The 330295-nt window shown below is 70.3% G+C and carries 298 protein-coding genes, 3 tRNA genes, 2 pseudogenes and 1 riboswitch; of the genes and pseudogenes, 129 read left to right on the top strand and 174 right to left on the bottom strand.

Annotated features, from left to right (window positions below):
* The 3 genes from ACZ6ZP_RS28710 to glgB all read left to right on the top strand — a co-directional run.
* Positions 1-345, top strand: a 345-nt coding sequence (locus ACZ6ZP_RS28710; RefSeq protein WP_399979475.1) for an alpha-glucosidase C-terminal domain-containing protein, incomplete at its 5' end; no start/stop codon positions are given.
* A gap of 119 nt (positions 346-464) precedes the next feature.
* Positions 465-1880 carry a maltokinase N-terminal cap-like domain-containing protein gene (locus ACZ6ZP_RS28705; protein WP_469408881.1) on the top strand — a complete coding sequence of 472 codons (1416 nt, stop codon included), beginning with the start codon at positions 465-467 and terminating at the stop codon, positions 1878-1880.
* A 27-nt stretch (positions 1881-1907) separates the two neighbouring features.
* Positions 1908-4247, top strand: a complete 2340-nt coding sequence (gene glgB, locus ACZ6ZP_RS28700) for a 1,4-alpha-glucan branching enzyme (RefSeq protein WP_469408880.1) — start codon at positions 1908-1910, stop codon at positions 4245-4247.
* Positions 4248-4263: 16 nt separating this feature from the next.
* Here the strand turns inward: glgB and ACZ6ZP_RS28695 are convergent, their stop codons facing one another.
* The 6 genes from ACZ6ZP_RS28695 to ACZ6ZP_RS28670 form a co-directional block, all read right to left on the bottom strand.
* Positions 4264-6504 (bottom strand): HelD family protein, encoded by a 2241-nt coding sequence (locus ACZ6ZP_RS28695; protein WP_383821035.1) that lies wholly within the window; start codon positions 6502-6504, stop codon positions 4264-4266.
* 177 nt (positions 6505-6681) lie between these two features.
* Entirely contained in the window at positions 6682-7014 is a 333-nt protein-coding gene (gene trxA / locus ACZ6ZP_RS28690) for a thioredoxin (RefSeq protein WP_351164046.1), read from the bottom strand.
* A 24-nt stretch (positions 7015-7038) separates the two neighbouring features.
* Complete coding sequence (locus ACZ6ZP_RS28685) at positions 7039-7431, bottom strand: MerR family transcriptional regulator (RefSeq protein ID WP_351164001.1); 393 nt, start codon at positions 7429-7431, stop codon at positions 7039-7041.
* Between the two features lie 98 nt (positions 7432-7529).
* Positions 7530-7892 carry a VOC family protein gene (locus tag ACZ6ZP_RS28680; protein WP_351164000.1) on the bottom strand — a complete coding sequence of 121 codons (363 nt, stop codon included), beginning with the start codon at positions 7890-7892 and terminating at the stop codon, positions 7530-7532.
* Between the two features lie 49 nt (positions 7893-7941).
* The gene (locus tag ACZ6ZP_RS28675) at positions 7942-8862 is read right to left on the bottom strand and encodes an NAD(P)-dependent oxidoreductase (RefSeq protein ID WP_468614224.1); all 921 of its coding nucleotides are present in this window, start codon (positions 8860-8862) and stop codon (positions 7942-7944) included.
* A 113-nt stretch (positions 8863-8975) separates the two neighbouring features.
* Positions 8976-9581, bottom strand: coding sequence for a mycothiol-dependent nitroreductase Rv2466c family protein (locus ACZ6ZP_RS28670; protein ID WP_366465056.1), 606 nt, complete (start codon positions 9579-9581; stop codon positions 8976-8978).
* A 271-nt stretch (positions 9582-9852) separates the two neighbouring features.
* Between ACZ6ZP_RS28670 and ACZ6ZP_RS28665 the strand changes: the two are divergent.
* Positions 9853-10713: pseudogene (locus ACZ6ZP_RS28665) on the top strand (glycoside hydrolase family 16 protein); the annotation flags it as partial.
* A gap of 22 nt (positions 10714-10735) precedes the next feature.
* Here ACZ6ZP_RS28665 and ACZ6ZP_RS28660 read toward each other — a convergent pair.
* From ACZ6ZP_RS28660 to ACZ6ZP_RS28645, 4 genes are all read right to left on the bottom strand, one after another.
* Positions 10736-11614, bottom strand: a complete 879-nt coding sequence (locus tag ACZ6ZP_RS28660) for an SGNH/GDSL hydrolase family protein (protein WP_469408877.1) — start codon at positions 11612-11614, stop codon at positions 10736-10738.
* A gap of 186 nt (positions 11615-11800) precedes the next feature.
* Positions 11801-12286, bottom strand: a complete 486-nt coding sequence (locus tag ACZ6ZP_RS28655) for a hypothetical protein (protein WP_351163996.1) — start codon at positions 12284-12286, stop codon at positions 11801-11803.
* Positions 12283-12510: a hypothetical protein gene (locus ACZ6ZP_RS28650; protein ID WP_351163995.1), complete on the bottom strand. Its 228-nt coding sequence runs from the start codon at positions 12508-12510 to the stop codon at positions 12283-12285. The genes ACZ6ZP_RS28655 and ACZ6ZP_RS28650 overlap by 4 nt, the downstream gene beginning before the upstream one ends.
* A gap of 670 nt (positions 12511-13180) precedes the next feature.
* Positions 13181-14896: an MFS transporter gene (locus ACZ6ZP_RS28645; protein ID WP_469408876.1), complete on the bottom strand. Its 1716-nt coding sequence runs from the start codon at positions 14894-14896 to the stop codon at positions 13181-13183.
* Between the two features lie 129 nt (positions 14897-15025).
* Between ACZ6ZP_RS28645 and ACZ6ZP_RS28640 the strand changes: the two genes are divergently transcribed.
* Entirely contained in the window at positions 15026-15664 is a 639-nt protein-coding gene (locus ACZ6ZP_RS28640) for a TetR/AcrR family transcriptional regulator (protein ID WP_351163992.1), read from the top strand.
* Here the strand turns inward: ACZ6ZP_RS28640 and ACZ6ZP_RS28635 are convergent.
* Entirely contained in the window at positions 15661-17073 is a 1413-nt protein-coding gene (locus ACZ6ZP_RS28635; RefSeq protein ID WP_351164045.1) for a cation:dicarboxylate symporter family transporter, read from the bottom strand. The two genes, ACZ6ZP_RS28640 and ACZ6ZP_RS28635, sit on opposite strands and share 4 nt — an antisense overlap.
* A 181-nt stretch (positions 17074-17254) precedes the next feature.
* Between ACZ6ZP_RS28635 and ACZ6ZP_RS28630 the strand changes: the two genes are divergently transcribed.
* The 6 genes from ACZ6ZP_RS28630 (at position 17255) to ACZ6ZP_RS28605 (ending at position 25415) form a co-directional block, all read left to right on the top strand.
* Positions 17255-18892: a sensor histidine kinase gene (locus ACZ6ZP_RS28630; RefSeq protein ID WP_351163991.1), complete on the top strand. Its 1638-nt coding sequence runs from the start codon at positions 17255-17257 to the stop codon at positions 18890-18892.
* Positions 18889-19584: a response regulator gene (locus ACZ6ZP_RS28625; protein ID WP_351163990.1), complete on the top strand. Its 696-nt coding sequence runs from the start codon at positions 18889-18891 to the stop codon at positions 19582-19584. Before ACZ6ZP_RS28630 ends, ACZ6ZP_RS28625 begins: the two co-directional genes overlap by 4 nt.
* 210 nt (positions 19585-19794) lie before the next feature.
* Positions 19795-21156, top strand: coding sequence for an extracellular solute-binding protein (locus ACZ6ZP_RS28620; protein ID WP_351163988.1), 1362 nt, complete (start codon positions 19795-19797; stop codon positions 21154-21156).
* A gap of 53 nt (positions 21157-21209) precedes the next feature.
* Complete coding sequence (locus tag ACZ6ZP_RS28615; RefSeq protein WP_469408875.1) at positions 21210-22166, top strand: carbohydrate ABC transporter permease; 957 nt, start codon at positions 21210-21212, stop codon at positions 22164-22166.
* Positions 22167-22226: 60 nt separating this feature from the next.
* A complete protein-coding gene (locus tag ACZ6ZP_RS28610; protein WP_351164044.1) occupies positions 22227-23054 on the top strand; it encodes a carbohydrate ABC transporter permease in 828 nt (275 codons plus the stop codon).
* An 81-nt stretch (positions 23055-23135) separates the two neighbouring features.
* A complete protein-coding gene (locus ACZ6ZP_RS28605) occupies positions 23136-25415 on the top strand; it encodes a protein kinase domain-containing protein (protein ID WP_469408874.1) in 2280 nt (759 codons plus the stop codon).
* Between the two features lie 12 nt (positions 25416-25427).
* Here ACZ6ZP_RS28605 and ACZ6ZP_RS28600 read toward each other — a convergent pair whose 3' ends face one another.
* Positions 25428-25904 (bottom strand): HIT family protein, encoded by a 477-nt coding sequence (locus ACZ6ZP_RS28600; protein ID WP_351163985.1) that lies wholly within the window; start codon positions 25902-25904, stop codon positions 25428-25430.
* 212 nt (positions 25905-26116) lie between these two features.
* On the opposite strand from ACZ6ZP_RS28600, the gene ACZ6ZP_RS28595 reads away from it, so the two are divergent.
* The 5 genes from ACZ6ZP_RS28595 (at position 26117) to ACZ6ZP_RS28575 (ending at position 33782) form a co-directional block, all read left to right on the top strand.
* A complete protein-coding gene (locus ACZ6ZP_RS28595; RefSeq protein WP_351163984.1) occupies positions 26117-26770 on the top strand; it encodes a hypothetical protein in 654 nt (217 codons plus the stop codon).
* Positions 26758-27789, top strand: coding sequence for a hypothetical protein (locus tag ACZ6ZP_RS28590; RefSeq protein WP_469408871.1), 1032 nt, complete (start codon positions 26758-26760; stop codon positions 27787-27789). The genes ACZ6ZP_RS28595 and ACZ6ZP_RS28590 overlap by 13 nt, the downstream gene beginning before the upstream one ends.
* Before the next feature lie 31 nt (positions 27790-27820).
* Positions 27821-32326 (top strand): DUF6531 domain-containing protein, encoded by a 4506-nt coding sequence (locus ACZ6ZP_RS28585; protein WP_469408870.1) that lies wholly within the window; start codon positions 27821-27823, stop codon positions 32324-32326.
* A 5-nt stretch (positions 32327-32331) separates the two neighbouring features.
* Entirely contained in the window at positions 32332-32997 is a 666-nt protein-coding gene (locus tag ACZ6ZP_RS28580; protein WP_469408868.1) for a hypothetical protein, read from the top strand.
* 65 nt (positions 32998-33062) lie between these two features.
* On the top strand, positions 33063-33782 hold the full coding sequence (locus tag ACZ6ZP_RS28575) for a helix-turn-helix domain-containing protein (protein WP_399979442.1): 720 nt from the start codon (positions 33063-33065) through the stop codon (positions 33780-33782).
* A gap of 94 nt (positions 33783-33876) precedes the next feature.
* On the opposite strand, the gene ACZ6ZP_RS28570 is transcribed toward ACZ6ZP_RS28575, so the two are convergent.
* Complete coding sequence (locus ACZ6ZP_RS28570; RefSeq protein WP_351163981.1) at positions 33877-34902, bottom strand: 6-phosphofructokinase; 1026 nt, start codon at positions 34900-34902, stop codon at positions 33877-33879.
* A gap of 328 nt (positions 34903-35230) precedes the next feature.
* Here ACZ6ZP_RS28570 and pta point away from each other — a divergent pair, with 328 nt between their 5' ends.
* The 3 genes from pta (at position 35231) to pyk (ending at position 40120) form a co-directional block, all read left to right on the top strand.
* A complete protein-coding gene (pta, locus tag ACZ6ZP_RS28565; protein WP_351163980.1) occupies positions 35231-37315 on the top strand; it encodes a phosphate acetyltransferase in 2085 nt (694 codons plus the stop codon).
* Positions 37316-37369: 54 nt separating this feature from the next.
* A complete protein-coding gene (locus tag ACZ6ZP_RS28560) occupies positions 37370-38578 on the top strand; it encodes an acetate kinase (protein ID WP_351163979.1) in 1209 nt (402 codons plus the stop codon).
* 111 nt (positions 38579-38689) lie between these two features.
* On the top strand, positions 38690-40120 hold the full coding sequence (gene pyk / locus ACZ6ZP_RS28555; protein ID WP_351163978.1) for a pyruvate kinase: 1431 nt from the start codon (positions 38690-38692) through the stop codon (positions 40118-40120).
* Positions 40121-40226: 106 nt separating this feature from the next.
* Here pyk and ACZ6ZP_RS28550 read toward each other — a convergent pair whose 3' ends face one another.
* From ACZ6ZP_RS28550 to ACZ6ZP_RS28535, 4 genes are all read right to left on the bottom strand, one after another.
* Positions 40227-41567, bottom strand: a complete 1341-nt coding sequence (locus ACZ6ZP_RS28550) for a hypothetical protein (protein ID WP_469408867.1) — start codon at positions 41565-41567, stop codon at positions 40227-40229.
* Positions 41557-42111 (bottom strand): DUF6114 domain-containing protein, encoded by a 555-nt coding sequence (locus tag ACZ6ZP_RS28545; protein WP_351163976.1) that lies wholly within the window; start codon positions 42109-42111, stop codon positions 41557-41559. Before ACZ6ZP_RS28545 ends, ACZ6ZP_RS28550 begins: the two co-directional genes overlap by 11 nt.
* 146 nt (positions 42112-42257) lie before the next feature.
* Positions 42258-42875 (bottom strand): DUF6230 family protein, encoded by a 618-nt coding sequence (locus ACZ6ZP_RS28540; RefSeq protein ID WP_351163975.1) that lies wholly within the window; start codon positions 42873-42875, stop codon positions 42258-42260.
* A 692-nt stretch (positions 42876-43567) separates the two neighbouring features.
* Entirely contained in the window at positions 43568-44557 is a 990-nt protein-coding gene (locus ACZ6ZP_RS28535; protein ID WP_351163974.1) for a tetratricopeptide repeat protein, read from the bottom strand.
* Positions 44558-44934: 377 nt separating this feature from the next.
* On the opposite strand from ACZ6ZP_RS28535, the gene ACZ6ZP_RS28530 reads away from it, so the two are divergent.
* On the top strand, positions 44935-45567 hold the full coding sequence (locus ACZ6ZP_RS28530; RefSeq protein ID WP_383820991.1) for a TetR/AcrR family transcriptional regulator: 633 nt from the start codon (positions 44935-44937) through the stop codon (positions 45565-45567).
* Positions 45568-46170: 603 nt separating this feature from the next.
* Here ACZ6ZP_RS28530 and ACZ6ZP_RS28525 read toward each other — a convergent pair.
* Both ACZ6ZP_RS28525 and ACZ6ZP_RS28520 read right to left on the bottom strand, forming a co-directional pair.
* Positions 46171-47190, bottom strand: a complete 1020-nt coding sequence (locus ACZ6ZP_RS28525) for an SDR family NAD(P)-dependent oxidoreductase (protein WP_383820988.1) — start codon at positions 47188-47190, stop codon at positions 46171-46173.
* Positions 47187-48368 carry a UDP-N-acetylglucosamine--N-acetylmuramyl-(pentapeptide) pyrophosphoryl-undecaprenol N-acetylglucosamine transferase gene (locus tag ACZ6ZP_RS28520; RefSeq protein WP_351163971.1) on the bottom strand — a complete coding sequence of 394 codons (1182 nt, stop codon included), beginning with the start codon at positions 48366-48368 and terminating at the stop codon, positions 47187-47189. The genes ACZ6ZP_RS28525 and ACZ6ZP_RS28520 overlap by 4 nt, the downstream gene beginning before the upstream one ends.
* A 132-nt stretch (positions 48369-48500) precedes the next feature.
* On the opposite strand from ACZ6ZP_RS28520, the gene ACZ6ZP_RS28515 reads away from it, so the two are divergent.
* Positions 48501-49205: a response regulator transcription factor gene (locus ACZ6ZP_RS28515; RefSeq protein WP_351163970.1), complete on the top strand. Its 705-nt coding sequence runs from the start codon at positions 48501-48503 to the stop codon at positions 49203-49205.
* Entirely contained in the window at positions 49202-50590 is a 1389-nt protein-coding gene (locus ACZ6ZP_RS28510) for a sensor histidine kinase (RefSeq protein ID WP_361473982.1), read from the top strand. Before ACZ6ZP_RS28515 ends, ACZ6ZP_RS28510 begins: the two co-directional genes overlap by 4 nt.
* A 9-nt stretch (positions 50591-50599) precedes the next feature.
* Here ACZ6ZP_RS28510 and ACZ6ZP_RS28505 read toward each other — a convergent pair whose 3' ends face one another.
* From ACZ6ZP_RS28505 to ACZ6ZP_RS28485, 5 genes are all read right to left on the bottom strand, one after another.
* A complete protein-coding gene (locus tag ACZ6ZP_RS28505) occupies positions 50600-51685 on the bottom strand; it encodes an alpha/beta fold hydrolase (protein WP_469408891.1) in 1086 nt (361 codons plus the stop codon).
* Positions 51686-51878: 193 nt separating this feature from the next.
* The gene (locus ACZ6ZP_RS28500; RefSeq protein WP_361473988.1) at positions 51879-53579 is read right to left on the bottom strand and encodes an acyl-CoA mutase large subunit family protein; all 1701 of its coding nucleotides are present in this window, start codon (positions 53577-53579) and stop codon (positions 51879-51881) included.
* Between the two features lie 83 nt (positions 53580-53662).
* Entirely contained in the window at positions 53663-53995 is a 333-nt protein-coding gene (locus tag ACZ6ZP_RS28495; RefSeq protein WP_351163967.1) for a DUF3817 domain-containing protein, read from the bottom strand.
* Between the two features lie 68 nt (positions 53996-54063).
* On the bottom strand, positions 54064-54573 hold the full coding sequence (locus ACZ6ZP_RS28490; protein WP_351163966.1) for a MarR family winged helix-turn-helix transcriptional regulator: 510 nt from the start codon (positions 54571-54573) through the stop codon (positions 54064-54066).
* Positions 54574-54583: 10 nt separating this feature from the next.
* Positions 54584-55891 carry an MFS transporter gene (locus ACZ6ZP_RS28485; RefSeq protein WP_469408865.1) on the bottom strand — a complete coding sequence of 436 codons (1308 nt, stop codon included), beginning with the start codon at positions 55889-55891 and terminating at the stop codon, positions 54584-54586.
* 72 nt (positions 55892-55963) lie between these two features.
* Between ACZ6ZP_RS28485 and ACZ6ZP_RS28480 the strand changes: the two genes are divergently transcribed.
* Positions 55964-56947, top strand: coding sequence for an ArsR/SmtB family transcription factor (locus ACZ6ZP_RS28480; protein ID WP_366463993.1), 984 nt, complete (start codon positions 55964-55966; stop codon positions 56945-56947).
* Between the two features lie 102 nt (positions 56948-57049).
* Entirely contained in the window at positions 57050-58084 is a 1035-nt protein-coding gene (locus ACZ6ZP_RS28475; RefSeq protein WP_361473997.1) for a glycoside hydrolase family 6 protein, read from the top strand.
* A 21-nt stretch (positions 58085-58105) separates the two neighbouring features.
* On the opposite strand, the gene glxA is transcribed toward ACZ6ZP_RS28475, so the two are convergent.
* From glxA to ACZ6ZP_RS28440, 7 genes are all read right to left on the bottom strand, one after another.
* Positions 58106-60064 (bottom strand): radical copper oxidase GlxA, encoded by a 1959-nt coding sequence (gene glxA / locus ACZ6ZP_RS28470; protein ID WP_469408861.1) that lies wholly within the window; start codon positions 60062-60064, stop codon positions 58106-58108.
* A 3-nt stretch (positions 60065-60067) separates the two neighbouring features.
* Positions 60068-61897, bottom strand: a complete 1830-nt coding sequence (locus tag ACZ6ZP_RS28465; RefSeq protein WP_351163960.1) for a glycosyltransferase family 2 protein — start codon at positions 61895-61897, stop codon at positions 60068-60070.
* 1248 nt (positions 61898-63145) lie between these two features.
* Positions 63146-63778 (bottom strand): TetR/AcrR family transcriptional regulator, encoded by a 633-nt coding sequence (locus tag ACZ6ZP_RS28460; RefSeq protein ID WP_351163959.1) that lies wholly within the window; start codon positions 63776-63778, stop codon positions 63146-63148.
* The gene (locus tag ACZ6ZP_RS28455) at positions 63775-64458 is read right to left on the bottom strand and encodes a DUF4166 domain-containing protein (protein WP_469408859.1); all 684 of its coding nucleotides are present in this window, start codon (positions 64456-64458) and stop codon (positions 63775-63777) included. Before ACZ6ZP_RS28455 ends, ACZ6ZP_RS28460 begins: the two co-directional genes overlap by 4 nt.
* Positions 64458-65150, bottom strand: a complete 693-nt coding sequence (locus ACZ6ZP_RS28450) for a hypothetical protein (RefSeq protein WP_469408857.1) — start codon at positions 65148-65150, stop codon at positions 64458-64460. Before ACZ6ZP_RS28450 ends, ACZ6ZP_RS28455 begins: the two co-directional genes overlap by 1 nt.
* A 150-nt stretch (positions 65151-65300) precedes the next feature.
* On the bottom strand, positions 65301-65594 hold the full coding sequence (locus tag ACZ6ZP_RS28445; RefSeq protein ID WP_249587703.1) for an MTH1187 family thiamine-binding protein: 294 nt from the start codon (positions 65592-65594) through the stop codon (positions 65301-65303).
* Complete coding sequence (locus tag ACZ6ZP_RS28440; protein ID WP_351163955.1) at positions 65591-65935, bottom strand: DUF3817 domain-containing protein; 345 nt, start codon at positions 65933-65935, stop codon at positions 65591-65593. Before ACZ6ZP_RS28440 ends, ACZ6ZP_RS28445 begins: the two co-directional genes overlap by 4 nt.
* Before the next feature lie 167 nt (positions 65936-66102).
* On the opposite strand from ACZ6ZP_RS28440, the gene ACZ6ZP_RS28435 reads away from it, so the two are divergent.
* From ACZ6ZP_RS28435 to ACZ6ZP_RS28420, 4 genes are all read left to right on the top strand, one after another.
* A complete protein-coding gene (locus ACZ6ZP_RS28435) occupies positions 66103-66741 on the top strand; it encodes an AIM24 family protein (RefSeq protein WP_469408856.1) in 639 nt (212 codons plus the stop codon).
* Position 66742: 1 nt separating this feature from the next.
* The gene (locus ACZ6ZP_RS28430) at positions 66743-67393 is read left to right on the top strand and encodes an AIM24 family protein (RefSeq protein ID WP_351163952.1); all 651 of its coding nucleotides are present in this window, start codon (positions 66743-66745) and stop codon (positions 67391-67393) included.
* 8 nt (positions 67394-67401) lie between these two features.
* Entirely contained in the window at positions 67402-68190 is a 789-nt protein-coding gene (locus tag ACZ6ZP_RS28425) for an AIM24 family protein (RefSeq protein ID WP_351164040.1), read from the top strand.
* A gap of 120 nt (positions 68191-68310) precedes the next feature.
* A complete protein-coding gene (locus ACZ6ZP_RS28420) occupies positions 68311-68787 on the top strand; it encodes a MarR family winged helix-turn-helix transcriptional regulator (RefSeq protein WP_351163950.1) in 477 nt (158 codons plus the stop codon).
* A gap of 3 nt (positions 68788-68790) precedes the next feature.
* Here the strand turns inward: ACZ6ZP_RS28420 and ACZ6ZP_RS28415 are convergent, their stop codons facing one another.
* Together ACZ6ZP_RS28415 and ACZ6ZP_RS28410 are read right to left on the bottom strand one after the other, a co-directional pair.
* Complete coding sequence (locus tag ACZ6ZP_RS28415) at positions 68791-70227, bottom strand: sensor histidine kinase (protein ID WP_361474020.1); 1437 nt, start codon at positions 70225-70227, stop codon at positions 68791-68793.
* 38 nt (positions 70228-70265) lie between these two features.
* Entirely contained in the window at positions 70266-70931 is a 666-nt protein-coding gene (locus ACZ6ZP_RS28410) for a response regulator transcription factor (RefSeq protein WP_351163948.1), read from the bottom strand.
* 145 nt (positions 70932-71076) lie between these two features.
* On the opposite strand from ACZ6ZP_RS28410, the gene ACZ6ZP_RS28405 reads away from it, so the two are divergent.
* Positions 71077-71793, top strand: coding sequence for a PepSY domain-containing protein (locus ACZ6ZP_RS28405; protein WP_469408854.1), 717 nt, complete (start codon positions 71077-71079; stop codon positions 71791-71793).
* Positions 71794-72260: 467 nt separating this feature from the next.
* On the opposite strand, the gene meaB is transcribed toward ACZ6ZP_RS28405, so the two are convergent.
* Both meaB and ACZ6ZP_RS28395 read right to left on the bottom strand, forming a co-directional pair.
* Complete coding sequence (meaB, locus tag ACZ6ZP_RS28400; protein ID WP_351163944.1) at positions 72261-73217, bottom strand: methylmalonyl Co-A mutase-associated GTPase MeaB; 957 nt, start codon at positions 73215-73217, stop codon at positions 72261-72263.
* 58 nt (positions 73218-73275) lie between these two features.
* On the bottom strand, positions 73276-74478 hold the full coding sequence (locus tag ACZ6ZP_RS28395) for an acetyl-CoA C-acetyltransferase (RefSeq protein ID WP_351163942.1): 1203 nt from the start codon (positions 74476-74478) through the stop codon (positions 73276-73278).
* 136 nt (positions 74479-74614) lie between these two features.
* On the opposite strand from ACZ6ZP_RS28395, the gene mce reads away from it, so the two are divergent.
* From mce to ACZ6ZP_RS28355, 8 genes are all read left to right on the top strand, one after another.
* Positions 74615-75055 carry a methylmalonyl-CoA epimerase gene (gene mce / locus ACZ6ZP_RS28390; RefSeq protein ID WP_249587713.1) on the top strand — a complete coding sequence of 147 codons (441 nt, stop codon included), beginning with the start codon at positions 74615-74617 and terminating at the stop codon, positions 75053-75055.
* A 232-nt stretch (positions 75056-75287) separates the two neighbouring features.
* Entirely contained in the window at positions 75288-79205 is a 3918-nt protein-coding gene (scy, locus tag ACZ6ZP_RS28385) for a polarized growth protein Scy (RefSeq protein ID WP_351163938.1), read from the top strand.
* 182 nt (positions 79206-79387) lie between these two features.
* A complete protein-coding gene (locus ACZ6ZP_RS28380) occupies positions 79388-80323 on the top strand; it encodes a coiled-coil domain-containing protein (protein WP_249587715.1) in 936 nt (311 codons plus the stop codon).
* Positions 80324-80446: 123 nt separating this feature from the next.
* On the top strand, positions 80447-81436 hold the full coding sequence (locus tag ACZ6ZP_RS28375; protein WP_469408851.1) for an ABC transporter ATP-binding protein: 990 nt from the start codon (positions 80447-80449) through the stop codon (positions 81434-81436).
* Between the two features lie 3 nt (positions 81437-81439).
* Positions 81440-82210 carry an ABC transporter permease gene (locus tag ACZ6ZP_RS28370; RefSeq protein WP_351163932.1) on the top strand — a complete coding sequence of 257 codons (771 nt, stop codon included), beginning with the start codon at positions 81440-81442 and terminating at the stop codon, positions 82208-82210.
* A gap of 131 nt (positions 82211-82341) precedes the next feature.
* The gene (locus ACZ6ZP_RS28365; RefSeq protein ID WP_469408848.1) at positions 82342-83166 is read left to right on the top strand and encodes a hypothetical protein; all 825 of its coding nucleotides are present in this window, start codon (positions 82342-82344) and stop codon (positions 83164-83166) included.
* Between the two features lie 216 nt (positions 83167-83382).
* On the top strand, positions 83383-84600 hold the full coding sequence (locus ACZ6ZP_RS28360) for an ABC transporter ATP-binding protein (protein WP_384311761.1): 1218 nt from the start codon (positions 83383-83385) through the stop codon (positions 84598-84600).
* A gap of 113 nt (positions 84601-84713) precedes the next feature.
* Positions 84714-85550 carry an ABC transporter permease gene (locus ACZ6ZP_RS28355; RefSeq protein ID WP_383821072.1) on the top strand — a complete coding sequence of 279 codons (837 nt, stop codon included), beginning with the start codon at positions 84714-84716 and terminating at the stop codon, positions 85548-85550.
* A gap of 15 nt (positions 85551-85565) precedes the next feature.
* Here the strand turns inward: ACZ6ZP_RS28355 and ACZ6ZP_RS28350 are convergent, their stop codons facing one another.
* Entirely contained in the window at positions 85566-85898 is a 333-nt protein-coding gene (locus ACZ6ZP_RS28350) for an ATP/GTP-binding protein (RefSeq protein WP_351163925.1), read from the bottom strand.
* A gap of 211 nt (positions 85899-86109) precedes the next feature.
* Between ACZ6ZP_RS28350 and ACZ6ZP_RS28345 the strand changes: the two genes are divergently transcribed.
* Positions 86110-87162, top strand: coding sequence for an LLM class flavin-dependent oxidoreductase (locus tag ACZ6ZP_RS28345; protein WP_351163923.1), 1053 nt, complete (start codon positions 86110-86112; stop codon positions 87160-87162).
* Positions 87163-87232: 70 nt separating this feature from the next.
* Here the strand turns inward: ACZ6ZP_RS28345 and ACZ6ZP_RS28340 are convergent, their stop codons facing one another.
* Positions 87233-87625 carry an SCO5389 family protein gene (locus tag ACZ6ZP_RS28340; protein WP_160507250.1) on the bottom strand — a complete coding sequence of 131 codons (393 nt, stop codon included), beginning with the start codon at positions 87623-87625 and terminating at the stop codon, positions 87233-87235.
* Between the two features lie 212 nt (positions 87626-87837).
* Here ACZ6ZP_RS28340 and nucS point away from each other — a divergent pair, with 212 nt between their 5' ends.
* Positions 87838-88509 (top strand): endonuclease NucS, encoded by a 672-nt coding sequence (gene nucS / locus ACZ6ZP_RS28335; RefSeq protein WP_351163920.1) that lies wholly within the window; start codon positions 87838-87840, stop codon positions 88507-88509.
* 78 nt (positions 88510-88587) lie between these two features.
* Here nucS and ACZ6ZP_RS28330 read toward each other — a convergent pair whose 3' ends face one another.
* The 4 genes from ACZ6ZP_RS28330 to ACZ6ZP_RS28315 form a co-directional block, all read right to left on the bottom strand.
* Positions 88588-91152, bottom strand: coding sequence for an ATP-binding protein (locus ACZ6ZP_RS28330; protein ID WP_469408844.1), 2565 nt, complete (start codon positions 91150-91152; stop codon positions 88588-88590).
* A 244-nt stretch (positions 91153-91396) separates the two neighbouring features.
* Positions 91397-91720 (bottom strand): STAS domain-containing protein, encoded by a 324-nt coding sequence (locus tag ACZ6ZP_RS28325; protein WP_160507247.1) that lies wholly within the window; start codon positions 91718-91720, stop codon positions 91397-91399.
* A gap of 162 nt (positions 91721-91882) precedes the next feature.
* On the bottom strand, positions 91883-92731 hold the full coding sequence (locus tag ACZ6ZP_RS28320; protein ID WP_351163916.1) for a 3-hydroxyacyl-CoA dehydrogenase family protein: 849 nt from the start codon (positions 92729-92731) through the stop codon (positions 91883-91885).
* 147 nt (positions 92732-92878) lie between these two features.
* The gene (locus ACZ6ZP_RS28315) at positions 92879-93520 is read right to left on the bottom strand and encodes a TetR/AcrR family transcriptional regulator (protein ID WP_361464233.1); all 642 of its coding nucleotides are present in this window, start codon (positions 93518-93520) and stop codon (positions 92879-92881) included.
* A 102-nt stretch (positions 93521-93622) separates the two neighbouring features.
* On the opposite strand from ACZ6ZP_RS28315, the gene ACZ6ZP_RS28310 reads away from it, so the two are divergent.
* Genes ACZ6ZP_RS28310 through ACZ6ZP_RS28300 form a run of 3 tightly spaced genes read left to right on the top strand, consistent with a single transcriptional unit; the run spans position 93623 to position 95762 of the window.
* Positions 93623-94405 carry an ABC transporter ATP-binding protein gene (locus ACZ6ZP_RS28310; protein ID WP_469408842.1) on the top strand — a complete coding sequence of 261 codons (783 nt, stop codon included), beginning with the start codon at positions 93623-93625 and terminating at the stop codon, positions 94403-94405.
* Positions 94406-94420: 15 nt separating this feature from the next.
* Positions 94421-95176, top strand: a complete 756-nt coding sequence (locus tag ACZ6ZP_RS28305; protein ID WP_361464237.1) for an ABC transporter permease — start codon at positions 94421-94423, stop codon at positions 95174-95176.
* 13 nt (positions 95177-95189) lie between these two features.
* Entirely contained in the window at positions 95190-95762 is a 573-nt protein-coding gene (locus tag ACZ6ZP_RS28300; RefSeq protein ID WP_351163906.1) for a cob(I)yrinic acid a,c-diamide adenosyltransferase, read from the top strand.
* On the opposite strand, the gene ACZ6ZP_RS28295 is transcribed toward ACZ6ZP_RS28300, so the two are convergent.
* Entirely contained in the window at positions 95759-96334 is a 576-nt protein-coding gene (locus ACZ6ZP_RS28295) for a hypothetical protein (RefSeq protein WP_351163904.1), read from the bottom strand. The genes ACZ6ZP_RS28300 and ACZ6ZP_RS28295 overlap by 4 nt on opposite strands.
* A 153-nt stretch (positions 96335-96487) precedes the next feature.
* On the opposite strand from ACZ6ZP_RS28295, the gene ACZ6ZP_RS28290 reads away from it, so the two are divergent.
* From ACZ6ZP_RS28290 to ACZ6ZP_RS28280, 3 genes are all read left to right on the top strand, one after another.
* The gene (locus ACZ6ZP_RS28290; RefSeq protein WP_361464242.1) at positions 96488-97702 is read left to right on the top strand and encodes a sensor histidine kinase; all 1215 of its coding nucleotides are present in this window, start codon (positions 96488-96490) and stop codon (positions 97700-97702) included.
* Positions 97699-98355, top strand: coding sequence for a response regulator transcription factor (locus ACZ6ZP_RS28285; RefSeq protein ID WP_351163899.1), 657 nt, complete (start codon positions 97699-97701; stop codon positions 98353-98355). Before ACZ6ZP_RS28290 ends, ACZ6ZP_RS28285 begins: the two co-directional genes overlap by 4 nt.
* A gap of 182 nt (positions 98356-98537) precedes the next feature.
* Positions 98538-100373 carry a glycoside hydrolase family 18 chitinase gene (locus ACZ6ZP_RS28280; RefSeq protein ID WP_351163897.1) on the top strand — a complete coding sequence of 612 codons (1836 nt, stop codon included), beginning with the start codon at positions 98538-98540 and terminating at the stop codon, positions 100371-100373.
* A gap of 64 nt (positions 100374-100437) precedes the next feature.
* Here the strand turns inward: ACZ6ZP_RS28280 and ACZ6ZP_RS28275 are convergent, their stop codons facing one another.
* The 25 genes from ACZ6ZP_RS28275 to ACZ6ZP_RS28155 form a co-directional block, all read right to left on the bottom strand.
* The gene (locus ACZ6ZP_RS28275) at positions 100438-100887 is read right to left on the bottom strand and encodes a DUF2550 domain-containing protein (RefSeq protein WP_135331165.1); all 450 of its coding nucleotides are present in this window, start codon (positions 100885-100887) and stop codon (positions 100438-100440) included.
* 129 nt (positions 100888-101016) lie between these two features.
* Complete coding sequence (locus tag ACZ6ZP_RS28270) at positions 101017-101391, bottom strand: F0F1 ATP synthase subunit epsilon (RefSeq protein ID WP_160507238.1); 375 nt, start codon at positions 101389-101391, stop codon at positions 101017-101019.
* A 109-nt stretch (positions 101392-101500) separates the two neighbouring features.
* Complete coding sequence (gene atpD, locus ACZ6ZP_RS28265) at positions 101501-102943, bottom strand: F0F1 ATP synthase subunit beta (protein ID WP_249587735.1); 1443 nt, start codon at positions 102941-102943, stop codon at positions 101501-101503.
* Complete coding sequence (locus ACZ6ZP_RS28260) at positions 102943-103860, bottom strand: F0F1 ATP synthase subunit gamma (RefSeq protein ID WP_351163892.1); 918 nt, start codon at positions 103858-103860, stop codon at positions 102943-102945. The genes atpD and ACZ6ZP_RS28260 overlap by 1 nt, the downstream gene beginning before the upstream one ends.
* A gap of 20 nt (positions 103861-103880) precedes the next feature.
* A complete protein-coding gene (gene atpA, locus ACZ6ZP_RS28255) occupies positions 103881-105479 on the bottom strand; it encodes a F0F1 ATP synthase subunit alpha (RefSeq protein ID WP_469030418.1) in 1599 nt (532 codons plus the stop codon).
* Positions 105480-105606: 127 nt separating this feature from the next.
* Positions 105607-106428 carry a F0F1 ATP synthase subunit delta gene (locus ACZ6ZP_RS28250; RefSeq protein ID WP_351163888.1) on the bottom strand — a complete coding sequence of 274 codons (822 nt, stop codon included), beginning with the start codon at positions 106426-106428 and terminating at the stop codon, positions 105607-105609.
* Positions 106425-106973 carry a F0F1 ATP synthase subunit B gene (locus ACZ6ZP_RS28245; protein WP_160507233.1) on the bottom strand — a complete coding sequence of 183 codons (549 nt, stop codon included), beginning with the start codon at positions 106971-106973 and terminating at the stop codon, positions 106425-106427. The genes ACZ6ZP_RS28250 and ACZ6ZP_RS28245 overlap by 4 nt, the downstream gene beginning before the upstream one ends.
* Before the next feature lie 38 nt (positions 106974-107011).
* Positions 107012-107251 (bottom strand): ATP synthase F0 subunit C, encoded by a 240-nt coding sequence (gene atpE / locus ACZ6ZP_RS28240; RefSeq protein ID WP_055564408.1) that lies wholly within the window; start codon positions 107249-107251, stop codon positions 107012-107014.
* An 80-nt stretch (positions 107252-107331) separates the two neighbouring features.
* On the bottom strand, positions 107332-108102 hold the full coding sequence (gene atpB / locus ACZ6ZP_RS28235; protein ID WP_351163884.1) for a F0F1 ATP synthase subunit A: 771 nt from the start codon (positions 108100-108102) through the stop codon (positions 107332-107334).
* A 276-nt stretch (positions 108103-108378) separates the two neighbouring features.
* Complete coding sequence (locus tag ACZ6ZP_RS28230) at positions 108379-108816, bottom strand: hypothetical protein (protein WP_361050005.1); 438 nt, start codon at positions 108814-108816, stop codon at positions 108379-108381.
* A 259-nt stretch (positions 108817-109075) separates the two neighbouring features.
* Positions 109076-110410: an MraY family glycosyltransferase gene (locus ACZ6ZP_RS28225; RefSeq protein ID WP_361464248.1), complete on the bottom strand. Its 1335-nt coding sequence runs from the start codon at positions 110408-110410 to the stop codon at positions 109076-109078.
* A gap of 130 nt (positions 110411-110540) precedes the next feature.
* Positions 110541-111812, bottom strand: coding sequence for a serine hydroxymethyltransferase (locus tag ACZ6ZP_RS28220; protein WP_399979350.1), 1272 nt, complete (start codon positions 111810-111812; stop codon positions 110541-110543).
* A 109-nt stretch (positions 111813-111921) separates the two neighbouring features.
* Positions 111922-112563, bottom strand: coding sequence for an arsenate reductase/protein-tyrosine-phosphatase family protein (locus ACZ6ZP_RS28215; RefSeq protein ID WP_344530651.1), 642 nt, complete (start codon positions 112561-112563; stop codon positions 111922-111924).
* Positions 112560-113207, bottom strand: a complete 648-nt coding sequence (locus ACZ6ZP_RS28210; protein WP_249587745.1) for an L-threonylcarbamoyladenylate synthase — start codon at positions 113205-113207, stop codon at positions 112560-112562. Before ACZ6ZP_RS28210 ends, ACZ6ZP_RS28215 begins: the two co-directional genes overlap by 4 nt.
* Before the next feature lie 47 nt (positions 113208-113254).
* The gene (gene prmC / locus ACZ6ZP_RS28205) at positions 113255-114100 is read right to left on the bottom strand and encodes a peptide chain release factor N(5)-glutamine methyltransferase (protein WP_249587746.1); all 846 of its coding nucleotides are present in this window, start codon (positions 114098-114100) and stop codon (positions 113255-113257) included.
* Positions 114101-114148: 48 nt separating this feature from the next.
* A complete protein-coding gene (prfA, locus tag ACZ6ZP_RS28200; protein ID WP_351163874.1) occupies positions 114149-115225 on the bottom strand; it encodes a peptide chain release factor 1 in 1077 nt (358 codons plus the stop codon).
* Positions 115226-115346: 121 nt separating this feature from the next.
* Positions 115347-115568, bottom strand: coding sequence for a 50S ribosomal protein L31 (gene rpmE, locus ACZ6ZP_RS28195; RefSeq protein WP_351163871.1), 222 nt, complete (start codon positions 115566-115568; stop codon positions 115347-115349).
* 160 nt (positions 115569-115728) lie between these two features.
* Complete coding sequence (locus ACZ6ZP_RS28190; RefSeq protein WP_351163869.1) at positions 115729-116850, bottom strand: LCP family protein; 1122 nt, start codon at positions 116848-116850, stop codon at positions 115729-115731.
* A 332-nt stretch (positions 116851-117182) separates the two neighbouring features.
* Complete coding sequence (gene rho, locus ACZ6ZP_RS28185; protein ID WP_351163867.1) at positions 117183-119255, bottom strand: transcription termination factor Rho; 2073 nt, start codon at positions 119253-119255, stop codon at positions 117183-117185.
* Between the two features lie 372 nt (positions 119256-119627).
* Complete coding sequence (thrB, locus tag ACZ6ZP_RS28180; protein ID WP_351163864.1) at positions 119628-120545, bottom strand: homoserine kinase; 918 nt, start codon at positions 120543-120545, stop codon at positions 119628-119630.
* A gap of 268 nt (positions 120546-120813) precedes the next feature.
* Positions 120814-121872, bottom strand: a complete 1059-nt coding sequence (gene thrC, locus ACZ6ZP_RS28175; protein ID WP_351163862.1) for a threonine synthase — start codon at positions 121870-121872, stop codon at positions 120814-120816.
* A 6-nt stretch (positions 121873-121878) separates the two neighbouring features.
* Positions 121879-123171 carry a homoserine dehydrogenase gene (locus ACZ6ZP_RS28170; protein ID WP_351163860.1) on the bottom strand — a complete coding sequence of 431 codons (1293 nt, stop codon included), beginning with the start codon at positions 123169-123171 and terminating at the stop codon, positions 121879-121881.
* A gap of 138 nt (positions 123172-123309) precedes the next feature.
* Complete coding sequence (lysA, locus tag ACZ6ZP_RS28165; RefSeq protein WP_351163857.1) at positions 123310-124701, bottom strand: diaminopimelate decarboxylase; 1392 nt, start codon at positions 124699-124701, stop codon at positions 123310-123312.
* A 44-nt stretch (positions 124702-124745) separates the two neighbouring features.
* On the bottom strand, positions 124746-125948 hold the full coding sequence (gene nrtL / locus ACZ6ZP_RS28160) for an ArgS-related anticodon-binding protein NrtL (RefSeq protein ID WP_366461210.1): 1203 nt from the start codon (positions 125946-125948) through the stop codon (positions 124746-124748).
* 425 nt (positions 125949-126373) lie between these two features.
* Positions 126374-126883 carry a response regulator gene (locus ACZ6ZP_RS28155; RefSeq protein ID WP_351163852.1) on the bottom strand — a complete coding sequence of 170 codons (510 nt, stop codon included), beginning with the start codon at positions 126881-126883 and terminating at the stop codon, positions 126374-126376.
* Positions 126884-127049: 166 nt separating this feature from the next.
* Here ACZ6ZP_RS28155 and ACZ6ZP_RS28150 point away from each other — a divergent pair.
* The 3 genes from ACZ6ZP_RS28150 (at position 127050) to ACZ6ZP_RS28140 (ending at position 129060) form a co-directional block, all read left to right on the top strand.
* Positions 127050-127121, top strand: a tRNA-Arg gene (locus tag ACZ6ZP_RS28150).
* 303 nt (positions 127122-127424) lie between these two features.
* The gene (locus ACZ6ZP_RS28145) at positions 127425-128234 is read left to right on the top strand and encodes an SMODS domain-containing nucleotidyltransferase (RefSeq protein ID WP_469408829.1); all 810 of its coding nucleotides are present in this window, start codon (positions 127425-127427) and stop codon (positions 128232-128234) included.
* Positions 128206-129060 (top strand): hypothetical protein, encoded by an 855-nt coding sequence (locus tag ACZ6ZP_RS28140; protein WP_469408827.1) that lies wholly within the window; start codon positions 128206-128208, stop codon positions 129058-129060. Before ACZ6ZP_RS28145 ends, ACZ6ZP_RS28140 begins: the two co-directional genes overlap by 29 nt.
* 71 nt (positions 129061-129131) lie before the next feature.
* Here ACZ6ZP_RS28140 and ACZ6ZP_RS28135 read toward each other — a convergent pair whose 3' ends face one another.
* The 13 genes from ACZ6ZP_RS28135 to ACZ6ZP_RS28075 form a co-directional block, all read right to left on the bottom strand.
* Positions 129132-130586, bottom strand: a complete 1455-nt coding sequence (locus ACZ6ZP_RS28135; RefSeq protein WP_469408826.1) for a tyrosine-type recombinase/integrase — start codon at positions 130584-130586, stop codon at positions 129132-129134.
* Positions 130583-130774, bottom strand: a complete 192-nt coding sequence (locus ACZ6ZP_RS28130; RefSeq protein WP_469408825.1) for a helix-turn-helix transcriptional regulator — start codon at positions 130772-130774, stop codon at positions 130583-130585. Before ACZ6ZP_RS28130 ends, ACZ6ZP_RS28135 begins: the two co-directional genes overlap by 4 nt.
* 506 nt (positions 130775-131280) lie before the next feature.
* Complete coding sequence (locus ACZ6ZP_RS28125; RefSeq protein ID WP_469408823.1) at positions 131281-132762, bottom strand: ATP-binding protein; 1482 nt, start codon at positions 132760-132762, stop codon at positions 131281-131283.
* A gap of 2 nt (positions 132763-132764) precedes the next feature.
* Complete coding sequence (locus ACZ6ZP_RS28120) at positions 132765-133604, bottom strand: bifunctional DNA primase/polymerase (protein ID WP_469408821.1); 840 nt, start codon at positions 133602-133604, stop codon at positions 132765-132767.
* Positions 133601-134326 carry a DNA methylase gene (locus tag ACZ6ZP_RS28115; RefSeq protein ID WP_469408820.1) on the bottom strand — a complete coding sequence of 242 codons (726 nt, stop codon included), beginning with the start codon at positions 134324-134326 and terminating at the stop codon, positions 133601-133603. Before ACZ6ZP_RS28115 ends, ACZ6ZP_RS28120 begins: the two co-directional genes overlap by 4 nt.
* An 88-nt stretch (positions 134327-134414) precedes the next feature.
* On the bottom strand, positions 134415-134729 hold the full coding sequence (locus ACZ6ZP_RS28110; RefSeq protein WP_469408818.1) for a hypothetical protein: 315 nt from the start codon (positions 134727-134729) through the stop codon (positions 134415-134417).
* Positions 134730-134952: 223 nt separating this feature from the next.
* The gene (locus tag ACZ6ZP_RS28105) at positions 134953-137145 is read right to left on the bottom strand and encodes a hypothetical protein (protein ID WP_469408816.1); all 2193 of its coding nucleotides are present in this window, start codon (positions 137143-137145) and stop codon (positions 134953-134955) included.
* Between the two features lie 2 nt (positions 137146-137147).
* The gene (locus tag ACZ6ZP_RS28100; protein ID WP_469408815.1) at positions 137148-138827 is read right to left on the bottom strand and encodes a hypothetical protein; all 1680 of its coding nucleotides are present in this window, start codon (positions 138825-138827) and stop codon (positions 137148-137150) included.
* Between the two features lie 92 nt (positions 138828-138919).
* Positions 138920-139234, bottom strand: coding sequence for a hypothetical protein (locus ACZ6ZP_RS28095; protein ID WP_469408814.1), 315 nt, complete (start codon positions 139232-139234; stop codon positions 138920-138922).
* A 31-nt stretch (positions 139235-139265) separates the two neighbouring features.
* Positions 139266-139604, bottom strand: a complete 339-nt coding sequence (locus ACZ6ZP_RS28090; protein ID WP_469408813.1) for an RRQRL motif-containing zinc-binding protein — start codon at positions 139602-139604, stop codon at positions 139266-139268.
* Positions 139604-140611, bottom strand: coding sequence for a DUF2637 domain-containing protein (locus ACZ6ZP_RS28085; protein ID WP_469408811.1), 1008 nt, complete (start codon positions 140609-140611; stop codon positions 139604-139606). Before ACZ6ZP_RS28085 ends, ACZ6ZP_RS28090 begins: the two co-directional genes overlap by 1 nt.
* Positions 140608-140895 carry a DUF6303 family protein gene (locus tag ACZ6ZP_RS28080; protein WP_469408809.1) on the bottom strand — a complete coding sequence of 96 codons (288 nt, stop codon included), beginning with the start codon at positions 140893-140895 and terminating at the stop codon, positions 140608-140610. Before ACZ6ZP_RS28080 ends, ACZ6ZP_RS28085 begins: the two co-directional genes overlap by 4 nt.
* A complete protein-coding gene (locus ACZ6ZP_RS28075) occupies positions 140895-141158 on the bottom strand; it encodes a DUF6284 family protein (protein WP_469408807.1) in 264 nt (87 codons plus the stop codon). Before ACZ6ZP_RS28075 ends, ACZ6ZP_RS28080 begins: the two co-directional genes overlap by 1 nt.
* 553 nt (positions 141159-141711) lie before the next feature.
* On the opposite strand from ACZ6ZP_RS28075, the gene ACZ6ZP_RS28070 reads away from it, so the two are divergent.
* The 4 genes from ACZ6ZP_RS28070 to ACZ6ZP_RS28055 all read left to right on the top strand — a co-directional run bounded on the left by ACZ6ZP_RS28070 (position 141712) and on the right by ACZ6ZP_RS28055 (position 144750).
* Positions 141712-142068, top strand: coding sequence for a GntR family transcriptional regulator (locus ACZ6ZP_RS28070; RefSeq protein ID WP_469408806.1), 357 nt, complete (start codon positions 141712-141714; stop codon positions 142066-142068).
* Between the two features lie 233 nt (positions 142069-142301).
* Entirely contained in the window at positions 142302-143318 is a 1017-nt protein-coding gene (locus ACZ6ZP_RS28065) for a P-loop nucleotide/nucleoside kinase family protein (RefSeq protein WP_469408804.1), read from the top strand.
* Between the two features lie 11 nt (positions 143319-143329).
* A complete protein-coding gene (locus ACZ6ZP_RS28060) occupies positions 143330-143902 on the top strand; it encodes an ATP-binding protein (protein ID WP_469408802.1) in 573 nt (190 codons plus the stop codon).
* Positions 143899-144750, top strand: coding sequence for an NAD(P)-dependent oxidoreductase (locus ACZ6ZP_RS28055; RefSeq protein ID WP_469408800.1), 852 nt, complete (start codon positions 143899-143901; stop codon positions 144748-144750). The genes ACZ6ZP_RS28060 and ACZ6ZP_RS28055 overlap by 4 nt, the downstream gene beginning before the upstream one ends.
* Here the strand turns inward: ACZ6ZP_RS28055 and ACZ6ZP_RS28050 are convergent.
* The 5 genes from ACZ6ZP_RS28050 to ACZ6ZP_RS28030 all read right to left on the bottom strand — a co-directional run bounded on the left by ACZ6ZP_RS28050 (position 144747) and on the right by ACZ6ZP_RS28030 (position 153193).
* A complete protein-coding gene (locus tag ACZ6ZP_RS28050; protein WP_469408799.1) occupies positions 144747-145391 on the bottom strand; it encodes an HAD family hydrolase in 645 nt (214 codons plus the stop codon). The genes ACZ6ZP_RS28055 and ACZ6ZP_RS28050 overlap by 4 nt on opposite strands.
* Positions 145392-145436: 45 nt before the next feature.
* Positions 145437-146228, bottom strand: coding sequence for an OLD family protein (locus ACZ6ZP_RS28045; protein WP_469408798.1), 792 nt, complete (start codon positions 146226-146228; stop codon positions 145437-145439).
* Positions 146229-147292: 1064 nt separating this feature from the next.
* Positions 147293-149572, bottom strand: a complete 2280-nt coding sequence (gene secD, locus ACZ6ZP_RS28040; RefSeq protein ID WP_469408889.1) for a protein translocase subunit SecD — start codon at positions 149570-149572, stop codon at positions 147293-147295.
* Positions 149573-151555: 1983 nt separating this feature from the next.
* The gene (locus ACZ6ZP_RS28035; RefSeq protein ID WP_469408796.1) at positions 151556-152221 is read right to left on the bottom strand and encodes a response regulator; all 666 of its coding nucleotides are present in this window, start codon (positions 152219-152221) and stop codon (positions 151556-151558) included.
* Positions 152222-153193: a HAMP domain-containing sensor histidine kinase gene (locus ACZ6ZP_RS28030; protein ID WP_351163847.1), complete on the bottom strand. Its 972-nt coding sequence runs from the start codon at positions 153191-153193 to the stop codon at positions 152222-152224.
* A 300-nt stretch (positions 153194-153493) separates the two neighbouring features.
* On the opposite strand from ACZ6ZP_RS28030, the gene ACZ6ZP_RS28025 reads away from it, so the two are divergent.
* The 4 genes from ACZ6ZP_RS28025 to ACZ6ZP_RS28010 all read left to right on the top strand — a co-directional run bounded on the left by ACZ6ZP_RS28025 (position 153494) and on the right by ACZ6ZP_RS28010 (position 155929).
* On the top strand, positions 153494-153901 hold the full coding sequence (locus tag ACZ6ZP_RS28025; RefSeq protein WP_469408793.1) for a TraR/DksA family transcriptional regulator: 408 nt from the start codon (positions 153494-153496) through the stop codon (positions 153899-153901).
* Between the two features lie 184 nt (positions 153902-154085).
* Positions 154086-154451 (top strand): TraR/DksA family transcriptional regulator, encoded by a 366-nt coding sequence (locus ACZ6ZP_RS28020; RefSeq protein WP_468614254.1) that lies wholly within the window; start codon positions 154086-154088, stop codon positions 154449-154451.
* Positions 154448-155293: a rod shape-determining protein gene (locus ACZ6ZP_RS28015; protein WP_366461213.1), complete on the top strand. Its 846-nt coding sequence runs from the start codon at positions 154448-154450 to the stop codon at positions 155291-155293. The genes ACZ6ZP_RS28020 and ACZ6ZP_RS28015 overlap by 4 nt, the downstream gene beginning before the upstream one ends.
* Positions 155294-155353: 60 nt before the next feature.
* Positions 155354-155929, top strand: a complete 576-nt coding sequence (locus tag ACZ6ZP_RS28010) for an Rv1733c family protein (RefSeq protein WP_361464261.1) — start codon at positions 155354-155356, stop codon at positions 155927-155929.
* On the opposite strand, the gene ACZ6ZP_RS28005 is transcribed toward ACZ6ZP_RS28010, so the two are convergent.
* The 3 genes from ACZ6ZP_RS28005 to ku all read right to left on the bottom strand — a co-directional run bounded on the left by ACZ6ZP_RS28005 (position 155926) and on the right by ku (position 159230).
* Complete coding sequence (locus tag ACZ6ZP_RS28005; protein WP_469408792.1) at positions 155926-157272, bottom strand: DUF1254 domain-containing protein; 1347 nt, start codon at positions 157270-157272, stop codon at positions 155926-155928. The genes ACZ6ZP_RS28010 and ACZ6ZP_RS28005 overlap by 4 nt on opposite strands.
* Positions 157273-157454: 182 nt before the next feature.
* The gene (locus ACZ6ZP_RS28000; protein ID WP_351163837.1) at positions 157455-157733 is read right to left on the bottom strand and encodes a type B 50S ribosomal protein L31; all 279 of its coding nucleotides are present in this window, start codon (positions 157731-157733) and stop codon (positions 157455-157457) included.
* A gap of 492 nt (positions 157734-158225) precedes the next feature.
* A complete protein-coding gene (gene ku / locus ACZ6ZP_RS27995) occupies positions 158226-159230 on the bottom strand; it encodes a non-homologous end joining protein Ku (RefSeq protein WP_469408789.1) in 1005 nt (334 codons plus the stop codon).
* Positions 159231-159340: 110 nt separating this feature from the next.
* On the opposite strand from ku, the gene ligD reads away from it, so the two are divergent.
* From ligD to ACZ6ZP_RS27980, 3 genes are all read left to right on the top strand, one after another.
* Entirely contained in the window at positions 159341-160267 is a 927-nt protein-coding gene (ligD, locus tag ACZ6ZP_RS27990; RefSeq protein ID WP_469408788.1) for a non-homologous end-joining DNA ligase, read from the top strand.
* Positions 160264-161145 carry an ATP-dependent DNA ligase gene (locus tag ACZ6ZP_RS27985; RefSeq protein ID WP_469408787.1) on the top strand — a complete coding sequence of 294 codons (882 nt, stop codon included), beginning with the start codon at positions 160264-160266 and terminating at the stop codon, positions 161143-161145. The genes ligD and ACZ6ZP_RS27985 overlap by 4 nt, the downstream gene beginning before the upstream one ends.
* Positions 161146-161267: 122 nt before the next feature.
* Positions 161268-161696, top strand: a complete 429-nt coding sequence (locus tag ACZ6ZP_RS27980) for a DUF4440 domain-containing protein (RefSeq protein WP_351163827.1) — start codon at positions 161268-161270, stop codon at positions 161694-161696.
* 75 nt (positions 161697-161771) lie between these two features.
* On the opposite strand, the gene ACZ6ZP_RS27975 is transcribed toward ACZ6ZP_RS27980, so the two are convergent.
* Complete coding sequence (locus tag ACZ6ZP_RS27975) at positions 161772-162575, bottom strand: nuclease-related domain-containing protein (RefSeq protein WP_351163825.1); 804 nt, start codon at positions 162573-162575, stop codon at positions 161772-161774.
* Positions 162576-162805: 230 nt separating this feature from the next.
* On the opposite strand from ACZ6ZP_RS27975, the gene ACZ6ZP_RS27970 reads away from it, so the two are divergent.
* The 7 genes from ACZ6ZP_RS27970 (at position 162806) to ACZ6ZP_RS27940 (ending at position 169349) form a co-directional block, all read left to right on the top strand.
* The gene (locus ACZ6ZP_RS27970; RefSeq protein ID WP_351163822.1) at positions 162806-163090 is read left to right on the top strand and encodes a hypothetical protein; all 285 of its coding nucleotides are present in this window, start codon (positions 162806-162808) and stop codon (positions 163088-163090) included.
* Positions 163091-163123: 33 nt separating this feature from the next.
* A complete protein-coding gene (locus tag ACZ6ZP_RS27965) occupies positions 163124-163780 on the top strand; it encodes a class F sortase (RefSeq protein WP_351163819.1) in 657 nt (218 codons plus the stop codon).
* Between the two features lie 81 nt (positions 163781-163861).
* Positions 163862-164620 carry a hypothetical protein gene (locus tag ACZ6ZP_RS27960; protein ID WP_469408786.1) on the top strand — a complete coding sequence of 253 codons (759 nt, stop codon included), beginning with the start codon at positions 163862-163864 and terminating at the stop codon, positions 164618-164620.
* Positions 164617-165918: a HAMP domain-containing sensor histidine kinase gene (locus ACZ6ZP_RS27955; RefSeq protein ID WP_361464276.1), complete on the top strand. Its 1302-nt coding sequence runs from the start codon at positions 164617-164619 to the stop codon at positions 165916-165918. The genes ACZ6ZP_RS27960 and ACZ6ZP_RS27955 overlap by 4 nt, the downstream gene beginning before the upstream one ends.
* Positions 165919-166047: 129 nt before the next feature.
* The gene (locus ACZ6ZP_RS27950) at positions 166048-166437 is read left to right on the top strand and encodes an SH3 domain-containing protein (RefSeq protein ID WP_351163813.1); all 390 of its coding nucleotides are present in this window, start codon (positions 166048-166050) and stop codon (positions 166435-166437) included.
* Between the two features lie 63 nt (positions 166438-166500).
* Entirely contained in the window at positions 166501-167892 is a 1392-nt protein-coding gene (locus ACZ6ZP_RS27945) for an FtsW/RodA/SpoVE family cell cycle protein (protein ID WP_351163810.1), read from the top strand.
* Positions 167889-169349, top strand: a complete 1461-nt coding sequence (locus ACZ6ZP_RS27940) for a penicillin-binding transpeptidase domain-containing protein (protein WP_351163808.1) — start codon at positions 167889-167891, stop codon at positions 169347-169349. The genes ACZ6ZP_RS27945 and ACZ6ZP_RS27940 overlap by 4 nt, the downstream gene beginning before the upstream one ends.
* Before the next feature lie 69 nt (positions 169350-169418).
* On the opposite strand, the gene ACZ6ZP_RS27935 is transcribed toward ACZ6ZP_RS27940, so the two are convergent.
* Positions 169419-170531, bottom strand: coding sequence for a ferritin-like domain-containing protein (locus ACZ6ZP_RS27935; RefSeq protein ID WP_366461218.1), 1113 nt, complete (start codon positions 170529-170531; stop codon positions 169419-169421).
* Positions 170532-170771: 240 nt separating this feature from the next.
* Between ACZ6ZP_RS27935 and ACZ6ZP_RS27930 the strand changes: the two genes are divergently transcribed.
* The 4 genes from ACZ6ZP_RS27930 to ACZ6ZP_RS27915 all read left to right on the top strand — a co-directional run bounded on the left by ACZ6ZP_RS27930 (position 170772) and on the right by ACZ6ZP_RS27915 (position 174123).
* Positions 170772-171710, top strand: a complete 939-nt coding sequence (locus tag ACZ6ZP_RS27930) for an AurF N-oxygenase family protein (RefSeq protein ID WP_351163804.1) — start codon at positions 170772-170774, stop codon at positions 171708-171710.
* Positions 171711-171769: 59 nt separating this feature from the next.
* Positions 171770-172498 (top strand): TetR/AcrR family transcriptional regulator, encoded by a 729-nt coding sequence (locus tag ACZ6ZP_RS27925; RefSeq protein ID WP_249587782.1) that lies wholly within the window; start codon positions 171770-171772, stop codon positions 172496-172498.
* A 33-nt stretch (positions 172499-172531) separates the two neighbouring features.
* The gene (locus ACZ6ZP_RS27920) at positions 172532-172810 is read left to right on the top strand and encodes a hypothetical protein (protein ID WP_351163802.1); all 279 of its coding nucleotides are present in this window, start codon (positions 172532-172534) and stop codon (positions 172808-172810) included.
* A 152-nt stretch (positions 172811-172962) separates the two neighbouring features.
* On the top strand, positions 172963-174123 hold the full coding sequence (locus ACZ6ZP_RS27915; RefSeq protein WP_469408784.1) for a C40 family peptidase: 1161 nt from the start codon (positions 172963-172965) through the stop codon (positions 174121-174123).
* Positions 174124-174151: 28 nt separating this feature from the next.
* On the opposite strand, the gene ACZ6ZP_RS27910 is transcribed toward ACZ6ZP_RS27915, so the two are convergent.
* Positions 174152-175024 (bottom strand): hypothetical protein, encoded by an 873-nt coding sequence (locus ACZ6ZP_RS27910; protein WP_351163797.1) that lies wholly within the window; start codon positions 175022-175024, stop codon positions 174152-174154.
* 266 nt (positions 175025-175290) lie between these two features.
* Between ACZ6ZP_RS27910 and ACZ6ZP_RS27905 the strand changes: the two genes are divergently transcribed.
* On the top strand, positions 175291-176142 hold the full coding sequence (locus ACZ6ZP_RS27905; RefSeq protein WP_469408782.1) for a hypothetical protein: 852 nt from the start codon (positions 175291-175293) through the stop codon (positions 176140-176142).
* A gap of 10 nt (positions 176143-176152) precedes the next feature.
* On the opposite strand, the gene ACZ6ZP_RS27900 is transcribed toward ACZ6ZP_RS27905, so the two are convergent.
* Genes ACZ6ZP_RS27900 through ACZ6ZP_RS27880 form a run of 5 tightly spaced genes read right to left on the bottom strand, consistent with a single transcriptional unit; the run spans position 176153 to position 181920 of the window.
* Positions 176153-177388 carry a styrene monooxygenase/indole monooxygenase family protein gene (locus ACZ6ZP_RS27900; protein ID WP_399979304.1) on the bottom strand — a complete coding sequence of 412 codons (1236 nt, stop codon included), beginning with the start codon at positions 177386-177388 and terminating at the stop codon, positions 176153-176155.
* 39 nt (positions 177389-177427) lie between these two features.
* Positions 177428-178057, bottom strand: a complete 630-nt coding sequence (locus tag ACZ6ZP_RS27895; protein ID WP_361464289.1) for a GTP-binding protein — start codon at positions 178055-178057, stop codon at positions 177428-177430.
* The gene (locus tag ACZ6ZP_RS27890) at positions 178038-178442 is read right to left on the bottom strand and encodes a DUF742 domain-containing protein (protein WP_351163789.1); all 405 of its coding nucleotides are present in this window, start codon (positions 178440-178442) and stop codon (positions 178038-178040) included. Before ACZ6ZP_RS27890 ends, ACZ6ZP_RS27895 begins: the two co-directional genes overlap by 20 nt.
* On the bottom strand, positions 178439-178972 hold the full coding sequence (locus tag ACZ6ZP_RS27885; protein WP_361464291.1) for a roadblock/LC7 domain-containing protein: 534 nt from the start codon (positions 178970-178972) through the stop codon (positions 178439-178441). The genes ACZ6ZP_RS27890 and ACZ6ZP_RS27885 overlap by 4 nt, the downstream gene beginning before the upstream one ends.
* A gap of 8 nt (positions 178973-178980) precedes the next feature.
* Entirely contained in the window at positions 178981-181920 is a 2940-nt protein-coding gene (locus ACZ6ZP_RS27880) for a sensor histidine kinase (RefSeq protein ID WP_469408780.1), read from the bottom strand.
* Between the two features lie 356 nt (positions 181921-182276).
* Here ACZ6ZP_RS27880 and ACZ6ZP_RS27875 point away from each other — a divergent pair, with 356 nt between their 5' ends.
* Positions 182277-183122, top strand: coding sequence for a protein phosphatase 2C domain-containing protein (locus ACZ6ZP_RS27875; protein ID WP_469408778.1), 846 nt, complete (start codon positions 182277-182279; stop codon positions 183120-183122).
* A 91-nt stretch (positions 183123-183213) separates the two neighbouring features.
* Here ACZ6ZP_RS27875 and ACZ6ZP_RS27870 read toward each other — a convergent pair whose 3' ends face one another.
* The gene (locus ACZ6ZP_RS27870) at positions 183214-183717 is read right to left on the bottom strand and encodes a MarR family winged helix-turn-helix transcriptional regulator (protein ID WP_351163785.1); all 504 of its coding nucleotides are present in this window, start codon (positions 183715-183717) and stop codon (positions 183214-183216) included.
* Positions 183718-183994: 277 nt separating this feature from the next.
* Here ACZ6ZP_RS27870 and ACZ6ZP_RS27865 point away from each other — a divergent pair, with 277 nt between their 5' ends.
* Positions 183995-184837: a lysozyme gene (locus tag ACZ6ZP_RS27865; RefSeq protein WP_351163783.1), complete on the top strand. Its 843-nt coding sequence runs from the start codon at positions 183995-183997 to the stop codon at positions 184835-184837.
* A gap of 71 nt (positions 184838-184908) precedes the next feature.
* Here the strand turns inward: ACZ6ZP_RS27865 and lon are convergent, their stop codons facing one another.
* Together lon and ACZ6ZP_RS27855 are read right to left on the bottom strand one after the other, a co-directional pair.
* A complete protein-coding gene (gene lon, locus ACZ6ZP_RS27860) occupies positions 184909-187323 on the bottom strand; it encodes an endopeptidase La (RefSeq protein WP_351163781.1) in 2415 nt (804 codons plus the stop codon).
* An 89-nt stretch (positions 187324-187412) separates the two neighbouring features.
* Positions 187413-188219, bottom strand: a complete 807-nt coding sequence (locus tag ACZ6ZP_RS27855) for a rhomboid-like protein (protein ID WP_383820855.1) — start codon at positions 188217-188219, stop codon at positions 187413-187415.
* Between the two features lie 169 nt (positions 188220-188388).
* Between ACZ6ZP_RS27855 and ACZ6ZP_RS27850 the strand changes: the two genes are divergently transcribed.
* The 5 genes from ACZ6ZP_RS27850 to ACZ6ZP_RS27830 all read left to right on the top strand — a co-directional run bounded on the left by ACZ6ZP_RS27850 (position 188389) and on the right by ACZ6ZP_RS27830 (position 195365).
* The gene (locus ACZ6ZP_RS27850) at positions 188389-189093 is read left to right on the top strand and encodes a spermidine synthase family protein (protein WP_351163776.1); all 705 of its coding nucleotides are present in this window, start codon (positions 188389-188391) and stop codon (positions 189091-189093) included.
* A 65-nt stretch (positions 189094-189158) separates the two neighbouring features.
* Positions 189159-189899 carry a response regulator transcription factor gene (locus ACZ6ZP_RS27845; protein WP_135330435.1) on the top strand — a complete coding sequence of 247 codons (741 nt, stop codon included), beginning with the start codon at positions 189159-189161 and terminating at the stop codon, positions 189897-189899.
* Between the two features lie 13 nt (positions 189900-189912).
* Complete coding sequence (locus ACZ6ZP_RS27840) at positions 189913-190998, top strand: HAMP domain-containing sensor histidine kinase (protein WP_351163773.1); 1086 nt, start codon at positions 189913-189915, stop codon at positions 190996-190998.
* A gap of 259 nt (positions 190999-191257) precedes the next feature.
* Positions 191258-195052 (top strand): multifunctional oxoglutarate decarboxylase/oxoglutarate dehydrogenase thiamine pyrophosphate-binding subunit/dihydrolipoyllysine-residue succinyltransferase subunit, encoded by a 3795-nt coding sequence (locus ACZ6ZP_RS27835; protein WP_361464301.1) that lies wholly within the window; start codon positions 191258-191260, stop codon positions 195050-195052.
* Positions 195053-195182: 130 nt separating this feature from the next.
* Positions 195183-195365 carry a DUF6104 family protein gene (locus tag ACZ6ZP_RS27830; RefSeq protein ID WP_003961784.1) on the top strand — a complete coding sequence of 61 codons (183 nt, stop codon included), beginning with the start codon at positions 195183-195185 and terminating at the stop codon, positions 195363-195365.
* Between the two features lie 143 nt (positions 195366-195508).
* On the opposite strand, the gene ACZ6ZP_RS27825 is transcribed toward ACZ6ZP_RS27830, so the two are convergent.
* A complete protein-coding gene (locus ACZ6ZP_RS27825; protein WP_351163767.1) occupies positions 195509-196348 on the bottom strand; it encodes a hypothetical protein in 840 nt (279 codons plus the stop codon).
* A 195-nt stretch (positions 196349-196543) separates the two neighbouring features.
* On the opposite strand from ACZ6ZP_RS27825, the gene ACZ6ZP_RS27820 reads away from it, so the two are divergent.
* Both ACZ6ZP_RS27820 and ACZ6ZP_RS27815 read left to right on the top strand, forming a co-directional pair.
* Positions 196544-197506 (top strand): DUF4097 family beta strand repeat-containing protein, encoded by a 963-nt coding sequence (locus ACZ6ZP_RS27820; RefSeq protein ID WP_469408776.1) that lies wholly within the window; start codon positions 196544-196546, stop codon positions 197504-197506.
* A 1-nt stretch (position 197507) separates the two neighbouring features.
* On the top strand, positions 197508-198581 hold the full coding sequence (locus ACZ6ZP_RS27815; RefSeq protein ID WP_351163762.1) for a helix-turn-helix transcriptional regulator: 1074 nt from the start codon (positions 197508-197510) through the stop codon (positions 198579-198581).
* Positions 198582-198695: 114 nt separating this feature from the next.
* Here ACZ6ZP_RS27815 and ACZ6ZP_RS27810 read toward each other — a convergent pair whose 3' ends face one another.
* From ACZ6ZP_RS27810 to ACZ6ZP_RS27795, 4 genes are all read right to left on the bottom strand, one after another.
* Positions 198696-199274 (bottom strand): Clp protease N-terminal domain-containing protein, encoded by a 579-nt coding sequence (locus ACZ6ZP_RS27810; RefSeq protein ID WP_469408774.1) that lies wholly within the window; start codon positions 199272-199274, stop codon positions 198696-198698.
* Positions 199274-199483 carry a helix-turn-helix domain-containing protein gene (locus ACZ6ZP_RS27805; protein ID WP_190081985.1) on the bottom strand — a complete coding sequence of 70 codons (210 nt, stop codon included), beginning with the start codon at positions 199481-199483 and terminating at the stop codon, positions 199274-199276. Before ACZ6ZP_RS27805 ends, ACZ6ZP_RS27810 begins: the two co-directional genes overlap by 1 nt.
* A gap of 85 nt (positions 199484-199568) precedes the next feature.
* On the bottom strand, positions 199569-200534 hold the full coding sequence (locus ACZ6ZP_RS27800) for a zinc-binding dehydrogenase (RefSeq protein ID WP_351163758.1): 966 nt from the start codon (positions 200532-200534) through the stop codon (positions 199569-199571).
* A gap of 199 nt (positions 200535-200733) precedes the next feature.
* Positions 200734-201957: an NAD(P)-dependent malic enzyme gene (locus ACZ6ZP_RS27795; protein WP_351163755.1), complete on the bottom strand. Its 1224-nt coding sequence runs from the start codon at positions 201955-201957 to the stop codon at positions 200734-200736.
* 539 nt (positions 201958-202496) lie between these two features.
* Here ACZ6ZP_RS27795 and ACZ6ZP_RS27790 point away from each other — a divergent pair.
* From ACZ6ZP_RS27790 to ACZ6ZP_RS27780, 3 genes are read left to right on the top strand one after another with little or no spacing between them, the layout of a single operon-like run.
* Positions 202497-203459, top strand: coding sequence for an ABC transporter substrate-binding protein (locus ACZ6ZP_RS27790; RefSeq protein ID WP_351163753.1), 963 nt, complete (start codon positions 202497-202499; stop codon positions 203457-203459).
* A gap of 35 nt (positions 203460-203494) precedes the next feature.
* The gene (locus ACZ6ZP_RS27785; RefSeq protein WP_361464310.1) at positions 203495-204433 is read left to right on the top strand and encodes an amino acid ABC transporter permease; all 939 of its coding nucleotides are present in this window, start codon (positions 203495-203497) and stop codon (positions 204431-204433) included.
* Entirely contained in the window at positions 204430-205191 is a 762-nt protein-coding gene (locus ACZ6ZP_RS27780; RefSeq protein ID WP_351163749.1) for an amino acid ABC transporter ATP-binding protein, read from the top strand. Before ACZ6ZP_RS27785 ends, ACZ6ZP_RS27780 begins: the two co-directional genes overlap by 4 nt.
* Before the next feature lie 74 nt (positions 205192-205265).
* Here the strand turns inward: ACZ6ZP_RS27780 and ACZ6ZP_RS27775 are convergent, their stop codons facing one another.
* Positions 205266-206027: a class I SAM-dependent methyltransferase gene (locus ACZ6ZP_RS27775; protein ID WP_351163747.1), complete on the bottom strand. Its 762-nt coding sequence runs from the start codon at positions 206025-206027 to the stop codon at positions 205266-205268.
* Positions 206028-206131: 104 nt separating this feature from the next.
* Between ACZ6ZP_RS27775 and ACZ6ZP_RS27770 the strand changes: the two genes are divergently transcribed.
* A complete protein-coding gene (locus ACZ6ZP_RS27770; RefSeq protein WP_351163744.1) occupies positions 206132-206761 on the top strand; it encodes a CGNR zinc finger domain-containing protein in 630 nt (209 codons plus the stop codon).
* On the opposite strand, the gene sodX is transcribed toward ACZ6ZP_RS27770, so the two are convergent.
* The gene (sodX, locus tag ACZ6ZP_RS27765) at positions 206665-207105 is read right to left on the bottom strand and encodes a nickel-type superoxide dismutase maturation protease (protein ID WP_351163741.1); all 441 of its coding nucleotides are present in this window, start codon (positions 207103-207105) and stop codon (positions 206665-206667) included. The genes ACZ6ZP_RS27770 and sodX overlap by 97 nt on opposite strands.
* 144 nt (positions 207106-207249) lie before the next feature.
* On the opposite strand from sodX, the gene sodN reads away from it, so the two are divergent.
* The gene (gene sodN / locus ACZ6ZP_RS27760; RefSeq protein WP_160507177.1) at positions 207250-207645 is read left to right on the top strand and encodes a superoxide dismutase, Ni; all 396 of its coding nucleotides are present in this window, start codon (positions 207250-207252) and stop codon (positions 207643-207645) included.
* Between the two features lie 90 nt (positions 207646-207735).
* Here sodN and ACZ6ZP_RS27755 read toward each other — a convergent pair whose 3' ends face one another.
* Entirely contained in the window at positions 207736-208029 is a 294-nt protein-coding gene (locus tag ACZ6ZP_RS27755; RefSeq protein WP_361464532.1) for a DUF3303 family protein, read from the bottom strand.
* Between the two features lie 533 nt (positions 208030-208562).
* Between ACZ6ZP_RS27755 and ACZ6ZP_RS27750 the strand changes: the two genes are divergently transcribed.
* Entirely contained in the window at positions 208563-210590 is a 2028-nt protein-coding gene (locus tag ACZ6ZP_RS27750; RefSeq protein ID WP_469408769.1) for a GTP-binding protein, read from the top strand.
* A 43-nt stretch (positions 210591-210633) separates the two neighbouring features.
* On the opposite strand, the gene ACZ6ZP_RS27745 is transcribed toward ACZ6ZP_RS27750, so the two are convergent.
* Entirely contained in the window at positions 210634-211572 is a 939-nt protein-coding gene (locus tag ACZ6ZP_RS27745; protein WP_399979262.1) for a sigma-70 family RNA polymerase sigma factor, read from the bottom strand.
* Between the two features lie 122 nt (positions 211573-211694).
* On the opposite strand from ACZ6ZP_RS27745, the gene ACZ6ZP_RS27740 reads away from it, so the two are divergent.
* Positions 211695-212162 (top strand): pyridoxamine 5'-phosphate oxidase family protein, encoded by a 468-nt coding sequence (locus ACZ6ZP_RS27740; RefSeq protein ID WP_351163734.1) that lies wholly within the window; start codon positions 211695-211697, stop codon positions 212160-212162.
* 32 nt (positions 212163-212194) lie between these two features.
* On the opposite strand, the gene ACZ6ZP_RS27735 is transcribed toward ACZ6ZP_RS27740, so the two are convergent.
* The 9 genes from ACZ6ZP_RS27735 to ACZ6ZP_RS27695 form a co-directional block, all read right to left on the bottom strand.
* Entirely contained in the window at positions 212195-213271 is a 1077-nt protein-coding gene (locus tag ACZ6ZP_RS27735) for an HAD-IA family hydrolase (protein WP_351163732.1), read from the bottom strand.
* A 79-nt stretch (positions 213272-213350) separates the two neighbouring features.
* Complete coding sequence (locus ACZ6ZP_RS27730; protein WP_469408766.1) at positions 213351-214160, bottom strand: hypothetical protein; 810 nt, start codon at positions 214158-214160, stop codon at positions 213351-213353.
* Between the two features lie 178 nt (positions 214161-214338).
* Positions 214339-214947, bottom strand: coding sequence for a nucleotidyltransferase domain-containing protein (locus ACZ6ZP_RS27725; protein WP_469408764.1), 609 nt, complete (start codon positions 214945-214947; stop codon positions 214339-214341).
* A 5-nt stretch (positions 214948-214952) separates the two neighbouring features.
* The gene (locus tag ACZ6ZP_RS27720; protein ID WP_351163724.1) at positions 214953-215330 is read right to left on the bottom strand and encodes a GntR family transcriptional regulator; all 378 of its coding nucleotides are present in this window, start codon (positions 215328-215330) and stop codon (positions 214953-214955) included.
* A gap of 73 nt (positions 215331-215403) precedes the next feature.
* The gene (locus ACZ6ZP_RS27715) at positions 215404-215676 is read right to left on the bottom strand and encodes a hypothetical protein (protein WP_399979249.1); all 273 of its coding nucleotides are present in this window, start codon (positions 215674-215676) and stop codon (positions 215404-215406) included.
* 156 nt (positions 215677-215832) lie between these two features.
* Positions 215833-216609: an ANTAR domain-containing protein gene (locus tag ACZ6ZP_RS27710; protein WP_399979246.1), complete on the bottom strand. Its 777-nt coding sequence runs from the start codon at positions 216607-216609 to the stop codon at positions 215833-215835.
* A 55-nt stretch (positions 216610-216664) separates the two neighbouring features.
* Positions 216665-217294, bottom strand: a complete 630-nt coding sequence (locus ACZ6ZP_RS27705) for a GNAT family N-acetyltransferase (RefSeq protein ID WP_469408762.1) — start codon at positions 217292-217294, stop codon at positions 216665-216667.
* A 382-nt stretch (positions 217295-217676) separates the two neighbouring features.
* Positions 217677-218744: a family 2 encapsulin nanocompartment cargo protein polyprenyl transferase gene (locus tag ACZ6ZP_RS27700; RefSeq protein WP_468614130.1), complete on the bottom strand. Its 1068-nt coding sequence runs from the start codon at positions 218742-218744 to the stop codon at positions 217677-217679.
* A 96-nt stretch (positions 218745-218840) separates the two neighbouring features.
* Positions 218841-220247: a family 2B encapsulin nanocompartment shell protein gene (locus ACZ6ZP_RS27695; RefSeq protein ID WP_351163715.1), complete on the bottom strand. Its 1407-nt coding sequence runs from the start codon at positions 220245-220247 to the stop codon at positions 218841-218843.
* Positions 220248-220491: 244 nt separating this feature from the next.
* Between ACZ6ZP_RS27695 and ACZ6ZP_RS27690 the strand changes: the two genes are divergently transcribed.
* The 3 genes from ACZ6ZP_RS27690 to ACZ6ZP_RS27680 all read left to right on the top strand — a co-directional run bounded on the left by ACZ6ZP_RS27690 (position 220492) and on the right by ACZ6ZP_RS27680 (position 222552).
* Positions 220492-220740: a hypothetical protein gene (locus ACZ6ZP_RS27690; RefSeq protein WP_351163713.1), complete on the top strand. Its 249-nt coding sequence runs from the start codon at positions 220492-220494 to the stop codon at positions 220738-220740.
* 137 nt (positions 220741-220877) lie between these two features.
* Entirely contained in the window at positions 220878-221468 is a 591-nt protein-coding gene (locus tag ACZ6ZP_RS27685; protein ID WP_351163711.1) for an N-acetylmuramoyl-L-alanine amidase, read from the top strand.
* A gap of 145 nt (positions 221469-221613) precedes the next feature.
* Entirely contained in the window at positions 221614-222552 is a 939-nt protein-coding gene (locus tag ACZ6ZP_RS27680) for a 1-aminocyclopropane-1-carboxylate deaminase/D-cysteine desulfhydrase (protein ID WP_361464326.1), read from the top strand.
* Here ACZ6ZP_RS27680 and ACZ6ZP_RS27675 read toward each other — a convergent pair.
* Positions 222531-224129 carry a Na+/H+ antiporter gene (locus ACZ6ZP_RS27675; RefSeq protein WP_351163707.1) on the bottom strand — a complete coding sequence of 533 codons (1599 nt, stop codon included), beginning with the start codon at positions 224127-224129 and terminating at the stop codon, positions 222531-222533. The two genes, ACZ6ZP_RS27680 and ACZ6ZP_RS27675, sit on opposite strands and share 22 nt — an antisense overlap.
* Positions 224130-224175: 46 nt before the next feature.
* Between ACZ6ZP_RS27675 and ACZ6ZP_RS27670 the strand changes: the two genes are divergently transcribed.
* The 3 genes from ACZ6ZP_RS27670 (at position 224176) to ACZ6ZP_RS27660 (ending at position 226158) form a co-directional block, all read left to right on the top strand.
* Positions 224176-224436 carry a UBP-type zinc finger domain-containing protein gene (locus tag ACZ6ZP_RS27670; RefSeq protein ID WP_351163704.1) on the top strand — a complete coding sequence of 87 codons (261 nt, stop codon included), beginning with the start codon at positions 224176-224178 and terminating at the stop codon, positions 224434-224436.
* 247 nt (positions 224437-224683) lie between these two features.
* Positions 224684-225097, top strand: a complete 414-nt coding sequence (locus tag ACZ6ZP_RS27665) for an ATP-binding protein (protein WP_030780840.1) — start codon at positions 224684-224686, stop codon at positions 225095-225097.
* Positions 225094-226158 carry an RNA polymerase sigma factor SigF gene (locus tag ACZ6ZP_RS27660; protein ID WP_351163701.1) on the top strand — a complete coding sequence of 355 codons (1065 nt, stop codon included), beginning with the start codon at positions 225094-225096 and terminating at the stop codon, positions 226156-226158. Before ACZ6ZP_RS27665 ends, ACZ6ZP_RS27660 begins: the two co-directional genes overlap by 4 nt.
* Before the next feature lie 57 nt (positions 226159-226215).
* Here the strand turns inward: ACZ6ZP_RS27660 and ACZ6ZP_RS27655 are convergent, their stop codons facing one another.
* Entirely contained in the window at positions 226216-226668 is a 453-nt protein-coding gene (locus tag ACZ6ZP_RS27655; protein WP_469408760.1) for a hypothetical protein, read from the bottom strand.
* 92 nt (positions 226669-226760) lie between these two features.
* On the opposite strand from ACZ6ZP_RS27655, the gene ACZ6ZP_RS27650 reads away from it, so the two are divergent.
* Both ACZ6ZP_RS27650 and ACZ6ZP_RS27645 read left to right on the top strand, forming a co-directional pair.
* Positions 226761-227729 (top strand): diacylglycerol/lipid kinase family protein, encoded by a 969-nt coding sequence (locus ACZ6ZP_RS27650; protein WP_361464334.1) that lies wholly within the window; start codon positions 226761-226763, stop codon positions 227727-227729.
* A 318-nt stretch (positions 227730-228047) separates the two neighbouring features.
* Complete coding sequence (locus ACZ6ZP_RS27645; RefSeq protein ID WP_016639615.1) at positions 228048-228305, top strand: WhiB family transcriptional regulator; 258 nt, start codon at positions 228048-228050, stop codon at positions 228303-228305.
* A 199-nt stretch (positions 228306-228504) separates the two neighbouring features.
* On the opposite strand, the gene ACZ6ZP_RS27640 is transcribed toward ACZ6ZP_RS27645, so the two are convergent.
* Both ACZ6ZP_RS27640 and ACZ6ZP_RS27635 read right to left on the bottom strand, forming a co-directional pair.
* On the bottom strand, positions 228505-229971 hold the full coding sequence (locus tag ACZ6ZP_RS27640) for a sensor histidine kinase (protein ID WP_361464533.1): 1467 nt from the start codon (positions 229969-229971) through the stop codon (positions 228505-228507).
* Positions 229972-230296: 325 nt separating this feature from the next.
* Positions 230297-230893, bottom strand: coding sequence for a TetR/AcrR family transcriptional regulator (locus ACZ6ZP_RS27635; RefSeq protein WP_469408759.1), 597 nt, complete (start codon positions 230891-230893; stop codon positions 230297-230299).
* Positions 230894-230985: 92 nt separating this feature from the next.
* Here ACZ6ZP_RS27635 and ACZ6ZP_RS27630 point away from each other — a divergent pair, with 92 nt between their 5' ends.
* Both ACZ6ZP_RS27630 and nagB read left to right on the top strand, forming a co-directional pair.
* Entirely contained in the window at positions 230986-231732 is a 747-nt protein-coding gene (locus ACZ6ZP_RS27630) for an SDR family oxidoreductase (RefSeq protein ID WP_351163692.1), read from the top strand.
* Positions 231733-231985: 253 nt separating this feature from the next.
* Positions 231986-232771, top strand: coding sequence for a glucosamine-6-phosphate deaminase (gene nagB / locus ACZ6ZP_RS27625; RefSeq protein ID WP_351163690.1), 786 nt, complete (start codon positions 231986-231988; stop codon positions 232769-232771).
* A gap of 159 nt (positions 232772-232930) precedes the next feature.
* Here nagB and ACZ6ZP_RS27620 read toward each other — a convergent pair whose 3' ends face one another.
* The 4 genes from ACZ6ZP_RS27620 to ACZ6ZP_RS27605 form a co-directional block, all read right to left on the bottom strand.
* Positions 232931-234424 (bottom strand): glycoside hydrolase family 3 protein, encoded by a 1494-nt coding sequence (locus ACZ6ZP_RS27620; protein ID WP_469408757.1) that lies wholly within the window; start codon positions 234422-234424, stop codon positions 232931-232933.
* A gap of 7 nt (positions 234425-234431) precedes the next feature.
* A complete protein-coding gene (locus ACZ6ZP_RS27615) occupies positions 234432-235238 on the bottom strand; it encodes a carbohydrate ABC transporter permease (protein WP_351164024.1) in 807 nt (268 codons plus the stop codon).
* A gap of 38 nt (positions 235239-235276) precedes the next feature.
* A complete protein-coding gene (locus tag ACZ6ZP_RS27610; RefSeq protein ID WP_351163686.1) occupies positions 235277-236257 on the bottom strand; it encodes a carbohydrate ABC transporter permease in 981 nt (326 codons plus the stop codon).
* 107 nt (positions 236258-236364) lie between these two features.
* The gene (locus ACZ6ZP_RS27605; RefSeq protein WP_469408756.1) at positions 236365-237639 is read right to left on the bottom strand and encodes an extracellular solute-binding protein; all 1275 of its coding nucleotides are present in this window, start codon (positions 237637-237639) and stop codon (positions 236365-236367) included.
* 286 nt (positions 237640-237925) lie between these two features.
* Between ACZ6ZP_RS27605 and ACZ6ZP_RS27600 the strand changes: the two genes are divergently transcribed.
* The 5 genes from ACZ6ZP_RS27600 (at position 237926) to mctP (ending at position 243241) form a co-directional block, all read left to right on the top strand.
* On the top strand, positions 237926-238723 hold the full coding sequence (locus tag ACZ6ZP_RS27600) for a GntR family transcriptional regulator (RefSeq protein ID WP_351163681.1): 798 nt from the start codon (positions 237926-237928) through the stop codon (positions 238721-238723).
* 101 nt (positions 238724-238824) lie between these two features.
* Positions 238825-240978, top strand: a complete 2154-nt coding sequence (locus tag ACZ6ZP_RS27595) for a carbon starvation CstA family protein (protein WP_351163678.1) — start codon at positions 238825-238827, stop codon at positions 240976-240978.
* Positions 240975-241172: a YbdD/YjiX family protein gene (locus ACZ6ZP_RS27590; RefSeq protein ID WP_160507150.1), complete on the top strand. Its 198-nt coding sequence runs from the start codon at positions 240975-240977 to the stop codon at positions 241170-241172. Before ACZ6ZP_RS27595 ends, ACZ6ZP_RS27590 begins: the two co-directional genes overlap by 4 nt.
* 153 nt (positions 241173-241325) lie before the next feature.
* The gene (locus ACZ6ZP_RS27585; protein ID WP_344530106.1) at positions 241326-241595 is read left to right on the top strand and encodes a DUF3311 domain-containing protein; all 270 of its coding nucleotides are present in this window, start codon (positions 241326-241328) and stop codon (positions 241593-241595) included.
* Complete coding sequence (gene mctP / locus ACZ6ZP_RS27580; RefSeq protein ID WP_469408753.1) at positions 241592-243241, top strand: monocarboxylate uptake permease MctP; 1650 nt, start codon at positions 241592-241594, stop codon at positions 243239-243241. The genes ACZ6ZP_RS27585 and mctP overlap by 4 nt, the downstream gene beginning before the upstream one ends.
* Before the next feature lie 85 nt (positions 243242-243326).
* Here the strand turns inward: mctP and ACZ6ZP_RS27575 are convergent, their stop codons facing one another.
* A complete protein-coding gene (locus tag ACZ6ZP_RS27575) occupies positions 243327-244034 on the bottom strand; it encodes a hypothetical protein (RefSeq protein ID WP_469408752.1) in 708 nt (235 codons plus the stop codon).
* A 99-nt stretch (positions 244035-244133) separates the two neighbouring features.
* A riboswitch (cobalamin riboswitch) is annotated at positions 244134-244257 on the top strand.
* A 137-nt stretch (positions 244258-244394) separates the two neighbouring features.
* Here ACZ6ZP_RS27575 and ACZ6ZP_RS27570 point away from each other — a divergent pair.
* From ACZ6ZP_RS27570 to ACZ6ZP_RS27560, 3 genes are all read left to right on the top strand, one after another.
* Complete coding sequence (locus ACZ6ZP_RS27570) at positions 244395-246806, top strand: ribonucleoside-diphosphate reductase subunit alpha (RefSeq protein ID WP_383820794.1); 2412 nt, start codon at positions 244395-244397, stop codon at positions 246804-246806.
* Complete coding sequence (locus tag ACZ6ZP_RS27565) at positions 246806-247828, top strand: ribonucleotide-diphosphate reductase subunit beta (protein WP_351163668.1); 1023 nt, start codon at positions 246806-246808, stop codon at positions 247826-247828. Before ACZ6ZP_RS27570 ends, ACZ6ZP_RS27565 begins: the two co-directional genes overlap by 1 nt.
* A gap of 234 nt (positions 247829-248062) precedes the next feature.
* The gene (locus ACZ6ZP_RS27560; protein ID WP_469408750.1) at positions 248063-249064 is read left to right on the top strand and encodes a helix-turn-helix domain-containing protein; all 1002 of its coding nucleotides are present in this window, start codon (positions 248063-248065) and stop codon (positions 249062-249064) included.
* Here the strand turns inward: ACZ6ZP_RS27560 and ACZ6ZP_RS27555 are convergent.
* The 10 genes from ACZ6ZP_RS27555 to ACZ6ZP_RS27510 form a co-directional block, all read right to left on the bottom strand.
* Positions 249018-250364 carry a bifunctional albaflavenone monooxygenase/terpene synthase gene (locus tag ACZ6ZP_RS27555; protein ID WP_351163663.1) on the bottom strand — a complete coding sequence of 449 codons (1347 nt, stop codon included), beginning with the start codon at positions 250362-250364 and terminating at the stop codon, positions 249018-249020. The two genes, ACZ6ZP_RS27560 and ACZ6ZP_RS27555, sit on opposite strands and share 47 nt — an antisense overlap.
* Entirely contained in the window at positions 250361-251482 is a 1122-nt protein-coding gene (cyc1, locus tag ACZ6ZP_RS27550) for an epi-isozizaene synthase (protein ID WP_351163661.1), read from the bottom strand. The genes ACZ6ZP_RS27555 and cyc1 overlap by 4 nt, the downstream gene beginning before the upstream one ends.
* A gap of 296 nt (positions 251483-251778) precedes the next feature.
* Entirely contained in the window at positions 251779-252429 is a 651-nt protein-coding gene (gene def / locus ACZ6ZP_RS27545) for a peptide deformylase (protein ID WP_351163659.1), read from the bottom strand.
* 64 nt (positions 252430-252493) lie between these two features.
* Entirely contained in the window at positions 252494-253474 is a 981-nt protein-coding gene (locus tag ACZ6ZP_RS27540) for a tetratricopeptide repeat protein (protein ID WP_351163657.1), read from the bottom strand.
* Positions 253475-253576: 102 nt separating this feature from the next.
* Positions 253577-254836 (bottom strand): HD-GYP domain-containing protein, encoded by a 1260-nt coding sequence (locus ACZ6ZP_RS27535; protein ID WP_383820787.1) that lies wholly within the window; start codon positions 254834-254836, stop codon positions 253577-253579.
* The gene (locus ACZ6ZP_RS27530) at positions 254833-256182 is read right to left on the bottom strand and encodes an HD-GYP domain-containing protein (protein ID WP_399979210.1); all 1350 of its coding nucleotides are present in this window, start codon (positions 256180-256182) and stop codon (positions 254833-254835) included. The genes ACZ6ZP_RS27535 and ACZ6ZP_RS27530 overlap by 4 nt, the downstream gene beginning before the upstream one ends.
* 198 nt (positions 256183-256380) lie before the next feature.
* On the bottom strand, positions 256381-256725 hold the full coding sequence (gene rsrA, locus ACZ6ZP_RS27525) for a mycothiol system anti-sigma-R factor (protein ID WP_351163653.1): 345 nt from the start codon (positions 256723-256725) through the stop codon (positions 256381-256383).
* Positions 256722-257402 carry a sigma-70 family RNA polymerase sigma factor gene (locus ACZ6ZP_RS27520; RefSeq protein WP_351163651.1) on the bottom strand — a complete coding sequence of 227 codons (681 nt, stop codon included), beginning with the start codon at positions 257400-257402 and terminating at the stop codon, positions 256722-256724. Before ACZ6ZP_RS27520 ends, rsrA begins: the two co-directional genes overlap by 4 nt.
* Positions 257403-257623: 221 nt before the next feature.
* Entirely contained in the window at positions 257624-258289 is a 666-nt protein-coding gene (locus ACZ6ZP_RS27515) for an alpha/beta hydrolase family protein (protein ID WP_351163648.1), read from the bottom strand.
* A gap of 1 nt (position 258290) precedes the next feature.
* The gene (locus tag ACZ6ZP_RS27510) at positions 258291-259106 is read right to left on the bottom strand and encodes an SOS response-associated peptidase (protein WP_351163646.1); all 816 of its coding nucleotides are present in this window, start codon (positions 259104-259106) and stop codon (positions 258291-258293) included.
* Positions 259107-259167: 61 nt separating this feature from the next.
* Between ACZ6ZP_RS27510 and ACZ6ZP_RS27505 the strand changes: the two genes are divergently transcribed.
* From ACZ6ZP_RS27505 to ACZ6ZP_RS27490, 4 genes are all read left to right on the top strand, one after another.
* Positions 259168-259890 (top strand): M50 family metallopeptidase, encoded by a 723-nt coding sequence (locus ACZ6ZP_RS27505; RefSeq protein WP_366461242.1) that lies wholly within the window; start codon positions 259168-259170, stop codon positions 259888-259890.
* A gap of 43 nt (positions 259891-259933) precedes the next feature.
* Positions 259934-261250 carry a 3-phosphoshikimate 1-carboxyvinyltransferase gene (aroA, locus tag ACZ6ZP_RS27500; RefSeq protein ID WP_351163642.1) on the top strand — a complete coding sequence of 439 codons (1317 nt, stop codon included), beginning with the start codon at positions 259934-259936 and terminating at the stop codon, positions 261248-261250.
* A gap of 17 nt (positions 261251-261267) precedes the next feature.
* On the top strand, positions 261268-262275 hold the full coding sequence (rsgA, locus tag ACZ6ZP_RS27495) for a ribosome small subunit-dependent GTPase A (RefSeq protein WP_361464356.1): 1008 nt from the start codon (positions 261268-261270) through the stop codon (positions 262273-262275).
* Between the two features lie 111 nt (positions 262276-262386).
* Positions 262387-262710, top strand: a complete 324-nt coding sequence (locus ACZ6ZP_RS27490) for a DMT family transporter (RefSeq protein ID WP_160507132.1) — start codon at positions 262387-262389, stop codon at positions 262708-262710.
* An 18-nt stretch (positions 262711-262728) separates the two neighbouring features.
* On the opposite strand, the gene ACZ6ZP_RS27485 is transcribed toward ACZ6ZP_RS27490, so the two are convergent.
* Positions 262729-263334 carry a TetR/AcrR family transcriptional regulator gene (locus ACZ6ZP_RS27485; RefSeq protein ID WP_351163637.1) on the bottom strand — a complete coding sequence of 202 codons (606 nt, stop codon included), beginning with the start codon at positions 263332-263334 and terminating at the stop codon, positions 262729-262731.
* A gap of 162 nt (positions 263335-263496) precedes the next feature.
* Here ACZ6ZP_RS27485 and hisN point away from each other — a divergent pair, with 162 nt between their 5' ends.
* Complete coding sequence (hisN, locus tag ACZ6ZP_RS27480; RefSeq protein ID WP_351163635.1) at positions 263497-264297, top strand: histidinol-phosphatase; 801 nt, start codon at positions 263497-263499, stop codon at positions 264295-264297.
* 146 nt (positions 264298-264443) lie between these two features.
* Positions 264444-264845 (top strand): CBS domain-containing protein, encoded by a 402-nt coding sequence (locus tag ACZ6ZP_RS27475; protein ID WP_351163633.1) that lies wholly within the window; start codon positions 264444-264446, stop codon positions 264843-264845.
* Between the two features lie 84 nt (positions 264846-264929).
* On the opposite strand, the gene ACZ6ZP_RS27470 is transcribed toward ACZ6ZP_RS27475, so the two are convergent.
* The gene (locus ACZ6ZP_RS27470; RefSeq protein WP_351163631.1) at positions 264930-266399 is read right to left on the bottom strand and encodes a catalase; all 1470 of its coding nucleotides are present in this window, start codon (positions 266397-266399) and stop codon (positions 264930-264932) included.
* A 151-nt stretch (positions 266400-266550) separates the two neighbouring features.
* Between ACZ6ZP_RS27470 and ACZ6ZP_RS27465 the strand changes: the two genes are divergently transcribed.
* The 4 genes from ACZ6ZP_RS27465 to ACZ6ZP_RS27450 all read left to right on the top strand — a co-directional run bounded on the left by ACZ6ZP_RS27465 (position 266551) and on the right by ACZ6ZP_RS27450 (position 269961).
* The gene (locus tag ACZ6ZP_RS27465) at positions 266551-266967 is read left to right on the top strand and encodes a Fur family transcriptional regulator (RefSeq protein WP_351163629.1); all 417 of its coding nucleotides are present in this window, start codon (positions 266551-266553) and stop codon (positions 266965-266967) included.
* A 170-nt stretch (positions 266968-267137) separates the two neighbouring features.
* A complete protein-coding gene (locus ACZ6ZP_RS27460) occupies positions 267138-267923 on the top strand; it encodes an ABC transporter ATP-binding protein (protein WP_351163627.1) in 786 nt (261 codons plus the stop codon).
* A complete protein-coding gene (locus ACZ6ZP_RS27455) occupies positions 267920-268795 on the top strand; it encodes an ABC transporter permease (protein ID WP_351163624.1) in 876 nt (291 codons plus the stop codon). The genes ACZ6ZP_RS27460 and ACZ6ZP_RS27455 overlap by 4 nt, the downstream gene beginning before the upstream one ends.
* A gap of 26 nt (positions 268796-268821) precedes the next feature.
* Positions 268822-269961 carry an ABC transporter substrate-binding protein gene (locus ACZ6ZP_RS27450; RefSeq protein ID WP_361464537.1) on the top strand — a complete coding sequence of 380 codons (1140 nt, stop codon included), beginning with the start codon at positions 268822-268824 and terminating at the stop codon, positions 269959-269961.
* Positions 269962-270021: 60 nt separating this feature from the next.
* On the opposite strand, the gene ACZ6ZP_RS27445 is transcribed toward ACZ6ZP_RS27450, so the two are convergent.
* From ACZ6ZP_RS27445 to ACZ6ZP_RS27430, 4 genes are all read right to left on the bottom strand, one after another.
* Positions 270022-270095 (bottom strand) — tRNA-Met (locus ACZ6ZP_RS27445).
* Positions 270096-270227: 132 nt separating this feature from the next.
* Positions 270228-272048, bottom strand: coding sequence for a tetratricopeptide repeat protein (locus ACZ6ZP_RS27440; protein ID WP_351163622.1), 1821 nt, complete (start codon positions 272046-272048; stop codon positions 270228-270230).
* Between the two features lie 220 nt (positions 272049-272268).
* Positions 272269-272342 (bottom strand) — tRNA-Met (locus ACZ6ZP_RS27435).
* A 50-nt stretch (positions 272343-272392) separates the two neighbouring features.
* Positions 272393-275314, bottom strand: coding sequence for a UPF0182 family membrane protein (locus ACZ6ZP_RS27430; RefSeq protein WP_351164019.1), 2922 nt, complete (start codon positions 275312-275314; stop codon positions 272393-272395).
* Between the two features lie 146 nt (positions 275315-275460).
* Between ACZ6ZP_RS27430 and ACZ6ZP_RS27425 the strand changes: the two genes are divergently transcribed.
* Positions 275461-276003 carry a PPA1309 family protein gene (locus ACZ6ZP_RS27425; RefSeq protein WP_351163619.1) on the top strand — a complete coding sequence of 181 codons (543 nt, stop codon included), beginning with the start codon at positions 275461-275463 and terminating at the stop codon, positions 276001-276003.
* Positions 276004-276091: 88 nt separating this feature from the next.
* Here ACZ6ZP_RS27425 and ACZ6ZP_RS27420 read toward each other — a convergent pair whose 3' ends face one another.
* From ACZ6ZP_RS27420 to ACZ6ZP_RS27405, 4 genes are all read right to left on the bottom strand, one after another.
* Positions 276092-277180, bottom strand: a complete 1089-nt coding sequence (locus tag ACZ6ZP_RS27420; protein ID WP_351163617.1) for a YlbL family protein — start codon at positions 277178-277180, stop codon at positions 276092-276094.
* Between the two features lie 78 nt (positions 277181-277258).
* Positions 277259-277429 (bottom strand): hypothetical protein, encoded by a 171-nt coding sequence (locus tag ACZ6ZP_RS27415; protein WP_351163615.1) that lies wholly within the window; start codon positions 277427-277429, stop codon positions 277259-277261.
* 139 nt (positions 277430-277568) lie between these two features.
* Complete coding sequence (locus ACZ6ZP_RS27410) at positions 277569-278033, bottom strand: molybdenum cofactor biosynthesis protein MoaE (protein WP_351163613.1); 465 nt, start codon at positions 278031-278033, stop codon at positions 277569-277571.
* Positions 278034-278131: 98 nt separating this feature from the next.
* Positions 278132-279244, bottom strand: a complete 1113-nt coding sequence (locus ACZ6ZP_RS27405; protein ID WP_351163610.1) for an SDR family oxidoreductase — start codon at positions 279242-279244, stop codon at positions 278132-278134.
* 191 nt (positions 279245-279435) lie between these two features.
* On the opposite strand from ACZ6ZP_RS27405, the gene ACZ6ZP_RS27400 reads away from it, so the two are divergent.
* Together ACZ6ZP_RS27400 and ACZ6ZP_RS27395 are read left to right on the top strand one after the other, a co-directional pair.
* Positions 279436-280893 carry a zinc-dependent metalloprotease gene (locus ACZ6ZP_RS27400; RefSeq protein WP_469408747.1) on the top strand — a complete coding sequence of 486 codons (1458 nt, stop codon included), beginning with the start codon at positions 279436-279438 and terminating at the stop codon, positions 280891-280893.
* Entirely contained in the window at positions 280890-281414 is a 525-nt protein-coding gene (locus ACZ6ZP_RS27395) for an NUDIX hydrolase (RefSeq protein ID WP_361464364.1), read from the top strand. The genes ACZ6ZP_RS27400 and ACZ6ZP_RS27395 overlap by 4 nt, the downstream gene beginning before the upstream one ends.
* 98 nt (positions 281415-281512) lie before the next feature.
* Here the strand turns inward: ACZ6ZP_RS27395 and ACZ6ZP_RS27390 are convergent, their stop codons facing one another.
* The 4 genes from ACZ6ZP_RS27390 to ACZ6ZP_RS27375 form a co-directional block, all read right to left on the bottom strand.
* Positions 281513-282268: an AIM24 family protein gene (locus ACZ6ZP_RS27390; RefSeq protein ID WP_351163603.1), complete on the bottom strand. Its 756-nt coding sequence runs from the start codon at positions 282266-282268 to the stop codon at positions 281513-281515.
* Between the two features lie 16 nt (positions 282269-282284).
* Entirely contained in the window at positions 282285-282965 is a 681-nt protein-coding gene (locus ACZ6ZP_RS27385; protein WP_469408745.1) for an AIM24 family protein, read from the bottom strand.
* A gap of 11 nt (positions 282966-282976) precedes the next feature.
* On the bottom strand, positions 282977-284662 hold the full coding sequence (locus ACZ6ZP_RS27380) for a TerD family protein (RefSeq protein WP_469408743.1): 1686 nt from the start codon (positions 284660-284662) through the stop codon (positions 282977-282979).
* 117 nt (positions 284663-284779) lie between these two features.
* Entirely contained in the window at positions 284780-285376 is a 597-nt protein-coding gene (locus ACZ6ZP_RS27375) for a M48 metallopeptidase family protein (RefSeq protein WP_351163596.1), read from the bottom strand.
* Between the two features lie 206 nt (positions 285377-285582).
* Here ACZ6ZP_RS27375 and ACZ6ZP_RS27370 point away from each other — a divergent pair, with 206 nt between their 5' ends.
* Entirely contained in the window at positions 285583-286776 is a 1194-nt protein-coding gene (locus ACZ6ZP_RS27370; RefSeq protein WP_469408741.1) for a ThiF family adenylyltransferase, read from the top strand.
* 41 nt (positions 286777-286817) lie between these two features.
* Positions 286818-288194: an ABC1 kinase family protein gene (locus ACZ6ZP_RS27365; RefSeq protein ID WP_361464371.1), complete on the top strand. Its 1377-nt coding sequence runs from the start codon at positions 286818-286820 to the stop codon at positions 288192-288194.
* Between the two features lie 25 nt (positions 288195-288219).
* On the opposite strand, the gene ACZ6ZP_RS27360 is transcribed toward ACZ6ZP_RS27365, so the two are convergent.
* From ACZ6ZP_RS27360 to ACZ6ZP_RS27340, 5 genes and pseudogenes are all read right to left on the bottom strand, one after another.
* Entirely contained in the window at positions 288220-288411 is a 192-nt protein-coding gene (locus tag ACZ6ZP_RS27360; RefSeq protein WP_361464372.1) for a hypothetical protein, read from the bottom strand.
* A gap of 129 nt (positions 288412-288540) precedes the next feature.
* A complete protein-coding gene (locus ACZ6ZP_RS27355) occupies positions 288541-288864 on the bottom strand; it encodes a hypothetical protein (RefSeq protein ID WP_351163588.1) in 324 nt (107 codons plus the stop codon).
* The gene (locus ACZ6ZP_RS27350; RefSeq protein WP_351163586.1) at positions 288861-289232 is read right to left on the bottom strand and encodes a WhiB family transcriptional regulator; all 372 of its coding nucleotides are present in this window, start codon (positions 289230-289232) and stop codon (positions 288861-288863) included. Before ACZ6ZP_RS27350 ends, ACZ6ZP_RS27355 begins: the two co-directional genes overlap by 4 nt.
* A gap of 167 nt (positions 289233-289399) precedes the next feature.
* Positions 289400-289759, bottom strand: a complete 360-nt coding sequence (locus ACZ6ZP_RS27345; protein ID WP_351163583.1) for a hypothetical protein — start codon at positions 289757-289759, stop codon at positions 289400-289402.
* Positions 289760-289922: 163 nt separating this feature from the next.
* A pseudogene (locus ACZ6ZP_RS27340) lies at positions 289923-292236 on the bottom strand (ATP-dependent DNA helicase UvrD2).
* A gap of 45 nt (positions 292237-292281) precedes the next feature.
* On the opposite strand from ACZ6ZP_RS27340, the gene ACZ6ZP_RS27335 reads away from it, so the two are divergent.
* Entirely contained in the window at positions 292282-292524 is a 243-nt protein-coding gene (locus tag ACZ6ZP_RS27335) for a mycoredoxin (protein ID WP_160507106.1), read from the top strand.
* Positions 292525-292555: 31 nt separating this feature from the next.
* Here the strand turns inward: ACZ6ZP_RS27335 and nudC are convergent, their stop codons facing one another.
* The 6 genes from nudC to ACZ6ZP_RS27305 all read right to left on the bottom strand — a co-directional run bounded on the left by nudC (position 292556) and on the right by ACZ6ZP_RS27305 (position 304040).
* Positions 292556-293503, bottom strand: coding sequence for an NAD(+) diphosphatase (nudC, locus tag ACZ6ZP_RS27330; protein ID WP_351163577.1), 948 nt, complete (start codon positions 293501-293503; stop codon positions 292556-292558).
* A gap of 58 nt (positions 293504-293561) precedes the next feature.
* Complete coding sequence (locus ACZ6ZP_RS27325; protein ID WP_361464377.1) at positions 293562-294983, bottom strand: dipeptidase; 1422 nt, start codon at positions 294981-294983, stop codon at positions 293562-293564.
* Between the two features lie 10 nt (positions 294984-294993).
* The gene (locus tag ACZ6ZP_RS27320) at positions 294994-298605 is read right to left on the bottom strand and encodes an ATP-dependent helicase (protein WP_469408737.1); all 3612 of its coding nucleotides are present in this window, start codon (positions 298603-298605) and stop codon (positions 294994-294996) included.
* A 141-nt stretch (positions 298606-298746) separates the two neighbouring features.
* On the bottom strand, positions 298747-299451 hold the full coding sequence (locus ACZ6ZP_RS27315) for a hypothetical protein (RefSeq protein ID WP_351163571.1): 705 nt from the start codon (positions 299449-299451) through the stop codon (positions 298747-298749).
* Between the two features lie 174 nt (positions 299452-299625).
* Complete coding sequence (locus tag ACZ6ZP_RS27310) at positions 299626-303270, bottom strand: ATP-dependent helicase (protein WP_469408888.1); 3645 nt, start codon at positions 303268-303270, stop codon at positions 299626-299628.
* A 272-nt stretch (positions 303271-303542) separates the two neighbouring features.
* A complete protein-coding gene (locus ACZ6ZP_RS27305; RefSeq protein ID WP_469408736.1) occupies positions 303543-304040 on the bottom strand; it encodes an MGMT family protein in 498 nt (165 codons plus the stop codon).
* Positions 304041-304240: 200 nt separating this feature from the next.
* Here ACZ6ZP_RS27305 and ACZ6ZP_RS27300 point away from each other — a divergent pair, with 200 nt between their 5' ends.
* The 3 genes from ACZ6ZP_RS27300 (at position 304241) to ACZ6ZP_RS27290 (ending at position 310433) form a co-directional block, all read left to right on the top strand.
* Complete coding sequence (locus ACZ6ZP_RS27300) at positions 304241-307117, top strand: lysylphosphatidylglycerol synthase transmembrane domain-containing protein (protein ID WP_469408735.1); 2877 nt, start codon at positions 304241-304243, stop codon at positions 307115-307117.
* Positions 307118-307224: 107 nt separating this feature from the next.
* Positions 307225-308778, top strand: coding sequence for an alpha/beta hydrolase (locus ACZ6ZP_RS27295; protein WP_469408733.1), 1554 nt, complete (start codon positions 307225-307227; stop codon positions 308776-308778).
* An 89-nt stretch (positions 308779-308867) separates the two neighbouring features.
* Entirely contained in the window at positions 308868-310433 is a 1566-nt protein-coding gene (locus ACZ6ZP_RS27290) for an alpha/beta hydrolase (RefSeq protein WP_384311757.1), read from the top strand.
* Positions 310434-310530: 97 nt separating this feature from the next.
* Here ACZ6ZP_RS27290 and moeZ read toward each other — a convergent pair whose 3' ends face one another.
* The 12 genes from moeZ to ACZ6ZP_RS27230 all read right to left on the bottom strand — a co-directional run bounded on the left by moeZ (position 310531) and on the right by ACZ6ZP_RS27230 (position 324874).
* Positions 310531-311709, bottom strand: a complete 1179-nt coding sequence (gene moeZ, locus ACZ6ZP_RS27285) for an adenylyltransferase/sulfurtransferase MoeZ (protein WP_351163560.1) — start codon at positions 311707-311709, stop codon at positions 310531-310533.
* Positions 311710-311772: 63 nt separating this feature from the next.
* On the bottom strand, positions 311773-312522 hold the full coding sequence (locus tag ACZ6ZP_RS27280; protein ID WP_366461254.1) for a spherulation-specific family 4 protein: 750 nt from the start codon (positions 312520-312522) through the stop codon (positions 311773-311775).
* Positions 312510-313463 (bottom strand): NAD-dependent epimerase/dehydratase family protein, encoded by a 954-nt coding sequence (locus tag ACZ6ZP_RS27275; protein WP_351163556.1) that lies wholly within the window; start codon positions 313461-313463, stop codon positions 312510-312512. Before ACZ6ZP_RS27275 ends, ACZ6ZP_RS27280 begins: the two co-directional genes overlap by 13 nt.
* A gap of 163 nt (positions 313464-313626) precedes the next feature.
* Entirely contained in the window at positions 313627-314841 is a 1215-nt protein-coding gene (locus ACZ6ZP_RS27270) for a hypothetical protein (RefSeq protein WP_351163554.1), read from the bottom strand.
* Positions 314838-316577: a DUF3492 domain-containing protein gene (locus ACZ6ZP_RS27265; RefSeq protein ID WP_469408732.1), complete on the bottom strand. Its 1740-nt coding sequence runs from the start codon at positions 316575-316577 to the stop codon at positions 314838-314840. The genes ACZ6ZP_RS27270 and ACZ6ZP_RS27265 overlap by 4 nt, the downstream gene beginning before the upstream one ends.
* Before the next feature lie 201 nt (positions 316578-316778).
* The gene (locus ACZ6ZP_RS27260; RefSeq protein WP_351163550.1) at positions 316779-318392 is read right to left on the bottom strand and encodes an ABC transporter ATP-binding protein; all 1614 of its coding nucleotides are present in this window, start codon (positions 318390-318392) and stop codon (positions 316779-316781) included.
* Entirely contained in the window at positions 318389-319387 is a 999-nt protein-coding gene (locus ACZ6ZP_RS27255; RefSeq protein ID WP_351163548.1) for an ABC transporter permease, read from the bottom strand. Before ACZ6ZP_RS27255 ends, ACZ6ZP_RS27260 begins: the two co-directional genes overlap by 4 nt.
* Entirely contained in the window at positions 319384-320376 is a 993-nt protein-coding gene (locus tag ACZ6ZP_RS27250) for an ABC transporter permease (protein ID WP_351163546.1), read from the bottom strand. The genes ACZ6ZP_RS27255 and ACZ6ZP_RS27250 overlap by 4 nt, the downstream gene beginning before the upstream one ends.
* Before the next feature lie 20 nt (positions 320377-320396).
* A complete protein-coding gene (locus tag ACZ6ZP_RS27245) occupies positions 320397-322124 on the bottom strand; it encodes an ABC transporter substrate-binding protein (protein ID WP_469408731.1) in 1728 nt (575 codons plus the stop codon).
* A 143-nt stretch (positions 322125-322267) separates the two neighbouring features.
* Positions 322268-322360, bottom strand: a complete 93-nt coding sequence (locus ACZ6ZP_RS27240; RefSeq protein WP_344520500.1) for an Ms4533A family Cys-rich leader peptide — start codon at positions 322358-322360, stop codon at positions 322268-322270.
* A 91-nt stretch (positions 322361-322451) separates the two neighbouring features.
* Positions 322452-323876, bottom strand: a complete 1425-nt coding sequence (locus tag ACZ6ZP_RS27235; protein ID WP_469408730.1) for a DUF3152 domain-containing protein — start codon at positions 323874-323876, stop codon at positions 322452-322454.
* Positions 323877-323884: 8 nt separating this feature from the next.
* Positions 323885-324874 carry an alpha/beta fold hydrolase gene (locus tag ACZ6ZP_RS27230; RefSeq protein WP_351163540.1) on the bottom strand — a complete coding sequence of 330 codons (990 nt, stop codon included), beginning with the start codon at positions 324872-324874 and terminating at the stop codon, positions 323885-323887.
* Positions 324875-325041: 167 nt separating this feature from the next.
* On the opposite strand from ACZ6ZP_RS27230, the gene ACZ6ZP_RS27225 reads away from it, so the two are divergent.
* The 4 genes from ACZ6ZP_RS27225 to ACZ6ZP_RS27210 all read left to right on the top strand — a co-directional run bounded on the left by ACZ6ZP_RS27225 (position 325042) and on the right by ACZ6ZP_RS27210 (position 326874).
* On the top strand, positions 325042-325257 hold the full coding sequence (locus tag ACZ6ZP_RS27225) for a hypothetical protein (RefSeq protein ID WP_351163538.1): 216 nt from the start codon (positions 325042-325044) through the stop codon (positions 325255-325257).
* A 144-nt stretch (positions 325258-325401) separates the two neighbouring features.
* A complete protein-coding gene (locus tag ACZ6ZP_RS27220) occupies positions 325402-326043 on the top strand; it encodes a TetR/AcrR family transcriptional regulator (RefSeq protein WP_249587903.1) in 642 nt (213 codons plus the stop codon).
* Positions 326044-326195: 152 nt separating this feature from the next.
* On the top strand, positions 326196-326423 hold the full coding sequence (locus tag ACZ6ZP_RS27215) for a DUF3107 domain-containing protein (protein ID WP_249587904.1): 228 nt from the start codon (positions 326196-326198) through the stop codon (positions 326421-326423).
* Between the two features lie 178 nt (positions 326424-326601).
* Entirely contained in the window at positions 326602-326874 is a 273-nt protein-coding gene (locus ACZ6ZP_RS27210) for a hypothetical protein (RefSeq protein ID WP_351163535.1), read from the top strand.
* Between the two features lie 231 nt (positions 326875-327105).
* Here the strand turns inward: ACZ6ZP_RS27210 and ACZ6ZP_RS27205 are convergent, their stop codons facing one another.
* A complete protein-coding gene (locus tag ACZ6ZP_RS27205) occupies positions 327106-327843 on the bottom strand; it encodes a ferritin-like fold-containing protein (RefSeq protein ID WP_351163533.1) in 738 nt (245 codons plus the stop codon).
* A gap of 463 nt (positions 327844-328306) precedes the next feature.
* On the opposite strand from ACZ6ZP_RS27205, the gene ACZ6ZP_RS27200 reads away from it, so the two are divergent.
* On the top strand, positions 328307-330295 hold a 1989-nt coding region (locus ACZ6ZP_RS27200), incomplete at its 3' end, for a DEAD/DEAH box helicase (protein ID WP_469408727.1).

The following is a 330295-nucleotide window of genomic DNA, read 5'->3' as shown; positions in this document are numbered from 1 at the left end:
GCCTCCATGTCCTCGCCGTCCTCGCTGCTGCACTGGACCCGCCGCATGATCGAGATCCGCAAACAGAACCCCGCCTTCGGACTCGGCTCGTACACGGAACTGCCGTCGTCGAACCCGGCGGTGATCGCGTTCCTGCGGGAGTACAAGGACGACCTGGTCCTGTGCGTGCACAACTTCTCGCGCTTCGCGCAGCCCACCGAACTGGATCTGCAGACCTTCAACGGCAGGCACCCGGTGGAGCTGATCGGCGGGGTGCGCTTCCCGGCCATCGGCGAGCTGCCCTACCTGCTGACTCTGGCCGGACATGGCTTCTACTGGTTCCGGCTGCGCAGGGACGCGGCGTAGGCTCCACCCCTGCTACTCCTGTGCGGGGCGGTTTCCACCGCCCCGCCCTGGGCACTCTCCCGCACAACCGGCACTCCCGCACTCCTCCCTTGTCCGCACCGCGGAAAGGACGCGACGCCATGTCGGAAGCCGTCACCCGCCCGGGCATCACCACGGACGCGCTGCTCGCCTCGCTCGATCCGCTGCTGCGCACGTGGCTGCCACGGCAGCGCTGGTTCGCGGGCAAGGGCCGCCCCATCACCGACTTCGACCTGGTCACGGCGACCGAACTGCTCCCGCCGACAGCCGAGTTGGGGCTCTTGCACCTGCTCGTGCGGGTCCGGCAGCCGCCGGTGCCGGACCCGGCAGCCGGCGGCGTGCCGCCCCTGCCCGCCGACTGCTACCAGCTCCTCATCGGCGTACGGCGCGAGCTGCCGCCACGGCTCGCGCCCGCGCTGATCGGCCATGTGACGCGGGGGCCGCTCGCCGGGTTCACGGTCTACGAAGCGCTGCACGACCCCCGTATGTCCGGCTTCCTCCTTGAGGCGCTGCGCATACAGGCGCGCGTCGGCAAGCTCCGCTTCGAGCGCGACCGCCGCAAGGCCATAGGAGACGACCTCGCGCCGCGCGTGCTCGCCGCCGAGCAGTCCAACTCCTCACTGGTGTACGGCGATACGTTCATCCTGAAGCTGTTCCGCCGCGTCGTGCCCGGCGTCAATCCCGACCTGGAGCTGCCCCTGATGCTGGCCCGCGAGGGCTGTGCGCAGGTGCCCGCCCCGGCCGCCTGGTTCCTGGCCGACGCCGGGGACGAGGTGAACGTACTCGGCGTGCTCCAGCCCTATCTGAAGGGCACGGTGGACGGCTGGGAGCTGGCCCTGCGGGAGCTCGCGGCGGGGCGGGACTTCAGCGACGAGGCACGGGCGCTCGGGCGCGCGACGGCCGACGTGCACCTGGCGCTCGCCCGCGCGCTGCCCACCGTCACGCTGGGCCGCGCCCAGGTGGAGCTGATCGCCGACGGCATGGCGGACCGCCTGGAAACGGCGGCCAAGGCGGTGCCCGCCCTGCTGCCGTACGCCGCCGCCCTGCACACGACGTTCGAGGCGCTCGCCGACCTGGGGCGCGGCGAGGCGAACTGGAAGGCCCAGCGCATCCACGGGGACCTGCACCTGGGGCAGTGCCTGCGCTCGCCCGCCGGGGAGTGGTCGCTCATCGACTTCGAAGGCGAGCCGTCCCGTCCGCTGGCCGAGCGCAGGATGCCGCAGCCGCCGGTGCGCGACGTGGCGGGCATGCTCCGGTCCTTCGACTACGCGGCGCGCTCCCACGAGCCGTGGGCGCCGGAGTGGGCGGGCGACTGCCGGGCCGCGTACTGCACGGGGTACGCGGAGGTGTCCGGCCGCGATCCGCGCATGGACCCGGTGCTGCTGCGCGCCTACGAAACGGACAAGGCCGTCTACGAAGTCCTCTACGAGGCCCGCCACCGCCCCGACTGGCTCCCCGTGCCGCTCGCCGCGATCAAGCGCCTGGCCACGAACGGCCCCGCCACCGAACCCCACTGACCTGCCATCGCCCAGGAGGCTCCTCCCGTGACCCCCCGCCCGCAGCCGCGCAAACCGTCCGACGAGGCCAGCAAGAAGGGCAGGCGGAAGCCGGAGTCCGCAGGCCGGACGCCGGAGCCGCCCCGGTCGCCCCGGCAGAAGCAGAAGAAAAGCAGCCGCCCCACCTCGCCCGTCCCCCAGGCCGACCGCGCCCGCCTGCTGGGCGGCACGCACCACGACCCGCACGGGGTGCTCGGCGCGCACGCCGTCCCCGACGGCATCGCCTTCCGCGCGCTGCGGCCCTACGCGCGCTCCGTCGCCGTCGTCGCCAAGGATCTGCGGGCCGAGCTGCAGGACGACGGGGAGGGGTTCTTCTCCGGGGTGCTTCCGCTGCGGGAGATCCCCGAGGACTACCGGCTCCACATCACGTACGAGGACGCCGAGCTCGAGATCCACGACGCGTACCGCTTCCTGCCCGCACTCGGCGAGTTCGACCTGCATCTGATCGGCGAGGGGCGGCACGAACAGCTGTGGCAGGCCCTCGGATCGCAGCCGATGGTGCACGAGGGGGCGACCGGGACGCGCTTCACGGTGTGGGCGCCCAACGCCCTGGGCGTGCGCGTGGTGGGGAACTTCAACTTCTGGGACGGCACCGGATTCCCGCTGCGCTCGCTCGGCGGCAGCGGCGTCTGGGAGCTGTTCGTGCCCTCCGTCGGCGAGGGCGAGCTCTACAAATACGAGATCACCCGGCCCGACGGCACGAAGACCCTGCGCGCCGACCCGCTGGCCCGCCGCACGGAGGCCCCGCCGGCGAACTCGTCGGTCGTGCACGAGTCGCACCACGAGTGGCACGACGAGGACTGGCTGGTGCGCCGGGCGGAAACGCCCGTCCACCAGGCGCCGTTCTCCGTGTACGAGGTGCATCTGGCGTCCTGGCGGCCAGGGCTCACCTACCGCCAACTCGCCGATCAACTGCCTTCGTATGTAGCCGACTTGGGGTTCACCCACGTCGAGCTGATGCCCGTCGCCGAGCACCCCTTCGGCGGCTCCTGGGGCTACCAGGTCACCGGCTTCTACGCACCCACGGCCCGCCTCGGCACGCCCGACGACTTCAAGTACCTCGTCGACGCGCTGCACAGGGCGGGCATCGGCGTCCTGATGGACTGGGTGCCCGCGCACTTCCCGCGCGACGACTGGGCGCTCGCGGAGTTCGACGGGCGGACGCTGTACGAGCACGAGGACCCTGACCGGGCGGCGCACCCCGACTGGGGCACCCTGGAGTTCGACTACGGCCGCAAGGAGGTCCGCAACTTCCTCGTCGCCAACGCCTCGTACTGGTGCGAGGAGTTCCACATCGACGGCCTGCGCGTCGACGCCGTCGCCTCGATGCTCTACCTGGACTACTCCCGCGAGCACGGCGAATGGTCGCCGAACGTGCACGGCGGCCGCGAGAACCTCGACGCCGTGGCCTTCCTCCAGGAGATGAACGCCACCGTCTACCGCCGCGCCCCCGGCGTCGTCACCATCGCCGAGGAGTCCACGGCCTGGGACGGCGTGACCCGCGCGACGCACCACGAGGGCCCCGGCGGCTTCGGCGGGCTCGGCTTCGGCCTGAAGTGGAACATGGGGTGGATGCACGACTCGCTCGACTACGTGTCGAAGGAGCCGGTGCACCGCAAGTTCCACCACAACGAGATGACGTTCTCGATGGTGTACGCGTACAGCGAGAACTACGTCCTGCCGATCTCGCACGACGAGGTCGTGCACGGCAAGCGGTCCCTGGTGTCGAAGATGCCCGGCGACTGGTGGCAGCAGCGCGCCAACCACCGCGCCTACCTGGGCTTCATGTGGGCCCACCCCGGCAAGCAACTCCTCTTCATGGGGCAGGAGTTCGCACAGGGCGCCGAGTGGGCGGAGGGGCACGGCCCGGACTGGTGGCTGCTCGACCCCGCGTACGGGGCCGAGGCCGACCACCGGGGCGTACGCGATCTCGTGCGCGACCTCAACACCGTCTACCGCCGCGAGCCGTGCCTGTGGCAGCGCGACACCGACCCCGGCGGCTTCGCCTGGGTGGAGGGCGACGCGGCCGAGGACAACGTCTTCGCGTTCCTGCGGTACGCCGCCGAGGACCCCGCGAACACGACCGGCGCACCGCTCCTGGCCATCTCGCACTTCTCGCCGGTGGTGCGGCACGAGTACCGCCTGGGCGTCCCCGCCGAGTTCACCGCCTGGCACGAGATCCTCAACACGGACGCGGCGGGCTACGGCGGCAGCGACGTCACCAACCCGGACCCGATCAAGACCGAGCTGGTGGCGTCGCACGGCCGCCCCGCGTCCCTGCGCCTCACCCTGCCGCCGCTGGCCACGGTGTGGCTGCGACCTGTGTGAATCGGTCGAATGTGAATCAGTCGAACTGCTTGAGCGCCACCGGCAGTTCCTCGGCATGCAGGATGCCGAGCCGCTGCGTGGCCCGGGTCAGGGCCACGTACAGGTCGCTCGTGCCGTAACGGCCCGGCTCCACGACCAGGACCGTGTCGAACTCCAGGCCCTTCGCCTGACGCGGGTCGATCAAGACGACCGGCCGCGTCAGGTCCGGGGCCTCCCCGACCGTCACACCGGGGAGCTTTCCGGCGAGCTCGTCATGCAGCTCGCGTGGGGCGATCACCGCGAGGCGTCCCTCGTCCCGTGCCTCGGCCGCGACCGCGTCGGCCACCGCCGCGGCCAGGTCGTCGGTGCGGCGCGCCCAGGGGAGCACGCCCGTGGACCGCACCGAACTCGGCGGCCGGAAGTCCGGGTGCTCCACGCGGGGCACTTCGGCGGCCACGTCCATGATCTCCACCGGCGTGCGGTAGTTGACGCCGAGCCGGGTGTACTCCCAGCGGTCCTCGACGTACGGGGACAGGATCGTCTCCCAGGAGCCGCAGCCGCCGGCCTCCGCCGTCTGCGCGGGGTCGCCGACCAGGGTCATCGAGCGGGTCGGACAGCGGCGCATCAGCAACCGCCAGGCCATGGCGGACAGTTCCTGCGCCTCGTCCACGATGATGTGCCCGAACGCCCACGTCCGGTCGGCCGCCGCGCGCTCGGCGGCGCTGCGGTGGTCGGCCTCCTCCTGGCGCTCGGCCATCCGCTCGGCGTCGATGATGTCGTGCGCGAGCAGGACCTCGGACTCCTCGTCGTCCTTGTCCTCGAACTCGTACGTCCGTGAGGCGTACGAGACGTCCAACACGCCCTGCGCGTAGGCGATCTGCTTGGCGCGTTCGGCCTCCGCCATCGCGCGCGCCGCGCTGTCGTCGCTGCCGAGCAGCTCGGCGGCCTCGTCGAGCAGCGGCACGTCGGCGGCCGTCCACGCGGCACCGTGCGGGCGCCGCACGACGTCGGCGTCCTGGTCCGACAGGTACGGCGTCGGCTCCTCCAGGAAGTCCGCGAGGAAGCCCTCCGGGGTGAGCTGCGGCCACAGCCCTTCGATGGCCGCGTGCACGTCGGGGCTCGCGGCGACGGCCTTGCCGAGCTGGGCGATGTCGTCGGGGCCCAGGAAGTTGGGGCCGCCGTACGGGTCGGCGCCGAGCCGTTCGGCCAGCTGCTCGGTGAGCATGTCGATGACGCGGAAGGCGAAGTGCGGCCGGCCCAGGTTGTGCGGGACGTCCGCGTCGCGGGCCGCCTCACGCGCTTCCTGGGCGATCGTCCAGTCCAGGACGAGGTCGCCGTCGTCGTGCTCGATGATCAGCGGGGCGCCGGGCTCGGGGGTCTGCTGCCGGTCGCGCAGGGCGGCGGCGAGCACGTCCGCCATCTCCGCGCGGCCCTTCACCTCGGCGGCCTCGGGCGTGTCGGTGCCGGTGGCGGACACGCCGGGGAACAGCTCGCCGACCGTGGAGAGCAGGACGCCCGTCTCGCCGAGCGCGGGCAGGACCTCGCTGATGTAGCCGAGGAAGGCGGGGTTCGGTCCGACGATCAGGACCGCGCGCTTGGCGAGCAGCCGGCGGTGGGCGTAGAGGAGGAACGCGGCACGGTGCAGCGCCACGACCGTCTTGCCGGTGCCGGGGCCGCCCTCGACGACGAGGACGCCGTGGTGCGGGGCCCGGATGATGCGGTCCTGCTCGGCCTGGATGGTCTGCACGATGTCGTGCATGCGCCCGGTGCGCGCCGAGTCGAGCGCGGCGAGCAGCACCTCGTCGGCGTCCGCTCCCTCGTACCCGGTGCGGGTGTCGTCGGCGAGATCGAGGATCTCGTCGTGCAGGGCCGTGACGTCGCGGCCCTCGGTGGTGATGTGCCTGCGCCGCCGGAGCCCCATCGGCACATGGCCGGTCGCGAGATAGAAGGGGCGTGCGACTTCGGCACGCCAATCGATCACGAGTGGAGTGCGCTCGATGTCGGACGCACGGATTCCGATACGCCCGATGTGGTGATCACGGCCGTCGCGGAATTCCAGCCGCCCGAAGCAGAGGCCGTTCTCTCCCGCGTTGAAGGCGGCCAGCAGTCCGGACCGCTCGGCCACCAGGACGTCACGCTCAAGCCTGGCCTGCAGACCAGTGCCGACCTGCGACAACGACGTCCGCACGGCGGCTTCGGCCTCCTCGCGCAGCGCGTCGAGGCGCGCGTACAGCCCGGAGACGAATTGCTGCTCTTCCCGCAATTCCTCGGTTGACAATTCAGCCCCTCGCCAGTTACAGTGCTCTTATACAGATTCTCGCGACTTCCGTGTGCCTTGATGAGCCAGGGGTCGCGAAAGGATCCAATATACGCGAAGAAATACCCCGGACGTCAATTCGTCCGGGGTATTTCTCTTTCTCCGTCGTTCCGCGCCGTCAGAGCGCCTCGGCAGCCGTCAGAGCACCTCGGCGAGATCGGCCAGCAGCTTGCGCTTGGGCCGCGCCCCCACCATGGACTTCACCGGCTCACCGCCCCGGAACACCACCAGGGACGGCACCGAGAGAATCCCGTACGCGATCGCCGTCCGCGGATTGTGGTCCACGTCCAGCTGCACGATCTTGATCCGGTCCGCCTCCTCGCGCGCGATCTCGCTGAGCACCGGCGCGAGCTGCCGGCACGGCCCGCACCACTCGGCCCCGAACTCCACGAGCACGGGCAGATCCGCCGTGAGCACCTCCCCTTCGAAGTCCGCGTCCGTCACCTCGGCCACACCGTCCGCCTTGACCATCGCCATGCCTACGTCCCCACTCCCTCAGTCCGTGAGCTCGCACCGCGGCTCCGGACCTCCGACAACCGCCGCCTCGGCGCGCACCAGCTGCGCACCGACCTGTTCGCGCACCGCGCTCAACTCGCCGATCAGCGCGTCGAGTTCACCGAGCTTGCGGCGGTAGACGTCGAGCGAGGCGGGGCAGGAGTCGCCCGCCGGATGCCCCGACCGCAGACACTCCACGAACGGCCGCGTCTCCTCGAGATCGAACCCGAAGTCCTGGAGGGTCCTGATCTGTTCCAGGAGGCGTACGTCGTCCTCGTCGTAGGTGCGGTAGCCGTTGCCACTGCGACGGGCGGGCAGCAGCCCCCGTGACTCGTAGTACCGAAGCGTCCGCGTGGTGGTGCCGGCCCGCTCCGCAAGTTCGCCGATGCGCATGTCCACGACGGTAATCCTTGACGCAGGCGTCAAGGCCAGCGCGCGGGGCGGTCTTTTCAGCGGGCGCGCGCCGGGCTTCAGCGGGCACGCGCCGGGCCTCAGCGGGCCGTCGGCGGCTGGTGCAGGCCGAAGGTGGAGCCCTGGTCGTCCTTGCACAGCCGGAACCGGCCGAAGGCGGCGTCCGACTCCTCGCTCTCCCCGCCGATGGGCGCTTCGACCGTGCCGCCCAGCTTGATGACCTTGGCGAGCGCCGTGTCCATGTCGTCGACCTGGAAGAACAGGTAGGGCGCGGCCCCCGCGTCACCGCCGTGCATGCCGCCGGGCACACCGGGGGTCTTGATCACATACCCCTGTCCGGACGGCCCCGGCTCGAAGGACCAGCCGAGCAGCTCGCCGTAGAAGGCCCGCCCCCGCTCCGGGTCCTCGACGCCGATCTCGAAGAAGCTCGGTTCACCAGTCATCGCGCGGCTCCTGCTCTGTGACGGCGGTCACTTTTCACCGTACGCCGCTTCAGCGCGCGCCGCGTACGGCCTCGATGGTGGCCGTCCAGCCGTCCGCGCCGTGCCCCTTGGCGATCGCCCGGTCCAGGACGGCCTTGATGCCGCTCAGGGCGCCCACGTCCAGGCCCCGGTGCACGGAGGCATGGATGATGTGGTCGACGTTGGCGGCTTCCGTGACGAGCGGGGCCTGCTCGCCCGGGTACTGGTTGGAGTCGAGCTCGACCGCCGTCGACTCGATGGCCTCCGGGAAGATGGAGAGCAGGGCGCTCAGGTAGGGCGCGAGCTCCGCCCCCTTCACGCCGTCCGCCCCGGCCAGCGCGAAGGCGTGCACGAGGCCGGACATGCTGGTCCAGAAGAAGTCGAGCAGGGCGTTGTCGTAGACGGCCGCGAGACCGTGGTCCTCGCCCAGGTGGACGGTGTGGCCGCCGAGCACCTTGAGCGTGCTCTCATACCGCTCGTACAGGGCCCTCGGACCGCTGTGGAAGAGCAGCGCGTCGGCGGTGCCGATCACGGTCACCGGCACCAGGATGGCGCCGTCCAGGTAGTCGATGCCGTGCTCGGCGGCCCAGGCGGCGGCCTCGCGCGAACGCTCCGGGGTGTCCGAGGTGAGGTTGACCAGGAGGCGTCCCGACAGGTCGGCGGCGATCGGGCCGAGCACGGCCTGCGAGGCGGCGTAGTCGTAGAGGCAGACGACGACCACGTCCGAGGCGCGGACGGCCTCGGCGGCGGTGGCGGTGCGGGTGGCCCCTCCGGCCACGAGGTCGTCGCCCTTGCCGGGCGTGCGGTTCCAGACGGTGGTGGGGTGACCGGCCTTGAGGAAGGTGCCGGCGAGGGCCTGCCCCATGGCACCGAGGCCGAGGACGGTCACGGAGGTCTTGTGCTGCTCGTGCTGCTTGTGCTGCTTGTGCTGCTCGTGCTTCTGAGTGGTCATGTCGACCATGCTTGGCGAGCGCCCGGCGCCTCACAAGTACCGACTAATTAGTCAGGTACTTACGAAAAGGTAAGCAAGCGCGGTGAGTTGAGGATGCCGGGCCACCCCGGGGATCAGCCGAAATCGAGTGCGCCGTACGGCCGTTTCAGCTCGCAGAAGTCCTGGACGCCCGCCATCAGGACCACCCCGTCCCACAGCCGTCCCGCCGCCTCCCCTTTCGGCGCGGGCGAGACGACGGGGCCGAAGAGCGCCCCCGCTCCCCGGACGGAGAGCACCGGCGTCCCGACGTCGGGGCCGACCAGCGCGAGCCCCTGCTCGTGCGAGGCCCGCACGGCGTCGTCGTACTCGTCCGTCCAGGCCACCGCCGCCAGCTCCGTGGGCAGTCCGGCGTCGGCGAGTGCGCGCTCGGCGCCGTCCCACTCGCCCCGCTCGTGCAGCCGCACGCCGAGCGCGTCGAGATACGTCCCCAGCGCCTGACTCCCGTGCCGCTCGGACACGGCGGCACAGACCCGCCCCGGACCCCGCATGTAGTCGCCCCACTGCCCTTCGGGGTCCTCGGGGTCGACGTCGAGGTGTTCGTTGAGGACCGAGAGGCTCATCACCCGCCAGTGCACGGCGACGTCCCGCACCCGCTCGACCTCGCGGAGCCAGCGGGAGGTCAGCCAGGTGTACGGGCACACGGGGTCGAACCAGAAGTCGGCGTTCTGTGGGGTACTCACACAACTACCGTACTGGTTAGGGAAGTTGACACGGCGAAGCCATTGACGCCCCGCATGTCTGCAACTACAAAACCCAGAGAGCGTTCTGAGAGCGCTCTCACCGGTACGCACACTCCCCCCACGGAGGTGTTCCATGAGCACCGATCACACTGCTCACACCGCTCACATCGATCGCACCGATCACACCCATCGCATCGGGCGCTTCACCCACTCCCCCCGCACCGGCCCCGTCCTGGCCGGCCTGGCCGCCGTCGGCCTGCTCGGCGCCCTGATGACGCCCGGGACGGCACGCGGCGACGTCCCGCCACCGGCGCCCGGTTGGTCGCTGGAGTGGAGCGACGACTTCAACGGCGCCGCGGGCTCCCGACCGTCCGCCGACAACTGGCAGATCGATCTGGGCCACAACTACCCCGGCGGGCCCGCGAATTGGGGCACGGGCGAGATCCAGTCGTACACGGACTCCCCCGACAACCTCGCCCTCGACGGGAACGGCAGCCTGCGGATCACCCCGCGCAGGGACGGCGCCGGGAACTGGACATCGGCCCGCATCGAGACGAAGCGCAGCGACTTCAAGGCACCGGCGGGCGGCACGCTCGCCATCGAGGGCCGCATCCAGATGCCGAACGTCACCGGCGAGAGCGCGCTCGGCTACTGGCCCGCCTTCTGGGCGCTCGGCGCGCCCTATCGCGGCAACTACCAGAACTGGCCGTCGATAGGCGAGTTCGACGTGATGGAGAACGTGAATGGCATCAACTCGGTCTGGGGCGTGCTGCACTGCGGGGTGAACCCGGGAGGCGACTGCAACGAGACGCAGGGCCTGGGCGCCAACCGCGCGTGTCCCGGAGCGAGTTGCCAGTCGGCGTTCCACACGTACCGCTTCGAGTGGGACCGCTCGACGACCCCGAACCAGCTGCGCTGGTACGTGGACGGGGAGCAGTTCCACACCCTCTCCCAGGACCGCTTCTCCGCCGCCACCTGGTCCAACATGACGGACCACGCGGGGTACTTCATCCTGCTGAACGTCGCGATGGGCGGCGCCTTCCCCGACGGCGTCGCGGGCAGGGCGACTCCGGTGGCGCGGACGGAGCCGGGGAAGGCGATGGCGGTGGACTACGTGGCGGTGTGGACGAAGCGGCCGTGATTCCTGACTGAGGTCAGCCGAGCTTCAAGACCCCGATGGCCTGGTCGGCCATCCCCTTCTCGCCGAGGGCGTTCGGGTGCACCGGGACGAAGTTCGTGCCGAACAGCACGGGCTCGATCCAGCGGGTGCCCAGCGGCTTGCAGGCGTCGTGACCCTCCAAGGCGGCTGCCATGTCGACGAACGTGGCACCCGTCTCGGTGGCGGCGCGCTGCACGGCCTTGTTCAGGTGGGCCTGCAGATCCCGCAGGTAGGGAACGTCTCCGGCGGCGATCGGCATCTTGGCGAAGCAGGTGGGATCGGCCTGGGCCGGGACGATCCAGGGGTAGCCGAGTACGCCGACGCGCGCGTGCGGGGCCTTGGCCTTGACCGCTCGCAGGGCGTTCTTCAGGGCCGGGTACGTACTGGCGTCGATCTCCTTGGTGAACTTGTCCCCGTTGGCGTCCTTGCAGGGGCTGCCCTTGCCGCCGGAGAGCACGCCCGCGGAGCCGCAGGCGAGGATCGCGCTGATGAAGGTGTTGTTGTCGTTGCCGCCAATGGTCAGCGTCACGACATCGGTGTCGACGTCGACGGCGTCGAGCTGCGGGGCGACGCCGGGGTACTGCGACCCGGCGAAGTCCTTGGTCTGGGCTCCGCCGCAGGTCACGTCGGTGAGGCGGGCGCCGGTGCGCTGGGCCACGACGTGCGGGTAGTTGGCCGTCGAGCGCGCGCAGAGGAGCGGCGCGGTCAGGTCGAGGGGGAGGACGCCGGACCCGGCGCTGAAGCTGTCGCCGAGTGCGACGTAGTCGAGCGGTTCGCCGCCGCCCGCCTGGGCGGGGGCGGTCAGGCCGAGGGTGGCGGTGGCTGCGGCGGCGAGAGCGGCTGCCAGGCGCAGGGCGCGTGCGCGGATCACCATCTGGAGTCTCCTTTGAATCCGATGGGGGGTAAGTCCCGGAGAGGAGCGAACAAGCCACGGGCGCCAACAGCCGTACTGTGGGGGCGATTTGAGCAGGCTTCAGTGGCTTTCGGCGGTTCTCAGTGGTGCAACGCTGAAGTTACTGGCAGGTTTGAACAAGAGTCAACAGTTTGCGCACGCGCCCACCTAGATGGCGGAACCCTCACCCAGCACACGCCGCATCCGCCCGCAGAACTCCTCCACGGCCCCCGGCTCCGGCTCCGCGCCCTCGGCGAACATCGCCGCCTGGAGGGCGGGTCCGTAGGCGCCGCCGTGGCGATCGATGTCGGACGTACGGGCGGGCTGAACCACGAAGTGCAGGTGACCGGGTACGCGCCCGGCATGCGACCAGAGGCAGACGTAGACCTGCTCGCACCCCTCCCCAACCACCGCGCGCAGGCCGGACGTCACGCAGGCCAGCAAGGGCCCGAGCCCGGCACCCTCACCCGCACTCATCTCGTGTACGCCGGTGATGTGCCGCAACGGCTTGACGATGAGGGTGCCGACACCGAGCGGGCCGACGCAGTGCTCGACGGTCCAATGGGGTGTGCGGAGCAGCGTGCCGCCGGGAAGAGGAACGGCGCCACCGGCAAGCCCACAGGCGACACATCCACCGCCATCCGCCGGTGTCACTTGTCCGCCCGGTACAGCCGGAGCTCGCGGTTCACGAAGAGGTGAACGTAGCCGCAGCGCCAGCAGATGAGCCCGGTCGCGGACTCGTTCGCCCATGCCAGGTTCATCAACTCCATGCCGGAGCTGTTGAGCTTGACCTCGCGGTCACGGAACAGATCCCCCTTGCAGACCTGGCAGTTGATCCACATCTCCCCGATCGCGGCACGCATCGGCTTGACCGCCATGAGCTCCGCCCCCTTCCCCGTTGCCCCCGTGTTCCGACCTTGAGGCTAACCGCCGAGGGCCCCGGGCCACGCGGGGCGGCGCACCTGCCTGGGCAAAGTCGTGTTCTGACAGACAGGGGGCGCACGCGTTGCCCAACGCGCCTTCTTGAAATTAGGTGCCGCCCCCAGCAGGCACCCGGTCAGCCGCTGACCCCGTCGACGACTGCAAGCCCCCGGGCCACCGGGCGTGCGCGACGGCAAGAAGCCCGTGACGGCCACCCCAGAAGATCCGGTCGGCAGCCGCTTGACGAGACCGGCACCGATCCCCGGGGCGACCGCGCACCACGTCCCGTGACGGCGCCCTGCGACGTACCGGTCCGCACCCGGCAGCGAGACCCCACGGCCCTGCGGGAGTGGTCGAGAGTCCCGCCCCTCGGGCCGTCCGGCCGCCTTCCCTCGCGCGGTGGAGGGACGGGTGTCAAGGGTGGAGCGCAGCGCAATCGGCGCAGCCGACGCGACGCAGGAGCGCCCTTGACTCCCGTCCCGTAACCGCCAACCTCGGGACAACCGGGCGGCCCCGGCACCGAATAGGGCCGCCGACCCGGCGAAGCCCTACCGCTACCGAGCCCCGGTCGACCTGTCCCGTCCCCACCGGCTCAGGTCACCCCCGGCTCACCCTCCTCGAACTCCCTTATCGGCGGCCCTCACTCACGTACTCAGACTCAGCCCGACCCTCCTCAGCGCCATCAACCGGCCCGTCCGCTCCCTTGCGCGCCCCCGCCCGGACCTCAGTCCGGCGCCCCGGCAGCAACACAGCAACCACAACAGTCCCCACCCCCAGGATCACCGCACCGATCAGACTGGTGTGGGCCACCGCGCCGGAGAACGCCGAGCCCACCGCGTCCGCCATCTGGTGCGCGCCCCCGGCGAGTTCCTGCGCCTGCGCCTTGAGCTGCGCCGCCTCCTGCTGCGAGGACGCGTTCGCCGCCTTCTCGGAGAGCTCACGCGCCTGCTCGGCGATGCCCTGTGCCACGCCGTTGCCCGCGCCCACCGAGTCCTGCGCCGTGTCGAGCGCGGAGGCGGGAAGCTTGCTGCCCGCGGTCTCGTCGGCCAGCTTCGAGGAGTACGAATTCGCGAGGACCGAGCCGAGCACCGCGATGCCCAGCGAACCGCCGAGCTCCAGCGAGGTGTCGTTCACCGCGCCGCCCACGCCGAGCTCCGACTCGGGGAACGAGCCCATGATGACGTCCGTGCACGGCGAGACCGCGAAGCCGAGCGACAGGCCCAGGATGATCAGCGGTGCCACGAAGGCCCCGTACGTGGAGCCCGCCTCGATCTGCGTCAGGAGGGCGAGCGCCACCGTGCCGCCCACCATGCCCGCGACCACCATGATCTTGCCGCCGATGCGCGGCGCGAGGATGCCGGTGACCGCCGAGCCCACGAACACCGCACCGGCCAGCGGCAGCATGCGGATGCCGGTCTCCAGCGGGTCGTACGCGAGGACGAACTGGAGGTGCTGGGTCAGGTAGTAGAAGGCGCCGAACACCGCGAGGAAGAACAGCGCCACGGCGAGGTTCGAGCCCGCGAAGCCGCGCTGCGTGAACTTGCGTACGTCCAGGACCGGACGCGGGTGCTTCAGCTCCCAGATGACGAAGGCGATCAGGCCGAGCCCGGCGACGACCGCCGCGGAGATCGCCCGCACGCCCCAGCCGAAGTGCGGGCCGTCGATGATCATGAAGATCAGGGAGCCCACCCAGACCACCGAGAGCAGACCGCCCACGTAGTCGATCCGGCCGTGCTGCGCCGCCTTCGAGGGCGGTACGAGGATGAACGCGCCTATGATCGCGAGCACCGACACCGGGATGTTGATCAGGAACGTCGAGTGCCAGCCGTTGTCACGGAGCAGCGCGCCCGCGATCAGCGGGCCCGCCGCGATCGCGATGCCGGACGTGGCCGCCCAGATGGTGATCGCCTTGGCCCGCTCGGCGCGCGGGAAGGTCGCCGCCAGCAGCGAGAGCGTCGCGGGCATGATCAGCGCCGCGCCGACGCCCATCACCGCGCGGACGACGATGACCGCCGTCGAGCTGTCGACCACGGAACCGGCGGCAGCGCCGACGGACATGATGACCAGGCCGAGCACCAGGGCGCCGCGGCGGCTGTACTTGTCGCCTATCGCGCCGAGCAGCAGCATCAGCGCGGCGTACGGGACGGTGTAGGCGTCGATGACCCACTGCAGGTCCGAGCTGGACAGACCGAGGTCCATGGTCATGTCGGGCGCGGCCACCGTCAGCGCGGTGTTCGCCATCACGGCGATCAGCAGGCTCAGGCAGAGCACACCGAGGGCCCACCAGCGGCGGGCGTACGGCTGCTCCATCCGTTCGACCGGTTCCTTGATCAGCAAAGGCATCTCGATTCCACCCATCCCATCTTGCACAAGTCTGTGCAAATACACACTGCTGTGCAAGATACCCGATGTTGCACAGCGGTGTGCAAGTGGGGGGAGCGGGGGCGTCCGCGAGTGGGCAGAATGGGGGCCATGAACCCCCGTCCAGCGAGCAGCGTCCGCGCTGACGCCAACCGCCGCCGCATCCTCGACGTCGCCGTCGCCGAGCTGCTGCACGACCCCGACGCGTCCATGGACCAGATCGCGCGCGCCGCGGGCGTGGTGCGCCGGACGGTGTACGGGCACTTCCCCAGCCGCGACGCGCTGATCGAGGCGATCGTGGAGCGGGCCGTCGAGGCGGTGGAGAGCGCGCACGCCGCGGGCCGCGAGGGCATCGACGACCCCGCGGAGGCGGTGGCCGGTTCACTGCTCGCCGTCTGGGACGTCGCCGACCGCTACCGCCTGCTGCTCTCGCTCTCCCACCGGAGCGTCACGATGGGCGGCATCCGCGAACGGCTCGGCCGCGTCCACGAGTCCGGCCTGGAGACCTTCCAACGTGGCCTGGACGGCGGCACGTTCGTGTCGCCGCTGCCGACGCGGGCGCTGGGCTACGTGCTCGAAGGGATTCTGTTCGCCGTGATGGAGGCCGTCAACGACGGTGTCGTACCGGCACAGAAGGCGGGCAGGTCCACCGCGATCACGTTTCTGACCGCGGCGGGCCTGCCCGCCTCACAGGCCACCGAGCTGGTGACCAGGGTCGCCGACCGCAGGGCCGCGACCGCCGACGGCTAAGCCGTCAGGGACTTCTTCTCGACGCTGTCCGGCTGCGTCGGGACGGCGTCCACCGTCTCCGGGTCCGCCGTCCCCGGGTCGCCCTTCCCGGGCTTCTCGGGCTCGGAGCCGCCCTCGTCGAGGAGCGTCTTCTCGTCGAACGGCAGGCGTCCCGCCAGGACGTCGTCGACCCGCTGCCGGTCGACCTCCTTGGTCCACGTACCGATCAGGAGGGTCGCCACCGCGTTGCCGGCGAAGTTGGTCAGGGCGCGGGCCTCGCTCATGAAGCGGTCGACGCCGATGATCAGGCCGACGCCGTCCACCAGGCCCGGCTTGTGCGACTGAAGGCCACTGGCCAGGACCGCGATGCCGGAACCGGAGACACCCGCGGCGCCCTTGGACGCGATCATCATGAACAGGAGCAGCGAGATCTGCTCGCCGATGCCGAGCGGCTGGTCCATCGCCTCGGCGATGAAGAGCGACGACATGGTCAGGTAGATCATCGTGCCGTCGAGGTTGAACGAGTAGCCCGTGGGGACCGTGATGCCGACGACCGGACGGCTGACGCCCAGGTGCTCCATCTTCGCGATGAGCCGCGGCAGCGCGGACTCGGACGAGGAGGTGGACAGGATGAGGAGGAACTCGCGGCCCAGGTACTTCAGGAGCTTGAAGAGATTGACGCCGGTCACCAGGCGCAGCAGCGTGCCGAGCACGATCAGGATGAACAGCGCACAGGTGACGTAGAACCCGATCATGATCGTGGCCAGCGCCTTCAGGGCGTCCGTGCCGGTCTCGCCGACCACCGCCGCCATCGCGCCGAACGCGCCGACCGGGGCGGCCCACATGATCATGCCGAGTACGCGGAAGACAAGGCGCTGGATGTGCCCGATGCCGCGCAGGATCGGCTCTCCGGAGCGGCCCATGGCCTGGAGCGCGAAGCCCACCAGCAGCGCCACGAGCAGCGTCTGCAGCACCTCGCCCTCGGTGAAGGCGGAGACGAGCGTCTTCGGGATGATGCCGAGCGCGAAGTCGACGAGTCCCTTGTTCGCCTCTTCGGCCGCGGTGTGGCCCGCGCCCTTCTCGGAGTCGGAGATGTCCATGCCCGAGCCCGGGTGCAGGATGTTGCCGACGAGCAGGCCGATGGCGAGCGCGACGACCGACATGGCGACGAAGTAGGCGAGCGCGAGACCACCGACCTTGCCGACCTTGGCGGCCTTGCGGACCGAACCGACGCCGAGGACGATCGTGCAGAAGATGATCGGCGAGATCATCATCTTGATCAGGTTCACGAAGCCGGTGCCGACCGGCTTGAGCTCCTTGGCGAAGTCGGGGAAGAGCAGGCCGACCCCGACACCGAGGACGACGGCGATGATGACGGCTATGTACAGGTAGTGGGTCCGGTCCCGTTTGGCTGCGGGAGCCGGTGCCACCTGGCTGTCGGTGGTGTCGGCCACGAGGGCCCTCCTTGAACGACTACGTCGGCGTTTTCGGCCAGTGCGTGCGGCTCACGTCCTGGGCAGGCGAATCTCGGGTGACTATCTCTCGCCCTGTGAGGGCGGTCACCCTTACGTTCATTTAGTTCGCACTTATACGGCGAGGCAGACTGGCAGCATGCCCCTCGCCCGCCCGCCCCGACCACGCAGCCTCGCCGGTCAGCTCTTCGCGATGCAGATCGTCCTGGTCACCGTCGTGGTGGCCGGGTGCGCGCTCTTCACCTTCCTGAGCGACCGGCAGCAGGCCGAGGAGGGCGCCCGTCGGCAGGCCACGGCCGCGGCGCGGGCGGTCGCGGACTCCCCCTCGGTGCGCGAGGCCGCGCGTGGCCGAAATCCGACCCAGGCCCTCCAGCCGTACGCCACCGACGTCCGCCGGCACACCGGGGTCGACTTCGTCACGATCATGAACCCGGACGGCATCCGCTGGACGCACCCCGACGAGGACCAGATCGGCGAGCGCTTCCTCGGCCACCGGGCGGACGCCCTGCGGGGCGAGACCTTCACCGAGACGTACACGGGCACGCTCGGCCCCTCCGTGCGCGTGGTCACCCCGATCCTTGACGGCGACCGCATCACCGGCCTGGTCAGCGCGGGCATCACCATCGAGGAGATCAGCCAGAAGGCGCGCGGCCAGCTGCTCGCCCTGCTCGGTGTCGCCGCGGGCGCGCTCGCGCTCGGCGGACTGGGTACGTACGTCATCAACGCCCGCCTGCGCCGCCACACCCACGGCATGAACGCCGCCGAGCTGAGCCGCATGCACGACTACCACGAGGCGGCGCTGCACGCGGTGCGCGAGGGTCTGCTCATGCTGGACGGACAGCGGCGCATCGCGCTCATCAACGACGGAGGGCGCGAGCTGCTCGGCGTATCGGGCGGCCTGGTCGGCCGCAACGTCGCCGAGCTGGGCCTGCCCGCGCCGCTGACGGGCGCGCTGCTCGCGGCCGAGCCGCGGGTGGACGAGCTGCACCTGACGGCGGACCGGGTGGTCGTCGTCAACACCTCACCGGTGTCGAGCGGTGAGCGCCGAGGGACAGTGGTCACCTTGCGCGATCACACCGAACTCCAGGCGCTGACCGGCGAGTTGGACTCGGAGCGCGGCTTCACGCGGGCGCTGCGCTCGCAGGCCCACGAGGCGGCGAACCGCCTGCACACGGTGGTCTCCCTCATCGAGCTGGGCCGCGCCGACGAGGCGGTCGACTTCGCCACGGCCGAGCTGGAGCTTGCGCAGACCCTGACGGACCAGGTGGTCGCCGCGGTCAGCGAGCCGGTCCTCGCGGCCCTGCTCCTGGGCAAGGCGGCCCAGGCCAACGAGCACGGCGTGGAGCTCGTCGTCTCCCCCGACAGCAGCATCGACGACGGCATGCTCCCCGCGGACCTGCCCGCGCGGGACCTGGTGACGGTCCTGGGCAACCTGATCGACAACGCGGTGGACGCGGCCCAGGGCTCCCCCGCGGCCCGCGTGACGGTGACGGCACGGGCCGACGGGGCCGGCCTCACGCTGCGGGTGTCGGACACCGGCCCCGGCGTCGACCCGGCCCACACCGAGTCGGTCTTCGAACGCGGCTGGTCGACGAAGGCCACGGCGGGCCGCGGCCTGGGCCTGGCCCTGGTCCACCAGACGGTGACGAAGCACGAAGGGACACTGGAGGTGCGGGATTCGCCGGACGGGGGCGCGGAGTTCGAGGTCCGCTTGGCCTCGGCCGCCCCGGCCATGGACAGACGTACCGCACCGAGGACTGACGGAGGCACCAAGTGACAGAGCCGATCCGCGTCCTGGTCGTGGAGGACGACCCCGTGGCCGCCGACGCTCACGTCCTCTACGTGAACCGGGTACCGGGCTTCCAGGCCACAGGGAAGGCACACACCGCCGCCGAAGCCAAGCGCATGCTGGACCGCACGGAGGTGGACCTGCTCCTCCTGGACCTCCACCTCCCCGACGGCCACGGCCTCCAGCTGGCCCGCACCCTGCGCGCCGCGGGCCACCGCACGGACGTCATCGCCGTCACATCGGCCCGTGACCTCGCCGTCGTACGCGAGGGCGTCTCCCTCGGCGTCGTGCAGTACGTACTGAAGCCCTTCACCTTCGCCACCCTCCGCGACCGCCTCACCCGTTACGCCGAGTTCCGCACCGCCGCGGGCGAGGCCACCGGGCAGGACGAGGTGGACCGCGCCCTGGCCACCCTGCGCGCGCCGAGCCCCGCCGCCCTGCCCAAAGGGCTCAGCGGCCCCACCCTGGAGAGGGTGACCCGCACCCTGCGCGACGCACCTCCCGAGGGCGTCACCGCGGCGGCCGCCGCCGAGGCCGTGGGCATCTCCCGCATCACCGCGCGCCGCTACCTGGAGCACCTGGTCACCACGGGCCGCGCCGCCCGCACCCCGCAGTACGGCCACGTCGGCCGCCCCGAGTACGCCTACCGCTGGCTGACCTCGGCCCCGTCGACTCCCTGAAGCCCCAAGTCCCCGACCGGACAAGCCGATTAACACCCCGTGGCCACGCCGGTAACGCCCCGGTGCCGCCTCCAATAACAACGTTGTCACGTTGATGACAAGGGGCGACGCACGGGCATTGACCTTGCTCCGAGCCCACCCTTACGTTCACCGGGCAGCCCCGCGTTGCGCCCTGCGTGGTAACCCAGCCGCGTCGGCCAGTAGGAGGTCGTGCCCGTGCGTCCCACCACCCCGCTGCTCCTCGCCACCGCCCTGGTCGCCACCGCCACCCTCACCGCGTGCGGCGGGGACTCCGGCGACGATCCGGACACCGTCAAGGTCTCCTTCAAGCAGTCCACGGACAACCAGGTCAAGGTCATGGACACCTTCCTGGCGGACATCAAGAAGCAGTTCGAGAAGGAGAACCCCGGCAAGAAGGTGAAGCTGGTGCCCATCAAGGCGCCGGACTCCGAGTACTACACCAAGCTCCAGCAGATGATGCGCTCCCCCAAGACCGCGCCCGACCTGGTCTACGAGGACACCTTCCTCATCAACTCGGACATCACCAGCGGGTACTTGAAGCCGCTCGACCCGTATCTGGACAAGTGGAAGGACTGGGACCAGTTCATCGGCACGTCCAAGTCGGCGGCGAAGGCGGCGGACGGCAAGACGTACGGCGTCCCGGACGGCACCGACACCCGCGGACTCTGGTTCAGCAAGGGCATCTTCAAGAAGGCCGGGCTGCCGGCCGACTGGCAGCCCAAGTCGTGGGACGACATCCTTCAGGCGGCGCGGACCATCAAGAAGAAGGTCCCGGGCGTCACCCCCATGAACGTCTACACGGGCAAGCCCGCGGGCGAGGCGGCCACCATGCAGGGCATGGAGATGCTCCTGTACGGCACGGGCCAGGACCCGATGTACGACCCGAAGTCGAAGAAGTGGGTCACCGGCAGCCAGGGCTTCAAGGACTCCCTGAAGTTCGTCGAGACCGTCTACAAGGAGAAGCTCGGCCCCGACGTCTCCGACGCCCTCGACCCGAACTTCGCCACCCGGGTGCGCGGCGAACTCCTCCCCGAGGACAAGCTCGGCATCAACCTCGACGGCTCCTGGCTGCCGCAGGACTGGGGCAAGGGCGCGGGCCACGAGTGGCCGGAGTGGTCGAAGAAGCTGGGCCTGGCCCACATGCCGACCCAGAACGGCGAGGCCCCCGGCAAGGTGAGCATGTCCGGCGGCTGGACCTGGGCGATCCCGTCCAAGGCGTCCAACCCCGACCTGGCGTTCAAGTTCATCGAGCAGATGCAGACCAAGGCCAACGCCCAGAAGTGGTACGTGGCGAACTCCGGCATCGCGGTCCGCAAGGACGTCGCCGCCGACCCCGCGTACCTCAAGGCGCAGCCCGGCCTGAAGTTCTTCACCGACCTGGTGCCCTCGACGCACTACCGCCCGGCGTACCCGGCGTACCCGAAGGTCTCCACCGCGGTGCAGGAGGCCATGGAGAAGGTCACGACGGGCGACGCGTCGGTGGCCGACGCGGCGAGCGGGTACGACGACGAGGTGAAGGCGGCGACGGACGGCGAGGTCGTCGAGAAGTGACCGCCGGCGCACGGTAGCCGTCGTCCGTACGCAAGGGAAGTGAGTGCCCCGAGGTGACCACCGCACCCCCCGCCGGGCCCGGCGACATCGCGAAGACCGCGCCGGGCCCGGGCGCCCCGCGCCCCGCCCGGCCCCCGTCCCGCCGCAAGGCGACGGGACGGGCCCTGTCCCGCGCGCTGCCCGTGTCCCCCGCCGTCGTCCTGCTGCTTCTCTTCCTCGCGGGACCGATCGGCTACTGCGCCTACATCGCCTTCACCGACCTCCAGCTCACCGGCCAGGCGGAGTCGAGCTTCGTCGGGTTCGACAACTTCCGTAAGGCCTTCGGCGACGAGGCGTTCCTCAACGCGGTCTGGCTGACGCTGGTCTTCACGGTCGTGTCCTCGCTCATCGGGCAGAACACCATCGGCCTGGCGCTCGCGTCCCTGATGCAGCGGGCGTCCAAGCCGGTCCGCACGGTCACCGGCGCGATCGTGATCACGGCGTGGGTGCTTCCCGAGGTGGTGGCGGCCTTCCTCCTGTACGCGTTCTTCCGCCGCGAGGGCACGCTCAACGCGGTCCTGAACTTCCTCCATCTGCCGTCGCAGAACTGGATGTACACGCTGCCGATCCTGGCGGTGTCGTTCGCCAACGTATGGCGCGGCACGGCGTTCTCGATGCTGGTCTACTCGGCGGCCCTGAACGAGATCCCCAAGGAGATCACCGAGGCGGCCGAGGTGGACGGCGCGGGCGGCTGGCGCCGCATGTGGCACATCACGCTCCCGATGATCCGCCGCTCCATCGGCACGAACCTGATGCTCAACACCCTCCAGACCCTCTCCGTCTTCGGCCTGATCTGGGTGATGACGCGAGGCGGCCCGGGAAACCGCAGTCAGACCCTCCCCCTGTTCATGTACGAACAGGCCTTCCAGAAGAGCATGATCGGCTACGGCACGGCGGTGGCGCTTCTGCTCCTGGTCGTCGGCTCACTCTTCTCCCTCGTCTACATGCGCCTGCTCCGCACGGAGGTCTGAGTGTCCGCCAACACGTCCGCCAACACGTCTGCCTCCCCCGTCAACTCACCTGCCCGCACCCTGCGTTCACGCCGTACGGCGCGGCGGCTAGCGGCGGACGCGGGCCTGCTCGTGGTCGCCGCCGCGTTCGTCCTGCCGCTGGCCTGGGTGATCCTGTCCTCGCTCGACACCGAGGCCGACCTCAAGGTGAAGGTCCCCGACGGCATCACCCTGGACAACTACGACGCGGTCCTGACCCCCGAGATCACCTTCACGCCCCTGCTCAACAGCCTGCTGCTGTGCGGCGGCGGCACCCTCCTGACGGTGGTCTGCGCGGCGCTCGCCGCCTACCCGCTCTCCCGCTTCACGTCCCGCCTGAACCGCCCCTTCATGCTGACGATCCTCTTCGCGACGAGCCTGCCGATCACCGCGATCATGGTCCCGGTGTACGCGCTGTTCGTCCAGGTCGACCTGATCGACACGATGCAGGGCACGATCTTCTTCTTCGCCGCGTCCCAACTCCCTTTCGCCATCTGGCTGATGAAGAACTTCATGGACGGCGTGCCCAAGGAGCTTGAGGAGGCGGCGTGGACGGACGGCGCGTCGTCGTTCCAGTCCCTGCTGCGGATCGTGCTCCCCCTGATGGGCCCGGGGGTGTCCGTGGTGACGGTCTTCTCCTTCGTGATGATGTGGGGGAACTTCTTCGTCCCCTTCATGCTCCTGCTCACGCCGGAGCAGATGCCCGCGTCGGTGAGCATCAATGACTTCTTCGGCAACAAGGGCACGGTCGTCTACGGCCAGTTGGCGGCGTTCTCGATCATCTACTCGACGCCGGTGATCCTCCTGTACGTCCTGATCTCCCGGAAGCTGGGCGGGGGGTTCGCACTGGGGGGTGCGGTGAAGGGCTGACCCGCCCGAGGGCTGACCTGACCCGCCCCGCTCCGGCTGCCCGGCCCGCTGGCTAGGATCACCGGGTCAAAGGGAGGGCACATGCGGGGGCGTCTGCTGAACGGCCGGTACGAACTGATCGAGCGGATCGGTGCGGGCGGCATGGGCGAGGTGTGGCGTGCCCGCGACCGGAGCCTGGGCCGCGAGGTGGCGGTCAAGCTCTTCGTGCCCGCGGCATCGGCGGGCGAGGCCGAGCTGGAGCAGCTCCTGGCCCGCTTCCGGCAGGAGGCCCGCGCCGCCGCCTCGCTGGACAGCCCGTACATCGTCGCCGTCCACGACCACGGCTCGGACGACGGCACCCCGTACCTGGTGATGGCCCTGGTGCAGGGGCGCTCGCTGGACCAGGTGCTGCGCGAGAGCGTCCGGGTGCCGGTGGCGGACGCGCTGCGCTGGGCGGCGGACGTCTGCCGCGCCCTGGACACGGCGCACTCGGCGGGCGTCGTGCACCGCGACATCAAGCCCGGCAACGTGATGATCGCGCAGGACGGCTCCGCCAAGGTCGTCGACTTCGGCATCGCGACGTTCATGGAGCGCGCCGCGGGCGACGCCCGGCTCACGCAGACCGGGCAGCTGCCATTCGGCAGCGTGCCATATCTGGCGCCGGAACGGTTCCGCCAGGAGGCGGGCGACGGACGCACCGACCTGTACGCGCTGGGCTGCGTGCTCTACGAACTCCTCGTCGGCAGGCCACCGTTCACCGGCACGGCGGTCGGCGTCATGTACAACCACGTCAACGACGCACCGCTGCGGCCCTCGCGGGCGCGGGCCGAGGTGACGGCCCCGGTGGAGCGCCTCGTGCTCGCCCTCCTGGCCAAGGAACCCGCCGACCGTCCCGCGGACGCCGCGACGGCGCTCGAACGGATTCTGGCGGCGGCGCGGTCGCTGCCGCCGGCCGGGGAGGAGCCGGCCCCCACCTCGTCCCCGTACGACACCACTGCACCGGCACCGACCCCGGCCCCGGCCCCGGACGTGCACGACTCCATCCCCTCCGGAGCCGCCCAGTCCTCCCCGGCCTCCCCGGCCTCCCCGGCCTCCCCGGCCTCCCCCGTCGAGGACGCCCGCCCCCGCCCGCCTGCCGTCCGCAAGGAACCCACAGCTCCGGACGCACCGGGTCCCCGTGGCCGCCGCTCGCGGGGGCGCCTGCTGATCCCCGCCGCCCTCGTCCTGGCGGTCGGCATCCCGACCGGACTGGGCATACGTTCGCTGGCCGCGCCCGACACCACGTCCACGTCCGCGTCCGGCGCCGACGGAGCGTCGGCGGTCCACACGATCGGTGTCGCCCACAGCTACACCCACGTCGGTGCCGATCGCTCGGACGGCGCCGCGGACACGTACGAGAAGTCGGAGTACCGGCAGTTCACCATCCAGCAGAAGCGCACCGTCGAGTCCGCCTTCGCCGAGACGCTCGGCGCCAAGAGCGGCAGCCGCTTCCGCGTGGTCCCCGTCTCCGCCGACCCGGACACGACCTCCCGCAAGCTCCTTGCCGAGCACCCGGACATGCTCGCCGTCATCGGCGACACGAACGACTTCTCCTGGGTGCACGACACCGACGAGGCGTTCCTGCCGGAGATCAGCACGTGTTCCGAAGTCGCCCACGCCGAGGGGGCGTTCGCGATCCCGGCCGACGAGGCGCGGCAGGGCGAGGCGATGGCCGACTACCTCCTGACCCGGACGAAGGCCCGCCGGGTCCTGGTGGCCGACGACAAGATCTGGACGGACCGCGAGGACGGCATCGGCACCGCGCTGCGCCGGGCGGGCGTGCAGGCCGAGGCGCTGGACACCGGGCCGGACGAGGTGAAGGCCTCGCAGATCCCGGCGCTGGTCGACAAGGCGCGGGCGGACGCGGTCGTCGTGCCCTCCGGGTCGTACGTCGGCGTATGGGCCAAGAAGCTCAGGGCGAACGGATTCACCGGCCCCGTCCTGACGCAGAGCGCCCCCGAGGGCCCCTGCGAGGACTCGGCGGAACGGGCGGCAACCGAGAAGGCGGACAAAACCATCCCCGACGGCGTCCTGCGCACCCGCAACTACTCCGGTGAACCCGACGAGAACCTCGCCGCGCGCGGCAACCAGGAGCTGTACGACGGCGCCCTGGCCCTGGCCACCGCACTCAAGAAGCTCCCGGCCGAGGGCTCGGCGACATCACTACGACACACCCTGGACCGCGAGATCCAGGGCGTCTCCGTGAACGGCGTCCTGGACGAGGTCTCCTTCGAGAAACGCCGCTCGGCACGCCAGCGCCCGGTGTGGTTCGACCGCCGACAGGACAACACCTGGACCGAAATCGGCAAGGTGGACAAGAAATTCGCCCCCACCCGGCAGTAGCGGCGCCGAGCGCTACGCCGACGCGATGGCGTCCCGGAGCCGCGCGGCCATCCCTGCCATGGCGTCGGGCGCCACGTCCAGCACGCCGTTCTCGGACATCAGGACGTGGAACTGCTGCTCCTCGTACGGCACCCCGGGCGGCAGGGCGGCGACGTGCCAATGGAGATGACTGTTCCCGTCCTGGCTCCCCAGGGAGTAGAGATAGGTCCGCTCGGCACCGAGCACGTCCTCGACGGCGCGGGCGACGGTCCGCACGAAGAGCATGAGCCGCGTGTAGTCGGCCGCGTCCAACTCACGGACGACGTGCTCGACGTGCGCCTTGGGCGCGACGAGGACCTTCCCGGGCAGGGTGGGCCACCGGTCGAGAAAGGCGATGTGGTGTTCGTCCTCGTGGACGACGTGATGCGCGTAGCCGGGGTCCCCGGCGAGGAACGCGCAGACGAAACAGGGCCCGTTCCGCGCCCGCTCCATGTATGCCTCAAGATCCATGGCGTGCCGCCTCGTCCCCATGCGAACTCCTCGTCTTTGATCTCACCGAACGCAAAGCGGTGCGGGGGCGCTGTGAGGGAAAGCATCGCCCGGATTCACCGGGATAGGCCCCTACCGCCCCATTACTGATCACATATCTCTCTGGTGCCACCGATCGGTGCCCACTAGCGTGCTTAGCTCGCGCTAACTCTCACCCTCACCAGGAGCCGTCAGTGAACCGCCCTCTCCGTCTAGCGACGTCCGCACTGGCCGTATCCGCGGCTCTGCTGCTCTCTTCCTGCGGAAGCAGCGACGACGGGTCGAAGGACAGCGACAAGATCGCTGGAGCGGAGAACGGAGGCGAGGAGAAGTCGCCGTCGCCCAGCGCACCGGACTCGGAGGCCGTCGAGCGCCCGAAGGTCGACCTGCCCGCAGACCTGACGTACACCTTCGACTGGCCGAAGACGGGCAAGAAGGCCGACGACGCGATCCTGGCCGACAGCGAGCAGTCCATCAAGGCAGTCGACATGGCCATCGCCGAGCAGGACCCGGCCAACAAGGCATACCGCTTCTACTACGAAGGGGAAGCCGCCGCTCAGACGCAGAAGTTCATCCAGGCCTACGTCGACGCGAAGGCGCGCACCACCGGCGCCTACCGCTACTACAACCCGGAAGTGAGCGGCGACGGCGGCTCCGCCTCCCTCGTCTACTGCGAGGACCAGAGCAAGGCTTACGACAAGTACCTCAAGAAGGACAAGGTCAAGAAGACCCCCGCAACGAAGAACAGCTACGTTCTCTACGCCGCCAAGCTGCAAAAGAACGACGCGGGCGTCTGGGTGACCACGCAGATCAATTCGACTCGGGGGAGCGCCAAGTGCCAGCCGTAAGTATCCGTTTGAGAACAGCGACTCTCGCCGCCTTCGGCTGCGTACTCCTTTCCACCGTCCCGGCAGCGGCTGACAACGAGATCGGAGGCGGAGCCCAGAACCCTCAGGCCTCCGGCAATGCCGAGGACGACGGAACGGTGTCCGCCACCGCGTCCGGCGGCATCGTCTACGACCGCTCCAAGAACGGCACCGGTGCCAAGACCGGTGCCGTGACCCCGCCCGCCGACTGGACCCCGCCCGCCTGCTGGTACTCCCCCACGTACTCCCCCGCGGAGTTCAAGAAGTACGTCGAGCCGATCTGGCAGGCCGAGTCGACCGGCCCTCAGTGGGACTTGGAGCAGAGGAAGCGGTACGTGGACGGCGAGCCCTACAAGAACTTCAACCTGGACAAGGCCGGCAAGGGCTACTGGTGGACGTCCTTCCCCAACAAGAGCTATCCGCCCGGCTGGGACGGCTGCGACGAGCCCACCTTCTGGGTCGACGAGGGCGACCCGCCCCCGGCCGACATCCCCGAAGCGATCACTCCGGAGATGCTCTCCAAACTCGCGTACGCAGAGATCCGCGTACCCGGCACCGAGGTGACCCTCGCCCCGGAAGGTGAGACGAAGGTCAATCTGCCCACCTGGGCCTGGCTGGACGAGACGGAGTTCAAGCCGGTGTCGGTGACGGCCTCCGTCCCGATGCTCGACATCGAGGCGACGACCACCGCCGAGCCGGTCTCCCTGAAGATCGACCCGGGTACGAAGGACGCCGAGACCTACCCCGCCTCCGGCGCCTGCCCCATCAGGAACGGCAAGATCGGCGAACCGTACGCCAAGGGCAAGTCCAAGCAGGACCCGTCCTGTGGGGTGAAGTACCTCCGCTCATCGGGAGACGGCTCGTATCCGCTCAAGGCGACCGTCACCTGGAAGATCAGTTGGACCGGCACCGGTGTGAACGAACCGAAGGGCCTGCCTGACGGCGAGTTCGGTGCGGAGCAAGAGGTCGTCGTCGGGGAGATCCAGGCCATCAACCGGTAGTCGACGGCACACGTAAAACGGGGGAAGCGTTATGGCAGGGAATCGTCCGGTGGATTGGCATGTCCTGGACCTGGACAAGGACCCGACGCCCGGTGATCCGGACCGGGTTCGGGGTCTGGCCAAGAACCTGCACGACTTCGCCGACGATGTCTCGAAGGTGTTGCGGGACATCAAGGGGATGGCGGGCGAGGACGCGATCCTGCAGTGGGCGGGCAAGACCGCGGACGCGTTCACGGAGCAGTTCGAGGACGCTCCGGGCAAGCTGAAGAAGCTCAAGAAGAGCTACGAGATGGCGGGCGACGCGCTGTCCGCGTACTGGCCGGAGCTGGAGCGCGCCCAGAGCTTGGCGGGCAAGGCGCTGGTCAAGGGCCGCGAGGCGCGGGCCGACCTGAGCAGCGCCAAGTCCCGGCTGTCCACGGCGGATTCCTGGGTGGAGCGGGCGGGCAAGGAAGCCGACAAGTACAAGGACGACAAGGCTTCGGGCGGCGGCAAGGACGTGCCCGAGCCCGACCCGGACAAGGTGCGGGCCGCCACCCGCAATGCCACCTCCGCGGAGAAGGCGCAGAGCACCGCTCAGGGGGACGTCAGTTCCGCGCAGAGCGCGCTGGACGCGGCGAAGAAGATGGCCGAGGACGCGCGCAAGATGCGCGAGGAGGCCGCGGGCACGGCCAAACGAAAGATCGACGAGGCGTCCGACGCGGGCATCCAGAACCGCAAGTGGTGGGAGGAGATCGGCGACTGGGTCTCCGACAACTGGGACACCATCGTCGAGGTCTGCAAGGTCATCGTCGCGGTGGTGGGCATCATCGCGATGATCGTGGGCGGACCCATTCTCGCCATCATCGTCGTCGTGGCCGCCGTCATCGTGCTGGCCGACACCCTCAACAAATACAGAAAAGGCCAAGCAGGCCTGCTCGACGTGGCGTTCGCGGCGCTGGACTGTGTTCCTGGCATGAAGGGCCTGACCACGGTCGCCAAACTCGGTAAGGGTCTGAAGGGACTCAAAGGTGGCCTCAAGGGCCTGAAGAGCGCCCGCAGCATGCTTGGCCGGGGTAAGGACGCTTTCGCGCGCAGTGCCAAAGCCGTCTGGAAGAAGCTGACCGACCCCGTCGACCTCGCCTCAGGACAGATGTTCCTGCCTCAGACGGACATCGAACTGCCCGGCATCCTGCCGCTGGCCTTCCGTCGTCGCGTCGCCTCCGACTACCGCACCGGCTGGTGGTTCGGACCTACCTGGTCCTCCACCATCGATCAGCGTCTCGAAGTCGACGACGAGGGGGTCGTGTTCGTCTCCGAAGACGGTCTGCTGCTTGCCTATCCGCACGCCGACGGGCCCCAGACCGCGACGCTGCCAGCGGTCGGTCCCCACTGGCCCCTCGTCCGTCTGGACAACGGCAGCTATCGCATCGATGACCCTCTCACCGGACAGAGCCGCCACTTCGGCATTCCGGACGAGGGCCTGGCCCTCTTGGAGCGCATAACCGACCGCAACGACAACGCCATTGACTTCGACTACGACAGCGACGGTACGCCGCTCGCGATCCGGCACTCCTGCGGCTACCACCTCAAACTGGTGGTCGAGAGGGAACGTGTCACGGGGCTGCTCCTTGCGGGAGGCGCCAGGGACGGTTCGGACGTCACGATCAAGCAGTACGGATACACCGACGGGAACCTCACGGAGGTCAGCAACTCCGACGGTCTGTCGCTGAAGTTCACGTACGACGATCGCCTGCGCGCCACCTCCTGGACCGACAGCAATCACAGCCGCTACGCGTACACCTACGACGACCAGGACCGCTGCATAGCCGAAGGCGGCGAGGCCGGACACATCGCCCTGACCCTCGACTACGACGGGACGGACGACGCCTGGCCCGACTGCCGCATCACCACCCTGACCACCTCCGAAGGCGCCGTATCCCGCTTCGTCATCAACGAGCGGTGCCAGGTCGTCGCGGAGATCGACGCGATCGGCTCCGTGACTCGGAGCACGTACGACGACCATCACCACCTCGTGTCGTGGACCGACCCCTTCGGGAACACCACCGAGTTCACCAACAACGCGTACGGCAAGCCCGTCACGGTCAGCCGTCCCGACGGCACCGAAGCCGACACCGAGTACAACGAAATCGGCCTGCCGGTACGGGTGGTGACGACGGACGGCGCCGTGTGGCGGCACTCGTACGACGAGCGGGGCAACCGTACTGCGCTCACAGGACCCGACGGCGCGACGACCCGCTTCACCTACGACACCGCAGGGCGGCCGCTGGGGGTCACCGACCCGCTGGGCGCCACCACACAGGTGCGGTGCAATGCCGCCGGGCTCCCCGTCGAGATCGTGAGCGCGCTCGGTGAACGGACCACGCGCTCCTACGACGCGTTCGGGCGCCTCGCCGAGGTCACCGATCCGGCCGGAGCAACGACTCGGATGTGGTGGTCCGTCGAGGGCAAGATCACCCGCGTGCTCGGGCCCGACGGGGCAGAAGAAGCGTGGGAGTACGACGGCGAGGGCAATTGCATCCGCCACACGAACGCCGCCGGCGCCATCACGACCTACGAGTACACGCACTTCGACCTGGTCAGCGCGCGCACAGGCCCCGACGGCGCCCGCTACGAGTTCGGCCACGACGCCTCGCTGCGGCTCACCCAAGTCACCAACCCTCATGGCCGGAACTGGAATTACGAGTACGACGCCGCCGGACATCTGCTGGCCGAGTCCGACTTCGACGGTCGACGTACCCGGTATACCCGCGATGCCATGGGGCGCCTCCTGGAACGCAGGAACCCGCAGGGCCAGACCGTCCGCTTCACCTATGACGCCCTGGGACGGCCGGTCACGAAGGACGTCGGCGACCGGCGGACCACCTTCACCTACGACCCAGCGGGCAGGCTGGTAGGCGGTGCCGGACCGGACTCCGTGCTGACCTGGGAGCGAGACCCTCGCGGGCGGGTGCTCGCCGAGCGGTCGGACGGCCGGACGCTGGCCTTCGCCTACGACGCCATGGGCCGGCGTACGCGGCGCACCACTCCCACGGGCGCGCGGGCCCGCTACGCCTACGACGCGGTGGGGCGGGCAACCCATCTGGACACCTCAGGACACCTCCTGTCCTTCGCTTACGCCGCGAACGGCCAAGAGACAGAGCGACTCGTGGATGATTCGCTCGCGGTCGCTCAGACCTGGGACCCGGTCGGCCGCCCTGTCGAGCAGACGGTGACCGTCGGAGGCGCGGCCGTCCAACGCCGGGCCTACGACTATCGCCCCGACAGCATCGTCTCCGGCATGGACGATCCGCTGCTGGGCGAGGTCACCATGGGACTCGACCCGGTGGGCCGGATCACCGCCGTCAGCGGCCACGACTGGACCGAGCGCTACGCCTACGACGAAGCCGGGCAGCTGACGAGTGCGCAGTGGCCCGAGCATCATCCGGGACAGGATGCCCGGGGCGAGCGGGAGTTCAGCGGTATACGGCTGGCTCGCGCGGGGACGGTGCGCTATGAGTACGACGAGGCAGGGCGTGTCGTCGTACGCCGGAAGACGCGGCTGTCCCGGAAGCCGGACGTCTGGCGTTATACGTGGGACGGCGAGGACCGCCTGACGTCCCTGACAACTCCGGACGGGACCATCTGGAAGTATCTGTACGACCCGCTGGGACGGCGGACCGCGAAGCTGCGCATGGCGCCCGACGGGGCGACGGTCTTGGAGCGGACCGACTTCACGTGGGACGGGCCGCAGCTCACCGAGCAGACCACAGCGTCCCCTGACATGCCCCATACCGTCACGCTGACCTGGGACTACGACGGCCTCCGGGCCATCGCCCAGACGGAGCGCCTCATCGACGAGGCCGCTCAGGAGGAGATCGACTCCCGGTTCTTCGCCATCGTCACGGATCTCGTCGGCACCCCGACCGAACTCATCGGTGAAGACGGCCACATCGCCTGGCGCGCCCGGCGGACCGTCTGGGGCCTGACCAGCTGGCCCGAGCGCAGCGCCGCGTACACACCGCTGCGCTTCCCCGGTCAGTATCACGACCCGGAATCGGGACTGCACTACAACTTCCAACGTCACTACGACCCCGAGTCCGCCCGCTACACCACGCTCGACCCGCTGGGCCTGGAGCCAGCACCCGATCCCTACGGATACGTCACCAATCCGTTCCGTCAGATCGACCCCTATGGGCTCTCCGGCTACGACGACAACGTGGTTCTCTACCACGGCTCGCAGAACTGGCATGGCGACGCGTTCTCATTGCCGACGTCGATATCGGACACCCGGCGGTACACACCTGACGCGGGCGTCTATCTGACGGACGACTTCATGCGGGCCGCCAACCAGTACGCTGGGCCCGGCGGACACGTGGTGCGCACGGAAGTTCCCCGGGCAGACGCCGCTCGCTGGCTGCGCACCCACGAAGGGCCTGCTGGTAACCAGCCGGAATACTTCGTGAACACGCCTGAAGACGTCGCCCTCCTGAACGCCGGGTCACCACGAGTACTGCCATTCAACGAGGCATTCATGCAGAACGTGGCCGGGACCTTCTAGGAGACGTGGATCAATTGAGCATGCCGGAATGGAACATCTCGGAAGAGGTTCTCGGCCGTGCGGTCTTCGCGCCGCTCGGCGGCATCATCGAGATCGGTGCGGTCGCCGCGACGGAGACATGGTCGCTGCGGGACGCCTCTGTCGGCGGGTTCGTGGCTGCGCGGCAGCACGATGTGGCGCGGGTCCTCGAAGTGGTCAGGGAAGCCGGGGACTTCGGGGACGCGACCATGGAGATCCTCGACGGGCTCGGCTACCTGCGTGAGCATCCGGTGAGCGCACCGTCCTTGCTGATGTGGTCCTCTGTGTACGAGGACGTGTCACCCCGACTCGAGGAGCCGGACTCGGTGCGGCGCATGAGCCACGTGGGTGCCGATCTGCAGCTGACGCGGTTCCTTCAGGCTCTGGTCAATGCGGCCATCGCGCGCGGGCCAGAGGTCGAGCGGGGGGCCGCCCTCATCGCCGAGGCGCTGCGGATCGCCGCACAGCTGGTCTCCGGGACGTCGGACGACACCGTCGGCAGCACACCCGCAACCGTCCTGAGGATGTGGCGCGTCGCCTTCCTCGCGGATCTGTTGCTGCCCAATTCGCCGGCGCGGCCCGACGCCCGGTCGCTCTTCCGGGAGTACGGGCATGCACTGGACGCCCTGCTGGGTACCCACGGCCTCCCGTAGCTTCGCACCAATCCGCAACCTCGTATGAACACACCGTAGTCGCCAGACCCCCGCGCCCATACCGTGTGCCCGTGCAACCGAGCCGACCGCCGCACCAGCCCACACCCCCGTTCAACTTTCCCGCCGCCCGGCGCCTTCGCGAGGCGCTCGGGATGGCGCACGGGCACGTCGCCTACGGAATGCGGGCGAGCTACGGGCTCACCTACATCACCCCGGAGACCATCGCCGCCTGGGAACGAGGGCTCGCCTCGCCCACCTCCGCCGAACTCACCGCCCTCGCGGGAACCCTGTGGTGCTCACCGGGAGAGCTCATGGGCGCCGCGACCACCCTGCGCGAGCACCGGCTCGCCCGCGGGCTCGCGCCCGAGGACGTGGCCCGGGGCTCCGGCGTCGAGATCCAGGCGTATCTGCACATGGAGGAGACCAACACCTGGCGCGGCAACGAGCGGCAGTCCGCCGCCCTCGCCGAGGTGCTGCAGCTCCCCCTGCCCGACTTCATCGGCATCACCGGGCGCGCCGACGACCTCGCCGAGCTGCTGCGCAGCGCCGTGACCAGCCGCTGGCAGGGGTACGTCCGGCCGGTCAGCAAGATGCTGCCCGTGCCGAAGCGGCATCTCGAAGACGTGCTCCAGCAGCTGCACGCCGACTACCAGTCCCGGATGGTGCGGACGCTCAGCTGGGGCGGCGGCGCCGGGGCCGACGCCTCGGGAAGTGCCGGGAAGGACTTCCTGGACAAGATCCTGGAGCATTTCTGGGCGCAGGTCCGCGGCGCGGCAGGGGGCTGACGCCGCGCCGCCCGCGCGACAGCCGCCCGCGCGACGGCCGCCCGCGCGACGGCTGGAAGCGTGACGGCTGGAAGCGTGGCTGGAAGCGCGCCGGCTAGAAGACCGACTCCGCCTCGTCCATCCGGTCCTTCGGCACCGTCTTCAGCTCGGTGACCGCCTCCGCGAGCGGCACCATCGTGATGTCCGTGCCCCGCAGCGCCGTCATGCGGCCGAATTCCTCGCGGTGCGCCGCCTCCACCGCGTGCCAGCCGAAGCGGGTGGCCAGGACGCGGTCGTACGCCGTGGGGGTGCCGCCGCGCTGGACGTGCCCCAGGATGACCGGCTTGGCCTCCTTGCCGAGGCGGGTCTCCAGCTCGTACGCGAGTGCCGTGCCGATGCCCTGGAAGCGCTCGTGGCCGAACTGGTCGATCGCGCCGACGCCGTAGTTCATGGTGCCTTCCTGCGGGTGCGCACCCTCGGCCACGCAGATCACCGCGAACTTCTTGCCGCGCGAGAACCGCTCCTCGACCAGTTTGACCAGGTCGGCCGGGTCGAAGGGGCGCTCGGGGAGGCAGATGCCGTGGGCGCCGCCCGCCATCCCGGACTCCAGGGCGATCCAGCCCGCGTGGCGGCCCATGACCTCGACCACCATCACGCGCTGGTGGGACTCGGCCGTCGTCTTCAGGCGGTCCATCGCCTCCGTGGCGACCCCCACCGCCGTGTCGAAGCCGAAGGTGCGGTCGGTCGACGAGATGTCGTTGTCGATCGTCTTGGGGACGCCGACCACCGACAGGCCCGCGTCCGACAGCATCTTCGCGGCCGTGAGCGTGCCCTCGCCGCCGATGGGGATCAGGACGTCGAAGCCGATCTCCTTGGCGAGCGCGGGCGCGTCCTCGCAGGCCGCGCGGAAGCGGTCGCGCTCCAGGCGCGAGGAGCCGAGAATCGTTCCGCCGCGGGCCAGGATGCCGCTGACCTCGTTCAGGCCGAGGGAGCGGTAGCGGCCGTCGAGCAGGCCGGCGTACCCGTCCTCGAAGCCGATGACCTCGTCGCCGTAGTGCGTGACGGCTCGGTGCACGACCGACCGGATCACTGCGTTGAGGCCTGGGCAGTCGCCGCCTGCGGTGAGAATTCCGATGCGCATCGTGCTGTGTCTCCTGCTCGCTGTTGATGCGTGTGAGCCGGTCTGATTGTTCCATGGCCGCGCGGGGGCCGCCGCGCACCCGAAGTAGTCACGCGTCACGGCTGCGCCGCCCGATCCTGGGGAGGAGGCCTTTGGGCCCCTCGACGAGGCCCTTCGTCCGGCGGGCGACCTAGCCAGCCGCAGAGGTATTGTCAAGAGGGCACGGCAACCATATCGGGTCATTTGTCCGGCCCTGAGTGAGCTTGCCCGGTCCGACCCGGCTTCGCCGGGTCTTGTCGGGTCTTGCCGGGTACGCAGGGACACCGCAGCGAAGAAGGGGAGAGCACGCGTGACGCGCAGCGTGTACGTGACCGGGATCGACCGGGGCGACGGCCGCCAGGTCATCGAGCTGGGAGTCATGGAACTCCTGACCCGTCAGGTCGACCGGGTGGGGGTCTTCCGGCCGCTGGTCCACGACGGGCCCGACCGGCTCTTCGATCTTCTCCGCGCCCGCTACCGGCTCGCGCAGGACGCCGCGTCGGGGTACGGGATGGACTACCACGAGGCCTCCGCGATCCAGGCCGAGCAGGGCACCGACGAGCTGGTCTCCCAGCTCGTCGACCGTTTTCACCGGGTGGCCAGGGACTACGAGGTCGTCCTCGTGCTCGGCACGGACTTCGCCGACACCCAGCTCCCCGACGAGCTGTCCCTCAACGCCCGCCTCGCCAACGAGTTCGGGGCGTCGGTGATACCCGTCGTCGGCGGCAAGAACCAGACCGCCGAATCGGTCCGCGCCGAGACGCGCAACGCATATCGCGCCTACGAGAGCCTGGGCTGCGACGTCCTCGCCATGGTCACCAACCGGGTGGCGCCCGCCGACCGCGACGAGATCCACGACGGCCTCGCGGCCGGCCTCCCCGTGCCCAGCTACGTCCTGCCGGACGAGCCCGCCCTGGCCGCCCCCACGGTCGCCCAGATCACCCACGCGCTCGGCGGCCGCGTCGTGCTCGGCGACGACGCGGGCCTGGCCCGTGACGCGCTCGACTTCGTCTTCGGCGGCGCGATGCTGCCGAACTTCCTGAACGCCCTGACCCCGGGCTGCCTCGTGGTCACCCCCGGCGACCGCGCCGACCTCGTCGTGGGCTCGCTCGCCGCGCACAGCGCCGGTACGCCGCCCATCGCGGGCGTCCTGCTCACCCTCAACGAGCAGCCCGGCGAGGCGATCCTGAAGCTCGCCGACCGCCTCGCGCCCGGCACCCCGGTAATCGCGGTGACCGGCGGCTCCTTCCCCACCGCGGGCGAACTCTTCGCCCTGGAGGGGAAGTTGAACGCCGCCACGCCCCGCAAGGCGGAGACCGCCCTCGGCCTCTTCGAGCGCTACGTCGACACGGCCGGGCTGCTCACCCGCGTACAGGCCCCCAGCAGCGACCGCGTCACGCCGATGATGTTCGAGCACAAGCTCCTGGAGCAGGCCCGCTCCGACAAGCGCCGCGTCGTCCTGCCCGAGGGCACCGAGGAGCGCGTCCTGCGCGCCGCCGACGTGCTCCTTCGCCGCGGTGTCTGCGACCTGACGCTGCTCGGCCCCGTCGAGCAGATCCGCAAGAAGGCCGCCGACCTCGGCGTCGACCTCGCCGACTCGCAGCTCATCGACCCGCAGACCTCCGAGCTGCGGGACGCGTTCGCCGCCAAGTACGCCGAGCTGCGCGCCCACAAGGGCGTCACCGTCGAGCTGGCGTACGACGTCGTCGCCGACGTGAACTACTTCGGCACGCTGATGGTGCAGGAAGGGTTCGCCGACGGCATGGTGTCGGGGTCCGTGCACTCCACGGCCGCCACCATCCGGCCCGCCTTCGAGATCATCAAGACGAAGCCCGACGCCTCGATCGTCTCCTCCGTCTTCTTCATGTGCCTCGCCGACAAGGTGCTCGTGTACGGCGACTGCGCGGTCAACCCGGACCCGAACGCCGAGCAGCTCGCCGACATCGCCGTCCAGGCCGCCGCCACCGCCGAGCAGTTCGGCGTGGAGCCGCGGATCGCGATGCTCTCGTATTCGACGGGTACGTCCGGGTCGGGCGCCGACGTCGACAAGGTGCGCGAGGCGACCGAGCTGGTGCGCCGCAGCCGCGGCGATCTGAAGATCGAGGGGCCGATCCAGTACGACGCCGCCGTGGAGCCCTCGGTCGCGGCGACGAAGCTGCCGGACTCGGAGGTCGCGGGCCAGGCCAGCGTGCTGATCTTCCCGGACCTGAACACCGGCAACAACACCTACAAGGCCGTGCAGCGCTCGGCCGGCGCGATCGCCGTCGGCCCGGTGCTCCAGGGCCTGCGCAAGCCGGTCAACGACCTGTCCCGCGGCGCCCTCGTGCAGGACATCGTCAATACCGTCGTCATCACCGCGATCCAGGCGCAAGGCCGCCCGGCCACCTCCGTGTAGCACCCTCGTATGACAGAGCGACCTCGTATGACGCCTACAGAAAGCATCTCCGCCGTGACCGCCACCCGCGTCCTCGTCCTCAACTCCGGCTCCTCGTCGGTGAAGTACCAGCTGCTCGACATGCGGGACAGCTCACGTCTCGCGGTCGGCCTGGTCGAGCGCATCGGCGAGGAGACGTCGCGGCTCAAGCACACGCCGCTGACGGGCGGCGACGAGCGCGAGCGCGAGGAACCGATCGCCGACCACGAGGCCGCCCTGAAGGCGGTCGCCGCCGAGCTGACCGCCGACGGGCTCGGCCTGGACTCCCCCGAGCTGGCCGCGATCGGCCACCGGGTGGTGCACGGCGGCCTGAAGTTCACCGCGCCGACGGTCATCACGGACGAGGTGCTCGCGGAGATCCAGCGGCTCGTCCCGGTGGCGCCGCTGCACAACCCGGCCAACATCACCGGCATCCGCACGGCCCAGGCCCTGCGTCCCGACCTGCCCCAGGTCGCCGTCTTCGACACGGCGTTCCACACGACGATGCCGGAGTCTGCGGCCCGCTACGCGATCGACGTGGCCACCGCCGACCAGCACCGCGTGCGGCGCTACGGCTTCCACGGGACGTCGCACGCGTACGTCTCCCGCAAGACCGCCTGGCTCCTCGGCAAGGCGCCCGAGGACGTGAACGTCATCGTGCTGCACCTGGGCAACGGCGCGTCGGCGAGCGCCGTGCGGGGCGGCAGGTGCGTGGAGACTTCGATGGGGCTCACGCCGCTTGAGGGGCTCGTGATGGGTACCCGTTCCGGTGACGTGGACCCGGCGGTCGTCTTCCACCTGGCCCGCGTCGGCGGGATGTCGATCGACGAGGTCGACACCCTGCTCAACAAGAAGAGCGGTCTGGTCGGTCTCTGCGGCGACAACGACATGCGGGAGATCCGGCGCCGGATCGACGGCGGCGACGAGGCCGCCGCGCTCGCCTTCGACATCTACATCCACCGTCTGAAGAAGTACATCGGCGCCTATTACGCGGTGCTCGGCCGGGTGGACGCCATCGCGTTCACGGCGGGGGTCGGTGAGAACGCGGCGCCGGTGCGGGAGGCTGCCGTCGCGGGTCTGGAGGAGCTGGGGCTCGCGGTCGACGGAGAACTCAACGCCGTACGTTCCGACGAGGCTCGGCTGATCTCGCCGGAGTACGCACGGGTCGCGGTCGCCGTCGTCCCCACCGACGAGGAGCTGGAGATCGCGCGGCAGACCTATGCACTGGTCGAAAACCCGTCATAAACGCGATACATCAGCAATTCATCACCGCAACGCCTGAGCGCACTTCCGCCCATTTGTAGATTCCACCAGACGGAATATTCCGAAGCGAAACAAACCGATAGGATCGCCCCCATGCGCCGTTCCAAAATCGTCTGCACGCTGGGCCCCGCCGTCGACTCCGAAGAGCAGCTCGTCTCGCTGATCGAAGCCGGTATGAGTGTGGCCCGCTTCAACTTCAGCCACGGCACGCACGCCGAGCACCAGGGGCGGTACGACCGCGTCCGTGCGGCTGCCGACAAGACCGGCCGTGCCATCGGCGTCCTCGCCGACCTGCAGGGTCCGAAGATCCGTCTGGAGACCTTCGCCGAGGGCCCCGTCGAGCTGGTGCGCGGTGACGAGTTCACCATCACCACCGAGGACGTCCCCGGCGACAAGTCCATCTGCGGCACCACCTACAAGGGCCTGCCCGGAGACGTCTCCAAGGGCGACCAGGTCCTGATCAACGACGGCAACGTCGAGCTGCGCGTCGTCGAGGTGGAGGGCCCGCGCGTCAAGACGATCGTCGTCGAGGGCGGTGTCATCTCCGACCACAAGGGCATCAACCTGCCCGGCGCGGCCGTGAACGTGCCGGCTCTCTCCGAGAAGGACGTCGAGGACCTGCGCTTCGCCCTGAAGATGGGCTGCGACATGGTCGCCCTGTCCTTCGTGCGCGACGCCGGCGACGTCAAGGACGTCCACAAGGTGATGGACGAGGAGGGCCGCCGGGTCCCCGTCATCGCCAAGGTGGAGAAGCCGCAGGCCGTCGACAACATGGAGGGCGTCGTCGCGGCCTTCGACGCCGTCATGGTCGCCCGTGGCGACCTGGCCGTCGAGTACCCGCTCGAGAAGGTCCCGATGGTGCAGAAGCGCCTCGTGGAGATGTGCCGCCGCAACGCCAAGCCGGTGATCGTCGCGACCCAGATGATGGAGTCGATGATCACCAACTCGCGCCCCACGCGCGCCGAGGCGTCCGACGTCGCCAACGCGATCCTGGACGGCGCGGACGCGGTCATGCTCTCCGCCGAGTCGTCCGTGGGCGCCTACCCGATCGAGACCGTCAAGACGATGTCGAAGATCGTCGTCGCGGCCGAGGAGGAGCTGCTCGCCAAGGGTCTGCAGCCGCTCGTGCCCGGCAAGAAGCCGCGTACGCAGGGTGGTTCGGTGGCCCGTGCCGCGTGCGAGATCGCGGACTTCCTGGGCGGCGAGGCGCTGATCGCCTTCACGCAGTCCGGTGACACGGCCCGCCGTCTGTCCCGCTACCGCGCGGCCCAGCCGATCCTGGCCTTCACCACCGACCAGGCCACCCGCAACCAGCTCACCCTGAGCTGGGGCGTGGACTCGTACGTCGTGCCGCACGTCGACAACACCGACGCGATGGTCGAGCTCGTCGACGCCGAGCTGGTCCGTCTCAACCGCTTCAACGACGGCGACACCGTGATCATCACCGCCGGTTCGCCCCCCGGCGTCCCCGGCACCACCAACATGGTCCGGGTGCACCACCTGGGCGGCGGCGAGCGCGACTGACATCGCCCGGTACGACACTGAGGGCGCCCCCTGATGCAGGGGGCGCCCTCAGCGCTTTCGCGGCTCCCGGTGGGATCTTGGCGACCGGTCGCTGATCGCGGCGGGATCAGTCGGTGATCGTCTGGCTCAGGCCGGGTACGTGCAGGTTGCCGCCGAACTGGCCCGCCTGCTTGACCTTCACGTCCGTGAAGTAGATCAGCGGGATGTTCAGGGGCGGCGGGTGCTCCGGGTCGAACGTGATCGGGATCAGGCCGAAGAGCTTGCCGGAGATCGACTCGGTGTACATCGTCGTCTCCCCGCCACGGATCGTGGAGGTGGAGCCCTTCTCGGCCTGGACGTGGTACTTCTTGCCGGCCGGGCCCTCGACGATCTGGTGCAGGTCGCCGATGTCCGTGTTCTGGACGACGTACTTCAGGGCCTGCTTGGTGTTGCCGTTGGGCATCGTCAGGTTCACGACGCCCTGGTAGTCCGCGCCCTTGAGCGTCAGCGAGCTGGCCTCGAGGTTCCACGGCTGGTTCGGGATCGGCGCGGGCGTCTGCTCGGCCTTTCCGTCGACCTTCTTCTCGACCACGCACGGGAACGGCTTCTTGCCGTTCTCGTCCGGTGCCAACGGGTCCTCGGCCTCTTCCTTGGCCTTGGCGTCGGCGGCGGCCTTCTCGGCCTCCTCCTTGGCCTTGTCGACCGTGTCCTCGGCCTTGCCGGCACCGTCCTTGACGCCGTCCTCGACCTCGCCGAGGGCGTCGTCGACGGGCTTGGTGACGTCGTCGACCGTGTCCTTCGCCTTGTCCTCGGGGGACTCGGGGGACTTCGAGGACTCGGCCTCCTCCGAGGCGGAGGGGGTCGGCGTGGGGCTCGCGGACTCCTTCTCGTCGGGCGTGAAGATGTCCTTGAGCGCGTCGCCGACACCCAGCGGGTCCAGCGGGTTCTTGGTCTCGGAGGGCTCCGGAGCGGGCTCGTCGGCCTTGTCGTCCACGTCGGCCGGCGACGGGGTCGGCTCGGCCCCGTCGGCGTCCGATCCCGCCTTGTCACCGGCGGAGGGCGAGGGCGTCGGCTCGGCGGTGGCCTTGCCGGAGTCGTCCTTGCTCTCGTCGCTCTCGTCGGCCTTGTCGGCGGCGTCCTTCTCCGCCTGCTCGGCCTTCTCCTTCGCCGCCTTCTGCGCGGCGGCCTCGTCGGCTTCCTTCTCGGTGTCCTTGGAGGCGTCGTCCGGCGCCGTGACGCACGGACCGTCCTGGAAGGGGTTCTTCGGCAGCGGCTTGGCCTGCGCGAGCTGGGGGGTCAGTCCCATGCCCATGAGGACGGCGGTCGGCATGGCCGCGATGGCTATCGCCTTGCCCGCCGGCACGTGCAGGCGGGTGAGGAGCGGCTTTCTGGGTGCCGCGTGGCGCGGCCCGGATCTCGCGCGGGGCTCCCCCGCGGAGTCCAGTTGATGCACCTCGTCAGCCGGCACGGTGCCTCCCGTTCGTCCCGTTGTCCGGGCTCGTTCCTGACAGATCGTCCGTAGTGCCGCTCACCCCGTTCGCGGCCCCCGCGGCCGCGGGCTCCGGCGCCCCGTCGTCGGAGCTTTCGGCCCGCCCCTTCGCGGACTTCTTGACCGGCTTGGCCGCGGCCCAGGAGATGCCGAGGGCACCGCCGAGCAGCGCGAGCAGGAAGCCGATGACGAAGCCGCCGAAGTTGGAGACCACCAGAGAGACCAGTGCGAGCAGAATCGCCGCGACACCCGCGAAGATCCGGGAATGCGGCTGGAACCACATGGTCAGGCCGAGCACGACAAGCAGGACGCCGATGATCAGCGAACCGGCACCGGCGGTCGTCGCCATCCGGATCGTCATCGTGCCGATCGTGAGGTTCGCGTACGGGAAGTACATGATCGGGATGCCGCCGAGCAACGTCAGCAGACCACCCCAGAACGGGCGCTGACCGCGCCACCCTCGGAACGATCGGCGCATCCGGCCGAGCTTGTCGCCCAGCCCCACTTGCGCTTCGGCGCTCATGTCGTACAGCTCCTCGGGGAATGGCGTTTGGTTCTGTGTGTGCTGCGGATTCGGGCACGGGGACGGTTTGAGGTCAAGATTTCCGTCGCGCCCCCGCGCCCGGCCGTGCTGCGCAACAAGTACCGCTGTCTAAGGCATCAACTGCCTCAGTAGCACTCGTGCTTGCCCTTCTTGACCGACATGGCCAGACCGGAGAGCTTGAAGGTGCCGGCGGTGGTCGCCCACGCACGCTGCTTGACGTCGGTGAACTTCACCTTGTCGGCCTGCTGCGCGAACGAGTCCGGGGCGTACTTGTCGCCCTTCGCCGGGCCGGGGCCCTTGGTGGTCTGGTCGACCGAGACACCGATGTCGACGTTGGTGAACGTCGCGTCGGCCTTCAGGTCGTCGGCGTCGATGTAGAGCTTCTTGGCCGCTACCCTCGGGCCGCCCTTGCCGCCGGCCTTGAGGGTCATCGACACATCGCCGAAGACGGGGACCGGAACGACGACGGACTGACACAGGTTGGTGATCTTGGCCGATTCGAGGCCGACGACGGCGACCGGGTGGTTACCCGACTTGCCGCTGTCGAGCGCCCCGTACTGGACGAATCCCGTACCGTCGAGCTGGTCGGCAGTCACCTTGAACTGCTGACCGGACACACTGAACGATGCCGCGAGTGCACCCTGCGAGAGGGCCACGCCTATCGCGGCAGTCGCCGCGACGCTCGGCACCATGACTACGGCGAACCGCTTCCATCTGGTTCCGCCACGAGCCACGGACTCCATGACTTTCCTCCTTCTCGGACGTACATCTCCGGCCCTGACTGCTGGGCGCTCAGTCGGGCAGGGATGGGAGAAGCGCTACGTCCTCGGGAAGGAGAGCGCCCGCATGGGAGGCGCGCAACTGCGCCACTCAGCACCGGCGATCACCCCCGAGCGACAACCACTGGTCGCACGCGACACGCACAACCTGCCGGACAGGCCCTGCCGGACGGCAGAGACCCCCCTGTCCAAGACCGGCGACGGGATGTCTCCGGCCTGCTCGGTGGGGACCCAGAAACCCCGCTCCCGACTGGCTTTCGGGCTGCGGGTTAATGGACCGAGCGTCGCCGATCGTGGTGCATTCTCGGTCCCCGCACAAGGGGGTTCGTTACTGGCTAGTAACGGCGCGATAACCGAAGCACGACCGCGCGGTATCGGTCGGCCACAGACGGTGCGCCCAGTGGGCGGAACAGACCGGGATGTTGAAGGGCACAACAGGACAGAAGGCTGGCCTGGGCTTACTCCAAGTAACAGTGGCCGCGTTTACCAAGATTTGGTAAAGCGCGGCCACTGTGACGCCTTGGAGGCGAATTTTTCACTCCTGCATCACAAGCCCCGGCGTTTAGGGACTGGTCAGCGGACGGCTCGCGAAGGGTCGAACGTCCGAGCCAGGGCGCGCGGGCGGTTGCCGGACCAGGGCGCGGACCAGGGACGACTCAGAAGAGCACCCGCGCGAGCTGCGTACGCGCCGCGGTCACCCGCGGGTCGTCCGAGCCGACCACTTCGAGGAGTTCGAGCAGCCGCACCCGCGCGGCGTCCCGGTCGTCGCCCGCCGTGCGGCGGACCGCCTCGATGAGCCGCCCGAAGGCGTCCTCCACATGACCGCCCACCAGATCCAGGTCGGCGGCGGCGATCTGCGCGGCCACGTCCGCGGGCCGGTCGGCGGCGTCCTTGCGGACCTGCTGCGGGTCCAGGTCCTGGACGCGCTGCAGCAGTTCGGCCTGGGCCAGGCCGAGCTTGGCCTCCGTGTTGGCCGGGTCGTCGTTCAGTACGTTGCGGTACGCCTGGACCGCGCCGCCCAAGTCGCCCGCGTCCAGCGCCTGGACGGCGGCTTCGAGCAGGGCGTCGTACGGACCGGCGGGCACCTCGGCGACGGGAGCCTCCTGCGCGTCGCCGCCACCCTGGGCGTCCGGGTCGACGACGAGGCCGGTCAGGCCGAAGCGCTCCTCGCCGACCTGGATCAGCTGGTCCAGGGTCTGGCGGATCTGCTCGACCGGGGCCGCGCCCTGGAAGAGCGGCAGGGCCTGTCCGGCCACCACCGCGAAGACGGCCGGGATGCCCTGGACCCCGAACTGCTGCATCAGCATCTGATTGGCGTCTACGTCGATCTTGGCGAGGACGAAGCGGCCGTTGTACTCCCGCGCGAGGCCTTCGAGCAGCGGGCTCAGCTGCTTGCACGGCTCGCACCACTCGGCCCAGAAGTCGATGACGACGGGCACTTCGGCGGAGCGCTGGAGGACCTCGCGCTCGAAGCCGGCCTCGTCGACGTCGATGACGAGACTCGAAGGTGAGACGCCCGGTACGGCGCCCCCGCCCTGCCTGGCCGCTTCGGCGCGCGCCTGCTCCGCCTTCGCCTTGGCCTCCTGGGCCGCCTTCACGGCGGCGAGGTCGACGACTCCGCTCATGGACATGTTCCGTGGCTGCATGAGTACATCCTCCCCCAAGCCGTGCGGGAACCGCGCCCGTCCGAAGCCCCCCGCCGGATTGCGGGGCCAAGGACGGCCGTGGCGCCAAGGTCCCGAGGAGGACCGATGGTTGTCGGTACGAGGTCCCCACCCCGTACCAGTGCCTGCTGCTGTGGTTGTCGCTGTGGTGCCGCTGTGGTTGTCGCTCGGCGAAGGAGCGTGGGCGCCGAGGAATTGCCGTTCGTCCCGCCCACGTCTCTTTCGCTACGACTCGTAGCGTAACTGTCGAGCGCCGCGGTGTGGGAGGCGGGCCCGCACGAACTCCGGTGATCTGCCTCACTCGGCGGCCGGTACGGAACTGCTCCGGCGCGCTCCGTACTGACCGGTATGGTCACGGGATGCAAAGCCGCATCCCTCCTGCCGCCCGCACCGGCGGCCGCCCCCGCAACGCCGCGGCGGACACCGCGATCCTGGAGTCGACCCGGCAGGCCCTGGTCGAACTCGGCTGGTCCAAGCTGACCCTCGGCGACGTCGCCGCGCGCGCGGGCGTCGCCAAGACGACCCTGTACCGGCGCTGGGCGGGCAAGAGCGAGCTGGTCGTGGACGCGGTGGCGGAGCTGTTCGACGAGCTGGAGCTGCCGGACCGCGGCAGCCTCGCGGCGGACATCGAGGGCGTGGTGCTGCAGTTCGCGGCGCTGCTGAGCCGCCCCGAGACGAAGACCGCGCTGATGGCGGTGGTGGCCGAGTCGACGTCGGACGAGCCGCTGCGGGAGCGGATCCGTACGTCGATCGTGGACCGCCAGAAGCGGTTGGTCCTCGCGGGGCGCAAGCGGGCGCAGGACCGGGGTGAGCTCCCGTCGGAGCCCGATCCCGCCGCCGCGGGCCGAACGGCCGACCTCATCTTCGACGTGATCGCCGGCGCGGTGGTCCACCGCGCCCTGGTCAGCGCGGAACCGGTGGACGAAGCGTGGGCCCGCCGCTTCACGCTGCTGCTGCTGGGCGGTTTGGCGGCGGCTGCGGCCCATCAGTAACTGGCCGGGGGCCTCCAGCAGCGTGACCCCGCCGCGCCGGGCTTCGGGACGCCCCCCCCGGCTGCGGCCCAGCACTAACTGGCCGGGGGCCTCCGGCAGCGTGAGCCTGCCGCACCCCGCCTCGGGGCGGGCGCCCCCGGCTGCGGCCCAGCCGCAACTGGCCGGGCGCCTCCAACACCGCGGGCCCGCCACGCCCCGCTTCGGGGGCGGCGCCCCCGGCTGCGGCCGCCGCGACCTGCACCGCCGCTTCGCGACGGATGTCTCCCACCCACCCACCCGAGCGCCCCGGATCCGCCCCACCCAGGCACGTTGACGATGCGCTGCGGGGTGAACGGGTGGGCGGGCGGGGAGAATCCGCCGCGAAGCGGCGGGACAGGGACCGCCCCACCCACCCGCGGGGAAGGAGCGACGGGACAAGGACGTCTGGCCCACCCGCAGGGAATGAGCGGCGGCACAGGGACCCTCTCGCCCACCCGCAGGGAAAAGCGGCGGGACAGGGGCCGCCCCGTCCACCCGCAGGGAAAAGCGGCGGGTCAGGCACCGCCCCGCCCACCCGCAGGGAACAGCGACCCAGGCCCCGCCCAGCCCGCCCGCAGGGCCCCCTCAGACCTGGTAGCGGTCCGCCGCGAAGAGGCGGAGATTCTGCGCGACCCACTCCGAGGTCCACTTCAAGCCCTCGCTCAAGGAAACCGACGGAGTCCAGCCCGCCCACTCCCGGGCCCGGGAGTTGTCCGACAGGAGCCGCTGGACCTCGCTGCCCGAGGGACGGAGCCGGGACGGGTCCACGACCACCTCCGCCGCACGCCCGGACGCCTCGATCAGCGCCTCCGCCAGAGCCCCGATGGAGATCTCCTGGCCCACCCCCAGGTTCACCGCATGGCCCACGGCCGCCTCGCACGCCGCCAGCGCCATGAAGCCCCGCGCGGTGTCCGTCACGTACGTGAAATCCCGCGTGGGCGTCAGCGAGCCCAGCTTGATCTCCCGCGCCCCGGAGTGCAGTTGCGCGAGGATCGTGGGGATCACCGCGCGGGCCGACTGCCGCGGACCGTACGTGTTGAAGGGGCGCACCACCGTCACCGGCAGCTCGAAGGCGTGCCAGTGCGACAGCGCCATCATGTCGGCGCCGATCTTCGAGGCGGAGTACGGGGACTGGGGCTGGAGCGGGTGCTCCTCGGAGATGGGAGCGGTCAGCGCCGTCCCGTACACCTCGCTCGTGGAGGTGTGGACGAGCCGCCGCACGGAGTGCCGCCGGCACGCCTCCGCCACGTTCTCCGTGCCGACGACGTTCGTCTGGACGTACGCCCCCGGCGAGTCGTACGAGTAGGGGATTCCGATCAGCGCGGCCAGGTGGAAGACCGTGTCGCACCCCTCCACCGCGTCCATCACCCGCCCCGCGTCCCGGACGTCGCCCGCGAGCATCTCGACCCGCGGGTCCCCCATCAGATGCGCGAGGTGGCCCTTGTCCGCGTACGGCTTGTAGTGCACGAAGGCGCGGACCTTCGCGCCCTGCTCCAGGAGCAGATCGACGAGCGTCGAGCCGATGAAGCCCTCGGCCCCGGTGACCAGGACGGTGCGGCCCGCCCAGCCGAAGGTCGCGTCATCGAAAGTGCCGTTGCTGCTCATGCGTACTCCAAGTGCGGTGTGTGGTGGGTGAGTTCGATGACCCGCTCGGCGAGCAGGTCCGCGGCCCGTGCGTGCGGGCCCGGATCGGCGGCACCGCTCATCGCGGCGAGCCGCGCCGGATCGGCGAGCAGCGGACCGACGAGCTCCGCGAGCCGCGCCGCCGTCGTCTCGCCGTCGGGAAGGAGCAGGCCCGCGCCCGCGTCGGAGAGGACCCGCGCGTTGTGGGTCTGGTGGTCGCCGGGCGCGTGCGGATACGGGACGAGGACGGCAGGCACCCCGGTGGCGGCGAGTTCGGCGACGGTCGCCGAACCGGCCCGGCAGACCACCAGATCGGCGGCCGCGTAGGCGAGGTCCATCCGGTCGAGGTAGGGCACGGCGCGGGCGATGCCTTCCGCGCCCGCCTCCGTCAGGCGCCGCCGCGTCTCGTCCAGCGCGGCCGGTCCCGTCTTGATCAGCAGCTGCACGTCGGCGCGGTGCCGCCACCGCGCCGCGAGCCCCACGGCCGCTTCGGTGAGCCGGGCCGCGCCGAGACTGCCGCCGTTGAACAGCAGCACCCGCGCCCCCTCAGGCACCCCGAACTCCCGGCGGGCCTCGGCCCGCAGAGCCCCCCGGTCGAGCACGGCGAGCGGCGCCGCGATGGGCATCCCGGTGGTGTACGCGCGCTCACCGCCCGGCAGGTGCTCCCGGCTGCGGTCGAACGCGACGGCGATGTTCGGGGTGAGCCGGGCCGCGAACCGGTTGGCACGGCCCGGCACCGCGTTGGACTCGTGGATCAGGCTGGGCAGACCCGCCATCCGGGCCCCGACGATGACGGGAGCGCTGGGGTAGCCGCCCATCCCGACGGCGACCTGCGCGCCCTGCGCCCGCAGGATCGCCCGGCACTGGGCGCCCGACTTCACCAGGGCGGCGGGCAGCAGATACCGCTTGGCGCCGAGCGAGGGGTCGAACGGAATCATGTCGACGGTGTGGAGCCGGTATCCGGCCTCCGGTATCAGCCGGGTCTCCAGACCCCGCTGCGTGCCGACGAAGGTGACGACCGCGCCCGGCACGGCACGCCGCAGGGCGTCGGCGAGGGCGAGCCCGGGATAGATGTGTCCACCGGTGCCGCCCGCGCCGATGACGACGGAGAGAGGGGCACGGGCCCCTGCCTCGGGAGATCGCATATCGGGTGTTCGCATGGCAATGGAGCATCACGAGCAGGTCTAAGAGGGTTTTAAGAGCCGCGTTTGGCACCTTTGACCCATGAGATCTCCGAGGAGCCGCCCCCGCGGGCGAGCAGGCCGCCCCCGTCACGCGCAGGCGGGCCCAGCGTGACCACACCCCCCGCGCCCAAGATCCTCGTGGTCGACGACGACCCGGAAGTCCGCGCGGCGGTCGAGGACGCCCTCACGATCGAGGGCCACTCCGTCCGCGGCGCCGCGGACGGCAGCCGCGCGCTCGGCGCCATCGCCCGCTGGGAGCCGGACCTCGTGGTCCTGGACGTGATGATGCCCGTCATGGACGGTCTCGCCGTCTGCCGCCAGATGCGCGCACTCGGCGACCGCACCCCGGTCCTCGTCCTCACCGCCCTCGGCTCCGTCAGCGAACGCGTCGACGGCCTCGACGCGGGCGCCGACGACTACCTGGTCAAGCCCTTCGCCCTCGACGAACTCGTCGCCCGCGTCCGCGCCCTGCTGCGCCGCGCCGCCCCGGAGCAGCACTCCCCCGCCGAGGGCGGCGACCTCGCGTACGCCGATCTCGTACTGGACCCCGCGACCCGCACCGGCCGCCGCGGCCACCGCACCGTCGAGTTCAGCCGCACCGAGTTCGCCCTGCTCGAACTGCTCCTGCGCAACGCCGGTCAGGTCCTGCCGCGCGAACTCATCCAGGAGTCGGTCTGGGGACGCGACTTCGGACCCGACTCCAACTCCCTTGCCGTGTACGTCGGTTACCTGCGCCGCAAGCTGGAGTCGGGCGGCGAGCCCCGCCTCGTGCACACCGTGCACGGCGTCGGCTACCGCCTGGGCAGCCCGTGAGCGCCCGGCGCAGGCTCGGCGCCCGGTGGCGGCGCAGGCGTCCGCTGCGCACCCGGCTCGCGCTCGCCGCGGCGGCGGCCGTCGCACTGGTCGCGGTCGGCGTGTGCGCGGCAGCGTTCCTGGTCATCCGCTACAAGCTCTACCAGCAGCTCGACCAGAACCTCGCCCAGTCGGCGAGCCTCATCGCCCAGCAGCGGCACTACGACAACGAACCGGGCGTCGTCACGGGCGAGTGCCGCTACCTCGGCGCCCCCGCCTGCTCGCAGATCGTCCCCGCCGACCCGGCCGACGATCCCTCGAAGCCCTATCTGCTCCCGGTGAGCCAGTCCACGCGGAAGGTCGCGGCCGGCCAAGCGGCGCCGTACTACACGAGCCTCACCCTGGAGGGGAGGCCGACGCGGATGTACACCACCCACTACGGCAAGGGCGACGCCGTCCAGGTCGCCCTGCGCGCCGACATCGCGGAGCGCGGCGTGCGACAGGCCGCCGGGCTGCTGTCCGCGGTGGGCGGCGCCGGAGTGCTCCTGTCGGGGCTCGGCGGCTACTGGGTCTCGCGCACCGGCCTCGCCCCGGTCGCCCGCCTCACCGCCACGGCCGAACGCATCGCGGCGACCCGCGACGCCCGCCACCGCATCGAGCTGCCGCCGGGACCGCCGGGCCGCGAGGACGAGGTCACCCGCCTCGCCGCCGCGTTCAACGCGATGCTGGCCGAGCTGGAGGAGTCGGTCACCGCACGCCGCCGCCTGGTCGCCGACGCCTCGCACGAACTGCGCACCCCGCTGACCGCGTTGCGTACGAACGCCGAACTCCTCGCCCGCGCCGACCGGTTGAGCGACGCGCAGCGCGACCGTGCGTCCGGCGCGCTGGGCCGCCAGCTGCGCGAAGTCACCGGCATGGTCAACGACTTGATCGAGCTGGCCCGCGACGAGGAGCCGCAGCCCCTCCTGGAGGAGGTGCGCCTCGCGTCGCTGGTCGCCCATGTCGTGGACGCGGCGCGCGGCCACTGGCCGCAGGTGCCCTTCACGCTCCAGGTGTCGCCGGACGCCCAGGACACGAGCATCCCCGGCGTGCCCGCACGCCTCTCCCGGCTGGTCACCAACCTGCTCGACAACGCGGCCAAGTTCAGCCCGCCGGGCACACCGGTGGAGGCATCCCTCACCCCCACCGCCCTGACGGTCCGCGACCACGGCCCCGGCATCGCGGAGGAGGACCTGCCGTACGTCTTCGACCGCTTCTACCGCGCCGAGAAGGCCCGCGCCCTGCCGGGCTCGGGCCTGGGTCTCGCGATGGCCCGCCAGATCGCCCACGCGCACGGAGCGGAGCTCTCGGCGGAGAGGGCGCCGGGCGGGGGCGCGCTGTTCAGACTGACGCTGCCCGACCGGTAGCCCGGCTCGTCAGCCGTTCTTCCAGGCGCAACTGCCCAGCGTGGCCTTGCCCTTGGCGAGCGCGCGGTCGGCCTCGTCGGCGGGGAGCACGCGCGTGTGCTTGCCGCGGCAGACGACCGTGCGCTCGCCGTGTCCGGCCAGGTCGACCAGGATCTGGTCCCAGTGGCGGTACTGCACGTCGTGCCCGGAGTCCGCGTAGGTACGCACCTTCGCCTTGCCCGGCAGCGCCTGCTGCCAGGTCGTGAGGGTCGCGGGCGGCACGGTCGTGTCCTTCTTGCCGCCGTAGAGGTACACGGGGGCGTCGAGCTTCTTCAGGTCCGGGCCGGGACGGCCGCAGTACAGCTTCTGCTCGTGCACCTGCGGCGCGGGGTCCGCCTGCTGGCCGCGCTGGTTGTAGGTGCGAGCGCCTTCCTCGTACGCCGTGTCGGCGAAGCCCGGAATCGTCTTCACGGGGCTGTCGTCCGGGAACGCCCACCACTTGCGCGGGTCCCTGATGGAGTCCCGCACGGTGTCGGCGAGCGCGTCGTCGGACATCGAGCAGTACGCGGGCTTCGTGCCGTAGGGCGGCAGGGCCGCCGCGAGGTGCAGGGCCGAGATCCGCCCGGGGGCTCGACCCGCGAGCTCCGCCGCGTACGGACCGCCGCCCGAGATCGCGATCACGCTCACGTCGTCCACGCCGAGCTGGTCGAGGACCTCAAGGGTGTCGGAGGCGAAGTCGGCCTTGCCGAGCTTCTTGTCGAACTCCGTGTCGCCGAAGCCGTTGCGCTCGACGGATATGAGGCGCAGCCCCAGGTCCTCGCGCGTCGAGCGGAAGAAGTCCGTCATGTGCGCCGCGCGGGCGCTCGTGCCGGTGCCGCCGATGAACAGGACCGGCTTGCCGTCCTTGTTCCCGGTGTCGGAGTAGTGCGCCGTCCGGCCGTTCTTCAGCTTCGCCGCGTGCACGTCCGGGCCGAGCGAATCGAAGGTGTCCTGGACCTTCGGCTCGGGCGGCGGGCTCGCGCTGACGTCACCTGAGCCGTACACGGTCAGCGCGCCGAGCAGCGTGAGCGTGGCGGCTCCGATGGCGATGACGGCGGTACGAGTGGGGCCGGGCATGCTCACGGGTGACACAGGGTGACTCCAGGGGCAGGACGGGTTGACGGGCGGCGCCTACCCAGCCCCGTGCATCTGACACCCACAATTTTCAGCCGAGCTTTCCGGGGCGCCCGAGGGCGCCCCGAAGGGGCGCGGGGAACTGCGCGACCAGCCACGACGGCCCCGCAGATCCCACGCACCTCGAAGACCCGATCTAGAACCCCGGCGGCTCGGTATAGATCCCCCACTCGTCCCGCAGGGCGTTGCAGATCTCCCCCAGCGTCGCCTCCGCGCGGACCGCCTCCAGCATGGGGCCGATCATGTTCGACCCGTCGCGCGCAGCCGCCAGCATGGCGTCGAGCGAGGCCCGCACCCGAGCCTCGTCCCGTGCCACCTTGCGAGCACCGAGCACCTTGACCTGCTCCCGCTCCACCTCGTGAGAGACCCGCAGGATCTCCAGGTCGCCGGTGACGGAGCCATGGTGGACGTTGACGCCCACGACCCGCTTGTCGCCCTTCTCCAGGGACTGCTGGTACTGGAAGGCCGACTCGGCGATCTCGCCGGTGAACCAGCCGTCCTCGATGCCGCGCAGGATGCCGGAGGTGATGGGCCCGATGGGGTGCTCCCCGTTCGGGTGCGCCCTGCGCCCCCGCTCCTTGATCTGCTCGAAGATCTTCTCGGCGTCCGCCTCGATGCGGTCGGTGAGCTGCTCGACGTACCAGGAACCGCCCAGCGGGTCCGCCACATTGGCGACGCCCGTCTCCTCCATGAGCACCTGCTGCGTGCGCAGCGCGATCTCGGCGGCCTGCTCGCTCGGCAGCGCGAGCGTCTCGTCGAGGGCGTTCGTGTGCAGGGAGTTCGTGCCGCCGAGGACTGCGGAGAGCGCCTCGACAGCGGTGCGTACGACGTTGTTGTAGGGCTGCTGCGCCGTCAGCGAGACGCCCGCGGTCTGCGTGTGGAAGCGCAGCCACTGGGCCTTGTCGGTCTTCGCTCCGTACACGTCCCGCATCCAGCGGGCCCAGATGCGGCGGGCGGCGCGGAACTTCGCGATCTCCTCGAAGAAGTCCAGGTGCGCGTCGAAGAAGAAGCTGAGGCCGGGCGCGAAGACGTCCACGTCCATGCCGCGGCTCAGGCCCAGCTCGACGTACCCGAAGCCGTCGGCGAGCGTGTACGCGAGCTCCTGCGCGGCCGTCGCCCCGGCCTCGCGGATGTGGTACCCGGAGACCGACAGGGGCTTGTACGCGGGGATGTCGCGCGCGCAGTGCTCCATCAGGTCGCCGATCAGGCGCAGGTGCGGCTCGGGCTGGAAGAGCCACTCCTTCTGCGCGATGTACTCCTTGAAGATGTCCGTCTGGAGCGTGCCGTTCAGCAGGCCCGGGTCGATGCCCTGGCGCTCGGCGGCGACCAGGTACATGCAGAAGACGGGGACGGCGGGTCCGGAGATCGTCATCGACGTCGTGACGTCACCGAGCGGGATGTCCTTGAACAGGACCTCCATGTCGGCGGCCGAGTCGATGGCGACCCCGCAGTGCCCGACCTCGCCGAGGGACTGGGGCTCGTCGGAGTCCCGGCCCATCAGGGTCGGCATGTCGAAGGCCACGGAGAGACCGCCGCCGCCGTTGGCCAGGATCATCTTGTAGCGCTCGTTCGTCTGCTCGGCGTTGCCGAAGCCGGCGAACTGGCGGATGGTCCAGGTCCGGCCGCGGTAGCCGGTGGGGTGGAGTCCGCGGGTGAAGGGGTATTCGCCGGGCCATCCGATCCGCTCGAATCCCTCATAGGTGTCCCCGGGCCGCGGCCCGTAGACGGGCTCGACCGGGTCGCCGGAGAGCGTGGTGAAATCCGCGTCGCGCTTCTTCGCGGTGTCGTACCGGGCCTGCCAGCGACGGCGGCCCTCCTCGATGGCGTCAGCGTCCATGCTTCGAATTTACTTGGACGTCCTAGTAAATGTCGATGGCTGACCGCCACGGGTATCTCCGTGGCGGTGTTTCCGGGGCGGTGCTACGCCTTCGCGGTGGCCGGGGAGCCGTCGACGATCAGCGGCTCGACCTCGCGCACGACCTTGCGCTCGACGAAGAAGGCGGCCGTCGGGATCGTGCCCGAGACGAGCACCCACAACAGCTTGCCGAACGGCCACTTCGCCTTGGAGCCCAGGTCGAAGGCGAAGATCAGGTAGATGATGTAGAGGACGCCGTGGACCTGGGAGACGACCAGCGTCAGGCCCTCGCCCTTGTCGAAGCCGTACTTGAACACCATGCAGGTGCACAGCACGAGCAGCATGACGGCGGTGACATAGGCCATCACCCGGTAACGGGTCAGCACGGATCGCTTCATGCCTACGAGCGTATCGGCCCGTTTTGCGCGATCTTCCGGCGGCCCCGGCACGACCGGAACGCGCGGTTCTACTGCTCCTCGAAGTCCTCCGCCGCCACCCGGAGCGGCCGCAGCATCGCGAAGATCTCCGCGCACTCCTCGGCGTCGTACACCCCGAGCCCGAAGTCCATGGCCATCAGCTCGCGGGTGGCCGCCTCGACCACCTCGCGGCCCTTCTCCGTGATGGAGGCCAGGGTGCCGCGCCCGTCGTTCGGGTTGGGGCGCTTGTCGACCAGACCGGACCTGACCAGCCGGTCGACGGTGTTCGTGACGGACGTGGGGTGGACCATGAGCCGCTCGCCGATCTTGGACATCGGCAACTCGCCCGCCTGCGAGAACGTGAGCAGGACCAGCGCCTCGTACCGCGCGAAGGTCAGCCCGTACGGCTTGACGACCGCGTCGACCTCGGCGAGCAGGATCTGGTGCGCCCGCATGATCGAGGTGATCGCGCCCATGGCCGGTACGGATCCCCAGCGCTGCTTCCAGAGTTCGTCGGCGCGGGCGATGGGATCGAAGGGGAGGCTGAGCGGCTTCGGCACGCCAAAGACCTTACCCGCCGGTCACATGGTGGTCAGCCCCGTCTCGCGATTCGGTCGCCTGTTCCCGTAGGTTGGCGGGTTTGCCGTCGGCCGTACGCTGCGTGGCGCGGACCTCCGCGGCCAGGGCGAGGCAGCAGAGGGTGCCGAGCACGCCCGACGCCGTGACGACGGTGCTCACCGCGAAGAACTCCGCCGCGAGCCCGGCGAGCGCCATCCCGACCCCCTGGATCGTCATCAGCCCCGCCGTGTGCACGGTCATGGCCCGCCCGCGCAGTTCCTGGGGGACGGCGTCGACGAACCACCGGTCGACGCCCAGCGTGTACGCCGATCCGGCGCCGGCCAGCGCGAGGGCGAGCATTGCCCACAGGAGGCCGGGCGTGACGGCGTACACGGTGAGCGGCAGGAGCGTGAAGGAGACGAGCGGCAGGGCGATGCGGGCCCGGGTGGTCGCACGGAGCGCGGAGCCGACGTACAGCTCCGCCGCGATCGTGCCGACCGGCAGCGCGCACATCAGGAGTCCGACACCCGCGACGCCGACGCCGATCTGGTCCGCGTACGGAGCGGCGAGCGCCTCCGGGGCGACCATGAACATCGGCGGCGCCCAGAGAAGGAGCAGCAGCGACCGGATGCGCCGGTCGCCGAGCACCTGCCTGGCGCCGCTGAGCGAGTACTTCACCAGCGCCGAACCGGCGCCCCCGCGCGCGGGTCTGCGCCGGGTGCCGCACCGCAGGAGCAGCGCGGAGGCCGCGAACGTAGCGACGGTGATGAGGAGCGCGCCGCGCGGCGGTACGACGGTGAGCAGGACGCCGCCGAGCCCGAACCCGACGAGCACGGAGCTCTGCGAGACGATCCGGAGCAGGGAGCGCCCGAGGACGAACAGGTCACCGTCGCCGAGGATGTCGGTGAGGGTCGCCATCCGCGTGCCGTTGAACACCGGCGAGACGACGGCGATGACGCAGCGCAGCGCGAGCAGCCCGAGGACGGGTGTGGCGGGCAGCGCCATGAGGGCGGCGCAGCCGGCGCAGATCACGTCGCAGAGCACCAGGACCCGTCGCGGCGGGTAGCGGTCGGCGATCCCGGACAGCAGGGTGCCGCCGACGAGGTAGGGCAGCATCCCGAGCGCGAAGGTGAGCGCGCTGAGCAGCGGCGATCCGGTGAGCCCGTACACGAGCACGGTGAGCGCGACCTCGCTGACGACGATGCCGAGCAGGGAGAGGGCGTAGGCGAGGAAGACGGCACGGAACTCGCGGATCGTGAAGAGGCGGAGATAGCCGGTGGGTTCGGGGGCGTACGCCTCCGGGATGGGCTCGTCGGACATGTGCGCACCCTGCCCGCGCGGGTGCCCGCCGCCCTAGAGTTTCGGCTCCAGGCGAATCATGGGGGTGGGGGCGTGGCGGACCGGTTGTATTTCGGGCCGGACGATCTGTTGCGGTGCCGGTTCGCCGTGTCGCCGCTGTGGGAGACGCAGGAGGCCGTGCGCACCCTGAAGCGGCCCGACCGGCACGGCTACCACCCGCAGTGGCTCCGGCGCATCCGCGCCGCGAGTGCCGGGCTCGACCTGCGGGCGCTGTGGCTGCTGATGCCGCAGCGCGGGTACAGCCCCGACTTCATCGGCCCTCCCCCCATCGGTCCCGCCGCCACCTTCGAGGAGGAGATCGAGGCGGTGCGCGCGGCCGACCCCGAAGCAGCGCGGCAGGAGCTGGCGCGGGCGCTGGCCTCCACCCCGGGGGCCGCCGAATCTCCGCAGGGGCGGGCGCTGCTGGCCGATCCCGCGCGTGCGGTACGGGAGCTCGCCGATGCCATGGAGGCGGCCTGGCGCACCCTCGTCGAGCCGGACTGGCCCCGGCTGCGCGCGCTCCTGGAGGCGGACGTCGCCTTCCATTCGCGGCGGCTCGCGGAGGTCGGCCTCGGCGCGCTTGTCGCCGAGCTGGATCCGCGGTTCACCTGGGACGCGGAGACGCTGACCGTCGCCCGGCCCGCCGACCATGTGCGGCATCTGGCCGGTGAGGGCCTGGTCCTGATGCCCAGCGTCTTCACCTGGCCCGACGTGGTGGGCGGCCACGAACCGCCCTGGCAGCCGACCCTGGCCTATCCGGCCCGCGGCATCGGCGGCCTGTGGACCGAGCCGAGCGAACGCACCTCCGAGGCGCTCGTACGGCTCCTGGGGCGGGGCAGGGCGACCGTCCTGGCCGCGCTCACCGACCCGGCCACCACCTCGGCCCTGGCGCACCGCCTGGGGCTCGCCCCCTCCTCGGTCTCCGCTCATCTCGGCGCCCTGCGCGGCGCGGGGCTGCTGGTGTCGCGGCGGTACGGGCATCAGGTGCTCTACGAGCGCACTCCGCTCGGCATCGCACTGGCGAGCGGGGGCGGCTGACGGGGCCGGTCCGGGGCCATCGGGGGTGATCCGGTGTCGTAACCAAGGGCGATTGGCCCGTTATGTAACGATTGGCCGGTCACCGTCGCCCAAGGGGGCTGGATGCACCGGCTGCTCCGCACATTCACCGCACTCACGGCCCTCACGGCCCTCGGGCTCACGGCAGGGTGCTCGTCCGACTCCGGCGCCAAGGGCAAGGAGAAGGCGGCGGCGGCCGAGACCGGCCCCTCCTCCGAGGCCGCGAAGAAGGCCCCGCAGAGCGCCTTCTGGGTCGACCCGCAGAGCGCCGCCGCCCGGCAGGTCAGGCAGTGGGAGCAGGAGGGCCGCACCCAGGACGCCGACGCGCTGAAGCGGATCTCCGAGCAGCCCATGGCCGTATGGCCCGCGGGCGACGACCCGGTGCCGGACATCAAGGCGGCCGTCGACGGCGCCGCGCAGGGCGACCGCACCGCCGTGCTCGTCGCGTACAACATCCCGCACCGCGACTGCGGCCAGCACTCCGCGGGCGGCGCGCAGAGCTCGGACTTCTACCGGCAGTGGATCGACAAGTTCGCGGGCACCATCGGCGACAGCCGGGCCGTCGTCGTCCTGGAGCCGGACGCGATCCCGCACATCGTGGACGGCTGCACCCCCGCCGAGTACCACGCCGAGCGCTACCAGCTGCTCTCCCAGGCCATCCAGCGGCTCAAGCAGCAGCCCAAGGTGAAGGTCTACCTGGACGCGGGCAACCCGGGCTGGATCAGCGAGGCGGGCAAGCTCGCCGAGCCGCTCAAGCAGGCGGGCATCGCCCGGGCCGACGGCTTCTCGCTGAACGTGTCGAACTTCCAGGACGACGCCACCATCAAGGCGTACGGCCGCGGCCTGTCGGGGATCGTCGGCGGCAAGCACTTCGTGATGGACACCAGCCGCAACGGCAAGGGGCCGCTCGCCGGCGACCGGCAGGACGCCTGGTGCAATCCGCCAGGACGCGGCCTGGGCACCCCGCCCACGGACAGGACCGGTGACGCGCTGCTCGACGCGGTCCTGTGGATCAAGCGGCCCGGCGACTCGGACGGCCCGTGCCGGGGCGGCCCGGCGGCGGGCCAGTGGTGGCCCGACTACGCGCTCGGCCTCGCGCGCAACGCCAAGGACGCCTGAGCAACTGGCTTGCGCGTACCGCTACTTCACGTGAATCCACTTCGCCTCGGACGACGTGCCGTCCTGGTCCGTCACGAACAGCATGTACCAGCCCGGCGGCACCAGCGCGGTGTCGCCCTTGGGCACGTCCACCGTCACCTCGCCCTTGCCCTTGGTGAGTTCGAGCGCGATGGACCGCTGCTCGACGTCCGTCGTGTGCGTCACCGCGCTGGGACGCATCAGACGGGCCGATGCGATCTTCTCCGGGGTCTTGGTCCGGAACGTCGCGCGGCCGTCCGCCGCCAGCTCCTGCGGACCCTCGCCCAGGACCGGGCGGTTGTTGCCCGCCTTGTGCAGCGTGGGGGGCGTGAAGACCTCCATGCGCTGCTCGAAGTGGCCGAGCTTGGTGTTCTGATCGTTGTCGTAGAGCGGGTCGGAGCCGAACGTGACGACCCGGCCGTCGGGCAGGAGCAGCGCCTCGGAGTGGTAGTTGCGGCCCACCTTGGGGGACGCCGCCGAGCGGAAGCTGTTCGTCTTGGGGTCGTAGAACTGCGCCTTGAGGATGTTGCTGCCGCCGCGGCCCCGGTAGTCCTTGGAGCCGTTGGACGTGAACACCGAGTCGTCCGGCAGGATCACGCTGTTCAAGTAGCGCGTGCCCTGCGGGAGTTCGGGCCCCGTCTTGAAGGCGGGGCTCTTCTCCTTGAGGTCCACGACGGCCGTGCGCCGGGTCGCCTTGTCGGACTCGCCGACACCTCCGCCGCCCAGGATCATCACCTTCTGGTCCTGCGCCGGGGGCAGCAGGAGGGAGGCGGACGTCTCGGTCTGGTCGAGGTCGACGAGGCCGGGGATCTTCTCGAACTTGTTGGTCTTCAGGTCCCACAGACCGGGGTCACGGCCCTTGTCGGCGGGCCCGTAGCCCGCGTTCGAGGCCGGGTAGAAGAGCTTGCCGCCCTTGGTGAGGAAGAGCGCGGGGTACGTCGGGAAGTAGCGCTTGGGACCGTCGGTCCACTTCTTGGTCTTCGGGTCGTAGATCTCGTTGTCGCCCGGGTCGATCATGCCCACGTCGTCGAGGCCGGAGACCGCGAGCACCTTGCCGTCGTCGAGACCGACGAGCGTGGGGTACCAGCGGGCCTTCTCCATCGGCTCCACGGGGACGTACTTCTCGGCCTTGGGGTCGAACTCGTACGCCGCCTTGATCCCCTGGAAGTCCTGCTTGTCCATGGTGATCTTCTCGGCGATCCCGTACGCGTTGTCCGCCGCCTTGCCGGTGAGGCCCTCGATCTCGTACTGCGCGGACTTCTCCGTGACGAACTCGTCGCCGTCCCCCACGGCTTCCACGAAGACACGTGACTCGCTCGCCTTGACCGTGGTCTTCCACGGCTGCATCACACCGGACTTGGAATACGTGATCTTGTAGTCCCGCTTGGCCTTGGGGACGTTGACGTCGAACTTGCTCACGTACTCGATGCCCGACGGCGAGCGGAACCGGGTGCCCTTCTTCAGGACGATGGCCTTGTCGGGGTTCTCGTTCTTGACGCGCATGCCGCCGCCGGCCCGGTTGACCTCGCCGTCCAGGAGTTCGTAGCGCGCCGTGCCGCCCGCCACCAGGAGGCGGCCGTCGGGGAGTTGGGCGTGGCCCGAGCAGAAGAAGTCCTCCGGGGTCCTGACCTTCTTGAAGGTGTCCGTCTTCGGGTCCCAGAGGATCGTGTCGAACGACCCCTTGTCGAACTTCTTCTGTTCGTTCCCCGAGCCCGCGACGATCAGGACCTTGCCGGTGTGCAGGAGGGCCGCGTGGATGGCGTTGGTGCGGAACTCCTCGGGGATGCCGATCTGTTTCCAGGAGCCGTACTTCGCCTTGTAGCCGGGCTGCGCGATCTTGTACGCGTAGTACCTCTCCTCGGCGAAGGAGAGCGCCGCCGGTGCGTTGAGTCCGACGAGCAGCGCGCCCGCCCCGACTCCGAGGAGTGTCTTCTTCGTCCGCTGCGAGGGCCGGTAGGCCATGGGTCAGTTCCCTCCTGTCGTCGTACCGGTGGCGAACGCCGGCTCCGGCTCGCCGTCCGCGCCCGCGGCGCCGAGGCCTTCCGCGTCTTCCCTGCCGCGCTGCCGCGCCCGCTGCCGGGCCTCGCCGCGCGCCGTGCTCTTCCTGCGCTCCTTGACCAGCGAGAAGCTCCAGATCGCTATCGGGGCGAGCGAGATGACCATCGCCAGTACGGCCCAGGTGCGCATCGCCACATGGGTGTGGCCGAGCACGAACGAGGCGACCAGCGAGCTGGCGAGGACCGCCGCCCAGAAGAGATGGATCCGGAAGGTGAGCACCCGGTCCGGGCTGGCGTCGCCGCCCTTGGGGGTGACCACGAAGCGGCTCGGGCGGCGCAGGACGGCGGCGCCGAGCGACTTGGCGTAGATGGGCGCGGAGAGCGCGGACATCGCCATGCCCGCGAGGCCTCCGGAGCCTTCCGGTTCGTGCGGGGAGACGTTGTGGCGGCGGTTCCAGAGATACAGACCGACCTGGAGCGCGGCCGCGTCGCTGTAGAGCATCAGCCAGACGGACGCGGCGACCTGGGTCCCGGACGCGCCGAACCAGAGGAACAGCACACAGCTCAGCACGCCGAGCAGCCAGTTGACGGCCGTCATGGGGTAGTAGACGAGCATCATCGTGTACGAGAAGAGACGGCCGGGCGGCATCGTGAACGGCGCCTTCCAGTACTGCTTGAACAGCGTCTCGTAGGTCCCGCGCGACCAGCGCATCTGCTGGGTGAAGAAGTCCGTCCAGGAGGCGGGGCCCTCGCCGACGGCGAGCACGTCCGGGGTGTAGACGGACCGCCAGTGCTTCCTGGTGACGGGGTTCTTGTGACGGTGCAGCTCGAAGCCGGTCGCCATGTCCTCGGTGATGGAGTCGTACAGGCCGCCGATCTGGCGGAGCGCCTGGATGCGTACGACGTTGTTGGTGCCGACGAACATGGGGGCGCGGTAGCAGTTGCCCGCGCGCTGGATCAGGGCGTGGAAGAGGAACTGCTGGGACTCGGCGGCCTTGGTGACGGGTGAGTCGTAGTTCCCGTAGACCTGCGGCCCGACGACGAACGCGACGTCCTCGTCCCTGAAGTACCCCATCATCCGCTCCAGGAAGTTGGGCAGGGGGACGTGGTCGGTGTCCACGGAGGCGAAGAAGTCGTAGTCGCCGCCGTGCATGGCGAGCCAGGCGTTGTAGTTGCCGTGCTTGGTGCGGGCCTTGTGGACGCCCTTCTTGCGGTTCCACTCGGGGACGCCGTTGCGGGTGAAGTGGCGTACGTCGAGCTCGACGCAGAGGGCTTTGGCGTCCTCGTCGTCGCCCTCGTCCAGGAGCCAGACGTCGAGGGGCCCGGTGTGGTGTATGCCCTTCGCGCCCTCGAGGGTGGCGCGGACCATGCTGAGGGGTTCCTTGCCCGGGACGTACGTCGTGAGGAAGGCGACGCGGGTGCCGGGTTCGGGGGTGACCGGTATCGGGTCCCTCGCCACCATCGTCGCGTGGGCGATCGAGATGACGTTGATGAGCATGAAGAGCTCGATGAGCCCGATCGCCACGAGCATCGTGATGTCGAGGCCGATGAGCCAGCGGTCGGCGCCCTCGCGTTCCGTCCAGTGGGTGGGCCAGACGAGATAGACGAGGAGGAGTCCGGTGAGGACGGGCGCGAGCGTCATGAGGATGACGGCCCGTATTCGGTGGGGCTCGCGGGAGAGAAGCTTGTTGTACTGCACCCGATAGCGATCGCTGCCGCCGCCGTCGCCTGGCTCCGGCTCTGTGAGCGGACCGGCGAGTGTGCTGTGGGTGTCGTAGTCGTAGCCCTCCGGCCGCACGGTGCCCTCCAGGTCTTGGGTGATCTGGCTCTGGCAGGTTCAGGTGCGAACAAGCCGATACCCACACAAAAGGGGAGTTTCCCCGGCGTGTCGAACCGGATGCGTCCGTGCGAGCGGTTTTAGGGTGAACGGTTTGACTGGGGTTGCGGTACGGAGACGCGACTGCTGGGGGCTGGGGGCGGCGTGGGGGCTGGATCGTCTGGGGGGGCGGCTGGCGCGCGGCGGGGCTGGAGCGGCTGAGGGACGGTTGGCGCGCGATGGGGCTGGACCGGCTGAGGGACGTGGTGCGGGGCTGCGGGGCTCGACCGGCTGAGGGACGGTTGGCGTGCGGCGGGGCTCGACCGGCTGAGGGACGGTTGGCGTGCGGCGGGGCTGGACCGGCTGAGGGACGTGGTGCGGGGCTGCGGGGCTCGACCGCCTGAGGGACAGCTGGCGCGCGACGGGGCTCGTCTGCCTGCGGGCCGTCGTGCGGGGCTGCGGGGGCGGACCGGCTGAGGGACGGCTGGCGCGCGATGGGGCTGGACCGGCTGAGGGACGTGGTGCAGGGCTGCGGGGCTCGACCGGCTTAGGGACGGTTGGCGTACGGCGGGGCTGGACCGCCTGAGGGACGGCTGGCGCGCGACGGGGCTCGTCTGCCTGCGGGCCGTCGTGCGGGGCTGCGGGGCGACTCCGTGTGTGGGTGCGGTGCCGCGCCGGTATGTCCGTCCTCGCTATCGTCCGGTGGCCCCATGGGTACTTCGGCACCGGAGCGCCGCGAACCGTGCTCCGGGCGGACATACCGGCACGTCCCCTCCCGAGCGCTCCCGACTGCGGATGCTCAGGGCCAATCTCCCTACCCACCCCTGCCCCTACGCTCTTCGCCCACCCCCGACTTGCACGTTCCCATCCACCCTCGACCTGCGCGCCCCGAACCCACCCCGGCAACGCACGTTCCCCACCCACCCCCGACCTGTGCGCCCCGAACCCACCCCGGCCCGCACATTCCCCACCCACCCCCGACCTGTGCGCTCCAAACCCACCCCGGCCCGCACATTCCCCACCCACCCCGGCGCGTACATTCCCCACCCACCCGTCACGCAGATCACCCGCCCACCCACCCACTCATCCCTTGTCGCCGCGGGGTAATCGGGTGGGTGGGCGGGAAAGGCCTGTTCGTCGCGGGCGAGGCTGCGGGGTTTCGGGCGGGTGGGTGGGAGAGGTCCTTTCGGCAGCGCAACTGCCGGGGGCGGGCCCACCCGGGGGCAAGGGCTAGGGGCGCGCAACCCGCCGTAGGCGATGACGCATGGCCCGCTGCGCAAGCGGTCCCAGCTCCTCAACCGCCGCCACCAGAATGGACAGTTGCTCCAGAGCGTCCAGCGCCCTGCCCGCCCCCTCCGCATCAACCCCCTCGTACAGCTCGATCCCCACGAAGGACGCCGCCACCGCCCGCGCAAGCCCCGCGGGATCCGCGAACTCCCCCAGCGGCGTCGCCGAGAAGACCCGGATCAGGACCTTCTCGATCTCCTCGATCCACAGGGCGAGACCCGCCGCCGTGGCGGGGGCGAGCCGAGGCTGCGTCTGCGCCCCGGCGAGCAGCTGGCCGAGGACCGCGACATGCCCCGCGGCCCGCTCCTCCTCGTGCATCTCCCGCCCGAATTCCAGGAGTTCGGCCAGCGAGGACACCGCGTCGAGCCGCTCCCGGTAGCGGGACACCCGCTGCTCCGAGCCATGGCGGCAGGCCGCCGCGAGAAGCTCGTCGACCGACCCGAAGTGGTAGAAGACCAGCGCCTGGTTGACCCCGGCGGCAGCCGCGATCGTGCGCGCGGACGTCTTCGCGATGCCCTGCTCCGTCAGCGTACGCAGCGCCCCTTCGAGGAGCTTCTCCTTCGTGTCGGCGCTCACGCCCTCGCCTCCTCGCGCAGGGGCCGCAGCCCAGGCCGCACACCACGGCTCCGGACGTCCGCGTACTCCGCCGCGAAGGAACCCTCGTACCCGAACAGCGGCCCGAAGTACCGGTTCACCACCCGGACCTGGATACGGAAGCGCCCCGTGGAGTCGTCGTAGGACTCCCGCACCTCGGCGTCGCCCCCGATCAGTTCGGGCACCCGGACATCCACCGGCCCCTCCCGGAAGCGGTGCTCCCCGGAGCGGATCAGCAGGGAGCCGTCCGGCTCGGCCCGGAGGTGGAGGTCGCTCGCCAGGTGTTGGTGAGTGCCGAGGTAATCGAAAATGCGGTCGCCCTGGGGGCCGAGGACCATCTGGGCGTCGAAGCGGCGCGAGCGGCCGGGCAGATCGAAGGTGCGCACGAAGCTCACCGTCTCACGGCCGAACGTGTCGGTGTACGGGACGTTCTCGATGGTGAAAGGGACGTGGCGTCCCCCGCGCGGGACGAGGATGTTGCGGGTGCCGCCCGCCGCCAGGAACGGCTTCACGAATCCCGCGCCGTGCCAGATGCGGTCCATGACGCCCCTGCCGGTGCACGCCTCGCCGCTGGCCAGCCCCACGGAGAAGCGGCGGCGCAGCTGGGGGTGCAGGCGGTCGAAGTCGGGGCCCATCACCGTACGGAAGATCGACGCCTGCATCACCGCTCCTGGAGGGTCGCCAGAACGCGCGGCGCACGCGTGCGTGCCGGTGGGGTCCGCAGGCAGCGGCGCGCCGCCGGTGTCGTCGGCAGGGGCGGCAGGACGAAGGCGAGCGCCAGCGCCGCGAGCGCCACCATCGGCGCGGCGACGACGGCCATGAGCACGCACCCGACGCGCACCGCCACTTCGGCCAGCGCGTGCAGCAGCTGCCGCTCGGGAGTGATCCCGCGCTCCAGCCAGAGCCGCAGCCGGTCGAAGGACCAGGCCGTGGCCCACCCCATCAGGGGGCGGAACAGAACCCGGTCGGCGAGCGCGCCGAAGCGGCCCCAGCGCGGCCGGTAGTCGTAGCCGGTGAGGAAGCGGATGCCGCCGTCCGGGGCGGGGACGTAACGCCAGTAGCCCGAGCCCTCCTGGAGGAGCGACAGCGGGTGCGGCGAGGAGAAGCGCAGTGCCGACGTCCTGGTGCCGTCCGCGCGGCGCTTCTCGCCGGCGGAGATCCCGGTGCCCGCGATGGTGAGGAAGGGCAGTACGCGCGTGCCGTACCGGAAGTGCCGCGGCTCCCCCGGCACCTGCGGGAGGTAGTCGATCGCGGTGAAGCGGAGGTCCCAGCGCTGGTGCTGGGACGGCTCCTGCGTGCGCGCCCAGAGCTCGTCGATGTCGGCGTCTATGCGTGCTTCGACATACAAGCTCACGACATACCCCCAGGTCAGTGCAGTTTTGAGCGACTGCTTAAGGAGATCGTAGGTATTTTTGAGCGGTCGCTCAAGTCCGCGAGCGACAAGAAGCCCCCACCGGATACCGGCGGGGGCTCTTCGCAGTGCGGGGGCGGCTGCTACTGGCGACTACTCGGAGAGGTGCCGCTCCACCGTCTCGACCTTCGACGTCATCCCGTCCGTCACCCCGGGGCGGATGTCCGCCTTCATGACGACGGAGACACGCGGCGCCCGCGCCTCGACCGCGGCGACGGCGCGCTTGACGACGTCCATCACCTCGTCCCACTCGCCCTCGACGGACGTGAACATCGCGTCGGTCCGGTTGGGCAGGCCGGATTCACGGACGACGCGGACCGCGTCGGCGACGTACTCACCGACGTCCTCGCCGACGCCCAGCGGGGTCACGGAGAAGGCGACGATCATGCGCTCACGACACCTTCGCGGCGGGCGCGCGACGCGATCACGGCGGCCTCGGCCTCACGCTTCAGCTTCCGCTCGGCGAAGAAACCACCGGCCGGCAGGACGGAGAGGACGAAGTAGAGGGCGGCCGTCTTCACGTTCCACTTCGTGCGGTTCCAGGCGTCGAGCCAGAAGAGCACGTACAGGATGAAGAGCACGCCGTGGACCATGCCCATCACCGGCACGGCATTGAATTCCGTGGTCCGCTTGAGCACCGAGCAGATGATCAGGAGCAGGAAGGAGACGGCCTCGGGGGCCGAGACCAGACGGAGGCGGCGGAGTGCGGAAGCGGTCTTGATGTCCACGGATCACCTTCGGTGTGAGGCGGGAGCGAGGGGCGGGGCCGCTCGACGGCATTGATCTTGTGAATGCGCGCACAAGCGACCCCCATTGTGACATCGGGGTGTTCTCGGGGTTCGCTCAGGGGCCGTTGCCCTGTTCCGACCGCATATCCGACGGCTACCGTCGATACGTGACAACGTTCCGACTGCAAGGCAGCAGGGTGCTCGCCGTGGACATGTCCGGCGACGCCGTCAAGGCGAAGAACGGCTCGATGGTCGCGTACGACGGCCAGATGGCCTTCAAAAAGATGACCGGCGGCGGCGAGGGCATCCGGGGGATGATGACCCGCCGCCTCACCGGCGAGCAGATGACGGTGATGGAGGTGAAGGGGCACGGCACCTGCTGGTTCGCCGACCGCGCCACGGAGATCAACCTCGTGGAGCTGCGCGGCGAGACGCTCTTTGTCGAGTCCGGCAATCTCCTGTGCACGGACGCGGGCCTGCGCACCGGCACCCACTTCACGGGCGTGCGCGGCGCCTCGCAGGGCAACGGCCTGTTCACCACGACCGTCGAGGGCTCAGGCCAGGCGGCGATCATGTCCGACGGCCCCGCGGTGGTGCTCCGCGTGAGCCGGCAGTATCCCCTGACGGTGGACCCGGGCGCGTATGTCGCCCACCAAGGAGACCTCCGGCAGAACCTCCAGTCGGGCGTCACCTTCCGTACGCTGCTGGGCGAGGGCGGCGGCGAGGCCTTCCAGATCCGCTTCGAGGGCGAGGGACTCGTGTACGTCCAGCCCAGCGAGCGGAACACGATCGCGGGGGACGTCTGACATGCCCTTCCGAGAGATCAACTCGAAGATGGTCGAGGCGACGGTCCTTCCGGGCCAGCGCCTGTTCAGCCAGCGCGGCGCCATGCTGGCGTACAAGGGAGACGTCGCGTTCACTCCGAACGTCCAGGGCGGGCAGGGCGGCCTGGCCTCCATGATCGGGCGCCGGGTCGCCAACGAGGCGACACCCCTGATGACCGTCGAGGGCAGCGGCACCGTCCTCTTCGGGCACGGCGGCCACCACATCCAGGTGATCAGCCTCACCGGAGACACCCTCTACGTGGAGGCGGACCGCCTGCTCGCCTTCGACGGGACGCTCCAGCAGGGCACGATGTTCATGGGCTCGCAGGGCGGCGTCATGGGCATGGTGCGCGGACAGGTCACAGGACAGGGTCTGTTCACCACCACCCTCAAGGGGCAGGGCGCGGTCGCCGTCATGGCGCACGGCGGCGTCATCGAGGTGCCGATCACCCCGCAGCGCCCGGTCCATGTCGACCCGCAGGCGTATGTGGCGCACCACGGCGACGTGCGCAACAAGCTCTCCACGGCGCTCGGCTGGCGCGACATGGTGGGGCGGGGCTCGGGCGAGGCGTTCCAGCTGGAGCTGTCCGGAAGCGGTGCGGTGTACGTCCAGGCGTCGGAGGAGAAGCTGTGAACCCCTCAATGCCTGTGGGAGCGCCCGCGGTCCTCGACCCGATGACGCTGCCGAGCGACGACAGCGTGAACGCGTACACCTTCTGCGTGGAGCTCAGGGGAAGCCAGTGGTTCCTGCAGAAGGGGAAAATGATCGCCTATTACGGGTCGATCGAGTTCAACGGCATCGGGCACGGCCGCCTGGACCGCCTGGTGCGCACGAGTTTCCATTCGCCGCTGCACGCGAGCGACTGGGTGGTGGCCGACGGCCAGGGCAAGATGCTCCTCGCCGACCGGGCCTTCGACGTGAATTCGTACGACCTCGAAGACGGCAACCTCACCATTCGCTCGGGCAACCTCCTCGCTTTTCAGCCAACTCTCGCGCTGAAGCAATCCATTGTTCCGGGCTTTCTGACCCTGATCGGAACCGGAAAGTTCGTGGCCGCGTCGAACGGCCCGGTGGTGTTCATGGAGCCGCCGATCCGGGTGGATCCACAGGCCCTGGTGGGCTGGGCCGACTGCCCCTCGCCCTGCCATCACTACGACCACGGATATCTGACCGGAGTCATCGGGGGCGTACGGGCACTGACCGGGATCGGGGGAACCTCAGGGGAGGAGCACCAGTTCGAGTTCGTGGGGGCGGGCACCGTGCTTCTGCAGTCCTCGGAGGCGCTCATGACCGAGCAGGCGACGGGTGCGGTGCCGCAGCAGGCGGGCGTGCCGGGCGGCCAGGGCGCACCGGGTCAGCACGGCCAGCAGCCAGGACAACCGCGCCTTCCCGGACAACTGGGGGACCTCCAGCGTCGCTTCGGCCTGTGAGCGGTAGTCTGCGGAGTGTGACGGCGAACGCCTGTGCCCCTCTGTCACCTGGGGGGTGAGAGGCGCGTGTCACACACCGACATTCGTTCACCTTTCAACTTCTTAGGTAGAATCGATTCCATGGAGACCGATACGGCCCCGCAGTGGCTGACCAACGAGGAACAGTGCGCCTGGCGCACCCACGTGGAGGTCAACAGGATGCTGACATATCAGCTCGAGAAAGACCTCCAGCCGTTCAACCTGACCATGAACGACTACGACATCCTCGTGCATCTCTCCGAATCGGAAGAGAAGCGGATGCGTATGAGCGATCTCGCGGCCGCCACACTGCAGTCCAAGAGCCGCCTGTCCCATCAGATCACCCGTATGGAGAACGCGGGCCTGGTCCGCCGGGAGAACTGCGAGTCCGACCGGCGCGGGCTCTACACCGTGCTCACGGACGAGGGCATGGAGACCATGCAGCGGGTCGCCCCGCACCACGTGGCCTCGGTCCGCCGGCACTTCGTCGACCTGATCTCACCCGAGGCGCTCGGCGAACTCCACAAGGCCCTGACCCCGATCGCGGAACACCTCCGCGCCCAGCGGGGCAAGCCCTGACCCTCACCGGGAAGCGGCAGGGATCCTGAGCTCGAAGAGCGCTCCCCCACCGGGGGCCTCGCCGACCGTGAGGGTCCCGCCGTGGCGCGCGGCGACGTCGCGCGCGATGGCGAGGCCCAGACCTGCCCCGCCGTCGTCCCGAGTGCGGGCGTCGTCGAGGCGGACGAAGCGCTCGAAGATCCGATCGCGCTCGCCCTCCGGTACGCCGTCCCCGTCGTCGGAGACCTCCAGGACCGCCCACGCGCCCTCGGCGCGGGTGGCGACCGTGACGTGCGAGCGGGCGTGGCGCTGCGCGTTGTTCACGAGGTTGCCGAGCACACGCGCCAACTGGCTCCGGGAGCCGGTGACTTCGACGTTCTTCAGATCCATGCGGACGTCGGCGCGGTCCCTGGTGCGCTGCGAGAGCTCCTCGCGGGCCAGGGCCGCCAGGTCCACGTGCCCGCCGCCCGGCTTCTCGCCCGCGTCGAGGCGGGCGAGCAGGAGCAGATCGGCGGCCAGCTCCTGAAGTCGCACGGTGTCCTCGACCGCACCGTCCACGTCCAGCAACTCCGGGTGGGCCGCGCCCACTTCGAGCTGGGTGCGCAAGGAGGCGATGGGGCTGCGCAGCTCGTGCGAGGCGTCGGCAACGAAGCGGCGCTGGCGTTCCACCGAGCTCTGCAGGGCGGCGAGCGTCTCGTTCGTCGTCGTGGCCAGGCGGGCGATCTCGTCGTGCGTGTCCGGCTCGGGCACGCGGCGCGCGAGATCCTCGGACGCGGTGATCGCCGCCATCTCGGAGCGGATCGCGTCCACCGGGCGCAGGGCGCGGCGCGTCACCAGCCAGGTCACACCGGCGATGACGGCCAGGAGCAGCGGGAAACCGATGAGCATGGACGTCAACGCGGTGGACACCGCGCTCTGTTGCGCGGCGAGGGACGCGCCCGCGTAGACGGTGAGATCGCCCTTGTTCTCGACGTTCACCTCGACGGCGGCGAAGCGGTAGTCGGCCGTCTCGCCGTCGATCGTGGCGGAGCCGGTGGTGACGCGCGCCGCGTCCTCGGAGATCTCTCCGGGTTCGAGCGCGCCGCTCTCGCTCTCGTCGTCGTCATCATCGTCGTCGCCCTTGGGGGGCGTGGTGGACGCGGGGCCCGGCTTGACGGCGTCGACTCCCGTGCCGCTGATGCGCTCCAGGTCCTCGCTTGCGGCGACGAGCCGGCCGCTGCCGTCGACGACCTGGACCGGATGGTCCTCGTCGTCCAGGTCCAGGTCGGCGTACGCCACGTTCGACGCGAGCGTGGACGCCACCCCTCGGGCGGCGGACTCGGCCTGGCCGCCCGCCTGGTCGGTCAGATTGGCGCGCAGCGAGAGCAGCACGGCGGCACCCGCGGCGAACAGCGCGACGGCCACGACGAGGGAGGCGCCGAGCGTGGCCCGGGCCCGTACGGAACTGAAGAAGCGCCTCATCTTCATCGGGTTCTTCGGGTTCATCGGGTTCATCGGGTTCATCGGGGTGTCTCCAGGCGGTATCCGGCGCCGCGCACCGTCTTGATCAGGGGCGCCCCGAGCTTGCGCCGCAGTGCGCTGATGTACACCTCGACGATGTTGGGGTCCCCCTCGTAGGCGAAGTCCCAGACGTGCTCCAGGATGTCGCCCTTGGAGACCACCTCGCCCGCCCGCAGGACGAGCTGCTCCAGCACCGCGAACTCCTTGGCGGTGAGCGTCACTTCGTCGTCGCCGCGGAAGACGCGGCGCGCGGCGGTGTCGACCTTGAGGTCGCCGAGGGTGTGGACGGGGGACGGCCCCGCGTTGCCGCGGCGGCGCAGCAGCGCCTTCACACGGGCAACGAGCACGACGTACGAGAAGGGCTTCGTCAGGTAGTCGTCGGCGCCCGTGTCGAGCCCTTCGGCCTCGTCGTACTCGCCGTCCTTGGCCGTGAGCATCAGGATCGGTACGTCGTGTCCCGCGGCGCGCAGGGTCGAGCAGACGCGGTAGCCGTTCATGCCGGGCAGCATGATGTCGAGGATGACCAGGTCGTACGATCCCTCGCTCGCCCGGTGCAGTCCGTCGGTGCCGTCGTGCACGACGTCCACGGCGTAGCCCTCGGCCGTCAGGCCCTTGGCGAGCGACAGGGCGAGCCGCTTTTCGTCCTCCACGATCAACAGGCGCATGCGTTCAGGGTCGCAGAGCGAACCTGAAGAGTTCTTCAGGCGGCTTCAGGCTGGCTTCAGCATCGCTCAGCCAGATTGGTTCTTGTCGAAAGCGAACGGCAGCGGCCCCCGGGCCGCACAGCCACCGTCTCGGGAGGAACCCCTTATGAAGCGCAACATCGTCATCGCCACTGTCGCAGCCATCGCCCTGGCCGGGGGCGGCACGGCGACGGCGCTCGCCGCCACCGGCGACGACGAGTCGTCGGCCGCCAAGAAGTCGAGCGTCCAGCTCAAGGACAACGACCGGGACAACGACCGGGACGACCGGGGCGACGACCGGAACGACGACCGCGACGACGCCGCGGAGAACACCGCCGAGGCGAAGGCCGCCAAGCTGACCGCGGCCGACGCGATCAAGGCGGCCCTCGCGAGCCAGTCCGGTACGGCCGTCTCCGCCGAGCTGGACGACGAGGACAACGGCGGTCTGGTCTGGGACGTCGACGTGCTCGGCAAGGGCAGCACGTGGCACAGCGTGCAGGTCGACCCCGGCACGGGCAAGATCCTGGGCTCGCACACCGAGCAGGACGAGGACGGCGACGCGAGCCGCGTGGCCGCTGCCCTGAAGGGCGCGTCCGTCACGGCGGAGGACGCGGCGAAGGCCGCCGCCGACAAGGGCACGGTCACGTCCGTGGACCTGGACGACGACGGCACGGCCGGCGCCTGGGAGGCGGAGACCTCCGGTGCGAAGGGTGCGGAGTCCGACTGGAAGGTCGACCTTCAGTCCGGCAAGGTCAGCGCCGACAAGTCGGACAGCCACGACGACTCCGACGACAACGACTCGGACGACAACGACTCGGACGACTCCGACGACTCCGACGACTAATTGACCCCGTCCCCCCGGGGAGCCGGGCCCGCAGGGATGTCCCTGCGGGCCCGGCTCATGTCACGGCTACCCGCAGGGATGTCCCTGCGGGCCGGGCTCATGTCGCGGCTACGGCCTGAACCGCCGCTTCGCGGCGGATTTCTCCCGCCCACCCACCCATTACCCCGCGGGGCAATCGGGTGGGTGGGCGGGAAAGTCTTGCCGCGGGGATACGGGTGGGCGGGAGGGAGAGCCTCGCCACGCGGATACGGGTGGGCGGGAGGGAAAGCCTCGCCACGCGGATACAGGTGGGCGGGCGGGAAAGCCTCGCCACGCGGATACAGGTGGGCGGGCGGGAAAGCCTCGCCGCGCAGATACAGGTGGGCGGGCGGGAAAGCCTCGCCACGCAGCGGCGGCTCGTTCGGCTTCGGGCCCACCAAGAGCTGCCGATCCGCTCACCCGCAGGGTAACCGCCGCCGGCCCCGCCCTCAGCCAGAGGTCAAGCTCTCGATCAGTTCGTCCGCCGCCGAGTACGGATCCAGCTCCCCCGCGACGATCCGCTCCGCCAGCGCGGACAGCCGCGCGTCCCCGTGCAGGTCCGCGATTCGCTCCCGCAAGGCCGTGACCGCGATCGTCTCGACCTCCCGCGCCGCCCTCGCCGCCCTGCGGTCCGCCAGGACCCCCCGCTCCTCCATCCACGCCCGGTGCTTCTCCAGGGCCTCGACGACCTCGTCGATCCCCTCGCCCCGTGCGGCCACCGTCTTCACGATGGGCGGGCGCCAGTCCCCCGCGGACCGGGCCTCCCCGAGCCCCAGCATGTGGTTGAGCTCGCGCGCGGTGGCGTCCGCGCCGTCCCGGTCCGCCTTGTTGACGACGTACACGTCGCCGATCTCCAGGATTCCGGCCTTCGCCGCCTGGATCCCGTCCCCCATGCCGGGGGCGAGGAGCACCACCGAGGTGTCCGCCTGCGAGGCGATCTCCACCTCGGACTGGCCCACGCCGACCGTCTCGACGAGGATCACGTCGCAGCCCGCGGCGTCCAGCACCCGGATCGCCTGCGGAGCCGACCACGCGAGGCCGCCGAGGTGGCCCCGCGTCGCCATGGAGCGGATGTAGACCCCGGGGTCGGACGCGTGCTCCGACATCCGGACCCGGTCGCCTAGCAGCGCTCCCCCGGAGAACGGCGAGGAAGGGTCGACGGCCAGGACGCCCACCCGCTTGCCCGCCCTGCGGTACGCGGAGACGAGCGCCGACGTCGAAGTCGACTTGCCGACACCGGGCGACCCCGTGAGGCCCACCACGTACGCATGGCCCGCCAGCGGAGCGAGCGCCGCCATGACCTCGCGGAGCTGCGGTGACGCCCCCTCGACCAGTGAGATCAGCCGGGCCACGGCCCGTGGCCTGCCCTCGCGGGCCTGTGCCACCAGGGAGGGGACGTCCTGCATGTCAGACAGCTCCGTTCCTAGACGTAGAGAAGGCGTACGCGCGAAGAGCGGCAGGCCCTCAGGCCTTCGCCACCTTCACGATCAGCGCGTCACCCTGCCCGCCGCCACCGCACAGGGCGGCCGCGCCCACGCCGCCGCCGCGCCGCTTCAGCTCAAGGGCGAGGTGCAGCACGACGCGTGCGCCGGACATCCCGATCGGGTGACCCAGGGCAATGGCACCGCCGTTGACGTTCACCTTTTCCGAGGACACCCCGAGGTCCTTCATTGACTGCACCGCGACCGCGGCGAAGGCCTCGTTGATCTCGATCAGGTCGAGGTCCGCGACGTCCAGGCCCTCCTTCTTCAGGGCGTGCTGGATCGCGTTCGAGGGCTGCGACTGGAGCGAGTTGTCCGGTCCCGCCACGTTGCCGTGCGCCCCGATCTCCGCGATCCAGTCCAGGCCGAGCTCCTCGGCCTTGGCCTTGGACATGACCACGACCGCCGCGGCGCCGTCGGAGATCTGCGAGGACGTGCCCGCCGTGATCGTGCCGTCCTTGGTGAAGGCGGGGCGCAGCTTGCCGAGCGACTCGGCGGTCGTCTCGGCGCGGATGCCCTCGTCCTTGGAGAACAGGACCGGGTCGCCCTTGCGCTGCGGGATCTCGACCGGGGTGATCTCGGCCTCGAAGATGCCGTTCTTCTGGGCGGCGGCGGCGCGCTGGTGGGAGCGTGCGGCGATCTCGTCCTGCTCGGGGCGCGCGATGCCCAGGCGGGTGTTGTGCTTCTCCGTGGACTCGCCCATGGCGATGTTCTCGAAGGAGTCGGTCAGGCCGTCGTACGCCATGGAGTCGAGCATCTCGATGGCGCCGTACTTGAAGCCCGCGCGCGACTTCGGGAGGAGGTGCGGCGCGTTCGTCATCGACTCCTGGCCGCCGGCGACGACGACGTCGAACTCGCCGGCGCGGATCAGCTGGTCGGCGAGCGCGATCGCGTCGAGCCCGGAGAGGCACACCTTGTTGACGGTGAGCGCGGGGACGTTCATGGGGATGCCCGCCTTGACGGCGGCCTGACGTGCCGGGATCTGCCCTGCCCCGGCCGTGAGGACCTGCCCCATGATCACGTACTGCACCTGGTCGCCGCCGATCCCGGCGCGGTCGAGCGCGGCCTTGATCGCGAAACCGCCCAGGTCTGCGCCGGAGAAGGACTTCAGGGAGCCGAGCAGGCGGCCCATGGGCGTTCGTGCGCCCGCGACGATCACTGAGGTGGTACCGGTCGTTCCAGACATGTGCCACGGCCCCTTGGGAGGAGGAGTTAATGAGGGTTTACTTGAATGTACTGAGCGGTACGCCGCGCGTCATCGGGCGTTCGGTGTGATCGCGCGCACGTTGCGTAATCAGCGCCGGAAGGGCTGCACTTAAAACATGCTGACGCGAATCGATCACATCGGGATCGCCTGTTTCGACCTCGACAAGACCGTCGAGTTCTACCGGGAGACGTACGGCTTCACGGTGTTCCACACCGAAGTCAATGAAGAGCAGGGGGTGCGCGAGGCCATGCTCAAGATCAATGAGACGAGCGACGGCGGCGCCTCCTACCTGCAGCTCCTCGAACCCACTCGCGACGACTCCGCCGTGGGCAAGTGGCTGGCCAAGAACGGCGAGGGCGTGCACCACATCGCCTTCGGCACCGCGGACGTGGACGGGGACGCCGCGGCCATCAAGGACAAGGGCGTACGCGTCCTGTATCAGGAGCCCCGCATCGGCTCCATGGGGTCCCGTATCACCTTCCTGCACCCCAAGGACTGCCACGGCGTACTGACCGAACTCGTCACCTCGGCAGCTCAGGAGTCACCGGAGCACTGACCTCCGCATACTTGGGCCGGTAGGGTTGGGGTCGGCCGTCCGAAGTATTGGGCGGCCGGTCGTCCGTACGCTGGGCGGCCGCTTGCCGGGGTCCGGGTTTCGGGGGACGAGCGTCGGGGCAGCAGCCCATGCTCTGCTGTTGATCTGACACCATTCCCCGTGGGCCCCGTTCGGCGGATGGACAGGGCTCGTACGAAGAGACTTGCGACCAGGGGACGGATGGGACCGCGCAGTGCGGGGCTACGAACGCCAAGAGAGCTCGCGGGCTGAGACGGACCATCTTTCGCGGTTCGAGGCCGAGATGGACCGGCTGAAGACCGAACGAGAGAAGGCTGTTCAGCACGCCGAGGACCTCGGCTACCAGGTCGAGGTGTTGCGCGCCAAGCTTCACGAGGCGCGCCGCAACCTCGCGTCCCGCCCTGCCTACGACGGCGCGGACATCGGCTACCAGGCCGAGCAGTTGCTCCGTAATGCCCAGATCCAGGCCGACCAGCTGCGCCAGGACGCCGAGCGGGAGCTGCGCGACGCCCGTGCGCAGACCCAGCGCATCCTCCAGGAGCACGCCGAGCAGCAGGCCAGGCTCCAGTCCGAGCTGCACTCCGAGGCGGTGTCACGCCGTCAGCAGCTCGACCAGGAGCTGTCCGAGCGCCGCCAGACCGTCGAGTCGCACGTCAACGAGAACGTGGCGTGGGCCGAGCAGCTGCGGGCGCGCACCGAACAGCAGGCGCGCCGCCTGCTCGACGAGTCGCGTGCCGAGGCCGACCAGGCCCTGGCCGCCGCCCGCGCCGAGGCCGAGCGCGTGGCCGAGGAGACCCGCCAGCGCCTGGCGAGCGACGCCGAGTCCGCCCGTGCCGAGGCCGAGGCGACCCTGCGCCGGGCCCGTTCGGACGCCGAGCGCCTCCTGAACGCCGCCTCCACGCAGGCGCAGGAGGCCACCGACCACGCGGAGCAGCTGCGCTCCAGCACGGCCACCGAGTCCGAACAGGCCCGCCGCCAGGCCACCGAGGCGAGCCGCGCCGCCGAGCAGCGCATGGCGGAGGCCGAAACGGCTCTGCGCGAGGCGCGCGCCGAGGCGGACAAGGTCCTCGCCGAGGCCAAGGACACCGCGTCCAAACAGCTCTCGGCCGCCGAGGGCGCCAACGAACAGCGCACGCGCACCGCCAAGGAGCAGGTCGCCCGCCTCGTCGGCGAGGCCACGAAGGAGGCCGAGGCCACCAAGGCCGAGGCCGAGCAGCTCGTCGCCGACGCCCGCGCCGAGGCCGAGAAGCTGATCAAGGAAGCCGCCGAGAAGGCGCGCACGATCACCGCCGAGGAGACCGCGGGGCAGCTCGCCAAGGCCGCCCGCACCGCGGAGGACGTACTCGACAAGGCGTCCAAGGACGCCAAGGAGACGACGAAGGCCGCCACCGAGGAGGCCGAGCGGATCCGCACCGAGGCCGAGGCCGAGGCGGACCGGCTGCGTGCCGAGGCGCACGACATCGCCGAGCAGCTCAAGGGCACGGCGAAGGACGACACCAAGGAGTACCGCGCCAAGACCGTCGAGCTGCAGGAGGAGGCGCGCAGGCTGCGCGGCGAGGCCGAGCAGCTGCGGGCCGACGCGGTCACCGAGGGTGAGCGCATCCGCGGCGAGGCCCGGCGCGAGGCCGTCCAGCAGATCGAGGAGGCGGCCAAGTCCGCCGAGGAGCTGCTCGCCAAGGCGAAGGCCGACGCGGACGAGCTGCGGACGGCGGCCACCGCCGACAGCGAGCGCGTGCGCGGCGAGGCCGTCGAGCGCGCCACGACCCTGCGCAAGCAGGCCGAGGAGACCCTGGAGCGCACCCGCGCGGAGGCCGAGCGGCACCGCGAGGAGGCCGCCGAGCAGGCCGAGGCCACGAAGTCGGAGGCACAGGACGCGGCGCGCGCCCTGCACGAGGAGACCGAGCGGGCCATAGCGGCACGTCAGGCCGAGGCGGCCGACGAGCTGACGCGCCTGCACACGGAGGCCGAGGAGCGTGTCGCCGCCGCCGAGCAGGCGCTGACCGACGCCCGCGCCGAGGCCGAGCGCATCCGCAAGGAGGCCTCGGACGAGACGGACCGGCTTCGCGCGGAGTCCGCCGAGCGGATCCGCACCCTTCAGTCGCAGGCCGAGACCGAGGCCGAGCGGCTGCGCACCGAGGCCGCCGCCGACGCTTCGCAGGCGCGCGCCGAGGGCGAGAACGTCGCGGTGCGGCTCCGTTCGGACGCCGCCGCCGAGGCCGAGCGGCTCAAGACCGAGGCCCAGGAGTCGGCCGACCGGCTCCGTTCGGAGGCCGCAGCCGCCGCCGAGCGCGTGGGCACGGAGGCCGCCGAGGCCCTGTCCGCCGCCCAGGAGGAGGCCGCCAGGCGCCGCAGGGAGGCCGAGGAGACCCTCAGCTCCGCGCGCGGCGAGGCCGACCAGGAGCGCGAGCGGGCCCGCGAGCAGAGCGAGGAGCTCCTCGCCTCCGCCCGCAAGCGCGTCGAGGAGGCCCAGGCCGAGGCCGTGCGCCTCGTCGAGGAGGCCGACCGCAGGGCGACCGAGATGGTCTCCAGCGCCGAGCAGACCGCCCAGTCCGTACGGGACTCCGTGGCGGGCCTCCAGGAATCCGCGCAGGAGGAGATCGCGGGCCTGCGCAGCGCCGCCGAGCACGCGGCGGAGCGCACCAGGACCGAGGCGCAGGAGGAGGCGGACCGCGTCCGCTCCGACGCGTACGCCGAGCGGGAGCGCGCCGCCGAGGACGCCACCCGCACCCGGCGCGAGGCGAACGAAGAGGCCGAGGCCGCCAAGTCGCTGGCCGAGCGCACCGTTTCGGACGCGATCGCGGAGTCTGAGCGGCTGCGTTCGGACGCCTCCGAGTACGCCCAGCGTTCGCGTACGGAAGCCTCGGACGCGATCGCGTCGGCCGAGCAGGACGCGTCCCGTACCCGTGCCGACGCCCGCGAGGACGCCAACCGCATCCGCAGCGACGCGGCGAGCCAGGCCGACCAGTTGATCGGCGAGGCGCGCAGCGAGGCGGAGCGGCTGCAGAACGAGACCATCGCGGAGGCCGAGCGGCTCAAGGCCGACACGGTCGCCGAGGCCGAGCGGCTCAAGGCCGAGACGACCGCCGAGGCCGAGCGGGTGCGTTCGGAGTCGGTGGCCAAGGCCGAGAAGCTCATCTCGGACGCGACCGGCGACGCCGAGCGGCTGCGCGCGGACGCCGCCGAGACGGTCGGCTCCGCCCAGCAGCACGCCGAGCGCATCCGGTCCGATGCCGAGCGCGTCAAGGCGGAGGCGGCGGCCGAGGCCGAGCGGCTCACCTCGCAGGCTCGCGAGGAAGCCGAACGGACCCTGGACGAGGCGCGCCAGGCGGCCAACAAGCGCCGCTCCGAGGCGGCCGAGCAGGTCGACACGCTCATCTCGGAGACGGCCGCCGAGGCCGACAAGCTGATCAAGGACGCCCAGGAGAAGGCGCTCAAGGCGACCACGGACGCGGAGGCGCAGGCCGACACGATGGTCGGCGCGGCCCGCACGGAGGCCGACCGCCTGGTCGCCGAGGCGACGGTCGAGGGCAACTCCCTGGTGGAGAAGGCCCGTACGGACGCGGACGAACTGCTCGTCGGCGCCCGCAGGGACGCCACGGCCATAAGGGAGCGCTCCGAGGAGCAGCGCGACCGCCTCACCGCCGAGATCGAGCAGCTGCACGAGCGTGCGCGCCGCGAGTCCGCCGAGGCGATGAAGTCCGCGGGCGAGCGCTGTGACGCACTGGTGAAGGCCGCGGAGGAGCAGCGCGCCGAGGCCGAGGCGAAGGCCAAGGAGCTGGTGTCGGACGCGAGTTCCGAGGCCGGCAAGGTGCGGATCTCCGCCGTGAAGCGGGCCGAGGCGCTGCTCAAGGAGGCCGAGACGAAGGTCGCCGAGCTGGTGCGCGACGCCGAACGCGTCAAGGCGGAGGCACAGGCCGAGGCGGAGCGTACGGTTGACGAGGGCAAGCGCGAGCTCGAAGTCCTCGTCCGGCGCCGTGAGGACATCAACGCCGAGATTTCCCGTGTCCAGGACGTGCTGGAGGCGTTGGAATCTTTTGAGGCCCCACCGATCGCCGGCACGAAGGACGCGGGTGTCAAGGCCGGTGCGACGGCGGGGTCAACTCGATCGGGTGGCAAGCCGTCTGAGGGCTAGCCAAAGAACATCTCGCGTGCTTTGTAAGGACCTTCGGCACTGTCGCTGGCAAGTGCTCTGGCGGTTAGCCACTCAAAAGGGGTGTCATTCTCCAGATCAAACGGGCATCCGCTCGATGACACGCCGCTTGGACCCCTAGGATTCCCCCTATCACCTCACCGGTCTCATTCGACAGGAACCCCATGAGCGACACTTCCCCCTACGGCTTCGAGCTTGTGCGGCGTGGGTACGACCGCGCTCAGGTGGACGAACGTATCTCCAAGCTCGTCTCCGACCGTGACAGCGCTCTTGCTCGTATCACTGCTCTGGAAAAGCGCATTGAAGAGCTGCACCTCGAGACGCAGAACGCGCAGGCGCAGGTAGCCGACGCCGAACCGTCGTACGCGGGTCTCGGCGCGCGCGTCGAGAAGATCCTCCGCCTCGCCGAGGAGGAGGCGAAGGACCTGCGCGAGGAGGCCCGTCGCGCAGCCGAGCAGCACCGCGAGCTCGCCGAGTCGGCGGCCCAGCAGGTGCGCAACGACGCCGAGTCGTTCGCGGCCGAGCGCAAGGCCAAGGCGGAGGACGAGGGCGTCCGGATCGTCGAGAAGGCCAAGGGCGAGGCGGGCACGCTGCGCAGCGAGGCGCAGAAGGACGCTCAGCAGAAGCGCGAGGAGGCGGACGCCCTCTTCGAGGAGACCCGCGCCAAGGCCGCCCAGGCCGCGGCCGACTTCGAGACGAACCTCGCCAAGCGCCGCGAGCAGTCGGAGCGTGACCTGGCCTCGCGTCAGGCCAAGGCCGAGAAGCGTCTCGCGGAGATCGAGCACCGTGCGGAGCAGCTGCGCCTCGAGGCGGAGAAGCTGCGGACGGACGCGGAGCGTCGCGCTCGCCAGACCGTCGAGACCGCTCAGCGTCAGGCCGAGGACATCGTCGCCGATGCCAACGCCAAGGCGGACCGGATCCGCTCGGAGTCCGAGCGCGAGCTCGCGGCCCTGACGAACCGTCGCGACAGCATCAACGCTCAGCTCACCAACGTGCGCGAGATGCTGGCCACCCTCACGGGTGCGGCGGTGGCTGCCGCCGGTTCGCCCGCCGAGGACGAGCCGGTCAGCCGCGGGGTGCCTGCGCAGCAGACCCGCTGAGGCACCTGGGAAACCCGCGGGCTCGTCGTGGCCGCGCACACGGTTCCCCGCGCCCCCTTCGGGACGCTTTCAGAGCCCTCTGTCCAAGTGGCAGGGGGCTCTGTCCCGTTTTAGCGTGGCCGCATGATCGAGCTCGAGGGGCTGACCAAGCGGTACGGCGAGAAACTGGCCGTCAACAACCTCACCTTCACCGTGCATCCGGGCATCGTCACCGGCTTCCTCGGGCCCAACGGCGCGGGCAAGTCCACGACGATGCGGATGATGCTCGGGCTCGACAACCCCACGGCGGGGGCGGCGCGCATCGACGGCAAGCGGTACGCCCAGCTGAAGGACCCGCTGAAGTACATCGGCGCCCTGCTCGACGCCAAGGCCATGCACGGCGGGCGCAGCGCCTTCAACCACCTCCTCTGCCTCGCGCAGAGCAACGGCATCCCGCGCGCCCGCGTCCACGAGGTCCTCGACACCGTCGGTCTGACCCAGGTCGCCAAGAAGAAGGCCAAGGGCTTCTCGCTCGGCATGGGCCAGCGGCTCGGCATCGCGGGGGCGCTGCTCGGCAACCCCGAGATCCTGATGTTCGACGAGCCGGTCAACGGCCTGGACCCCGAGGGCATCCACTGGATCCGGAACCTGATGAAGTCCCTCGCGTCGCAGGGCCGTACGGTCTTCGTCTCCTCCCACCTGATGAGCGAGATGGCGCTGACCGCCGACCACCTCGTCGTCATCGGGCAGGGGCGGCTCCTCGCCGACACCTCCATGGCGGACTTCATCCACCAGAACTCCCGCAGTTACGTCCGGCTGCGCTCCCCGCAGCGCGAGCGCCTGCTCGACGTGCTGCACCAGGAGGGCGTCACCGCCGTCGAGGCGGGCAACGGCACCCTGGAGGTCGACGGGACCTCGTCGGAGGACCTCGGCGAGCTCGCCGCCCGCCATCAGCTCGTACTCCATGAACTGAGCCCCCAGCGCGCCTCGCTGGAAGAAGCCTTCATGCAGCTCACCGCGGAGTCGGTGGAGTACCACGCGCACGCCGACCACGCGGCCCCCGGCGCCGCCCCGCCACCGCCCCAGCAGGCCGAGGGCTGGGGCGGCAGCTGGCAGCAGAAGAAGGGGTCCTGAGCGATGGCCGCGACGCAGGTACTGAAGTCGGAGTGGACCAAGATCCGCTCGGTCTCCTCGACCGTGTGGACGCTGGGTCTCGCCGTGGTCGTCACGGTCGGGCTCGGCCTGCTGATCAGCATTCTGGCGAAGAACGACTACGACAACCTCAACGCCCAGGACCGGCAGGTCTTCGACCCCACCTACACCAGCTTCGCGGGCATGAGCCTCGGCCAGCTCGCGATGATCGTCTTCGGGGTGCTCGTCGTCTCGAACGAGTACAGCACCGGCATGATCCGCACCTCGCTCTCCGCGGTCCCGCAGCGCGCCACCTTCATGGCGTCCAAGGTCGCGGTCGCCACCCTGCTCTGTCTGGTGGTGGGCCTGGTCACGAGCTTCATCGCGTTCTTCGTGGGGCAGGCGATGCTCGGCGAGCACAAGGCGATGATCAGCGATCCGGGCGTGCTGCGGGCGGTGATCGGCGGCGGGCTCTACATGACGCTGATCGCGATGTTCTCGATGGGCGTCGCGACGATGCTGCGCAGTCCGATGCTGTCGCTCGGCATCCTGATGCCGTTCTTCTTCCTGATCTCCAGCATTCTGGGCAACGTCTCGGCGACGAAGAAGATCGGCCGTTTCCTGCCCGACCAGGCGGGCAGCAAGATCATGCAGGTGAAGACGCCGCTGGACGACGACACTCCGTACGGGCCCTGGGGCGGGCTCGCGATCATGGTGGTGTGGGTCGTGGTGGCACTGATCGGCGGCTACGCGCTGCTGAAGAAGCGGGATGCGTGACGCTTCGCTGGGACCGGTGATGGATCCGCGGGCCGGTGGGGGCTTCTCGCGCCCACGCGGCGGAGCCGCCCATGCCGGAGCCCCGCGCCTGTTGCCGGGCGCGGTACCGCCCGCCGGGGAGAGGGAGACGCATGCCGCAGGACCGGAGCCTGGCCGCGCTCGGCCTCGACGTCGTGCCCGCCCTGCATCCGCTGACCTACCCGGGGCGGCCCGTCCCCGGGCCCTCCCTCCTGACCGGTGAGGAGCTCCTCCCCCTCGGCGTACGGCCGCTGCCGCTCGGGCAGTGGCACGTGGCGGGGCGGCCGCTCGACGAGGTGCTGGCCGGGCGGGGCCTTGCGTCCATCGGCGGCCGGCATCCCGTCATGGCCGTGGGGTCGAACGCCTCGCCCGCGCAGGTCGCGTACAAACTGCTCCGGCGCGGCCTCTCCGCCGTCGTGCCGATGGTCCCGGTGCGGGTGCAGGGCATCGCCGTCGGCTGCTCGGCGCACATCGGGCGGGCCGGTTATGTGGCGGCGGCCCCCTGCCTCGATCCGGCGGCCGAAGCCTCCCTCGTCGTGAGCTGGCTCGATCAGGACCAGTTCCGCGCGGTCGACGAGACGGAGTTCCCCAACTACCGGCGGGCGCTGATCCCGGGCGACGACTTCGGGCTGACCATGCCGTCCGGAGAACGGCTCGACGGCGCGTCCCTCTACGTCGGCGTACGCGGCGTCCTCGCCGATCCCGGCACCGGACTGCCTCGGCCCGGCGGCGGCCACCAGGCCACGCTCCTCGCCTCGCTGCTCGATGCGTCACCGCGCCTGCGGGACCTGCTCGGCCCCTGTCCGGCGAGCTGGGTGCGGAAGGCGGCCGCCGAGCGTGCGGTGCGCGAGTCCGGGACCCGCATCTTCGCCGAAGAGGGCTGGGACCTGCGGCAGCCGGGCTTGTCGCCGTACGGCGACGGGGCGGTCGGACTCTGACGGATGCCGTGCTCACGCCGCGCGCTGTCCTTGTGCGGCCCGGCCGATCCGTTCCGCGTGGGCCCGCGCCCCGCTTCTCCGACCGGGGGTCCGGGGGTCGTCCCCCGGAAAGACGCAGCACACGCTCTTGGCTGGAACCGTCAGCTCCCCGTTATCCTCCTAACCCTTACGGGGGCGTGTGCCCCGACGTCCTGAACCATTCGATGGGTGCGGAGAATGATCGAGGCAGTCGGCCTGACGAAGCGCTACGGCGCCAAGACAGCCGTGTACAACCTTTCCTTTCAGGTGCGACCCGGCACGGTCACCGGCTTCCTGGGCCCGAACGGCTCCGGCAAGTCGACGACCATGCGCATGATCCTCGGGCTCGACCAACCCACCACGGGCCAGGTGACGATCGGCGGCTACCCGTACCGCAAGCTCCCCAACGCCCCCCGCCAGGTCGGCGCGCTCCTCGACGCCAAGGCGGTGCACGGCGGCAGGCACGCCCGCAACCACCTGCTGTGCCTCGCGCAGCTCTCCGGCATCCCGGCCCGCCGGGTCGACGAGGTGCTCGGCGTCGTGGGCCTCCAGGAGGTGGCCAAGAAGCGCTCCAAGGGCTTCTCGCTCGGCATGGGCCAGCGCCTCGGCATCGCCGCGGCGCTCCTCGGCGACCCGCAGGTGCTGCTCTTCGACGAGCCCGTCAACGGCCTCGACCCCGAGGGCATCCTCTGGGTCAGGAACCTGATGAAGTCGCTCGCGGCCGAGGGCCGCACGGTCTTCGTCTCCTCGCACCTGATGAGCGAGATGGCGCTGACCGCCGAGCACCTGATCGTGATCGGCCGCGGCCAGCTGCTCGCCGACATGAGCGTCAAGGACTTCATCTCGCACAACTCCGCCGACTTCGCCCGGGTGCGGGTGCCGGACGGCGACGTGCAGCAGCGCGAGAAGCTGTCGGCGGCGCTGAGCGAGGCCGGCGGCCAGGTCATGCCCGAGCAGGACGGCGCGCTGCGCGTGACCGGCCTTCCGCTCCCCCGCATCAGCGACCTCGCGCACGGCGCGGACGTCCGCGTGTGGGAGCTCTCCCCGCACCAGGCCTCGCTGGAAGAGGCGTACATGCGGATGACGCAGGGCGCCGTCGACTACCGCTCGACGGTCGACCAGCGCGCGGGACTCCAGCAGCAGCTGCCGCCGGGCGCGATGCAGCAGCCGCCGATGCCGGTGCCCGGACAGGGCCAGCCCGGGTGGTACGCGCCGCCGCCGCCCCAGCAGGGCGGCCAGCCCTTCGCGATGCCGCAGGGTGCTCCCCAGGGCGCTCCTGGAGCCCCTGGCGCACCGCAGGGCGCCACCCCCAACCCGTACGCGACCGCCGCCCCGCAGGCGCCCGCGTCCGCCCCCGCCCCCGCCCCCGCCCCCGCCCCCGACATGACCAAGCGCGACAGCGAGGACCCGCGATGACCACGCCTCCGACTCCGCAGCCGCAGGCGCAGCCCCAGCAGGCACCCCAGCAGGCACACGCACCGGCCGGTGCCCCCGTGCCGCAGGGCGCACCGATTCCGCAGGGCGCCCCGATGGCTCCCCCGCCGGCCGCCCCCGCGCCGCCGTCCGCGTGGCAGCAGGCGATGAACAACGCCTACACCTCGCCGATCCCGGTCAGGAAGACCCACCTCGGCAACGCCCTGGCGTCCGAGTGGACGAAGATCAAGTCGGTCCGCTCGACGATGTGGACCCTCGGCGTCTTCTTCCTCCTGGTCGTCGGCATCGGCCTGCTGGTGGCCGTGAACACGCAGGACCGCGACTACGCGGACGTGCCGTTCACGATCCCCGCGTTCTTCGGTCTCGTGCTCGGCCAGATCTGCCTGATCACGCTCGGCGTCCTGGTGACGTCGTCCGAGTACGGCACGGGCATGATCCGTACGACGTTCACGGCGTCGCCGCAGCGCTATCGCGTGCTCGCCGCCAAGATCCTGATCTTCTTCGTGATCGCCTTCGTCGTCGCCGCGGGCTCCGTCCTCCTTGTGGGCCTGATGACGTCGGGGATGCACAGCGGCCCCGAGGCGGGTGACGTCGACTGGGCGGGCACGGTCCTCAAGGGCGGGCTCTACGTCTCGCTCCTGGGCGTCCTCGCGCTCGCCGCAGGATCGATGCTGCGCCACTCGGCGGGTGCGATCACCGCGATGCTCGGCGTGGTCCTGGTGCCCGCGATCCTGCCGGTGTTCCTGATGATCTCCGAGGGCACGCGTCCGCTGGGCGAGAAGATGATGGACTACAACGCCATCAATTCCCTCGCCAAGATCTTCGAGATGGACGGGACGGGCGGCGGCACCTCGCAGCTGCTGCTGCTCGTCGGCGTGACGGCGGCCGCGATCGCCGGCGCCTTCGTCCTCCTGGAGAAGCGCGACGTGTAGCCGCCTTCGGGGGTCTCAGTACCTCGGCGCGTTACGGGACCGCTGCACCCGCGTGGTGCGGCGGTCCTTCGCGTTCCAGCAGGCCTTGTGCCAGTGCCTGCGCTCGTCCACGCCCGAGTGCTCGGGCCAGGCCACCACGTGCGCGACGCCGGAGGGGATCTCCTGGTCGCAGCCGGGGCAGCGGTAGGTCTTGCCGGCCGCGCTCGCGCCCGCGACATGGCGCAGGCTCCACTGCTCGCCCCGCCAGCTCTCCGTGGACTGGAAGCCGCCGTAGCGGCCCGCCGGATCCCCGTCCGTGCGCGGGCTGTCTTCTCCGGCGCCCTTCGGGCGGTTACGACGCGGGGACACGAGACACCTCACGGGATGTACGGGGGCCAGGGGTGTGTCCAGCCTACGCGGCGCGCACAGGGGTAGGCGCCCTTCACCAACCCCCACAGATCCCCCCTGCATTTCGCAGAAAATCCGTCAATCTTCATGCCAAGCCGTGCCTTTGGCACGTGTCATGCGTTGTTGCCCGTAGGGGGAGTGCCTGCGTCGGCGCCAAGGAGGCAGGAGAGCGATGCGTGTAGGTAGTTTTGTTCTGGCCGCCCAGTTCCCGGGACAGGGACAGGGGGAGGCACTGCACCGTGCGGTGCGGTCCGCCGAGGTGGCCGAGGAGGCGGGCCTTGACTCGGTCTGGCTCGCCGAACACCACTTCGTGCCGTACGGCACGTGTCCGTCCGCCGTGACCCTCGCCGCGCTCCTTCTCGGGCGTACGCGGCACATCCGCGTCGGCACCGCCGTGAGCGTCCTGCCGACCGTGCACCCGGTCGCCCTGGGCGAGCAGGCGGCGCTGCTGCACCTGACGTCCGGCGGGCGCTTCTCGCTGGGCGTGGGGCGCGGCGGGCCGTGGGTGGATCTCGAGGTCTTCGGGTCGGGTCTCGACGCGTACGAGAAGGGCTTCCCGGACTCGCTCGACCTGCTGCTGCGGTGGCTGAGCGAGCCCCGGGTCGCCGGCGATGCGGGCCGCTTCTCCTTCCGCGAGGTCGCCGTGGTGCCACGGCCGCAGGAGGCGCTGGCCGGCTCGGGCGGTGACACCGGGGAAGGAGCCGGCGGCCCGGAGGTGATCGTCGCCTGCACCTCGCCGTCCAGCGTGCGGCTCGCGGCGGAGCGCGGCCTGCCGATGCTGCTCGGCATGCACGTCGGCGACGAGGAGAAGGCCGAAATGGTGGCGTTGTGGCGCAGGCACGCGCGCGCCTCGGGGTGCACGCCGGAGGAGGTCCACCGGGCGCCGCACGTCTCCGCGGGGGTCGCGCAGATCGCGGACCGGCGCCTGGACGCGGCGGAGACGCTCCAGAAGGCGATGCCGGGGTGGCTCAAGCAGGGCCTGGACGCCCATGTCACGGTCGACGGCCGCGCGCGGGCGATGCGGGACCCGCTCGCGTACACCGAACTGCTCTGCGGACTGCATCCGGTGGGCACCCCTCAGCTGTGCGCCGACCGGATCGCGGCGACCTCGGAGCGCACGGGGATCACCCGCTTCGCGCTGCTTGTCGAGGGCTCGGGCGATCTGGCGACCACGGAGGAGAACGTCCGAAGGCTGGGTGCCGAGGTGCTGCCCCAGCTCGGCTGAGCCGCTGGGGCGGGGAGCTGCCGCTCCGGTACTAGTACACCTCCCGCGTACGGAGCGGCAGCAAAAGGCGTCAGCAGTCCCGCAGTTCGGGCGACTGGTTGAGCAGCTGCCCCCGGATCGAGGTGAACCGGGCGAGCCTGTCGTCCACGGATGCATCCAGCGGGAACACCGCCACACGGTGGCAGTTCTGGAATGCGAGACGCACTCCGAAGTGCCGCTGCAGAGCGCCGCGAATGGCGTCACTCGCGAGCGCCCGCAGGAGCTGGCCGCGCGCCTGCTCGTTGGGTGGCGGCGTCTGGTTGTCGGCGAACTCGCCGCCGTCAACCTTCAGCTGGGCCACCAGGGAGCTGATCATCTCCCATGCGTAAGGCAGGGAGGTCCGGACGCAGTCGACGAATTCCGCTTCATCGACCTCGCCTCGCTCGGCCTGTTCCAACAGCGCCGGTGAGACGTCGAGCGACATGGGTTCTCCTCTCGCACCCCCGGGGAGCGGGGGCTTCCGGACAGGGAAGGAGTCCGCACACGCAGCGTGCACGCACGGCGACCTCCTGCTTATACGTTAAGCACCGGACCCGCGCTGCACCAGGAGATTGGGAACATAACCGGCCAGGATCGAACAGGTCCATCGCCGGAGGAATCGCGCGGACCACCTGGGGTCGAGTAGCGTTGCGCCCCATGCGTCTCGTCATTGCCCGATGCTCCGTGGATTACGCGGGCAGGCTCACAGCCCATCTCCCGTCGGCCCCCCGCCTGATCCTTGTGAAGGCGGACGGCAGTGTCTCGATCCACGCGGACGACCGGGCCTACAAACCCCTCAACTGGATGTCCCCGCCCTGCACCTTGAAGGAGGGGACGGGGGACGACGCGGGCGTCTGGACCGTCGTGAACAAGGGCGGCGAGAAACTGATCATCACGATGGAGGAGATCCTGCACGACTCCTCGCACGAACTGGGCGTGGATCCCGGCCTCATCAAGGACGGCGTGGAAGCGCATCTCCAGGAGCTGCTCGCCGACCGGATCGAGACGCTCGGAGAGGGTTATTCGCTGATCCGGCGCGAGTACATGACGGCGATCGGCCCGGTGGACATCCTCTGCCGCGACGCCGACGGCCAGACCGTCGCCGTCGAGATCAAGCGGCGCGGCGAGATCGACGGTGTCGAACAACTCACCCGTTATCTCGAGCTGTTGAACCGCGACCCGCACCTGGCCCCCGTCAAGGGCATCTTCGCCGCCCAGGAGATCAAGCCGCAGGCCCGCGTGCTCGCCACCGACCGCGGCATCGGCTGCGCCGTCCTTGACTACAACGCGATGCGTGGCATCGAGGACGACAAGCTGCGGCTTTTCTAGAACTTCTCGTACGTGAGAGGGCCGGGTCCTGGTGGACCCGGCCCTCTTTTCCGTACGTGCGTCAGACCGCTCCGTACGTCAGATCGTCGACGCCGTGCTGGACGCGCTGTCGCTCGTCGCCGGGCTGCTCGCCGGGTCGCTGCCGGCGGGGCCGCTCGCCGAGTTCGACGTGTCCGGGGACGACGGCGGGTCCGTGGCGGGGTCCGTCGTCGGCGGCGGGGTCGTCGGCGGAGGAGTCGTCGGCGGCTTCGTCGTGGGCGGCTTGGTCGTGGGCGGCTTCGTGGTCGGCGGCTTCGTCGTCGGCTTGTCCGTCGGCTTGTCCGTGGGCTTGTCGGTCGGCTTGTCCGAAGTGTCGTCGGACGGCGTTCCGCTGCCGCTCGGCTCGTCCGACGGTTCGCCGCTCTCGCTCGGAGTGCCGTCGTCCGCGGTGCCGGGGATGTTGTCCGGGCCGTCCTCGTCCGGGCGGCTCGTCGAGTCCTTGGCCGGCTTGTCGGCGGTCAGGCCGTCGTCGGCCTGGTCCTCGCTCGCCGACTGCTCCGTCTTGACCTTGTCCGGCGGGTTGTCGTCGTTGTCGGACGTCGCGCCGAGGGTCACCACGGTGCCGAGCACGGCGGCCAGGAGGGCTCCCGCGCCCGCCGCCACCAGGTTGCGCCGCGTGCCGTTGACGATGGAGCGGCGGGTCGGCGCCGGTCCAGCGCCCGCCGCTGGCGACGCGTTGCGGGTGACCAGGGTCTCGGGCTCCGGGGGCGGGGTGGGCAGCGCGAACGCCGCCGGGACGCCGCCGGGGGGCGACGCCGACTCCTCGTAGCGCGCGTCGGGCACTTCTTCGCCGGCAGCCGTGCGTCCGCCGGACAGCACGCCGCCCGAGCGGTCGGCGACCAGGGCGAGGGCCCTGCGGCCCGCGATCATGCCCCGCTTGTCGGCGAGCGCGCCGCGCAGGCCGATGGAGGCCTCCAGCTCGACGCGGGCCCGGTCGAGCTGTCCGCCGCAGAGCGCGAGGATGCCGAGCTCGTGGTGGAAGTACGCCTCTTCGGCGACCTCTCCCGCGGTCCGTGCCGCCTCCTGGCCCGAGCGCAGGGCACGCTCCCAGGAGCCCCAGTCGAGCCCTCCCGCGAAGGCCGGCGCGACCGTGCGGGCGAGCAGCACGGCGGCGCTGTCCTCACTGCCGACGGAAGCACCGCCGGAACCGCCGACGGAACCGCCGTTGGAGCCGCCGTTGGAGCCGCCGGACGCCCCCGAGGCGGACTGTCCCGCCACCAGGACGCCCAGCGCCGCGAGCACCGCGTCCGCCTCGGCCACGACCCGCTCCGGGCCGACCGAGGGGTGCCCCGCCCACCAGGCGTAGTGCTGGGCGGCGCTCTGGGCGCGCTCGGCGGCGTCGTCCGCGTACCCGGACGCCTCCAGCTGCGTACGCACCCCGGCGGCGAGCCGGTAGTGCGAGCCGACCGCCGTGACGAGCGCGGCGGAGACCAGCTCGGCGAGGGCCGCGTCCGCGTGGGTGTCCCCCACGAGGGCGGGCAGATGCGCCTGGTGCGGCAGCTCGCCGCCGAGCGCGACGGCGAACCGCAGCGTGGTGCGCGCCGACGGACTCAGCCGGGAGGCGAGCAGCACCGCGGGCGCCGCCCCGTCCGCGAGCGAGGGCAGCGGCACGTCGTGGCCCTCGGCGCCGAAGGGCGCGTCGACCGGGGCGTCGGCGAAGTAGCCGTACTCGTCGAAGGCGTTCGGGTCGGCGCGCAGCTGGTCGCGCTGGCGCAGCAGGGCGCCCGCCTGCACGAAGCGCAGCGGCAGTCCCTCCGACTCGAACCACAGGTCGCCCGCCCAGCTCGCCTCGTCGTCCGTCAGGACGCGGCCGACGGCACGCTCCAGGAGTTCGAGGCCGCCGCTGCGGCCCAGGCCGCCGAGGAAGACCTCTTCGAGGTGCGAGTCGGGCGAGGGCGCCGCGACGTCGGGGGTCGCGGAGATGAGGAAGGCGCACTCGGGCGTCGCCTCGAGCAGTTCCTCCAGGGCTGCCGCGCCGAACTCCAGGTCGTCCAGGACGACGACCGCGCCGATGTCGTGGACGAGTTCGAGCAGCAGGGTGCGGTCGGGGCGGTGCAGCGGGGCGTTGTAGACCGCGCCGAAGAGGTCCTGGAGCAGGTCGGCGGGCGTCTTGTGGTACCCGGAGAGCCGGACGACGCCGTCCGGTGCGAGGTCCGCGCAGTCCTCCGCGACGGCGTTCAGGAGCGCCGTGCGCCCCGAGCCCGCGGGGCCGGTGAGCCGGACCGAGCGCCCGCGTGCGAGCAGGCGCACGAGCCGCTCGCGATCCTCCTGCCGCTCAAGGAGCGGCATCCGGGGCAGAGCGGGACCCGGCGGCACGGGCGGCGCCGCGGCACGGCGCAGCTCGGCCCGCTCGGCGGCGGTGCGCTTGACGGGGCGTGCGGGCCGCTCGCCCGGCGGGCAGTGCTCGATCTCGCTGCCGTCGACGGGGTTCACGGTGAGCAGGAAGTCGCCGGACACGAGCTGGACGGTGCGGGCGAGCGTGGGCGCGGGCTGCCCGAAGTCGGGTGTCAGCGGATCGCGCGGTGGCCGCACGGAGCGCGCGGAATCGTCGTCGTTGATGCCGTCATGGCCGTACTCTTCCGGTCCCCGGTTCATCGGGTCCATGGTCAAAGCCCCCCAGATGCGTCGTGTACACAGCCCCCTCCGGCCTTGTGCACACTGCGCTGTCGCTTCTGGTCCGGTGCCCCCGCTCGGGCGTCTGTCGTCATGACGGTGGGCGACCGAACCCTAGACCTTCGCTCAGTATCTCCGAACGGGCGGGGTACCGCCCCGTCCGAGACGTCACAGTCTCGTGAGGATTGTGCGCGAGATGCGTTTCACCCCCAGATCGGCTGGGGATCATCGCGGATCACACGCGGGGAAGCGATTCCACCCCGATGCCGCCCTCGATGGCAAGGATTCTGTGCAGCCGGGTGGCCACGAGCAGGCGCTGCATCTGGGGCGGCACGCTGCGCAGCACCAGTCGGCGTCCGCACCGGCCCGCGCGCCGGTGCGCGCCCATGATGACGCCGAGTCCCGTGGCGTCCCACGAGTCGAGTTCGGACAGGTCGAGCACCAGGTCGCCGGCTCCGTCGTCGACGGCCGAGTGCAGGACCGTTCGGGCGTCCGCCGCGCTGCGTACGTCGAGGCGTCCCCCGACGACCAGCTGGGCCTGGTCGCCCCTGATGTGCATATGCGCTCCCCGAGAGTGCTGAGTTTCCTGTGACGTCTGTTCCGTAAGGCGTCTGCGTATGTCACTGCAACTGACTGCCGCATGGGCAAGGAAGTTGCCGTCTGTAAGCGAACCGATACCGAATTCACTCCGAGGGGTGACCCCGCAAGGCAGGAGGAGACGTCAGTGCTTGTAGAAGCCCTGCCCGCTCTTGCGGCCGATGTCACCGGCGTCAACCATCCGGCGCATCAGCTCGGGCGGCGCGAACTTCTCGTCCTGGGACTCCGTGTAGATGTTGCTCGTGGCGTGCAGCAGGATGTCGACGCCCGTCAGATCGGCGGTCGCGAGCGGCCCCATGGCGTGCCCGAAGCCGAGCTTGCAGGCGATGTCGATGTCCTCCGCGGAGGCGACGCCCGACTCGTAGAGCTTGGCGGCCTCGACGACGAGCGCGGAGATCAGACGGGTCGTCACAAAGCCCGCGACGTCGCGGTTCACGACGATGCAGGTCTTGCCGACGGACTCGGCGAACTCACGCGTGCGGGCGAGGGTTTCGTCGCTGGTCTTGTAGCCGCGCACCAGTTCGCACAGCTGCATCATCGGCACCGGCGAGAAGAAGTGCGCGCCCACGACCCGCTCCGGACGCTCCGTCACGGCCGCGATCTTCGTGATCGGGATCGCGGAGGTGTTCGACGCGAGTACGGCGTCCTCGCGCACGATCTTGTCGAGCGTACGGAAGATGTCGTGCTTGACCTCGAGCTTCTCGAAGACGGCCTCGACGACGATGTCCGCGTCGGCGACGGCGTCCATGTCGGTGCTCGTCGTGATGCGCCCGAGCGCCGCCTCGGCGTCCTCGGCGGCGAGCTTGCCCTTGCTCACGAACTTGTCGTACGACGCCTTGATCCCGTCGGTGCCACGGGTCAGGGCCTCATCGGTGACGTCGCGCAGGACGACGTCCCAGCCCGCCTGGGCGGAGACCTGTGCGATGCCGGACCCCATGAGTCCGGCTCCGATGACGGCGAGCTTCCGTGCCACTGTTCCGACTCCCCTACCGCTTATCACGCCTGGCTTACACGCTGTTTACGTTTGCCCTTCCGGCGGACATTAGCGGTCGTGAGCGCGACTGTGGCCGTGAAGTAATGCGCGTCACGTCTCAGATGACGGACATCACACTGGTACGCCTCATTCGGCGCCGCGCACCGCGTAGTTGAGGACCTTCTCGCCGAGCAGGTCCTCCATCTCGTCGAGCAGGACGAGGGCGTCGCGGGAGACTTCGGCGGGCTCGCGGCACTTGACCATCTCGTCGCCGATCCAGGCCATGAGCGTGCTGTGGACCCAGGAGAGCTGACCCGCGATCAGGCCGGGCATCGGATCGCCGTCGGCGGCCTGCGCCTCCTCGGCGAGGGTCTTCGTGAGGTGGCCGAGCGCCTGCTGCTGGATCTCCCAGAGCCGGGAGCGCAGGGGGTGGGCCTCGGTGATGACCTTCATGAAGTCGGCCCAGCCCGAGAAGAGGCCGACCTGGGGCGACACGCCCTCCACGTCCGAGCGCAGCGCGCGCAGCACCGCGGCGGCGGCGGACTCCCCCGCGCGACGGCCCCGTACGTAGCCGGAGAGGCGGTCGACGACGGCGTCACCCCGGTCGAGGAAGAGGTCCTCCTTGACCGGGAAGTAGTTGTAGACGGTGTTCACGGAGACGTCCGCGGCTTCCGCGACCTCCGCGACGGTCACCGTGACGAAGCCGTGCTCCAGGAACAGCCCCGTCGCGATGTCCGAGATGCGCTGCTTCGTCTGCCGCTTCTTGCGCTCCCTGAGCCCTTCAGCCATGGAACCACCTTACGACCATCGGCTAGGGCGACTGAAAACTTGGGGCGATCCCAAAACTTGGTGTCATTGCAAAATTTAAGAGACTCTGTTTTTGTGGTCGCCATGGCAATCATCAGCACGGCCGGACTCACCCAGACCTTCCGGACCAAACGCGGCGCCGTCGAGGCCGTGCGCGGCATCGACCTGACCGTCGCCCCCGGCGAGATCCTCGGCTTCCTCGGACCGAACGGCGCGGGCAAGACGACGACGCTGCGCATGCTCACCACGCTCCTGGCGCCCACCGGCGGCGCCGCCACCGTCGCGGGCGTCGACCTGGCCCGCGACCCGGCCGCCGTGCGGCGCAGGATCGGGTACGTGGCCCAGTCCGGCGGCGTCGACCTGAGCATCTCCGTACGCGAGGAACTGGTCACCCAGGGCCGCCTCTACCGCCTGACGAAGCCGCAAGCCGCCGCCCGCGCGGAGGAGTTGGCCGCCGACCTGGGACTCACCGACCTCCTCGACCGCAAGTGCGCGACCCTCTCCGGCGGCCAGCGCCGACGGCTCGACATCGCCATGGGGCTCATGCACCGGCCCGAGGTGCTCTTCCTCGACGAGCCGACCACCGGGCTCGACCCGGGCAGCAGGGCCGACCTGTGGGCCCTTGTGCGGCGGCTGCGCGACGACCACGGCACCACCGTGGTCCTGACCACCCACTACCTCGACGAGGCCGACGCGCTCTGCGACCGCCTCGTCGTCATCGACAAGGGCGTCGTGGTCGCCGAAGGCACGCCGAGCGCGCTCAAGCTCCGGTACGGCGGCTCCATCGACGCCACGCTCCAGGACACGTTCCTGGCCGTCACCGGGCGCGACCTCACCCCCAAGGACACGGCGCCGGTCGCCGTCTGAACCCCAGGACCCCTGATGTCTGCTTTCCTCTCCGACACCGCGCTGATCTTCGGGCGGTACGCCCGCCAGACCCTGCGCTCCAAGTTCCAGATCCTCTTCGGCGTCCTGATGCCGCTGCTCTACCTGCTCTTCTTCGGCCCGCTCCTGACCGACCTGCCGCTCGGCTCGCGCGGCGACTCCTGGCAGGTGCTCGTGCCGGGGCTGCTGCTCCAACTCGGCCTGTTCGGCGCCTCGTACAGCGGATTCGCGATCATCATCGAGAAGCAGTTCGGTGTGGTGGAGCGGATGCGGGTGACGCCGGTCAGCCGGCTCGCGCTGCTGCTGGGGCGGGTGCTCCGCGATGCCGCGCTCTTCGTCTTCCAGGCGGTGCTGCTCGTCCTGGCGGCCGTGGTGATGGGGCTGCGGGCGCCGCTCGTCGGCATCCTCATCGGCTTCGCGTTCGTGGCGGTCCTGACGATCGTCCTCGCGTCCCTCTCGTACGCGCTCGCGCTGCTCGTCTCCAAGCCGCACGAGTTCGGCCCCGTGATCAACGCGGTGAGCATGCCCTCGATGCTGCTCTCCGGCCTGATGCTGCCGATGGCCCTGGCGCCGGGGTGGCTGGACGTGCTCTCGCACTTCATGCCGTTCCGCTACCTCGTGGACGCGGTGCGGGCCGCCTACGTGGGCGAGTACGCGAGTACGGCGATGCTGTACGGCGTCCTGATGGCCGCCGCGCTCGCGCTCGGGTCCGTGACGGTGGGCACACGTGTCTTCCGGAAGGCCGGCGCGTAACTAGGCTGACCTCATGGTCAATCTGACGCGCATCTACACCAGGACCGGCGACCAGGGCACGACGGCCCTCGGCGACATGAGCAGGACCGCCAAGACGGATCTGCGGATCTCGGCGTACGCCGACGCCAACGAGGCCAACGCCGCCATCGGCACGGCGATCGCGCTCGGTCAGCTCGACGAAGAGGTCGTGAAGGTCCTGGTCCGGGTCCAGAACGACCTCTTCGACGTGGGCGCCGACCTGTCCACGCCGGTCGTGGAGGAGCCGAAGTACCCGCCGCTGCGCGTCGAGCAGTCCTACATCGACAAGCTGGAGCAGGACTGCGACCGCTTCCTCGACGAGCTGGAGAAGCTCCGCAGCTTCATCCTGCCGGGCGGCACACCGGGCGCGGCGCTGCTGCACCAGGCGTGCACGGTGGTGCGGCGGGCGGAGCGGTCCACGTGGGCGGCCTTCGAGGTCCACGGGGAGGTCATGAACCCCCTGACCGCCACCTATCTCAACCGGCTCTCCGACCTCCTGTTCATCCTGGCCCGTGCGGCCAACAAGGAGGTCGGAGACGTGCTGTGGGTGCCGGGCGGCGAGCGTTAGAGCTTGCTCAGGAAGCTCGGCTCCTTCTCGCCGTCCCGCACCGCCGGCGCCTGCTTCGGGAAGACCGTGTAGGCCGCCGCGATGATCACGTTGATGCCGATCAGCCACAGCATCCTCTGCTGCCACATCCGCAGTGAGCCGATGTCCCCGTCGCCCCCGACGTACCAGACCGCTCCCTGGAGCAGCGCCATCGCGATCAGTCCGGCCAGGATCCAGCGGGCGGCGATCTTCCACTCGTGGATCGCGCGGGCCGTGCCGTACTTGGGGGTGGACGGCGGCGGGCCGCCCGCGAAGCGGTGGGCGACGCGGACGTCCACCCACTTGATCGTGTAGTGGCCGAGGGCGATGGAGTAGCCGATGTAGACGGCGGCCAGGCCGTGCTTCCAGTCCGGCTCCGCGCCGTTCTTCAGGTCGATCGCGGTGACGACGAAGAGGACGACCTCCAGGATCGGCTCGCACAGCAGCACCGCGACGCTCGCGCGCGGCATCTTCGCCGCGTAGCGCAGGGCCAGGCCTCCGGCCAGCAGCACCCAGAAGCCGACCTCGCAGATGATGATCAGCGTGACGATCATTGTTCGCTCCTCTCGGTCACCCTTCCAGGCTCCCGGCGGACCGGCCGCGGATCATCGTCGCCAGTGACGAAGTGGGACTGCATCCTTCGATGTAGCGCGCGGTTCCTCCCTCAGGATCAGGCACGGCCCCGGCACGCCGTGTTGGATGGACGCATGGCCCTGTCCCTCCCCCGCCCGCACCGCGTCGACGTACAGATCTCCGTGGCCAGCGTGCTCGCCGGGCTCGCGTGGTGGGCACTCGGGCTCACGATGCAGACGGACCGGCCGCTCGGCAGCACCTGGGCGCTGATCCCGCTCCTCGTCCTCGCCGGGCTCGAACTGCTGCGCAGGAGCAGGCCGCGGACGGCCCTGATCATCGCCACGCTCGCACTGATCGCCGACCAGTTCACCGCGGGGAATCTGGCCACGGTCATGATGTTCACGGACATCATGTACGCGGCCGTGGTGTACGGCACTCCGGCCTCCGCCCGGCGCATCCCGGTCACCACGGGGCTGATCACGGTGGCGGTGACGATCGGGTTCCTGGCCTGGCTGCGGGAGCCCGAAGCGATCCTCATCGGCGTCCTCACCGGCCTGGTGTCCTTCGCCCCCGCGACCACCGGCGTTCTCGTGCGCACCCACCGCGAGGCCGCCGTCGCCGCGCGCCTGCGGGCCGAACAGACCGCGCTGCTCGCCGAGATGGACCGCGTGCAGGCCATCACCGCCGAGCGGGCCCGGATGGCCCGCGAGCTGCACGACATGGTCGCCAACCACCTCTCGGCGATCGCCATCCACTCCACGGCCGCGCTCTCCCTGGACGACCCGAAGACCACCCGCGACGCCCTCGCCGTCATCCGGGAGAACAGCGTCGAGGGTCTGTCGGAGATGCGCCGCCTCATCGGCATCCTGCGGGACTCCAGCGACGACCGGGAGCCGACGGTCGCGCCCACTCTGGACGGCCTCGGCTCCCTGATCGACAACGCCGGTACCAATGGTCTGGACGTCACCCTCGACGACACCCGCGGCCCGGACGACTCCAAGCTCCCCGCCCCGGTCGAACTCGCGGCGTACCGCATCATCCAGGAGTCCCTGACCAACGCCCTGAAGCACGCATCGCCCGGCCCGGTGACGGTGACGCTCACCCAGCGGCGGCGCGCCCTCGAAATCCGCGTGACCAGCCCGTACGGATCACCGTCCGGCCCCCGCGCCCCGGGCTCCGGCGCCGGTCTGGTCGGCATGCGGGAGCGCACCGAACTCCTGGGCGGCGCCTTCGAGTCCGGGCCCGAGAGCAGCGCGTCCCCCGACGGCGAGAAGGTGTGGAGCGTGCACGCGACCCTGCCCGTCGCCCCCTCGGACCTCGACCCCATCGATGAAGGAGTGACCGAATGATCCGAGTGCTCGTCGCCGAGGACCAGTCCGCCGTACGGGCGGGACTCGTCCTGATCCTGCGCAGCGCGCCGGACATCGAGGTGGTCGGCGAGGCGGCCGACGGCGAGGAGGCGGTGGCGCTCGCCCGTGAGCTGAGGCCCGATCTGGTGCTGATGGACATCCAGATGCCGCGCCTCGACGGGGTCTCCGCGACCCGGCAGGTCGTCGCCGAGGACCTCGCGGACGTGCTCGTCCTGACCACCTTCGACCTCGACGAGTACGTCTTCGGGGCGCTGCGCGCGGGCGCCTGCGGGTTCCTCCTGAAGAACACCGAGGCCAAGGACCTCCTGGAGGCGGTCCGCACGGTCGGCCGCGGCGAGGGCCTGATCGCCCCGGCCGTCACCCGGCGGCTGATCGCCGAGTTCGCCGCCCCGCAGACCGTGCGGCGCGCACGCCGGGAGAACGGACCCGATCCCGCCATCCTCGACACCCTCACCCGCCGCGAGCGCGAGGTGCTCGCCCGCATCGGCGAAGGGCTCTCGAACGCGGAGATCGCGAGTCGTCTGGACATGGCGGAGGCGACGGTGAAGACCCATGTCAGCCGCCTCCTCGGCAAGCTGGAGCTGCGCAGCAGGGTCCAAGCGGCCGTCCTCGCGCAGGAGTTGGGTGTATGAGCCCGGGTCCGGTGCGCCCGACCGGCGCGATCCGGCCAATGGTTCAGACCTCTTGACCGCTGGTCCAGACCTTTCTATTCTCACCGGCACTGCGGTGAGCACTCCCCCACGTGTTCCACGTGCTCACGGGCGGCGCAGGGTTCCACCCCTATGACCCCCGGATCTCACCCGAGGAGCACACAGTGCGCTTCAGACACAGAGCCGTGGCAGGCCTCACCACCCTGCTGCTCCCGCTCGCCACCCTGGTCGCGCTCGGCGGTCCCGCCGAAGCCGCGCCGGAAGCCGCCCCCGCGGCCACCGCCACGTACGCCAAGACCCAGGACTGGGGCAGCGGCTTCGAGGGCAAGTGGACCGTCAAGAACACCGGAACCACCTCCATCAGCTCCTGGTCCGTCGCGTGGGACTTCCCCACCGGCACGAAGGTGTCCTCCGCCTGGGACGCCACCGTCACCAACTCCGGCAACCGCTGGACCGCCAAGAACCTCGGCTGGAACGGGACGCTCGCCCCCGGCGCCTCGGTCTCCTTCGGGTTCAACGGCTCGGGCCCCGGCTCGCCCTCCAACTGCACGCTCAACGGCGGCAGTTGTGACGGCGGCAGCGTCCCCGGCGACAACCCTCCCTCGGCACCCGGCACCCCCACCGCGTCCGACATCACCAACACCTCGGTGAAGCTCGCCTGGAGCGCGGCCACCGACGACAAGGGCGTCAAGAACTACGACGTCCTGCGCGACGGCTCCAAGGTCGCCACGGTGACCGGCACGTCGTACGCGGACAGCGGCCTCACCGCGGGCACCGACTACTCGTACACGGTCCAGGCCCGCGACACCGCGGACCAGACAGGACCGGCATCGGGCGCCGTCAAGGTGCACACCACGGGCGGCACCGACCCGGGCCCGGGACCGGGTGACAAGGTCAAGCTCGGCTACTTCACCCAGTGGGGCGTCTACGGACGCAACTACCACGTGAAGAACATCGACACCTCGGCCTCCGCCTCCAAGATCACGCACATCAACTACGCCTTCGGCAACGTCCAGGGCGGCAAGTGCACGATCGGCGACGCCTACGCCGACTACGACAAGGCGTACACCGCCGACCAGTCCGTCGACGGCAAGGCGGACACCTGGGACCAGCCCCTGCGCGGCAACTTCAACCAGCTGCGCAAGCTCAAGGCCAAGCACCCCAACCTCAAGGTCCTGTGGTCCTTCGGCGGCTGGACCTGGTCCGGCGGCTTCACCGACGCCATGAAGAACCCGGCCGCCTTCGCCAAGTCCTGCCACGACCTGGTGGAGGACCCGCGCTGGGCCGACGTCTTCGACGGCATCGACCTGGACTGGGAGTACCCCAACGCCTGCGGCCTGACCTGTGACACCAGCGGCCCGGCATCGATGAAGAACATGATGCAGGCGTTCCGCACCGAGTTCGGCAAGGACGCCCTGGTCACCGCGGCCATCACCGCCGACGGCTCCAGCGGCGGCAAGATCGACGCGGCCGACTACGGCGGCGCGTCGCAGTACGCCGACTGGTACAACGTGATGACGTACGACTTCTTCGGCGCGTGGGCGGCCAAGGGCCCGACGGCCCCGCACTCCCCGCTCACGTCCTACCCCGGCATCCCGCAGGACGGCTTCAACTCCGCCGACGCGATCACGAAGCTGAAGGCGAAGGGCGTCCCCGCCTCGAAGCTCCTGCTCGGCATCGGCTTCTACGGCCGCGGCTGGACGGGCGTCACCCAGAAGGAGCCGGGCGGCACGGCGACCGGCGCGGCGCCCGGAACGTACGAAGCGGGCATCGAGGACTACAAGGTCCTCAAGAACTCCTGCCCCGCCAACGGCACGATCGCCGGCACGGCCTACGCCCACTGCGGCAACAACTGGTGGTCGTACGACACCCCGGCGACGGTCAAGAGCAAGATGGCCTGGTCGAAGCAGCAGGGCCTGGGAGGCGCCTTCTTCTGGGAGTTCAGCGGTGACACCACCAACGGTGAGTTGGTGGCTGCCATCAATGACGGTCTGAAGTAGCCCGTCCCGCACAGACGAAGCCGGGAAGACGAGTACGCCCCTCGTCTTCCCGGCTTCTTGCCGTCTAGGCCACGTTCACCCGCTGGCCGGGAGGCGCCGCCTCGAGCCAGGCCAGGAAACCGGTGAGCGCGTCCTCGCCCATCGCCAGCTCAAGGCGCACGCCGCGGTGCAGACAGCCGAGCACGATCGCGTCGGAGAGCAGCGCGAGCTCTTCCTCGCCGTCCGGCGCACGACGGTCGACGACCTCGATGGCCGAGCGCTCGAGGACCCGGCGCGGCCGGGGAGCGTACGAGAAGACGCGGTACCACTCGATCCGGTCGCCGTTGTAGCGGGCGACGCCGTACCCCCAGCCCTTGCCGGAGGTGTCGCCCTTCTCCGGGGCGTTCCAGCGCAGGCTGCAGTCGAAGGTGCCGCCGGAGCGCTGGATGAGCCGGCGCCGCAGTCCGAAGACGAAGAGCCCCACCAGTACCAGCGCGACCAATACGAGTCCGCACACGAGCAGAGTGAGGATCATCGGCACCGACCTCCTCGCCTCTTCGAAACGGACCAACAGAATTGCACCCGCATTGCCTCAGCCGCGACCCGGTCCGGATTGCTCCGGACCTGGCCGCGGCTGAGTCACGTCAACGCCGTCGCGCCGGTTTCAGCGCGACGAAACCGCCCGCAGTCGGACGTCCGCGCGACGCTCGGCGGAGGCGTCTGCCTCCGACTTCGCGCGCTCGAGCGCCCGCTCCGCACGCTGGACATCGATCTCGTCCGACAGCTCGACGATCTCAGCAAGCAGTGACAGCTTGTTGTCCGCGAAGGAGATGAATCCTCCGTGGACGGCGGCGACGACAGTGTTGCCGTCACTCGTACGAATGGTCACCGGGCCCGACTCCAGCACACCGAGCAGCGGCTGGTGACCGGGCATGACGCCGATGTCGCCGGACGTGGTGCGCGCGACGACCAGGGTGGCCTCGCCGGACCAGACGCTACGGTCCGCGGCGACCAGCTCGACATGCAGCTCAGCAGCCAAGGGTGGCTCCTCGGGTCACCACCCGGCGGCTTCGCCGGGTGTTGGGTCAAATTCTAGTGGGCGTATCGGGAGGGGCGGGACTGGCCCACCCCTCCCGTGAGTCACGGACTCAGGAGACGCCGAGCTCCTTGGCCTTCGCCTTCAGGTCCTCGATGCCACCGCACATGAAGAACGCCTGCTCGGGGAAGTGGTCGTACTCGCCGTCGATGATCGAGTTGAACGCGGCGATCGACTCGTCGAGCGGCACGTCCGAACCGTCCAGGCCGGTGAACTGCTTGGCGGCGTGGGTGTTCTGCGACAGGAAGCGCTCGACGCGACGGGCGCGCTGAACGACCAGCTTGTCCTCTTCGCTGAGCTCGTCGATGCCGAGGATCGCGATGATGTCCTGGAGGTCCTTGTACTTCTGCAGGATTCCCTTGACGCGCATGGCGGCGTCGTAGTGGTCCTGCGCGATGTAGCGGGGGTCCAGGATGCGGGACGTCGAGTCCAGCGGGTCGACCGCCGGGTAGATGCCCTTCTCCGAGATCGGACGCGACAGCACGGTCGTCGCGTCGAGGTGCGCGAAGGTCGTGGCCGGGGCCGGGTCGGTGAGGTCGTCCGCGGGGACGTAGATCGCCTGCATCGAGGTGATCGAGTGACCACGCGTCGAGGTGATGCGCTCCTGGAGGAGGCCCATCTCGTCGGCCAGGTTCGGCTGGTAGCCCACCGCGGAGGGCATACGGCCGAGCAGGGTCGAGACCTCGGAACCGGCCTGCGTGAAGCGGAAGATGTTGTCGATGAAGAACAGCACGTCCTGCTTCTGCACATCGCGGAAGTACTCCGCCATGGTCAGACCGGCAAGGGCGACACGCAGACGCGTGCCCGGCGGCTCGTCCATCTGGCCGAAGACCAGGGCGGTCTTGTCCAGAACGCCCGACTCTTCCATCTCGTCGATGAGGTCGTTGCCCTCACGGGTGCGCTCGCCGACACCGGCGAACACGGAAACGCCCTCGTGCAGCTTGGCCACACGCATGATCATTTCCTGGATGAGGACGGTCTTGCCGACGCCCGCTCCACCGAACAGACCGATCTTTCCACCCTTGACGTACGGGGTGAGAAGGTCGACCACCTTCAGGCCGGTCTCGAACATCTCGGTCTTGGACTCGAGCTGGTCGAAGGCCGGGGCCTTGCGGTGGATGGGCCAACGCTCGGTGACGTCGGCCTCGGCCTCGGGGTGGTTCAGGATCGCACCGAGGGTGTTGAACACCTTGCCCTTGGTGATGTCACCGACGGGGACGGTGATGCCCGAGCCCGTGTCGGTCACCGCGGCCTGGCGGACCAGACCGTCGGTGGGCTGCATGGAGATGGCGCGGACGATGCCGTCGCCGAGGTGCTGGGCGACCTCGAGCGTCAGCGTCTTCTTCTCGCCGTCCTTGGCCGGGTCGGCGACCTCGACGTGCAGGGCGTTGTAGATCTCCGGCATCGCGTCGACGGGGAACTCCACGTCGACGACCGGGCCGATCACCCGGGCGACGCGGCCCGTGGCAACGGCCGTATCAACAGTGGTCGTCATTACTTGTCACTCCCCGCAGAAGCGTCGGCCAGGGCACTGGAGCCACCGACGATCTCGCTGATTTCCTGGGTGATTTCGGCCTGGCGGGCCGCGTTGGCAGAACGGGTGAGAGCGTTGATCAGGTCACCCGCGTTGTCGGTGGCCGACTTCATCGCGCGGCGCGTGGCGGCGTGCTTGGAAGCAGCCGACTGGAGCAGCGCGTTGTAGATACGGCTCTCGACGTAGCGCGGCAGCAGAGCGTCAAGGACGTCCTCCGCCGACGGCTCGAAGTCGTACAGCGGGCGGGCCTCGTCCGTCGTGCCCGCCTCTTCCGCGACCTTCTCGAGGCTCAGCGGGAGCAGCCGGGAACCGGTCGCTTCCTGCGTCATCATCGAGATGAACTCGGTGTAGACGATGTGGAGTTCATCCACGCCGCCCTCGGCCGTGTCCGTCTCGATGGCCTCGATCAGGGGCGCGGCGATCGTCTTGGCGTCCGCGTAGGAAGGGGCATCCGTGAAGCCCGTCCACTGCCCGGAGATCTTCCGCTCACGGAAGTTGTAGTGCGCGATGCCACGGCGGCCGACGATGTACGTGTCGACCTCCTTGCCCGCGTCCTGCAGCTTCTTGGTGAGCTTCTCCGCACCCTTGATGGCGTTGGAGTTGAAGGCGCCGGCCAGGCCGCGGTCGCTCGAGAGGAGCAGAACAGCGGCCCGGGTCGGAGCCTCGGCCTCGGTGGTCAGCGGGTGCTTGTCGTTGGCACCCGTGGCCACAGCGGTGACCGCGCGCGTGAGCTCGGTCGCGTACGGCGTGGAGGCGGTCACCTTGCGCTGTGCCTTGACGACACGCGAGGCGGCGATCATCTCCATCGCCTTGGTGATCTTCTTGGTCGCGGTGACGGATTTGATGCGACGCTTGTAGACCCGGAGCTGGGCTCCCATGAGTCAGGTCCCTTCCGTCGTCACTTGGACGCGTCGACGGCAGCCGGAGCGTCCTCGCCGAGCAGCTTGCCGTCCGAGGTCTCGAACTGCTTCTTGAACTCGGCGACGGCGTCGGCGATGGCCGTGATCGTGTCGTCGGACATCTTGCCGCCCTCCTTGATGGAGGTCATCAGGCCCTGCTCCTTGCGGTGCAGGTAGTCGAGCAGCTCGCGCTCGAAACGCCGGATGTCGTTGACCGGAACCTCGTCCATGCGGCCCGTGGTGCCGGCCCAGATGGAGATGACCTGGTCCTCGGTGGCCATCGGCTGGTACTGAGCCTGCTTGAGCAGCTCGACCATCCGCTGACCGCGCTCGAGGGAGGCCTTCGACGCGGCGTCCAGGTCGGAACCGAAGGCGGCGAACGCCTCCAGCTCGCGGTACTGGGCGAGGTCCACGCGGAGACGGCCGGACACCTGGCGGATCGCCTTGTGCTGGGCGGAGCCACCGACACGGGAGACCGAGATACCGACGTTCAGGGCCGGACGCTGACCGGCGTTGAACAGGTCGGACTCCAGGAAGCACTGACCGTCGGTGATGGAGATGACGTTGGTCGGAATGAACGCCGACACGTCGTTCGCCTTGGTCTCGACGATCGGGAGACCCGTCATCGAGCCCTTGCCCATCTCGTCCGAGAGCTTCGCGCAGCGCTCGAGCAGACGCGAGTGCAGGTAGAAGACGTCACCCGGGTAGGCCTCGCGCCCCGGCGGGCGGCGGAGCAGCAGGGACACGGCGCGGTAGGCGTCGGCCTGCTTCGAGAGGTCGTCGAAGATGATGAGGACGTGCTTGCCCTCGTACATCCACTGCTGGCCGATGGCCGAGCCGGTGTAGGGCGCCAGGTACTTGAAGCCCGCCGGGTCGGACGCCGGGGCGGCGACGATGGTCGTGTACTCGAGCGCGCCGGCCTCTTCGAGGGCACCGCGCACGGAGGCGATGGTGGAACCCTTCTGACCGACGGCGACGTAGATGCAGCGCACCTGCTTGTTCACGTCGCCCGAGCGCCAGTTGTCGCGCTGGTTGATGATCGTGTCGACGGCCAGGGCGGTCTTGCCCGTCTGGCGGTCACCGATGATCAGCTGACGCTGGCCACGGCCGATCGGGGTCATCGCGTCGACGGCCTTGTAGCCGGTCTCCATCGGCTCGTGGACCGACTTGCGGTCCATGACCGTGGGGGCCTGCAGCTCGAGGGCGCGGCGTCCGGACGTCTCGATCTCGCCGAGGCCGTCGATCGGGGCGCCGAGCGGGTCGACGACGCGGCCGAGGTAGCCCTCGCCCACCGCGACGGACAGGACCTCGCCGGTACGGGTGACCGGCTGGCCCTCTTCGATGCCGCTGAACTCGCCGAGTACGACGGCGCCGATCTCGCGCTCCTCAAGGTTGAGGGCGAGACCGAGGGTGCCGTCCTCGAACTTCAGCAGCTCGTTGGCCATGGCCGAGGGCAGGCCCTCGACCTTCGCGATGCCGTCACCGGCAACGGTGACCGAACCGACCTCCTCGCGCGAGGCCGCGTCCGGCTTGTACGCCTGGACAAAGTTCTCCAGTGCGTCCCGGATCTCCTCCGGCCGGATCGTGAGCTCCGCCATCTGGGTTCCCTGCTCTCCTTGTTGGGCCCGAAGTTTCACTTTGGGGGTCTGGGGACTCCCCCCAAGTAAGAGGTGAATCCTCTGCACGGCCCAACTAGGGCCGTCATTCCTACGTTTTGAGTTACTGCTAGCGCGCCATGCGGCGGTGCGCGTCCTCGAGGCGGTCCGCGATGCTGCCGTTGATGATCTCGTCGCCGACCTGCACCGTGATCCCGCCGAGGACCTCGGGGTCCACGTCGAGGTTCAGGTGCATCTGGCGGCCGTAGACCTTCGCGAGGACGGCACCGAGGCGCTGCTTCTGCTGGTCCGTGAGGGGCACAGCCGAGGTGACGACGGCGACCATCCGGTTCCGGCGGTCCGCGGCCAGCTTGGAGAGGGACTCGAGTCCCGTCTCCAGGCTACGTCCACGGGGCGCGGTCACAAGGCGCTCGACCAGCCGCTCCGTCACCGCGTTGGCCCGGCCACCGAGCAGGCTGCGCAGCAGCTCGCTCTTGGCCGTGCCCGTGGCGGCACGGTCGGTCAGCGCGGACCGGAGCCCGGTGTTCGAGGAGACGATCCGGCCGAACCGGAACAGCTCGTCCTCGACGTCGTCCAGCGCGCCGGACTTCTGCGCACCGGTCAGCTCGGCGAGGTTGGTGAGCTCCTCGAGGGCGTCCACCAGGTCACGCGACTGCGACCAGCGCGAGCGGACCAGGCCGGCCACCAGGTCGGCGGTCTCGCCGCCCACCTGCCCGCCGAGCAGCCGCCCGGCGAGCTCTGCCTTGGCCTCACCGGACTGCGACGGGTCGGTGAGGACCCTGCGCAGCGAGACCTCGCGGTTGAACAGCGCGGTGACCGAGGCCAGCTCGTCCGCGAGCTGCTTGGCGTCGACCGACGTGTTGTCGGTCAGCGCGTCAAGACGCTCGCGCGCGTCGGCCAGGGCCTCGCGGCTGGCTCCGTGGGCTGTCATCGAGCCGCCTCGGCCTTCTCCTCGAGCTCGTCGAGGAAACGGTCGATGGTGCGGCTCTGCCGAGCGGAGTCCTCGAGGGACTCACCGACGAGCTTGCCGGCCAGGTCGGTGGCCAGCTGGCCCACGTCCTGACGCAGCGACTGCGCGGCGGCCTTGCGGTCGGCAGCGAGCTGCGTGTGACCTGCGGCGACGATCTCCTCGCGCTGCCGCTGGCCTTCGGCTCGCATCTCGGCGATGAGCTGGGCGCCCTGCTCCTGCGCCTCCTGGCGCAGACGCGCGGCCTCGTGCCGAGCCTCGGCGAGCTGAGCCTTGTACTGCTCGAGCACGCTCTGGGCCTCGGTCTGAGCGGCCTCGGCCTTCTCGATACCGCCTTCGATCGACTCCCGGCGCTCTTCCAGAACCTTGTTGATGTTCGGGAGGAGCTTCTTCCAGAAGAAGAAGAAGACGATGGCGAAGGCGATGGCGCCGACGAGCAGCTCAGGACCCGGCGGGACGAGCGGGTTCTGCTCCTCCTCGGCCGCCAGCTGAACCAGGTTGGCGATCACATCAGTGCCTTTCGTCGAAAAGTGTCAGTAAGCAGTGATTACTTACCGAACACGAACGGCATGACGATGCCGATGAGGGCGAGCGCCTCACAGAAGGCGAAGCCGAGGATCTGGTTGGCGCGGATCAGGCCGGCGGCCTCGGGCTGACGGGCCAGGGCCTGGGTGCCGTTACCGAACACGATGCCGACGCCGATGCCGGGGCCGATCGCGGCGAGGCCGTAGCCGATGGAGCCGAGGGAGCCGGAGACGCCTGCGGCGAGTTCGAGGGTCGCGGACATGCCGTTACTTCCTTCTCTTTCAAGGACCGGTGGGGGTTGGCCACCGGGCGATCTGGGGGGCTACTTGAGCCGGGGGGCACTCAGTGGTGCTCGGCGAGAGCGCCCTGAATGTAGGTGGCGGAGAGGAGCACGAAGACGTACGCCTGGACCGCCTGCACGAAAAGTTCGAAGAGGATCATGACGATGGTCATCACGAACGAGACACCGGCGGCCGGGATCATCCAGCTGTTCAGCAGGTACCAGGAGGCGACGGTGAACATCACCAGCATCAGGTGACCGGCGAACATGTTGGCGAAGAGTCGCACGGCGTGCGTGAAGGGACGCACAAGCAGGTTCGAGAAGAACTCGATGAACGACACGAGCCACTTGATCGGGCCCAGCGAGTTGTCGTAGCCGGTGATGTTCTTCCAGCCGCCGACGAACCCGTGGCGCTTGAAGGTGAGAGGCACCCAGATGAAGTAGACGACCGCCGCGAGCACGATCGGATACGCGATGACCGACGAGACCGGGAACTGGGTCAGCGGGATCACGGACCAGATGTTCATGATCCAGATGAAGAAGAACATCGAGACCATCAGGGGGACGTACTTCTCGCCCTCCTTCTTGCCCATCGTCTCGTAGACGATGCCGCGGCGTACGAAGTCGTAGCCGGCCTCACCGATCATCTGCAGCTTGCCCGGGACGACCTTGGCCTTGCCGAACGCCAGGTAGAAGAAACTGACCACGACGAGGGTCGTCAGCAGGGCGAGCAGCATGACCTTGTTGAACTCGAACCCGCCGACCTCGAAGATCGGCTTGAAGAGGAACGAGTGCAGGCCCGGAGCCGGGAAGCCACAGCCGTTGTCGGACATGATCCGACAGCTCCAGTCAAAGGCGAGCTCAGTTTGGTCAGCACTCACCGCGGGCTCCTTCGGCGTGACGCATAGGTACGGCAACCTCGTTGTCGTGTCGGCGCGGCGCGCAGCCGCGGTTCGGCACCAGACTGGTGTTTCGGATGTGGGCGCGGCGTTCAGGCATCGAGCCTCGCGATCGTGCAGGCGTCAGCTCAGATGCCCGCGCCGGCAGTGCCGCAGTTGGCACCGGACGATAGCAGCATCTCGAACGCGCATTTATCCCGGCCCTACCCTTCACGTCGAGGACCCCGACTTCTCCGGCTTGTCCTTCTGCTCGGAGTCGGGTTCGACGTAAAGGATCTTGGCCTTCATGAACGCGCGGGCCTGCGACGCCATCCACACGACGGTCGCGACCACAAGACCCACGGCAAATGCCTTGGGGTTGAACAACGTGGTGTCCTTGAAGAGAGCCACGAAGACAAGAAGCAGCAGGAGTTGGGCGACGTAGAGCATCAGCCCCATCGCCTGGAACAACTGCGGAAGCGATTTCGCCGTGCGTTGGAGTACGAACATACCGAGCCCCATGAAGGCAATCACCACCAGCGTGCCGACGACCGCTCCGAGCGCTCCCTTGCCGCCCGCGACCACAGCACTGACCGCGGCGGTGATCGCACCGGCGGCAGCTGTAGGTACGGCGGACTGAAGGAGAGTTCGGGTGTCTTGAGACGGCATGGCGGCGCTCCGCTTACTGATGGGGGCAGGGTGTCGTCATGGACGAGCGTAGTCCGGGGTCGAGAGTGTCCCTCGGGCCAATGGACCGTCGCACTACGGTCCTTCGGCTCTATTCCCTGGTTTCGTGAACGGTATCACAAACTATTTGATGAGGTCTTTACCTGCTAGGTGTGCTCGCCGTCACACATGAGAGTTAATCCGCGCGTATGTGCACGCGACGCGGCAACTTGTCTGGTATTGGGCGAGTTTGCCGATGGCGTCAGCTCGACGAACCGGCCTTGCGCCGATCCTCGAAGCGCGAGCGGGTGCCAACGGCCGTCGCCCCGTTGACGCCTGTTCCGACCGGTGGCCGGTCCTCCGCTTGCGCATCCGTCTCGTCCGGCGCACCCGCCTCGTCGGCCGCGGTCGCGGCCGACGAGGCCGCCTTGCGCCGCCGGTAGCGCGGCGGCACGAAGGACTCGGCCCAGCGCGGGATGTGCGGGGTGAACCGCGGCAGCATGAGCAGCACCAGGCCCACCGCGCTCAGGGCGACGATCACGAAGAGGATCCACATGCTGGCCGAGTGGACCGAGTAGGCCACCGTGCCGAAGCCGATCAGCGCTGACCAGAAGTACATGATCAGCACCGCGCGGCTGTGCGAGTGGCCGATCTCCAGGAGGCGGTGGTGGAGGTGGCCGCGGTCGGCGGCGAAGGGCGACTTGCCGTTCCACGTACGCCGGACGATCGCGAGGACCAGGTCGGCGAACGGGATCGCGATGATCGTCAGCGGCATCAGGAGCGGGATGAAGACCGGGAGCATCGCGTGCGTGGCATCGCGGGTGCCGCCGAAGTTCAGGCTCAGGGCGTCGCCGTCGATCTGGCCTGTGGCGGAGATCGCACCCGCCGCGAGGACCAGGCCGATCAGCATCGACCCCGAGTCCCCCATGAAGATCCGAGCGGGATGGATGTTGTGCGGCAGGAAGCCCAGGCACATGCCGATCAGGATCGCGGCGAAGAGCGTCGCGGGGGCGGCGGCCTCGATGCCGTAGCCGTACCAGAGACGGTAGGCGTAGAGGAAGAACGCCGTCGCCGCGATGCACACCATGCCCGCGGCGAGGCCGTCGAGGCCGTCCACGAAGTTCACCGCGTTGATCGTGATGACCACGAGCGCGACCGTCAGGAGCGTGCCCTGGCCCTGGTCCAGGAGGACCATGCCGTAGCCAGGAACCGGGATCCACAGGATCGTCAGGCCCTGCAGGACCATGACGCCCGCGGCGATCATCTGGCCGCCCAGCTTGATCAGGGCGTCGATCTCGAACTTGTCGTCCAGGACGCCGATCAGCCAGATCAGCGCGGCGCCGGAGAGCAGCGCGCGCGGTTCGTTCGACCGCTCGAAGACGTCGTTCAGGTTCGGCAGGTGGTCGGCGACCAGCAGACCGGCGCACAGCCCGAAGAACATCGCGATACCGCCGAGCCGGGGCGTCGGCTCCCGGTGCACGTCGCGGGCGCGGATCTCCGGCATGGCGCCGGCCACGATCGCGAACTTCCGCACCGGGCCGGTCAGCAGGTAAGTCACCGCGGCCGTGATGCAGAGCGTCAGCAGGTATTCACGCACGGGCTTCCCCACAGGTATCGCTGGCCATCTCAGCCCCACACCCTAGCTCTGCGTGCATACGGTTGGGGACTTCCGGGTAGCGACGATGGTTGCACGAGTACGCGCCTTCCTCTGACGCGTCTACCCCGACCTAGTCCGTATACGGCGGAAATCTGCCCACCAGTTCACGCACTTCGTCTCGTACTTTCGAGTCCCTCGCCTCCTTGGATTCCTCACGCACCGCATCGGCGAAGAGGGCCGCGATCCGCACCATCTCCGCGTCCCCCATGCCCTGCGTGGTGACGGCCGCCGTGCCGAGCCGCAGCCCGCGCCCGTCGGCGTGGGGCAGGGCGCACGTGTCGAGGACGAGACCGCGGGCGGCGAGCCTGCCGCGGGCGCTCTGCGCGTCGACGCCCAGGGGCGCGGGGTCCGCCAGGATCAGGTGCGTGTCCGTACCGCCGGTGGTGATCGCGCAGCCGGCGGCGGCCAGGGCCTGGGCCAGGATGCGCGCGTTGGCGACGACCTGGTGGGCGTACGCCGTGAAGGCCGGGGTCTCCGCCTCGCCGAACGCGACGGCCTTGGCCGCGATCGTGTGCATCTGGGCGCCGCCCTGCGTGAAGGGGAACACCGCGCGGTCGATGCGGGACGCCAGCTCGGACCCGCACAGGATCAGGCCGCCGCGGGGGCCGCGGAGCACCTTGTGCGTCGTGGCGCAGACGACGTCGGCGTACGGCACGGGGCTCGGGGCCGCTCCCCCGGCGATCAGGCCGATCGGGTGGGCCGCGTCGGCGATGAGGTAGGCGCCCACGTCGTCGGCGATGTCGCGGAAAGCCGCGTAGTCGATGTGCCGGGGGTAGGCGATGGAGCCGCAGACGATCGCCTTGGGCCGGTGCGAGCGGGCCAGGGCGTGGACCTGGTCGTAGTCGATGAGGCCGCTCTCCGCGTCGACGCCGTAGCCCACGAAGTCGAACCAGCGCCCCGAGAAGTTCGCGGGCGAGCCGTGTGTGAGGTGACCGCCGTACGGCAGGCCCATGGCCAGGACGGTGTCGCCGGGGCGCAGCAGGGCGGCGTACGCGGCCAGGACGGCGGAGGAGCCGGAGTGCGGCTGCACGTTGGCGTGCTCGGCGCCGAAGAGGGCCTTGGCGCGGTCGATGGCGATGCGCTCGGCGACGTCCACCAGCTCGCAGCCGCCGTGGTGGCGGGCTCCGGGGTACCCCTCGGCGTACTTGTTGGCCAGGGGCGAGCCCAGGGCCGCCAGGACCGCCGGTGAGGTGAAGTTCTCGGCGGCGATGAGCTGCAGCGAGGACGCCTGGCGCTCCTGCTCGGCCAGCAGGACCTCCGCCATCTGGGGGTCCGCGCCGCGGAGCGCGGCGAAGTCAGCGGGCGCCGTCGGGGCGGCGGTGGGTGCGGTGCTGACCGGCATCTTGGGCTCCGGGCCTCGCGAGGGGTGAGGGTCCCTCCAATGTAGGCCTGCCACACGGTGCCCGCGCGGTGTCGGGGCGGATCTTTCACCCGCGGCGAAGAGAAAGGTTTCAGGCCTTGGCCCGCACGCCCGTCAGCGCCGTCACCACCGGGTCGAGCGCCTCGTTGATCTCGTCGCCCACCGAGCGGAAGAACGGCAGCGGCGCCCCGTAGGGGTCGTACACCTCGTCCGCCTCCGCGGTGGGCGCCAGGAGCCAGCCACGCAGCGCCGCGGCGGCCCGCACCAGGGCCCTGGCCCGCTCGACGACGCCTCCGTCGACGTCGGGCAGCGTCGCCGGGTCTATGGCCCGCACGAGCCGCGTGAACTCCTTGAGCGTGAACGTGCGCAGGCCCGCCGAGTGGCCCATCGAGATGACCTGCGCCCGGTGGTCCCGGGTCGCCGTCAGGACGAGGTCCGCGCGGATGACGTGGTCGTCCAGGAGCTCGCGCCCCATGAAGCCGGAGGCGTCCGCGCCGAAGTCGGCGAGCACGGTCTCGGCGTTGGTCTCCATGGGGGCGCCTTCGTGCCCCCACGTGCCCGCGCTCTCCACGATCAGGCCGCCGGTGAAGGGATCGCCCAGGCGGTCGGCCAGGGCATGCCGGGTCAGCCGCTCGGTGATCGGCGAGCGGCACACGTTTCCGGTGCTGACGTGGAGGATGCGGAACGAATCGGGATAAGCCGCTATGCCACGCCCCGTCTCAGGGGCTGTCAATTCGCCACCTCGAGGTCGGGTACCACCTTGCGGAGCTCCTCCGCGTCCAGGGCGCCCGCGCGCAGCAGTACGGGCACCTTGCCGGTGACGTCCACGATCGAGGAGGGGACGATGCCCGGCGTCGGGCCGCCGTCCAGGTACACGGAGACGGAGTCGCCGAGCATCTCCTGCGCGGCGTCGCAGTCCTCCGGAGCCGGGTGTCCGGTGAGGTTCGCCGAGGAGACCGCCATGGGGCCGACCTCGGTGAGCAGTTCGATGGCGACGGGGTGCAGCGGCATCCGGATCGCGACGGTCCCACGGGTGTCCCCGAGGTCCCACTGGAGCGAGGGCTGCTGCTTGGCGACCAGGGTCAGCGCACCGGGCCAGAAGGCGTCGACGAGCTCCCAGGCGGACTCGGAGAAGTCCGTGACCAGGCCGTGCAGCGTGTTCGGGGAGCCGATGAGCACAGGCGTCGGCATGTTGCGGCCACGGCCCTTGGCGTCGAGCAGGTCGGCGCACGCCTCCGGCGTGAAGGCGTCCGCACCGATGCCGTAGACGGTGTCGGTGGGCAGGACGACCAGCTCGCCACGGCGGACGGCCGACGCGGCCTCGCGCAGACCGGTCGTACGGTCGGTCGCGTCATTGGTGTCGTATCGCCGTGCCATCTAACGGGCCTCCTCGTACACGTACTGCTGACTTGAAGTGGTGGTGCTCACGGCATCGCCTTGCGGGCTGTCGCGAACCTCGGCCGGTTGTTGAGGTCGGGGTGGTCGGCCGCGTCGGCCCAGCCCCGCTCCTCGGTGAAGATCCACGGCACCTGGCCGCCCTGGGTGTCGGCGTGCTCGATGACGACGACACCGCCGGGCCGCAGGAGGCGGTGTGCGGTGCGCTCGATGCCGCGGATCAGGTCGAGGCCGTCCTCGCCGGAGAACAGCGACAGTTCCGGGTCGTAGTCGCGGGCTTCCGGAGCGACGTACTCCCACTCCGTGAGCGGGATGTACGGCGGGTTCGAGATGAGGAGGTCGACCTGGCCGTCCAGCTCCGGCAACGCGTCACGCGCGTCGCCCTGGGAGAGCTTGACCCTGGACCCCTCGACGTTCTTCCGCGTCCACTTCAGGGCGTCCTCGGAGAGCTCCACGGCGTGCACCCGCGAGCGCGGGACCTCCTGCGCCATGGCCAGGGCGATGGCCCCGGACCCCGTACAGAGATCGACGATGAGCGGCTCGACGACGTCCATCGCGCGCACGGCGTCTATGGCCCAGCCGACGACCGACTCGGTCTCCGGGCGCGGCACGAAGACACCGGGGCCGACCTGCAGTTCGAGGTAGCGGAAGAACGCACGCCCGGTGATGTGCTGGAGCGGCTCGCGGGCCTCACGGCGCGCGATCGTCTCCCAGTACCGGGCGTCGAAGTCCGTGTCCTTGACGGAGTGCAGCTCGCCCCGCTTCACGCCGTGCACGAAGGCGGCGAGCTCCTCCGCGTCGTTGCGCGGCGAGGGCACGCCGGCGTCGGCCAGCCGCTGGGTGGCCTGGGCCACTTCCGCGAGCAGCAGGTTCACGCTGGTCCTCCGGGGCTGAGCTGAGCGATGGGCGGGTGCGGTCGGGGCTCAGGCCGCCGCGAGCTTGGCGGCGGAGTCCGCGTCGACACAGGCCTGGATGACCGCGTCGAGGTCTCCGTCGAGCACCTGGTCCAAGTTGTACGCCTTGAAGCCGACACGGTGGTCCGAGATCCGGTTTTCCGGGAAGTTGTACGTCCGGATCTTCTCGGAGCGGTCGACGGTGCGGACCTGGCTGCGACGGGCGTCCGCCGCCTCCTTCTCCGCTTCCTCCACAGCCGCGGCAAGGAGCCTGGAGCGCAGAATACGCATCGCCTGCTCCTTGTTCTGGAGCTGGCTCTTCTCGTTCTGGCAGGAGGCCACGACGCCGGTCGGCAGGTGCGTGATGCGCACCGCGGAGTCGGTGGTGTTGACCGACTGGCCGCCGGGGCCCGAGGAGCGGTAGACGTCGATGCGCAGGTCGTTGGCGTGGATCTCCACATCGACCTCCTCGGCCTCGGGCGTCACCAGGACACCGGCCGCGGAGGTGTGGATCCGGCCCTGCGACTCGGTCGAGGGCACGCGCTGCACGCGGTGCACGCCGCCCTCGTACTTCATCCGCGCCCAGACGCCCTGGCCCGGCTCGGTCGCGCCGTTGCCGCCCTTGGTCTTCACGGCGACCTGGACGTCCTTGTAGCCGCCCAGCTCGGACTCGGTGGCGTCGATGATCTCGGTCTTCCAGCCGACGCGCTCCGCGTACCGCAGGTACATGCGCAGCAGGTCGCCGGCGAAGAGCGCCGACTCGTCGCCGCCCGCGCCCGCCTTGACCTCGAGGATGACGTCCTTGTCGTCGTTGGGGTCCCGGGGCACCAGGAGAAGCCGCAGCTTCTCGGTGATCTCCTCGCGCTGCTTCTCCATGTCCTTGACCTCGGCGGCGAACTCCGGGTCCTCCGCGGCCAGTTCACGGGCCGTCGTGATGTCCTCGCCGGTCTGCTTCCAGGCGCGGTACGTCGAGACGATCGGGGTCAGCTCGGCGTAGCGCTTGTTGAGCTTGCGCGCGTTGGCCTGGTCGGCGTGGACCGAGGGGTCCGCGAGCTTTGTCTCCAGATCGGCGTGCTCGCCGATCAGTTCCTCGACCGCCTCGAACATCGGGGTCTCCTGAGTTTTCTACGCGAAGGTTCTACGCGACATGGCTGCTGCGATCAGACGGCAAAGCGCCGGTCCCAACCACCCCCTCCCGAGGGCGGCCGAAGACCGGCGCAGTGGCTCGCTACTTGTTGGCGGCTGCAGCCTTGCCGAAGCGGGCCTCGAAGCGGGCCACACGGCCACCGGTGTCGAGGATCTTCTGCTTGCCCGTGTAGAACGGGTGGCACTCGGAGCAGACCTCGGCACGGACGGTGCCGCTGGAGATCGTGCTGCGGGTGGTGAACTCCGCGCCACAGGTGCAGCTGACCTGGGTGTCGAAGTACTCGGGGTGGATGTCGCGCTTCAAGGTGTCTCCTAGTTTCGGGAGGGCGCCGGGTCGCACGCGCGGATTGCTCGTACGTGAACCGGGGCCGACGTACCAGTCTGCCAGGACGGGTCGCATCTGCCCAAACCGGGGTGGGTTCTGTTCTATTCCCCGCGGGCTGTGGCGGGGGCCGGGAACGTCGTTAGTCGCTGGTCACGACGTCGCTCGCCTCACCCTTGTCGCCCGCGGACTTCTCGGTGGCGGACTTGGGGATGGGCTTGTCGGCCTTGAGCGCCGCCCAGACCTGCCGGTCGGCCTTCTCCAGGGGAAGGACGCGGTTGAGGTCGGCGGGGTCGTACTGGACGGGCAGGGTGACCATCTTCATGTCGCCCGCGCCGATGCCCTTGAGGCCGCTCGCGAAGCCCGCGAGGCTCTTGACGTCGTTCAGGTCGGAGTCGGTGGTGATGGCGCTCGTCGCGTCGTTCGCGAGGTCGTAGAGCTTCTTCGGGTTGCTGAAGACGCCGACGTCCTTGACCTGGTTGATCAGGGCCTTGATGAAGGCCTGCTGGAGCTGGATGCGGCCGAGGTCGCTGCCGTCGCCGACGCCGTGCCGGGTGCGGACCAGGCCGAGGGCCTGCTCGCCGGTGAGCTGGTGCGTGCCGGCCTCGAGATTCAGATGGCTGTCTTTGTCGTTGATGGCCTTCTTGGTGGTGATCTCGACGCCACCGAGGGTGTTGATCAGCTTCTTGAAGCCCGAGAAGTCGACCTCTACGTAGTGATCCATCCGGATGCCGGACATTTTCTCCACGGTCTTGACGGCGCAGGCGGGGCCGCCGACCTCGTAGGCCGTGTTGAACATCTGCCGCTGACCGCCGGGGTCGGTCCCGCCGCCGTCCGTCTCGCACTCGGGGCGGGATATCAGCGTGTCCCGGGGTATCGAGACGATGCTGGCCGTCTTGTGGCCCTTGTTCACGTGCACGACCATCGCCGTGTCCGAGCGGGCGCCGCCCTCGTCCTTGCCGTACTTGGCGTTGTCGCCGGAGCGCGAGTCGGAGCCGAGGACGAGGATGTCCTGCGAACCGTTGTCGACGTCCTCGGGGCGGTCCGTGCCGAGCGCCGCGTTGATGTCGACGCCCTTGATGTTGCCGTTGAGCTTGAAGTACACGAAACCGAGGCCCGCACCGCCGAGGACGACCACCGATGCCGCGGTCCACGCGGTGACGACGAGGACCTTGCGGCGCTTGTCGCGCGGCTTGCGACGCCGACCGCCACCGCCTTTGGGGCGCTTCGGTGTCGTATCCGCGGATGCGCTCTCGTCGGCCATGTGCTCCTCAGTCCTCGTCGGGTCGGCTACCCCCTGCTTTCAGGGTCAGGCGCGGTTTGTCGTCACTTGTCAGACGTGGAAACCGAAAGAAGGGTTGCACAGCGCTTTGTGAGCGCCCCGGCGCGCGCTCGTGACACTTCGTGCACTCCTGCCCCGTACTTCCAGCTTCTCACCTGCGGTTTTTTCCGTCGCGGGGCTACTGCGGGTGACCGTAAGAATCTCTTAGGTGTGTGGCCAAGGTCATTCAGCGCCCCTTCCGCGTCCCCGAACGCCGAGGGCCGCCCCCGTCGTGTGACGGGGGCGGCCCTCGGTGTCGTGCTGTGCCGCTGTGACTAGTCGTTGCCGTTGCCCGGCGCCGGGGTCGTCTTCGCGATCTGCATGAGGAACTCGGCGTTCGACTTCGTCTGCTTCATCTTGTCGAGAAGCAGCTCGATGGCCTGCTGCGAGTCGAGCGCGTGCAGCACCCGGCGCAGCTTCCAGACGATCGCGAGCTCCTCCGCGTTCAGGAGGATCTCTTCCTTGCGGGTGGAGGACGCGTCGACGTCCACCGCCGGGAAGATGCGCTTGTCGGAGAGCTTCCGGTCGAGCTTGAGCTCCATGTTGCCGGTGCCCTTGAACTCCTCGAAGATCACCTCGTCCATGCGCGAACCGGTGTCGACGAGCGCGGTGGCCAGGATGGTCAGCGAGCCGCCGTCCTCGATGTTGCGCGCCGCACCGAAGAAGCGCTTCGGCGGGTAGAGCGCGGTCGAGTCGACACCACCGGACAGGATGCGGCCGGAGGCCGGGGCCGCCAGGTTGTACGCACGGCCCAGGCGGGTGATCGAGTCGAGCAGCACGACCACGTCGTGGCCGAGCTCCACGAGACGCTTGGCGCGCTCGATGGCCAGCTCGGCGACCGTGGTGTGGTCCTCGGCGGGACGGTCGAAGGTCGAGGAGATGACCTCGCCCTTCACCGACCGCTGCATGTCGGTGACCTCTTCCGGACGCTCGTCGACCAGGACGACCATCAGGTGGCACTCGGGGCTGTTCGTGGTGATCGCGTTCGCGACCGCCTGCATGATCATGGTCTTGCCGGTCTTCGGCGGAGCCACGATCAGACCGCGCTGGCCCTTACCGATCGGCGACACGAGGTCGATGATGCGGGTGGTGAGCACGCCCGGGTCGGTCTCCAGGCGGAGCCGGTCCTGCGGGTAAAGAGGCGTCAGCTTGTTGAACTCCGGTCGCCCGCGCCCGGATTCGGCCGCCATGCCGTTCGCCGAGTCGAGGCGCACGAGCGCGTTGAACTTCTCGCGGCGCTCGCCGTCCTTGGGCTGGCGGACGGCGCCGGTGACGTGGTCACCCTTGCGCAGACCGTTCTTGCGGACCTGGGCGAGCGACACGTACACGTCGTTCGGACCGGGCAGGTAGCCCGAGGTCCGGATGAACGCGTAGTTGTCGAGGATGTCCAGGATGCCCGCGACGGGGATCAGTACGTCGTCGTCGGCGACCTGCGGCTCGCTGGCGCCACCGAACTCGTCGCGTCCACGACGGCCACGGCGGTCGCGGTAACGGCCGCGGCGGCCGCGACGGCCACCCGCCTCGTCGTCGAAGTCGTCCTGCGGTCCGTTGTCCCGCTGGTCCCGCTGCTGGCGGTCCTGGCGGTCGCCACGGTCCTGACGGTCACCGCGGTCCTGGCGGTCCTGACGGCCGCCGCCCTGCTGGCGGTTGCCGCCCTGCTGCTCGTCGCCCTTGTTGCCACGGCGGTCGCGGTCACGGCCACGGCCCTGACGGTCGCGGCCCTGGCGGTCACGGCGGCCTTCGGCGTTGTTGTCACCGGAGCCGTCGCCCTTGGCCTCGGACGGCGCGTCCGTCTTGGCCTCGGTCTTCGGCTCGCTCTTCGCCTCGGCGGTGACCGTCTCGGGGCTGCCCGCGTCGGCGGTGGCGCGGCGACGGCGGCGCTCGCCCTTGTCGGCACCCGCGGGCTGGCCCGGGATGTCGATCTGCTGCTGGGCGACGGCCTCTTCGGCCTTCGCGCCCGCGGCCTGCTCGGCCTTGTCGGCCTTGCTCGCCTTGGCACCCTTGTCCGTGCCCGCCGCGGTGTCCTCGCCCGTCCGGGCCTTCGAGGTCGCGCGGCGCTTGGGCTTGGTCTCGGCGTCCGTGGCGGACGCGGACGGCGCGGCCTTCGCGGGGGCTCCCCCGGCCTGCGCCTCCTTGATGACCTCGATCAGCTGGCTCTTGCGCATCCGCGCGGTGCCCTTGATACCGAGGCCGGATGCGACCTGCTGCAGTTCCGCCAGCACCATGCCATCGAGGCCGGTGCCGCGGCGCCGCCGGGACCCGGCCGATGCACCGGTGGCAGGCGCCGCAGAGGCGTCCGTGGCGGGCGTGTCGGCAGTCACGCCCATCAGATCGGTGGTGTCGCTCACGAAGGGTCCTTCCCTGGAGCGGACGTCGGCCTGTCTGGCTCGGCGACCGGTTGTGCTGTCCGGAGGTCCTCTGGTGTGTGGACCGTGCCGGGGCGGAGGTCCGCCAACGCGCGGCGGAAGAATTCACTGGTGATGGCGAGTCCCGGTGAGGTGCCACTGATGTGCGGTGTCACTCGGCTCGGTCACGCCGGTTCCGGAGCGTGCTCGGCACCGCTCAGTGCGGGGCACAGAGCAGGTTGGGAGGCTCCCGGAAGGATGGATGTCCCGGACGGGGACACGAAGCACCTCGCCATGGTGGGGTCGGGTGCAGACTTGAGATTAACACTACCGGATCCAACAAACATTCCCCCTCTCTAATCCGGCTACCAGGTGTCAAGGCGCAAGCGGCAGCACGCTCGCACCGGTCGCGTCGAGCGCCAGACGGTTGGCCGCCCAGCCCTCGCCCGCGAGGCGTGCGACCTTGTCCGCCGCACTCTCATCGGCCAGCGCCAGGACCGTGGGTCCCGCGCCGGAGATCATGGCCGGAACGCCGTCCGCGCGCAGGCGTTCCACCAGCGCGGCGCTCTCCGGCATGGCGGGTGCGCGGTACTCCTGGTGGAGCCGGTCCTCGGTCGCGGGAAGCAGCAGCTCGGGGCGCCTGGTCAGGGCCTCGACGAGCAGTGCGGCCCGGCCCGCGTTGGCGGCCGCGTCGACGTGCGGGACGGTGCGCGGGAGCAGTCCGCGCGCGGTCTCGGTGAGGACGGGCTTGCCCGGTACGAAAACCACCGGAACGATGGAATCAGCGGGCTCCATCCTGATCGCCCGCGCCGCTCCCCCGTCCATCCAGGAGAGCGTGAAACCGCCGAGCAGACAGGCGGCGACGTTGTCCGGGTGGCCCTCGATCTCGGTGGCGAGCTCGAGCAGGGCGTTGTCGTCCAGCCGGGCGTCACCGCCTATGGTCACGGCGCGCGCGGCGACGATGCCCGCGCAGATGGCGGCGGACGAGGAGCCAAGACCCCGGCCGTGCGGAATGCGGTTGGCGCAGACGATCTCGAGCCCGCGCGGCTGTCCGCCGAGCAGGTCGAAGGCGGTACGCAGGGAACGTACAAGCAGATGCGACTCGTCGCGCGGGAGCGTCTCGCTGCCCTCACCTGCGATGTCGATGTTCAGTCCGGTGTCGGCCACCCGCACGACGACGTCGTCGTACAGACCCAGCGACAGGCCGAGGGCGTCGAAGCCCGGGCCGAGGTTGGCGCTGGTGGCGGGGACGCGCACCCGGACGGCGGCGGCGCGGAACGCGGGACCGGCCATCGCTCGATGACTCTCCTTGAGCTGCGATCTTTTGAGGACTTGCCACGTGATGAGGCACTACCCGAAGGCCGCTCTGCGGCGGCACCGCGGCATATGCGGCGGGGCGGGTTCGGTACAGCCTATCGAAGGAAGGTTCTGTGGCGACATAGGGCGCACAGGAGGCGCACGATGCGTGTCGTAAGCCCCCTGTGCACCCCCTGTACGGAGTTGCGGGTCTTCCGGGTGGTTATGCCCGGCGTCCGGTTGTCGCCGTCCCGGACCGGAAAATCTACGCCAGGCCCAGACGCTCGGCCGCCGCGGCCGAGTCGACCGGAACCGTGACCGGCTGCGGCGCGCCGGCGACGGCCCAGTCCGGGTCCTTGAGGCCGTTTCCGGTGACGGTGCAGACGATGCGCTGCCCCTTGTCGACCTTGCCCTGCTCGGCCGCCTTCAGCAGACCGGCGACGGAAGCGGCCGACGCCGGCTCGACGAAGACACCCTCCTGGGAGGCCAACAGCTTGTAGGCGCGCAGGATCTCACGGTCCGTCACCTCGTCGATGAAGCCGTCCGACTCGTCGCGCGCGTCGAGGGCGTACTGCCACGACGCGGGGTTGCCGATGCGAATCGCGGTGGCGATGGTCGACGGGTCCTTGACGATCTCGCCGCGCACGATGGGCGCGGAACCGGAAGCCTGGAAGCCCCACATGCGAGGAGTGCGCGTCGAGACCGAGTCGGCGGCGTACTCCTTGTAGCCCTTCCAGTAGGCCGTGATGTTGCCCGCGTTGCCCACCGGGAGCACGTGGATGTCGGGGGCGTCACCGAGCGCGTCGACGATCTCGAACGAGGCGGTCTTCTGGCCCTCGATGCGGAACGGGTTCACCGAATTGACCAGCGCCACCGGGTAGTTCTCGGAGAGCGCGCGGGCGAGGTTCAGGCAGTCGTCGAAGTTGCCGTCGACCTGGAGGATCTTCGAGCCGTAGACGAGCGCCTGGCCCATCTTGCCGAGCGCGATCTTGCCCTGCGGCACGAGGACCGCGCAGACCATTCCCGCCCGTACGGCATAGGCGGCGGCCGAGGCCGACGTGTTGCCGGTGGAGGCGCAGATGACGGCCTTGGCGCCCTCCTCCTTGGCCTTCGTGATCGCCATCGTCATGCCGCGGTCCTTGAAGGACCCGGTCGGATTGGCGCCCTCGACCTTGAGGTGCACCTCGCAGCCCGTGCGCTCGGAGAGCACCTGCGCGGGCACGAGCGGCGTGCCGCCCTCGCGCAGCGTCACGACCGGCGTCGTGGCGGAGACGGGAAGACGGTCCCGGTACTCCTCGATGATTCCGCGCCATTGGTGGGTCATTGCTGACTACTCCCCTTCAACCCGCATGATGCTGGCGACACCACGCACGGTGTCGAGATTCCGCAGCGCCTCGACGGTGCCGGTGAGGGCGGCGTCGGGCGCGCGGTGGGTGACGACGACGAGGGAGGCCTCGCCGTCCTTGCCCGTCTGACGGACCGTATCGATCGATACGCCGTGCTCGGCGAAGACCGTCGCGACCTGGGCGAGGACACCCGGCTTGTCGGCTACGTCGAGGCTGATGTGGTAGCGCGTGACGACCTCGCCCATGGAGCTCACGGGCAGCTGGGTGTACGCGGATTCGCCGGGCCCGGTGGCTTCGCCGAGCTTGTTCCGGCAGACGGCGACGAGGTCGCCGAGCACGGCCGACGCGGTGGGGGCACCGCCCGCGCCGGGACCGTAGAACATGAGCTGGCCGGCGGCCTCGGCCTCGACGAACACGGCGTTGTACGCCTCGCGGACCGACGCCAGCGGATGGCTGAGCGGAATCATCGCGGGGTGCACGCGCGCGGTCACCGACCCGCCGTGGGCGGCGCGCTCACAGATGGCGAGGAGCTTGATGGTGCAGCCCATGCGCTTCGCCGACGCGAAGTCGGCGGCGGTCACCTCGGTCATGCCCTCGCGGTAGACGTCGTCGAGACGCACGCGCGTGTGGAAGGCGATGCCGGCCAGGATCGCGGCCTTGGCGGCGGCGTCGAAGCCTTCGACGTCGGCGGTCGGGTCCGCTTCGGCGTACCCGAGCGCGGTGGCCTCGTCGAGCGCTTCCTGATACCCGGCACCGGTGGTGTCCATGGCGTCGAGGATGAAGTTGGTCGTGCCGTTCACGATGCCGAGGACGCGGTTGACCTTGTCACCGACGAGGGACTCGCGCAGCGGCCGGATCAGCGGGATCGCACCGGCGACGGCGGCCTCGTAGTAGAGGTCCCGGCCGTGCTCGAGAGCGGCGGCGTGCAGCGCGGCGCCGTCCTGGGCGATGAGCGCCTTGTTCGCGGAGACGACCGAGGCGCCGTGCTCGAACGCGGTGGTGATGAGGGTGCGGGCGGGCTCGATGCCCCCGATGACCTCGACGACGACATCAATGTCACCGCGTTTGACCAGCGCGGTCGCGTCCGTGGTGACCAGTGAGGGATCGATTCCCTCACGCACCCTCGACGGACGGCGGACGGCGACCCCGGCGAGCTCCACCGGGGCGCCGATCCTGGCCGTGAGGTCGTCGGCATGCGTCGTCATGATGCGCGCCACCTCTGAGCCGACAACCCCACAGCCCAGCAGCGCCACCTTCAGCGGACGCGTACGCATCATCCGACCTCACTTCTCATACATCTACAGTGGGACCAGTCTCGCCCACCGGATCGCAGTTTCTATCCACTGTCCGGATCGTGAGACATCTATTTCACTGGCCGATACTCTGCCAGACGTCGTTCTTCGGCAGGTATTTCCTCAGCCGACATCGAGTCGCAGGAGATCTTCCTCCGTCTCGCGCCGGACGATGACCCGCGCCCCACCGTCCCGCACGGCGACCACCGGCGGACGAAGGGCGTGGTTGTAGTTGCTCGCCATGGACCGGCAGTAAGCACCGGTCGCGGGCACGGCGATCAGGTCTCCGGGCGCGAGGTCGGCCGGAAGGAACGCGTCCTTCACCACGATGTCGCCGCTCTCGCAGTGCTTGCCGACGACACGGACGAGCATGGGCTCGGCATCGGACTCGCGCGAGACGAGCGCGACGCTGTACTCGGCGTCGTAGAGCGCGGTACGGATGTTGTCGGACATGCCGCCGTCGACGGAGACGTACGTACGCAGTCCTTCGAGGGGCTTGACGGTGCCGACCTCGTAGAGGGTGAAGGCGGTGGGCCCGACGATGGCGCGCCCCGGCTCGACGGAGATCCGAGGGGTGCGCAGATTGGCGGCCTCGCACTCCCGCGTCACGATCTCGCCGAGCGCCTTGGCGATCTCGTGCGGCTCGCGCGGGTCGTCCTCGGAGGTGTAGGCGATGCCGAGACCGCCGCCGAGGTCGATCTCGGGAAGCTCGACGCCGTGCTCGTCACGGACCTCGGCGAGCAGCTGCACCACGCGCCGGGCGGAGACCTCGAAACCGGCCATGTCGAAGATCTGCGAGCCGATGTGCGAGTGCACGCCGATGAGTTCGAGCCCGTCGAGCTGAAGGGCCCTGCGCACGGCCTCGGCGGCCTGTCCCCCGGCGAGGGCGATGCCGAACTTCTGGTCCTCGTGGGCGGTGGCGATGAACTCGTGGGTGTGGGCCTCGACGCCGACGGTCACGCGGATCTGCACGCGCTGACGGACGCCGAGCCGGTCGGCGATGTGGGCGACGCGCGCGATCTCCTGGAAGGAGTCGAGCACGATGCGGCCCACACCGGCCTCGATGGACCGCTCGATCTCTTCCTCGGTCTTGTTGTTGCCGTGGAAGGCGATGCGGTCGGCGGGCATCCCGGCGGCGAGGGCGGTGGCGAGCTCGCCGCCGCTGCACACGTCGAGATTGAGCCCCTCCTCGTGCAGCCACCGGACGACGGCGCGCGAGAGGAAGGCCTTCCCGGCGTAGAAGACGTCGGCGTCGGAGCCGAAGGCGCCGCGCCAGGCGTGGCAGCGGGCGCGGAAGTCGGCCTCGTCGAGGAAGTAGGCGGGGGTGCCGAACTCCTCGGCGAGCCGGGTCACCTCCATGCCGCCGACGGTGACGACACCGTCGGCGTTGCGCGCGACGGTCTGCGACCAGACCTTCGGGTCCAGGGAGTTCAGGTCGGCGGCCGGGGCGGTGTAGTGCCCTTCGGGCACTACGTCGGCGTGGCGGGGCCCGGCGGGGTGTGCGGAACGGCTCATGTCGCGTTCGTCTCTCTCACTTCATTCACGTCTGTCTTCACGTGTCACAAGTACTCGGGGGCACTGATGCCGAGCAGGGACAGGCCGCCTGCGAGCACCGTCCCGGCGGCTTCGGCGAGCGCGAGCCGGGCGCGGTGGGCGGCCAAGGGTTTCTCGTCACCAAGCGGCAGTACGGCGGGCTGAAAGGCGAGGAAGGCATCGGCCGTGCCGACGAGATGCCGGGCGAGACGATCGGGAGCGCGGTGCCGGGCGGCCGCGGCCAGGACGCGGGGGTGATCGGCCAGGGCGTCGAGGAGGTCCCGCGCTTCCGGCCCGGCTATGTCACCCAGGTCGCCGGGGGCGCCGTGGAAACCGAGGGCGGCGGCGCCGCGGGTGAGGGCACGGGTGCGGGAGTGGGCGTACCGCACGCGGAAGAGGGGGTTGGCCTCGCGCTGGACGAGGTGCTCGTCGCCGATGCGGGGCCGGTCGCGGGCGGCGGGATGCAGGAGGGCCCAGCGGGCGGCGTCGCGGCCGAGGGGGGTGGGGTCCTGCGGGGCGGGGACGGGGCGGAGGGTGTGGATCTCGGCGGGGGGCTTCCCGTGGGCGTCGACGCGTACGCCGAGGGCGCCCCAGCCGGCGTCGGGGGCCTCGTCGCAGGTGACCCGTACGAGAGCGCCCTGGGAGAGAAGGACGCGGCGAAGGGAGTCGGCGATGACGGCGGCGCGGATTTCGCGGGGGAAGTGGAGCTGGTGGGCTCCGCCGGAGCCGGGGGGGAGGTGACCGTAGGAGGCACCGCGGTCGAGTACGTCCCGCACGAGGGCGGCCCCTCCGAGGGCGGCGGTGCTTCCCGGGCCGCCGCTGCCGTCGCCACCCCGGTCGAGGGTGATGTTGAGGAAGCCGGGCCCGGTGATGTCGATGGCGGCGATACCGGGCTCGGCGACGAGCCGCGGGGACAGCACTTCGGCAACTTCCCGGGGCGACCGCCCGGCGGCGCGGGCGACCTGCAGGGCGACGTTGGTGGCGTAATCCCCGCAGCCACCGGGTCGGGGCCGCTCGATGACGACACGCGGGGTCGTGCGCGGGTCGGCGGAGCCGCTGGGGGCGGGGGCGCCGGGGCCGGAGTCTCCGGGGCTGGGGTCACCGGGGCCGGAGTCACCGGGGCCGGGGTCACCGGAGTCGTCAAGATCACCAAGGCCGCTGAGCTCGCCGTCGTCAACGGCGCGGCGCATGGCGCGCAGCACGGTGCGGGAGAGCTCGACGGGGGTCACGGGTCAAGCGTATGGGAGGAGGGGGGTGGGGACGCGACCCGGTTTCCCGGATGGTCCGGGATGTGGACGGGGGAGGCGCCCGGGGGGGGGGGGGGGAGGCGGCCGGCGGTCCTGGCTGGCTGTGGTGCCTGGGGGTGGAGCTGGCGGGGGGGCGGCTTCGGGGAGGGATCCCGCCCGGCGGGGGTGCGAGGCTCCACGGTGGGGCGGCTGCGGGGGGCTCGGGTGGGGGGTCTGCCGCTCGTGGCCGGGGTCTGCGGGCCCGGCGGCAGCGGGTGCGGAGGGGCCCGGGTGAGAGTTGAAGCTCCCAGTAGGGGGGCTGCGGAGGCCGGGGGCTTCGGCTCCCGGCGTTGGCGGCTGCGGGCGGGGACTGGATCAAGGGAGGAGCCGTGTCAGCCGCGGGGCGCGGCTACGGGCAGGGGGGCGGGTCAGCCGCCGGGGCGGCCTGCGCGCTCGGCCTCACCGGCGGCCCCCCATTCGCTGCCGACGGCACCACCACGCCCACCTCCACCACTGCCATGCTCCATCAACTGCCGTACGATCCCGAGCAGTTCGGCAGGTTCAAAGGGCTTGGCAAGGAAGGCGTCCACCCCGACCTCGAGCCCGCTCTCCACCTCGTACTGGGTGCAGGCGCTGACAATGACGATGGGCAGATGCCGGGTCCGCGGATCGGAGCGCAGCCGAGCGGCGGTACGCAGCCCGTCGAGACGGGGCATCACCACGTCGAGCGTGACGACATCGGGCCTGACCTGGTTCACCACATCCAGGCACTCGGCACCATCGGCCGCGGTCACGACCTCGAAGCCCTCCAGCTCGAGGTTGACCCTGATCAGTTGCCGGATGACCTTGTTGTCGTCCACAACAAGCACGCGGCCGGACACGCCTGACACAACTCGAGAGTAGGTCCGCGCCCGCCGCCGCGTCCGGGTTTTCCCCACTTCCGCCCCGTGCGGGGGAGCCGGCCGCGGAACCAAGGGTGACGCCTGGGACGCAGGGTGCGGATGCGTCCGCCCCCACGGCCCCGGAGTGCGGAAATACCTGTTCATGGGGAGCCGTTAGGAGCTGGTAGGGTTCTACACGTCGCCGCGCAAGCCGCGCTGACACGCCCCCGTAGCTCAGGGGATAGAGCAACGGCCTCCGGAGCCGTGTGCGCAGGTTCGAATCCTGCCGGGGGCACTTCGCAGCAACCAGCACGATCAAGTCGCTGACCTGCACGAGTGCCACGCACAAAGAGCCGGACTCAGTCCCACTGAGTCCGGCTCTTTGTCGTTGTCTGTCACTGATCGCGAGTGAGTGGCGAGTGAGATCCTGACGTCACCGAGCACCCGGACGCCTGCCTCGAACCCCGGCTTCGACGCGAGCCACGTCAGCAGAATCACCATGACCCGGACGTAGCGACTGTGGCACGCGCCGACATGCGGCACACTGTGGCTCTATCAGCACAAAGGCTTCCCACGGGACTCGAATGCTCCTCTCAAAATGACGCACTCAATCGCAGATTTGTTTGACGACTTCCTTCAATACATCACATTGTCAGACGGCGAAAAGGCGACTGCTCTTGAACAGGGGCGACGCCTTTCGCAAAAGATCGAGCAACGACCTGAGGTGCGAGAGTGCCTCATTACGGGATCCATGACGAGGTCTACAGCTATCCGTAGATTCTCGGACGTTGACATCGTGGCCGTCATTGAATCAGAAAATCAACTTGCACGGGCAGACGCCACAACGCTCGTAACTTCTGTCGCAAATATTCTGCGAGAGACAGAGTCACACGTGGAGGTATCCGAAAATGCCGTTCGCATTCTTGCCGCAGGTGACGTCACAGTCGATGTCCTAGCTGCAATTCACTCCGGAACTAATAGCGTAGATGACGACGTATACCGGATCCCCACTCCAAATCAAGACGGATGGGAAGCATACGCCCCCGAAGAGCAATCTAGAAGAGTCAGAGAAGCCACTGAGCACCTCGGCGACGACTTCAAGAAGTTGATTCGGCTGTGCAAGTGGTGGAGCAAAACTCACGGCCAACCAGTTTCGTCCCACGATATCGAGCTTATTGCCTACAAGACATTCACGGATGACATTCCAGAATTCCCGCTCGCAGTCATCGAGATGCTTACTTCTATCGAGCGTTCAATCGATACGAATTCACCGAAGGTGTTGACCTTACTAGAATCCAAGAGGATCGCCAAAGAAGCGTATTTTAGCGAAAAGTCTGGCGACACTCAGAAGTCTACCGAACTATGGGGGAGGCTATTCGGTGACCACTTCTCAACTGTCATCACTTAAGGTGATCGGCCTAGCAGATAGCCAGCTAGAAAAGGCGGGATACTGGTACAAATGGGGCCGCAGACTGCCCATCGCCACTTTCCTTTTGAGTACAGCGTCAATCTTTATATCGAATCCCTACACGTATATTCCAGCCCTGCTGGCACTCGTAGTTCAAGTCTGCTCTTGGGTATTCAGAGACAACGCAGGGGATTTTCACAGTAACGGCGAAGAAGGAAGAACACACGGGCTCTCACTAAATGCGTTAGGGAGCACCGATGAACGCCTTGAACTGAATAGATGGCTTAGCCGTGCCAGTTCCGCCTCTGCTCAGCAGACCGCAGAACCAGCAGCAGCGGACTACTTCGCAAGCAGCTCACCTACCGGCATGCGAAGACTGTGCGATCATCTGCAAGAGAACGCGTTTTGGAATATGCACCAGTATCGGAAAACTGCGGCATACTATGCACGGATTCTCTGGGCATTCGCCGGAATGACGTTCGTCCTCATTCTCGTGGCAATCCCTCTCGCCTCCGGAGATCGCAGCCTCATCTTGGCTCGCGTACTCGTAGCGGCCCTCGCGTCAGGTGCGGCACTAACTCAGTTCAGCGAGGTTCGGTCATGGAAATCAGCCGAGGAAAAAAGTGAGCGTCTATATATTCGCCTCGATGCGCTGGCCGCATTATCCGAGGAAGAGCTGAGAAGGGATAAGCTCGGCACAATTCTTGCGGTATACGGCGAATACCGCGTGACTACAGCCAGCGCACCACCTATCCCAAAATGGCTATACGACCGCGAAAAAGAACACCTGAATTATCTATGGTCCCAGCGAACGATCGCTGCATGACAGACAGGAGGAGAGCGGCGGCCGACTATAGGGATACCCCTGACAAGCCGCCACTCTCCGCTTGATTCACTTCAGTCTATCCACCCCATAGCGCGTTCGATTTTCGCGTTATTGACTTCCTCATGACCATCAATGCAACCCTCGTAGCGGCGGTGGATGACCTCCGGGGAGTTGCCCGCACGGCGGGCTACTTCGGCCACCGGGACCCCAGCGTTCAACCAGTTCGTGATGCAGGTATGCCGAAGGTCGTAGGGCCGGTGCGCGAGCGGGGAATCCGTCTTGTCCGGTGGGAGCGCGATGGGTCTTGCTTCCTGCCACACCCTCCAGTAACTAGAGGTCCCAAGAACGCCACCGCGCTCGTTGGCGAAGAGCCTGCCGTCCTTGGCCGTACCGAACTCCTTGATGTGCTCCCGGAGCATCGCGACCAGCAGCGGCGGTATGGGAACAGGCCGGTCGGCCTTGACCTCACGCGACTTGAGCCCCCGCTTGTCGTGGCGCTGCCCCGAATCGGTCCACTTCTTGCCGGACACCGGGCGGGTTTCCCGGAGGGTGAGGGTCCCCCAACCCGTCTCGGGCAGGTAGCAGTCCTTCTCGCGCAGCCCGACAGCTTCCGCCGGCCTCATTGCGGCGTAGAGCTGGCAGCCGAAAAAAGCGACTAGTCGACGGCCACGATTGCGGTGCACGGACCCTACGTACGAGACAGCAGCCAGGAGCTGGATTCCCTGAACCGCGTTCACCAGAACTCTGGGGTCCACGACGTCGCCACGGGCGGACCCCGAGCGCTTCACGCCCGCGAGCGGGTTGGTGTCCAGGTACCCGTTTTCGATCGCGTACTCCATGGCGGTGTTGAAGCCGCGACGGCGCCGCTTGTACGTCTCCCCCGCCGCCGGAGTGTCGTCCAACTTGAACGAGAGCCGGTACTGGACGTCGCGGACCATCTTGGGGTCAGTCAGGGCCGACAACGGCAGCGAGCGTTGCTCAAGCCACGCGCACGCGACCGCGAGATCTCTGGGAGGTTCTTCGCCCCGGTGTGCCGGCACAACGGCCCATCGCATCGCGAGGCGGATCTCTTCGAGTGTCGGCGGCTTCTTCCCGTCGCCCATCATGGCGAGCGCGACCGTGGCGAGGCTGTCCGCCACCCCTTCTCGGGTCTTAGCCGCGGAGGTGCGCCAGCGGCTGGCCATGTACTCGCGACTGAAGTCCCACCACGAAGGGTCGGGTCTGGTGTCCGCTCGTGCGGCAGCCGCCCTGAGCTCAGACTCCGGAAGCCCAGTCTCGACGTCGAATGCCTCGCCCTTGACCATCGCCTTCCACAGCTCGGAGCGACGGTGCTCGGCGAGGGTGACCGTGGGGAAGCTCGCCGTTTTGACCTTCCCTGCCACGAGCCAACGAAGTTGGTACGGAGCCTTCTTGCTACGTACTTGGTTGACCTTCCATACCCGCACGTCCGTCGACAGATTCGGTTCCTCGGCCGCGGGCGGGCGCCCGCTCCCGCGGGCGCCCTTCGAGGTGTTCCGGTGGGTCATGCAGCCTCTCCCAGCGCCTCGATCCAGCGCTCCAGTTCGGAGCGACGGATGCGTACGGAGCCGTTGGGGAGCTTGATGGCCTTGGGCCCCTTCCTGAGCTGTCGCCAGCGGTAGAAGGTCGCTCGCGGGACGCCGATTTCTGCGATGACCTCGGGAATCGTCAGCATTTCGTCGCGGGACTTGGCCACGACTCCTCCTTGGATGTGCGGTGGGCGCGACCACATGGGGTGTGCCGCGAAGGAAGGTTGGGCGAACGAGGGGTCACCGACCTCGGTGGCAGGCGTCGCGTCTGTCCGAGGCTCGGATTTCTGCGTCACCGCGTCACCTGTGTCATTCAAGCTTCTGACCTGCGGTTATCGGTGACGGAGCACGGTTGGGGTGCGTCACCGCCGCGTCACCTGCGTCACTGGTGGGTGACGCAGGTGACGCACGATGACGCAGACGGTCGGGCTCTGCGTCACCCCCTTCTTGGCTGGTCAGGAGCCGTTTCCCGGCGTGGGTGACGCAGGTGACGCAGCGGTTCCCTACTTAGGAAAGAGGGGGGTGGTGTCTGTTGTTGTGCGCGCCTCAGGACGTGAAGAAGGAGCCGCTGCGCGGCACGTCCTTCGGGCGGTGCTGCGCACCGAACAGTAAGAGGAGCACCCTCGCGCGTCGCGACGGGTGCTCCTCTTGCTGTTGTGCGGTGACCTGGTGGTCAGAACGCCGCTTCCTGCTCCGGCTGCGGTCCGGATGCGGGCTCGGGATCGGTGAGTTCGATGTAGCGGGCCTCGCGGGTGCGTCCCCAGTCGACGACCAGGCCGCGGGCGGCGAGGGTGGGCTGAAGGCGCTTGAGGCGGTCGGAGAGCACCTTGCCGGTGGTGGGCCACCCCTTCGGGAGCGGTCGGCAGTCCTCGCCGCTGTAGAGCCGCGTGAGGAGGTTCAGCCACTCCGCGGACGTCATCCGCTCCTGTGCCCCGGCGGGCATGCCGGCCGCGTATTGGAGCACGGTCTGCGCGAGCAGGTCGCCCTCGATGACGTCGTCGTTCAGGTCGTCCAGCCCGGCCCGGTAGGCCTGAAGCGCTCCGAGCCCGGTCGCCTTGTCGAGTTGCGCGCACAGGTGGGCGAAGTCCGCCATGCGCAGATCCGTCGGCGTCTCCGCGGCGGCGGCGCGGACTTTGACGGTCAGGTCGAGCAGGGAGCCGAGAATGACGGGCAGGACTTCCGCGTACTCCGCCCACAGTTCCGCCTCGGTGCGCCGCACCTTCGGCCGTTCCAGGCGCAGCGGCAGGAGGCGTTCGGCGAGGTCGGGGCGGATGACGCCGACGTCGATGCCGGTCAAGAGGAGGGGGCGGCGGTAGCGGGCGCGGAAGACGTCTCCGTCGGTGAACAGGGCGCGCTTGACGGACTCGGCTCCGGTGACGATGCAGCACATGGCGTCGGAGAGGTCCGGGGCCATGTGGGAGAGGTTGTCCAGCGCAGTGATCCAGCCCGCGGCGACCGCGGCGATCAGGTTGTCCTCGTCCTTCGGTGCCCGGCGCAGGTCACTGCTCATGCCTTCGATGATGCGGATGAGCATCCGGCCGGCGGTGGACTTGCCCGCGCCCTGGGGGCCGGTGAGGAAGGGGGCGGGGACGGGCACGGAGGGTTCAAGGCAGCCGATGAGCCAGGCCATGGTCAGGGATTCGGTGTCGGCGTTGGCGAAGTTGCACAGCCTGAACAGCAGGTCGATGCCCTTGCCGTTGGTGTCCTTGGCCGGGAGGGGGAGTTCACCGGTGAGCTGGGTGCGGCGCCAGCAGACCTCTTGCGGGTCGGGGACGGCGATGTCCCAGCCGGTGGGGTGGATGCGGACGGACTGACCGTCGTTGCGGCCCAGGTCCAGCCAGGTGGCCCCGTCGAAGCCGGGGGCGACGCGGATGTTGACGGGCTGGACCTGCTCGGTGAGGGCGAGTGCTTCGATCAAGTCGAGTGCCTCCTTCAAAGCGGTGCCGTTGAACATGCCGATCCCGTCCTTGAACAGGCCGACCATGAGTTCTTGGCGGTGGCTTCCCGTGGTGCCCTGGGAGCGGATCGGGCGGGCCACGGGGTGGCCCTTGCGCTGGGCGTAGACGGTGCCGTCTGCGGTGCGGAAGTAGCGGAAGCGCTCTTGCGCGTAGTCCGCGATGACCTTCCGGGCCGGGTTCTTGTCGTCGTCTTCCATGCTCAAAGCCCCAATTGAGTGCGCGCGTTGGTCCACGCGTCGGTGCAGTGACGCGACGTCTCGCCCTTGGTCTGCGCGGCGGTGAACAAGCGCGCGATGTGGTCCTCGGTGAGGCAGCCGCACCGGCCGTGCGTAGAGAGCACGGCGAGAAACGTGGTGTAGACGGTGGTATGCACGCCGCTGGTGGTGTCGGTGATGCGCTGCTCGGCCATCGCGATACCGCGCTCCAGGAAGGCGGGCGTGCGGTGCCGGCACTGCCCGCCGCCGGTCGGTGCGGCCGCGGTGACGGCCTGCGGCACTGTCCGGACCGCGGGGGGTTCCTTCATGGCCAGCGCGCGGACCGTGTCCGGCAGTGCGGTCATGGTGCCGGTGCCGAAGCCGAGCCAGCGGGCGTAGGCCATGGTGGATTTGATGTCCACGCCGGGGCGGACACCGTTGGCGGACGGCATCCGCCCGAGGTAGAGCCAGTGCTCGCCGCGCGTCGTGGCCACGATCTGGGTGGCGGGCAGGGTCTCGCGCGCCCACGTCACAGCGTCGGCGTCGTCGAGGTCGACCACGGTGAGCCCGGCGCCGCCGGGGTGGTAGGCGACCGCGGCAGCCACCCCCCACGCGCGCCGCCAGACCCCGGAGGCGATGACGTCCGGGTCGGTGGTCGCGGCGGCCCATGCGTGGCAGGGGCCGGGACAGACGCACTGACCGGGGACCTTCATGTTCGGCCGGCCGCCGCACACGTTGCCGGTGCAGCGGCGGCAGTTGCCGAACGGGACCTTTCCGGCCCGCAGCGGCAGCGCCGGGAGGCCGAATGCGACGAGATCGAGCGCGGTCCTCAGGTGCTCATTCACGCCGCCACCCCCACCATGAGGGTGGTGAGGAATGCGCGGCCGATGTGCTGGGTGTAGGCGGGCGGGATGGCCTCGGTCAGTTCCTCGCGGACGTCGGTCCAGTCGATGCCCATCGCGGCCTGAAGCTCCGGGACGGACGGCTTGCCCCCGCCGTTGCCGTAGGCGGCCACATACGGACCGTCGTAGAAGCGACCGTGCCGGTAGCCACGCACGCGGCCCCGGTGGGGGACGTGCGCTGGCTGCTCGATGCTCCAGCCGCCCAACTCGAAGTTGCGGTGACGGATCACCCCGAGCCCGAACATCTCCCCGCACAGCGTGAGATCTTTGCGGATCTCCGCGCGCCCGTTGGGCTGCTCGATCACGTACGGCAGACCCGTGCGCTCCAGCAGCTCACGGGTGGGCGCCACCAGATCGGCATGCGTGCCGCCCCAGCCCTGCGACTGGTTGGTGCCCACGGTCAGAGCGCACCCCGCCTGGCACGGGCAGGAAGCGTGCACGAACGCGTACCGCTCGATCTCGCCCGAGGCGATGAGGTGCGCGAGGTATTCCAGGGCATCGCCCCGGTGGTAGGGGAAGGGGTAGTTGGGCCGGTCGGCGATGTCGCAGCCGCGCACGCGGAAGCCAGCGCGGGCGTAGCCGGTGGCGGCGCCGCCGGCGCAGGAGAACAGGTCCAGCAGTAACGGCCGGTGGCCGTCTCGCCGGATGTCGGTGGGTTGCGTCATGCTGGAGTCCTCCACAGGTCTGTAGGGATCGGGTGGACAAGGGCGGCCCCGCTTCTTTGGCGAGAGGGAGGAGCCGCCCTTGGCGTAGCTACTGGCCCTTGTGGCGAGCGAGTTTGAGGGTGATGCCGCCGACGCCGATGGGTCCGGCCGCACCGGCGACGGTGGTCGCCACGTGGGTGCCGTAGTCGACCAGGGCGAGGAGGGCGGCGATCAGTCCCCAGCAGCCCAGGGCCGCGGCCCCCGCAATGGCGAGGGGAACGGCGACCTTCCGCCACGGGATGCCGTGGTGCTGGGTGGTGGTCTGGACGACGATGACGACCGGGTGGCCGGTTGCCTCGGCGCGGCGGTAGGCGTCGGCGGGGATGTGCGGGGCGAGGATCCCGGGCGGTTCGGTGCGGTGCATGTGGTGCTCCCTTCCGGGGGGCCGGGACGACCGGGCGCCCGCACAGAAGCGTTCCGTGCGGGCGCCCGGCGGTGACGGTGTGTGGTCGTAGTGGCTAGTGCCTACTGGCTACTGGCTAGTGCCAAAACCCCTCGTGGGGGCCGCTGGTGGGCAGTAGAGGGGTGTTCTACTGGCTAGTGGCAAGTTGGCTGTAGCCACTAGCCAGTAGCGCTCTGTGAGGGGCTCAGGCGTGATCGGGATGGACGTAGACCGAGTGCGGCCCGTTGTCCCGGTAGACCAACTCGCCCCGCTCGGCCGCGGCCTTGAGCGCGTCGCGGACGGCTTGGCGGCTGCGGCCGACCAGGTCGGCGACGGCGGAGGGCTTCATGCCCATCGCGCCGGCCGACTCGATCGCGTCGATCGCCTCCCCGAGCCACTCCGGACCGCTCTCGCCCCCGCTCCCGCTCTCCCTGGAATCGGGGGCGGGCTGCTCGCCCTCGGTGTTGCGGAAGGCGGACAGGTTCAGCCCCGGCCGCTCCGGGCGCGGCTCGCGTCGCTGGGGGCGGGGTTCTTCGGTGGTGCCGAACTGCGCGTCGATCTGTTTCCGGAAGCGGGCGGCGAGTTCGTCTTCCGCACTCGGCGCGGCCCCGGCGCTCTGGTTCGGCTGCTCGCGCAGTGCGGACAGGTTCAGCCCGCGCTGCGCGCCCGCAGAATCGCCCCCGGCCGCCGCCGGGCCCTGCCCGCTGGAGACAGGAGCGGCGTCGGGTGAGCGCATCCAGGCGATGCGGTCGGCGTCCCAGCGCCGCGCATACGCCTGCCCGGCCGCCTTGGCGGACACGGCATCCAACCGCGGGTGCCGTTCCGAGGTGGCGGTGACGATCTCGCGGATCTGCTGGGGAAGGACCCGCCACACCTTGAACAGCCCGACCGGGGATTCTGGGGTGGCCATGAACCCGGAGCCCTTGTAGGGGGCCTGTTCGGGTCGCAGGCCGCGGGAGCCGGGGAACATCTTGGACAGGTCCATGCCCTCGGTCTCGCCGCCGGTGAGGGCGGCGCGCACCTTGGCTTCCCGGCGGATCATCAGGTTGCCGAGCACGGAGCCGGTGGCGCCCAGGGCGGTGAGGACGGTGCGCACGCCCATCGCGCGGGAGATCCGGATCACTTCGAGGATCTTCTCCGCGAGCTTGCGCATCTGCCGGTCGCTACTGACCAGGATTTCCGCGCCTTCGTCGATGACCAGCTCGATCTGCGGGATGCCCGCGCTGATGGGCAGCAGGTCGGTGTTCTCCCGCGCGAGCAGCTCCTGGTAGGCGACCTTGCGGTGCCGGGCCACCGCGAGTGCAGTGTCCAGCATCGTCAGGGCTTCCTGGTGGGTGGAGGCGAGCCAGTCGATGCCCGGCCGCACGGGACGCCCCGAGCCGCTGGATTCGAGGGCGGGCAGCACCCAGGGCAGGCCAGCCGATCCGGCGTTCAGGTCGATCACCCAGGTGAGCACGTCGGTGGCGCGGGCGAACCCGGCCAGGATGACGTGGACCATGTTGGTCTTGCCCGATCCGGTGGGGCCGACCACCAGCGCGCACTGCTCGCGCAGGTAGGTCAGGATCTCCTCGGCGTTGGAGCGGTAGCCCCACGGGATGCCGGTGTGGATGGACAGCGGCCCGTACCCGGTGGGGTAGGTGGATTCCTTCATCAGGACGTTGACGGTGCCGACGTCGATGAGGGTGCGGCCCTGGTGGACGCCGGGCCCGGCGGTGACGGTGCAGCCGTGCGGCAGCCGCGCGTCGGAGGACAGTGCTGCGGACTTCTTGGCGATCGCGTCGTAGACGGCGCCGCCGGGCAGCTCCGCGTCGATGGTGAACCCGGTCCCCGCCTCCCACTTCTCGATGGCCAGGATGCGGATGCGCAGCCCGCAGACCCGCTCGATGCGGGCCGCCCACTCCTCGGCGATCGCCCGCCGTTCGGCGGACAACTCCGCCACCACGGCGCGCTGCTCGGCCGCGATCGCTTCCTCTTCGCGGGCTTCTTCGTAGAGGTTGGTGGAGCGGGTGGCCGCGCCCATGCCGACCCCGATGGCGGCCAGGGAGCCCAGCGCCTGCCAGGTGAGGGGGCCCTGCGTCATGGCCCATGTCGTCCAGCCGCCGCCGATCAGCCAGGAAGCGGCGCGGGCGGCGATGGTGCGTCCGGCGTTGCGCAGCCGGATGCCAGCCGCGGCGTGCCCGAGTGCACCGGCGGTGCCGACGGCAAGGGCCCAGCCGGGCGGCATGCCGGTGGCGGTGCCGCAGGTAGCCACCGCGAAGGCACCGGTGGTGGCGGACAGGGCGCCGGTCACAGGTCCGTGACCGGCCGCCCAGTCCCACACCGGGCCAGTGGGCGGCTCCACCGCGGCATCGGACTTCTTGGTGCTCTTGTTCGCACTGGCCTCGGTGTGTGTCGTCATGGTCAGACGTTCCACTTCTTCTCGGCCTCGGACCCGTTGCGCGGGTCCTCGTGGCGGGCGATGTCGGCGTCGTGGACCTGCCGGAAGAACGGGCCCAACTCCACCGCCGCGTCCACGGCATTGAGCAGGGTCTTGTAGATGTCGTCGAAGCCGTCGGCGACCTGCTTGTCGAAGGCGAACTCCTGGTCCGAGCGCTCCGCGAGAATCAGGAAGGTCTTGGCGATGCACTCCAGCGCGGCGGGAAGGTTGTCGATCATCTCGACGACCTCCATGTTGGTGTCCGGGTCGTACGTCGCCGCGGCATTCTGCATCTCGCTGGCGGCCTCTTCGAACTTGAAACCAGACACGTTCACAACCTCCGAAACAGTCGGGTAGGACACCGGGATGAGCTGAGCGGGCCGTTCGACGCGATCCCCGATCGCGTCCACGCCCGCAGCGTCGGCGTCGGCCTTCGCCTCTTCCTCGCCACGGGTCTTGCGGATCTGCGCATCCCGCAGCGCGCGTTCCATGCGGGCCGCATCGACCATCCGCCGATACAGGCGGCGGCCGGGATGCACGAGCCAAGGGATGCAGAACTTGCGACCGATCGGGCTGGTCAGGCAGCCGACCAGGCCGAGCGCGCCTCCCAGGACACCGGCCAGCAGACGGCGGCCGAACATCAGGGCCGCGGAACGCCACAACGCCCACCGGGCCTTCTTGCGCGCCGGTGCCTTGCGGACGTCGGCGCGCTGGTCGGCGAGCTTGGCGTCAGTCGCGCGGTCGCGGCGATCGCGCGCCCGGTTGATCAGCGCGCGGGCCCCGGAGGCGGCCTTGCGGCCACCCCTCGCGGCGGCCCGGCCCAGCCGACCACGCCCCCGACCCTGGCCTCGGTCCTGCTTGGCCTGCCGGGCAGCAGCCTTGGCATCCCGGCGGGCATCGGCGACCGCACGGCGATCCTGCTTCGCCTGGTTGCGGGCAGCCGAGCGGGTCGGGTTCTGCCGGGCATGAGCCGCACGCGCAGCACGCGCCTGGGCCAGCTTCCCCGCCCCGCCACCGCCACCGGCACCGGCACCGGCACGGGATCCCAGCCCTTTGGGGGCCTTGTGGGCGCCGCCCGAACGACCGGCGCCGCTCGCAGGGGCCTTGTGCTTGCCCAGGCCGCCCCGTCCGGTGCCGGTCCGCCCGCCGGCCTTGGACAGCCCACTACGGCCCGAACCGGCCGAGCCGGTACGCGCGTTGCCGGTCTTGCCCCGGCTAGCGGGGCCACCCGTGCGGGAGGCTTTGCCACTCGCGCCGCCCGCTCGCGAACCGCGCCCCTGCGAAGCAGCGAGCGAGGCGGGCTTGCGGGCACCGGCTCCGGTGCTCTTGCCGGGGGCGGTAGTGCGGCCGGGTGTGGCCGCCCGCCGCTCCTCGGCCGCCAGACGGCGGGCACGGGCCAGTGTGGCGATCGTGCCCAGCAGCGCCACGCCACCGGCGGCAGCCGCCGCGCCAATAGGGCCACCGGCCAGGCCACCGGCGCCGATGACGCCGGCGGTGGTGTTCGCGCTGGACAGAGCCAGTGGCAGCACCGGGTAGCCGCCCGGTGTGTGCGCCAACTCGCCCGTCGCGGCGTCCGCTGGGCTGGGATCGGGGGTGGGTGGGGTGTCGGGGGGTGCTTCGGGAGCGGCCGGGGCCACTACCGGTTCAGTACTGAGGTCGGTCATGCTGTGTGCACTCCTTCAGGGGAGAGCAGGGCCCGAACGCGCTGGTCAGAAGGTGGCGTTCGGGCCCTGCGCATGGATCAGGAACGAGCTGATCAGTCGCGGTGCTCGGGGTGTGCTGCGGTGATCTCCTGCCAGCGCCGCTCCTCGGCCGCGTCCGCGTTCTGCAGGCGGACTTGGAAGGTGCAGCCGTGCGCGGTGCAGCGGTGCACCGTGGCGCCGATGGCCTCCTGCACGCGGATCAGCAGCCACAGCGCGGAGGACAGGACCGCGAGCACGCACGGGGTGATCAGGGCGATCGGCACGCCGTAGGAGGCGAGGCGGACACCGATGGAGACGGCCACCGCGCTAGCGGCGGCGATGACGAGCGCCGTCACGATGCCATGCCGCGGAGAAGACTTCTGTGCCATGCGGGGAACTCCCAGCTCAGAGAGGGAAGGTTCAGGCAGCGCGCTGTTCCTCGGAGGCGACGCAGAGGCCGCACATGCCCCGTGAGGGCGGGATGACGTAGTCGGCATCACGCCCGCACTCGGGGCAAAGCCGACGGGCAGCATTGGCCTTGGCCAGCGACGCCCACCGCGCCGGCGTCATGGGCCGTACCGGCTTGGCGCGGTCGATGCGGTAGAGGTAGGCGACCAGCGGGCCGCGGCGGCGCCGGGGCCGTTCGAGCTGCGCGGCGACGTCCTGCCCGCCGGGCCGCAGCCCCAGGGCGCGCAGTTGCCAGTAGGTGGCGTAGCCGTCAGGGGCCAGCCGCCAGCGGTAGACGGGCAGGGTGGCCATCACCGGCTCGCGATGGCGAGTTCAGCCCCAGTGTGGCTGGGGTCGCGGTGATCGGCGTAGCGGGAGGAGACCCAGCCCACCGACCAGCCGCACAGCTCCGCCGCAGAGCGCACGGAAAGCTCGGCGCCGAACGCGGCGGCCACGATCTGGCGGGCCTCGGGTTCCGGCAGCTTGCCCGCCGCAGGGCCCCGCGCCAGCAGCGCATCGCGTTCACGAGCCAACCGCTCACGCTGTTCACGCTGTTCACGAGCCGCAGCTTCCGCGGCCTCGCGCTGCTCGGCCTCGGCCCGCTCGCGGGCCTGGTGTTCAAGCCGTACACGCTCTTGTTCACGGTGTTCACGCTCGCGTTCACGGCGTTCACGGATCTCCCGCTCAGCCGCCGCCGCACGCTCCCGTTCCTCGCGTTCCTCGCGGCGCACGCGCTCTTCCCGCTCGGTCTGCTCGCGGGCCAGGAAGGCTTCATGCTCACGCTGTTCACGCGCCACTTGTGCGGCGTGCTCGCGCTCCTCGCGGACCTCGCGGCGGGCCTGTTCGGCCCGCTCGCGGTCCGCCTGCTCCCGCCGCTCGCGCTCTTCCTTCGCCTCGGCTTTCAGGGCGGCGACGGCGGTGGCGATGGCGTGCCGGTAGGCGAGACTGGTCTCCGCGGTCACGATCAACAGAAGCGGCGCCACCGCGTGGACGGCTACTCCGACCAGGTCTTTCTTCAAGGCCGAGTCGGCGGTGTTCAGGGCCAGGGTCATCAAGCCGGTCATCCAGCGCAGCACGATCGGCCAGCGTCCGCCGTGCCCGCCCAGACGGGCCAGCACGTCATCGAGCTTGACCACGATCACCACGGCCGCATCCACCACGAGCGGCAGGATCGGCGCCGTCCAGTCCCACCGGTCGGCCGTGTGTGCGGCCATCAGCGGCGTGACCGTGAGGATGGAGTAGAGCATCGCCCCGCACACGATCAACCACGTACCGACCGACAACGCACGCTCTGCTGAACGCGTCTGAACGGCGTTCACGCCTCCACCCCCATCTCTGAACGCACCCGAAGAGCGGCGACCAAACAGACGGCAGAGGCGGGGTCGCCGTGGCTCTCGCTGTACTCGGTCCACTCCCACTCAGCGCCCACAATCGGCCGGAAGTCGAGCACGCTGAGCGCGTCCGTGCGTTCCGTGAACGTCGGCACCGGAGCGGGACGGTCGAAGGAGTGCTCGGGCCACAGGTCGGTGGTGTTCAGCAGCACCACGTACAGGCGCCACCGGCCACCGCTCACCGACATCTGCGCGGTGAACTCCTGCCCCATCACGCCACCACCGGCGAGGCGGCCTCGGCGAGGTTCGTCAGCTCGCGTCGGGCGGTGAGGACCTTGCGGCGGGCGCGGCGCAGACGGCGGGCGTCCAGCGCGGTGGCCGGCCGGTCCAGGGTGGAGAGCTGCGCGTCCAGCAAATCGAGTTCCGCCGTGATGAGCGGCATTTCGTCCTCGATGGCCTCCAGCTCAGCGGCCGTCGGCTCCATCCACGGCTCGAACGCGGTAACAGCGTCCTGAACAGTCACGATGTGATTCATGGGTCGTGTCTCCCTAGAAGTGGGCAACGGCCCAAACAGCGGCACCGGTGTTCGAGCACCGGTGCCGCGCGCCGTTGAAGTCGGTGAGAATCCGGCTCCCCTCAGCGCTGCTCGTACGAGACGAGCAGCGGAGGCAACCGGCCGCCGCGGTGAACGCAGCGGAAGGGTTGAGGTTCGAGATGCGGCAAGCGCCACAGATGCCAGACCTGCCCCGAAGAGCAGATCCGGGCAAGTCACCCGGCCCGACATGGGCGGTCGGGATGGTGACCCGCACCCATCGACCGCACCTGTTCATGCGGCTGGGTCGGCACTCTGTTGAGTTCTCCACAGCGCGGGCTCCGGGCCGTACATCCGGACGCTGTTCGTGCAGGTCAAGCAGGTCGATCCGGCGCTCTGCCCTTCCGGGCTAAGCCGCTTTCTCAACTCTGCCTCAGAGTGCACTGTGAGGCAGAGTGCGTCAAGTCCCCTCGCGGAACAAGCAGCGTGGGACGCTGGTTCTACCTCTGAGGCACGGGCACTATGAGGCAGAGACCGAACAAGACTTGGGGTGCAGATGGTCGAGTGGACCGGCAAGCAGTTCGCCTATCAGCAGGTGGCCAATGACCTGCGGCGACGCATCGCGGATGGCGAGTTCGCAGAGACCGGACAGCTCCCCTCGTACGGGGATCTCCAGAAGGCCTACGGGGTCACGGTGACCGTGGCCCGTGCTGCCATCAATGCCCTGAAGGCCGACCGGCTCGTTGTCAGTCACCAGGGCAAGGGCGTGTTCTTGACTGCCGATGCCGGCCGCTCCGCCGCACAACTCGCCGATCCGGTCGGGACCGTGGCCGAGCTGCGCGAGGAAGTTGACAAACTGCGGACCGAAGTTGGAGAGCTGCGCCAACGCGTCGCGACGCTGGAAGAGAACTGACCTTCCAGCAAGCCGGGGTGGGGCCTGAACAGCCGCGCCGTGGGGCATCTGAACCTCCTCGTTCGATGTGCCACAAGTTCACCGTCACGGCGCGAAAACCGGTATCACGTCCCGCTAGCTGAGAAAGTCCAAGCGGTTTTATACATCCGCTTACACATGCGCTATCACGAATTTCCACAGCTCTAGTCGGGCCGCTACACTCGCGGCTCCTACTAGCTATCTAGGAGGGGCAGATGGCTCGGAAGCACCCGGATTGGAAGCCGGATCTCCTGCGGATGCACCGCGAGGAGATTGGGCTCACTCTGGAAGACACGGGGGAGAAGCTTCGCGAAATTGCGGAGCGGCACGGCTTCAACATCGCCGCGAACTTCCAGACGATCTGGGGCCACGAAAAGGGTTCGGTGTATCCCGGTCCGCATTACCGCCGGGCGTACTCCCGTCTCTATCGTCGCAATGAGGCCCAACTCGGCTTCCGTAAAGCCCTGCCCGGAGAGGATGCCCCTGTGGAATCCGTACCGGCGCCCGCTTCCGCTGAGCGAAAGCTCCCCGACCAACCGGACGCAGTACGCAAAGCGCTGAGCAGCATCCGCGAAGGCACCGACGACGTGGACAGCGAGGCTCTGCGCAATCGTGTGGTCAACGCATGGAGCCGCCACACGGCAGGGGCAAGCACTGATGGGCCGACCGTGATCCTGGTCGGGGGGTACGCAGGGTCGGGGAAGTCGGAGTTCGCAAAGTTCCTCGGCGGCCTTACCGGCTGGCCGATCCTCGACAAGGACTCGCTGACACGCCCGCTGGTCGACCAGCTCCTTGTTTCAATGGGCGGTGAGGCACACGACCGGAGTTCGGATCTGTACCGCGATAAGGTCAGGCCGCTCGAATACCGATGCCTCATGGAAGCGGCATGGGACAACTTGGATTGCGGAATCTCGGCAATCCTCGATGCCCCGTTCATCGCAGAGTTCGGTAAGGCCGATTGGATGCAGCGTTTCCAGAATCGCTGCCGGTCCAAGCGGGTTTCGGTGGCGACCATATGGGTTGAGTGCGACGTCGAATCCATGCGCGAGTACATCGAATTCCGGGGCGCGGCGCGCGACGCCTGGAAGATGGAGGCGTGGGAGGAATACGCGTCAGGGCTCAATCTGAAGTTCCGTCCGCAGGGCCCTCACTTCGTCGTCGACAACAGCCTTGGCGCTGCCGTCGCCCTCGTCGACGAAGCGCGCGACGTGCTGAGCGGCGGTGGGCTGTGATGCCGTCCGGTGTGATCCTGTACGGGCCGCCCGGCTCCGGAAAGGACACGGTCACCAGTGAACTCACGCGACTCCGGCCGGAGTTCGCCCTTTTCGAGCGACTCAAGGCCGGTCCTGGGCGTACGACGGGATACCGGCTCACGACCGCAGACCACATCGAAGAGCTGTCGCGCGCGGGAGAAATCCTCTACCGCAACGCCCGCTATGACGCTGAGTACGCCATCGACAGGCAGGGCGTCGCGGCCCTGGTCGACGCCGACCGCATCCCCGTTCTGCACATGGGGCAGGTCGTGGGAGCTAGTGCAGTTGCCGCCTTCCCCCTGCACTGGATTCGCGTGCTCCTTTGGTGCCCCCTGGACGCCACACAGTCGCGTTCCATCGACCGCGGGGACAAGGACGTAGAGGCTCGGGTGAAGGTCTGGCACGAGACCAAAGAGGATCTGTTGGCGCACGAAACCGAGCCGTGGACCCTCACCCTCCGGACCGACCAGCTCAGCCCCACCGAGTCCGCCAACGCCATCATCGACGCCCTCGCGGCCAACGCCTCAGCTGAGAGCCAGAACATCCGGGAGCTTGTCAGATGACGACGCTCGGCATCCTGCACCCAGGCAGCATGGGAGCCGCCGTCGCCGCTCAGGCCCGGAGCTCCGGTGCTGAGGTTCTGTGGTGTCCGGACGGACGCAGTGCGAGCAGCAAGGTACGAGCCGAGCGATACGGCCTCACGCCGGTACACGACCTGAGCGAGGTGGCCGATCGGTCCGACATCATCCTGAGCCTGTGCCCGCCGGCCGCCGCCGAACTTGTGGCACGGAATGTAGCGGCTTGCTCGTACGCCGGAATCTACGTCGATGGGAACGCCGTCTCCCCCGCGACGATGGCCAGCATCAGGGGCATCGTGCAGCACTCCGGGGCGACCACCGTCGACGGCTCTGTGATCGGGTCTCCCCCGTCGGACTCAAAGAGCCCTCGCCTCTACCTATCCGGGCCAGCCGACGCGCTGCGCCCGGTGGCTCAGCTCTTCGACGGAAGCGCTGTTCAAACACGTCTCCTGTCTGGCGAGATCGGGCAGGCGTCCGCGCTCAAGCTCTCGTACAGCAGCTACCAGAAGGCGAGCCGCGCACTGGCGGCCGTCGCGTACACCCTCGCCAGTGACTACGGAGTCGAGGCGGAGCTACTCGACATCGCGGAGAGCCGTACGACCAGCTACCTGGCAGAAACCGCGTACTTCCCGAAGGTCGCTGCTCGGTCGTGGCGTTGGGGCCCAGAGATGAAGGAGGCGGCCCACGCCCTCGAAGAGGCGGGGCTGCCCTCTGATCTGGCTGACGCTGCCGCCACCGTCATGGAGCGGTGGGCAGGACTCAAGGACACGTCGCCGGATCTCGCGCGCGTGATGGAGGAGCTGCACGCGGGCCCGCTCGATGCTCCGGCCTAGACCGTCAGCCCTCGCAGTGCCTCGATGGCCTCCACGATGCCCGGCACGATGACGTCGGGCTCGCGGGGGCCATCGGTCCATTCACGGCCATTCGCCACCCACACCGTCCGCAGTCCCGCCGCCGTCGCCCCGCCCATGTCTGTCTCGGGGTTGTCGCCCACCATCCATCCGCCAGCGCTGAGCACGGCTCCACACTCGGCCGCCGAAGCCTCGAAGAAGCTACGCTCCGGCTTCCGCACCCCCGCCTCTCCCGAGACACAGATACCGTCGAAGAGCGGAGCGAGACCGGTCGCGGCGAGTTTGGCGCGCTGGATGTCGCCCGCCCCATTCGTCGCGATGCCGAGGGTCCACCCCTGGCCGCGCAGCGCTTCGAGCCCTTCCCGGGCGCCGGGGAAGCAACGCACCGAGCGCGCGACGCCATCAACGTACTCACGCCAGAGGTCGCCCGGTGCGTCGCTGAGACCGAAGGCTTCCGACAGGTCGATGAAGTCTTCTGGATGGGCCCGCTCACGAAGCCGCTCTCGGATGACAGACCCTGCCCTTTGAGGCAAGGAGCGCGAGCGGACGAAGCCGCGGACCCAGTCCTCCAGGCCCGCGCTGCGGTCGATCAGGGTGTCGTCGAGGTCGAAGAGGGCCAGCACAAGGCGACGCTACGGGAGATGCAGCCCTGCCGCCCCGCAGCCAACCTAACCCCTCACGCGTTCGAGGTCTGCGTCATCCTGTGAAATGCGAGACCGCCCCATTTTTTCCGGAACGAGCACCGTCGCGCTCCAGCCGTGGAGTCTTCTCTCGTAAGCTACAGGGCTATGCTCCGCCAAGATTACCTGAAAGGTCCAGGTTGCCGATTCGAACAACTCCAAAGCATCTTGCTGCGATCTGAAATGCATATACAAGAATGGTTCATCAAGAACGAGTATCGTCGGCTCCACCCTTGCCTGCAATTCTGCGAATACGGCGATAACATAGAACCAGATAGCCCACGGGTCTCGGTCACCCCACGAACCCGGCCGATAGTGAATTATTGCGCTACCGTACTCCACAGTTACGCCGGACACGACATCCGGAAGCAGCACCGGGAGATTCTCGACTACCGTTTGTACTGCCCATGGGTCAATTTCAAGAACCCTGCCTATATCGAGGAAGCTGAACACTTCTGACCGGGAATATTCATATCGGCTACCTAGGCTGAACGTGAGGACTCTGTACGGGCGCGGCGGCAAGGGCACTCTGCTTCCGTCGACGCGATAGTGGAGCCTGTCCCCCTCAACCTCCACCTCCGCCTTGCGGAGTGCCGGATCAAACCAAGTAATTGAGCATGAAAGATCTGATTGGTGCAGATTATGCATGAGCAGGTGCGGAGAGGTGAGTGACCTCAACAAGTGGAGAAGGCGCGTCTTGCCGGAATTATTCATCCCGAACAGAAGATTCAGCTTTGACAGCCGAATTACCCCTGGCAGCAGAACATAGTGATTGGCCACCTCAAGGGACTGAACCCAACCAAAAGGTTTTACCTGCCCACCCTGCTCCAAACACACTCGCTGCTCATGAAGATCTTTCCAGCTTCGGAGTAGCGACACCGAATATTGTTTTCCAGCATTCGCGTCGACCAGCCGTCCGCATGTTGCACACATCCAGATTCCATTGGATATGTCAGCTCGCTCTTGGGCGGATAGCCCGCCAGTGCCGCGGGGGCCTTTTGAAGCGGCGGCAAAAATATGGGCAGCCGTCCCTGTGTCAGAGATATCGCCGGGGCCAGCGCCGGGGCCAATGGTTAGCGCCCCGCATTGCGGGTTCGAGCAGCGGAAAGCTGCCCGTTGGGCGAGCAACCGCCGCGTCCCCTCGCTGAAGTCAGCTTCGCCACGCCCTCTTGCACTCTTTGCTGACGGCACCAGAACCCCCTCGCCCGCAACCTCTCCGTCCGTGCGCAACTGTACGAGCAACGACTGACACCCACGGGTAGCTCGCTCGCCACACTGATCACACCTCTCGGCGCCGCTTGCTCCGGAGCATCGCGTGCACCAAGCAGGGTGACTGCTGGGTCCAGCAGCGAACACTGAGCGGCGGCAGACCTCAACGTAAGGGGTAAGGCCGGTGGCGTGCGCACACTCTGCCACTGCCCGATCAGGTGGGCCGTGCGAGTGAGTGGCGAGTGAGACCACGTCCGGGCTGCTCCTGCGGCCAGCTTCCCGCAGGTCAGATAAGCAGGAAGGGGTTAGTGGATCATGCCCTCCGGAGCCGTGTGCGCAGGTTCGAATCCTGCCGGGGGCACCTTTTATTGGGTGCCCAAAGACCCCGTCACCAGCGGAAACGCTGAGGCCGGGGTCTTCGCGTATCTACGGGAGTCTTCGCTCGTGCGGCCGTGAGCCCGGGGCCGTGCGCGACGCGATCTCTGCGTCCCTTTGAACTTGGCGGCTCGACGTATCGGGTAGCCGTCGGAGAGAGACGCTGTGGAGCCTCCGAACGGGGTGGCCCATCGGTCCGGCCCTCCTCGACGCTGCCGAGGAGGGCCGGGCCGATCAGTACACGTGGCTGGCCTTCTGTCTCAACAGGGTGCTCGGCGCCCAGTCTGGGTGCGGTTGGTCAGTTCTATGGCCAGCGGTGTGGCCGTGAACATGGATGAGTAGGTGCCGACCGCCAGACCGATCAGGAGGGCCAGGGCGAAGTCTGTGAGAGGGGGGCCTCCCAGGGTTGCCAGGGCGGTGAGGATGAAGGCCGCGCCCATTCCTGTATTCAGGGTGCGGGGCAGGGTTTGCAGGAGTGCCTGGTTCGCTGTTTGGGGGAAGGGGCGGGCGGGGGTTTTCTTGGTTTGTTCGCGCAGTCTGTCGAAGACCACTACCGAGTCGTTCACCGAATAGCCGATCACCGTCAGCAGCGCGGCCAGGAAGATGCCGTCAATCGGTTTGCCCAGCCAGGCGAAGATCCCTAGGAGGATTACGACGTCGTGGGCCAGGGCCGCGACCGCCGCTGTTCCCAGGAGCCAGCGGAAGCGGGCCGCCAAGTAGGCGAGTTGGGCGGCTAGGGCTGTTGCCAGGGCCATGAGGGCGTTCTGGCGTAGTTCCTTGCCCAGGCTGGGGCCGATCGACTCGTCCCGGAGTTTCTGGGGGGCGTGGTCCGTCAGGGTGCCGATTGTCTTGGTGATGGCGGCTGCCTGGGGGTTCGTCAGGTTGGTTGTGCGGATTGTCAGTTGGGCTTCTCCTGTTGTCTGGACTGTTGCCTGGGGGAAGCCTGCGTCAGCCAGGGCCTTTCTTGCTTTGTCGGGGTTGATGGGGGTCTTGGTGGCGTATTCGATTACTCGGCCGCCGGTGAATTCGATGCCGAAGTCCAGGCCTCGCAGAGCTATGCCGGAGGCGGTCAGGACGAGGGCCGCTGCCGAGGCTGCCAGCCATCTGCGGGGGTGGCGCATCAGGTTGGGGTTCGTGTGCGTCAGGTGGGCGCGGAATCTGCCGATGCCTGCGATGCCCGTGAGGTGGGGGTGGCGGTATATGCGGGGGCGGGCCGCGGCGTAGTCGGCCAGGGCCCGGGTGATGACCAGGGCGCTGAACATCGAGGCCAGGACGCCGATGCCCAGGGTGACTCCGAAGCCTCGTACGGGGCCTGATGCGAGGAAGAACAGCAGGCCGGCGGCGATGAGCGTGGTGATGTTGGAGTCCGCGATCGCGCTGAAGGCGCTGCGGAACCCTGCGGTCAGGGACGACCGCGGGGTGGGGCGGTGGCGAGCCGCGTACTCCTCGCGGGCGCGTTCGAAGACGAGGACGTTGGCGTCGACCGCCATGCCGATGGCCAGTACGAAGCCGGCGAGGCCGGGCAGGGTGAGGGTGGCGCCGATGGCGGCCAGGGCGGCGTAGGAGATCAGGCCGTAGGCGGCCAGGGCCACGGTGGCGATGGCGCCCATCAGGCGGTAGACGGCGATGATGAAGAGCGACGTCAGCGCGGTGCCGATGACCGCGGCCCAGGCGCTGGCCGTGATGGCCTGGGCGCCGAGGCTGGCGCCGACCGTGCGCTGTTCGACGATCTCCACCGGTACCGGCAGGGCGCCTCCGCTGATGAGCAGGGCCAGGTCCTTGGCCTCGCGGTCGTCGAAGGAGCCGGTGATCTGTGTCGAGCCTCCGCTGATTCCGGAGCGGCACGGGACCGAGGGGTCCACCTGGGGCGAAGAGATGATCTTGCCGTCCAGGACGATGGCCACCCGGCGGGCCGGGTCTCCTGGTGCGTGGCAGGCCGCCTCGCCCGTCAGGCGGGCCCAGCCGTCTCGGCCCTGGCCCTTGAAGTCGACGGTGACGTGCCAGCCGGCTCCGCCCTCCTGGTCGAAGCGGTCCGCCGCCTTCTCCACGTCCTTGCCCGTCAGTGACGCTGCCTGGAGGCGTAGGCGTTCGCCGGACTCGTCGGGGAGGACCTGTTGGGCGGGGCCCTTCCGGCGTTGATCGGTGGTGTCGGCAGGGGTGTCGGCGGGGGTGTCTGCCGTGCCTAGTACCTGGTGGAAGGTGAGTTCCGCGGTGCGGCCGAGCATGTCCGCCGCCTTGCTCGGGTCCTGCGCGCCGGGCAGCTCCACGACGATGCGGTTGTCGCCGGAGCGGGCGATGGTGGGTTCGGCGACGCCCAGCGCGTCGATACGGCCGCGCAGCACCTCCATGGTGCGGTCGGTGGCCTCCTCGCCCGCCTCAGAGGTGGCGGTGGGGCGGGTCTCCAGGACGAGTTGGGTGCCGCCGCGCAGGTCGAGCCCCAGGTGGACCGGCGTTGTGAGCGCGATGTAGAGGGACAGGGCTACTGCGGCCAGGGCCAGCAGGCCTCTGATGTACGGGGCGCGGTTGGCGGAGGGCCGCAGGGGGCGGGTGGCGGAGGGGCGTCTCGGGCGGTTCGTGGAGGGGGGTCGGGGGTGGTTTGCGGATGGGCGTCGAGGGCGGTTCGTGGCAGGGCGCAGGGGTCGGTGCACGGCAGGCCTCCGGCAGGCACAGGCACACCGCGGCCGGCCAGGGCGGTGGCCGCGGTCAATGGAAAGGGATATGGAGAGTTCAGGTGCCGGGAGGTGGGGGTGGTGCGCGTGCGCCGGAGGGGTTCGCCGCTTCCGCGGAGGCGGGCGGGCACACCGCTGAGGGCGGCGGCCACGTGGGCTGGGGCGGGCAGGCGGGCGTGCGGCGTGCGGCCGGGGTGGCAGGGGGCGGCGGTGACGGCCGTTCGCTGGTGATTTCGCGATGGCTTCGGGGTGCGGCGCTTGCGGGGGCGGCGTGCGCGTTGCCTGCGGCGTGCGCGCTGTCTGCGGCGTGCGCGTTGCCTGCGGCCTGCGCGTTGCTTGTGGCCTGCGCGTTGCCTGCGGCCTGCGCGTTGCCTGCGTTGCTCGCGGCGTCTGTGGCGTTCGCGTTGCTCGCGGCGTCTGCGTTGCCTGCGGCGTCAGCGGCGTCCGCGGCGTCCGCGTAGCTCGCGGTATCAGAGTTGCTCGCGTTGCTCGCGGCTTCTGCAGCGTCTGCGTACGGTGCGCTGTACGTGGGCGCGGCGCTCGCGGTTGGTGCTGCGTGGCGCTCGCCTAGTGCTGGAGCGGGCGCCGTGGCCGGTGTGGCGTGGCGGCGCGCGCCAAGCGTATGAGCGGACGCTGCGGCCGGTGTGGCGTGGCGGCGCGCGCCAAGCGTATGAGCGGACGCTGCGGCCGGTGTGGCGTGGCGGCGCGCGCCAAGCGTATGAGCGGCCGGTGTGGCGTGCGGTCCGCCAAGTAGCGGCGCGGGGACGGCAGTTGCGAGCGATACGGGTGAGCGGGTGCTGCCCGGTGCAGGCGGGGGCAGCAGTGTGGCTAGGAGGGCGAGAAGGACGGCCAGTAGCGCTGCTGGGCCGGGGCCGATGGCGCGGGGCATCGCGTGCCGGCCGGTGCGCGGGACGGTGTGCGATGAGCGTGCCATGCCCCGTCCCCTCTCCTCGTCGGTGGTAGTGACCGGCCCTCTTCGGGGAGCCGGTCGGGAGCCGTTCGGGGCCTCAAGGCCCGGCTGGGGAGTAGCAGCCGGGCCTTGAGGCAGTCGGGGGACAGCCCGTGCGGTCTGTCGGACAGGGGAGTCGGAGGGGCGGGTCAGGGTCGGGAGCTGCGGTGCGGGCCGCCGTCGGGGGCCGGGTCGGGTTCGGGGACTGCGGTGCGGGGCGCGGCGCAGGGGGACGGGGAAGGGTCGGGGACTGCGGTGCGGGCTGCCGTCGGGGGCCGGGTCGGGTTCGGGGACTGCGGTGCGGGGCGCGGCGCAGGGGGACGGGGAAGAGTCGAGGACTGCGGTGCGAGGCGGCGGCGTAGAGAGCCGGTCAGGCTCGGGGACTGGGGTGCGCGGCGGCGGAGTAGGAGGCGGGTCAGGGTCTCGATCTGCGGTGCGGGACGGCGCGTAGAAAGGCGGTCAGGGGCTGCGGGGTAGCGGTGCGGGACGGCGGAGTAGAGGGCCGGGTCGGGGGCGTCGGGCCGGGGCAGGCGGCGTAGAGAGGCGGTCAGGGGCGGGACTTCAGGGCGGGGCGGCAGCGTAGAAAGGCGGTCAGGGGCTGCGGGGTAGCGGTGCGGGACGGCGGAGTAGGGGGCCGGGGCGGGGGCGTCGGGCCGGGGCGGGCGGCGTAGAGAGGCGGTCAGGGGCGGGGCTTCAGGGCGGGGCGGCAGCGTAGAGCGTCGGTCAGGGGCTGCGGGGTGGTGAAGGGTGGAGGCCTGCCTGTGTGGGTGTGCTCGCTGTGTCGGTCGAGTGCGTGGCCGCTTCCGCAGGGGAGCGCCTCATGTCGTGCTCCGTGCGGGCATGCCGGCACGGCCCCTCGCGTCCGCTGCCGACTGCAGCCACTCGGTTGTCGGCGCGTGCGGTGGTCAGGGTTCGATCAGGCCTGCTCGGATTGCGTAGCGGGTTAGTTCCAGGCGGTTGCGTAGGCCCAGTTTGTGGAGCAGGTTCGCTCGGTGGCGGTGGACCGTCTTGATGCTGATGAAGAGCATCTCGGCTATCTCCTTGGACGAGTGGCCCTCGGCCACGAGTTTGAGGACCTCCTCCTCGCGTGCCGTCAGTACCTGGTCCGGTGGCTCCTCGCCCTGGCGGACCCGGTCGAGGTAGTTGCGGATCAGGGCGGTCACCGCGCCCGGGTAGAGGAACGGCTCGTCGCGCATGGCCGCCCGGCAGGCGGCCACCAGGTCGCGGTCGGCCACCGACTTCAGGACGTATCCGCTGGCGCCCGCCTTCAGCGCCTGGAAGAAGTACTGCTCGTTGTCGTGCATCGTCAGCATGAGGACGCGTACGCCCGGCTTCAGCGCCGCGAGTTCGCGCGCGGCCTGCAGGCCCGTCATCCGGGGCATCGCGATGTCCAGGACCGCCAGGTCGACCTCGTGCGTGCGCGCCAGCGCGATGGCCTCCGCGCCGTCCCCTGCCTCGGCCACGACCTCGAGGTCCGATTCACCGTCGAGGATCAGTCGCACCCCGCGGCGCACCAGCGCGTGGTCGTCGGCGAGGAGGATGCGGGTGGGGGGTGCGTCGGTCGTACTCATCTACTGCTTCCCGGAGGTGTGCGGCGTGGGGGTCGGTACGGGAACCGTCAGGCGGACCCGCGTACCGGACCGTGGGTCTGACGTGACGTCCAGCGATGCCCCGATGAACAGCGCCCGCTCCCGCATCCCGCGGATCCCCGCCCCCTCGTGGGCGACCCCGGTCCCGCGGCCGTCGTCCGTGACGCTCAGCGCCACCGCGCCGTCGGTGCGGCAGAGGCTCACCTCCACCCGGCCGGCCTCCGCGTGGCGGGCCGCGTTGGTCAGGGCCTCCTGGGCCACCCGGTAGAGGACCAGTTCCGCCTGCTGATCCAGTGGGGGCAGGTCCGCGTCGAAGCGGCGTACCACCCGTAGTCCCGCGTGCGTGGCGAACTCCGTGGTCAGAGAGGTCAGGGCGCTGATCAGGCCGAGGTCGTCCAGGACCCCCGGCCGCAGTCTGCGCACCAGACGGCGTACTTCGTCCAGGCTCCCCCGGGTGATCTCCTGCGCCTGTTGCAGCTCGCCGCGCAGGGGTTCGTCCGCCTTGTCCGACGCCCGCTTCAGGGACAGCAGGACCGCGGTCATGGTCTGGCCGACCTCGTCGTGGAGTTCCTGGGCGATGCGGCGCCGTTCGGATTCCTGCGCGAGCAGGACGCGGGCGCTGCTGGCGGCCCGCTCCTGCTCAAGGCGTTCGAGCATGGCGTTGAAGGTGCGGATCAGCTCGGCGGTCTCGCCGTGCCCCTGCTCCGGCAGGCGATGCCCGGGGCGCAGCAGGTCGACGGTGGTCATCAGGCGGGTGAGGCGGTCCAGCGGGGCCAGGCCGATCCGCAGCAGGGCCGCGTTGGCGACCAGCATGACGCCGAGGCCGCCCACGAGGATGACCGCCTCGGTCAGCACCACCGGCACGGAGACGGTCACCGGCGCCCACAGCAGCAGGGCGGTGGCGCTCCCCAGCACCACCGCGTTGAGCGCGAAGATCCGCCAGAACAGGGACAACGGGGTGACGCCTTTCTGTCTTCTCCATCTTCGCGGACTCGCGCTCTTGCGTTGCCTGCACTCTTGCGGGCCTGCGCTGTTGCGGGCCCGCGCTGTCGCGGGCCTGTGGTCTTTTGCGGGCTTGTGGTCCTGCGGGCTCCGGTGTCGTCACCGGGGCCGCGCGTACCGCCCAGCCTGCCCCCTTTCCCTTCTGTCCGTCGATGGGGCGCAATGCCCATTTGCGCGATGGGGCCCGGGGACCGCCGTAGATGGGTATCGCGCCCGATGGGTTTCGTACGGCTCACCGGCGACGGTGAGGGCATGACCCAGCTGGAAGAAGGCCCCGCCATGTCGCTCGACACCCGTACTCCCCCGGTCGAAGACCACCCCGAAGACCACCCCGAAGACCACCCCGGAGCCCGCCTCGAAGCCCGCCCCGAGCGGCTTCCCGCGCGCGAGGCCCGTCGGCGTCTGGAACACGAACGTGCCTCCCGGCTGACGCAGTTGCGCGCCATCGGCGAGGCCGGGCAGGAGGCGGAGGAGCAGGTGATGGCGGCGCAGAAGGACACCCTCGAACGGGTCCTCAAAGAGATCGAGGCCGCCCTCGACCGCGTACGGGACGGCAGCTACGGCACCTGCCCCGGCTGTGCCAAGCCCATCCCGGTCGAACGCCTGGAGATCCTGCCCTACACGCAGTTCTGCGTTCCCTGTCAGCGCAAAGCCGGCTGACCACCGCGCGTCCGCGAACGCGACCGCGCCCGCCCTCCGTCTCCCGCCCTGCCCGAGGGGTGAAGTGGTGAACCTCCAGATCATCGAACCGGCCCCGATCGGACCGGCACTGATCGAACCGGCCCCGACCGAACCGGCACTGATCGAACCGGCCCCGATCGAACCGGCACTGATCGAGCCAGCCCTGCCCGAAACGGCCCCGATCGAACCCGCCCTGTCGGCCGACGACCTCGTCACGCTGCGCCAGAACCTGCACGAGCAGCGCCTCTTCCGCCGGGAACAGCTCCAGCAGCTGTCCGACTCGGCGATGCCCCGCGCCGACGCACTCCTCGACCGGCAGAGCGCCGCCCGCACCGAGGTCCGCGTCAAGCTCGCCGCGTCGGCCCGCATGGTCCTCGCCGACGTCGAGGCAGCCCTGCGGCGCATGGACCGCGGCGACTACGGCGCCTGCCACCTGTGCCGGCGGCCCATCGCCCGCGAGCGCCTGACGATCGTGCCCCAGGCCCGCTACTGCGCCCGCTGCCAGCAGGTCCAAGGGGCCGACCGATGACCACGACCCCGTCCCCCCTCCCCCCAGGACCCGCCCGGCACCGCTCGTGGCCCTGGTGCCGGCAGTGCTCCGGCATCGCCCTCGACCTGGGCAGCGCCCGGACCCGTGCCTGGACGTCCGGCCGGCGCATGATTCTCGACGTCCCCACCGTGACCTTCCACGGCGGTGGCGCCGTCTACCCCATCCGGCGCGGCGCCATCGTCGACACCTCCGGCACCGCCCGGATGCTCGACCGGCTGCTCGGCCACCGGCTGCCCCGCTTCGGCCGCCCCCTGCTCATCCTGACCTCGCCCGTACTGGGCGGAGTCGCCTACCGCGCCGAGGCCCGCATCGCCGTCGAGGTCCTCCGCCCGCGCACCGTGCTGACCATCCCCACCGCGCGGGCCGTGGCCTCGGCCGTGGACGCCGATCTGGCCCGGCCCCTGCTCGTCGTGGACATCGGCGCCCACCTCACCGAGGTGGCCCTCCTCGCCGACGGCGCGGTGGTCGACGCCCGCCACACCGCCCTGGGAACGAGCGACCTGGACCGTCGCGCCTCCCCCACGGCGCCGCCGCCCCCGTCCGCCCACCTCACCGACTGCGTCGTCGCGATGGTGACCGCGATGCTCGGGCAGGACCGCAGCTCCCGGACCCTCGAAGCCCTCCGCCGCGGCGCCCTGCTGGCCGGTGGCGGCGCCCTGCTCCCCGAAGTCAGCCGCGGCCTCGCCGAACAGCTGCACGCCCCCGTCCAGCCCGTTCCCGCCCCGCACACCGCGGCGGTCCGCGGCGCCGCGAAACTCCTCCGGGCCGCGCACGGCCACCCCTCCACGGCCGCGAGCACCGACGCCGCACACCCCCTCTGAACCCCACCACCCTCAGCACCCTCAGTACCCTCACCACCCCCACCGCCCAAGGAGAGCCCCGTGGCCCTGCTGTGGCGCTGGCGGCGCAATCCGCTGCGCCGCCGCACCGACCTCGTACAGGCGTGGATCGCCGTCGGCCTCTTCCTGGCCGTCGTGACCGCCACCCCGGCCGCCGTCGTGCTGGTCGGCGACGCGGCCCGCCGCCACACCGAGCAGACCGCCCGGCACCAGGCCGAGACCCGGCACCGCACCACGGCCGTCCTCGTCCACGACGCGCCCCGCCACCCCGAGCCCGGCTCGATCGAGGCGAAGAAGACCCGATACCCGGTCCCCGTCCGTTTCACCGACCGTCACGGACACACCCGCACCGCCGACGCGGACGTCGAGCCGGCCCTGACCGCCGGGAACACCATCCCCGTATGGGTCAGCGACGAAGGGAAGCTCACGGACCCGCCCCTCACCGAGGCGGAGGTCCGCGACCACACCATGGGCTACGTCGTCCTGGCCGCCATCGCCGTCCCGCTCACGGGCGCCGCCGCGTACGCCTGCGCCCACCGCAGGCTTGAGCGGCACAACCTCGCGCAGTGGGGCGCGGCCTGGGCCCGTACCGCCCCCCGCTGGACCGCCTCTCCCTAACTCCGGCGGATGGGCGGCAGCTCGTACGTCCCGTCGAAGACCGCGGCGCGTGGCGTGTACATCCGCAGGACCGGGCGGAAGCGACCGCCGGGGGTGGGCAGCCAGTTCGCGGCCGTCTTGTCGTCGGTGGGGCGCTGCGGCCTGAGGTGGAGCGTGAGGGAGCCGTCGTCGTCGTGGCTCAGGCCCGGGGTACGGTCGCCGATGGAGTAGCGGTCGATGGGGTTGGCGACCAGGTAGTAGTCCGGCAGGTCGTACATCGTGATCGACCAGAACGCGTCCACCGGCGGCGGCTTCTCGAAGCGCAGGGTGTAGGACTGCCCGCCGTCCAGGGGCTGCCCGTCACCGTCGTTCCACGTCATCGCGTACGCCGCTTCGTATCCGTGGTTGCCCCAGAGCGCGGTACGGGCCGACGTGGCGCGCACCAAGCGGCCCAACTCCCGGTCCGTGTAGATCCATTGGGGGTCCTTGAGCGTGCCGACCTCGAAGTGGTCGGCGTTGTAGTCGAAGGCGTGATACGTCAGTTTCCAGCCGTTCTGCTCCGCGCTGCCCCCCTGGGTGGACTCGTGCTCGACCTTCTCCTTGCCCGCGGCGAACCCGGCACGCAGCGCTTCGGCGAGCTCCGGCCGGGGCTGCGCGTAAGGGCTCGTCACGTCCAACAGGCCGAGCGGGGCGAAGCGCTGCTGGTAGGTCAGGTCCGCGGGCGCGGGCGGGAAGGCGGCCATGCGGGCCCGCAGCTTCTCGTAGAAGAGGAGTTCCGGTTCCTCGTCCGGGATGTACGTGTGGGTCGGCAGCCCGTGGGACTCTCCGGACGCCGTCCAGTACGGCTCCAGGAGCGTGTCCTCCTGGAGCTCCCGTACGGCGGCCACGTCGTCCGGGCCCGCGCAGGCCCACCGCCCGACGATCGACGCCACCTCGGTCGGCACGGAGATGCGGGTGGCGCCCAGCGGGACGTCCTCGTCCCAGCCGGGCGGCGTGAGCAGGTAGCTGGCCGTGCCGGTTCCGGTGGCGCGGCGGCCCACGTAGGCGAAGTTGTTGGTCCACGCGTCCACGAACTGCAGGACGTAGTAGCGGCCGTCGGTGTCCGGGACCGTCAGGAGCAGGGCGCCGCCGGAGAGGTCCAGCTGCGCCACCGAGTAGACGGTGTCGTTGTTGACGGTCACGAAGGGGTCGTCGGGGCCTGCCAGCTTGCTCGCGTGGCTGAACTCGTTGAACGGCGCGGGGGCCACCGAGCCCATGCCCTTGCGGGAGAAGCGGTCGACTTCGTCGAGGTTGAGCACCATCGGGTAGCCGTAGATGTACGCCTCGGCCGCCAGCGCCTGGAGATCGGTCGTGCCGTCGGTCATGCCGCCGCCTTCTCGTGATCAAGCTCGTTCGTCGTTCGTGGTCCGTCGTTCGTGGTCCGGCGTTCGTGGTCCGCGGTTTTGGTCGCTCGCGTCCGTGATCAAGGTTCTACGGACATCGTCGGGCCGCCGTGCCCCTCCTGCCACTCCTGCCGCTTACGTGGCGTGGCGCGGGCGGTGGCCGGTCACTCCGGCGTGCTCGGGGGCTCCGTATCGCCGTAGCGGCGCTCGAACTTGGCGACCTGGCCCTCGGAGTCCACGACGCGGGCGCGGCCCGTGTAGAAGGGGTGGCTCTCGGAGGAGATCTCCACTTCCACCAGGGGGTACGTCTCGCCGTCGTCCCACTCGATGGTCTGGTCGCTCTCGGCGGTGGAGCGCGTGAGGAAGGCGTAGCCCGCGGAGCGGTCCCGGAAGACGACGGGGCGGTAGTTGCCGTCCTTGCCCTTTTGCTTGTCCTGAGTCATTCCTCAAGGTTCACCGCGTACGTGCGCTGCGGCGAGCCTGGGGGGCCACGCGGGCTACGGGGCTGCCGCCGGAACGGTCCTCTCCCACCCACCCGCCCGTTCACCCCGCATCTACCCCTCAACGAACAAGCTCTCCCACCCACCCACCGATTGCCCCGGGGGGACAGGGGACACCGGGGGCGGGTGAGGCCAGGGACGTGCGAGTGCGGGGTCGGCGCGTGCTGGTGCGGGTGGGGGTAGGGCCGTGGATGACGGGCGGGGGCTGCGATGTGTCCAGCCACGGGGGCTCGGCCCCTGAGCAGTCGCGGGCGGCAGTGCGCGCGAGGGGACGTGCCGGTATGTCCGCACGGAGCACGGTTCGCGGGACTCCCTCGCCGAAGTGGCCCGGCGCCGAAACCGAGATAGCGAGTACGGACATACCGGCGCGGCACCGACCCCCAACCGGGGCACCTCCGTGCCCTACCCTCCGCGCCCTGCCTCCCTTTCTCCCTGCTACGCCCGCTTCTTCGCGGTCGTCTTCTTCGCGGGGGACTTCTTCGCCGTCGCCCCCTTCTTCGCCGTCGTCGACTTCCTCGCCGTCGCCGTCGCCGTCGTCGACTTCCTCGCCGTCGTCGCCTTCTTCGCCGTCGACTTCTTGCCCCCCACCTCCTTCGGCGTCGTCCTCGCCGCAGTGCCCTTCCGATCACCCCGCGCCAGCGGCGTCACCTCCGCCAGGGAGTCCCCGCTCTTCGCCGCCCGCACGCTCTTCTCCAGCGCCGCCATCAGGTCGATCACCTTGCCCCCGCCGGAATCCGCCCCCGCGGCCGGCTCCGTCGGCACCGCGCCCTCCGCCTTGGCCGCGATGAGTTCCTCCACCGCCGCGCGGTAGTCGTCGTGGAGGGTGGAGACGTCGACCTCCCCCAGCGTGTCCATCAGCGCGTCCGCCAGGTCCAGCTCCGCGTCCCGCACCGTGACCCGCGAGTCCGGAGCCACGCCCTCCGGCTCACGGATCTCGTCCGGCCAGAGCAGCCCGTGCATCGCGATCACGTCGTCCACCACCCGCAGCATCCCCAGCCGCTCCCGCCCCCGCAGCGCGAACCTGGCGATCGCCACCTTCCGGCTCCGCGTCAGCGCCTCCCGCAGCAGCGTGTACGGCTTGGTCGCAGGCACCCCGTTGGCCGACAAGTAGTACGCCGTGTCCATCTGCATCGGATCGATCACGTCCGCGGGCACGAAGGCGACGATCTCGATCGTCTTGGCGGTCGGGATCGGCAGCGCCGCCAGATCCTCGTCCGTGATCGGGATGATCGAGCCGTCCGCGTCCTCGTACCCCTTGCCGATCTCGGCGGACGTCACCTCCCGCTCCTCCAGCTCGCACACCTTGCGGTAGCGGATCCGGCCCCCGTCCTCCGTGTGTATCTGCCGGAAGGAGACCGCGTGGTTCTCTGTGGCGTTCACGACCTTGATCGGGATGCTGACGAGCCCGAAGGAGATCGCACCGTTCCATATGGATCGCACGTCAGGCACCTCTCAGCAGTCAGCGGCAGTCGGCGACCCCGGCCGACGGAAGCCAGGAGTCACGCACCCGTCCCGGGGTGATTCGTCCCCATTCGTGGGAGTCTCATCGTATGACGCCGATCACGGAGGTGGAGGGGCGGCAGCTGGCCCTCAGCAATCTCGACAAGGTCCTCTACGCCGCGTCCGGCTTCACCAAGGGCGAGATGCTGCACTACTACGCCAGCACGGCCGAGGCCCTCCTCCCCCATCTGCGCAACCGGCCCGTCTCCTTCCTCCGCTTCCCCGACGGGCCGGACGGCCAGCGCTTCTTCGCCAAGAACGTGCCGCCCGGCACCCCCACCTGGGTGCAGACCGCCGACGTACCCCGCTCGGACGGCGACGCCCGGCAGATCCTCGTGAACGACCTCCCCACCCTGATGTGGGCCGGCAACCTCGTCACCGAGTTCCACACCCCGCAGTGGCAGGCGGACGCCCCCGCCCTGGCCGACCGGCTCGTCCTCGACCTGGACCCCGGCGCCCCCGCCACCGTCGTCGAGTGCTGCCGGGCGGGCCGCTGGCTGCGCGAGCGCCTTCAGGCGGACGGCCTGGACGTCTACGCGAAGACCTCCGGCTCCAAGGGCCTGCATCTGCTCTGCCCCCTGGAGCCGACGCCCTCCGAGCAGGTCACCGCGTACGCGAAGGAGCTCGCCAAGGAGGCCGAGGCCGCGCTGCCCGACCTGGTCGTCCACCGGATGACGCGCAGCCTGCGCCCCGGCAAGGTCTTCGTCGACTTCAGCCAGAACGCCGCCGCGAAGACGACCGCCACCCCCTACACCCTCCGCGCCCGCCGGGAACCGACCGTCTCCACCCCCGTGACCTGGGAGGAGGTCGAGGCGGTCGAGGAGCGCGGCGATCCCGCGGAACTGGTGTTCCTGGCCGGCGACATCGCGGCCCGCCTTCAGCGGCACGGGGATCTCCTGGGTCCGCTCGTCGACCCCGACCAAGGCCGGGCCCGCCCCCTCCCCCGCTCTCTCTCCCGCCGCGAGCCCCCTTCATGATCACCCCGCCCCTCCGGGTCGCCCTCGCCGAATCCGTCACCGCGCTGCCGCAGGGCGACGGCTGGGCGTTCGAGCCCAAGTTCGACGGTCACCGGCTCGTCGTCTTCGCCGACGGTCACCGCGTGCGGCTGCAGGCCCGCTCCGGACGCCTCGTCACCAGCGCGTTCCCCGATCTCGCCGAGGCCGCGGGACACCTGCCCGCCGGGACCGTGCTCGACGGCGAGGTCGTCGTCTGGGCCGACGGCCGCATCGACTTCCAGGCAGTCCAGCAGCGCGCCGCCGCCACCCGCGCGCACGCCACGCACCTCGCGCGCACGCTCCCCGCTTCGTACGCCGCCTTCGATCTGCTCGCCGACGGGGGCGAGGACTGCCGCACCCTGCCCTACGAGGAACGGCGCGCACGCCTCGTACGCATCCTCGAACCGCTCGGGCCGCCCCTCCAGGCCGTACCGATGACGACCGCCCGCGCAACGGCCCTGACCTGGTACGAGACCCTGCCCGCCACCGGCATCGAAGGGCTGGTGGTCAAGCGGCTCGACGGGGCCTACCGGGGCGGCACGCGCGCGTGGCTGAAGCTGCGGCACAGCGACACCCGGGACGCGGTGGTCGTCGGGTTCACCGGCAGCAGGGCTCGCCCGCAGGCGCTCGTGCTCGTCCTGCCGGGGGACGGCACGCCCTTGGTGTCGTCGCCGCTCAGCTCCGCGCTGCGGACGGCGGCCGGGGCCGCGCTGCCGGAGGCCAGGGGCGAGGGGACCGCGATCGCCATCGGGATCGGCGAGGTCACCTACGCCGCCCTGCCGGCCGAGCCGCCCGTCACGGTGGAGGTGCGGCAGAACACGACCCGGCACGCGACCGCCGTGGTCGTCCGCTTCCGCTGAGAACCGACCGGCAGCCACGATCCGAGCGACGACGTGATCGGCATCACAGCTAATCAAGTTTGACTAGCGAGCGATTCGAGCATACCTTCCTCACACGTAGTCAAACTTGATCAGGAGCCCGCATGACCGTACTGCCCGAGACCGGATACGTCCCGACCGACGAGGACCGCGCGAGCCTGGCCGCCTGGTTCGCCGAGTACGACGCCCACAGCGCGCGGCGCGACGTGGAGCGCATGGCCGATCTGGCCGTCTTCCCGCTCAACCTGGTCAGCGACGACTCCGCGGGCGACGGACGCTCCGCGCAGTGGGACCGGGATCAGTTCGTCGCGACCATGACGCACGTGATGGGGGACGGGAGCGAGGACATCACCTTCGAGTCCACGCGCACGCCCGTCTTCCTCTCCCCCGCCATGGCCGTGGTCTTCACCGACTCGGTGATGACCGCGAACGGCGAGACGCAGCAGCTGCGGTACGCCGACATCCTGGTGAGGCGGGGTGGGGCCTGGGCCTTCCAGACCATGATCCAGGGCGGCTGGGGCGACAACCTCTGACGGACGACAGCCCCTGACGGGCGGCGACCTCTGATGGGCGACGACCTCTGACCGGCCCAGGCACCCGGAGGGGTACTAGACCCGCAGCCACGTGTGCCGGTCGCGCGCCATCGCGTGCAGCGCCTCCACATCGGCCGGTTTCAGTACGCCGCCGATGCCCGCCAGGGCCGACACCGCCGCGTCGCGCACGATCCGCACCTCGCGCGGCGGGGCGGTCACGTCGAGGTCCACCGCCCCGGACAGCGCGAGGACCGGGCGGATCTCGGCCGTCAGCGCGAAGGACGCCCGGTCGGCGGCGGCGCGGATCTCCCTCAGGAGTGGACGCGGGTCCGCGCGGCCGACCGCGACCATCGGGTCGGCGACGCGGACCCGCTGCTTGCGGGCGGCGAGCGTGTACACGCTGAACAGGCCGCCGGGGCCGATCAGGAGGTGGTGGATGCGGGCGCCGCCCGGCAGCGGCACCGAGTGCAGGGTGTGCCAGCCGCCGCCCTCCAGGCCGTCGAGCACATCGCCGATGGCCTGCTCGGCGGCGAGCGCCCGCTGCCGGGGGTCGGCGCGCAGCCTGCGGGCGGGCGCCGGGTCGCGGTCCAGGGCTATCAGGAGTGCCTCGCCGGGGCGGTTCGGGGCCAGGTCGTCGTCCGGGTGCAGGGCGAGGCGGGCCAGCTCGGCGGGGGTGGGGACGGATGGGGGGCCGACCGAGAAACCGCCGGTCAAGAAGGGGGCAAGGGCGCGCAGGACGGCTTCTCTGTGGTCCTCGCTGAGCAGGTTCACGCGGGACGCGTCCCTCTCGTACCACGCGACGTTCCTGCCGTCCGCGAGGCAGACGTACAACCGCTCTTGCCCGTGCCGCCAGGCCGGTATGACGCGCAGTCCGCTCATTGCACCATCACCCCACCGACCATGGGAGCAGCAAGGACATGCCTACGGCAAGAACCTGGGCGGCCCGGAAGGAAGTTGAGCGGGGGAAGTTGAGCCACTCGTAACAGCACCGCCCCCGCGGTTATGGCCCGCTGTTACCTGGCCGACGAATTGCCGCAATGGCGGACATATACCTTCGGTGGTGCCCTTTCGCTCTCCCCAGCGATCAGCCGCCAGCCGTAAGGACCGCCGTGAGCACCCGTCGCCGCCACTCCCTCCTCCGTGCCGCCGCCGTGACCACCGTCGCCGGCGGCGCACTCCTCATGCCGGCCGTGGCCGCCGTCGCGGACTCACCGGCGCACGCCGCGGACACGAGGACGGTCGCGCCGGCCGCGCCCGAGGGCGGCGTCAAGGCCGGCACCGAGGGGTTCCACGGCGGCGACCCGGTGTTCATCGCCGCCGGCGGGGCCATGGCGGCGGCCGGTGCGGCCGGTCTCGGGTACGCGATGCTGCGCCGCGGCCGCACCGACGCCTGAGCCCCCTCCCCCACGTACCCCGCAGGAGCCGCTGTGAGCACCCCCACCGAAGAGACCCCCGCACCCGCCCCCGTCCCCGCCAAGCACCGCCACACCGCCCGCATCGCGGCCGCCGCCACCCTGACCGCAGCCCTCGGTATCGGCCTGATCGCCTGCGGCCAGGGCTCCGGCACCCCGGCGCCCGACGTCAAGGTCGACAACGCCGTGGCCGCGCCCGCCGCCCGGCCCCACGCCCCGCTGGAGAAGTCCCGCCCCACGGGCCTGCGGATACCGGCGGCCGGTGTCGACGCCACGTCGATGCTCGACCTCGGTGTGGGCGCGGATGGCGCGCTCGACGTGCCGCCGGTGGACAAGGCGGAGGAGCCCGGGTGGTGGACCGGAGGTGTCACCCCGGGCGAGAAGGGGGCGGCCGTCCTGGTGGCGCACTACGACACCGCGCGGGGGCCCGCGCTGATGAAGAACGTGGCGAAGGTGAGAATGGGGGACGAGATCGAGGTGCCGCGAGCGGACGGAAGTACCGCGACGTTCAAGGTGCGCGAGATAGAGCAGGTGGACAAAAAGAACTTCCCCACCCATAAGGTGTATGGGGCGACCGACCGGCCCGAGCTGCGCCTGCTGACCTGTGGTGGGCCCATCAAGGACGGTCACCGCACCGACAACATCATTCTCTACGCCGACCTCGCGCCGTAGCCGGACCCCGCGGCGCCGCAACCGAACCTCGCGCCGCGACCGAGCCGCCCCCGGGCCGCTCCTCCGGCAGGCAGGAGTGCCGTGCACCGCAGCCGTCTCGCGCTCGCCGCGGGCCTCGCCCTGTCCGCGGCCCTGCTGGCCGCGGGCTGCGGCGACCCCGGCGACCTGCGCGGCGCGGGAGCGACGCCCACCGCGGAGGCGCCCACCCGGCTCTGGCCGAAGCTGCCGCCTCCGTCGGCGCCCGCCGAGGACTACGGAACGATAGAGAGCGTGCAGGTCAAGGGCGTGGACGTGCCGGACGGCAATCTCCGCAAGGTCGATCCGGTCACCGTCGCCAAGGCGGACTTCGACAAGAACCCGGGGATGTACAGCCGTTCGGACGAGGTCTACAAGCAGACGGTCCAGCGGCTCGCCTCGTGCGACACGAGCCACGCGGGCGACGACGAGTGCCCCGTCCTCGACGCCTACTACCGCGATCTCACCGGCGACGGCAAGGACGACCTCATCATCGGCATCCGGCTGCCCCGGGGGCACGCCGAGAATCTGGACATCCGCGCCTACGCCGTGGAGAAGCGGAAGCTGACGCAGATCATGGAGATGGGGGACGCGGTGCTCGGCGTCGAGCTCGCCGGTCATGAGGTGATCGTCCGCGCCGTCTCCGGCATGCCGGGCTACGAGTACCGCACCGTGTGGTCCTGGGACGCCCACCAGAAGACCATGCTGCCGACGACCGACGAGATCGTGCGCTCCCCGAACGCGCCGTCGAAGAAGCCCAAGCGCAAGCCCGAGCCTGCCGCCAGCACCCGTCCCCCGGCCGCCTCCCCCGGCGAAAGCCCATGAGCCACCGGCTGCCGCGCGGGCCGCGGCTTCCCGCCTGGACGGCGACGCTGACCTGGAAGGCAGCGGTCTTCATCACCGTCATGTGCTGCGCGCTGGCCGCGCTGCTGGGCGCGCTCGTCCACGTCTCGGTGACCAACCAGACCGTGGGCCAGGCCCGCGACCACGCGCTGACCCGGCTCGACGACGCCACCGAGGCGTTCGAGGCGGGCGACGACCTCGGCCCCGGCGCGGGGGTCGACCCGGCCGGCCTTCCCGAGCGGCTGCGGGAGCTCGCGGCGGGCGGTGAGCGCGGGACGATGGTCGCCGCGCGGGACTCCCGGCCGACGATGTGGGCCGCGGGGCCCGCCAAGGACGGGCGGGCCATCGCCGTCCAGGTCGACTACGCCCAGGGCGCCCGCACCATCGACGGACTCGACCGGGCGATCCTCGGCTCGTCCGTCCTCGCGATCGGGGCGACGCTCCTGGTCGGGGCGTTCGCCGTGACACGCGTGACGCGGCGCCTGCACCAGACGGCGACGGTGGCGCGCCGGATCAGCGCGGGCGACCTCGACGCGCGCGTGAACGACCCGCGCACCCGCGAGCCCTCGCGCCGCCAGGACGAGGTGGCGGCGGTCTCCGGCGCCCTCGACACGATGGCGTCCTCGCTGCAGGGCAAGCTCCAGAGCGAGCAGCGGTTCACCGCGGACGTGGCGCACGAGCTGCGCACACCGCTGACCGGCCTGCACGCTGCGGCCGAGCTGCTGCCGCCGGGGCGGCCCACGGAGCTGGTGCGCGACCGCGTGTCCGCGCTGCGCACCCTCACCGAGGACCTCCTGGAGATCTCCCGGCTCGACGCGAAGAGCGAGCGCGTCGACCTGGACGACCACCATCTCGCCCCACTGGCCGAGCGTGCCGCGCGGGGTTCGGGGGCCGGTGCCGAGGTGGTCGTCGTACGCGACGTCTGCGTGGTGACCGACCGGCGGCGCCTGGAGCGGGTGCTCGGGAACCTCGTCGCCAACGCGGACAAGCACGGGCGGCAGCCCATCGTGCTCACCGTCGACGGGCCCGTGGTCTCGGTGCGCGACCACGGCGACGGATACCCGGACTACCTGGTGGAACACGGGCCGCAGCGGTTCCGCACGGAGGGCACGACCCGGGGGCACGGGCTCGGCCTGACGATCGCGCTGGGCCAGACGGCGGTGCTCGGCGCGCGGCTCACGTTCACGAACGCACCGGACGGCGGGGCGGTGGCGACGCTGACGCTGCCCTACGAGGAGACCGCGGGCAGCGGTGCCAGAGGCTCCGACGGGACGCTCTGAGGGGCGGTTTGACGCCGCGTGACCTTTTGCGCGCGCAGCGTGCCGATTTTACTGTGAATCGCGGCCTATGACCCGTTTCCCAGGGGCCTACGGACCGCTTCACATCCGCCCTTCCCCAGAGGAGGCCCCATGTCCCTTCGGCCCACCGCGACCAGGACCCGGCTCGGCATACTCGCCGCCGGCGGAGCGCTCGCAGCCCTCACCGTCACCGGCCCCGCCTTCGCGGCCGACGACGCCACCGGCCACCAAAGCGTCCGCGCCGACGACGCCAACAACCACCCCCGCGTCTACAAGGGCCGCGTCACCGCCAGGCACGGACTGCTGCTGCGCACCGCCCCCCACCGGGGCAGCAAGGTGATCCGCAGCGTGCCGTACGGCAAGGTCGTCTCCATCTACTGCAAGACGACCGGCGACCACGTGAGCGGCAACAACCGCTGGTACCTGCTCACCAACGGCACCTGGGCATGGGGTGCCGCGCACTACATCGCCAACATCGGGCCCGCACCGCGCTGGTGCTGACGCACCACAAGCACACGGTGACATAAACGGACATTGGGGCCTATCGCTTGCTACGTTCCGGGCATGACCGGAACAGCAGCGGCGCCCCCGTCCGTCCCCGCTGTTCGCGTACCCCGGCGCCGTGGCACCGAAGTCGCCCTGATCGTCGTGGCCGTCCTGCTCTCGGTCTACGGCTACTGCGACGTCGGCCTCGCCAAGAACGGCACCGTCCCGCCCGGCGCCGCAGGTTACGGCGCCGGGCTCGGCGTGCTCGCGCTCCTGGCCCATCTCGCGGTCCGCTTCCGCGCGCCGTACGCCGATCCGCTGCTCCTGCCGATCGCCGTGCTCCTCAACGGCCTGGGCCTGGTCCTGATCTACCGGCTCGACCTGGAGACCCCCGGGGACGCGGCGGCGCCCACGCAACTCGTCTGGTCCACCGTCGGCGTGGCGCTCTTCATCGGCTTCGTGGTCTTCCTGCGCGACCACCGGGTCCTCCAGCGGTACGCGTACATCTGTGTCGTCTCCGCGCTCGTCCTGATGATCGTGCCGATCTTCTTCCCCGCCGTGAACGGCGCCCGGATCTGGATCAGGGTCGGCGGATTCTCCATCCAGCCCGGCGAGTTCGCGAAGATCCTGCTCGCGATCTTCTTCGCCAGCTATCTGGCCGCCAACCGCAACGCCCTCGCCTACACCGGCCGTACGGTCTGGAGGCTGACGAAGCTCCAGCTGCCGACCGGGCGCGTGCTCGGGCCGATCGTCGCGATCTGGCTCCTGAGCGTGGGGGTCCTCGTCCTCGAACGGGACCTCGGCACCTCGCTGCTCTTCTTCGGGCTCTTCGTGATCCTGCTGTACGTCGCCACGGGACGCACCGGCTGGATCGCGGTCGGCCTGGTGCTCGCCGGGTTCGGCGCGTTCGTGGTGGGCTCGCTGGAACCCCACGTGCACAGCCGCGTCGAGGACTGGCTGCACCCCTTCGCCTCGATCGACGCGGGCGAGGGACCCAACCAACTGGCGCAGTCCCTCTTCGCGTTCGCGGCAGGCGGCATGCTCGGCACCGGCCTGGGGCTCGGGCACTCCATCCTCATCGGCTTCGCCGCCAAGTCCGACTTCATCCTGGCGACGGCGGGCGAGGAGCTGGGCCTCGCGGGACTCGCCGCGATCTTCCTGCTCTACGCGCTCCTGGTGGAGCGCGGCTACCGGGCGGGACTCGCCCTGCGGGACTCCTTCGGGCGGCTGCTCGCGGTCGGGCTCGCCTCGATCGTCGCGCTCCAGGTGTTCGTGATCGCGGGCGGGGTGAGCGGGCTCATCCCGCTGACCGGCATGGCGATGCCGTTCCTCGCGCAGGGCGGCTCGTCGGTCGTCACCAACTGGATCATCGTGGCGCTCCTGATCCGGCTCAGCGACTCGGCCCGCGACCAGCCCGTCGGCCCGGGCGGACAGGTCGGCCCGGTCGGCGCCCTGAAGGAGGACGCGTGACGCGGTACATCCGGCATGCCGCCGCGTTCTGCGCGCTGCTCCTGATCGCCCTGCTCGTGAACGCGACCCGCGTCCAGGTCGTCCAGTCCGAGCACTTCGAGGACAACCCCGCCAACCGCCGCCAGGCCATCGCCCGGTTCGGCCAGCCGCGCGGCGACATCATGGTCGACGGCCGCGCGGTCACCGGGTCCAAGGACACCGGGGAGCAGCTCCGCTATGAACGGACGTACAAGAACGGCCCGTTGTACGCCCCCGTGACCGGCTACGCCTCGCAGGTCTACGGCACGACCCTCCTGGAGAACGCCGAGGACGACATCCTCTCCGGCACCGACCCGATGCTCGCCCCGCTCCCCCTGTGGAACGACATCAGCCGCGCCCAGAACCCCGGCGGCCAGGTGCGGACCACCATCAAGGCGGCGGCGCAGCAGGCCGCGTACGCCGGGCTCGGCGGCAAGAAGGGGGCGGTCGCCGCGATCGAGCCGTCGACGGGCAAGATCCTCGCCCTGGTCAGCACGCCTTCGTACGATCCCGAGCGGCTCTCCGGCACCAGTGCGGCGGTGGCGCGGTCCTGGGCTTCCCTGAACGGCAGCTCCGACAAGCCGATGCTGAACCGGGCGATCCGCCAGACGTACCCGCCCGGCTCCACGTTCAAGGTGGTGACCGCCGCGGCGGCCCTGGACGCCGGTACGGTCACGGACCTGGACGCCGCCACCAAGTCGCCCAATCCGTACACGCTGCCCGGCACGAGCACGCAGCTGACGAACGAGGTCGAGGGCTGTACGAACGCGCCCCTGCGCTACGCCTTCGAGTGGTCCTGCAACACGGTCTTCGCCAAGCTGGGCGCGGACACCGGCCTGAGCGACATGCTGGGCACGGCACGGAACTTCGGCTTCAACGACAGCGGCCTGAAGATTCCGGCATCGGTGGCGGCGAGCAACTTCGACACCTCGATGGACGACGCGCAGCTGGCGCTCTCCGCCATCGGCCAGTACGACACGAGGGCGACGCCGCTGCAGATGGCGATGGTCTCGGCCGCGGTGGCCAACGGCGGCCAGGTCGAGTCCCCTTACCTGGTGGACGAGACCACGACGGACGACGGCGACGTGGTGGCGAACACCGGCCCCCAGACCCTCCACCAGGCGATGAACCCGGCCACGGCGATGCAGCTGCGGGAGCTGATGACCGACGTGGTCGAGGAGGGCACCGGCGGCAACGCGGCGATCCCCGGCGTGACGGTGGGCGGCAAGACGGGCACGGCCCAGCACGGCATCGACAACTCCGGCACGCCGTACGCCTGGTTCATCTCCTGGGCCCAGAAGTCCGGCGACGCGCAGCCGTCGGTGGCGGTGGCGGTGGTGGTCGAGGACGCGGCGGCGGACCGCGGGGACATCAGCGGCGGCGGGAGCGCGGCGCCGGTCGCGAAGGCGGTGATGGAGGCGGTGCTGGACGGGTCGTAGAACACTGCCTCCACCCGTGCGTCAGAGGTTCGGAGCGTCAGGGGCCCGGGGCGTCAGGGGTCCGGGGCGTCAGGGGTTCGGGGCGCCCCCGGAGGCGATCATGTCCTCGACCTCCCCGACCCGCTCGCCCTCCTCCGCCGCGAACCGCTCCGCGTCCAGCTTCTCGGCGATCTCCTCGTCCTGCGCCATCAGCTGGTCGAGGTTGGCGTTGCCCATGTCGAACACGCCCATGTCCACGTACGCCTGCTGGAGCCGCTTGCCCCACAGGCCGATGTCCTTGACGCACGGCACGATGCGGCTGAAGAGCAGCTGCCGGAAAAGGGCGAGGAACTCGGAGTTCTCGCTGCACTCCTCGGCCTCGGCCTTCGGAATGCCGAAGTTCTCCAGGACCTCGACGCCGCGCAGCCGGTCGCGCATCAAATAGCAGCCCTCGATGACGAATTCCTCGCGCTCGCGCAGTTCCGCGTCGGAGAGCTGCTTGTAGTAGTCGCGCAGGGCCATGCGGCCGAAGGCCACGTGCCGGGCCTCGTCCTGCATGACGTAGGCGAGGATCTGCTTCGGCAGGGGCTTGTCCGTCGTGTCGCGGATCATGCCGAAGGCGGCCAGGGCCAACCCCTCGATCAGGACCTGCATGCCCAGGTAGGGCATGTCCCAGCGGGAGTCGCGCAGGGTGTCGCCGAGCAGCGACCGGAGGTTGTCGTTGATCGGGTAGAGCATGCCGATCTTGTCGTGCAGGAAGCGGCCGTAGACCTCCGCGTGCCGTGCCTCGTCCATGGTCTGGGTCGCGGAGTAGAACTTCGCGTCCAGGTCGGGGACGGACTCCACGATGCGCGCCGCGCACACCATCGCGCCCTGCTCGCCGTGCAGGAACTGGCTGAACTGCCAGGAGGCGTAGTGCTTGCGCAGCTCGCCCTTGTCCCGGTCGGTCATCTTGGCCCAGTGGCGGGTGCCGTAGAGCGACATGGACTCGTCGGGGGTGCCCAGGGGGTCGTGCGGGTCGACCTCCAGGCCCCAGTCGATGCGCTTGGCACCGTCCCACTGCTTGTCCTTGCCCTTCTGGTAGAGGGCGAGGAGCCGGGCGCGGCCCTCGTCGTACTCCCAGCTGAAGCGGGCCGCGCCGGTCGCCGGTATCTGCCAGGTGGTCTCGTCCGGGGCGTGTGTGTACAGCTCGTGCGTCGACACTGACGGCTCCTAAGAAGTGGCCTCGGTCTCTCCGTAATCCCTCGTGAATCCCCCGTGCGGCTTTCGACTGCCTTCGACTGCCCTGTACCAGTTGGTGGTTGGCACGTGGTAGTTGGCAGGCTCACACGTTCGTAGACGCGGGGTCAACAAGTCGTGCGCAAGGGATTGACGCCCTTGCTGACAGGCAGTCTCATAAGTCGTGACCGCCGGTAACTCTGACGACGAGGCAGGGGCAGAGTCATGACGACCATCACGGAGGACGCGGCGATCGAAGGGCTGCGGGACGCGCTGGGACTGCTCAAGGACCGGGAACAGGTGGCCGAGCGGCTGCTCGACTCCTCCGCCAAGCACTCCTTCGACCCCGACAAGGAGCTGGACTGGGAGGCGCCCTTCGAGGCGGGCAAGTGGTTCTGGCCCCCGGAGCTGGTGTCCCTGTACGGCACGCCGATGTGGCGGCGGATGAGCGAGGAGCAGCGCATCGCGCTCTCCCAGCACGAGGCGGCGGCGCTCGCATCCCTCGGGATCTGGTTCGAACTGATCCTGATGCAGCTGCTCGTGCGGCACATCTACGACAAGCCGGCCACGAGCGCCCATGTGCGGTACGCCCTGACGGAGATCGAGGACGAGTGCCGGCACTCGAAGATGTTCGCGCGCCTGATCCAGCGCGGGGACACGCCGTACTACCCGGTCAGCACCGTGCACCGGAACCTCGGCCGGCTCTTCAAGACCATCTCGACGACGCCCGGTTCGTTCACGGCGACGCTGCTCGGCGAGGAGATCCTCGACTGGATGCAGCGCCTGACGTTCCCGGACGAGCGCGTCCAGACCCTCGTGCGCGGTGTCACGCGCATCCACGTCGTGGAGGAGGCCCGCCATGTGCGGTACGCCCGTGAGGAGCTGCGCCGCCAGATGGTGACCGCGCCGCGCTGGTCCCAGGAGTTCACCCGGCTCACCTCGGGCGAGTTCGCCCGCGTCTTCTCCATCGCCTTCATCAACCCCGACGTCTACACGAACGTGGGCCTGGACAAGCGCGCGGCCATGGCCCAGGTCAAGGCGAGCCCCCACCGCCGCGAGATCATGCAGACCGGGGCCAAGCGCCTGACGGACTTCCTGGACGACATCGGGGTGCTGCGCGGCGCCGGACGGCGGCTGTGGAAGAGCTCGGGACTGCTGGCGTAGCGAAGAGGGTACGCAGGGTTCCGGGGCGCCTGTTCGAAAGGACGGTTACGCTGCGGGGCATGACCTCGCCTGCTCCCACCCGCGCGTACCGGCGCCTCAGTGTCGAAGAGCGGCAGCGGCAGCTCAAAGAGGCCGCCCTGTCCCTCTTCGCGGTGCGCGCACCCGACGAGGTCTCCCTCGACGACGTCGCGGAGGCGGCCGGAGTCTCCCGGCCGCTCGTCTACCGCTACTTCCCGGGCGGCAAGCAGCAGTTGTACGAGGCCGCGCTGCGCTCCGCCGCCGACGAGCTGGAGCAGTGCTTCGCCGAGCCGCCCGAGGGCCCGCTCACCCAGCGCCTGGCGAACGCGCTCGACCGCTACCTCGCCTTCGTCGACCAGCACGACGCGGGGTTCAGCGCGCTGCTCCAGGGCGGCAGCGTCGTGGAGACCTCGCGGACGACCGCCATCGTGGACGAGGTGCGCAGGACGGCCGCCGAGCACATACTCGCGCACCTGGAGGTCGTGGGAGCCAGGGGCCCGCGGCTGCGGATGACCGTGCGGATGTGGATCACCTCCGTCGAGGCGGCGTCCCTGATCTGGCTGGACGAGGAGAAGCAGCCGCCGCTCGACGAGCTGCGGGACTGGCTCGTCGAGCAGTTCATGGCGGTCCTCGTGGCCTCGGCGGGCCGCGACCCGCAGACCGCGGAGGCGGTTCGGGGCGCCCTTGCCCTGGAGACGGCCGACGGACCCGCGGGCTCGCTCGCCCGGCGGGTGCTGCCCGTGGTGAGCGACGCGGCGCACCTGCTGTGACGCGTGGCCCCCGCCTGCTGTGACACTGGCCGGGTGAAGAGCGAAGACACCCCCTTCGTGGGTGGCCCCCTGGACGGCCGCGTCCTGCCCATCCTGCTCGGCCCGACCGGCCACCCCCCGAAGGTCTACCGGGTCCCGGTGCCGGACGAGGCGGGCGGCCCGCCGACCGTGCTGGTGTACCGCCGGGCGGCCAGGGCGGGCGGGAAGCGGCTCGGGCTGCACCAGGGCTGGACGTACGAGTACGACGCCGAGGGCGACCAGGCCAAGCCCGGACTGAAGTGGCCGTGGTCGAAGCCGGACGCACCGGGCTGAGCGGCCGCCCGGGGCAAGCGCGCCGCGCCGTGGAGCCCTGGACGAGTGACCGTATTGCGCCAACCCGCGCACCTTCGGGAGGCGGGCGCCGCCGGGGCGGCCGATGCTCGCGGTGCGGGGCGGAGCCGCCGCCGCGCACCGGAGGTGATGGCATGTCAGGCAGGCTGCTGCGGTGGGTCGGTACGGGAGCGGCGGTCGGGGCGCTGCTGGCGACGGCTTCTCCGGCGGTCGCCGTGCCGGGCCCCGACGGCACCGGGCAGCGCCCGGTCTCCGAGCTCCTGACCGACCTTCAGGAGCTGTACCGGAAGGCCGAGGAGTCGACGGAGACGTACAACGCGACCGCCGAGAAGCTCAAGGACCAGCGCGCCGAGGTCACCCGCCTGAACGGCAGCCTGGCCCGCGCGCGGACGTCGGTGCACGACAGCCGCGGCGCGGCGGGCCGCTTCGCCCGCCAGCAGTACCAGGGCACCACGGAGATCTCCCCCTACGTACGCCTCCTGCTCGCCCGCAACCCACAGCAGGCCATCGACCAGGGGCATGTGATCGGGCGGGTGGCGGCGGAGCGCGCCGCGACGGTGGACCGCCTGGTGGGCGGCGAGAAGAAGGCATCGGCGCTGGCGGCCGACGCAAGGACCGCCCTGGAGACCCAGGTCGCGCTCGCCGCCCGGCAGAAGACGGCGCGGGACACGGTCCGGGATCAGCTGAAGGAGGTGGAGGAACTGCTCGCCTCGCTGAGCTCGGAGCAACTGGAGGAGCTGGCGCGGGCCGAGGAGGAGGGGATGGCCGCGGCGCAGAAGAAGTTCCTCGCCTCGGGCTCCCTGAGCGGCTCCCCCGGGTCGGCAGCGCCCTCCCGGCCGCCCTCGCGCCGGGGGGACGAGGCGCTGGACTACGCGGTGCGGCAGATCGGGAAGCCGTACAAGTGGGGCGCGGAGGGGCCGTCCTCCTTCGACTGCTCGGGGCTCACCTCGAAGGCGTGGGCGGCGGCGGGGAAGACGATCCCGCGCACTTCGCAGGAGCAGTGGGCGCAGCTGCGGCGGGTGTCCCTGCGCAAGCTGCGGCCTGGCGACCTGATCGTGTACTTCCCCAAGGCCACGCACGTCGCGCTGTACCTGGGCGACGGCATGGTGATCCAGGCCCCGCGCCCCGGCTCCCGCGTCAAGGTCTCCCCCATCGCGGCGAACCCCCTGCTGGGAGCCGTGCGCCCCGACCCATCGGCCAAGGCGATGAAGGGCTACACCCCTCCGAAGCTGCCGCGCGGGGCGACGAAGGGCGGCGACACGGGCTACAGCAGGGCAGGCGCGCCGCCCGCGTAAGGGGTCGGCTCCCCCACTGGGTCATCGACTAGGTCATCGACGGGATGGAGCCGGCCAGCGGAGGCAGGTCGTCGTAGAGCCGCAGGTCGCTGGAGTCGTCCAGGTAGGGCAGGAAGTCGCTCTGCGGGAGAACCCTGCCCGCCGCGCCGAAGATCGCCGTGCCGCGCTCGCGCACCGCCGGATCCGCGCCCGCCCTCGCCACCCAGGTGGCCGGATCGGGGCCGAGGAGCTCCCGCAGCTCCGCTGATTCGGCGAGCAACGCGGCGAGCAGCGTGGACTGGTCGCCGCCGCCGGGTCTGGGCCGCCCGTCAGGGCCCGCGAGGACCCCGTGCGCGCTGAAGTAGATGTACGCGCCGCCGAGCCGCTCCCCGGAAGGCATCGTCATGTCGAACTCGTCGCCGGGCAGTATCGCTCGCCGGTAGTCGGGGAACTCGGTGTCGTCGACAGCCTTCAGCTGGGCGGCGTCGAGCCAGGTCACCACGAGCGTGCCCCGCGCGGACCGGTCGATGTACGGGGTGGCCGCGACATAGCCGGCCGGACTGATGTGTCCCGAGCAACCGATGCCCACGCCCCGGACCCGTACCGGCACCATCGGGACCGTCGCCGGGATGCCGAGACGGGTGAGCTTGTAGCTGACCTGGCCGGGGGAGGCGTTGGAGCCCACCGCGATGACCGGGTGGCGACGCCCCGCGCTCGCCTGGCCGAGATCGAGCAGTGTCTCGTCCAGGCGCCGCCCCCGGGACACGTACCAGTCGCCGAGCCGCAGGCGCCGCACATCCAGCGACAGCAGCTCGTCGCCGGAGAGCAGGGCGGGCTCGGCGGCCGGGCGACCGGGGTACGTGAGGGGGCGCTTGGCCGGAACCTCGTCCAGGCCCAGCGCTTTGAGGCTTCGGTCCTTCACGGCCAACACCCTTCAGGATCGGATCGTGCGGCGGACACAGCCTTCCACACCGGGTCTACCCGCCCGGGGACGACGGGCCACCAGGCACCCAGGGGTTGACTGGATCGACTACCGGGAAAGAACCCTCTCCATCACGCCAACAAGCTTTCAGGGAGCTGGAGTTGAGACCCTCGCCGCGGCTGGTCCAGCGCCCCTCGGCGCATCCCCGGCATCGGACATCGGTTCGCTGGTGGATCGCCGGGCGGACGGTCCATGCCCTGATGCTCATGGCGCTGGGTGCACTGGCCGGCCTCGCCGTAGCCATAGCGGTGGCCTGGACGCTCACCGAGGAGTCGGCACGGGGGCTCGGTGAGCGGTTCGGCGACGTGGAGGGGCTGCTCGACATCGCTCTCGCGGCGCTGCGGGCCTGCGTCGGCACGGACAGCCTCAACCCCGAGCCGGGCAGCCTCTCGCACGCGCTCCTTGCCACCTTCGCCTCGGTGACCGGGGCGCTGGTACCGGCGGTGCTCCTGGGGATCGTCCTGGTCAAGATGTTCGCGCTACGCCCGTTCGTCTGGCGTCGGCGGGCCAGCATTTCGCCGGGGCGCACCGCCGACTTCCCGGTGGCGGCGGAGCACGACCCCGAAGACGCGGTGATCGCGGTGCGCTTCTACAACCACTTCGACAACCTCTCAGTGGTCGATCTGCGAGCCCGTGCGCATCTGCGCTACCTGGAGAACTCCCCGTACGACGACAGCCGGGTCATCTACAAGAAGTGGCTCCAGGTCCTGGACGAGAAGGGCGAGCGGGCCGACGAGCGGGCCTGGCTCGCGGTGGAGCGCGGGGCCCCCTTCACGGTCTGGATTCCCGTCGACGCCCCGCTCACCGCACTGCCTCTCGTGCAGATCCAGGGCAAGGACCTGTCGGCGGCGACCGGAGTGAAACTCCTGGTCCGGCTGACCGCCCGAACGGTGGGCCTGGGAACCGAAGTCGCCGACGAACACTGGTTCGACGTGTCCGCCGGCTCGGACGACTTCGAGCTCGGCCGCTTCGTGCCCCTGCGCGCGGACCCGGACACCGACGTCTGGACCTGGGAGGGCTGGGCCCGGTTCGATGAACTCCTGGCCGAGGGCGGCTGACGGATGACCGTCAGGCGCCGGAAAGGGAGCCCAGGTACGCGCCCGTCTTCTCGGGGTCGTAGAAGAAGTTCTCGAAGTCCGACGGGTCGTTGAAGCCGTTCGCGAAGCGGTCTGCGGCCGGCTGGAGCTGGCCTGCCGCGCCGATCAGGTTCAGGACGTGCTCCGGCGGCGGCGACAGCATCGCGTTCGTCCACTTGGTGACGTGCTGGGCCGTCTCCCAGTACCGGTCGAACGTCGTCTGCATCCAGTCCGCGTCGAACGGCTTGTCGCCGTGCTCGATGATCGAGCCGAGGTACGACGCCGCGCACTTGGAGGCCGAGTTGGAGCCCTGGCCCGTGATCGGGTCGTTCGCCACGACCACGTCGGCGACGCCCAGGACCAGGCCGCCGCCCGGCAGTTGCCCGATCGGCTTGCGCACGGTCGGTGCGTAGCGGCCCGACAGGGTGCCGCCCGCATCCGTCAGCTCGACCTTCGTCGCGCGCGCGTACTCCCACGGCGTGAACTTCTCCAGGAGTTCGAGCGTCAGCGCCAGGTGCTCCGAGGGGTCCTTGACCCCCTGGAAGACGTCCAGCGGGCCGCCGGGCACGCCCTCCCAGAACAGGATGTCGGCGCGCCCGGAGGTCGTGAGGGTCGGCATGACGAAGAGCTCGCCGACGCCCGGCACCAGGTTGCAGCGCACCGCGTCGAACTCGGGGTGCTCGGGCCGCGGGCCCATCCCGTGGACGTACGCGACGGCCAGGGCGCGCTGCGGTGCGTCGTAGGGGGAGCGCGAGGCGTCGCGCTCGAACATCGAGACGAGCTCGCCCTTGCCCGCGGAGATGAGCACCAGGTCGTACGTGCGCGAGAAGTAGTCGAGGTCCGAGACCGCCGCGCCGTGGATGACCAGCTGGCCGCCCCGCTGCGCGAACGTCTCCATCCAGCCCGCCATCTTCACGCGCTGGTCGACGGACTGGGCGAAGCCGTCCAGCTTGCCGACCCAGTCGATGGCGCGGGACGAGTCGGGCCCGGCGACCGAGACGCCCAGACCCTCGATCTTGGGGGCCTGGGACTCCCAGAAGTTCACCTTCAGGTCCCGCTCGTGCTGGAGCGCCGTGTGGAACATGCACTGCGTGGACATCACGCGGCCGGACCGGACCTCGTCCGCCGTGCGGTTGGACATCAGGGTGACCTCGTACCCCTGCGACTGGAGTCCGAGAGCGATCTGGAGCCCGGCCTGACCGGCTCCGACGACGAGTATCTTCCGCATGCGGCTGCTTCTCCTACGGGGTACTGAAAGCTGAGAAAGCTATTCGGGGGTTGCTGCGAGGGCGTGGCCGACCAGCGACAGCAGGGACTCGATCACCGAGATCCGCTGCCGCGCGTCCATGATCAGCACCGGTATGTGCGGCGGGATCGTCAGCGCGTCGCGGACGTCCGCGGGCTCGAACTCCTCGGTGCCGTCGAAGTGGTTGACGGCCACGATGTACGGCAGACCGCAGCTCTCGAAGTAGTCGAGCGCGGGGAAGCAGTCGGGGAGCCTGCGGGTGTCGGCGAGGACGACGGCGCCGATCGCGCCGCGCACCAGGTCGTCCCACATGAACCAGAAGCGCTGCTGCCCCGGCGTGCCGAAGAGGTAGAGCACGAGGTCGTCGTCGAGCGTGATCCGGCCGAAGTCCATGGCGACCGTGGTCGTGGTCTTGTCCGGGGTCGACGTGAGGTCGTCCGTGGCCTCGCTCGCCTGCGTCATCAGCGCCTCCGTCTGGAGGGGCGTGATCTCGGAGACCGCGGTGACCAGGGTCGTCTTGCCGACGCCGAAGCCGCCCGCCACCACGATCTTCGTCGCGATCGGGGCCCGGGTGCGGTCCGTCTGCCAGGCTTGGAGGTTCTCGTCCGGGTCGGGCCCCGGATGGCGGAGTTCAGAGACGGCGGAGTCCACTCAGCACCCTTTCGAGCAGTGCGCGGTCCGGCTGTCCCGGGCCGTGGCCCGTTCCGTACACGCGGATCTTTCCCTGGTCTGCGAGGTCGCTCAGCAGGACGCGGACCACACCGAGCGGCATCTTCAGGAGCGCGGAGATCTCCGCGACCGTACGCATACGGCGGCAGATCTCGACGATGGCCCGCATCTCCGGCATGACACGGGTGGAGAGGTTGCCCTGCGGCAGTTCGAGGCGCTCCTCGGGGGCCTCGAGCGCGGCCACGAACGTCTCGACGAGCAGGACGTGGCCGAAGCGGGTGCGCCCGCCGGTGAGCGAGTACGGGCGCACGCGTGCGGGTTTGCGGTCGCCACCCCGCTGGGGCAGTTTGCCGGGCTTACTGCTCATCGGACGCTCTCCATCGACTGGCGCAGTTCACTGCGGAGTTCGGGGGTGAGGACATGCCCGGCGCGTCCGACGAAGAGCGCCATGTGGTACGCGACGACGCTCATGTCGCAGTCCGGGGTCGCGTGCACGCCGAGCAGCGAGCCGTCGCTGATCGACATCACGAAGAGGCTGCCCTCCTCCATGGCCACGACGGTCTGCTTGACCGCGCCCGCGTCCATCAGCTTGCCCGCGCCGATGCAGAGGGAGCCGAGGCCGGACACGATGGTGGCGAGGTCCGCGCTGGAGCCCTTGGGGCCCGAACTGTTGTCGACCGCCTGCTCGTTGTTGCGTGCGGGGTCGGAGGAGAGCAGGAGCAGCCCGTCGGAGGAGACCACCGCGACCGAGAGCAGCCCTGGCACCTCCTCGACGAGGTTCGTCAGCAGCCAGTGCAGGTTGCGTGCTTCGCTGCTCAGTCCGAACGCGGCGGACGTGCCTCCGGCGGTGGAGCTGCCGGTGGACTTACTGCCGGCGGAAGAACTGGGCGAGCGCATGGGCGCAGTCAACTACTTGCCTCCTCGACTGTGTCCCCCATGTTTTTGGTCTCTTCGGTACGTTCGGTCAGCTCGGCCTCCACGTCGCGACGACCGCTGATGGCTCCCTGGTGGAAGCCCCCGAGCCGCTTGCGCAGCGCTTCGGCGTCCACGGAGCCGCTGCGCGCCCTGGGCACGGTGGGCTCGGGCGCGGTGATCTTGGGCGTGCGCTTGGGGAGGCCCTTGTCGGTGACGCGCTCCCACTTGGCGGCGGGGGCGGCTTCGGGCTCCGGGGCGGGCTCGGGGTCGGCTTCCGGCGCCTTCGGGGCTTCCGGGGCTGCCTGGGCTTCCGGGGCCGGCGGAGGGACGAGCTCCATGGTCGTCTCGGGCGAGGCTTCGGGCTCGGGCTCGGGCCGGGGCTCGGCGGCCTCGGGCGCAGGCTCAAGCTCGGGCTCGGCGGCCTCCGGCTCGGGCTTGGGCTCGGCCTCGGGCTCCGCCTCGCGTACGGCCTGCTCCGCGGCGGCGATCAGCGGATCCGCCCCGGCCGTCACGACGGCGTTCCCCGCCGAACGCCCCGGCAGCACGTTGGAGTTCGCCTCGGCTTCCGAGCCGGGCAGATGCACCGCGGGAGCGGCCCCGGCGACCGGGACACCCACCGGCGGCGCCCCCACCGCGGGCGCCGCGGCGAGGATCGCCTTCGGCAGGACCACGACCGCCGCGACGCCGCCCTGCTTCTGCTCGCGCAGCCGGACCCGCGCCCCGTGCCGCGCGGCGAGCCGGGCCACGACATAGAGGCCGAGCCCCAGGCCGTCGCCGCTCTCCTGGTCGTACGCGTCGTCGGGACGGAAGTCCGCGAGGCGGGAGTTGAGCTCCTCCAGGCGGTCCTCGGTCACCCCTATGCCCTCGTCCTGCACGGAGAGCATGACCTCGCCGCTCTCCAGGAGCCATCCGGAGACCTCGACGGAGGCGTCCGGCGGCGAGAACGAGGTCGCGTTCTCCAGGAGTTCGGCGAGCAGGTGGCTGATGTCGTCCGCGGCGAAGCCCGCGACGTGCGCGTGCGGCGGCAGCGTGGCGATGCGCACGCGCTCGTACCGCTCGATCTCGCTGACGGCGGCGCGCGCGACGTCGACCAGCGGGACCGGGCCCGGGTGCTGATGCCCGTGCTCGGCGCCCGCGAGGACCAGGAGGTTCTCGCTGTGGCGGCGCATGACCGTGGCGAAGTGGTCGAGCTTGAAGAGCGTGGCGAGGCGGTCCGGGTCCTGCTCGCGGTCCTCGAGGTTCTCGATGACGGCCAGCTGCCGCTCGACCAGGCCGAGGGTGCGCAGCGCCAGATTGACGAACGTGCCGTGGATGGACTGGCGCACCCGCTCCAGGTGGGCGGAGGCCTCGGCCAGTTCGGCGCGCAGGGTCTCGCGCTCGTCGGCCATGGACTGGCGCTGCCCGATGAGGTGCTTGCGGTCCGCTTCGAGCGTGGTGAGGCGCTCGGTGAGGCCGGCCGCGTGCTCGTGCAGCGCGTTGACGGACCGTACGACCTGGGCGAACTCGTCGTCGCGGCCCGTGAAGCGGATCGGCTCCTGGGGCGCGGGCTCGGTGGCCAGGCGGGCCGAGCCGATGCGCAGGACGGCGAGCGGGCGGGTCAGGCTGCGGGCCATCCCCATGGTGACGCCCACCGCGACGAGCAGGATGACGCCGACGAGCGCGACGCGGATCTCCAGGGCCGTCACGTCGTCGTCGCGCAGCGCGGCGAGGTCCTTGGTGCGCTGCACCGTGAGCGCGGACTCGGCGCCGCGCATCATCTCGATGCGGGCGGAGAGCGCGGCGTCGAGCTTCTTGCGGTCGTAGTCCAGCTCGGCGGTGGAGAGCGCGGGCTGGTCGGTGAGGCGCGTGAGGTACTTCTCGGCCGTCGTCACCTCGTGGCCCGTGACCGTCGAGTCGTACGTCGTGCGGGCGCGGTCCGTGGCCGCGTCCCGGAAGTCGGCGAGGGCCGCCTGCTCCCGGACGTGGGCCTGCTGGCCCGCGGCGCTGAGGCCGTCGCGGCGCCTGCTGTCGGCGGAGGACTCGTCGACGACCGTGGTGGGCAGGCCGGTGACGGGGTCGACGGCGGTGCTCGTCTCGGTGGAGCGCGGGACGGCGAGGCTGGCCAGGAGCAGGCCGCGGGCGCTCGCGGCCTGCTCGACGGCGTGGTCGAGGTCGGCGAGGGCGTAGCCGCCGGAGCCCGCGCGCGGCGGGGTCTTCTCGGCGAGTTCGCGGGTGAGGCCGTGCAGCTCGGTGATGACGTTCGAGTACGCCGTGTGGGCTTCCAGAGCGGTGCTCTTGCCGGTGAGCGCCGCTCTGCGCACGGCGCCGATGTCGGCGAGGCCCCCCCGCAGGCCGGCCGGCGCGTCGGCCGTGCGCAGCTCCTCGATCTGGCGGTCGACGCGGGCGCTGCGGCTCTCGGAGAGCCCCTTGCCCTGCGGGCGGCCCGCCGCGATGAACGAGGTGACCTCGTCGCGCTCGTCGGCCAGCGAGTGGCCGAGGGACACGGCGTCCTGGGTGCGCTCGGCGAGGGTCACCAGGCGCTGCGCGTCGCTCAGTTGCCCGGATGCGGCGACGACGGCGGGCGCTCCGGCCCCGGCGATCGCGGCGGCCACCACGGCGACGGCGACGATCAGCCGATTGCGCACGCGTGCGGTGGGCTTGGAGTTGACCGACTTCACGGGCTTCGAGGGATTCGAGGGGCCTGCGTCGGCGGGCTTCGCGGCAGGCTGCTCGGCGGAGTTCCCCGCAGTGCTCCCCGCGGAGTTCCCCGTGGGATTCGAGCCGTCAGGAGCCGTCACGCCGGGGGCGGTGTGCTGCTCCCCCGCCGCGTTCGCTCCCGCTGTGGGCTCGGGCGAGCGCTCTGTAGGGGTGGTCGCGCCCGGCGTGGCCCCTTCAGGAGCCGTCTGCTTGCCCTTGCGCCCAGGCCGCATCTTCTGCACCGGTGCTCGCATTCTTGTTTTTCGTCTGCCCATGGGCCCGGGTGACGATCCGTCAACACACGCGCCCCCCGGTACGGCTCCTGACCCTTCCAGTGCCGATGGGTGGCAGTCGTGCATCACATGCCTGGCCACCCGAAGGAGTGAACATCGGCGGGGAGTTGGCGAGCAAGTCCCGACCGGGACCGAAAGTCCCGGCCACGGTGCGCCGGTTGGACGTCGACCGCAGGCTTTGGCAGGATGCGCCGCCACACGCCGTCGGAAGCGATCATTCCGACTGAAATCCGGCTTCTGACCTGCTGGTCCGGGCCAACCCCCGGTCGCCTGCCGTCTCCGGACGACCTTGTGAAGGCCTCGTGCAGACTGACTGAATGCGTATCGAACTCGCCATCGAGCCCGGAGACCCCGCACGCCCCAACGAGGACTATGCCGCGGTGACGCTTCCCGCGGCCGGACAGGGCGGATCGCTGATCCTCCTGGACGGGGTGACTCCACCTGCCGGAGACGACGGTTGTCTGCATTCCGTCCCTTGGTTCACGGCGCGACTCGGGGGCGCGCTGGGGGAACTGTCCGTTTCACGACGGGATATGACGCTCTCAGAGATCCTCGCGGCGGCGATCGTGCGCACCGCGGAGGCCCATTGTCAAACCTGTGACCTTTCTCACCCGCGTACGCCTCAGGCCACCGTGGTTCTGGTGCGTTGGGACGACGAGCAGGTCGAGCACCTCGTCCTCTCCGACTCCGCCCTCCTGGTGGCGGGCGCGGACGGCCGGGTCACTCCGGTGCTCGACGAGCGCCTCGCACAGCTGCCGCCGAGGATCCGCGCGATGCGTGACGCGGTGCGCGCGCTGCCGCGCGGTTCGGCCGAACGCGAGGTCGCGGGCCAGGCGTACGGCGCCGCGGTCGAGGCCCTGCGCAACGCGGAGGACGGCTTCTTCACGGCGGCCGCCGATCCGTCGGCGGCGGCGCGGGCGGTCACCGGCACGCGGCCGCGCGCCGAGGTGACGGCGGTGGCGGCCCTGACGGACGGGGTCGGCCGCTGGGTCGAGACGTTCCGCGCGGGCGACTGGACGGAGTGCTTCGAGCTGCTGCGGAAGGACGGGCCGCAGCGCCTGGTGGACCGGGTGCGGGAGTTGGAGCGCGCGGACCCGGAGGGCACGGCGTTCCCGCGGGGCAAGCGGCATGACGACGCGGCTGTCGTCTACGCGGAGTTGTGACGGCCCTGAGGCGCCCTGGGGACTCCGGCTCTCAGCACTCCGGCCGTCAAGGCTCCATCCCTCAGGGCTCCGGCTCTCAGCACTCCGGCCCTCAGGACTCCGGCGACTCGTTCAGCTGGTGCAGCAGGCGGGCCAGTTCCGCCACCTCCGCCCGGTCCCAGCCGGACAGCTTCCGTACGTACTGCTCCCTGCGTCCCGTACGGACCTCGCGGAAGCGGCGCCCGCCCTCCTCCGTGAGATGGACCAGCCAGGCTCGCCCGTCGGCGGGGTCGGGCTCGCGGGCGACCAGGCCGAGCTCCTCCAGGGCGCGCAGCTGACGGCTCATCGTCGCCTTGCCGACGCCGATGTACGCGGCGAGAGCGGTGGCCCGCTGCGGGCCCGAGTCGTCGAGGCAGACCAGGAGGCCGTACGCGGCGGGCTCCAGGTCGGGGTGGACCTGGCGCGCCATCTCCCCGGACGAGGCGCGTGCCCGGCGCAGGAGCAGCGTCAACTCACGCTCCAGGGAGAGGAACTCACGGTCGACCAGCCGGTGGACGCCCTCCTGGTTCACGTCGGCCCCACCGTCGTTCCCGCCCTCGTGCACTTCAGCACCCATGGCACGCTTTCTTTCCGGATCATGAAAAGTTTCCGCCCCGCACGGCGGCAGACGTCCGCGTCGGCCCATCGCCGCAGCTCGACCAGTATTTCGCAACGCCCTGGGGGGCCACGCCGAGGACACCGCCGCAGGAGTAGACCAACGGCAGAGACCGGACCCCCTTCCCAGCCCCGGGTCTACGTGCGTAGCGTCGTGAATGACATGTTCACACCACGAACCTGTCGACAGGTCCCCCCACGAGCTCCATCGAGCTCATTCGAGGCCTTCGGAGGCACGCATGCCCGTGCACAGACCCGGAACGCCCCGCCGCTCTCGCTGGTCAGCGGCCGGAATCCTGCTCTCAGTCCTCTCCGCCCTCTCCCTCCTCATCACCCTGCCCGGCGCCGCGCAGGCCGCCGACGGCGACGACATCCCGGCCCGCGGCAGCGCCCGCATGGGGCAGGGCGTCATCGAGCACGACGGGCAGGGCAGTCTGCCGCCCTCCGGCGGCGCCGTACAGACCGAAGGCGTCGACGTCAGCAGCCACCAGGGCAACGTCGCCTGGGCGACGCTCTGGAACAGCGGCGTGAAGTGGTCCTACGTGAAGGCCACCGAGGGGACGTACTACAAGAACCCCTACTTCGCCCAGCAGTACAACGGTTCGTACAACGTGGGCATGATCCGCGGCGCCTACCACTTCGCGACGCCCGACACCACGAGCGGCGCCACCCAGGCCAACTACTTCGTGGACAACGGCGGCGGCTGGTCGCGCGACGGCAAGACGCTGCCGGGCGCGCTCGACATCGAGTGGAATCCGTACGGGGCGGCCTGCTTCGGCAAGTCCCAGTCCGCGATGGTCACCTGGATCCGCGACTTCCTGAACCAGTACAAGGCGCGCACCGGACGCCACGCGGTGATCTACACGGCCACCAGCTGGTGGAAGCAGTGCACGGGCAACTACGGCGGCTTCGCCGTCAACAACCCGCTGTGGATCGCGCGATACAACACCTCTCCGGGCGAGCTGCCGGCCGGCTGGGGCGTCCAGACGATGTGGCAGTACACCTCGACGGGCCCGACGGTCGGGGACCACAACAAGTTCAACGGCGCGCTCGACAGGGTGCAGGCGCTCGCCAACGGCTGAGTGCTCCCTGTGCGCGCGAGGGCCCGGAACCCCTTGCGGGGTCCCGGGCCCTCACTCACCGGCCACCTCCGTCACGCGGCGGCCGGAACCCTCACCTCGGCCTCGGTCAGGGCCAGTTCGAGCACCTGCCGGACGTCCGTCACCGGGTGCACGTCCAGCTTCTCCAGGATCTCCGCGGGGACGTCGTCCAGGTCGGCCTCGTTCCGCTTCGGGATGATCACCGTGGTGATCCCGGCGCGGTGCGCGGCGAGCAGCTTCTGCTTGACGCCGCCGATCGGCAGGACGCGCCCGGTCAGCGAGACCTCACCGGTCATGGCCACATCCGTACGGACGAGACGGCCGCTGAGCAGCGACGCCAGGGCGGTCGTCATGGTGACGCCCGCGCTCGGCCCGTCCTTGGGGACCGCGCCCGCCGGGAAGTGGATGTGCACGCCGCGTTCCTTGAGGTCGGCGACGGGCAGCTCCAGTTCGGCGCCGCGCGAGCGCAGGAAGGAGAGCGCGATCTGCGCGGACTCCTTCATGACGTCGCCGAGCTGACCGGTCAGGGTGAGCCCCGCGGCGCCGGTCTCCGGGTCGGCGAGCGACGCCTCGACGAACAGGACGTCGCCTCCCGCGCCGGTGACCGCGAGCCCGGTCGCCACACCCGGCACCGCCGTGCGCCGCTCGGCCGGGTCCTGCGCCGACTCGGGCACGTGGTGCGGGCGCCCGATGAGGCCGCGCAGGTCTGCCTCGCCGACGGTGAACGGCAGCTCCTGCTCGCCCAGTTCGTGCTTGGCCGCGACCTTGCGGAGCAGCCGCGCCACGGACCGCTCCAGGTTCCGTACGCCCGCCTCGCGGGTGTACTCCCCCGCGAGCTTGCGCAGCGCGCTCTCGTCCAGGGTGACCTCGTCCGTCTGCAGACCGGCCCGCTCCAGCTGGCGCGGGAGCAGGTGGTCGCGGGCGATGACGACCTTCTCGTCCTCGGTGTACCCGTCGAGCCTGACCAGCTCCATGCGGTCGAGCAGCGCCTCGGGGATGGCCTCGACGACGTTCGCCGTCGCCAGGAACACCACGTCGCTCAGGTCGAGCTCGACCTCCAGGTAGTGGTCGCGGAAGGTGTGGTTCTGCGCCGGGTCGAGTACTTCGAGCAGGGCGGCGGCCGGGTCGCCCCGGAAGTCGGAGCCCACCTTGTCGATCTCGTCGAGGAGCACGACCGGGTTCATGGACCCGGCCTCCTTGATGGCCCGCACGATCCGTCCGGGCAGCGCGCCGACGTACGTACGACGGTGTCCGCGGATCTCCGCCTCGTCGCGTACGCCGCCGAGCGCGACCCGCACGAACTTGCGCCCCATCGCGTGCGCGACGGACTCGCCCAGCGAGGTCTTGCCGACGCCGGGCGGCCCGACGAGGGCGAGCACGGCGCCGCCACGACGGCCGCCGACGACCCCGAGGCCGCGGTCGGCGCGCCGCTTGCGCACCGCGAGGTACTCGGTGATGCGCTCCTTCACGTCCTGAAGGCCCGCGTGCTCGGCGTCCAGGACGTTCTGGGCGCCCTTGATGTCGTACTCGTCCTCGGTCCGTTCGTTCCAGGGCAGTTCGAGGACGGTGTCGAGCCAGGTCCTGATCCAGGAGCCCTCGGGCGACTGGTCGCTGGAACGCTCCAGCTTGTCGACTTCCTTGAGGGCGGCCTCGCGGACGTTCTCGGGGAGGTCGGCGGCCTCGACGCGGGTGCGGTAGTCGTCGGACTCCTCCCCGTCCTGCTCGCCGTTGATCTCGCGCAGTTCCTTGCGCACGGCGTCCAGCTGGCGGCGCAGGAGGAACTCGCGCTGCTGCTTGTCGACGCCTTCCTGTACGTCCTTGGCGATGGACTCGGCGACGTCCTGCTCGGCGAGGTGCTCGCGCAGCTGCTCGGTGGCCAGCTTCAGGCGGGCGGCCGGGTCGTCGGTCTCCAGGAGCCGGACCTTCTGCTCGGTGGAGAGGAAGGGCGAGTATCCGGAGTTGTCGGCGAGCGCGGAGACGTCCTCGATCTGCTGGACGCGGTCCACGACCTGCCAGGCCCCGCGCTTCTTCAGCCAGCTGGTGGCGAGCGCCTTGTACTCCTTGACCAGCTCGGTGACGGCGCCGGGCAGCGGGTCGGGCACGGTCTCGTCGACCTTGAGTCCTTCCACCCAGAGCGCGGCACCCGGCCCGGTCGTCCCGGCGCCGATCCGCACCCGGGAACGGCCGCGGATGAGGGCGCCGGGGTCGCCGTCGGAGAGGCGCCCGACCTGCTCGACGGTGCCGAGGACGCCGGTCGCGGCGTACGTCCCGTCGATGCGCGGAACAAGAAGGACCTGCGGCTTGCTGCTGCCGGTGGAGCGGGCGGCCGCTTGGGCGGCCTCCACGGCGGCGCGCACATCCGTGTCGGACAGGTCGAACGGAACCACCATGCCGGGCAGGACAACCTCGTCGTCGAGCGGCAGCACGGGCAGGGTGAGCGGTGTGGACGCCTTGGACTCAGTAGTCATGATCTCCCCTTCGGCATTCAAGTTGAGCTATGTGGACTCAATGCTCGTGAGTCCATGAATGTTCCCCAAGGGATGTTCGCTGTGAGCGATCAGCTCGACGCGGGCCGGCGCCACCGGCGCACCAGCGGCCACGTCGCGACGCCGATCGCCAGCGCCAGGAGGTGGCCCCAGTTGGTCATCGGGTCCGTGAACGCGATCAGGTCGTCGACGAGCATGCCGCCGAACCCGGCGAGCACCAGCCACCGCAGCCAAGGCCTGAACAGGCCGGCCAGCGCGCCGACGCTCGCCGCGACGCCGAAGCTGATGCCGTAGTCGAGGCGGTGCAGGGAGCTGTCGGGCAGATGGCCCGCGAGGACCGAGAAGCCGACCGGGACCTCGGTCGCGAGGGTGGCCACGACATGGCCGAGCAGGAAGACGCCCGCCGTGCGCAGCGCGCCGACGCGGCGCTCCAGGGCCGTGAGGACCAGCAGGAAGCCGATCGCGTACGGCGACGCGATGCCGCCCGCGATCCACAGCGCGCTGGCCACCAGGACGAGGAACGGTTCCTGCGACAGGTGCGCCACGTCCGTGCTGGAGTGCCGGTGGAGGTCCGCGACGAGGCTCGGGTCCGCGTACTGCGCCAGGAGCGACGTCAGGGTGAGGATCGCGGCGTAGCCGAACGTGAAGGGCGTACCCGTGGGGGTCGGCAGCAGGCGCCAGGGACGCAGGCGACTCAGCCGGCCCGGGACGCGCAGGCGTGCGGGGGCGCCGGCAGCGACGGATGCCGCACGCGCCTCAGGAGTTTCCGGGATGGCCGCCCCGGACCCGCCGCGCTCCCGCTGGCACGGGATGCCGTCCAGGCCGGACGGGGCGATGTCCTCGGGCGCCGCGGGGGCAGTCGACGCGCTCCGGTCCACGGTGAGGCGCTCCTTCCGTCCCGTCCACCCTCGGCCGATATTTCGGGCGGTGTCTATGACCGGCGCCACGTGAGACGCGAATCACATCAACCTCACAGGTCAAACACGCGTCCGCACGGCTCCGCGCATCTCGATCCTTTCCCGATCCCGCCCCCATACGCTGACGGCCATGCACACCCACACCACCACCCCCGTCGTCATCGACCGGCGTGAGGGGCCGTACGGCGAAGTCGTACTGCGGCGCCATGGCGCGCTTCTGCAGATCATCGCCAACGGCTGTTTCCTCATGGACACTTCGGACGGCCGCTCGGAGCGGCTGCTCGTCGACGCGGCGTACGACGCGCTGGACGGACGCCCGCGGCCCAGCCTCCTGCTCGGCGGCCTGGGCGTCGGCTTCTCCCTCGCCCACGCGGCGGCCGACCCGCGCTGGGGCCCCATCGCCGTGGTGGAGCGCGAGTTGGCCATCATCGACTGGCACCGCTCGGGGGCGGACGCCCCGCTGGCCGCGATCTCCGGCCCCGCGCTCGCCGATCCGCGCACGGAGATCCTGCACACAGATCTCGTGGCGCACCTCCGCGGCGCCGACTCCCCTCGCACCGCCCCGACCACGTACGACGCGCTCTGCCTGGACATCGACAACGGACCGGACTGGACGGTGACCGAGGACAACAACTCCCTCTATTCTCCGGCCGGTCTGGCCGCCTGCCGCGCGCGTCTGAACCCCGGCGGAGTGCTCGCCGTGTGGTCCGCCCAGCCCTCGTCCGCTTTCGACGACGCTCTACGGAATGCCGGATTCCAGTCGGTACGGACGGAAGAGATCCCCGTTGCCCGAGGCGTACCCGACGTGGTTCATCTCGGCGTAAGCGCTGCGTAGCCGAGGTGCCTTCGCGCCCCGTACCCTGCTGGTCGAACACAAGCGATCAGTGTCAGGGGCGGGCGATGGAGCAGACACACACCTCCCACAACGGTGCGACGGCGGCGATGCCAGGCGCCCAGCGCCGGGTTCTGGTGGTCGAGGACGACCCGACGATCGTCGACGCCATCGCCGCCCGGCTACGCGCCGAGGGTTTCGTAGTGCAAACGGCGGGAGACGGTCCCGCGGCGGTCGACACCGCACAGGCTTGGCAGCCCGATCTGCTGATCCTGGACATCATGCTGCCGGGCTTCGACGGGCTTGAAGTGTGCCGCCGGGTGCAGGCCCAGCGGCCGGTTCCGGTCCTCATGCTGACGGCGCGCGACGACGAGACGGACATGCTGGTCGGGCTCGGCGTCGGCGCCGACGACTACATGACCAAGCCGTTCTCCATGCGGGAGCTAGCGGCCCGCGTGCACGTCCTGCTGCGCCGGGTCGAGCGGGCCGCGCTCGCCGCGACCACGCCGCGCAGCGGAATCCTGCGGCTCGGCGAGCTGGAGATCGACCACGCCCAGCGGCGGGTCAGGGTCCGCAGCGAGGACGTGCACCTGACGCCCACCGAGTTCGACCTGCTCGTCTGCCTGGCCAATACGCCGCGTGCGGTCCTCTCGCGCGAGCAGCTGCTCGCCGAGGTGTGGGACTGGGCGGACGCGTCGGGCACCCGGACCGTCGACAGCCACATCAAGGCACTGCGCCGGAAGATCGGCGCCGAGCGCATCCGTACGGTGCACGGCGTCGGGTACGCCCTGGAGACCCCGACCCCGTGAGGTGAGCCGTCCGATGACCGGTCCCTTCGGCGGGCTGCGGCCGTTCTCCATCAAGACCAAGCTCGGCACCCTGGTGGTCGTCTCGGTCTTCATCACCACGGGTCTGCTGATGGTGGCGATGAAGACGGAGACGGAGCTGCGCTTCATCACCGTCTTCTCGGTGATCGCCACGCTGCTGATCACGCAGTTCGTGGCCCACAGCCTCACCGCGCCCCTGGACGAGATGAACTCCGTGGCGCGCGCCGTGTCGCACGGCGACTACACGCGCCGGGTGCGCGGCGCCGACCGCCGCGACGAGCTGGGCGACGTGGCCACCACGATCAACCGCATGGCGGACGACCTGGAGGCCCAGGACCAGCAGCGCAAGGAACTGGTCGCCAACGTCTCGCACGAGCTGCGCACCCCCATCGCGGCCCTTCGCGCGGTCCTGGAGAACGTCGTCGACGGAGTCTCCGCCGCCGACCCGGAGACCATGCGTACGGCCCTGAAGCAGACGGAGCGGCTCGGGCGTCTGGTGGAGACCCTGCTCGACCTCTCCCGCCTGGACAACGGCGTCGTACCGCTGCGGGCGCGCCGCTTCGAGGTGTGGCCCTACCTGTCGGGCGTCCTGAAGGAGGCCAACATGGTGGCCTCGGCCCGCGCGGGCATCGCGTCGGGCTCCGGCAGCCACACCCGCACGGACGTGCATCTGCACCTGGACGTCACGCCGCCCGAGCTGACCGCGCACGCGGACGCCGAGCGGCTGCACCAGGTGGTGGCCAACCTCATCGACAACGCGGTCAAGCACAGCCCGCCGCACGGCCGCGTCACCGTGCGCGCCCGGCGCGGCCTCTACCCCGAGTCCCTGGACCTGGAGGTCCTGGACGAGGGCCCCGGCATCCCGGAGTCGGAGTGGCACCGCGTCTTCGAGCGCTTCAACCGCGGCAGCCACGCCAACGCCACCCCGCACGGACCCGGCAGCGACGGCGGCACCGGTCTCGGGCTCGCCATCGCGCGCTGGGCGGTCGACATGCACGGCGGGCACATCGGAGTGGCCGAATCCCCTCGTGGCTGCCGCATCCAGGTCACTCTTCCGGGCCTGCCCGAAGTGCGAAGTTGACGTAGGGTTCGAAACGGAAGCGATTCGCGGGCGCATCGACAGCGCGCCTGAGGGACGCCGCCGCGTCGGGACAGGCCCGCGCGGCCATCTGGCGTTGCGGAACCTCGCTTGTTTCCCGCCATTTACAGCCCCGAAACCAGCGATCCAGTGTGACTTACGCGACGGATGACGGGGCCGGTCTGCACCTGACGGCGATGGAGGCGTAGCCTTTATTTCCGCTGTCCATCACCTTGTGAAGCGGAAGAGGGCGGTTACCGCCGTGTCGTCACAGTCCCCCAGTAGCTCGAGCATCTCGACCGACCAAGACGGTCAGGGCAAGGACCCTGCTGCTGCCTTCGGTCCCAATGAGTGGCTCGTCGACGAGATCTATCAGCAGTACCTCCAGGACCCGAATTCGGTCGACCGAGCCTGGTGGGACTTCTTCGCCGACTACAAGCCGGGGGCGGGCGCATCACCTGCCGCTGCCCCGGCCAAGCCGGCGGGTGACGCAGCCGCGGGGGCTGCGGCCACCGCGTCCCCCGCAGCTCCCGCCGAGGCCGCTCCGGCGGCCCCCGCGAAGCCCGCCGCGCCCGCAGCCCCGGCTGCGAAGCCCGCGGCGGCCGCACCGGCCCCCGCCGCGAAGCCCGCTGCCGCGAAGCCCGCCGCCAAGGCGGAGCCCGCGGCAGCGTCGTCGGAGGCCCCGGCAGGACCCGAGTACGTGACGCTGCGCGGCCCCGCCGCCGCGGTCGCGAAGAACATGAACGCCTCGGTGGAGGTCCCGACGGCCACGTCGGTCCGCGCCGTTCCGGTCAAGCTGCTCTTCGACAACCGCATCGTCATCAACAACCACCTCAAGCGCGCCCGCGGCGGGAAGATCTCCTTCACGCACCTGATCGGGTACGCGATGGTGCAGGCCATCAAGGCCATGCCGTCGATGAACTACTCCTTCGTGGAGAAGGACGGCAAGCCGACCCTGGTCAAGCCGGAGCACATCAACTTCGGCCTCGCCATCGACCTGGTGAAGCCCAACGGCGACCGCCAGCTGGTCGTCGCGGGCATCAAGAAGGCCGAGACGCTGAACTTCTTCGAGTTCTGGCAGGCCTACGAGGACATCGTCCGTCGCGCTCGCGACAACAAGCTGACGATGGACGACTTCACCGGTGTCACGGTCTCGCTGACCAACCCCGGCGGCCTCGGCACGGTCCACTCGGTCCCCCGCCTGATGCCCGGACAGTCGGTCATCATGGGCGTCGGCTCGATGGACTACCCCGCGGAGTTCCAGGGCACCTCCCAGGACACCCTGAACAAGCTCGGCATCTCGAAGGTCATGACGCTCACGTCGACCTACGACCACCGGGTGATCCAGGGCGCCGCTTCCGGCGAGTTCCTGCGGATCGTCGCGAACCTGCTGCTGGGCGAGGGCGAGTTCTACGACGAGATCTTCAAGGCGCTGCGCATCCCGTACGAGCCGGTCCGCTGGCTCAAGGACATCGACGCCTCGCACGACGACGACGTCACGAAGGCCGCCCGCGTCTTCGAGCTGATCCACTCCTACCGCGTCCGCGGCCACGTCATGGCCGACACGGACCCGCTGGAGTACAAGCAGCGCAAGCACCCCGACCTGGACATCACCGAGCACGGCCTCACCCTGTGGGACCTGGAGCGGGAGTTCGCGGTCGGCGGCTTCGCCGGCAAGTCGATGATGAAGCTGCGCGACGTCCTCGGCGTCCTGCGCGACTCGTACTGCCGCACCACCGGCATCGAGTTCATGCACATCCAGGACCCGAAGCAGCGCAGGTGGCTCCAGGACCGCATCGAGCGCACGCACGCATCGAAGCCCGAGCGCGAGGAGCAGCTGCGCATCCTGCGCAGGCTGAACGCCGCCGAGGCCTTCGAGACGTTCCTCCAGACGAAGTACGTCGGCCAGAAGCGCTTCTCCCTGGAGGGCGGCGAGTCCGTCATCCCGCTGCTCGACGCCGTCATCGACAGCGCCGCGGAGTCCCGCCTTGACGAGGTCGTCATCGGCATGGCCCACCGCGGCCGCCTGAACGTCCTCGCGAACATCGTGGGCAAGTCGTACGCCCAGATCTTCCGCGAGTTCGAGGGCAACATGGACCCCAAGTCCATGCACGGCTCCGGCGACGTGAAGTACCACCTGGGCGCCGAGGGCACCTTCACCGGTCTGGACGGCGAGCAGATCAACGTCTCGCTGGCGGCGAACCCCTCCCACCTGGAGACGGTCGACCCGATCATCGAGGGCATCGTCCGCGCCAAGCAGGACATCATCAACAAGGGCGGCACGGACTTCACGGTCCTGCCGGTCGCCCTGCACGGTGACGCGGCCTTCGCGGGCCAGGGTGTGGTCGCCGAGACGCTGAACATGTCGCAGCTGCGGGGTTACCGCACCGGCGGCACGGTCCACATCGTCATCAACAACCAGGTCGGCTTCACCGCCGCCCCGGAGTCGTCACGCTCCTCCATGTACGCCACGGACGTGGCCCGCATGATCGAGGCGCCGATCTTCCACGTGAACGGCGACGACCCCGAGGCCGTCGTCCGCATCGCGCGGCTGGCCTTCGAGTTCCGTCAGGCGTTCAACAAGGACGTCGTGATCGACCTCATCTGCTACCGCCGCCGCGGTCACAACGAGTCGGACAACCCGGCGTTCACGCAGCCGCTGATGTACGACCTGATCGACAAGAAGCGCTCGGTGCGCAAGCTCTACACCGAGTCCCTCATCGGTCGCGGCGACATCACCCTGGAAGAGGCCGAGCAGGCCCTCCAGGACTTCCAGGGGCAGCTGGAGAAGGTCTTCACGGAGGTCCGCGAGGCCATCTCGCAGCCCGCCGAGGCCGAGGTCCCGGCCCCCGAGGCCGAGTTCCCGGTGAACGTGGACACCTCGATCTCCCAGGAGGTCGTCAAGCGGATCGCCGAGTCCCAGGTCAACATCCCCGACCGGGTCACCGTCCACCCGCGCCTGCTGCCGCAGCTGCAGCGCCGCATGTCGATGGTCGAGGAAGGCACGATCGACTGGGGCATGGGCGAGACCCTCGCCATCGGTTCGCTGCTCCTCGAGGGCACCCCGGTCCGTCTGTCGGGCCAGGACTCGCGCCGTGGCACGTTCGGTCAGCGCCACGCGGTCCTCATCGACCGCGAGACGGGCGAGGACTTCACGCCGCTCCTGTACCTCTCCGAGGACCAGGCGCGCTACAACGTCTACGACTCGCTGCTCTCCGAGTACGCGGTGATGGGCTTCGAGTACGGCTACTCGCTGGCCCGTCCCGAGTCCCTCGTCATGTGGGAAGCGCAGTTCGGTGACTTCGTCAACGGCGCGCAGACGGTGGTGGACGAGTACATCTCGGCCGCCGAGCAGAAGTGGAACCAGCACTCCGGCGTCACGCTGCTGCTGCCCCACGGCTACGAGGGCCAGGGACCGGACCACTCGTCCGCCCGCATCGAGCGCTTCCTCCAGCTGTGCGCGCAGAACAACATGACGGTCGCGATGCCGACCCTTCCGTCGAACTACTTCCACCTCCTGCGGTGGCAGGTGCACAACCCGCACCACAAGCCGCTGGTGGTCTTCACCCCGAAGTCGATGCTGCGCCTCAAGGCGGCGGCCTCGAAGACGGAGGAGTTCACGACGGGTGGCTTCCGCCCGGTCATCGGCGACGACTCGGTCGAGGCGTCGGCGGTCCGCAAGGTCGTCTTCTGCTCCGGCAAGCTGTACTACGACCTCGAGGCCGAGCGGAAGAAGCGCGGCGTCACGGACACCGCGATCATCCGCATCGAGCGTCTGTACCCGCTGCCGGGTGCCGAGCTCCAGGCGGAGATCGCGAAGTACCCGAACGCCGAGAAGTACCTGTGGGCGCAGGAGGAGCCGGCGAACCAGGGCGCGTGGCCCTTCATCGCCCTCAACCTCATCGACCACCTGGACCTGGCGGTCGGCGCGGACATCCCGCACGGCGAGCGCCTGCGCCGCATCTCGCGGCCGCACGGCTCGTCCCCGGCGGTCGGTTCGAAGAAGCGCCACGAGCAGGAGCAGGAGCAGCTCCTCAGCGAGGTCTTCGAGGCGTAGGCCTGAGCGGTTCGTACGCAGGTGGGCCCGGTCCCGAGTGCTTGTCACCCGGGGCCGGGCCCACCGGCGTATCGGCTTATCCTGGACGTCCGTCCCGGAACACACCGGCCGTCCAATCGCGGAGCCTGTCTTGTACTTCACCGACCGTGGCATCGAGGAGCTGGAGAAGCGGCGCGGCGAGGAGGAAGTCACCTTCGAGTGGCTCGCCGAGCAGCTGCGCACCTTCGTGGACCTCAACCCGGACTTCGAGGTCCCCGTCGAGCGCCTCGCGACCTGGCTGGCCCGTCTGGACGACGAGGACGAGGACGAGTAGGACGCTTCAGGCTCCTGGTTCCATGGGGGGGCACCCTTACGCGGGCTTGGGCCCCTTAGCGGGCGTGGGGGCGCCTGCCGCGAAGTGCCGTACGTGCACGGCGGTGAGGGCCCCGGGCTCCGCCCGGCTCAGCACCGCCCCGCTCAGCCCCGCCCGGGTCCGGCGTCGGCCGCCCGCACCCTGTCGTACGCGAAGCCCAGCGAGCCGTGCACCATCAGGAGCACTCCCGCCACGGCCCATCCCCCACTGCGCCGCCGCACGGCCCACGCCGCGAGCGGCAGCCCGGCGGCCATCTGCGCCACGGCCAGCGCGCGAGCGCGCGGTCCCCGCAGCCAGGGGCCCAGGCGCCCCTGCTCGACCACGTCCAGCTCCGCGCGTACCGCGTCGCGCCACCCCGACCACTCGACCTCCCGCACCCCCGGCACGACCCGCGCCACCGCGCGCAGCCGGTCCGCGGGCTCACCGGGACCGAGGCCGGTCGGCAGCTCCACCCCGGCCCGCGCGAGGACGGCGAGCAGCCCCAGCATCCGTGCGCGGGCGTCTGCCTCCGTGTCGGGGCGCCCCAGGGTCTCCAGGGACTGCATGTCCAGGACGGGGTCGAGCCCGAGCCGCGCGGCGAAGGTCCGCAGCGCCTCGTCCTCGCCCACCGGCGTCCCGTTCGCCAGCCATACGTACTCGACGGTGCGCCGGAAGCCCGCCGCGAGAGTGCAGCCGGAGCGGTCGGAGTCCCACCACAGCGCGAGCACCGGCCAGGTCGAGCCGACGGCGAGCGCGGTGGCCCATCCCGTGAGGACGCGGTCCACCGGTTCATCACCGTGCACCCAGGGCTTGCCCTCGGGCACGAGCACGCTCCACTCGTGCCCCGCCCGGGCGAGCAGCATCCGTTCGCGCAACAGGCGGGCGGCGGGCTCGACCACGTCGGGTTCGGCCCGGCAGAGCAGCAGGGCACCGGCGGCGGCGTGCTCGAAAGCTTCGGACGACATGGCCCCACGCTAGGTCAAATCGCCATATTTAGCGCAGAGAGCGGCACAGGGAGGCGGCGCGGAGAAGCGACAGTGTCTTGACTTTCCGTGACCGCGATATATCGTGTATCCCAGAGACGCGATATGGCGCGTTGTGATGCGGGCTTCCGGGCCCTCCCGCCCCCGTTGCCCAGCTCGCCAGAGGAGGTCAGCCCGATGTCAGAGTGGTCCGTCGCCGAACCCCAGAAGCTCACGTTCGACGCCCCCGTCACGACACTCCACGTGCGCGTGGTCAACGGAACGGTGAACGTCGTGGGCACCGACGAAGTTTCCGCCCGGCTCGAGGTCTCCGAGATCGAGGGGCCACCGCTGACCGTCACGCAGACGGACGGCACCCTGTCGGTCGCGTACGACGACCTGCCCTGGAAGGGCTTCCTCAAGTGGCTCGACCGCAAGGGCTGGCGCCGCAGCGCCGTGGTCTCCCTGGCCGTCCCGGCGGGCACCCGCGTCGAGGTGGGCGTCGTCGGGGCCGGCGCCGTGGTCTCGGGGATCGAGGGGCGCACGGAGGTCAGAGGCGTCACCGGCGACACGACCCTCGTCGGCCTCTCCGGCCCGGTCCGCGCCGACACGGTCTCGGGCAGCGTGGAGGCCCAGGGCATCACCGGCGATCTGCGGTTCAACTCGGTCTCCGGCGACCTGACCGTCTTCGAGGGTGCGGGCTCCTCCGTTCGGGCAGATTCGGTGAGCGGCTCGATGATCGTGGACATCGACCCGACGGGCGCCCCGACCGACATAGGTCTGACGAGCGTCTCGGGCGAGATCGCGATCCGGCTGCCCCACCCGACGGACGCGGACGTGGAGGCGAACACCGCGAGCGGCGCGGTGTCCAACGCGTTCGAGGATCTGCGGGTCAGCGGCCAGTGGGGCGCGAAGAAGATCACCGGCCGTCTGGGGTCGGGCAGCGGAAAGCTCCGGGCGACGACGGTCTCGGGATCCATCGCGCTGCTGCGCAGGCCGCCGACGGAGGAAGATCCGTACGACGAGGTCCCGCCGCCCGTGCCCCCGACGGACCCGACGGACCCGACGGACCCGACGGACTCGACGGACCCCACGGCCACTCCCCCGAGCGACGCTCCCCCGGCCGACGACGCCGACCCGACCGACAAGAAGGTGCTCTGAGATGGCCCCCGTGTTCGCCCACGGCCGACTGCGCCTGTACCTGCTCAAGCTCCTCGACGAGGCCCCGCGCCACGGCTATGAGGTGATCCGCCTCCTGGAGGAGCGCTTCCAGGGGCTGTACGCACCTTCGGCGGGGACGGTCTACCCGCGCCTGGCGAAGCTGGAGGCCGAGGGCCTGGTCACGCACACCACGGAGGGCGGCCGGAAGGTGTACGCCATCACGGACGCCGGCCGCGCCGAACTGGCCGACCGCAGCGGTGAGCTGGCCGATCTGGAGCTGGAGATCCGCGATTCCGTCGCCGAGCTCGCCGCCGAGATCCGGGACGGCGTGCGGGGCGCGGCAGGTGAGCTCCGCCGTGAGATGCGGGAGGCGGCCAAGGAGGCGCGCGCGTCCGGCGGCAGGCCCGAGGACAAGAGCGGCACCGGCGCCGGTACCGGCAAGGTCTTCCCCGACCCCGCGGACTTCTTCGACGGCTCCTGGGGCGACAAGGAGGGCTGGCGCCAGGCCAAGGAGGAGTTCAAGCGCGCCAAGCAGGAGTGGAAGGAGCAGGCGCGGCGCGCGAAGGACGAGACCCGCAGAGCCCGCGAGGACGCCCAGCGCGCCCGCCGCCAGGCCCAGGACGCGCAGGAGAAGGCCCGCGTCCAGGCGCAGGAAGAGGTGCAGCGCATCGCACGGCGCGTCCAGGACCAGGTGCAGGACCACTTCACGCGGGGCGACTGGCCGACGGGGGTCCGCGAGGGGCTGACGGAACTGGCCAAGCAGTTCGGCGAGTTCGGCAAGGACGCGGGCAAGGACTTCGGCCGCAAGGGCGCGCGATCCACCGCCGAGGAGCCCAAGTTCACGGCCGCCCGCGAGGACGAGGTCCCCACGGAGTACGTCCCGGACTGGGCCCAGGAGGACAGCTCGGGCAATCCGGCACGTGACCTGGACCGCCTCCTGGACCGCTTCCGCGACGACATCCGCGACGCGGCCCGGGACCACGGCGTGACGGAGGACCAACTCCGCGATGCCCGCCGCCACCTGTCGTCGGCGGCGGCCCACATCGCCTCGACACTGCGCACGCCGAAGGGCTGACCTGGGGACGCCGAGACCACGGGGGCCACGGGCCACCAGCCGCCGGTCACCGGCCGCCGGTCACTGGTCACCGGTCACCTATGCGGCTCCGGCCACCTATGCGACTCCGGGCGCCTACGCGGCTCCGGGCCCGGCGCCCCCGCCGTACAGCACCCTCTCCACCGACTCATGGGTCACGCCATGGTCCGCGAGGACTTCGCTGACGAGCCCGGGGCGGACGGTCAGGGCGAACAGGATGTGCTCGTCGCCGATGCACCGATCCCTGCGAGCGGTGGCCATGCGCAGGGACTGCACCAGGGTGTCCTTGGCCTCGCGGGTGAACGGCCGGTGTCCGCCCAAGGCCCGGCCGGGACGTCGCCCGGCCTTGCGGCCACCCGCCAACGCGCCCACGCCATGGGCCTCTTCGACCCGGGAGACGATCTCGGACACATCGATGCCGAGTCCGGCAAGCGCCTCCGTGTCGGCCTGCGAGAGACCCGCGCGGCGCCGCGCCTCGCCCAGCGCGCCCTTGATCGACTCCCGGCGGCGCGTAGCCCCGAGCGAGGCCAGGGCGAACGATGCCCGGCTCGCCTCGCGGTCGAGCAGTGCGAGGAGCATGTGCCCGTCGTCGACGGAGGCCGAACCCTCGCCCTCGGCATGCTCGACCGCGCCTTTGACCACGGCGCGGGCGTCCTTCGTGAACCGCTCGAACATCACTGCCTCCCGTACTTCTTGTGCACGGCCTGCCTGCTCACTCCGAGCTCCGCGGCGATCCCCTGCCACGACCAGCCCTGCAGACGCGCACTGCGCACCTGCACGGCCTCCAACTGCTCCACCAGCCTCCGCAGCGCGGAGACGGCCCGCAGTCCGACTCGTGGGTCACGGTCACCCGCACGCTCGGCGAGATCCGTAGCTTCGGTCATGCATGTCAACTTACGTTGACAGGGAGCGGATGTCAATCAAAGTTGACACCCGTGAAGTGAACGCGGTCCCTCCGGCGATCCCGGGTCAGCCGACTTCGAGGACGATCTTCCCGAACAGGTCACCGGACTGCAGGCGCTCGAAGCCCTCGCGTGCCCGGTCCAGCGGAAGCACCTCGTCGATCACGGGGCGCACGCCCGTGGCCGCGCAGAAGGAGAGCAGGTCCTCCAGTTCGTCCTTGGACCCCATCGTCGAACCGACGATCTTCAGCTCCAGGAAGAAGACCCGGGTCAGCTCCGCGTGCGAGGGCCGGTCACCGCTGGTCGCACCCGAGATCACCAGAGTGCCGCCCGGCTTGAGGGACTTGACGGAGTGCGACCACGTCGCCGCCCCCACCGTCTCGATGACGGCGTCCACCCGCTGCGGAAGGCGCGCGCCGGACTCCACGGCCTCCACCGCGCCCAGTTCCAGGGCCCGCTTGCGCTTGGCCTCGTCACGGCTCGTGGCGAAGACCCGCAGGCCCGCCGCCTTGCCGAGCACGATCGCGGCCGTCGCGACCCCGCCACCGGCGCCCTGGACGAGGACCGAATCCCCGGGACGCACACCGGCGTTGGTGAAGAGCATGCGGTACGCGGTGAGCCACGCCGTCGGCAGACAGGCCGCCTCGGCGAACGACAGCTCCTTCGGCTTCGGCAGCAGGTTCCACGTGGGCACGGAGACCTGCTCGGCGAACGTCCCCTGGTACTTCTCGGTGAGGATGGAGCGGCCCTCGTCGGGCCCTACCCCGTACCCGGTCTGGCCGATGACGGAGTGCAGGACGACCTCGTTGCCGTGCTCGTCGATCCCCGCGGCGTCACAGCCGAGGATCATCGGCAGCCTCCCCTCGGGGAGGCCGACCCCGCGCAGGGACCACAGGTCGTGGTGGTTGAGGGAGGCGGCCCGGACATGCACGGTCGACCAGCCGGGCCTGGCGTCGGGGGCGGGGCGCTCCCCCAACTCAAGGCCGCTGAGCGGCTGGTCACGGTCGATGCGGGCGGCGTAGGCAGCGAACATGAGGCGACGATAGGCCGCGGGCCTACCCGGACGTAACCACGCACGACTGTGACGCGCGCCGCGCTCGCGCCCCCGTACACGCGCGCCGCGCTCGCGCACCCGCACCCGCACCCACACCCACACCCACGCACCGCGCCCCCGCCCCGTACGCAACGCATGCGTACGAGACGGGGGCGCGGTCACACCGTCGGGCACCCGCTCAGCGGCGAGCCACGCCCTCGGCCCGCGCGGCGGCGGCAACGGCCGCGGTGACCGCCGGGGCGACCCTCTCGTCGAACGGAGAGGGGATCACGTAATCGGCGGAGAGCTCGTCGCCCACCACGCCGGCCAGCGCCTCGGCCGCGGCGATCTTCATCGTCTCGGTGATCCGCGAGGCCCGCACCTGCAGCGCGCCCGCGAAGATGCCGGGGAACGCGAGCACGTTGTTGATCTGGTTCGGGTAGTCCGAACGCCCCGTCGCGACGACAGCCGCGTACTTGTGGGCGATGTCCGGGTGCACCTCGGGGTTCGGGTTGGCCATGGCGAACACGAACGAGTTCGGAGCCATGGAGGCGACCGCGGGCTCGGGGACGGTGCCGCCCGAGACGCCGATGAACACATCGGCACCCGCGAGCGCGCTCTCCAGCGAACCGCTGAGCCCGGCCTTGTTGGTGATCTCCGCGAGCTCGCGCTTGACCGGGGTGAGGTCGTCCCGGTCCCGGCTCACGACGCCCTTGCGGTCCGCGACCGCCACGTCGCCCAGGCCCGCCTCGAGCAGGAACTTGGCGATGGCGACCCCGGCCGCACCCGCGCCGGAGATCACGGCACGCAGCTCACCGAGCGTGCGCCCGGTCAGTCGCGCCGCGTTCCGCAGCGCGGCGAGCGTCACGACCGCCGTGCCGTGCTGGTCGTCGTGGAAGACGGGAATGTCGAGCCGCTCCTGGAGCTTGCGCTCGATCTCGAAGCAGCGCGGGGCCGAGATGTCCTCGAGGTTGACACCACCGAAGGACGGCGCGAGCCGCACCACGGTCTCGACGATCTCGTCCGCGTCCGTCGTCGCGAGCGCGATCGGAACCGCGTCCACGCCGCCGAACTGCTTGAACAGAATGGCCTTGCCCTCCATCACGGGGAGGGAGGCCTCGGGACCGATGTCACCGAGACCGAGCACGGCCGTGCCGTCGGTGACCACGGCCACGACGTTCGACTTCCATGTGTAGTCGTTCACCAGCTCCGGCTGCTCGGCGATCGCGGTGCACACTTTCGCGACGCCGGGCGTGTACGCCAGGGACAGGTCGTCCTTGTCCCGCACCGGCACGGTGGCCTGCACGGCCATCTTGCCGCCACGGTGCAGCGCGAAAGCCGGATCGAAGGTATCGACGAGCTCGCTGTCGCCTTCGTGACCCGTATTGCTCTCGCTGCGAGGATTGACGATCTCCGCTGCCACTTGTCTGACCCCTTAAGTCTTAAATCATCAGTTGAGGGTGTCCACTCCTGGTTGAGAAGTGGGCGGGCACCGCGTCTGTTCCCCGCCTGTCGGCGGAGGGAGGTACAGACACGCGAGCGCGCCGCACACGCGCTCTGGGCCCCGGATGAGGGGTGTAACGCACCTTTCTACCTGACGGCGCCGGGCGCGGGCGAGTGGGATTGGTTACCTGAGGTGCCCGTGGTCCTTGTAGTGGTCCAACAAGAACGGACGACGGGCCCATGCCCGGTTTTCCGCGGAGCGCACGCGGCGGGTCCACATCGCGAGATTCACCCGAGATTGACGGAAGATCTCAAATGGCGGTACTTCGTTCCCCGCCGGTACGGGCCTGTTGTCCCGGGCTGTCAGGGTCCGGGCGTCACCCGTTATCCGATTTTGACATCTCTGGCACCCAGAATCGGACGGTCCGAATGGCAAGATGCCGTCATCACACGAGGTCGCGACACCCGAAGGTGTGTGCACGACCGCTCGGCAACTCCCTCATCCGCCGGAGGACCCTCATGACCGCACGCTCCATCTGTCGTACCACCGCAGGTAAGTCCGCGAAGTCCCGGATGGCCACGGTCGGCGCGATCGCGGTCGCCGGCGCGCTGCTGCTGACCGGTTGCGGCGACCAGACCAAGAGCAAGGACGAGGGCAGCGAGAAGGTGAGCAACGCACCGCTCGCCGACAAGCTGCCCAAGGACATCCGGGACGCGGGTGTCATCAAGGTCGGTTCGGACATCGCGTACCCGCCCGTCGAGTTCAAGGACAAGTCCGGCAAGACGGTCGGCATCGACCCCGACCTCGGCGACGCGCTCGGCAAGCAGCTCGGCGTGAAGTTCCAGTTCGACAACGGCACCTTCGACACCCTCCTCGGCGGTCTGCGCTCCAAGCGCTACGACCTCGCGATGTCGGCCATGACCGACACCAAGAACCGCCAGGAAGGCGTCGACGAGGAGACCGGCAAGAAGATCGGCGAGGGCGTCGACTTCGTCGACTACTTCACGGCCGGCGTCTCGATCTACACCAAGAAGGGCGACGACCAGTCCATCAAGACCTGGGCGGACCTCTGCGGCAAGAAGATCGTCGTGCAGCGCGGCACCGTCTCGCACGACCTCGCCAAGGCCGAGTCGAAGAAGTGCAAGAGCGGCAAGAAGATCACCATCGAGTCCTTCGACAACGACCAGCAGGCCCAGACCCGGCTGCGCTCCGGCGGCGCGGACGCGGGCTCCTCCGACTTCCCGGTCGCCGCGTACGCGGTGAAGACCTCGGGCGGCGGCAAGGACTTCGAGCTGGTCGGCGAGCAGGTCGAGGCCGCTCCGTACGGCATCGCGATCTCCAAGAAGAACCCCGAGCTGCGCGACGCGATCAAGGCCGCACTCGACGCGATCATCAAGAACGGCGACTACGACAAGATCATCTCGAAGTGGGGCGTCGAGGACGGCGCGGTCAAGGAAGCCCAGATCAACGGCGGCAAGTGACCGCGCAACCGTCTCGCCGCTGAAAGGCCACCCCCGTGACAACCGACATCTCCAAGAAGGGACCGGAGGACACACCCCCGTCCTCCCGCCCTGAGGCCATCAAGGCCATCCCTGTCCGGCACTACGGCAGGTATGTCTCCGCGGTCATCGCCATCGGTGCACTCGCCGCGATCGTCTACGCGTTCGCACAGGGCGACATCAACTGGGACGCGATCCCCGACAACTTCTTCGACGAGCGCATCCTCAAGGGTGTCCGCGAGACCCTGCTCCTGACCTTCCTGTCGATGCTCATCGGCGTGGTCGGCGGCATCGTCCTCTCGATCATGCGCCTGTCGAAGAACCCGGTGACCTCGTCGATCGCCTGGTTCTACATCTGGTTCTTCCGGGGTACGCCGGTCCTGGTCCAGCTCTTCATCTGGTTCAACCTCGGCTTCGTCTTCGAGTACGTGAACCTCGGCCCGTTCTACAAGGACGAGTGGTCGGACTTCATGACGCCGTTCCTGACGGCGCTGCTCGGCCTCGGCCTCAACGAGGCCGCGTACATGGCGGAGATCTGCCGTGCCGGTCTGCTCTCGGTCGACGAGGGCCAGACGGAGGCCTCCCAGGCGCTCGGCATGAGCCACGGCAAGACGCTGCGCCGGGTCGTGCTTCCGCAGGCGATGCGCGTGATCGTGCCGCCGACGGGCAACGAAGTCATCAACATGCTCAAGACGACGTCCCTGGTGGCCGCGGTCCAGTACTTCGAACTGCTGCGGTACGCCCAGGACATCGGCACCTCGTCCGGCGCCACGGTCGAGACCCTGCTCCTGGCGGCGGCCTGGTACCTGATCATGACGTCGATCCTCAGCATCGGTCAGTTCTACCTGGAGCGCTACTACGCGCGCGGTTCGTCGCGCTCGCTGCCGAACACGCCGTGGCAGAAGATCAAGGCCAACATGCTGTCCCTCAACAGCCCGCGGGGAGGCACCGCATGACCGCCATGGTGAAGTCCGAAGGCGTGCACAAGTCCTTCGGCAACGTCGAGGTCCTCAAGGGCATCGACCTGGAGGTCAAGTCGGGCGAGGTCTTCTGCCTCATCGGCCCCTCCGGCTCCGGCAAGTCGACGTTCCTGCGCTGCATCAACCACCTGGAGAAGGTCAACGCCGGGCGGCTCTACGTCGACGGCGAGCTGGTCGGCTACCGGCAGAAGGGGGACAAGCTGTACGAGCTCAAGGACAGCGAAGTCGCCCTCAAGCGCCGGGACATCGGCATGGTCTTCCAGCGCTTCAACCTCTTCCCGCACATGACGGCCCTCGAGAACGTCATGGAGGCGCCGGTCCAGGTCAAGGGCGAGTCGAAGGCGGCGGCGAAGGCGCGTGCCGGGCAGCTCCTGGAGCGGGTCGGCCTGGCCGACAAGGCGAAGAACTACCCTTCGCAGCTCTCGGGCGGCCAGCAGCAGCGCGTGGCCATCGCCCGCGCGCTCGCGATGGAGCCGAAGCTGATGCTCTTCGACGAGCCGACGTCGGCGCTCGACCCGGAGCTGGTCGGTGACGTGCTCGACGTCATGCGCGATCTCGCCGAGTCCGGCATGACGATGATCGTCGTCACGCACGAGATGGGCTTCGCGCGCGAGGTCGGCGACAGCCTCGTCTTCATGGACGAGGGCGTGGTGGTCGAGTCCGGCCACCCGCGTGACGTCCTGACGAACCCGCAGCACGAGCGGACGCAGTCGTTCCTGTCCAAGGTGCTGTAACGCGTACCCACGCGACGCGTACATGCGAAAGGGGCGGTGCGGATCCACGATCCGTACCGCCCCTTCGTGCTGCGCTACTTGAGGCCGAGCACCATCGCGTCCGACGGCGACGACCACACCGTGCGCGCCTCGCCGAAGCCCGCGTCACGCAGGGTGCGCGCGTGCCACTCGGGCGAGGGGGTGTCGCCGTCCGCGTGCTCGCCGTAGATCTCGAAGCGCTTGGCGGTGGGCTCGGCGAGGACCGGGTCCTTCGCGGCGAGCTGCCACCAGTCCTTCCAGTCCACGGCGCCCTCGGCCTTGGCCTTCTCCATGCGGGCGTGCCGCTGGGCCCGGTCGGCGTCGTTCAGACGGGGCGTCGCGGGGTCGGGCATGTGGTCGGCGTTCAGGAAGACGCCGCCGTCCCTGACGAGTCCCGCGAGCTGGCCGTAGAGCGTGGTGAGGGGCTCGCTGTGCAGCCAGTGCAGGGCCGTGGCGGTGAGGACCGCGTCGTACGTGTCGTACGGCAGCTGCGCCGCCCACTGGGGGTCCTTGAGGTCCGCGGTCACGAAGGTGACCCGGTCGTCCCCGGCGAAGGTGCCCTCGGCGATGGCAAGGAGCGCGGGGTCGAGGTCGACGCCCGTGCTGACCGCGTTCGGGAACCTCTTGAGCAGCCGGTCCGTAATACTCCCCGTACCGCACGCGAGGTCGAGGACGCGCGGTTCGGTGCCGACGACGGCCTCGACCATGTCCAGCATGACCCGGAACCGCTCCTCGCGGTCGGGCAGATACCACTCCTGCTGCCGGTCCCAGCTGTCCTGCCAGGCACGCCAGTCGGTTCCGGACACCGTTTCCGTCATCAGAAGTCCTCCCGTACGTAATACGCTCTCGTAATACCCTCGAAGCACGCGCAACCGTTACTCACGCACGTGATGAAGATAGCCCGCCCCGGTAAGGACTACAAGTGGAACTGGCCTATTACTCGGACTACGCCGTACGTCTGGTCAACAGCGAGGAGCCGGGTCGCAACAAGGACACGCTGACGTCGGTCGAGGCGATCCGCGAGCTGTTCGGAGGCGGTTCGCAGGCGGCACGTCGCGCCACGGACTCCGACGTCACCCGCTTCCGCTCGGTGCGGGCCAGGCTCAGGGCGGTCTTCGAGGCGGCCGACAGCGGGGACGAGACCCTCGCGGTCGACCTCCTGAACTCCCTGCTCATGGAGTTCCCGGTCAGCCCGCAGATCTCCGGCCACGACGACCGCGACGACGCGGGCAACCCGCTGTGGCACATGCACCTGGCGGACCACCCGTCGAACGCGACGTCCGGGTACGCCGCGATCGCCGCGATGGGCCTCGCCTTCCACCTCACCGAACACGGCGTCGACCGCCTGGGCCTGTGCGAGGCAGCGCCCTGCCGCAACGCCTATCTCGACACGTCGACAAACCGTTCCCGACGCTACTGCTCGGACCGCTGCGCGACCCGCGCCAATGTCGCCGCCTACCGCGCCCGCAAGCGCCTGGAGACCGACCGGTCGGCCAGCACCGGCCGCGCGGCCGAGACGGCCCAGCGCAGCAGGCTCAACGGCGACCGCTGACCGGACCCGGACCGGGGCGGGCGGTAGCGGAACCACACCTTCCCCAGGACGAGTTCCTCGGGCACCGTGCCGTAGTCCGTGCTGTCCCCGCCCGCGTACGCGTTGTCCCCGAGCACCCACCAGCCGCCCTCGCGCCGCTCGGCGGCGCGCTTGACGACCAACAGGTCCTGCTGGAACGGATGGCGGAGCACCACCACGTCACCCGCTCGGACCCGTGCGCCCCACTGCACCACCAGACGGTCCCCGTGGTACAGCGTCGGCACCATCGAAGGGCCGGTCACCTCGGCCGCGCCCAACGGCAAGATGGCCCTTCTCCCTTCGCTCTCCTGCGACAGCTCCGGCATCACCGCACCTCCCCGGTCCTATCCTCCACGAGTCCCAGTCTGACCCTGGACTTTTGTCCTAAGCCCAAGGGGGCACTCGCGAAAAGCCGTCTCTCACGGAGTAATGTCCCACCTGAGAAGACGATCACGAGGAAGGACCGCTGCATGCTTTCCCGCCTGTTTGCCCCCAAGGTAAAGGTCAGCGCCCACTGCGACCTCCCCTGCGGCGTGTACGACCCGGCCCAGGCCCGCATCGAGGCGGAGTCGGTCAAGGCCGTCCAGGAGAAGATGGCCGCCAACGACGACGCGCAGTTCCAGACGCGCGCCATCGGCATCAAGGAGCAGCGCGCGGAGCTCGCCAAGCACCACGTGTCCGTGCTCTGGAGCGACTACTTCAAGCCCCCGCACTTCGAGAAGTACCCGGAGCTGCACCAGCTGGTCAACGACACCCTCAAGGCCCTCTCGGCCGCCAAGGGCTCGTCGGACCCGGCCACGGGCCAGAAGGCGCTCGACTACATCGCCCAGATCGACAAGATCTTCTGGGAGACCAAGAAGGCCTGACCTCACCGGTCGTAGGCCTGACCTCACCAGGTCACACGGAAGCACCCGGCATCCGCGCGGAGCCGGGTGCTTCTGGCGTTCTCGCCCCCGTCATCCCTGCAGCGCGGAGAGCCCCTTCCGCAGATCCTCCGCGTTCATCACCGGGTAGATCTCGATCTCGGCACCGAGCTCCAGGAAGAACGGCTCCGCGATGGACGGCATCTCCGAGCTGTCCTGCATGTCGAAGACGAAGGTGGCGCACCGCCCCCCATCACTGGGACCGAAGTACGCCGCCTCGGGCTTGATCTGCTCCGTCACCGCCTGCATCAGCTTCGGCAACGTGCCGTTCTTGATCGCCTCGTTCGAGATCTGTGTGTCCAGACGCGCTCTCAACATGACCCTCATGGCACTCACTCCTCCCTTCAAGCGTCCTCCGCCCCACCCATATCCGCATCCGCGCCACCCCGCTGAGCTGTTCCAGGCGGCGGCGGAACGACGGGCGGCGGATGCGGTCGCCCAGTGCGGAGGTCCGCGCTTCCGCCGGTCCCGCCGCTTCCGCCGGTCCCGGCGCTTCGGCCGGCCCCGCCGCTTCCGCCGCGCCCTCCCGCTCCCCGGTGGCGCGTGCGCCACAGTGCCGTGCCGCACAGCCATGCCAGATAGCCGCCGCCTGCGATGCGCAGGGCGTCGTTCGCGAGATGCGATGCCGTGAGCAGGGCCGTCAGGCCGATCGCCGTCGCCACGCCCCAGGCCGGGCAGCCGGTGAGGATGCCGGCTCATCGCCGCCCCTTCCGTCGCGCCGCCCCATTAATCGGTTGCCGCCCCGGGCCGCCCCCTGCTGCACTTGCCGTACGCCTCGACCCGTCAAGGAGACGCAATGCGCCGTTTGTTCATGTCCAGCCAGAAGGGAATCGCCATCGACCCAGAGGACATGACACTCCGTGCATACGTCGAGCACGTCCACCACCCTGAACCTGGGAATCCTGGCGCATGTTGACGCCGGGAAGACCAGCCTGACCGAGCGGCTGCTGCACGCCGCCGGTGTCATCGACGAGATCGGTCGCGTCGATGCGGGAAGCACCCAGACCGATTCGCTGGCCCTGGAGCGGCAGCGCGGGATCACGATCAAATCCGCCGTGGTCTCCTTCGCCGTCGACGACGTCACCGTCAATCTCATCGACACCCCCGGCCACCCGGACTTCATCGCCGAGGTGGAGCGGGTGCTGAGCGTGCTCGACGGCGCCGTACTCGTCGTCTCCGCCGTCGAGGGCGTCCAGGCGCAGACCCGCGTGCTCATGCGGACGCTGCGGCGGCTGCGCATTCCCACGCTCGTCTTCGTGAACAAGATCGACCGACGCGGCGCGCGCCACGAGGAGCTGCTGCGCGACATCGCTCAGCGGCTCGTGCCGGACATCGTGCCCATGGGGACGGTCCACGCTCTCGGCGGCCGCGACGCGGGCTTCGTCCCCTTCGGCGCCGACGATCCGGCCTTCACCGACCGCCTCGTCGACGCGCTCGCCGCGCACGACGACGCCCTGCTCTCCGCGTACGTCGACGACGAGGCGGGCCTCTCCTCCGAGCGGCTCCGCACGGAACTCGCCGCGCAGACCGGACGGGCCCTGGTGCACCCGGTGTTCTTCGGCTCGGCGGCCACCGGCGCGGGCGTCGCCGAACTCATGGCGGGCATCCGGGATTTGCTGCCCTCCGAGGACGGCGGCCCGCTCGCGGACGCACCCGTGTCCGGCACCGTGTTCAAGGTCGAGCGCGGGGACGCCGGTGAGAAGGTCGCGTACGTCCGGATGTTCGCGGGGACGGTCCGCACCCGGGACCGGCTGCCGTTCGGCGGCGGTCGCGAGGGCAAGGTCACCGCGGTCGGCGTCTTCGACCGCGGGTCGGCGGCCCCGCGCGAGGGGGTGTGCGCGGGACAGATCGGGAAGCTGTGGGGGCTCGGCGACATCCGGATCGGCGATGTCGTGGGCGCGGGGCCCGCGGCGGGGCGAAGGGGCGGAGGCGGTCGGCATCACTTCTCGCCGCCCACCCTGGAGACCGTCGTCGTCCCCGCCAGCCCCGGCGACAGGGGCGCCCTGCATCTCGCGCTCGCCCAGCTCGCCGAGCAGGACCCGCTGATCAATCTGCGGCAGGACGATCTCCGCCAGGAGGTGTACGTGTCGCTGTACGGCGAGGTGCAGAAGGAGGTCATCCAGGCGACCCTCCTCGACGCGTACGGAATCGACGTCACGTTCCGTGAGACCACGACCGTCTGCGTGGAGCGCGTGACCGGGAGCGGGTCCGCGTACGAGATCATCGGCACGGACTCCAACCCGTTCCTGGCCACCGTCGGTCTGCGCGTCGACCCCGGACCGCCGGACTCCGGCGTGGAGTTCCGGCTGGAGATCGAGCTCGGTTCGATGCCGTACGCGTTCTTCCGCGCCGTCGAGGAGACCGTGCGCGAGACGCTGCTCCAGGGGGTTCACGGCTGGGAGGTCGGCGACTGTGTCGTCACGATGACGCACTCCGGCTACTGGCCCCGGCAGAGCCACGCGCACGGCACCTTCGACAAGAGCATGTCGAGCACGGCCGGTGACTTCCGGCAGCTGACGCCGCTGGTCCTGCTGAGCGCGCTGCGGCGGGCCGGCACCGAGGTGCGCGAGCCGCTGCACCGCTTCCGGCTCGGCGTCCCCGAGGACGTGTTCGGGCAGCTCCTGCCCGCGCTCTCACGGCTGCGGGCGGTCCCGCACACCCAGACGGCGCGCGGAGCCTCGTACGTCGTCGAGGGAGAGATCCCCGCCGCCCGCGTGCACGAGCTGGAGCAGCTGCTGCCCTCGCTGACGCGCGGCGAGGGCGAGCTCGAGTCCGCCTTCGAGCGCTACCAGCCGGTCCGGGGCGAGGTCCCGGACCGGCCGCGCACCGACCGCAATCCGCTCTGCCGCAAGGAGTACCTGCGGGAGGTGGCGGGTGTCAGGCGCTGAGCCGGCCGAGCGCGAGGAGCGCGGGTCATACGCGGAACGCGGGTCAGGCGCGGAACGCCGGAAGGCCGAGGGCGCGCACGCGGGCGGGGTCGACGAGGATGTTGAGCTCGACGATCCTGCCGTCCGAGAGCGTGAACTCCATGACCGAGAACACCTCGTCGCCCGGTACCCCGACCAGGCCGAGCCGGCCGTTGACCATCGCGAACTCGGTACGCGGCGCTCCCTCGGCGAACATCGCGGCCTGCCCGGCGACCACCTTCGCGCCGCGCACCAACTTCGAGAGTCCGGAGGCCAGTTCGCCGGTGTCGGCCCGCAGCACCACATCCGGGTCGAGCAGTTCGAGCAGCGCGTCGAAGTCGCCGCCCCGCGCGGCGGCGAGGAAGGCGCCGACCACCTCGCGCTGGCGCACCGGGTCGTTGTCGGGCGTGGGCGCCGAGCCCTGTACCCGGCGACGGGCACGGCTCGCCAGCTGGCGGGTCGCGGCCGGGGTGCGCTCCACGATGGGGGCGACCTCGTCGAAGGGCACGGCGAACATGTCGTGCAGCACGAAGGCGAGCCGCTCGGCGGGCGCCAGCGTCTCCAGGACGACGAGCAGCGCGAGGCCGACCGAGTCCGCGAGCAGCACCTCCTGCTCGGGGTCGACCACGTCGCCCCAACTCACCACGGGATCGGGCACATGCGTGTCCAGCGAGAGCGACAGGGACTCCTCGCGCCGCGACTGCCGCGTACGCAGCATGTCGAGGCAGATCCGGCCGACGACGGTCGTCAGCCAGCCCCCCAGGTTCGCCACCTCACCGGTGTCGGCGCGGCTGAGCCGTATCCAGGACTCCTGGACCGCGTCATCGGACTCGCTGAGCGAACCGAGCATGCGATAGGCGACGGCCTTCAGATGCGGCCGGTGCTCCTCGAAACGGGCCGCCAGCGCTTCGCTCCGGTTCACCGCTGCCTCGCCATGGTCGACCGCCGCCTCGTTATGGTCCATCTGTCACGTTCCCCCGTCGCGATCCGTCGTAGAAGTGACGCACCGATCCAGTGCACTTGGAGGAGAACAGTAATGAACGCGTACGCCATACCGGCCGCCCGCACCTCGAACCGGCGCAGCTCATGAGCACGCGGACGACCGGTCCCCGCGCGCCCGAGCAGCGCAAGCGGGACGCGCTGCACCGCCTCACCCACGACATCGACGCGTGGGTGGCGACGGCGGACGCGGAGAGCGGGACCCCGTACCTGATCCCGCTGTCCTTCCTCTGGGACGGCGAGAGCCTGCTGGTGGCCACTCCGGACGCCAGCGTCACGGGCCGCAATCTCCGGGCGTCCGGCAAGGCGCGGGTCGGCGTCGGGCCCACCCGCGACCTCGTCCTCATCGAGGGGGCCGTGCGCCCGCTCGGCGAGGACGAGTTGACCGCCGAGGACCGCGCGGACTTCGCCACCAAGACGGGCTTCGACCCGAGCAGGCTCACCACCCTGTACACCTACTTCCGCATCACCCCGCAGCGGATCCAGGCCTGGCGCGAGGCCGACGAGCTGGAGGGGCGGGAGCTGATGCTGGGCGGGCGGTGGACGGTGCGGTGAGGCGGGCGGGAGACGCGGGCCGGTGCCGGCCGTCAGCTGTGGCCGAGCACCGGGGCCAGCGCCTTCCGTAGATCGTCGGGTCCGGTGTAGTGGAGCCCCACCATGCCGAGCGCGACCGCCGCGTCCACGTTCTCCTTGCGGTCGTCCACGAACAGGCAGCGCTCGGCGGGGACCCCCGCCCGCTCCACGGCGATCTCGTAGATGCGGCGGTCCGGCTTGACGATGCCGACGCCCGCGCTGCTGACCACGGTGTGCGCGAGGTCCGCGATGCCGAGCCGCGCCAGGTCCTCGTCGAGCCAGGGCGTCGCGTTCGTCACGAGGCCCACGTGCAGGTGCGCGCGGGCCCGCCTGAGCAGGTCCACGACGGCGGCGTCGGCGGAGAACCCGGCCTCGGCGACCGCGGTGCCCAGGGCGCGTCCGCGCTCGTAGGGCACCCGGTCGGCGAGGCCGCGTGCGATGGCCTCCACCCACTCCTCCTTGCCGATGTTGCCGAGCATCAGCGGCTGATCCGTCTCGGGCGCGAAGGCGACCTCGGCGGTGCTGCCCTGGGGGAGACCGGCGGCACGCTCCATCGCCTCGATCTCCGACATGTCGTAGAAGCGGATCACTCCGTCGAGGTCGGACAGCACGGCGTCGAACGGCAGCGGCGGCACCTGCCAGGCGAAGCGCAGCTTCTCCTTGGCCTCGGCGCCGATCCGGCCGTAGAAGCGGACGGCGCCCTCGTTCCAGGCGGGCGTCTGCCACTGGACCTCGGTGATGCCAAGGGAGCGGGCCTCTGCCGCCACCGCGTCCGTCAGGAGCTCGCCGAGGCCCAGGCCCCGGTGTCCGTCGCGCAGGAAGAGGCAGTCCATGTGGAGGTACTCGGCGCCGTCCCAGGTGGAGATCTCCGGCGCGCACGTGGCGTAGCCGACGACGTCGCCGCCGGGCAGCTCGGCCACCAGGCAGCGCAGGCGCGGGTCCGGCACCCCGAAGAGGAGCGTGTCGAGCCGCCGGTCCAGGCCGGGGGCGGGCGGCGCGCCCTTCTCGTAGGCGGCGTGCTCGGCGACGAGTTCCACGACGCGGGGGAGGTCGGCGGGGCGGGCGCGGCGGACGCGGGGTGCTTCCGTCATCGGAGGTCCTCGGCAAGCTCGGTCATGTCCATGCGCCCATGATGCAGATGTCCCCTGCCGCGCGTGCCGCCGAGGTGCCCTACCGGTCGCCGAGCACCCGCTCCGCATTGGCCCGCACCCGGTCCTGGTCGGCGCGCACCGCCTCGTACGCGTCCTTGTGGCGGGTCACGTCGGCGCGCTGCTTCTCCTCGCGCACCGCCCACCACACACCGGCCGTGTTGTGCTCCCGCTTGCACTCGACGTCGGCGGTCGCCGTGGCCAGCTCCTTCTTCGTACGGCCGGTGTTGCCGCCTTCGTCGTTCCCGCGGCCCCACGCCTTGTCCTGGAAGGCGTGGGCCGGGGTCTTGTAGCGCTTGACGCCCTTGTTCCCCATGCACCGGGACCAGGTGGCGAGTGCCTTGCGCACCCGCCGGTCCTTGGCGACGGCCTTGTCCACGATCTCGCTCCGCCGGGAGACGTACGTCCACATCCGCGTCTTGTCCCGCACGCCTGCGACGAGGCGATCGGCGCCGCTGCTCCCGCAGTCCCCGCCTCCGGCGGACCCCCGGCCCCCTCCGTTCAGCGCGTCGTACTCGGCGTCCGTCATGACGCGGCCCTCGGGCCGCGCGGCATCGGCCGGTGACCGGTCCGGGTCCCAGCCGTAGCCCCAGCGGCGGGCGCTGTCGAGATCGAGCGGTCCGTACGGATACGACGCCATCGCCACCGCGATCAGCGGCGCGGCCTCTCTGTACTCCGGCGTCTTCGGATGGAGGGGGAAGTCCTCGAAGCCGAGCCTGCGCATGCAGTCCCGCGTCATGTGTGCCTGCGCCTCCGTGTGGCGCCGGGTGTCGCGCGCGCTGAACCCGTAGCGGTCGAAAGGCAGCTCAGGGAGGTCCTTCTCCGTCTTCACGGAGGGCACACCGGGTTCACCCGGGCCTCCCCCGGACGCAGCGGACCCGCATCCCGCGAGCATCACAGCCACCAGACCCGCGACGCCCCACCGGGTCGTCCCCCGCAGCCCCATCGGTCCGTCCCCTCCCCAGGCGACCCACGTACCGGAACCGTCGGACCATACCCTCCCGCCCGCGTCAGGCCCGCAGCCGGGCGACCCAGGGGTGCGGTCCGTACGCGATCTCAACAGCCCATGCCAGCCAAGCCCGTTGGGACGGGGACAGTACGGGCAGGAGCGCGTCGAAGTCCCGCTCGTCCTTGGGGTGGGGCGACTTGCCCTTGTAGAGGAGCTGGATCTCCGGTGCCAGGCGGGGGATGCCGTCCGCGCCGACCGGGCCGATCTCCTCGACGGGCCGTCGCACCCGCCGGTCGCGGCGCGACACCCAGACGGGGCCGTCGGCCTCCTCCAGCATGAACTGAATCCGCCACGGCTCCCCGCCGCCGGGCCTGCACCAGATGTCGTGCACGCCGGCCGGCAGCACCTCCCCCGGCAGCCACCGCCGCAACGTCCCCGGCGGATCGGCGGCCCACCACTCCCACGACGGCAACGCCTCCTGCACGGCGAGCTGATCGCGCCGCAGCAGAGCCACGTCGATGTCCGCGTGCTCCCGGAAGGCGTGGCCGACGGCCAGCTCCACCGCGTACCCGCCGGCGATCCACCACGGGACGCGCAACTCTGCCAAGCGAGCGGCGACTTCGGCGGGCGAGTCCGGTTCCCACGGCCCCCAGGGTGTCTCCGTACGCATCGCGCTCACCCCCTCAGTGCCGTGTCCACCAGGGAGCGCACCTCGTCCGCCGAGAGCCCGAGCTCCAGCGCTTCGGCGACGAACACCCGCACCCGCTCCCCCAGTTGGGCCCGCGCCCGCACCACGGCGCCGTCCACGACGGTCGCGCCGCGCCCCCGCCGGAGCTCGATCAGCCCTTCCGCGCGCAGCCGCTGGTAACCACGCAGCACCGTATGGACGTTGACCCCGAGGGAGTCGGCCAGCAGCCGGGCGGCGGGCAGCCGCTCACCCGGCCGCACGGAGCCGTCGGCAACGGCACGGCGCGCGCACGCGGCGATCTGGTCGGCGAGGGGCACCGCCGAGGTCGCGTCGATCCGCACCATGGCCGTCATGAAAACCTCCATTGTTCGCATTTTAGTAGAACAATGGACGTGTGCGGGAGCGCGCCGCCTCGCTCATCGGGCCTCGGCCGTCGCCTCAGTCGTCGTCGGAGCGCGCGGGTGCGGGCTCGACCTCGGCTTCGGCCTCGACCGGTTCAGGTTCCCCGCGCTCGTGGCGCTCGTCGCGTGCGTCGCGTTCGTCGACGCACGCGGCGCACCGCGGGTTGTGGCACGGGCCGGGGCCCCACACAGGGACGAACACCCCGAGCACCTTGCGCCGCTTGATGGCCGTACCGACAGGCCGTCCGCAGCTCGCGCACACCGGCTCGCTCTGCGGGCGGGGGCCGGACCGGCTCCCATCGCTGCCCATACGTCCAGAATATGGCGGCCGGGACGGGCCGGAAAGTCCAGCTGCCGGGCCGGATGTCGGCGCTTCCTGCGGTACGTCCGAGACGGTGGCCGCCACGGCCCTGGACGATCTGGCGGGGACGGCCGCGCCGGGGGTCTCGGGGGCGGGGCCGCCGCGTCACACGCGGCGAATTCCCTCGGTGTCGAGCTCTCCCTCCACCACCTGCCGCGCGCACTCCGAGAGCCGCAGCCGGTTGGCCCGCGCATGCCGCCGCAGCGCCGCGAAGGCCTCGTCGACCGTGCACTTCCAGCGCTCGGCGAGCACGCCCTTCGCCTGCTCGATGGCGATCCTGCTGGTGAGCGCCTCCTGCAACTGGCCGCGCTCCGCCTCGCTCTGCTCCAGGGAACGCCGCTGCAGTATCGCGATGGTGGCGACGTCCGCGAGAGCCTGCGCGAGCGCGATCTCGTCGGGACCGAGGACCCTCGGCTGCACCTGGAACAGATTCAGCGCGCCGAGGACCTGCTCGCCCCGCCGCAGGGGCAGGACCTGCGTCATCTCGTAGCCGGTCTCCCGGGCGCGCCCGGCGAACTGCGGCCAGGTGGTGGTCGCTTCCAGGCCGCCGAGTGCGATGTTCGTGTACGCCGTGCCGGAGCGGAAGCAGTCCAGGCACGGGCCCTCTTCCTGCTGGAGGGCGAACAGGTCGAGCACCCAGGCGTGCTCCCCGGACGCGGCGATGAGCCGCAACTCGCCCTCGGGGTCCGCCAGCAGGACGCCGGCCGCCGAGGCGCCCAGCAGCTCCACGCAGCGCACGGCCAGGCTCTGGAGAAATGCGACGACGTCGAAATCCTCGGTCAAGGAGTTGGCCACCTCCACGAACGCTTCCGCCAGAAGTCGGTCGCGGGACGTTTCACCGGACGCTTCACGGGTCAATTCACCGGACAGTTCGCGGGACATGTGGCTCGCCCCCCTTCGGTGTGTCCACGGACAACACAACGCTGCTGCAACGACTTTATGCGAATATGCCGCTGTCGTGACCACCCGCGGCGAAAGGCAGGGGCTCCCGCCACATGGGCCACAGGGACGGGCCGTCCGGCAGGTCGATGGACTTTCCAGTGAAATGGAATCCGAGCCGGGTGTACAGCTCGCGGCTGCGGCTGTTGCTCGCCTCCAGATAGGCGTGCAGGCCCTCCCGGTCGCACCGTTCGAGAACCGCGCCGATCAGGGCGGAGCCGATCCCCTCGCCCTGTCGCTCGGGGCTCACGCCGATCATGTGCAGATACTGGTGGGCCCGGTCGGTCGGGTGCGCCTCGCCGGTCAGCCTGCCGATCTCCTCCACCCGCGCGTTCTGCGGGTCGACGGCCTCGCGGAGCTGCGCGGGCCCCTCCTCCTCGCCCTCCTGCTCACCCGCGGGGACGGACCACCACAGGGCGACGGCCGCGCCGTCGTCCGCGATGTCGACGTGGCCCTGGCTCAGCGCGAGATCGAGGAAGGCGCCCATCAGAGCGCCGTGCCTGCGGCGGCGGTGCTCCTCGTCGGGGAAGACCCAGCTGCTCACCGGATCGTCCCGGAACGCCTCGTCGAGCAACCGGACCACGTCCGATCTGTCGCTCGCCCCGGCCCTCCGGATGACTACGCCCACAGCCCGCCCCTTTGCCACTCGACCACGCTCAACTGCGTGTACTGCCCCACCGGTTGCTTCCGTTGCAGCCTAGGCGATCGCGTCGTGACATACGGGCGAGCCCCGCACCCTGACCGGATCTCGGCGGGGTGCGGGGCTGGGAGACGAGGTGCGGGACCGAGAGAGGGGGCGCGGGACCGAGAGAGGAGACCGACCCGACGGACGTACGTTCAGTCGCGTACGTTCAGTCGCGCACGTTCAGTGCGCACGTTCAGTGCGCACGTTCAGTGCGCACGTTCAGTGCGCACGTTCAGTGCGCACGTTCAGTGCGCACGTTCAGTGCGCACGTTCAGTCGCGCACGTTCAGTCGCGCACGTTCAGTGCGTACGTTCAGCGCATACGTTCAGTGCGTACGCCGCGTCACGAACTCCGCGAGCGCCAGCAGGCCGCCCGCCTCCTCCGGGACCGGCACCGCGCGGGCCAGCTGGTTGATCGCGAGGGACATCCGGTCGGCCGCGTGCAGCAGCGCCCAGTCCCTGCCGCCCGCCGCCTCGACGGCGTGCGCCATGCGCTCCAGGTCGCCGTCCCGCTCGGCGCCGCGCGAGGGCCGTCCGTACAGCTCGGCCAGCTCGGCGCCGGCCGGGGTGCCGGAGGCCAGCGCCGCGACCACCGGAAGGGACTTCTTGCGGGCCGCCAGATCGGCACGGGCCGGCTTGCCGGTGTGCCCCGGGTCGCCCCAGATGCCGATCACGTCGTCGATGAGCTGGAAGGCGAGCCCCGCCTCACGGCCGAACCCGTCCAGCGCCTCCACCACGCCGTGCCCCGCCCCCGCGTACAACGCGCCCAGCGCACAGGCGCAGCCCAGCAGTGCCCCCGTCTTGGCCTCGGCCATGGCGAGGCACTCGTCGAGCGTGACCTCGTCCGGGCCGCGCCGTTCCAGCGCGCAGTCCGCGTGCTGGCCCGCGCAGAGCTCCACCACGCAGGCGGCGAGCCGGGCGGCCGCCGCCGAGGCCCCGGGGTGCGGGTCCTCGGCGAGCAGCCGCTGCGCCAGTGCCTGGAGCGCGTCACCGGCCAGAACCGCGTCGGCTTCGCCGAACACGGTCCATGCGGTGGGCCGGTTCCTGCGGGTGGTGTCGTGGTCGATGACGTCGTCGTGCAGCAGGGTGAAGTTGTGCGTCAGCTCCACCGCTGCCGCCGCCCGGACGGCCATGGCCTGGTCCCCGCCGAGCGCCCGCACCGCGGCGAGCACGAGCGCGGGCCTGATCGCCTTGCCCGCGTGCCCGGCCGCCGGTGTGCCGTCCGCGTGTTCCCAACCGAAGTGGTAGAGCGCGATACGGCGCATCGCTCCGGGCAGCGAGTCGATCGCCCGGCGCAGCTCCGGGTCGACGCGAAGCCGCGCCGACGCCAGGATCTCCGCCGCTTCGGACGCTTCGTACCCCATCTCCGTCATGTCCGTCGTCGTGTCCGTCATGGACTCACCCCGGGGAGGATGCGGACGGTGGCGTTTCCTGGGCCTGTGGGCGCGTACGGAAGGGGTGTACCCGGGAGCGCGTCCACAGACACGGCCTCACCGCCAGCGGCCGATCTCGACGTTCTCCAGGACGCCCAGCGCGTCCGGCACGAGCACCGCCGCGGAGTAGTAGGTCGACACCAGGTACGAGATGATCGCCTGCTCGCTGATGCCCATGAAGCGCACGGACAGGCTCGGCTCGATCTCGTCCGGGATGCCGGTCTGGTGCAGGCCGACGACGCCCTGCTCCTCCTCGCCCGTACGCATGCAGATGATCGAGGTGGTGCGGGCCTCGGTGACCGGGATCTTGTTGCACGGGAAGATCGGCACCCCGCGCCAGGTGGGGATGCGGTGGCCCCCCATGTCGATGGTCTCCGGCACGAGACCGCGGCTGTTGAGCTCGCGGCCGAACGCGGAGATCGCCCGCGGGTGGGCCAGGAAGAGCTTCGATCCCCGCCTGCGGCTGAGCAGCTCGTCCATGTCGTCCGGGCTCGGCACGCCGTCGTGCGGCTGAAGCCGCTGTTCGTACTCGCAGTTGTTGAGCAGCCCGAACTCGCGGTTGTTGATCAGCTCGTGCTCCTGGCGCTCCTTGAGCGCCTCGACCGTCAGCCGCAGCTGCTGCTCGGTCTGGTTCATCGGCTGGTTGTAGAGGTCGGCCACGCGCGTGTGGATGCGCAGAACGGTCTGCGCGACGCTCAGTTCGTACTCGCGCGGCGCCGATTCGTAGTCGACGTAGGTGCCCGGCAGGACCGCTTCGCCGACGTGCCCGGAGGAGAGGTCGATGGGCGCCTCGCCGAAGTTGTTCGTCCGCTGGGCCGGGACGGACCGCAGCCGCTGAAGATGCTCGCGCAGCGAGTCCGCGCGCTCCGCGACCTGCTCCAGGTCCTGGCGGGGCAGCGTGAGCACGGTGCACGCGGTCACCGCCCGCGTCGTGTACTCCCAGATGGCCTCCGGGTCGAGCAGGGCCTGCTCGCCGAAGTAGGAGCCGTCGGCGAGCGACGCGAGCACCGTGTCGTCGCCGTACGGACCGGTGCCGATCTTCTCGACCCTGCCGTGCGCGAGCAGGAACACCTCGTCGGCCTGGCTGCCGAAGGAGGTGATGACCGAGCCCGCGGCGAACTCCCGCTGCTGGCAGCGCTGGGCCAGCTCCCCCAGGACCTCGATGTCCTCGTAGTCCCGCAGGACCGGCAGCTCGCCGAGCTCCGCCGGGATGACCTGCACCCGGTCCCCGGTCTTCACGAACGTCACCCGTCCGTCGCCGACCGAGTAACTCAACCTCCGGTTCACTCGATACGTACCCCCCTGCACCTGCACCCACGGCAGCGTCCGCAGGAGCCAGCGGGAGCTGATCTCCTGCATCTGCGGCGCGGACTTGGTGGTGGTGGCCAGATTCCGTGCGGCCGACGTACCCAAACTCTGCTGCGGCCTGGACTCTTCCGCACGGACCTCTTCGCCTACCGACATTGGCTATGCCCTCCCGATCAAGCACTGATCTGCGTCGTCAACCCTTCCAGCACGGTGAGTGCCCGCGCCATTACACAAACGAGGGGGAATGGATCACGCGAGACGGGGAACTCACCCGCGTACCAGGAACGGGGGCTCCCGCGGTGGGGAACTCCAAGATCCGTGCAGCCGTTGAACAGGACACAACGACCGGTACTCTCTGCACCGATATGCACCAATCCGCACCAATCCGTAGGAGACGGCAATGGCAGGCTTCCTGGATCGCGCCAAGGAACAGGCGCAGCGCGGACTCACGCAGGGCAAGCAGAAGATCGACGAGGTCCAGGCACAGCGCACGGGCGGCGATCTCCTGAAGAAGCTGGGCGCGGCGTACTACGCGCAGCAGCACGGCACGGGAACCCCCCAGGCCACCCAGCAGGCCCTGCAGGCGCTCGAGGCGCACATCGCGACGAACGGCGACGCGTTCCTGCACAGCAGCGACCACCGCGGCTGACCAGATCGGCTCGCACGGTGCCCGAACAGCCACGGAATGCATCCGAACGGCTGGTCCGGGCACCGTGGTTCGGGTAGAAGCGGGCTTACAAGACGGTTCGCGGCCGGCGGCCGTCGTGCTCCGCAAAGGAGTCGGCCATGGCCCCACCCATGTCCGCGAGCAGTTTCCTCGACGCGCTCAAGGACGAAGGGGTGACGGTCGTCGAAGTCGGCGACTGGCGTCACCACAACCGCAACCACAAGGGGCCGTGGGGGCCCGTGCACGGCGTGATGATCCACCACACGGTCACATCCGGCAGCGAGCGGACGGTGGAGCTCTGCCGCAAGGGGCATCCCTCACTGCCCGGCCCGCTCTGTCACGGCGTCATCACCAAGGACGGCCGCGTCCACCTCGTCGGGTACGGCCGCGCCAACCACGCGGGCATGGGCGACGACGACGTCCTGCGCGCGGTCATCGCCGAGAAGGCGCTCCCGCCGGACAACGAGGCGAACACCGACGGAAACCGCTACTTCTACGGCTTCGAGTGCGAGAACCTCGGCGACGGCGACGACCCCTGGCCCGACGCACAGCTGGACGCGATCGAACGGGTCTCGGCGGCCATCTGCCGCCACCACGGCTGGACCCAGCGCTCGGTCATCGGCCACCTGGAATGGCAGCCGGGCAAGGTGGATCCCCGCGGCTTCACCATGAAGACCATGCGGGAGCGCATCGAAGAACGCCTCAAGTAGACCGGTGACAGCCCCGGTCGAGCACGCCTCGGTCTAGGACGCCTCGGTCGAGCACGCCCTGGCCAGGCCCGCCCCGGCCAGGAGCGCCCTCGGGCCGGCAGATCGCGGCCGTGCCCGCCGGCCCGGTGCCGGGCAGAATGGCGGGGTGAGCACCACCCCGCCGACCACCCCGCGCCCCCGGCTCCCGTCCCCGCTCCAAGAGCTCCGGGACGACCGGTTCGCGCGGCACGGCGTCACCCTCACCCTCAAGCGGGACGACCTGATCCACCCGGACCTGCCGGGCAACAAGTACCGCAAGCTCTCACTGAACCTGGACGCCGCCGTCGCAGCGGGCCACGAGGCCCTGCTGACCTTCGGCGGCGCCTACTCCAACCACCTCAGGGCGACCGCCGCGGCGGGCCGCCTCCTCGGCATGGACACCATCGGCGTCGTCCGCGGCGACGAACTGGCCGAGCGCCCCCTGAACCCGTCGCTGACGCAATGCGCGGCCGACGGAATGCGCCTGCACTTCATCGACCGCTCGACGTACCGCAGGAAGACCGACCCGGAGGTCCTGGCCGCCCTCCTGCGCGCGACCGGCGCCGAAAACCCCTACGTCATCCCCGAAGGGGGCAGCAACTCCCTGGCCGTACAGGGCTGCACGGCCCTGGGCCAGGAACTGCGCGGCCGCACCCACACGGCGGCCGTGGCCTGCGGCACCGGCGGCACCCTCGCCGGAATGGCCGCGGGCCTGGCCCCGGGCCAGCACGCACTGGGCATACCCGTGCTCAAGGGCGGCTTCCTCGGCCCCGAGATACAGGCGCTGCAACAGCGGGCCTTCGGCGCCCCCACGGCCAACTGGCACCTGGACGAGCGCTTCCACTTCGGCGGCTACGCCCGCACGCCTCCTGAACTCACCGCGTTCGCAAACGACTTCGAGGACCGGCACGGCCTCCCCGTGGAGCGCGTCTACGTGGCCAAGCTCCTCTACGCGCTGACGGCCCTCTCCGAAGAGGGCGGGTTTCCCCCCGGCACCGAGGTCACGGCGGTGATCACCGCCGTGGACCCGGCGGCCCCGCCGGCTCAGTCCTCGACCTCCCGATAGGCCGCCGCCTCCTCCAGGTCCAGCTTCCGCAGCAGCGTCCGCATCATCTCGTCGTCGATGCGGCGCTCGTCCCGCATCGTCACGAACACCTCGCGCTCCGCGGCGATCGCCTCCCGGGCGAGCCTGCGGTAGGTGTCGTCCACGGATTCCCCCGTCACCGGGTTGGCCTGACCGAGCCGCTCCCACACGGAGTTGCGCCGCCGCTCCAGGACCGTGCGCAGGCGGTCCTGGAGGGGCTGCGGGAGGCGATTGCGCTCGTCCTCCATGAGTTCGTCCACCCGGCGCTCCGCGGCCTGCGAGGCGGCGTTCTGCGCCTGCGCCTCCGCGAGCGTCTCCGCCTGGGTGTCACGCCCCGGCAGCTTCAGGACCCGGATCAGCCACGGCAGCGAGAGCCCCTGCACGACCAACGTGCCGATCACCGTGGTGAAGGTCAGGAACAGGACCAGGTTGCGCGCGGGGAAGGGCTCCCCGTCGTCCATGACGAGCGGGATCGAGAAGGCGATCGCCAGCGACACCACGCCGCGCATCCCGGCCCAGCTGACGATCAGCGGCCGCCGCCAGTCCATGTCGCTCTCGCGCTCCTTGATGCGCGTCGACAGGATCCGCGGCAGGTAGGTGGCCGGGTACGACCACACGAAGCGCGCGAGCACCACGAAGAAGAAGACCCCCAGGGCGTACCCGGCCGCCTGCATGCCGCTGTACTCGCCGAGCCCCTCGATCACGAGCGGCAGCTGGAGGCCGATGAGCGCGAAGACCGCCGACTCCAGGATGAACGCGACCACCTTCCACACGGCGGCCTCCTGGAGCCGCGTCTCGAAGTCGACCTCCCAGGCGCGGTGCCCCAGGAAGAGGGCGACGACGACCACGGCCAGCACTCCGGAGGCACCGACCTGCTCGGCGGCCGCGTACGCGACGAAGGGGATCAGCAAGGAGAGGGTGTTCTGCAGCATCGCCTCCTTCAGGTGCCGGCGCAGCCAGTGGAGCGGCACCATGAGGACCAGTCCGACGCCGACCCCGCCGACCGCGGCCACCAGGAACTCCCAGATCCCGCCCGCCCAGCTCGCGCCCTCGCCGACCGCCGCCGCCAGGGCGACCTTGTAGGCGGTGATCGCCGTCGCGTCGTTCACCAGCGACTCGCCCTGCAGGATCGTGGTGATCCGCGGCGGCAGCCCCACCTTCCGCGCGATGGCCGTGGCCGCCACCGCGTCCGGCGGCGCGATCACCGCGCCGAGCACCAGCGCCGCGGTCAGCGGCAGATCGGGGATCAGCAGATAGGCGAGCCAGCCGACGGCGACGGTGGCGAACAGCGTGTACCCGACCGACAGCAGCGCCACGGGTCTGATGTTGGCGCGCAGATCGAGGTACGAGCTCTCCAGGGCCGCGGTGTGCAGCAGGGGCGGCAGGATCAGCGGCAGCACGATGTGCGGGTCCAGGTGGTAGTCCGGGACCCCGGGCACGTACGCGGCGACGAGCCCCACCGCGACGAGCAGCAGCGGTGCGGGCACCGGCGTCCAGCGAGCGGCTCCGGCCACCGCGGCACTCGCCGCGATCAGCGCCACCAGGGGCAATACGTCCATCGGTCAGGTCCTCCGCGCCGCGCGTTCCCGTCGTAACCTGGCAATCATGAACGAGTGCCCGCATGTCGCAGCGCTGCCTGACCCCGAGCCCGCGCCGCTGAGCGAAACCTGCACGGAGTGCCTCGCGGTCGGCAGTCACCCGGTGCAACTGCGGCTCTGCCTGGACTGCGGGCATGTGGGCTGCTGCGACTCCTCGCCCTTCCGGCACGCGACGGCCCACTTCAAGGACACCGGACACGCGGTCATGAGGACCTTCGAACCGGGCGAGAGCTGGCGTTGGTGCTTCGTGGACGGTTCGATCGTCTGAGGCCTGGGTACGTCAACCCGACGCCCGTACTCTCCAATTGGGACCGTGAGACCCCTAGCCACTCTCCGTACCCTTAGGCTTACTATGAGTGACAGCAACGGAGCGGGGTCCCCGGGACACGGAACTGGGGAGCGCGGTAGCGTCACCGCATAACTACGTGGTGCGTTACCCGTGTGACGCAGTCCGGACCGCCGCTGGACGGCGGACCTGGAGCCCCGAAAGTGCTTGTACCACCTTGGAGGTGAGGGTGTCCCAGATCGCAGGCGAGCCCGGAAATCAGGACTTCGTCGAGGTCCGCCTTCCGGCTGCGGGTGCCTACCTGTCGGTGCTGCGTACGGCCACGGCCGGCCTCGCGGCGCGTTTGGACTTCACTCTCGACGAGATCGAGGACCTCCGCATCGCGGTCGACGAGGCCTGCGCGATCCTGCTCCAGCAGGCCGTGCCCGGTTCGGTGCTCAGCTGCGTCTTCCGCCTCGTCGACGACTCCCTGGAGGTGACCGTCTCGGCGCCGACCACCGACGGCCGGGCCCCGGAGCGGGACACCTTCGCCTGGACTGTGCTGTCCGCCCTCGCGGGTCAGGTCGACTCCACCGTGGCCGAGGACAACACCGTCTCGATCAGCCTCTACAAGAAGCGCGGCGCGGGACCCGGGCCGGCGTGAGGGACGGGGAGGGGCCGGTGCGGGAGGAAGAGCGCGGCACACGAGGTCTGCCCGGTGGTCGGGGAGGTACACCGACGCGGGGGCGCGAGGCTCCGGTGGAGCCGGCCCTCACGGGCATCCCCGAGCAGCAGGCCAGGCCGCACCCGGAGGACTCGGAGCAGCCGGGTCCGTCGACTGTGGCTGATGCGTCGGAGCAGGCAGAGCCGACCGCCCAGGAGGAGCGCGCCAAGCCCTCCGCCCGGGGCGGCGCGCAACGGGCGGGATACATGAGCGAACACGGTGAGCAGCAGCACACCCGGCACAATCCGCAGGACCGCAGCGGTGCACGCGCGATGTTCATCGAGCTGCGCGAGCTGGAGGGCGGCAGCCCCGAGTACGCGGAGCTGCGCAACAAGCTGGTCCGCATGCACCTGCCGCTCGTCGAGCACCTGGCCCGCCGCTTCCGCAACCGCGGCGAGCCCCTTGACGACCTGACGCAGGTCGCCACCATCGGCCTGATCAAGTCGGTTGACCGCTTCGACCCGGAGCGCGGCGTGGAGTTCTCCACGTACGCGACACCCACGGTCGTCGGCGAGATCAAGCGCCACTTCCGCGACAAGGGCTGGGCGGTCCGCGTCCCGCGGCGCCTCCAGGAGCTCAGGCTCGCCCTGACCACGGCGACCGCCGAGCTGTCCCAGCTGCACGGCCGCTCGCCCACGGTGCACGAGCTCGCCCAGAAGCTGGCCATCTCCGAAGAGGAGGTCCTGGAGGGCCTGGAGTCGGCCAACGCGTACTCCACGCTGTCCCTGGACGTCCCGGACACGGACGACGAGTCCCCGGCGGTCGCGGACACCCTGGGCTCGGAGGACGAGGCCCTGGAGGGCGTCGAGTACAGGGAGTCGCTCAAGCCGCTCCTGGAAGACCTCCCACCGCGCGAGAAGCGCATCCTGCTGCTGCGGTTCTTCGGCAACATGACGCAGTCGCAGATCGCACAGGAAGTCGGCATCTCCCAGATGCACGTCTCCCGGCTCCTCGCCCGCACACTCGCGCAGCTGCGCGAGAAGCTCCTCGTCGAGGAGTGACGAAGGAGCAGGCCGCCCCTCCGGGTCTGCTCCTTCGGGACGTCTCGTACGGGACGGCTACTTCACGTCGTCCTGTACGTTCCCCGGGCCCCTGATGCCGAGGGCCTCGGTCGTGGCGGGATTGACCAGCAGGACGAGCGCGGCCACCGCGACCACCGCGAGCGCGATGCCCGCCGGGATGGCCATGCTGTCGGCCTGCAGCAGCTGCCAGGCCACCGGAAGCGCCATGATCTGCGTGATGATGGCGGGCCCCCGGCTCCAGCCGCGGCGCAGGAGCAGACCGCGGGCGGCGAGCAGGGGCAGGAGCGCGAGGACGATCAGCGTGACGCCGCCCGTCGTGGCCTGTTCCGGGTTGTCGGGGTCACCCGCGAGGCCCATCACGAGCATGTAGACACCGGCGGCGATGAGTGCGACGCCCTCCAGCGCGGCAAGGGCCGCGGCGGCCGTCAGACGTCCGGGACGCGGGCCTGATTCCGGGGCTTCGGGGGTGGGTTTCCGCTCAGTACTCACCCTTGCAGGGTAGCTGTGCGTGTCCGCGCTCCGGGCCCCGGTCCGCACCCTCGGTCTAGGCCGGGTAAAGACCGCTAGGTACTCTGCTTCGCATGCGTGCACTCCTTGTGGTCAACCCAGCGGCAACCACCACCAGCGCGCGCACGCGTGACGTACTGATCCACGCGCTGGCGAGCGAGATGAAACTCGAGGCGGTCACCACCGAGTACCGCGGCCACGCCCGCGACCTCGGCAGACAGGCCGCGGAGAGCAAGGACATCGAGCTGGTCGTCGCCCTCGGCGGGGACGGCACGGTCAACGAGGTCGTCAACGGCCTGCTGCACAACGGACCCGCCCCCGAGCGGCTGCCCCGCCTCGCGGTCGTGCCCGGCGGCTCCACCAATGTCTTCGCGCGCGCCCTCGGTCTGCCCAACGACGCCGTGGAGGCGACCGGCGCGCTGCTGGACGCGCTGCGTGAGGGAAGCGAACGCACAGTGAGCCTCGGACAGGTGTCCGGCACCCCCGGCACCGAGGACGAAGCCGTCCCCGCCCGCTGGTTCACGTTCGCCGCCGGATTCGGTTTCGACGCCGGAGTGGTGGGCCGAGTCGAACAGCAGAGGGAGCGCGGGAAGCGGTCCACCCATGCGCTGTATTTGCGCCAGGTGTTCCGTCAGTTCCTCGACGAGCCGCACCGCAGGCACGGAATGATCACGCTGGAACGGGCCGGCGAGGACCCGGTGACCGACCTCGTGCTCTCCATAGTCTGCAACACCTCTCCCTACACCTACCTGGGCAATCGCCCGATGTACGCGTCACCGCAGGCCTCCTTCGACACGGGCCTGGACGTGCTCGGACTGAAGAAGCTCTCCACCACCGCGGTGGCCCGTTACGGGACTCAGCTCCTGACGTCGACGCCCGATCGCGGACCCCACGGCAAGCACGCGGTTACGCTCCATGACCTCACCGACTTCACCTTGCATTCGAAGGTGCCGCTCCCCCTTCAGATGGACGGTGACCACTTGGGGCTGCGGACGAGCGTGACGTTCACAGGCGTACGCCGTGCACTGCGTGTGATTGTGTGAGTAGAAGGGCCCAAAGTCCTTTCACTCGAACGTTTAGGCCAGGGTCCACCCCATGGAAGTACGGCTGTGACCCAGCCGACACTGAGGAATCAAAAAAAACTTGCCGGAAGGGGTTGTATCCGCCGCCGAGGTTTGCGAATCTCTACATGGCGATCGGGACGGCCCGCAACATCGGCCCCACAGAAAGCCAGAACCCCCTCCTCAACGCATAGGACATCGTCGCGTTTGTGACGAAAGTCCCTTCCGTCGTCGAGGGATTCGTGAAAGCGTTCACATTCACAAGCAACCTGCATGTAATACCAAGGAGAGGTAGCAGCCATGGACTGGCGTCACAACGCCGTTTGCCGCGAGGAAGACCCCGAGCTCTTCTTCCCCATCGGCAACACCGGTCCTGCGCTGCTGCAGATCGAGGAAGCCAAGGCCGTCTGCCGCCGCTGCCCCGTCATGGAGCAGTGCCTGCAGTGGGCGCTCGAGTCCGGCCAGGACTCCGGCGTCTGGGGTGGCCTCAGCGAGGACGAGCGCCGCGCAATGAAGCGCCGCGCCGCTCGCAACCGTGCACGCCAGGCCAGCGCCTGACGGTCACGCCCCCTACGAGCCTGAGCCCGGCGGCGCGTACAGCGAGTACGCATCTCCCGCCCCCGAGCCGCAGCCGCGCAGTACCCCCGATGCGCAACGCAACGTGAGCAGTGAGCCCCGGACCAGTTCGGTCCGGGGCTCACTGCTTTCCGTATGCGTATGCGTATGCCGCGCGGCTCCGATCGCCGTACGGCGCACGCTACTTGTCGCCGCGCACCGGGATGTCGAGGACGACCTGCGTGCCGCGCTCCGGTGCCCGCACCATGTCGAACGTGCCGCCCATCTCGCCCTCCACCAGGGTGCGGACGATCTGCAGGCCGAGATTGCCCGAGCGGTGCGGGTCGAAGCCGTCGGGCAGACCGACGCCGTCGTCCTGGACGGTGATGAGGAGACGGCCGTCCTTGCTGGTGCCGCCGCGTACGGCCGAGACCTCGACCGTGCCGGTGTCGCCTTCCTGGAAGCCGTGTTCCAGGGCGTTCTGCAGAACTTCCGTGAGGACCATCGAGAGCGGGGTCGCGACCTCGGCGTCCAGGATGCCGAAGCGTCCGGTGCGCCGGCCGGTGACCTTGCCGGGCGAGATCTCCGCCACCATCGCGAGGACGCGGTCGGCGATCTCGTCGAACTCCACGCGCTCGTCCAGGTTCTGGGAGAGCGTCTCGTGCACGATGGCGATGGAGCCCACGCGGCGTACGGCCTCTTCGAGTGCCTCGCGGCCGGTGGCGGAGTCGATGCGGCGCGCCTGGAGACGGAGGAGCGCGGCGACCGTCTGCAGGTTGTTCTTCACCCGGTGGTGGATCTCCCGGATGGTCGCGTCCTTGGTGATCAACTCCCGCTCTCGACGGCGCAGTTCGGTGACGTCGCGCAGGAGTACGAGCGAGCCGATGCGCGGGCCCTTCGGCTTGAGCGGGATCGCGCGGAGCTGGATCACCCCGTCGCCGCCCTCGATCTCGAACTCGCGGGGCGCCCAGCCGCTGGCGACCTTGCTGAGCGCCTCGTCCACCGGGCCGCGGGACGGGGCGAGTTCGGCGGTCGCCGTGCCGAGGTGGTGACCGACCAGGTCGGCGGCGAGGCCGAGGCGGTGGTAGGCGGAGAGTGCGTTCGGCGACGCGTACTGGACGATGCCGTCGGCGTCGAGGCGGAGCAGACCGTCGCCCACGCGCGGGGAGGCGTCCATGTCGACCTGCTGGCCGGGGAACGGGAAGGACCCGGCGGCGATCATCTGGGCCAGGTCGGACGCCGACTGGAGGTAGGTCAGCTCCAGGCGCGAGGGAGTACGCACCGTGAGCAGGTTCGTGTTGCGCGCGATGACACCCAGGACGCGCCCTTCCCTGCGTACGGGGATGGACTCGACCCGCACCGGCACCTCTTCGCGCCACTCGGGGTCGCCCTCGCGCACGATGCGGCCCTCGTCCAGGGCGGCGTCGAGCAGCGGGCGGCGACCTCGTGGGACGAGGTGGCCGACCATGTCGTCCTGGTAGGAGGTGGGGCCGGTGTTGGGCCGCATCTGCGCCACGGAGACGTAGCGGGTGCCGTCGCGGGTGGGAACCCACAGCACGAGGTCGGCGAAGGAGAGGTCGGAGAGCAGTTGCCACTCCGAGACCAGCAGATGGAGCCACTCGAGATCGGAGTCACCGAGAGCGGTGTGCTGGCGTACGAGGTCGTTCATGGAGGGCACGTGTGCGAGCGTACCTGGCACGTCCGGCGGGTCCGCTCCGGGAGATTCCCGACGAGCCGCGGCGCCAGGGCGGGACCCTCAACCCACCCACGGCACCGCAGCCCTTCAGGAACACGACCACCGGAATGTGCGGTACCGGACGGCCGATCGGAGGATCCGACACGGTCAGGGCAGAGAGTGCCGGTTCCTCGGTCCGCTCTCCTGTGCGGGAAGAGCGGATGCTTTACCAACGCATTGTGGACTAGACCATTAACCTGTGTCTACGCGTCGGCAGATGTTTGTTGTTGTCTCTTCTCTCATTTGTCGCCCAGCGGACTTATACCCCGGGCCACGCCCGCATGGCCAGCTCGGCGACCGATTCCAGCTCCTGACGGGTCGCGCCGTCGCGGGACTGCTGGGACATGCCCTGGAGCACGGCGCCGGTGTAGCGCGCCAGGGCGGGGGCGTCCGTCTCCGGGGGGAGCTCGCCCGTGGCGACGGCCGCCCTGATACGGCTCTCGATGTCCTTGATGTTGGCGTTGCGCCGGTCGCGCAGGCCGGCCTCGACCTCCGGCGTCGCGCAGTTCGTCGCGGCGTAGATGACGAGGCAGCCGCGGGGGTGCCCGGCTTCCGTGTACTTGACCGCGGCTTCGTGCAGCATCCGCGCGACTCCGTCACGGACGGTCGACGCCTGCGCGAAGGCGCGCTCGCCGATGGAGCCGTGCGTCTGCCCGTACAGGACCACGACCTCCTCGAACAGTGACCGCTTGTCACCGAAGGCCGCGTACATGCTGGGGGCGCCGATGCCCATGGCCCGGGTGAGGTCCGTGACCGAGGTCGCCTCGTATCCCTGCTCCCAGAAGGTGCTCAGGGCCTGCTCCAGTGCGGTCTCCCGGTCGAAGGAGCGGGGACGCCCGCGCTGTTTCGTCGCCATGGAGTGAATTGTATAGCGGACGCTAGAAAAACGTCCCAGGGTCGGCTACGGTTCTTTCTGTAGCGACCACTAGAGAAATAGGGGGCGGCTCCATGAGCACGCTTGCGGGGAAGACGGCACTGGTCACGGGCGGCAGCCGCGGCATCGGGCGGGGTATCGCCGAGCGGCTCGGGCGGGACGGCGCGCGGGTCGCCGTGCATTACGGCAGCAATGAGACGGCGGCGAAGGAGACGGTCGCGACGATCGAGGCCGAGGGGGGCTCCGCCTTCGCCTTCGGCACGGAGCTGGGCGTCCCCGGCGACGCCGACGCCCTGTGGACCGAGTTCGACCGGCACGCCGACGGCCTGGACATCCTGGTGAACAACGCGGGGATCGGGCTCTACAGCCAGGTGGGAGAGGTTCAGGAAGCGGATTACGACCGGGTGTTCGCGGTCAATGTGAAGGCACCGTTCTTCATCATCCAGAAGGGCCTGGACCGGCTGCGCGACGGCGGCCGGATCATCAACATCTCCTCGGGCGTCACCCGCATCGCCTTCCCCATCACGATCGGGTACTCGATGACGAAGGGCGCGCTGAACGTCCTGACGCACACCCTGGCGCAGGACCTGGGCCCGCGCGGAATCACGGTCAACGCGGTGGCGCCGGGGATCATCGAGACGGAGATGATGGACGGGATTCCCGAGCAGCAGCGCGCCGGCATGGCCGGTTACTCGACCTTCGACCGCATAGGCCGGCCCGCGGACGTGGCGGACATCGTCACCTTCGTCGCCTCGGACGACGCCCGATGGATCACCGGTCAGTACATCGACGCGACGGGAGGCTCGGCGCTGGGGGTGTGAGGGCGTGCGGGGGCGTGCGGGGGCGAAGCCGCCGCGCGGGGGCCTGCTCGACGGGCGGGGGCGGACTGGAGAGCCCAGCATGGAATGCGGGCGGGTGACGCGGGCGGGCATCCCGGGCGCGGAACGCGGGAACCGAAGCCCGGGAACCTGGGCTCTGACGGGCCAGCTCTGCTAGATTGGTCTATACCACATAGTCCCCCGTGGGTCCTCTCTCCAGACCCGTGAGTCCCCTCTCCAGATCGGCAGGCCCAGCGTGGAAGTTGTCATCGTCCCGGACGCCAAGGCAGGCGGCGAGCTCATCGCGGAGGCCATGGCCGCCTTGGTGCGCCGTAAGCCTGACGCCCTGCTCGGTGTCGCCACCGGATCCACCCCGCTGCCCATCTACGAAGCCCTGGCCGCCAAGGTCGGCTCCGGCGAAGTGGATGCGTCACGGGCGCGGATCTGCCAGCTCGACGAGTACGTGGGGCTGCCCGCCGGGCACCCCGAGTCCTACCGCTCCGTGGTGCTGCGTGAGGTCGTCGAGCCGCTGGGGCTCAGCGAGAAGTCCTTCATGGGGCCCGACGGCAGCGCGCAGGACGTGCAGGCGGCCTGCGAGGCGTACGACCAGGAGCTCGCGGCGGCCGGCGGCGTGGACCTCCAGCTGCTCGGCATCGGCACGGACGGGCACATCGGGTTCAACGAACCGTGTTCCTCGCTCGCCTCGCGCACGCGGATCAAGACGCTGACGGAGCAGACCCGGGTGGACAACGCGCGGTTCTTCGACGGAGACATCGAGCAGGTGCCGCATCACGTGATCACGCAGGGCATCGGGACGATCCTGGAGGCCCGGCACCTGGTGCTGCTCGCCACGGGTGAGGGCAAGGCCGATGCGGTGGCCGCGACGGTGGAGGGGCCGGTGGCCGCGGTGGTACCGGCCTCGGCCCTGCAGTTGCACCGGCATGCGACGGTCGTCGTGGACGAGGCCGCCGCGTCCAAGCTGAAGCTCGGGGAGTACTTCCGGGCCACGTTCGCGGCGAAGCCGGCCTGGCAAGGGCTTTGAGCTGGCCCCTGGGCCTTGGGTGTGAAGGTGCCGGGGCGCCCCCTGCTGGGGGCGCCCCGGCACCTTTTGTCGCGGCCAGATTTGCTTGCGGTCTCACTTGCGGGTGCGTGGGGGCTTGGCGCGCAGTTCCCCGCGCCCCTGACGGGGCTCGCCGCGCCCCTACGCGCCCGTCATCACCTCTGCCGCCGCCAGGCCGCAGACCCTTGCCGCTCCGTGGGTGGCGATGTGCAGGGCGCCCGTCGGGGGTGCCTGGGGGACGCCCATCTCGATCACGATCGTGTCGGGGCGGGCGGTCAGGAGCGTGTTCAGGGACTCCGTCATCCACGCGTGGCGGTGGGCGTCGCGGACGACGGCCACGATCCGCCGCTCCCCCGCCTCGGCCAGCGCCAGCGCACCCGCGTCCGCTCCCGTGAAGCTGCCCGTCTCCGTGCCGGGGAGCAGGCGTTCCAGCTCCGCGGCCACGCCCCACGGGGTCTCGTCGCCCACCGCGATGTTGGCCATCGGCGTGAGGGCGGCGACGTACGGAGCCTCGGTGAGCGGGGCGGCGTACGACTCGCCCCGGGTGACCGTCAGGGCGCGGCGGGCCGCGACCAGGCCGATCTCGGTGCCGGGCGCGCCCCCCGAACGGTCGGCCGCGCCCGGCATCGAGGTCCAGTGGGCCAGCGCCCGCACGCGCGTGGCCGCGTCGGCGAGCCGCTCCTCGGAGAGCTCGCCCGTGCGGACGGCACCGACCAGCGCGTCGCGCAGCCGCAGCACCGTCTCGTCGTCCGCGAGGCCGCCGCCCACGCAGATCGCGTCGGCGCCCGCGGCGATGGCGAGCACGCTGCCGCGCTCGATGCCGTACGTGGCGGAGATGGCCTGCATCTCCATGCCGTCCGTGACGATGAGGCCGTCGAAGCCGAGTTCCTCGCGCAGGATGCCCGTCAGGATGCGGCGCGAGAGCGTCGCCGGGTACTCCGCGTCCAGGGACGGCACCAGGATGTGCGCGCTCATCACCGCACGCGTGCCCGCGGCGATCGCGGCACGGAACGGCGCGAGGTCACGCGCCCGCAGCACCTCGGGGTCCACCCCGATGCGCGGCACGTCATGGTGCGAGTCGACCGCGGTGTCGCCGTGCCCCGGGAAGTGCTTGGTGCAGGCGGCGACGCCCGCGGACTGCAGCCCCTCGACGTACGCGGCGGTGTGCCGGGCCACCAGGAGCGGGTCCGCGCCGAAGGACCGTACGCCGATGACGGGGTTGTCCGGGTTGGAGTTGACGTCGGCGGACGGCGCCCAGTTGAGGTTGACGCCGCACGCGGCGAGCCGGCGGCCCAGCTCGGCCGCCACATCACGGGTCAGGGCCGTGTCGTCGACCGCGCCGAGCGCGTGGTTGCCCGGGAAGGAGGAGCCGGAGCGGACCTCCAGGCGGGTCACGTCACCGCCCTCCTCGTCGATGGCGACCAGGACGTCGTCGCGCTCGGCACGCAACTGTGCCGTCAGCGCGGCCAGTTGTTCGGGCGATGCGATGTTGCGGCCGAACAGGCCGACCGATGCGAGGCCCTCACCGATCCTGCGGAGCAGCCAGTCCGGCGCGCTGGTCCCGACGAAGCCGGGCTGCAGGACGGTCAGGGCGTCGCGGGTCAGGGTGTCGGTGGGGCGGGTGAGTGTCGTCATATGGCAGTTATCCCTTCACGGCACCGTCGGTCAGACCGCTGACGGCCCTGCGCTGCAGGAAGACGAAGAGGACCAGGATCGGGATGGCGAAGAGCGAGGCGGCGGCCATGGTGGCGCCCCAGTCGTCGCCGAAGGCGGTCTGGAAGCCGGAGAGCCACACCGGCAGCGTCTTGGCCTCCGCCTCCTTGTTGAGGACAAGGACGAGCGGGAATTCGTTCCAGGCGGTGATGAATCCGAAGAGCGAGGTTGACATCAGACCCGGCGCGAGCAGCGGAAGGATGACCCGGCGGAACGCCTGCATCCGCGAACAGCCGTCCACCATCGCCGACTCCTCCAGCTCACGCGGCACCGCGGCGACGAAGCCGCGCAGCGTCAGGAGCGTGAAGGGCAGGATCATCACCATGTAGAAGAGCGTGAGCGGAACCAGGCTGTTCAGCATGTCGGCGTCGCGCACGATGATGTAGATCGCGATGACCATGACTTCCCAGGGCGCCATCTGGGCCAGCATGAAGCCGATCACGAAGCCCTTGCGGCCCTTGAACCGCATCCGGGCGAGCGCGAACGCCGACGCGAGGCCGATGATCAGCGAGAAGAGCACGGCGAGCACCGTGACGGTGAGGGAGTTGCCCACCATCGTCCAGAAGTGGTCGGCGTTCACGGCCGTCTTGAAGTGCTCGAACGTCGCCTCGGTCGGGAACCACACCGGGTCCTCGCTGATGATGTCGCCGGTCGGCTTGAAGGCCGTGGCGAACATCCAGTACACCGGGAATACGAAGCCGATGAAGAGTACGACCGCGACCGCGTTGGGCCAGATGCGGCGGACCTTGGACGACCACGACGATGCGGTGCCGTTCACAGCTCGTCCTCCCCTTGCTTGAGCACGATCCGCAGGTAGAAGGAGGTCAGGACCAGCAGGATGACGATGGTGAGCAGCGCGATCGCCGCACCCATGCCGAAGTGCTGGTTGCCCATGCCCTCGATGTAGGCGTAGACGGGCAGGATCTCGGTGAGCCGGTCGGGGCCGCCCTCGTTGAGCGCGAAGACCTGCGCGAACGCCTTGAAGACCCAGATGATCTCCAGGAACGTCGTCGCGAGGAGGAAGGGCTTCAGGTACGGCATCGTGACGTTCGTGAACCGCTTCCACGCGCCGGCGCCGTCCAGTGACGCGGCTTCGTAGAGCTCCTTGGGGATCGTCGTCGTCGCGGCGTACAGGTTGATCGCCACGAACGGGATCGACTGCCAGACGATCAGGACGATGACCACGAAGAAGGTGGAGTACTGGCTGCCCATCCAGTCGTACTCGGCCATCGAGTGCCAGCCGGCCTTGTCCAGGACCCAGTTGACGACGCCGAAGCGCGTCGCGAACAGCCACTGGTAGACGGTCGTCGACGCGATGATCGGCATCGCCCAGGCGAGCACGAGCCCGACCAGGAGCAGTACGCGCATCCGCTTGCCGAGCCGTGCGAGCAGCAGGCCCACCAGGGTGCCGAGCAGCATGATCAGTACGACGTTGACCGCGGTGAACGCGATCGAGCGGCCGGTGACCCGCCAGAAGTCCTCGCCGGTGAGGACCTCCTTGAAGTTGTCGATCCCGTTCCACTCCGTGAGGTGCAGGATGAACTGCCTCATGTTGAGGTTCTGGAACGACAGCATCCCGTTGTTGACCAGCGGCCAGCCGAGGAACACCAGGGTGGCCGCGACCGCGGGGAGCAGTAGCAGGTAGGGGGCGAGCGACCGGGCCCGCTCGCGGGGCTTGCCGGGATCAGCCGGCCGTCCGTCCGTTTTCACGACGTCCGTCGGGCCGGAGGGCGGCCGTTCGGTCTGCACGGTCATGCTCGCCATCTCTTTCGTGGGCATCGCGGAACGCAGCGCTGTGCCGGGGCAGCGGGCCCGGGGGCGAAAGTCACCCCGGGCCCGAAGTCCCCGGCAGGAGCGCGTCCTTACTGCTTCTGCGACAGGCGCTTGTTGAACTCGCCCTCGACCTGCTTGGCGGCGTCGGCGTTCGACTTACCGTTCAGCACCGCGGTCATGTAGTTCTTGATCGGGTTCGGCGGGTTCTCCACCGCGGCCCACTCCGGGATCAGCGGCGTGGTGCCACCGCCGGCAGTGGCGGGGGCCATGGCCTCGGCGGCCGGGTTGCCCTTGAGCTGGGCCTCCAGGGCCTGCTTGTTCGGGATGACGCCGCCTTCCTTGGCGAGCGAGCCCTCGAACTTGTCGTTCAGCGCGATCTTCAGGAACTCCTTGGCGAGCTCCTGCTTCTTGCTGGTCGCGGCGACGGCGAGGTTCGAGCCGCCGAGGAAGACGCCCTCGGGCTTGGCCGCGGTGGCGCCGGGGATCGTGAAGTAGCCGATGTCCTTCTCGATCTTCGGGTTGGCCTTGATCGCGGTCGCGGCCTCCCAGCTCATGCCGATGAAGGCGCCGGTCTTGCCCTTGGCGAAGACCTCGGCCTGCTGCGGGGTGGCCTCGTCCTTGTTCTTGGGGGCCTTGGAGAGGTCCGCGAACTCCTTGTACGTCTTCATGGCCTTGGCGACCTTGGGGTCGTTCAGGTTGGAGACGTACTTGTCGCCGTCCTTCTTGACCAGCTCGGCGCCCTCACCGATGGTCAGGCCGACGAAGTGGTACCAGTTCTGGCCCGGCAGGTAGATCGGCTCGGCGTCCGTCTTGGACTCGATCGTCTTGAGGTTCTTGAGGAACTCGGCGCGGGTCTTGGGCGTCGCCTTGATCCCGGCGTCGGCCCAGACCTTCTTGTTGTAGATCACGACGCGGTTCAGGACGAACCACGGGGCGGCGTACTGCTTGCCGTCCACGACCGAGGACTTATTGATCGACTCGGTCCAGTCGGCGCCGAGCCCTTCCTTGAGGTCGCCGAGCTCGGCGAGGCCGCCGGTCTTGGCGTACGCGGCCGTCTGGGTGTTGCCGATCTCGAAGACGTCCGGCGGGTTCTCCTCGGAGAGGGCCGTGGTCAGCTTCTGCTGGATGCCGTTCCACTGCTGGACCTCGAGGTTCAGCTTGGCGCCGGTCTTCTTCTCGAAGGCGGCCTTGACGTCCTTGGTCCAGCCGTCGGGCGTGGAACCGTCCATCGCCCAGAGCGTCAGGGTCTCCCCCTTGAAGCCGTCCGCCCCGGCGTTCTTGTCGTCCTTGTCGTCGCTGCCACAGGCCGCGATCGAGACCAACATGCCCGCGACACCGATGGCCGCTATGAGCTTGCGCTTCACGTCACCCTCCTCAAGGGATGCCAGTCAACCCCCCACCCGCAGCGACCAAATGGACCGAGATCTGCCCGTGGGACTGGAACCTGGTCTTTAATGGTGTAGACCAGTACGGGGAGCTTGGCCTAGACCTTTAGGGGTGTCAAGGGTGTATAAGAAGGGCTGTCAGGTCCGTTATCGGACCGACACCTGAGCGGGCAGAGTATGCCCGGCCCTGTACGTGCCACGATGTGAGCCGCGACAGACGGAGGAGCCGGTGACGGCAGCAGCACAGGAGCCGGGAAGGCAGAGCATGGGCACAGACGCGGGCAGTACGGGAACCGACGCGGGCGCGTCCTCGGCCACGGAGGCCACCGGCGCGGCGACGGTCGGCCGCACCGCGCGCGTGCCCAAGTACTACCGCCTGAAGCGGCACTTGCTCGACATGACGGAGACGCTGCCGCCCGGCACACCGGTCCCCCCGGAGCGCACCCTGGCCGCCGAGTTCGACACCTCGCGCACGACGGTGCGCCAGGCCCTGCAGGAGCTGGTCGTAGAGGGCCGCCTGGAGCGCATCCAGGGCAAGGGCACCTTCGTGGCCAAGCCCAAGGTCTCCCAGGCCCTCCAACTCACCTCGTACACGGAGGACATGCGGGCCCAGGGCCTCGAGCCCACCTCGCAGCTCCTGGACATCGGGTACATCACCGCCGACGACACCCTCGCCGGGCTGCTCGACATCAGCACGGGCGGCCGGGTGCTCAGGATCGAGCGGCTCCGCCTCGCCAACGGCGAGGCGATGGCCATCGAGACGACGCACCTGTCGGCCAAGCGCTTCCCGGCCCTGCGCCGCTCCCTGGTGAAGTACACCTCGCTCTACACCGCACTCGCCGAGGTGTACGACGTCCACCTCGCGGAGGCCGAGGAGACCATCGAGACCTCGCTCGCGACGCCGCGCGAGGCCGGACTGCTCGGCACGGACGTGGGCCTGCCCATGCTGCTGCTGTCGCGGCACTCCCTGGACGGCGGCGGCCAGCCGGTCGAGTGGGTCCGCTCGGTCTACCGCGGCGACCGCTACAAATTCGTGGCCCGCCTCAAGCGCCCCACGGAGTGAACCGCAGCTCAGCGGCGTGACCCTCTTCCGGGGTCTGGCGCAGATCACCGCGCTGCTCTACGTTCCTCCCGTCATCGCATGATGAACGGGAGGACGACCCGGTGCGCACAGCAAATCCCCGAACCATCGTCATCTGGACCCTCGTCGCGCTGGTGGGCGCCGCGGGCTGGGCCGTGCTGGCGCTCTCGCGCGACGAGGAGGTGTCGGCCGCCTGGATGGTGGCCGCGGCCCTCGGCTCGTACGCCATCGCCTATCGCTTCTACTCCAAGTTCATCGTCAACCGTGTCCTGAAGGTCGACAAGAACCGGGCCACCCCGGCGGAGCGCCTGGACAACGGCATCGACTTCCACCCGACCGACCGCCGGGTCCTGCTCGGCCACCACTTCGCGGCGATCGCGGGCGCGGGACCCCTGGTGGGGCCCGTACTGGCCGCGCAGATGGGGTACTTGCCGGGCACGATCTGGATCATCGTCGGCGTGATCTTCGCGGGCGCCGTGCAGGACATGGTCGTCCTCTTCTTCTCCACCCGGCGCGACGGCAAGTCGCTCGGCCAGATGGCGCGCGAGGAGATCGGTCCGTTCGGCGGGGCCGCCGCGCTGCTCGCCGCGTTCGCCATCATGATCATCCTGCTCGGGGTGCTCGCGCTCGTCATCGTCAACGCGCTCGCGGACTCGCCCTGGGGCACCTTCTCCATCGCGATGACCATTCCGATCGCGCTGTTCATGGGCTTCTACCTGCGCATCCTGCGGCCGGGGCGGGTCAGCGAGGTCTCCCTCATCGGGATCACGCTGCTCCTGATCGCGCTCGTCGCCGGGCGCTGGGTCGCCGAGTCGTCCCTCGCTGAGACGTTCACGCTCGCGCCTTCGACGCTGGTCATCTGGCTGGTGGCGTACGGATTCATCGCCTCGATCCTGCCGGTGTGGATGCTGCTCGCGCCGCGCGACTACCTCTCCACGTTCATGAAGATCGGCACGATCCTGCTGCTCGCGATCGGCGTCGTCGTCACGCTGCCGACGCTGAAGATGGACCCGGTGACCGACTTCGCCTCGCGCGGCGACGGGCCCGTCTTCGCCGGGTCGCTCTTCCCCTTCGTCTTCATCACCATCGCGTGCGGTGCCCTGTCCGGCTTCCACGCGCTGATCTCCTCGGGCACGACGCCGAAGATGGTCCAGAAGGAGACGCAGATCCGGATGATCGGCTACGGCTCCATGCTGATGGAGTCGTCGGTCGCGGTCATGGCCCTCGTCGCGGCGAGCATCATCGACCCGGGGCTGTACTTCGCGATGAACGCGCCCGCGGGCGTCATCGGGGACAACGTCCAGGCCGCGTCCCAGGCGGTCGCGGGATTCGGGTACTCCATCTCGCCCGAGGACCTCGCGCAGGCCGCCAAGAACGTCGAGGAGTCGTCGCTGCTCTCGCGCACCGGCGGCGCGCCCACGCTCGCGGTCGGTGTCTCCGAGATCTTCTCGAAGGTCACCGGCGACTCCATGAAGGCCTTCTGGTACCACTTCGCGATCATGTTTGAGGCGCTGTTCATCCTGACCGCGCTCGACGCGGGCACGCGCGTGGGCCGCTTCATGCTCCAGGACATGCTCGGGAACGTCTACAAGCCCTTCAAGAAGGTCAGTTGGAAACCCGGACTCATCATCACGAGCGCGGTCGTCACCGGCCTGTGGGGCTACTTCCTGTGGGTCGGCGTGCACGAGCCGCTCGGCGGGATCAACCAGCTCTTCCCGATCTTCGGCATCTCCAACCAGCTCCTCGCCGCGGTCGCGCTCGCCGTCTGCACCACGCTCCTGGTGAAGTCCGGACGCCTCAAGTGGGCCTGGATCACCGGCATCCCGCTCGCCTGGGACGCCACGGTGACCCTGACCGCCAGCTGGCAGAAGGTCTTCTCCAGCGACCCGCGCGTGGGCTTCTTCAAGCAGCGCTCGATCTACCAGGACGCCATCGACGACGGCAAGATCCTGCCGCCCGCCAAGTCCATGGACGACATGCACACCGTCGTCACCAACTCCACGGTGGACGGCGTCCTCTCGGCCGCGCTCGCCCTGCTCATCGTCGTCGTGATCGCGGACGCGGCCCGCATCTGCGTGAAGCACATCCGCAACCCGCAGTCCTCGAAGCTGAGCGAGGCGGAGTACGTGGAGTCGAAGCTGACCGCACCGGCCGGGCTCATCGCGACACAGGAGGAGAAGGCGGAACTGGCGGCGGCCGAGGCCAGGGCTTCCGACGACGCGCAGGTCCCGTCATGACGTGGGTGCTGCGCGGGCTGCGCTGGGTGCGGTGGTACGCACGGGAGTTGACCGACGAGTCCGCGTACGACCGCTATGTCGCCCACACGCGCAAGACGCATCCCGGGGCATCCGTCCCCTCCCGGAGGGAGTTCGAGCGAATGCGGACGGATCAGCAGGAGTCCGACCCCAGGCAGGGGTTCCGCTGCTGCTGACCCGTGCGGATTCCGTGCCGATCCCGCGCTGAGCAGGCACATCGACCTGTCCGATACCCGTCCGGTATCCGGACGGGGGTTCCATAGATCAATACTCTCGCTTAGATTTCCCGCACGTTAAAGGTGGGATAAGCGAGGGAGCGGAGCCGCGAAGTGTCAGATGCGCCTGAAGTGAGCAGACCGGTGGTCACGCCGGTCCGCGTGGTCATTGCCCTCTGTCTCGTCGCGCCGTTCGTGGCGATGCTCTGGGTGAGCTCCTACGCGAAGGTCGAACCGACCTTCATCGGCATCCCGTTCTTCTACTGGTACCAGATGCTGTGGGTCCTCATATCCACCCTTCTCACCATGATCGCCTACAAGTTGTGGCAGCGTGACCAGCGCGCCCGCAAGGCCGAGCAGGCCCAAGGGGGTGCGACCCGATGAACGAGCTCGCAGCTGACACGGGCGGCGTGAACGGCATCGCCCTCGCCGTCTTCATCTTCTTCTTCGCCGCCGTCACGGCGATGGGCTTCCTGGCCGCGCGCTGGCGCAAGGCCGAGACCGAGAGCCTGGACGAATGGGGCCTGGGAGGGCGCTCGTTCGGCACCTGGGTCACGTGGTTCCTGCTCGGCGGCGACCTCTACACCGCGTACACCTTCGTCGCCGTCCCGGCGGCGATCTACGCGGCGGGCGCGGCCGGCTTCTTCGCCGTTCCGTACACGATCCTCGTCTACCCGCTGATCTTCACCTTCCTGCCGCGCCTGTGGTCCGTCTCGCACAAGCACGGATACGTGACCACCTCCGACTTCGTGCGCGGGCGCTTCGGCTCCAAGGGGCTCTCGCTGGCCGTCGCGGTCACCGGCATCCTCGCCACGATGCCGTACATCGCGCTCCAGCTGGTCGGCATCCAGGCCGTGCTCGACGTCATGGGCGTCGGCGGCGGTCCCGACACCAACTGGTTCATCAAGGACCTGCCGCTCCTGATCGCGTTCGCGGTGCTCGCCGCGTACACGTACTCGTCGGGTCTGCGCGCGCCCGCGCTGATCGCGTTCGTGAAGGACGGTCTGATCTACCTCGTCATCGCCGTCGCGATCATCTACATCCCGATCAAGCTCGGCGGCTTCGACGAGATCTTCCAGGCGGCGAACGAGAAGTTCTCGGCGACCAACGAGGCGGCGGGCAAGCCCGTCGCGGGCCTGGCACCCGGCGCCGGCGGACAGTGGACCTACGCCACGCTCGCGCTCGGCTCCGCGCTCGCGCTGTTCATGTACCCGCACTCGATCACGGCGACGCTCTCCTCCAAGAGCCGCAACGTGATCCGCCGCAACACCACGATCCTGCCGCTCTACTCGCTGATGCTGGGCCTGCTCGCGCTGCTCGGCTTCATGGCGATCGCGGCCGGGGTCAAGGTGGAGAACGGGCAGCTGGCGATCCCGCAGCTGTTCGAGACGATGTTCCCCGACTGGTTCACCGGCGTCGCGTTCGCGGCCATCGGCATCGGCGCCCTGGTGCCGGCCGCCATCATGTCCATCGCGGCCGCGAATCTCTTCACCAGGAACATCTACAAGGACTTCATCAAGCCGGACGCGACACCGGCGCAGGAGACCAAGGTCTCCAAGCTGGTCTCGCTGCTCGTGAAGGTCGGCGCGCTCGCCTTCGTCCTCACCATGGACAAGACGGTCGCGATCAACTTCCAGCTCCTGGGCGGCATCTGGATCCTGCAGACCATGCCCGCGCTGGTCGGCGGCCTGTTCACGCGGTGGTTCCACCGCTGGGCGCTGCTCGCGGGCTGGGCGGTCGGCATGGTCTACGGAACGGTCGCCGCGTACGGCGTCGCGTCGCCGACGCAGAAGCACTTCGGCGGCTCGTCCGACGAGATCCCCGGCATCGGCGAGATCGGCTACATCGGACTCACGGCATTCGTCCTGAACGTGGTGGTCACGGTGGTCATGACGTTCGTCCTGCGCGCCATGAAGGCCCCTGACGGCATCGACGAGACCTCTCCCGGGGACTACACCGCGGACGTGGGCGACCCCGGCGTCGTGGAAGAGCTGCCGCCGGCCACGGTGGGGGCGCCGGGCGGGCACTGAGCCTGTTCTCGTACGGGCCTGTTCTTGTACGTACGTGACGCGGGCCGCCGGAGAAATCCGGCGGCCCGCTGTCGTACGTACCGCCCTACGAGGCCTTGTAGAGCTCCGTCCGGACCCGCGCCGCCGCCTTGGTCGCCAAGGAGATCGCCCGGTCCTTGTGCGGGCCCGCGTCCACCAGGACGAGCACGCCGCCGACCCGTACCTCGACCTTGTAGTGCCGAGTCTCCGCGTCGTGGTCGTCGCCCCCCTCGTACCGCTTGCTCTCGAGGATCGCCTCGTCGCCGAGGTCCGGCAGATCATCGACCGCGTGGTGCTCCACCACCGGGGCCGCGTCGGTGTCGACGGTGACACTGGGGCACGCCTTGTGGAGTTGCCGGCGCAGTTCGACATGGCGCCCGGCCCGCGCGTCCGGCATCGAGACCAGGGTCTGGGAGAGCACGGGGTCCCCTTCGTCGGCGATCGCGCCGGGGAAGGGAAGAATCGTCTGGCCGGCGCTGGCTCCCCGCATGCCGGACAGCTCCGCACTCGCCTCGTCGCCGGGATCGCAGGCGCCCCAGTCACCGCCCCCGTAGCCCCGGTTGAAGCCGCCCGTGCCGACGTCGGTCGCCTTGGCCCGCGGGCCGGTGGCCTTCGCCGGGAGCAGCGCCGACTTCAGCTCGGCGCCCGTGAAGCGCCTGCCGGGATCGACGTCGCCGTCGACACCCGCCGCCGAGGGCACCTGTTCCTCACCTTCGCCGCACCCGGCGAGCACCATCAGGAGTACCGCCGCGCAGCCCGCGCCCCGTCCTCGCACGCCGTCTCCCCCTGTTCGACGATCAGTTCGGCGCCACCCTAGGGGATACGCACGCCGACACAAGATGTGGGGCTGCGGCTCAGAGCCAGCACAAGATGTATGCTCGTGCTCGCTGTCGCCGCAGGGGAATCCGGTGCAAGTCCGGAACTGTCCCGCAACGGTGTATGAGTACGCATTTGTCGTGCTCGCAAGTCCGATGACCTGTCGACAGCGCACCCGTTCCGACCGGTCCGGGTGCCAACGACGTCCGGGCCTCGTGGAATGGGCTGGTGGACGCGGAGCGCGGCCCTGCCCTGGGCGGCCGCCCCGTGTGTCACTCCTGCCCTCCTCAAGGCTCCGAGCCGAGCGAGGGAGTGCTCCGTGACCATCGCGCCAGCCGAACCTGCGTCAGCGCAGACCACCGGCGGTCAGCAGACCACCGACGGCCCAGGAACCGCGCTGCTGCGTACCCTGACCGACCTCACCGCCGATCTCCCCGACGCCGAGCCCGGCAGAGTCGCCGCCGCCGCGCTGCGCGGCCGCTCGGCCAGGGGGGACGCAGAGAGCACAGCGGAGCTGCGGGAGCTGGCGACCGAGGCCGCCGCGGGGCTCATCTCCGAGGACCCGACGTACTCGCAGCTGGCGGCCAGGCTCCTCAGCCTCAGCATCCGTGACGAGGCCGCGTCGCAGGGAGTGCGCTCCTTCTCCGACTCGGTCGCCGTGGGGCACCGCGAGGGACTGATCGCGGACCGCACCGCCGCGTTCGTCACCGACCACGCCGAGCACCTGGACGGTCTCGTGGAGGCCGCCCTGGAGGACGGCGCCGACTTCCGCTTCGGCTACTTCGGCCTGCGCACCCTGCACAGCCGCTATCTCCTTCGCCACCCCATCACCCGGCACGTCATCGAGACCCCGCAGCACTTCATGCTGCGCGTCGCGAGCGGCCTCGCCGAAGACGACAGCCTGCGCTCGGTGGACGAAGTCGCCGCGCTGTACCGCCTGATGAGCCGCCTGGACTACCTGCCGTCCTCGCCGACGCTCTTCAACTCCGGCACCCGGCACCCGCAGATGTCCTCCTGCTACCTCCTCGACTCCCCGCTGGACGAGCTGGACTCCATCTACGACCGCTACCACCAGGTCGCGCGCCTCTCCAAGCACGCGGGCGGCATCGGCCTCTCGTTCTCCCGCATCCGCGCCCGCGGCTCGCTGATCCGCGGCACGAACGGCCACTCCAACGGCATCGTGCCGTTCCTCAAGACCCTGGACGCCTCCGTCGCCGCCGTGAACCAGGGCGGCCGCCGCAAGGGCGCCGCCGCGGTCTACCTGGAGACCTGGCACTCCGACATCGAGGAGTTCCTGGAGCTGCGCGACAACACGGGCGAGGACCAGCGGCGCACGCACAACCTCAACCTCGCGCACTGGATCCCGGACGAGTTCATGCGCCGGGTCGCCGCGAGCCAGGACTGGTCGCTGTTCTCGCCCGCCGACGTGCCCGAGCTCGTCGACCTGTGGGGCGAGGAGTTCGACGCCGCCTACCGCAAGGCCGAGGCCGCCGGGCTCGCCCGCAAGACCATCCCCGCCCGTGACCTCTACGGCCGGATGATGCGCACCCTGGCGCAGACCGGCAACGGCTGGATGACGTTCAAGGACGCCGCCAACCGCACCGCCAACCAGACGGCGGAGCCCGGCCACACGGTCCACTCCTCCAACCTCTGCACGGAGATCCTGGAGGTGACGGACGACGGCGAGACGGCCGTCTGCAACCTGGGTTCGGTGAACCTCGGCGCCTTCGTGGACACCGCCGCCGGCGACATCGACTGGGAGCGGCTCGACGAGACCGTCCGCACCGCCGTCACGTTCCTCGACCGCGTCGTCGACATCAACTTCTACCCGACCGAGCAGGCCGGCAGGTCGAACGCCCGGTGGCGTCCGGTGGGCCTGGGCGCGATGGGTCTGCAGGACGTCTTCTTCCAGCTGAAGCTGCCCTTCGACTCCCCCGCCGCGCGCGCCCTCTCCACGCGCATCGCCGAGCGGATCATGCTCGCCGCGTACGAGGCGTCCGCGACCCTCGCCGAGCGCAACGGACCGGTGCCCGCCTGGGAGAAGACCCGCACCGCGCGCGGCGTCCTGCACCCCGACCACTACGGCGTCGAGCTGACCTGGCCGGAGCGCTGGGCCGCGCTGCGCGAGCGCATCGCCGTGACCGGCATGCGCAACTCGCTGCTCCTCGCCATCGCGCCGACCGCCACGATCGCGTCCATCGCGGGCGTGTACGAGTGCATCGAGCCGCAGGTCTCCAACCTCTTCAAGCGCGAGACGCTGTCCGGCGAGTTCCTCCAGGTCAACGCCTACCTGGTGCAGGAGCTCAAACGGCTCGGCGTCTGGGACGCGCAGACCCGCGAGGCGCTGCGCGAGGCCAACGGCTCGGTGCAGGGCTTCAGCTGGATCCCCGCCGAGGTCCGCGACCTCTACCGCACCGCGTGGGAGATCCCGCAGCGCGGCCTGATCGACATGGCCGCCGCGCGCACGCCGTTCCTGGACCAGGCGCAGTCCCTGAACCTGTTCCTGGAGACGCCGACCATCGGCAAGCTCTCCTCCATGTACGCGTACGCCTGGCAGCAGGGCCTGAAGACCACGTACTACCTGCGCTCGCGCCCGGCGACCCGCATCGCCCGCGCGGCGGCCGGCCGCACCGAAGCCGCCGAGCCCGCCCCCGTACCCGCCCAGGCATCGGCCGAAGACGCCGTCGCCTGCTCCCTGGAAAACCCCGAGTCCTGCGAGGCCTGCCAGTAATGAGCTCCACCACCAACGCCGAGAAGAACCTCCTCGACCCGGGCTTCGAGCTGACTCTGCGCCCCATGCGCTACCCCGACTTCTACGAGCGCTACCGGGACGCGATCAAGAACACCTGGACCGTCGAGGAGGTCGACCTCCACTCGGACGTCGCCGACCTCGCCAAGCTCTCGCCCGGCGAGCAGCACATGATCGGCCGCCTGGTCGCGTTCTTCGCGACCGGCGACTCGATCGTCTCCAACAACCTCGTGCTCACGCTCTACAAGCACATCAACTCCCCCGAGGCGCGGCTCTACTTGAGCCGTCAGCTCTTCGAGGAGGCCGTGCACGTCCAGTTCTATCTGACGCTGCTCGACACCTATCTGCCCGACCCGGAGGACCGCGCGGCGGCCTTCGACGCGGTCGAGGAGATCCCCTCCATCCGCGAGAAGGCCGAGTTCTGCTTCCGCTGGATGGACTCCGTCGAGAAGATGGACCGCCTGGAGAGCAAGGCGGACCGCCGCCGCTTCCTGCTGAACCTGATCTGCTTCGCCGCGTGCATCGAGGGGCTCTTCTTCTACGGTGCCTTCGCCTACGTCTACTGGTTCCGCTCGCGCGGTCTGCTGCACGGCCTGGCGACCGGCACGAACTGGGTCTTCCGTGACGAGACGATGCACATGAGCTTCGCCTTCGACGTCGTCGACACCGTCCGCAAGGAGGAGCCGGAGCTCTTCGACGACGCGCTGGAGCAGCAGGTCACCGACATGCTCAAGGAGGCCGTCGAGGCCGAGCTGCAGTTCGCGCGCGACCTGTGCGGTGAGGGCCTGCCCGGCATGAACACCGACTCCATGCGCGAGTACCTGCAGTGCGTCGCCGACCAGCGCCTCCAGCGGCTCGGGTTCGCGCCGGTCTACGGCTCGTCAAACCCGTTCTCGTTCATGGAGCTCCAGGGTGTCCAGGAGCTGACCAACTTCTTCGAGCGGCGTCCTTCGGCCTACCAGGTCGCGGTCGAGGGTTCGGTCTCCTTCGACGACGACTTCTAGTCCGTCCTGGCTGCGCGGGGCGCGTTCCGCCTCGCGCAGCTCGCGGTCGATCCGGCGGTCGTGGAGGTACCCGACGAGCGAGGGTGCGGCCAGCAGGAGGAGGACGGTCAGGACGGTCGCGTATCCGAGGAATGCGTTCATGTCCTCACTGTCCTGCGCGCCGGACGGCGACGGCAGTGGCAGCACTGCCACACACCATCGACTTACTGCCACTCCTGCGGCAGACTGACGGACATGCTGAAGAACGTGGCCGTGGCGCTGCTGGACGGCGTGAACCCCTTCGAACTCGGCGTCGTCTGCGAGGTGTTCGGCCTCGACCGGAGCGACGAGGGCCTTCCTCTGTACGACTTCGCGGTGGTCGCCGCCGAGGACGGGCCGCTGAGCAACCACGCGGGGTTCTCGATCACCACTCCGCACGGCCTCGACCGGCTCGAGGAGGCCGATCTCATCGCGGTCCCCGCGGGCCAGTCGTTCGTGGACCGCGACTACCCCGAGGATCTGCTCGCCGCCCTGCGCCGCGCGGTGGACCGCGGGGCCCGCGTCCTCTCGGTCTGCTCCGGCGTCTTCGTGCTCGGCGCGGCGGGGCTGCTCGAAGGCCGCCGCTGCGCCGTGCACTGGCGGCACGCCGCGGAGCTCGCGGTGCGCCATCCGCGCGCCAAGGTCGAGCCCGACGTCCTGTACGTGGACGAGGGGCCCGTGATCACCTCGGCGGGCACCGCGGCCGGGATCGACGCCTGCCTGCACATCGTGCGCCAGGAGCACGGCACCGAGGTCGCCAACGCCATCGCCCGGCGCATGGTCGTACCGCCCCATCGCGACGGCGGCCAGGCACAGTTCGTGGAGCGTCCGCTGCCGCGCACGGCGTGCGACACCGTGGGCGGGGTGCTCGCCTGGATGGAGCGCCATCTGGATTCGGACATCACCGTCGAGCGGCTCGCCGAGCGGGCGCACATGTCGCCGCGCACCTTCGCGCGCCGCTTCCAGCAGGAGACCGGCACCACGCCCTACCGCTGGCTCCTGCGTCAACGGGTGCTCCTGGCGCAGGAGTTGCTGGAGAGCTCGGACGAGACGGTGGACGCCATCGCCGGGCGTGCCGGTTTCGGCAACGCCGCGGCGATGCGCCACCAGTTCCTGCGGGCGCTCGGCACCACGCCGAACGCCTACCGCCGCACCTTCCGCGGCCCGGCGGTCAGCGCCTCTCGGCCCGCAGAAGGAGCTTCTTCGGCTGCAGCGTGATGCCGATCTTCGCCTCGGCGTCGGTCTCCGCGACCGGCGCCAGGTGCCACTTCGGGGCCACCGTCCCCAGGATGATGGCGAGTTCGGCCAGACTGAAATGGTCGCCCGGGCACTTGCGGTTGCCGGTCCCGAACGGCATCATCGCGAACTCCGGTACGTCCGAAGCCCGTTCCGGATTCCACCGGTCCGGGTCGAACCGGAGATGCTGCTCGAAGGAACGCGGATCGCGCTGCATCGCGTACACGCTGTAGACGATGTCGGCGTTGGCCGGAATGCGATAGCCACCCAGGGTGGTTTCTCCCACCGACCTGCGGGTGAATATCCAGGCGGCCGGTTGTATACGCATGGCCTCGGTGACGACATTCCGCGTGTGCGGAAGGTCCTTGAGGTCGGCGAATGTGATCTCGCGGTCCGGCGCGACGGAATTTACCTCTTCAACCAGTCGCCTTTCCTGCTCGGGGTGTTCGGCCAGCAGATGGAACGTCCACGCCAGGGTCGAGGCGATATTCTCGGCCCCCGCCACGACGAGAGAGATCACGTGGTCGTGGATCTCCTGATCGCCGAGCGGCCGGCCCGACTCGTCGTGCGCCCGCAGCATTTCGGCCAACAGATCACCCTGGGCGGCCCCCGCCGCCCTGCCCTCGGCGACGATCTCGTCGACCACCGCGTGCAGATCGGCGAGCGCGCTCTGGAAGCGTCGGTTGCCCTGGGTGGGCACGCGGTACAGCGGCCCGACCGAGAGGACCATCCTGCGGTAGAGCCCCTCGAAGACGGTGTGCAGCGACTCGGCGATGCGGTCCGCCTTCTCGTCGATCGAGTCGACCTCCAGGAGCGAGCGGGACACGATGCGCACGGCCGCGCGGAACATCTCCGCGCCGGTGTCGACCGTGTCGCCCGGCCGCCAGCGCGCCGCCATGGCGCGGGCCTCCTCCTCCATCACCTTGGCGTAGTCGGCGATCCGCTCGGGCCTGAACGCGGGCTGCATCATGCGCCGCTGGCGCCGGTGCACCTTGCCGTTGCTGGTCGCCACGCCCTTGCCGAGGAGCACCTCCAGGGTGTCCCAGAGCGGCCCTCCGACGATGTAGTCGGGGCTCCGCAGCAGCTGCCCGACCAGCTCCGGGTCGCAGACCGCGTACGCCGTCTTGGGTCCCAGCCTGATGCGTACGAGATCACCGTGGTCCCGTAGCGCGGCGAGGAAGCCGAGGGGGTCACGCACCAGGTTCCAGGCGTGCCCGATGAGCGGGGCGCCACCGCTGACGAGCGGTGGAATTGTCGCGGGTATCGCGGATTCGACGCTCATTCCTCACCTACCAATTCGTTTCCGGCCAAGTCGTTCGTCGCTGCGTCGCTCACATACGGGGGAATGGACCTGTCGTCCCAGCTGTCCACCCGGTAGCGACCGGATTCGTGGTGGAACCAGTACACGGAAGAGAACCAATTCCGCATGTTGAAGACGCAGGATTCCACCGCGTCCGAGAGTTCCGCTCCGTGCGCGCTTCCGTCGGCCAGTCGCCCGGCAAGCCGCAGCACTTCTTTCTCTGCCGCCAGGAAATCCGATATGCAGCCGGTCACCCGGCGGTGGACCTCCCGCACGGCCTCTTCGAGGGAAAGCCCCTCGTGCTGGATCAGACTGATTCCGAGATTGTGCAGTTCATCTCCCGCGAGTTCCTTGGGAAGTGAGCACAGGTCGTTGTACCAGGCGGAGAAATCCTGCGTGGCGAGCGCGGCCCGCCGATACGCCGGATGCTTCCGCACGTCCCGCGGCAGCTCGTGGCGCGCCGTGGGTTCGAGCAGGTCGATCCACGTCCAGTGCGCGAACGTCAGCCTGCGCAGCTCGATGTAGGCCTCGACCGTCGGGACCGTGCCGGTCCTGCGGTTCCTGAACTCCAGGTCGTACGCCTCGATCACGCTGTGGAAGTGCCGCGCGAACCGGGCGTTCCAGCTGGCCCCGAGGTGCGAGTACAGCCTCAGGACGCAGTCCGCGAACCCCGCGACCAGGGGGTCGCGGTGGTGCAGTTGCTGCCGGGGCGCACGGAGCGTCTCGTGGAGTCCGCGGCACAGGCGGCGCCACTGCGCCGCCCTGCCGTGCACCGAGTCGCGGTCGTGCCGGTCGTCCCACGCGAAGAACCAACTGCTGAGGTCGGCTATCGCGCTGAGCAACTCGTCGGGCGCGCCAATGTAGTAGCCCGCCACCAGGTCGGTGTAGCACAGGCTGTCGGCGTACCTCTCGACCTTGTCCGCGGGCATGAGGCGCATTTCGCGCAGCCATGTCCTGGACTTCTCCTGAAGTGTCGGCCAATACGGATGCAGTCGTCGTGGAAAATCTGCCTCGATCACCGGGAGTGCCAGCGCCGGTGGCACGGATACCACCGGTGTCTGCGGCTGTGTCGGTGAAGTGCCATATGAATATGCAGGCACGAACAAGCCCCTCTCAGCAGCCTGATGACGCGCGCCCCTCCCGCCGTACCGGGCGCGCGCCGTTGCGTATCCCCGCGCTTTCCATTCAGCACCACAACTGACCGTTCAGGGAACAGATTTGCGCCATTCACTACCCCCCAGTGCCGAGAAAATCCCTGTACGTGACTGATTCTGGATCACCAGAAGCCTGTTTTGCTCGCACAGCTGACCGGTTCATGCGAACGGCCCCTGGCCGGGAAGGAGTTCCCGGCCAGGGGCCGCAGGTGGCTCGCGGTGCGCGCGTGCCTGGAGTCGACTCAGTCGTTCGGCACCACGGGGTAGCGCGGAGTGCCCTCTTCCATCTGCCGCAGCGCGTCCTTGCGGTCACGCTTGGACAGGCGGTCGATGTAGAGGTAGCCGTACAGGTGGTCCGTCTCGTGCTGGAGGCAGCGCGAGAAGTAGCCGGTGCCCCGCACCTTGATGGGGTTGCCCTTCTCGTCCTGCCCGCTCACCTCGGCGAAGTCCGGGCGGGCCAGCTCGGCGTAGGCCGTGGGCACGGAGAGGCAGCCCTCGTTCGAGTCGTCGAGGCGGCGCTGGTCCGCGGGGAGCTCGCGCACCACGGGGTTGCAGACCACGCCCACGTGCCGCCGGCCCTCGTCGTCCATGCAGTCGTAGACGAAGACCTTCAGGTCGACGCCGATCTGGTTGGCGGCCAGGCCCACGCCCTCGGCGGTCCGCTGGCTTGCGAACATGTCGGCGACGAGCTGGTCGAGCTCGGCGTCGAAGGCGGTGACGTCCTTGCACTCCTTGTGCAGCACAGGGTTGCCGACGACCGTGATGGGCCGGGACGTGCCGCGCTCGCGGTAGGCCGTCTCCCGCTCGTCGCAGTCCTCCGTGTCGATGACGAAGCCCTCGTCGTCTACGGGGAGGACCCCGCCCGAGGCCTGCTGCTCAGTGTCCTGCGCCATTGTCCGACGTACGCCTTCCTGGGAACCCACAAGAGATAGTGCCGGTACAGCCTACGGCCAGGAGTCAGCAGACCTCTTCCAGATCCCGCCAGTCACGGGAGTCCGGGCTGTCCGCGACCCAGCCGTCGAGCAGCCCGCGCACCAGGGCGGCGGGCGCCGCGATGCCGCACTCGCGCTCGGGCACCCACAGGGCGCCGGGGCTGCGGTGACCGAGCGGCCCGGGGTGGCCCGGTTCGCTGTGGTCGTGCGGGTCCAGGTGCTCGCCGTCGCCCTCGTCGCTCGGCATCCGGCTCTCGGAGCACATGCGACAGAGCAGCCGAACGGACGAGGACCAGTCCTCGGCGGCGAAGCCCGCGTCCGCGGCGAGCTTCTCCAGGGCGTCCCTGTCGTCCTCGGTGGCGGCCTCCAGGAGGACCACCCAGGTGGGGACGGGTGAGGGCGCCCACAGCTCGATCTCGTCGAAGACGGGGTACGAGTCCCCGGCCCCCGTCGTCCGCTCGCCGTGCGGGACGCCGTCGTGCAGCACGACCTCGCCCCAGCGGCGCCCGGAGGAGGGCAGCGGGATGGAGAGCACCTCGATGCGGGCGGGGTCGAGCCTGCGCCCCCACACGACCTCGGCCTCGCCCTCGGGCGAGAGCCGCACGGCGGCGCTGCCCAGGTCCATGCCGGTGGGCTCGCCGGAGGCGGCCACACCACCGGGCACCTTCAGGCCGTACGCCTGCCAGGCGCGCCGGGCCAGCGGCCAGTCCTGGAGGGCGGTGGCGGCGATCCCCACGTTCCACCAGTCGGGGGCGCCCGCCGACCGGTCGAGCAGCGCGACGGCCCGCAGGCCCGCGGCCCGCGCCTGCTCCCAGTCGTGCCGGAACTTGTGGAGCAGCGCGAGATTGAACCAGGACTCCGAGAGCCACGGCTCCAGATCCGCCGCGCGGGTAAGGAGCGCGCCCGCGTCCTCGTACCGCCCGTCGCCGATCAGCGTGAAGGCGCGGTCGGTGGCCTGCCGCCATGAGGCGGAGGGCCGGTGCCGTCCCTTGCCGAAGATCCTCACGATTCCCGCCTGCCGGTCCTTGAGTCCTGCGTTCCGATGTGCCCTGAGGGCCCTCTTGGCATCCAACCACGTACGGTCGGACGGCCGCTCATTACCCATGGGTTACCCAACCGACGGCAAGCTATGACCGCCCCGTGCGAGCACGCGGGCCAGGGCTTCCACGACTTCGGGCTGGTAGTCGCGGCCGGTGCCCAGGCGCAGCCGCTCCAGGGCGTTGAGAGGGCCTCCGGGGCCTTCTCCCCGCGCCATCTCGTCGTACGCGTTGGCGGCCCGCACAATACGGGCGGTGAGCGGCTGATCGCGGTACGGGTCCGCCTGGCGCTCCACGACCACGGCGACGTCGCCGTTCACCCCCGTCTGCCGCACGACGGCGCCGCCGAGCAGGGCGATCCGGCGCTGTTCCGCGTCCGGCAGGGCGGCGGTGGCGCCCGCGGGCACCGGGTCGAGGAGGGAGAGCTGCCCGATGTCGTGCATCAGCGCCGCGTACTCCAGGACGGCGAGGTCGGGCTCGGAGAGCCCCAGCTCACGCCCCACGGCCCTGCTGAGCACGGCCACGCGGCGGGCGTGGCCCTGCGGGGTGTACCCGGCGATCTCGGTGGACCGGGCCAGCGAGGTGATGGTCTGCCGGTAGGTGGTCCGCACCGCCGCGTACCGCCCGAAGGACAGCTGGGTCAGGAGCAGCGGCAGGCTGAACACCGGCAGCGCCCAGAGGCCCGCCACGGCCACCGCGAGCGCCATGACGGCCCCCGTGGCGCACACGGCGGACCCGATGCCGAGCATGGCCCGCAGCTCGTCGCGCAGGAGCGGTCCGAAGGGCCAGCGGGTACGGGCGTGCGCCATGGCCGCGGCGAGCACGGCGTCGCACAGGGCGGTCAGGACGAGCAGCGCGACGATGACGGCGGCGAAGGCGGGACCCTGCCCCACCCACTCCGCCAACTTCCCGGCGTTGTAGAGCGGTTGGAAGCACGCGGCGGCGAATCCCACGGTCAGCACGCGCCGCGCCACGTGGTCCAGGGCGGGCCCCTTGCCGAGCGCCACGTGCGGCACGGCCCCGACGAGCGCGGCCGCGACGACGACGGCGATCACCTGGAACACGCCGTGGTGCGTGGCCCGCCCCCCGACCTCCCCGAGCAGGGCGTACGCGAGCGCGCCCGCCGCCCCCAGCGGCGCGGGCTCCCGGTCACTCCCACCGGCGCCCCACCGAGCCAGCTCCCCCACCGCCACGAGCCCCCCGAAGGCCAGCGCGATCCCCCCTTCGGCGACGCCGTGCCAGAGGGTCCAGCCGAGCCCGAGGAGGGTGAGGATGCCCGCGGAGCCGTAGATCAGCACGGACACCGTCGTGGGCAGGCGGGGGGCGCTCACCGCGCTCCCGCCTGGGGGGCCGCGGGAACACCGGAGGTTTCCTGCCGGGGCGACGGCACCGCGGCGGTGTCCGAGGTCACCGCGGGATGCCACCCGTGCCGCTCCAGCGCCCGCCGCAGCGCGGCCACCATGTCGGGGTCGAACTGCGCCCCCGCGCACCGGGACAGCTCGGCGACCGCGGCGGCCACCGGTCTGCCCCTCCGGTAGGACCTCGTGGACGTCATGGCGTCGAAGGCGTCCGCGACCGCCACCACCCGCGCGAATTCCGGAATCTGCCGCCCCACAAGGCCGTAGGGATACCCGCTGCCGTCGATCCGCTCGTGGTGGTGCAGGATCGCCGCCCGCGCCTCCCCGAGGAAGCCGATCCCCCGCACCATCTCGTGCCCGTACTCGGGGTGCAGCTCGATGACCCGCCGCTCCTCGGGGGTCAGCGGCCCGTCCTTGCGCAGCAGCCTGGTCGGTACGCCCAGCTTGCCGACGTCGTGCAGGATTCCCGCGAACCGCAGGCTCTCCACCCGCTCGTCCGCCATCCCCAGCTCCCGGGCGATCATCACGGAGGCCCGTCCGACGCGCTCGCTGTGCCCGCGGGTGTAGCGGTCCTTGATGTCGACGGCCTGCACGAGCGCGCGGATGGTGGCCTGGTGGGCGGCGCGCTCGCGGTGGTACTGCGCGAAGACCCAGCAGGAGACCCCCATCGGCAGCAGCACGAGGAGCGCGGCGAGCGGCCCGTAGGGACTGCGCCACAGCACCGCCATCATCAGGCCGGCGAGGCCGTGCACCACGACCGGCGCGAACGACCGCAGGAAGAGCCCGCGCCACGCCGTCCGCACCGGCACCCGCTCCGCGGTGGCCAGGATGCCGCCGTCCAGGACGGTCAGCACGAGGGCGAAGGCGAGGACGGCGGCTCCGGCGGGCGCCAGCGCGTAGGGAAAGTCGGGCGCGGCCACCGCGTCGCGCCCGCCGAGCGCCCCGTGCACCCACGCCGACGCCCAGGCGGCGATGGCCAGTTGGGCCGCGCGCCAGAGCCTGCGCACCCACCGGGGCCGTCGCTCGACGCGGGCGAGCAGCGCCCCCGGCACCGCGACGAGCGCGGCGGCGGCGGGCGGCAGCAGGAAGACGGCGGCGAGCAGCACGGGGAAGAAGGTGCCGAGGCCGCTGAGAGGCCCCCCGGCGCGGCGGCCGACGACCCGGCACCGCGTGGCCTGTTCGCACCCGGCGTAGAGCGCGGCGAGCAGTGCGACGGCGCCCCACGGCGTTCGTGAGGTCAGCGCGGGCGCGGCGCAGGCGGCGCCCGCCAGGGCGACGCACAGGATGTAGGCGCGCGCCCACGGAGCGATGGACCGCATGGCAACTGTCTCCTCCCCCGTGACCGTCCCCAGGGACCACGTTCCAAGGTCCGGAGAGTAGAACGGCTACCCCTCGGTCCGAGCCCCTCGCGCGGAAATTGGCACGTACGAGTGATGGAGAACATGATGGAGAACAGCGAAAAAAGCAGGCCGTGACGGAGTCCGTCACGGCCTGCTCTCAGTCAACTGCCCGAAGGCTCAGGCTTCCTTGGCCCGCAGGCCCTTGGCCGGCACACCGCCCTCGGCGGTCACCGTCTCCACCGTCACGTCGTGCTCGGGCACGGCCTCGCCGGAGCGGATCAGATCGATGCGTCCCATGACCTTGGCGCGCAGGTCGGTGGGCACGTCGTCCTGGCCGCAGCAGCGCTTCACCAGCTTCTTGACCGCCTGCTCGAGGCCGTACTTCTCCAGGCAGGGAGAGCACTCCTCGAAGTGCGTCTCGAACTTGGTGCAGTCGCTGTCCGGCATTTCGTGGTCCAGGAACTCATACAGATGGTCCAGGACTTCACTGCAATCCGTCTCGTGCGGCTCTCCGCAGCTCATGAGCCTGAGCCTTTCGCTTCGTTCGACGACTCTGACGCGACGCCGGCGGGGACGAGGCCGCGGTCACGGGCGTAGTCCTCGAGCATGCCGCGCAGTTGGCGACGGCCGCGGTGCAACCGGGACATCACCGTACCGATGGGTGTCCCCATAATGTCCGCGATCTCCTTGTACGCAAAGCCCTCTACGTCGGCCAGATAGACGGCGATGCGGAATTCCTCGGGGATCGCCTGAAGTGCGGACTTCACGTCCGAATCCGGCAGGTGGTCGAGCGCCTGCGACTCGGCGGAGCGCAGACCGGTGGACATGTGCGACTCGGCACGCGCGAGCTGCCAGTCCTCGATCTCCTCGGCGGCGCTGCGCTGGGGCTCGCGCTGCTTCTTGCGGTACGAGTTGATGAACGTGTTGGTGAGGATGCGGTACAGCCACGCCTTGAGGTTGGTGCCCTCACGGAACTGGTGGAACGACGCGTACGCCTTGGCGTAGGTCTCCTGCACCAGGTCCTCCGCGTCCGCCGGATTGCGCGTCATGCGCAGCGCCGCCGAGTACATCTGGTCGAGGAAGCCCAGAGCGTCCCGCTCGAAGCGGGCCGTGCGCTCCGCCGACGTCTCAGCACTTCCGTCGGGTCGCTCCGCCTGGCCGTTCTCGGCCCCTGCGTCGGTCCCAGTGACCGGACCCACCTCCTCCAAAGACGTGGCGAGACCAAAAGCAGTCCCACTCGAATCGGAGGATAGACGACGATCCGGTCCCGCCGCCGCCCGAATAGGAGCGGTCTTGGGCGCGCTCAGCACCGTCCATTCCAGGTCAGAGGCGCTGGAGCGGGCCGGGCAGATGGTCGAACCCATGCGGCGGACTTCCTCTCGTACTAACAGCGTTTAACGTCTGTTCCGCACAACAGAGGTCATGCACCCAACATTCCCGTCCATCGGATGACTCCATCCGTGATGAGCGTCATGGCCTCGGCCTCGCCGATGTCCGCGCGTTTCGGGACGGCGAAGCCGTGATCGCCGTGGGGCACCTCCACGAGTTCGTACGCCCCCTCGGGGAACTCGGCGGGCTTCCCGAAGGGGTCGTTCCCGCCCTGCACGACCAGCGTGGGCACCCCGGCGCCGAGCAGTTCCCGCGCCCGGGACTTCTCCGGCTTGCCCGGCGGGTGCAGCGGGAAGCTCAGGGCGAGCACACCGGCCGCGCCGAGCTCGGCGGCCGTGCGGCACGCGACGCGGGCCCCGGCGCTGCGGCCGCCCGCGATCACCGGCAGGCCGGGTTCGGCGAGCGCGGGCCACAGGCCGCGCCATCCCACGTCCAGCGTCTTGGGCGCGGGCGCCAGCTTCTTGCCCGCCACCCGCCAGGGCTGCTCCACCAGGGCGACGGTGACGCCGTGCGCGGGCAGGGCGGCGGCGACGGCCCGCAGGTCGCGCGCCTCGATGCCGCCGCCGGCTCCGTGGCTGAGGGCCAGGATCAGGCGGGCCTCGGCCTTCGGCGCGGGATGCCAGGTGATGCGCGCGTCACCCGCGTCGGTCGAAACGATCTCGCTCTTGGTCACGTCGTCGGTCACGTCGTCGGTCACATCAGAAGAGTGTGCCTTCTTCGGGGCCCTCCAGCTCCTTCAGCAGCTCCGGGCCGTTGTTGCGTACGTTGCTGACCGCCGTCGACACCGGGTAGGCCCGCATCAGGCCGTGCGGCGGCGGCTCCAGGAGCGGCCGCAGATCCTCGACGTCCGTGCGCGAGGGGTCGAGCCAGGCGTCCCAGCGGTCCGGCGTCAGCATCAGGGGCATCCGGGGGTGGATGTCGGCCAGCGAGCGCGGGCCTTCCTGCGGACCGACCGCCAGCGGCGAGCTCTCCGCCTCGGTGGTGATCACCGTGCACGTCACCCACCAGGCGAGGGGGTGCTCGTCGGGGAGCGTCTTGTCGCGCCAGAACTCGTAGAGCCCCGCCATCGCGAAGACGGAGCCGTCGGCGGGCGTCACGAAGTACGGCTGCTTGCGGGGGCGCTTCTTCTTGCCCTCGACCTCAAGATCCCGCTCGCCGGTGCCGGTGACCCACTCGTAGTAGCCGTCGGCGGGGATGACGCAGCGGCGGGAGGTGAAGGCGCGGCGGTACGAGGGCTTCTCGTGCACGGTCTCCGCGCGGGCGTTGATCATCCGGGCGCCGCCCTCGGGCGTCTTGGACCAGGACGGGACCAGGCCCCACTTGAGCGTGCGCAGCTGGCGAACCGGACGCGGGTCCTCGGCGTCTTTCACCGGACGGTCCAGGACCGCGTAGACCTCCTTCGTGGGAGCCACGTTGAAGTCGGGGGCGAGCGCCTCCTCCGGCTCCCACTTCTCGATCTCAAAGATTCCTGCGAGATCCTCGGGCCTACGACTCGATGCATACCGTCCGCACATACGTGCCAGACTGCCAGACCCCGTACACCCAGAGGAGCCGGTCCCGACAATGGCCCAAGCAATGGAAAGCACCGCGAACGCCAGCCTGACCGACCTCTGGGACCGGGTCTTCGGCACGCAGGCCGCCCCCGACGAGTGGCTCGTCATCGCCACCGGCGTTCTCGCGCTCGCCGTCGTCGTCCCGCACGGCGTCTGGCGCCTCGCCCGCAACGCCATCACCATCGCGCACGAGGGCGGCCACGGCCTGGTGGCCCTGCTGACCGGGCGCCGCCTCGACGGCATCCGGCTGCACTCCGACACCAGCGGCCTGACCGTCTCGCGCGGCAAGCCCACCGGCATCGGCATGATCCTCACCGCGGCCTCCGGCTACACCGCGCCGCCGCTGCTCGGCCTCGGCGGCGCCGCGCTGCTCGCCGCCGACCGCATCACCGCGTTCCTGTGGATCGCGACGGCGCTGCTCATCGTGATGCTCGTCATGATCAGGAACGCGTACGGCGCCCTCACCGTGGTCATCACCGGCGGCACCTTCCTGCTCGTCTCCTGGCTGACCAGCTCGCAGGTGCAGGCGGCGTTCGCGTACGCGGTGGTGTGGTTCCTGCTCCTGGGAGGCGTACGTCCCGCCTTCGAGCTCCAGTCCAAGCGCAGGCGCGGCGGCGCGGGCGACTCGGACGCGGACCAGCTCTCCCGGCTCACGCACGTCCCCGCGGGCCTGTGGCTCTTCCTCTTCCACGCCGTCTCACTGTGCTCATTGATAGGCGGGGGACGCTGGCTGCTCGGCCTCTGAGCAGCGACGACTGCCCCCAGCCCGCTGCCACTAAAGTGGGGGCATGACCGTTAACCCAGCGCACAGCACCCTCTGGCCAGCCCCGCACGCGAGCGGAGCCGTCGCCGCGACGGTCCATGTGCCCGGTTCCAAATCGGTCACCAACCGCGGCCTCGTCCTCGCCGCCCTCGCCGCCGAGCCCGGCTGGCTGCGCCGGCCGCTGCGCTCGCGCGACACCTTGCTGATGGCGGGCGCCCTGCGCGCCCTCGGCGTCGGCATCGAGGAAGGCGTGGGCCCGGACGGCTCCGGTGAGGCCTGGCGGATCATCCCCTCCGGTCTGCAGGGCCCCGCCACGGTCGACGTCGGCAACGCGGGCACGGTCATGCGCTTCCTGCCCCCGGTCGCCGCCCTGGCCGACGGCTCGATCCGCTTCGACGGCGACCCCCGTTCGTACGAGCGTCCGCTGGACGGCGTGATCGACGCCCTGCGCGCGCTGGGCGCCCGCATCGACGACGACAGCCGCGGCGCGCTGCCGCTGACCGTGCACGGCAGCGGCGCCCTGGACGGCGGCCCCGTCGAGATCGACGCCTCCTCGTCCTCCCAGTTCGTCAGCGCCCTGCTGCTGTCGGCCCCGCGCTTCAACCAGGGTGTCGAGGTGCGCCACACCGGCTCCGCGCTGCCCTCCATGCCGCACATCCGGATGACCGTCGACATGCTCCGCGCGGTCGGCGCCCAGGTGGACACCCCGGAGTCGGGCGGTGAGCCGAACGTGTGGCGGGTCGCCCCCGGCGCGCTGCTCGGCCGCGACCTGACTGTCGAGCCCGACCTCTCCAACGCCCAGCCGTTCCTGGCCGCCGCGCTGGTCACCGGCGGTCAGGTGACCGTCCCGGACTGGCCCGCGCACACCACGCAGCCCGGCGACAGGCTGCGGGAGATCTTCACCGAGATGGGCGGTTCCTGCGAACTGACCGAGCAGGGCCTCGTGTTCACCGGCTCCGGCTCGGTCCACGGCATCGACGTGGACCTGAGCGAGGTCGGCGAGCTCACCCCCGGCATCGCGGCCGTCGCGGCCCTCGCCGACTCCCCCTCGACCCTGCGGGGCGTCGCCCACCTGCGGCTGCACGAGACGGACCGCCTGGCGGCCCTCACCAAGGAGATCAACGAACTCGGCGGCGACGTCACCGAGACCGCCGACGGACTGCACATCCGCCCGCGCCGCCTGCACGGCGGGATCTTCCACACGTACGACGACCACCGCATGGCCACCGCGGGCGCCATCATCGGCCTGGCGGTGGAGGGCGTGCAGATCGAGAATGTCGCGACGACGGCGAAGACGCTGCCCGACTTCCCCGACCTCTGGACCGGAATGCTCGGGAACTGACGGGCGGATCCAGGAACATGCGCCGCTACGGAAAGAACCCCGACGAGGACGACATCCGCGTCCGCCCCAACCGCAAGGGCAACCGCCCGCGCACGCACATCAGGCCCAAGCACGAGGACGCGTCCGACGGCATGGTCCTCACCGTCGACCGGGGCCGCCTCACCGTCCTGGTCGACGACCGGGTCGTGATGGCCATGAAGGCCCGCGAACTGGGCCGCAAGGCCGCCGTGGTGGGCGACCGGGTCTCGCTCGTCGGTGATCTCTCCGGCAAGAAGGACACCCTCGCGCGCATCGTGCGGATCTCGCCGCGCACGTCGGTCCTGCGGCGCACGGCCGACGACGACGACCCGTACGAGCGCGTGGTCGTCGCCAACGCCGACCAGCTGGCCATCGTCACCGCCCTCGCCGATCCGGAGCCGCGCACGCGCCTGATCGACCGTTGCATCGTGGCGGCGTACGACGGCGGTCTCACGCCGCTGCTCGTCCTGACCAAGTCCGACCTGGCGTCCGCCGACAAGATCCTGGAGACGTACTCCACGCTCGACATGCCCTATGTCGTCACCAGCCGCGAGGAGTTCACCGACGGCGCGGAGCTCGCCCGGGTGCACGAGGTGCTCGACGGCAAGGTCACCGCGTTCGTCGGCCACTCCGGGGTGGGCAAGACGACGCTGGTCAACGCCCTGGTCCCGGAGGACCGCCGGCGCAGCACCGGGCACGTCAACGCCGTCACGGGCCGCGGCCGCCACACGACCACGTCGGCGCTCGCGCTCCCCCTGGCGGGCTCCGGTTGGGTGATCGACACGCCCGGCGTGCGGTCCTTCGGCCTGCATCACGTCGACCCGTCCCGCGTCATCCTCGCCTTCCCCGACCTGGTGCCCGGGACGGAGGGCTGTCCGCGCGCGTGCAGCCACGACGAGGCGGACTGCGCGCTCGACGCGTGGGTGGAGGAGGGGCACGCGGACCCGGCGCGCCTCTACTCGCTGCGCAGGCTGCTCGCGACCCGTGAGCGACGCGAGGACGACTGACCTCGCCGTTGTTTGCGCCAGGGGCCCAGCGGCAAGTGCATAATCGCACCAAGCCTGGTCCAAGCCAGGGCGAAGCGGTCACCGAACGTGAAGTTGCGGGGAGGCAGATACATGGCGTGGCTGCTGGTCATCGTCGCGGGGTTCCTGGAGACCGGTTTCGCGGTCTGCCTCAAGCTCTCGCACGGCTTCACCCGGCTCTGGCCCACGATCACCTTCGCCGCCTTCGCCCTGGGCAGCTTCGGTCTGCTCACGCTCGCGCTGCGCAAGCTCGACGTCGGTCCCGCGTACGCGGTCTGGACGGGCATCGGCGCCGCGGGCACCGCGATCTACGGAATGATCTTCCTCGGCGACGTGGTCTCCACGCTCAAGCTCGTGTCGATCTCGCTGGTCATCGTCGGCGTCATCGGCCTGCAGCTCTCGGGCTCCGCCCACTGAGCCACCGGGCACGGCTCCTCAGACGCTGATCCAGCGCCCGAGCACCCCGCGCACCAGCTCCGCGGGGTCCTCCCCCGCGGGCGAGGGCGCGACGACGTACGAGAGCGCCATCCGCACGGCGCTCTCGCAGGCCATGGCCAGCTCCTCCATGTCCTTCGGCCGGGCCCTGCCGTCCAGCGCGTTCACCGCCTTGTCCCGGACCAGGGCGAGCAGTTCGGCGGGCGAGGGGACGCCCGCGTCCGCGCGCCGCTGGGCGGGCACGGGCGAGGCGGAGACCCCGGGCCTGCTCGGCGCGGGCAGGCGTTCGCTCCAGCAGCCGGTGAGCATGGCCCGGGTCAGTTCGTTGCCGCGCGCGGCGGCGATCGTCCACGCGCTCACGGCGGCAAGCCGGTCCACCGGGCCGCCCTCCACGGCCAGCGCGCGCTCCACGCCGTGCAGGTACGCGTCGGTCTCGCGCCGGAGCAGGGCGCGCGCGAGGCCGTCCTTGCTGCCGAACTCGTTGTAGAGGGTCTGCCGGGACACTCCGGCGGTGGCCGCGACATCGACCATGCGGACACCTGGCCACGGTCGGCGGGCGAGCGCCGTGCCGGCCGCGTCCAATAGGGATTCCCGTGCTGCAGGCATCGTCGCCTCCCGGGGCCGCAGCGGCTCTGCGGTCAGAGTTGACGTGCTCGGAAGCGGTGTCAATAGCCCCGGCGCGACCTCACGCGGTATACGTCATGTCCCGGAATGGCCCGGACATACGGCGCTGTGGCTCAGGCAGAACGAGATCGATACTGTTCACTCATGCCCGACTACCACGATGATCTGCGTCTTGCCCATGTCCTCGCGGACACCGCCGACGCCGCGACGATGGACCGGTTCAAGGCCCTCGACCTCAAGGTCGAGACCAAGCCGGACATGACCCCGGTGAGCGAGGCGGACAAAACGGCCGAGGAGCTGATCCGGTCGAACCTGAAGCGGGGCCGGCCGCGCGACGCGATCCTCGGCGAGGAGTTCGGCGTCGAGGGCACGGGACCGCGCCGCTGGGTGATCGACCCGATCGACGGCACCAAGAACTACGTACGCGGAGTGCCGGTCTGGGCCACGCTGATCTCCCTGATGGAGGCGGGCGAGGGCGGCTTCCAGCCGGTGGTGGGTGTCGTGTCGGCGCCCGCGCTCGGCCGGCGCTGGTGGGCGGCGAAGGGCGGCGGCGCCTACACCGGGCGCAGCCTGACCTCCGCGACCCGGCTCACGACCTCCAACGTCTCGCGGCTCCAGGACGCGTCCTTCGCGTACGCCTCGCTCACGGGCTGGGAGGAGCAGGGCCGCCTCGACGGGTTCATGGACCTCACGCGCGCGGTCTGGCGCACGCGCGGGTACGGCGACTTCTGGCCGTACATGATGGTCGCCGAGGGCTCCGTCGACATCTGCGCCGAGCCCGAGCTCTCGCTCTGGGACATGGCGGCGCCCGCGATCATCGTGACCGAGGCGGGCGGCACCTTCACCGGCCTCGACGGCGCTCCGGGCCCGCACAGCGGCAACGCGGCGGCGTCGAACGGCCTGCTCCACGACGAGCTGCTCGGCTACCTCAACCAGCGCTACTGAGGCGCACGTCCCTTGGGTGCACGCCCTGAACTGGCAGCACGCGCCCCCTTGTTGACGACCCGCATGGCTGCGACTCTGAGAGTCCCCCCACTTGTGAACTTGTGAATCGCTTCTCTTGCGGTCCACTCAGGAGGTGGCTCAAGCCCATGCTCGTCCGCGACGCCATGAGCACGGTGGTCCTCACCATCGGCCCCGCCCACACGCTGCGCCAGGCGGCCCGGCTGATGTCGACGCGCCGCGTCGGCGCGGCCGTCGTCCTCGACGCCGACAACTCCGGTCTGGGAATCCTGACCGAGCGCGACGTTCTCATCTCACTGGGACTCGGCCAGAACCCCGACACCGAGACCGCCGGCACGCACACCACGACCGACGTCGTCTTCGCGGCACCGTCCTGGACCCTGGAGGAGGCGGCCGACGCCATGTCCCACGGCGGCTTCCGGCACCTGATCGTGATGGACGGGAACGAACCGATCGGCATCGTCTCCGTCCGCGACATCATCCGCTGCTGGGCCCCGAGCAGGCGCCGCGCGGCGTCACTGACGGTCTGAGCACACCCCGGAAACGGAAGCGGGCCGGCCCCCGAAGGGAACCGGCCCGCCTCTCCTCCCCGAAGGGAGCCACGACAAACGATCTCAGCCGCGAAGGGCCTGGACCGCGGCTTCGAGGCGCTTGCCGAAGTCACCGTCCGCCTGGCGGAAGTTGTTGATCGCGCGCTCGGCGATGTCGTCGCGCGAGACGCCCGCGATGTTGCCCGCGAGGTTCTCGATCAGACGGCCCTTCTCGTCCTCGGACATCTTGCGGTAGAGGTTCCCCGCCTGCACGAAGTCGTTGTCCTCGGCGTGCGAGGGAGCCTCGTGGTTGCCCGTGCCGCCGGAGACGGGGGTGGTCACCCACAGCGGCCTGTCCGTCTGGAAGGGGCCGCCGAAGGAGTTCGGCTCGTAGTTCTTCGCACCCTTGTGGCGGCCGTCGTACAGGAAGCCGTCACGGGAGTTGGTGCGCGCCTCGGTGGCGTGCGGACGGTTCACCGGCAGGTGGTCGGCGTTGATGCCGACGCGGTAGCGGTGGGCGTCGCCGTACGCGAAGAGGCGGCCCTGGAGCATCTTGTCCGGGGACGGGCCGATGCCGGGAACGAAGTGCGCGGGCGAGAAGATGCTCTGCTCGACCTCGGCGAAGATGTTCTCCGGGTTGCGGTTGAGCTCCAGCTTGCCGATCTCGATCGGCGGGTAGTCCTCGTGCGGCCACACCTTGGTGAGGTCGAACGGGTTGAAGCGGTAGTCCGCCGCTTCGGCCGCCGGCATGATCTGCACCTGCACGGTCCAGGACGGGAACTCGCCGCGCTCGATGGCCTCGCGCAGGTCGCGCTGGTGGCTGTCGGGGTCCATGCCGGAGAGCTGGTTGGCCTCGTCCGTCGTGAGGTTCTTGATGCCCTGGTCGGTCTTGAAGTGGTACTTGACCCAGAAGACCTCGCCGGCCTCGTTGTTCCACTGGTACGTGTGCGAGCCGTACCCGTTCATGTGGCGCAGCGTCGCCGGGATGCCGCGGTCACCGAAGAGCCAGGTGACCTGGTGGGTCGACTCGGGGCTCAGGCCCCAGAAGTCCCACACGTTGTCGGCCTCCTGCGAGCCCGTGTACGGGTCGCGCTTCTGCGTGTGGATGAAGTCGGGGAACTTGATGGCGTCCTTGATGAAGAAGACGGGGGTGTTGTTCCCGACCAGGTCGTAGTTCCCCTCCTCCGTGTAGAACTTCAGCGCGAAGCCACGGGGGTCGCGCACGGCGTCGGCGGAGCCGAGGTTGCCGGCGACCGTGGAGAACCGGAGGAAGGTCTCCGTCTGCTTGCCGACCTCGGAGAGGAACTTCGCCCGCGTCCACTGCGAGACGTCGCGGGTCAGCGTGAAGGTGCCGTACGCACCGGCGCCACGTGCGTGGACGATGCGCTCCGGGATGCGCTCGCGGTTGAAGTGCGCGAGCTTCTCCAGGAGTGCCTGGTCCTGGACCAGAACCGGACCGCCGACACCAGCGGTCTCACTGTTCTGGTTGTCGGCGACCGGCGCTCCGGCCTCCGTGGTGAGCGGTCCCTGCGTCACGTGCGCCTCCTGCGTCATTTCCTGCAAGTCCTGTCCTTCGGCGTCGCCCTTGGCCTTGCCCTTGGCTTCTGCCGATCTCGATCCTACGATGGACTTTGTCTAAGTCAAGTAAACATCCAAAGTCACACCTCGTCGGGACTTAGGCCCCTCACCTGTTAGGCTGGTTCTCATGAGCGACCTGTTGGAACGACTGCGCGGACGCGGTTGGCGCATGACCGCACAGCGGCGCGTCGTGGCCGAGGTCCTCGACGGAGACCACGTGCACCTGACCGCGGACGAGGTGCACTCCCGCGCCGTGGACAAGCTGCCGGAGATCTCCCGGGCGACCGTCTACAACACCCTGGGCGAGCTGGTGACCCTCGGCGAGGTCCTCGAGGTCTCGACGGACCGCAGGGCCAAGCGGTACGACCCGAACGCCCACCGCCCCCACCAGCACCTGGTGTGTGCGCAGTGCGGCACGATCCGCGACGTCCACCCCACGGGCAACCCGCTGGCCAGCCTCCCCGACTCGGAGCGCTTCGGCTTCACGATCGAGGGCGCGGACGTCACGTACAGGGGCACCTGCCCGAGCTGCGCAACGGCGTAGCACTTCTTCTTCGTACGTTCACGAAGCCCCCGGCACCTGATGGCGCCGGGGGCTTCGTGCGGTGTGTGGTCGGCGACGAATCCCAGCCACAGCAGACCTCTTCCGGAATCTGACGGTGCGTCATATCGTCGGCGGGCCCCTATCCGCCTGCCCTCCGCAAGGAGACCCCCGTGGGAGACCCGCACCCCAAACTAGAAGCCCACGCAGTGACAAGAACCTTCGGCCGCGGCCCCAAGGCCGTGCACGCCCTGGGCCCCGTGGACCTGAAGATGGCCCCAGGCGAATTCACCTGCATAGTCGGCCCCTCAGGCTGCGGAAAATCGACCCTGCTCCGCATAGCCGCAGGCCTCCTGCGCCCCAGCAGGGGCGAGCTCACCATCCGCACGGCCGCGCAGCGACCCGCCGCGATGATCTTCCAGGACTACGGCATCTACGACTGGAAGACCGTCCAGGCCAACGTCCGCTTCGGCCTGGACATCCAGAAGGTCCCCCGCCGCGAGGCGGACGCCCGCGCCACCGACTGGCTCACCCGTCTCGGCCTGGCGGACTTCGCCGACGCCTACCCCGCCACCCTCTCCGGCGGCATGCGCCAGCGCGTGGCCATCGCCCGCGCCCTGGCCGTGGAGCCCGAGATCCTCCTCATGGACGAGCCGTTCGCGGCCCTGGACGCCCAGCTCCGCACGATCCTCCAGGACGAGCTCCTCGACCTCACCCAGACCACCCGCACCACCACCCTCTTCATCACCCACAGCCTCGAAGAGGCGATCGTGCTCGGCGACCGCGTCCTGGTCATGTCCGCACGGCCGGGCCGCATCATCGCCGAACACCGCCCGCCGTTCCCCAGGCCCCGCACCGGCGACGTACGCGCGACCCCCGAGTTCACCGCCCTCAAGGGCGAGTTGTGGGACCTGCTGCGCGGCGAGGTGGTCCGCGAGGACGAGGCGGCCGTGGCATGACGACGACCAGCCCGCACAAGGCGGCGGACCCCGAGGACGGCGTGCTCGTCCGCAGACCCGGCCCCCAGGAGCTCCACCCCGCCCGCACCCACCGCAGGCGCCGCACCCTGGAGATCGGCCTCGCCGTCGCCGTCCCCCTCGCCCTGGTCCTCCTGTGGCAACTGGCCGCCACCCAGGCCTGGATCGACGACCGCGTCTACCCCGCTCCCCAGACCATCCTGGAGGACGGCTGGGAGCGCGCGGCGGACGGCGACCTGTGGCCCGACGTGTGGGCCACGCTCAAGCGCGTGCTCGCGGGCTACGCGATCGGCACGGTCACCGGCTACGCGCTGGGCCTCCTCATGGGCTCGCTCTCCCTCGTGCGCGCCGCGCTCGAACCGCTCCTGGACGCGCTGTACGTCGTACCGAAGCTGGCCCTGCTGCCCGTCTTCCTGAACATGTTCGGCCTCGGGGAGGGCCCGCAGATCGCGCTCGTGGCGGCCACCGTCTTCTTCTTCGTGTGGATCTCGACGATGGCGGCGGTGCTCGCCGTACCGTCCGGCCACCGCGACGCGGGCCAGGTCTTCGGCGCGTCGCCCTGGCAGATGTTCCGCCACGTCCTGCTGCCCGCGTCGCTGCCCGCCGTGCTGGTGGGCGCGCGGATCGCCGCGGGCGTCGCGGTCCTGGTGATCGTCGCCTCGGAGCAGATCGCGGCGTCGAACGGCCTGGGGCATCTGATCTTCGACTCCCGTGCGCTGTTCCAGAACGACGTGATGTTCGTCGGCATCGTCTGCGTCGCCGTGCTCGGAGTCGTCTTCTCCGAACTGGTGCGGATCGCGGGCCGGTTGCTCACCCCGTGGGCCCCGCGCGACCGCGGCAGAAGCCAGTCATGAACCATTCGTCCGCGTACGGAGGCTCCATGCACACCCGCATCCCCGCCCTCGCGCTGCTCCTGGCGGGCTCACTGCTCGCCGCGGCGGGCTGCGCCAAGGAGGACGACACCACGGACCCGGCGGCGCCCGCGAAGCCCCGCACCATCAAGGCGGTCGCGGGCTGCGGCAAGGGCAGCTGGACGGACCCCGCCGACCTCGCAAAGGACCGCGCGCCCGCCCGCTGCGACAAGGGCGCCCCGGCCCCGCGCCCGCTCTCCAAGGAGCGCGGCATCACCATCGCGACCGGCACGCTGAGCGCCGAGTACGTGGCGCCCCTCCAAATGGCCGTGGAGAAGGGCGAGTTCAAGAAGGAGGGTCTGGACGTCCACCTCAAGGTGCTGCCGACCCCCGACGCGCTGCCGCTGCTGGCCAAGGGAGACATCGACGCCCAGTGGGCCGCCCCCGAGGCCGCCGTCATGAACGGCATCACCAGCGGCTTCACCATCAAATGGGCGGCCGGGAACTTCTCCCCCGGCCCCGGGTCCAAGAGCGGCCTGTGGGTGAAACTGAGGAAGGGCGAGAGCGCGGCGCACGTCCCGATGGCGGGCCGCAAGCTCGGCACCATGATCGGCAAGGGCTCGGTCATCTCGTACCCCATGGGCAGGACCCTGAAGAAGCACGGCGGCGGCCTCGACAAGATCCAGTTCCAGCAGCTGGGCTCCGCGGACGTCCTGACCGCCCTCCAGAACGGCGGCACCGACTCCGCCTGGCTCCTGGACCCGGTCTGGCGCAAGGTCGACGGCGACGAGCGGTACGCGTTCCTCGGCGGCCAGCCCCAGGGCGAGCCGCTGGGCGGCCTGCTGTTCGGCCCCAACCTCCTCACGGAGGACCCGGACGCGGGCGTCGCGCTGCTGCGCGCGTACATCAGGACCGTGAACACGTACTTCGCCGGTGACTACAAGGCGGACAAGGCCTTCGTGACCGAGCTCGCGAAGCTCCTGAAGACCGACGAGGCGGTCCTGAGGTCGACTCCGTCGCTGCGCATGGACTGGGAGATCCGGTCCGGCACGACGGACCGGCTCCAGGCCGCGTACGAGGCGGCGGGCGTCGCCGAGGGCGACAAGGTCCCGGAGAAGAAGGCGGTGGACCGCAGGCTGTACGAGGAGGCGGTGGGCCACAGACGCTAGGGCGGACCCAGAAAACACCAGAGGCCGGGAAGCTGATGCTTCCCGGCCTCTGGCCTTGAGTAGCGGGGACAGGATTTGAACCTGCGACCTCTGGGTTATGAGCCCAGCGAGCTACCGAGCTGCTCCACCCCGCGCCGTTGTGTTGTAACCGTACGTCAACGGCGACGACCAGCGCAAATCAGTTCCGGCGCCCGCTGTGGGCAGGCGTTCCGCAGGGCGGAACGGGTGGGCAGGGCGAGCATGGCCCACCCACGCCCTGCACCCGCTCAGGCGGTCAGCTCCTGCTGAAGCGCCTCGCGCAAGCGAGCCGCCCGCTCGGAAACCTCGGCCGGCCCGAGCTCCACGGCACGCGACGCCCACCGCTGCCCCTCGACCAGCTGCCCGCGCCGAGCGTAGAGCAGCGCAAGGCGCAAGGCGGCCCGCCCGTGCCCCGCGTCAGCGGCCCGGGTCCACCACAGCGCCGCCTCCGGCTCGCTGCCCTCGCGGGCCAGCAGCAGCCCCAGGTTGAACGCGCCGTTCCGGCTCCCCGCGTCCGCCGCGAGCCGGTACCAGCGCGCCGCCTCGACGACGTCACCGCGCCCCGCTGCCAGCATCCCGACCCGGACCTGCGCACGCCGGTGCCCCTGCTGGGCAGCACGCTCGTACCACTCCTCGCACTCCGTCTTCTCCATGGCGGGCTCCCCGAGCGCGGGCGGACCCGCGGGGGGCCGCCGCGCGTCGAGCACGGTGCCCAGGCGGTACGCCGCCTCCGCGCTGCCGCCGCCCGCCGCGCACCGCAGATGCCGCTCGGCTTCCTGCTCGTCGCCCTCCCGCAGCCGCGCGGTGCCGACCTGGAGCGCGGCCTCGGTGTGCCCGGCGGCCGCCGCACGCTCGTACCAGGGCAGGGCGGAGCTCTCGTCGTCACGGGACGCGTACAGAATCCCGAGGTTGAAGGCCGCGTCCACGCTGCCCGCCTCCGCGGCCTTGGAGAACCACGGCTCGGCACCCGCCGCGTCGCCGCCCTGGAGCAGCAGCACGGCGAGCGCGTTGGCCGCCTCGCGGTGACCGGCGTACGCGGCACGCCTGTACCACTGGTCGGCCTGCGCGGTCCGTCCCTGCTCGGCGCAGAGCAGACCGAGGTTGTACGCGCCGTTCACGTCCCCCGCGTCCATGGCCGCGCGGTACCACCGCTCGGCGGTCTGGGTCTCGCCCCGCTCGGCGTGCAGCGCGCCCAGGGCGTTCGCGGCGTTCCCGTCGCCGTCCTGGGCCGCTTTCAGCCACCAGACGGCGGCGCTCTCCTCGTCGCCCGCGTCACGCAGCAGGAAGCCGAGGGCGCAGGCGGCACGCGCCTCCCCGTCCTTCGCGGAGTTCAGGTACCAGCGCCCCGCCTCCTTCAGCTCGCCGCGCTGCTCCAGGATCGCGCCGAGGTGCAGCGCGGCCCGCCGGTGCCCGCGCGCGGCGGCCTGGCGGTACCACTGCTCGGCCTCGGCGGCGGCGGAACGCGCCCCTTTGGCGACGGCCTTGGCGGGAGCCTTCGCCTCGCCGCGCTCGGCCGTGGCCCGCCGGTCCAGGGCGCGGGCGATCCGGTACGCGGCCTCGCGGTGGCCGCGCTCGGCCGACGCCCTCATCCAGCGCTCGGCGCCGACGTCACCTCGGTGTTCGAGAAGATCGGCGAGGGCGTACGCGCCCAGGGCGTGGCCCTGCTCGGCGGACTGCCGAAGCCAGTACTCCGCGGCCGGCTCGTCGCCGCGCTCGCGGTGGTGGCGCCCGAGCGCGTGCGCGGCCGCGGCGGAACCCGCGACGGCGGCGACCCGCCACCATCCGGCGGCTTCGTCGGCGTACCCGCGCTGGTGGAGGAGGACTCCGAGGTTGTTGGCTGCGGCGCGGTCGCCCTCGGCGGTCGCAGCGCGCAGCAGGGATTCGGCCCCGTCGAGATCACCGCGGCGCAGCAGAAGGCTTCCGAGGACGCTCATCGCGTCGACGTCTCCGGCCTCGGCGGCCAGCCGATGGCGCATCTCCTCGGCGGCCGCCCCGGGATCCTCCCGGTCGGCCGGCTGCACAAACCGCCCTGTCTCCAACAGAGTTGCCTTGTCCCCCATAACGTCCATCGTCGCACCACCTGCAACCTGGGTACACCTGGTATACCGCAGCCAGTGAGGTCACTTCAGCGTTTTGTCGACATGCCCACAGAGAGATAAGTCAAACACAGATTTCCCAACTCCCCTCGGGCGGCGCACCGTTCGCACAGACCAGCGCACCCCGCCACGGACCCCACGCACACACGGCGAAGGCCCGGATCCGATAAGGATCCGGGCCTTCGCCTACTAGTAGCGGGGACAGGATTTGAACCTGCGACCTCTGGGTTATGAGCCCAGCGAGCTACCGAGCTGCTCCACCCCGCGCCGTTGTGCTGCAACCGTACCACGGCGCGGGAGGGGTGTTTCGCAGCTGGTCAGCCGCCGTTCTCGTCCCCGTTCTTGTCGCTGTTCTTGTCTCCGCTCTTGTCGCCCTTCTTGTCCGCCGCGGCCTGCGCGTCCTCGGCTCGCTGGAGGGCTTCCTCGAGCTTCTCCTGGGCTTCGCCGTACGCCTTCCAGTCGCCGTCCTTCAGGGCCGTCTGCCCGTCCTCGAACGCCGTCTGGGCGTCGTCGAGGGCAGCCTGCACCGTCGGGTCGTCGGTCTTGGGCGGATCGGTCGGCTCGTCCGTGTCGCCGTCGTCGGCCGGTGGCTTGGTGGTGCCCTCGGCGCCGAAGACCTGGTTGAGGCCGTCGCTCAGGGAGTCCGCGAAGGCGGTCTCGGTGCCGTACGACACCGCGACCTTCTTCAGGAGCGGATACGCCGATTTACGTCCCTGCACGTACACGGGCTCTACGTAGAGGAACCCGTCGTCCAGTGGCACGGTCAGCAGGTTTCCGTAGAGGACGTCGGAGTCGGCGCCCTTCATGTCCCGGACGAAGTTGCCGACCTCCGTCATCGAGTTCAGCTTGTTCTGGACCTGTTCCGGGCCGTCCACGTCGCCCGTGACTCTCAGCAACTTCATCGTGCCGAAGTTCTTGCTTCTGGCGTCGGCGTCGACCGTCATGAAGGCCCGCAGGTTGGGCCGCCCACTGGGGGTGAACGTCGTCGTCAGCGAGAACTGCTGCTGCGTCTGGCCCGGCGTCTTCATGGACAAGTAGTACGGCGGGACCGCGCTGTTGTCCTTCTTCGTCGGGTCGTTCGGCACCTGCCACGCGTCACTCGCGTTGTAGAACTGGCCGGGGTCCGTGACGTGGTAGAGCGTCAGGAGCTCGCGCTGCACCTTGAACATGTCCTGCGGGTAGCGCAGGTGGTCCATCAGGGCCTTGGGGATGTCGCCCTTGTCCTTGACGGTGTCCGGGAACGCCTTCTTCCAGGTCTTGAGGACCGGGTCCTTGTCGTCCCAGGTGTAGAGCTTGACCTCACCCGTGTACGCGTCGACGGTCGCCTTCACCGAGTTGCGGATGTAGTTGACCCGGTTCTGCTGGGCCACCACCGCGCGGGCGTCGTCCGACTCGGAGAGCGAGTCGGCCGTCGTGTCGCCGAGCGTGGTCCGCGAGGCGTACGGATAGCCGTTGCTCGTCGTGTAGGCGTCGACGACCCACTGGATGCGGCCGTCGACCACCGTCGGATACGTGTCGCCGTCGATGGTCAGCCAGGGGGCCACCGACTCGACGCGCTCCTTGGGCGTGCGGTTGTAGAGAATCCGCGAGCCCTCGCCGATCGCGCCCGAGTACAGCATCTGCGGCTCGCCGAAGGACACGGCGTACGCGGCGCGGTTGATCGGGTTGGAGAGGTTGACCCCGCTGTCGCCCTTGTAGCTGTAGGTCTTCTGACCCCCGCCGTCCTCCTCGTAGTCGAGCTCCTTCTGGGGCCCGCCCACGATCGAGTACTGGGTGGTCTTCTCGCCGTAGTAGATCCGCTGCTCGTACGGGCCGAGGTTGCCCGTGGTGGGCAGGCCGGACTCCGTGAAGTCCGGGGCGCCCTTGGAGCCCTTCTTCGTCTCCGTGCCCTTGGCCGTGACCATGCCGTAGCCGTGGGTGTAGGCGAAGTGGTCGTTGATCCAGTTGCGCTTGTCCAGCTTGTCGAGGCTGAGCTCACGCAGACCGACGATGGTGTCCTGGCCGTTGTAGCGGTCCACGTCCAGGGTCGTCGGGAAGCGGTAGTACTCGCGCTCCTGCTCCAGCTGCTGGAACGTCGGCGAGACGATGTTCGGGTCGTTCAGCCGGTAGTTGGCGGCCGAGTCCGCGTCGTCGCGCTTCTTCTTGGGGTCCTCGTCGGCCTTGCCCGCGCCCTTGTAGTCCTCGGGCTTCACACCGCTGATGCCGTACGCGTTGCGCGTGGCCTCGATGTTCTTCTCGATGTACGGCGCTTCCTTGGCCTGCTCGTTCGGCTGGACCTGGAACTTCTGCACGATGGCCGGGTACAGACCGCCGATGAGGATGGCGGAGAGAACCATCAGGCCGAAGCCGATGACCGGCAGCTGCCAGGTGCGGCGCCACAGCGTCCCGAAGAAGAGCAGCGCGCAGATGACGGCGATGCAGAACAGGATGGTCTTCGCCGGCAGGTACGCGTTCGCGTCCACGTAGCGAAGGCCCGTCCAGTCGCCCGTCGCCTTGAAGTCACTGGACTTCACCGCGAGGCCGTACCGGTCGAGCCAGTACGCCACGGCCTTGAGCGTCACGAAGACGCCGAGCAGCACCGACAGGTGCCCCGTGGACGCCGCCGTGGCGCGCGCGCCGGGGCTGGTGATCCGCAGGCCGCCGTACAGGTAGTGCGTGAGGGCCGCCGCGATCAGGGAGAGCACGGTGGCCGCGAAGCCGAAGCCGAGCAGGAATCGGTACCAGGGAAGGTCGAACGCGAAGAACGACACGTCCAGGTGGAACTGCGGGTCCTTCTGTCCGAAGGAGACGCCGTTCACCCACAGCAGCCATGTGCGCCACTGGCCCGCGGCCGACGCGCCCGCGATCAGGCCGACGAGCGTGGCGATGCCGAGCAGCAGCCACTTCTTGTACGGCGCGATGCTCATGCGGTACCGGTCGAGGCTCTGCTGCTCCATCGACATGGCGCTCAGCGGCGGGCGCAGCCGGTGCGCCAGCCAGATGTTCAGTCCGACCGCGGCCGCCATCAGGAGGCCGAAGACGAAGAACAAGCCGATCTTGGTCCACAGGGTCGTCGTGAAGACCGACGAATAGTTGACCGAGCGGTACCAGAGCCAGTCCGTCCAGAACCCCGCGAACATGACGAACACCATGGCGAGAACAGCCAGGATGCCCAGTGTCATGAGCAGGGTCCGGACGCGACGGGACGGTCGGCCCACTCTGATCCGTGGCCCCGTCGGGCCTCCGCCGCGGTCCGGCATCTGGAAAGCCAAGGTGCGCACCTCGAAGTTCGATGTTGATTCTGTTGATCCGTCAGGGTCCTGTGATCGTGGACCCACACCTATGCAACTTACCTACGCTTTACTCGGTTCCCGTTTCTCGGGACTAACGAGGCAGGATTGTGACCATGTCCAACACTCCCATGGCAGCGAGCCCCCTCACCCGTGCCGTGCTCGAGATCGATGAGTACGCGTCCGGCCTCGGCTGGGACCAGCCCGCACGCCTCTTCGCGCTCGTCGACACGGCGCGGCTTCGCACCCAAGAACCCGGCCTCGCCACTCAGCTCGGCCTCGACAACTCCCCCGAGGAGACCGCCCTCACACCCATCGAGCAGGAGGAGATCCCCGCGGGCAAGCCGCTGGACGAGTTCCTCGGCACCATCGCCTGGCCGGACGCCGTGGTGGGCTGCGCCCTCACGGTGGAGCGCCTGATGCTGCCGCCGTCCGCGGAGACCTCCGTCCCGGAGGGCCTCGGCGAGGCTCAGCTCGCGAAGTGGGTGGCCGAGCACCCCGACCGCCAGGAGGTGCGCATGACGGTCGCGGTGCTCCGTGACGGTGCGCGTGAGTCGGCCCTGCGGCTGCGCGAGAAGGACTCGCCCACCGAGGTCCTCACGGGGTCCGACCTGGTTCCGGGGCTCGCGGAGGCGCTGGCGGCCACGTTCGCCGACTGACACCACGCTGCTGTAGTAACAGCTGTTCTCGTACGCGGGTGGGGTGCGTCCCCGCCCGCGTACGTCCGTCTTCAGGCGCCCTGTGCCGCTACTTCTTCACCGTGCACCGCGGCAGGTCGGCGGTGTCGCCCTTGCGGATGTCGTTGAGGGAGTCGACCGCGTCGTCGATGGTGTTCACCTCGACCAGCGTGAGGCCGTCCGGGACGTCCTTGGCGGCCGTGGCGCAGTTGTCCTTCGGCGTCAGGAAGTACTCGGCGCCCTTGGCGCGCGCGCCGACCGTCTTCATGCCGATGCCGCCGATCGGGCCGACCTTGCCCTTGTCGTCGATCGTGCCGGTGCCTGCCACGAAGTTGCCGCCGGTGAGGTCGTTCGGGGTCAGCTTGTCGACGATGCCGAGCGCGAACATCAGTCCGGCGCTGGGGCCGCCGACGTCGGCGAGCTTGATGTCGATGGTGAACGGGAACGTGTGGTCGGTGCCCGCCCGGATGCCGACGATCGCGCGGCCGTCCTCGGCCTTCTCCGTGGTGATCTTGACGTCGTCCGTCCGGGTCGGCTCCTTGCCCGCCTTCTCGGCGGCGGCCGCCTCCTTGACGGGGACGACGCTGAAGACGACGTCCTGGCCCGGCTTGTGCTTGGTGACCAGCTCGGCGACGTCCGTCATCTCCTTCACGGGCGTGCCGTCGACCTTCTTGATGACGTCTCCCGCGTGGAGCGTGCCCTCCGCGGGGCTGTCCTTGAAGACGGTGGAGACGACGACCTGGGACTTCACCGGGATGTCCAGTTCCCGCAACGCCGCGACCTTGGCGCTCTCCTGGGACTGGCTGAACTCCTCGGCGTTCTCCTGGGTCGACTGCTGCTCGGTCTTGCCGTCCGGGTAGAGGGTGTCGTGCGGCACCACGATGTTGTCGTGGGCCAGCCAGCCGTACACGGCCTCCGCGATGTTCATGTTGTAGTCGGCGCTGGTGACCCGGACCGTCGTCATGTTCAGGTGACCGGTCGTCGGGTACGTCTTGCGCCCGGAGATCTGCAGCACCGGCTCGCCGCCGTGGTCGCCGAGGGTGTTCACCGTGGGCCCCGGGGACATCTCCGAGTACGGGACTTTGATGAGCACTCCGGCGCAGAGCAGCGCGATCAGCATGAGGGTGGAGGCGAGCATCGTCGCGGTGCGGCGTGGCATGGAACGACAGTACGGGACCTGCCTGTCAGTGCACCGCTGGGGCCAGTCCGTACGGGGGCTCACGGAGCGCGGGGTGCCTCACGTGCCGGAGTGGGACTTCTCCATGGCCTCGCGGAAGGCCGCGTAGCCGTTGAGCTCGGTGTGGTCCCCGCTCTTGCCGGACTTGCGGTTGCGCGCCGCCAAGGCGGCCCACAGCCCCGCACCGACAGCTGCCGCAAAAGGAATCAGCAACCAGGCAAGTGATGCCATGTCGACCTCCCGACCCCATGAGCGACAACAACTGACTGATCAGCAGATTAACCATCCGCTGCGTCAACGCTCACGCCAGGGGTCGGGTTACGCAACCGGAGGCTCTTGGGGCCAACTGGCCCCAAGAGGCGGCAGGAGGTCAGCAGGCGCCGACCCACTCCTCCTTGCCGTCGGCGAACCGCTGGTGCTTCCAGATCGGCACCTCGTGCTTGAGGTCGTCGATCAGCTGGCGGCAGGCGTCGAAGGCCTCGGCGCGGTGCGGGCAGGAGACGGCCACGACGACCGCGAGGTCGCCCACCGCCAGGTCGCCGACGCGGTGGACGGCGGCCAGGGCACGCACCGGATACGCGGCGACGACCTTCTCGGCCACTCGGCGCATCTCGGCCTCGGCCGTCGGGTGCGTCGAATAGCCGAGCTCGTCGACGTCCACACCGCCGTCGTGATTGCGCACGGTCCCCACGAAGAGCGCCGTGCCGCCCGCGGCGTCGTCCCCGACGGCCCGGAAGACCTCGTCCAGGGAGAGCGGTGCGTCACGGATCGCGAGGAGCCGGATGGGGTCCTGCGCGGCCTGCTCGCCGGGGTGGTCGTTCGTGGTGCGTGCCATGCGGCCATGGTGCCGCACGGCACGGACATCACGGAATAGCGCTTTCGCCCGGCACGCGCGCGTGCCGGGTTGGAGATCCCTACAGGGGCCGTCGGGTCTCAGATCCGGCGCCGCGCCTTCCGCGCGCGCCGCACCACCGCGGCCGCGCCCAGCAGCGCGACCGTCGCACCGGCGGCACCCGCGGCCGTCGCGTCCTTGCGCCCGAGCCTGCGGCCCGCCACGGTCCTGCGCCCGGCGACCTCCTCGAGGAGCTCCGCGAGGACCTCCTCGTTGGTCCACTGCGGCCGCCAGCCCGCGTCGTGCAGCCGGCTGACGCTGACCACCCACGGGTACATCGTGTACGCGAGGTCACCGGCCGGAGACGGAGTGAGACCGATCCGGTGCAGTCGGGCCGCCGCGCCGAGGGCCACCGTGGAGGGCAACTCCATGCGCCGGATCTCGCTGAGCTCCTCGACCTCTTCCTGCTCAAGCCATCCGTCGCAGCCGACGGCGAGCTCGCCGTCGACCTTCTCCAGGACGGCGTACTCGAGGGCGCTGCACAGGTCCTCGACGTGGCAGAACTGCCAGGCCGGGCGTGAGCCCGCCACCACGAGCAGCCGGGGCGACTCGAAGTAGCGCGTGAGCGCGGTGTCGGTGCCGCCCACCAGGATCGCGGGCCGCACCACGGTGACGTTCAGGCCCGGGTGCGCGCGGGGCGCGCGCCGGGCAAGACGCTCGACCTCCAGGAGGTCACCGACGCCGGTGGCCTCCGCGGTGGCGCGCAGTTCGGAGTCTTCGGAGAGGGGCAGTTCGTTGTCGGCCAGCGCTCCGTAGACCATCGCCGACGTGCAGAGCACGACGCGGTGGACACCGGCCGCCGCTGCGGCCGTCAGCACGGTCTGCGTGCCGCGCACGTTGTACGCCGTACGGGCCGCGGCGTCGGTCTCCAGGTCGAGATCGAGCGCGAGGTGGACCACGACGTCCGCGCCCCGCAGCTTCTCGGCGATGGCCGGGTCCCTGACGTCCAGGATGTGCCACTGGGCCTGGGCGCACTCGCCCCGCCGCTCGTCGATGGCAACGACCTGCTTGATCTCCTCGGACGCGGCAAGGCGCTCGGTCAGCAGCGCGCCCACGCCGGACGCGGCGCCTGTGACGGCGACCACGGGCCCGCGGACGGGGGCCGGAGTAGAAAGGTTTCGCGCTGCGCGAACCTGTGGATCTGGGGAACTCACCGGGCGTCTCCAGCGGTTGTCTTCAGTAGATACGCGAATGACGCGTACGTACCAGGTGGCATCCATCCTGCCGCAGGCCATGAGTCGGCGAAGCACTGAGGCCCGATCCGGTCACGGTGTCTACGCTGGGTGGTGTTGTAGGGCAGCCGCCGCCGGAACCGTACCGGCGGCCTGACGAGCCGAGGAATCCCGTGAGTGACACCCCATTCGGATTCGGCCTTCCGCCGGAGGAGCCGGAAGACGGCGACGAGGGCAAGAAGAAGGAATCCCCCGGACAGGGACAGAGCGGGGGACAGGGAGCCGGTGGCCCTGGGAACCCATTCGGCTTCGGCGGCCTGCCCGGCGCGGGCGGTCCCGGCGGTGACAATCCGTTCGCCGCGATGTTCGGTTCGATGAATCCGAACGACCTGGGCGCCGCCTTCCAGCAGCTCGGCCAGATGCTCTCGTACGAGGGCGGCCCGGTGAACTGGGACATGGCCAAGGACATCGCGCGCCAGACCGTCTCCCAGGGGACGCCTGACGGCACCAAGGACGCCAGCGTCGGTCCCACCGAGCGCGGCGCGGTCGAGGAGGCCATCCGCCTCGCCGACCTGTGGCTCGACGACGCGACGTCGCTGCCGTCCGGCTCGACCCTCGCCGTGGCCTGGAGCCGCGCCGAATGGGTCGAGGCGACCCTCCCGGTGTGGAAGGAGCTGGTCGACCCGGTCGCCGAGCGCGTCGGCCTCGCCATGGGCGACGTGCTGCCCGAGGAGATGCAGGCCATGGCCGGCCCGCTCATCGGGATGATGCGCTCCATGGGCGGCGCCATGTTCGGCCAGCAGATCGGCCAGGCCGTGGGCGTGCTCGCGGGCGAGGTCGTCGGCTCCACCGACATCGGCCTGCCCCTCGGCCCGGCCGGCAAGGCCGCCCTGCTCCCGGTGAACGTCGAGGCCTTCGGCAAGGACCTGGGCATCGCCCAGGAGGAGGTCCGGCTCTACCTGGCGCTGCGCGAGGCCGCCCACCAGCGGCTCTTCGCCCACGTGCCGTGGCTGCGCTCGCACCTGTTCGGCGCGGTCGAGGGATACGCCCGCGGCATCAAGGTCGACACGGCCAAGCTGGAGGACGTGGTCGGCCAGCTCGACCCGCAGAACCCCGAGCAGCTCCAGGAGGCACTCCAGCAGGGCATGTTCCAGCCGGAGGACACTCCCGCGCAGAAGGCCGCCCTGGCCCGCCTGGAGACGGCTCTCGCGCTCGTCGAGGGCTGGGTGGACGCGGTCGTGCACGCGGCGGCCAAGCCCCGCCTGTCGTCCGCCGACGCCCTCCGCGAGACGCTGCGCCGCCGCCGTGCGACGGGCGGCCCCGCCGAGCAGACCTTCGCCACCCTCATCGGCCTGGAGCTGCGCCCGCGCAGGCTGCGGGACGCCTCGCGCCTGTGGGCCTCGCTCACGGACGCGCGCGGTGTGGACGGCCGTGACGGCCTGTGGGCACACCCGGACATGCTGCCGACGGCGTCGGACCTGGACGACCCGGACGGCTTCGTGCACCACGAGCCGGTGGACTTCTCCGAGCTGGACAAGATGCTCGGCGAGGCCGCGGGCGGCTCCGCCAAGCCGGACCTCAAGAAGGACACCGAGGACGACGGCGACGACAAGGGCGACAGCGACAAGTGAGTCTTCACGACGACGCGGTCCTCGTGCTCAAGAGCTACGAGGACCAGGGAGAGCTGCGCCAGTACTACCTGGACCATCTCTGCGCCCACCCCGAGAACGGCATGTGGAAGTCCTGCACGGACGGCCATGTGACGGCCAGCGCGCTGGTCGTCGACCCCACCCGCGGGCGGGCCTTGCTGACGCTGCACAAGAAGCTGCAGATGTGGCTGCAGATGGGCGGCCACTGCGAGCCGGGCGACCCGACGCTGGCCACCGCCGCGCTGCGCGAGGCGACGGAGGAGTCCGGCATCCCCGGCCTCACGCTGCTGCCCGGCGGTCCGGTGCGGCTGGACCGGCATCCGATCCCCGGGCCGTGCACGCAGCACCTGGACGTGCAGTACGCGGCCCTGGCCCCGCAGGACGCCGTCGAGGCGATCAGCGACGAGTCGCTGGACCTGCGCTGGTTCGCGTACGACGAGGTGGCGGGGGTGGCCGACGAGTCGGTCGTACGCCTGCTGGAAGCAACGAGGGCACGGCTGTAGGCCGCGCCCCGTAAGGGGCGCGGGGAGCTGCGCGACCGGCCACAACCGGCCCGCGGTTCCCCACGCTCCTGACTCTGCTTTCGCCCCCCGCGCAGGGGCTAGCTCCAGACGTTGCCCTGGTTCTGCCCCCGGGCGCCCTGCTGGCCCATGCCGTACTGAGCCCTGGCGCCCTGCCCGACGACGGCGTTCTGCGGCGGCAGCATCTCGCTCGGCTGGACGAGGGCGTAGCCCTGGCCCATGAAGCTGAGCTCCCAGCCCTCACCGGTGTTGCCGCGGCGCCGCCACACGCCCGATGAGTGCGTCTGGGCCTGCATCTGCACCCGCAGGCCGTTGGACCAGGCGACGATCGCGTCGGCGTCGGCGTTCACGTACTGGTCCGGCGTGACCTGAAGCATCAGCGGCTGGCCCGAGGTCATCAGGGCGACCTTGCCGCGGCCCGTGATGTTGAGCTGGTACTTGCCCGACCCGGAGATGCCGTACTGGCTGTCGACGGCGATGACCTGGTGGGTCAGCGACGAGTCGAGCGCGAGGACATAGCTGCTGTCCACGGTCAGACCGTCCTGGTCCACATCCACTACGTGGATGTACTGGGCGAGGTTGGCGAGATAGAGCGTGCCCTGGCCGTGGCAGCGCATCAGGTCGAGGCCTTCGCCGGTGTGCGCGCGGGCCCGCTGGTTGCCCTGGCTCTGGTACTCGGCGTCGAACTCGATCAGACCCTGGTAGGCGACCATGGCGCCCTTGCGGGCCAGGATGTCGTCGTGGCCGGCGAGGGCGACCCGCAGCAGCTGCGGGTTCTGGACGGTGTAGCGCTCCTGAGTCTGCTGCTCGGTGTGCGCGAAAAGTGGGCTCTGCATGATGTCCTGCTCCCCCTCAGCCCCGGGCTCGGAGACGGTCGGTGCTGTCCTCGCTGGGCTGTACGACGACGATGCCCTCTCCGGAGAAGCCCATCTGGTAGGCCTCACCGCTGCCGCGCCCGATGAGCGAACCGGCCTTGAAGCTGCGCTTGCCCTTCACCTTGAGGTTCGGGGACCAGGCGATCAGGGCGTCGGGGTCGACGTACGTCTCGTCGTCGCCACGGCCGCAGTCGACGACGATCGGAGTGCCGCGGGAGGTCAGGGCCACCCAGCCCTGCCCGGAGATCTTGACGTTCCACAGGCCCTGTCCGGCGAACTTGGCCATGCCCTTGACCCGCTCGACGCCCCACTGGAGGGACGTGTCGAAGGCGAGGAGGTTCGTACCGTTCACCGAGAGCGAGTCGCCCGCCAGGTTGATGACGACGACGTCGGCTCCGTAGTCGGCGAGATAGAGCAGGCCGTCTCCGGAGCACTTCATCAGAGGTGCGCCCTCGCCGGTCATCCACTCCCGCGCGATCTGACGCACGACGGGCGGATTGGGCTCGTACTGCACGAACCCTTCGTAGGCGACCATGGAGCCCACGCGCGCGAGGAGGTCGTTCCCGCTCTGCATGGCCACCTTGAGCATGTGGCTGCCGTGGTTCTCCATGCGGGCCGAGACCTGTGCCGGGGCGAAGCCCGAGAGTTGCTGATTCATGACGGGCTCCCTCAGACCTCGAACGGCTGGACGATGATGAAGTTGCCGGGCGCGCCCCGGAACTGGAGGTTCACGCTCTCCCCCGTGGCGCCCGCGTAGGCGTTGCTGCGCAGCCGCACCTGGCTGGAGACGATGGCCTGGGCCGCCGCCGACCAGGCGACGACGGCGTGGCAGTCGGCGAACGTGGTCGGCGTGACGGGCAGGACGACGGGCACGCCGTGCGTCTTGACGACGACCGTGCCGGTGCCCTGGAACTGCATCACGAACAGCGCGCCGCCGGGGATGCCGTGGCCCTCGATCCTGCGCACCTCGTGCTGGAGCGACTCGTCGAACGCGAGGACGTTCTCCGCGGAGACACAGATCGCGTCCCCTTGGAGCTCGATGGGGTGCAGATGCGTGGCCTCCTCGGCGAGGAAGACCTGGCCCCGGCCGGAGCAGCGCATCAGCTGCATCTCCTGGCCGGTCGAGTTGCCCACGACGCGGCCCGCGAAGCCCGCGCCCTTGTAGCTGAACTCGACCTTGCCCTGGTAGAGCACCATGCTGCCCTGCCGGGCGAGCACGGCCTGGTCGCTGACGCCGAGGTCGACGCGGACCAGCTTCTCGTTCTGCTGCGTCCAGCGCTGCCCGGTGGGGGCCTCGCGGTAGGCCGCGAGCGCGGCGGAGACACCGCCTCCCTGCGCGGCACCCTGGGGTACGCCGGCTCCGTACGGGGACGGGGCGGCGGGCTGACCGGGGAACTGGCCGGGGGGCTGCTGGCCGTAGCCGGGCGGCATCGGGGCGCTGGGCTGCTGGCCGTAACCGGGCGGCGGGGGCGCCGACTGGCCGGGGACCTGGCCGAACTGCGGCTGCTGCGGCGGCTGGCCGGGCTGTCCGTACGGCGCGGGGGCCGGCGGGGGCGGCACCGTGCCGCCCTGCGGCTGGTGCATCGGCGCCACGATGGTCTGCGCGGCGTGCACCGACGGGTCGACGGGGGCCGGGGCGGGCGGCGGAGTGGCACCCTGCGGCGGTGCGAAGTTCTGGGCCGGGGCGGGCGCGGGGGCCGGTGCCGGGGTCTGCGCGGGGGCCGCCGGTGCCGCGGGAGCGCCGAACGCGGGCGGCGCTGCGGCCTGGCCGGGGGGCGCGAAGGACGGGGCGCCGGTGGCCTGCGGTGGCTGCGGCGCGGGCTCCTCCTCGGCGACCTCGCCGCCGAAGTTCTTCAGGAGCGCGTCGAGGCCGCCGTCGAAGCCCTGCCCGATCGCGGCGAACCGCCAGACGTCCTTCAGATAGAAGTCGCCCAGCATCACGGCACGTTCCGTGGAGAACTCGGCGCCGTTGAAGGAGTAGCGGGCCACTTCCTCGCCGCCCGCGACGATCCGGATGTAGCCGGGGGCGACCTGCGACATCTGTCCGGCGCCGTCGATCGTCGCGGTGAACGACAGCTTCTTGATCTGCGGCGGGATGCGGTCGAGCGTGACCCGGAAGGACTCCGTGTCGCCGGCCTGCGCGCCGAGGAGCTGGATGGATTCCTCGGGCGACTTCGGCTGGTTGAAGAAGATGAAGTAACTGTCGTCCGAGAGGCGCTCGTCCGCGTCAAGGCCGAAGCAGCTGATGTCGAAGCTCAGTCCGGGGGCGGAGATCTGCACGCCTACGTACAGATCGGTGCCCGCGGTGAGGTCACTGATCTTGGCCTTGTGGCCGCGTTGGAATTCCCTGGCCATACGTAACGACCGTCCCCCATCCCGAATGTAAATGCGTCGCGTCAGGCTAACCGGAAAGTCCGACAACGAACCAAGCCGGTACAGACCCGGTACACAACCTCACGGAGCACGGGAAGTTCACTCGTCGCGGGCAGCGGGCAGATGGGGCAGCCGGTCGGCCGCGACCACACCTTCGAGGTACCCACGGGCCCGCTCCGTCCGGGGATACGCCTCGAGGAGCTGCCAGAAGTTGGGCCCGTGCCCGGGGACCAGGAGATGCGCGAGCTCGTGGACGAGGACGTAGTCGACGACGTACTCGGGCATGCCCTGCAACCGGTGCGAAAGACGGATGCTGCCCTCCGACGGGGTGCACGAGCCCCATCGGGTGTTCTGGTTCGTGACCCAGCGAACGGACGTGGGCCTGGCCCGGGCGTCGAAGTACTGCTCGGAAAGACGCTCGGCGCGCTCGGCGAGCTCCGCGTCGCCCAGGACCCGCTTGCTCTCCTGGGCCGCGAGCTTGTCGAGCATGACGTTGACCCAGCGCTGTTCCTCGGCCTCGGACATGCGGGCGGGGATGAGCACGACGGTGCGATCGCCCTCTCGGTACGCGGAGACCGTTCTGCGACGGCGGGCGCTCCGTCTGACCTCGACCGCGCTCGCCCCCGAGCCGGGTGACGGCGGGCTGGTCGTGCTGCGCTGTGGGTTTCCGGCGCGGTGCAGTGGGTCGGCGGGCACGCCCCGACGTTACCCGCTGGGCGTGGGGGAAGTCCCGCCTCCGGGACGGTTCGGCGGGGTATCGCTCCCCGTGCGATCGATTAGTACGACGAATACCCCCTGCCTGTGGACAACGCTCCGCGGGTGTCGGGAAAGGCGGGCATTCTGGCTGTCGACCGGCGATGCGGACGGGGATCGACAGCGCCGGATGACCACGGGGGACGACCATGCATCCGATCTTGAAACCGGCGTTGCGGCGCGGTTGGCGCGATCTGAACACGATCCAGTTCGGCGTGGCGCCCGCCCACGCCCTGGTGCTCGGGCCGGTGGACACGGCGACAAGCAGCTTTCTCCAGCTCCTGGACGGGACACGCGGGCTGCCGCTCCTGCGCGACGAGGGCAGGCGGATGGGTCTGCCCGACGGTCACGTGGACCAGCTCGTGCGGCGGCTGTCCAGAGCGGGGCTCCTCGACGACGCGACGGGCGGCGGTTCGGCGGCCGACGCACTGCGCAAGCGAAGCCAGGCCATGGACCGGCTGCGTCCGGATCTGGCCTCCCTCTCGGTCGTGACGCCCGAGCCGGGTGACGGGATGCGCAAGCTGGCGGCGCGTCGCGCGATGCGGGTACAGGTGCGGGGCGCGGGCCGGGTGGGCGCGGTGGTGGCCTCGGTGCTGTCCGGGGCGGGCGTGGGGCAGGTCGACGTGATGGAGGGCGGGGTCGTCGAGCCCTGGGACGTGGCACCGGGCGGGCTGCCCGCCGAAGCGGTCGGCGCCCGCAGGGACGCGGCGGCGCGACGGGTCGTGCGGCAGTCGGCTCCGGACCGACCGCCCCGCCGGGGCCGGAGGGGGGCGGGAACAGCAGGGGCATCAGGGACAGAGGAGGCAGCAGGGTCAGCGGAGACAGCGGGAGAAGGGGAGCCGGGTCTCTCCCTCGTGATCATCGCGCCGCGGGACGGTCTCGACGCCCATTCACCCGACCCGCTCGCCGCCGAGCCGCTCGTCTCGGCGGGGACACCTCATCTCTACGCGGGTGTGATCGAGGGAACCGGGGTGGTGGGGCCGCTCGTCTTGCCGGGGGCGACAGCCTGCGCGGGCTGTCTGGCGCTGGACCGCGCGGACCGGGATCCGACCTGGCCGCGCATGCTGGCACAGTGGCGTTCGGGACGCGCGCGCCATGTCACCGCGTGTGATCTGGCACTGTCGACCACGGTCGCCGGCCTCACCGCGGCGCATGCCCTGGCCTTTCTGGACGGGGCCGCACCGGCGAGCGCGGGGGTCCGCTGGGAGGCGTCCGTGCCCGGATTCGACTGGCATGCACGACCGGTGCCACCGCATCTCACGTGCCCGTGCGGGGCGGGAGTGGTGGATAAGGGGGAACACCCCGCCGGGGACAGGAAGCAGCACGACACAATGGCCGGGTAACCGCCTGACAAGGCGTGGCTGTCTGGGACTTGGAGGGGCGCATGTCTGATCTTCCCCGGAAGGCGGTAACCCGTACCGCCAAACTGGCCGCGCTGCCACTCGGCTTCGCCGGGCGGGCGACCTGGGGGCTCGGCAAGCGGATCGGGGGCAAGTCCGCGGAGATCGTCGGCCGTGAGCTGCAACAGCGCACGGCGGAGCAGCTGTTCAAGGTGCTCGGCGAGCTCAAGGGCGGGGCCATGAAGTTCGGCCAGGCCCTGTCGGTCTTCGAGTCGGCGCTGCCCGAGGAGGTCGCGGGGCCGTATCGCGCCGCGCTGACGAAGCTGCAGGAAGCGGCGCCGCCGATGCCGACGCGCACCGTGCACGCCGTGCTCGCTGAGCGGCTCGGAGAGGACTGGCGCGAGCTGTTCCTGGAGTTCGACGACAAGCCGGCCGCCGCCGCGTCGATCGGCCAGGTCCACCGGGCGCTGTGGGCGGACGGGCGCGAGGTCGCCGTGAAGGTGCAGTATCCGGGGGCCGGTGAGGCGCTGCTCTCCGATCTGAACCAACTCAGCAGGTTCGCCCGGCTCCTGGGACCGCTGATTCCGGGGATGGACATCAAGCCGCTCATCGCGGAGCTGCGCGACCGGGTCTCCGAGGAGCTCGACTACAGCCTGGAGGCCCAGGCCCAGCACGCGCACGCCGAGGAGTTCGCGGACGACCCCGATGTCGTGGTGCCCGATGTGGTGCACCAGTGCGAGCAGGTCCTGGTGACCGAGTGGATCGAGGGGGTGCCCCTGTCGGACGTGATCGCGGACGGCACGCAGGAGCAGCGGGACCGGGCGGGACAGCTCCTTGCCCGTTTCCTCTTCTCGGGCCCGGCGCGCACCGGCCTGCTGCACGCCGATCCGCATCCGGGCAACTTCCGGCTGCTGCCCGACGAGAAGGACGGCTGGCGGCTCGGGGTCCTGGACTTCGGCACGGTGGACCGGTTGCCCGGCGGGCTGCCGCCGACCATCGGCCGCTCCCTGCGGATGACGCTCGACGGCGAGGCCGACGCGGTCTACGCGATGTTGCGCGAGGAGGACTTCGTCCAGGAGTCCGTCGAGCTCGAACCGGACGCGGTCCTCGACTATCTGCTGCCGATCATCGAACCGATGCTGGTGGAGGAGTTCACCTTCACCCGCGGCTGGATGCGCGGCCAGGCGGCACGGGTGGCCGATCCACGCTCCCCCGCCTACCAGTTGGGCAAGCGGCTGAACCTCCCGCCGTCGTATCTGCTGATCCACCGTGTGACGTTGAGCACGATCGGGGTGCTCTGTCAGCTCGGGGCGACGGTGCGGATGCGGGACGAGCTCGAGGAGTGGCTGCCGGGCTTCCTGGAGGAGGAGCCGGACGAGCTGGAGGAGCAGGAGGCGGAAGATCCTGCGGCCGGAGCCTGACCGGGCCTGACGCCGTGGTCCGCCCTCACCACCACGGAGAGTCGAGCCGTCCTTCGATGGCCCTGAGGTTCTCGCGGGCGCAGGAGTCGCAGAAGTAGCGGCGGACGCCGTTCTCCACCGAGCAGGTCCAGGTGAGCGGTGCTCCTTCGGCGACCGTGCCGCAGCGGGAACACACAAGATTCTCGGCGCCCGCGGGCTGAGGAGTCTGCTGGTCCACCCGGCGACCATATCGCCGCTCCGAGAGGTTCGCCCGGCACAACGCACCGCGGGGGCCGGTCCGTTCGGACCGGCCCCCGCGGGCTGGGTGGTGTTGCTCAGTCAGCGCGTCGGCTCGTCGCGTCGGCCGTCACTGCATGACGGCGATGGCGAGCGCGCGCCGGGCGCGCAGCGACGCGCGCTCGGCGCGGCGCTGCATCCGGCGGGCCGCCATCAGACGGGCGGCCGGGCGTTCGGCCTCGGCCTCACGCATGCGTTCGTGCATATGTGCACGAGCCAGGGCTTCTGGGATGAGTTGCATCTCGCGGGTCCTGTTCTGGCGCGAGTCGTTCGCACCGGTGGTGGTGAAGTCTGGGGTGGCGGAGCCTGCGGGCTCAGCGGTGGCTGCCTTCATCGGGGCCTGCTTCTTGGGGTCGTGCGTCAGGGGGCGATCGATCGTTCCGGTGGCGTTCATGCGGCGACAACCGGGTTCTTGCGCGGACGGCCACGCGGCCGCTTGCGGGCAACGACGACACCCTGGACGAAGAGCTCTCCGCCCCAGACGCCCCACGGCTCACGCCGCTCCTTGGCGCCGGCCAGGCAGGCCTCCATCAGCGGGCAGGTACGGCAGAGGGACTTGGCGTACTCGACGTCCGCGGGCGACTCGGCGAAGAAGACCTCGGGGTCGTAGGCACGGCAGGGAACGGGTACGCCGAGGTTCTCGATGGCGTCGTCGAGCGCGGTGAGCGCGGTCAGGGGAGTCAAGGTCGGGTCCTCCGTGGGAACGGGCGGGGGGAGAGTCGCTGAAGGCGGTACGGACGGGGCGTGCGCTTCGAGTTGCACGGTGGTGTTTTCCTCGTCTGGTCGTGCCGGCCTGGGTCGGCCGGTTGGCGGCTGGTACCGGGTCTTGCTCGGCCCCTTCGCTCCGTCATCCCGTTTTGGGGAAAACAGAAGGGCCGCGGATCCCGGGTGGGGTTCCGCGGCCCTGAAGGCGCCGGTCTGATCGACGATCAGACTGGATCACTCCAGGGTTCGAGCCCACGGAAGGCCCACATCGTGTGGTGCTGCGTCGTCTGCTTCTTGGATCCGGCACCGGCTGCGGCAAAGGCATAGGCCTGTGCCTGGGTCACTACTGCTTCCGGTGCCTTGGTCGCTCGCTCGCTGCCTTCATTGACCTCACGCATCGGAAGAACGTTGAGAACGCGCGGGAGGGCGATGGGCAGGACGGAGGACTCCGGACGGTTGGCGGCGGCAGCGATGCCACCGGACAGACCGGTGCCCAGGTTCGAGAAGCCGAGCAGGCAGGAAGCGACGACCGAGCGATCGGTCATTTTCACGGTGCTGATGAAGCTCTCGTTGCTGCTGATCACTGGAATCGCCTCCTCTCGGCGTCTATGGGATCGGCCGGAACCGATCCTGCGGGCTATTAAGTACAGCACGGGGCGAGGGCTTCGGAGAAGCCGCCGTTCCCGTGCTTAAGAACCTATGGGTCTTCCTTGCGCATGCGCAAACTATTTTTTCGACGAGTTTGAATCAGTTGCCATCGGCGCCCCTTACAGGCTCTCCACCTGCACAAATGGCGAGGACATCAGATCCGAAGCGGTTGAGCTTGCGCACGCCGACGCCGGGGATCCGGGCCAGCTCGCCCTCTTCGTCGGGCGCGGCCTCCGCGATGGCGATCAAGGTCTTGTCCGTGAACACGCAGTACGCGGGCTGGCCGAGCAGCTCCGCCTGGCCCGAACGCCACTCCCGCAAGCGTTCGTAGAGTCCCTCGTCCATGTCGGACGGGCAGTCCTCGCACCGCATCAGCTTCATCTCGCCCGCGTCGGTCAGGGTCCGCCCGCAGACCCGGCACCTGGCCGGTGACCTGCTGGTCCGCCGGCGGCTCTTGGCGACGCCGCTCTCCTCGCCGCCGGTGCCACGCTCGATGCCGCCGGGTCCGCCGCCCGCGGCGCGCGCTCCGGCGCCCGCTCCCGAGCCCGGACGCAGCCCGTCAAGGAAACGGCTGGGGCGGCGGCCCGCGCGGCCGCCCGGTGAGCGGGACAGCGCCCAGGAGAGGGAGAGGTGGACGCGGGCCCGGGTCACGCCCACGTACAGGAGGCGGCGCTCCTCCTCGACCTGCTCGTCGGTCTTGGCGTACGTGATCGGCATCATGCCCTCGGCGAGGCCGACCAGGAAGACGGCGTCCCACTCCAGGCCCTTGGCAGCGTGCAGCGAGGCGAGGGTGACGCCCTGGACGGTCGGCGCATGCTGGGCGCTCGCGCGCTCGTCCAGTTCCCCCACGAGGTCGGAGAGCGTCGCGTCGGCCTTGGCCGACGCGAAGTCCTCGGCGAGGCGCACCAGGGCCGCCAGGGACTCCCAGCGGTCGCGGGCCGCGCCGGAGCCTGCCGGGGGCTGTGTCGTCCAGCCCTTCGTGGAGAGGACGGCCCGCACCTGCGAGGGCAGGTCGATGACGTCGTCGAGCAGCGAGTCGTTGCCCCCGAAGCGGGCCGCGCCGCGCAGGGCCGCGCCCGCCTCCCGGACCTCGGTGCGCTCGAAGAAGCGCTCGGCGCCGCGCAGCTGGTAGGGCACACCGGCGTCGGCGAGTGCCTGTTCGTAGATCTCGGACTGGGAGTTCGTGCGGAAGAGGACCGCGATCTCGCTCGCCGGGACGCCGTCGGCGATGAGGGACCGGATGCGGCGGGCGGCGCCTTCGGCCTCGGCCGGCTCGTCCGCGTACTCCACGTAGACCGGTTCGGCTCCGGCGTCGCGTTGGGAGATCAGTTCGAGGCGGTGGTCGGCGGCGCGGCCACGGGCCTGGGAGAGCAGGCCGTTGGCGAGGTGGACGACCTGGGGCGTGGAGCGGTAGTCCCGGACGAGCTTGACGACCGTCGCTCCGGGGTGGCGGGTGCGGAAGTTCAGCAGGTGGTCGGGGGTCGCGCCGGTGAAGGAGTAGATCGTCTGGCTGGCGTCACCGACGACGCAGAGGTTGTCCCGGTCGCCGAGCCACAGCTCAAGAAGGCGCTGCTGGAGCGGGCTGACGTCCTGATATTCGTCGACCACGAAGTGTTGGTACTGGGCGCGGACCTGGTCGGCGATGTCGTGGCGGTCCTGGAGGATGCCGACGGCCAGGAGCAGGACGTCCTCGAAGTCGATGACGGAGCGGTCGCGCTTGAGGTCTTCGTACGCGCCGTAGATCTGGGCGATCTCCGCCGCGTCCCGGGGGATGAGGCGGCCCGATTTCGCGGCGGCGGCCGCATAGTCCGAGGGGACGGTCTGGGTGACCTTGGACCACTCGATCTCGCTCGTCACGTCGCGCAGTTCATTGCGGTCCAGGCGGATGCGGGAGGCGGCCGCCGCGTCCGCGACGATCTTGATCTTCCGGTCGACGATCCGGGGCAGCGAGCCACCGACCGCTTTCGGCCAGAAGAACTGGAGCTGGCGCAGGGCGGCGGAGTGGAACGTGCGGGCCTGGACCCCGGAGGCGCCGAGCTGGCGCAGCCGGCCGCGCATCTCGCCCGCCGCGCGGTTGGTGAACGTGACGGCGAGCACGCTGGCCGGCTGGAGGATTCCGGCACGCACGCCATAGGCGATCCGGTGCGTGATCGCCCGTGTCTTGCCCGTCCCGGCACCTGCCAGGACGCACACCGGCCCGTGCAGGGCGGTGGCCACCTCGCGCTGCTCGGGGTCGAGCCCGGCGAGCACCGCGTCGGCAGAGTCCGGGACCTGCGGGAAGAGGGTGGAGTGCGTTGCTGCTGTCACCCCGCCATGCTGCCAGGTCGCCGGAGGCCCGTGAGCCCGGTTGTCCACAGGGAGGCCACTGCGGTCGTACTAATGCGGGAATGGTGGCCGGGTCACGTACGTTCAGGTCATTGCGATGACGCACCCCGAGCAACAAAGGAGCGCGAGACACATGCCGGGCACTGTGACGATGTACAGCACCACGTGGTGCGGCTACTGCCGCCGGCTCAAGGGCCAGATGGACCGCGAGGGCATCACGTACAACGAGATCAACATTGAGCACGACCCGGACTCCGCGGCCTTCGTCGAGAAGGCGAACGGCGGAAACCAGACGGTTCCCACCGTTCTCTTCCCGGACGGCTCGACCCTGACGAACCCGTCGCTCGCCCAGGTGAAGCAGAAGCTGGCCGCCTGAGCGACCGGGGCCCGCCCGCGGGACGGGCCCCCTAGCCGACGGTGCCCGGCTTCGGCAGGGGCTTTCCGTACCAGAGCTCGATCAGTCGGGCCGCAATCGAGATCCCGTAGGGAGGCAGGACCTCCCCGGACTCGAATGCGGCCCGCAGGTCTTCCCGGGAGAACCAGCGCGCCTCGGAGATCTCCTCGCCGTCCACGTTGATCTCCGACGAGGTGGCGTTGGCCATGAAGCCCAGCATCAGGCTGGAGGGGAACGGCCAGGGCTGGCTCGCGACGTACTCGACGTCGCCGATCATGACGCCGGCCTCCTCCCAGACCTCGCGCCGCACCGACGTCTCGATGGACTCGCCCGGCTCCACGAAGCCCGCCAGCGTCGAGAAGCGGCCTTCGGGCCAGTGCACCTGGCGGCCCAGGAGCGCGCGGTCCTGGTCGTCCGTCACCAGCATGATCACCGCAGGGTCCGTACGCGGGTAGTGCTCGGCGCCGCACGCCTGGCAGCGGCGGATATGGCCGGCCGCCGCGATGACGGTGCGGTCGCCGCAGCGCGAGCAGAAGCGGTGCAGGCGCTGCCAGTTCTCCAGGGCGACGGCGTGCACCATCAGGCCCGCGTCACGGGGCGACAGGAGGAGTCCGGCCTCGCGCAGGCCCGCGGGGCGCGCCTGCTGGTCCATGCGGCCGGGCAGGGAGTCCTTCTGCAGCGCGAAGTAGCTGACGCCGTCCTCGTCCGTGCCCAGGAAGTAGCGGTGGGCCTCGGTGAGGGGCGCCTCGAAGGACGGCGTCATCACCAGTTCGGTGCTGCCGTCCGGTGTCTCGTCGATGAGCACCTGACCGCCGGAGACCACGAAGACCCGTGTCGTGGGGTGGCTCCAGGCGGCGGCGAGCCAGGCCTCGTCGAGGCGGTGGTGGGCTGCGCGATCGATGCCGCTCGGCGCGGTGAGCGAGACGGGACGGTCAGCGGTGCGTTCGGTCCAGGTGGTCACAGGTGCTTCCAACTCCCCCGATGGAATGGGTGGTGCGGCAAGGTCGACAAGGCGGGACTCAGTGTGCATCGCGCCAGTGCTCGGCGAGATCGCCCCACAGGTAGGCCGTCGTCTCGACTCCCTTGAGGAGCAGATCGAGTTCGACCTTCTCGTTCGGTGCGTGCCAGCCGTCGGACGGCACGGAGATGCCCAGGAAGAGCACGGGGGCGGTCAGGACGTCCTGGAGATCGGCCGCCGGTCCCGAACCGCCCTCCCGGGTGAAGCGGATCGGCTGCTCGAAGGCCTGCCCCATCGCCCGTACGACGGACTGCAGCGCGGGGTGGTCGAGCGGCGTCAGGCACGGGCGCGTGGCGGCGCCGAAGGTGATCGTGTGGCTGATTCCGTCCGGCAGCCGGTCGGCGACCCAGGTGCGGACGGCTTCTTCGACGCGGTCCGGGTCCTGTCCCGCGACGAGCCGGAAGGAGAGCTTCAGGAAGGCGGACGACGGGACGATGGTCTTGCCGCCCGGTCCTTGGTAGCCGCCGCCGATGCCGTTCACCTCGGCGGTGGGGCGGGCCCAGATGCGCTCCAGGGTGGTGTGGCCCGCTTCTCCGTGGGTCGCGTGCGACTTGGCCGTGCGCAGCCAGCGCTCCTCGTCGAAGGGCAGCTCGGCGAAGAGTTCGCGCTCGCGGTCGGTGAGTTCGGTGATGCCTTCGTAGAAGCCGGGGACGGCCACGCGCGCGTGCTCGTCGTGCAGCGCGGCGACCAGGCGCGCGGCGGCGGTCGCCGGGTTCGGGACGGCGCCGCCGAAGGAGCCCGAGTGGATGTCCTGGTCGGGGCCGCGCAGCTCGATCTCGCAGTCGGCGAGGCCGCGCATGCCGGTGCAGACCGTGGGGGTGTCCTCGGCCCACATGCCGGTGTCCGAGACGATCACCGCGTCGGCCGCGATGCGCTCCTTGTGCTCTTCGATCAGCGCGCGGAAGTGCGGGGAGCCCGACTCCTCCTCGCCCTCGACCAGGAGCTTCAGGTTCACCGCGGGGGCGGTGCGGCCGGTGGCGGCGAGGTGGGCGCGGACACCGAGTGTGTGGAAGAACACCTGGCCCTTGTCGTCGGCGGCACCGCGCGCGTAGAGGCGGTTGCCCTGGACGACGGGCTCGAAGGGGTCCGTGTGCCAGCCGTCCTCGCGGGCCGCGGGCTGCACGTCGTGGTGGCCGTAGACGAGGACCGTGGGGGCCTCGGGGTCCCCGGAGGGCCACTCGGCGAAGACGGCGGGCGCTCCCGCCGTCTCCCAGACCTCGACGGTCGGGAAGCCGGTCTCCTTGAGCTGGGCCGCGAGCCACTCCGCGCTGCGCCGCACGTCGTCCGCGTGGTCGGGCTGTGCCGACACGGACGGGATGCGCAGCCACTCGGCGAGATCGTCGAGGAAGGCGGCACGGTGGGTCTGGATGTACGTACGAACGGCGCTGACGCCACTGACGTCACTGTCAACGGACTGGCTCATGGTCACGAGCCTAGCCGCCCCCGGGAGCCGATCCGTCCGGTGGTTCGTCACCCGGTTGCCCGCCCGGTTCCTCCAGCAGGATCCGCTCCAGTTCGGCCCGGCCCGGCAGGTACGCGGGGCGGGAGGTCTCGCCGCTGCGCACGTAAAGGAACGCCGCCTTCACGGATTCCGGGGGCACGTCGTGCAACTCCGCCCAGGCCAGGCGGTAGACGGCGAGCTGGAGAGGGTCGGCGGTGCGGGTGCGGCTTGTCTTCCAGTCGACGATCTCGTACGTCACGTCGTCGCCGTCGACCTCCTTGTAGACCGCGTCGATGCGGCCGCGGACCACGCGGCCCGCGAGCGTCAGCTGGAAGGGAACCTCGACGCGGTGAGGGGTCCGGTGGGCGTACTCGGTGCGCTCGAAGGCTTCCTTGAGGGCGTCCAGATCGCGTTCGTCGGCGATCTCGGCCTCTCCGAGGCCGCCGCCCGGCAGGTCGTCGGGGGCGAGCAGCGGGAGGCGCAGCTCTTCGAAGCGGGTCTCGATCCAGGCGTGGAAGCGGGTGCCGCGGCGGGCCGCGGGCTGCGGCGGGCGCGGCATGGGGCGGGCGAGCTCCTGCGCGAAGCCCTCCGGGTCGGCTGCCAGGCGCAGTACTTCGGACGCGGTGAGGGAGGCGGGGACGGGGATGTCCCTTATCGCTTCGCGGGCGCGCAGGAGTTCGCCGGTGAGGGCGTCCAGGTCACGGTCCCAGGAGGCGAGGGTGCGGGCCTCCTCCGGGGTGAGGCGGGCCTGCTCCGGGGTGGGGCGGGCGTCCTCCGGGGCGGCCTCGGCAGCGGCCTCGACAGGGGCCTCGACAGGGGCGTCGGCAGCGGCGTCGGCGGGGTGCGGGCGCGCTTCGGGCTCGGTGGGCGGGGCCGCTGCCTGGTGCGGGATCGCCGGGCGGGCCGCGGTCCAGGAGTCCCAGCCCTCGGGGTCCTCAGGGTCCTCGGGGACACCTTCGGGCGGCTCTTCGTCCTCCGGAGGGGGCGGCCAGTCCGGGTCCTCGGCCGGGGGCACGTCGTCGTACGCCGACGGGTGGGGCTCTTCGTGCGAGCGGGCGTCGTCCGGCGCCCCCTCCCCCGTGAGGTCGCCCGTCAGATCGCCCGTCAGGCGGTCCAGATGCGTCAGGACCGTCTGCGCGGCGGCCCTGCGGCGGGCCAGGGACGCGTCGTCCAGCGGGAGCGGCCACGCGTGCTCGGCGGCGCCCTCCACCAGGGCGGGGTTCTCCTCGCCCTCCTCCGGTTCGTCCGCCCAGGCCTCGATCTCCCCGTGACCCACCGCGCAGTGGTCGTACAGCGCCTGGAGGAAGTCCGAGGGGCCGCGCGGCTTCTTCTGCGAAGGGCCCCACCAGTGGCCCGAGCCCAGGAGCAGCGAGCGGGGGCGGGTGAACGTCACATAGCCGAGGCGGAGCTCCTCGGTGCGCTGGTGCTCCTTCATGTCCTCGTGGAACGCCTTCATGGACCGGGAGTCCCACGCCTCGATGTCGGGCAGGGTCGACGCGTCCCCGCGCAGCGTGTGCGGGACGACCTTGCCCTGGGCCGTCCACTTCTCGCGCCCCTGGGTGCTGGGGAACGTCCCGGTGACCAGGCCGGGGACGGCCACGACGTCCCACTCCAGGCCCTTGGACTTGTGGGCGGTGAGCACCTTGACCGTGTTCTCGCCGCCCGGCAGGGCGTTGTCCAGGCCCTTCTCGTACTGCGCGGCGGTCCTCAGGAAGGCGAGGAAGGCCAGCAGGCTCGCCCCGCTGTCGTTGGCGGCGAAGGACGCGGCGACGTCCAGGAAGTTCGAGAGCGTCTCGCGGCGGCGGGCCGCGAGGGCGTGCGGCGACGCGGAGAGCTCGACCTCAAGGCCCGTGACGGCGAGCACCCGGTGCAGCACGTCCATCAGCGGGTCGGCCAGTGAGCGGCGCAGGTCGCGCAGCTCGGCAGCGAGCCGGGCGAACCGCACCCTCGCCTCCGGCGAGAAGGGCAGGCCGTCGTCCTCCGTGTCCGCGTCCAGGGGCGTCTCCAGGAACGTGTCGAGAGCGTCCGCGAGCGATATCACCTCGGCGGGGTCGACCCCCTCGACCGCTTCGGCGAGACGCCGGTCCGGGTCGTCGGGAGCCGCGTGCCCATGGCGTACGAGAAGGCGTGCGCGGCGGCCCAGGAGGGCGAGGTCGCGCGGGCCGATGCGCCAGCGCGGGCCGGTCAGCAGGCGCACCAGGGAGGCGTTCGCGCCCGGGTCCTGGAGCACCTCGCAGACGGCGACGAGGTCGGCGACCTCCGGGAGGTGCAGCAACCCGGAGAGACCGACGACCTCCACGGGGACGTCCCGGGCGACCAGCGCCCCCTGGATCTGCGCGAAGTCCGTCGCCGTGCGGCACAGGACAGCGATCTCTCCGGGGGCCTTTCCGGTGCGCACGAGGTGCGCGATGGAGTCGGCGAGCCAGTCGATCTCCTCGGCGTGCGTGCGCAGCAGGGCGCAGCGCACCATGCCGTCGCGCTCGGCGCCGGGGGCGGGCCGCAGGGCCTCCACGCCCGCGTGCATCGCGCGCAGCGGCTGCGCGAGGCCGTTCGCGAGGTCCAGGAGGCGGCCGCCGCTGCGGCGGTTCTCGCTGAGCGCGTGGCGCGCCGCGGGGCGGCCGTCGGCGTGCGGGAAGTGCTCGGGGAAGTCGTCGAGGTTCGCCACGGAGGCGCCGCGCCAGCCGTAGATCGCCTGGCAGGGGTCGCCGACCGCCGTCACCGGGTGGCCCGTGCCGCCTCCGAAGAGGCCCGCCAGGAGGATGCGCTGGGCGACCGACGTGTCTTGGTACTCGTCGAGCAGGACGACGCGGAACTCCTCGCGCAGGATCTCGCCGACCTCCGCGCGGGTGTCGGCCAGCGTCGCGGAGAGGGCGATCTGGTCGCCGAAGTCGAGAAGGTCGCGGGCGCGCTTCGCCTCCCTGTAGCGGCCGACGAGCTCGGCCAGTTCGAGCCGGGCCGCCGCCGTCTCCGGCACCTTGCGCAGGTCGGCGTTGGAGAGCTTGGCGCCCTCCAGGGCGTGCAGCAGCTCGGTGTCGTACGCGCGGAGCCTGTCGGGGCGCACGAGGTGCTCCGCGAGCTCGCTGTCGAGTGCGAGGAGGTCGCTGACGAGGTCGGGGAAGGAGCGGGTCAGCGCGGGATAGGGGCCCGGCGCCTCGCGCAGCACGCGTGCGGCGAGCTGGAAGCGGGTGGCGTCGGCGAGCAGCCTCGCGGTGGGTTCGAGCCCTATGCGCAGCCCGTGGTCGGTCAGGAGGCGGCCCGCGAAGGCGTGGTACGTGGAGATGACCGGTTCGCCCGGCGGATGGTCCGGGTCGAGCGCCTCGGGGTCGGTGACCCCGGCCTTGATCAGCGCCTGGCGCACCCGCTCGGCGAGTTCACCGGCCGCCTTGTTCGTGAACGTCAGGCCCAGGACCTGCTCGGGGGCGACCTGGCCGGTGCCGACGAGCCAGACCACGCGGGCCGCCATCACCGTCGTCTTGCCCGACCCGGCTCCGGCCACGATCACCTGCGGGGCGGGCGGCGCAGTGATGCAGGCCGTCTGCTCCGGGGTGAACGGGATGCCGAGGAGCTCTTTGAGCTGCTCGGGGTCGGTGATACGAGGTGACACGTCAGAGAGGCTAGCGGCGGCCACTGACAATCGGGGCATCCCCGGCTGTCGGTGGCCGCCGTCGCTGCTGGCGCCAGGAGTCGTCAGGTATCAGGACTTGTCGGGCGCAAGGACCTGTCGGGCGTCAGGACCTGTCGGGCGTCAGGACTTCATGAGCTCTTCGAGGTCCATGACCTCGTTCGGCGCCGGGGCCTTGACGGAGACGGGCGAGCCGTAGTCGCTGAAGGCCATCGTGCCCGGGTCTTCCTCGCCGGTCGTGACGACCTTCAGGAAGTACGGCTTGCCCTCGGCGGCGACGTAGAAGGTGGTCTTCTTGCCCGACTTCTTCTTCGTGAGCACGGCCGCCTTCTTGCCGTCGACCTCGGAGTCCTTCTCGCGCTTGAGCTTCTTGAGGTCCTTGGACTGGAACATGGCGTCCGCGTCACAGACGCCCTTGCCCTCGGCGTTGGGCGACTTGACCCACTTGCCCTCGAGGCGCGAGGCCTGACCGCCGGCCCCGCTGCCGCCCATGGCGTCCTTCCAGAACGCCTTGTCGCCCTTCATGTACTGGCTGTCGCCGGACACCAGGAGCTCGGCCGTGCCGTCCGCACCGCCGTCCATCTTGCCCTTGCAGTCACCGGACTTGGCGACCGAGAAGTCGACGTTGAGCGGCTTGCCGTCCTGCTTGCCCTCACCGGTGACCTTGAAAGAGCCCGCGCCCTTGGACGCGTCGGCCGCCTTCTTGGCGATCTTGTCGGCGCTCATCCCCTCGAAGGGATCCTTCTCCTCGCTGGAGCAGCCCGTGATGCCGACGAAGGCGGCGGCACATGCGACTGCCGCGGCCAGGAGCTTCCGGTTGGCTGCCATGTCTGTATCTCCTCGGGAAGGTGCACGATCGGAGGGTCCACTGGTGCACAAATCAGCTTTACCGAGACTTTAGATGGCCTGTGAGGCTGCTATGAACGCGAGTGCCGTGACGTGAGCTTGGCCACCAACCGCGCTGGCTGCCGCCCGCTGGTTGCCTCCGGGGGTCAGCCCGAGTCAGTCCACGACCTGCCGGCCCTCCGGGCGCGCGCTGCACGAGGCGCGGAAGTCGCAGTGCGTGCAGTGCTGGCCCGTGGTGGGTGAGAAACGCTCGTCCAGGACCTTGCCCGCGGCGGTGGCCAGGAGGTCGCCCACCCACTCCCCGTCGAGCGGCTCCTGGGCCTGCACCTTGGGGAAGGTCTCGCCGCCGTCCTTCTTGGCGGCGCCCTGGCGCAGCTGCACCAGTTCGGCGCCGCCCGCCTCCGGACGTACGCCTTCGAAGGCGTCGTCGACCGCGCCCTCGCGGAGGGCGAGCTGGTAGACGGCGAGCTGCGGGTGGCGGGCCACCTCGGCGGCGGTGGGGGTCTGCTTGCCGGTCTTGAAGTCGACTACGTAGGCACGTCCTTGCGCGTCCTGCTCGACGCGGTCCATGGAGCCGCGTACGCGTACTTCGTAGGGGCCCGCTTCGAGGGTCACGTCGAAGTCGTGCTCGCTGCTGACGGGGGTGCGGGTCGCGCGGTCCGTCACATGCCACTGGAGGAAGCGTTCGAGCGCCACGCGCGCGTGCTCCTTCTCCTGGGCCGACTTCCAGGGGGCGTCGAAGGCCAGCGCGTCCCAGACCGAGTCGAGGCGCTCCATGAGGACGGCGAGGTCGGCGGGGGTCCTGCCGGACGCGACCTCGTCGGCCAGGACGTGCACCACGTTGCCGAAGCCCTGGGCGGCGGTCGCGGGGGCGTCCGCCTTCACCTCGCGGCCCAGGAACCACTGCAGGGAACAGGTGTTGGCGAGCTGGTCCAGGGCGCTTCCGGAGAGGACGACGGGCTTGTCGCGGTCCCTCAGGGGGACTTCGCTCGCCGTCGGCTCGTACATGCCCCACCAGCGGTACGGGTGCGCCGACGGCACCAGGGGGCGCCCGTCCGCGTCGCTCAGCGCGGCGATCCGGGCGAGGCGGTGGGCGGCGGCCTCGCGCAGGGGCTCCGAGACGCGGGGGTCGACGGTGGTGGAGCGCAGCTCGGCGACGAGCGCCGAGACGGACAGGGGGCGGCGCGGGCGGCCCGTGACGTCCTTGGGCTCGACGCCGAGTTCGGTGAGGAAGCGCGATGGCTGGTCTCCGTCGTCCGCGGGCGCCTTGACGGCGGTGACGACGAGGCGTTCACGCGCGCGCGTGGCGGCCACGTAGAACAACCGGCGCTCTTCGGAGAGGAGCGCTCCGGGGGTGAGGGGTTCGGCCAGGCCGTCCCTCCCGATGCGGTCGGCCTCCAGGAGGGAGCCACGGCGGCGCAGGTCGGGCCAGAGGCCTTCCTGGACTCCCGCGACCACCACGAGCCGCCACTCCAGGCCCTTGGAACGGTGCGCCGTCATCAGGCGTACGGCGTCGGGGCGCACCGCCCTGCGCATGAGGGTGTCGGCCGCGATGTCCTGCGCCTCGGTCTCCTCCAGGAAGTTGAGGGCGCCGCGGCCTCCGGTGCGTTCCTCGGCACGGGAGGCGTACGCGAACAGGGCGCAGACCGCGTCGAGATCCCGGTCCGCGTTGCGCCCGGCGGCGCCACCGCGGCGTGCGGTCCGCTCCAGGCGGCGCGGCCACGGTGTGCCGTCCCACAGCTCCCAGAGCGCCTCCTCCGCGGTACCGCCGCCCGCGAGCCGCTCGCGGGCCTTGCGCAGCAGCGCACCGAGCCGCTGGGCGCCGCGCGCGTACGCGGGATCGTGCGCGACGAGCCGCTCCGGTTCGGCGAGCGCACGGGTCAGCAACACGTCGGAGGACGGCGGCAGATGATTCCCCGCGGCACGCTCCTCCGCCCGCAGCGCCCGCCCGAGCCGCCGGAGATCGGCGGCGTCCATGCCGGCGAGGGGGGAGGTGAGAAGGTCCAGGGCCGTCTCGGTGTCGAGCCAGGTTGTGGTGGGGGCGGTGGCTTCGGGCTCGGATCCGGAGGCGGCTGAAGGGCCGGGGTCCGAGTCGGGCTCAGGGTCAGGGTCAGGGTCCGAGAGGGGGTCCTGGTCGGAGGCAGGCTCGGACTCGGACTCGGAATGGGACTGGGACTGGGACTGGGGCGCCGGACCAGACTCAGGCTCGGCCACGGCCTCAGCCTCAGAGACAGGCTCGGACTCGACCACAGCCTCAGAGACAGGCTCGGACTCGACCACAGCCTCAGAGACAGGCTCGGACTCGGCCACGGCCTCAGAGACGGGCTCGGCCGCGAACCCGAGCTCCGACACCGGGGCAGCCCCGGTCTCGGACTCCGGCCCAGCCCCGCTCTCGGACCCCGGCGCAACCCCGCCCTCGGACCCCGGCCCAGCCCCAGTCTCGGACTCCGGCCCAGCCTCGGGCTCCGCCCCCGTCTCCACCCCAGAAGCCGCCCCCTGTGAAACCACCGCCGTCGCCACCGCCCGCAGCGCCGTCAGCAATGGCGTGATCGCCGGTTCGTGGCGCAGGGCGATGTCGTCGCCGTCGATGTCCAGGGGGACGCCGGACGCGGTGAGGCTGCGGCGGACCGCGGGGATCGTGTGGGCTCCCGCGCGGACCAGGACCGCCATCTCGCCCCAGGGGACGCCGTCCTCCAGGTGCGCGCGGCGCAGGATGTCCGCGATGTTGTCCAGCTCGGCGCCGGACGTCGGGTAGGTGTACGCCTCGACGCGGCCCCCGTCCCGCACCGCCGCGAGATCCCGGTGGGCCCGCACCTTCTCCGCGGGCAGCCTCGTCAGCGGCATGCGGCGGGTGAGCAGGCGCGTGGCCGCCAGGAGGCCGGAGCCCGACCTGCGCGAGGTCGTCAGGACCTCGACCGGCGCCTCCGTGCCGTCCGCGCGCGGGAACTCGGAGGGGAACTCCAGGATGCCGTTCACGTCGGCGCCCCGGAAGGTGTAGATCGACTGGTCCGGGTCGCCGAACGCGACGAGGGAGCGCCCGCCCCCGGCCAGCGCGTGCAGCAGCCGCACCTGCGCGGGATCGGTGTCCTGGTACTCGTCCACGAACACCGCGTCGTACTGCGCGCCCAGCGCCCGCGCGACCTCGGGACGCCGCGCCAGCAGCACCGCGCGGTGCACGAGTTCCGCGTAGTCGAGCACTCCTTGCATGTCGAGTACGTCCAGGTACTCCGCGAGGAACGCCGCTGCCGCGCCCCAGTCCGGCCGCCCCGCCCGGCGGGCGAAGGCATCCAGGGCGTCGGGGCCGAGCCCCAGTTCACGGCTCCGTGCGAGCACCGCGCGCACCTCGTCGGCGAAGCCCCGCGTCGTCAGGCAGGCGCGCAGCTCGTCCGGCCAGCGGACGTGGGAGCGCCCCTCCCCCGCCAGGTCGATCTGGCCCGCCAGGAGCTCCCGTACGGCCACGTCCTGCTCGGGACCGGACAGGAGTCGGAGGGGCTCGACGAACAGGTCCGCGTCCTGGTGGGCGCGGATGAGGGCGTAGCAGAAGGAGTGGAAGGTCGTCGCCTGCGGGGCGTTGGCCGCTCCTATGCGCAGCGCCATGCGGTCGCGCAGTTCCACCGCGGCCTTGCGGCTGAAGGTGAGGACGAGGACCCGCTCCGGCTCCGTGCCCTTGGCGATCCGCGCGGCGACGGACTCCACCAGCGTCGTCGTCTTGCCCGTGCCCGGCCCCGCCAGGACGAGCAGCGGCCCTCCGGGGTGGTCAACCACCGCACGCTGCCGTGCGTCAAGACGAGGGGGGTCCACGTGGACCGGCGCGGTGCGCACCAGCCGATAGGCGCCCTGGGCCCCCTGTCGCACCTGGGGGTGCGACGGGTGCCGGGTGTGCCGGGCGGAAGAAGTGGAGCTCACGTGGGTCGCCGGTCCTGGTGGGTGTACGGGTTGTCATACGGCTGCGCGATGGCTGCGGGGTGAGAGAAATGCGTGCTGTCGACGCTACGCCAGCGGGCGTGCGGGACGCGTGGCTTCCCCCGTACGGGCCACCGGTCCCCCACGACGCCGCGGGATGGCCGAAGCTGTCAGGTGTGAGCCCCCGGAGCCTGCGGGCGAGCGGCACCGCCACTGCCCGCCGCGTCGCCACGCGCCGCGTCGCCGCCACGCGCCGCGCGGTCGCCGTCGCGCAGAGCCGTGTCCCCGCCCCGAGCGGCCCCGTCCCGGACGGCGCCGTCCCACCGCGCCCGCCGCATGTCCAGGCGCGGCACATGCCCTTCGGACGCGCGGCCCGCCTCACGCAGCGGCGTGCCCTCCGCGCGGTAGTGGCCCATCGCCCGCAGCTCGTGGCCCGGCAGCAGACGCCCGTCCGCGCGCACCACGCGCCACCACGGAACCGCGTCCCCGTAGAGGGCCATCACCCGGCCGACCTGCCGGGGGCCGCCCTCCTCGAGCCACTCCGCGACGTCCCCGTACGTCATCACCCGTCCCGGAGGGATCAGCTCCGCGACCTCGAAGACCCGCTCGGCGTACTCCGGGTAGGCCGTGAGCCCCTGCTCCGGTCCGCTCTCGCTCTCCTCGCTCATCCGGTCCATCCTGCCGTACCCCACCGACACCGTGACCGGCCCGCGACAGAGTGTGCGGTACGAGACAAACTGGAGCTCGGTGAACACTTTGCGCCCCCGCATTGCACCCTGATGCCCCCCTCTGTCGGTGTGGCATGCCACCATCGTGCGGGCGGTGACTGGTGATACGAGATCAAGAAGAGGCGACGGAGCAGCAGGACGTGCACCCCGATGAGTCGGCGGGCACCCCTGCGGCCGAGGCGCACCCGGACACCGGTGGGCACTCCCTGAAGAAGCACGAGAAGCACGAGAAGCACGAGACGGTCCAGAAGTCCGGCCGAGATTTCGACCGGGAGTCCGGCTGGGAATCCGGCGCGGACCAGGACGCGCGGCCCGGCACCGACCAGGACGCACGGCCCGGCGCCGAGCAGGACGCGCCCGTGGCCTTCGTCCCGGACGCGTGCGCCGACGGCGAGGAAGCCCACACCGACCGCGTCGCCGGTGACGAACCGCTGCTCGCCGCGCGCGTGCACCGTCCTTCGGACCTGATGCGGCTGCTCGTCGGCATCCTCGGCATCGCCGTGGTCCTCGCCATCGCCGCGTTCGCGCACGGCACGACGTCGGGTCTCGCCCAGGACATCGACAAGGGCACGGACCAGGCGCCCGACCTCCTGATCAAGTTCGCGGGTCTGACCGCGAGCATCGGCGTCCTGCTCGTTCCCGTCGCCTTCGCCATCGAGCGCCTGGTCAAGCGGGACGGTCTGCGCATCGCGGACGGCGTCCTGGCGGCCGTTCTCGCGCACGGCGTGACGCTCGCCACCGACCTCTGGGTCGCCAAGGCCGCCCCCGGCTCCATCCAGGAGGCGCTGACCCGGCCCTCGCCCGGCGATCTGCACGCGCTCACCGACCCCGTGCACGGCTATCTCGCGCCCGTCATCGCGTACATGACCGCCGTCGGGATGTCCCGAAGACCACGCTGGCGCGTCGTCCTGTGGGTGGTGCTGCTGCTCGACGCCTTCACCATGCTGGTCACCGGCTACACCACGCCGTTCTCGATCATCCTGACGGTCCTGCTCGGCTGGAGCGTGGCCTACGGAACGCTCTACGCGGTCGGCTCGCCGAACGTACGGCCCACCGGCCAGACGCTCCTCGCCGGTCTGCGGCACGTCGGCTTCCACCCGGTGAGCGCGGCCCGCGAGGACTCCCCGGACAGCGAGCACGGCGACCGGGGCCGCCGCTACTTCGTGACCCTGGAGGACGGCCCGCCCCTGGACGTCACGGTCATCGACCGCGAGCAACAGGCGCAGGGCTTCTTCTACCGCGTCTGGCGCAGGCTCACCCTGCGCGGCATCACCCAGCGCCGCAGCCTGCAGTCGCTGCGCCAGGCCCTGGAGCAGGAGGCGCTCCTGGCGTACGCGGCGATCGCGGCCGGGGCCAACGCCCCCAAGCTGATCGCCACCTCCGAGCTCGGTCCCGACGCGGTGATACTCGTCTACGAGCACACGGGCGGCCGCACCCTGGACTCCCTGCCGGACGACGTCATCACCGATGAGCTGCTGTGCGACACCTGGCGGCAGGTGCAGGCGCTCCAGTCGCGGCGGATCGCGCACCGCAGGCTCGCGGGCGACGCAATCTTGGTGGATCGTTCCGGCACGGTGATCCTGACCGATCTGCGGGGCGGTGAGATCGCCGCGGGCGACCTGGTCCTGCGGATGGACATCGCCCAGCTCCTGACCGCCTTCGGCCTGCGTGTGGGCGCCGAGCGCGCGGTCGCGACCGCGGTCGACGTGCTCGGCCCGGACTCGGTCGCCGACTGTCTGCCGCTGCTCCAGCCCATCGCCCTGACGCGCTCCACCCGCGGCACCCTGCGCAAGCTGGCGCGGGAGCGTTCGCAGCGCGAGCGCGAGGCGGTCCTGGAGGCGTCCCGCCAGGACAAGCTGGCCCGCGCGGCGGAGGCGGACGCGGCAGTGGCGGCGGAGGCGGTGGAGACCGCCGAGGGCGCCAAGGGGCCCGACCGCAAGACCGTGCGCGCGGAGAAGCAGGCCGAGAAGCAGGCGATAGACGTCGCGCTCGACCAGGCCCGCGAGGAGGACCTGCTCACCCAGATCCGCCACCAGGTGCTGCTGATCCGTCCGCAGGCGCCCGTCGAGCCCGCCCAGCTGGAGCGCATCAGGCCGCGCACGCTGATCAGCTTCATCGCCGGTGCCATCGGCGCGTACTTCCTGCTCTCGCAGCTCACCCACGTCGACTTCAACACGATCATCGGCGAGGCCGAGTGGGGCTGGGTCCTGGTGGCCGTGGCGTGCTCGGCGCTGAGCTACTTCGCCGCGGCGATGAGCCTGCTCGGCTTCGTGCCGGAACGTGTGCCGTTCCTGCGGGCGGTGCAGGCGCAGGTCGCCGGTTCGTTCGTGAAGATCGTGGCGCCCGCCGCGGTGGGCGGTGTCGCGCTCAACACGCGCTTCCTGCAACGCTCCGGAGTGCGCTCCGGCCTCGCGGTGGCGAGCGTCGGCGCCTCGCAGTTGTTCGGGCTCGGCTCGCACATCATGCTGCTGATGATCTTCGGTTATGTGACCGGCACGGAGAAGACACCGTCCCTGTCGCCGTCCCGCACCGTGATCGCCGGTCTCCTGTCGGTCGCGGTGCTGGTGCTCGTGGTGACCGCGATCCCGTTCCTGCGGAAGTTCGTGGTCACGCGCGTGCGGTCGCTGTTCGCCGGTGTCGTGCCGCGCATGCTCGACGTGCTGCAGCGCCCGCAGAAGCTGCTCACCGGCATCGGCGGCATGCTGCTCCTGACGCTGCTGTTCGTGCTCTGCCTCGACGCCTCCGTACGGGCCTTCAGCAGTACGGAGATGACGACGCTGAGCCTGGCCAGCGTCGCCGTGGTCTTCCTCGCCGGCAACGCGCTCGGCTCGGCGGCGCCCACCCCCGGCGGTATCGGTGCGGTCGAGGCGACGCTCACCCTCGGACTGGTCGCGGTGGGCGTGCCCAAGGACGTGGCGGCGCCGGCGGTGCTTCTGTACCGGCTCCTCACGCTGTGGCTGCCGGTGCTCCCGGGGTGGCTGTTCTTCAACCACCTGACCAGGAAGGGCCTTCTTTAAAGGAAGGGCCTTCTCCGGGAGAAGGGCTTCTCCCGGAGAGGGACGCCGGTCCACGGAAGGCCGAAGCAGCCGTGCGCCCCGTCTGCGCCCCCCGCAGGATGGGAAGCATGCCCAACCACAAGGCGCGTGCCGCCGCCACCGTCGTCCTGCTGTCTGCGACCCTCGCGGCCTGCGGCGGTGACGACTCCAAGGAGTCCGAGGCCTCCAAGGACACAGATCTGTCGGCCCAGGAGCTCAGCTGGAAGGACTGCCCCGCGCCCGCCTCGTCCGAAGGCGGCGGCGAGGCCCCCTCTCCGCTGCCCGGCGGCGCCGAGTGGCAGTGCGCCACCATGAAGGCCCCCCTCGACTGGGACAAGCCCAAGGGGGACACCCTCGACATCGCCCTGATCCGCGCCGCGGCGAGCGGCGAGAAGGACCGGCGGATCGGCTCGCTCGTCTTCAACTTCGGCGGCCCCGGCGGCTCGGGCATCACCACGCTGCCCGCCTTCGGAGAGGAGTACGCCAAGCTGCGCACCCGCTACGACCTGGTGAGCTTCGACCCCCGCGGCGTCGGCCGCAGCGCGGGGGTGACCTGCGAGGACGACGAACAGCTCGACGCGTACTTCCAGGAGGACTCCACGCCCGACGACGACGCCGAGCGGAAGAAGCTCGTCGAGAACGTGAAGGGCTTCAACGGAGCCTGCGAGAAGAACTCCGGCAAGGTGCTCCCCCACGTGCGCACCACCGACGCGGCCCGCGACATGGACCTGATGCGCCAGGTGCTCGGCGACGACAAGCTGCACTACTTCGGCATCTCGTACGGCACCGAACTGGGCGGCGTCTACGCGCACTTGTTCCCCAAGAAGGTGGGCCGTGCCGTCTTCGACGCGGTCGTCGACCCCACCGAGACGGCGGAGCAGGGCTCGCTCGGCCAGGCCGAGGGCTTCCAGCTCGCGCTCGACAATTACGCCAAGGACTGCACGTCGCAGGTCGACGACTGCCCTGTCGGCGACACGGAGCAGGACGTCAAGGACAAGATCGCGAAGCTGCTCGACGACCTGGACGACAAGCCGCTGCCAGGGCTGCCCCCGCGCGAACTGACGCAGACCGCCGCCACCAACGGCATCGCGCAGTCGCTGTACTCCAAGGACTTCTGGCCTTACCTCACCGAGGGTCTCGACCAGGCGTACGACGGTGACGGCAGAATCCTGATGACGCTCTCGGACTCCATGAACGGCCGCAACGAAGACGGCACGTACAGCAACATCCAGGCCGCCAACATCTCCATCAACTGCGCGGACGACAAGGCGCGCTACACACCGCAGTACGTCGAGGAGAAGCTCCCCGGGTTCCGTGAGGCGTCGCCGCTGTTCGGCGACTATCTGGCGTGGGGCATGGTCGGCTGCACCGACTGGGCGGTGGACGGCGCCGCCGAACACCCGGACGTCAGCGCGCCGGACGCGCCGCCCATCGTCGTCATCGGCAACACCGGCGACCCGGCCACGCCGTACGAGGGCGCGAAGAAGATGGCGCAGGCGCTGGGCAAGGGCGTCGGCGTCGAGCTGACGTACAAGGGCCAGGGGCACGGGGCGTACGACAGCAAGAACACGTGCGTGCGGGGCGCGGTGAACGGATATCTGCTGGACGGCACGGTGCCGAAGGAGGGCACGGTCTGCTCGTGACGGGGCGGGGCCGCTTCGGCCCGCCCGGATCGATGTCGGTGGCCCCGCCTACTATGGCTTGACTGTCTTTCCGAGGGGGGAAGCGCTCCATGCCGCGTTTCGTACGGTCAGCCGCTCTGGCCGCCGCAGGGGTTCTGGTGGCGGGGCTCGCCGTCGGCTGCGGCGGCTCGGACGGGGACGGGGGCAAGGACGACGCGAAGCCCGCGCCGACCGGCCCCGAGCAGTCGCCGAAGCCCGATCCCTCCTCCACGCTGCCCGCGGCGCTCACCGCCCAGAAGCTCGACTGGGGCGGCTGCAAGGCCACCGGCAGCGACCCCGCGCCCGGCTCCGAGTGGCAGTGCTCGACCCTCAAGGTCCCCTTGGACTACGCGAAGCCGGACGGCGAGACGATCGACGTCGCGCTGATCCGCGCCAGGTCCACCGGCAAGGGCGAGCGCATCGGCTCGCTCCTGTTCAACTTCGGCGGGCCCGGCGGCTCCGGCGTCTCCATGCTGCCGTCGTTCGCGGACATGTACGACACGCTGCGCGAGCGGTACGACCTGGTGAGCTTCGACCCGCGCGGGGTCGCGGGCAGCGAGGGCGTGCGCTGCCGCAGCGACAAGGAGACGCAGGCCGCCGAATCCGTCGACCTCACTCCGGACACCCCGGCCGAGGAAGCGGCGTACTTCAAGGACGCGGCCGACTTCGGCGCTGGCTGCGCGAAGGACTCGGGCAAGCTCCTGGGCCATGTCTCGACGGTCGAGGCCGCCCAGGACATGGACGTGATGCGCCAGGTGCTCGGCGACGAGAAGCTGCACTACATGGGCGTTTCGTACGGCACCGAACTGGGCGGCACATACGCCCACTTGTTCCCCAAGAGGGTGGGGCGCCTCACCCTGGACGCCGTCGTCGACCCCAGCGCGGACTCGGTGGGCCACGCCAAGAACCAGGCGCGGGGATTCCAGCGCGCCCTGGAGAACTACCTGAAGTCCTCGGGCCAGGACCCGAAGGCGGGCTCGCGGAAGATAGTGCGCCTCCTCAAGCGCCTCGACGCCGAGCCGCTGCCCGGATCGGGCGACCGCAGGCTCACCCAGTCCCTGGCGCTCACCGGCATCACGGTCACGCTGTACAGCAAGCAGAGCTGGCCCGCCCTGACCCGCGGCCTGGAGCAGGCGGAGAAGGGCGAAGGATCGGCGCTGCTCCAGCTGGCCGACGCGTACAACGAACGTGACGCCTCCGGCAGTTACAGCACGGCGAGCCACTCGCAGCGCTCGATCTCCTGCCGCGACGGCAAGGCGCGGACGACACCCGCCGAGGCCAAGCGGCAGCTCGGTGAGTTCCGCGAGATATCGCCGGTCTTCGGCGAGTTCATGGGCTGGGACACGGCGGGCTGGTGCCACGACTGGCCGGTGGCCGGGCTGCACGACTCCCCGGACGTGAGCGCTCCCGGCGCGGCCCCGGTCCTGGTCGTCGGCAACACCGGAGACCCGGCCACGCCCTACGAAGGCGCCCGCAAGATGGCGGACGAGCTGGGCAAGGGCGTCGGCGTCGAGCTGACCTGGAAGGGCGAGGGCCACGGGGCGTACGGCAGCGGAAGCGGCTGCGTGGACGACACGGTCAACGACTACCTCCTGGAGGGCAAGGCCCCGAAGGACGGCAAGGTCTGCGAGTCCTGAGGGGGTTCAGCCCGTCCGGCGTTTGAGGACGAGCCCTTACGGCGACAGGGCCCGCACCTTCACCAGGTGCGGGCCCCTCTCCGTTCAGGCGCTACGCCTAGTAGATCGGCTTCTCGGGCTCGATCTGGTTGACCCAGCCGATCACGCCGCCGCCCACGTGCACCGCGTCGCTGAAGCCCGCGGACTTCAGCACGGCGAGGACCTCCGCGGACCGGACACCCGTCTTGCAGTGCAAGACGATCTTCTTGTCCTGCGGAAGGCCCTCCAGGGCGGTGCCCATGAGGAACTCGTTCTTCGGGATCAGCTTGGCGCCGGGGATCGAGACGATCTCCCACTCGTTCTGCTCGCGCACGTCGATGATCTCGATCTTCTCGTCCGCGTCGATCCACTCCTTGAGCTGCTTGGGAGTGATCGTCGAGCCGAGCGCCGCCTCCTGGGCCTCGTCCGACACGACGCCGCAGAAGGCCTCGTAGTCGATGAGCTCGGTGACGGTGGCGTTCGGGCCGCAGACCGCGCAGTCCGGGTCCTTGCGGACCTTGACCTGGCGGTACTGCATCTCCAGGGCGTCGTAGATCATCAGGCGCCCGACCAGCGGGTCGCCCACGCCGGCCAGGACCTTGATCGCCTCGGTGACCTGGATGGAGCCGATCGACGCGCAGAGCACGCCGAGGACGCCGCCCTCCGCGCAGGACGGGACCATGCCGGGGGGCGGGGGCTCCGGGTAGAGGCAGCGGTAGCACGGGCCGTGCTCGCTCCAGAAGACGGACGCCTGGCCGTCGAAGCGGTAGATCGAACCCCATACGTACGGCTTGTTGAGCAGCACGCAGGCGTCGTTGACCAGGTATCGCGTGGCGAAGTTGTCCGTGCCGTCGACGATCAGGTCGTACTGGCTGAAGATGTCCATCACGTTCTCGGCCTCGAGCCGCTCTTCGTGGAGGATCACGTTCACGTACGGGTTGATGCCGAGGACGGAGTCCTTCGCCGACGCCGCCTTGGAGCGGCCGATGTCGGCCTGGCTGTGGATGATCTGGCGCTGCAGGTTCGACTCGTCGACCTCGTCGAACTCCACGATGCCGAGCGTGCCCACGCCCGCCGCGGCGAGGTACATCAGCGCCGGTGACCCGAGGCCGCCGGCGCCGACACACAGCACCTTGGCGTTCTTCAGCCGCTTCTGCCCGTCCATCCCGACGTCGGGGATGATCAGGTGGCGGGAGTACCTGCGAACCTCGTCGACGGTGAGCTCAGATGCTGGCTCGACCAGGGGTGGCAGCGACACGGGGACTCCGTTGGTCGGTATTTCGGAACGGTGGTTCTCTCCGTAACACTGCCACGCCCCTCGTCATTCCGAGACACCCGTTCCGATGCGCGAGACGATCTCGTCCCAGTACCCGGGCATCGACTCCCAGGGGTCGTCCGCTCCCCCGCCGTCCACCCGGTCGGTGAAGTAGATCGTCGAGGCGCCCTGCCAGCGTGCGATGCGCAGCGCCTCGTCGAGATGGCCGCGCGGCATCCCGTGCACGAAGTGGCAGAAGCGCTCGGGTGGGTAGTCGGCGGTCCACTCCGCCACCTGTGACCAGCGGTAGTCGCTCCAGGGGCCCGCGAAGGTCACCAATTGGTCGGCGGATTCGGCGTATCCGGGGTACGGATGGGTGCCGTGACCCAGGACGATGTGCGCGTCGTCGCAGAGCGCGCGCAGCGTCGTGACCGTCCTGCGCACCTCCGGGAGCGCGGCGCGCTCGGTGGGGCAGCGGTCCAGCGAGAAGCCGTCGACCTGATACCAGTCGAGGTAGCGGTGCGCGTCGGAGATGATCTCCCCGAAGCCGCGCGCTCCGTACATCACGTCGAGGTGACCGAGAACACGCACGCCCGCGTTCCGCAGCCGTCCCGCCGCTTCCAGGCAGTGCGGGTCGGGCCGGTCCCCGGGTCCCCTGCTCACGTTCAGGACGACCCAGTGCAAAGGGGCTCCGGGGCGGGTGAGTTGCGACCACTCGGCGGGGGCGACCAGGGGGTGCGCGAAGCCCGGGATGCCGAAGCCGAGACGTACGTCGGTGTGTGCGGAGCCTGTGCCGGTCCTTGTCAGATGCGGCATGCCGCCTCCATCCAGATGTCGGCGAGTGATTCTTCGAGGTTGATCCGGGGGCGCCAGCCGAGCCGGTCGCGCGCGGTGCGCACGTCGGCCTGCTGCCAGCTGCCGCACCCGTCCGGGTAGGGGTAGGCGGCCGGGCTCCCGTGGTCGGATTCGGTGCGGGGGTGCCCGATGGATTGCCGCAGGGACCCCTGGTCGAGCTCGTGCAGGGCTCCGCCGTACCCCGCGACGCGGGCCAGGACGGCCGCCGCGTCGCGCAGCCGCACGGCGCGGCCCGCCCCGATGTTCACGATCCCCTGGGCCGCGGAGAGCGAGGCGGCGTGCACGGCGCGCGCCACGTCGCGTACGTCGATGAAGTCCCGCTGCACGCCAAGGCCCCCGAGCTTGAGCTCGCCGTCACCGGCCTGCATGGCCCGCCGCATGGCCTCGGCGAGCCGCCCGAGCGGCGAGCCCGCCGGGGTGCCGGGCCCGGCGGGCGAGAACACCCGCAGGACGACGGCGTCGAGACCGGAGCCGAGGACCAGCTCGGTGGCGGCGAGCTTGCTGACTCCGTACGGTCCGCCGGGCCTGGGCACGGCGTCCTCCGCGGTGGAGGAGCCCGGCTGGCTCGGCCCGTACTCGGCACCGCACCCCAGCTGGACGAGGCGTGCCCCGCATCCGCTGCGGCGCAGGGCCTCGCAGATGGTGGCGACGGCGACGGTGTTGTGCCGCGTCAGCTCGCGGGCACCGCCGCGGGTGGCCCCCGCGCAGTTGATGACGACGCCCGGGTGGACGGCGTCCAGGAAGCGGGTGAGCGCGCCGGGGCTGCCGCTCGCGAGGTCGAACCGTACGTCCGAGTCGTCGCCGCGGCCGAGCGCGGTGAGCTGCACCGCCGGGTCGGCGAGCAGCCGGTCGGCGACGAACCGGCCGAGATATCCGTTGGCTCCGATCAACAGCACCCTCATCGGGCGGCTCCCGGGTCGGATTCTCGGATGCTGGGGGTGCTCATCTGGGTTTCTCCTTCAGGGGGTTGCCGTAATGCACGGGGTAAGGCCCGCGGTGTCGGCCCCGCGGGAGAGAAGGTTTTCGGGTGGAGCGGCCAGGAATCCGCAGGCGCGGCGCGCATGCTCAGGGCGCCCCGTCGGCGTGCGCGGAGGCCCGGCTGAGCACCCGCGAGGAATGGAGCAGCAGCACGCCCGCGGCGACGCCGCAAGCGACGACGGGTACGACTCCGGACCCCCAGGCCCGGACCGCCCCCTCCACCGGGGCCGCGAGCCACGCGCACCCGGGCAGCCGCCCCGCGAACACCGAGGCGAGCGAGACCGCCTCCGCCGCCCCCGCGGCCGCCAGCATCAGCAGGGGTGCCCGCGTGAATCCGTACGAGGAGAGCAGCCGCGAGAGCAGCAGCAGCGCGCCCAGCGCCCCGGCCCCGGCGGAGGCCGGGGCGCCGTAGACGGCACCGGCCCCCACGAGCAGGGCCCCCAGGGCGCACAGGTAGAGCGCGACCACGCCGAGCAGCAACGGCCGGACGGACGCGGTGAATTCGGTGAGTCCACGGCTGAGCGCAAGGCGTCCCCGTGCCCCCACGGAGAACAGCCGCACGCACCACACGGCGGGCGCGACGGCGAGGCAGAGCCCCAGCGCGGCAGCGATCGACGGCGCCCAGGGGCCGTCGGGCCCGCCCGAGACGGCGGCCCGCAGCAGTCCGTCGCCGAAGAGGGCGTACGCGAGGAGGAGGCATACCCACGCGTGCGTGGCCGGCGCGACATGGTGCGCGGAGCGCAGCGGCCCGTACCGAAGAGCCACTCGCAGCGCGACGGCCACGGCGAGCGCTCCGCCGAGCCCCACCGCGAGCCGCGCGCGTCCCTCGCTCAGGTCGAGCCCCACGGCGGCGAGCCCGCACACCGCCCCCGGCAGCAGGGCGAACAGCGCCCATCCGGCGGGCAGTTCGGCCGCGCCCGTCGAGGGGGGCGCCACAGGGGCGGCGCGCTCCTCCTCGTCACGCGGCACGCGCGCGTACATCTCCTCGGCGAGTGCGAACACGTCCCGGTGCCGGAACCGCGCGGCGGTCCGGTCGGTCACTCCGTGCGCCTCCAGGCCCGCGGCGATCTCCAGCGGGTCGACGGCGCGCTCGCAGAGCTTGCGGTGGCGGTGCATCAGGGCCTTCACGGGATCGACGCCGCCGCGCCGCGCGGGCTTGGCACCGGTCTCGGCCGCCGTCCCCCGCCAGGCCGCGGGCTCGCGCACCAGAGCCGTGTCGGCCAGCAGTTCCTCCGACCGCACGTCCCATCCGCCGGGGCTCTCGGGAGCCCGCGGGGCGTCCACCTTCTGGTCCTGACTCATACGCCCGCCCCCTTCAACTGCTCCGGTCTGTCCGCCTCTTGCGCCCAGCTGGGCGCGCCTCCCGGACTCGCGCCGGAGCCCGGGCCGGCGTCCCCGCCGCCCGCGGCGACCGCCCACCTCCCCGGCATGTACGCCTCCGCCGGATTGCCGAACGGCACCGGCTCGCCCGCGTCGTCGACCGCGTCCCTGCGCACCGGACAGTGCGAGACGATCTCCAAATAGATGCCGCGAAATGCCTCGATGTTCTGCTCCACGGTGAACAGTTCGAGCGCCCGCGCACGCGCCGCCGCCCCGAGCCGCTCGCGCCGCCCGGCGTCGCGCAGCAGCGCCACGCACGCCTCGGCGAGCGCCCGGGGGTTGCGCGGCGGCACCACGAGCCCGGTGCCGCCGATGACCTCGACGACCGCGCCGACGTCCGTGGAGACCGTCGCGCGCCCGCAGAACATCGCCTCGACCAGGCTGATCGGGAAGCCCTCGACGACGCTGGACAGGACGACGACGCTTCCCGCCGCGTACGCGTCCTCCAGATCGGGTACCTCGGGTGCGCCGATCTCCTCGAAGGACACGGGGTTGTCGCCGACGGCGTGCGCGCCGTCCGCCTCGTCGGGGAAGAGCTGCGCGGCGAGCGCCCTGCAGTGCGCGAGGTACGCGTCCGCCTCCGGGCCGTCCGCGGGCGCGCCGACGATGCGCAGCCGCGCCTTCGGCTCCTCCTTGCGGACCTCCGCGAAGGCGTGGAGCAGGGAGATCAGGTCCTTGGCGGGTTCGATGCGTCCGACCCACAGGAGGGTGTCGGGGTCGCCCGGGTCCTCGCGCTCGCCGACCTCCGCGAACCGGGAGGCCTCCATGCCCGGGTAGACCGTGCGCAGCTTCGCCCGCTCGGCTCCGCACCGCTCCTGCCAGCGGCGGGCGTGCGTGTTGCCGGGCGTGATGGTCGTGGCCCTGCGGTACACCTCGGCGGCGAGCCTGCCGTGGAAGGAGGTGAGCAGCGCCCGCGCCGGCGCGCTCAGGGCCTCGTCGCCGGTCGCGAGGTAGTGCGCCCGCAGCTGCACGCCGTACTCGGTGACCAGGAGCGGGACTCCGGAGAAGTGCTGGGCGAGGAGGCCGGGGAGCGCCGCGGGGCCGCCGGACGTGGCGTGGCACAGGTCCACCGCGCCGAGGCCGTCGTCCCCGTACCAGTCGAGGGAGAGCGGTCGCAGCGCCCGTTCCAACAGGCCCGCAACGGCGAGGAGATCGGGCACGCGTGCGGTGCGCGCGGTGCGGAGTGCGCCCGGCGCGCGGCACGCGCGCTCCAGGGCGCGCACGGCCGCCTCGGAGCGCAGTGCGGCGACGAGGCCGCCCTGGTCCACCGCGAGTTCGGCGAGGCCGTAGAGCGCACTGCCGAAACGGTCCGCCAACGCGTCAGCGGCGCCCGGGTCCCCCGCCGCGCCCGCCGCTCCGGAGTCGCACACCACCGCGGCCAGCTCGCCGTAGCACTCGGCGAAGCGCCGCCGCGCCCGCCGTCCGTACCCGGCTCCGAGGGCGACGCCGTCGTCGACCGTCCACAGCGGCGCCGTCCGCACGCGGTTCACCTGGGGCGGCAGCTCGATCCAGCCCTGCGCCTCCTGCCGCTCGCTGCGACTGAGGGCGTAGATGTCGAATTCGTGCTGCCCGAGCCCGCGCACGAGCCGGTCGCACCAGAGCCTGGCGTCACCGCTCACATACGGATAGCCACCCTCCGTAAGCAGTCCGATGCGCACGCGTACACCCCCGATCTCCCATGTGGAGAGCCGCCGTTGGACCGGCGGCTCGCAGCGGGACGAACGTATGCGGACATGCCGGTGGCGTGATGGACGGTTGTCCATCACGCCACCAAAAGGGGTGAACGGCAGTAACTTTCCCGCACCGGTAGCGTTCCGTCGCGCTATGGCACCCGGAGAGCGCTCTTTCGTTACGGAGCGTTAAGCTGCGGCCAGCTCCCTGCGGGCCGTACGGCGCTGTGCCGCCGCCTCCGGGTCGAGCGCGGGCACGGCCGCCAACAGCTGTCTGGTGTACGCCTGCCGGGGCGAGCCGTAGATCTCTTCGACGGAGCCCTGCTCGACGATCCGTCCCTGGCGCATCACCGCCACGCGGTCGCTGACCTGGCGTACCACGGCGAGGTCGTGCGCGATGAAGACGAGGGCGAGCCCGTGCTCCTCCTGTAGTTCGGCAAGCAGCGCGGTCACGTGCGCCTGCGTGGTCACGTCGAGCGCCGAGACCGGCTCGTCGCACACGATGACGTGCGGCTCGGCGGCGAGGGCCCGCGCGATCCCGACGCGTTGGCGCTGACCGCCGCTGAATTCGTGCGGATAGCGCCCGTAGTACGCCGGATCGAGCCCCACGCGCTCCATGAGGTCCCGCACGCGTGCGCGCACCACGGAGTCGTCGCGCTCCCCCCGCGCGCGCAGCGGATCGGCGATGGACTCCCCGATGCCGCGGCGCGGATTGAGCGAGGCGACGGGGTCCTGGAACACCATCTGGACCCCGGCCCGTATGCCGCCGCCCGGCTGCCGCGCGCCCCCGTGCCGGATCTCCCCCGCCGAGGGATCGAGCAGCCCCACCAGCATCCGCCCCAGGGTGGTCTTGCCGCTGCCGCTCTCCCCCACGACCCCGAGCGTCTCCCCCCGGCGGACCGTGAGCGACACCCCGTCCACCGCGGCGAACGCCCGCTTGCCGCGCCCGAACTCCTTGCGCAGGTCGACGGCTTCCAGCACGACGTCCCCCGGTGCGGCGGCCGACGCCTCCCGCGGCGCGTCCACCCGGGGCACCGCCCCGAGCAGCTCCCGCGTGTACGCCTCCTTCGGCGCCCCGAGGACCTCGCGCACGGGCCCCCGCTCGACGGCCCGCCCGTACCGCATCACCAGGACGTCGTCGACGCTCTCCGCCGCCACGCCCACGTCGTGGGTGACCAGGAGAAGACCCATCCCCGTCTCGGCCCGCAGCACGTGCAGCAGGTCGAGGATCTGGGCCTGCACGGTGACGTCCAGGGCGGTCGTCGGCTCGTCGGCGATCAAAAGCTCGGGCTCGCAGGCGAGCGCCATGGCGATGAGCGCGCGCTGTCGCATGCCGCCGCTGAACTCGTGCGGCCGGGAACGAGCCCTGCGTACGGCATCGGGGATGCCCACCCGGTCGAGCACTTCGACGGCACGCGCGCGTGCCGCCCGGCGCGAGGCTCCGGTGTGCACGCGGTACACCTCGGCGATCTGGTCGCCCACCGCGTAGTACGGATCGAGGGAGGACAGCGGGTCCTGGAAGACCATCGCCGCCTTTCCGCCCCGCAGCAGCCGCAGCTCCTCACCGGACGCTTCCGCTACGTCGATGCCGCCGACCCGCACCGATCCGCCGACCCGCGCGCCGGTGCCCCGGTGGAGCCCGAGCAGCGCGGCGGCCACCGTGCTCTTGCCGGAACCCGACTCGCCGACGAGGCCTAGCGCGGCGCCCTTCTCCAGCGTGAAGGAGAGCCGGTCGACGGCGCGCGTGTCCCCGAAGTCGACGACCAGGTCGGTCACTTGGACGAGGCTTCGATCCGGGCTCATGACAGGACCACCCTTCGGTCGGCCACCGCGTACAGGACGTCCGCGACGGCGTTGGCGAGCACCACGAAGAAGCCGGTCACCAGGACCATGCCGACCACGACCGGCAGATCGACGACCTTGACCGCGTGCACGAGTTCGCGCCCCATGCCGGGAAGGCCGAAGAGCGTCTCGCTGAGCACGGCCCCGCCGAACATCGACCCGAAGTCGTTGGCGCTCAGCGCGATGACCGGGGCGACCGCGCCCCGCAGGGCGTGCTTGCCGATGATCGAGCGCTCCCCGACGCCGTACGCGCGAAAGGTCCGCACATGGTCGTCGGCGAGGGTCTCCAGCATCGAGGCGCGGGTCAGGCGCGCGTACTTGGCGGCCTCGATCAGGGCGAGGGAGAGCCAGGGAAGCAGCAGGTTCCACGCCCACTGCTGGGGGTCGTCGGTGAACGGCACGTACTGCGGGAAGGGCAGCCAGTTCAGCTGGCCGCAGACCACGATCATCAGGAGCAGGCCGATGACGAAGACGGGCGTGGCCGTGCCCGCGAGCGTGACGGCGGTCAGGGCGCGCTCGGTGAGGCGTCCGCGCCGCCAGGCGGACAGGACGCCGGTGCCGACGCCGAGGATCAGCCACATCACCATGGCGCCGAGCGCGAGCGACCCGGTGACCGGCAGCTTCGCCAGAATCAGCTGGGTGACCTGCTGGTCGCTCTGGTAGGAGAGCCCGAGGCAGGGGGCGTCGCAGTGCTCCACGCCGGTGCCCGTCGAGTAGTCCTGGCCGACGAAGATGCCCTGGAGGAAGTCCCAGTAGCGCACGTACACCGGGTCGTCGAGCCGCAGCTGCTCGGAGACCTGGGCCACTTGGGCCGGTGAGCAGCGCGGCCCGCAGGTGATCTGCGCGACGTCGCCGGGAGCGACGTAGAAGACCGCGTAGATGATCACGGAGATGGCGAGCAGCGTGACGAGGGCGCCCACCGAGCGCCGCAGGAAGAAGCCCGGGAAGCCGGTCATGCCTTGCCCTCCCGCTTCTGCCCGGTCCCGATCCGCAGCCGCGACGCGGCCCGTGGATCGAGCGCGGTCCGCACGCCGTCGCCCAGGACGGTCAGCGCGAGCACGGTCACGAACAGCGCCCCGGCGGGCAGCAGTAGGTACTGCGGCGCGGCCTGGTACCAGATGTCGGCCGAGGTCAGCATCTGTCCCCAGGACGCGGTCGGCGGTTTGACGCCGACGCCGAGGAAGGAGAGCGCCGCCTCGACGGTGATGTTCAGCGGGACGAGCAGCGCCGCGTAGGTGATGACGGGGGCGGCGAGCCCCGGCAGGAGTTCGCGGCGCGCGATGCGCCAGGTGCTCCAGCCGCTGAGCCGGGCGGCGGCCACGTAGTCGAGCTCCTTGAGGGTGATGGTCTGCGCGCGCACGATCTTGGCCGTGCTGCCCCAGGCGACGAGCCCGATGACCAGGGCGACCAGGACGGGGCGCGGGAAGCCGCTGGGCACGATCGCCATCAGGGCGAGCGAGAGGACCATCAGCGGCATGGCGACGATGACGTCGGTGGCGCGGCTGAGCACCTGGTCGACCAGGCGGTTGCCGAGCCCGGCCGCGATGCCGATGCCGACGCCGAGCAGCACCTGCACGAGCGTCGCGGCGAGCGCGACGCCGAGGGAGACGCGCGCGCCGTACACGAGCCGGGCGAACAGGTCGCGCCCGGTCTGCGGTTCGACGCCGAGCCAGTGCTCGGCGCTGATCCCGCCGAACGGGCCGATCGGCACGCCGCCGCGGCCGGAGTCGATGAGGTCGGGGTGGTACGTACTGGGGTCCTGGCCCTCGATGGCGGTGAGCAGTGGCGCGGCGAGCGCGACCAGGACGAGAAGCGCGACGACGGCCGCCGCGACGAGGGCGGCACGCTGCGCACGCAGCCGCCGCCAGAACTGACGGGCACCGGAGGTCGGGGCGGGCGCCTGCGCGCCCGTCCCCGCCTCCGAGGCCAACAGGGCCTCGCTCATGGTGATGTGACCGGTAACCCTTACTTGACCGCGACCTGGGAGATGTCCAGGACACCCGTCCAGTCGCTGATCACGATGTTCTTGACGTCCTTGCCGTACAGGCGCTTGTAGACGGGGTGGAAGAGCGGCACGGTCAGGGCCTGCTCGCCGATCTTCTTGTCGAGGGCGCCCCAGCGCTTCGCGGCCGCGTCGAGGTCGGTGAGCTTGTTGATCTCGTCGATCTCGTCGTTGACGGACTGGTCGTCCAGGAAGCCGGTGTTGAAGTTGGCGCCGTCCTTCACGATCTGCCGCCCGTCGAAGATCGGGGCGAGGAAGGGGCCGCCGGAGGGCCAGTCGGCACCCCAGTGGGCGAGGAAGAGACCCGGCTCGTCCTTGGCGCTGTGCACCTTGTCCTTGTAGTCGTTGTCCTCAAGGCCCTGGAGCTTGACGGTGATCCCGGCCTTCTTCAGGGCGTCCTGGAGCGCGGTGGCGATCTCCGGGCTCGTCTCGAAGTCCTTGGCGTTGGAGTGGGTCAGCGTGATGGTGAGCCCGTCCTTGTGACCGGCCTCCTTCAACAGCTCCTTGGCCTTCTTCGGGTTGCCGGCCTTGCCCGCCGGGAAGTGGTCGTACTTCGTGTATCCGAAGGACTTCTGGTTGGGCAGGTACGTCGTCGCGGGCTCGGCGAGCGAGGAGCCGCCGGCCGCGTTGACCACGGACGAGCGGTCGACGGCGTACGAGATGGCCTGGCGCACCTTCGGGTCGTCGAAGGGCTTCACCTTCGGGTTGAAGGCGAGGTAGTTCGTGTAGCCGAAGTGCCCGGTGCCGACGCGGGAGGCCAGCGCCTTGTCGCCGGTGACCTTGGCGAGTTCGGCGGGGCCGAGGTTCGTGTCGGTGGTCACGGCGGCGGCGTCCGCGCCCTGGCCGGCCGAGAGCCGCTGGTTGATGACGGAGGAGTTGAGGCCGGACCGCACGTCGATCTTGTCCGGGTAGGCCTTGCGCTCGGGGTCGGTCTTCGCCGACCAGTGCGGGTTGCGCTCCAGGGTGAGGCGCTCGCCGTCGTTCTCGTTCTTGACGACCTTGTACGGACCCGAGGAGACCGGGTGCTCCTCGTACTTCGTGCCCTTGTCCTTGCTCTTGGGGACGGGCGTGAACTGCGTCTGCGTCGCCAGGTAGGGGAATTCGCCCTCGGGCTTGTTCAGGTGGAAGACGATGGTGCGCTCGTCGGGCGTCGCGATCGACTCCAGGCCCTTGCCGCTCTTGTCCTTGTACGGCCCGGCGTACTTGTCGCCGCCGATCAGCCAGTCCCTCAAGTAGGGCGCGCCACCGGAGAGTTCACCGGCGAAGGAGCGCTCGATGCCGTACTTGATGTCGGCGGAGGTGATCGGCGAACCGTCCTCGTACTTGAGCCCCTTCTTGAGGGTGTACGTCCACACCGTGGCGTTCTTGCTCGACTTGCCGAGGTCCGTGGCGAGGTCCGGCACGACCTCCGAGCCCTTGGCGCCGTCCTCGCGGTTGCGGGTGGTCAGGGTGCGGAAGACGAGCGAGGGGACGTTGCCGCCGCCGGAGGTGTAGAGCCTCGCCGGGTCGAAGTCGACCTGCGGGTCGCTGTTGAGGACGGTGAGCGTGCCGCCCTTGGCGGGCTTGCCGTCGGCGCCGCCGCTCCCGGCGTCGTTGTCCTCGGGGCCCGCGCAGGCGGCGGCGCCCGCTGCCAGGACGAGGCTGACGGATGCCGCTGCCACGCGGCGGGCTATGACGGACGGTTGACGCATGGGAAAGGACCTCTCGGAGTATCAGACAGGGAAATGAGCAGAGCTCGCCCCGGGGTCGCCGAAGAGGGTCAGTCAGGACCGCAGAAGGTGCACTGGGTGCACAGGGTCCGGAGAGAAAGCGACGCACGCGCCAGGGGCGGGCGTCAGCAACAGTGGATGTCGGACACGCAGAGCGCGGTCACGCCGAAGAGCGCCAGCTCAAGGGCTGCGCGCGAGGAGGCGTGACGAGGCGACATGCGGAGAAATATGAACGAACTTTCGGCGGTTGTCAAAGCTGCCGAGCAGAGCCGCCGACCGACGGACGCCCGCATGCCGGGCACTTCTGTCTCAACTCTTGGGAAACGCCCACGGGTTGGCCTTGCACTTGATTCCGTCGTGGTCGAGGAACTTCGTCTGCTGCTGCATGACGGGCGCGAGATCGCCGTCCTTGGTGCAGTCCGTGTGGTTGAAGCCGAGCCGGTGACCGACCTCGTGGTTGATCAGCATCTGCCGGTACGGATGGATGCGGTCGCCGTAGGTCTTGGCGCCCTGCGCCCACCGATAGGCGTTGATCATGACGCGATCGGTGGCCGCGGAATCGCAGGAGACGTTCTGCTGCTTGGTGTCGAGCCCGGATTTGGCGCACCACGTCGCGGTCGTCCCCGGACTGGCGAGCGTGATGACGAAATCGGGCTTCCCGGAAGATATCCGCTCGAAGGTGCGGCCTCCCTTGTGCGCCCAGCTCCGGTCGTCGTTCAGCGTCTTCTGCACGGCGGACGCGAACAGCTCGCCGTCCAGGCCCATCCCCTTCTCGACGTCCACGCGGTAGCGGAACAACTGCCCCTTGCCGGGCGCCTTGTCGAACCCTGCCATCGCGTCGAAGTCGCCGGACGCCGTGAGCTTGGCGTCCAGCGGATACTTCTTGGCCATCTTCGTCTCGTACGTCGCCGGAGCGGACTCCGGAGGCGTGGGCCGGTCGTCCGAGCGGGACGCGTCGGCGCCCGCGTCGCGCTCGCCCTGGCCCTTGGCGGCCTGCGTCCGCGGCGCGGAATCCTTTGGCCCGTCGGTCACCTGACCGGCCACGACGATCGCGAGGACGGTGGTGACCGCGGCGGCGGCTATCCCGGTGAAGGTGCGGCCCTTGCCGCCCCCCTTGCCGTCCTCGGCCTCGTCGGGCGCGATGCCACCGGGTCCGCCGGCGCCGTCGGCGCCGCCTGTTCGGTCGGCTCGGTCGGCTCGGTCGGCTCCGTCGGACCAGAGGTCTCCGTGCGCTTCCTCGTCCTCGTCGACCGCGCGGTCCCAGTCGGTGACCGAGGCGTACGGATCGCGGGGCGGGACGCCGGTCGACGCGGGCAGGGCGTCGATCGCACCGCCCGAGAAGAGGTCCTCCTCGGCGAACTCCTCGCCGAACGCGTCCACGTACTCACGGCGCGGCCCCGGCACGCGGGACGGCGCGGTCCGCGCACCCGGCGTTCCGTACACGGCGCCCGTGCGCGGCCCTGCCCCCCAGGCCCCGCCCGGCTCGCGCTGCTCGGGGTGCCCGCCGCGCACGTGCGGCGTGCCGTGGGAAGGGGTGGCCTGGGGCATGCCGTGCGGCGGAGTGGCCTGCGGGATGCCGTGCGCGGGCGTGCCGCCGTCCCCCGGGGCACGCCTGCGGCGCCCCGTGCCGGGGGACGGCGGGCGTGCGCCCTGCGGTGCCGGTAGATCGGCGGTGTTCCTGCTGCCCGTGTTGTCTGCGAGGTCGGAGGAACCCCGGCGGCTATGACGTCCCACGCGCCGCCTCAGCTCCCCGCGCCCGATTGACCGGATTCATGCAACTCGCCCGTGTCCGCGAGCAGTTCGCGGAATGCCGTGGCCACCGTATCCGGATACTCCATCATCGCCACATGCCCGGCGTCCGGCAGCGTGAGCAGCCGTGAGTCACGGAACGCGGCGGCGGCCTTGCGGGCCATGCGGAACGAGACGAGCAGGTCCCGGCCGCCGTAGATGAGCAGCGTCGGCGCGAGCACCCGCTCCGCCTGCCGCCACAGGCCGTGCTGGCCGCCCAGCGTGTACGCGTTCACGATGCCGCGCGCCGAGCGTGCCATCGCGTCCCACATGTACGGAAGCGCCAGCCTGCGCTCCATCTCCCGCACGGCCGCGCTGTACCCCTCGGGCGAGACCCGGCCCGGGTCGCCGTAGCAGAGGCCCATGACGCCGCTGACGCGCTGCTCGGGCGTCCAGTCCTTGGTGAGCCGGGTGAACAGACCCGCGACGCCGGGCACCGCGAGGAGCCCGGTCGGCAGCGCCGTGCGCTGCACCCGCAGCTCGGGGAGCGCGGGCGAGATCAGCGTGAGGGTGCGCACCAGGTCGGGGCGGACGGCGGCGACGCGGGTGGTGACGGCGCCGCCCATCGAGTTGGCGATCAGATGGACGGGCCCGGCCTCGCGCGAGTCCAGATAGCGGATGACCGCGCGCGCGTGCCCCGTGATCGAGTAGTTGCCGTCGTCCGGCGGCGGCGAGTCGCCGAACCCCGGCAGGTCGAGCGCCGCGCAGTCCACGACGTCCTCGAGCAGCGGCATCAGGGCCGACCAGTTCTGCGAGGAACCGCCGAGCCCGTGCACGTACAGCGCGGAGGGCAGCCCCTCGCGGACCGAGGGCCGGGAACGCACCGAAAGCGTGAGTCCGGGGAGGGTGACCGAGTCGAGCCGCTCGCCCGCCGCGACCCCGACGGCACCCGGTTTGGGTGCGACGGAAGCGGCGATCAGGTCCGGCAGCTCGGTCGAAGACATGCGGCAATGTTACGAGACGATCACACGGTGGTTCGTGTGTTCGCCGTCACAGATCCAGCCGATCTCGCGCGGAGATCGCGTAGCGCCCGGTTCGACAGTCTCCTACGCTCTTAAGAGAGGGCGAACAGGGCACTCGCACCACTAGTCCGCTAGGGAAGAGAGCCACGATGACCGTCGACCCGTCCGATCCCGAGACCTTTCAGGTCGAGGAGACCGCCGAGACCAGCACCGAGGCCCCCGAGGCCGATTCCGCGGAGCAGCACACCGACCTGGCGCCGAGCGAGGACGACTCCTTGCAGGGCGCGGACACGGACGCGGCCAACGAGGCCGACCTCGCCGAACAGGCCCGCGTCGTCAGCATCGACGAGGACGACTATCGCTGAGCTGCCCGTGTTTGCCCTGCTACGCACGGCTTTCACGGTCATCCAGTCCGTGAAATTCTCCGCTCGTACCGCGCACATCACGGTTACCGAAAAGTACGATGGCCGCGCGGCGCACACCGCACATTCACGATCATGGGAGGCGGCGTGACAGCCATCGAGCAGACAGAGGCAGCGCGCCCGCGGGGCACACGCCTGCCGCGTCGTGCCCGACGCAATCAGTTGCTGGGCGCGGCTCAGGAGGTCTTCGTCGCGCAGGGGTACCACGCGGCGGCGATGGACGACATCGCCGAGCGGGCCGGAGTCAGCAAGCCGGTGCTCTACCAGCACTTTCCCGGCAAGCTCGACCTGTACCTCGCCCTGCTCGACCAGCACTGCGAATCACTGCTGCAGTCGGTCCGTACGGCACTCGCGTCCACGTCGGACAACAAGCTGCGGGTCGCGGCCACGATGGACGCCTACTTCGCGTACGTGGAGGACGAGGGCGGCGCCTTCCGGCTCGTCTTCGAGTCCGACCTGACGAACGAGGCCGCGGTCCGCGAGCGCGTGGACCGGGTCACGCTCCAGTGCGCGGAAGCGATCTGCGAGGTCATCGCCGAGGACACGGGCCTGCCCCGTGACGAGGCGATGCTGCTCGCGGTGGGCCTCGGCGGCTACTCCCAGGTGGTCGCCCGGTACTGGCTCGCCAGCGGCAGCACGGTCCCGCGCGACAAGGCGGTGGAACTGCTGACCTCGCTGGCCTGGCGCGGCATCGCCGGTTTCCCGCTGCACGGCCTGGAAGGCCACTGACCCCCGGTTTCGCGTCCTCGCATTATGTTCCCGATCTCTGTTCGCTACTGGCGTGCAGCGGCGGAAGCATGGGCGTCGCTTCACCGGGCTAATGTGTGCTGAGTACGGCGCGGACGCCCGCGCACATCACTGACCGTCGGAGGGACAAAGCCGTGGAGGTCAAGATCGGCGTGCAGTACGCGCCCCGCGAGATCGTGCTCGAGAGCACTCAGAGTGCCGAGGAAGTCGAGCGCGCGGTGTCCGAGGCGCTGACCGGCAAGTCGCCGCTGCTGAGCCTCGTGGACGACCACGGCCGCAAGGTCCTGGTTCCGGCCGACCGCCTTGCGTACGTCGAGCTCGGTGAGCCGACCGCCCGCAAGGTGGGCTTCAGCGCCCTGTAGTTCACGGCGCTGCACGCAGGACGAACAGACGAGAACGGCCCGGTGGTCACAACCACCGGGCCGTTCTCGTTTGTTGACGCGCCTCGCGCACAGAAGGTCTGGAGGGTTGTATTCCGGCGCCCACGGGTAAGACCGGCTACGACCGTTTTGCACCTGGCCGCGAGGGAGGGAACACCCTGTGATTCTGGAAGCACTCGGATCCGCACTGCTCGGTTTCGCCCTGGCATGGGCGGCGGCCCACCGACTGTCCCACCGGCTCCCCGCACGCAACCTGGTCCTGGCGACCGGGGCCGCGGGCGCCGTGATCGGATCCTTCGTCACGCACATGGCCCTGGGAGCGGGCCACGCGACCGGCACCCTGGTCGGCGCGGTGGCCGTGGCAGCGGCCCTGCTCTCGCTCCTGCTCCGCCCCAGCCGTGGCCGACTGCGCCGTCGCTCAGCGACGGCGTAGGGGCGCGGGGAACGGCGCACCCAGCCACAACCCACCCGCAGGGAACCCGACGGCTCAACCCCACCAGGGGCGCGAGGAACCGCGCACCCAGCCACAACCCACCCGCAGGGAACCCGACGGCTCAACCCCACCAGGGGCGCGAGGAACTGCGCACCCAGCCACAAACCACCCGCGCGTGAAGACGACACCCGCAGTGAAGCGAACCCAACCCCGCCAAACCCAGCGGAGCGCCTACGCGGCGAGACCCAGCGCGGCCATCCGCTTCGTGTGCGCCTCGGTGATCCGCGAGAACATCCGCCCGACCTCGGCAAGGTCGAAGCCGTCGGCAACGCCCCCGACCAGCATGGTCGACAGCGCGTCACGGTCGGCGACCACCCGCTGCGACTGCGAGAGCGCCTCGCCCATCAGGCGACGGGCCCACAGCGCGAGCCGCCCGCCCACGCGCGGGTCCGCGTCGATCGCGGCGCGCACCTTCTCCACCGCGAAGCTCGCGTGCCCCGTGTCGTCGAGCACGCCGAGGACGAGCCGTCGGGTGTCGCCGTCGAGGCGTGCCGCGACCTCGCGGTAGAAGTCACTGGCGATCGAGTCGCCGACGTACGCCTTGACCAGACCCTCCAGCCAGTCGGACGGCGCCGTCTGGCGGTGGAAGCCGTCGAGGGCGGCGACGAAGGGCTCCATCGCCTCGGTCGCGTCCGCGCCGATCGCCGAGAGCCGGTCCCGCAACTGCTCGAAGTGGTGGAATTCGGCCGACGCCATCTTCGCCAGCTCCGCCTTGTCGCCGAGCGTCGGCGCCAGCTTCGCGTCCTCCGCGAGCCGCTCGAAGGCCGCGAGCTCTCCGTAGGCGAGCGCCCCGAGCAGATCCACGACCGCGGCGCGGTAGTGCGGCTCGGCGGCAGCGGTCTTCCAGTCCTGGGCGGCGATTCCGGTGGGTTCGACGGGTGTGTCAGCGGCGGTGTCAGGCGTCTCCATAAACCGCACAATAGCCCGCGCGCAGCAACGTGTAAGGGCCTGGTCAGTGACTGTGACGACGACTACGTGACCAATTCGCCAGACACGGCTGCGAGATTCCGGGGTACAGTGGTAATGCGCCCGCCGAATATTCGTCGGGCCGTACGAATGAGGATGCCCGGTCGGAGGCCCGATCGGCTCCGACCCGACAGCCCTCCAGGCGGCCCGCACGGTGCGGACGGCACGAGGAGGGAACCTCAGCGGTACGAGCGCTCGAGCGCAGGCAGTGGTCCCGCGCCCCCGGCCCCGCCCCCCAAGCAGCCGGCGGTAGTGGCACGGTCACGACCCCCAGCGTTCGCCTCGCGCCGCGTCTCACAGAAGAGGCAATGCCCTGACTACGACTTTCCGCGATCTCGGAATTCTCCCCGAGACGGCCGAGGCCCTTGAGGCCGTCGGCATCATCAGTCCCTTCCCCATCCAAGAGATGACGCTCCCCGTCGCGCTCTCCGGCAGCGACGTCATCGGCCAGGCCAAGACCGGCACCGGCAAGACGCTCGGCTTCGGACTCCCGATCCTGGAGCGCGTGACCGTCCCCGCGGACGTCGAGGCGGGCCGGGCCAAGCCCGAGCAGCTGACCGACGCCCCGCAGGCGCTCATCGTCGTCCCCACCCGTGAGCTGTGCCAGCAGGTCACGAACGACCTCCTGACCGCCGGCAAGGCGCGGAACGTACGCGTCCTGGCCATATACGGCGGCCGTGCCTACGAGCCGCAGGTCGAGGCCCTCAAGAAGGGCATCGACATCGTCGTCGGCACGCCGGGTCGTCTGCTCGACCTCGCGGGCCAGAAGAAGCTCAACCTCAAGCACATCAAGTGCCTGGTCCTCGACGAGGCCGACGAGATGCTCGACCTGGGCTTCCTGCCCGACGTCGAGCGGATCATCAACATGCTGCCGCCGAAGCGTCAGACGATGCTGTTCTCGGCGACCATGCCGGGCGCGGTCATCGGCCTGGCCCGTCGCTACATGTCGCAGCCCACGCACATCCGCGCCACCGCGCCGGACGACGAGGGCCAGACCGTCGCCAACACCAAGCAGCACGTGTACCGCGCGCACAACATGGACAAGCCGGAGATGATCTCCCGCATCCTGCAGGCCGACGGCCGCGGGCTCGCCATGGTGTTCTGCCGCACGAAGCGGACCGCCGCCGACATCGCCGAGCAGCTCGAGAAGCGTGGCTTCGCCTCGGGCGCCGTGCACGGCGACCTCGGACAGGGCGCCCGCGAGCAGGCGCTGCGCGCCTTCCGCAACGGCAAGGTGGACGTGCTCGTCTGCACCGACGTCGCCGCCCGCGGCATCGACGTCGAGGGCGTCACGCACGTCATCAACTACCAGTCCCCCGAGGACGAGAAGACCTACCTGCACCGCATCGGCCGCACCGGCCGCGCGGGTGCCAAGGGCATCGCGATCACGCTGGTCGACTGGGACGACATCCCGCGCTGGCAGCTGATCAACAAGGCGCTGAACCTCGGCTTCGGCGACCCGGTCGAGACGTACTCCAGCTCTCCTCACCTGTACGAGGAGCTGAGCATCCCGGCGGGCACGAAGGGTGTGCTGCCGCGCGGCGAGCGGACCCGTGCCGGGCTCCGCGCCGAGCAGATCGAAGACCTCGGCGAGACGGGCGGCAAGGGCGGCTCGCGCGGACGCGACCGCGACCGCGGCGGCCGCGACGGTGGCCGCGACCACGGTCGTGACCGTGACCGCGCTCAGGCTCCCGAGCCGGACCGCGAGCCGCGTGAGGCGCGTACGCCGCGTCGGCGTCGCCGGACGCGTTCGGGTACGCCGCTGGACGCTCCGGCGGTGGCGGTCGCCGAGACCGCTGCGCCCGCCGCCGCGGCTGTGGCCGTGTCCGCCCCTGAGACGGCCGAGCCGACGGAGCCGCGTACGCCGCGTCGCCGTCGCCGGACGCGGAACGGTGGCTCGGACGCGGCGGAGGCCGCGGTCGAGACGGTCAAGTCGGTCGAGACGGTGTCGGCCGTGGAGACTGCCGTGGTCGAGGCCGAGGCCCCCGCCACGAAGCCGCGCCGCCGCACCCGCAAGGCCGCCGAGCCGGTGGTCGAGGTGGCAGAGGCAGCAACCGAGGCCGTGGTCGAGGCCGACGCACCTGCCGCCAAGCCGCGCCGCCGTACCCGCAAGGCCGCGGAGGCCGTGGTCGACACGGTCGAGGCCGTGGAGACCGTGGAGGCCGAGGCCCCCGCCACGAAGCCCCGTCGCCGTACGCGCAAGGCCGCCGAGCCCGTGGTCGAGGTGGCGGAAGCCGCCGAGGCCGAGGCTCCGGCCACGAAGCCGCGCCGCCGCACCCGCAAGGCCGCGGAGGCCGTCGTCGACACGGTCGAGGCCGTGGAGACCGTGGAGGCCGAGGCCCCCGCCACGAAGCCCCGTCGCCGTACGCGCAAGGCCGCCGAGCCCGTGGTCGAG

The organism is Streptomyces sp. NPDC054047, from assembly GCF_055585065.1.
The sequence above is the reverse complement of the archived record's forward strand: the minus strand, read 5'-3'. Positions and strand labels throughout refer to the sequence as shown.

What these genes read in the sequence shown, in the direction of transcription:
- ACZ6ZP_RS28705 (WP_469408881.1), top strand. Translation starts at nt 465, where the DNA reads ATGTCGGAAGCCGTCACCCGCCCGGGCATCACCACGGACGCGCTGCTC.
- trxA (WP_351164046.1), bottom strand. Translation starts at nt 7,014, where the DNA reads ATGGTCAAGGCGGACGGTGTGGCCGAGGTGACGGACGCGGACTTCGAA.
- ACZ6ZP_RS28685 (WP_351164001.1), bottom strand. Translation starts at nt 7,431, where the DNA reads ATGCGCATCGGCGAACTTGCGGAGCGGGCCGGCACCACCACGCGGACG.
- ACZ6ZP_RS28680 (WP_351164000.1), bottom strand. Translation starts at nt 7,892, where the DNA reads ATGACTGGTGAACCGAGCTTCTTCGAGATCGGCGTCGAGGACCCGGAG.
- ACZ6ZP_RS28675 (WP_468614224.1), bottom strand. Translation starts at nt 8,862, where the DNA reads ATGACCACTCAGAAGCACGAGCAGCACAAGCAGCACAAGCAGCACGAG.
- ACZ6ZP_RS28660 (WP_469408877.1), bottom strand. Translation starts at nt 11,614, where the DNA reads ATGGTGATCCGCGCACGCGCCCTGCGCCTGGCAGCCGCTCTCGCCGCC.
- ACZ6ZP_RS28650 (WP_351163995.1), bottom strand. Translation starts at nt 12,510, where the DNA reads ATGGCGGTCAAGCCGATGCGTGCCGCGATCGGGGAGATGTGGATCAAC.
- ACZ6ZP_RS28645 (WP_469408876.1), bottom strand. Translation starts at nt 14,896, where the DNA reads ATGCCTTTGCTGATCAAGGAACCGGTCGAACGGATGGAGCAGCCGTAC.
- ACZ6ZP_RS28640 (WP_351163992.1), top strand. Translation starts at nt 15,026, where the DNA reads ATGAACCCCCGTCCAGCGAGCAGCGTCCGCGCTGACGCCAACCGCCGC.
- ACZ6ZP_RS28630 (WP_351163991.1), top strand. Translation starts at nt 17,255, where the DNA reads ATGCCCCTCGCCCGCCCGCCCCGACCACGCAGCCTCGCCGGTCAGCTC.
- ACZ6ZP_RS28605 (WP_469408874.1), top strand. Translation starts at nt 23,136, where the DNA reads ATGCGGGGGCGTCTGCTGAACGGCCGGTACGAACTGATCGAGCGGATC.
- ACZ6ZP_RS28600 (WP_351163985.1), bottom strand. Translation starts at nt 25,904, where the DNA reads ATGGATCTTGAGGCATACATGGAGCGGGCGCGGAACGGGCCCTGTTTC.
- ACZ6ZP_RS28585 (WP_469408870.1), top strand. Translation starts at nt 27,821, where the DNA reads ATGGCAGGGAATCGTCCGGTGGATTGGCATGTCCTGGACCTGGACAAG.
- ACZ6ZP_RS28570 (WP_351163981.1), bottom strand. Translation starts at nt 34,902, where the DNA reads ATGCGCATCGGAATTCTCACCGCAGGCGGCGACTGCCCAGGCCTCAAC.
- pyk (WP_351163978.1), top strand. Translation starts at nt 38,690, where the DNA reads ATGCGCCGTTCCAAAATCGTCTGCACGCTGGGCCCCGCCGTCGACTCC.
- ACZ6ZP_RS28545 (WP_351163976.1), bottom strand. Translation starts at nt 42,111, where the DNA reads ATGAGCGCCGAAGCGCAAGTGGGGCTGGGCGACAAGCTCGGCCGGATG.
- ACZ6ZP_RS28540 (WP_351163975.1), bottom strand. Translation starts at nt 42,875, where the DNA reads ATGGAGTCCGTGGCTCGTGGCGGAACCAGATGGAAGCGGTTCGCCGTA.
- ACZ6ZP_RS28535 (WP_351163974.1), bottom strand. Translation starts at nt 44,557, where the DNA reads ATGCAGCCACGGAACATGTCCATGAGCGGAGTCGTCGACCTCGCCGCC.
- ACZ6ZP_RS28530 (WP_383820991.1), top strand. Translation starts at nt 44,935, where the DNA reads ATGCAAAGCCGCATCCCTCCTGCCGCCCGCACCGGCGGCCGCCCCCGC.
- ACZ6ZP_RS28525 (WP_383820988.1), bottom strand. Translation starts at nt 47,190, where the DNA reads ATGAGCAGCAACGGCACTTTCGATGACGCGACCTTCGGCTGGGCGGGC.
- ACZ6ZP_RS28520 (WP_351163971.1), bottom strand. Translation starts at nt 48,368, where the DNA reads ATGCGAACACCCGATATGCGATCTCCCGAGGCAGGGGCCCGTGCCCCT.
- ACZ6ZP_RS28505 (WP_469408891.1), bottom strand. Translation starts at nt 51,685, where the DNA reads ATGCCCGGCCCCACTCGTACCGCCGTCATCGCCATCGGAGCCGCCACG.
- ACZ6ZP_RS28500 (WP_361473988.1), bottom strand. Translation starts at nt 53,579, where the DNA reads ATGGACGCTGACGCCATCGAGGAGGGCCGCCGTCGCTGGCAGGCCCGG.
- ACZ6ZP_RS28495 (WP_351163967.1), bottom strand. Translation starts at nt 53,995, where the DNA reads ATGAAGCGATCCGTGCTGACCCGTTACCGGGTGATGGCCTATGTCACC.
- ACZ6ZP_RS28485 (WP_469408865.1), bottom strand. Translation starts at nt 55,891, where the DNA reads ATGTCCGACGAGCCCATCCCGGAGGCGTACGCCCCCGAACCCACCGGC.
- ACZ6ZP_RS28475 (WP_361473997.1), top strand. Translation starts at nt 57,050, where the DNA reads ATGCACCGGCTGCTCCGCACATTCACCGCACTCACGGCCCTCACGGCC.
- glxA (WP_469408861.1), bottom strand. Translation starts at nt 60,064, where the DNA reads ATGGCCTACCGGCCCTCGCAGCGGACGAAGAAGACACTCCTCGGAGTC.
- ACZ6ZP_RS28455 (WP_469408859.1), bottom strand. Translation starts at nt 64,458, where the DNA reads ATGCAGGCGTCGATCTTCCGTACGGTGATGGGCCCCGACTTCGACCGC.
- ACZ6ZP_RS28445 (WP_249587703.1), bottom strand. Translation starts at nt 65,594, where the DNA reads ATGATCGTCGCCTTCTCCGTGACCCCGCTGGGCGTCGGCGAGGACGTC.
- ACZ6ZP_RS28430 (WP_351163952.1), top strand. Translation starts at nt 66,743, where the DNA reads ATGCCCTTCCGAGAGATCAACTCGAAGATGGTCGAGGCGACGGTCCTT.
- ACZ6ZP_RS28425 (WP_351164040.1), top strand. Translation starts at nt 67,402, where the DNA reads ATGCCTGTGGGAGCGCCCGCGGTCCTCGACCCGATGACGCTGCCGAGC.
- ACZ6ZP_RS28420 (WP_351163950.1), top strand. Translation starts at nt 68,311, where the DNA reads ATGGAGACCGATACGGCCCCGCAGTGGCTGACCAACGAGGAACAGTGC.
- ACZ6ZP_RS28415 (WP_361474020.1), bottom strand. Translation starts at nt 70,227, where the DNA reads ATGAGGCGCTTCTTCAGTTCCGTACGGGCCCGGGCCACGCTCGGCGCC.
- ACZ6ZP_RS28410 (WP_351163948.1), bottom strand. Translation starts at nt 70,931, where the DNA reads ATGCGCCTGTTGATCGTGGAGGACGAAAAGCGGCTCGCCCTGTCGCTC.
- ACZ6ZP_RS28405 (WP_469408854.1), top strand. Translation starts at nt 71,077, where the DNA reads ATGAAGCGCAACATCGTCATCGCCACTGTCGCAGCCATCGCCCTGGCC.
- meaB (WP_351163944.1), bottom strand. Translation starts at nt 73,217, where the DNA reads ATGCAGGACGTCCCCTCCCTGGTGGCACAGGCCCGCGAGGGCAGGCCA.
- ACZ6ZP_RS28395 (WP_351163942.1), bottom strand. Translation starts at nt 74,478, where the DNA reads ATGTCTGGAACGACCGGTACCACCTCAGTGATCGTCGCGGGCGCACGA.
- mce (WP_249587713.1), top strand. Translation starts at nt 74,615, where the DNA reads ATGCTGACGCGAATCGATCACATCGGGATCGCCTGTTTCGACCTCGAC.
- ACZ6ZP_RS28380 (WP_249587715.1), top strand. Translation starts at nt 79,388, where the DNA reads ATGAGCGACACTTCCCCCTACGGCTTCGAGCTTGTGCGGCGTGGGTAC.
- ACZ6ZP_RS28375 (WP_469408851.1), top strand. Translation starts at nt 80,447, where the DNA reads ATGATCGAGCTCGAGGGGCTGACCAAGCGGTACGGCGAGAAACTGGCC.
- ACZ6ZP_RS28370 (WP_351163932.1), top strand. Translation starts at nt 81,440, where the DNA reads ATGGCCGCGACGCAGGTACTGAAGTCGGAGTGGACCAAGATCCGCTCG.
- ACZ6ZP_RS28365 (WP_469408848.1), top strand. Translation starts at nt 82,342, where the DNA reads ATGCCGCAGGACCGGAGCCTGGCCGCGCTCGGCCTCGACGTCGTGCCC.
- ACZ6ZP_RS28360 (WP_384311761.1), top strand. Translation starts at nt 83,383, where the DNA reads ATGATCGAGGCAGTCGGCCTGACGAAGCGCTACGGCGCCAAGACAGCC.
- ACZ6ZP_RS28355 (WP_383821072.1), top strand. Translation starts at nt 84,714, where the DNA reads ATGGCTCCCCCGCCGGCCGCCCCCGCGCCGCCGTCCGCGTGGCAGCAG.
- ACZ6ZP_RS28345 (WP_351163923.1), top strand. Translation starts at nt 86,110, where the DNA reads ATGCGTGTAGGTAGTTTTGTTCTGGCCGCCCAGTTCCCGGGACAGGGA.
- ACZ6ZP_RS28340 (WP_160507250.1), bottom strand. Translation starts at nt 87,625, where the DNA reads ATGTCGCTCGACGTCTCACCGGCGCTGTTGGAACAGGCCGAGCGAGGC.
- nucS (WP_351163920.1), top strand. Translation starts at nt 87,838, where the DNA reads ATGCGTCTCGTCATTGCCCGATGCTCCGTGGATTACGCGGGCAGGCTC.
- ACZ6ZP_RS28330 (WP_469408844.1), bottom strand. Translation starts at nt 91,152, where the DNA reads ATGGACCCGATGAACCGGGGACCGGAAGAGTACGGCCATGACGGCATC.
- ACZ6ZP_RS28325 (WP_160507247.1), bottom strand. Translation starts at nt 91,720, where the DNA reads ATGCACATCAGGGGCGACCAGGCCCAGCTGGTCGTCGGGGGACGCCTC.
- ACZ6ZP_RS28315 (WP_361464233.1), bottom strand. Translation starts at nt 93,520, where the DNA reads ATGGCTGAAGGGCTCAGGGAGCGCAAGAAGCGGCAGACGAAGCAGCGC.
- ACZ6ZP_RS28310 (WP_469408842.1), top strand. Translation starts at nt 93,623, where the DNA reads ATGGCAATCATCAGCACGGCCGGACTCACCCAGACCTTCCGGACCAAA.
- ACZ6ZP_RS28305 (WP_361464237.1), top strand. Translation starts at nt 94,421, where the DNA reads ATGTCTGCTTTCCTCTCCGACACCGCGCTGATCTTCGGGCGGTACGCC.
- ACZ6ZP_RS28300 (WP_351163906.1), top strand. Translation starts at nt 95,190, where the DNA reads ATGGTCAATCTGACGCGCATCTACACCAGGACCGGCGACCAGGGCACG.
- ACZ6ZP_RS28295 (WP_351163904.1), bottom strand. Translation starts at nt 96,334, where the DNA reads ATGATCGTCACGCTGATCATCATCTGCGAGGTCGGCTTCTGGGTGCTG.
- ACZ6ZP_RS28290 (WP_361464242.1), top strand. Translation starts at nt 96,488, where the DNA reads ATGGCCCTGTCCCTCCCCCGCCCGCACCGCGTCGACGTACAGATCTCC.
- ACZ6ZP_RS28285 (WP_351163899.1), top strand. Translation starts at nt 97,699, where the DNA reads ATGATCCGAGTGCTCGTCGCCGAGGACCAGTCCGCCGTACGGGCGGGA.
- ACZ6ZP_RS28275 (WP_135331165.1), bottom strand. Translation starts at nt 100,887, where the DNA reads ATGATCCTCACTCTGCTCGTGTGCGGACTCGTATTGGTCGCGCTGGTA.
- atpD (WP_249587735.1), bottom strand. Translation starts at nt 102,943, where the DNA reads ATGACGACCACTGTTGATACGGCCGTTGCCACGGGCCGCGTCGCCCGG.
- ACZ6ZP_RS28260 (WP_351163892.1), bottom strand. Translation starts at nt 103,860, where the DNA reads ATGGGAGCCCAGCTCCGGGTCTACAAGCGTCGCATCAAATCCGTCACC.
- atpA (WP_469030418.1), bottom strand. Translation starts at nt 105,479, where the DNA reads ATGGCGGAGCTCACGATCCGGCCGGAGGAGATCCGGGACGCACTGGAG.
- ACZ6ZP_RS28250 (WP_351163888.1), bottom strand. Translation starts at nt 106,428, where the DNA reads ATGACAGCCCACGGAGCCAGCCGCGAGGCCCTGGCCGACGCGCGCGAG.
- atpE (WP_055564408.1), bottom strand. Translation starts at nt 107,251, where the DNA reads ATGTCCGCGACCCTCGAACTCGCCGCAGGCGTCTCCGGCTCCCTCGGC.
- atpB (WP_351163884.1), bottom strand. Translation starts at nt 108,102, where the DNA reads ATGTCCGACAACGGCTGTGGCTTCCCGGCTCCGGGCCTGCACTCGTTC.
- ACZ6ZP_RS28230 (WP_361050005.1), bottom strand. Translation starts at nt 108,816, where the DNA reads ATGCCGTCTCAAGACACCCGAACTCTCCTTCAGTCCGCCGTACCTACA.
- ACZ6ZP_RS28220 (WP_399979350.1), bottom strand. Translation starts at nt 111,812, where the DNA reads ATGCCGGTCAGCACCGCACCCACCGCCGCCCCGACGGCGCCCGCTGAC.
- ACZ6ZP_RS28210 (WP_249587745.1), bottom strand. Translation starts at nt 113,207, where the DNA reads ATGGCACGGCGATACGACACCAATGACGCGACCGACCGTACGACCGGT.
- prfA (WP_351163874.1), bottom strand. Translation starts at nt 115,225, where the DNA reads ATGTTCGAGGCGGTCGAGGAACTGATCGGCGAGCACGCCGATCTGGAG.
- ACZ6ZP_RS28190 (WP_351163869.1), bottom strand. Translation starts at nt 116,850, where the DNA reads ATGGCCGACGAGAGCGCATCCGCGGATACGACACCGAAGCGCCCCAAA.
- thrB (WP_351163864.1), bottom strand. Translation starts at nt 120,545, where the DNA reads ATGGCCGGTCCCGCGTTCCGCGCCGCCGCCGTCCGGGTGCGCGTCCCC.
- thrC (WP_351163862.1), bottom strand. Translation starts at nt 121,872, where the DNA reads ATGACCCACCAATGGCGCGGAATCATCGAGGAGTACCGGGACCGTCTT.
- ACZ6ZP_RS28170 (WP_351163860.1), bottom strand. Translation starts at nt 123,171, where the DNA reads ATGATGCGTACGCGTCCGCTGAAGGTGGCGCTGCTGGGCTGTGGGGTT.
- lysA (WP_351163857.1), bottom strand. Translation starts at nt 124,701, where the DNA reads ATGAGCCGTTCCGCACACCCCGCCGGGCCCCGCCACGCCGACGTAGTG.
- ACZ6ZP_RS28145 (WP_469408829.1), top strand. Translation starts at nt 127,425, where the DNA reads ATGACGCACTCAATCGCAGATTTGTTTGACGACTTCCTTCAATACATC.
- ACZ6ZP_RS28135 (WP_469408826.1), bottom strand. Translation starts at nt 130,586, where the DNA reads ATGACCCACCGGAACACCTCGAAGGGCGCCCGCGGGAGCGGGCGCCCG.
- ACZ6ZP_RS28125 (WP_469408823.1), bottom strand. Translation starts at nt 132,762, where the DNA reads ATGGAAGACGACGACAAGAACCCGGCCCGGAAGGTCATCGCGGACTAC.
- ACZ6ZP_RS28115 (WP_469408820.1), bottom strand. Translation starts at nt 134,326, where the DNA reads ATGACGCAACCCACCGACATCCGGCGAGACGGCCACCGGCCGTTACTG.
- ACZ6ZP_RS28110 (WP_469408818.1), bottom strand. Translation starts at nt 134,729, where the DNA reads ATGCACCGCACCGAACCGCCCGGGATCCTCGCCCCGCACATCCCCGCC.
- ACZ6ZP_RS28105 (WP_469408816.1), bottom strand. Translation starts at nt 137,145, where the DNA reads ATGACGACACACACCGAGGCCAGTGCGAACAAGAGCACCAAGAAGTCC.
- ACZ6ZP_RS28100 (WP_469408815.1), bottom strand. Translation starts at nt 138,827, where the DNA reads ATGACCGACCTCAGTACTGAACCGGTAGTGGCCCCGGCCGCTCCCGAA.
- ACZ6ZP_RS28095 (WP_469408814.1), bottom strand. Translation starts at nt 139,234, where the DNA reads ATGGCACAGAAGTCTTCTCCGCGGCATGGCATCGTGACGGCGCTCGTC.
- ACZ6ZP_RS28090 (WP_469408813.1), bottom strand. Translation starts at nt 139,604, where the DNA reads ATGGCCACCCTGCCCGTCTACCGCTGGCGGCTGGCCCCTGACGGCTAC.
- ACZ6ZP_RS28080 (WP_469408809.1), bottom strand. Translation starts at nt 140,895, where the DNA reads ATGGGGCAGGAGTTCACCGCGCAGATGTCGGTGAGCGGTGGCCGGTGG.
- ACZ6ZP_RS28075 (WP_469408807.1), bottom strand. Translation starts at nt 141,158, where the DNA reads ATGAATCACATCGTGACTGTTCAGGACGCTGTTACCGCGTTCGAGCCG.
- ACZ6ZP_RS28070 (WP_469408806.1), top strand. Translation starts at nt 141,712, where the DNA reads ATGGTCGAGTGGACCGGCAAGCAGTTCGCCTATCAGCAGGTGGCCAAT.
- ACZ6ZP_RS28065 (WP_469408804.1), top strand. Translation starts at nt 142,302, where the DNA reads ATGGCTCGGAAGCACCCGGATTGGAAGCCGGATCTCCTGCGGATGCAC.
- ACZ6ZP_RS28055 (WP_469408800.1), top strand. Translation starts at nt 143,899, where the DNA reads ATGACGACGCTCGGCATCCTGCACCCAGGCAGCATGGGAGCCGCCGTC.
- ACZ6ZP_RS28035 (WP_469408796.1), bottom strand. Translation starts at nt 152,221, where the DNA reads ATGAGTACGACCGACGCACCCCCCACCCGCATCCTCCTCGCCGACGAC.
- ACZ6ZP_RS28025 (WP_469408793.1), top strand. Translation starts at nt 153,494, where the DNA reads ATGACCCAGCTGGAAGAAGGCCCCGCCATGTCGCTCGACACCCGTACT.
- ACZ6ZP_RS28015 (WP_366461213.1), top strand. Translation starts at nt 154,448, where the DNA reads ATGACCACGACCCCGTCCCCCCTCCCCCCAGGACCCGCCCGGCACCGC.
- ACZ6ZP_RS28005 (WP_469408792.1), bottom strand. Translation starts at nt 157,272, where the DNA reads ATGACCGACGGCACGACCGATCTCCAGGCGCTGGCGGCCGAGGCGTAC.
- ACZ6ZP_RS28000 (WP_351163837.1), bottom strand. Translation starts at nt 157,733, where the DNA reads ATGACTCAGGACAAGCAAAAGGGCAAGGACGGCAACTACCGCCCCGTC.
- ligD (WP_469408788.1), top strand. Translation starts at nt 159,341, where the DNA reads ATGACGCCGATCACGGAGGTGGAGGGGCGGCAGCTGGCCCTCAGCAAT.
- ACZ6ZP_RS27985 (WP_469408787.1), top strand. Translation starts at nt 160,264, where the DNA reads ATGATCACCCCGCCCCTCCGGGTCGCCCTCGCCGAATCCGTCACCGCG.
- ACZ6ZP_RS27980 (WP_351163827.1), top strand. Translation starts at nt 161,268, where the DNA reads ATGACCGTACTGCCCGAGACCGGATACGTCCCGACCGACGAGGACCGC.
- ACZ6ZP_RS27975 (WP_351163825.1), bottom strand. Translation starts at nt 162,575, where the DNA reads ATGAGCGGACTGCGCGTCATACCGGCCTGGCGGCACGGGCAAGAGCGG.
- ACZ6ZP_RS27955 (WP_361464276.1), top strand. Translation starts at nt 164,617, where the DNA reads ATGAGCCACCGGCTGCCGCGCGGGCCGCGGCTTCCCGCCTGGACGGCG.
- ACZ6ZP_RS27950 (WP_351163813.1), top strand. Translation starts at nt 166,048, where the DNA reads ATGTCCCTTCGGCCCACCGCGACCAGGACCCGGCTCGGCATACTCGCC.
- ACZ6ZP_RS27945 (WP_351163810.1), top strand. Translation starts at nt 166,501, where the DNA reads ATGACCGGAACAGCAGCGGCGCCCCCGTCCGTCCCCGCTGTTCGCGTA.
- ACZ6ZP_RS27930 (WP_351163804.1), top strand. Translation starts at nt 170,772, where the DNA reads ATGACGACCATCACGGAGGACGCGGCGATCGAAGGGCTGCGGGACGCG.
- ACZ6ZP_RS27925 (WP_249587782.1), top strand. Translation starts at nt 171,770, where the DNA reads ATGACCTCGCCTGCTCCCACCCGCGCGTACCGGCGCCTCAGTGTCGAA.
- ACZ6ZP_RS27915 (WP_469408784.1), top strand. Translation starts at nt 172,963, where the DNA reads ATGTCAGGCAGGCTGCTGCGGTGGGTCGGTACGGGAGCGGCGGTCGGG.
- ACZ6ZP_RS27905 (WP_469408782.1), top strand. Translation starts at nt 175,291, where the DNA reads ATGGCGCTGGGTGCACTGGCCGGCCTCGCCGTAGCCATAGCGGTGGCC.
- ACZ6ZP_RS27900 (WP_399979304.1), bottom strand. Translation starts at nt 177,388, where the DNA reads ATGCGGAAGATACTCGTCGTCGGAGCCGGTCAGGCCGGGCTCCAGATC.
- ACZ6ZP_RS27890 (WP_351163789.1), bottom strand. Translation starts at nt 178,442, where the DNA reads ATGAGCAGTAAGCCCGGCAAACTGCCCCAGCGGGGTGGCGACCGCAAA.
- ACZ6ZP_RS27885 (WP_361464291.1), bottom strand. Translation starts at nt 178,972, where the DNA reads ATGCGCTCGCCCAGTTCTTCCGCCGGCAGTAAGTCCACCGGCAGCTCC.
- ACZ6ZP_RS27880 (WP_469408780.1), bottom strand. Translation starts at nt 181,920, where the DNA reads ATGCGAGCACCGGTGCAGAAGATGCGGCCTGGGCGCAAGGGCAAGCAG.
- ACZ6ZP_RS27875 (WP_469408778.1), top strand. Translation starts at nt 182,277, where the DNA reads ATGCGTATCGAACTCGCCATCGAGCCCGGAGACCCCGCACGCCCCAAC.
- ACZ6ZP_RS27870 (WP_351163785.1), bottom strand. Translation starts at nt 183,717, where the DNA reads ATGGGTGCTGAAGTGCACGAGGGCGGGAACGACGGTGGGGCCGACGTG.
- ACZ6ZP_RS27865 (WP_351163783.1), top strand. Translation starts at nt 183,995, where the DNA reads ATGCCCGTGCACAGACCCGGAACGCCCCGCCGCTCTCGCTGGTCAGCG.
- lon (WP_351163781.1), bottom strand. Translation starts at nt 187,323, where the DNA reads ATGACTACTGAGTCCAAGGCGTCCACACCGCTCACCCTGCCCGTGCTG.
- ACZ6ZP_RS27850 (WP_351163776.1), top strand. Translation starts at nt 188,389, where the DNA reads ATGCACACCCACACCACCACCCCCGTCGTCATCGACCGGCGTGAGGGG.
- ACZ6ZP_RS27845 (WP_135330435.1), top strand. Translation starts at nt 189,159, where the DNA reads ATGGAGCAGACACACACCTCCCACAACGGTGCGACGGCGGCGATGCCA.
- ACZ6ZP_RS27840 (WP_351163773.1), top strand. Translation starts at nt 189,913, where the DNA reads ATGACCGGTCCCTTCGGCGGGCTGCGGCCGTTCTCCATCAAGACCAAG.
- ACZ6ZP_RS27825 (WP_351163767.1), bottom strand. Translation starts at nt 196,348, where the DNA reads ATGTCGTCCGAAGCTTTCGAGCACGCCGCCGCCGGTGCCCTGCTGCTC.
- ACZ6ZP_RS27820 (WP_469408776.1), top strand. Translation starts at nt 196,544, where the DNA reads ATGTCAGAGTGGTCCGTCGCCGAACCCCAGAAGCTCACGTTCGACGCC.
- ACZ6ZP_RS27815 (WP_351163762.1), top strand. Translation starts at nt 197,508, where the DNA reads ATGGCCCCCGTGTTCGCCCACGGCCGACTGCGCCTGTACCTGCTCAAG.
- ACZ6ZP_RS27810 (WP_469408774.1), bottom strand. Translation starts at nt 199,274, where the DNA reads ATGTTCGAGCGGTTCACGAAGGACGCCCGCGCCGTGGTCAAAGGCGCG.
- ACZ6ZP_RS27805 (WP_190081985.1), bottom strand. Translation starts at nt 199,483, where the DNA reads ATGACCGAAGCTACGGATCTCGCCGAGCGTGCGGGTGACCGTGACCCA.
- ACZ6ZP_RS27800 (WP_351163758.1), bottom strand. Translation starts at nt 200,534, where the DNA reads ATGTTCGCTGCCTACGCCGCCCGCATCGACCGTGACCAGCCGCTCAGC.
- ACZ6ZP_RS27790 (WP_351163753.1), top strand. Translation starts at nt 202,497, where the DNA reads ATGACCGCACGCTCCATCTGTCGTACCACCGCAGGTAAGTCCGCGAAG.
- ACZ6ZP_RS27780 (WP_351163749.1), top strand. Translation starts at nt 204,430, where the DNA reads ATGACCGCCATGGTGAAGTCCGAAGGCGTGCACAAGTCCTTCGGCAAC.
- ACZ6ZP_RS27775 (WP_351163747.1), bottom strand. Translation starts at nt 206,027, where the DNA reads ATGACGGAAACGGTGTCCGGAACCGACTGGCGTGCCTGGCAGGACAGC.
- sodX (WP_351163741.1), bottom strand. Translation starts at nt 207,105, where the DNA reads ATGCCGGAGCTGTCGCAGGAGAGCGAAGGGAGAAGGGCCATCTTGCCG.
- sodN (WP_160507177.1), top strand. Translation starts at nt 207,250, where the DNA reads ATGCTTTCCCGCCTGTTTGCCCCCAAGGTAAAGGTCAGCGCCCACTGC.
- ACZ6ZP_RS27755 (WP_361464532.1), bottom strand. Translation starts at nt 208,029, where the DNA reads ATGAGGGTCATGTTGAGAGCGCGTCTGGACACACAGATCTCGAACGAG.
- ACZ6ZP_RS27745 (WP_399979262.1), bottom strand. Translation starts at nt 211,572, where the DNA reads ATGGACCATAACGAGGCGGCGGTCGACCATGGCGAGGCAGCGGTGAAC.
- ACZ6ZP_RS27740 (WP_351163734.1), top strand. Translation starts at nt 211,695, where the DNA reads ATGAGCACGCGGACGACCGGTCCCCGCGCGCCCGAGCAGCGCAAGCGG.
- ACZ6ZP_RS27735 (WP_351163732.1), bottom strand. Translation starts at nt 213,271, where the DNA reads ATGACGGAAGCACCCCGCGTCCGCCGCGCCCGCCCCGCCGACCTCCCC.
- ACZ6ZP_RS27725 (WP_469408764.1), bottom strand. Translation starts at nt 214,947, where the DNA reads ATGCGTACGGAGACACCCTGGGGGCCGTGGGAACCGGACTCGCCCGCC.
- ACZ6ZP_RS27720 (WP_351163724.1), bottom strand. Translation starts at nt 215,330, where the DNA reads ATGGAGGTTTTCATGACGGCCATGGTGCGGATCGACGCGACCTCGGCG.
- ACZ6ZP_RS27715 (WP_399979249.1), bottom strand. Translation starts at nt 215,676, where the DNA reads ATGGGCAGCGATGGGAGCCGGTCCGGCCCCCGCCCGCAGAGCGAGCCG.
- ACZ6ZP_RS27710 (WP_399979246.1), bottom strand. Translation starts at nt 216,609, where the DNA reads ATGTCCCGCGAACTGTCCGGTGAATTGACCCGTGAAGCGTCCGGTGAA.
- ACZ6ZP_RS27700 (WP_468614130.1), bottom strand. Translation starts at nt 218,744, where the DNA reads ATGACGGACACGACGACGGACATGACGGAGATGGGGTACGAAGCGTCC.
- ACZ6ZP_RS27695 (WP_351163715.1), bottom strand. Translation starts at nt 220,247, where the DNA reads ATGTCGGTAGGCGAAGAGGTCCGTGCGGAAGAGTCCAGGCCGCAGCAG.
- ACZ6ZP_RS27690 (WP_351163713.1), top strand. Translation starts at nt 220,492, where the DNA reads ATGGCAGGCTTCCTGGATCGCGCCAAGGAACAGGCGCAGCGCGGACTC.
- ACZ6ZP_RS27685 (WP_351163711.1), top strand. Translation starts at nt 220,878, where the DNA reads ATGGCCCCACCCATGTCCGCGAGCAGTTTCCTCGACGCGCTCAAGGAC.
- ACZ6ZP_RS27675 (WP_351163707.1), bottom strand. Translation starts at nt 224,129, where the DNA reads ATGGACGTATTGCCCCTGGTGGCGCTGATCGCGGCGAGTGCCGCGGTG.
- ACZ6ZP_RS27670 (WP_351163704.1), top strand. Translation starts at nt 224,176, where the DNA reads ATGAACGAGTGCCCGCATGTCGCAGCGCTGCCTGACCCCGAGCCCGCG.
- ACZ6ZP_RS27650 (WP_361464334.1), top strand. Translation starts at nt 226,761, where the DNA reads ATGCGTGCACTCCTTGTGGTCAACCCAGCGGCAACCACCACCAGCGCG.
- ACZ6ZP_RS27645 (WP_016639615.1), top strand. Translation starts at nt 228,048, where the DNA reads ATGGACTGGCGTCACAACGCCGTTTGCCGCGAGGAAGACCCCGAGCTC.
- ACZ6ZP_RS27640 (WP_361464533.1), bottom strand. Translation starts at nt 229,971, where the DNA reads ATGAACGACCTCGTACGCCAGCACACCGCTCTCGGTGACTCCGATCTC.
- ACZ6ZP_RS27635 (WP_469408759.1), bottom strand. Translation starts at nt 230,893, where the DNA reads ATGGCGACGAAACAGCGCGGGCGTCCCCGCTCCTTCGACCGGGAGACC.
- ACZ6ZP_RS27630 (WP_351163692.1), top strand. Translation starts at nt 230,986, where the DNA reads ATGAGCACGCTTGCGGGGAAGACGGCACTGGTCACGGGCGGCAGCCGC.
- ACZ6ZP_RS27620 (WP_469408757.1), bottom strand. Translation starts at nt 234,424, where the DNA reads ATGACGACACTCACCCGCCCCACCGACACCCTGACCCGCGACGCCCTG.
- ACZ6ZP_RS27610 (WP_351163686.1), bottom strand. Translation starts at nt 236,257, where the DNA reads ATGACCGTGCAGACCGAACGGCCGCCCTCCGGCCCGACGGACGTCGTG.
- ACZ6ZP_RS27600 (WP_351163681.1), top strand. Translation starts at nt 237,926, where the DNA reads ATGGGCACAGACGCGGGCAGTACGGGAACCGACGCGGGCGCGTCCTCG.
- ACZ6ZP_RS27590 (WP_160507150.1), top strand. Translation starts at nt 240,975, where the DNA reads ATGACGTGGGTGCTGCGCGGGCTGCGCTGGGTGCGGTGGTACGCACGG.
- mctP (WP_469408753.1), top strand. Translation starts at nt 241,592, where the DNA reads ATGAACGAGCTCGCAGCTGACACGGGCGGCGTGAACGGCATCGCCCTC.
- ACZ6ZP_RS27565 (WP_351163668.1), top strand. Translation starts at nt 246,806, where the DNA reads ATGAGCTCCACCACCAACGCCGAGAAGAACCTCCTCGACCCGGGCTTC.
- ACZ6ZP_RS27560 (WP_469408750.1), top strand. Translation starts at nt 248,063, where the DNA reads ATGCTGAAGAACGTGGCCGTGGCGCTGCTGGACGGCGTGAACCCCTTC.
- ACZ6ZP_RS27555 (WP_351163663.1), bottom strand. Translation starts at nt 250,364, where the DNA reads ATGAGCGTCGAATCCGCGATACCCGCGACAATTCCACCGCTCGTCAGC.
- def (WP_351163659.1), bottom strand. Translation starts at nt 252,429, where the DNA reads ATGGCGCAGGACACTGAGCAGCAGGCCTCGGGCGGGGTCCTCCCCGTA.
- ACZ6ZP_RS27530 (WP_399979210.1), bottom strand. Translation starts at nt 256,182, where the DNA reads ATGCGGTCCATCGCTCCGTGGGCGCGCGCCTACATCCTGTGCGTCGCC.
- rsrA (WP_351163653.1), bottom strand. Translation starts at nt 256,725, where the DNA reads ATGAGCTGCGGAGAGCCGCACGAGACGGATTGCAGTGAAGTCCTGGAC.
- ACZ6ZP_RS27510 (WP_351163646.1), bottom strand. Translation starts at nt 259,106, where the DNA reads ATGTGCGGACGGTATGCATCGAGTCGTAGGCCCGAGGATCTCGCAGGA.
- ACZ6ZP_RS27505 (WP_366461242.1), top strand. Translation starts at nt 259,168, where the DNA reads ATGGAAAGCACCGCGAACGCCAGCCTGACCGACCTCTGGGACCGGGTC.
- aroA (WP_351163642.1), top strand. Translation starts at nt 259,934, where the DNA reads ATGACCGTTAACCCAGCGCACAGCACCCTCTGGCCAGCCCCGCACGCG.
- rsgA (WP_361464356.1), top strand. Translation starts at nt 261,268, where the DNA reads ATGCGCCGCTACGGAAAGAACCCCGACGAGGACGACATCCGCGTCCGC.
- ACZ6ZP_RS27490 (WP_160507132.1), top strand. Translation starts at nt 262,387, where the DNA reads ATGGCGTGGCTGCTGGTCATCGTCGCGGGGTTCCTGGAGACCGGTTTC.
- ACZ6ZP_RS27485 (WP_351163637.1), bottom strand. Translation starts at nt 263,334, where the DNA reads ATGCCTGCAGCACGGGAATCCCTATTGGACGCGGCCGGCACGGCGCTC.
- hisN (WP_351163635.1), top strand. Translation starts at nt 263,497, where the DNA reads ATGCCCGACTACCACGATGATCTGCGTCTTGCCCATGTCCTCGCGGAC.
- ACZ6ZP_RS27475 (WP_351163633.1), top strand. Translation starts at nt 264,444, where the DNA reads ATGCTCGTCCGCGACGCCATGAGCACGGTGGTCCTCACCATCGGCCCC.
- ACZ6ZP_RS27470 (WP_351163631.1), bottom strand. Translation starts at nt 266,399, where the DNA reads ATGACGCAGGAGGCGCACGTGACGCAGGGACCGCTCACCACGGAGGCC.
- ACZ6ZP_RS27465 (WP_351163629.1), top strand. Translation starts at nt 266,551, where the DNA reads ATGAGCGACCTGTTGGAACGACTGCGCGGACGCGGTTGGCGCATGACC.
- ACZ6ZP_RS27455 (WP_351163624.1), top strand. Translation starts at nt 267,920, where the DNA reads ATGACGACGACCAGCCCGCACAAGGCGGCGGACCCCGAGGACGGCGTG.
- ACZ6ZP_RS27450 (WP_361464537.1), top strand. Translation starts at nt 268,822, where the DNA reads ATGCACACCCGCATCCCCGCCCTCGCGCTGCTCCTGGCGGGCTCACTG.
- ACZ6ZP_RS27440 (WP_351163622.1), bottom strand. Translation starts at nt 272,048, where the DNA reads ATGGACGTTATGGGGGACAAGGCAACTCTGTTGGAGACAGGGCGGTTT.
- ACZ6ZP_RS27430 (WP_351164019.1), bottom strand. Translation starts at nt 275,314, where the DNA reads ATGCCGGACCGCGGCGGAGGCCCGACGGGGCCACGGATCAGAGTGGGC.
- ACZ6ZP_RS27425 (WP_351163619.1), top strand. Translation starts at nt 275,461, where the DNA reads ATGTCCAACACTCCCATGGCAGCGAGCCCCCTCACCCGTGCCGTGCTC.
- ACZ6ZP_RS27420 (WP_351163617.1), bottom strand. Translation starts at nt 277,180, where the DNA reads ATGCCACGCCGCACCGCGACGATGCTCGCCTCCACCCTCATGCTGATC.
- ACZ6ZP_RS27415 (WP_351163615.1), bottom strand. Translation starts at nt 277,429, where the DNA reads ATGGCATCACTTGCCTGGTTGCTGATTCCTTTTGCGGCAGCTGTCGGT.
- ACZ6ZP_RS27410 (WP_351163613.1), bottom strand. Translation starts at nt 278,033, where the DNA reads ATGGCACGCACCACGAACGACCACCCCGGCGAGCAGGCCGCGCAGGAC.
- ACZ6ZP_RS27390 (WP_351163603.1), bottom strand. Translation starts at nt 282,268, where the DNA reads ATGCAGAGCCCACTTTTCGCGCACACCGAGCAGCAGACTCAGGAGCGC.
- ACZ6ZP_RS27385 (WP_469408745.1), bottom strand. Translation starts at nt 282,965, where the DNA reads ATGAATCAGCAACTCTCGGGCTTCGCCCCGGCACAGGTCTCGGCCCGC.
- ACZ6ZP_RS27380 (WP_469408743.1), bottom strand. Translation starts at nt 284,662, where the DNA reads ATGGCCAGGGAATTCCAACGCGGCCACAAGGCCAAGATCAGTGACCTC.
- ACZ6ZP_RS27370 (WP_469408741.1), top strand. Translation starts at nt 285,583, where the DNA reads ATGCATCCGATCTTGAAACCGGCGTTGCGGCGCGGTTGGCGCGATCTG.
- ACZ6ZP_RS27365 (WP_361464371.1), top strand. Translation starts at nt 286,818, where the DNA reads ATGTCTGATCTTCCCCGGAAGGCGGTAACCCGTACCGCCAAACTGGCC.
- ACZ6ZP_RS27355 (WP_351163588.1), bottom strand. Translation starts at nt 288,864, where the DNA reads ATGAACGCCACCGGAACGATCGATCGCCCCCTGACGCACGACCCCAAG.
- ACZ6ZP_RS27335 (WP_160507106.1), top strand. Translation starts at nt 292,282, where the DNA reads ATGCCGGGCACTGTGACGATGTACAGCACCACGTGGTGCGGCTACTGC.
- ACZ6ZP_RS27325 (WP_361464377.1), bottom strand. Translation starts at nt 294,983, where the DNA reads ATGAGCCAGTCCGTTGACAGTGACGTCAGTGGCGTCAGCGCCGTTCGT.
- ACZ6ZP_RS27315 (WP_351163571.1), bottom strand. Translation starts at nt 299,451, where the DNA reads ATGGCAGCCAACCGGAAGCTCCTGGCCGCGGCAGTCGCATGTGCCGCC.
- ACZ6ZP_RS27305 (WP_469408736.1), bottom strand. Translation starts at nt 304,040, where the DNA reads ATGAGCGAGGAGAGCGAGAGCGGACCGGAGCAGGGGCTCACGGCCTAC.
- ACZ6ZP_RS27295 (WP_469408733.1), top strand. Translation starts at nt 307,225, where the DNA reads ATGCCCAACCACAAGGCGCGTGCCGCCGCCACCGTCGTCCTGCTGTCT.
- ACZ6ZP_RS27290 (WP_384311757.1), top strand. Translation starts at nt 308,868, where the DNA reads ATGCCGCGTTTCGTACGGTCAGCCGCTCTGGCCGCCGCAGGGGTTCTG.
- ACZ6ZP_RS27280 (WP_366461254.1), bottom strand. Translation starts at nt 312,522, where the DNA reads ATGCCGCATCTGACAAGGACCGGCACAGGCTCCGCACACACCGACGTA.
- ACZ6ZP_RS27275 (WP_351163556.1), bottom strand. Translation starts at nt 313,463, where the DNA reads ATGAGGGTGCTGTTGATCGGAGCCAACGGATATCTCGGCCGGTTCGTC.
- ACZ6ZP_RS27270 (WP_351163554.1), bottom strand. Translation starts at nt 314,841, where the DNA reads ATGAGTCAGGACCAGAAGGTGGACGCCCCGCGGGCTCCCGAGAGCCCC.
- ACZ6ZP_RS27260 (WP_351163550.1), bottom strand. Translation starts at nt 318,392, where the DNA reads ATGAGCCCGGATCGAAGCCTCGTCCAAGTGACCGACCTGGTCGTCGAC.
- ACZ6ZP_RS27255 (WP_351163548.1), bottom strand. Translation starts at nt 319,387, where the DNA reads ATGACCGGCTTCCCGGGCTTCTTCCTGCGGCGCTCGGTGGGCGCCCTC.
- ACZ6ZP_RS27250 (WP_351163546.1), bottom strand. Translation starts at nt 320,376, where the DNA reads ATGAGCGAGGCCCTGTTGGCCTCGGAGGCGGGGACGGGCGCGCAGGCG.
- ACZ6ZP_RS27245 (WP_469408731.1), bottom strand. Translation starts at nt 322,124, where the DNA reads ATGCGTCAACCGTCCGTCATAGCCCGCCGCGTGGCAGCGGCATCCGTC.
- ACZ6ZP_RS27240 (WP_344520500.1), bottom strand. Translation starts at nt 322,360, where the DNA reads ATGTCGCCTCGTCACGCCTCCTCGCGCGCAGCCCTTGAGCTGGCGCTC.
- ACZ6ZP_RS27230 (WP_351163540.1), bottom strand. Translation starts at nt 324,874, where the DNA reads ATGTCTTCGACCGAGCTGCCGGACCTGATCGCCGCTTCCGTCGCACCC.
- ACZ6ZP_RS27225 (WP_351163538.1), top strand. Translation starts at nt 325,042, where the DNA reads ATGACCGTCGACCCGTCCGATCCCGAGACCTTTCAGGTCGAGGAGACC.
- ACZ6ZP_RS27205 (WP_351163533.1), bottom strand. Translation starts at nt 327,843, where the DNA reads ATGGAGACGCCTGACACCGCCGCTGACACACCCGTCGAACCCACCGGA.